Annotated in this window: 388 protein-coding genes, 14 tRNA genes, 1 other RNA gene and 5 pseudogenes (2 of these 408 cut by a window edge); 189 read left to right on the forward strand and 219 right to left on the reverse strand. The window is 69.7% G+C overall.

Annotation, left to right across the window (positions count from 1 at the left end):
• Together JYJ93_RS31995 and JYJ93_RS32000 are read left to right on the forward strand one after the other, a co-directional pair.
• A protein-coding gene (locus JYJ93_RS31995) for a LytTR family DNA-binding domain-containing protein (protein ID WP_206798341.1) crosses the window boundary here: on the forward strand, nt 1–24 show its end. The gene continues 780 nt to the left of window position 1, outside the view; 24 of the gene's 804 nt are visible here — the last part of the coding sequence; the start codon falls outside the window, past its left edge; it ends in the stop codon at nt 22–24.
• Between the two features lie 49 nt (nt 25–73).
• Nucleotides 74–997: a diiron oxygenase gene (locus tag JYJ93_RS32000; RefSeq protein WP_206798342.1), complete on the forward strand. Its 924-nt coding sequence runs from the start codon at nt 74–76 to the stop codon at nt 995–997.
• Between the two features lie 13 nt (nt 998–1,010).
• Here JYJ93_RS32000 and JYJ93_RS32005 read toward each other — a convergent pair whose 3' ends face one another.
• The gene (locus JYJ93_RS32005; protein ID WP_206798343.1) at nt 1,011–3,152 is read right to left on the reverse strand and encodes a BTAD domain-containing putative transcriptional regulator; all 2,142 of its coding nucleotides are present in this window, start codon (nt 3,150–3,152) and stop codon (nt 1,011–1,013) included.
• A 293-nt stretch (nt 3,153–3,445) separates the two neighbouring features.
• Between JYJ93_RS32005 and JYJ93_RS32010 the strand changes: the two genes are divergently transcribed.
• From JYJ93_RS32010 to JYJ93_RS32065, 12 genes are all read left to right on the forward strand, one after another.
• A complete protein-coding gene (locus JYJ93_RS32010) occupies nt 3,446–5,245 on the forward strand; it encodes a glycoside hydrolase domain-containing protein (protein WP_242544004.1) in 1,800 nt (599 codons plus the stop codon).
• 188 nt (nt 5,246–5,433) lie between these two features.
• Nucleotides 5,434–5,694, forward strand: coding sequence for a hypothetical protein (locus JYJ93_RS32015; protein ID WP_206798345.1), 261 nt, complete (start codon nt 5,434–5,436; stop codon nt 5,692–5,694).
• A 4-nt stretch (nt 5,695–5,698) separates the two neighbouring features.
• The gene (locus JYJ93_RS32020; protein WP_206798346.1) at nt 5,699–6,475 is read left to right on the forward strand and encodes a hypothetical protein; all 777 of its coding nucleotides are present in this window, start codon (nt 5,699–5,701) and stop codon (nt 6,473–6,475) included.
• Between the two features lie 110 nt (nt 6,476–6,585).
• Nucleotides 6,586–10,257, forward strand: coding sequence for a hypothetical protein (locus tag JYJ93_RS32025; RefSeq protein WP_206798347.1), 3,672 nt, complete (start codon nt 6,586–6,588; stop codon nt 10,255–10,257).
• Entirely contained in the window at nt 10,254–10,793 is a 540-nt protein-coding gene (locus JYJ93_RS32030) for a DUF1318 domain-containing protein (protein WP_206798348.1), read from the forward strand. Before JYJ93_RS32025 ends, JYJ93_RS32030 begins: the two co-directional genes overlap by 4 nt.
• The gene (locus JYJ93_RS32035; protein WP_206798349.1) at nt 10,748–14,245 is read left to right on the forward strand and encodes a PD40 domain-containing protein; all 3,498 of its coding nucleotides are present in this window, start codon (nt 10,748–10,750) and stop codon (nt 14,243–14,245) included. The genes JYJ93_RS32030 and JYJ93_RS32035 overlap by 46 nt, the downstream gene beginning before the upstream one ends.
• A 215-nt stretch (nt 14,246–14,460) precedes the next feature.
• Entirely contained in the window at nt 14,461–14,958 is a 498-nt protein-coding gene (locus JYJ93_RS32040; protein WP_206798350.1) for a Spy/CpxP family protein refolding chaperone, read from the forward strand.
• Between the two features lie 384 nt (nt 14,959–15,342).
• Nucleotides 15,343–15,414: transfer RNA gene (locus JYJ93_RS32045), tRNA-Val, on the forward strand.
• Between the two features lie 12 nt (nt 15,415–15,426).
• A tRNA-Asp gene (locus JYJ93_RS32050) sits at nt 15,427–15,503 on the forward strand.
• A 386-nt stretch (nt 15,504–15,889) separates the two neighbouring features.
• A complete protein-coding gene (locus JYJ93_RS32055; RefSeq protein WP_206798351.1) occupies nt 15,890–16,120 on the forward strand; it encodes a hypothetical protein in 231 nt (76 codons plus the stop codon).
• Entirely contained in the window at nt 16,121–16,324 is a 204-nt protein-coding gene (locus tag JYJ93_RS32060) for a hypothetical protein (protein ID WP_206798352.1), read from the forward strand.
• Between the two features lie 93 nt (nt 16,325–16,417).
• Nucleotides 16,418–16,705, forward strand: a complete 288-nt coding sequence (locus tag JYJ93_RS32065; RefSeq protein WP_206798353.1) for a hypothetical protein — start codon at nt 16,418–16,420, stop codon at nt 16,703–16,705.
• A gap of 3 nt (nt 16,706–16,708) precedes the next feature.
• Here the strand turns inward: JYJ93_RS32065 and JYJ93_RS32070 are convergent, their stop codons facing one another.
• The 4 genes from JYJ93_RS32070 to JYJ93_RS32085 form a co-directional block, all read right to left on the reverse strand.
• Nucleotides 16,709–17,047 (reverse strand): helix-turn-helix domain-containing protein, encoded by a 339-nt coding sequence (locus JYJ93_RS32070; RefSeq protein WP_206798354.1) that lies wholly within the window; start codon nt 17,045–17,047, stop codon nt 16,709–16,711.
• A gap of 683 nt (nt 17,048–17,730) precedes the next feature.
• The gene (locus tag JYJ93_RS32075; RefSeq protein ID WP_206798355.1) at nt 17,731–18,303 is read right to left on the reverse strand and encodes a sce7726 family protein; all 573 of its coding nucleotides are present in this window, start codon (nt 18,301–18,303) and stop codon (nt 17,731–17,733) included.
• 3 nt (nt 18,304–18,306) lie between these two features.
• A complete protein-coding gene (locus tag JYJ93_RS32080) occupies nt 18,307–18,477 on the reverse strand; it encodes a hypothetical protein (RefSeq protein WP_206798356.1) in 171 nt (56 codons plus the stop codon).
• Complete coding sequence (locus JYJ93_RS32085; protein ID WP_206798357.1) at nt 18,477–18,860, reverse strand: hypothetical protein; 384 nt, start codon at nt 18,858–18,860, stop codon at nt 18,477–18,479. Before JYJ93_RS32085 ends, JYJ93_RS32080 begins: the two co-directional genes overlap by 1 nt.
• A gap of 228 nt (nt 18,861–19,088) precedes the next feature.
• On the opposite strand from JYJ93_RS32085, the gene JYJ93_RS32090 reads away from it, so the two are divergent.
• The 13 genes and pseudogenes from JYJ93_RS32090 (at nt 19,089) to JYJ93_RS32150 (ending at nt 28,526) form a co-directional block, all read left to right on the forward strand.
• Nucleotides 19,089–19,304 (forward strand): hypothetical protein, encoded by a 216-nt coding sequence (locus tag JYJ93_RS32090; RefSeq protein ID WP_206798358.1) that lies wholly within the window; start codon nt 19,089–19,091, stop codon nt 19,302–19,304.
• Between the two features lie 48 nt (nt 19,305–19,352).
• Nucleotides 19,353–19,613, forward strand: coding sequence for a hypothetical protein (locus tag JYJ93_RS32095; protein ID WP_206798359.1), 261 nt, complete (start codon nt 19,353–19,355; stop codon nt 19,611–19,613).
• On the forward strand, nt 19,610–19,948 hold the full coding sequence (locus tag JYJ93_RS32100) for a hypothetical protein (RefSeq protein ID WP_206798360.1): 339 nt from the start codon (nt 19,610–19,612) through the stop codon (nt 19,946–19,948). The genes JYJ93_RS32095 and JYJ93_RS32100 overlap by 4 nt, the downstream gene beginning before the upstream one ends.
• Nucleotides 19,949–20,004: 56 nt before the next feature.
• Nucleotides 20,005–21,024: a hypothetical protein gene (locus JYJ93_RS32105; RefSeq protein ID WP_206798361.1), complete on the forward strand. Its 1,020-nt coding sequence runs from the start codon at nt 20,005–20,007 to the stop codon at nt 21,022–21,024.
• Nucleotide 21,025: 1 nt separating this feature from the next.
• Nucleotides 21,026–21,562, forward strand: a complete 537-nt coding sequence (locus JYJ93_RS32110; RefSeq protein WP_206798362.1) for a hypothetical protein — start codon at nt 21,026–21,028, stop codon at nt 21,560–21,562.
• 367 nt (nt 21,563–21,929) lie between these two features.
• A complete protein-coding gene (locus JYJ93_RS32115; RefSeq protein ID WP_206798363.1) occupies nt 21,930–23,696 on the forward strand; it encodes an amidohydrolase family protein in 1,767 nt (588 codons plus the stop codon).
• Between the two features lie 626 nt (nt 23,697–24,322).
• Nucleotides 24,323–24,763: pseudogene (locus JYJ93_RS40880) on the forward strand (hypothetical protein); the annotation flags it as partial.
• Between the two features lie 763 nt (nt 24,764–25,526).
• Complete coding sequence (locus JYJ93_RS32125; protein ID WP_206798365.1) at nt 25,527–26,162, forward strand: hypothetical protein; 636 nt, start codon at nt 25,527–25,529, stop codon at nt 26,160–26,162.
• A gap of 377 nt (nt 26,163–26,539) precedes the next feature.
• On the forward strand, nt 26,540–27,322 hold the full coding sequence (locus JYJ93_RS32130; RefSeq protein ID WP_206798366.1) for a BRO family protein: 783 nt from the start codon (nt 26,540–26,542) through the stop codon (nt 27,320–27,322).
• Nucleotides 27,323–27,423: 101 nt separating this feature from the next.
• A complete protein-coding gene (locus JYJ93_RS32135; RefSeq protein WP_206798367.1) occupies nt 27,424–27,687 on the forward strand; it encodes a hypothetical protein in 264 nt (87 codons plus the stop codon).
• A 64-nt stretch (nt 27,688–27,751) separates the two neighbouring features.
• Nucleotides 27,752–27,961 (forward strand): hypothetical protein, encoded by a 210-nt coding sequence (locus tag JYJ93_RS32140; RefSeq protein WP_206798368.1) that lies wholly within the window; start codon nt 27,752–27,754, stop codon nt 27,959–27,961.
• Between the two features lie 66 nt (nt 27,962–28,027).
• Nucleotides 28,028–28,300, forward strand: coding sequence for a hypothetical protein (locus JYJ93_RS32145; RefSeq protein ID WP_206798369.1), 273 nt, complete (start codon nt 28,028–28,030; stop codon nt 28,298–28,300).
• Nucleotides 28,301–28,331: 31 nt separating this feature from the next.
• Complete coding sequence (locus tag JYJ93_RS32150; protein ID WP_206798370.1) at nt 28,332–28,526, forward strand: hypothetical protein; 195 nt, start codon at nt 28,332–28,334, stop codon at nt 28,524–28,526.
• Nucleotides 28,527–28,587: 61 nt separating this feature from the next.
• On the opposite strand, the gene JYJ93_RS32155 is transcribed toward JYJ93_RS32150, so the two are convergent.
• Nucleotides 28,588–28,881, reverse strand: coding sequence for a hypothetical protein (locus tag JYJ93_RS32155; RefSeq protein ID WP_206798371.1), 294 nt, complete (start codon nt 28,879–28,881; stop codon nt 28,588–28,590).
• Nucleotides 28,882–29,109: 228 nt separating this feature from the next.
• On the opposite strand from JYJ93_RS32155, the gene JYJ93_RS32160 reads away from it, so the two are divergent.
• Nucleotides 29,110–29,364: a hypothetical protein gene (locus JYJ93_RS32160; RefSeq protein ID WP_206798372.1), complete on the forward strand. Its 255-nt coding sequence runs from the start codon at nt 29,110–29,112 to the stop codon at nt 29,362–29,364.
• Nucleotides 29,365–29,409: 45 nt separating this feature from the next.
• Here JYJ93_RS32160 and JYJ93_RS32165 read toward each other — a convergent pair whose 3' ends face one another.
• From JYJ93_RS32165 to JYJ93_RS32175, 3 genes are all read right to left on the reverse strand, one after another.
• Nucleotides 29,410–29,859, reverse strand: a complete 450-nt coding sequence (locus JYJ93_RS32165) for a hypothetical protein (RefSeq protein ID WP_206798373.1) — start codon at nt 29,857–29,859, stop codon at nt 29,410–29,412.
• A gap of 162 nt (nt 29,860–30,021) precedes the next feature.
• Nucleotides 30,022–30,876, reverse strand: a complete 855-nt coding sequence (locus JYJ93_RS32170) for a toll/interleukin-1 receptor domain-containing protein (protein ID WP_206798374.1) — start codon at nt 30,874–30,876, stop codon at nt 30,022–30,024.
• A 137-nt stretch (nt 30,877–31,013) separates the two neighbouring features.
• A complete protein-coding gene (locus JYJ93_RS32175) occupies nt 31,014–31,262 on the reverse strand; it encodes a hypothetical protein (protein WP_206798375.1) in 249 nt (82 codons plus the stop codon).
• A gap of 220 nt (nt 31,263–31,482) precedes the next feature.
• On the opposite strand from JYJ93_RS32175, the gene JYJ93_RS32180 reads away from it, so the two are divergent.
• Nucleotides 31,483–32,376 (forward strand): hypothetical protein, encoded by an 894-nt coding sequence (locus JYJ93_RS32180; protein WP_206798376.1) that lies wholly within the window; start codon nt 31,483–31,485, stop codon nt 32,374–32,376.
• An 86-nt stretch (nt 32,377–32,462) separates the two neighbouring features.
• Here JYJ93_RS32180 and JYJ93_RS32185 read toward each other — a convergent pair whose 3' ends face one another.
• Entirely contained in the window at nt 32,463–33,275 is an 813-nt protein-coding gene (locus tag JYJ93_RS32185; RefSeq protein WP_206798377.1) for a BRO family protein, read from the reverse strand.
• A 465-nt stretch (nt 33,276–33,740) separates the two neighbouring features.
• Between JYJ93_RS32185 and JYJ93_RS32190 the strand changes: the two genes are divergently transcribed.
• Entirely contained in the window at nt 33,741–34,757 is a 1,017-nt protein-coding gene (locus JYJ93_RS32190; RefSeq protein WP_206798378.1) for a hypothetical protein, read from the forward strand.
• Between the two features lie 744 nt (nt 34,758–35,501).
• On the opposite strand, the gene JYJ93_RS32195 is transcribed toward JYJ93_RS32190, so the two are convergent.
• The 16 genes from JYJ93_RS32195 to JYJ93_RS32270 form a co-directional block, all read right to left on the reverse strand.
• Entirely contained in the window at nt 35,502–37,913 is a 2,412-nt protein-coding gene (locus JYJ93_RS32195) for a fibronectin type III domain-containing protein (RefSeq protein ID WP_206798379.1), read from the reverse strand.
• A complete protein-coding gene (locus tag JYJ93_RS32200; RefSeq protein ID WP_206798380.1) occupies nt 37,913–38,764 on the reverse strand; it encodes a hypothetical protein in 852 nt (283 codons plus the stop codon). The genes JYJ93_RS32195 and JYJ93_RS32200 overlap by 1 nt, the downstream gene beginning before the upstream one ends.
• Nucleotides 38,765–38,791: 27 nt before the next feature.
• Entirely contained in the window at nt 38,792–41,491 is a 2,700-nt protein-coding gene (locus JYJ93_RS32205; protein ID WP_206798381.1) for a hypothetical protein, read from the reverse strand.
• A gap of 24 nt (nt 41,492–41,515) precedes the next feature.
• Nucleotides 41,516–41,743, reverse strand: coding sequence for a hypothetical protein (locus JYJ93_RS32210; protein ID WP_206798382.1), 228 nt, complete (start codon nt 41,741–41,743; stop codon nt 41,516–41,518).
• Complete coding sequence (locus tag JYJ93_RS32215; protein ID WP_206798383.1) at nt 41,743–42,135, reverse strand: phage tail protein; 393 nt, start codon at nt 42,133–42,135, stop codon at nt 41,743–41,745. Before JYJ93_RS32215 ends, JYJ93_RS32210 begins: the two co-directional genes overlap by 1 nt.
• Nucleotides 42,136–42,179: 44 nt before the next feature.
• Complete coding sequence (locus JYJ93_RS32220) at nt 42,180–42,608, reverse strand: hypothetical protein (RefSeq protein WP_206798384.1); 429 nt, start codon at nt 42,606–42,608, stop codon at nt 42,180–42,182.
• A gap of 13 nt (nt 42,609–42,621) precedes the next feature.
• Complete coding sequence (locus JYJ93_RS32225) at nt 42,622–43,062, reverse strand: hypothetical protein (protein WP_206798385.1); 441 nt, start codon at nt 43,060–43,062, stop codon at nt 42,622–42,624.
• A 29-nt stretch (nt 43,063–43,091) separates the two neighbouring features.
• Nucleotides 43,092–43,496 (reverse strand): minor capsid protein, encoded by a 405-nt coding sequence (locus tag JYJ93_RS32230; protein ID WP_206798386.1) that lies wholly within the window; start codon nt 43,494–43,496, stop codon nt 43,092–43,094.
• Nucleotides 43,496–43,816, reverse strand: a complete 321-nt coding sequence (locus tag JYJ93_RS32235) for a hypothetical protein (RefSeq protein ID WP_206798387.1) — start codon at nt 43,814–43,816, stop codon at nt 43,496–43,498. Before JYJ93_RS32235 ends, JYJ93_RS32230 begins: the two co-directional genes overlap by 1 nt.
• Complete coding sequence (locus JYJ93_RS32240; protein WP_206798388.1) at nt 43,816–44,472, reverse strand: hypothetical protein; 657 nt, start codon at nt 44,470–44,472, stop codon at nt 43,816–43,818. The genes JYJ93_RS32235 and JYJ93_RS32240 overlap by 1 nt, the downstream gene beginning before the upstream one ends.
• Nucleotides 44,473–44,558: 86 nt before the next feature.
• Nucleotides 44,559–44,993, reverse strand: coding sequence for a hypothetical protein (locus tag JYJ93_RS32245; protein WP_206798389.1), 435 nt, complete (start codon nt 44,991–44,993; stop codon nt 44,559–44,561).
• Nucleotides 44,994–45,030: 37 nt separating this feature from the next.
• A complete protein-coding gene (locus JYJ93_RS32250) occupies nt 45,031–46,296 on the reverse strand; it encodes a phage major capsid protein (RefSeq protein WP_206798390.1) in 1,266 nt (421 codons plus the stop codon).
• A gap of 47 nt (nt 46,297–46,343) precedes the next feature.
• Nucleotides 46,344–47,459 carry an HK97 family phage prohead protease gene (locus JYJ93_RS32255; protein WP_206798391.1) on the reverse strand — a complete coding sequence of 372 codons (1,116 nt, stop codon included), beginning with the start codon at nt 47,457–47,459 and terminating at the stop codon, nt 46,344–46,346.
• 29 nt (nt 47,460–47,488) lie between these two features.
• Nucleotides 47,489–48,778 carry a phage portal protein gene (locus JYJ93_RS32260; protein WP_269013105.1) on the reverse strand — a complete coding sequence of 430 codons (1,290 nt, stop codon included), beginning with the start codon at nt 48,776–48,778 and terminating at the stop codon, nt 47,489–47,491.
• 957 nt (nt 48,779–49,735) lie between these two features.
• Nucleotides 49,736–51,250 (reverse strand): terminase family protein, encoded by a 1,515-nt coding sequence (locus tag JYJ93_RS32265; RefSeq protein WP_206798393.1) that lies wholly within the window; start codon nt 51,248–51,250, stop codon nt 49,736–49,738.
• A gap of 19 nt (nt 51,251–51,269) precedes the next feature.
• The gene (locus tag JYJ93_RS32270; RefSeq protein ID WP_206798394.1) at nt 51,270–51,836 is read right to left on the reverse strand and encodes a hypothetical protein; all 567 of its coding nucleotides are present in this window, start codon (nt 51,834–51,836) and stop codon (nt 51,270–51,272) included.
• A gap of 289 nt (nt 51,837–52,125) precedes the next feature.
• Here JYJ93_RS32270 and JYJ93_RS32275 point away from each other — a divergent pair, with 289 nt between their 5' ends.
• From JYJ93_RS32275 to JYJ93_RS32290, 4 genes are all read left to right on the forward strand, one after another.
• Complete coding sequence (locus tag JYJ93_RS32275) at nt 52,126–52,344, forward strand: hypothetical protein (RefSeq protein WP_206798395.1); 219 nt, start codon at nt 52,126–52,128, stop codon at nt 52,342–52,344.
• Nucleotides 52,345–52,379: 35 nt separating this feature from the next.
• A complete protein-coding gene (locus JYJ93_RS32280; RefSeq protein ID WP_206798396.1) occupies nt 52,380–52,583 on the forward strand; it encodes a hypothetical protein in 204 nt (67 codons plus the stop codon).
• Nucleotides 52,580–52,849: a hypothetical protein gene (locus tag JYJ93_RS32285; protein ID WP_206798397.1), complete on the forward strand. Its 270-nt coding sequence runs from the start codon at nt 52,580–52,582 to the stop codon at nt 52,847–52,849. The genes JYJ93_RS32280 and JYJ93_RS32285 overlap by 4 nt, the downstream gene beginning before the upstream one ends.
• A 234-nt stretch (nt 52,850–53,083) precedes the next feature.
• The gene (locus JYJ93_RS32290; protein WP_206798398.1) at nt 53,084–53,473 is read left to right on the forward strand and encodes a hypothetical protein; all 390 of its coding nucleotides are present in this window, start codon (nt 53,084–53,086) and stop codon (nt 53,471–53,473) included.
• 11 nt (nt 53,474–53,484) lie between these two features.
• Here the strand turns inward: JYJ93_RS32290 and JYJ93_RS32295 are convergent, their stop codons facing one another.
• A complete protein-coding gene (locus tag JYJ93_RS32295; RefSeq protein WP_206798399.1) occupies nt 53,485–53,979 on the reverse strand; it encodes an MltR family transcriptional regulator in 495 nt (164 codons plus the stop codon).
• Nucleotides 53,980–54,179: 200 nt separating this feature from the next.
• Between JYJ93_RS32295 and JYJ93_RS32300 the strand changes: the two genes are divergently transcribed.
• From JYJ93_RS32300 to JYJ93_RS32315, 4 genes are all read left to right on the forward strand, one after another.
• Entirely contained in the window at nt 54,180–54,635 is a 456-nt protein-coding gene (locus JYJ93_RS32300) for an NlpC/P60 family protein (RefSeq protein ID WP_269013104.1), read from the forward strand.
• Nucleotides 54,636–54,695: 60 nt separating this feature from the next.
• Nucleotides 54,696–54,986, forward strand: coding sequence for a hypothetical protein (locus tag JYJ93_RS32305; RefSeq protein WP_206798400.1), 291 nt, complete (start codon nt 54,696–54,698; stop codon nt 54,984–54,986).
• 70 nt (nt 54,987–55,056) lie between these two features.
• Nucleotides 55,057–55,578: a hypothetical protein gene (locus JYJ93_RS32310; RefSeq protein ID WP_206798401.1), complete on the forward strand. Its 522-nt coding sequence runs from the start codon at nt 55,057–55,059 to the stop codon at nt 55,576–55,578.
• Nucleotides 55,579–55,595: 17 nt separating this feature from the next.
• Complete coding sequence (locus JYJ93_RS32315) at nt 55,596–55,790, forward strand: hypothetical protein (RefSeq protein ID WP_206798402.1); 195 nt, start codon at nt 55,596–55,598, stop codon at nt 55,788–55,790.
• Nucleotides 55,791–56,789: 999 nt separating this feature from the next.
• Here the strand turns inward: JYJ93_RS32315 and JYJ93_RS32320 are convergent.
• Complete coding sequence (locus tag JYJ93_RS32320) at nt 56,790–57,470, reverse strand: sigma factor (RefSeq protein ID WP_206798403.1); 681 nt, start codon at nt 57,468–57,470, stop codon at nt 56,790–56,792.
• Nucleotides 57,471–57,553: 83 nt separating this feature from the next.
• Here JYJ93_RS32320 and JYJ93_RS32325 point away from each other — a divergent pair, with 83 nt between their 5' ends.
• Complete coding sequence (locus JYJ93_RS32325) at nt 57,554–57,847, forward strand: hypothetical protein (protein ID WP_206798404.1); 294 nt, start codon at nt 57,554–57,556, stop codon at nt 57,845–57,847.
• Between the two features lie 22 nt (nt 57,848–57,869).
• Here the strand turns inward: JYJ93_RS32325 and JYJ93_RS32330 are convergent, their stop codons facing one another.
• The 18 genes from JYJ93_RS32330 to JYJ93_RS32415 form a co-directional block, all read right to left on the reverse strand.
• Entirely contained in the window at nt 57,870–58,424 is a 555-nt protein-coding gene (locus tag JYJ93_RS32330; RefSeq protein WP_206798405.1) for a hypothetical protein, read from the reverse strand.
• Nucleotides 58,421–59,107, reverse strand: a complete 687-nt coding sequence (locus JYJ93_RS32335; protein ID WP_206798406.1) for an HNH endonuclease signature motif containing protein — start codon at nt 59,105–59,107, stop codon at nt 58,421–58,423. Before JYJ93_RS32335 ends, JYJ93_RS32330 begins: the two co-directional genes overlap by 4 nt.
• Nucleotide 59,108: 1 nt before the next feature.
• Complete coding sequence (locus JYJ93_RS32340; RefSeq protein ID WP_206798407.1) at nt 59,109–59,477, reverse strand: hypothetical protein; 369 nt, start codon at nt 59,475–59,477, stop codon at nt 59,109–59,111.
• Nucleotides 59,477–59,944: a hypothetical protein gene (locus tag JYJ93_RS32345; RefSeq protein WP_206798408.1), complete on the reverse strand. Its 468-nt coding sequence runs from the start codon at nt 59,942–59,944 to the stop codon at nt 59,477–59,479. Before JYJ93_RS32345 ends, JYJ93_RS32340 begins: the two co-directional genes overlap by 1 nt.
• Nucleotides 59,941–60,297 (reverse strand): helix-turn-helix domain-containing protein, encoded by a 357-nt coding sequence (locus JYJ93_RS32350; RefSeq protein ID WP_206798409.1) that lies wholly within the window; start codon nt 60,295–60,297, stop codon nt 59,941–59,943. Before JYJ93_RS32350 ends, JYJ93_RS32345 begins: the two co-directional genes overlap by 4 nt.
• On the reverse strand, nt 60,294–61,097 hold the full coding sequence (locus tag JYJ93_RS32355) for a hypothetical protein (RefSeq protein WP_206798410.1): 804 nt from the start codon (nt 61,095–61,097) through the stop codon (nt 60,294–60,296). The genes JYJ93_RS32350 and JYJ93_RS32355 overlap by 4 nt, the downstream gene beginning before the upstream one ends.
• Nucleotides 61,094–61,984 carry a hypothetical protein gene (locus tag JYJ93_RS32360; RefSeq protein WP_206798411.1) on the reverse strand — a complete coding sequence of 297 codons (891 nt, stop codon included), beginning with the start codon at nt 61,982–61,984 and terminating at the stop codon, nt 61,094–61,096. The genes JYJ93_RS32355 and JYJ93_RS32360 overlap by 4 nt, the downstream gene beginning before the upstream one ends.
• Nucleotides 61,985–61,988: 4 nt before the next feature.
• Entirely contained in the window at nt 61,989–62,336 is a 348-nt protein-coding gene (locus JYJ93_RS32365; protein ID WP_206798412.1) for a hypothetical protein, read from the reverse strand.
• Complete coding sequence (locus JYJ93_RS32370; protein ID WP_206798413.1) at nt 62,333–63,148, reverse strand: site-specific DNA-methyltransferase; 816 nt, start codon at nt 63,146–63,148, stop codon at nt 62,333–62,335. The genes JYJ93_RS32365 and JYJ93_RS32370 overlap by 4 nt, the downstream gene beginning before the upstream one ends.
• Nucleotides 63,145–64,863, reverse strand: coding sequence for a DNA cytosine methyltransferase (locus JYJ93_RS32375; RefSeq protein WP_206798414.1), 1,719 nt, complete (start codon nt 64,861–64,863; stop codon nt 63,145–63,147). Before JYJ93_RS32375 ends, JYJ93_RS32370 begins: the two co-directional genes overlap by 4 nt.
• The gene (locus JYJ93_RS32380; RefSeq protein WP_206798415.1) at nt 64,860–65,084 is read right to left on the reverse strand and encodes a hypothetical protein; all 225 of its coding nucleotides are present in this window, start codon (nt 65,082–65,084) and stop codon (nt 64,860–64,862) included. The genes JYJ93_RS32375 and JYJ93_RS32380 overlap by 4 nt, the downstream gene beginning before the upstream one ends.
• On the reverse strand, nt 65,077–65,394 hold the full coding sequence (locus JYJ93_RS32385; protein ID WP_206798416.1) for a hypothetical protein: 318 nt from the start codon (nt 65,392–65,394) through the stop codon (nt 65,077–65,079). Before JYJ93_RS32385 ends, JYJ93_RS32380 begins: the two co-directional genes overlap by 8 nt.
• Nucleotides 65,391–66,332 carry a hypothetical protein gene (locus tag JYJ93_RS32390; protein WP_206798417.1) on the reverse strand — a complete coding sequence of 314 codons (942 nt, stop codon included), beginning with the start codon at nt 66,330–66,332 and terminating at the stop codon, nt 65,391–65,393. Before JYJ93_RS32390 ends, JYJ93_RS32385 begins: the two co-directional genes overlap by 4 nt.
• Entirely contained in the window at nt 66,329–66,700 is a 372-nt protein-coding gene (locus JYJ93_RS32395) for a hypothetical protein (protein ID WP_206798418.1), read from the reverse strand. Before JYJ93_RS32395 ends, JYJ93_RS32390 begins: the two co-directional genes overlap by 4 nt.
• A gap of 188 nt (nt 66,701–66,888) precedes the next feature.
• A complete protein-coding gene (locus JYJ93_RS32400; protein WP_206798419.1) occupies nt 66,889–67,206 on the reverse strand; it encodes a hypothetical protein in 318 nt (105 codons plus the stop codon).
• A gap of 34 nt (nt 67,207–67,240) precedes the next feature.
• A complete protein-coding gene (locus tag JYJ93_RS32405) occupies nt 67,241–67,711 on the reverse strand; it encodes a hypothetical protein (protein ID WP_206798420.1) in 471 nt (156 codons plus the stop codon).
• A complete protein-coding gene (locus tag JYJ93_RS32410; RefSeq protein WP_206798421.1) occupies nt 67,704–68,465 on the reverse strand; it encodes a hypothetical protein in 762 nt (253 codons plus the stop codon). Before JYJ93_RS32410 ends, JYJ93_RS32405 begins: the two co-directional genes overlap by 8 nt.
• Entirely contained in the window at nt 68,458–68,646 is a 189-nt protein-coding gene (locus JYJ93_RS32415; RefSeq protein ID WP_206798422.1) for a hypothetical protein, read from the reverse strand. Before JYJ93_RS32415 ends, JYJ93_RS32410 begins: the two co-directional genes overlap by 8 nt.
• A 271-nt stretch (nt 68,647–68,917) precedes the next feature.
• Here JYJ93_RS32415 and JYJ93_RS32420 point away from each other — a divergent pair, with 271 nt between their 5' ends.
• A complete protein-coding gene (locus tag JYJ93_RS32420) occupies nt 68,918–70,258 on the forward strand; it encodes an amidohydrolase family protein (RefSeq protein ID WP_206798423.1) in 1,341 nt (446 codons plus the stop codon).
• Nucleotides 70,259–70,522: 264 nt separating this feature from the next.
• Here JYJ93_RS32420 and JYJ93_RS32425 read toward each other — a convergent pair whose 3' ends face one another.
• The 3 genes from JYJ93_RS32425 to JYJ93_RS32435 form a co-directional block, all read right to left on the reverse strand.
• Nucleotides 70,523–72,760: a kelch repeat-containing protein gene (locus tag JYJ93_RS32425; RefSeq protein ID WP_330166775.1), complete on the reverse strand. Its 2,238-nt coding sequence runs from the start codon at nt 72,758–72,760 to the stop codon at nt 70,523–70,525.
• A 188-nt stretch (nt 72,761–72,948) separates the two neighbouring features.
• Entirely contained in the window at nt 72,949–74,397 is a 1,449-nt protein-coding gene (locus JYJ93_RS32430; protein ID WP_206798425.1) for a sigma-54 dependent transcriptional regulator, read from the reverse strand.
• Nucleotides 74,387–75,883, reverse strand: a complete 1,497-nt coding sequence (locus tag JYJ93_RS32435) for a HAMP domain-containing sensor histidine kinase (protein ID WP_206798426.1) — start codon at nt 75,881–75,883, stop codon at nt 74,387–74,389. Before JYJ93_RS32435 ends, JYJ93_RS32430 begins: the two co-directional genes overlap by 11 nt.
• A gap of 172 nt (nt 75,884–76,055) precedes the next feature.
• On the opposite strand from JYJ93_RS32435, the gene JYJ93_RS32440 reads away from it, so the two are divergent.
• On the forward strand, nt 76,056–77,816 hold the full coding sequence (locus JYJ93_RS32440) for a SulP family inorganic anion transporter (protein WP_206798427.1): 1,761 nt from the start codon (nt 76,056–76,058) through the stop codon (nt 77,814–77,816).
• Between the two features lie 145 nt (nt 77,817–77,961).
• Nucleotides 77,962–78,555: a hypothetical protein gene (locus JYJ93_RS32445; RefSeq protein WP_206798428.1), complete on the forward strand. Its 594-nt coding sequence runs from the start codon at nt 77,962–77,964 to the stop codon at nt 78,553–78,555.
• A gap of 408 nt (nt 78,556–78,963) precedes the next feature.
• Here the strand turns inward: JYJ93_RS32445 and JYJ93_RS32450 are convergent, their stop codons facing one another.
• From JYJ93_RS32450 to JYJ93_RS32465, 4 genes are all read right to left on the reverse strand, one after another.
• Nucleotides 78,964–79,611, reverse strand: coding sequence for a hypothetical protein (locus tag JYJ93_RS32450; protein ID WP_206798429.1), 648 nt, complete (start codon nt 79,609–79,611; stop codon nt 78,964–78,966).
• A complete protein-coding gene (locus JYJ93_RS32455) occupies nt 79,608–81,605 on the reverse strand; it encodes an AHH domain-containing protein (protein ID WP_206798430.1) in 1,998 nt (665 codons plus the stop codon). The genes JYJ93_RS32450 and JYJ93_RS32455 overlap by 4 nt, the downstream gene beginning before the upstream one ends.
• 219 nt (nt 81,606–81,824) lie before the next feature.
• A complete protein-coding gene (locus JYJ93_RS32460) occupies nt 81,825–82,721 on the reverse strand; it encodes a bile acid:sodium symporter family protein (protein ID WP_206798431.1) in 897 nt (298 codons plus the stop codon).
• 160 nt (nt 82,722–82,881) lie between these two features.
• Complete coding sequence (locus JYJ93_RS32465) at nt 82,882–85,503, reverse strand: hypothetical protein (protein ID WP_206798432.1); 2,622 nt, start codon at nt 85,501–85,503, stop codon at nt 82,882–82,884.
• A 484-nt stretch (nt 85,504–85,987) separates the two neighbouring features.
• Between JYJ93_RS32465 and JYJ93_RS32470 the strand changes: the two genes are divergently transcribed.
• Nucleotides 85,988–86,713 (forward strand): alpha/beta fold hydrolase, encoded by a 726-nt coding sequence (locus JYJ93_RS32470; RefSeq protein ID WP_206798433.1) that lies wholly within the window; start codon nt 85,988–85,990, stop codon nt 86,711–86,713.
• Here the strand turns inward: JYJ93_RS32470 and JYJ93_RS32475 are convergent.
• The gene (locus tag JYJ93_RS32475; protein WP_206798434.1) at nt 86,700–87,809 is read right to left on the reverse strand and encodes a hypothetical protein; all 1,110 of its coding nucleotides are present in this window, start codon (nt 87,807–87,809) and stop codon (nt 86,700–86,702) included. The genes JYJ93_RS32470 and JYJ93_RS32475 overlap by 14 nt on opposite strands.
• Nucleotides 87,810–88,036: 227 nt before the next feature.
• Here JYJ93_RS32475 and JYJ93_RS32480 point away from each other — a divergent pair, with 227 nt between their 5' ends.
• Entirely contained in the window at nt 88,037–88,789 is a 753-nt protein-coding gene (locus JYJ93_RS32480; RefSeq protein WP_206798435.1) for a hypothetical protein, read from the forward strand.
• A gap of 28 nt (nt 88,790–88,817) precedes the next feature.
• Here JYJ93_RS32480 and JYJ93_RS32485 read toward each other — a convergent pair whose 3' ends face one another.
• The gene (locus tag JYJ93_RS32485; protein ID WP_206798436.1) at nt 88,818–90,980 is read right to left on the reverse strand and encodes a DNRLRE domain-containing protein; all 2,163 of its coding nucleotides are present in this window, start codon (nt 90,978–90,980) and stop codon (nt 88,818–88,820) included.
• A 149-nt stretch (nt 90,981–91,129) separates the two neighbouring features.
• Between JYJ93_RS32485 and JYJ93_RS32490 the strand changes: the two genes are divergently transcribed.
• Complete coding sequence (locus JYJ93_RS32490; protein WP_206798437.1) at nt 91,130–91,375, forward strand: hypothetical protein; 246 nt, start codon at nt 91,130–91,132, stop codon at nt 91,373–91,375.
• A 350-nt stretch (nt 91,376–91,725) separates the two neighbouring features.
• Here JYJ93_RS32490 and JYJ93_RS32495 read toward each other — a convergent pair whose 3' ends face one another.
• A complete protein-coding gene (locus tag JYJ93_RS32495) occupies nt 91,726–92,724 on the reverse strand; it encodes a hypothetical protein (RefSeq protein WP_206798438.1) in 999 nt (332 codons plus the stop codon).
• 149 nt (nt 92,725–92,873) lie between these two features.
• Between JYJ93_RS32495 and JYJ93_RS32500 the strand changes: the two genes are divergently transcribed.
• From JYJ93_RS32500 to JYJ93_RS32545, 10 genes are all read left to right on the forward strand, one after another.
• Nucleotides 92,874–93,776 (forward strand): TIM barrel protein, encoded by a 903-nt coding sequence (locus JYJ93_RS32500; RefSeq protein ID WP_206798439.1) that lies wholly within the window; start codon nt 92,874–92,876, stop codon nt 93,774–93,776.
• A 72-nt stretch (nt 93,777–93,848) separates the two neighbouring features.
• Nucleotides 93,849–94,550: a hypothetical protein gene (locus JYJ93_RS32505; RefSeq protein WP_206798440.1), complete on the forward strand. Its 702-nt coding sequence runs from the start codon at nt 93,849–93,851 to the stop codon at nt 94,548–94,550.
• Nucleotides 94,551–94,580: 30 nt separating this feature from the next.
• A complete protein-coding gene (locus tag JYJ93_RS32510; RefSeq protein WP_206798441.1) occupies nt 94,581–95,336 on the forward strand; it encodes a cytochrome P450 in 756 nt (251 codons plus the stop codon).
• 145 nt (nt 95,337–95,481) lie between these two features.
• Nucleotides 95,482–97,044, forward strand: a complete 1,563-nt coding sequence (locus tag JYJ93_RS32515; protein ID WP_242544005.1) for a sensor histidine kinase — start codon at nt 95,482–95,484, stop codon at nt 97,042–97,044.
• Nucleotides 97,041–98,393 carry a sigma-54 dependent transcriptional regulator gene (locus JYJ93_RS32520; RefSeq protein ID WP_206798443.1) on the forward strand — a complete coding sequence of 451 codons (1,353 nt, stop codon included), beginning with the start codon at nt 97,041–97,043 and terminating at the stop codon, nt 98,391–98,393. Before JYJ93_RS32515 ends, JYJ93_RS32520 begins: the two co-directional genes overlap by 4 nt.
• Nucleotides 98,394–98,574: 181 nt before the next feature.
• A complete protein-coding gene (locus JYJ93_RS32525) occupies nt 98,575–100,146 on the forward strand; it encodes a SulP family inorganic anion transporter (RefSeq protein ID WP_206798444.1) in 1,572 nt (523 codons plus the stop codon).
• The gene (locus JYJ93_RS32530; RefSeq protein WP_206798445.1) at nt 100,143–100,841 is read left to right on the forward strand and encodes a carbonic anhydrase; all 699 of its coding nucleotides are present in this window, start codon (nt 100,143–100,145) and stop codon (nt 100,839–100,841) included. The genes JYJ93_RS32525 and JYJ93_RS32530 overlap by 4 nt, the downstream gene beginning before the upstream one ends.
• Before the next feature lie 209 nt (nt 100,842–101,050).
• A complete protein-coding gene (locus tag JYJ93_RS32535; RefSeq protein WP_206798446.1) occupies nt 101,051–101,716 on the forward strand; it encodes a DUF4476 domain-containing protein in 666 nt (221 codons plus the stop codon).
• A 90-nt stretch (nt 101,717–101,806) separates the two neighbouring features.
• Nucleotides 101,807–102,979, forward strand: a complete 1,173-nt coding sequence (locus JYJ93_RS32540) for a triacylglycerol lipase (RefSeq protein ID WP_206798447.1) — start codon at nt 101,807–101,809, stop codon at nt 102,977–102,979.
• Nucleotides 102,980–103,012: 33 nt separating this feature from the next.
• Nucleotides 103,013–104,326 carry a PQQ-dependent sugar dehydrogenase gene (locus JYJ93_RS32545; RefSeq protein ID WP_206798448.1) on the forward strand — a complete coding sequence of 438 codons (1,314 nt, stop codon included), beginning with the start codon at nt 103,013–103,015 and terminating at the stop codon, nt 104,324–104,326.
• 24 nt (nt 104,327–104,350) lie between these two features.
• Here JYJ93_RS32545 and JYJ93_RS32550 read toward each other — a convergent pair whose 3' ends face one another.
• Together JYJ93_RS32550 and JYJ93_RS32555 are read right to left on the reverse strand one after the other, a co-directional pair.
• A complete protein-coding gene (locus tag JYJ93_RS32550; RefSeq protein WP_206798449.1) occupies nt 104,351–104,584 on the reverse strand; it encodes a hypothetical protein in 234 nt (77 codons plus the stop codon).
• A 4-nt stretch (nt 104,585–104,588) separates the two neighbouring features.
• Entirely contained in the window at nt 104,589–106,532 is a 1,944-nt protein-coding gene (locus JYJ93_RS32555) for a hypothetical protein (protein ID WP_206798450.1), read from the reverse strand.
• Between the two features lie 187 nt (nt 106,533–106,719).
• Here JYJ93_RS32555 and JYJ93_RS32560 point away from each other — a divergent pair, with 187 nt between their 5' ends.
• From JYJ93_RS32560 to JYJ93_RS32575, 4 genes are all read left to right on the forward strand, one after another.
• Complete coding sequence (locus JYJ93_RS32560; RefSeq protein WP_014394946.1) at nt 106,720–106,929, forward strand: hypothetical protein; 210 nt, start codon at nt 106,720–106,722, stop codon at nt 106,927–106,929.
• Nucleotides 106,930–106,977: 48 nt separating this feature from the next.
• The gene (locus tag JYJ93_RS32565) at nt 106,978–108,510 is read left to right on the forward strand and encodes a pectate lyase (protein ID WP_206798451.1); all 1,533 of its coding nucleotides are present in this window, start codon (nt 106,978–106,980) and stop codon (nt 108,508–108,510) included.
• Between the two features lie 33 nt (nt 108,511–108,543).
• A complete protein-coding gene (locus JYJ93_RS32570; protein ID WP_206798452.1) occupies nt 108,544–109,032 on the forward strand; it encodes an 8-oxo-dGTP diphosphatase in 489 nt (162 codons plus the stop codon).
• A 103-nt stretch (nt 109,033–109,135) separates the two neighbouring features.
• Nucleotides 109,136–109,669 (forward strand): DUF2780 domain-containing protein, encoded by a 534-nt coding sequence (locus JYJ93_RS32575; protein WP_206798453.1) that lies wholly within the window; start codon nt 109,136–109,138, stop codon nt 109,667–109,669.
• A gap of 17 nt (nt 109,670–109,686) precedes the next feature.
• Here JYJ93_RS32575 and JYJ93_RS32580 read toward each other — a convergent pair whose 3' ends face one another.
• The 3 genes from JYJ93_RS32580 to JYJ93_RS32590 all read right to left on the reverse strand — a co-directional run bounded on the left by JYJ93_RS32580 (nt 109,687) and on the right by JYJ93_RS32590 (nt 114,671).
• Complete coding sequence (locus tag JYJ93_RS32580) at nt 109,687–110,832, reverse strand: acyl-CoA dehydrogenase family protein (protein WP_206798454.1); 1,146 nt, start codon at nt 110,830–110,832, stop codon at nt 109,687–109,689.
• Between the two features lie 49 nt (nt 110,833–110,881).
• The gene (locus tag JYJ93_RS32585; protein ID WP_206798455.1) at nt 110,882–113,728 is read right to left on the reverse strand and encodes a carboxypeptidase regulatory-like domain-containing protein; all 2,847 of its coding nucleotides are present in this window, start codon (nt 113,726–113,728) and stop codon (nt 110,882–110,884) included.
• Nucleotides 113,729–113,825: 97 nt separating this feature from the next.
• Nucleotides 113,826–114,671 carry a hypothetical protein gene (locus JYJ93_RS32590; RefSeq protein ID WP_206798456.1) on the reverse strand — a complete coding sequence of 282 codons (846 nt, stop codon included), beginning with the start codon at nt 114,669–114,671 and terminating at the stop codon, nt 113,826–113,828.
• Between the two features lie 328 nt (nt 114,672–114,999).
• Between JYJ93_RS32590 and JYJ93_RS32595 the strand changes: the two genes are divergently transcribed.
• Nucleotides 115,000–117,135 carry an ATP-binding domain-containing protein gene (locus JYJ93_RS32595; RefSeq protein WP_206798457.1) on the forward strand — a complete coding sequence of 712 codons (2,136 nt, stop codon included), beginning with the start codon at nt 115,000–115,002 and terminating at the stop codon, nt 117,133–117,135.
• Here JYJ93_RS32595 and JYJ93_RS32600 read toward each other — a convergent pair.
• Entirely contained in the window at nt 117,126–117,806 is a 681-nt protein-coding gene (locus tag JYJ93_RS32600) for a hypothetical protein (protein ID WP_206798458.1), read from the reverse strand. The two genes, JYJ93_RS32595 and JYJ93_RS32600, sit on opposite strands and share 10 nt — an antisense overlap.
• Nucleotides 117,807–118,090: 284 nt before the next feature.
• On the opposite strand from JYJ93_RS32600, the gene JYJ93_RS32605 reads away from it, so the two are divergent.
• Nucleotides 118,091–119,395: a pectin acetylesterase-family hydrolase gene (locus JYJ93_RS32605; RefSeq protein WP_206798459.1), complete on the forward strand. Its 1,305-nt coding sequence runs from the start codon at nt 118,091–118,093 to the stop codon at nt 119,393–119,395.
• Nucleotides 119,396–119,492: 97 nt separating this feature from the next.
• Here JYJ93_RS32605 and JYJ93_RS32610 read toward each other — a convergent pair whose 3' ends face one another.
• From JYJ93_RS32610 to JYJ93_RS32625, 4 genes are all read right to left on the reverse strand, one after another.
• Nucleotides 119,493–120,866 (reverse strand): DUF1552 domain-containing protein, encoded by a 1,374-nt coding sequence (locus JYJ93_RS32610; protein ID WP_206798460.1) that lies wholly within the window; start codon nt 120,864–120,866, stop codon nt 119,493–119,495.
• Nucleotides 120,867–120,878: 12 nt separating this feature from the next.
• Complete coding sequence (locus JYJ93_RS32615) at nt 120,879–122,501, reverse strand: DUF1592 domain-containing protein (protein WP_242544006.1); 1,623 nt, start codon at nt 122,499–122,501, stop codon at nt 120,879–120,881.
• Between the two features lie 196 nt (nt 122,502–122,697).
• Entirely contained in the window at nt 122,698–123,108 is a 411-nt protein-coding gene (locus JYJ93_RS32620; RefSeq protein WP_206798462.1) for an SET domain-containing protein-lysine N-methyltransferase, read from the reverse strand.
• A 116-nt stretch (nt 123,109–123,224) separates the two neighbouring features.
• Nucleotides 123,225–124,262 carry a lysylphosphatidylglycerol synthase transmembrane domain-containing protein gene (locus JYJ93_RS32625; RefSeq protein WP_206798463.1) on the reverse strand — a complete coding sequence of 346 codons (1,038 nt, stop codon included), beginning with the start codon at nt 124,260–124,262 and terminating at the stop codon, nt 123,225–123,227.
• A 146-nt stretch (nt 124,263–124,408) separates the two neighbouring features.
• Between JYJ93_RS32625 and JYJ93_RS32630 the strand changes: the two genes are divergently transcribed.
• Entirely contained in the window at nt 124,409–124,780 is a 372-nt protein-coding gene (locus tag JYJ93_RS32630; RefSeq protein ID WP_206798464.1) for a Spx/MgsR family RNA polymerase-binding regulatory protein, read from the forward strand.
• 70 nt (nt 124,781–124,850) lie between these two features.
• On the forward strand, nt 124,851–125,708 hold the full coding sequence (locus JYJ93_RS32635) for a general secretion pathway protein GspE (protein WP_206798465.1): 858 nt from the start codon (nt 124,851–124,853) through the stop codon (nt 125,706–125,708).
• Nucleotides 125,709–125,723: 15 nt separating this feature from the next.
• Here JYJ93_RS32635 and JYJ93_RS32640 read toward each other — a convergent pair whose 3' ends face one another.
• Complete coding sequence (locus tag JYJ93_RS32640; RefSeq protein WP_206798466.1) at nt 125,724–126,614, reverse strand: DUF459 domain-containing protein; 891 nt, start codon at nt 126,612–126,614, stop codon at nt 125,724–125,726.
• Nucleotides 126,615–126,699: 85 nt separating this feature from the next.
• Entirely contained in the window at nt 126,700–127,494 is a 795-nt protein-coding gene (locus JYJ93_RS32645; RefSeq protein ID WP_206798467.1) for an alpha/beta hydrolase, read from the reverse strand.
• Between the two features lie 251 nt (nt 127,495–127,745).
• Here JYJ93_RS32645 and JYJ93_RS32650 point away from each other — a divergent pair, with 251 nt between their 5' ends.
• Nucleotides 127,746–128,105 (forward strand): hypothetical protein, encoded by a 360-nt coding sequence (locus JYJ93_RS32650; RefSeq protein WP_206798468.1) that lies wholly within the window; start codon nt 127,746–127,748, stop codon nt 128,103–128,105.
• Nucleotides 128,106–128,123: 18 nt separating this feature from the next.
• On the opposite strand, the gene JYJ93_RS32655 is transcribed toward JYJ93_RS32650, so the two are convergent.
• Nucleotides 128,124–132,056: an AAA family ATPase gene (locus tag JYJ93_RS32655; RefSeq protein WP_206798469.1), complete on the reverse strand. Its 3,933-nt coding sequence runs from the start codon at nt 132,054–132,056 to the stop codon at nt 128,124–128,126.
• Nucleotides 132,057–132,273: 217 nt separating this feature from the next.
• Entirely contained in the window at nt 132,274–133,422 is a 1,149-nt protein-coding gene (locus tag JYJ93_RS32660) for a hypothetical protein (protein ID WP_206798470.1), read from the reverse strand.
• Nucleotides 133,423–133,771: 349 nt separating this feature from the next.
• On the opposite strand from JYJ93_RS32660, the gene JYJ93_RS32665 reads away from it, so the two are divergent.
• Entirely contained in the window at nt 133,772–135,799 is a 2,028-nt protein-coding gene (locus JYJ93_RS32665; protein ID WP_206798471.1) for a YgiQ family radical SAM protein, read from the forward strand.
• Nucleotides 135,800–135,888: 89 nt separating this feature from the next.
• Nucleotides 135,889–136,389: a hypothetical protein gene (locus JYJ93_RS32670; protein ID WP_206798472.1), complete on the forward strand. Its 501-nt coding sequence runs from the start codon at nt 135,889–135,891 to the stop codon at nt 136,387–136,389.
• Between the two features lie 25 nt (nt 136,390–136,414).
• Here the strand turns inward: JYJ93_RS32670 and JYJ93_RS40705 are convergent, their stop codons facing one another.
• Entirely contained in the window at nt 136,415–139,378 is a 2,964-nt protein-coding gene (locus JYJ93_RS40705) for an ATP-binding protein (RefSeq protein WP_269013102.1), read from the reverse strand.
• 380 nt (nt 139,379–139,758) lie between these two features.
• On the opposite strand from JYJ93_RS40705, the gene JYJ93_RS32680 reads away from it, so the two are divergent.
• From JYJ93_RS32680 to JYJ93_RS32705, 6 genes are all read left to right on the forward strand, one after another.
• On the forward strand, nt 139,759–140,994 hold the full coding sequence (locus JYJ93_RS32680) for a ChaN family lipoprotein (RefSeq protein WP_242544007.1): 1,236 nt from the start codon (nt 139,759–139,761) through the stop codon (nt 140,992–140,994).
• A complete protein-coding gene (locus JYJ93_RS32685) occupies nt 140,889–141,275 on the forward strand; it encodes a hypothetical protein (RefSeq protein WP_206798474.1) in 387 nt (128 codons plus the stop codon). Before JYJ93_RS32680 ends, JYJ93_RS32685 begins: the two co-directional genes overlap by 106 nt.
• Before the next feature lie 19 nt (nt 141,276–141,294).
• Nucleotides 141,295–141,831, forward strand: coding sequence for a hypothetical protein (locus tag JYJ93_RS32690; RefSeq protein ID WP_206798475.1), 537 nt, complete (start codon nt 141,295–141,297; stop codon nt 141,829–141,831).
• 166 nt (nt 141,832–141,997) lie between these two features.
• Nucleotides 141,998–143,185, forward strand: coding sequence for a hypothetical protein (locus JYJ93_RS32695; RefSeq protein ID WP_242544008.1), 1,188 nt, complete (start codon nt 141,998–142,000; stop codon nt 143,183–143,185).
• A gap of 186 nt (nt 143,186–143,371) precedes the next feature.
• Nucleotides 143,372–148,423: a hypothetical protein gene (locus JYJ93_RS32700; RefSeq protein WP_269013101.1), complete on the forward strand. Its 5,052-nt coding sequence runs from the start codon at nt 143,372–143,374 to the stop codon at nt 148,421–148,423.
• A gap of 66 nt (nt 148,424–148,489) precedes the next feature.
• Entirely contained in the window at nt 148,490–149,587 is a 1,098-nt protein-coding gene (locus tag JYJ93_RS32705; protein ID WP_206798478.1) for an ADYC domain-containing protein, read from the forward strand.
• A gap of 1 nt (nt 149,588) precedes the next feature.
• Here JYJ93_RS32705 and JYJ93_RS32710 read toward each other — a convergent pair whose 3' ends face one another.
• Nucleotides 149,589–150,521 (reverse strand): sigma-70 family RNA polymerase sigma factor, encoded by a 933-nt coding sequence (locus JYJ93_RS32710; protein ID WP_206798479.1) that lies wholly within the window; start codon nt 150,519–150,521, stop codon nt 149,589–149,591.
• Nucleotides 150,522–150,649: 128 nt separating this feature from the next.
• Here JYJ93_RS32710 and JYJ93_RS32715 point away from each other — a divergent pair, with 128 nt between their 5' ends.
• On the forward strand, nt 150,650–154,579 hold the full coding sequence (locus tag JYJ93_RS32715) for a bifunctional serine/threonine-protein kinase/formylglycine-generating enzyme family protein (protein WP_206798480.1): 3,930 nt from the start codon (nt 150,650–150,652) through the stop codon (nt 154,577–154,579).
• A gap of 8 nt (nt 154,580–154,587) precedes the next feature.
• Here the strand turns inward: JYJ93_RS32715 and JYJ93_RS32720 are convergent, their stop codons facing one another.
• The gene (locus tag JYJ93_RS32720) at nt 154,588–155,109 is read right to left on the reverse strand and encodes a GNAT family N-acetyltransferase (protein ID WP_206798481.1); all 522 of its coding nucleotides are present in this window, start codon (nt 155,107–155,109) and stop codon (nt 154,588–154,590) included.
• A gap of 10 nt (nt 155,110–155,119) precedes the next feature.
• The gene (locus tag JYJ93_RS32725; RefSeq protein ID WP_206798482.1) at nt 155,120–156,160 is read right to left on the reverse strand and encodes a hypothetical protein; all 1,041 of its coding nucleotides are present in this window, start codon (nt 156,158–156,160) and stop codon (nt 155,120–155,122) included.
• Nucleotides 156,161–156,309: 149 nt separating this feature from the next.
• On the opposite strand from JYJ93_RS32725, the gene JYJ93_RS32730 reads away from it, so the two are divergent.
• A complete protein-coding gene (locus JYJ93_RS32730) occupies nt 156,310–156,591 on the forward strand; it encodes a hypothetical protein (protein WP_206798483.1) in 282 nt (93 codons plus the stop codon).
• A gap of 28 nt (nt 156,592–156,619) precedes the next feature.
• On the opposite strand, the gene JYJ93_RS32735 is transcribed toward JYJ93_RS32730, so the two are convergent.
• The 4 genes from JYJ93_RS32735 to JYJ93_RS32750 form a co-directional block, all read right to left on the reverse strand.
• Nucleotides 156,620–158,095, reverse strand: coding sequence for a putative metal-binding motif-containing protein (locus JYJ93_RS32735; RefSeq protein WP_206798484.1), 1,476 nt, complete (start codon nt 158,093–158,095; stop codon nt 156,620–156,622).
• Nucleotides 158,096–158,121: 26 nt separating this feature from the next.
• Nucleotides 158,122–159,597, reverse strand: coding sequence for a putative metal-binding motif-containing protein (locus JYJ93_RS32740; RefSeq protein ID WP_206798485.1), 1,476 nt, complete (start codon nt 159,595–159,597; stop codon nt 158,122–158,124).
• Nucleotides 159,598–159,608: 11 nt separating this feature from the next.
• A complete protein-coding gene (locus tag JYJ93_RS32745; protein ID WP_206798486.1) occupies nt 159,609–161,102 on the reverse strand; it encodes a putative metal-binding motif-containing protein in 1,494 nt (497 codons plus the stop codon).
• Between the two features lie 91 nt (nt 161,103–161,193).
• Nucleotides 161,194–162,120, reverse strand: coding sequence for an RluA family pseudouridine synthase (locus JYJ93_RS32750; protein ID WP_206798487.1), 927 nt, complete (start codon nt 162,118–162,120; stop codon nt 161,194–161,196).
• A gap of 99 nt (nt 162,121–162,219) precedes the next feature.
• Between JYJ93_RS32750 and JYJ93_RS32755 the strand changes: the two genes are divergently transcribed.
• Nucleotides 162,220–163,455 (forward strand): MFS transporter, encoded by a 1,236-nt coding sequence (locus tag JYJ93_RS32755; RefSeq protein WP_206798488.1) that lies wholly within the window; start codon nt 162,220–162,222, stop codon nt 163,453–163,455.
• A gap of 5 nt (nt 163,456–163,460) precedes the next feature.
• Here the strand turns inward: JYJ93_RS32755 and JYJ93_RS32760 are convergent, their stop codons facing one another.
• From JYJ93_RS32760 to JYJ93_RS32805, 10 genes are all read right to left on the reverse strand, one after another.
• Nucleotides 163,461–164,537 carry a M20/M25/M40 family metallo-hydrolase gene (locus tag JYJ93_RS32760; protein ID WP_206798489.1) on the reverse strand — a complete coding sequence of 359 codons (1,077 nt, stop codon included), beginning with the start codon at nt 164,535–164,537 and terminating at the stop codon, nt 163,461–163,463.
• Nucleotides 164,524–165,393, reverse strand: coding sequence for a [LysW]-aminoadipate kinase (locus JYJ93_RS32765; RefSeq protein ID WP_206798490.1), 870 nt, complete (start codon nt 165,391–165,393; stop codon nt 164,524–164,526). Before JYJ93_RS32765 ends, JYJ93_RS32760 begins: the two co-directional genes overlap by 14 nt.
• Nucleotides 165,390–166,166, reverse strand: a complete 777-nt coding sequence (locus tag JYJ93_RS32770) for an SDR family oxidoreductase (protein ID WP_206798491.1) — start codon at nt 166,164–166,166, stop codon at nt 165,390–165,392. The genes JYJ93_RS32765 and JYJ93_RS32770 overlap by 4 nt, the downstream gene beginning before the upstream one ends.
• Before the next feature lie 1,188 nt (nt 166,167–167,354).
• Nucleotides 167,355–168,347: a sulfotransferase gene (locus JYJ93_RS32775; protein WP_206798492.1), complete on the reverse strand. Its 993-nt coding sequence runs from the start codon at nt 168,345–168,347 to the stop codon at nt 167,355–167,357.
• Nucleotides 168,347–169,192, reverse strand: coding sequence for a family 3 encapsulin nanocompartment shell protein (locus JYJ93_RS32780; protein WP_206798493.1), 846 nt, complete (start codon nt 169,190–169,192; stop codon nt 168,347–168,349). The genes JYJ93_RS32775 and JYJ93_RS32780 overlap by 1 nt, the downstream gene beginning before the upstream one ends.
• Before the next feature lie 30 nt (nt 169,193–169,222).
• On the reverse strand, nt 169,223–170,266 hold the full coding sequence (gene argC, locus JYJ93_RS32785; protein WP_206798494.1) for an N-acetyl-gamma-glutamyl-phosphate reductase: 1,044 nt from the start codon (nt 170,264–170,266) through the stop codon (nt 169,223–169,225).
• Complete coding sequence (locus tag JYJ93_RS32790; protein ID WP_206798495.1) at nt 170,263–171,117, reverse strand: RimK family alpha-L-glutamate ligase; 855 nt, start codon at nt 171,115–171,117, stop codon at nt 170,263–170,265. Before JYJ93_RS32790 ends, argC begins: the two co-directional genes overlap by 4 nt.
• 9 nt (nt 171,118–171,126) lie before the next feature.
• Entirely contained in the window at nt 171,127–171,330 is a 204-nt protein-coding gene (gene lysW, locus JYJ93_RS32795; protein WP_120551333.1) for a lysine biosynthesis protein LysW, read from the reverse strand.
• A gap of 1 nt (nt 171,331) precedes the next feature.
• Nucleotides 171,332–172,369 (reverse strand): transketolase C-terminal domain-containing protein, encoded by a 1,038-nt coding sequence (locus JYJ93_RS32800; protein WP_206798496.1) that lies wholly within the window; start codon nt 172,367–172,369, stop codon nt 171,332–171,334.
• Nucleotides 172,366–173,313 carry a thiamine pyrophosphate-dependent enzyme gene (locus tag JYJ93_RS32805; RefSeq protein ID WP_206798497.1) on the reverse strand — a complete coding sequence of 316 codons (948 nt, stop codon included), beginning with the start codon at nt 173,311–173,313 and terminating at the stop codon, nt 172,366–172,368. Before JYJ93_RS32805 ends, JYJ93_RS32800 begins: the two co-directional genes overlap by 4 nt.
• A 199-nt stretch (nt 173,314–173,512) precedes the next feature.
• Here JYJ93_RS32805 and JYJ93_RS32810 point away from each other — a divergent pair, with 199 nt between their 5' ends.
• The 4 genes from JYJ93_RS32810 to JYJ93_RS32825 all read left to right on the forward strand — a co-directional run bounded on the left by JYJ93_RS32810 (nt 173,513) and on the right by JYJ93_RS32825 (nt 189,965).
• Complete coding sequence (locus JYJ93_RS32810; RefSeq protein ID WP_206798498.1) at nt 173,513–175,180, forward strand: AMP-binding protein; 1,668 nt, start codon at nt 173,513–173,515, stop codon at nt 175,178–175,180.
• 20 nt (nt 175,181–175,200) lie between these two features.
• Nucleotides 175,201–175,464 (forward strand): phosphopantetheine-binding protein, encoded by a 264-nt coding sequence (locus JYJ93_RS32815; RefSeq protein WP_206798499.1) that lies wholly within the window; start codon nt 175,201–175,203, stop codon nt 175,462–175,464.
• A 55-nt stretch (nt 175,465–175,519) separates the two neighbouring features.
• Nucleotides 175,520–188,335, forward strand: coding sequence for a non-ribosomal peptide synthase/polyketide synthase (locus JYJ93_RS32820; RefSeq protein ID WP_206798500.1), 12,816 nt, complete (start codon nt 175,520–175,522; stop codon nt 188,333–188,335).
• A 406-nt stretch (nt 188,336–188,741) separates the two neighbouring features.
• On the forward strand, nt 188,742–189,965 hold the full coding sequence (locus tag JYJ93_RS32825; RefSeq protein WP_206788069.1) for an IS701 family transposase: 1,224 nt from the start codon (nt 188,742–188,744) through the stop codon (nt 189,963–189,965).
• On the opposite strand, the gene JYJ93_RS32830 is transcribed toward JYJ93_RS32825, so the two are convergent.
• Nucleotides 189,962–190,105: a hypothetical protein gene (locus JYJ93_RS32830; RefSeq protein WP_206788065.1), complete on the reverse strand. Its 144-nt coding sequence runs from the start codon at nt 190,103–190,105 to the stop codon at nt 189,962–189,964. The genes JYJ93_RS32825 and JYJ93_RS32830 overlap by 4 nt on opposite strands.
• A 137-nt stretch (nt 190,106–190,242) precedes the next feature.
• Here JYJ93_RS32830 and JYJ93_RS32835 point away from each other — a divergent pair, with 137 nt between their 5' ends.
• Nucleotides 190,243–191,187 carry an SIR2 family protein gene (locus tag JYJ93_RS32835; RefSeq protein ID WP_206798501.1) on the forward strand — a complete coding sequence of 315 codons (945 nt, stop codon included), beginning with the start codon at nt 190,243–190,245 and terminating at the stop codon, nt 191,185–191,187.
• Nucleotides 191,184–192,941: an ATP-binding protein gene (locus JYJ93_RS32840; RefSeq protein WP_206798502.1), complete on the forward strand. Its 1,758-nt coding sequence runs from the start codon at nt 191,184–191,186 to the stop codon at nt 192,939–192,941. Before JYJ93_RS32835 ends, JYJ93_RS32840 begins: the two co-directional genes overlap by 4 nt.
• A 44-nt stretch (nt 192,942–192,985) precedes the next feature.
• Here JYJ93_RS32840 and JYJ93_RS32845 read toward each other — a convergent pair whose 3' ends face one another.
• A complete protein-coding gene (locus tag JYJ93_RS32845) occupies nt 192,986–196,657 on the reverse strand; it encodes a type I polyketide synthase (RefSeq protein ID WP_206798503.1) in 3,672 nt (1,223 codons plus the stop codon).
• 136 nt (nt 196,658–196,793) lie between these two features.
• Here JYJ93_RS32845 and JYJ93_RS32850 point away from each other — a divergent pair, with 136 nt between their 5' ends.
• The 3 genes from JYJ93_RS32850 to JYJ93_RS32860 all read left to right on the forward strand — a co-directional run bounded on the left by JYJ93_RS32850 (nt 196,794) and on the right by JYJ93_RS32860 (nt 198,548).
• On the forward strand, nt 196,794–197,054 hold the full coding sequence (locus JYJ93_RS32850) for a phosphopantetheine-binding protein (RefSeq protein WP_014394890.1): 261 nt from the start codon (nt 196,794–196,796) through the stop codon (nt 197,052–197,054).
• Nucleotides 197,055–197,150: 96 nt separating this feature from the next.
• A complete protein-coding gene (locus JYJ93_RS32855) occupies nt 197,151–197,750 on the forward strand; it encodes a 2,3-bisphosphoglycerate-dependent phosphoglycerate mutase (RefSeq protein WP_206798504.1) in 600 nt (199 codons plus the stop codon).
• Nucleotides 197,751–197,861: 111 nt separating this feature from the next.
• Nucleotides 197,862–198,548, forward strand: a complete 687-nt coding sequence (locus JYJ93_RS32860) for a DUF4476 domain-containing protein (RefSeq protein ID WP_206798505.1) — start codon at nt 197,862–197,864, stop codon at nt 198,546–198,548.
• A gap of 10 nt (nt 198,549–198,558) precedes the next feature.
• On the opposite strand, the gene JYJ93_RS32865 is transcribed toward JYJ93_RS32860, so the two are convergent.
• Nucleotides 198,559–199,062 carry a hypothetical protein gene (locus JYJ93_RS32865; protein WP_206798506.1) on the reverse strand — a complete coding sequence of 168 codons (504 nt, stop codon included), beginning with the start codon at nt 199,060–199,062 and terminating at the stop codon, nt 198,559–198,561.
• A 165-nt stretch (nt 199,063–199,227) separates the two neighbouring features.
• Here JYJ93_RS32865 and JYJ93_RS32870 point away from each other — a divergent pair, with 165 nt between their 5' ends.
• The gene (locus JYJ93_RS32870; protein ID WP_206798507.1) at nt 199,228–200,679 is read left to right on the forward strand and encodes a chondroitinase-B domain-containing protein; all 1,452 of its coding nucleotides are present in this window, start codon (nt 199,228–199,230) and stop codon (nt 200,677–200,679) included.
• Nucleotides 200,680–200,737: 58 nt separating this feature from the next.
• On the opposite strand, the gene JYJ93_RS32875 is transcribed toward JYJ93_RS32870, so the two are convergent.
• From JYJ93_RS32875 to JYJ93_RS32885, 3 genes are all read right to left on the reverse strand, one after another.
• Nucleotides 200,738–201,175 carry a hypothetical protein gene (locus JYJ93_RS32875; RefSeq protein ID WP_206798508.1) on the reverse strand — a complete coding sequence of 146 codons (438 nt, stop codon included), beginning with the start codon at nt 201,173–201,175 and terminating at the stop codon, nt 200,738–200,740.
• A 50-nt stretch (nt 201,176–201,225) separates the two neighbouring features.
• Nucleotides 201,226–202,347, reverse strand: coding sequence for a cytochrome c peroxidase (locus JYJ93_RS32880; protein ID WP_206798509.1), 1,122 nt, complete (start codon nt 202,345–202,347; stop codon nt 201,226–201,228).
• Between the two features lie 180 nt (nt 202,348–202,527).
• Nucleotides 202,528–203,307 carry a hypothetical protein gene (locus JYJ93_RS32885; protein ID WP_206798510.1) on the reverse strand — a complete coding sequence of 260 codons (780 nt, stop codon included), beginning with the start codon at nt 203,305–203,307 and terminating at the stop codon, nt 202,528–202,530.
• Nucleotides 203,308–203,447: 140 nt separating this feature from the next.
• Here JYJ93_RS32885 and JYJ93_RS32890 point away from each other — a divergent pair, with 140 nt between their 5' ends.
• The gene (locus tag JYJ93_RS32890) at nt 203,448–204,539 is read left to right on the forward strand and encodes an acyltransferase family protein (RefSeq protein WP_242544009.1); all 1,092 of its coding nucleotides are present in this window, start codon (nt 203,448–203,450) and stop codon (nt 204,537–204,539) included.
• Between the two features lie 6 nt (nt 204,540–204,545).
• Here JYJ93_RS32890 and JYJ93_RS32895 read toward each other — a convergent pair whose 3' ends face one another.
• Nucleotides 204,546–205,730: a tRNA-uridine aminocarboxypropyltransferase gene (locus JYJ93_RS32895; protein WP_206798512.1), complete on the reverse strand. Its 1,185-nt coding sequence runs from the start codon at nt 205,728–205,730 to the stop codon at nt 204,546–204,548.
• Nucleotides 205,731–205,844: 114 nt separating this feature from the next.
• Here JYJ93_RS32895 and JYJ93_RS32900 point away from each other — a divergent pair, with 114 nt between their 5' ends.
• Entirely contained in the window at nt 205,845–206,585 is a 741-nt protein-coding gene (locus tag JYJ93_RS32900) for a 16S rRNA (uracil(1498)-N(3))-methyltransferase (protein ID WP_206800562.1), read from the forward strand.
• On the opposite strand, the gene JYJ93_RS32905 is transcribed toward JYJ93_RS32900, so the two are convergent.
• From JYJ93_RS32905 to JYJ93_RS32975, 15 genes are all read right to left on the reverse strand, one after another.
• Nucleotides 206,566–207,945 carry a DUF2914 domain-containing protein gene (locus tag JYJ93_RS32905; RefSeq protein ID WP_206798513.1) on the reverse strand — a complete coding sequence of 460 codons (1,380 nt, stop codon included), beginning with the start codon at nt 207,943–207,945 and terminating at the stop codon, nt 206,566–206,568. The genes JYJ93_RS32900 and JYJ93_RS32905 overlap by 20 nt on opposite strands.
• Before the next feature lie 93 nt (nt 207,946–208,038).
• Nucleotides 208,039–208,356: a Grx4 family monothiol glutaredoxin gene (gene grxD, locus JYJ93_RS32910; RefSeq protein ID WP_206798514.1), complete on the reverse strand. Its 318-nt coding sequence runs from the start codon at nt 208,354–208,356 to the stop codon at nt 208,039–208,041.
• A gap of 17 nt (nt 208,357–208,373) precedes the next feature.
• The gene (locus tag JYJ93_RS32915; RefSeq protein WP_206798515.1) at nt 208,374–208,631 is read right to left on the reverse strand and encodes a BolA/IbaG family iron-sulfur metabolism protein; all 258 of its coding nucleotides are present in this window, start codon (nt 208,629–208,631) and stop codon (nt 208,374–208,376) included.
• Complete coding sequence (locus tag JYJ93_RS32920) at nt 208,631–209,176, reverse strand: YqgE/AlgH family protein (protein WP_043322781.1); 546 nt, start codon at nt 209,174–209,176, stop codon at nt 208,631–208,633. The genes JYJ93_RS32915 and JYJ93_RS32920 overlap by 1 nt, the downstream gene beginning before the upstream one ends.
• Nucleotides 209,177–209,236: 60 nt before the next feature.
• A complete protein-coding gene (locus JYJ93_RS32925; protein ID WP_014394875.1) occupies nt 209,237–209,686 on the reverse strand; it encodes a response regulator in 450 nt (149 codons plus the stop codon).
• Nucleotides 209,687–209,751: 65 nt separating this feature from the next.
• Entirely contained in the window at nt 209,752–210,564 is an 813-nt protein-coding gene (locus JYJ93_RS32930; protein ID WP_206798516.1) for an ABC transporter permease subunit, read from the reverse strand.
• On the reverse strand, nt 210,561–211,445 hold the full coding sequence (locus tag JYJ93_RS32935) for an ABC transporter permease subunit (protein ID WP_206798517.1): 885 nt from the start codon (nt 211,443–211,445) through the stop codon (nt 210,561–210,563). Before JYJ93_RS32935 ends, JYJ93_RS32930 begins: the two co-directional genes overlap by 4 nt.
• 96 nt (nt 211,446–211,541) lie before the next feature.
• Entirely contained in the window at nt 211,542–213,203 is a 1,662-nt protein-coding gene (locus JYJ93_RS32940) for a peptide ABC transporter substrate-binding protein (protein ID WP_206800563.1), read from the reverse strand.
• Between the two features lie 169 nt (nt 213,204–213,372).
• Nucleotides 213,373–215,823, reverse strand: coding sequence for an endopeptidase La (lon, locus tag JYJ93_RS32945; protein ID WP_206798518.1), 2,451 nt, complete (start codon nt 215,821–215,823; stop codon nt 213,373–213,375).
• A 194-nt stretch (nt 215,824–216,017) separates the two neighbouring features.
• Complete coding sequence (locus JYJ93_RS32950) at nt 216,018–218,204, reverse strand: prolyl oligopeptidase family serine peptidase (protein ID WP_242544012.1); 2,187 nt, start codon at nt 218,202–218,204, stop codon at nt 216,018–216,020.
• Nucleotides 218,205–218,388: 184 nt separating this feature from the next.
• Entirely contained in the window at nt 218,389–219,672 is a 1,284-nt protein-coding gene (gene clpX, locus JYJ93_RS32955; protein WP_014394869.1) for an ATP-dependent Clp protease ATP-binding subunit ClpX, read from the reverse strand.
• A gap of 232 nt (nt 219,673–219,904) precedes the next feature.
• Nucleotides 219,905–220,525 (reverse strand): ATP-dependent Clp endopeptidase proteolytic subunit ClpP, encoded by a 621-nt coding sequence (gene clpP / locus JYJ93_RS32960; protein WP_014394868.1) that lies wholly within the window; start codon nt 220,523–220,525, stop codon nt 219,905–219,907.
• Between the two features lie 47 nt (nt 220,526–220,572).
• Nucleotides 220,573–221,850 carry a trigger factor gene (tig, locus tag JYJ93_RS32965; protein WP_206798519.1) on the reverse strand — a complete coding sequence of 426 codons (1,278 nt, stop codon included), beginning with the start codon at nt 221,848–221,850 and terminating at the stop codon, nt 220,573–220,575.
• Nucleotides 221,851–221,953: 103 nt separating this feature from the next.
• Nucleotides 221,954–222,035, reverse strand: a tRNA-Leu gene (locus tag JYJ93_RS32970).
• Nucleotides 222,036–222,164: 129 nt separating this feature from the next.
• A tRNA-Lys gene (locus JYJ93_RS32975) sits at nt 222,165–222,237 on the reverse strand.
• Nucleotides 222,238–222,570: 333 nt separating this feature from the next.
• Here JYJ93_RS32975 and bet point away from each other — a divergent pair.
• Nucleotides 222,571–223,653: a phage recombination protein Bet gene (bet, locus tag JYJ93_RS32980; RefSeq protein WP_206798520.1), complete on the forward strand. Its 1,083-nt coding sequence runs from the start codon at nt 222,571–222,573 to the stop codon at nt 223,651–223,653.
• A 95-nt stretch (nt 223,654–223,748) separates the two neighbouring features.
• Here the strand turns inward: bet and JYJ93_RS32985 are convergent.
• The 13 genes from JYJ93_RS32985 to JYJ93_RS33045 all read right to left on the reverse strand — a co-directional run bounded on the left by JYJ93_RS32985 (nt 223,749) and on the right by JYJ93_RS33045 (nt 231,290).
• Nucleotides 223,749–223,822: transfer RNA gene (locus tag JYJ93_RS32985), tRNA-Arg, on the reverse strand.
• Nucleotides 223,823–223,843: 21 nt separating this feature from the next.
• Nucleotides 223,844–223,917, reverse strand: a tRNA-His gene (locus JYJ93_RS32990).
• 94 nt (nt 223,918–224,011) lie between these two features.
• Nucleotides 224,012–224,085 (reverse strand) — tRNA-Arg (locus tag JYJ93_RS32995).
• A 39-nt stretch (nt 224,086–224,124) separates the two neighbouring features.
• Nucleotides 224,125–224,198: transfer RNA gene (locus JYJ93_RS33000), tRNA-Pro, on the reverse strand.
• A 71-nt stretch (nt 224,199–224,269) separates the two neighbouring features.
• On the reverse strand, nt 224,270–224,860 hold the full coding sequence (gene rdgB, locus JYJ93_RS33005) for an RdgB/HAM1 family non-canonical purine NTP pyrophosphatase (protein WP_206798521.1): 591 nt from the start codon (nt 224,858–224,860) through the stop codon (nt 224,270–224,272).
• Nucleotides 224,857–225,561 carry a ribonuclease PH gene (gene rph / locus JYJ93_RS33010; protein WP_014394861.1) on the reverse strand — a complete coding sequence of 235 codons (705 nt, stop codon included), beginning with the start codon at nt 225,559–225,561 and terminating at the stop codon, nt 224,857–224,859. The genes rdgB and rph overlap by 4 nt, the downstream gene beginning before the upstream one ends.
• 48 nt (nt 225,562–225,609) lie before the next feature.
• Nucleotides 225,610–226,416 (reverse strand): N-acetylmuramoyl-L-alanine amidase, encoded by an 807-nt coding sequence (locus JYJ93_RS33015; protein ID WP_206798522.1) that lies wholly within the window; start codon nt 226,414–226,416, stop codon nt 225,610–225,612.
• A 63-nt stretch (nt 226,417–226,479) separates the two neighbouring features.
• On the reverse strand, nt 226,480–227,544 hold the full coding sequence (gene selD, locus JYJ93_RS33020) for a selenide, water dikinase SelD (protein WP_206798523.1): 1,065 nt from the start codon (nt 227,542–227,544) through the stop codon (nt 226,480–226,482).
• Between the two features lie 13 nt (nt 227,545–227,557).
• Nucleotides 227,558–228,502 carry a DUF4388 domain-containing protein gene (locus JYJ93_RS33025; RefSeq protein WP_206798524.1) on the reverse strand — a complete coding sequence of 315 codons (945 nt, stop codon included), beginning with the start codon at nt 228,500–228,502 and terminating at the stop codon, nt 227,558–227,560.
• Nucleotides 228,503–228,539: 37 nt separating this feature from the next.
• A complete protein-coding gene (locus tag JYJ93_RS33030; RefSeq protein ID WP_120619113.1) occupies nt 228,540–229,262 on the reverse strand; it encodes a tetratricopeptide repeat protein in 723 nt (240 codons plus the stop codon).
• Nucleotides 229,263–229,299: 37 nt separating this feature from the next.
• A complete protein-coding gene (locus tag JYJ93_RS33035) occupies nt 229,300–230,004 on the reverse strand; it encodes a hypothetical protein (RefSeq protein WP_206798525.1) in 705 nt (234 codons plus the stop codon).
• Complete coding sequence (locus tag JYJ93_RS33040) at nt 230,001–230,771, reverse strand: outer membrane protein assembly factor BamD (protein ID WP_206798526.1); 771 nt, start codon at nt 230,769–230,771, stop codon at nt 230,001–230,003. The genes JYJ93_RS33035 and JYJ93_RS33040 overlap by 4 nt, the downstream gene beginning before the upstream one ends.
• A gap of 12 nt (nt 230,772–230,783) precedes the next feature.
• Entirely contained in the window at nt 230,784–231,290 is a 507-nt protein-coding gene (locus JYJ93_RS33045) for a regulatory protein RecX (protein WP_206798527.1), read from the reverse strand.
• Between the two features lie 36 nt (nt 231,291–231,326).
• Here JYJ93_RS33045 and JYJ93_RS33050 point away from each other — a divergent pair, with 36 nt between their 5' ends.
• On the forward strand, nt 231,327–232,064 hold the full coding sequence (locus tag JYJ93_RS33050; RefSeq protein WP_206798528.1) for a hypothetical protein: 738 nt from the start codon (nt 231,327–231,329) through the stop codon (nt 232,062–232,064).
• A 31-nt stretch (nt 232,065–232,095) separates the two neighbouring features.
• On the opposite strand, the gene JYJ93_RS33055 is transcribed toward JYJ93_RS33050, so the two are convergent.
• From JYJ93_RS33055 to JYJ93_RS33070, 4 genes are all read right to left on the reverse strand, one after another.
• The gene (locus tag JYJ93_RS33055; protein ID WP_206798529.1) at nt 232,096–233,511 is read right to left on the reverse strand and encodes a type IV pilus twitching motility protein PilT; all 1,416 of its coding nucleotides are present in this window, start codon (nt 233,509–233,511) and stop codon (nt 232,096–232,098) included.
• A gap of 143 nt (nt 233,512–233,654) precedes the next feature.
• Complete coding sequence (gene rpsI / locus JYJ93_RS33060; RefSeq protein WP_120526842.1) at nt 233,655–234,056, reverse strand: 30S ribosomal protein S9; 402 nt, start codon at nt 234,054–234,056, stop codon at nt 233,655–233,657.
• A gap of 8 nt (nt 234,057–234,064) precedes the next feature.
• Entirely contained in the window at nt 234,065–234,511 is a 447-nt protein-coding gene (rplM, locus tag JYJ93_RS33065) for a 50S ribosomal protein L13 (RefSeq protein WP_043321175.1), read from the reverse strand.
• A 167-nt stretch (nt 234,512–234,678) separates the two neighbouring features.
• A complete protein-coding gene (locus tag JYJ93_RS33070; RefSeq protein WP_206798530.1) occupies nt 234,679–236,745 on the reverse strand; it encodes a UvrD-helicase domain-containing protein in 2,067 nt (688 codons plus the stop codon).
• Nucleotides 236,746–236,779: 34 nt separating this feature from the next.
• Here JYJ93_RS33070 and JYJ93_RS33075 point away from each other — a divergent pair, with 34 nt between their 5' ends.
• Nucleotides 236,780–237,340, forward strand: coding sequence for a hypothetical protein (locus JYJ93_RS33075; protein ID WP_269013100.1), 561 nt, complete (start codon nt 236,780–236,782; stop codon nt 237,338–237,340).
• A gap of 28 nt (nt 237,341–237,368) precedes the next feature.
• Nucleotides 237,369–237,866 (forward strand): hypothetical protein, encoded by a 498-nt coding sequence (locus JYJ93_RS33080; protein ID WP_043322774.1) that lies wholly within the window; start codon nt 237,369–237,371, stop codon nt 237,864–237,866.
• Nucleotides 237,867–237,877: 11 nt separating this feature from the next.
• On the opposite strand, the gene JYJ93_RS33085 is transcribed toward JYJ93_RS33080, so the two are convergent.
• Together JYJ93_RS33085 and JYJ93_RS33090 are read right to left on the reverse strand one after the other, a co-directional pair.
• Nucleotides 237,878–239,056, reverse strand: a complete 1,179-nt coding sequence (locus tag JYJ93_RS33085; RefSeq protein WP_206798531.1) for a class I SAM-dependent rRNA methyltransferase — start codon at nt 239,054–239,056, stop codon at nt 237,878–237,880.
• An 8-nt stretch (nt 239,057–239,064) separates the two neighbouring features.
• Nucleotides 239,065–240,318 (reverse strand): metallopeptidase family protein, encoded by a 1,254-nt coding sequence (locus JYJ93_RS33090; RefSeq protein ID WP_206798532.1) that lies wholly within the window; start codon nt 240,316–240,318, stop codon nt 239,065–239,067.
• A gap of 105 nt (nt 240,319–240,423) precedes the next feature.
• Between JYJ93_RS33090 and JYJ93_RS33095 the strand changes: the two genes are divergently transcribed.
• Entirely contained in the window at nt 240,424–241,005 is a 582-nt protein-coding gene (locus JYJ93_RS33095) for a Maf family protein (RefSeq protein ID WP_206798533.1), read from the forward strand.
• 12 nt (nt 241,006–241,017) lie between these two features.
• Here JYJ93_RS33095 and JYJ93_RS33100 read toward each other — a convergent pair whose 3' ends face one another.
• Nucleotides 241,018–241,980, reverse strand: a complete 963-nt coding sequence (locus JYJ93_RS33100; RefSeq protein WP_206798534.1) for a DHH family phosphoesterase — start codon at nt 241,978–241,980, stop codon at nt 241,018–241,020.
• Between the two features lie 368 nt (nt 241,981–242,348).
• On the opposite strand from JYJ93_RS33100, the gene JYJ93_RS33105 reads away from it, so the two are divergent.
• On the forward strand, nt 242,349–242,597 hold the full coding sequence (locus tag JYJ93_RS33105) for a hypothetical protein (RefSeq protein ID WP_014394842.1): 249 nt from the start codon (nt 242,349–242,351) through the stop codon (nt 242,595–242,597).
• A 353-nt stretch (nt 242,598–242,950) separates the two neighbouring features.
• On the opposite strand, the gene JYJ93_RS33110 is transcribed toward JYJ93_RS33105, so the two are convergent.
• Complete coding sequence (locus tag JYJ93_RS33110; RefSeq protein ID WP_206798535.1) at nt 242,951–244,423, reverse strand: PD40 domain-containing protein; 1,473 nt, start codon at nt 244,421–244,423, stop codon at nt 242,951–242,953.
• Between the two features lie 139 nt (nt 244,424–244,562).
• Between JYJ93_RS33110 and JYJ93_RS33115 the strand changes: the two genes are divergently transcribed.
• Both JYJ93_RS33115 and JYJ93_RS33120 read left to right on the forward strand, forming a co-directional pair.
• On the forward strand, nt 244,563–245,360 hold the full coding sequence (locus tag JYJ93_RS33115) for a TatD family hydrolase (RefSeq protein WP_206798536.1): 798 nt from the start codon (nt 244,563–244,565) through the stop codon (nt 245,358–245,360).
• Nucleotides 245,361–245,389: 29 nt separating this feature from the next.
• Nucleotides 245,390–246,289 carry a tRNA threonylcarbamoyladenosine dehydratase gene (locus JYJ93_RS33120; RefSeq protein ID WP_206798537.1) on the forward strand — a complete coding sequence of 300 codons (900 nt, stop codon included), beginning with the start codon at nt 245,390–245,392 and terminating at the stop codon, nt 246,287–246,289.
• Nucleotides 246,290–246,307: 18 nt separating this feature from the next.
• Here the strand turns inward: JYJ93_RS33120 and JYJ93_RS33125 are convergent, their stop codons facing one another.
• A complete protein-coding gene (locus JYJ93_RS33125) occupies nt 246,308–247,273 on the reverse strand; it encodes a PD-(D/E)XK nuclease family protein (RefSeq protein ID WP_206798538.1) in 966 nt (321 codons plus the stop codon).
• Between the two features lie 143 nt (nt 247,274–247,416).
• Between JYJ93_RS33125 and mutY the strand changes: the two genes are divergently transcribed.
• Nucleotides 247,417–248,604: an A/G-specific adenine glycosylase gene (mutY, locus tag JYJ93_RS33130; protein ID WP_206798539.1), complete on the forward strand. Its 1,188-nt coding sequence runs from the start codon at nt 247,417–247,419 to the stop codon at nt 248,602–248,604.
• Between the two features lie 199 nt (nt 248,605–248,803).
• Nucleotides 248,804–249,046 carry a DUF2934 domain-containing protein gene (locus JYJ93_RS33135; protein WP_206798540.1) on the forward strand — a complete coding sequence of 81 codons (243 nt, stop codon included), beginning with the start codon at nt 248,804–248,806 and terminating at the stop codon, nt 249,044–249,046.
• Between the two features lie 26 nt (nt 249,047–249,072).
• On the opposite strand, the gene JYJ93_RS33140 is transcribed toward JYJ93_RS33135, so the two are convergent.
• Nucleotides 249,073–250,167, reverse strand: a complete 1,095-nt coding sequence (locus tag JYJ93_RS33140; RefSeq protein WP_206798541.1) for a hypothetical protein — start codon at nt 250,165–250,167, stop codon at nt 249,073–249,075.
• 91 nt (nt 250,168–250,258) lie between these two features.
• Between JYJ93_RS33140 and JYJ93_RS33145 the strand changes: the two genes are divergently transcribed.
• From JYJ93_RS33145 to JYJ93_RS33155, 3 genes are read left to right on the forward strand one after another with little or no spacing between them, the layout of a single operon-like run.
• Nucleotides 250,259–251,098 (forward strand): hypothetical protein, encoded by an 840-nt coding sequence (locus JYJ93_RS33145; RefSeq protein WP_206798542.1) that lies wholly within the window; start codon nt 250,259–250,261, stop codon nt 251,096–251,098.
• Nucleotides 251,095–252,048 (forward strand): hypothetical protein, encoded by a 954-nt coding sequence (locus tag JYJ93_RS33150; RefSeq protein ID WP_206798543.1) that lies wholly within the window; start codon nt 251,095–251,097, stop codon nt 252,046–252,048. Before JYJ93_RS33145 ends, JYJ93_RS33150 begins: the two co-directional genes overlap by 4 nt.
• A 53-nt stretch (nt 252,049–252,101) precedes the next feature.
• Nucleotides 252,102–252,509, forward strand: coding sequence for a hypothetical protein (locus JYJ93_RS33155; RefSeq protein WP_206798544.1), 408 nt, complete (start codon nt 252,102–252,104; stop codon nt 252,507–252,509).
• A 59-nt stretch (nt 252,510–252,568) separates the two neighbouring features.
• Here the strand turns inward: JYJ93_RS33155 and metH are convergent, their stop codons facing one another.
• A complete protein-coding gene (metH, locus tag JYJ93_RS33160; protein ID WP_206798545.1) occupies nt 252,569–256,084 on the reverse strand; it encodes a methionine synthase in 3,516 nt (1,171 codons plus the stop codon).
• Nucleotides 256,081–256,977 (reverse strand): metalloregulator ArsR/SmtB family transcription factor, encoded by an 897-nt coding sequence (locus JYJ93_RS33165; protein ID WP_206798546.1) that lies wholly within the window; start codon nt 256,975–256,977, stop codon nt 256,081–256,083. The genes metH and JYJ93_RS33165 overlap by 4 nt, the downstream gene beginning before the upstream one ends.
• 99 nt (nt 256,978–257,076) lie before the next feature.
• On the opposite strand from JYJ93_RS33165, the gene JYJ93_RS33170 reads away from it, so the two are divergent.
• Complete coding sequence (locus JYJ93_RS33170) at nt 257,077–257,955, forward strand: patatin-like phospholipase family protein (RefSeq protein ID WP_206798547.1); 879 nt, start codon at nt 257,077–257,079, stop codon at nt 257,953–257,955.
• 144 nt (nt 257,956–258,099) lie between these two features.
• Entirely contained in the window at nt 258,100–259,701 is a 1,602-nt protein-coding gene (locus tag JYJ93_RS33175) for a S8 family peptidase (RefSeq protein WP_206798548.1), read from the forward strand.
• Nucleotides 259,702–259,794: 93 nt separating this feature from the next.
• On the opposite strand, the gene JYJ93_RS33180 is transcribed toward JYJ93_RS33175, so the two are convergent.
• The 3 genes from JYJ93_RS33180 to JYJ93_RS33190 form a co-directional block, all read right to left on the reverse strand.
• Complete coding sequence (locus JYJ93_RS33180) at nt 259,795–260,238, reverse strand: CoA-binding protein (protein ID WP_206798549.1); 444 nt, start codon at nt 260,236–260,238, stop codon at nt 259,795–259,797.
• Complete coding sequence (locus JYJ93_RS33185; RefSeq protein WP_206798550.1) at nt 260,235–261,137, reverse strand: hypothetical protein; 903 nt, start codon at nt 261,135–261,137, stop codon at nt 260,235–260,237. Before JYJ93_RS33185 ends, JYJ93_RS33180 begins: the two co-directional genes overlap by 4 nt.
• Nucleotides 261,138–261,221: 84 nt before the next feature.
• Nucleotides 261,222–261,539 (reverse strand): DUF2795 domain-containing protein, encoded by a 318-nt coding sequence (locus tag JYJ93_RS33190; protein WP_206798551.1) that lies wholly within the window; start codon nt 261,537–261,539, stop codon nt 261,222–261,224.
• Nucleotides 261,540–261,743: 204 nt separating this feature from the next.
• Between JYJ93_RS33190 and JYJ93_RS33195 the strand changes: the two genes are divergently transcribed.
• The 4 genes from JYJ93_RS33195 to JYJ93_RS33210 all read left to right on the forward strand — a co-directional run bounded on the left by JYJ93_RS33195 (nt 261,744) and on the right by JYJ93_RS33210 (nt 265,144).
• A complete protein-coding gene (locus tag JYJ93_RS33195) occupies nt 261,744–263,339 on the forward strand; it encodes a YiiX/YebB-like N1pC/P60 family cysteine hydrolase (RefSeq protein ID WP_206798552.1) in 1,596 nt (531 codons plus the stop codon).
• Between the two features lie 19 nt (nt 263,340–263,358).
• Nucleotides 263,359–263,634, forward strand: coding sequence for a hypothetical protein (locus JYJ93_RS33200; protein WP_206798553.1), 276 nt, complete (start codon nt 263,359–263,361; stop codon nt 263,632–263,634).
• Nucleotides 263,635–263,719: 85 nt separating this feature from the next.
• Nucleotides 263,720–264,544: a transglutaminase-like domain-containing protein gene (locus JYJ93_RS33205; RefSeq protein WP_206800569.1), complete on the forward strand. Its 825-nt coding sequence runs from the start codon at nt 263,720–263,722 to the stop codon at nt 264,542–264,544.
• Nucleotides 264,545–264,565: 21 nt separating this feature from the next.
• Complete coding sequence (locus JYJ93_RS33210; protein WP_206798554.1) at nt 264,566–265,144, forward strand: NUDIX hydrolase; 579 nt, start codon at nt 264,566–264,568, stop codon at nt 265,142–265,144.
• Here the strand turns inward: JYJ93_RS33210 and moaC are convergent.
• Genes moaC through trxB form a run of 3 tightly spaced genes read right to left on the reverse strand, consistent with a single transcriptional unit; the run spans nt 265,141 to nt 267,770 of the window.
• Nucleotides 265,141–265,581, reverse strand: coding sequence for a cyclic pyranopterin monophosphate synthase MoaC (moaC, locus tag JYJ93_RS33215; protein ID WP_330166774.1), 441 nt, complete (start codon nt 265,579–265,581; stop codon nt 265,141–265,143). The genes JYJ93_RS33210 and moaC overlap by 4 nt on opposite strands.
• A complete protein-coding gene (locus JYJ93_RS33220; RefSeq protein ID WP_206798555.1) occupies nt 265,578–266,765 on the reverse strand; it encodes an aminotransferase class I/II-fold pyridoxal phosphate-dependent enzyme in 1,188 nt (395 codons plus the stop codon). The genes moaC and JYJ93_RS33220 overlap by 4 nt, the downstream gene beginning before the upstream one ends.
• Nucleotides 266,766–266,804: 39 nt before the next feature.
• Nucleotides 266,805–267,770, reverse strand: coding sequence for a thioredoxin-disulfide reductase (trxB, locus tag JYJ93_RS33225; protein WP_120577034.1), 966 nt, complete (start codon nt 267,768–267,770; stop codon nt 266,805–266,807).
• An 81-nt stretch (nt 267,771–267,851) separates the two neighbouring features.
• Between trxB and JYJ93_RS33230 the strand changes: the two genes are divergently transcribed.
• From JYJ93_RS33230 to JYJ93_RS33245, 4 genes are all read left to right on the forward strand, one after another.
• Entirely contained in the window at nt 267,852–268,073 is a 222-nt protein-coding gene (locus tag JYJ93_RS33230; RefSeq protein ID WP_206798556.1) for a hypothetical protein, read from the forward strand.
• Between the two features lie 178 nt (nt 268,074–268,251).
• Nucleotides 268,252–269,013, forward strand: coding sequence for a DNA repair protein RadC (radC, locus tag JYJ93_RS33235; protein WP_206798557.1), 762 nt, complete (start codon nt 268,252–268,254; stop codon nt 269,011–269,013).
• Nucleotides 269,013–269,273: a DUF3006 family protein gene (locus JYJ93_RS33240; protein WP_206798558.1), complete on the forward strand. Its 261-nt coding sequence runs from the start codon at nt 269,013–269,015 to the stop codon at nt 269,271–269,273. Before radC ends, JYJ93_RS33240 begins: the two co-directional genes overlap by 1 nt.
• Nucleotides 269,274–269,325: 52 nt before the next feature.
• Entirely contained in the window at nt 269,326–271,380 is a 2,055-nt protein-coding gene (locus JYJ93_RS33245) for an ATP-dependent DNA helicase RecQ (RefSeq protein ID WP_206798559.1), read from the forward strand.
• Here JYJ93_RS33245 and JYJ93_RS33250 read toward each other — a convergent pair.
• Together JYJ93_RS33250 and JYJ93_RS33255 are read right to left on the reverse strand one after the other, a co-directional pair.
• Nucleotides 271,377–271,724 carry a hypothetical protein gene (locus JYJ93_RS33250; protein WP_206800573.1) on the reverse strand — a complete coding sequence of 116 codons (348 nt, stop codon included), beginning with the start codon at nt 271,722–271,724 and terminating at the stop codon, nt 271,377–271,379. The genes JYJ93_RS33245 and JYJ93_RS33250 overlap by 4 nt on opposite strands.
• A 52-nt stretch (nt 271,725–271,776) precedes the next feature.
• Nucleotides 271,777–275,412: a tetratricopeptide repeat protein gene (locus JYJ93_RS33255; protein WP_206798560.1), complete on the reverse strand. Its 3,636-nt coding sequence runs from the start codon at nt 275,410–275,412 to the stop codon at nt 271,777–271,779.
• Nucleotides 275,413–275,504: 92 nt separating this feature from the next.
• Here JYJ93_RS33255 and JYJ93_RS33260 point away from each other — a divergent pair, with 92 nt between their 5' ends.
• Entirely contained in the window at nt 275,505–275,963 is a 459-nt protein-coding gene (locus JYJ93_RS33260) for a hypothetical protein (RefSeq protein WP_206798561.1), read from the forward strand.
• A 347-nt stretch (nt 275,964–276,310) separates the two neighbouring features.
• On the opposite strand, the gene JYJ93_RS33265 is transcribed toward JYJ93_RS33260, so the two are convergent.
• Together JYJ93_RS33265 and JYJ93_RS33270 are read right to left on the reverse strand one after the other, a co-directional pair.
• Nucleotides 276,311–277,273, reverse strand: a complete 963-nt coding sequence (locus JYJ93_RS33265) for an SDR family oxidoreductase (protein ID WP_206798562.1) — start codon at nt 277,271–277,273, stop codon at nt 276,311–276,313.
• Entirely contained in the window at nt 277,270–278,124 is an 855-nt protein-coding gene (locus JYJ93_RS33270) for a lysophospholipid acyltransferase family protein (RefSeq protein WP_206798563.1), read from the reverse strand. The genes JYJ93_RS33265 and JYJ93_RS33270 overlap by 4 nt, the downstream gene beginning before the upstream one ends.
• A gap of 91 nt (nt 278,125–278,215) precedes the next feature.
• Between JYJ93_RS33270 and JYJ93_RS33275 the strand changes: the two genes are divergently transcribed.
• Nucleotides 278,216–279,643 carry a DUF2252 family protein gene (locus JYJ93_RS33275; RefSeq protein ID WP_206798564.1) on the forward strand — a complete coding sequence of 476 codons (1,428 nt, stop codon included), beginning with the start codon at nt 278,216–278,218 and terminating at the stop codon, nt 279,641–279,643.
• A gap of 1 nt (nt 279,644) precedes the next feature.
• Here JYJ93_RS33275 and JYJ93_RS33280 read toward each other — a convergent pair whose 3' ends face one another.
• The 3 genes from JYJ93_RS33280 to JYJ93_RS33290 form a co-directional block, all read right to left on the reverse strand.
• Nucleotides 279,645–280,592, reverse strand: a complete 948-nt coding sequence (locus JYJ93_RS33280) for a polysaccharide deacetylase family protein (protein ID WP_206798565.1) — start codon at nt 280,590–280,592, stop codon at nt 279,645–279,647.
• An 18-nt stretch (nt 280,593–280,610) separates the two neighbouring features.
• A complete protein-coding gene (locus tag JYJ93_RS33285; protein ID WP_120622956.1) occupies nt 280,611–281,321 on the reverse strand; it encodes a glycosyltransferase family 2 protein in 711 nt (236 codons plus the stop codon).
• A 78-nt stretch (nt 281,322–281,399) separates the two neighbouring features.
• Complete coding sequence (locus tag JYJ93_RS33290) at nt 281,400–282,713, reverse strand: FAD-dependent oxidoreductase (protein ID WP_206798566.1); 1,314 nt, start codon at nt 282,711–282,713, stop codon at nt 281,400–281,402.
• Between the two features lie 230 nt (nt 282,714–282,943).
• On the opposite strand from JYJ93_RS33290, the gene JYJ93_RS33295 reads away from it, so the two are divergent.
• The 9 genes from JYJ93_RS33295 (at nt 282,944) to ffs (ending at nt 290,592) form a co-directional block, all read left to right on the forward strand.
• A complete protein-coding gene (locus JYJ93_RS33295) occupies nt 282,944–287,965 on the forward strand; it encodes a tetratricopeptide repeat protein (RefSeq protein ID WP_206798567.1) in 5,022 nt (1,673 codons plus the stop codon).
• An 88-nt stretch (nt 287,966–288,053) separates the two neighbouring features.
• Nucleotides 288,054–289,334, forward strand: coding sequence for a serine--tRNA ligase (gene serS / locus JYJ93_RS33300; protein WP_206798568.1), 1,281 nt, complete (start codon nt 288,054–288,056; stop codon nt 289,332–289,334).
• A 126-nt stretch (nt 289,335–289,460) separates the two neighbouring features.
• Nucleotides 289,461–289,547: transfer RNA gene (locus tag JYJ93_RS33305), tRNA-Ser, on the forward strand.
• A gap of 42 nt (nt 289,548–289,589) precedes the next feature.
• Nucleotides 289,590–289,679: transfer RNA gene (locus tag JYJ93_RS33310), tRNA-Ser, on the forward strand.
• 29 nt (nt 289,680–289,708) lie between these two features.
• A tRNA-Arg gene (locus tag JYJ93_RS33315) sits at nt 289,709–289,785 on the forward strand.
• A 24-nt stretch (nt 289,786–289,809) separates the two neighbouring features.
• Nucleotides 289,810–290,277: a tRNA adenosine(34) deaminase TadA gene (gene tadA / locus JYJ93_RS33320; protein ID WP_120552978.1), complete on the forward strand. Its 468-nt coding sequence runs from the start codon at nt 289,810–289,812 to the stop codon at nt 290,275–290,277.
• A 7-nt stretch (nt 290,278–290,284) separates the two neighbouring features.
• A tRNA-Ser gene (locus JYJ93_RS33325) sits at nt 290,285–290,371 on the forward strand.
• A gap of 13 nt (nt 290,372–290,384) precedes the next feature.
• Nucleotides 290,385–290,471 (forward strand) — tRNA-Ser (locus JYJ93_RS33330).
• Between the two features lie 28 nt (nt 290,472–290,499).
• Nucleotides 290,500–290,592: signal recognition particle sRNA small type (ffs, locus tag JYJ93_RS33335), an RNA gene on the forward strand.
• Nucleotides 290,593–290,678: 86 nt separating this feature from the next.
• Here the strand turns inward: ffs and JYJ93_RS33340 are convergent.
• Nucleotides 290,679–292,145 carry a glycosyltransferase family 39 protein gene (locus JYJ93_RS33340; RefSeq protein ID WP_206798569.1) on the reverse strand — a complete coding sequence of 489 codons (1,467 nt, stop codon included), beginning with the start codon at nt 292,143–292,145 and terminating at the stop codon, nt 290,679–290,681.
• 109 nt (nt 292,146–292,254) lie between these two features.
• On the opposite strand from JYJ93_RS33340, the gene JYJ93_RS33345 reads away from it, so the two are divergent.
• From JYJ93_RS33345 to recR, 5 genes are all read left to right on the forward strand, one after another.
• Nucleotides 292,255–293,793 (forward strand): NAD(P)/FAD-dependent oxidoreductase, encoded by a 1,539-nt coding sequence (locus tag JYJ93_RS33345; protein ID WP_206798570.1) that lies wholly within the window; start codon nt 292,255–292,257, stop codon nt 293,791–293,793.
• A gap of 77 nt (nt 293,794–293,870) precedes the next feature.
• Nucleotides 293,871–295,079 carry a DNA polymerase III subunit gamma/tau gene (dnaX, locus tag JYJ93_RS33350; protein ID WP_043321171.1) on the forward strand — a complete coding sequence of 403 codons (1,209 nt, stop codon included), beginning with the start codon at nt 293,871–293,873 and terminating at the stop codon, nt 295,077–295,079.
• Between the two features lie 613 nt (nt 295,080–295,692).
• Nucleotides 295,693–296,754, forward strand: a complete 1,062-nt coding sequence (locus tag JYJ93_RS33355) for a DNA polymerase III subunit gamma/tau (protein WP_269013099.1) — start codon at nt 295,693–295,695, stop codon at nt 296,752–296,754.
• A gap of 98 nt (nt 296,755–296,852) precedes the next feature.
• Nucleotides 296,853–297,170, forward strand: a complete 318-nt coding sequence (locus JYJ93_RS33360) for a YbaB/EbfC family nucleoid-associated protein (RefSeq protein WP_120551982.1) — start codon at nt 296,853–296,855, stop codon at nt 297,168–297,170.
• A gap of 6 nt (nt 297,171–297,176) precedes the next feature.
• Complete coding sequence (gene recR, locus JYJ93_RS33365) at nt 297,177–297,770, forward strand: recombination mediator RecR (protein ID WP_014394798.1); 594 nt, start codon at nt 297,177–297,179, stop codon at nt 297,768–297,770.
• A 9-nt stretch (nt 297,771–297,779) separates the two neighbouring features.
• Here the strand turns inward: recR and JYJ93_RS33370 are convergent, their stop codons facing one another.
• The 3 genes from JYJ93_RS33370 to JYJ93_RS33380 are packed head-to-tail and all read right to left on the reverse strand — an operon-like array spanning nt 297,780 to nt 303,228.
• Complete coding sequence (locus tag JYJ93_RS33370; protein WP_206798571.1) at nt 297,780–299,642, reverse strand: protein kinase; 1,863 nt, start codon at nt 299,640–299,642, stop codon at nt 297,780–297,782.
• A gap of 3 nt (nt 299,643–299,645) precedes the next feature.
• Nucleotides 299,646–301,613 (reverse strand): hypothetical protein, encoded by a 1,968-nt coding sequence (locus tag JYJ93_RS33375; RefSeq protein WP_206798572.1) that lies wholly within the window; start codon nt 301,611–301,613, stop codon nt 299,646–299,648.
• A 49-nt stretch (nt 301,614–301,662) separates the two neighbouring features.
• A complete protein-coding gene (locus JYJ93_RS33380; RefSeq protein ID WP_206798573.1) occupies nt 301,663–303,228 on the reverse strand; it encodes a carboxypeptidase regulatory-like domain-containing protein in 1,566 nt (521 codons plus the stop codon).
• 223 nt (nt 303,229–303,451) lie between these two features.
• On the opposite strand from JYJ93_RS33380, the gene mglB reads away from it, so the two are divergent.
• The 12 genes from mglB (at nt 303,452) to JYJ93_RS33440 (ending at nt 317,442) form a co-directional block, all read left to right on the forward strand.
• Entirely contained in the window at nt 303,452–303,931 is a 480-nt protein-coding gene (gene mglB / locus JYJ93_RS33385; protein ID WP_002637270.1) for a gliding-motility regulator GTPase-activating protein MglB, read from the forward strand.
• Between the two features lie 11 nt (nt 303,932–303,942).
• On the forward strand, nt 303,943–304,530 hold the full coding sequence (mglA, locus tag JYJ93_RS33390; protein ID WP_014394794.1) for a gliding-motility regulator Ras-like GTPase MglA: 588 nt from the start codon (nt 303,943–303,945) through the stop codon (nt 304,528–304,530).
• A gap of 108 nt (nt 304,531–304,638) precedes the next feature.
• The gene (locus JYJ93_RS33395) at nt 304,639–305,433 is read left to right on the forward strand and encodes a dihydrolipoamide acetyltransferase (RefSeq protein ID WP_206798574.1); all 795 of its coding nucleotides are present in this window, start codon (nt 304,639–304,641) and stop codon (nt 305,431–305,433) included.
• Nucleotides 305,434–305,445: 12 nt separating this feature from the next.
• Nucleotides 305,446–307,851, forward strand: coding sequence for a tetratricopeptide repeat protein (locus JYJ93_RS33400; RefSeq protein WP_206798575.1), 2,406 nt, complete (start codon nt 305,446–305,448; stop codon nt 307,849–307,851).
• Between the two features lie 2 nt (nt 307,852–307,853).
• Complete coding sequence (locus JYJ93_RS33405) at nt 307,854–311,270, forward strand: tetratricopeptide repeat protein (RefSeq protein ID WP_206798576.1); 3,417 nt, start codon at nt 307,854–307,856, stop codon at nt 311,268–311,270.
• Nucleotides 311,267–312,625 (forward strand): tetratricopeptide repeat protein, encoded by a 1,359-nt coding sequence (locus JYJ93_RS33410; RefSeq protein WP_206798577.1) that lies wholly within the window; start codon nt 311,267–311,269, stop codon nt 312,623–312,625. Before JYJ93_RS33405 ends, JYJ93_RS33410 begins: the two co-directional genes overlap by 4 nt.
• Nucleotides 312,626–312,641: 16 nt before the next feature.
• Nucleotides 312,642–312,914 (forward strand): hypothetical protein, encoded by a 273-nt coding sequence (locus JYJ93_RS33415; protein WP_206798578.1) that lies wholly within the window; start codon nt 312,642–312,644, stop codon nt 312,912–312,914.
• 4 nt (nt 312,915–312,918) lie between these two features.
• The gene (locus tag JYJ93_RS33420) at nt 312,919–314,268 is read left to right on the forward strand and encodes an AgmX/PglI C-terminal domain-containing protein (RefSeq protein ID WP_206798579.1); all 1,350 of its coding nucleotides are present in this window, start codon (nt 312,919–312,921) and stop codon (nt 314,266–314,268) included.
• A gap of 47 nt (nt 314,269–314,315) precedes the next feature.
• Complete coding sequence (locus JYJ93_RS33425) at nt 314,316–314,762, forward strand: cyclic nucleotide-binding domain-containing protein (protein ID WP_206798580.1); 447 nt, start codon at nt 314,316–314,318, stop codon at nt 314,760–314,762.
• A 118-nt stretch (nt 314,763–314,880) separates the two neighbouring features.
• Nucleotides 314,881–315,444, forward strand: coding sequence for a hypothetical protein (locus tag JYJ93_RS33430; protein WP_206798581.1), 564 nt, complete (start codon nt 314,881–314,883; stop codon nt 315,442–315,444).
• Between the two features lie 109 nt (nt 315,445–315,553).
• Nucleotides 315,554–316,813, forward strand: a complete 1,260-nt coding sequence (locus JYJ93_RS33435) for a hypothetical protein (RefSeq protein ID WP_206798582.1) — start codon at nt 315,554–315,556, stop codon at nt 316,811–316,813.
• A 14-nt stretch (nt 316,814–316,827) separates the two neighbouring features.
• Nucleotides 316,828–317,442: a polysaccharide biosynthesis/export family protein gene (locus JYJ93_RS33440; protein WP_206798583.1), complete on the forward strand. Its 615-nt coding sequence runs from the start codon at nt 316,828–316,830 to the stop codon at nt 317,440–317,442.
• On the opposite strand, the gene JYJ93_RS33445 is transcribed toward JYJ93_RS33440, so the two are convergent.
• The 6 genes from JYJ93_RS33445 to JYJ93_RS33470 all read right to left on the reverse strand — a co-directional run bounded on the left by JYJ93_RS33445 (nt 317,439) and on the right by JYJ93_RS33470 (nt 323,845).
• Nucleotides 317,439–318,263, reverse strand: coding sequence for an inositol monophosphatase family protein (locus tag JYJ93_RS33445; RefSeq protein WP_206798584.1), 825 nt, complete (start codon nt 318,261–318,263; stop codon nt 317,439–317,441). The two genes, JYJ93_RS33440 and JYJ93_RS33445, sit on opposite strands and share 4 nt — an antisense overlap.
• Nucleotides 318,264–318,288: 25 nt before the next feature.
• The gene (locus JYJ93_RS33450) at nt 318,289–318,873 is read right to left on the reverse strand and encodes a TlpA disulfide reductase family protein (RefSeq protein WP_206798585.1); all 585 of its coding nucleotides are present in this window, start codon (nt 318,871–318,873) and stop codon (nt 318,289–318,291) included.
• A 3-nt stretch (nt 318,874–318,876) separates the two neighbouring features.
• The gene (gene mpl, locus JYJ93_RS33455) at nt 318,877–320,346 is read right to left on the reverse strand and encodes a UDP-N-acetylmuramate:L-alanyl-gamma-D-glutamyl-meso-diaminopimelate ligase (protein WP_206798586.1); all 1,470 of its coding nucleotides are present in this window, start codon (nt 320,344–320,346) and stop codon (nt 318,877–318,879) included.
• A 12-nt stretch (nt 320,347–320,358) separates the two neighbouring features.
• A complete protein-coding gene (locus JYJ93_RS33460) occupies nt 320,359–321,522 on the reverse strand; it encodes a serine hydrolase domain-containing protein (protein WP_206798587.1) in 1,164 nt (387 codons plus the stop codon).
• Nucleotides 321,519–322,433 carry an LD-carboxypeptidase gene (locus tag JYJ93_RS33465; RefSeq protein ID WP_206798588.1) on the reverse strand — a complete coding sequence of 305 codons (915 nt, stop codon included), beginning with the start codon at nt 322,431–322,433 and terminating at the stop codon, nt 321,519–321,521. The genes JYJ93_RS33460 and JYJ93_RS33465 overlap by 4 nt, the downstream gene beginning before the upstream one ends.
• Before the next feature lie 218 nt (nt 322,434–322,651).
• Nucleotides 322,652–323,845 carry an RsmB/NOP family class I SAM-dependent RNA methyltransferase gene (locus tag JYJ93_RS33470; RefSeq protein WP_269013098.1) on the reverse strand — a complete coding sequence of 398 codons (1,194 nt, stop codon included), beginning with the start codon at nt 323,843–323,845 and terminating at the stop codon, nt 322,652–322,654.
• 141 nt (nt 323,846–323,986) lie between these two features.
• On the opposite strand from JYJ93_RS33470, the gene JYJ93_RS33475 reads away from it, so the two are divergent.
• From JYJ93_RS33475 to JYJ93_RS33485, 3 genes are all read left to right on the forward strand, one after another.
• Nucleotides 323,987–324,059, forward strand: a tRNA-Asn gene (locus tag JYJ93_RS33475).
• A 312-nt stretch (nt 324,060–324,371) separates the two neighbouring features.
• On the forward strand, nt 324,372–325,379 hold the full coding sequence (locus tag JYJ93_RS33480; protein ID WP_206798589.1) for a hypothetical protein: 1,008 nt from the start codon (nt 324,372–324,374) through the stop codon (nt 325,377–325,379).
• Between the two features lie 151 nt (nt 325,380–325,530).
• Nucleotides 325,531–325,890, forward strand: a complete 360-nt coding sequence (locus tag JYJ93_RS33485) for a hypothetical protein (protein WP_206798590.1) — start codon at nt 325,531–325,533, stop codon at nt 325,888–325,890.
• Between the two features lie 85 nt (nt 325,891–325,975).
• Here the strand turns inward: JYJ93_RS33485 and JYJ93_RS33490 are convergent, their stop codons facing one another.
• Nucleotides 325,976–328,891 carry a serine/threonine-protein kinase gene (locus JYJ93_RS33490; protein WP_206798591.1) on the reverse strand — a complete coding sequence of 972 codons (2,916 nt, stop codon included), beginning with the start codon at nt 328,889–328,891 and terminating at the stop codon, nt 325,976–325,978.
• 305 nt (nt 328,892–329,196) lie between these two features.
• Between JYJ93_RS33490 and JYJ93_RS33495 the strand changes: the two genes are divergently transcribed.
• Nucleotides 329,197–330,468: an ATP-binding protein gene (locus JYJ93_RS33495; protein ID WP_206798592.1), complete on the forward strand. Its 1,272-nt coding sequence runs from the start codon at nt 329,197–329,199 to the stop codon at nt 330,466–330,468.
• Between the two features lie 18 nt (nt 330,469–330,486).
• Here JYJ93_RS33495 and JYJ93_RS33500 read toward each other — a convergent pair whose 3' ends face one another.
• Together JYJ93_RS33500 and JYJ93_RS33505 are read right to left on the reverse strand one after the other, a co-directional pair.
• Nucleotides 330,487–331,077: a response regulator gene (locus tag JYJ93_RS33500; RefSeq protein ID WP_206798593.1), complete on the reverse strand. Its 591-nt coding sequence runs from the start codon at nt 331,075–331,077 to the stop codon at nt 330,487–330,489.
• Between the two features lie 286 nt (nt 331,078–331,363).
• Nucleotides 331,364–331,744, reverse strand: coding sequence for a hypothetical protein (locus JYJ93_RS33505; RefSeq protein ID WP_206798594.1), 381 nt, complete (start codon nt 331,742–331,744; stop codon nt 331,364–331,366).
• Nucleotides 331,745–332,266: 522 nt separating this feature from the next.
• Here JYJ93_RS33505 and JYJ93_RS33510 point away from each other — a divergent pair.
• From JYJ93_RS33510 to JYJ93_RS33520, 3 genes and pseudogenes are all read left to right on the forward strand, one after another.
• Nucleotides 332,267–332,581 carry an IS66 family insertion sequence element accessory protein TnpB gene (locus JYJ93_RS33510; RefSeq protein ID WP_206798595.1) on the forward strand — a complete coding sequence of 105 codons (315 nt, stop codon included), beginning with the start codon at nt 332,267–332,269 and terminating at the stop codon, nt 332,579–332,581.
• 7 nt (nt 332,582–332,588) lie between these two features.
• Complete coding sequence (tnpB, locus tag JYJ93_RS33515; protein WP_206798596.1) at nt 332,589–332,954, forward strand: IS66 family insertion sequence element accessory protein TnpB; 366 nt, start codon at nt 332,589–332,591, stop codon at nt 332,952–332,954.
• A gap of 112 nt (nt 332,955–333,066) precedes the next feature.
• A pseudogene (locus JYJ93_RS33520) lies at nt 333,067–334,505 on the forward strand (IS66 family transposase).
• A 485-nt stretch (nt 334,506–334,990) separates the two neighbouring features.
• Here the strand turns inward: JYJ93_RS33520 and JYJ93_RS33525 are convergent.
• The 3 genes from JYJ93_RS33525 to JYJ93_RS33535 are packed head-to-tail and all read right to left on the reverse strand — an operon-like array spanning nt 334,991 to nt 338,681.
• On the reverse strand, nt 334,991–336,946 hold the full coding sequence (locus JYJ93_RS33525; RefSeq protein WP_206798597.1) for a DUF3732 domain-containing protein: 1,956 nt from the start codon (nt 336,944–336,946) through the stop codon (nt 334,991–334,993).
• Complete coding sequence (locus tag JYJ93_RS33530; protein WP_206798598.1) at nt 336,943–337,440, reverse strand: three component ABC system middle component; 498 nt, start codon at nt 337,438–337,440, stop codon at nt 336,943–336,945. The genes JYJ93_RS33525 and JYJ93_RS33530 overlap by 4 nt, the downstream gene beginning before the upstream one ends.
• Nucleotides 337,437–338,681 carry an ABC-three component system protein gene (locus tag JYJ93_RS33535; RefSeq protein WP_206798599.1) on the reverse strand — a complete coding sequence of 415 codons (1,245 nt, stop codon included), beginning with the start codon at nt 338,679–338,681 and terminating at the stop codon, nt 337,437–337,439. Before JYJ93_RS33535 ends, JYJ93_RS33530 begins: the two co-directional genes overlap by 4 nt.
• A gap of 962 nt (nt 338,682–339,643) precedes the next feature.
• Between JYJ93_RS33535 and JYJ93_RS33540 the strand changes: the two genes are divergently transcribed.
• On the forward strand, nt 339,644–339,997 hold the full coding sequence (locus tag JYJ93_RS33540) for a hypothetical protein (RefSeq protein WP_206798600.1): 354 nt from the start codon (nt 339,644–339,646) through the stop codon (nt 339,995–339,997).
• A gap of 29 nt (nt 339,998–340,026) precedes the next feature.
• Here the strand turns inward: JYJ93_RS33540 and JYJ93_RS33545 are convergent, their stop codons facing one another.
• The 4 genes from JYJ93_RS33545 to JYJ93_RS33560 form a co-directional block, all read right to left on the reverse strand.
• Nucleotides 340,027–340,275 carry a hypothetical protein gene (locus tag JYJ93_RS33545; RefSeq protein WP_206798601.1) on the reverse strand — a complete coding sequence of 83 codons (249 nt, stop codon included), beginning with the start codon at nt 340,273–340,275 and terminating at the stop codon, nt 340,027–340,029.
• A 330-nt stretch (nt 340,276–340,605) separates the two neighbouring features.
• Nucleotides 340,606–341,940: a hypothetical protein gene (locus tag JYJ93_RS33550; RefSeq protein ID WP_206798602.1), complete on the reverse strand. Its 1,335-nt coding sequence runs from the start codon at nt 341,938–341,940 to the stop codon at nt 340,606–340,608.
• Nucleotides 341,937–344,132 (reverse strand): hypothetical protein, encoded by a 2,196-nt coding sequence (locus tag JYJ93_RS33555; RefSeq protein ID WP_206798603.1) that lies wholly within the window; start codon nt 344,130–344,132, stop codon nt 341,937–341,939. Before JYJ93_RS33555 ends, JYJ93_RS33550 begins: the two co-directional genes overlap by 4 nt.
• A complete protein-coding gene (locus JYJ93_RS33560) occupies nt 344,122–345,567 on the reverse strand; it encodes a hypothetical protein (RefSeq protein WP_206798604.1) in 1,446 nt (481 codons plus the stop codon). The genes JYJ93_RS33555 and JYJ93_RS33560 overlap by 11 nt, the downstream gene beginning before the upstream one ends.
• Nucleotides 345,568–346,188: 621 nt before the next feature.
• Between JYJ93_RS33560 and JYJ93_RS33565 the strand changes: the two genes are divergently transcribed.
• Nucleotides 346,189–349,104 (forward strand): cell wall anchor protein, encoded by a 2,916-nt coding sequence (locus tag JYJ93_RS33565; protein ID WP_206798605.1) that lies wholly within the window; start codon nt 346,189–346,191, stop codon nt 349,102–349,104.
• 309 nt (nt 349,105–349,413) lie between these two features.
• Here JYJ93_RS33565 and JYJ93_RS33570 read toward each other — a convergent pair whose 3' ends face one another.
• Nucleotides 349,414–349,788 carry a helix-turn-helix domain-containing protein gene (locus JYJ93_RS33570; RefSeq protein ID WP_206798606.1) on the reverse strand — a complete coding sequence of 125 codons (375 nt, stop codon included), beginning with the start codon at nt 349,786–349,788 and terminating at the stop codon, nt 349,414–349,416.
• A 118-nt stretch (nt 349,789–349,906) separates the two neighbouring features.
• Between JYJ93_RS33570 and JYJ93_RS40885 the strand changes: the two are divergent.
• Together JYJ93_RS40885 and JYJ93_RS40340 are read left to right on the forward strand one after the other, a co-directional pair.
• A pseudogene (locus JYJ93_RS40885) lies at nt 349,907–350,062 on the forward strand (nitroreductase family protein); the annotation flags it as partial.
• 19 nt (nt 350,063–350,081) lie between these two features.
• Nucleotides 350,082–350,465: a nitroreductase family protein gene (locus JYJ93_RS40340; protein ID WP_242544013.1), complete on the forward strand. Its 384-nt coding sequence runs from the start codon at nt 350,082–350,084 to the stop codon at nt 350,463–350,465.
• Nucleotides 350,466–351,055: 590 nt separating this feature from the next.
• On the opposite strand, the pseudogene JYJ93_RS33585 reads toward JYJ93_RS40340, so the two are convergent.
• The 6 genes and pseudogenes from JYJ93_RS33585 to JYJ93_RS33610 form a co-directional block, all read right to left on the reverse strand.
• Nucleotides 351,056–352,376, reverse strand: a pseudogene (locus JYJ93_RS33585) (IS3 family transposase); the annotation flags it as partial.
• 141 nt (nt 352,377–352,517) lie between these two features.
• On the reverse strand, nt 352,518–353,447 hold the full coding sequence (locus tag JYJ93_RS33590; protein ID WP_206798609.1) for an NADP-dependent oxidoreductase: 930 nt from the start codon (nt 353,445–353,447) through the stop codon (nt 352,518–352,520).
• Nucleotides 353,448–353,486: 39 nt separating this feature from the next.
• On the reverse strand, nt 353,487–354,107 hold the full coding sequence (locus tag JYJ93_RS33595; RefSeq protein WP_206798610.1) for a TetR/AcrR family transcriptional regulator: 621 nt from the start codon (nt 354,105–354,107) through the stop codon (nt 353,487–353,489).
• Between the two features lie 210 nt (nt 354,108–354,317).
• The gene (locus tag JYJ93_RS40345; protein ID WP_347402710.1) at nt 354,318–354,695 is read right to left on the reverse strand and encodes a dihydrofolate reductase family protein; all 378 of its coding nucleotides are present in this window, start codon (nt 354,693–354,695) and stop codon (nt 354,318–354,320) included.
• Between the two features lie 77 nt (nt 354,696–354,772).
• The gene (locus JYJ93_RS33605; RefSeq protein WP_206798611.1) at nt 354,773–356,677 is read right to left on the reverse strand and encodes a bifunctional metallophosphatase/5'-nucleotidase; all 1,905 of its coding nucleotides are present in this window, start codon (nt 356,675–356,677) and stop codon (nt 354,773–354,775) included.
• An 82-nt stretch (nt 356,678–356,759) separates the two neighbouring features.
• Entirely contained in the window at nt 356,760–357,896 is a 1,137-nt protein-coding gene (locus tag JYJ93_RS33610) for a serine hydrolase domain-containing protein (protein ID WP_206798612.1), read from the reverse strand.
• 334 nt (nt 357,897–358,230) lie between these two features.
• Between JYJ93_RS33610 and JYJ93_RS33615 the strand changes: the two genes are divergently transcribed.
• Complete coding sequence (locus JYJ93_RS33615) at nt 358,231–359,595, forward strand: IS701 family transposase (RefSeq protein WP_206788059.1); 1,365 nt, start codon at nt 358,231–358,233, stop codon at nt 359,593–359,595.
• A 12-nt stretch (nt 359,596–359,607) separates the two neighbouring features.
• On the opposite strand, the gene JYJ93_RS33620 is transcribed toward JYJ93_RS33615, so the two are convergent.
• The 3 genes from JYJ93_RS33620 to JYJ93_RS33630 all read right to left on the reverse strand — a co-directional run bounded on the left by JYJ93_RS33620 (nt 359,608) and on the right by JYJ93_RS33630 (nt 361,160).
• Nucleotides 359,608–360,261 (reverse strand): DsbA family oxidoreductase, encoded by a 654-nt coding sequence (locus tag JYJ93_RS33620; protein WP_206798613.1) that lies wholly within the window; start codon nt 360,259–360,261, stop codon nt 359,608–359,610.
• Nucleotides 360,258–360,410, reverse strand: a complete 153-nt coding sequence (locus tag JYJ93_RS33625; RefSeq protein WP_206798614.1) for a hypothetical protein — start codon at nt 360,408–360,410, stop codon at nt 360,258–360,260. The genes JYJ93_RS33620 and JYJ93_RS33625 overlap by 4 nt, the downstream gene beginning before the upstream one ends.
• Before the next feature lie 78 nt (nt 360,411–360,488).
• On the reverse strand, nt 360,489–361,160 hold the full coding sequence (locus JYJ93_RS33630; RefSeq protein WP_206798615.1) for an NAD(P)-binding oxidoreductase: 672 nt from the start codon (nt 361,158–361,160) through the stop codon (nt 360,489–360,491).
• A 125-nt stretch (nt 361,161–361,285) separates the two neighbouring features.
• Here JYJ93_RS33630 and JYJ93_RS33635 point away from each other — a divergent pair, with 125 nt between their 5' ends.
• The gene (locus JYJ93_RS33635; RefSeq protein WP_269013096.1) at nt 361,286–361,606 is read left to right on the forward strand and encodes a helix-turn-helix domain-containing protein; all 321 of its coding nucleotides are present in this window, start codon (nt 361,286–361,288) and stop codon (nt 361,604–361,606) included.
• A gap of 51 nt (nt 361,607–361,657) precedes the next feature.
• A pseudogene (locus JYJ93_RS40890) lies at nt 361,658–361,905 on the forward strand (IS5/IS1182 family transposase); the annotation flags it as partial.
• A gap of 91 nt (nt 361,906–361,996) precedes the next feature.
• Here JYJ93_RS40890 and JYJ93_RS33640 read toward each other — a convergent pair.
• Together JYJ93_RS33640 and JYJ93_RS33645 are read right to left on the reverse strand one after the other, a co-directional pair.
• A complete protein-coding gene (locus JYJ93_RS33640; RefSeq protein WP_206798617.1) occupies nt 361,997–362,743 on the reverse strand; it encodes an SDR family oxidoreductase in 747 nt (248 codons plus the stop codon).
• A 41-nt stretch (nt 362,744–362,784) separates the two neighbouring features.
• Nucleotides 362,785–363,096: a nuclear transport factor 2 family protein gene (locus JYJ93_RS33645; protein ID WP_206798618.1), complete on the reverse strand. Its 312-nt coding sequence runs from the start codon at nt 363,094–363,096 to the stop codon at nt 362,785–362,787.
• Between the two features lie 80 nt (nt 363,097–363,176).
• Between JYJ93_RS33645 and JYJ93_RS33650 the strand changes: the two genes are divergently transcribed.
• Complete coding sequence (locus JYJ93_RS33650) at nt 363,177–364,079, forward strand: LysR family transcriptional regulator (protein WP_206798619.1); 903 nt, start codon at nt 363,177–363,179, stop codon at nt 364,077–364,079.
• Between the two features lie 258 nt (nt 364,080–364,337).
• Nucleotides 364,338–364,475, forward strand: coding sequence for a LytTR family transcriptional regulator DNA-binding domain-containing protein (locus tag JYJ93_RS40350; RefSeq protein WP_269013094.1), 138 nt, complete (start codon nt 364,338–364,340; stop codon nt 364,473–364,475).
• A 152-nt stretch (nt 364,476–364,627) separates the two neighbouring features.
• Here JYJ93_RS40350 and JYJ93_RS33660 read toward each other — a convergent pair whose 3' ends face one another.
• Nucleotides 364,628–365,527 (reverse strand): LysR family transcriptional regulator, encoded by a 900-nt coding sequence (locus JYJ93_RS33660; protein ID WP_206798621.1) that lies wholly within the window; start codon nt 365,525–365,527, stop codon nt 364,628–364,630.
• A 33-nt stretch (nt 365,528–365,560) separates the two neighbouring features.
• Between JYJ93_RS33660 and JYJ93_RS33665 the strand changes: the two genes are divergently transcribed.
• Nucleotides 365,561–366,514 (forward strand): SDR family oxidoreductase, encoded by a 954-nt coding sequence (locus tag JYJ93_RS33665; protein ID WP_242544015.1) that lies wholly within the window; start codon nt 365,561–365,563, stop codon nt 366,512–366,514.
• A 92-nt stretch (nt 366,515–366,606) separates the two neighbouring features.
• On the opposite strand, the gene JYJ93_RS33670 is transcribed toward JYJ93_RS33665, so the two are convergent.
• Complete coding sequence (locus tag JYJ93_RS33670; RefSeq protein WP_206798622.1) at nt 366,607–367,392, reverse strand: hypothetical protein; 786 nt, start codon at nt 367,390–367,392, stop codon at nt 366,607–366,609.
• 340 nt (nt 367,393–367,732) lie between these two features.
• Between JYJ93_RS33670 and JYJ93_RS33675 the strand changes: the two genes are divergently transcribed.
• Both JYJ93_RS33675 and JYJ93_RS33680 read left to right on the forward strand, forming a co-directional pair.
• On the forward strand, nt 367,733–369,112 hold the full coding sequence (locus tag JYJ93_RS33675) for an FAD-binding protein (protein ID WP_242544016.1): 1,380 nt from the start codon (nt 367,733–367,735) through the stop codon (nt 369,110–369,112).
• Nucleotides 369,113–369,284: 172 nt separating this feature from the next.
• Complete coding sequence (locus JYJ93_RS33680) at nt 369,285–370,076, forward strand: penicillin-binding transpeptidase domain-containing protein (RefSeq protein WP_206798624.1); 792 nt, start codon at nt 369,285–369,287, stop codon at nt 370,074–370,076.
• A gap of 25 nt (nt 370,077–370,101) precedes the next feature.
• Here JYJ93_RS33680 and JYJ93_RS33685 read toward each other — a convergent pair whose 3' ends face one another.
• Genes JYJ93_RS33685 through JYJ93_RS33695 form a run of 3 tightly spaced genes read right to left on the reverse strand, consistent with a single transcriptional unit; the run spans nt 370,102 to nt 374,476 of the window.
• A complete protein-coding gene (locus JYJ93_RS33685) occupies nt 370,102–371,820 on the reverse strand; it encodes a sodium:solute symporter (RefSeq protein WP_206798625.1) in 1,719 nt (572 codons plus the stop codon).
• The gene (locus JYJ93_RS33690) at nt 371,817–371,996 is read right to left on the reverse strand and encodes a hypothetical protein (protein ID WP_206798626.1); all 180 of its coding nucleotides are present in this window, start codon (nt 371,994–371,996) and stop codon (nt 371,817–371,819) included. Before JYJ93_RS33690 ends, JYJ93_RS33685 begins: the two co-directional genes overlap by 4 nt.
• Nucleotides 371,993–374,476, reverse strand: a complete 2,484-nt coding sequence (locus JYJ93_RS33695) for a PIG-L family deacetylase (RefSeq protein WP_206798627.1) — start codon at nt 374,474–374,476, stop codon at nt 371,993–371,995. The genes JYJ93_RS33690 and JYJ93_RS33695 overlap by 4 nt, the downstream gene beginning before the upstream one ends.
• Before the next feature lie 84 nt (nt 374,477–374,560).
• Between JYJ93_RS33695 and bshC the strand changes: the two genes are divergently transcribed.
• Genes bshC through bshA form a run of 3 tightly spaced genes read left to right on the forward strand, consistent with a single transcriptional unit; the run spans nt 374,561 to nt 378,194 of the window.
• A complete protein-coding gene (gene bshC, locus JYJ93_RS33700) occupies nt 374,561–376,231 on the forward strand; it encodes a bacillithiol biosynthesis cysteine-adding enzyme BshC (RefSeq protein ID WP_206798628.1) in 1,671 nt (556 codons plus the stop codon).
• Nucleotides 376,228–377,034 (forward strand): bacillithiol biosynthesis deacetylase BshB1, encoded by an 807-nt coding sequence (gene bshB1 / locus JYJ93_RS33705; RefSeq protein WP_206798629.1) that lies wholly within the window; start codon nt 376,228–376,230, stop codon nt 377,032–377,034. Before bshC ends, bshB1 begins: the two co-directional genes overlap by 4 nt.
• Nucleotides 377,031–378,194 carry an N-acetyl-alpha-D-glucosaminyl L-malate synthase BshA gene (bshA, locus tag JYJ93_RS33710; protein ID WP_206798630.1) on the forward strand — a complete coding sequence of 388 codons (1,164 nt, stop codon included), beginning with the start codon at nt 377,031–377,033 and terminating at the stop codon, nt 378,192–378,194. Before bshB1 ends, bshA begins: the two co-directional genes overlap by 4 nt.
• Before the next feature lie 23 nt (nt 378,195–378,217).
• Here bshA and JYJ93_RS33715 read toward each other — a convergent pair whose 3' ends face one another.
• Both JYJ93_RS33715 and JYJ93_RS33720 read right to left on the reverse strand, forming a co-directional pair.
• Nucleotides 378,218–379,075, reverse strand: coding sequence for a DUF2911 domain-containing protein (locus JYJ93_RS33715; RefSeq protein WP_206798631.1), 858 nt, complete (start codon nt 379,073–379,075; stop codon nt 378,218–378,220).
• Nucleotides 379,076–379,173: 98 nt separating this feature from the next.
• Nucleotides 379,174–380,541, reverse strand: coding sequence for an Ig-like domain-containing protein (locus JYJ93_RS33720; protein WP_242544019.1), 1,368 nt, complete (start codon nt 380,539–380,541; stop codon nt 379,174–379,176).
• Between the two features lie 171 nt (nt 380,542–380,712).
• Between JYJ93_RS33720 and JYJ93_RS33725 the strand changes: the two genes are divergently transcribed.
• The 4 genes from JYJ93_RS33725 to JYJ93_RS33740 all read left to right on the forward strand — a co-directional run bounded on the left by JYJ93_RS33725 (nt 380,713) and on the right by JYJ93_RS33740 (nt 385,525).
• Nucleotides 380,713–382,026, forward strand: coding sequence for a PQQ-dependent sugar dehydrogenase (locus JYJ93_RS33725; protein WP_206798633.1), 1,314 nt, complete (start codon nt 380,713–380,715; stop codon nt 382,024–382,026).
• A 174-nt stretch (nt 382,027–382,200) separates the two neighbouring features.
• Nucleotides 382,201–382,347, forward strand: a complete 147-nt coding sequence (locus tag JYJ93_RS33730; protein ID WP_206800727.1) for a hypothetical protein — start codon at nt 382,201–382,203, stop codon at nt 382,345–382,347.
• 18 nt (nt 382,348–382,365) lie between these two features.
• The gene (locus tag JYJ93_RS33735) at nt 382,366–383,916 is read left to right on the forward strand and encodes an asparagine synthase (protein WP_206798634.1); all 1,551 of its coding nucleotides are present in this window, start codon (nt 382,366–382,368) and stop codon (nt 383,914–383,916) included.
• Nucleotides 383,917–384,046: 130 nt separating this feature from the next.
• Nucleotides 384,047–385,525 (forward strand): FAD-dependent monooxygenase, encoded by a 1,479-nt coding sequence (locus tag JYJ93_RS33740; protein WP_206798635.1) that lies wholly within the window; start codon nt 384,047–384,049, stop codon nt 385,523–385,525.
• Between the two features lie 21 nt (nt 385,526–385,546).
• Here the strand turns inward: JYJ93_RS33740 and JYJ93_RS33745 are convergent, their stop codons facing one another.
• Nucleotides 385,547–385,885 (reverse strand): hypothetical protein, encoded by a 339-nt coding sequence (locus JYJ93_RS33745; RefSeq protein ID WP_206798636.1) that lies wholly within the window; start codon nt 385,883–385,885, stop codon nt 385,547–385,549.
• 400 nt (nt 385,886–386,285) lie between these two features.
• Between JYJ93_RS33745 and JYJ93_RS33750 the strand changes: the two genes are divergently transcribed.
• Nucleotides 386,286–386,786 carry a kelch repeat-containing protein gene (locus JYJ93_RS33750; RefSeq protein WP_206798637.1) on the forward strand — a complete coding sequence of 167 codons (501 nt, stop codon included), beginning with the start codon at nt 386,286–386,288 and terminating at the stop codon, nt 386,784–386,786.
• Nucleotides 386,783–387,370 (forward strand): Ig-like domain-containing protein, encoded by a 588-nt coding sequence (locus JYJ93_RS33755; RefSeq protein ID WP_206798638.1) that lies wholly within the window; start codon nt 386,783–386,785, stop codon nt 387,368–387,370. The genes JYJ93_RS33750 and JYJ93_RS33755 overlap by 4 nt, the downstream gene beginning before the upstream one ends.
• Before the next feature lie 44 nt (nt 387,371–387,414).
• Here the strand turns inward: JYJ93_RS33755 and JYJ93_RS33760 are convergent, their stop codons facing one another.
• Entirely contained in the window at nt 387,415–387,882 is a 468-nt protein-coding gene (locus JYJ93_RS33760) for a nucleoside deaminase (RefSeq protein WP_206798639.1), read from the reverse strand.
• Nucleotides 387,882–388,784, reverse strand: a complete 903-nt coding sequence (locus JYJ93_RS33765) for a LysR family transcriptional regulator (protein WP_206798640.1) — start codon at nt 388,782–388,784, stop codon at nt 387,882–387,884. The genes JYJ93_RS33760 and JYJ93_RS33765 overlap by 1 nt, the downstream gene beginning before the upstream one ends.
• A 106-nt stretch (nt 388,785–388,890) precedes the next feature.
• Between JYJ93_RS33765 and JYJ93_RS33770 the strand changes: the two genes are divergently transcribed.
• Nucleotides 388,891–389,763 carry an aldo/keto reductase family oxidoreductase gene (locus tag JYJ93_RS33770; protein ID WP_206798641.1) on the forward strand — a complete coding sequence of 291 codons (873 nt, stop codon included), beginning with the start codon at nt 388,891–388,893 and terminating at the stop codon, nt 389,761–389,763.
• A 217-nt stretch (nt 389,764–389,980) separates the two neighbouring features.
• Nucleotides 389,981–393,094, forward strand: a complete 3,114-nt coding sequence (locus JYJ93_RS33775) for a hypothetical protein (protein ID WP_206798642.1) — start codon at nt 389,981–389,983, stop codon at nt 393,092–393,094.
• On the opposite strand, the gene JYJ93_RS33780 is transcribed toward JYJ93_RS33775, so the two are convergent.
• Both JYJ93_RS33780 and JYJ93_RS33785 read right to left on the reverse strand, forming a co-directional pair.
• The gene (locus JYJ93_RS33780; RefSeq protein ID WP_206798643.1) at nt 393,091–393,666 is read right to left on the reverse strand and encodes a class I SAM-dependent methyltransferase; all 576 of its coding nucleotides are present in this window, start codon (nt 393,664–393,666) and stop codon (nt 393,091–393,093) included. The two genes, JYJ93_RS33775 and JYJ93_RS33780, sit on opposite strands and share 4 nt — an antisense overlap.
• Nucleotides 393,667–393,669: 3 nt before the next feature.
• Nucleotides 393,670–394,605, reverse strand: a complete 936-nt coding sequence (locus tag JYJ93_RS33785) for a pyridoxal-phosphate dependent enzyme (RefSeq protein ID WP_206798644.1) — start codon at nt 394,603–394,605, stop codon at nt 393,670–393,672.
• 126 nt (nt 394,606–394,731) lie between these two features.
• Here JYJ93_RS33785 and JYJ93_RS33790 point away from each other — a divergent pair, with 126 nt between their 5' ends.
• Nucleotides 394,732–395,631, forward strand: coding sequence for a LysR family transcriptional regulator (locus JYJ93_RS33790; protein ID WP_206798645.1), 900 nt, complete (start codon nt 394,732–394,734; stop codon nt 395,629–395,631).
• A gap of 72 nt (nt 395,632–395,703) precedes the next feature.
• Here the strand turns inward: JYJ93_RS33790 and JYJ93_RS33795 are convergent, their stop codons facing one another.
• The gene (locus JYJ93_RS33795; protein ID WP_206798646.1) at nt 395,704–396,189 is read right to left on the reverse strand and encodes a hypothetical protein; all 486 of its coding nucleotides are present in this window, start codon (nt 396,187–396,189) and stop codon (nt 395,704–395,706) included.
• A gap of 236 nt (nt 396,190–396,425) precedes the next feature.
• Between JYJ93_RS33795 and JYJ93_RS33800 the strand changes: the two genes are divergently transcribed.
• The 3 genes from JYJ93_RS33800 (at nt 396,426) to JYJ93_RS33810 (ending at nt 398,440) form a co-directional block, all read left to right on the forward strand.
• Entirely contained in the window at nt 396,426–397,472 is a 1,047-nt protein-coding gene (locus JYJ93_RS33800; protein WP_242544020.1) for a helix-turn-helix transcriptional regulator, read from the forward strand.
• Nucleotides 397,473–397,591: 119 nt separating this feature from the next.
• Nucleotides 397,592–398,110 carry a putative immunity protein gene (locus JYJ93_RS33805; RefSeq protein ID WP_206798647.1) on the forward strand — a complete coding sequence of 173 codons (519 nt, stop codon included), beginning with the start codon at nt 397,592–397,594 and terminating at the stop codon, nt 398,108–398,110.
• A gap of 165 nt (nt 398,111–398,275) precedes the next feature.
• Complete coding sequence (locus JYJ93_RS33810) at nt 398,276–398,440, forward strand: hypothetical protein (protein WP_242544021.1); 165 nt, start codon at nt 398,276–398,278, stop codon at nt 398,438–398,440.
• A 14-nt stretch (nt 398,441–398,454) separates the two neighbouring features.
• Here the strand turns inward: JYJ93_RS33810 and JYJ93_RS33815 are convergent, their stop codons facing one another.
• Entirely contained in the window at nt 398,455–399,582 is a 1,128-nt protein-coding gene (locus JYJ93_RS33815) for an NAD(P)/FAD-dependent oxidoreductase (protein WP_206798648.1), read from the reverse strand.
• Nucleotides 399,583–399,664: 82 nt separating this feature from the next.
• On the opposite strand from JYJ93_RS33815, the gene JYJ93_RS33820 reads away from it, so the two are divergent.
• On the forward strand, nt 399,665–400,336 hold the full coding sequence (locus JYJ93_RS33820; protein ID WP_206798649.1) for a TetR/AcrR family transcriptional regulator: 672 nt from the start codon (nt 399,665–399,667) through the stop codon (nt 400,334–400,336).
• 71 nt (nt 400,337–400,407) lie between these two features.
• Here the strand turns inward: JYJ93_RS33820 and JYJ93_RS40355 are convergent, their stop codons facing one another.
• Entirely contained in the window at nt 400,408–400,668 is a 261-nt protein-coding gene (locus tag JYJ93_RS40355) for a hypothetical protein (protein ID WP_242544022.1), read from the reverse strand.
• A 25-nt stretch (nt 400,669–400,693) separates the two neighbouring features.
• Here JYJ93_RS40355 and JYJ93_RS33830 point away from each other — a divergent pair, with 25 nt between their 5' ends.
• Complete coding sequence (locus JYJ93_RS33830) at nt 400,694–401,611, forward strand: helix-turn-helix domain-containing protein (RefSeq protein ID WP_269013093.1); 918 nt, start codon at nt 400,694–400,696, stop codon at nt 401,609–401,611.
• 113 nt (nt 401,612–401,724) lie between these two features.
• Here the strand turns inward: JYJ93_RS33830 and JYJ93_RS40360 are convergent, their stop codons facing one another.
• Nucleotides 401,725–401,970, reverse strand: coding sequence for a hypothetical protein (locus tag JYJ93_RS40360; protein WP_242544023.1), 246 nt, complete (start codon nt 401,968–401,970; stop codon nt 401,725–401,727).
• Between the two features lie 36 nt (nt 401,971–402,006).
• Nucleotides 402,007–403,764 (reverse strand): hypothetical protein, encoded by a 1,758-nt coding sequence (locus JYJ93_RS40365; protein ID WP_242544024.1) that lies wholly within the window; start codon nt 403,762–403,764, stop codon nt 402,007–402,009.
• Between the two features lie 198 nt (nt 403,765–403,962).
• Between JYJ93_RS40365 and JYJ93_RS33840 the strand changes: the two genes are divergently transcribed.
• The 3 genes from JYJ93_RS33840 to JYJ93_RS33850 all read left to right on the forward strand — a co-directional run bounded on the left by JYJ93_RS33840 (nt 403,963) and on the right by JYJ93_RS33850 (nt 413,044).
• Entirely contained in the window at nt 403,963–406,914 is a 2,952-nt protein-coding gene (locus tag JYJ93_RS33840) for a PQQ-dependent sugar dehydrogenase (protein WP_206798652.1), read from the forward strand.
• Nucleotides 406,915–407,186: 272 nt separating this feature from the next.
• Nucleotides 407,187–411,569 carry an Ig-like domain-containing protein gene (locus JYJ93_RS33845; RefSeq protein ID WP_206798653.1) on the forward strand — a complete coding sequence of 1,461 codons (4,383 nt, stop codon included), beginning with the start codon at nt 407,187–407,189 and terminating at the stop codon, nt 411,567–411,569.
• A gap of 206 nt (nt 411,570–411,775) precedes the next feature.
• Nucleotides 411,776–413,044, forward strand: coding sequence for an SBBP repeat-containing protein (locus JYJ93_RS33850; RefSeq protein ID WP_242544026.1), 1,269 nt, complete (start codon nt 411,776–411,778; stop codon nt 413,042–413,044).
• Nucleotides 413,045–413,112: 68 nt separating this feature from the next.
• On the opposite strand, the gene JYJ93_RS33855 is transcribed toward JYJ93_RS33850, so the two are convergent.
• Together JYJ93_RS33855 and JYJ93_RS33860 are read right to left on the reverse strand one after the other, a co-directional pair.
• Nucleotides 413,113–414,135: a deoxyhypusine synthase family protein gene (locus JYJ93_RS33855; RefSeq protein WP_206798654.1), complete on the reverse strand. Its 1,023-nt coding sequence runs from the start codon at nt 414,133–414,135 to the stop codon at nt 413,113–413,115.
• Between the two features lie 150 nt (nt 414,136–414,285).
• On the reverse strand, nt 414,286–415,218 hold the full coding sequence (locus tag JYJ93_RS33860) for a helix-turn-helix transcriptional regulator (RefSeq protein WP_242544027.1): 933 nt from the start codon (nt 415,216–415,218) through the stop codon (nt 414,286–414,288).
• A 71-nt stretch (nt 415,219–415,289) separates the two neighbouring features.
• Between JYJ93_RS33860 and JYJ93_RS33865 the strand changes: the two genes are divergently transcribed.
• Nucleotides 415,290–416,036 carry a class I SAM-dependent methyltransferase gene (locus JYJ93_RS33865; protein WP_206798655.1) on the forward strand — a complete coding sequence of 249 codons (747 nt, stop codon included), beginning with the start codon at nt 415,290–415,292 and terminating at the stop codon, nt 416,034–416,036.
• Nucleotides 416,037–416,180: 144 nt separating this feature from the next.
• Nucleotides 416,181–416,393, forward strand: coding sequence for a hypothetical protein (locus JYJ93_RS33870; protein ID WP_206798656.1), 213 nt, complete (start codon nt 416,181–416,183; stop codon nt 416,391–416,393).
• A 95-nt stretch (nt 416,394–416,488) separates the two neighbouring features.
• Here the strand turns inward: JYJ93_RS33870 and JYJ93_RS33875 are convergent, their stop codons facing one another.
• Nucleotides 416,489–417,673: a hypothetical protein gene (locus tag JYJ93_RS33875; protein ID WP_206798657.1), complete on the reverse strand. Its 1,185-nt coding sequence runs from the start codon at nt 417,671–417,673 to the stop codon at nt 416,489–416,491.
• Between the two features lie 300 nt (nt 417,674–417,973).
• Between JYJ93_RS33875 and JYJ93_RS33880 the strand changes: the two genes are divergently transcribed.
• Nucleotides 417,974–418,879: an SMI1/KNR4 family protein gene (locus JYJ93_RS33880; RefSeq protein WP_206798658.1), complete on the forward strand. Its 906-nt coding sequence runs from the start codon at nt 417,974–417,976 to the stop codon at nt 418,877–418,879.
• A gap of 22 nt (nt 418,880–418,901) precedes the next feature.
• Here JYJ93_RS33880 and JYJ93_RS33885 read toward each other — a convergent pair whose 3' ends face one another.
• A complete protein-coding gene (locus JYJ93_RS33885; protein ID WP_206798659.1) occupies nt 418,902–420,749 on the reverse strand; it encodes a M48 family metallopeptidase in 1,848 nt (615 codons plus the stop codon).
• A gap of 137 nt (nt 420,750–420,886) precedes the next feature.
• Between JYJ93_RS33885 and JYJ93_RS33890 the strand changes: the two genes are divergently transcribed.
• Nucleotides 420,887–422,317, forward strand: a complete 1,431-nt coding sequence (locus JYJ93_RS33890) for an SH3 domain-containing protein (protein WP_242544028.1) — start codon at nt 420,887–420,889, stop codon at nt 422,315–422,317.
• A 9-nt stretch (nt 422,318–422,326) separates the two neighbouring features.
• On the opposite strand, the gene JYJ93_RS33895 is transcribed toward JYJ93_RS33890, so the two are convergent.
• Nucleotides 422,327–423,670 (reverse strand): hypothetical protein, encoded by a 1,344-nt coding sequence (locus JYJ93_RS33895; protein ID WP_206798660.1) that lies wholly within the window; start codon nt 423,668–423,670, stop codon nt 422,327–422,329.
• 204 nt (nt 423,671–423,874) lie between these two features.
• A complete protein-coding gene (locus JYJ93_RS33900) occupies nt 423,875–424,639 on the reverse strand; it encodes an AraC family transcriptional regulator (RefSeq protein WP_206798661.1) in 765 nt (254 codons plus the stop codon).
• Nucleotides 424,640–424,748: 109 nt separating this feature from the next.
• Between JYJ93_RS33900 and JYJ93_RS33905 the strand changes: the two genes are divergently transcribed.
• Complete coding sequence (locus tag JYJ93_RS33905) at nt 424,749–425,510, forward strand: SDR family oxidoreductase (protein ID WP_206798662.1); 762 nt, start codon at nt 424,749–424,751, stop codon at nt 425,508–425,510.
• A gap of 16 nt (nt 425,511–425,526) precedes the next feature.
• Here JYJ93_RS33905 and JYJ93_RS33910 read toward each other — a convergent pair whose 3' ends face one another.
• From JYJ93_RS33910 to JYJ93_RS33935, 6 genes are all read right to left on the reverse strand, one after another.
• Entirely contained in the window at nt 425,527–425,973 is a 447-nt protein-coding gene (locus JYJ93_RS33910) for a hypothetical protein (RefSeq protein ID WP_206798663.1), read from the reverse strand.
• 62 nt (nt 425,974–426,035) lie between these two features.
• Complete coding sequence (locus tag JYJ93_RS33915) at nt 426,036–426,470, reverse strand: DUF1801 domain-containing protein (protein WP_206798664.1); 435 nt, start codon at nt 426,468–426,470, stop codon at nt 426,036–426,038.
• Entirely contained in the window at nt 426,467–426,883 is a 417-nt protein-coding gene (locus JYJ93_RS33920; RefSeq protein ID WP_206798665.1) for a DoxX family protein, read from the reverse strand. The genes JYJ93_RS33915 and JYJ93_RS33920 overlap by 4 nt, the downstream gene beginning before the upstream one ends.
• Before the next feature lie 11 nt (nt 426,884–426,894).
• Nucleotides 426,895–427,461 carry an SRPBCC family protein gene (locus JYJ93_RS33925; protein ID WP_206798666.1) on the reverse strand — a complete coding sequence of 189 codons (567 nt, stop codon included), beginning with the start codon at nt 427,459–427,461 and terminating at the stop codon, nt 426,895–426,897.
• Nucleotides 427,458–427,796 (reverse strand): metalloregulator ArsR/SmtB family transcription factor, encoded by a 339-nt coding sequence (locus JYJ93_RS33930; protein ID WP_206798667.1) that lies wholly within the window; start codon nt 427,794–427,796, stop codon nt 427,458–427,460. The genes JYJ93_RS33925 and JYJ93_RS33930 overlap by 4 nt, the downstream gene beginning before the upstream one ends.
• Before the next feature lie 48 nt (nt 427,797–427,844).
• Entirely contained in the window at nt 427,845–428,450 is a 606-nt protein-coding gene (locus tag JYJ93_RS33935) for a glutathione S-transferase family protein (protein WP_206798668.1), read from the reverse strand.
• Nucleotides 428,451–428,553: 103 nt separating this feature from the next.
• Here JYJ93_RS33935 and JYJ93_RS33940 point away from each other — a divergent pair, with 103 nt between their 5' ends.
• The 3 genes from JYJ93_RS33940 (at nt 428,554) to JYJ93_RS33950 (ending at nt 431,398) form a co-directional block, all read left to right on the forward strand.
• Nucleotides 428,554–429,447 (forward strand): LysR family transcriptional regulator, encoded by an 894-nt coding sequence (locus tag JYJ93_RS33940; RefSeq protein ID WP_206798669.1) that lies wholly within the window; start codon nt 428,554–428,556, stop codon nt 429,445–429,447.
• A 305-nt stretch (nt 429,448–429,752) separates the two neighbouring features.
• Nucleotides 429,753–430,052 (forward strand): hypothetical protein, encoded by a 300-nt coding sequence (locus JYJ93_RS33945; protein WP_206798670.1) that lies wholly within the window; start codon nt 429,753–429,755, stop codon nt 430,050–430,052.
• Between the two features lie 101 nt (nt 430,053–430,153).
• Nucleotides 430,154–431,398 carry a hypothetical protein gene (locus tag JYJ93_RS33950; protein ID WP_206798671.1) on the forward strand — a complete coding sequence of 415 codons (1,245 nt, stop codon included), beginning with the start codon at nt 430,154–430,156 and terminating at the stop codon, nt 431,396–431,398.
• On the opposite strand, the gene JYJ93_RS33955 is transcribed toward JYJ93_RS33950, so the two are convergent.
• From JYJ93_RS33955 to JYJ93_RS33965, 3 genes are all read right to left on the reverse strand, one after another.
• The gene (locus tag JYJ93_RS33955) at nt 431,395–433,494 is read right to left on the reverse strand and encodes a hypothetical protein (RefSeq protein ID WP_269013091.1); all 2,100 of its coding nucleotides are present in this window, start codon (nt 433,492–433,494) and stop codon (nt 431,395–431,397) included. The two genes, JYJ93_RS33950 and JYJ93_RS33955, sit on opposite strands and share 4 nt — an antisense overlap.
• Nucleotides 433,495–433,564: 70 nt before the next feature.
• The gene (locus tag JYJ93_RS33960) at nt 433,565–435,592 is read right to left on the reverse strand and encodes a hypothetical protein (RefSeq protein WP_242544030.1); all 2,028 of its coding nucleotides are present in this window, start codon (nt 435,590–435,592) and stop codon (nt 433,565–433,567) included.
• Between the two features lie 33 nt (nt 435,593–435,625).
• Nucleotides 435,626–436,501 carry a type II CAAX endopeptidase family protein gene (locus JYJ93_RS33965; RefSeq protein WP_206798673.1) on the reverse strand — a complete coding sequence of 292 codons (876 nt, stop codon included), beginning with the start codon at nt 436,499–436,501 and terminating at the stop codon, nt 435,626–435,628.
• Between the two features lie 304 nt (nt 436,502–436,805).
• Between JYJ93_RS33965 and JYJ93_RS33970 the strand changes: the two genes are divergently transcribed.
• Entirely contained in the window at nt 436,806–437,993 is a 1,188-nt protein-coding gene (locus tag JYJ93_RS33970) for an SGNH/GDSL hydrolase family protein (protein ID WP_269013089.1), read from the forward strand.
• A 13-nt stretch (nt 437,994–438,006) separates the two neighbouring features.
• Here JYJ93_RS33970 and JYJ93_RS33975 read toward each other — a convergent pair whose 3' ends face one another.
• The 4 genes from JYJ93_RS33975 to JYJ93_RS33990 all read right to left on the reverse strand — a co-directional run bounded on the left by JYJ93_RS33975 (nt 438,007) and on the right by JYJ93_RS33990 (nt 441,564).
• The gene (locus JYJ93_RS33975; RefSeq protein WP_206798674.1) at nt 438,007–438,567 is read right to left on the reverse strand and encodes a hypothetical protein; all 561 of its coding nucleotides are present in this window, start codon (nt 438,565–438,567) and stop codon (nt 438,007–438,009) included.
• Nucleotides 438,568–438,752: 185 nt separating this feature from the next.
• Complete coding sequence (locus JYJ93_RS33980; RefSeq protein ID WP_242544031.1) at nt 438,753–440,612, reverse strand: 5'-nucleotidase C-terminal domain-containing protein; 1,860 nt, start codon at nt 440,610–440,612, stop codon at nt 438,753–438,755.
• 62 nt (nt 440,613–440,674) lie between these two features.
• Nucleotides 440,675–441,136 (reverse strand): MarR family transcriptional regulator, encoded by a 462-nt coding sequence (locus JYJ93_RS33985; RefSeq protein ID WP_206798675.1) that lies wholly within the window; start codon nt 441,134–441,136, stop codon nt 440,675–440,677.
• A complete protein-coding gene (locus JYJ93_RS33990; RefSeq protein ID WP_120616520.1) occupies nt 441,133–441,564 on the reverse strand; it encodes a hypothetical protein in 432 nt (143 codons plus the stop codon). The genes JYJ93_RS33985 and JYJ93_RS33990 overlap by 4 nt, the downstream gene beginning before the upstream one ends.
• 216 nt (nt 441,565–441,780) lie before the next feature.
• Here JYJ93_RS33990 and JYJ93_RS33995 point away from each other — a divergent pair, with 216 nt between their 5' ends.
• A complete protein-coding gene (locus JYJ93_RS33995) occupies nt 441,781–443,205 on the forward strand; it encodes an RtcB family protein (RefSeq protein WP_206798676.1) in 1,425 nt (474 codons plus the stop codon).
• Between the two features lie 9 nt (nt 443,206–443,214).
• Here JYJ93_RS33995 and JYJ93_RS34000 read toward each other — a convergent pair whose 3' ends face one another.
• Nucleotides 443,215–444,894, reverse strand: a complete 1,680-nt coding sequence (locus tag JYJ93_RS34000) for a serine hydrolase (protein ID WP_269013084.1) — start codon at nt 444,892–444,894, stop codon at nt 443,215–443,217.
• 215 nt (nt 444,895–445,109) lie between these two features.
• Between JYJ93_RS34000 and JYJ93_RS34005 the strand changes: the two genes are divergently transcribed.
• Together JYJ93_RS34005 and JYJ93_RS34010 are read left to right on the forward strand one after the other, a co-directional pair.
• Nucleotides 445,110–445,706 carry a hypothetical protein gene (locus JYJ93_RS34005; protein ID WP_206798678.1) on the forward strand — a complete coding sequence of 199 codons (597 nt, stop codon included), beginning with the start codon at nt 445,110–445,112 and terminating at the stop codon, nt 445,704–445,706.
• 105 nt (nt 445,707–445,811) lie between these two features.
• On the forward strand, nt 445,812–446,318 hold the full coding sequence (locus JYJ93_RS34010) for a DUF1993 domain-containing protein (protein ID WP_206798679.1): 507 nt from the start codon (nt 445,812–445,814) through the stop codon (nt 446,316–446,318).
• On the opposite strand, the gene JYJ93_RS34015 is transcribed toward JYJ93_RS34010, so the two are convergent.
• Together JYJ93_RS34015 and JYJ93_RS34020 are read right to left on the reverse strand one after the other, a co-directional pair.
• Entirely contained in the window at nt 446,266–448,227 is a 1,962-nt protein-coding gene (locus JYJ93_RS34015) for a 2,3-oxidosqualene cyclase (RefSeq protein ID WP_206798680.1), read from the reverse strand. The genes JYJ93_RS34010 and JYJ93_RS34015 overlap by 53 nt on opposite strands.
• Nucleotides 448,227–448,727, reverse strand: partial view of a phytoene/squalene synthase family protein gene (locus tag JYJ93_RS34020; RefSeq protein WP_206798681.1) — the 3' portion only. It continues 546 nt past the right edge of the window; the window shows 501 of its 1,047 coding nt (coding positions 547–1,047); its start codon lies beyond the right edge, outside the window; its stop codon occupies nt 448,227–448,229. The genes JYJ93_RS34015 and JYJ93_RS34020 overlap by 1 nt, the downstream gene beginning before the upstream one ends.

The following is a 448,727-nucleotide window of genomic DNA, read 5'->3' on the forward strand; positions in this document are numbered from 1 at the left end:
GGTCTGCTGTTGGCCCAGGGGTGAAGACTTCCACCCATTGACCCAAGGCAGGGAAAACCCGTTTGATTCATCAATGCTCAATCAAACCCATGAGTACCAGTCCTGTATCCAGAGTTCCGAACGGGTGTCCTGGCGTCTGGATGAGCTGTTGCCCAGGGACACCGTGCTCGACTTCAGCCACCGGTTCCTTTCGGACGCGCTGACCGGAACGGAAGCCATTTCCTTCCTGAGCGCGGAGGAGCGGCTGATGTTGAATCACATCCGCTCCAACAGCTACGCGCACCTGTTCCTGTTCCTGGAGGAGTACGCCGTCGCCCTGGCCGCCCAGCGCGCCAGCCTGGAGCTTCACGGGAACGGGACGCACATGCGGGCGCTGCTGCGCTTCACCGAGGAGGAGCTGAAGCACCAGCAGCTCTTCGCGCGCTTCACCGGCGCGTTCGCGAAGGGCTTCAAGGTCGCCCCCGCCCTGCTCGACAACCAGGTCGAGGTGGCCCGGGCCATCATGGCGAAGTCGAACCTGGGCGTGCTGATCTTCAACCTGCACATGGAGCTGATGACGCAGCAGCACTACCAGGAAACGGTTCGCGGAAACAAAGACGAGACGTTGGATCCGCTGTTCTGCAACCTGCTCAAGCACCACTGGCTGGAAGAGGCGCAGCACACCCGTCTGGACTTCCTGGAGGCCCAGAAGATCCTCGCGCAGGCGCCCGAAGCCCTGGACGCGGCCCTGACCGAGTACGCGGAGCTGCTCCAGGCGTTGCGCGGCACCCTGAACGCGCAGCTCGCGCTGGATCTCCAGACGCTGGAGAAGGCGGTGGGGCGCACGTTCACGCCCGCCGAACGCCAGCAATTGTCCGAGTCCCAGGAGCGTTCGTATGTCTGGGGTTTCATCGGGATGGGAATGAAGGCCCCCCTCTTCCTCTCCCGCCTGCGCGCGCTCTCACCCGTCGCGGAGCAGCGCGTGCTGGAGCTGGCCCCGACGTACTACTGCGCCTGAGCCGGTTTGAAGCTCAGCCGCGGCGGCCTCGAGCACCCGGGCCCGCCGCGGGCCCGGGGGTGAGGACGCCCGCCGGGGTGGCCTGGAGCCGGCAGCGCGCCTCGGCGGCCCGCGCCTGCACGGCGTCCTCGTGCTGTCCCAGCGACAGCATGAGGGACGCGGCCCGCGCGTAGTGCTCCGCCGCCAGTTCGGGCGGCAGGACCTGTTCGTCGGAGCGCGCGGACGCCAGCAGGTGGGGCAGTGCCCGCTCCGTCCGTCCGGCCCCGAGCCAGTGGTGCGCCAACAGGATGGAGGGCGCGCCGTCCTCCTCGAACACCGTGGCGAGCCGGGCGTGCAGCACGCGCTCCTCGCCGGGCCCCATACCGGCCAGGACCGCCTCCATCACCAGGTCGTGGCTGAAGCGCTCGCCCATCAGCACCTGGGCCGCCTCCAGCTCCGTGAGCGCCTCGTGCGCCTCTGCTGGCTTCACCTGGAGCCCCCCGGCCACGAGCGGGGTCCGGAAGAAGGCCCCCGCCAGCGCCGCGAGCCGCGCGCACTGGAGCGCCAGCGGGGACAGCCCCTCCAGACGCCGCTGGATGAGCGGCCCCACGCGCCCCGGAGGTGGCAGCCGCTGGGGCCACTCACGCTGGAGCGAGTCCGTCTCCAGCAGGTGCTTGAGCGTCTCCACCACGTACAGGGGATTGCCGCCCGTGTAGCGGGCCAGGGCCTCCACGTGCGCCTCCGCGCCCGGCAGCCCCATGCCCGCCACCATGCGCTTCACGTCCTCGTCCGTCAGGGCGTCCACCTCCACGATGCGCGCCAGGCCCGCTTCGACGAGCCCCGCCACGAGCGTCCGCGTCTCGGGGGACAGCTCCCCCCGTCGATAGCAGTCGATGAAGCGCAGGCTGCGTGCGCCCGGCGGGACGGTGTCGGCCAGCCGGGAGAGCGCGAAGATGAAGGCCCGGGCGCTGGCCGCGTCCCAGTACTGCACGTCGTCCGCGACGCTGATGTCCTCGTGCTCGTGGAGCAGTTGGAGCGCCGCCACGATGGCGTCATAGAAGCGCAGCGTGCCGGCCTCGGAGGCCAGCGGAGGCAACAGCCGGGCATCCCCCAATTCGGGGAGGATGCGAGACAGCTCGGTGCGCACCCAGTCCGGCAGCTTCACGTCCGGCCAGCGCCGCAGCTGCGTGCGGAAGGCGCGCGCCTGGGAGGCGAACGGCACGTCCCGGTCTCCCGCTCGGGCCTCGATACGCCCCCAGCGGCCCTGCGTGGCCGCGAACTCCTCCGCCAGCCGCGTCTTGCCGCTGCCGGGCTCCCCGGAGATGAACAGCATCTGGCCCGCCTCCCAGCCAGCCTCCAACTGCCGCCACGCCGCGTCCCGGCCCACCAGCACCGGAGGGCGCAGCACGGACAGGGGCAGCGAGGGCCGGGAACCGGGAGCGGCGCGCGAACGCGGCGGGGCCTGCTCCACCTCCCGCACCAGCGCGAACGTCTCCGGCATGGGGGTGACGCCCAGCTCCCGGTCCAGCACGTCGCGCAGGTGCTCGAAGGCCGCGAGCGCGGCGCCCCGGTCCCCCTGCAGGTAGTGCAGCCGGATGAGGTGGCGGCCGGCCTGCTCGGATTCGGGCTCCTGCCGCGCCCACGCCTGCGCGAGTCCCAGGGCGGCGGTCCAGTCCCCCGCGGCGGTGAGCTGGGCGATGTGGGCCTCGCGCGCCTCGCGCACCCATCCCTCGATGCCCGCGCGGGCGCCGTCCAGCCAGCGCGCGAGCTCCGGACAATCATCGAAGTCGAAGCCGGCCAGCAACGTGCCGCCTTCGGCGTCGACACACGCCAGGGCCTCCACGTGGGCACGGGCCTCCGCGGCGGCCTTGAGGCACGCGGCGTCCACGGATGACGGCGAGACCAAAGCCAACCGGTCGGTGTCGCCCTCCACCAGGGACGCCTCCCCCGTGGCGACCCGCAGGCGGCGCAGCAACTGCCGCAGGTTGCCGCGCACGGTCGTGGGCGGCGAGTCCGGCCACAGGAGGGACGCGAGCGCGAACTTGGGCGAGGGCCCCTGCAATGCCAGCCACGCCAGCAGCGCCGCGCTGCGCCGCTCCAGCCGCACCCGTTGACCATCGGGGCCGCACAGCTGCGCCAGCCCCAGGACCCGCACCCGCCATTCCCTGACATCCACCGGCAATCTCCCCAGGCTTCACGCCGTCAGTCGAAGCGCGCACCTTACCCGACCAGACGTGGAAGCAGGCCATCAGCGACCTGGCGTGTCTGCCCATGAGGCCGTCCGCCGGCATCCGGGCCAGGGAGCGCTGGCGGGCACGGATGACGGGACAGCCGGGAGGCTTGGAGCCACACACGGCCCGTGCGCATTCATTCCCCATGCTGGCACTTCGACACTGTGGACTCGGATGGCTGGCGTTATCCGCCGCCTGGCCGGTGTACGCGGCGGACCCAGTGGTGTGGGGCGAAGGGATGATGGTGAAGGTCCGTCCCGACGACACCGCCCCGGGGAGCAGCACCGAGGTACGATTCACCGCCGCGCGCAATGAGTTCGCCTCCTTCCAGGTGGCGTTGCACGGCGGTGACCTGGGCCTGCGGGGCGTGCGCGCCCGCCTGCCCTCATTGGAGGGGCCCACGACGCTGACGGGGCCGGACGTGACGCTTTACCGGCAGGCCTACCTCACCGTCTTGCAGCCTTCCGAACCCGGGCAGCCGGTGGGGCGGTGGCCGGACGGGCTGGTGCCGGACACGGATGAAATCGCCAGGGAGCAGCGCAACGCCTTCCCCTTCGACGTGCCCGCGCGCGAGGCGCGAGCCCTCTGGGTGGACGTGCACGTGCCCAAGGACGCGCCGCCGGGTGAATACACGGGCACGGTGACGGTGGAGGCGGAAGGCGGCTTCCAGCGGCAGGTGACCGCGAGGCTGACGGTGGTGGACGCGGTGATGCCGAGCACGTCCTCGCTGGCCTCATCGTTCTCCATGTTGCCGACGCAGGTGTGCCGCGCGCACCTGGGCCGGGATGACTGCTCGCCCGCCGAGCTGCAGCCGCTGCTCGCGCGCTACCAGCAGCTGTCGCTGGAGCACCGCATCACGCAGCCCCGGCTCTTCCTGAGCGGGGCCGGGCCCCAGGCATGGAGCGGGTTCGACGCGACGTGGGGACCGTACCTGGATGGCACCGCGCCGACGCGGCTGCCCGGCGCGCGGATGACGAGCGTGGAATACACGGGCCTGCTCACGGCCGGGGGCCTGGCGGACTTCGCGGGGCACATGAGCGAGCGCGGCTGGATGGACCGGGCCCACGCGAAGATTGGCGATGAGCCGTTCGACGTGGCCACCTTCCAGCAGACGCGAGCCGCCGGGACGCTGGTGCGGCAGGTAGCGCCCGGACTTCGCACCCTGCTGACGGTGAACTCCCTCCAGCTGAGGCTCAACGGCCTGGAGTCCCTGGTGGACATCGTGGTGCCCATCGTGAACCACCTGGAGGGCACGCAACCGGAGTTCGCGGGAGACCAGAGCCAGACGTACGCGGCCTTCCTCTCGCGTCCCGGAACGGAGTTGTGGATGTATCAGAGTTGCCTGAGCCACGGCTGCGGGGCGGATGTCCCCATGCCGGAGACCCGGCCGGGGGCAGGCTGGCCGTCATACATGGTGGACGCTCCCTCGACGAAGGCCCGCGCGATGGAGTGGTTGTCCTTCCTCCTCGGCTGCAAGGGCGAGCTGTACTACGAGACAGGGGCCATGCTCCCCACCGCGTGGACGAACCAGAACCACTACGGTGGCAACGGGGACGGGACGCTGTTCTACCCAGGCACGCCCGCGGCCATTGGCGGAAAGACAGACGTGCCGGTGGCGTCCCTGCGCCTGAAGCTCATCCGCCAGGGCATGCAGGACTATGAATGGCTCAAGGCGGTGAGTGACGCGGGAGACCCGGCTTTCGCGCGCCAGGTGGCAAGGGAGCTGCTTCCCACCGCGTCGCAGGTGCCGGATGACGGCGCCGCGTTCGATGCGGCGCGGCTGCGGCTCATCCAGCGCTACGGGGAACTGATCGGAGCCAACCCGTACGCCCCGCGCATGGGTGAGCAGCCGGCGACCAGGCCCCTGGAGCCGCAGGTCCCAGGCGGTCCGGGAGAGCCGGGCGGGCAGGGCAACGGAGGCTGCGGCGCGGCCCCAGGCGTCTCCATGACGGGAGCATTGCTCTCGGCGGCCTGGGCGCTGGGCCGGCTTCGCAGGGCGCGAAGGCGGCGGGCCGCGCAAGGCGTCTCGGACACCTGAAGCCCCGCCTTCCCCCACTCCGCGCGGATGGGCCAGGGCCTCCGGGCCTGGGCGGGCCCCCCTGCGCGCTACAGCCCTCCGTGGCCACCTCGAGGTCATCATCGTGGGGACTGCTCGGGGTATTCACCGCACCGGAAGGAGCGCCGCGAACAGCGATGGCGGGACGCGGCTCCGGCTAGACTCCAGGCATGAACCTCGTCCGTGGCATTCCCCTCTTCGCGGCCGCCCTGTCCCTGGTGTCCGGCTGCGCGACGCTCGACACGTCGAACATGTCGCCGGCCTGCCGCGACCAGTACGACGCCTGCCTCGACAGTTGTCAGCCACGTGGCCGGCCCGCATCGCGTCAGCCGCCGGACTCCGTGCAGGGCCACGCGGAGCGGCTCACCCCCGATACGCAGACGCCGGCCTGCACCGAGTCCTGCAAGCAGCAGGCGAAGACCTGCTCCTGAGCCTATGGCCCCTGAGCGCTACGAGACACTGGACGGCTCCACGCCGGACGTCACCCCGCTGGCGGCGGAGGTCGGGCTCAAGCAACCGTTGAGCGCCTTCACCCTGCTGGAGGGAGGCGACGTCTTCGAGTCACGCGGAGGCCGTCCCCCCGCCGAAGGCCCCGCGCGGGCCCGCGCCTACGTGAGCGCGAAGCTGGAGCTCAAGCCGTACGGCGCCCCGGCGGCGCAGGTGAAGCGGGTGCAGGACGAGATCGTCCGGCAGCTCGCCGGGAACCTCCAGCTCATCGCCCGCCTGGAGGCCGCACGGCCCCTGACGCTGGAGCTGATTCCTCCGGGCCATACGCTGGCGAAGTACGGCTACCCCCGGGCCGTGTCTCCCCAGGCCGCGGGCCTGTTCTGGGACCACCCGGACTGGCCCCGCGCACGGATCGCGCTGCGGCAGGACCGGATGGAGTCGGAGCAGTACCTGGTCTTCCACGAGATGGCGCACGCCATCCAGGGGCTCGCCTTCACCCAGAAGGAGAGCGAGCTCATCTACCGCACGATGCTCCGCACGTACCGCAGCCGCGCGGCGGTGGACGAGGTCTTCGCCATCTACAGCGAGCGCGAGTTCGTCACCGGCGTCTCCGCGCACGACCTGCGCGCCCCCGGCGTGTACGGCATGGCCCGCCAGCGGTGGAACGAGGAGCACCTGTTCACCCGCTTCGTGCGAAACCTCTATTTCCCCTACAAACCGCTCGCGGGCGGCACGGCGGGAATGACTCCGTCCAGCTTCGGTTGAAGCGTCTACCCGGGTGCACGACGCCGCCCGGCTCGCGAGACATGCGCGGATTGAAGCCCGATTCCGCCGCATGGTAGGAGGTGGCGGGCCGGTCGCCTCGACGGAACATCATGGACTCCCCCGGTGCTGAGCGGCCTCGTCGGCGGTTGACGCGAATCATCGCGGGCGCGTGCCTGATCCTCCTCGCGACGTTCGCCCTCCTGCTCATCGCGGTCGTGACCGCGCTCCACAACCTCGACCATCCCTGGCTGAAGCCGCGCGTCGTCTCGGAGGTGGAGGCGGCCTCGGGCGTGCGGCTGGACTACCAGACGGCGCGGATCGACGTGCTCTCCGGGCTGCGGCTGGAAGGCCTGGTGGTGCGAACCCCGCCGCCGTTCCAGGACATCGCGCCCGAGTTCCTGCGCGTCGGCACGCTGGAGGCGGCGTGGTCATTTGGCGCGCTGCTGAAGGGACCGGTCCGGGTGGAGCGGGTCGTGGTGCGCGACGCGGCCGTCGTCCTGGTCGCGGATGAAAAAGGGACCACGTCGCTCACGAACCTGACCGGGCCGCCGGAGCCGGAGCCGCTGGATGAAACATCCCCCGGAACCACCCGGCAGGTCGCGGACCTCTTCGCCTCCCCGTTCCCCGTCTCCAGCATCGAGCTGTCGAACGTGTCGCTGACATACGTCCGCGTCCAGAACGGCGCGGTGGTGGACCGCTGGTCGCTGCGCGGGCTCGAAGCCGGCATCGAAGCGAAGCCCCAGGACAGGAGCTGGAAGCTCCTCGTGGACCTGGGCAAGCCCGGCAAGCCGCTGGCCCTGACGCTGAACCGTGAAGCCCCCGCCGCAGAGGCCCTGCTGGAGCTGGCCCTGTCGGTGGACGCGAGCACGGACGCCGCGCACGTGAAGGTGGACCTGGACGTCGCGAAGCAGACCTTCGATCCGCGCATTACGCTCCGCGCGCTGCTGCACGGCGCGGTGACCGCGAAGTTCGACACGGAGAAGCAATACACCACCCTCGAGCTGGACCGCACGCGATTGACCGACAGCGCCGAGGTGCAGGCCCGACTGGTGCTTCCGGATGCGACGGAAGTTCCCCCCGTGCTGACGCAGGCCCTGGCGGACGTGGACCTGGGACGGCTGCTGAAGTGGATCCCCGAGGACCTGCGCCCGTTCGCCCTGGAGCGCGGCAAGGTGTACCTGGAGGCCCGGGAGGTCACGCTCAGCGACATGCCCCAACTGGGAGCCCAGGGCCGGCTCGGGCTGGACGTCGACGTGGCGAAGCTCCTCCTCGTGCAGGAGGCGCTCAAGGTGGAGCTTGGCGATGGACGCATCTCGCTGACGGCGACCCCGGATGCGCCCCAGGGACTGGCGGCCCGGCTCACGTTCGCGCTCCAGGGGCTCGACGTCGGGGGTGCCACGCCGGTCCGCGTTCCGAAGGCCTCCGGCGAGCTGACCGGACATCAGCTGCGGCCCGACCTCGCCTCGCCCTTCCGGGTCGCGGGGGACGCGGCCCTCTCCGCCAAGGTGGAGGCCTTGGACGTCCGCGCCTCCGGCTACCGGGCGCTGGCGGAGCGCCTGGGCGTCAACCTCCAGGTGCCCCTGACGGCGAAGCCCCCCTTCGCGCTGAAGGCGGACCTGCCCGTGGAGGCGCTGCGGATCACCGCCGAGGGCAAAGAGGTGCTGAAGGGTCCCGCGCGCGTGCAGCTCCACGTGACGGACGCCTTTCCCACGATGGAGGAGCCACGGCTGAGCAGGGCCCGCGCACGGCTGGAGCTGGACGTGGGCACGCTGCACGCGTCGCTGGACGCCACGAAGGGCACCGACGACGTGGCGTACACGCTGGACGCGCAGCTGCCGGACCTCGTCATGGCGCGGCCCTTCATCCCGGAGGACGTCGCCGCGCACTTCCCCTGGAAGCAGCTGGCCGTGACGCTGGCCTCCAAGGGCAGGCTGACGGCCCTCTTCGCTCCCTCGCCGCGCGTGGATCATCAGACGGAGCTGCGGCTGCAACGCGCGGGCTGGGACGACATCTCGGCGGCCAGCACCACCGTCGCGCTGCGCTCGCAGGGAGACGCGTGGATGCACAAGGGAGACCTGGCCCTGAAGGTCGAAGGGCTGCGCATCGGAGAGACCGACGCGGGCACCCAGCACCAGACGCTGACGTTCGACGTGGACCGGCGCAAGCTCTCCCTCAAGCTGGGGCTCACCGGCCATGAGGGCCTGAAGGTCGCCGCTGACGCGGCGCTGGCGTTCAACCCGAAGGCTCGCGCGCTCCGCATGGACGTGAAGGGTGACTTCCCGCCGCTGGGTCCCCTGTCGCCGCTCCTGGCGAAGGCGCGGGTGCCCCCGGAGGTGGATCCCTCCAGGCTCGCGATGACCGGCGAGCTGCACGGCACGCTGACGGGCCTCATCACGCACCTGGGCTCCGACGGAAGCTTCCGCCTGGCCCCCATGCCTCCGCGCGCCGCCAGCTTCGAGGGCAAGGCCCACATGGACCTGCGCGGCGTGCGCTGGAAGCAGGCGGACCAGACCATCAACGTCCCCACCCTGCGCTGGCAGGGCGAGTCACACGCCGAAGGCTCGCAGCGCACCGTCCGCACGACCCTGGCGGTGGAGAAGCTCACCGTCAGCATGAACGACCGCCGGTTCACCTTCGCGGACCTGTCCAGCGACAGCACCGCCACCTTCACCGACCAATGGGAGAAGGGGGACATCGAGCTGAAGCAGCTCGTGAAGCTCCGCTCGCTGGAGCAGAAGCCGGCGCTGCCCTACCCCGTCCAGGACGTGGAGGCGTCGTTCTCCGTGGTGCGCAAGCCCACCGGCGTCATCCGCATCCCGGACCTGAAGCTGTCCAATGGCGGCACCCAGACGCTGCTGAAGGTCCGAGGGCGGCTCGACCTGAGCAACGAGCAGCAGCGCATGGGGCTCCGGGGCTCGCTGGAGCAGGACCTGGCGCGCCTCGCGCGGCCCGGCCAGGTCGAAGGCAGCGGCAAGGTCACGGTGGACTTCCGCGTGGCGTCGCCGGACCTGGTGGTCTTCCGCACGTCCTCCAACCTCAAGCTCCAGGACGTGAACGTGCGGATGCCCGGGTCCGGCATCGTGGTGGAGGCGCTCAACGGCGACGTCCCGCTGACGGAGAACGTGGAGGTCTCCCAGGACGGCGTGCGGCTGTTGAACGACCTGAGCGTGAATCCCTACTCGATGCTGCGCTTCGCGGATCAGCACCCGCTGCTCACGCGCAGTGGCTTCATGTCCGCGGACCGCATCACCACGCCGTGGATGACCATCGCGCCGCTGGCGGGCAACCTGGCCATCAACCAGAACGTGTTCTCCATGAGCCAGCTGGAGATGGGCGTCCGCGGCGGGCGCATCACCGGCCAGTGCATGCTCGACTATCAGGGCAAGCACTCCACGCTGGAGGCCCACGTGCGCGCCACGGGCGTGAAGTCCTCCCGGGGAGAGCCCTTCGACGGCAACGCCGCCATGGTCATCTCCGCCAGGGACCGCAGCATCAACGGGCGCGCGGAGATTCTGCGCATCGGTAACCGGCACCTCTTGGACCTGCTGGACGTGGAGGACCCGCACCACACCGACCCCGCCACCAACCGCGTCCGCTACGCGCTGAGCCTGGGGTATCCGGAGCACGTGCGCGTGAGCTTCAAGCAGGGCTTCGGCAGCCTGCTCATCACCATGGGCGGACTGGCCCGGCTGGTCAGCATCGATGAAATCCGGGGCATCCCCCTGGGCCCCATCGTCGACCGCCTCATCACCTCCATGACCCCTCCAGAGGCCCTGCAATGAGACACCGTGGGTTGTTGCTCGTGGCCGCCCTCACCGCGTCCGGGTGCATCAGCGCCCCGGAGATCGTCATGGTGGACCGGGCGACGGCGCTCGAGGAGCAGGCCGCGGGTTCGTACAAGGACGTGGAGCAGCGGCTGGCGCGCGCGGGCATGAACCCCACGCCGGTGCCGCTGACACCGAACCAACTGGAGGACCTGGGCATCCAGCCGCCGCCGCTGGTGGAGAACCTGGGCAAGACGCAAGCGGACCGCGTGGACGACCTGGTGCGGCGCCACTGCGTGGGCGAGGGCAAGGACGGGCTGCTGGTGGTCACCCGGAAGCAGTGCACGGCCGGGCGCGTGTCCGCGGATGACAGCGCGCTGGTGGAGCGGGTGAACCGGGCCCGGCGCCAGCTGTGGCAGTGGATGAAGACCGTGCGCCCCGGCGTGCCGGAGACAACGCTGCGTCAGAACTGGCGACAGGCGCACGCGGAAGGCGTCGTCTGCGGCGGATGGGTGGAGGCCGAGGACGGCACCTGGGGAGAGAAGAAGTGCTGACGCGCCCAGGCCCCTGGGTCCTGGCCCTGGCCGTGCTCGTCGCGGGCGGCGCCTGGGCCCAGGACGACGAGAACGACGGAGGCATGGTCCTGCCCGAGCGGCTCACCGTGGGCATGGGCGACCAGTTCCTGGGGCAGCTGGGGCCCGACGAGAACTCGCTGCTGTTCGTGTCCAACCGGGACATCGCGACGGAGATCTTCGTCCAGGACCTGGAGAAGGGCCGCGAGCGCCGCCTCTTCGACGAAGGCGCGGACGTGACGTGGCCGCGCATCAGCCCCAATGGCAAGCAGCTGCTCTACATCTCCTTCCGCACCCAGGCCGGCGGCCAGCTCTGCGTGAGAGACCTGCCCGAGGCCAAAGAGCGCCGCTGTCTGGAGGAGGAGACCAGCGCGCTGCAGGCGGAGTGGATCGACGACACGCACATCGCGCTGGTGAGCCGCGCGACCATCCAGGGCGACCTGCGGCTGTCGAAGGTGGCGCTCGGGGCCGGGTGGCAGGTGACGCCGCTGCTTGACCGCAACCTGACCAGCCCGACCTTCTCCCCCGATGGGCGCTGGCTGGTGTACGTCCCGGTCCAGCGCTCCGTGCAACAGGTGGGACCGGGCTTCGCCGCGCGGGCCGCGCCGCACATGGAGGCCGTTCGGCTGGATGTCCCCGGCGCGCCCCCCCTCCCGCTGACGCTGGACATCCCGGGGCAGACGGGCCAGCCGGTGTTCGCGCGCGACGGGCGCTCGCTGTACGTGGTGCAGTTCTTCACCGACTCCAACGGGGACGGGGTGATTGACGCGAGCGACAGCGGGGTGCTGTTCCGCGTGCCCTTCCCTTCCGACCGCGACGACGCGCCCGCCCAGGCCTCCACCACCAGTCCGGACCAGCTCACCAGCGAGGCGTGGAGCTGCGAGTACCCGGCCCCCACCGCCGCGTCGCTCATCACCACGTGTTCCCGGGGCCAATCGCTGGACGTGTATCGACTGCCGCTGGATGGCCAGGTGCCCGGCGCATGGGACGTGAAGCGCCTCAACGAGGAGCTGGGCATGGTGGGCCGGCGCGCGGATCAGCTCCTCCTCTACCGCCAGCGCCTGCTGCTCGAGACCCGGCCCAAACTCCGCAGGCTGTTGATGATGCGCCTGAGCCAGCTGCACCTGGCCTACGGCGACTTCGACGCCGCGGACTTCTACGCGCGCCAGATGACGAAGGTGGACGACCCCGTCACCGCCGGGCTGTCGGAGCCGTTGCGCATCCTCATCGCCCACCGCAAGGCCCTGAAGGAGCGCGACCGGGGCCGCATGGTGGACGAGTTGCAGGAGGCCGAACGCCAACGCATGTCCGCCCTGGACCCCGCCACCGCGCCCAGCCCGCCCTCCGCCGTCTACCGGCACGTGGTGCGCAGCGAGCTGGCGCAGGCGTCCGGCGACTTCACGCTCGCCCGCCAGGAGTTGGAGGCCGCCGAGCTGACGGACACCACGCCACGCGCGGTGCTGGAGGGTTGGTACGAACAGGCGGACGCGCTCTACCGCGAGCTGGATGACCGGGACGCGCTGGTCGCCGCCGGCCGCGAGCTCTCCCAGAACAAGGTCTTCAAGCAGGACGACCAGCTCGACTTCGCGCGCGGCGCCGTCCGCGCCCTGTACCGGGGACGCCCCTACGCGGAAGCGGACGCGGCCATGGCCCAGGCGCTCGCGGCGGAGCCCCCCGGGACGCCGTATGCGTTCGCCCTGGAGCTGGGCCGCCACGTCAACGCGTTGAACGTGGAGCGCCCTCCCCGTCCCGTCCGGGACGCCCTGGTCGCGTTCTACAAACAGCAGACGGATCCGCTCCGCCGCCGGATGGTGGTGCAGGACGCCGCCGAGCGCGCGGCGAGCCTGGGCGCTGACGGCGTGATGGAGTCCCTGGCGACGCTCTACGTCGACGACGCCCCGGCCGGCACCGAGGAGCGGCGCCGGGCGGAGCGGCTGTTCCGCCGCGCGCTGATGGGCCGCGCCTACCGCCGCCTGGCCCGCGACCGGAAGGACGAGGCGCGCGCGGACTTCGACCTCGTGACGCGGCGGACGGGCTCGCTGGAGAGCGCGGTCGAGTCCATGAGCCTGCGCCTGCGCGCGGGCGTCGCCCCGGAGGTGATCATCCAGGAGGTCACCACGGAGGCGCCGGGCAAGGCCGTGTCGCTCTCGCACTTCGTGAAGGCCTACGTGACGACGCGCCGGCTGTCCAAGCTGGATGACGACGCCCACGCCCAGGCGGTGAAGACCGGCCTCGCGGAGCTGCGCGCGGCATGGCAGGAGCTCAAGAACCAGCGCGAGGTGCAGGCGCTGATGGGGGCCATCCACCACGAGGACTTCCTGCGCGGCAGAAACCCCGCCGCCGCCGAGCGCGCCAACCGTCACTACCTCGTGGCCCTGGACCTGGTGCGCAACAACGCGCGCTACAAGGCGATGATCCTCGGCGCGCTGGGGCTGCTGCACACGCAGGTGGGCAACTACCACATCGCCCTGGGCTACCTGGACGAGCGCGACAAGCTGCCCTACACGGACAACGGCGCGGGCTTGTCGGTCGCCCTGGCCAGGGCCCGGGCGCTGCTGCACGTCAACCGTGAAGCGGAGGCCGCGCAGGCGGCGGACAAGGCCCTGGCCACGGTGGAGACCACGCCGAAGATGGAGCGGTTCCTCCCGTTGGTGACGGACCGCGCGGCGCTCTACAACCTGGCCGCGGGCCGGTTCGAGCGGGCGCTCACGCTCTACGACCGCGCGCTGCCCGGCGTCGAAGCCGGCCCCCGCGACGACGAGGGCCTGCGCAACCGGCTGGTGCTGCGGCTGGCCCGCGGTGGCGCGGCGCTGGGCGCGGACCAGCCCCAGCGGGCGCTGGAGGACCTGGACCAGGTGGACCGGGACCTGGCGACGCCCGCCGTGAGGGCCACGCTGAAGCAGGCACACGCCACCCCGAAGTTCGTCCAGCGCGCGTACCGCATCATCGCCGCGGGGCTGCGCGCCAACGCGGAGACGCGGCTCGGGCGCATGGACGCCGCGGCCCGCGCGCTGGAGCAGCGGCGCGCGCTGTTCCTGGAGCAGTTCGACGAACTGGATCGCGACGAGGACATCCGCGCGGTGACGCTGGCGGAGCTGCGGCTGGCGGAGAACGCCGTGGACCGCCGCGCCCCCGCGCAGGCGGCGCAGTGGCTGGGCAAGGCGCTGGAGCACGCGGACTCGCTGATGGCGCGCACGCACGCGCCCATCGATGCGGGCCAGTTGGACGTGCTCTGGTTCGCGGCGCAGCTGCAATCCGAGGACAAGACGCGGATGCCTTTCGACGTGCCCCAGCGGATGGAGCAGGCGCGGCGGACGCTCATCGAGCAGCGCGACCCGGCGTGGCGCGCCTATCTGGCGTGGTTCAACATCTACCTGGCGCTCGATGGCACCGCCCCTGCCTCGGCGGGGGAAATCCAGACCGCGTCCGAATAGCGGCTGCGAACACATTCGGTAACGCGAGGGACATTTTCGCGGCACATGGCGGGAGCACCTTGCACCGTGTCAGCCCGGGAGCCCCGGGCCTGAACGGCACGGGACGCCATGGGGGACAAACCCCTCCCATGAGTCCCTCACGGTGTCCTCCGTGCCAGCAGGCCATGGGCTCTCCGGGTGCGGTCATCACGCGCCATCTGGAGGCACCCAACACCATGAAGCGCCATCTGTTCATGCTGGGCCTGCTGTTCGCCGCTCCCACCTTCGCCGGCTCCACCACCCACGACACGCAGGACGCGTCCCAGGGCGCGCGCCGGCCGCCGCCGTTCGAGCGCAAGTCGCCCGTGCAACTGCTCATCGACCACCGCCAGGACCTGGCCCTCACCGACGCCCAGGCCGCGAGCCTGACCCGGATTCAAACGGCGCTCGACGCGAAGAACGCGCCCGTGAAGCAGTCCCTGGAGGCCCTGCGTCCGTCCGCGCCGCCCGACCGGAACACCCAGGCCGCGCCGTCCGCCCAGGACCAGGCCCGCCACGAGCAGGCCCGCGGCCTCTTCGAGCAGCTCCGCGCCAACGGCCTGGCGGCGTACCAGGAGGCCGAGCAGGTGTTGACGGACGCGCAGAAGACCCAGGCCCGCACGCTCCTGGAGTCGGAGCGTCGCGCCCACGGCCCGGGCCATGGCGGCCGGGGCGGTCCTCCCCGAGGCGAATAGCCCCTCACCGCCAGTCCGGCCGCCTGCTCGCCAGGACGGCCGGAAACCCGGCGGCTTGAAATGTCGTTTCCTGAAAGTCACGAACTCCCCGTCAGGATGTCAGACGGCCTCCGTATGTTTCGGGGCATGGAGGCGATGATGCAGACGATGTTGGTGTTCGTGCCGGTGGCCCTGCTGGTGGGCGCCGTGGTGATGATTCCCCGCTCCCGCCGCCGCGTGCGGCGGTGGAAGGTGCGGGCCGGGTAGCAGGCGGATCCGCGCCCGCCGGATCCGCTCCCCACCGAGGGAGCGGAGCGTGATTCAGGGCCCCCGAAAACAGATGCTTGACGGGGGCGGATGAGGACGGTACAAGCCGCCTCACTGAGTCACGGCGGGGCCGCGCAGGGGCGGATAGCTCAGCGGTAGAGCGGCGCCCTTACAAGGCGATGGTCACAGGTTCAATCCCTGTTCCGCCCATGAGATTTTTGTGGGGAGTTAGTTCAGTTGGTTAGAACGCCGGCCTGTCACGCCGGAGGCCACGGGTTCAAGTCCCGTACTCCTCGCCACTATGTCCCCTGCAAGCCCTCGGGTTTGCAGGGGATTTTTTTTGCCCGTTCCCTCCGTAGCATCACCGTAGCAGCTCATCGTGTCCCCCAGCGGTTGGAGCTTCAGCTTCGCCACTTCGGCACAGAGGGCCGCCCACGGTGGCGTCGTGTACGCGGCCATGATTCCGGGCCTGCGGCCGTGCGTCACCCAGGCCAGCAAGTCCTCCCGGGCGCCGTCAGCGCGCGCCAGGGAGATGAAGGTGCGGCGGGCGTCATGCATCCGGCGGATGCGCAGCCCGAGCGTCACGCAGTCGCGGTGCAGCCGGCGGAGGGCGTGCTGCGGGCGCTGATGCATGCCGGTGGGCGACGGGACGATGAGGTCCTCGGCCCGCGGAGTCCGCGCGAACGTGCGCGCCCAGCCATTCGCCTTCCACTCCGCGAGGATGGCGCTCAACCAGGGGTGCACCGGCATCTGCCGAGCCACGTCCGTCTTCGTGGACTTCACCTGGTCCTCGCGGTGCTCGAAGCTCTTCGTCACCCAGAGCTTGCCCAGCGGGCCTGACGTCCCGTCCCAGTCCGCCCATGTGAGCGCGGCCGTCTCGCCGAAGCGCGTCGCCGCGATGAAGGCGAGCGCGTAGGTGACGCGCCGGATCAGCGGCAGCCGCTTGTCCGTGGTGAGCGCCACCACCTCGTCGCGTGAGAAGATGGCGGAGTCGCGCCACCGCGGGTCCGCGTCCTGGACGGCGGGCAGTTCGCCGCGGCGCTCGCGCAGCTTGCACGGCGACTCCGTCACCATGTCTTCCACCACCGCGTCCGCGAACATCGTCCGCAGCACCGCGTAGACATGGCGCACCGTGCGCGGCGCCAGCTCGCCACCGGCCATCACGCGGGACATGGCGTCCCGGACGTGGACGTGGCGCACCGTCGAGAGTTCCATGTCGCCCAGGTACGGCAGCACGTGGGCGAGGCGCCCCTTGTCGTCGATGACGCTGGCGACGCCGCGGGCCTCGCGTCCGGCGAGCCACTTCGCCGCGTACGCGGCCACCGTCACCGGACCGGAAGCGCCCAGGCCCTGCACCTTCTCCGCCGCCACCTTCTTCTCGACGGCAGCGAGCAGCTTCCGCGCCTCGACTTCGTCGGTCGTTTTGCTGGAGCGGAGCACGCGCGTGCCGGCGGCGTCTCGGAAGTCCAACCACCAGAAGGCAGAGTCTCCGCGGCGGTAGATGTTACCCACGGCGCCCTCCCTTCAGGATGGCCTCGGCCTTCGCGTCCAGCTCCGCCTTATCGCTCGCGCGGGCGGCCTGGGCCTTCGGCGCGAACAACTCGCTGCGCTTCACCAGCGACGCGCGGCCCTGGCCGTAGCGCTTCAGGATGCCCCGGCGCTGCCACTCGCGGATGGTGCTCACCGAGCACCGCGCGAGCGCGGCGGCTTCAGCTTGCGAGAGCAACTCGTCCTCGTCGGCGCTCGCCGGTGCCGCGGCGATGCCGAGCTCGCGCAGCGTGCTGAGCACCATCCGCCTCACCAGCGCCTCCAACTCCCCACCGTGCTCGCTGCTCGCGCTCACCGCTCCCTCCTGTCGGGCGTCTGAATGCATGTGCAGTATCGATGCCAAAAGGAAACACGACTCGCTGCGGACCGCAGATGACGTCGTTGGGGAGCACAGCCTCGGATACTCACCCCCGGAGGCTGCTTGAAACATCAGTATCTCACGACGATTTTGCTTGCAAGCGATTGCCCGCACTTTTCGCTTGCATCCTCGCTTCGCCACCGGGCGCACGTTGGATTCCGAGCAACCACGGCCGGAGTTGCTCGGCCTTCCGCGCTCGGACGTCAGCGGGAGCGCGCGACCATCGAACCTGTCTGGGATTGCGCGACACGCGACGCGGCGCGCGACCACACCGCGAGCGCTGGCGCGTACCACTCGGCGGCCGGTGCGAGGGATTGCTGAAACATCGGCGGCCCCATGCGCGCACGCGGTGCCTGCGTGGACTGCTTCGCGGCTCGTCATTGTGCGCTGCATGGGCCACCCCGAAAGACGGCACCCTCGCCCGACGAGGTAAGACGGCGGGCGCGGTGCCGGAGCCACCTCCCGGGCTGCACCCCGTCGCACGGGTATGCCTCGCGGGTTGTGGCTCTAATGGGTTCCGGTCGAACCGGAGGTGGTGGAGTCCCGCTGCTTACCTGGGCCGAAGCCCCAGCGAGTACGACGAACTTCGAAAAGCAAGGTGCGCCGGTTCTACGGAACTGTCAAGAGGCGCGCCAATCCTCGCGCTTCAGTAGCACCTGGCGCACGTGGGCCCGGAGCTGATCAACGGGCGCGACTTCGACGAGGCGCGCGTACAGCGCGTCGCGCGGCTTCCCGCGAACGCCCCGGGCCGCGCCCAACTCCTCGAGGAACGCGAGCGCTTCGTCGCGCCAGAGCAGTCGGCAGGTGGCCAGCGGATCCGGTGCCGGGTTCACCCTCGCCTCGCGCAGCTGCTCGAAGCGCAGGCCGAACAGGTCCACCTCGACGCGGAGGACACCCCACCAGGGCGGCACCACCTGCAGCGCCTCCTGGAGGTGGGCGCCGCCGGTGACGAGGGTGCATCGGTCCATCACCGCGCCGTAGTGCTCCGCCTGCGTCGGCAGCCGGGAGAGCGTGTCCCGGTCCGCCTTGAGCTCGTACCCGTGGAGGCAGTCCGCGGAGATGGACGCCACGTCCACGCGCACGTACCCGTGGCACAGGCCGAGTTCATCAACCACACGCCCGCCCGGGGCCGCCTCCGTCACCCGCTGACGCAGGGCGGGGCGGATGTCTCGGTCCCGGGCAGTGCAGGCCACGCGTCAGTCCTCGTGGTGCGGCGGGTGCGTCTCGCCGTGGTGCTCGCAGGCCCAGGCGTTGCGGCAGCTGCACACCACTTGCTCGGCGTGGACGCAGCACGGCGCGTCGCCGCGCACGAGGCTGCGCGGGCGGAGACGGTGCCGGGCCGCCTTCAGCGAGCGCGGCGCGCTCATCACCGGCCACCCTTCTTGGTGGGCTTCGCGGGCGGCGGAGCGATGGACGCGAGGCCGCGCCGCAGCACGTCGGTCAGCGCGGCGCGCGTGTCGGGCTCAGCGCTGCCGGCCGCCCGGGCCAGGTCGATGGCGTGCAGGTGGAGCTGCGCGAGCATGTCCTGCCCCAGGTCATGGCGAGCCCAGTAGATGTCGAGCCCCAGCGCGACGAGGAACTCCGTCGCCTTGCTCTGCGTCACCTCCTCGTCGCCGTCCTTCCGGCGGCGCTGCTCCTCGTCCACAACCTCTTGCACGCGCTTCAGTAGTTCCGGGTCGGCCTTGAACGCCGCCGTCACCCGGGGACCCTTCACCGGCATCTGCGCCATCGCCACCGCTCCCGCGCTCATCCGCACCTCACATGTAGGCGTCGCCGGTCCATCCGGTCAACGTTAACGAAAGGTAAACCAACTCTTGCATTTGCCGCAAGAAGTGGTTTACCTTTCGTAAATCAAAGGCGGACGGACGGGGCCCCTGGCGGGGAGAGGTCGTGGGCGGGCGCGAGCTGGGTGGCCAGCGAGGACGCCGGCAGGTGCAGCACCGCAGGACAGACACACGCAGCACAGGGGGTAATGACCATGCTGAATCTGACGTGCTTCATCGTGGAGGGCGCCGGGCCGTCGAAGGTGCAAGTGGTGCAGTTCGACGAGCGCAACGGCGTGTTCTTCCTCGGCAACGACCCGACCAATCCCTATCGCTTCCCGAGCGAGAAGCAGGCGAAGAGCGCGGCGGATGAGTTTGGTGGCAGCGTCCGGATGGAGTTCGTCTCCAGGCCGCGCCACTTCGACCACTAACCGAGACGAGGCGGGGTGCCAGGACGGGCCCCGCCTCCCGAGGCGACCATGCCTGCAATTGACCTGACGAAGCTCACTCCGGCGGAGTTGATGGCGCAGGCCCGCGCGGGCAACTGGGCGCGGGTGGACCGCGAGCTGCGTCGCCGCGGGCCCGACGCCACCCGGGAGGCGCTCGATGCCGTGCCGCTGGACCTGGCCGCGCTGAGCCCCGACGCGAAGTGCCGCTGTGGTCACCTGCTCAAGCAGCACGGAGAGAAGGGCGCCGGGCGTTGCTGGTGTGGCTGCCAGGGCTTCCGGAGGCCGACTTGAAGCCGCTGCGCGAGGTGCTCTTCGTGTTGGAGACCCTCCGCGGCGCGGGCTACTGCCGCCCGGAAGTGGACGTGCCTCACCTGCGTTTCGAACTGGAGCGCATCGAGCGCGCCCAGGCAGTCGAGGCGGAGGTGATGCGCGCGGCCGAGGACGCCATCGAGCAGCTGGCGCCCGACGGCACCCCCGCGATGGACCGGCGGTGGCGCGAGGAGCAGACGACGTACACGGCGGCGCGGACGCGGCTCGCGGCGCTGAACCTGGAAGAGCTGATGCTCCGCTCCGATGTCGAGTGCGAGCTGTGGTGGGCGCGGAAGCGCGCGCTGGTCGCGGCCTGACAGTCAGACCGGCCTGATACGTAGGACAGAAACTTCAAACCTTTGGAGTCGCACCCATGGAAGCCACTGCCATCGTCGTCCCTGACGCTCCGGCGCCGCGCGCCCTCATCACCCGCGACGTCCTCAAGTACGAGGCGGAGCAGCGGAAGCTTCTGGCTGAGTATGTGAAGGGACAGATGGTCGCGGGCACGGACTTCGGGGTCATCCCGGGCACGCCGAAGCCCACGCTACTCAAGCCCGGCGCGGAGAAGCTCGTCACCCTCTTCCGCTGTACGCCGAAGTTCACCCTCATGGAGAAGCAGTCCACGCAGGACTTCGAGCGCGGCTTCTTCAACTACGTGTTCCGCTGCCGCATCTTCTCCCGCGACGCGGACGCGGTGGTGGCGGAGGGCTTCGGCAGCGCCAACAGCTACGAGTCCCGATACCGGTGGCGCAACGCGGCGCGGAAGTGCCCGGGGTGCGGCAAGGAGGCCATCATCCAGGGCAAAGCCGAGTACGGCGGCGGCTGGCTGTGCTTCAAGAAGAAGGACGGGTGCGGCGCGAAGTTCAACGCCGACGACACGTCCATCACCGGGCAGCAGGTGGGGCGCGTCGAGAACCCGGACTTGCCGGACATGGCCAACACCGTCCTCAAGATGACGAAGAAGCGCGCCCTGGTGGACGCCTCCATCGCCCTCGCGCGGTGTTCGGACATGTTCACCCAGGACGTCGAGGACTTCGGGGGCGACGCGCCGCCGGAAGACCTTGAGCCACCGCCCGGGACGCAGAAGCAGGCGAAGGGCGAACGTCGTTCGTCGCCAGCCGAGACGTCGCGCACGGGGAAGCCGACGGCCGAAGCTCCCGCCGCGAAGCCCACGCCGGGCGGCCCGGAGGATGTGGCCGCCGCCATCGTCGCGGAGGCGGAGCAGGCGCGGACGGCGGACGAGGTGAAGGCCCTGAGCGCGCGCGCACGGAAGCTGCCGACGGAGCCGCTCAAGCGCGCGGCGGCGGACGCCCTGCAGGCGGCCGTGAAGCGCCTGGGCATCGAGCCGGCGAAGAAGGCTCAGCCGGCGCCCGAGCCGGGGGCGGGAGGCTGACGTGCCCTGTCCTCCTGCCACCATCACGCTGTGGGCGAGGTGTCGCCGCCGGTCGGCGAAGGCCGCGCTCTACGCGCTACCGGTGGAGGGGGACATGTGGCTGCCCACGGCCGTCGCCACGGAGTCGCGGGAGCCGGAGAAGTCGCCACACGGTGACGTCTATCCACTGCGGGTGGTGGTGCGGAGGAACTTCCTCGCGCGGGAATGGCCGAACCTTCTCGCGAAGCTGGAGGCGGGCGCGCCGGCCTGCGTGGTGGCAGAGAGGCCGCGCCTGGTGGTGTCGGAGTCGAGCATCGCGAAGCCGGTGATGGAGTTCCGCGCGGCGTTGGATGCCTCGCGGCTGGAGTTCGAAGGCGCGGCGACGGTGCTGGGGCTGAGCGTGAAACAGGTTCGTGCGCTCTACCGCGGCTACCTGCGCGTCGAGTCGGAGGCGGAGCTGGTGAAGGTCGAGGCGGCGCTCAAGGCGGAGCTGGAGCGGCAGTCGAAGGTGACGGGGCTGCCCGTCGACGAGGGCATCTACTGGAGGAAGTTGTGGTGACGCTGAGCCTGCGTGCCGGGACATCCCGGGCGTGCCGAACACGTCCACACCACGCAGGCGAAGCACCCCGGCGGCATCGTGCCGCCGGGCCTTTACGCAACACCGTGCGTTCCGGACTGCTGCATACGGGCCCGGGCCGATCTCTTAGCGCACGAGGTTGCAACCCGGTCCCATTGTGGGGCCGGGCCTTTCGAGGCGCGGATGTCGCGCGCCCGCTCGGGGCGGACGGGCACACCCCCACCTGTCCGCGCCGAGCCTTTCACGCAGCACCAGCAGGACCGCGGCGTGGGCGTGGGCCCGGCAGTGGCGACTCGAGGTCGCCCGCCAGCGCAGCAGCACGTAGCACCCTCACACCCATAGGAGCCGTATGTCTTTCCTTCAGCGTCTCGCCGCGCTGGCACTCGTGTGCCTCGCGGCCTGCAGCAGCGCCGAACCTCAGCCTGCCCCGCCGGTCCCCGCCAAGAGCGTCGTCCTCAACGCGCTGTACCGCGAGGACAAGGCCGCGCCAGGCGTCCTCACTGACTTCGCCTTCGGGGACTCCGGCGAGGTCCTCGCGATGGGCCCGCCGGGCAGCGTCGCCGACCGCATCAACCACGACACTGCCGTCATCGACGCCCAGGGCCGCCCCGCGGAGGACTGCGCGGTGAGCGGACACGAGCACGAGGACCTGCCCTTTCTGCCCCAGATGCTGGTGTCCCCGGTGCCGGGCCAGGTGGCGCCCTGGCAGGACTTCACCGAGCTGCTCGCGGCGGTGCGCACCCGCGCGGCGGAGGTGCTCGCAGCGGAGAAGGCCGCCCAGGACGCCGGGCAGCCGGTGCCCGCGCGCCTGCCCATCGTCGGCCTCACCCTCTTCACCATCCACCCGGGCATAAACGCTTCGGGCATCAACGTCGCGGACGCGCTGGAGGCGGCGGCACCGGGCTTCTTCGTCTACCTCTTCGACGTGGACGGGCATGGAGCCCTGCACAACTGGACGGCGGCGACGCTGGTGGGATTCAACCCGAACTCCCCCGACCCTGAAGGCGGGCGCTTCGGGCGCGACGCCGCCGGACGGCTGGATGGGCACGCTCACGAACAGGGCGCGCAGGTGCCTTTCTTCCGCTTCGTCGCCGCCTTCATTCCCTTCGAGGTGAAGGTCGGTCAGCTCAACGCCTTCACGTCCGCGGCCTTTGCCCAGGGCTACTGCCGCACGACGGACATCAACTTCGTGGACTCCGTCGTCGTCGCCGAGCAGGTGCGCGCGGCGACGGCCGAGCCCCAGGCCATCGTCAGCGCCTGCCTACCCACGGACCCGGGCGAGCTGGCCAACTGCAAGCCGAACGCGGACGGCATCACCATCCTCAAGCGCTTCATCGACGGCGCCTTCGCTGACGGCTTCGCCAACACCGACGAGCACGGCGACCGCGACCCGGCGCTCGCGTACCTCAATCCGGAGACGCTGCCCGTCCACACCCTGCCCTGGTGGGGCAACTACAACCTGACGGACGCGCAGCTGGACCGCGACCTCGCGTGGGTGCTCGCCGACAAGGCCCACCGGCGGTTGGTGCTGCACGCGGCGGGACGCGGCGCCATCGGCCAGGTGATGCGCCGCATGGTGGCGGTGGGTGGCTCGCTTGAGGCCTTCCGCGACGTCGTCACCTTCGAGCATGTGGACCTGATTTCACCGGAGCAGGTGGCCGCGCTCGGTGCCGCCGGCATGGCCGTGGTCCTCAACACGCCGCACTTCGACCTGTACCCCGTCATCCAGCTCCGCTACCCAGCGGCCATCGTCGCGCAGTCCCAGCCGCTGGCCTCGCTGTACCGGGCGGGACTCACCATCGGCTACGGCGGCGACCGCTTCCTCGCGCCCGAGTCGCCATTCGCACAGGCGGGCCGCGCGGCGACGCACCGCAACCCGGCCGAGCGCGTCGACTTCGCCACCTACTGGCGCTCGCAGACGAGGATGACGGCCGAGCTCCGCGCGATGAGGGGCGTGGGCGCGCTGAAGGTGGGTGCCAGGGCCAACCTGCTCATCCTCAACCAGGACCCCTACGCGGTGGCGCCGGAGCAGATTGCGGCCACGCGCCCCCTGGTGACTGTCTCCGACGGCAAGGTCGTGTACTCGGACGGCACGCTGGCCCCGGCCACGCCGTAGCCGCTCCCCTCCCCTGACTTCGAAGCGGGCGGCGCTGCGCGGGCCGCCCGCCCTCTTCCCGCGCGTCGTCACGACGGCGCGCTCCTCGACGGCAGAGGTGCCAGATGACGACGTGCACGGACACCACGAAGTACACGGAAGCGGATGTGGAGCGGTGGCAAAGCCTCATCGCCGCCACTTTCAAAGTAGAGCGTGGGAATTCTTCTCCATGGGATGCACTCACCCACCTTCGCGGGGCCGCGCTGGAGGGCGCGAAAGTGGCGGGGCTGGTGGCGCGCAATGTCGAGAAGGAACAGCGCATTGGCGAGTTGCAAGCCCAGGTGGCGGACCTGGAGAAGCAGCTGGGCCTGAAGGAGGCCCAGCGCGCGACGGCTTTCCGCATCGGAAACGCACGGGTCGCCGAGCGCGACGCCCACCGCGCGCAGGTGGAGGAGCTGCGCGCCATTCTCACCGAGTACATGGCGGTGGACGGCAGCCAGGGTCTGTTCTCCGCCATGCGCCTGGGTGCCGTGCAAGAGCGCGCTCGCGCTGCCCTCGCCGCCCGGCCCGCCACGAACTCTCCGGCCGTTCCGGATGGTTCGCCTCCTGAACCTGTAAGCGGGGCTTACACGTTGCCCGTGCACCGGATGCTCTCCGCCCTCGACGTGCGCCTGCCGGAGTCCGACCCCTACGTGGCCCGGGTGACGGGGTTCCACGAGGCGATGGACCTGCCGGTGCGCCACGTGCCTGACGTCGGCACCGTCGAGGAGCGCGTGCTCGCGGGGAAGCTCCTGCTGGAGGAGACGCTGGAATTCCTGCGCGCGATGGGGCTGCACGTGCGCGCCCGCCTGGATGTGGGCGACTACGTGGTGGAGGTGGACCCGGACAGCCCCGGGCCGGACCTGGTCCAGATGCTCCACGAACTCGGCGACGCCCAGTACGTGGTGAGCGGGCGCGCGGCGCAGTTCGGCCTGCCGCTGCTCGCCGCGGTGACCGAGGAAATCCACCCGGCCAACATGCGCAAGCTGGGGCCCGACGGGCGCCCGGTGCGGCGTGCCGACGGGAAAGTCATCAAGCCCGAGGGCTGGGTGCCGGCGGACGTGTCCCGGGTGCTCCGCCGCGCGCAGGAGGGCCGCCCCACCCTGCCCCAGCGCATCGACGCCAGCCTCGCGAAGCTGGGCCACGAGCTGACGCCCACGGGCCGCCTCGTGGCCTCCGAGGTGGACGCGATGCTGCACCCCTCCGGGCGGTGCACCTGCGCGGGCGAGGGCCAGTGCGAGTGGTGCCGCGCGCGGTGTGACGCCTGCGGCGTCCCGGAGTCCGTGCGCCGTGCGGTGGTGCGCGTCTGGAGCGCGCTCCGCGTCACCACCCCCGAGCAGGGCGCGGCCGTGGCCGTCCTCCGCGCCGTCTTCGAGGAGCTGCCCGTCCCCGATGGCGACGAGGGGAGCGAGGCCGTGAAGATCCTCACCGCCCGTCACGCCGCCCTCATCCAGGGCGCGCTGGGCATGCGCAAGCCGCCCGACGCCCTCAGCTACCAGGACGTCGTGCTGATGGCTCAGGCGTGCAAGGCGGCGCTGTCGGACGTGATGGACCGGCACGACCTGCCGGAGCCCGCCAAGGACCGCATCGCCCTCGTGCACAACAGCCTCGTCGACGTGTGGCAGGGCGTGACCTTCCTCCAGCACCTGGCCGGGAGCGCGATGGTGAAGGCCGTGCGCGACGCTGCGCGCCTCGGGGCGGAGGACATGCGCGAGCGGGCGGCTCAGGTGCCGCACCAGTACGGACTCCTGGACGCCCGCTTCGCGCACGAGCTGATTCGAGACCTCCCGCTGCCCGGGGAGGAGGCGCCCCGTGGCTGAGCTCGTGGCATGGGTGGTGGAACTGGACGACGAGCACCACGAGGTGGTGTTCGAGCGCTCCGAAGCGCGGGCCCGCGTGCGTGGCGCGCGGAAGGAAGGACTCGATGCTCGCGACGCGAAGGCGCGGCGCGAGCCCCGCCTCGACGCGCACGCCCCCGGCCCGGTGCCCGCCCAGGCTCTGCTCGACATCGGCTGGCGCTTCGAGTGCAGCTACTGCAACCACGAGGTGGACGGCGAGGGCTGCTGGCGCTGCGCCGAAGCTGCCGAGGAGGAGTCGGGACACGAGGAGGAGTGGGCACCGCCGGTGACGCACGGGCAGGACGTCTGGTGCTCGGAGGGGTGTCGCGCGGCGGCCGTCCGCGAGCGTGCCGAGCGGCACCTCACCAGGGAGGCGGCCCTCGCGGACATGCGTCAGGCGTTGCCGAGCGCCGAGGTGACGAGCACGGTCGTCACCACTGGCACGGCCACGGTGTGGATGCGTGTCCCGGGATGCAAGAGCACGGTCCGCTACGAGTGGCCCGCTGGTGACTATCTCGTGCAGGTGCGCGACCACGCCGCACTGCTTGCTGCGCTCCGGCGCCCGGCGCTTGAGACGTGGGAGTCCGAGGGAGGCGCTGTTCCTGGCTGACGACCCGTTGAAGCCCCAGCCCCCGAGGAAGGCGGCGGGCGAACCGGCTTCGAGCTCCAACCTCTGAGGTCGCCTGCCTGCCGCTGTGAATGTCCAAGCCCGTGCCGATTTTTTGGCGCTGCGACAGGGCTGGGCGAGGCTGATGCAGAGGCACAAGTCGTAGGCCCTGATTGGCGAGACCCCAAGATGTGGGGTCGGCTGAAAATTGGACGCGGTCCCCATCTGCCCCTAGGGATGCAGGTGTTCAGTGAAGCTGGGTAGGACATCCCACGCTTCACCAGGAGTGGTTCACCCCAGCGGCGCGGGTGGCGCCGTGCAGTCAGCAGTGCTTCGCGGAGGTACCCGTGTCGGCAACGTGCAAACCAAGCAGTGTCCAGGTGTTCGAGTTCGAGCCTCAACAGCAGGTCCGCACCGTGGTGGGCGAGGACGGAAGGCCCCTCTTCGTCGCCAAGGACGTGGCCGAGGCGCTCGGCTACGTGTGGAATGGCAGTGCGGCCATCGCCCACGTCCCGGAGAAGTGGAGGGTGGTCAGATCCGTTCTGACCACCTCGGGCACGAAGGAGATGCCCACGCTCACCGAGCAGGGCCTGTACTTCTTCCTCGGACGCAGCGACAAGCCGAAGGCGCTGCCCTTCCAGATGTGGGTGGCTGAGCAGGTGGTGCCCTCCATCATGGCGACGGGCTCCTACTCGCTGCCGAGCGCCCAGCCCGTGTCCGTAGCCCGGCCCGGGCTGTCGAGGCCCCAGGAGCAGGTGGTCGCCCATTTCGCCATCGCGGAGCACCTGGCGAAGCTCCCGGGCGTCAAGACGGGGCTCATCACGTCCGTGGCCCTCGCCGCCATCCATACGGACACCGGGTTGACCATGGAGCCCTACCGGCAACTGCTGCCGGCGGGTGAGATTGGGCCTGCGCTCATCAACCCGACGGAGTTGGGCGAGCCGCTGGGCATGTTGCCCCAGAAGGTGAACAAGCGCCTTGCCGAACTCGGCTTCCAGGTTCGCTCCGAGCACGGGGACCGCAAGGCGTGGGTCCTCACCGAGGCGGGCGCGAAGTGGGGCGAGATGGTGCCCTTTACCCGGCGCGGCCACTCCGGCCTTCAGCCGCTGTGGAAGCCTGCGGTGCGCGGCCTCTTGCGGCCTACTGACACCATCGCCGCCTGAATGGGAGCCCCTGGTGCCAGGAATTGGCGCCGTCGGGACCCTGGTAGTACGCCAGCGCGAGTGCAAGGCATTGAGCCGCGCACGTTCACAGGGGATTGCCAATGTCCGATGAAGCTGCTCCGACTGATTCTGCCGCCACGCCGCCCTCGCCTTCGCGGCCCGAAGGCATCACGCCGTTCGACCTCTTCGCTGCGCACGCGTTGCAGGGGCTCCTGGCGAGCAATGGCCAGATGGTGCGCCGCACTGGCAACGACCTCAATTCACAGCGCGGACCGCCTTCGCGGGCGGACTACGTCGCAACTGCTTTGGAGATCGCCGAGTACATGGCTTCCGAGGCTAAGAAGCACCGCCGTCGTGTCGGCTAGCATCACCTCTCTTGCCGTTGCGGCACCGCGTGCGCATGGTCACCTTCCGCCGAGGAGGGAGCCCATGCGCACCAGCCGGATGCCCGTCGTAAAGCTGCACCTCACCGCCGCCGCGGCGAGCCTGCACGCAGAGGCGCTGGAGGCTGGCGGCCAGCTTCCGGCCAACGTCGAGCGCGTGGCCCACCTGGTGGACGACGCGCTCCGGGAGGCGGACCGCGAGGCTCAGACGGACGTGCGCGGACTCCCGCCGGAGGACTGGGCGGCGCCGCTGTAGCCAGGCGCGACGCTCGCCACCTGGCGGACGTGGTCCGCTATGGTGCGCCAGGAGAGCGAGGACGGCATGGCACGCGTCGACATGTTCATCACCCCGTCCCTGGACGGGCAGCCTGGGTTTCACTCCTTTACCAACATCCGGGTGATGTCGCGCGTCCCAGTGGTTGGAGAGGTTGTCCACCTCGGACGGGACTCGGACGGCGCCAGCGCGGACTACGAGGTGGTGCTGATGCGGCACACCCCGGAGGGCATTACCGACGCTCAGCTCTACCTGCGCCGCGTGTCGTGGGACGTGTTGCTTGAGCTGGCGCTCCCCGGAGCCCGACAGCCACAGGGGTAGGTCGGCACGCCTCCTGCTCTCCGCGCCCGCCATGACGACGACGGAGCGGGTGGCGCTGGCGCAGCGCCTGGGTGAAGCGGAGCTGGAGCTGCAGGACGCGATGCGCGGGCTGGACGGGAGTCCGGAGGCCCGGACGCGGCTGGCGGCTGCCCGGGAGGAGCACCAGGCGGCGGAGGCTCAGGCCCTGCTGGTGCTCGCGGACCAGCAGGCTCGCGCGGCCGCGTGACGGGGAGCTTGCGCATATCCCGAGAATCCTGCGTGCCGTGGACAAAGTTCAGACGGGGGCGTCAGCGCTTAGACATGAGTTGCGAGATGTGCACCTGGGCGGCCGTCTCCCGTTCAATCTCCTTCACCCGCTCCTCCGCCGTGGGGAGTTCAATGCCGACGCTCCGGGCCGCCATCAGGTATTCCTGCACGCTCAGGCCCGCTACAACGCGAGCAACAGCGAGGGCGTCCGGCCCACCCGGAACCTTCGGGTCGCTCTCCAGGCGCCGGCAGAGCTCCAGGTCCGCGCGTAGCTCATCCCTGGCGCGACGGAGCCACTCTTGCCGGTTTTCCTTCATCTGCGACTCGTTCGACATGGCTGGGTGTCCTTTCATAGGTGGCATCGACCACCGCGCCCCGTTGTGCCGGGGTGCACCCGAGAGGCTACCAGCCAGGACTGACGTTCTCTGGACACGACCTCATTCCGACCGGTCAGCTCCGCCCGCGTCCATCCCCCGAACGGGGAGGCTGACAGGCCACCAGCAGCTGCCATACGGTGGTGCTCTGCCCACGGCGCCCACGACGTGCCGGGCATGGGGGACACCATGAATGATGACCATCTGTACGGCCTCTACTTGCAGTACTTCGCGCTGGTGCGGTCCGGCTACGTCCTCGACCCCAAGATGTTCGTGGAGAGGCGAGAAATCGGTGGGAGTTCGAGCATCCCCGGCTACACGCTGCATGAGACAGTCGCCATCACGATGGGCGCCGCAGATGCCAAAAGCGAAAGAATTTCGGCCGACTTGTGGGACAAGCCGTCTCTGAGCCGGCTCATCAAGAAGAAACTTGGCGAGGGCTGATGCCGGCGCCGCGACCCACCCCTGCGCCGGGCGGACCGCGCGCAGTTACTTCAGCTTCCACAGCGCCGCGATGATCTGCCAGAGCAGCGACGCGCACGCAATGATGAGGGCGGCCCGTGGCACCCACCGGCTGCTCCTCGTCTCCGCCAGCGATTCAGTGTGCCGGAGCAGCGCCGCGAGGTAGTCCTCGTGGCGCTCCAGGTTCTTGATCTCCGCCTCTACGCGCTGTCTCACGCTGGGCAGTACGTCGCCGGGCGCCGTTGCGAGCCTTGTCCGCGTCTCGGTCACCAGTTGCCTCGTGACCTCATGGCGCACTTCAATTTCCAGGATGGCAAGCTCGCCCCGTGTTCGCGCCTCACTCCGCAGATGGGGCGCGAGCTCCTTCATCATCTCGTCGACGATGGAGACCCATGACTTCTGGCCATTCCATGCGTCGGTGATGACCCTCTCCATCATCGCCGCAAGCTTCGCGGCGATCTCGGCCTCCTTGCTCATGTGACGTCCACCCCTCTCGGCCGCGTCCTACCGCTTCTTCTTCTCCCGGGCGTGCCACTACCCCACGTGCCTCCACGTGAGGCACTGGAAGATGCGGCGCCGAGCCACCGGCTGAAACCGTGGGCAGCGGCGTGGCGGCGCTGCCGCACAGTCCACAAGCCGTCAGGCCTTCAGGCGAACTTCTCCAACCTGAATTGGCAGGGCCACGAGTATTTCCCGCAGACCCTGGAGCTGAGTCGACGGCTCTTTCCAGACATAGGGTCTCAACAGTTGCGGAACGGTGCCCCGGCTCGTGCTGTCCTTGAAGACAAGGGTGATGATCGAGAAGGCGTCCCCCTTCGCCCGCTTCTGTTGGATTGCATAATCGACTTCTGTCGCAAGAAACTTCTCGTCGACAAAATTTGGCGTAACGAAAAACACTGCCGCGCACGAATCCTCGAACCCCTTCAGGATTCCTCGCTCGAGTGAAGTTCCAGCGGGCATCGCATCTTCGTCGAGCCAAGGCGAGAAACCTAAGAGCAATAACGTCGACTTGAAGTCCCGAACCATCTCTTTGTCGACGCCTTTGTGACTAAGGAATATTTTCATTGGCAGCAATCCAAGTATCTGTTCGTGGTAGCGAAGCGCTTGCTTGAGTTCATCGGCTACGGCCTGGGCATTGATTGTGAGTGGTTGACCTTTGATGTCGGCAGGCACCGGGCGTGGTGACTTAATCAAGAGGACAAGGTCGCTTGGATTCAGCAAAAGCGAGCGCCGGATGACCTGACGCATTGCTTCCTTATTCCCGTCCGTTATCGCTGTGTTCTGAGTTGCCTGCCTGACAAGCATTTCAGACATATTGTCGCTTGTTATTAGTGCGGTGTTGCCAGTGTGGCGGAAGACCACGATTAGAAATTGGCCGGCCCCACCTGCCATTCTGTTACAGCCAGACAAGACGGGCCATGTGTGGACGCGATGTTGGTGGTTTTTACTGACCAAGTCCGCGTATTGAGTCAACAAAGTGTCGTAGAGGTCCATGTCTGAAGTCCTGTAGGTGCAGCTAGGAGTCGGCGCGAGACGCCACTAGTAGCCGGATCCCGGTGTCATGTGAAGGTCGCCGCGGGCGACCCGATGGACACATCGGAGGTGGTACTGGCCTACGTGTAGGTGTTCGCCTACCGCTTCTTCTTCTCCCGGGCGGCGTCCTCTGGCGGCCCCTCGCGCTTCTCGTAGTCGTCGCACGCCAGTTCCAGGAAGCGCCCCACGAGGGCGTTCCTAGAGATGACGGCAGGCTTCTTTCCGGCCGCCTTCCGCTGCGCCGTCTCACGTTGGGCGATGGCGTCGATTCGCGCCCACAAGCTCACCGGCAGGCGGATGGAGATCGCGGACACCTGCTCGGCGGATTCGTCATCGAACAGCGGCATATGCACTCCAGGGTGGCATCACTGAGAGGTTACGCCCAGCATATCCGCGCTGCAACGCCACTTAATGTCGCCTTGACGTGTCGCTACTTTGTGGCTACAAGTTATGTCGAAGTGGAGTCGCGCCTGTTCGATGGCCTGTCCTCCTCCTTCAGGTAGCCGTCCGCTCTCTTGCCCGCTTGTCCGGGCGCGTGGTCTACGAAAGCCCCAAAGGGCAGGTGCCATGAATTCTCGCCGCGAGCAGCCGTTGATGGAGCAGCACCAGGGCGGTGTGGGGCCGTACCGCTTCGGGCGGCGGCTTCGCGTGGGCGAAGGGCTGGGGCGAGTCTACGAGGCGCGGAACGAGGAGACGGGCAACCCGGCCTACGTGGTGACGCCCACGGGCGCCAGGGTGGACCTGGCGCCGGACGTGGCGCTCCAGTACCTCGTGACGACGTCCGCGCAGCCGGCCTTCATCGCCTGCGAACTCGTCTCCGTCCCTCCTGGTGCCGACGCCTCCGCGGTGGAGGCGGAGTTGCTGGATGTGAGCGAGGACGTGATGGACACGCTGCGCGAAGCGAAGAGGTCGAAGCGGGGGCTGGTGCACCTGCTGATGGGGCGCGTGCCGGTGGACCCGCGCAAGCTTCCCGCCCCGCCTCCCCCGGCGCCCGTCCCGCTCCCGAGCCGCTCAGGTCGCGGGCTGCGCGTCCTGACCGCCCTCTCCGTCGCGGCGGCGGGTGTCCTGGTGGCCCTCCACGCGAGCACACCGCCGCCACCGCCCGCGCCCATCCCGGCGGCGGATCCGGTGGTGGAGTACGTGCCCGCCACGCTCGCGGACGGCGTCATGGCGAACACCCTCGCCGGGGGCTCCTCCTCGCAGCCGCTGCGGGTCGAGCGACGCATCGTCGTCCCGAATAGGCCGCTCGACGGGCAAAAGGTGCCTCCGTGCTCGAAGCCGGAGCGCGAGGTCAACGGCGGCTGCTGGCTGGAGCTGAGCGACACCGCGCCCTGCCCGCCGAAGACGGCGGAGCACAAAGGGCGGTGCTACGTCGCGGTGCCCGCGCCCCCGGGCCAGTCCCTCTGGGAGCTTCCTTCGCGCGGGATGGCGCCCGCTGGCCCCGCGCACCAGCAGCCCTGAGCGGCATCGTCCAGCGCCGCACCTGGAAGCGCGGCGCGTAGCGGCGAACCTCTTCGCCCTGAAAGGGCCCCGCCGCTAGACGCGGCTCACGCAGAGACGGCAGCAGTGGGCTGGAGCAGTTCGCGCACCTTCGCGCGCCACATCGGGCGGTAGTCGGCGTGCCCGTTCTTCCCGACGAAGGGCACCATCTCCCCGTACTCGGCACCGGCCTCGGTGAGGACCCAGCGGTCCTTTTCGCCCAGCCGCTGGAAGCCCAGCTCCAGCAAGCGCATGTTGATGCGCTTCGCGCTCATGCCCAGCGGCTTGCCCAAGGCGGTGGGTGTGAGGCGGCCCGGGTCCGTCGAGGCCGGGAGGAGCTGCGCGAAGGCGTCCGTCGGGATGCCCGTCTTCAGCGTCACCGTCTGAAGCGTCTTCGCCCAGCGCATGCCCTCCTGGAGGCCGGGGACGCCAGCCATCGCGTTGCCCAGGAGAACGATGCTGGCCACCGTGTCCTGGAGGCTTCCCGGGGCCGCGGGGAGCAGCGCGGGCATGGGCGCCGCAGGTGGAGCACTAGGCGCGGTGTAGGAGCCCGTCTTGCGGATGGCAGGCAGCACGTCGTGGGCGAGCCACCGTTTGAACGCCGTCGCCCGCTCGGAACGGCTCGTGAAGATGAGCCGGTAGACTCCTGACTCCGACACGATGGTGGTGGTCGGGTTGCCCGGAATACCGTCAGCAATGCTGACGGTACCCCGCTCGTCATCGTCGAGGCGACTCGTCGCCATCCGGCTGTTGGACAAACCGAGCGCGTCGCACACCTCCTTCGCGACAAACCACGGCTCGCCGTCCGGGCCAGTAACGGTGCGGACGTGGTGGGACTCGAACTCGAACGTCTGGATGCTGCTGGGCTTGCAGTTCGACATGGACTGCCTCCGGGAAAAACACGAGCCACCCGGTGCCGTGCAACACCGGGTGGCTCGCGGCGCGCACCGCCCGAAGCTGGCGTGTGGCGACTGATGGGGAACGGCCTGCACGGGGGCCAACGCCCCAGCCATACCGAAGGAATCTTCCTCGTGCCGCTATTTAGGCCCGCCATCCCCTGCGCTCGTCTCGCCGGGCTTTGACGTTCGACGCGATGGCTACCCAAGGCGTCTGCGAATGGCCGGCCCTTCTGTCCAATCATGGGCATACGCTGGACGACGCCCTGTGCGGATGCTGTTGATGTCGGGCCGGGCGGCGGGTGCAGGTGAGCAGAGCGGTAGGCAGAAAGACGACGGGCCCGACCGGGGAAGACGGTCGAGCCCGCACAGGCCAGGAGCGCCGGGAAAGCACCGCTGGGGACGCCAGTATAGCGCCCCTGCGCGCGTGCGCACGGGCAGGAGTCCCTGATGCCCGCCTGTTCCCGTCGTCCTCACGCCACGCCCTCCCCTGCTGCCCGGCCCGGCCCGGCCCCGTTGCCGCCCGCCCCCAGCCCGGATGACGAGATGGAGGCGCTGCTACACCTGCTGCGAGAGCTCCCCGACGGCTGCCCTGAACAGCGCCGCGCCGAAGGCCGCCTCGTGCAACTGGTCCGGCCGCACATCGTGCGTGCGGCTGGGAGCATCGCGCGCACCTGGAAGGTGAGCGCCGAGGACCTGGAGCAGGAAGGCCAGCTGGCGACGCACAATGCGTGGCGCCGGTTCACGCCTGGCCGCGCCCCGGGCCGCTGCCTCTACCCCGCCTACGTGCTTCGCTTGGCCCGGCAGGCAATGGAGCGTGCCGCCGCGGCGGAGCGCAGCGCCGTCCACGTGACGCGACATGCGCGCCGGAAGGTGGCGCGGGCGAAGCGCGCGGCGCGGTCCACGGGCGTGGCGGTATCCACCGCGCTCCGCGCCCAGGGCCTGGACGAGGCCTCCATCCTGTCGCTGGGCGAGGGCTCCATCTCCACCGTCTCGCTTGAGCAGCTGCTGGCCGGCGAGGACGGTCGGGACTCCACGGCGAACGCGGAGGCGCGCCTGGGGCTGGTGGACACGACAGTTGTGCAGCAGGCGCACGTAGCCGAGCGCGATGCCGCCCTCGCCGCGCTGCACCGACTGCCGCGTCTCCAGCGCCAGGTGGTGCAGGCCTTGGCCGGCTTCGGCCGTGCCAGTGGGCTGCCGGCCACGGAGCGGACGCTCGCGCAGGAGCTGCGCCTACCGGTGGCCCAGGTGCACAACCTACACGTCCGCGGACTGACGCGGCTCCGCAAGGAACTCGACGCCCTGGGGCACGGGCCTGCGCTGCCCGATGACATGGAGGGGAAGCTGCGGCGCTACCGCGACGCCGCTCCCCGCGACGTGCGTCGGCGCCCCGCGGGTCCGACGGCGCAGCTCGGCCTGGAACTCCTGCGAGTGGAGTCCCGGCGTCCGTCGCTCCTGGGAGCGTAGCCGTGCCCACCATCGTCGCGAAGAGGGCGGGCACGTGCACGGCCGCCGGCTGCGGTGGGCGCATCCTCAAGGGGGAGTACGTGGAGTACTCCGCCGCCACCGGCACACGGCACCTGGAGTGCGTGAGCGCCGAGCAGGGTCGGCGCCCCAACCTCAAGGCGGGGCGCTGCCGGTGCGGCGCCCATGTAGCCCCGCGCGAGGGCTCCGTCCGGCTGGAGGAAACGCGGCTAAACGGACGACACCGCAAGTTGTGGCGCGTGGACTGCGCCGGGTGCAGCCGGCCCCTCCCCCCTTTGGGGTAGTGGAAAGCTGAACGCCTGTCAGGTGCCGATGTACACGGCTCCATGCTACGGAGTTCCTGTCCGACACGGATGGGGGTGACATGCTTCGTGTGATGGCTGCTGCTCTGGTGCTGGCGGGTGCCGCTGGCTGCTCCTCTCCTCGTAAGCAGTATTTGAAGCGCGCTGACATTTCAGACGAGGAACGAGCCGCTGTCCGCCGGCGCAAGCTCGTTCTCGGGATGCCTGAGGAGGGAGTGCATGCCTCATGGGGCAAGCCTTGCACGAGGCGGACGGAAACCACGCAAGAAGGCCAGACAACCCTGTGGCTCTACTGCGCGGTGTGTCCGTCTACGTCAGCCGCGATCAGCATTGCGACTGGACGCTACGAGGACGCCAAGTGCGCTCGAGAAAAGTCGGTCACGTTCACGAACGGTCGCGTCATCAAGTTCGTTGAGTAGGCTGATCACCCTGCCGCGCGAAACCTCACGCCTTCGAGGCTGAACTCCGTCGTACTGCCGGCCATGGGGGTGACGTATCCGTCGGTCGTCACCTTCACCCAGCCGAACGCGCCGTTGCTCACGACGGGGAACCGAACCTCCGTGCCCGGCCGATAGCCTGAGTCCAGCTGGAAACAGGCCGAGCCGAGAGTGCCGTTCTTGATGCTGCCGCCCAAGACGGTCTCTCCCTCGTTGCGGTAGTACGACGGGCCGCCGCGCGGCGCTCCCGTCCACACCCAGCCCGACGCGGGAATGAGCGTCGCCGAGACGAGCCCCTCCAGTTTCGACTGCACCACGACGCGCGCCGAGTCGATAAAGAGCGTGTATGCCAGGGCGTTGCCTTTGCCGATGTAGAGCTGGCAGTAACGAGCGAGGGTCGGGGCGACGGCGTACTTCCCCCTGCCGAGGTCCTTCCAGAGCGACGAGGCGGCACCCACATCCACGGGCGAGATACCGCCGGACGTGAGCAAGTTCCCGTTGCCGTCGAGCCATGCAAGCCATAGGACGCAGGTGTAGTTGTTGTCGGTGCCCTCGGTGTTCCCGCGCATGAGGACGCTGGGGTACACGAGGTCATCGGGCCGGACGACGAAGGGGGTGCTACCCAGCTTCGTCGCCAGTAGCGTCGGCGCCAAACGCACGGCGCGCGCCCCGCTGAAGACACTGGCGGGCTCGTCAAAGGCATCCACGTTCCAGACGCCGGGCGAGACGCTCCAGCCGTCTGGCGGCAACGACGCGTTGCTGAGCGCTTCGAAGTCCGAGTTGAGGGGCAGCGCGGCATAGGTGACGGTTGGCAGGAGCATAGACGGAGCGACGTACCGGGGCGCCAGCGTCACCTCCGTGCTGGCGGGCCCGGCGTTGCCCTTCTCGTCGCGGGGGATGACGCGCGCGTAGTAGGCGCGGCCCGCCACCAGGTCAGCCACCTCGAAGCGCGTCGCGCGGCTGTTGGCTCGGAACGTCGCCTGCGAGGGCGTGAAGGCGGGTGAGCTGCTGATGTGGAGTTCGTAGGAGTCCCAGGCGGGCCCGGTGGCAGCGGGCGTCCACGCGAGGCTGAAGCCGTTGACGGTGTTCGTGACGCTCAACCCGGCCGGCGCCGAAGGGCCAGTGAATGGCACGCTCGGCGCGACACCGGGGCGAGACTCCTTCGAAGCCCAGACGGCGAGACTCGTGGACGGGCGCCCGCGCAGCTCGAGCTTCGTGCGCGCCTCGCCACTGGAGGCCGATTCGAACTCGACGGACTGGACGGCCAGCACCTGCGCGGAGTCGAACCGTACGCTGTCGGGCTGAACCTCGATGAGGTCCGACGCCTCCAGGTACCAGTGAATCCCGGGCAGCGTCAGCGACATGCTCACCGCCGACTCGGAGAGATCCGCGAGCGCGGCGTTCGCCAGGCGCAACGCCTCCGCCGCGGTGTCGATGAGCGAGGAGGCCGCCTCCGCCACCCGCATCCACCGGCGCCCGTAGAGGGCGATGCTGGCGGCATTGCTGACCTCCACCGTCTTGCGCTTGCGCGCACCGGTGGCGTCCAGGTCCGCCTTGTCGGAGTACACCACCTGCACGACATTCCGGACGTGCTCCAGGCTCTGCCGCACCGGAGACGCGTCCAGGTAGTAGTCCGGCCCGTAGCTGGCGACCGGCGTCAGCGTCGTGCGGTCCGGGCTCCAGAGCGTGAGCGCGAAGGCCCCCGCGTCCACGCGCCAGCGCATGCGGACGTCCCAGCCAATCTGCTCGGCGAGGAAGCGCACCGCATCCAGGATGGGCTCCTGCTTCTGGGCGTACGGCCCGCGCACACTGCTCGGGTTCACGGGCGTGTAGAGCCCGTAGCTGCCCATGCCGTTGTCGTTGAGGATGGACTGGATGACGGACTGCACGGCGACGCCGGCCGTGCTGCCGTAGTTCCTGTCCACCTCGATGTGCGTGTCCTGCAGGACGCCACCGAGGTCCCGGCCGCTGAAGGTCATCTCCTCTGGCCCGGGGTCCACCTCGTCGATGCGCCCGCGCCAGGCCTCGGTCCACGAGCTCGGCGGCACGTTCGAGCGCAGCGTTCCGAGCGGAGCCGCGGCGGTCTCGATGCGGAAGTACACGCCCGGGCGGATGAGGGGCGCGTACGCCCCGCCGCTCGTGTTGAAGAAGCTCGCCACCACTAGCGGCGCCAGGGACAGCCGGGTGCCGCCGGGGCCGTTCCGCACGACCGACACGCTGGCGGTCGAAACCGGCGCCTCGATGCTGTCCGACCAGGACGCGCCAAGCAGGTAGTCCCCACCCACCAACGTCGAGAGGTCCACCCACGTGGCGTCGCGCTGCACCAGCACGCGAACGTGCGACGCGAAACCCGCCCGGCACGAGGCCAACGCCGCGGAGCTGCTGGAGAGCGTGCGCATCAGGCGGCCTCCGGCTGCTGCCACAACTCGAAGTCCATGTACTGGCCCTGCACCCTCGCGCCGCCCTCGTCGTACTCCACGGCCTGCGCGTCGCCCGCCTGCCCCAGCACCTGGAAGGGGCCGGGGATGCCAGTACCGTCCGCGCGGTGGTAGGGCAGCGGGCCAAAGGGCGTCGCGGCGGCGGCCCACTGCGGCACCCACGACTCCGGCACGCCGTACGGCAGGAGGACCAGGTCATCGCAGTCCAGCGGACCTGATGCGCCGGGGTGGTTGGAGATGGTGAATGCGCCTGGGGCGCGGAGCCCCACGCCCAGGCCGATGAGCGTATCCGCCTCGAGGTCTCCGTACGCGAGCCACTCCTCCCCGTTGAGCCACGTCCTGTCGGCCCATGGGGCCACCACGACGTGCTGCCAGACGCCCGCGCTGAAGGCGCCCTTGAGCCAGGCGCCCGCGACGTAGTTGCCCGTGGTGGCCGTGGCCCAAGTGACGGAAGCGCCGGCCGCGAGCACCAGGCCACCGGTGCCGAAGTGGGGCGTGGAGCTGCCGGGCCCCACTCCGACGGTACCCACCACCGTCGCGGCGAGGCCCTTGCTGCTCACCAACCCGGTGTCGCCGTTGGCTTCGAAGGACCAGGAGTGCCCGTCACCGTCGATGAGTCGCCGCAGGGCCTGGGCATCCGCCATCGGCATCGGCGGCGTCCCGCCGGACCAGATGAAGTCGCGCGAGCGGGTGCCGCTCTGCGCCCATCCACTGAAGGTCCGCACGCGCGGGCCGCGCAACGTGGGCTTCTGGGTGAGCCCCTTCGACGCTGAACACCGCACCTCGATGCCGCTGAGGGTGAGATAGGCCATGCCCCTCCAGAAGGGGCGGGCCGGACGCTACGTGTAGCGTCCGGCGACGGCGGCGGTCGTGCCGTAGAGGCGGAGGCCCGCCTTCCGCTGCCGGTCCTCGTAGTCCTGCCGGGCTTGCGCCATCGCGTCGGAGAGGTCGAAGCCGGTGATGTTGTACTGGACGGGCGGCATCGCCGCGGCGTTGGCGGTCCCAGCCGCGTTGGCGCCGCCGAAGATGCGGTCGAGCACCTGCTGCATCGGACCGCCCACAACGAACGGAGCACCGCCGTCGCGGCTGACGGGCGGCAGCACCTCGGGGGGAGGCGTCGGAGGCGTGCTCGGCGAGGGCGAGGGCTGCGTGCCGGGGGCGGTGTTCGGTCCGTCCTGCTCGTCTTGCGAATCAAAGCGGCGGAGGGCCACCTTCCAGAGGTCAGGCACGTTGGAGAGCGCCTCGTTGACATCCTCCAGCGCGTCCCGGTTCTTCAACACCTCGGCCGTCTCCCGGGCCTTGGCCATGGCCGCGTCCCACGTCAGGCCCTCCAGTTCCTGGATGCTCCGGGCCAGCGACTCCGTGTCCACCTTCGCGCTCTCCATTGAGTTGGCCCAGCCCTTGAGGAAGCCGAGCGGGTGCGCGCCGAAGATGGAGATGTCGCCGAGCTTTTTGAACACCCATTGGATGGCGGAGACGATGCCGTTCCACGCGCTGCCCAGCCCCTTGATGACGTAGAGGATGGCGATGGCCACGTAGCGCAGCACCTGAAACAGGCCCTTGAGGACGTTGTCGAGCAGCCACGCCGTGGCCTTGCCGATGGCCTGGAACGCAGGTGCGAGCATTTTCAGCACCATGCCCACCAGGACGATGATGGGTGCGATGCCTTCCATGGCCTCACCCATCGCCTCCATCGTCGGCTGCACGACCTCAACGACCACGGACACGAGGTAGCCCACAGCCCCCATGACCGTGTCGAGTCCGGTGGCCGCGGCGCCGAACATGTCCTTCAACATCTTGATGATGCCGTTGAGGACGTCGATGGCCGCCGCCATCTCGTCGGACCCCATGACCAACTCGCCGATGGCAGCCAGAAGTGCGCCCCACCAACCGCCTGCCTCAAATCCCTTCTTCGCAGAATCAATGATGCCGCTGATCTCGCCCAGCCTTCCAAGGAAGCCGTAGAGGAGATCCGCCTTCGCAGCAGCAGCAGCAGCAGCAGCTTCCTCTGCGGCCTTGCGGATGGACTCAGCGAGGGCCTTGGCGTTGTCCTCCATCACCTTGGCGTAGGCCTCCATGGCCGGCGAAGCCAGTCCGCCGCGGAGCCGCTCCGCGAAACGCTCCATTCCTTTGTGGCCTGCCGCGGACACCTCGATGCCGTTCTCATCCCCGGCGCCGGTGCGCAAGGCCGCCTTCGCGTCACCACTGAAGAGGGAGTCGAGCAGGGCCTTCAGTTCCCCCATTTTCCCCTTCCACTCCTCCACCGTCTTCGAGTTGAGGACCGCCGCGACGATGTCCTGAATGCCGGAGAGGGAGTGCTCCAGGCCGAAGCCCACCGTGTCTTTCGCGGCGCTGGCTGCCGCCTTCGCGCCGTCAGCCGCCTTCGTGGCAATGAGCACCGCGCCCCTGTTCAGCTCTGCTGTCGCCTTGGCCGCCTTCTCGACGAACGCATTCCCCCCGGCCGCGAGCGCCTCCATAATCCCCTTCTTCAACCCCTTGCCGGTGAGGGTTTCCGCCGAGGCCAACGCCTTATCTGCGTTGCCCATGCCGACCGCTCGAGCGATAGGACGGAGAACGCTTGCGCTTTTGGCTACCAAGAACGCGACGAAGTCGAGGGAGCGGTCCACCATCGACTCGACGGTGGCGGAGAGAGCGCTGAAGGCGAGCCCGAAGATGTTGGCCAGCTTCATGGCGACGTCGGAGATTCCCGCCATCATCTCGGAGACCGACTGAGACATCGCTCCCCATGCGTCCTTGGCCAGGTACTTGATGTCCCCCCACGACTTGTAGACGCTGCCAACGAGCAGGGCGATACCCGCGAGCGCAGCGACGACGGCCAGGATGGGAATGGCGGCAGTCGCGAAACTGACGGCTATCCGCCCGACGCTCCCCAGCAGGGATGGGACTGACGTCGTGAAGTCCGCCACCGCGGAGCCCAGTCCGCCGACGCCGGACTTCATGCCGGCCAGCGCCTTGCCGATATCCACCTGGGCCAGCGTCTGGAGGGACTGAAGCGCCTTGCCCGCGCCCACGCCCAGGTGGGTGAAAACGGGCAGCACGGAGCGGCTCATCTCCAGGAAGATGCCGAACCCCTTGAAGAGGCCTTCCATGGTGCCCGCCAGCTTGCCCACGGCGCCGATGCCGAGGCCCAGCCCGGCCACCCACGCCGCCATGGAGGCCGCTGCGCGCTTCGATTCGGGCGACATGGACTGGAGCTTCGCCACCACCTGCTCGATGACGTGTGCGACCTTCTTCACCAGCGGTGCGAAGAGGTCGCCGAGTTCGGCTGCGAGGGTGACGAGCAGCGCCTTGATGCGCTCGGTCTGCTCCTTCATGGCCGCGTTGGACTCGGCAGAGGCAGCCACCGCGGCAGCGATACCAGCGGCGACGACGGCGCCGATTTTCCCGATGGGCTCGGTCGCCTCCTTCACGTTCTTGGCGACCTTCTCCGCGTGCTTCACGAGCTTGCCGAGGTTGGCCACGGCCTCGCCAATGGACGCAGTGACAGCGACGTAGAGGTCTCCGACTTTCAGGGCCACGGCGACTCCAAGAGGGACTGCGGCCTACCTCTTCGGCGCGACCGACGAGCCGAAGCGGTAGACGGTGGTGGTGGTGCTGGGGCCGTTCGTGGACGCGTGGTGGGACGCAGCGGGGTTCCGCTGGACGCGCCGGTCAAACTCCTCACGCGCCAGCGCGTTGTATGCCATCAGGCGCACGACGTCGGACCAGGGCCAAGAGCGCACCTCATCGGGCGAGCAGTGCATCATCGTCGCCACCCCGTAGATGGCCATCAACTCGGGGTGGCTTCGGAGTTTCCCTTCTCCTCCTCCACCGTCTTGCCACCGAAGCCGGAGGTGAAGTCCTTGGCGTGTTCCATCAACCAGGGCTCCAGCTTCACCGCTTCGAGGTCCTCCTGGTTGGCCAGGTCGAAGACACGGCGCCGGCCGCCCGGGTGGTACAGGCAGGCGATGGCGACGCGGGCCAGGAAGTAGATGCCGGCGTCCTCGTTGACGGGGTTGCGGCTCGCGTCAATCTCCCCAGCCTTCTCGCTCAACTTCAGCACGAGGGTCTTGTCGCCCGCCGACGGCTCGCAGAGGTCGTAGTCCGCGCCGTCAATGGCGATGCGCTTGATGAACTTCCGGGCGGTGCCGATGGGCTTGCGATACTGCGGGACGTCGCTCATGTCTGCCTTCTCCGGTGGAGATGTGTGGATGGAGGAAGGGGCGACTACACCGGGACGGGCGCGCCCTGGCCGGTGAGCGAGACGGTCAGCTTGTCCACGTCGGAGGACGGGCCGCCGGAGTCGAAGGACATGACGCGCACGGCGTAGCGCAGGCCCTGCTCACCCTCCTCCGCGGCGGCGTCCCGGATGATGGTCAGGTAGCCCACCACCCCCGTCGCGACGAGCGACTCCATCAGGTCCTGCGCGGCGTTGCCCCGGTGACGGTGGCCGCTGACGCTGATGGTGATTCCGCGGAGCGTGGTGAGGTTCTTCTTGTAGCCGTCGCTGCCGTAGTAGTTGGCGTCGACGCTGTCGATGGCCGTGGAGACGGAGCACTCGGAGACGCCGTCGAGCAGCGTCGTCGGGCCCAACACGGCGGCGGACGTCGAGGCGAAGTGGAGGTTCTGGGCGTAGAGGACCTGGGGTTCAGCCATGAGGCAATGCCTTTCACTTCGGAGGGAGGATCTTCTTGAGGTACGACTGCACGGCCTTCTTGATGTCGGCACGCCCGATGGAGCGCGTGACCTTGAAGGCCCGTTTGAGGAAAAGGGGCGGCGGACTGATGCGCTCCTCGCCCCAGTGAAACCCCTGGTGAATGGCGCCTGCCGCCGGGTGGTCGTACCCGGCCGTCCAGGTGGATGAGAGGCGCCGGTCGAGGTGGTGTTCCGGACCGTCGATAAAGGTCGTGTTCACCAAGGGCGTCCCGGTGCGCACCTCGTTGCCGCTCTCGTCGTACTCCACCTCGCTGCGCGACACGCCCAACTGCGAGATGCTCAGTGTCTGGCGGCAGAATTCGCGCATGGGCTTGTCCAGCGCGGCGAGCACGTCAGGCGCACGCTGGCGCAGCTTGAGCAGCGGCTGGAGTTCCACCTTCACCTTGACGGCCATGTCCGGTGAGAAGGGGCGCCCAGCTCGCGTCAGCCCGCGTACGCCAGGGTGACGGTGAAGCTGAAGCGGTGCCACTGCTTGTCGTCCGGCCCCATGTACGCGGGCGCGCCTTCGCATCGGCAGCTGACGTAGCCGGGCACGGCCGCCAGGTGCAGCACGCTCCAGCACCGGCGAGCCAGGGCCTGGGCGTCCGCGTACGTGAGGGCGCGCGCCAGCACCTGCACGTCCGGCTGGAGATAGCTGCGGCCGGTGCCCATGTAGTCCTCGGGGCCGTCGCCCGACACCTCGCGCACCGCCACCATCCGGGCCGGCGCGGAGCCGGGCCAGGGCCCCCGGTAGAGGGTGGGCGGGGACGACGTCCGTGAGATGCCCAGGCCGGCCGCGTCCAGCACCTCGGCCACGTGGAGTTCCACGTCGCGCAGCTCGGCACCCATCAGACGTACACCTCGTAGTGGTCCGTGTCCCCGCGGATGTCCGTGCAGGGGGTGATGCGCAGCGGCCGGCGCCGCGTGTTGAGGTCGCCTGGGGTATCGCCGGGCAGCCAGAGCGCGTCCCCGGGCTCCACCTTCACCGTCGTGAAGAGCATGGCCTCCGAGGTGGCGTCGGTGCCGTCGGAGGTGACGAGGCGCTTCGTGCTGCCCTCGTAGCGGCAGGCGTGCACGGTGGGCGCGGAGAAGTCTTCCTGCCCGCGGTCGTTGACACCCAGGAGGCGCGCGAGGCCGAAGCGCTGCTTGAGGCGGTGGCCCAGCAGCATTACGCCGCCCCCTGGCGCGGGCGCCGGTACCGGGCCACCAAGCGCCGTGCGCGGGCAGGCACCGCGGGCAGCTGCCCGTCCTCGTCCGTGGCGCGCGTCAGGGACGTGCCGCCGATGGACTCGGAGACGGCCTCCTCCGCGCCGTCCCCGTGCACCAGCGCGCCCACCACCATCTGCGCCGCCAGTTGGAGATCCGCCGGCAGGTCCACCTGCAGCGTGCCGTCCAGGGCCGCCTGGCCGGGCGTCACCCAGCCCGCGTCGTAGGTGACGACGAGGGCGCCCGTGTCCTCCACGTGCAGCGGCGTGGAGGACACGCCCGGGGACCAGGTGCCGGTGAAGGGCCACGCCTCGCCGCGCGCGACCACGCGGCCCATGAAGACGGACTCCAGCGCGTAGGCGGTGGCGGGCAGCTCCACGCCGCGCACCGCGACGCGCGTCACCTGGCGCACGCCGCCGGAGCGCAGCCAGAGGTAACGCCCGCCCGCGCTGGCGACAGACTCCTCCACACCCACTCGGCGGTGCAGCGGGTAGCCCACGTGCGCGGCCAGGGCCAGGGACGCGGCGGTGATGAGTACAGGCAGACGCTCGGGGTCGGCCGCGTCGCGCACGTTGGCGGGCAACTGGGCGGCGGTGAGCAGGTCCTCGACGGCGGGCATGGGGCACCTCGGGGCAGAAAGAAGGCCGGGGCGGCACGAGGCCACCCCGGCCCGGGCAGGCACGGAGGGGGAATGCGTGCCCGCCGCTACACGGGAAGCGTCTGGCCTCCGCCGAAGATGACGGTGGCGCCGCTCAGCAGCGTCGGCGTGGAGCCGCCGGTGAAGGCCACCGTCTCCACGAAGCGGATGCGGTCGTGTCCGTCCGGCACCACCTCCTGGAGGTCCACGTCCAGCTCCGCGGCGGTGCTCGCGGTGGTGGCGGCGAGGCTCACCGCATCGCCGTCCCGGTCCTTCGCGTCCGCCCAGGTGGTGCCGTCCGCGCTCGTCTGGAGCTTGTACGTGGCGGAGACCGCCGTGGGGGTACCGGTCGCCGCGCCGGTGGCGACACTGAGGACGAGGCTGCGGTAGGTGCCGAACGTGAGGGCGGCGCCGTTGCGCGTGCCCGCGGCGTTGGCCGCCGGAGCGTGCGAGAGGTTGGCGGCGTGAATGTAGGCGCCGATGTCGTTGCGCGTCGGGTGCATGGTGTCTCCAGGAGGAGGGTTGAAGGGGCGGCGCGGACTACGAGCCGTAGGTGGCGCCCGTGAGGAAGGCGAAGGACTGCCGGTGGCGCAGGGCCCAGTCACCCTCCCACACCATCCGCAGCGTCATCTGGTCCGACTCGAAGTCGCCCGATGCCTCACCCACCGTCGCCTCCAGCTCCGAGGCCTCGCCGTAGTAGAGCTGCGAAGCCAGCCCGAAGCCGATGTGGCCGAGGTCCGCAATCGACTCCGTCACCTTCACCGGGAAGCCGTTGAGACGCGGATTCTCGAAGTCCGACAGGCCCGGGAAGATGTAGCCGGCGGAGTCGCGCAACTCCGAGAGGTAGAGGTGATTGGACGAGTCCATGAAGTAGAAGGCCTGGTTGCCCGCCAGCTTCAGCTTCGACTTCGTGACGGGCTTGATGAGCTTCATCTTCAGGTCGTTGCGAATCTGCTCGATGGTCGTGCCGGTGATGGCCGCCTTGTTGCCGTTGGGCACCAATTCGAAGATGCCCGTGGGCTTCTTCGCGCCCTTGCCGTAGAGGCCCGCCAAGTCCACCTCCAGCGCCATGGCCTGGGACACCTCGCGGCCGACGTCGGCGGCGGCGGTGCTGTTGCCCAGACGCATCGTGTCGTTGGAGATGGGCACCAGGGCCATGGCCTTGTGCGCACCGAGCTCCACCGCGCCCGTCTTCATGTCGGACTTCGCCGGCGGCTGGCCCTCGCCGACCCAGAAGACGGTCGGCCCCTGGTTGATGCGGCCCACGGTGAACTTGCCGCCGTAGCCCGAAACGGTGCGCGCGCCGGCCGACAGGAGGATGGCGTCCGCACGCAGCAATTCGATGACTTCCTCGGAGCGCGTCTCGCGCGAGTAGAGCGCGCCACCCTGCTCGAAGATGCCCGCGAAGATGCCCACCGACTTGCAACGCTCGACGTAGGACTTGAGCTTCTCGATGCCCGGCCGGTGCGCGATGTTCAGCCGCTCCGCGCTCTGCACGTACAGCGCCTTGAGGCGCACCCCCATGCGCGCCTGGGCCTCGCAACCCGTCGGCGGGTCCATCTGAAGGTCCTTGGCCCCGGAGGTGACAGGGCCCTGGACAGGGGCGGGAGTGGGACGCGAGGCGAAGCCGGCTTCGACGGCCTTCACCGCGGCGGCATCCACCGCGCGCTGGAGTGCATCGGGCAGGGCGGCGGGCGTCGCCGGAGCCACGGCGGTACGCGCAGGCGGCGGCGCGGTACGCGTGCGGGCGGCAGGGGTGTTGGGCGCGGCGGGCTTCGGCGTGGGCTTCGTGGCGGGGTTCGGCATGACGGCTCCAGTTGCTGCAAGAGGTTGGAAAGGAAGAAGGGGCGGCCCTATGCGGTGAGCGCGGCGTACCGGCGGAGCTCGCCACCCGTGAGGGCAGCGACCGCTTCGACGGAGAAGCCGAGGTGTTTGCGGACGCGCAGGCGCAGGGCCTTCGCCTCTTCCTCGGTGGGCTCGTCTTCGGACACCTCGGAGGCGGCCTCCTCGTCGGGCAGGGCTTCGCCGTCCTCCGGTTCCTCGCTGTTTTCCAAGTCCTCCTCGGAGGCCTCGACGCCCTCGTCGTCAGAGGCGCTCGCCGCCTGCTCCTCACCGTCGGCGGGCAGTTCCGCCTCCTCGCCGGAGAGGTACGCTTCCAGGTCGCTGATGCTCTGGTCGAAGCTCGCCTTCGCGCCCTCCGCCACCCACACCAGCAAGTCGTGCTCGCCGCCGACGAGGCCATCCGCGTCCGCGAGGAAGTCCGCCACCATCTGCGCGCCGGCCTGGAGGTGGGCCAGCAGCCCTTCCGCAAAGCCCTGCGGCGTCAGCCTGCCCGGGGCTTCACTCTCGTCGCCGACGGCCTTGTCCTCACCTTCCGGAGGCGACTCCTCGTCGGGCTCATCCACGTCCTCTGGCGCGTCACCCTCGGCCTTCAGCACCGCGAGCACGGCGGCCTGGCTGGCCACGAGCGCCTTGAGGGCGGCGCCCAGGTTGGGCCGGCCCCGCCCCGTACCCGCCGAGCGCAGGCGCACCGCGTCCGCGTTGGCGGGCACGTTGACGATGGAGACTTCGAGCAATTCCACCATCGGATAGTCGAAGCCGCCCTCGGCGTTGGGCACCGGCTCCTCCACCGGGGAGAAGCCGATGGAGCACGTGAAGAGGGAGCCCGCCTTCACCTTGCCGGCCACCGTCTTGGACAGCTCGTCCACCTCGTCGAAGACGGGCGCCATCACCCACGCGTCGCCCTCGCGGTAGCAGCGCGCGAAGCCGATGGCGGGCGTCCAACTGTTGTGCTCCCAGAGAAGCGGAACGCGCACCTCCGCGCCCTCACCCTCGGACTTCACGGCGAGGACACGGTCCCGGTGCCTGTCGAGGTTGGGCGAGGTGATGCGGAAGATGGGGGCGCTGGCCGCGCCCTCGGCGGGCGTGGCGGCGCTGAGCAGCTTCTGATGGCGGGTGGGCTTGCGCATGCCCAAGAAGAAGGGGCGCCCCTCGCGAGTTACACCCGGCCCTCTTCGCCACTGCGGTCGCGCGGCGGGTTGGGCGTGGCGTTCGCCGCAGCGGACTCCACGCTATTGCCCCCACCCGCGCCGGGCATGGGCGAGGGGCGCTTGCCTTCCAACTCCGGCAGCGGCGGCAGGCCTGCGAAGCGGCGCCACTCGTTCCAGGTGACGCCCTCCGTGGGCGGCGTCGTCATCGCGCGGAAGGTGCGTTCCCACTCCTGCGGGCGCGGGTCTTCGTAGTCCAGGATGACGTCCCGGTCGAGCAGCGGCACGAGGCGCAACTGATACCAGGAGCGCCAGAACTCCAACCGGGGCGCCACCGCGTACTCCGCCAGGTGGTACTTCGCCGACTCCGACGCCGCGCGGTTGCTGGAGGTCAGGTCGCCCACCAGCTCCGGCGGGACGCTGAAGGCCTGGCGGACGTACGCGCGCAGGTTCGCCCCCAGCTCCTTCGCCTGCAACTCGCGGTAGTTCACCTGCACCTGGGCGAGCGTCACGTCCGAGGGGGCGAACCACACCTTTCCCGCGTTCTGCGGCCCGCGGAACTCCGCGTTGAACTTCTTCTGGATGTCCTCGGCGGCCTCGCCCGTGGTGCTGCCGTCGTCGTTGTTCTTGCTGCCCAGGCCGACGATGGCGGCGGGGATGCCGCCGCGTTCGAAGGTAGCCTTCGTCGCCTTGTCGATGGCCTCCACGGTGTCGAGCTTGTCCCCCAGCGCGATGCCGCGCCCGGCGCCCCGGCCCTCGGGGTCCGCCGGCGCGAGCGTCTTCACCCAGAGGACGTCGGACTCGGGCACCCAGCCCTGGTACTGCTGGTAGCCGATGTAGAAGCTGGGCCGCCCAGGGACGGGCGTCATCGTCACGCAGTGGGGCGGCACCACCTCCCAGCCCACAGGTCGGCCGTCCGCGCCGCGCACCAGCACCAGGAAGGCCTCGCCCACCAGGTCCACGTGGACCTGCGCGAGCTTCCGGTATTCTCGCCCGGGGAAGCGCGGGTGCGGCGCCTCCAGGAGGGTGAGCACCTCGTGCGCCTCCAGTTCCACGAGGTCGCCGCGCTTCGTGGAATCGGCCAGGGCCTTGCGACGCTCCGCTGCGTCCAGCGATTTCCAGCGCGGATCCATCCGCTTCTCGCCCGGGCGCACGCGCTTAAATGCGCGCCAGCGGGGCGTGGCCACCGCGTCGGCCACCGTGTCCACCACGGTGCGCAGCCAGTCGTCCTCCTCGTAGGCCAGCAGTACCGCGCGGCTGCCGCGGCGCGGGCTGAAGCTGATGAGCGGCAGTGCATGCACGAGTTGCTGTGTGCCGCCCTTTGGGCCCGGCGCGAGGCCGAGCGCTTTGGCAACGCGGTAGAGGAAAGAGGCCATGCCCTGGGAGAAGGGGCGCTAGAGGGACCTTCGGAAGAACGCCAGGGGTTGCGTGATAGAAGCGAGCGCGCAGCCCCCTTTTCCGGAAGGCCCAGCCGATGCGTCCCACAGCACTACTCGCAGTCCTCGCAGTCCTTGGCGTCTCTCGCAGTGCTCAGGCGGCATGCGAATGCTACCTAACCAACGGCACCGACAATCCCTTCGGTCAAGGATATTTTATCCTTCAACCCACAGCATGCACGTCGACGCCGCCAGGGTACGTGTGGATCAAGCCGCCAAGTTCAAGCTCCTCCGAGTATCCCAACCTCCACCTCGCCGTTCCCGCCTCATGGACGTGGACCGGATGCAATTACGTCTTCTTTACGGGTAGAGACTCCGCCGGCAAGGCTCGCATCCTCTCGCTTCACAACGGCATAGAGGGGTGCGAGACCATGCCTCCCAACTTCCGACCGGACCCACGTCCACCGGACTCGGACCGCACGGTCCCCTATTGCGAGGCGGCAAGACACGCTGCTCAGGCAGCAGGCATAGGGTTTACCGGGGCTCAAGCCCAAGAGAATGCCGCGCTGGAACTCCAAAAGATTTTCCAAGGCGTATGCACCGGAATGGTTCCAGCAGGCGAAACATGTAACAGCTCCTTCAGGGATGATTTCTATTTCTTCATTCCGGGATTCCCGATGAAGGTGGGCGTCGTCAAGTCTCTCGATTACAGCTGTATGTCGTCTTACACACAGAACCTCTGCCAGTAGCTACGTAGCCACGGCTGGGCGGCACTCAGTGAATGCGCCTGCCCACGCTATGCACGGAGTCCTTCGGATATTGAATGGCGTCCGGCAGACCACGCAAAACAAGGCCTGGGTTAGGTGCAGTGGTCAAGACTGCTCATTCAGTGATGTCGTCGGGCTGAGAGGATCCCGAGGCCGCACCGATGTTTCTCCGCATCTTCACGACGTGCTTGTAGATGGGCCACACCATGGCGTCCACGCGATCATCCCGCGCGTGGCCGCCGGGCGCCCCGGTGAACTTGCCGAGCTGCTCCTCGAGCTTCTCGTGCTTGCCCACCATGTGCACGAGTCCCGCCGCCGCGAGCATGGAGACGGGCGCGGCACGCTCCGCCTTCGAGTTGCGCGCGCGCTCGGTGAGCACCTTCACCTTCTCCAGCGTGTGGATGGTGGACGTCACCATGCTGCCGCCCGTGTTCGTCTCCGCGAATATCCACGCCCGCGGCCGGTCCGAGCTGTCCTTCTTCGCGTGAGGCGCCCACGCCTTGAGCGCAGCCACGGCTTTCTTCGCCCAGGCCGCAGGCTCCGGGCTCTTCAGCGAAAGGTCCGCGAGCACGTAGGCGTGGTCGCGCCCGTCCTCCTCACGGCGGACGCCAACCACGACGATGCCGTGCATGTCCGCGCCCTTCTTCTCGCCGGTGGCGGGGTCCAGGCCCACCACGATGAAGTCGAAGACGGATGGCGCGTCCTTCGGCTTCACGCGCGAGGCATTCCAGTCCACGCCTCGGAAGAGCGCCGGGTCCAGGTCGAACTCCAGCTCGCCGTAGAACTCACGGCGGCCGATGGCGCTCTTCTTCGCGTCCAGGGCCTGGAGCGCGTAGTCGTCGTCCAGGTGGGCGCTGTTGTCCAACGTGCTGGAGCGCGAGAGGACGAGGCCCCGGCGCTGCTTGAGAATCTCGCGGAAGAGCTCCGTGGGCGCGGGCGTGGTGGTGATGACCTTGCGACTGGAGAGGCCCAGCCGCCGCATCCGCGCGGACGTGCCGCGGCCGACGCGACCGCACTCAGTGAAGACGGCGACGGGGTCCTTCTTCCAGGCCACCACCTCGTCCAGCCACTCGAAGGTGTAGCCGTAGCCACGGAACTTGTCGGCGTCGGCTGCCGGCAGGTAGTCGGCCTTCACGCCGTTGGGGAAGACGAGCTGCTTCTTCGACTTCAGGTGCTCGGGGCGGAACCACGGGGGCGCCAGGGTGAGGATGCCGCTGGGGCCCTCCAGCTGGTTCTTCTGAATCTCCGTGTACGTCGGGCCGACGATGAGGATGCGCGCCTCGGGGTCTACCTTCGCCTCGCGGATGACGGAGGCCGCGCCCGCGTGTGTCTTGCCGGCGCCGCGCCCCCCCAGGAGGAACCAGGTGCGCCAGCGGGCGTACTCCGCGGACACCATATCCGGGGGCTGCTGGGCGGGGCGAAGGGAGTACTCAGGCTCGTAGTAGAGGACGAGCAGTTCCTGGGTGGAGAGGCCCAGCCTGTCCGCGAAGCCCTCGGTGGTGCCGAACTCCTTTCGGAGCTGGAACGCCATCCGATCCAGGACGGAGTGCCGGCCGTGCGTCTCCGGGCGGATGACGGGCAGGCCCTTGAGCAGGTCCTTCCCGGCGGTGACAGCGGCGGCCTTGGCCATGCCCTCCGAGAAGGGGCGGCTACTCCTCCGCCTCCGCCGGAGGCGGCATCGCCTTCTTGGCCTCGTTGTCGAGGAACCGCGCCAGCCGGTCGGCCAGCGTCTTCTGCGCCTCCTCCGGGGTGACGAGTTCGAAGGCGCCGCCGTCGCTGCTGCTGGGCCCGGCGGTGCGAGGGAGGGTGAAGTTCTTCGGGTCACTCGTCGCTAGGCGCCAGCGGACGAACTTGTCGTTGAAGGCGCGGTTGCCGATGTTCTCCATCGCGGAGGCCTGGAGGACGCGGCGGAAGTGCGCGGCGGCGGCCTCGTACTCCATGACGAACGCCGTGTAGACGTCCTCCGTCTCGCGCTCGATGGCCTCGGCGCCGCGCGTGCGCCAGCCCTGGACGACGGTGTCCGTGGTGCCGACGGCGGCAGCGGCGTCGCGCAGGGTGTCGCCTGCTGCGATGCGCCGGCACAGCTGCGCGCCGAGCTGGGGCGTCAGCGTCGTCACCGGCCCGGGCTTTCCCAGGGGCCGGTAGTTGAGGAGCGGGTCGAGACTCACGGCCTCGTCGGGCTCGCGCTCGGCCCCGGAGTCGCGGTGGCGGGCCATGCCTTCCAGAAGGGGCGCCAGCGCACGCGCGCGGAGGAGCGCCTACGTCCACGTGCGAGCGCAGAAGACGCGCCAGCGGCCCGCCAGGAACGCGTAGGGGCCAAAAAATCAGGGGGTCGTCTCAGAGTTCGCCGGGGATTTCCGGGAGATTTCCGCAGCGCAGGATTGCAGCGCGCCGAGCAATCCTAAATTTATCCTACATGTGTGGTTTCCCACCCCAGGGGGCTGTCTGTGGGCTGGGTGTCACGCTCCTTGTCGGGCCGCCCTCGACTGCGCCAGCGTCAGGGGCATGGCACCGCCGCCCGAGCAGCCGAAGGACTGGGATGCGCTGGAGCGCATGGTGGAGGCGCGCGCCCGTCTCCCCGAGCCTTTGCTCTGCCCGCAGTGCTCATCGCCGGTGGAGGTGCAGTACGCCCTCAACCGGTTGCGTCCTGCCGCCTCCGTCCACTGCCGGGGCTGCCGCATCAAGACCATCGTCTGCGTCCTGCCCCTCGCCCCGACTCGGTGAGGTGGCACGGATGGCCTCCGCCCCTTCTCCCGGGCATGACCAACCACCCAGGCCGCATGACGGTGACGGACTATGAGGGGCGCGAGGTGGGCGCCCTGGAACCCGTGGCTCCGTGGCTCGATGGGCTCCTGTACGACAGCGGCATCCCCCAGGAGCGCGTCCAGGAGGCCGTGGGCCGCCTGCACCTCGGCTGGTTCGGATGGGACTCCGACGGCCGGGACGCGGAGTCCGCGCGATGAACGAGCGCCGCTTCCCCCTCCTCGTGATTCAGAAGGACCTCGACAACGGGATACCCAGGACCATCCCGTGGGCCCTGGCTGAGCGCGCATACGCCGAGTACTCCAGGCGCTACCGCACCACCGACCAGTCCCTGGGGCGGCTCGCGGAGCGTGGTGGGTTCGCGCCCGGCGAACTGGACATGTTCGTGCCCGGCGAACTGGACATGTTCGTGCCCGGCGAACTGGACATGTTCGTGCCCGGCTGGCGTGCGGAGCTGGGGCTGTGACGCCCTGTTCCTGCCCCCGCAAGCGCAAGGACCTGCCGTGCCCGATGCCTGGGTGCTCCGCGGGCGTGGTGCTCCCTCGCGGCTTCCACCGAGGCCCGGGCGGCAGACGATGGCGCCGCGAGCTCGTGCCCGGCCCGGCCGGAGAGGTGTCTCGGTGGGCGTGGACGCGCTGGACGCCCGCTGGGCCTCGCAGCCCACGTGCCCCAGGGTGAGGCGCCGCCCCTTCTGTGGGGCATGCCCCCCGTCAGCACCGAGTCCGCCGTCCTCATCCTGGCAGTAAGCCAGCTCCTGGTTCCGCTCCTCAACGGCCTGCTGTCGCGCCGGCAGACGAAGCACGAGTCCGCCGTGGACCAGGTGCCCCTGCTGGTGCAGTCGCTGGGCGCGGTGGCTCAGGACGTGCGCGACATCAAGACGGAGCTGCGCGTGGTGAATGAGCACAGCGCCATGCTGAAGGTGTTCGAACTGCGCCTCCGGGCCCTGGAGGACTGGATGGGCGCCGCGCGGCCGCAGCTGCACCAGGTGGTGAACCACGTCACGCTGCTGATGGGGGAGCGCACCTCCTGTCAGCTCCAGCACGCCGCCAACGTGGTGAACCCAAAGGATGTTGGCTCCAGTCGCCCATAGGTCATGCCTGTCTAGTTTTCCCCTCTGAGTACTCGTTCTTTTCGTTGTGAGTCGAGAAGCAAAGATGTGTGAATATTGGCTGCGAGAGAAATCATGCAGCTTATAAACCTATCTCTAAGCGAGGCTTTGGCGGCTGCCTTGGCGTGCTCTGGGTCGAGGGGCAAGGGTAGTTCCTTGAGCCGCTCTCTCACGCTGGGGGAGTTAAATGATGCCTCCTCTTTGATGTGTGCGAATTCATTTCTTGTTTTCCTGACTAGCTCTATGGCTCTGAATGTTTTCCTGGATATGAGCCCTAGAGCGAGGCAGGCCTTGGTGCGAGCAGAGAAAGTCCCAAGCGGCTTCTCGGTTTCGAGCAGGGCGTCGGCCAGCTTCGGATCATCAATGAAAAAAGCTCGGAGGACTTTCCCCAGCTCCTCGTCAATGTAAGCGGCGAAAACCAAGACGCAGCCACGATCTGTCTCTGTTGCGACTGATTTTGCGATTACGTCAAGGTCCTTGTTGGCCATTTCCAATATTGCTTCTCTGCTGTCGATGCGCCGGGGCTTTGCTTCGTTCTTGCTGGCCTTGGCAGGTCTATTCTTTTTCGCTGAGGTCATTGGTGGGGTTGGGATAGGCGTTGTGAGGCTGGGTATTTTATGTGCCTTCGCCCGACCAAGCCAGCGACACCCCTTCTCCGGTGGACACCTCGCAATCCCCGGAGCCTTTCGTGCCCATCATCACCTCGCAGCGCGCCGCCTTCCTCGCCCTCGTCCTCGCGCAGATGCACGCGCCCTACCGCTGGGGCGCGAAGGGTCAACGCGTGTCGGCGGACGGCCCGCGCCTCTTCGACTGCTCCGGCCTCGTGACGTGGGCCTTCAGCCAGGTGGGCGGGAAGGACTGGCGGGCGACGCACAACACGGACCGGCTGTGGGCGGAGTGCGCGCCGGTGGCGAGCGTGGCGTACCTGCAGCCCGGCGACCTGGTGCTGTACGGCAAGGCCGGGGACCCGGACCACGTCATGGTGCACGTGGGCGCGGGCGTGGTGGTGGGCGCGTCCGGCGGCGGCAGCAAGACGCTCACGCTGGAGGACGCGGAACGCGCGGACGCGAAGGTGAAGGCCTTCACTCACGTGACGTACCGGCCCGACCTGCTGGGCTTCCGGCGCCTGCCCTTCGTCTCCTGACGCGGCGCGTGCGCCCTTTCCTTCTGGTGCAGTCCAACCCCGTTGTTCACGGAGCAGTCCATGACCACGCCGTCCGATGCCTCGACCTCCACTCCTGCCGCCCCTCCTAGCGATGACGCGCTCCAGTACTTCAGCTACGACCACCTGCCCAACACGCAGCTCCGCGCGGTGAGCAAGGCGTTCTCCGATCTGGCGCACGCGCTCTCCCTGGGCGACAACGCGCCGGAGGCGGGCAACGTCACGCTGGGCGGCCCGGTGCCGCGATGTCCGCAGCGCACCCTGGCCCTGAACCACCTGCTGTCGGCCAAGGACGCCGCCGTGCGCGCCTGCCTCCCCCCGAAGAGGAAGTAGGCCCGCGCCCCCGCGCGTCTAGGGCGCCCCTTCTTCGTGGTGCAGCTCAACCCCCAACGGGAGCAACACCATGAAGAAGCGTCTCACCCTGGCCGCGTGCCTCGCGGTCGTCCTCGCCGCGCCGTCCGCGCTCGCCGCGGAGACCACCACCTCCGTCGGCACCAGCATCCTCATCGGACTGCTGTCCAGCCCGGAGGTGCTCGGCCTGCTCGCGACCGGCATCGTCACCGGCATCGTCGCGCTGGTCCGCGCGTGGAAGAAGGACAAGGCCGAGGACTACCTGAAGACGTTCGCCCGTGCCGTCGAGCTGGCCTACTTCGCCGTGAACGACCTCAAGAGCCGCACGGCGACGACGCTGGATAACAAGGCTGCGGTGGCGCTGGAGTACTTCCGCGACGCGCTCGCGGCGAAGGGCTACACGAGCACCCTGGATGCGGAACGCGAGGCGGTGGCCCTGTGGAAGTCGATGCACGGGCAGGAGAAGACGGCCGAGAAGCTCGCGTCCCTGGGCGCGGGTTCTGTCGGCGCTAGCGCGGCCCTCGACGCTATCAGGACGGCGGCGGTCCCTTCGATGCCCCGCGGCGTGAAGTAGCCGCGGGGCTGTCGCGAGTGCTGAGCGATGTGCCGGTGCGGACCGGCTACCTGGAGGCCCAGGTCGGAATGTCGTCGCTCACGGGCGCGTACGCGCGGCTCGAAGGCGGTGCGAGGCTCCGGCAGAACCTGGGCATCTTCGCCTTCACCGAAACCAACCAGCGCGAGCGGATGGCCGGCGCGGGCATCCGGTACACGTTCGGCCTGAAGTAGAGCGGCCCGCCCGGGAATCATCCTGGGCGGGCCGACCTTTCGCCGCTTTCTCTCCGCGCTGGGGTCAGGCACATCATTCGCCCGCCCCAGGGTGGGCGCGGCAAACACACAATGCGCCCGTCAGCTCCAGGGCGCACCATGCACAACTGCCACCAGCACATGCCTCGCTCGCGGTCCTCGCGCTGAATGCGGACCAGCACTGCCATACCGGTCACGGCTCAGCCGGGCTCGACTACTTGTCCCAGTGGATCTTGAGGAGGCTGTAGACGAGGTGGAGCACCGCAGCGGTCGTACCGACCCCCTTGATGAGCCACATCTTCACCATTGGGTCGCCCATGGACGCACCCTTCCCTTTCTGCTGGGAGAGCGCTTCGACACGACGGGTGTGAGTCGTGGGGTGCCGAAGCGTCTCAGCCGGCAACGATGATTCGTTTTCCTGCGATCGCACTGCATTCCGTTCCTTGTTTTGCTCTCCCATTCGCTCCTTTTGCCGCACGTTCTGCCGCGCGCTTGATTTGCACCACTAGACGCGCGACTATTACTTCGTGAGTCGTGGGGTGCCGAAGCGCCTCCGCGGGATTAGGCGTCCACCCTGCCAGGTGGGCGCCTTTTCTTTTGGGCTTGCCTCGGCGTCCGCGACTGAAGCCACGCTACGAGTGGTCACCCTATGTGTCAACGACACCCCCGCCGTAAACCCTGTGCAGAGGCAGGATCGATCTTTGCAATCTATGATCACTCAGGGACAGTGTTTCTCGGCGCCTCTTTCGTGAATTTACAAGCCTCGTTAAGGGCCTTCAGCAACACCCTTTTCGTGGGGTCATCCAAGCCCTTGAATTCACGCGGGGATGCCCGGCGCGGGCGGGGAGCATCGGGTAGAGGGTGTTGGGGCGGATGCCCATATCCGCGTGCATGGAGTCGACCTCCTCCATCGGGCCGCGCTGCCGTGCCGCTGGCGCCGCCAGAGGAGCTCAAGCTGCTCCCGCGAACTGCGGGCCACGGCTACGACTCCCCGCGGACTTCGGCGGCCCAGGACTCGAAGGCGGCCCCGGCCTTCTTCAGCGCCACATCCATCGCCTGGCGCGACACCCCGTAGCGCTCCGCGAGCAGTGCTACAGGAGTGTTGTCCTGCTGCCGCTCCAGGAAGGCGCGCGCGGCGATGCGGGACGCCTCCTCGCGGCTGCCCTTGCGGCACATGCGTCTCACCACCTCGCGCCGGGCAGCGCGCATCAGCCACGCCCCGTGGAGCGCGGCATCGAGGCGCTCCTCCAGGGGGACGTCCGCCTCTGCGGCCGGGAACTGTTCCTGCCAGTCCACGGCATCCCCGTCCGGCCCGGTGACGACCGTGGTGTTGATGGAGGCGACGCGCAGGCGGTCGAAGCCGTCCGTCCCTGAGACCGGAACTGCGTAGACGCTCCGGGCGAAGTACCGCTGCAGCGCCGCGCGCACCCACCACGAGGCCACGGTGACGAACGGTGCGCGGGCGGGCTCCCACCGGCGGGCGGCCACCACGAGCCCGAGCCACGCCGCCGCCAGCAGATCCTCCCCATGGGCGGCGAGCCCGGCGTGCCGCCGCTGGTAGCGGGACGCGAGGCCCCGCGCGTACGGCATCCACTGGAGCACCAGCGCCTGGCGCTCCGCGGTGAGGGGCCCGTCGGGCCGCTGTTGAGCTGAGCAGGCCATGGCGTCACCAGGAAGGGAGGCCGGCAGGAAGGTGGCCTCCCTTGGCCGGGAGGCGCACCCCGTGAACGCGGCATACCTCCCCGATGGAAATGCCCGACTCGCTGAAGCGCTCCATCACCTCCGCCGTGGAATGGCCGGCGCGCAGCATGTCCGCGGCGATGCGGTACCTGCGCGCCCGTGCCTCCTCCTCGGTCATTCCCTCCGGCCGGCAGTACTCGCGCTCGGCCAGGGTGACGTCCGTCTGCCGTCCCTGGCCGTTCGGCACGCGCCGCGCCGAGAGGCCTCGCCTGGACGCAGCCGCCGCGCACCTACGGCTGCACCACTTCGGCGGCCCGCCGCGCTTCCCCCGGGTGTCCGGCACTGGGTTGCCGCAGTGACACACCCTGACCTCCCTGCACGTCATGGCTCCTCCTTCGCTGGGTAGCTGGCGGGCTTCGCCAGGGACTTCCAGTCCTTCTGGGTGGACTTCGGGGGCCGGGACACCCCTTCAGACTTCGCGCGTGGCGGCCGTGGCGGGCCCGCCATCGGTTCGGACGGGCCAGGGCCAGGGGTTGGGAGCCCCGGCGCGTCCTGCGTGGCGCCAGCGGCCTCGGGCAGGGCCTGCCACGTGGGCCCCGCCGCTGCCCTGGGAGCCTTGCCTGGGCGCCTCTCTGCGCGGACGTCGAGGGCCGTCCGCACCACCTCGCCGCGGGTCGCCGCCAGCGCTTCCTCGGGCGAGGTGACGATGGCGACGGCCAGTCCCGCCGCGCGGAGCCGGGCGTGGAGTTCCACCTGCGCGGGCATCATCCGGCCCCGCTTCGCTGCCTTCACCTCCAGCAGCAGCACCTGCCCGCGGCGGACACAGACGAGGTCGGGGAAGCCGGTGGCGTTGACGCGCTCCACGGTCCACCCGGCGAGGCGGAGCGCCTGGACGATGGGCTTCTCATTGGCGTCACGACGGCAGGCGTGTCTCACGAGGACACCGCCGTGGGCTTCCAGTTCTTCCGCGTCCAGGGCCCACCCTGGTTCCGTCCGCGCCCCTTCCGGTCCTTGTCGTCGACGTTGTCCTGCATCGTCCCCAGCGCCAGGTGGGCCGGGTTGCAGCAGGGCGGGTTGTCGCAGGCGAGGTGGCGAACGATGAGCCCCTCTGGCACCGGCCCGTGCGTGAGCTCCCAGGCCAGCCGTGACGCGCGAACCGTCTTGTCCCCGATGCGGAACGCCCCGTATCCCCCGCTCTTGAGCCGCGCGCCCTGCCACTCCCAGCAGCCGCTGGCGTTCGTCCTATCGACCTTCGCCCAGAACCGGTCCGCCATTGAGGGGCGCGGAGCCCGAGGCGTCGGCGCGGGCTTGGGCGCGCGTCTGGAAACCCGATAGTTGGCCGCGCAGGACCGCGAGCAGAACTCGGCGGCCGCGCTCCGCGGCCGGAAGGGCTCGCCGCACCGGCGGCACTCGGCCGACCGCGCCGGGTGAGCGCACCGGAAACAGCCGCGCGTGTCCGAGCGCCGCAGGTTCGACTCCAGCGAGACCCGCTCGGTCCCGCAGTCGCAGCGGACGCGGACAGCAGGCTTCTCGTCCACGTGCAGCGCCGTCTCCGTCACGGTCCACTTCGCGAAGCGCTCGCCCACCTTCGGCAGGGGATGTTTGCGATTACAGGACATGTCACGCCCCCAGCACCGGGATGCCCCCGGGGAGTCCAGTGTGGATGGTGAGCCCGCGGAGTTCGGCCACACGGCGGAGGACCTGCTCCGAGCAGTCGAAGCGCTCGCGCAGCGCCGCCAGAGGCACGCCCTCGGCGATGACGCGGGCGATGCGCTCCTCACGGCGCCGCTCGCTCGCCTCGACGTCGACCCCGTCCAGCGGCACGTTGTACCGCTCGCCCGGGTCCTCCGGGTCGTAGGACTTCGCTATCCCCTGCCGCTTCGCCTTCTGGGTGCAGGAGCGGCTGCACCACCGCGCGCGCGAGTGACGACTCCGAAACACCGTGCCGCAGTGGCACGTCAGCGTCTTCTCCATCTTGCACAGCGGCATCACCGCACCTCCTCAAGCAGCCGCCCGTCGGCGGCGAGAATCAGCACCCGGCCCGGCCACCCCTCAGCCCGGCAGAGTTCGACCATGTGCCGCGTGCCGCGCCCCATCTCCGGATCCGTGTGCGCGGCCACCCAGCCCACGCGGTGGCCCTGGGCGGCGAGCGCGCGCAGCGCGTCCCGCATCGCCTCGTTGCGCAGCGGGCCCGCTCGGTGTCCCTGGCACTTCCAGTCCGCGGGGTAGCGCGACACCGCCAGGACGTCGAACCAGGGCCACTCGACGGCGGCGGCCACTTCCCACAGCCGGTCCGCACCGAAGGCCTCGGGCTCGTCCACCTTGCGCGGGTCCCCGGCGCCGTGGATGAGTCCCATCCCCGGGTGTCCCGCGAAGCGCCGCATGTACGCGCGCAACACCGGGAGGTGGCCCAGGTGGAGGCCGCTGCTGCCGCAGGCCAGGAGGACGGAGTTCAAGACGCCCTCCCCTGTCCGGTGTCCCGGTACACGTAGACGCTCGCGTGCTTCTGGCAGTACCCGTGCTTGCTGGCGCACCGGCGCCCGCACCCGGGCTCCGCGCAGGGCCCGTGGAAGGCAAGGCGCTGCGACGGCACGTAGGGCCCGGGGCCGCGGCCCTTCCGCGCGCGGGACAGCCACTGGCTGATGGTGTCCTCGGACACGCTCATGTCCCGGGCAACCTCGCGGACGGACTCTCCGCGCGCCACCCGAGCCATCGCCCGCGTGCGCAGCTCGCGGAACTCCTCCGCGGTGGTGGCGCCACGCCGGGGGAAGCGCACGCGCTCTTCGGGCCGCTTCGGCTTGCAGCTCACGGCGCACCGTCCTTGCCAGTTCGCAGGTCCCGGGTGCCGCAGTCGCGCAGGGCGTACGTCCCCCGGCGGCACATGCGCGACACCACGCGCTCCCCCGCCCAGGCGCGGAAGGCGCTCGGCGCGCCGTCGACGGCGTGGATGGACAGGTTGGTGGTGTAGCCCGTCACAAGCCCGGGCCGGTCGCGGCGGTCGGCGAGTTCCTCCAGCAACTCCCGGTGGCGAGCGCCGAGCGTCTCCCCAGGCATGCCGCCCAGGTCGTCCAGCACGAGGACGCGCACCGTGCACGCGCGGTGGTACAGCGCCCGGTCCTCGGCGAGGTAGTCGCTGACGCGCTTGAGCTGCGTCCAGCGAAGGAAGAGGCCCGCGCTGTAGTCCCACTCCGTCAGGCGCTGGCCGGTGCGCGTCTCCACCCGCGTCGCCGCGCGGAAGAGTTCGCACGCGCCCACCGTCTTCCCGGCCCCAGTGAAGCCGGACAGCACGACGGTGCGCAGTTGCTCCTTCAGCGCCTGGCGGGCCGTCTCCAGCGCGGGCGTCGGCAGCGGTGGCTTCCCGGTGAGGGCCGCCACCGCCTCCACCGGGGCGCCGCACAGGCGGAGGTGCATGGGCCACGTCTGCGCCTGGGCGGACTCGTGGGCCTCGCGCTCCGCGGCTTCGCGCTCCTTCCACTCGCGCTCGAGCGCGGCCAACTCCTCAGGGGTGCGCTTCCGTGGGTTGGAGAGCGCGCCGCGCAGCAGTTCCGCCAGACGCGGGGCGCCCCAGCGCGAGGGCGCGGTCTCGATGATTTCTCCAGGCGTCTTCACAGGGTCTCCACGGGGCCTTCGCGGTAGTCGTCACGGTTGAGGGAGCGGGCGGGGGGCTTCCCGGGCGGGGACCCGGAGCGCTCAGGCGGCGCCGTCGCGTGGTCGTTCCAGAAGCGCACCAGGTCGCCCCACTTCGAGCAGCGTCCGTACCCGGTGACGGCGATGCCGATGCGCCACCGTCGGCGAATCTCCGCGGGGGCGCCCTTGGCGAGGAGCTCGCGCATTGCCGCCGGGTCCGCGCGGTCCCGCCGGTACTCGGCCCCGCGCAGCGCCTGGAAGTCGGCGTCGAGCAGGTCCCCCAGCGGCGGCTCCGTGCTGGGCGGGGGCTCGTGGGGCAGCAGTTCCTGTTGAGACTCTCCGCCTTCCTCCGGCTGGGCGGACGGTGGGGGCGTGTAGCCGTCCTCGCTGCGAACCGTCAGCGGGAGGCCTTCCGGCGGAGCCGGGAAACCATCTCCATTCCCACAACCATCTCCATCTCCATTCCCAACAACCACCGGTACTCGACGGGATGCATCCACACCCTGCCGTGGCCGTTCACGGCTTGCCGTGTTTGTTCCCGGCTCCGGCGGTGGGGGGAGGCCGAAGGACGTCTCCTTGGGGTGGGGGCGCTGGTGTTTCTTGAAGTTCCGGACGGCGATGCAGTGCTTCCCGTCTGCCTCGTACCGCTGGATGAAGTGCCCGCGCTCCAACTCGGTCAGCAGCCCTTGAACATCCGCCTCGTGGTAGGGGAAGACGCTGGCCTTGAGCCGCGCCGGCCGGTCCTCAAGGCGCCCGTCGCGGTCAGCCAGAGTCCAGAGCCCGATGAAGAGCAGGCGCGCCAGCGGGGAGAGCGCGGCCAGGTCCTCGTCCATGAAGAAGTCCGGCTTGATGCAGCGAATCCTGGCCATGGCGTCAATCCTTGCTGGCGTGCTGCTGCGGAAAACAGGCTCGCCCGACACCCGTCAGGTGACGCAGGTGAGCCATGAAGGGCTTGGGGATGAGGACGACGGTGACGAGAGTGAGGCGCGGCAGGGGCGCGAAGACGAACACCTGCCGCCCGCGCACGAGCGGCAGGCTCCCCGGGTGCAGCCGCGCCTCCTGCTCCAGCCAGGTGCGCAGCGGCCCGGGGCAGTCCTGCAGCGGCGTCCCGTGCCGGTAGACGTGGGCGGCCCGGGCGAGCAGTCGCTCCTGGTTGAGTTGGAGCCGCTCCGCGCCGCGACGGACGGCATGCGCCGTCAGGTGAAGGTACAGGCAGGTCATGGCACCGCTCCGGCGAAGAGCCCCATCTGCCCAGCGCGGGCTGCGCTCAGCGAGAGGCCCTGCGCCTCTGCCGCCAGCCAGCCCCGGGCCGCTTCGGCGTAGTGGGCCTGCATCTCGACGCCCAGGTAGCGGCGGCCCAGGCGGAGGCAGGCAACGCCCAGGCTGCCGCTGCCGGCGAAGGGGTCCAGGATGAGCTCGCCCGGCTCGGTGAACTGGGTCACCAGCTCCAGCCACAGGGACACGGGCGTCTGGGTGGTGTGGATCCGCTGCCCAGTCGCGATGGGATGCGTCCAGACGGCATGGAGCCCGCCACCATTCCAGCGCAGGCGCTCCCCGCGGACGTGCGCCACCTCGAAGGCTTCGTGACCGACGGCGGGCCGGTCCCCGGACAACTGGGGCTGGGCGCCCAGTTTGTGCCAGACGCCGACGCGGACGTGGCGGGCGCCCGCGCGCTCCAGTTCCGCCTGCCACGCGGCCTGGCCTTCGGCGTCGCACTTCACCAGCAGCCACCGCCGGGCCACCCGGGAGAGGTGCACGCCGCACAGGCGGCGCAGCTCCGGGGTGAGGGCGTCGAACCCCAGGGGCGCGAACGCGACGCGGTGGGTGCCCGTCGCGGAGTTCTTGCTGCCGGAGCCGAGCTTCATCCGCCGCTGCAGGCTGTGAACCGCAGGCGAGTACGGCGGATCCGTCAGGACGTGAGCCACCGCGCGCCGGGGCAGACGGGGGAGGACGTCCTCGGCGCGGCCATGGATGAGCGCCCAGTCCGCGCGCCCGGAGAGGACATCGTCGATGGCGGGGCGCGGGCAACTCATGCGGCCTCCAGTTCCTGGAAGCTGTCGCCCAGGTTCGCGCGCACCACAGCCTCGGCCGCCTCGGGGCAGACACTGTTCCCGATGAGGCGCACCTTCGCGGCCTTCGACGTCGCGGCGCTCAGGTCGTACGTCGCGGCGAAGCGGCCGAACTGCGCGCGGAGAAGTTCCTCCGGTTCGAGCATCCTCATGCCGATGTCCACAATCTGGTGCTCGACGCCCGCGACCGTGACGAGGCCCATCCGCGCCTTGGCGGTGATGGTGCGCAGGGGCCGGTCCACGCGCTGGCCCGAGGTGGCATCGTCGCCGTAGTAGCTGGTGAGGAACGCCCGGACCTCAGCCACGTGGATGCCCCCCGCCGTGATGGTGGGCAGCGACTCTGTGACCGACCGGGCCCCGGGCTGTCCCTCGCCCGTGCCACGGAAGTGAGCGAGCGTCACCGCCGCCAGAGCGTGATGGTCCTGGGCGGTGACGGTGTCGAGGGGACGCCCGTCGAAAGGGACGCCCACGACGCCCCCGTAGTGCTTCGACAGGAACGCGCTGACGAGGGCGTGCTTCTGGCCGTCGGCCACCACGGTGCCCAGCGGCTGATGCAGGTCCAGGTAGCGGGCGCGCTGGCCGGGGCGCTCGCCGTACCCCGTCTGCACCAGCGTCGGGGCCACGACGGCATGGCGGTTCTCTGTCGTCACGGTCGGCAGCGGCGCATCGGCGGACGTCATCCCCGCGCTGGACGTGCCGTGGTCGATGGTGACCATGGTCGGTACCACCAGGGCGTGTCCCCGGCGCTGCGCGGTAACCGTCGACAGCGGCGCGTCGATGGGCTCGCCGCGCGACGCCTCGCCCCCGTGGTTGACCTTGATGATGGAGGGCACCACCAGGGCGCGGTCATTCTTCGCGGTGATGGTCCCCACCGGAGCGCCGACGGGCGTCGGCGGCGTCTGGCCCGCGCGCCCACCGCACCCGACGATGAAGGGCTCCGGGTTCTCCAGCACGAAACGGCGCAGGCCCTCCGCGATGCGCCAGAGCGTCTTCTCCGCGAGCGGCTTCTTCCTCTCGAAGATGCTCGGGCACGGGAGGCTCCAGTCGATGCAGTCGGCGGCGGTGCGCAGCGGCAGCTTCCCCGGGCCGTGCGTCGGCTCCGGCCAGCGGACGGGCTGCCCGTCGCAGCGAGCCACCAGGAAGAGGCGGCGGCGCTTCGTGGGGGCGCCATAGAGCGACGCGTCCAGGACGCGGAAGTCCACCGTGTAGCCCATGAGCTCCAGGACGCCGCGCCACTGCTCGAACGTCTCGCCCATGCGCGCCTTGTCCGGGCGGCCGTCCTCTCCGAGCGGGCCCCACGTGCGGAACTCGGCCACGTTCTCGATGAAGATGCAGCGCGGGCGCACGTCGCGCGCCCAGTCGATGACCACCCACGCCAGGCTCCGGATGCCCTTCTCACGGGGCGTCCCGCCCTTCGCGACGCTGAAGTGTGTGCAGTCCGGGCTGGCCCAGAGAACGTCCACCGGACGCCCGCCGGTGGCCTCGCGCGGCGGCACGTCCCAGATGTCCGCGGTGAGGTGCTTCGTGCGCGGGTGGTTGGCGGCATGGACCGCGAGCGCGGTGGCGCTGTGGTTGATGGCCACGTCCACGTCGCGCCCGAGCGCCGCCTCGATGCCAGTGGAGGCCCCTCCCCCGCCAGCGAACAGGTCCACGACGAGGCCTCGGCAGTTGCGCTTCATGGACGGCTCCGGGTGCAGCGGGTGTTGTCGACGACGAGCCGCAGGCGCGGCGCGGAAAGGGTGGACTCGGGCTGGGGACGGCGACGCCAGACGCGCCGCCAGAAGGCGGAGACGCAGGCGGCGTAGGCGCCCGTGATGGGCCACCACCACACGGAGCCGCGCACCACGTACGCGGCGACGAAGAGCGCCACCGCGGCGATGACGAGGGCGGCGTCACGCATGGCTCGCCCCCGCCTGCTGCTGGGCCTGCCGACGCGCGACGGCGTCCTGGCCCGCTTCGGTGAGGCGCAGTGTGCGCGCGAGACCCGGCTCCCAGGTGAGGCAGTGCTTCCGGGCGAGGGCCTCCAGGTGGTCGGCGACGGTGTTGGAGGAACCCCAGCCGAAGTGCGCGCGGATGTCCTTGTTGCTGGGCGCGAAGCCCTTCGCCTTCGAGTAGCTCGCGATGAAGATGAGGACGTCCTCCTGGCGCTCGGTGAGGACGATGAGCGGGGCGCCGCCACGGGGCGCGCGCGGGGGCATGGGGCAGCTCATCGCGAGTCCTCCTTCGTGGTGGAGGGGGCCTCGGCGGTGCTCCACTCCGCGCGCTCGGAAGCGGGGGCGATGGTGGGGGCGGACCGGAAGGCGAGGCAGGCCCGCGCCGCGCGCGCCCACTTCCCCAGGTCCGACGCGATGGACGGCATGAGGTTGGCGAAGTCCCCGTGATAGGGGGCGCGCATGCCCGTCTTGGGCCCACGATGGTTGGCGACGGCAGCCTCGGCGGTGGTGGCGAAGTCCAACGCGAAGGCCCGAGCCGCGTCGCGCTCCAGGAGGTTGTCCCGGTGCCGTTCGCACTCGTCCTGAATCAGCCCCTCCAGGTGCGTCACCCGGGCCTGAAGGGTGGCCACCATGCCGAGCAGGTCCTTCACGTCCTGCCAGGAGGACTCCATGAAGACGGCATCCGGGGCGGAGATGCCGGCGACGTCGTCCCGGTAGTCCACCTCGTAGGTGACCAGCTTCGAGGCTTCGACCATCAGGCCGCCGGGCGGGGGCTGGAAGCGCGGCTGCGCGCTGCGCATCCCCATCCGCACGAAGTTCATGACGAAGCGCCGCCCTCGGTTGACGGTCGCGAGGTAGAGGCGGTTGAGGTTCGCGCTCCGGCCCGGCCGCGAGACGTAGCCGAACCACTTCCACGGCCCCTCCGTCGCAGCGGCGTGCCGAGCGCGGATGGCCTCCAGCTTCTCCGTGTCGGGCGTGTTGACGACGGACTCCAACTCCGCGATGCGCGCCTGGAGCGCGGGCACCGACTGGAGGACGGACTGGAGCGCCCGGGCGTCGTCCTCGCTCATTCCCTCCTTCGCGCGGAAGGTGACGAGCACCTCGCCGTGCGCCGTCGGCACGCCGAAGCCGTACTCGTGGGGGCCATGCTCGCTGAACCAGCGCAGCCCCGTGCGCCACGCCTGGGCCGCCGTCTTCGTGTTGGACGCGCTCACCGGGCACCGCCCTTCACGACGGCGTGAATCTGGATGTCGAGCCCCGCCAGCACCTGGCCCGTGGGCGTGCCGTCGAAGGCCTCGGCCGCGCCGCGCACCAGGGCCTGCACGGTGGAGAGCTGCTGCCGGAGGGACTCCAGCTTGCGCTCGTGATTGATGGCGTCCGTCGACAGCGCAGAGGCGCAGTCAATGGCGGTGACGAGCCGTGCGGCCACCTTCTGGTCGACGACCATCACGAGGTTCGTGCGGCTGGCGATGTGCTTCAGCTGCATCTTCAGGCCGACGTGGTCGAGCGAAAGCTCGTTGGGCACTGCCGTCCGTTCGCTGGTGCTGCGCGGCGCCGCGCGGGCGCCCCTCTTCGTCGACATGGCACGTCTCCCTCGCGCTTCCGCGCGGCCCTGTGACGGGCGGGTGTGGAGACCCGGCTGCGCTACTGCTGCGCTCGCGCGGGGGACTGCGTGCCGTGCTCCAGCTGCCGGAGCAGAGGGACCGCCCGGAGGCGGGTGCTGCCGTCAGGCCCTCAGCGGGCCGAGGCGCGTGCTGTTGGTGCTGCGTTCTACGGAATGCGCCAGGTGCGGTCGACCAACTCGCCAGCGCCGCCCATCGCCACGTTCTCCACGCGCTCCCAGTAGCCGTCGGCGTTGAGGACGGCGAGGTTCACGCTGCCCGTCTCGGCGTTGATGACCTTGGCGACCTTCGCGGCCAGAGGGGTCGCCAGGGCCTGCTCGGACGTGACGCTGCCCGTGCCGTCGGTGAGGTGGCGATAAACCTCGCTCGTGTGGAAGTAGACGTCCAGGCCGACGCGCAGGTCGGGGACGCGCAAGGGGTTGGGCGCCTGGGGCGCGGTGTCGGTGCTGCTGCTGCTGGTCGTCATGGCTCTCCCTTTCGTGGTTGGACTGCTGGTGCTGCTACTTCGCGGCCTTCTGGGCCTTGCGGCACTCCGGGGAGCAGTTCCGCCAGTCCTCGCCACCGTTCCCGCACGCCTGGATGTGACCGTCGTCCATGATGGCGGGCGTCGTCTCGGCGGGCGTGCCATTGGGCAGCCCGTACACGTTCGTCGGCTTGCCGGAACCGGAGCCGCTGCTCTTCCTGTGGAACTGCCGGACGACGATGGCGCCGCTGGCCTTGAGCCCGTTCGAGACCGCGCCGACGGACAGGCCGGTGGCCTCCTGGAGCTGCTCGTAGGTCATCGGGCCGCGCCCCTTCAGTGCGTCGCGAACCAGGGCGCCGACGCGCTGGTGGGGCGGAGGCTTCGGCGTCCAGCCGACCGCCTTCAGGACCACGGCGGCAGCCCGCTCGAACTCGGCGACGGTGATGCCTCCGGGGAACGCAGCCTGAAGCAACTCGGAGGCGCGGGTCGTGTCGCCGGTGCTATCCATGGCGCACCTCCACCCGGCGCATCTCGATTCGCCACACCCACGGGTTGGCGTCCCAGGACTCGGCCCCGTTGATGGAGCGCCAGAGCGTCTCGAAGGACTTGCGCGCGGACAGGACGCCAGCGCAGCCGCCTTCGCGCACGCACTTCGGCTCGTAGCACTGCCAGTACTCCGCATCCCCCTGGAACGGGTCGTCGACTGGCATCACGCCCTCCGCCTTCGCATCCTCCTCGGTGATGTCTTGCAGGCGCTCGGCGCGGACGGACACCACCTCCAGCGTCAGGCGCGAGGCCCAGCGCGGCATGTGGATGGAGGGGCGGTACCGGAAACCACGGTCCTCGACAGGCTCCGACTGCTCGCCGTACGTCGCAGCGTGGAGGACCTGCCAACCCGAGCCGGGGTCCTTCTTCGGAATCTTGCGCGTCCAGTCGGACCAGTCCTCCACGTAGCGGCCCGACTCGTCGGTGTGCGGGAAGGCCAGCGCCCACGTCTCGCGCACCCAGAGCCGGTCCCCGGGTTGGCCGAGGGGGCTTCGGCGGTTCAGTTCGCGGGCCCAGGGACGCCCATCGAGGCCCTGGCCAAAGCACGCACCCTTCCAGCAGAGGTTCCCCATCCGGTCGATGGTGGGCTGCGGCTTCATCAGGCGCCGGGTGATCGTCTTCCGGCCGTCGAGCAGCGCGCGGACCATCGGCCCGGAGAAGAGGATGGGGCGCTCGCGGACGGCGGGCGCGGAGGCGGCGCGGGCCGGGCTACCCATTGCGCACCCCCATGCTCTTGACGCCCATGAGGTCCAGGCAGTGGGAGCAGCGCGTCCACGGGAAGGGGCCGTGCCCAGCTTCGTCGTGGAGGGCCTCGACGAGCTTCTCCAGGTCGGCCGTCGCCTTGAAGGCGGCGAGCTTCGCCTCCTCCTTCCGCTGGCGGCCGGAGCCCGCCGCCATCACGCCCAGGGACTGCCGGATGACGACGCCCGGGAGGGGCTGGGTGGGCGTAACAGCGTCGCTACGCTCAGTCGGCGCGGGCTGGCGCGCGTCGGCGCGGACCAGCGCGAGGCGCTGAGATTCCGAGGGGTTATGCGCCAACTCGGTGCGGTCCGGCGCTTGACGTACGGGTTCAAGTCCCGTACTCCTCGCCACTAGAGAGGCCCGGAACCGAAAGGTTCCGGGCCTTTCGCTTTTCTGGCCGCCACGTCTGTCCCCCAGGAGCCATGCCTTGTCCTCCTGTTCTCGACGCCTGTTGGCGCCTGTCGTTGGCGCGCTCCTCCTGTGCTGCGTGTCCCTGCCGTCATGGGGCCAGCCGCCCTCCCCTGCGGCGCCCCCGCGCATCGCCCTCCGCGCCGCCAGGCTCTTCGACGGGAAGAGTGAGCGGCTCCTCCCGGATGCGGTCGTGCTCATCGAAGGCTCGCGCATCCAGGCCATGGGCACCGGCCTCGCCATCCCTGATGGGACGCGGATCATCGACCTCGGCGACGTCACCCTGCTGCCCGGGCTGATTGACGCGCACTCGCACCTGCTGCTGGACGTCGACCCGGAGAACGGAAGCGACAGTCTCATCACCCCCGTCGCCCAGAGCAGCACCGCCGAGCGCGCGCTCCTGGGCGCGAAGCTGGGCCGCGAGATGCTGGAGGCGGGTGTGACCACGGTGCGCGACGTCGGCAACTCGGGGGTCAACGGCGACGTGGCGCTGCGCAATGCCATCCAGCGGGGTTGGGTGCAGGGCCCGCGCATCTCCGCCTGCACCCGCGCGCTCGCGCCCCAGGGCGGTCAGTTCCCCACGCTCCAACCTCCGGCGCAGTCCCTCATCGAGCAGGAGTACGTCACCGTCTCCGGTGTGGAGGAGGCCCGGCGCGCAGTGCGGCAGGCGCTCATGGACGGCGCGGACTGCATCAAGGTCATCGTCGACAACGGGCACAACCTCCTCTCCCTGGAGGAGCTGCGGGTCATCGTCGAGGAGGCCCACCGCAAGAAGCGCCCGGTGGCAATGCACACCACCACCGAGGAAAGCATCCGCATCGCGGTCCAGGCGGGCGCCGACTCCATCGAGCATGGGTATTCCCTCCCTGACGACGTGCTGGCGCCCATGGTCCGCCATCGCATCTTCCTGGTGCCGACGGACGGCCCGATGGACACGTGTGACACCTTCGATACCTGGGCCGGGAACGTGGAGCGTCAGCGCCAGATGAAGGAGCGCTGCAGGAAGGCCATGACCAGGGCCCAGGAGCGTCTCCGCCGCGCGGTGGCCGCCGGTGTGCGGATCGCCGCCGGCTCGGACATGTACTTCGCGATGCCAGGGTTGACGCGCGGCCAGGCCAGCGTGAGGGTGTTCATCGCCTACGCCGAGGCGGGCCTCAAACCCGTGGACATCCTGCGTGCCGCGACCGTGAACGCGGCGGAGCTGCTGCGCATGCAGGACCAGGTGGGCTCGCTCGGGCCGAACAAGCTCGCGGACCTGCTCGCGGTGGAAGGGAATCCGCTCAAGGACATCCGGGCGCTGAGGCAGGTGCGGTTCGTGATGAAGGACGGACAGGTGGTCCTGGACGCCCGAGTTCGCTGACAAGGCCCTTGGAATGCATCACCTCCCCTTCGCGGGCTGTCAGGGTCCGCACCTGGAGGCAAGGGACAGGCAACCCGGCTGGGATTGCGATTCAGGTCCACCGCGGAGGGCAAGGGGGGACTGGCGGGCTGTTCTCCCACGCGCAGGCTGAGCGTCGTCGCAGCCATCCGGCGGCATGGCACCGGCTGTGATTGCCATCACGTGGCTTCGCTGCGTGCATATCCCCTGTGTGGCGAGGGTGCTGCATCCCGAAAGACAAGACGCTCAGGGGAGGTACAACTCCACCGTCGGGACCGAACCTCCCGTGACGAGGACCGTGCCGTTGGGCAGCAGCGTCGCCACGTGGCCATAGCGAGGTTGGGCCATGGAGCCGGTAGGGCTCCAGGTCCCCGACACCGGGTCGTATAGCCTCGCCGTCGCGAGTGAGAAGATCTCCAACTCGAAGATTTCGAGCGCTCCCCCAGCGACGAGCACCTTGCCGCTGGTCAGCAGCGTTGCCGTATAGAAGACGCGCCCTCCCATGGGGGCCGTCAGGGTCCAGGTGCCCGCGGCCGGGTCGTACAACTCCGCTGCCCCCACGACCAGATCGACCAGGGGATCATACCCCCCCGCGGCGAGCACCTTGCCGTTGGGCAGGAGCGTCAGCGGGGGACCGCCGGGGAAAACGGCGGGTGAGCCGGTGGTGCTCCAGGTATCCGAGACCGGATCGTACAATTGCGACCCGCCTCTCGGCGCGAAGAGGACCTTGCCATCAAGCAGCAGCGTCTCTGAATCACCCACGAATCCAAGCGGAGCGCTGGCGAGGCTCCAGGAGTCCGAGGCCGGGTCGTACAACTGTGCCGTTGTTCCTCCCGCGACGAGCACCTTGCCAGTGGGAAGCAGCGTCGCTGAACTGGGGCTTGATGCAAGCAGGGAGCTTGCGGGACTCCAGGTGCCAGCGGCCGGATCGTACAGCTCCGCTGTCGCGAGGAAGCCGTTGGCGTCACGTCCTCCCACGACGAGCACCTTGCCGTTGGGAAGCAGCGTCGCCAGGTGGCCCGAGCGAGGTTGCGACATGGAGCCGGTCGGGCTCCAGGAGCCCGAGTCCGGGTCATACACCTCCGCCGTCGCGAGGAATCCCCCACTGAAGCCCCCCGCGGCGAGGACCAGGCCATTGGGCAGCAGCGTCGCCGTATGACCGCTGCGGGGTTGGATCATGGAGCCGGTAGCAACCCAGACGCCCGAGGCGGTGCAGGTGGGCAGCCCCGTCACCTCGAAGCTCCGGACGTCCGTCAGGTTGAAGGCATTCGTGACGGTGACGGTGACGGTCGGGGGCGTTCCGGCACTGACACAGCCGGGGGCAGTCCACGTGATGCGGCTGCGGGAGTCATCGCTCGCAGGGGTCCCGAGCACGCCGGCAGTGGCCTGCCAGGAGAACGTGAGCGCGGAGCCCTCCGGGTCGCTGGCCACCACCTCGTACGTGATCACCTGCCCTGGAGTCGCCGTGTCTGACGAGCGATAGGAGCGGATGATGACAGGAGGAAAGTGATTGGCCGGGGGAGTGTCGCGGACGCACAGGGCGACGGTGCCCATGTTCACTCCACCGCGCCCATCCGAAACGGTGACCGTCAGGCGGCAGTTGTTACAGCCACCGGGGGGCAAGGACGACGGAGTGAACCGGGCTGAACTGGAGGAGGCATTGATCCAGGTCCCAGCACAGGATGCGCTCCAGGCATAGGAGAGGCTGTCGCCATCCGGGTCGGAAGCACAGACGGAGACAGCGGTCGGCTGTCCCACAACGAGCTGCGTGGGGGTGGCAATGACAGAATCAACCCGGGGTGAGCTGTTGAAGAAGAGAGACACCCGCGCCTCCCCTTCTTGCCCTTCCGGACTGACATTGACCTCCAGGACGATGATGGAGGACAGGCCACGCGAGTCCGTGACCGTGAACGTCAGGGTTTGAATGCCCGTGGACAGCGGCGCCGTCCACGAAGTGGAGGCGGCGGAGGGCGAGGAGAAGGTCCCTGCGGTGGCACTCCAGGCAAAGGAGAGCGTGTCGCCCGGATTGGGGTCATGCGCCGTGGCCACCAGGGAGAGGGAGCCGCCAGCGGGCACGGAGGTGGAAGAGGCCACCAGGGCGTCGATGAGCGGGGCCTCGTTGTCGAAGGGCGGTGGAGGGTTCGTCTCCTGGAGGGTGATGGCAACGAGGGTCGTCTGGTCCGCGGAGATGGTGATGCCGGAGGCCGAGCCCTCGAAGAGCACTGTGCCCGAGGCGTCGAAGGCCCGCGCCACGAAGGAGCGGTCGGGGCCCACGGGAATGTTGCCGATGACGCCGCCCCACACCCCGTCGGTGGGGGCAAGGTCCACGGTGACCGGGGGGATGTCCGGGCCGCTCGAGGTGACGGTGACGCGGGAGATGCCGGACGCGAGCGCCTGGCGGATGGAGACGGCGAACCGGGCCGAGCCCGTGTCGGAGGAAGAGTCAGCGCAGCCGGCGAGCAATGCCAGACTGAGCGCCAGCACAACGGACCTGGATATCTTTTTCATGAGGTGCCGGGGGTAGCGGCAAGCAGCTGGCACGACCCTGTGCAGCGTCACTCGCCCTGAAAAACCTGGCACGGAGAATCAAGGATGGCAGGCGGCGCTGACCATTGCACCAATAGGTGGGAGCAATGGCTCGCAGCGCACGCAGTCCAGCACCACGGCCCGGCTCAGCGCGTGGGCCCGCCCTCGGGGGTCCCCTTGAAGTCAGCGGCGGACAGTCCGTGCCGCTTGAGCAGGTCGTAGAAGTCGCTCCGGTTGCGCCCGGCCATGCGGGCCGCGGCACTGACACTGCCATTGCTGCGGCGCATGGCCTCCGCGAGGTAGGCGCGCTCGAAGGCATCGCGGGCTTCGCGCAGGGAGGGCAGGTCCGCGGTCCCGGCGGGAACGCCTGGCAGCTGCGCGCTCTCGGCGGCGGGGGGCCGCTCCAGCGCCTGACCCAGGCGAGGCACATGGCGCGGTTGAAGCTCGTCCGCGCCGGCCAGGAGCACCGCAGCCTCCATCTCGTGGATGAGCTCCCGGACGTTGCCAGGCCAGCCATAGCGCTGCATCAGCTCCACCGTCGCGGGCGCCAGACGCGGCGGACGCAGGCCGTAGCGGTTCGCCGTGCGCTCCAGGAAGAGCTGCGCCAGCAGGGGGATGTCCTCGAGCCGCTCGCGTAGGGGCGGCAGCTCGATGGGCACCACGTGCAGCCGGAAGTAGAGGTCCTGACGGAAGCGCTTCGCGGCCACCTCCTCCGCGAGGTCCCGGTTGGTGGCGGCGACCACCCGCACGTCCACGGGCTCCTCCACGTCCGCTCCCACGCGCGTGAGCCGCTGCTCCTGCAGCACGCGCAGGAGCTTCACCTGCACGGACGGAGACGCCTCGCCGATTTCATCCAGGAACAATGTGCCGCCATTGGCCGCGCCGAACAGGCCTTCGCGCTCGCGCACCGCCCCGGAGAACGCGCCCTTCACGTGGCCAAACAGCTCGCTCTCCAGCAGCTCGGGCGGAAGGGCGCCGCAGTTGACGGCGACGAAGCGCTCCTTGCCGCGCCGCGAGAGCACGTGGATCATCCGCGCCGCCAGCTCCTTGCCGGTGCCACTCTCGCCGGTGAGCAGGACGGTGGCGTCGGTGGGGGCGATGCGGGCAATCACCTCGCGCACGCGCGAAATGGCCTCGCTGATGCCCAGGAGCAGGGGCTCGCCCTCCTCCCCCATGCGGCGCCGCAGCTCGGCCACCTCCCGGCGCAGCAGCGAGCGCTCGAGCGCGTGCGTGAGCTTCTGCATCAGCTCATGGTCGTGGAACGGCTTGGTGAGAAAGCCGTAGGCCCCTTCCTGCATGGCCTGCACCGCGGTCTCGATGGAGCCGTGCGCGGTGAGCATGATAACGGACAGCTCGGGCGCACGCTGCCGCGCGGCCCGGAGCACGTCCATGCCATCCATGTCCTCCAGGCGCAGGTCGAGCACCATCGCGTCCACGCGCTCCTGCGACAGCCTGCGCAAGGCGCTCTTGCCCTCGCCCTCCACCGTCACGCGGTAGCCGCGGGAGGTCATCCGCATGGACATCAGCTCCGCGAGCTGGAGGTCATCGTCCACCAGGAGCACGTGGGGCTGCTGGATGGGGGGCTCAGGCGTCAAGACGGGCTCCAGGGGACGCGGGGTCTTCAAGGGGAATCCAGAAGGTGAAGGTGGCACCGGGCCCGGAGGTCTCCGCGAGCGACAGCTCACCTCCGTGCGCGGTGATCATCTCGCGCGCGATGGTCAGGCCCAGCCCCGTGCTGCGGCGCCCGCCGACCTCAAGGCTCGCGAAGGGCCGGAAGATCCACTCGCGCGCATGCGCGGGCACACCCGGCCCCTGGTCCGCGACGGACAGCTGGACCGCGGGCACGGAGCTGGCGGCGCCGGAGCGCTTGCGGCTCACCAGCTCACACGAGATGCGCACCGTCTTGCCCGCGCTGGAGACAGCGATGGCGTTGCTCACCAGGTTGGACAGGGCACGCTCGACCAACGGATCATCGATGGGCGCACGCACGGGCTTCGCGGCGGGTTCGTACACCAGCTGGACCTTGCGCTCGTCCGCTTCGAAGGCGAGGTCCCGAAGGACGTTCTCGACAATCTGGTCCACCGAGGCGCCGGCATTGCGCTGCAGCGGTTGGCCGGACTGCACGCGCGACAAATCCAACACGGAGGTCACCATGCGGATTTCGCGCTCGCACGCGGCCTGCGCGAGCTTCACCACGCGGGCCTGCTGCGGTGTCAGCGGGCCCGTGCTGCCATCGCCCAGGAGCGAGAGGGCCTCGCGCACCCGGGCCAGCGGCGTGCGCAGGTCATGGGACACCGAGGCCACGAACGCGCTCTTGAGCTGATCCAGCTCCGCCAGGCGCCCGCGCATGCGGTCCAGGTCCAGCGAGAGCGCCCGCAGCTCCTCGGGCCCTCGCAGCGGGGGCAGCGGGCTGAAGTCCCCCTGGCCGATGCGGCGCGCATGCGTGGAGAGCAGCGCCACCGAGTTCGACACCGCGCGCGCCTGCGACAAGGCGAGCGCGCCCGCGGCGAGGATGCCCAGCAGGCCGAAGAGCCCGCCCGAGCGCAGCGCCGCCGAGCCAATGGACCGCGCCTGGTCTTCCTTCGCCTGGATGGCCAGACGCATGTCCCGCGTGCGCTCGGACCACACCGTGGTGAGGACCTCATCCAGATGCAGCCGCCGCTCCCTCAGGGGAAACGACAGCATCGACTCACAGGTGCCGGCCTGCTCCAGTTGCAGGGCGTACTGCACATAGTCCTGGGCGCTCGCCCGGAAGCCCGCGTCGAGCTGCTCCGAGCCGGCGCCGAGCGCGGCCTGGAGGTCCTGTCGAGCATTCGCGACAGCGAGGTGCACGGCGGCCGCGCTGCTCTCGTGCTGCTCACAGGCCACCACGCCGCGCCGCACCGCCAGCTCGAGCGCCCAGGCCGCGACGTACACCCGCTGTTCCCGCTCGAAGGCCGCGAGCTCCTCCTGCCCCACGCTCGCCACCACCTCGTGGGTGTGCATGAGGCCCAGGGCCATCTGGGAGAACGCCGCCACCAGCAGCGCGGTGACCACCGCGTAGGACAACAGGAGCCGGGCACGCAGTCGGAGCACCAACATGGCGCGCAATCTAGCGCGCGTCCGTGCGCGCGGCCCGTCAGTTCGCACGCCGTCTGTCGGTCCCGACAGTGTCGGTCCGGACCGACAGGACGCTTGCTGGGAGGGACCGACAGCGGGGCCCGCCTCCCTCTGGGAAGGCGTCTGGCACGGCATCTGAAAGACGCCGTCCTCCATGTCTTCGACCGCTCTCTCCAAGCGACACTTCTCGACCCGGCGTACGGGCGAGCTTCTCCAAAGCTGGCGCGAGATGGTGCAGCCCAGCAGCCTGCCAGCCGATGCGGCCGCCGGCCTGAGCGTGGCGTGTGTGGCCCTCCCGCTCAATGTCGCGCTCGCGACCGCCGCGGGACTTCCCGCGAGCGTGGGCCTCGTCTCCGGCGTGGTGGCTGGCGTCGTGGGCGGGCTGCTCAGCGGCAGCCGCTACCAGGTCACGGGCCCCGAGGCGGCGCTGCTGCCCATGGCCGCGGCCATCGTGGCGATGCACGGGGCCGTGGGCCTCGCCATCGCCACGGTGCTCGCGGGCGCCATGCAGGTGGCGTTGGGGCTCGTGCGCGCCGGGCGGTTCGCGCGGCTCATCCCCCGGCCGGTGGTGATGGGCTTCACGGTGGGCATCGGGCTCCTGCTGCTCAACACGCAGCTGCCGCGGCTGTTCGCGGTGGAGGACACGCACGCGAACGCCGTGGCGCTCGTGATGCAGCGCACGTGGGGCGCGCACGTGGGCTGGCTCGGGGTCGCGGCCGGAGCGCTCACGGCGCTGGCCATGGTGACCCTGCCCAAGGTGCACAAGCGCATCCCCGCGGTCCTCGTCGGGCTGACGATTGGCACCGTGCTGATGGTCTCGCTCGGGGCGGGCTACGACGCGGTGGGCGCCCTGCCGCGCTCGCTGCCCATGCCGACGCTGCCGTCCTTCGAGGGCGTGAACTTCGCGGCGCTCCTGCCGGCGGCCATCGGCCTCGCGCTGCTGGCGTCGCTCGGCTCGCTGCTCGCGACGAGCTCGCTCGACACGCTCACCGGTGCGCGCACCCACAGTGACCTGGACCAGGACCTCATCGCGCAGGGCCTGTCCAACATGGCGGCCGGCGTGTTCGGCGGCTTCCCGGTGATGGGCGCCATCGTGCGCGCCAGCGCGTCCATTCAAGCGGGTGCGCGCACCCGCGCTGCTTCCGTTCTGCACGCCCTGTGGCTCTTCGTGGCCATGGCGCTGCTCGCGCCGCTGGTGGCGCGCATCCCCATTGCCGCACTCACCGCCATCCTGCTGGTCGTGGGGGTGCGCCTGCTCAATCTGGAGGGCCTTGTTGCCATGTGGAATCAGTCCAAGTCGACGTTGGGCGTGGTGCTCGTCACCGCGCTGGGGATCGCCATGTTCAACGTGTTTGTCGGCATCGGGGCCGGGCTCGCGCTGGCCAGCCTCCTCTACGTGCGGCGCCATGGCGCCCTGCGGCTGGAGGTGCAGCGGGTGGCGGATGCGTCGCAACTGCAGCGCGGTCTGCACATGCAGAGCCCTGAAGCGCCCACGCCCACGGAGGCGCTGGACCTCATGGTGGCGCGCGTGGACGGGCCCATCCTGTTCATCAACCACCTGAAGCTCTACGACCTCGTCGAAGGTCCGCCCTGGGCGAAGCTGGTGGTCGTCGACCTGTCGCGGGTGTCGCTCGTGGACGCCGCGGGTGTGGCGACGCTCCAGTACCTGGCGGAGTTCCTCGCCGTGCGCAGCTCGCACCTGGCCCTGGTGAAGGTGCCGCCCCATCTGGAGGCCGCGCTCGAGCCGCTCGCGCAGTTCCTGCTCGAGAAGCGGATGCACGGCTCGCTCGAGGGTGCGCTCCTGGGTGCGGGCCTCATGCAGCCCGCGCCCCTGGAGGAGCCTGTCGCCCACCCCGCGCACGTGTACAGCGCCGCGCAGGGCAGCGGGCTCGCGCTCGAGGGGCAGGCCCGCTAGTTCACCGCGGGGCCATGGCCTGTCGTCGAAGCCCGTGTCCCAGCCGCTGCGTTCACAGGGCCCATCGACGTTCGTCTCAAGGGAACACCGTCCACATTGAACCCGGGCGGTGTTTCCCGGCGCCTGGCGCCGATGGGAGACGACCGTGATTCTCATCAACAACGTGGCGCATGTGCCCTCCGAGCTTGTCGAAATCATCAAGAAGGACAACAACACCCCGTGGCGGGCGTCGTATGAGTACTACCTGATGCAGATCAACGCCTCGAACTCCACGTTCGCGGACTTCGGTGGCCTCATCCTGAAGTTGGGCGGTCTGGTGATGGGTGAACCCAAACAGGCGTCCTTCCCCAAGGCGGCGGACTACCAGCGCGCGCTGGCCAGGTATCGCGGCACGCCGCCTACCCCCAACTCCGCCATCGTCATGGCTCCGTTGACCCGGCTCACCGTGAACCGCGACGATCAGGCGGCCATCGCCTACCTGCTCGACACCGGGTACGCCTCAAGTCGCGCCACCGAAGCCTCGAACTACGGCATCACCAACCGGCAGCCACACCAATCCGACCCGGAGACCGGTGCGCCCAAGGCCCCGGGTGTGGATGTCATCGAGCTCTACATCAATGGCCCCGCAGGCCGCCGCGTCACCATCCGCACCGAGACCTTCAACAACAACCGGAAGGTGACCCTCTACTACTCGTCCCGGCACGTCGAGAACACCTACGACTATCAGCGGCTGTCCTGAGCGGATAGACGGGCCGAGACGCTTACGGAGCCCTGCGCGGATGGAGTTCCTCCGCCGTCGCGCCAGCAGCCTGCCTCCGGGCGACCAGGGCTCCGAAGACTCTGGTCTTCCGCCCGTTGATAGATGCCGAACTTCAGCGCCGAACCGCCGCGAACGCCGCCAAACAGTCGGGCCCGATAGTCATCCTCATCGCGAAACTCCAGCCAGTACGCCATGCAGTCACGGCTCTCTCGGCCATGAAGTTCCTCTAGCAACTCGGTGCCTCGAAGCGGCGGATCATCGCCTCCGCGTTCGCGTACTCCCGGGTATCCAGGCGGGGCAAGCTGCGTCGTAGGTCGTCGAAGCAGCCCCCCGTCAACGGCTCGGGGCAGCGGCGACGGCTGGCGGAGGTCGAGGGAACCAGGAGGCCTACCCCTGAGGCCGCCACCAGAGCCCCTTCAGTCCCGCCCGTTCACACGCCTGCCGGGCCTCCTCCGTGAAGCAGTAGAAGGAGAGTTCGGGCACGGAGAACACCGGAGGAAAACCTCCGGATGGAGGTCTGAGGACAAGGGGCCGCGCCTTCTCCCTGCCCAGCAATCCCACTCCGGACTGGTGGAAGGGCACCCCTTTCACCAGGGTGTGTTCGCGGTCGAGGCAGTCTGTCTCCTCCAGCAATTGGAGGATGACGAAGTCCTCGTTCTTCAACGAGGGGTCTTGCACCTCATGCCATGTCCGCCGCCCGGTGAAGCGGTCGCGAACCAGGTGCTTGATGCGTTCCGTGTAGATGACCGTCCGGATGAGCCGATGGCGGAACGGCCCCACGGATTCGAGCACCCCCACCATGCGCCGGGAAAGCAGCAGCAGCCCCCGGGGGGCGGTGAACAAGTGGTCCAGCCGGGCCGCGTTCAGCAGGTTGCCAGTGAACTCGATGACCTCGGGAGCGCCTCGTTCCCGTTGGTAGTCGATGCTGGGCTTGTGGAACGTGACGGACTCGAAGCCGTCGAACTCGATGAGGGTGGCGTCGAAGACACCTTCCTCCTCGATGTGCGAGATATCCGCCGTCAATGCGTACATCATGCCGTGAGCGACTCCTCGTGGGAGGGCAACTCCAGCAGCGCCAGCTTCTTGCCCACGACGATTCCATCCTCGCTCAACTCCTTGAGAACCTCCATGGGGAGCCCGCCGGACTCAATGGCCTCGCGAAGGTTCATCTCGACTTCGAGGAGAGCGTCCTGGATCTCCCTCGGCGTCAGGCTGGAGCCAGGCTTGCGCTTGCTCAAGGCGTCATCCAGTGATTCCAGGGCATCATCGAGCAGCGTGGTGACATAGCTGTTGTACTTGGGGTGGCTGCCCAGGTGCATGATCTTCCCCTTCGGGTTCTTGCAGGGCATGTCGAGGATGTTCGTGCCGCGGTCGATGGTGTAGCCCTCGATCCGCTCCAGGGCCTTGCGGATCAGTGGATGCTTCTGGGCAACCGCGTCCGGGATGAGATGGTGCATGGGGTTGCCACCGGCGATGCGAACCTCCGCCGCCTTTCGAGCTGCGCTGCCATGGGTCTTCTCCACCCAATCCAGGTAGTTCTTCCGGTAGCGACTGTAGATGCTGATGCGGGGTGTCCCCTTGCCGACCTTGAGCACGACCAGCCCGTCCTCGGTGACGGTGAGCGCTCCGAGCTCATCCCCCAGCGCTTTTCCGTCCAGGCGGCGAATCCGGTAGGGCTGGGAGCCCTTGCTCATCTTTTCCAGACGGTATCCTGCTGCCTCAAGCTCCTTCTTGAGGGCGTTGAACTCAGGCGTTCCGTCCTTCGGAATCTTGCGCCCGACAAGTTCCTTGAGCTTGTCCCAGTTGGGCAGGCGCTCCAGCAGCCTCTCCCATTCTGCGTCACTGAGCGTGCGCTCGGTCAGGGTGGGTTCGGCATCCGATTGGGTGCGGGAGCCCTCCTTGACGGTCTTTGACGTCATGGCCGAACCAGTCCCCCAGGAATTGAAGGGGAGGTAGGTGGACTGCACGGCGGTGATGGTCCCTGGCCGGAACACGGGGACGCCCGCGTAGATACCTCCGGGACCTTGCGCTGCCATCATGTAGTAGCGCGGCCGGGTGATCTTCACGGAGTTCGCCAGCTTGAAACCGCGTCCCATGTTGGCCTTCGCGCCCATGAGCGCAAGCGCGGCCATGGCGATGCTCATCAGCATCCGGAGAAAGGACTTGCTGGCTTCCTTGAGCAGTTCGGGAGAGCGGTCAGCCGCCCAGGCCTGGGTGAGCCACAGTTCGGCGTGCTTCAGGGCCTCGACTCCCGCATCGACGATCCCTTGAGCACCGAAGGCCGCCAGACCCAACTGGATGATCGCCGCAGCGAGTTGGCCAACGCCCGTGGGCGTTGCAGCCAGGAGGGTCGACAGGGCTTCCGCGGCGATGAAGCCCGCGACAATGGCGCTGATCTCCCTCCAGTTTTCCTTGATGGCTTGAGCGTACTGCCCGGTGACCTCATTGAAGTACAGCCCCGCGTTCTCAACGGAGGCAATGAGATGATTCAGGTGCCGGGCGGTCTCTTTCGCCCGTGCGAGCGCTCCACCGGTGATGGAGCCACTCGGTACTTCTTTCTGGAGCCGGTTGGCGTACGCGATGCTGACAAGCCAGATGCGTTTGCCGGCGACCAACTCCACGCCCTCCCGGCCACGCCGGACGCCAGTCCTACCGTGCTTCATGTTCACATGGTGGATGACGTTTTCGTAGAAGCGCAGGTCGCGTCCCGGAATGATGGCATCCCGGTAGATGCGTGCGGCGATAGGCTCCAGCCGATCTTCCGGCTGGACCTGGTAGAGGGTAGCGGCGGGCTCTGGCAGGTCGAGCGTGATGCGGAAGCCCTGCACGTGACCTCGCAGCAGGTATCCTCCCACCAGGGTCGATACGTAGGACCATCCCGGGGTCTGGCCGGTCCCTTGAATCAGCGTCACCCGCGTACCGGGAGGAAGTGGCTCAGGGGTCAAACAAGTCGATCCCTTCTCGCCAATCGGAAGCGTTCTGATGTTCGCGCCTTCGCTGTTGTCGATGAAGCCGAACCGGATCGTCATGGCCCCTCCCGGTGGACTGCCCGTGCGAGAAGGAACCATTCAATGAGACACACCTACAATGAAGAACCGGACGCGTGGGTATGACCTGTCGGCTCCCACGGTTCGGGCCGGGCATCGTTGACGCTCGACAACGTTCATCCAAGGCGCGGCACCAGAACCTCCTGGGACGGGTTCTTGGGCCTCGTCCAAGAAGACCTGTCGTGCAGTGACTGGAGGTAGCTATTGGGTGCGGAGGCCCTCCGCGGTCGCGCCAGCAGCCTGCCTCCGGGCGACCAGGGCTCCGAAGACTCCGGCGGTGAAGAACATGATGACGCTGTAGATGGCCGCGGGAATGGCCATCACGCCGTCATTGAGCAACCGGGGACTGGAGGCAATCGCGATGGCGAGCGTGCCGTTGTGGATGCCCACCTCCATCGCGATCGCCACCGCCTGCTTGCGCTCGACGCGCAGCAGGACGGGCACCACGAACCCCACCGCCATGCTGGCCAGGTTGAAGGCCAGCGCCGCGAGCCCCACGCTCTGGAAGTACGTGACCAACTGGTCCCGCTCCTTGAGCGTCGCCGCGAGCACCACCAGCACCAGGAACAGCGCCGAGATGATGCGCACGGGCCGGTCCAGGCCATCCGCGAGCGCCGGCCGCTTCGCGCGCACCCACATTCCCAGCGAGATGGGCACCAGGACGATGCCGAACACCTGGACGATCTTCGCGAACTGCAACGGAATGGCGCGCTCCTCCCCCATGAAGTGCGCCAGGGAGAAGTTCACGATGAGCGGCAACGTGAGCAGCGACAACACGCTGTTGACCGCCGTCAGGCTGACGTTCAGTGCGACATCCCCCTTGGCCAGGTGGCTGAAGAGGTTCGCGGTCGCGCCGCCCGGCGTGGCGGAGAGCAGCATCAACCCCACGGCCAACTGGGGCGGCAGCCCGAAGCCCGTCGCGATGGCGTAACACACCGCGGGCATGAGCAGCGTCTGACAGCCCAGGCCCACCAGCGCCGCGCGCGGATACACCGCCACGCGGCGGAAATCCGCGAGGGTGAGGCTCAACCCCAGGCCGAGCATGATTACGCCCAGGGCAATCGGCAGGAACACCTCGGTGATGACACTGCTCTGCATGGCGGGCCCCCAGCGAAAGCACACACTCTGCCAGGAAGCCTGTGATGACGGAATTCAGTGGCGTCCAATCCTGCCCGGTTGCCGCCCGGGTCCTCGGCGAGGAGCCCCCACGAACGCGCCATGGGGGCTCCAGGAAGCGGGACTCAGCGGGGTGCGCCGGTCACGGGGTGAAGACACCCGTGACGGTCATCGCCTTCGCCTCCGGGTAGCTGGACCGGAAGGGCTTGCCCTGGAAGTCGGCGTTACCAGAGGCGCGGGCCTCGATGATGGCGAAGTAGGACTTGCCCGACTGCAGCACGCCGGGGGGCAGCCGCAGTGACGTGCCCGCCGTGTACAGCTGTGCCACCGGCCCGCCCGCGACCTGCGACGTGCGACCCTGGGCGTTCACGAAGACCTCGTAGAGAGAGACCCCATAGGAGGTCGCGGTGCCCACGGAGGGCGCTCCCCAGGCGAGGTTTGGCATCAGCCCCACGCCCGTCAGGTTCCCGGACGCGGCCTGCCCCGCCAGCGTCGCCCCGCGCGGCGGGCTCAGCCGGGGCACGACCGCGGACGCCGCGAACGCGGGCATGACGTCGTTGTGTCCCACCGAGAGACGCAAGGTCAGCGGCAGGGCCGCGCCCGGCGCCATCAGCGCCACGTTGAACGCCGTGCTGACCATCCCCACCTGCGTGAACTGCGGATAGGGGTTGCCGTAGACGAACGAATAGACGCGAGAGGGGCTTCCCGCCGTCAGCGAGCAGGACAGCAGGTCCGGCGCCAGCGCATAGCCTGCCCGCGTGCCGTCGGGCACCGCGATGAAGTACAGGTCGTGACGGACCACGGTGGCGGTGGGGTGCACCTCGGTGCGCAGCGCCTCGAAGTCCGGGGAGCGCACGTCCAGCGTGAGCGACTGGTCCTGCAGCGCGGTCATCGTGCCCGTGAAGCTCGCCGTGCTCCCCTGCGTGAGCACCAGCGGCGCCGTGAAGGCACGGGTGGCCGCGTTGTAGGTGACGGGGGCGCCAGACGTCGAATCGGTCTTCGCGGAGAGCTGATGGAAGGTCACCTGGTCTCCCGCGCTGGCATCCACCAGGACCGCGTTCACCATGCCCGAATACTTCAGCGTCTGGGTCCACCGCTGAGACCCCGCGGTGAGCGGCGTGCCCGACTGCACGAGCGCGTTCGTGCCCGCGGCGTAGAGCGCCGTGCCCGGGGAGTAGATCTCCATGAAGTCATTCGTCTGCCACGAAGCCATGCCCTGGAGGTCCACGGAGAGGAACGTGCTCGTGTTCGCGGCCACCGGGTCCGGGCGCCCCTGGATGTCATTGCCCAGGTCCGGAGCGCGCGAGGACGTCACCACGTACGCGTTGCCCAGCCGCAGGGTGTAGTTCCCCTGGGGGACACCCGCGACCGTGAACGTGCCGTCCGCCGCTCCCGCGCCGGGGTAGACGAGGAACGTGCCGTTGCCTTGATCCACCATCGCTTCCACCTGCACGCCGGACAGGTTCTGGCCCCGCGTCACGGACGCGTTCCCGGTGGTGAAGTAGCGATGGTTCACCACGCCCTGCACCGCCGTGGCGCACGCGGGGCCCGTCCAGGCGAGGGAGAAGGTCCGCAGCGCCTCCAGGCCCTCCGCGTCCGTCACCCGGACGCGCACCACCGGCGTCGCCTGCCCGTCGATGCACGCGGGGGCCGTCCAGGTGACCTCGCTGCCATCGGCGGTGGAGACCGGCGCGCCCAGGGTGCCCACCGGCGCCTCCCAGGTGAAGCCCAGGGCGGTGCCTTCCGGGTCCATGGCGCGGACGGTGAAATGCACCGCGCCGCCCGAGCCCACGGTGGCGGTCGACTGGGACGCGTCGGTGATGCGCGGCAGCGCGTTGGGTGACACCGGCGCGCCCACACAGATGCCCAGGTGTCCCAGGCCCTCGCCGCCGCGGCCGTCCGTCACGCGCACGGTGAGCTGGCAGTTGGCACAGGTGCTCTGCGAGGGCAGCGCCGTGGGGGTGAAGCGCGCGTTCGCGGTGCCCTCGTCCGTCCAGGTGCCCGCGCAGCTCGCGCTCCAGGCGTAGTGGAGGCTCGCCGCGGGGTCGTCGCTGTCCACGCCCTGGGCGCTCACGCCAACGGACTGGTGGGGGACCACCTGCGTCGGGAAGCCGGACAGCGACACCACCTGCGGCCAGGAGTTGAACTGCCCGGACACCACGGCCCCGCCCGTCTCCTCACCCTCCACGACGATGGGGAAGCTCACCGCGGTGGACGCGCCCAGCGGATCCGCCACCGTCAGCGTCACCGTCTGCGAGCCCTCCGTCATGGGGGCCGTCCAACGCGAGGACAGCGCCGAGGGGGTGCTGAAGGTGCCCGCCGTCGCGGTCCACGCGTACGTGAGCACGTCCCCGGCGTTCGGGTCCTCGGCGGTGGCCCGCATGTCCACGAAGCCGCCCCGCTCCACGGACGAGCGCGACACCACCAGCGAGGTGATGACAGGGCCGGCGTTCTCGAAGTCGGGAGGCGGGTCCACCTGCTGCAACAGGATGTTCACCTGGACCGTCTGGTTGGCGGTGATGGTGACGTCCGCCGCCTCGCCCCGGTAGAGGAGCTTCGCGTTCGCGTCATATGCGAAGGCCCGGAAGCGGCGCCCGGTGCCGGCGGGAAGCTGGCTCATGAGGACCGTCCACACCGAACCGTCCTGCGCGAGCTGCACGGTGAGCTCCGGCTGCCCCGGGCCATCCACCGTGAGGTCCACCCGCTGCACGTCGGAGGTGCTCACCCCCTGGTGCACGGTGACGACGAGGCGCGCGGCGCCCATGTCCTCGGTATCGGGCTCGGAGGGTGCGGTCGCTTTCTGACAGCCCGCCAGCATGAGCACCGCGGACACGACGACCAGGAACCGCCCCCATGCGGGTGGCGAAGCAAGAAATGGCATTTGAGGTGACATGAATGAACAGGGGTGAAGAGGAAGTCCCGCGAAGTCTTCAATCCAGACAGGCGACATTTTCGTCAGTGAGACAAGGCCAACCCTTTGCATGGGTCGGACAGCAGGCTCACGCGGGTGCGGACCCTGTGTTTGCGTACAATGCCACGATGCATGGTTCCCCCTCTGGCGGAGGCGACGAGGACCCGGTGGCCCCGCGTTCGCCCCACACCCACGGCGCGTGTTCTAGCAAGCCATCTCAGACGGTCAATAGCACCCGCAATCACGGTCCGTCTGTCCTCACGGTGTCTCCAACGACTCAAGCCAGGGCTTCACACGTTGGAAGACATGAAGGTCCATGCGCTAGAAGCCCCGGGCCATGAGCCTCCACACATCGCGCTTCGTCCTGGCCCAAGCCCCCGTGCTGTGCGTCCACCAGGGGTCGAGGCAGGAAGCACTCCACCGGGGCGTGGTCCTCTTCTTCCACGGACTGGGCGGGGGCAAGGAGGTCCACGAGCGCGAGCTGCGGCTCTTCGCGGACCAGGGGCTCTTCGCGGTGGGCGTGGACGCCGTGGGGCACGGCGAGCGCCGCTTCCCGGACTTCGACGCGCGCTTCGCTGAAGGGAATCCCCGCGGGCTGGAGGAGCTCCTCGACGTGGTCGAGTCCACCGCGAGCGAGGTGCCCGCCCTGCTCGATGCGCTGGTGCGGGAGCACGGCGCCGACCCGGCTCGTGTGGGAATCGGCGGTGTCTCCCTGGGCGGTTACATCACCTACGCGGCGCTCGTGCGGGAGCAGAGGCTGCGCGCCGCCGTGCCGCTCCTCGGCTCACCGGAGTGGGGCCTGCCCAGGCCGGCCAGCCCGCACCGTCACATGGAGCGCTTCTTCCCCACGGCCCTCTTCAGCCAGACTGGAGGGCGGGACGACGTGGTGCCTCCAGGCCCCGCGAAGGCGCTCCACGCGCGGTTGGAGCCCCTCTACGCCCAGGCCCCGGAGCGGCTGCGGCACCGCGAGTTCCCGGAGTCCGGCCACATGATGCGAGAAGCGGACTGGCAGGAGGCGACGCGCGACGCGGCGGACTGGCTGTCACGCTTCATCGTGCGCTGACGCCACACGTGGCTTCGTACTCATGGAGCCTGCGCTTGAAGCGCTCGCGTTCAGGGGAGGGCCACTCGCCGGGCAGTTCGTCCACGGCCTGCCGTTGCGCGGCCAGCGCCTCGGGACACTGATGCAGCCCGAAGTGCGCGGCGGCGGCGGTCTCCAGCACGTAGGGATTGGGGTATTCCCGCTGCGCGGAGTCATGCAGCGCGGGGCGGATGGCCGTCAGGGCCGCCGCGTACTGCCCCGCCTGGACCTGCCGCCACGCGTGCTCCGTGGCGAACCACCGCGCCCGGGGTGCCAGCGCGTACGCCCGTTCAAAGACCGCCGGATACTCCGGAGCCTGGGGTTCGTGCAGGGCGAGCTGCTTGGCCAGGTTGGTCCAGGCCGACGAGCTCTCCGGGAACCGGGACACCCTCAGCCGGGCCCATCCCATCTTCTGATCCAGAGGCAGCTTGTATTTGTAATTCCCTCCCCTGCTGCACGTGACGGCGAACATGTACGTCGAGGCGAAGCGGTGCCCGGCGAGCGTCGCGGGCCGGAAGGGATGCGCACCCAGCTGCTCGATGAAGCTCCGTGAGAACTCGCGCGTCCCATCCTCGATGACATCACAGCCCTGCATCCGTCCATCCCCGGCGATATGGCATTGGAGGACGACCACCGCGAACTCGACGCCGCCCGGGAGCTTCTCGACCTTCGGGTACCGCAGTGGGTACTCGCCGCGCTGGGGCGCCTGGAACTCCTTCTCCAGGTACGTGCATGCCGGCTCATGACCCGCGTCACACGCGGCCCGCAGGTCCTCCAGGGCTCGGACGACCTCGCCTTCCGTGGGCTTGCCCTTCAAGGTCTGGACGACTTCGGAGTAGACGAGGGCTGCCTGTCCGGCATCCAGCTCCAGGGCCGGAGCAGCGCTCTGAGCCAGACGGGGAAAGGGCTCCCCGAAGTTCTCCACCTCGAGGAGATACGGATAGGAGCCCTTGTGCCGCAGGTAGGCCTCCATCGCCAGCGTCAGGTGGCCATGGCCCGCGGTGGGAGGAGGAAGACCGTAGTGGCTGCATCCGGACAGCAGCCCCAGCACTGCAAGAAGAACCAGGCACCCGCGCATGGGCGCGCAATCTAGACGCGCCCTTGTCCTGACGTGAATCGCCGCACGGTGCGGGGAGCCACACCGGGAGAATGAGCTGGGTCCGCGGGGATGACACGTCGCTGGGAATCCGTGGCGGCATGACTCGCCTGTCAGCACTTCGCTGACCGGGGTGGCCCCCGTGTCCTGCGCACAGCCACCCTGGCATGGTGGTTGCGTATGGGGTTCGCCACCTCGACGGGGACCCCATGATGCCACGATTCATCTGTCTGCTCATGTTGTCGTTTGCCATTCCAGTGGCCTCCGCCAGCGCCGGGGAGTCCTCCCAGGGCGCCGAGACCGCCGAAGGCTGGTTCGAGAACCCCACCCGCTCGCGCGGACTGCTGGGTTCAACGGCGCTGCCGCTGCATGCGGGTGAGGGCTACATCGGACAGAAGGCGTTCTTCGCCACCGTCGCGGAGGTGGGCCTGAGCGAGCGCGTGTCCGTCCACCTGGCCACGGCCTCCCTGTTCCAGTTGGTGTACACCGACACGGCCTTCAGCCTCATGGGGGGCATCAAGGTGAGTACGCAGCTCACCGAGAAGCTGCACCTGGCGTTCGGCGCGCAGGGCGGCTCCTATGACAGCGACCTCCCGGGCTCGTTGGGGCTCCACAACGCCGCTGCCCTCTACGGCACCCTCACCTATGGGACGGCCGACGCGAACCTCTCCCTCACGGTCCAGCCCATCTACGTCTGGGCCCGGGATGACAATGGAGGCTTGATGGTGATGCCCATGGTGGGAGGCTTCCTGCGCGTCAGCGCGCACTGGGGCTTCGCGGGTGAGATCGCCATCTCACCAGTGCCGGCCATGGCCGACGCGTTCGCCTTCGCCACGGCGGGCACGCGCTTCATGGGGCCGCGGTGGTCCGTGGACCTGGGGGTCCTCGCCGGAACACAACTGCAGGGCCAGGACACTCCCGCCTTCGTTCCCGGGGCTTCCTTCCTGTATCACTGGCCCTGAGACGCGCCGGTCCTTTCGCCCTTCCGCGTCACCGCAGCCGCAGGAAGAATGCGTCGCTCGTGACGAAGGTGTCGTGCCAGGCGAAGGGCAGGTAGTCCACACCGTCCACATGGGTCGTGTCCTGCAGGGTCGCGCCCACCAGGAGCTCCCCCGTCGTGAGCGCGGTGGGCTGCCCGGTGAGGAGCAGGTGGCGTGACCAGCGGTGGGTGCCGCCCGTCGAGTAGCCCGCGTAGACGGGGCCTCCACGCAACGTGCCGCCCCCGAAGCTCACCGGGCCGCTCGTCCGCGCCCACAGCACGACCGTGCCGGTGCGGGTGACCGCGAGCCCCTGGGCGCTCTCGCCATACGGCGAGCCCACGTGCTTCAACCACACGTCGGCGCCATCCCCCCTCAACCGCCCCAGGAACAGGTCGTCCGGCGTGCTGCTGTAATCGGTGGGCACGTGCGTGGACGTCGTGCCCGCGAAGGTGAAGGCGCCCGTGAAGGTGCCGCTGAAGAACACGTCACCGTTGTAGGGGACCACCGCCACGGTGGTGCCGTTGGCGCCGGTCCAGGCGCGCGTCCACACCCGCTCGCCCTCGGCGGTGAGCCGCGCCACGAAGGGCGTGGGCCCGCTGCCGCTCGGCGCCAGCTCCGTGCCGCCCGGCGCCGAACCGCTGAGGTAGAGATTGCCCGCGCTGTCCGCCGCCACCTCCAGTTGGGACGACGCATCGGAGGCCTCGAAGGTCCGCGACCACGCATGCGAGCCGTCCGCCGCGAACTTCACCAGGAAGAAGGCGATGGTCGCCTGCGACGCCGAATCGTCCGAGCGCAGAGGCCCGCCGCCGAAATCCACTTCACCGGAGAACCGGCCCGCGACGATGGGCGCGCCTCCCGGGTCCGAGGTGAAGCCGGAGGGATCGAGCACGCCCAACTGTCCGCTGCTGCTGTCCGTGGAGGCGAAGGTCCTCACCCACTCCGTCATCCCGTCCGCGGTCAGCCGCATCACGAAGAGGCGTGTCGCCATGGTTTGCGGCAACGGGCCCGTGCCCAGGTCCGGTGCGCCGTAATAGCGGCCCACCACGAGCACCTGACCCATCGGCGTCACCGCGAGTTTCGCCGGGAGGTACTGGCCGGCATGGCCCACGCTCCACACCACCGAGCCGTCCGCGCGGTAGCGCGTCACCGCGAGGCCCTGCGCGCCCGGCAACGGGCCCTCACCAAACGAAGGGGGGTACGCGCTGCCATTGGACACGTACGTGCCGAGCGCCACCCATCCCCCGTCGTCGGTCGCCGCCGTGGAGATCACCCGCTCGTCGCCCCCCGCGGAAATCTGCGTCACGCCCGACACGGTGCCCCCCACCCGGCTGAGCCCCCGGTACGCGCACGTCGAATCCGCGTACGAGAGGACGAGCTGCGGCCGTTGGTGCGACGGGCCCTCGTTGGAGGTGAAGGTCATCCCATCCGTGCTCTGGGGCCGCAGCGCGAAGCCGTAGCGGCCATCTCCGGTGATGGCCGCCTTCACGTCGTACTCCACCCAGGTGCCGCTGCTCACGCTGCCCTTGTCCGCCAGCGGCGTGGGGTCCACCACCGGGCGGCTCGTCCAGTCAAAGTCACCGCCGTTCCAGTTCGTCGTCGCGTGGACGGCCGGCGCGTTCCCCGTCCCTCCCGTCGAGAAGACGCGCAACCGCGCGCCCGTCACCGTGCGACTCCCCGTCAACACGTCGAAGGACAGGTACGCCTCGCTCTCCGGGGCGCCGTCCGAGGTGAGCGCCGTGCTGCTGGCGTTGCGCCGCGTGGGCTCCTCCTGGGACACCCAGGTGTCGAAGCCGGGCGGGAAGACGGACGTCCGCGGATCAGGGCCGTCCTTGCTGCCATCCACCACGTACACCCGCAGCTTCGCGGAGGTGATGACCCCTTCGATGCCCGACAGGACGAAGCGCAGGTACGGCTGACGCCGTGGCGAGGCGTCCGCGTAGAGCGTTTGCGCGGAGGCGAAGCCGGTATCCGGCTGGGTGGCGTCCGCCATCGTGTCCGCGTACGCCGTGAGGGTGCGCGTGGTGGTGGTCGCCGCGAGCTCGGCGTGGCCCAGGCCGGACGATTCGGCGGGCGCTGCCGGGTCCAGACTCTCTTCCCTCTCCATTGGCTCCATCGGCCCGCAGCCCGACACCAACGCCAGCAACGCTCCCAGCCACCCGCGTCTCGTCCCCATGGGTCCCTGCTCCCGTCGAGAAAGCTCCAACGGGCTCCGACTGCAGGGCCGGTGCCACCCCCGGGTTGCACGAAGGCAAACAGCAAGTCCGGGATACGGCCGCGATACATGGCAATGAATCGCCACGCCCGGGAGGTCCGCTTCCGTCCATGAGGAAGAAATCCCCGTACTCGTCGACGCTCCCCAGGGCGTCCGGAATGCCCAGCGGCTCCGCGCCGAAGTCGCGCGAGCTCGAGTGGTTCAGCGAAAGATTGTGGCCCGCCTCATGCGTCACCAGCTTCACGGCGGTGTCGTGGTCCGTCATCCAGTCCGCGACGAGCCAGGCCACAGAGGCCGTCACGGTGCCATCCGCCGTCGCGACCTGCCCGAATGACAAGGAGGCCTGCCCCGCGTAGGCGCAGCCCTGCGAGGGACTGGGGTGGACGATGAAGATGCGGTCGTACTGCCGGAAGTCCGCTGAAGGCCAGCGGCAGATGCTTGCCCCCGGCGACAAGGAAATGCTCCTCGCGTGACGCTTGGAGCGACGGCGCGTCCACGACCCGGACTTCGAGCTCGCCCTGGAGCACCTGTTCGCGGGCGGCGTCCCCTGGGATGGAAACCTGCGGGTTACAAGCCGCGAGCCACACGACCGCGGCGATGATGCACATGCGGGACATTTCCCCTCCGGCGAACGGTGGCCGGACGCGGGCGTGCGCCATCCGTCCTTCGCGGCTGTGACGTGGATGTTGAAGCGAAGTGCCCGGACTCACTTGAAACGATCGGGAAACATGTACTTCAGCCAATCCATCCACAGCTCTTCGTTGAAGCTGTTCGGCGTTGGCACCAGGGTGACCTCGATCGACTTGCCAATTTCGCCAATCAAGCTGGGGTTGAGCTTGATCTGCGTCGCCCCGGGGAATTTGTGGATGTCCGCCTTCAGGTAATCGTAGCTCTCGTTGTTGGTCTTGATCTGCTTGGACAGCTTGCCCACGTCCCGCTGCTCCTTCACCCACTGCGACTCGGGGACCTTTGTCGACGTGAGGCCGCTCCACCCACTGATATAGACACGGAGCATGACCACCTGGCCGCCCTTCTGCGTCACGCTTTCCTTGCCAAAAGTCTCCACCGCGTGAACGTTCTCATTGGAGAAGCCGTCCGAGATGTAGAAGCCAGACCCCAGCTGGTTGAAGTCAGAGACCTGTTCCTCCTTGTTCGGGACGCGGAGCCCCTTGAAGAGGGAGGCCATGTTGTTGGAGGAGGTGGAGTGCAGCCCCACCGAAGTACCGGACGACAGCTTCTGATGCACATCGCGGATGACGATTGCATTCTTGAGGCTGGAATCGTTGGAGAGCGGAAACTCCTTGTAGAGTTGCCAGGTCCACTTGTTCGTGGCCGCGAGCTTCGCCCCATCCGCCAGCGAGAGGAACTGGAGGATGTTGAAGAGGGTTTCATTCGACATCAAGACGCCTTGTAGCGCGACCTCGTAACGCTCTTGATCCTGGCGATCGCTCAACTCCTGCTCCAGTCGATTGAGCGTGAGGGCTATCACCCGCGCCGCATCGACGCGGACGAGGATCAGCGCTTTCTCGTCCACGAGCAGCTTGTTCGGGTCGACGAGGTCCTTCGTGGAGTTCTTCCATCCCTCCGTGCCCAAGCCTTCCTTGAGCTTCGTCATGAGGGGCCTGATGATGGTGTTGAAATACACTTTGAGGAGCTCGGCGGTGAACGCCCCTTCGGTCCGAGTCTCAAGCCACTCCATCGGCATGGTTATCATCCAATCAATCCTAGCAGCTCCCACGAGCGGACTGGAGAGGGATTGGGGATGAGGGAGCAGAAACGGCCGGACTTCCTTCCGAACGAAAACGGGGTTCGGGCCTGGATTGTCTCCTTGCTCCGAAGTTCAATCCCGGGACGATGCGGTCGAACACATGCGACTCCAAACGAGGCGGATGCCCGGGTTGGCTCACGCCCCTGCTGCTCCTGGCCTTCGTGGGCTGCGCCGGGTCACGACGCGAGGAGCCCGCCGAGGCTCCGCTCGGTGCGTTCAACTTCACGCTGGAGTCGCGGCCGGTCGCCGCGCAGGTGGAGCTGCTCGACTCGCTCGGCTACTCCGGGGTGACGCAGTTCTGGCCGGGCCGTGAGGCCTTTGACAGCTTTGCCCACCAGCCCGCGGTGGAGGCGGGGCGGGTGCGGCTTCCCGCCGTCCTCTTCGTCCTGCCCTTCAACACGGCCTGGGACCGCGAGGAGCTGAATCGAATCCTGGCGGCGCTTGCGCCCACGCGGACGGCGCTCTGGCTCATCCTGAGCGGGCCGCCGGACGCGAAGACCGCCATGGTCGCCTCGGTTCGTGACGTGGTGGACCTGGCCACCGCGCAGGGCGTGAACGTCGTGCTGTACCCGCACGACGGCGAGGCCATCGAAACCGTCGAGGAGTCACTCGCCCTGATGGCCGCGGTCGACCGTCCCCCATTGAAGACCTCGCTCCACCTCTGCCACGAGCTCCGGGCGGGAAACCGCGACCGGCTGGAGGAGGTCATCACCGCCGCCGCCCCACAGCTCGCGCTCGTGAGCATCCACGGCGCCGCGCGCGAGTTCGATCCGAACGCCTCCACCTGGTCCGAGGTCATCCAGCCGCTGGACCAGGGCGACTTCGACGTGGGGACCGACTATCTGCTCCCCTTGCGCCGGGCCGGCTACGCGGGCCCCGTGCTGCTCCACACCTTCGGCATCGAGGACGCGCCGGAGGAGCACTTCCGCCGCTCGATGCAAAAGTGGCGTGAGCTGTCTGACTTCGTGACGGACGCGCTCATGAATTGAGCCTGGGGCACGTGCTATCCCGGAGTCATGGCCTCGTCCCGGGGCCTGCCCACCGGAGAAACGTCCATGCGAATGTCATTGATTCGGGGTCTCGTCGTGGCGGTGATGTCCTGGGGCGCGTCCGCGTCCGCGCAGACGAGCTTCTCCCTCACCCCACCCTGCGCGCCGGGGCTCTGTGGCGCGTCGCAACTGGGTGGAGCGGCCTCGAAGCCAGCGGGCGCGGTGGGGGATTCGCAGTACATCGAAGTGGATGTGGCGGCGACGCAGTTGCTGCAATCCAGCAGCGAGCACATCGCCATCAGCGGCTTCGCGAACGGCCAACCGTTCATCTCCAGCGGCGCGTTCGGCACCAACGCACCGAACGGTGGCATCGGTATCGCGCTGGGGCGCATCGACACCGCGTCGCACCCGAGCTGCCCCGTGGACGCGTCTGACTCGAAGGTGGAGTTCGCCATCGAGCGGTTCGCCTGGAACGACATCTACGGGTCGGACATCCTGCACTGCGTGTCGTTCGACAAGGCGGCGCTGAACGGCGTGTGGAAGCTGCGCATTGGCCTCTACGTGTCGTGCGTGGGCACGACGTGCAGCGCGTCCGCGTCGCTCGAGGATCCCGTCACCTTCGTGCAGTTTGGCGCGGTGTCCAGCAGCGGCATCACGCTCGCGAACCCGAACGCGGCACGCCGGCCCTGGTACGCGGTCACCAACTTCGTGGCCGAGCCGTTCAACTACAGCGCCACCTTCTGGGTGCGCTCGGAGTCGTACAACTCCTATTAAAAGCGTAAGCCTTCAGGGCCTCTCGGGCGGATGCTCGTCCTGGAGCCGTCCACCTTCACTGAGTTCAAGCGCTGGTCGGTGAACATGGGCCTCGTCACCTCCGCCGTGCCGGCCCAGCATGCGGCCATCCACGACACCGTGAAGGAGATGGAGGACTACCTCGGGGGCGTCATCGCCGCGCGCCGCCGCCAGCCGGGGGAGGACATGGTGAGCGACCTGCTCCGCGCCGAAGAGGAGGGACAGCGGCTCACCGACGCGGAGGTCCTCGCCTTCCTCTTCCTGCTGCTGCCCGCGGGCATGGAGACGACCGCGCAGCTCATCGGCAACGCGGCCATCCTGCTCGCGCGCCTTCTAGAGCAGTTGGAGCAGGCCCGGGCGGACCGCGCGCACATCCCCCGCTTCCTGGAGGAAGTGCTCCGCTGCGAGCCGCCCGCGCAGTTCGCCTTCCGCGTCGCGACGTCGGACGTGGAGCTGTCCGGGACGCTCATCCCGGCGGGCAGCCTCGTCATGGGGCTGGTGGCCAGCGCCAACCGCGACAAGCGCGTCTTCGAGCAGCCGGACGCCTTCCTCCCCGGCCGGGAGAAGGCAGGCCAGTACCTGTCCTTCGGCCACGGCATCCACTTCTGCCTGGGCGCGCAGCTGGCGCGGATGGAGTCCCGGCTCGCGCTGGAGGCGCTCGTCCCGCGCATCCGCGCCCTGAGGCTCCGCTCCCCGGACATCGCGTGGCTCCCGGGGCTCACCATCCACGGGCCTCGGACGCTCCCGGTGGAGTTCCTCCCGGCCTGATGCCGGGCGCGCCGCGTCGAAATGTGTTGATGATGGGCGCATGTCGTCGCCGCCGGCCCATCCCTCCCTGACCTCTCTCGTGCCCCCGCCGGGAGAGCTGCTTCGCACGCAGAGAAAAGCGGGCCGGTCCGCCGTGGTCGGGCTGATGCTCCTCTGGTGCGCCGCCTTCGTCAGTCCCTTCGTGACGTACCAGGCGGACGTGAAGGCGGCGGAGGGCGAGCTCCTCGTCCACCTGTCGGACCGCGCGGGCCTCCAGGCCCAGGCGCTGGGCGCGCATCTGGGACTGCTGCGCTCGGAGCTGCAACGGCTCGCGGAGCACCCGTCGCTCAGACCCGAGGATGGCGCCACGGGCCCCGAGGTGGCGCTCCTCGAGAATGCCTTCGGCCACACGTCCCTCTTCTCCGCGGGCGTCGCGCTGGTGTCAGCCAACGGCCAGCGCATCTGGAGCGACCCGGCGACCATGCCGCTCGGGCGCGCACCGCTCGCCTCGCGCCCGTGGTTCCAGCGGATGGTGGAAAGGAAGGCCGCTTCGGTCGGACTGCTGGACGAGGAAGGCGGAGGGCTCATCGCGGTCGCGGTCCCCATCGTGCGCGATGAGCGTGTCGTGGGACTCCTCGTGGGCGAGCTCGCGACGGCGAGCGAGCTGCTGCCGGTCCACCGCGGGAAGAACGAGTCCATGGTCGCCCTGCTCGGCGAGCAAGGCCGGCTCCTCCTCCCGTCAAAGCCACCGCCCCTGCTGAACCAGGCGGAGCTCGCCGAGAGCCTTCGCCCGCTGGTGGACGCGCCCGGGGCCGTCACGATTGGAGGCACGCGGCTGCTCGGCGCGGCGGCGCTCGTCCCCGGAACCGACATGCTGCTCGCCGTGCTCGAGGACGAAGCGCGGGACCGCGAGTTGCTCAAGCGCCGCTACGTGGGCCAGTTCGGCGTTCACACCGCGCTGCTCGGCGGCGTGCTCCTGCTCTTCACGGTGCTCCTGCGCCGCTCCTACCGCTCGCTGATGACCGCCGAGGAGCAGCTGCGGCGCCAGGAGACGATGGCGGCGCTGGGCACGGCGTCCTCGCTCATCGCCCACGAGGTGAAGAACGCGCTCAACAGCATGCAGGCCGCGCTCAGCATGATTCGCGCGAAGGGAGGCGAGACGACCCTGCCCGTCCAGGCGCTGCGCTCCCAGGCGGACCGGCTCGGCCACCTCGCCCGCTCGTTGCTGAGCTTCGCCTCCCCCCAGTCCACGCAGCGGCGCAGCTGCGAGATGCACCTGCTGGTCCAGGACGCGCTCCAGGCCGTGAGGCTCCTGCCGGAAGCCGCGGATGTCACCATCGACACGACACTGCAGGAGGGGCTCTTCGTGAAGGGGGACCCGACGCTGCTGGTCTCCGCCGCCGACAACCTCATCCGCAACGCCGTCGAAGCCGGCGCCGTGGCCCATGATACAGGCCAGCAGCCCACGCCTCGCGTCGAGGTCCGGCTGCTGCGCGAAGGCGCGGAGGTGGTGCTCGTCGTGGAGGACAACGCGGGAGGCGTGCCCCTGGCCTTCGAGCCCAGGCTCTGGGAGCCCTTCGCGGTGGGCCGCTCGAGAGGCATCGGGCTGGGGCTTCCGATGGTGCGCACGGCCATCCGTGCGCATGATGGAGGAAGCGTTTCCTACACGCGCGTGCCCGGAGGCAGCCGCTTCACGGTCCGCCTTCCGCTTGAGAAGATGGCTTCATGAGCACCTCCCTGCTGCTCGTCGACGACGACAGGACCTTCTCCTCGCTCGCGGCCTCCATGCTGAGCCAGGAGGGTTTTCGCGTCCGGGTCGCGCGCTCGCTGCACGAGACCCGCGTCGCGCTCGCCGCGGAGGCGCCGGACCTTGTGGTGCTGGACCGGAGGCTGCCGGACGGAGATGGGCTCGTCTTCCTGCCCGAGCTGCGAGCCCAGCTTCCGACGACCGTCGTGTTGATGGTGACCGCGCACGGCGACATCGAGAGCGCCGTCGAGGCCATCCGCGCGGGGGCTCGCGACTACCTGAGCAAGCCGGTCGAGATCGACGACCTGGTGATGCGCGCGCGCCGCGCGGCGAGCGACCTGCAGCTTCAGGAGCGGCTGCGCCAGGCGGAGAGCGTCCTCGAAGGGCGTCACCGGCTGGCGGAGTCCCGCTCGCCGGCGATGCAGCGGACCCTCCAGATGCTGGAGCGGATCGCCACCACGCCGCGAAGCCCCGTCCTGCTGCTGGGAGAGACCGGAACGGGGAAGGCGGTGCTCGCCCGCCACCTCCACGCCTTGCGCCAGAAGCAGGGCGCCTTCGTGCAGATCAACTGCGCGGCGCTTCCGGACACGATGATGGAGAGCGAGCTCTTCGGCCACGAGCGCGGCGCCTTCACGGACGCGAAGACGGCGAGGCGCGGGCTCGTGGAGCTCGCGAGCGATGGGCTCCTGTTCCTCGACGAGGTGGGGGAGCTGCCGCTCGCGCTCCAGGCCAAGCTGCTCACGTTCCTCGACAAGGGGGCCTTCCGGCGGCTCGGTGGCATGACGGAGCTCACGAGCACCGCGCGCATCGTGGCCGCCACCAACAAGGACCTCGAAGCGGAGGTCTCCGCCGGGCGCTTTCGCGAGGACCTCCTCTTCCGGCTGAGCGTGTTCCGGGTGGACGTGCCCCCGTTGCGCGAGCGCCGCGAGGACGTGCTGCCGCTCGCGAGGACCCTCGTGCTGGAGCTCTGCTCGGAGCTCGGCCGGCGCCCGGTCCCCTTCTCCCCCGCCGCGGAGGAGCGCCTGGTGAGCTACCCCTTCCCCGGCAATGTCCGGGAGCTGCGCAACGTGCTCGAACGGGCGCTCGTGCTCGAAGGCGGGCCCACGCTCGAGCTGCAGTCGCTCGCCAGGGGAGGCGGCACGCCGGCCTCGGTCGACCCCAACGCCTTCTCCGTGTCGGGCCCACCCCGGCCGCTCGATGAGGTGGAGCGGCTCTACGTCCGGCACGTGCTCGAGCAGCTGGGAGGCAGGCGCATGGAGGCGGCCCGCGCACTGGGCCTGTCGTATCCGACCTTCCTCCGCCGCTTGGAGGAGAGCCCCTCCTCGGAGTGAACGACTTTAAAATTCGTTCATCGCCTGGGCCGGGGGCTTCAAGATTCTTTCATCGCCCGTTCTTGAAGCGCCCCGCTCTCGACGGGAGGCGCCCGGAACTGGCTGGCACACCGCTTGCGTAGGCCCCCCCTGTCACGTCGAGCACTGGTGTGGCTCGGCAGATGGCAGGGGAGCTCAAGCAATGACTTCGGATGTAAAGGCAGCAGAGGCGAGGCCTTCGTTGAAGGCGATTCTCGCTTCGGATTTGCCAGCTTCGCTGGTGGTGTTCCTGGTGGCCCTGCCCCTGTGTATGGGCATCGCGCTCGCCTCTGGAGCGCCCATCATGGCGGGCCTCATTGCCGGTGTCGTGGGAGGCCTGGTCGTGGGCCTCCTGGGCGGCGTGCCGCTTCTCGTGAGCGGTCCCGCGGCGGGCCTCGCGGTGATGGTCTTCGGCTTCATCCAGCAGTTGGGCTTCGCCGTGACGTGCGCGGCGGTGGCCGCGGCGGGGCTCGTGCAGGTAGCGCTCGGCGGTCTGAAGGTGGCGCGTTCGGCGCTGGCCATCTCTCCGGCGGTGATCCACGGCATGCTCGCGGGTATCGGCATCCTCATCGTGCTGGGGCAGGTCCACATCGTCCTGGGCGGCTCTCCGCAGAGCAACGCCTGGAACAACATCCGGGAGCTGCCCGGGCAGGTGCTCAACCTCCACGGGACGGCCACGCTGCTGGGCCTGCTGACGCTGGGCATCCTCATCGCGTGGGGGTTCCTGCCGAACGGCCGGCTGAAGAAGGTCCCGGGGCCGCTGGTGGCGGTCCTGGGCGGGACCGTGATCGCGGCGGTGTTGAACGCGGACGTGGCCCGGGTGCAGCTGGCGGCGAACGCGCTGTCGGCCATCCAGCTGCCGTCCCTCCCGGAAGGCTCCATGTGGGGCGCCTTCATCGTGGCCGTGCTGTCGCTCGCGCTCGTGGCGAGCGCCGAGTCGCTCCTGAGCGCGGTGGCCACCGACAAGCTGCACACGGGGCCTCGGGCGAACCTGGATCGCGAGCTGCTCGCGCAGGGCGTGGCGAACACCGTCTCCGGCCTGGTCGGCGGTCTGCCCATCACCGGCGTCATCGTGCGCAGCGCGGCGAACATCAACGCCGGCGCGAAGACGCGCTGGTCGGCGGTCATGCACGCGGTGTGGATGCTGGCCTTCGTGACCCTGCTGGGCGGGCTCGCGTCCTACGTGCCCCTGACGGTGCTCGCGGGCCTGCTCGTGCACGTGGGCCTGAAGCTCGTGAACCTCGCCCACATCCGGGAGCTGCGTCACCGCGGCGAGCTGCCCGTCTACCTCATCACCGTGGCCGGCGTGGTGGGCATCAACCTGCTCGCGGGCATCGGCCTGGGGCTCGGCGCGGCCATCCTCCGGCTCCTGTGGCAGCTGGGCCAGGTGCGCGTGGAGATCCACGCCGACAAGGGCGTGCACCAGGTCTGCATCAGCGGCGCGCTGACGTTCGTCGGGGTGCCGAAGCTTTCGACGGCGCTCGCGAAGATTCCGTCGGGCTCCCGAGTTGAGGTGGACGTCGCGGTGAACACGCTCGACCACTCCGGCTTCGAAGCGCTGGAGAGCTGGGCGGACACGTACCGCAAGACGGGTGGCTCCGTGAGGATGGAGCCGCTCGAGGACGTCTGGACCCGGCGCAGCGCGCGCGCGGGCCCCGCGCCGGGCTCCACCGATTCATCCCCTTCCTCCCCCGTTCATCACGTTTCGACTCTCTCTCCTGGAGGTGTGCAGTGAAGAAGCTCATCCGCGGTCTGCTCGATTTCCAGCGCCACACGCTCCCTTCGTACCGGGCGACCTTCGCGAGGCTCGCGAAGGGGCAATCCCCTGACTGCCTCTTCATCAGCTGCTCGGACAGCCGCGTGGTGCCGAACCTGCTGGTGTCCACGGACCCCGGCGATCTCTTCACCGTGCGCAACGTGGGCAACCTCGTTCCTCCGGCCAGGCCGGGCGGACAGCCCTCGGCGGACCGCGGCGAGGCGGCGGCCATCGAGTTCTCCCTGGGCTTCCTGCCCATCGAGGACGTCGTGGTCTGCGGTCACTCGAGCTGCGGCGCGATGAAGGCCATCCTGGCCGGCGGCAACGTGGACGGCGCGCCGAACCTCGAGCAGTGGCTCGCGCACGGCACGCCCTCGATGAAGAAGCTGCGTGAGAACAACTCCAAGGTGGGCGAGGGGCTGCCCGACGCGGACCGCCTCTCCCAGCTGAACGTGCTCGAGCAGTTGGAGCACCTGAAGACCTACCCCATCGTGCGCGACCGGCTCGCGGCGGGGACGCTGCGGCTGCACGGCTGGTGGTTCGACATCGGGGCGGCGCAGGTCCACGCCTATCGTGACGACCTCGGCCGCTTCGTCCCCATCGATGAGACCGAGGGCGACCGGCTCCTGACCTCGCTGACGGAAGCGCCGCCCGAGCTCCGCGCCGTCCAGTAAGGCCGCATCGAGCCAAGGCAGCACCGAGCCTCGGCGATCCCACGTGGGTCGCCGGGGCTTCTGCTTTCTCAAACAGTGAGTCCAGGTCCGTCCGGCCGAGCCGTGCGTTTCCTGTGAATAAATCCACGGTTGGTGCGTGGAGAGGGAACGGCGGCGAGAGCGCACAAGCGCTCCGGCCGCACCGACCCCGCTTCCCAGCAGGACTTCCCATGAATCGCATCGCCCGTGCCGTGCTCGTTTCGTCCCTGTTCGTTTCGTCCGCCAGCTTCGCGCAGGACGCGGAGTTCAACATGCAGGTGGACGTGGAGGATCAGGACATGCCCTCCGCGCGCATCAAGATGAAGACGACCACGAACGTGGATGGTGAGGAGACGACCACCGTGAAGGTGCGCGGCGGCGGCGCCCGGATGGACGTGCGCGTGACGGGCGGGATGACGGAGACGGAGAGCCACAGCGAGACCCGGACCACGGAGACGCGGCGGGAGCCCCGGATGGAGCCCCGGCATGAGATGCCGATGACCGCCGACCCCGCGTACCGCGACTGTGGCACGCGTTCGGACGAGGGCTGCATGATGCGCAGGGACGGGCAGTACCCGATGGACGCCTCCACCTGGCGCGGCTTCTACCAGTCGCTCAAGAGCGAGAACAACGAGATCGTCCGCCAGGAGAAGGCGGAGAAGATGCTCAAGCGCGTCTACCTGACCGCGGTGCAGTTCGGCATGGTGCTGGACCTGTTCAACAATGAGATCACCCGTCTGGAGGTGGCGAAGGAGGCCGCGCCGCACGTGGTGGATCCGCAGCACGCGCTGGGCTTCTCCTCCAAGTGGCGCAACTCCATCAGCGGCAGCGAGTACACGGACATCATCACCCAGTAATCCAGACAGACATTCCGGAGCAGGGGTTGGGGACTTCACACTGACCCCTCCCCGGCGTCTGGGGCGGTCCTCAAGTTAGACTTGGCCCCCATGACAAACCGGCACCGCGTCTATCTGGTCCCCGGCTTCTTTGGTTTCACGCAGATGGGGGACAAGGAAACGGAGCGCATCGCCTATTTCCAGAACGTCCCCCGTCTGCTCGAGCAGCGCTTCCAGGAGCGCGGCATCGATGCGCGGGTGCACGCCATCGCCTCCTCCCCCACCTCCGGGCTGGAGGCGCGGGCCCGCGACGTGTTCCGGGAGGTGGCCCGGACCGCGAACGAGGACGACGCGCAGCTCCACCTCGTCGGGCACTCCACGGGCGGGCTGGATGCACGCAGTGTCGTCTCACCGCGCATGGCGCATGAGGCGCCGGCCTTCGTGAAGCGCGTGCGCTCGGTGGTGACCATCGCCACGCCGCATTTCGGCACCCCGCTGGCCAGCTACTTCGACCAGGGCGGCGTGGGCAGGACGCTGCTGCGCTACCTGTGGCTCTTCACCTTCCTCACCCTGCACCGCAATGCCATGCCTCTGCGGACCGCCGCGCTCCAGGCGTGCTACTGGCTCGTCCTGCGGAGCGAGGAGGCGAAGCTCCCGCCCAACCTCTTCAATCAAGTCGTCCGGCTGACGGCGGACCTCTCCGAGCATGAGCGCGAGGACCTCATCCGGTTCTTCAGCCAGGTGGGCGAGAACCAGGCGCTCATCCAGGACCTCATGCCCATCCACATGCGGACCTTCAACGCGGACACGCCGGACCGGGAGGGCGTGCGCTACGGCTGCGTCGTCACGGGCGCGCCGCCGCCCAGGCTGTCACTCCACCTGCTGCTCACCTCCGACGCGCTCCTGAACGGCATCTTCGCCTTCCTGTATGGCAAGAGCGCGCCCCTGTCCCGGGAGCTCCAGATTCCCGAGCGCACGCAGGCCCAGACCCAGGCCCTCCAGGATGTCCTTGGCAGGAGGTTCGAGGCCAGGAGCGACGGCATCGTGCCGAGCCGCGCCCAGGTCTGGGGAGAGGTCCTCCACGTCGCGAAGGCGGACCACCTGGACGTCATGGGCCACTTCGACCAGCCCCCGGAACACATCAGCTGGCTGAAGTCGGGCTCCCACTTCCAGGAGCCGCAGTTCCAGGCCCTGTGGGACCGGGTGATTGATTTCACGGTGGGCGGCGCCGCGACTGTTCACCCGGGCAACGAAGAGGCGCGACGCGTGTCCCTCGAAGGGTGACGGCCCGCCCGTCCCGGCGGAGAGTCACACCCCATGCGCCATGGACTCGTGACCCCGCTCCTCGCCTCCCTCCTGCTGAGCGCCGCCCCCCAGGTGGAGGCCCAGACACCCCGTCCGTCCACGCGGCAGGAGGGCAACCTCGCCCCGGGCCGCGGGGGTGACAGCCAGCAGTCCGTGCCCCGGCAGGGTGACATCCCCGCGGGCGCGCCCGTGGAGACCGCGCCCCCCAACGTCCCGGAGTTCAAGCCCGCGTTCCCGCAGCAGACGCGTGCCCCGGCGGTGAAGACGCGCACGCCCATCGTGGTGACGGAGGTCGCCTCGGGCTTCAACAAGCCGTGGGCCATCGCGTTCCTGCCGGACGGCCGCTTCCTCGTCACGGAGAAGCCCACGGGTTCGCTCTACATCGTCACCGCCGCGGGCAAGAAGTCGCCCCCGGTGGCGGGCCTCCCCAAGGTCGACGGCCGGGGACAGGGCGGGCTGCTCGACGTGGAGGTGGGGCCCGACTACGCGAAGAGCGGGCTCATCTACTGGACCTATTACGAGCCGCGCGAGGGCGGCAACGGGCTCGCGGTGGCCAGAGCGAAGCTGGTGGACGGCCCGAAGCCGCGCATCGAGGGGCTCCAGGTCATCTTCCGCATGCAGCCCACGCTGGAGTCCACGCTGCACGCGGGCGGGCGGCTCGTGTTCACGCCGGACGGCAAGCTCTTCGTGACGCTCGGCGAGCGCTCCATCCTCCCGGGCCGCGTCCAGGCGCAGGACCTCAAGAGCGACTTCGGGAAGGTGGTCCGCATCAACCCGGATGGCTCCATCCCCCAGGACAACCCCTTCGTGGGCCGGAAGGACGCCCGGCCGGAGATCTGGTCCTCCGGACACCGCAACATCCTCTCCGCGGCCCTGGACGCCCAGCAGCGGCTCTGGACCGTGGAGATGGGGCCGCGCGGAGGCGATGAGCTCAACCGCCCGGAGGCGGGCAAGGACTACGGCTGGCCCACGATTGGCTATGGCGAGGAGTACTCGGGCGAGCCCATCCACAAGACGACGCAGGCCGCGGGCATGGAGCAGCCTGTCTATTATTGGGATCCGGTCATCTCGCCCTCGGGGCTCACCATCTACTCCGGGGCGCTCTTCCCGGAGTGGAAGGGGAACTTCTTCATCGGCGGCCTGTCCAGCCAGGCGCTGGTGCGGCTGGTGCTGAAGGACGACCGCGTGGTCGGCGAGGAGCGCCTGCTCACGGAGCGCCACGCGCGGATCCGCGAGGTGGTCCAGGGGCCCGACGGCGCGCTCTACCTGCTCACGGACGATTCGAACGGCCGCCTGTGGAAGCTCACGCCGGGCCGCGCACCCTGAAGACATCCGAGCGGCGGTGCGCCACTACTGGCGCACCTGCACCGTCGAGCGCAGCAACTCGTCCCCTGGGCCGTACTCCCGCAGGGTGCGCTGGTTGCCCTCCTCCAGCGCGACGACCTTCACCACGGGCACCCACCCCTTCGGGGTCTGCGCGTACTGGAGCGCCTCCGGCACCTGGGCGATTTCCATCCGGCGGACCTCCTGCTGGGTCTTGCCGTCGATGTATCGGATGAAGCCGGGATGTTTGGGTTTGTGCATGGGTTCAAACCCGGAAGGCGCCCATCATCAGCCGCGAAGCCGCCACGCTCGGGGGCGCCTGCGCCGCGGGAGGCGGACGGGAGAGCAGGTCATCGATGAGCCGGAACCGTCCTGGCATCAGGGCACGCACCTCGGCTTCCTGGGGTGTGCCACGGACCTTCTGGTAAAGCACCAACGTCTCCGCGAAGTCCTCGGAAGGAGAGCTGCGAGCATAGTCCGAAGGGACGAAGCCGTCGCTCGCCATGGCGGCCCGGTAGCCATCCCACCGCGGGTCTGCGTTGTCCGAGCCCCAGTGGACATGGGACAAGGTGTGGCCCGTCTCGTGGATCAGCGAGGAGTCCATGAACGCCTGTGTTTGCTTCTTCTCCGAGGGATAGATGGTGATGATCCCCTCCGCCCCGGCGGTCATGTAGGAACGGAACCCGGGCTGGTTGTAGACCTGCTCCCAGTAGGCATCTTGGGGATTGCTCTTGCCGTCCACGTCCACCTGCTTGACGAGCGCCCTGTTGGCGGGGGGCAGCGTGGCGAGGCCCTCCGCGACCTCTTCGATGGAGTGAAAGGCGCCCCGGCTGGCATCCGGGTTCTTCGCCACGAACACCGGGATGCGCTGTCCCTCGATTTCGACCTCGTAGCGCAAGGCATCCGCCGGGCCGGAGGGGAAGGAATGCCCCTGGACCTCCGTGGGTCCCGAGAGGGCGTAGGGACGGGCCGGGAAGGCACCCTCAAGCACCGAGGCCAGTTCAGGAACCCCCGGCTGCTCCCGCAGGAAGGTCCTGAGCTGCTCGGCCTGGCCCGCGGCATCCGCCTTCTGGAAGCTGTTGCCCAGGAGCGTGCTCCCCAGCTCCGTCTGGACGTGGCGAGAGAGCGGGTTCGTCCCGGAGACGTACTGGAAGAGCCGGTCCTGCTCCGGCGCCGACAGCGCGGCGAACCCCTTGCTGGAGCCCAGGTCCGCCAGGGTCTGCTCATGCTCGGGCTCGAGCCGCCCGGGCCGGAGGGCGTCGAGCATCCGTCCCTGCAGCTCCGGACGGAGCTTCGCGAACTCACCGCCGTCCACGAGCGTCGTCAGGCGGTCCAGGTGGTCGACCGCCGCCTCCTGGCCCGCATGGCGCGGGGGCAGGTGCTCCAGCACCTTGCGCTGGGTTTCGGCCGGCAGCTTCGCGAGGCCTGCATTCGACCCCAACTCCACGAGCGCCGACCGCGACGCCTGACTGGGGGGACGTCCGGGGGCAATGGCTTTCGCCAGCTGGCTTTGCACGTCCGGCGCCAGCTTGCGGAAGCTCGCGCTGTCCGCCAGCTCCAGGGCCGCCTTTCCGAAGCGGGCCTCGGACTTGCCGCTCCGGCGTCTCTCCATTTCGTCCACCAGCTGCTTGCGCATCTGGCCATTCAGCTGACCGAAGCCCTTCGACGTCCCCAGGTCGACCAGCGCATTCCTGGCGGAGCGGTCTCCACGCTGGGCGGCCACCGACTCCATGATGTTGCGCTGGTCCTTCCCACCCAGGCGGCGGAAGTCCTTGTCCGAGGCCAGCTCGGCCAGGTCCGCGCCCACACCCTTGTTCTTGATGCCCTCGCGCAGCGTCTTGATGGCTTCGCGCTGCTGCCGGGGCGCGAGCTTGTCCAGGTTCTTGTTCAGCGCGAGGTCCGCGATGTTGCGGCGCGCCTCGGGCGATTGCCCATGTTTCCGGGCGGTGGCGAGCAGCCGGGCCTGCGTCCCTCGCGGCAGCTGGCGGAACGTATCGCTGGAGCGAAGCCTGTCCTCCAGCGCGGCCTGCCTGGGCGAAGGCCGAGCGGACTCGAAGGAGTCCTTGCGCTCATGGCCGGTGGCGCGTGGTTGGGACGCGGGCTTCGCGGCCTGGGGGCGGACCTGGGGCGCGGCATCCCCTCGCGGAGGCGGCGAACGGACCGGCGTGGGAGCGGCATGAGCTCGGTGACCGGCGACGCGTGGACTCATTGGCATCCCCCTTAGGAACGTTGCTCCACTGGCTGGGTTTCAGCCCCTCCACCAGCTTCCGACAGCATGAAGCAAATCTCCATGGACTTCAAATATGTCCTGATTTTCACGGAGAGTCGGCCTGGAGTCGGGATGTCCCCCAGAAGAGGTAAGCTTCAAACCGAAACATCCTCACCGGGAGAGACACATGATGACGTCGTTGAAGAAGGCGGGCCGGGTGCTGTTCGCGATGGGCGCGGGTGCCTTCGTTTCCTTTGGCGCCACGCTGGCGCTGTCCACGCCCGCGACCGCGGAAGCGTCGCAGGTGGAGTGCTACGCGGAGGAGTGCAACGCCAGCTGTGTGGCGAAGGGCTTCCGCCTGGGCAAGTGTTACAAGGCCGCCTGCACCTGCTTCTAGGCGCGACCCCGCCAGGAGTGCGGGCCGGGTGTGCTACGAGTCACACCCATGAAAAAGCACCTCGTGCTCGCACTCCTCCCCATCGTCTCGGCGCTGGCTTGTGCTTCACCCGACTCCGAGCTCGGTGAGTCCGAACAGGCGGCCACGACGCCGCTCCGGCAGAAGGCATTGGGCCGCATGCGGAACGCGGCGAAGTACTTCCATGACAACGTCGCGCGCCACGGCGGCTATGCGTGGCATCACAACGCCACCAACCTGAATGAACGCTGGGGCGACATCCAGCTCGACGCGGATCAGATCATGATCCAGTCGCCCGGGACGTCGGACGTGACGATTGCCTTCGTCGAAGCGGCGCTCGCGGACCCGGCCACTCCGGCGCTGAAGACCTATGCGCTGGACGCGGCGATGGCGCTGCGCCACGGGCAGGTGAAGTCCGGTGGCTGGCGCCTCTACGCGGACTTCAAGCCCACACCGACCATCAAGGCCTGTTACCTCAACACCACCGCGAGCTGTGGCTGTGGCGGCTGCACGATGACGGCCTATGACGATCAGGTCACGCAGAACGCGCTCATCGCGATGATGCGCACCGACCAGCTCCTCGGGTTCGCGAACACGGACATCTCCGGCGCCTCCGCGTACGCCCGCGCGCGGGTGGAGACCTCGCAGTTCCCCACGAACGGCGGCTTCCCCCAGGGGTTCGCCGGCCCCGTCGCCGCCCGGCCCGCGCTCTTTGCGAGCTACCCGCCGTCGATTGGCACCTCGTGCGGCCTCGCGAATTGCTACGCCAATTCCTACACGACCGAGTACTGGGACGACCCGACGCTGAACGACAACCTGGCGACGTCCTTCGTGGAGATGCTGAACTGGGCGAAGGAGCTCTACCCCGCGCAGGCCACGACGTATCAGTCCATGCGCACCGCGTACGGTGACTTCCTCCGCCGCGCGCAGATGCCGCAGCCCCAGCCCGCCTGGGCGCAGCAGTACGACCTGCAGATGCAGCCGCGCTGGGCGCGCAGCTGGGAGGCGCCGGCCATCGCGGGCCAGGAGAGCCAGGACGTCATGTGGGCGCTCTTGCGCCTCTACCAGCTCGACCCGGGCGTCCCGGCGAACCGCGCCGCGGTCGGCACCGCGCTCACGTACCTGGAGAGCGTCGACTACGCCAATGACAGCCTCATCTCCCGCTACATCGAGCTGGATGACACCTCGCCGTCGAACATCGGCTTCTACACGGTGAAGGCGGGCGGCTACCCGGCCCAGTTCACCACCGCGCCGCCGACGTACCAGAACTACGGCTGGGAGGTCCCGTCGCAGCTCGCCGCCATCCGCGCGGAGTACAACCGGCTGGCGACCGACACGACCGTGATGAAGCGCTCGTGCCAGCAACTGCGCGCCGACACGGCGCAGGCGGTGGACACGGCCGTGAACAACGAGCGGTGGATCACCACGTACAGCCCGGCCGGCCCGCGCAGTGGCGCCACGCCGGGGGACTACCTGGACACGAGCACGTTCGCGCGGAACATGCGCACGCTGGCGGAGTTCGTCACGCGCACGACGACCGACTGCACCGCCTGGAACTATTGACGCCTTGCCCGAATCAGGCGACGAACCGGGGCCATGCCCTACACCCCCATCGTCGCCACCCTGGGCTACGTGATGTCGCCGGATGGCCAGCAGGTGCTGCTCATCCACCGGAACGCGCGCCCGGAGGATGCCCATTACGGCAAGTACAACGGCCTGGGCGGCAAGATGGACCGCGACGAGGACATCGCGGCGTGCATGCGCCGCGAGATTCGCGAGGAGGCCGGCATCGAGTGCACGCGCATGGCCCTGCGCGGCACCCTGTCCTGGCCGGGCTTCGGCAAGCACGGCGAGGACTGGCTGGGCTTCATCTTCCGCATCGACGCCTTCCAGGGCACGCCCCTGGAGAAGAACCCCGAGGGCTCCCTGTCCTGGGTCCCCGTGTCCTCCATCCTGTCGCTGAACCTGTGGGACGGGGACCGGCACTTCCTGCCGCTCGTGTTCGACGCGGACCCGCGCCCCTTCCACGGTGTCATGCCCTACGAGGGCGGCCGCGCGTTGAGCTGGTCCTTCACCCGACTGTAGGCGTCCTCCGACGAACGCTCGCGCCGGTTTTCCGGCCAGCGACCGGCCCGGCCCGCTACAACCGCCGCCTCACCCTTGGGACTCACGTGAAGGAGCAGGGCGCATGGACCTCATCGGACAGCTCTCGCAGCAGCTTGGAGTGGATGGCACGCAGGCACAGGGGCTCGCGGGTTCGCTCCTGAAGCTGGTGCAGGGCACGGTGCAGGAGAAGGTGGGCCCGGACGCGGCCCGGCAGATGGACCAGGCCATCCCGGAGATGCAGGGCTGGCAGCAGCAGTCGGCCCAGGCCCCGGCGGGCGACGGTGGCGGCCTGATGGGCGCGCTGGGCGGCATGCTCGGCGGCGCGGGCGGCGGTGGCGGGGGTGGAGGCCTCATGGGCGCCCTGGGCGGCGCGGCGGCCCACGCGGGAGAGATTGCCGGCGTGGTGGCCATCCTCCAGCGCTTCAACCTGGACGCGAGCAAGGCCACCCTGGTCGCGCCCCTGCTCCTCAACTTCCTCAAGTCCCGCCTGGACCCGGGCCTGGTGGGGAAGATCCTCGCCGTGGCGCCCATGCTCGCGGGCGGCTCCGGGGGCGGCAGCGGCCCCCAGGGCGGCGGCGGGCTGGGCGGAATGCTCGGCGGCATCCTGGGGAAATAGAACCACCAGGGCCGCGGCTAGAGCGCCATCGTCCCGGCGATGATCTCCTTCATCACCTCGGACGTGCCTCCGCCGATGGTGAGCATGCGCACGTCGCGCCAGGCCCGCGCGACGTGCGACTCCTCCACGTAGCCCATGCCTCCGTAGAACTGCTGGCAGTCGTAGGCCACGCGCTGGGCCAGCTCCGTGGTGAGGAGCTTGGCCATGGCGATCTCCTTCACCGGCTTCTGCTTGCGTTTGCGATTGAAGAGCTGCACCGCCTGATAGGTGAGCTGCCTCGCCGCCTCCACGCGGGTGGCGTGGTCCACGAAGGTGTGGCGCCACACCTGGAAGTCCAGCAGCCGCTTTCCAAATGCCTGACGCTCGCGGCCGTAGCGGATGGCTTCACGAATCAGGTCGTCCATCACCGCCACCGTGTAGAGCGCCGTCACCAGGCGCTCCGCGTGGAAGCTGTTCATGATGTGGAAGAAGCCGTCGTTCTCCCGGCCCAGCACGTAGCGGGCGGGGATGCGGCAGTCCTCGAAATAGAGGATGGCCATGTCCGACGAGCGGTGGCCCACCTTCTGGAGCTTCTTCGACACGGAGAAGCCCTTCACGTCCGTGGGCAGCGTCACCAGCGAGATGCCCGGCGCGCCCTCTCCTCCCGTGCGCACCGCCAGCACCAGGAAGTCCGCGCGGGCGCCGTTGGAGATCCACGTCTTCGCGCCCTGGATGACGTAGTCGTCGCCGTCCCTGCGCGCCGTGGTGCGCAGCCGCGCCAGGTCCGAGCCCGCGTCCGGTTCGCTCATCGCCAGCGCCGCGATGCGCTCGCCGGTGAGCGCGGGGGCCAGGAACTCGCGCTTCTGCTCCTCGGTGCCCAGCTCGTTGATGACCGGCGTGGCCATCTGCCCCTGCACCAGGAGCGACATGGCCACGCCCCCGTTGCGCGCCCGCGCCAGCTCCTCCGCGAAGGCGGCCACGTACCAGGCGTCCAGCCCGCTGCCGCCATACGCCGGGTCATGGCTGATGCCGAAGAAGCCCAGCTCGCCGCAGCGGCGGAACACGTCGCGAGGGAACTCGCCGGCCTGGTCCCACTCCAGCGCGTGCGGGGCCAGCTCCTTCTCGACGAACTGACGCACGGTGCGGCGGAACGCCTCGTGCTCCGGGGTGAAGCGCTCATCCATGCGCGGGATGCTGTCAGGGCCCGCCCCGCGCTTTCAAGCCGCACCTCCCTCAGCGTGCGCGGATGAACGTGAGGGACAGCGCCTGGCCCCCCCGCTGGAGCGCGAGCACCGCGGGGCTGCCCGGCGCGCCCAGCTCACGCCGCCGGGCCTCGCCCGTGTCCAGCACCACCGCCCCGTCGATGGAGCGCACCACGTCCCCCACCTGGAGGCCCGCCACGTCCGCGCCCGCCGCGATGGCGCTGATGACGACGTCCCGTCCCGTCATGCCGAAGCTCAGCCCCAGCCGCCCCGGCTCCACGCGCGGGTGCCCCAATCGCCAGTCCCCCAACGCCTGCGTCTTCCCGGCGGCGAGCGTCACCCTCCGGTCCACCAACTCCCGTCCCCGGCTCCACGCGGTGAGCCGGTGCGCGCCCGGGGCCAGGTCCTTCAACTCGAAGCGTCCGTCCGCGCCCGTGATGGGTGACGCGATGCCGTCCGCGTCCACGTACGCGCCCGCCAGCGGTTCGTTCGTGCGCGCATCCACCAGCCGCCCGGATATGCCGCCGCCCGCGTCCACCACCACCTCCACGGCGGCCTCCGCGCCGGACGCGAGCGTCACGTCCACCTTGCCCGCGCGCCCGTCCGGCAGCGTGGCCGTGACGGTGACGTCCGTGGGGAAGACGTCGTCCACCTGGAACGCATCCCCGGAGAACTGACGCTCCACGGAGGAGAGGAAGTCGTCCTCGCCGCGCGCCGCGGTCACGTTCAGCGTGAAGCCCCGCACGTCGCGGCCGCCGGCGGAGCGGACGGTGCCCCTCAGCCGGGCCGCGGGCTTCAACTGGAGCGTGAGCTCCTTCTGGGACGCGGACACGCTCGCGGCCTCGCCCTGCCGTCCGCCATTCGTGGACCAGACGCGCCAGGCGTCCGAGCCCAGCCCGTCCAGGGCCAGCACCGCCTGGCCGGCTGCATCCGTCAGCTCCTCCGCCTGGATGTCCACGTGGCCCGCCTCCGTGGCCATCACCGTCGCGTGGACGCTGGGCGCGCCGTTGGGCTCCAGCACCGTCACGCGGAGCGGCTTCCTGGGCTCGCCCACCACCAGGTCCACGTGGCGCCGGCCGCCCGCCTCCAGCTCCACCACCTGCAACTGGTCGCCGTTCTGGAAGCGCAGCGCGGTCAACCACGCGCTCAACTGATAGCGCCCCGCGCCCACGCGCATCGACCACGTTCCATCCAGCTTCGCGGGCACGTCGACGGACTCGGAGGCGGCATCCCCCACCCGGTGCGCGGTGATCGTCACCGCGCCTGACGGCCGCGCGCCGTCCTCCTTGCGCACGGTGCCCTCCAGCACGCCTTCACCCACGAGCGTCAGCCGCGCTGTCGCCGTCTTTCCGGCCTCCACGCGCACGGGCTGGCGCACCTCGTCCTCGCTGTCCGCGCGGCGCGCCGCGACGTAAACGGTGCCCTCCGGAACGTCCTCCAACGTGAAGCGCCCCTGCGCGTCCGTCACCGAGGGCAGCGCGTCCGGCAGCGGCCGCCACCGGAGCTGGGCCACCACCGACACGCCGGGGAGCGGCGCCTCCGAGCCATCCACCACCGTGCCCTCGATGCGTCCCGGAGCCGCGAACTCCAGCACCAGCTCGAAGCGCTGCCCCGCGAGCACGCCCAGCCCCGTGCGCGTGAGCGGCTGGAAGCCCGGAGCGCGCACCTGCACGTCGTAGGCGCCCGGCGCGAGTCCGCCCACCTCGAAGCGTCCATCCGCCTCCGAGCGCGCCTGGAGCAGGTCCGCGCGGTCGCCATGCACGCGCACGCCCACCGTGGCCCCCGCGATGGCCTCGCCCGAGTCCTTGCGCCGCACCACGCCCGCAAGCGACGCCCCGCCGCCCAGACGGATCCGCACGTCCTTCACCGTCATGCCCGGCCCCACGACGTTCGGGCCCTCGGCCGCGCCGGTCTCCACCCCAAGACGGGCCGTCACCTGGAACGACCCAGGCGGCACGTCCAGCGAGAAACTCCCCGTGTCTCCGGCCTCCACCTCCACGGCGCCATCCGCTCCCCAGGCGCTCACGCGCGCTCCCGGCGCGGGTGTTCCATCCGCGCGGGTGACGAAGCCCTCGATGAACGCGGATCCCTCCAGTTCCACGCGCACGTCCGTCCCCGGCACGTGCACGCGCGTGATGCGGCGGGGCGCGTGGCCCGGGGCTCGCGCCTCCAGTTGATATTCACCGGGCGCCAGCCCGTGGAATCCGAACAGGCCCCGTGCGTCGCTGAGCGACTCGTGCCGCGCCTCGTCCGGTACCGACGCGCCGGTCTGGAGGAAGAGGGGGAGCGCGTCCTCGAAGCCGGAGTGCGGCGTCAGCGTCAGCTCCGCCATCGGCACGGGTGCGCCGCCCGCGCGCTCCACCGTCAGGCCCGTCAGCGACACCCCGGGTTCCAGCAGGAGGCGCACCGGGGTCACCGCTTCGCCGTGGGGACGCGTCACCTCCGCGCGCCCCAGCGCCAGCCCCCGCGCACGCGCGGTGACGAGATAGGCCCCGGGACGCGCGGGCAGCACCAGCGCTCCCGCCGCATCCGTCCGGCCCTGCCCCGCCACGCGCCACGACGGCAGCCGTGAGCCTGGGGACGCGGGCCCTCGCAGGTACAGCGTCACCTCGGCGCCCGCGAACGGCCCCGAGGCCGTGACGGTCTTTACGCGCAACGCGCCGTCCGCGTCCCGCATGGGCTCTTCCACCGGCGCGGTCGCCCCGCCCCCATCGAGCACCGGGGCCCGCGCCGGGCCGGACGCGGGCCGCTCGGGGAACGCCACCGCTTCCTCGCGCACCGCCACGGCCGCGGGCGCGGAGGCGCGCATCCAGACGAAGCCGGCGGCCAGCAGGAGCGCCAGCCCGGCCACCACGACGAACACCTTGCGAGACGACATACACCCTCCGGGGGAGGTGGGGAGCCGCGCCCCAAGACACCTCACCCGGCCCCCAGGTTCCAAGGGGGCGTCCCGCGTCCTCCACCGCGACGCGGTGCTACAGGGGCAGGAACGCGATGCGGAGGCCCACGGTGAACAGCGCGTGGAAGCCGTCATCCACGGGCGTGAGTCCCTGGTCGCGGGTGCCCACGCCGGTGATGTCCAGCGTCTGCGTGCCGGTGCGCACCGTGTACTGGCCCACGGACGCGGTGATGATGGGCCCCATCGCCAGGGACCGCGTCAGCCGCACGTCGCCGCCCAGCGTGAGGCGCGCGATGGTGGGCCCCCGGTCCGTCACGTGCGTGTCCACGTGCGTGGGCAGGAACACCCCCGGCGCGACCTGCACCTGCGTGTCACCCTCCACGTGGCTCTTGAGGATCTCCAGGCCCAGGCCCAGGCCAACCCAGGGGTCGAAGCTCGCGCCCGGCCGGATGTGGTAGCGGACCTCCGGCCCCACGCGCCACTGGTAGGTGCTGCAGTCGAAGCCCTCCGGGCACGACAGCTCGTTCGTCTTCGTCAGCACCGGCTCCCAGCTGCCCCACACGCCCAGGTAGAACCGCGGCGACACGCGGAAGCCCAGCTCCGCGATGATGGGGAAGGAGACCTTCGCGGAGTCGGTGATCTTCAGGTCCTCCAGGCCGCCGGAGGGAGCCTGGCCGTTCGTGTAGACGTAGCCCAGGCCGAAGCCCACGTTGCCGCTCACCGCGAACTGCGGCCCGACGCGCCCCTCATGGTGGCCCCCCGACTTCGGCATCTCCTCCGAGCTCATCGTCGTGGTCGTGGTCGTCGTGGACGACTCCGTCTCCGTCTGGGGCTCCGGCTCCTGCGCCCCCGCCGACGTGACGATTCCCAGCGCGGCTGCGAGTGACAGCGTCCAGCGGAACGGCGCATTCATCGAGGTCATCCGGTACATCCTCCGTGTTCGGGATGGATGCGGACGGAAGCAAGCCGCGCGTGCCGTTAGAAGCCACCCGCCTCCAGCGCGCGCCGCCATTCGACAGACACCCCCCTTCAGCGATCAGTCGCGGACAACCACCCCACCCCCTGGGGAGGCAACCTGGCGGGGTGGATGGGGAGCGCGCGTGCGGGAGGACCCGGAAGAAGGGATGGGCGCCGTCACCGCGATCCTCAATCTAGCAAGTCGGCCCGGAAATCCAACGGGTTGACCCGGAAGGTGCCAGCGTTCACCTTGCCCGCTCCACGAACGCCCACGGGCGGAAAGGAAAGACATCATGGCCGGCCAGGAGCAGGAGCTGTCGCCCGAGGCGCTCGCGCTCATCGCCGAGGAAGAGGCCCTGCTGTCACGCGTGCAGCAGGCGCTGGCGGAGGCCCGCCGTCAGGCCGCGGAGCGCACGCTGGACACCCAGGGGCTGCTGGCCCAGTTGGCGGTGCTGCGCGACGACGCCACCACGGCGCACGCCGCGGACCTGCCGCACGTCTTCACCCAGATGAACGAGGTGCGCTCCATGCTGGAGCGGCAGGAGGCCGTCCCGCTGCCGGACGCGAACGCCCCCTACTTCGCGCACCTGCGCCTGTCCGGGCCCACGGGCGCGCGCGACTACCTGCTCGGCCGCACCAGCTTCGCCAACCTCTCCGCCGGCGTGCGCGTCATCGACTGGAGGTTCGCCCCCGTCGCCCGCGTCTTCTACAACTACGAGGAGGGCGACGCGTTCGAGGAGTCCTTCGGAGACCGGCTCTCCGAGGGCGAGGTGGAGGCGCGCCGGCTGGTCATCATCGAGAAGGGCGTCCTCACCCGCATCAGCACCGGCCCGCACCTGCTCCAGCGCGACTCGAAGGGCCGCTGGCACGCGCGAGGCCGTGGCGCGGCCTCCGTGCTCGCGGGCGGCAGCGGCACCGCCGCGCGTCCGGGCTTCCTGGGCGTGGGCAAAGGCGCCACGCACGTGGAGGACGCCTTCGGCGTGACGGCGCTGCTGGACGCGGAGCAGTACGCCGCCGTCAGCACCGGCCCGGAGCAGCCGCTCCTGGTGCTGGGCAGCGCGGGCAGCGGCAAGACGACGGTGGCGCTGCACCGGCTGGCCAAGGTCATCTTCGACGACGCGAAGACGTACCCGCAGGCGCGCACCAAGGTCGTCGTCCCGGAGGAGGGCCTGGCCCGGCTCACGCGCCGGCTCCTGGCGCCGCTGGGCCTGGGCAAGGTGTCCGTGGAGACGCTGGAGGCCTGGTCGCTGGCCACCGCCCGCTCCGCCTTCAGCCTGCCGGGCATCAAGCTGTCCCCGGAGACGCCCGCGCTCGTCTCGCGCTTCAAGCGCCACCCCGCCCTGCGCCGCGCGCTGGCGGACCGGGTGCCCGTGTTCAAGGGCAAGGCCCTGCCCCCCACGCTGGACCGGCTGCGCATCAAGCTGGCGGACGCGTACATGGACCGCGCCTTCCTGGAGGCCGTGGTGGCGGACGCGAAGGGAGAGCTGCCGCGCACCGTGGTGGCGGAGGTGCTGGAGCACACGAAGCAGCAGACCGCCACGCCGCTGTCGCGCCAGTACAAGGGCTTCGACGAGGACCGCCTCGTCACCGTGGACGGGCGCGCCATTGAAGCGGACACGCCGGACGCGCTCGCGGGCACCGTGGACGCGGACGACCTGCCCGTCCTCATGTTCCTCAAGGCGCAGCGGGGCGCGCTGGGCGCGGAGCGGCTGGCGCACGTGGTGCTGGACGAGGCGGAGGACTTCTCCCTCTTCGAGCTCTTCGTCGTCAGCCAGCTGCTCGGAGACAGCCGCAGCTGCACGCTCGCCGGGGACGACGTGCAGCAGACCACGACGGGCTTCGCCGGCTGGGACGCCGCGCTGGAGGAGCTGGGCATCCGCGACGCCGCCACCTGCCGGCTCCAGGTGTCCTACCGCTGCCCCCGCCCGGTGGTGGAATTGGCGCAGCACGTGCTGGGCACCCAGTCCCCCGCCACCGCCGCGAAGGCCGGCCGCGAGGGCTCGCCCGTGGGCTTCCACCACTTCCCGGACGAGGCCCAGGCGTGGCTCTTCCTGGGAGACGCCCTGCGAGACCTGGTGCTGCGCGAGCCGCACGCGTCGGTGGGCGTCATCGCCAGCAGCCGCGAGGCCGCCCAGTCCTTCCACCGCGTCATCCGGGAGATGCCCTGGGCGCGGCTGGTGCTGGAGGGCGACTTCTCCTTCGAGCCCGGCGTGGACGTGACGGACGTGGACAACGTGAAGGGCCTGGAGTTCGACTACGTCGTCCTGCCGGACGTCACCGCGCGAGCCTACCCCGCGGACGACGAGGCCCGCCGCAGGCTGCACGTGGCCGTCACCCGCTCCTCGCACCAGCTGTGGGTGGCCTCCTCCGCCGTGCGCTCCCCGCTCATCCGCACCTTCCCCGGCGCGGACGAATCCGCTCAGGGCTGACGGCCGCCGCCCGCGCGCCACTCCTTCTGCCGCTGGGCGTGGGCCTCGCGGCGCGACAGCGCCTCCGACTCCTGGCGGGGGAGCTCCGCCAGGCGCGTGCGGTGCATGTTCACGCTCAGCTCCAAGAGGCCCCGGTGCTCCGAGGGCAGCTTGTCGCCGTAGTCCTGCAGCATCGTGGTGGCGAAGGCGATGGCGTCCTCGGACACCTGGCGGCGGTGCTCGTAGTACTGGTGCACCTCCTCCTCCGAGGCCTCGTTGGACAGCACCTTGCCGTAGAGGGCGTTCCACTTCGCCTTCACGCCCTCGCGGCGGCTCAGCTCCGCCGGGTCCTTCGTGGGCGCGTCCATCTCAAAGTACAGGTTGCCCGGCAGCTTCGCGCGCAGCGCCTCCAGGTCCACCGGATAGGGGGCGGGCTCCGGGTCCGGCGACGCCTGCACCTGGGCCGCCGCCGCGCCCACCAGGTCCAGCCCGCCGTCCTTCGCGCGGGGGACCGCCGGCGTGGACGCGAACACGGGCGGGGGCGGCGCGGGGGCCTGCGTCACGGGCGCGGGCGCCACCCCCGGCCCGGCGTCCTCCGGAGCCTGCCCGCCAAAGACAAGCCACGCCCCCACCGCCAGGACCAGGACTCCCGCGGTGCCCAGGGGCAGCCTCCAACGCGCATGCGTGCTCATGCTCAAGGCCATACCCCGCGCCCCGCACCCGCCGCAACCCGTGGCAGGGACCGCGGGCAACGCACCGCGCAATTGATACATTTAAAACATGCCGTGGCGCGTCAATTCCCAACTCCTGGCTGACGCAGGACGGCAATCCCAATCGTTTCGGATGGAATGCTGCACCCGACATGGAATTCACTATTTTCACCGCAAGCGAAGTTTCCCCGCTTCCGGCTGATAAACAAAAACGTATCATCCCGGGCCGCAACCCCACTCCCTACTCCCCCTTTGGAGGAAGCCGCATGAGAAGTTTTCTCTGGATGAGCCTTCTGGCCCTCTCCGCCCCCGTGGGCGCCGCGCATGCCGAAGTGCTGGTGGAAGGCATCGTCGACGTGCTGGTGGACGGCGGCAACACCTACCCCTGGCAGAAGGTGACGCTGCCCGGCCTGAAGTGTGGCAACGGCTCGCAGTACAAGTTCTTCGTGCACAAGACGGGCTCGCCCAACCTGCTGTTCATGATGGAGGGCGGTGGCGCGTGCTGGGACTACGATTCCTGTAGCGGCCGCCTGGGCATCCTGGGCGCGGCGAACCCCAACGGCATCTCCGACGACTACATGACGCAGTTCACGGCCAAGTACGTGTCCCCCATCGTCAACGGGGCGGACCCGGGCCTGCCCTTCCGCGACCGCAAGGACATCGTCACCAAGGGCTGGAACATCGTCTACCTGCCGTACTGCACGGGCGACGTGCACATTGGCAACAACGCCAAGGTCTACACGGATACCACCGGCGGCCAGGCGCCGCTGACCTGGTACCACAACGGCTACAACAACACGCTGGCCGCGGCGAACTACGCCAAGCAGCAGTTCCCCAGCGTGCAGAAGCTGCTGGTGACGGGCTACAGCGCGGGCGGCACGTCCACCTCCGCCGGGTACTACTTCATCCGCAAGGCCATCAACCCGGCCAAGGGGTACATGATCAACGACTCCGGCCCCATCTTCATGGCGCCGAACGCGAACTCCCTGTCGCGCCCGCTGCACAACCAGATCCGCTCTTCGTGGAACCTGGACTCCGTGTTCAGCACCCTGCCGGCCAGCTTCAACATCAACGACATGGGCTCCATCAACAAGATGGTGGCCACGGAGTTCCCGAACGATCAGCTCGCGTACACGGGCTACACGATGGACTACAACTACTCGCGCTATTCGTATGAGCGCTTCAAGACGCCCAACGACGAGGCGTCCGTCCACGCGTACTGGAAGCAGGACCAGGATGCGTTCGTGACCGAGCTGAACAAGTACAACAACTTCAGCTATTTCATCCCGCACCACCGCGCCATCAACGCCAGCCACTGCAGCACCATCATCACCTTCGTGGGCGCGCACGCCTGCCAGCGGATGGAGAAGAAGTACTGGTACGAGTACATCGACAGCCCGTGGCAGTCCTGGGCCTGCCACAGCGAGTTCGTCCCCATGGACGTCTTCCTGTCGCGCTTCATCAACAACAACCAGCGCATCCGCATCTACGAGCCGGCCAACAACTACAACAACGAGGACGCGGGCATGAGCATCCTCGCGCCCCTCATCAACGGCGCGCTCGGCGGGTAGTCCCCACCACCGCTTCGCTGAAATGAAAACGGGAGCGGGCCCCAGGGGTCCGCTCCCGTTGTCTTTTCCAGGGGCCGCTCCAGGCCGCCAGGCGGCGCTAGGTGAGGTTGAGCGTGCCCACGTAGTCCTCGTGGCCGAAGCGGTCCACGTTGACGCCGAAGGCCTGGGCAAGGGTGGTGAGCAGCTTGTTGTGCTCCACCGCGCCCAGCAGCGGCTTGCCCGGGCCCTCCCACGAGCCCAGCGGGTCCTTGCCGGGGCGCAGGGACAGCATGCGGCCCATGCGGAACTTCCCGCCCGCGCCGCCCGCCAGCACCGTGGGGATGGACACGTTCATGTGACCGGCGGCGTCCCCCAGCTCGTTCCCCCACAGGATGACGGTGTTGTCGAGCACCGTACCGCTGCCCTCCGGGATGGACTTGAGCGTGTCCATCAGCCGCGCCACCTGTTCGGAGTACCACCGCTGCACCGCCACCATGCGCAGGCGGATTTCGGTGCGCGCCGGCTCCGACTGGGTGTCCGTGCGGTGGGCGATGTCGTTGTGGATGTCCTCGTCGATGCCAATCCACGGCATGGACGGCCCGGGGATGGTCATGGTCACCACGCGCGTCAAATCACACGCGAACGCACGGGCGATGAGGTCCATGTGCAATTCGGTGAGGGCGGGCATGTTGTTGATGTCGCCCAGGTCGGTGTTGGCGGGCTTCTCCGGCGCGGAGCAGTTGAGCGCGCCCGAGTTGGTGAGCCGCCGCTCGATGTCGCGCAGCGCCGCCAGGTGCGTGTCCAGCTTGGTGCCCTCCGCGGCCGCCAGCCGCGACTTCAGCCGGGTGGCGTCCTTGATGAGGTAGTCCAAGAGGCTCTTGCGCTTGGACAGGATGGCCTGCGCCTCCGCCGCGGAGCCGCCCATGCTGCCGAAGAGGCGCTTGTAGACGTTGGCGGGGTTCAGCTCGAACGGCACGCGCGAGCCGTTCTCCGTGAAGGAGATGCTGTTGTAGACGTGCTGGGCGCCGAACTGCTCGAAGGCGTGCAGCTGCAGCGAGCGGAACTGGGTGGCGCCGCCCACCGCGTTGCCAATCACCTGGTCCAGGGACGGGCCGGAGGGCAGCTCGTCGCCGCTGGACACCTCCACCTGGCTGCCGGTGAGGAAGGTGACGGGGCCGCCCTCGTGGCCGGTGCGGCCGTGCTCATAGAGGACGCGGTAGTCCAGGCCATCCAGCACCAGGAGCTTGTCCCGGTGGCGCTGGAGCGGCTGGAGGACGGAGTTCTCGAAGTCGATGTTGAAGCTGGTGTCATTGCCCTTGGGCACCCAGTACTCCGGCAGCAGGCCGTGAGGGGTGAACAGGGCGATGAAGCGCAGGGGCGCGGCGTCCGCCGCTTCGGCCACGGAGCTGGTGAGCAGGTGCGCGAAGGGCGCCGCCATGGCCGTGCCGGACAGGAGCTTCAGGATGCTGCGTCGGGAGAAGTCGCGGGGCATGGAGGTCAAAGCTCAACGGGTGGGCAGACGCCGCTGGGTGAAGGAAGACGAACGCACCAGGCTGATCATCGCTTCGGAGATCTTCAGGCGGTCCGTGCGGTAGGGGCCCGTGCGCATGGCGGCGAGCAGCTCCGCGTCCGAGGCGTGCTCGTCACGCCCCATGGCGTAGCGCATGAACTGCAAGGGCACGCAGTTGGCCAGCTCCTCGCTCGTCGTCAGGTAGCGCGCCAACTGCGCGCCGCCGGTGAAGCTGCCCAGGTTGGTGGTGCCGTCCCTGGCAATCACCGCGCCGCTGGCGTCCACCCTCTTGTCGTTCTCCTCCGTGCGGTGCTGGCCCAGGCCATCGAAGTCCTCCATGCCGAAGCCCATGGGGTCGATGGTCTTGTGGCAGCTGGCGCACGCGGGGTTGTTGGTGTGCGCCGCGAAGCGCTCGCGGGTGGTGGCGTTCTCCGACAGGGCCGGGGGAATGGTGGACACGTTGGCCGGCGGCGCGGGCACCGTGCGGCACAAGAGGCGCGTGAGCACGAACTTGCCGCGCTTGATGGGCGAGGACGAGTCGAAGTGGGCGTACGTGGACATCACGCCCGCCTGCGTGAGGATGCCCAGGCGCTCCGGCGGCAGCGTCACCCGGCCCAGGCCCGTGTCGTCATCCACGTTGGTGCGCTCCAGCTCGCCGTAGAAGTTCGCCAGCGTCTCGTCCACGAACGAGTAGTTGGCGCTCAAGAGCTCCTGCACGGAGCCCGAGTGCTCCTTCACGATGAAGTCGACGAAGGCGTCGCGCTCGCGGACCATGGAGTCGCGGAAGTCCACGCTGAAGTCCGGGTACACCAGGTTGTTCTTGTTGACCTTGGCCAGGCCGCCCAGCCCCAGCCACTCCACGAAGAACTGGCGCAGCTTCTTCTGCGCGGCCTCCGTCTTGAGCAGGCGGCGCGCCTGGGCCTCGCGCTCGTCGGGCGAGGACAGCGTGCCGGCCTTGGCGGACGCGAGCAGCGTGGCGTCCGGAGGTCCACCGGTCACCATGAAGGACAGCTCGGAGGCGAGCTCGTAGGCGGTCAGCTCCACCACCTGGCCCTTGCGGCCGCCCTCCGGCCCCAGCTCCGTGCGGTACAGGAAGGACGACGAGGAGAAGAGCGCCTGGAGCACCAGCTCCGCGCCCGTCCCCATGGTGCCGCCCTTCATGCCTTCATTGAAGAGGGCCAGCAGGTCCGCCTCCTCCTCCGCCGTCACCGGCCGGCGGAAGGCGCGCTCACCCACGCGCTGGATGAAGGCGCGCGCGCACTCGTCCTGCGTCTTGCCCTTGGGGCACGCGTAGAGGTCACTCAGCTGTGACCTGCCCTGCTCCGCCAGCGTCACCGCGGCGGTGTCGAGTTGGTCCGCCAGGAGCGACGTCACCTGGAGCCGCTCGTGAGTGGAGAAGCCGAGGATGGTGTCCTCGGCGGCGAAGCCCTGGGCGATGTCGACCTCGGTGCCCAGCACCGCGGAGGCGGACTTGTTGTACTCGTCGCGCGTCAGCCGGCGCACCCGCGCGGGTGCCGCCGCGCTTTCAGGCTCCGCGTCCTGCCCACCGATGTTGCCGGTGCAGGCGGAGGCGGACAGCACGAGAGCGGAGGATAGGTAGAAACGACGCAATGGCATGATGTCTGGCATTCCTCGCATCCGCGCGGCCCGAAGCACCGGCGCACAGGCGGTCCGCATTGTACTGGTTGCTCCCCACGCGGACACGGTTGAATTCATTTCAGGACGTTTCCGGGCTTCCCCGAGGAAGAAGCCGCACTCACGGAGCATGAAGTGCGAACGCACCGGTCAGGTGCGCACACGGTGCGCGCGCGACTCAGGGAGGAACTTCCTCACCCCGCGCCTTCCACCAGTGCGCTCCGTAGCTGATGAAGATCTGCTCACCAGGGTGGATGTCCCGCAGTGCGTGATAACGGAACACATCGCGATCCTCCGCTCGACTGTAGGACGCGTTGGGGTCGCTGGCGTGATTGTAGATCATGCCGTAGCCCATCACGAGCGCGACCCAGTCCCCCTCGCGGGGCGCCTCGTGGCGGTGCCAGCGGATCTCGAAAACATAGTCGTCGAGTGGTTCGCCCCGGCACTGGCGCTGCGGGACCTTGAGGTAGTGGCACTCCTCGATGACATCGCCCGCGGCGATGAAGGCGTCGGTGAAGACGCCCATGCCCCACTCACACGGCCGGACCTTCACGCCGGGGTGGAGGAACAGCGCCGGGCCCAGGTTCATGCGTGCTTCGCTCTCGCTTCCTGTGTCTGCCACGCTCCAGGCGAACCATCGCGCAAGACGGGCGGCCACGGGAAGTGGTGGCGGGGGCGTGGGACCTTCCTCGACTTCCGGCGAAGTCAGCCTGCCTGCCCACCGGGCGCGGGGCGGCGGCGGAAGGTGTGGCGCAAGAGGTACAGGCCGGGGAGCAGTGGCAGCCAGAGCGTGAAGCCGCGCAGGAGCAGCGTGCCCGCGAGCGCCGCCTCCACCGGGACGCCGAAGAGGTTGAGCATGCCCACGGACGCGGCCTCGTAGGTGCCCACGCCGCCGGGGATGATGGACACCGTCTCCGCCATGGAGGCCACCATGAAGCTGACGAACACGGTGCTCAGGGGGACCTGCTGTCCCAGGGCCTGGAGCATGGCGCCCAGCGTGGCCGCGTCCAGCACGTAGACGCCCAGTTGCAGCAGGACGCCGCGCGCGAGCAGGCCGGGGTTGAGCAGCATGCCGGGCGGCACCTCCGCGATGGCCTTGAGCAGGGTGCCCAGGGACGGGATGCGCCGGGCGAAGCGGCCCGGCTTCCACTCGCGGTGCCGCGTGGCCCAGAGGATGCCCAGCGGGATGATCAACGCCACCACGCCGAAGCCGGTGACGAGCCATTGGATCCAATCGCTCAGCTCTGACCTGCGCCAGAGGAAGTAGAGGCTCACGCCCACGCCCAGCGCCTGCGCGACGTAGAAGCACAGCACCGTGAGCAGCACCGCCCCCGCGGCGGTGCCGGGGCTCGCGCCCTCGCGGCGAAGGCCGCGTCCCACGAGCAGCGACCCGCCCACGCCGCCGGTGGGAATCACCTGGTCGAACGCGAGCTTCATCAAGGACAGCCGCGCCAGCGACCAGAGCGGCGTCTTGATGCGCGAGCGGTGCAGGACCATCCACCAGATGCCCGCCACGCACAGGTAGGTGCCCACCTGGCACGCGGCGGCCACCAGCAGCCACGCGGGCCGGGCCTGCCGCAGGAGCTCCAGGAACTGCCGCTCCTCGTTGTGCCGCGAGAAGATGAACGCCAGGAGCGCCACGAGCACCAGCACCCCGGGAATCCACCAGCCCCGACGGCGCTTCGCTGGTACGTCCAGCGGCTCATCCAGGGTGGGGATGGGTTCGGCGCGAGTGCCCTCCATGCGTCTCCTTCCTGGGAATGGGATGCCTTTGGAAAAGGATGCGCTTCGCGGCCCCGTGGGGCAGGTCCTGAAGCACGGCGGCCCGCCTGCCCTCCGTGCGGGGAGACATGCGCCGTGATGCCTGGCGGTCTGTTAGAAGCCCGCGCATGTCCGACGACATCCTCGTGCTGGCGTACGCCGGCTGTGACACCTGTAGAAAGGCGCTGAAGTGGCTGGAGGCGCGGGGCGTGGCCCACCGCGTGCGCCCCATCGTGGACGAGCCGCCCACCGTGGCGGAGCTGCGCCAGTGGATTTCGAAGAGCGGCGTGTCCGTGCGCAAGTGGCTCAACACCAGCGGCCAGAGCTACCGCGCGCTGGGCAAGGCGAAGGTGGACGCGGCCTCGGACGCGGAGCTGGTGGAGTGGCTGGCGAAGGACGGGAAGCTGGTGAAGCGGCCCGTGCTCGTCACGAAGGACGCCGTCGCGGTGGGCTTCAAGCCGGAGACCTACGAGGCGCTCTTTCCTCTTCACGCGTCTTGAGGGCGGCCGGCCGGCCGGGCCCCCGTCCGACCGTCGTCGCGTGCGGGGCCGGTTGCCACGTTGAGTGGGCATGGAAATCGGAACCAGACGCCCGTTGGGGGAGATCCTCCTGGAGCTGGGAGTGGTCGACAAAGGCCAGCTCCGCTTGGGGCTGGTGCACCACCACGAGGTCCATGTCCCCCTGGGCCGCGCCCTGGTGAGCGAGGGAGTGTGCACGGAGGCGGACGTCCTGCGCGGGCTCGCCATCCAGTTCGACGTGGAAGCCGTGGACCTGGACCGGCATCCGCTCGACCGCGCGCTGACGACCCTGGTGCCCGCGCGCATCGCCCGGCAGTACGGCGTGGTGCCGCTGCGGCTGGAGACGCGCGAGGACAAGGAGGTCCTGCACCTGGCCGTGCCGGCGCCGCTGTCCCTGGACGCGGTGGATGACGTGCGGGCCGTGTCCGGCAAGGCGCGCGTGGAGCCGCACCTGGCCTCCGACAGCGCCCTGTCCCGCGCGCTCAGCGCCCTCTATGGCATCCGGGAGACGGCCGGGGCCGCGCAGGAGTCGCGCCGTCCCACCGTGCCCAGCCCGCCGCTGATGCTCTACGGCTGGCCACCCGTCACCGCGGTGCTCATCTCCCGCACGCTGGCGCGCAGCGGCATCCCGTCGCGCGTGGCCACGCCGCTGGAGGTGCTGCACACGCGGGACACCGACGTGGTGCTCGCCCCCCTCCAGGCCATGGAGGGGCTGCTCGCGGGAGAGGTCCACATCGAGGGCGCGCTCATCGTCCACGGGACGTCGGACGACGAGGGCTTCGAGCGGGCGCGCAAGCTGGAGGCGCGCGGCTTCCTGGCCAACCCGCGCGACGAGGAGCTGCTCCTGCGCGCCGTGCGCAGGCTGCGTCCCGACGCGAGCGGCGAGAGTTCCTGGCCGCGACACTCCTGACGCGGGGAGGCCGCGCTACGGCTTCATGGGGGCTTCCGGGGCCACCGGGGCCAGGGCCTGCATCGCCGGCTTCACCGGCGCGGCGGCGGGGCGCGAGGTGTGCTGCTCCTCGGGCGCCGCGTGCTCCAGGCCCAGTACGCCCAGCACCTCCGGGTACACCTTGTTCGCGAAGTAGCGTCCGCCGGCCACGGTGAAGTGCACGCCGTCCGTCATGCGCAGGCGCATGGGCTTGCGGAAGCCCTCCACGCGGGCCTGCTTCAGCGCCTTGCCGCGCGCGTCGGTGAAGTAGGGCCGCGTGTCCAGGTGCACCGCGTCCCCGCGCCCGGCGATGACCTCCCGCTGCAGGTCGCGGATGACCGTGAGCTTCTGCTCGAAGCGCTGGCGGCCCGTGGCGGGCAGCTCCAGCCACACAATCTTGCGGCCCGGCGCGGAGATGGCCGTGACGAAGTCCGTCAGCCGCTGGCGGTATTCACCCTGCCAGTCCGGCTTGCCCCAGGCGACGGTGGCGCGCCCCTGCCGCGTGTGCAGGGCCTGCCCGTCGTTGCCGCCCAGGATGACCACCACCACGTCCGGCTGGTGCTGCTGGACCTCCTGCTGGCCCACCTCCAGCCAGTCGAAGAAGTCCGGGCGCGCGAGGCCCGTGGACGACTTCGCGCGGCGCTCGCAGCGGATGCGGGGGTGCGCGGCGAGCTGGTTCTGGAGGTACTCCCCGAAGCCCGTGGCGATGAGGCTGTCCCCCAACAACAGGACGGTGCGTCGCGGCGCGGGCGCCGGGGCGGCGGCCTGGGCCGGTGCGGTGGGCAGCACGGGCGAGGCGGTCAGCCCGGGAGCGGATTCCGGAGCGGCCTGTGCGGCCGTGGACAGGAAGGACAGGAAGAGGAGCGCGCGAACGGGACGGGTCGACATCGGCGGAGGCGAAACTACTTCCCGCGCCCGCATCCGTACACCCCCCCGCCAGGCGGGTGGATCCGTTGCCCGCGCGCGCCCCCTGTCAAGCCACGGAGCCCAGGTCCGGCGTCAGTCCCCGGGCCGACAGCGCCGCGAGTCCCGCGGGCGCGAGCGCCTGGAGCCACGGCGTGAGCAGCCGCGCGCACGCTTCCGGGTGCGAGAAATAGGGCACGTGTCCCGCGCCGCGCAGCAGGTGCCGGGGCGTGCCCTCCGGCAGCGACGCGGCCAGCCGCTCCAGCGAGGACGGCGGCACCAGCACGTCGCGGTCCCCCTGGATGCACAGACACGACACGTTCAGCGGGCGCAGGTCCGGCGGAGGCGGCTCCGCGTGGATGGAGAACGCGCGCCGCAGCGCCGTCAGCCGCTCCAGCGCCGTGGTGGGCACCACGTCCGCAACCTGATGCGAGGCCACCGGCCGCCACGCCGCCAGCGACGCCGCGACGCGTCCGGGGCGCCCCAGCACCGCGATGGGTCCCATCATCGCGATGAGCCTTCCGCGAGGCCCCACGTGCTCGGTTCGGGTGAAGGCCCCCAGGAATGCGACGCCGCGCGTCGCGCCGCCCGCGGCCAGGTGCGCCGCCACCATGCCGCCAAAGGAGCTGGCCACCACCGCGTCCACGGTCCCCGTGACGCGCAGCACCTGCTCCGCCAGCGCCCTCGCGCCGCACGCGGCGTGCTCGCCTTCCGGGTACTCGACCATGACGGGGCGCGCCACGTCCGTCAGCCGCAGGGCGAGCTCACGAAAGCCTGATCCACGCGCGCCCAGCCCGGGCAACAAGAGGACACGAGGCCCCTCGTCATTCCCTGCCATGTCCGTCAGCTCCACCGTGCGCCGCATGTCTCTCGCTTTCCTTGAAACGCGCCGGAGAACAACGCGGCCCCCCTGGGTCTGCCCACTCCCACCGGGTGGCCCGCCCGACCCACGGCCTGGAGGAACTGCTCCCGGTCCCTCGCCTGCCAGGACGGAGAGTGATACATGATTCATCCCACCATCCTTTTCCACCGACACGATTTGCGGTGTCCGGCAGCCAAGGATTTTCGCGTCCGGCGTTCTGACATCGAGGGGGCGAAGGGTTAAGAATGGTCACCGTGAATCTGCATGCCTTCGGGGAGTTTGTTCGCAAGCATCGTCCGGCCCTGGAGGTTCGGGCCGCGAAGCTTTGCGCTGGGAGTGCGGTCGACTCCACGGAGCTGGTCGGCGAGACGCTGGAGCGCGCCCTGTCCGTGTTCGAGCGGCTTCAGGACCAGGACACCGCGGCCGTGACGCAGTGGCTGGATGGCGCCATGAACCGCTGCTTCGCGCGGATGGGCGGACAGCTGCCGGACACGCGCGCCGCGGCGCCGGACCTCCAGCAGACGTTCGATTTGCTGCGTGCGCGCTTCCGCGAGGTGTACGCGCAGCCGGCGTTCGGCAAGAGCGCGGGCGTGCCTGGCGGCTGGCGGATGTAACAAGTCCCGCGCCCTGTCTCAGGGCGCCGGGCGGTGGCCGGACAGCGTCTCCACGTAGGACGCGGCCACCCGGAGGAAGCGGCCCCCCCGCACGCCGGTGAGGTACTGGCGCTTCATCGCGCGGGTGGCCCCCACGTAGAACATCGCGCGGCGGATGCGTTCGTTCTCGCGCTCGTTGCGCTGGCGGGCGCCCGCCATCCACGCCTCGATGGAGTCCAGGGCCTCCAGTCCCGCGAAGAAGACGACGGGGCACTCGTGGCCCTTGCAGGAGAACACCGTGGTGGCGCGCACGTGGTCCACGCCGCTCACCCGGAAGTCCGTCACGTCCCGTCCGCCCTTGCCGCCGTAGGCCTCCGCGGGCACGCCCGCCTTGCGCAGCGCGTCCGTGAACGACGCGGGCATCACCGGCGCCACCACCAGGATGTCGCCCGGGTGGACGCCCTCCTCGCGCACCAGCCGGGCAATCTCCTTGGCCACCCAGCGCGCCTCGCTGGTGCTGGAGGCGAAGTCCTTCACCTGGGGCAGCACGCCGCCGCGCTCGGTGGACTGCACGCGGTAGAGCCCCTCCAGCGTCTCCTCCGGCAACCACAGGAGCCGCTCGCGGGCCAGCTCTCCGGCCTTCATGTACTCGCGCATGCCGGGGTCGGTGACGCGGTGCTGGCGCAGCGGGTCCAGCACGACGTTGAAGGCCACGTCGAGGATGTCGCGCGTGGCGCGGAAGGTCTCCTTGAGCACGCGGGTGCGGCCCCGGAAGGAGAGCCCTTCGGGGAGCTGCTCCTTCAGGCTGTCGATGGGCACCTGGCCGTAGACGTTCTGCGAGTCGTCCATGAACAACTGGAAGCAGCGGGACTCGCGGCCGTCCTCGCCCACGCGGGGGCGCACCAGCGCGTGCAGGGCGGCCAGGCCCTGGGCGTCCATGTCCTGCGCCTCGTCCACGAAGACGGCGTCGAAGGTGTGCGGCTCCAGGCGCCGCAGCGCGCCCACGTGCTTCACCGTCACCTGGGCCCTGAGCGCGCGCACCTGCTCCGGGGCGCGCACGGTGAGCGCCTCCATGAGCAGCTTGTCCACGAGCGGCGCGAGCGAGCGGTTGTAGAAGGACACCAGCACCCGGGCGCGCGGGTTCTCCAGCAGGTAGCGCGCGGCCCAGTGCGCCAGCACGTACGTCTTGCCGCTGCCGGCCACGCCGCGCACCAGGTGGTGGCCGTCGTCGAAGCGGCGCTCGAAGAGGGACACCTGCTCCTGGGTGAAGAGCGGCCCCGTGTCCCTGCCGCCCGCGATCTCGCCGCCCAGGCCCATGGGCACCAGCGGCGGCGGGGGCGGAGGCGGGGGACGCGGCTGGGTGGCGAGCAGCTCCAGCTTCGGCGGCGTGCCGGCGTGGACGCGCACGCGGGGGAGCAGCGACAGGAAGCGCGCGGGCACGGGCGAGGCGCGGGCCTCCGCGCGCGAGGCGAGCACCAGCAGGTATTCCTTCGCGCGGCTGGCGGCGACGTTGAGGATGGGCACCAGCGTGTGCGGCGGGAAGGGCCGGCCTCCGGCCACGGTGTCCACCATCACCACGTCGTACTGGGTGCCCTGCTGGCGGTGGATGGTGGAGGCGCTGAACATGTCGTGGCGCAGGCCCGCCGCGTTGCCCAGCTTGCGCAACAGCGCCGCCTGCGCGCGGTAGGGCGTCACGCACAGCACCGTGAGGCCCAGGCGCACGGCCTGGCGGGCCAGCGTCACGGCGAGCTCGGCGGACAGCTCGCGCTGGTAGCCGGAGCCCGTCTCGCCCCGGCCGTGCGTGAGGCGGCGGGTGTCGCGGCTCAGGCCATCCAGCACCAGCCACATCGCGCGGGACGGGAAGGCGGGCACGGGCGGGGGCTTCTGGGCCCGGTCCTTCACGAGGTCGCCGTCCTCCAGCGCGCCGCCGTAGCAGAAGTGGCTCACCACCTTCGCGATGTCCGGGTGCATGCGGTGCTGGGTGCGCAGCAGCAGCACGTCCGGGCGCTCCGCGTCCTTCACCGCGTCCTCCAGGTGGGACAGGGCGCTGGCGCGCAGCCACGTCTGGGTGCCCTTCCCCGCCCCTTCCGCCGCGCGGCTCACCGGGCCGATCTGCTTGGGGTCTCCCGCGAGCGTCACCTGCCGGGCCAGCGGGGCCAGCAGCGCCGTCGCCGCGCGCGTCACCATGCCGGCCTCGTCCACCACGAGCCGCTGGAAGGTCTCCTCGCCTTCCAGCTCCGACACCAGCCGCAGGGCGCGGTGCACGGTGAGGACCATGAGGGGGCTGTCGCCCTTCTCCGCTTCCTTCAGCGTGGGGTCCTTCACGCGGCCGCGCAGGCCGCGCAGCTCCGCCTGCATGCGGGCGAGCTCCGGCGCGGCGCCGCCCCGGGCCCGCTCCAGGGCGAGCTCGCGTTCGCGCTCCTGGATGGTGTTGAGCAGCTTGCTCGTCTTGTTCTCCTCCAGCGCCACGGTGGGCAGCTTGTGGAGGGCCTCGCTGGCGCCGGTGCCGCCTCGGAAGATGCTGCGGGCCAGGGGGCGCAGGGGGATGGGGTCGCGCTCCAGCAGGGCGCTGACGCGCATCACCAGCTCGTCCGCGGCGCGGTTGGTGGGGGCCACCGCGAGGATGCGCTCATGCGGGTAGGCGCGCAGGGCGCGGGCGATGAGGTCCGCGACGGCGGTGGTCTTGCCGGTGCCGGGAGGGCCCCAGATGCTGCCCCACGGCTGGCGCCACAGCCGGTCCACGGGGATGAGCTCCGCGTCGCGGGGGGACGGGGAGGACGGGAGGAGCTCGCCCTTCGCTCGCGCCAGGGCGTTGGAGAGGTCGGTGACGCGGTCCTCGTAGGCGGCCGCGGCGGCGCACAGGGCCTCCGCGAAGTCGTAGGGCCGGTAGCACCAGCGCTCGCAGGAGAGGACGCGCCGGTCCAGGTCTTCTCCGGAGTCGGAGGAGGCGAAGACGCGGCCGGACTCGAAGTCCAGGTGGACGATGTTCCCGGCGAAGACCAGCTCCTCGCCCAGGAAGCCGAGCAGCGAGCCGCCGGACCAGTCCGGATCCGCGGCGGGAACGGGCACCAGGCCCAGCACGCCGGGCCCGGCCATGCCCACCTCGCGTGCATCCTGGAGCCGCTGCGCGCGGTACTGGCTGCGCTCGGCCACCAGCGCGTCGCGCAGGTCCTCCGGAAGGTACGTGGGGGCCACCCACTGTTCCCGGCGGCGCCCGGAGGACACGACGGCCTGCATGGCCTCGCGCTCCGCGGGGGTGACGTCGCCGGAGGCGGACACGTCGCGGGCCGGTGCTTCCTCCGGGGGACGCGCGTCCGCCACGTCGTCCACGCGGACGAGGTCCGGCGCGGGCGGAGCAACGTGCGCGCCGAAGGGCCCTACTCCAGGCGTTACCAGCGCCTCGTTGTTCGGCGCGCGGGCTGGGCCAGCGTCGGCAGGGCGCGGAGCACCCTCCCCGATGGAAGCTCGCCCCAACGCGGCAGTCGCCTCGGCGATGCCAGCCCCAGGCAGAGCCTCCCCTCCGATGGGGGCTCTCGTCGATGCGCCCGTGGCGACGGCGTTCGCCTCGGCGGTGTCAGCTCCAGCCGGTCGCGACGACTCGCGGTCCCGCGAAGGCGCGGAGTCCTCCGCCACGCCAGGCTCCCCCTGGGCGGCGGGACGCGGGGGAAGCGCGCGGTTCACGCGGTGGGAGGGGGGCGTGGACTTCAGCGCCGCGGAGTCCAGCTCCCTGAATGTCAGCGTCCTCGGCTTCGCGGACGCCCTGCCCTTCACTTCCGTCACCTTCGGCGCGGGCGCGGCGTCCTCCCACTCCCGCGGCGGCCATGACGAGCGGACCCGGAGCACGGGCGCGGTCTGGCCTTCCTGGACGTCGGTGTCGTACTCCACGCGGAGCACGGGCATGAGGTCATCCGGAGCACGCTCGTCCCGCGGCGCCTCCCCCTGACCCGACTCCTCGTCCGTCCTGCGCATCATACGGGGTGCTCGCGGCGCGGCCCTTCCTCACCTCGGAAAGGAGCGGTGCCGGGAGCCGGCCAAGCTAGGGGAGGCAGCGATCTGCGTCAACGCACGCGGGGCCCCCTCGCATGCCTGCACCACCGGTGAAGCCCGAGCCCCCTTCACGCACGACAGCCCGGGCCGCGCACACTCGCGGACCCGGGCCGTCATCCACCGCCTTGGAGCTCCGTGGCGACTACAGCAGCGGGCAGAGCAGCCCACCGCCCGTGCCCGCCGGGCAACCGTCGCCCTGGCAGTACACGGGCCCCACGCCCACGGAGAGGATTCCCTGGAGGCTGGGCACCTTCACCTTGCAGGTGCCGAGGGTCGCGTTCCCGGACGCGTCCGCCACCGAGTACACCATCGTGTAGACGCGGCCGTTGCCCAGCAGGCTGGACTCCGCGCGCAGCTGCGCGGACTTGCGGTCCGCGCTCAGCTTGATGTCCTGGCACTTGAAGAGCGCCAGGCTGAACAGCGCGTCCTCGGACTCGTCCGACTCCACGCGGATGATGGACGCCGACTGCTGCAGGTCCAGCGTCCCGCCGCAGGTGTCCACCGCCGGCTGCGCGCAGTCCGCCAGGGTCACCGTCTTGTAGTCCGCGCCCAGCGTGCGGGCCAGGACCAGGTTCTTGCTCGCCCCGGCCACCGGCGCGGCATCGTCCACCACCGTCACCGTGGCCGAGCACGTGGCCGAGTCCATCCCGTCCGACACCGTGAGCGTCACCGGCGTCGTGCCCACCGGGTACTGGCCCGCCGGGCTCGCCGTGATGCTCAGGGGCTGCGGGAAGCCATCCGGATCATACGAGCCATTGTCGATGGACGCGGACGCCCCACACGACGCGTTCGCGGACACCGTCACGTTCTTGCACAGCGCCACCGGCGCCTGGTTCACCAGACAGCCGCCGCCCGCCGCCAGCGTCAGCGTCGCCGTGTTGTTCTCCTCGCTGTCCTCCGGGAAGAAGTTCGTGTGGTCCGCGACCACGAACAGCTTCTGCACGCCCTCCGGCAACTGCACCGCCGCCTCGAAGGCATAGCGCTCCTTACCCACCAGCCACGGCACATTCACCGTCGCCAGCAGCGTGCCGCCCTCCGCCGGGTCCCCGGCGTAGATGCCCGCCACCGAGGGGTCGATGCCCGTCGGCGCCTCGTTGACGATGAAGCCCGTCACCGTCGCCACCTGGCCGTCATCACACGTCACGCCCAACCCGGTCGCCGCCAGGTCGATGCCCGTGTGCAACGCGGCCTTGGACTGACGCGGCCCCGCGCCCTCCTCCAGGGTTTCCACACCACAGCCGCCCAGCATCAGCAGGGAGGCAAAGAACGACAGAGGACGGCGCAAGGACATGACTCTCTCCAATGAGAAGGCGGTGCGGGGGATGAGGGGAGCAGCCCTGACGCCAGACAATGACAGCCGGGCCCGTGGACAATTCTCTGCCACAACCGGATTTTTCTAGCAATACGGGCAAGCCTGTACCCAGGTCCAGGTATACACAGACACCCTGTTGGATCCCCAATGACCCTGCTGTCTGTCTTTGCGAGGAGTCGAGAAACGGTGCACTCCGCGTCTGGATTTGGACGACCTGACGGGTTGCCGGTCTCTCGGGGAACAGGGGGGCAGGCGGCCGTCGCAGTGGACAGCGCCCGCCCTGATGGGGTTGGTTGGGCCTTCCCCCGCTGTTGAGGGGACCCAAGCCATGGCCTCCATCGCCCCGCGTCACGCCCACCCGTTCCTTCCCGTCACCCGTGCCGACATGCAGGCCCGGGGGTGGGAGCAGTGCGACATCATCATCGTGAGCGGCGACGCCTACGTGGACCACCCGGCCTTCGGCCCGGTGCTCATCGCGCGCTTCCTGGAGGGGCGGGGCTTCAAGGTGGGGCTCATCCCCCAGCCGGACTGGCACTCGGCGGAGCCCTTCAAGGCCCTGGGGGCGCCCCGGCTGTTCTTCGGGGTGGCGGCGGGCAACCTGGATTCGATGCTCAACCGGCTGACGGCCCAGAAGAAGAACCGCTCGGAGGACCAGTACAGCCCGGGCGGGCGCACCAACTGCCGGCCGGACCGGGCCTCCATCGTCTACGCGCAGCGCTGCCGGGAGGCCTTCCCGGACGTGCCCATCGTGCTGGGCGGCATCGAGGCCAGCCTGCGGCGCATCGCGCACTTCGACTACTGGAGCGAGAAGGTGCGCCGCTCCATCCTCTTCGACGCCAAGGCGGACCTGCTGGTGTTCGGCATGGGCGAGCGGCCCATCTGGGAGATCGCCGACCGGCTCCACCGGGGCGAGCGCATCGAGGACCTGAAGGACATCCGGGGCACCGCGCACCTCATCAACGACGCGGCGATGAAGGTCCTGGAGGCGGACCCGGCGAAGCGCGCGGCGGACAAGGACAAGGTGGTGGTGCTGCCCTCCTACGAGGACGTGGTGGCGGACACGCGCGCCTTCGCGGTGATGAGCCGGGACTTCCAACTGGAGACCAACCCCGGCAACGCGCGCGCCATCGCGCAGCGCCACGGCAACCGCGCCATCTATATGAACCCGCCCGCCCGGCCGCTGGAGGACGGCGCCGGACAGAAGCCCGGGGACACGGCCACGGTGGCCATGGATGAGCTGTACGACTTGAAGTTCAACCGCGTGCCGCACCCCATGTACCAGGAGCCCATCCCCGCCTACGAGACGGTGAAGCACTCGGTGGTGCTGATGCGCGGGTGCTTTGGCGGCTGCACCTTCTGCTCCATCACGGAGCACGAGGGGCGCGTCATCCAGAGCCGCTCCGCCGCGAGCGTGCTGCGCGAGGTGCGCGAGCTGCGGCGCATGGGGGACTTCCGGGGGACCATCACGGACCTGGGGGGGCCCACGGCGAACATGTACAAGCTCAAGTGCAAGAGCGAGGACATCGAGAGCCGCTGCCGCAAGCTGTCCTGCGTGCACCCGGGCGTGTGCGAGAACCTCCAGACGGACCACGGCCCGCTCATCTCGCTGATGAAGCAGGTGCGCGAGGAGCCGGGCGTGAAGCACGTCTTCATCGCGAGCGGCGTGCGGTACGACCTGGCGGAGCGCTCGCCGGAGTACGTGAAGGAGCTGGCGGCGCACCACGTGGGCGGCCAGCTGTCCGTGGCGCCGGAGCACGTGTCGCCGCGCGTGCTGGAGAAGATGAAGAAGCCCGGCATCGAGAGCTTCGAGCGCTTCCAGCACATGTTCGCGTGCGCCAGCGAGGACGCGGGCAAGGAGCAGTACGACATCGCCTACTTCATCAGCGGCCACCCCGGCTCCACGCTGGAGGACATGGTGATGCTGGCGCAGTGGCTGAAGGAGAAGGGCAAGCGGCCCCGCCAGGTGCAGGACTTCATCCCCACGCCCATGTCGGTGGCCACGGCCATGTATTACACGGGGCTTGATCCGCTGAAGATGGAGCCCGTGTACACGGCGAAGGGCCTGCGCGAGAAGCGGCTGCAGAAGGCGCTCCTGCTCTACTGGAACCCGGAGCACTGGCCGCTGGCGCGCGAGGCGCTGAAGCTGGCCGGGCGCGAGGACCTCATTGGCCGGGGGCCCAAGGCGCTGGTGCCGCCGGAGTCCGCCGCGGAGGCCGCGCGCCTGCGCCGCTCCTCCGAAGGCTCGAACGCGGAGGAGGGCCTGGCGACGAACGCGTGGCCGCGGCCCGCGCAGCCGCGTCCGTCCGGGCCTCGGGGTGGAGGCCGCACGCCGCGTCCGGGCCCTCGCGGGCGGTAGCGGGTCCCCGGCTTTCGTTCCGGGGGGAGGCTCGGGTATAGGGTGCGCCGCCTTTCTTCAAGCGGCCACACCGCCGGAGCCACACCACCATGCCCAGGACTTCCCAGGAGCAGTCGCAGGAGCGTCACGCGTTCCTGCTCGACCTCTTCCGCAACCAGCCTGACCTGAGCCGCCAGGACGCCCTGGAGAGCTTCAAGGACCGCTTCGGCGCCACCATCAACCTGCGCACGTTCAACGAGCTGCGCGAACAGGCGAAGAAGGAGCTGGCCTCGCAGCCCGCCGCTCCGGCCGCCGCCCCCAAGGAGGAGCAGGACGTGGACGTGCAGGACGAGCGGTCCGAGGTGACGGCGGAGGACGCGGGGACGCTGCTGAAGGCCGCGGCGGCTCCGGAGCTGCACGCGGGTGCGGCGCCGGCGAAGAAGCCGAAGGCGAAGGGCCCCGGTTCGCGCAACGTGTTCGTGGACGCGACCGCGGAGCAGCTCCAGTTCCTGGAGCGCGTGGTGCTGCAGCTCCAGGAGGCCGGCGCCGCCAACGTGCGCATCGACCACGCCACCGACCGGTGGATGGTGCTGGTGGTGGATTCCAAGTAGCCGTCCGGGCAGCCAATGCCTGTCATCAGGGCCGCGGGCCGTCCAGGGGCAGTGACACCGTGAAGGTGGCGCCGCCCCCTGGCGTCTCGGACACGCCGACGCTGCCGCCGTGGGCCTCCACCACCTGGCGGGCGATCCACAGCCCCAGGCCCAGGCCTCCGAAGTTGCGCACGGACACGGCTCGCTCGAAGCGCTGCCAGATGCGCTCGCGGTCCTCGGGGCGCACGCCCATGCCGTGGTCCACCACCGTCAGGCGCGCGGACGGGCCCACCTGCTCCAGGTGCACCTCCACCGGCTTGCCCACGCCGTACTTCAACGCGTTGGACAGCAACCCCTGCACCACCTGCTCCAGGCGCGCCTTGTCGAACCGGCCTCGCACCGGGCCCGCGACGCGGGCGGTCACCTCGCAGCCCTCGCGGCACAATTCCTCGCGTGCCTGGGCCACCTCCTCCGTCACCAGCGCGGAGAGGTCCACGTCCTCCACGTCCAGGTGCACCGGCCCCGAGGACAGCTGGGACATGTCGAGCAGCGTCTCCACCACCGTGGCCAGCCGGTGCACCTGCCGCCGCGTGAACAGGAGCCGCTCGCCCAGCCGGGCGCGCACGTCCGGCCCCAGCCCCCGCTCGATGAGATCCAACTGGAGGCGGAAGCCCGCCAGCGGCGTCTTCAATTCGTGGCTCACCACCGACAGGAACTCGTCCCGCGCGCGGACCGCGTCCTGCAATACCGCCTCGCGCGCCGACAGCTCCGCCACCTCCCGGCGCACCCGCGCCATCTCCAGTTGGGTGCGCACCCGCGCCGCCAGCTCGCGCGCGGAGAAGGGCTTCACCAGGTAGTCATCCGCGCCCGCCTCCAGCCCCTCCACCGAGGCCTCCTCGCCCGCGCGCGCCGACAGGAGGACGAACGGGATGGCCCGCAGCCGGGGATCCGCGCGCAGCTCGCGCAGCAGGCCGAAGCCGCCCAGGCGCGGCATCATCACGTCGCTCAACACCAGGTCGGGCGGATGCGCACGGATGGCCTGGAGCGCGGCGTAGCCGTCCTCCGCCGTCTCCACCGTCACCGACGCGTCCAGCAGCCCCGTGATGTACGTGCGCAGGTCCGCGTTGTCGTCCACCACCAGCACCCTGGCGGACATGGGGGGCAGCAGCGGGGTGGCCCGCACACTTTCCGGAACTGGCGGCCCCTCCTCCTGGCCCGCCGCCGTGCCCAGCCATCCGCGGATCTCCTCGACGTAGGCGGACGCGCTCCGCGCCACGGAGTGCTCGAGCCCCTTGCCCTCGGGGACGAGCTGCTCGCGCGGCAGGTGGCCCGTGCCCAGGGGCACCGCGACCCGGAAGGTCGTGCCCTGCCCCAGCGTGCTCGTCACGTCCACGGTGCCGCCGTGCAGCTTCGTCAGCTCCTGCACCAGGCTCAGGCCAATGCCGCTGCCCTCGTGGCTGCGCGAGCGGGCGTTCTCCACGCGGTGGAAGCGCTCGAAGATGTGCGGCAGCTCCGCCTCCGGGATGCCGCTGCCGGTGTCCCGGACCGCAAGCCGCGCCTGGCCGTCCTCGCCGCGCAGCTGGACGTGGACGCCGCCCTCGAAGGTGAACTTCATCGCGTTGGAGAGCAGGTTGAAGACAACCTTCTCCCACATCTCGCGGTCCACCCAGACGGGCTCCGCCAGGGGCGGCAGGTCGAGCGTGAGGGTGAGCTGGGCCCGCTTCGCGATGGACTCGAACTGGCTCACCAGCTCCGCGGTGAAGGCGGACAGGTCCGTGGGCTGGAAGGCCGCGCGCACGCGTCCTGCCTCCGCCCGGGTGAAGTCGAGCAGCGTGTTGACCAGCTTGAGCAGCCGGGTGGCGTTGCGCTGGACCAGGGACAGCCGCTCCGCCTGGCGCGGCGGCAGCGGCTCCGCCGTGTCAGACAGCGCGTCCTCCACGGGCCCGAGCATCAGCGTCAGGGGCGTGCGGAACTCGTGGCTCACATTGCTGAAGAAGGCCGTCTTGGCCCGGTCCAGCGCCGCGAGCCGCTCCATCCGCTCCACGGCCTCCTGCCGCGCGCGAGCGCTGGAGGCGGCCGTGGCCAGGGCCCCCGCCACCAGCTCCAGGAAGCCCCGGTACTCGCCGTCGGGGTTCAGGAACGGGCTCAGGCCCACGACCAGGAAGCCCAGGTCGCGGTCCCCTTCCGCGTGCGGCAGCGGCAGCACCAGGGCGGGCCGGGGCGGCTCCGCGGCCTCCGGCGGAAGCGGCGCGTCCAGCCACCCGTTCACGTCCTCCACCCGCGCGGCCTGGCGGGTGGCGGCCACCGGAGCCAGGAGCCCTCCCGCGGGCCCTCCGTCCCCCTGCGCGCGCAGGTCGAGGTGCGCGGGCACCGCAGCGCTCCGGGCCCCCATGCCGGTGGAGCCCACGAGCGAGGCCCGCGCGCCGTCCGCGTCCGTGACGTAGAGCCACGTGAAGGGCAGGTCGGCGGGGTTCTCCGCCAGGGCGTCCAGGCCGGCGCGGCACGCCTCCTCCACGGAGCCCGTGCCGCCCGCGCGCTGGGTGAGGAGGTGCAGCGTGCGCAGACGCCGCTGCCCCAGGACCTGCCCCGTCGTCTCCATGGCTGGCGTGTAGAAGCCCACCACCGCGCCGTCGTCATCCAGCACCGGGGTGTAGGACCAGGTGAAGTAGGCCTCCTCGGCGAAGCCACCCCGCTGGATGGGCAGCGACTGGCTCTCCGCCCAGTTCGCCTGCTTCGTGCGCTCCAGCGCGTCGAACATGGGCCTCAGGTGGGGCCACAGCTCCGGGAAGACGTCGCGCAGCGGCCCCAGGGCATGGTCCGGGTGCTTGGCGCCCATGATGGGGATGCCCGCGTCGTTGTAGAGCTGCACGCGCTCCGGCCCCCAGTAGATGAACATGGGGAAGCGCGTCGTCAGACACATGCTGACCAGGGTGCGCAGGGTCGGCGGCCACGAGGAAATGGGCCCCAGCGGCGTCCCGGACCAGTCGCGCTCCAGGATGAGCCGCCCCATCACGCTGCCGCCGCGCAATGTCGCCAGCCATCCCTCGGGACGAGGCGCGGCCGACGCGTCTTCCGCTGACCGGGGCGCGTTCTGTTCGTTCGTCGGACGGCTCAGGGGAGACTCAAGGAGTGCGGGTCGCGTGGACGAGGTAACCTGATGTGGACGTAGCCAGCCGTGCCCCCCGCTTCAACGCTGGATTCCACCTGGACGGCCCCTTCCGTCGCCTACCGAGCAGGGCTCCTCGACGCAGGGGCCTCGAACCCGCTCACTCATTCCCCATGGAGGCAGGCGGGCCTCCGCCGGTCGCCCCCCCGGGCGCAATGTCCGGGAGCGGGGGCCTCGCCGTTTTCAGGCGGGCATTCCACGCGGGGGCTGGGTGAGATGACGGGATGACGCGAACCCCGACCGCCCTCGTCCTCGCGCTGTCCCTCGGCTGCGCCAGCAGGCAGCAGCCCTCCCCTCCTCCCGCGCGGGAGTGGGCCACGACGCTGCACCAGGACCACCCGCTGGTGGGGCGCATCTGGGACGTGGCGGGGGGCCGCTTCGTGGACGAGAGCGCCCTGCGCGCGGCCGTGGTGCCCGCGCGCTTCGTGCTCCTGGGCGAGCGGCACGACCACCCGGATCACCACCGGCTCCAGGCGGAGCTGGTGCGCGCGAGGACGGCCTCCGGTCAGCGCCCCGCGCTCGCCTTCGAGATGCTGGACGTCACGCAGCAGCCCGCCGTGGACGCGGCGCTGAAGGCCCACCCGGAGGACGTGGAGGGACTGGCGAAGGCGGTGGACTGGGCGAACAGCGGCTGGCCCGGCTTCAACCTCTACGCGCCCGTGTTCGCCGCGGGCCTCCAGGCACACCTGCCCATCGTCGCCGCCAACCTGCCCCGCGCGCAGGTGCGGGCGCTGGTGATGAAGGGACCGGAGGCAATCCCTTCCGACCTGCGCTCGCGCCTGGGATTGGAGGCGCCCGTGCCGGAGGCGGAGGCGAAGGCGGTCCGGGAGGAGCTGGACCGTTCGCACTGCGGACAGCTTCCACAGGAGATGCTGGAGCCCATGGCGCTGGCGCAGCGGGCGCGCGACGCGATGATGGCGGACCGGCTGCTGGAGACCGTGCCCGCGGACGGCGCGATCCTCATCACCGGCAACGGCCACGTCCGCGAGGACCGGGGCGTCCCCGCGCACCTGGAGCGCCGCGTGAAGGACGTCACCGTGCTGAGCGTGGCATTGCTGGAGGTGTCACCGGAGGCGCTGAACCCCCAGGACTACGCGGCTGTCGTTGGCGCCGCCACCCTGCCCTACGACTACGTCTGGTTCACGCCGGCCATGCCGGAGGACGACCCGTGCCGGGCGCTGCGGGAGCGGAACCAGAAGCAACAAGTCGCACGCGCCTCAAGTTCTCATGTTCCGGGATTGCCACACGGGATGCGTAGCAATGTCAGACCCCCTTGCTACGGAAATGTGCAGCACCGGCCGGTGCGCGGCGTCGCCGCGCTTCATGGCCTGTCACAACATCCTGGAGACACATCATGCACAAGAAGAAAGCTGCCATTGCACTGGGTCTGGCCATGCTCGCGGGTAGCGGCAGCGCCTGGGCCGGGGATAAAGGCACCAACCCCGTCGTCATCAACATGACGAACAAGACCCTCGCGGGGAGCCTCGGGAGCGCCCGCAACAGCTCGGACTTCAGGCAAGCGATCGACATCGGCTTCTATGTCGGCAGCAACTACTACTACGGCTTCATCTTTGCTTTTGACGCCAATGGGACGATGGCGACCTGCACGACCTTCGACCGGAACATGATCGAGATCCTCAAGGCCGCTTCGCCGGACTCCTACATCAAGGCGTACTACGACAGCACGGGCACCTGTACCGACATCGAAATGCGGAACGCCTCCTACCTGGAACCCAAGTAGGCCCCAGGGAGAATGGACCATGACGATGACATCCAGGGGTTTGTTCCTGGCGGCGCTCGTGGCGTCCGCGGGCGCCGGCTTCGGCATGGCCCGTTGGACCGCCTCCACGGCGGTCCCCCCGGACGCGGAGCGCTCGCAACGGTGTGAAGGCGTGGAGCGGGAGCTGCGCGCATTGAAGCTGGGTCTGGAGGGCCCTTCCCGCCCGGCGCCGGTGGCCGTGGCGGGGCTGGACACAAGGGCACTCCAGGAGGAATTGCGCCGGGTGGTGCGGGAGGAGTTCCAGACCGCGACGGCCGAGGCCCGGGCACAACCCCCGCCAGACAGCCCGGAGCCCGCGCCTCCCATCCCTTCCGGAAACGTGGAGGCCTATGCGAAGGCCCGCCGCGTCCTGGAGGACGGCCTCGCCTCCAGGAGTTGGGGCGACCAGGAGCGCGATGAATTCAGGGCCCTGCGCGAGCAGCTGACCCAGCCGCAGCTGCGTGAGCTGCTCACGAAGCTGTCGGTGGCCATCAACCATCAGCAACTGCGCGTCACCACCCGCGGCGCTCCGTTCTGAATCCATCCCGAACGCAATGGATGCGACGGCAATAACAGTCCCGCCGCAATGTCGAATTGAATTGTCAATTCAAGACATCTTCACGTAATCCTTGACGCATCCGGGCTCCCCGGATCGGCTGTCTTTCCCCCTGACAGCCTGAAAACCACCATCCAAGAGAATGACAATGACGACTCGAAGCCTCGGGTTTCGTGCGTGGCGTTGGAGTGCCGTGCTTTCCGTGCTGGCGCTGACGGGCTGTGCCGTGGAGCCCCAGCCGCAGGAGCCAGCGCCCGACCAGGAAGAGCAGGCGAAGGTCCTGGAGCAGCAGGCGCATGAGCTCACCCCACCCGCGGGGTGTACCGAAATCACCATGAACGCGCTGTCGAACGGCGTCCAGCTGACGCCGGTGATGTACGGCGCGCAGCCGACGTATCAGGGCACGTTCAACGGCCTGGGAGACCCGGCGCTGAAGGACACGGCGTTCATCCGGCTGGACGTGAACACGGCGACGGGCGTGCATGACCTGGCGGCCGGAGGCGCCAACACCTTCACCTGCGAGCAGTGCGTCTACGGCTACCAGGACGCGGGCACGGCGGGCCAGAAGCTGTTCGTGGCGGACTCGGGCGCCCTGCTGCTGGCGCTCAAGGTGTCGCCGCAGCAGTCGGTGGGCGTGCTCTTCAACGTGACGCTGCGCGAGTCGGTGAACGCGGCGCCGCTCAGCGCGCCCTACAAGGGCAGCGCGGTGGTCCCGGGTGGCGAGTGCAAGTGGATCCGCTACGCGACCTGGAACACCGTGCGCCCCATGGGCTGCGATCCGCGCGAGGGCTCGTGGACGGCGAACGTGCCGGGTCACACCTGCGTGGCGGACAACTACTTCGCGGATGATGGCACGCTGGAGAAGTCGCAGGGCACGGGCACACAGGGCGCGGCCTGCACCCGTACGCCCGCGGCGGACGCCAACCACCCGGCGACGACGGACTGCGCGCCGGGCTTCGCGTGCTCGGACCTGTTCACGGAGGACCGGCAGTGCCTGAAGACGTGCGACCCGATGGCGGCGGTTCCGGGCTGCCCCACGGGGACCATCTGCGGCGTCTACGGCACGTGCATCGAGCAGTCGGTCCTGGAGCCCATTGGCTTCGACTTCGACCCTGCCCTGATTGGTGAGACGTGCACCAAGAGCTACGCCGAGTTCTGCGGCACGGAAGGGGCGCGCGGCGCGTGCGTCAGCCTGAACGGGACGACGAAGTGCCAGCCCTACACCCGCGCCCGGTCGGAGTGCGGTCCGGGCGAGGAGCTGGGCTTCATCAACTACCCGCTGTCCGGTGGCGGCTACGACCGCACCACCGGCTGGTGCTACCACGACGGTCTGTAGTCCCGGCGTGACAGGGAGCCCGGCCGTGGAGGTCCATGGCCGGGCTCCCCGAAGTGACAGTGTCTCCAGGGACGGCACGCAGTGTGTGGGCCACCCGGTATGCTGACGCACATGCTCTGTCCTGCCTGTACGGAACCGCGTGTGCCGGACTCCGGGCCCCTGTGCCCGGAGTGCGGTGCCGCCCTCGTGCCCGCCGCCGGGCGGCACCTGGATGACTTCGTGCTGGCGCGGATGCGACGGCGCATCGAGCACTGGCGCTTCGATGGGTTGGTGGACGCGGAAACGGCGGACCGGCTGGAGGCTTCGCTCTCGGCGTCAGTTGAAGCGGTCCCGAGCGTTCCGGAGGTGCCCGAAGCCGTGGTCGTTGCGGTTCCGGTGGAGTCGGCGCTCGACTCCGCGGCGCGCGTGGAGGCCTGGGCGGATGGCGTAGCCGGTTCGCTGCGTCGCGCGGGCGGGTGGCGTCCGGGGTGGTTGGCCTCGCTCGCGAACTCGCTGGACGAGACGGCGCGGGCGGAGAGGGAACAGGCGGCACGGCGGCGGGCGTCGTCGTTGGCCGTCGGAGCTTCCACCCGCGTGGATGACCTGGGCGACGATGCAGCGCGGGCCGAGCGTGCACGGGCGGCTCGGCAGGTGGTGGCGCAGGATGATGGGGAGTCCTCCAGTGAGGAGTACCTGGGTTCGGCGCTGGGGTCTGGACAGGCGTTGTTCGGCCGGGGGCACCTGGACTCACTGGGTGGCAGTGGGCTGGAGGCGGTCATCGCGCTGGACGAGGGCGACAACCCTCCCCGCCTCAACGAGTACATCTGGTGGTTCCTCGGCGCGGTGCTCGTGCTGGGCGGCTCGCTCATGGGCGTGCGCGAGGCGTGGCGGGCGCTGGGTGGAGTGCCCCGGCAGCTCATCGTCACGGGCGCGCTCCTGGGCTACCACGCGGCGTTCATCGGGCTGGGCACGTTCCTGGCGCGGCGCTCGCGGTCGGCGGGGCGCGTGCTCGCGAGCATCGGACTCGCCCTGCTGCCGGTGGTGTTCATCGCGCTGTCGGCCCTGGTGGCGTTGGCGCCCACGGTCGGCGTTCCCGCCGCGATTGGCGTCGCCGCCGTTGCCCTTCTGCCGCTGCGGGCCGCGGGACGGCTGTGGCCCGGGGCTTCCGCCACGTCCTTCGCGGTGGCGCTGTTCCCGTCGCTTTTGGCGGGGCTGCCGCTGATGGGGTGGGACGACGCGCCCTGGCTGCGTGCGCTGTGCGCGTTCGCGGGCGTGGTGGCGCTCGGCGCTTCGTTGTGGCGGGCGCGAGCGGGCGCGGCTTCGTTCGCCGGGGTGGGTGCCGCGCTCTACGGCGCGCTCTGGCTGGTGGTCTTCTGCGTGGCGAGCGCGCCCTCCGGGTTCGATGCGCTGGAGCCCGGGGCGCCCCTGTTCGCGGGGCTCGTGCTGTGGGCGGTGGCGCTGGGCGCGGTGGTGGCGGCGGGCGCGTCCTCGGAGAACGTCCGGGCACGCCATCCCCGCGCGGCCCCGGTGTTCGAGACGCTGGCGCACGCGGTGGTCGCCAGCGGCGCGCTCGCGGGTGCGCTCGGCGCGTTCTCGGTGTTCCCGGGTGAGGACACCTGGGTGGACACGGCATCGGCCTGCGCGCCCGTGCTGGCCGCGCTCGTCTTCTTCCTGTTGGAGTTCCGCCGCCGGGCCCTGGTGCATCCGGCCGTCATGGCCTCACTGCTCGCGGGGGCGCTCATTGCGCGCGTGCAGGCGCCCGACGTTCCTGAGTGGTGGTGCTTCGGCGTAGCGGCGGTGGCTTCCGGGCTGATGCTCCTGGCGCGCGTGACGTCCTCCGCCGTCCTGCGCAACCGGATGCTCGCGTGGAGTGTCGTCGTCTCGCTGGCGACGATGCCCGCGTTCTCCGTGCTGGCGTGGACGCAGGGGACGAACGCGCCCTGGCCGCAGGCGTACACGGGTGCCGTCATCGCTTTCGCGGCCCACTTCGCGGGGCGGTGGAGGTGGCGGGGCCTCCACTATCTGGGCGGCGTCGCGTTGCTCTTCGGGGCGCTCTCGGCCGTGGACGGGACTCCGTGGCTCGCGTCCAGTGCGGCGGGCCTGGGCGTCTTCGCGCTCGCGGCGGTGCTCTATGGCCTGGGCGGGCTCGCGCAGTCCGCGTGGCTGGCGCGCCAGGGGTTGCGGGACGCGCTCCTGCCCCTGGAGGACCTGTCGCTGGTCATCGCCTCGCTCGGGGTGGCTCGGGCGCTGGGGGTCGCGCCTGTGTTGCCGGACGTGCTCGCGGGGGTCGCGGAGCCCTTCTCGCCGGTGCTCGCCTGCGTGCCCACGGCGCTGGCCTCGGCGGTGCTGCTGCTGCGCGTCCGGCGCGATGGCAGCCGGCTTGTCTCCTTCGTGGCGGCCATGGGGCTCGCGCTCACGGTGTCGCAGGGGCTGGGCACGGTCGCTGACTTCACTTCGGCACGGGCCGCGCTCGTGGCGTCGGGCCTGGCCTTCGGCTTCGCGCTCTTCTCGATGCTTCGCGGCCAGGGCGTCGACACGGTGAAGGGACGGCGGCTGCTGGACGTCTTCCCCCTGCCCTTCGGCGTCCGGGGACGGCCGCTGTTCACGGATGGGTTCGCGGGCGCCGCGCTCGTGCAGGCCGTACTCGCGGTCATCACGCTCGTGAACTGGGTCGCCCTGCCTGACAGCGCGGAGCGTCCGGTGGCCCTGCTCGCGGGCGTGCTGCTCTCGGCGGGTGCGTTGATGGCGTTCGTGTCGCGTGGCTTCGTGGCGTTCCAATTGCGCGGCTCGGTGGTGACGCTCGCACTGAGCGGCGGGTTCATCGCGCTCACCGGGGCCGTCAATCGCGCGGGCCGGCCGCTTCCTCCCGACGTGTCCGCCTGGCGCGTGCCCCTCATCGGCATCGCGCTGTGGTTCCTGGCGCTGGGCTTGCGGCGCTTGGGCCCGTGGGTGGCCCAGCGCATGGAGAGGCCCAAGCACGGGCCGCTGTATCACCTGGTGCCGCACCTGGGCGTGGCGGTGCTGGCCGTGCTGCTCCTGAAGTCCGCACTCGTCGTGGGCCTGCCGGATCCATCGCGCGCGCTGGGCCTGGTGCCGCCGCTCCTGGTGCTGGGACCCGCGCTGCTGACGGTCCTGCTCGCGGCGTCGTTCCGCTCGCGGCTCCTGGCGCACTGGGGGCTCCTGCTGGGGCTTCCCGGCGCCGCGCTCTGGGCCGCTCAGCAGTCGCTGCTTGGAAGTCCGCTGGTGGCCCTGATGCCTCCCGATGGGCAATGGATCCGCGCCACGGCGGCGCACCTCATCAGCCCTTCGCTGGGATGGTCGCACCCGGCGGCGTGGATGCCTTCGGGCAGCAGCGAGTTCCTCCTGTGGCAGCAGGCGTTCGCGGGCATCGCCGCGGCCGGGCTCGTCTACGCGGTGTTCTCGGTCGCGGTGGCCCGGGTGGACGCGGGACGTGCGTTCTTCCGGCGGCTGCTCTCCCTGGGCACCGATGACCGTCCGGGGCCCTTCCTCGCTGCCCTGCCCAGGGAGACGCTCACCGCCGTGGGGCTCGTGGTGGCGGCGGCCTTCTTCCAGCCCGGCCTGCTCTCCGCGCAACTCATCCTCGCCACGGGCGCGGTGCTGTTCATCGGCGGGGCGCGCGTACAAGGACGCGGTGTCCTGGGTGTGGGCCTGCTGCTGCTCGTGCATGCCCGGGCCCACCTGGCCCCGAGCATCGAAGCGTGGCCGGGGCCGACGCTCGCGCTGCTGGGGTTCGCGGTGGTGCTCGTGGCTCCGTGGCTCGCGAAGCGGCGGGGGCATGACGTTGGCCGCGCGCGGCTGCGCGCCCACCTGGCCGTGATCCCCACCTTCACGGCGGCGATGCTGTACGCGCTGGCCGTGACGGGAGACACGTCCCCGACGCTGGCGGTCCCCGTCCTCGTGTGGCGGATGCTCGGAGGACTGGGCGGGACGTGGATGGTCTCCGCCGCGCTCCCCCTGACGCTGGGACTCCTCTCGGCGGCGCTGCTCGTGGCGGCCTTCCAGTGGCGCGGGGCGCTCGCCGGGTTCGTCGCGGGGCTCGGGACGATGGTCGCCGGAAGCGCGGTCGTGGCCACGGGGATGGTGCTCCTCGCGCAAGCCACGGCTCCCTGGCGCCCGGCGTATGGAGCCCTCTTCACCCGTTCCGGCGCCACGCTGGCGCTGGCCGCCGCGGGGAGCGCGCTGGCCCTCCACGTCGCCCGCCGCGTGACGTCCCGCCGCCGGAGCGACGTCGCGGGAGGCATGGGCTGGGGCCGCGACCTGTGGCTGGTGGCGAGCGCGGCGCTGCTCGCGGCCGTCGCACTGGGAGGCCAGGCCTCCGAGGACGTGCTGCCCATGGCGCTGGCAGCCATCGCGCTGGCCGTGGGCGTGTCCCTGCACGCCGCGTGGCGCGAGCACACCGGCCGCCATGTCTACTTCGTGCAGATGGCCGTCGTGGGCGTCTACGCATTGGTGCGCGGGCTGTACGCGCAGGGCCTCCGCCCCGAACACGACGCCCTCTTCGCGCTGTCGCTGGGCTTCGTCCTCGTGGGCGTGACGGTGCTGGCGCGCAGGGCGGGCGTGCGTCCCGTGGAGCAGGCGACGCGGCGGTTCGCGGCGCTCCTGCCCATCGCGGTGGCGCTCATCCTCCCCGGCGACGCGACGGGCGACGCCGCCCTGCTCGCGGGAGGCTCCGGCCTGCTGTACGCGGCGCTGGGCGCGGTGGAGCGCAGCCGGATGTTCGGCGCGTTCGCGGCGGCGGCCTGCAACCTGGCGCTGCTCATCGCCGCGCTCGCGTTCGGCCTGGAGGGGCTGGAGGTGTACCTGGCGCCGCTCGGGCTCCTGCTCCTGATGATGGGACAGCTCTTCACGTCCAGCCTCCCGCACGTGGCGCGCAACGCGGTGCGCATCCTGGGCGGACTGCTGCTGTACGTCCCTGCGGCGGCGAAGCTGGCGGCCCGCATGGGCGAGTCCGAGGATGGCACGTATGCGATTGTCTTCGGCGCGGTCTGCCTTCTGGGCGTGGCGGTGGGCATGGCCCTGCGCATCCGCGCCTACCTGGCGCTGGGGACGCTGTTCCTGCTCCTGGACGTGGTGGCCAACCTGCTCGACGCGGGCCTGCGGGACCACCGCATCGGCTTCCTGGTGATGACCCTCACCGGCCTCAGCATCGTCACCGGACGCGTCATGGCGACCCTGAAGCGCCAGGAGTGGGACCTGCTGCTGCGGCGCGTCCGGGTCCAGCTGCGGGGCTGGGACTGATGGGCCCGTGCGGGGGGCGGACGGATTCCGTGCATCGATTTCGGGCACGGGGTCTCATCGGAAGCGATGAACGCGTCCTTCCGAACCCTGCCGGTATGCCTGTTCCTGCTCCTGTCGTCACAAGGACAGGCCGCGCCGCCCGCCGCCGTGCCGAAGCCCGCCCCGACCCGGTCGGTGAGCGGCCCGACCGACGCCGAGCGCTACGCGCGCCGGTGCCAGTCCCAGTCGGCCCAGCGCATCGCCCGGCCCCAGGGCACGATGCTGTGGGGCACCAAGCGCGGCTGGGATGAGAAGCCGACGGACGAGCGCACCAGTGTGCTCGTCTCCGTGGCGCTGGACGCGCCCCGGCAGGCGGAGGACGGGGTGAAGGCGCTGCGCTTCGACCATGGCCGGCTGTGGCCAGTCCCCGCGCCGGAGACCGGGGCGACGGCCAGCGACGTGGTGGGCACCGTGCTCCAGGGCACCGCCAGCGACGGCAAGCCCGTGGAGGTGGCCATCTGCGGCGCGGAGCCCGCGGCGGACGACCCCAGCCGCGTCTTCTACCGCATCGAGGCCTGGAACCCCGTGGCGCGCGAGTGGGAGAACCCCTGCGTCGCGCTGGAGCGCTCTCCCGCGCCCCGGGCCCTGGCGGTGGGCGGCGTGTGGGACGCGAGCGGCGCCCACGCCGACACGGCGGACCGGGTCACCTTCGCGTGTGAGAACGGCGCCATCTCCAAGTGCATCCTCTGGGGCTACGCGCCCTGGGCCACCCGCGACGGGAAGTCGCTGGCCGGCCTCCACCAGTCGTGCACCCGCCTGGCCCGCGCGGACTATTGCGGCAATGGCCGCAGCCACACCCGCCAGGACACCACCATCGACATCTACGACCGGCTGGGCGTGCTGGAGCGAGCGACGGAAGTGACGCGGGAGTGGGACCCGGCGAAGGGGTCCTTCGAGGCGGCCTGGGCACCCGACGGCGCCACCTGCCTGTCCCGCACCCGCGACGGCCGCGCGCTGGACGTCATCCTCCAGGAGTGCCCCGGCCGCTTCCAGGCGGACACGGGTGACGCAGGTGACAACGGGGAGGTGTGCACGGTGAGCCGCGGCGACGTGAAGCCCGGGGCCGCGCTCTTGCGCAACCTGTCCTATGGCCCCCCGAAGGCGGAGCCCGCGCGCGTCCAGTAGCTCAGCCTTCCGGCGGGGGCTCGCGCTTCTCGTCGAGCAGCTGGCTCAGGGTCAGGTCCAGTTGGCTGTCCACGAAGGCGATGAAGCTCTGGAAGTCCTCCGTGGAGAGGCCCAGCTGTTCCTGCAGGCGGCGGCGGGTCTCCGCGTAGACCTGCTGCTGCACCCGCTTCAACCAGCGGGAGATGGTGGACTGGTTGACGCGGAAGAGCGGCGCCATCTCATACGTGGAGAGCCGGTCGGCGAAGTGGAGGCGGAGCAGATGGCGGTCCTCGGCCGACAACGTGGCGGCGGCTTCGCGCACGGCCTGACGGAAGGCCGCGTGGTGGCGGCGCTTCATCACGTCCAGCTCCGGGTCCAGGCCCTGCGCGGGCAGCGCCTTGAACAGCTCCTCCGCGTCGTCCTCCGTGGAGGGCTTCTCCTGTCCGCGCAACTTGTGGGTGATGCGGCTGGCGATGACGACCACCCAGCTCAACAGGCCCCCACGCCCCGTGTAGTCCGCGATGGCGGGCGCGTGGCCCGCGCTGGCCACCAGGAGCTTCACGCCCACGCGCTGGCGGACCTCGTCGATCATCGCGTCGGGTTGGCGCAGGCTCCGAAGCCGCTCCGGCAGCCGGGCCAGGTACTGGCGTTCGAAGGCCTCCAGCGCGACGGAGTTTCCCAGGAGGCACGCGCACGCCAGGTACAGCTCCGGCAGGGACAGGGCGGAGACGAGCGGCGCGATGGGCGCGGTGGGGCTCGCCGGGGGGAGCCGCTCCGCGACATGGGTGACGAAGCGCTCGGCGGGCAGCGAAATGCCCGGCCAGCGGGCCTGCGCGTCCTCCCAGGCGCGCGACAGCACGGCGTCGAGCTCCGCGAGCGCTTCCGGCGAGGGGGCCACGAAGCGCGTCTTCGTGTGCAAGAGGAAGGTCTCGGCCAGTGCGGACACCTGGGACATGGCAACGCCATACCATGCCGGGCCCCGGCCCGCCCCCCACGCGCGTCGCGCGCACGGTGCGAGGTCGCGTGTCCGCGTGTGTCATTGAACGCCGCGCGCCGCGTGGCTAGCGTGAAGGCTCCCACTCCGTGAGCGCGCCCCCTTCCAGCTGCCTGACCGACGACGTCCTGGTCCAGCTCCTCGAGGACCAGCTGACGGATGAAGCGCTGGCGCAGGTGCACCGCCACGCCGCGGGATGCAACGAATGCCGGAGCCTGCTGGCCACGCTCACGCCCGGCATCCAGCGCTCGTCCGTGGAGGACCCGGAGCCCTCCGGCGAAAGGGAGACGGACCGGCTGCCGCCACCGGAGCAGGAGCCCTGGACGCCGCCGCCGTCGTTCGATGCGTTCCGTCTGGAGCGCCCGCTGGGCCGGGGCGGGATGGGCGTCGTCTACCTGGCGCACGACACGTCGCTGGACCGGCGCGTGGCGGTGAAGTTCATGGCGGCGGCTCGGCCGGATGAGCGCTTCCGCGACCTGTTCACCACGGAGGCCCGGGCGCTCGCGCGGTTGCAGCACGCGAACATCGTCAGCGTGTTCAGCGTGGGCGCGGTGGACGGACACCCGTACATCGTCTCCGAGTACGTCGTCGGTGAGACGCTCGCGGAACTGCCCCTGCCGGTGCCGTGGCGCCGGGTGCTGTCGCTGGGCGTGGGCCTGGCGCGGGGGCTCGCGGCGGCGCACCGCCAGGGCGTCCTGCACCGCGACCTGAAGCCCTCCAACGCGCTCGTCACGCGCGAGGGCGAGGTGAAGCTGCTCGACTTCGGCCTCGCCGAGCGCTTCGAGGTCGGCGCGGAGCTGGCGTCCGGCTCGCCGCTGCTCGTGGGCACCCTGCCCTACCTGGCGCCGGAGGTGCTCACCGGAGGCCCGGCCTCCGCGCGCAGCGACCTGTACGCGCTGGGCCTCATCCTCCATGAGCTGTGCACGGGCCAGGTGCCCCGCCGCACGTCGCGCAAGCCCGAGGACACGGCGCCCCGCGCCGCGCTGGGCCCGGAGGTGGACCCCGACTTCGCCGCGCTCATCCAGCGCTGTCTCGCGGTGGATCCGCTGGAGCGCATCAACTCCGCGGAGGCGCTGAGCGAGTCCCTGGAGAAGCTGGAGCGCTCCATCGCGCCCGCGCCGCTGGCGGCCGGCAATCCCTACCGGGGGCTCGCGCCGTTCGCGGCCGAGCACCGGGCGCTCTTCTTCGGGCGCGAAGGCGACATCCGCGCCGTGCTGGAGCGCCTGCGCACGCGGCCGCTGGTGCTCGTCGCTGGCGACTCCGGGACGGGCAAGTCCTCGCTGTGCCGCGCGGGCGTGCTGCCCCGCGTGGCGGCCGGAGACCTGGGCGACGGACGCGAGCCGCACGTCGTCACGCTGTGGCCCGGCCATCGCCCGCTCGAAGCGCTGGCCGCCGCGCTCGCGCCGGTGCTGGGGCGCAGGGAGGCGGAGCTCGTCACCGCCCTCTCGGACACGCCGGCCTGGCTGGGACAGGCGCTGCGCGAGACGCATGGGCGCGGGCGGGGGCTGCTGCTCTTCGTCGACCAGTTGGAGGAGCTGCTCACCCTCTCCGACCCCGGCCAGGCCGCGCACTTCGCCCGCCTGCTGGGAGAGCTGGCCCTGCCGTCACCGGGCGTGCACGTGCTGCTGGCGGTGCGGGGCGACTTCCTCACGCGCCTGTGCGCGCTCCCGGGCCTGGGGGAAGAGGCGGAGCGGGCGCTCTACATCCTCCGGCCGCTGTCGCCCGAGGGCGTGCGCGAGGCCATCATCGGCCCGGCCCGTGCGCGGGGCGTGGCCTTCGAGTCGCCGGAGCTGGTCCAGACGCTCGTCGACTCCACGGCGCATGGCGTGGGCAGCCTCCCGCTGCTCCAGTTCGCGCTCGCGGAGCTGTGGGAGCGCCGCGACGCTGGCCGGGGCCGCATCACGCGCTCGGCGCTGGAGGCGATGGGCGGCGTGGCCGGAGCGCTGTCCCGGCACGCGGACGGCGTGCTCGCGCGCATGAGCCCCGCGGAGCACGCGGCGGCGCGGCGGCTGCTGCTCCAGTTGGTGACGGCGGAGGGCACGCGCATCGAGCGTGGGGCGGAGGACCTCGCGGACGCCTCGGATGACGTCTCCCGGACAGCGCTGCGGGTGCTCGTGGAAGGCCGGCTGCTGCACACGCGCACGGTGAACGGTCAGCCGCGCTGGGAGATCGCCCACGAGTCGCTCATCGCGAGCTGGGGCACGCTGCGCGACTGGCTGGACGACGACATCGGGCACCGCGTGCTGCGCAAGCGCGTGGAGGCGGCCAGCGCGGAGTGGGACCGGCTGCGCCGCGCCAGCGAGGCCCTCTGGGGTCAGCGCCAGCTGGATGAGGTGCGGGTGCTGGAGCCCGCCACGCTGGGCACCCGGGAGCAGGCCTTCCTCCGGGCGTCCCACCGGGCCGTGCGCCGGGCGCGCTGGGGACGGGGCCTCACCGCGCTCGTGCTCGCGCTCGCGGTCCTCGCGTCGTATGGCGGCCTCCGGCTCCAGGCGTACCTGGAGGACTCGCGCTTCATCGCCGCGGAGCTGGGCACGGCGAAGGAGGCGCTGGCCTCGGGCCGCACCCTCGCCGCGAGGGCGCTCGCGAGCCGGGAGGAGTCGCTGGCGATGTTCGATGGCCGGACGCCCTCCTCGCTGGGCCCGGAGACCGCGACGGATGCCACGGGCCTGCGCAGCGCCGCGGAGAAGCGATGGACGGAGACGCTCGCCCTGCGCGACCAGGCGGAGGCGGCCTTCACCCGCGCCAGCCGGAGCCTGGAGCGCGGCCTGGACCGCGACCGCCACCATCCGGACACACGCCGGCTCATCGCACAGGTCCTGGCCGAGCGCGTCCTCCTGGCGGAAGCGTTCCACCAGCGCCACGAGCGCGACGCGTGGCTCCAGCGCCTGGAGCAGGAGGTGGACTCCGCCAGGGAGGGCGAGGCCTCCCTGCGGCGCTTCCACGAGCCCGCGGAGCTGGTGCTCGAGAGCACGCCGCCGGGGGCCCGCGTGTCCATCACGCGCGTGGTGCGCGGCGACGGGCCGTTCCGCCGCGAAGCCGTGCAGGCCACCGGAGGCTCGCGCGCCGTCCTCCCGGAAGGCTCCTACCTGCTCCACGTCACGCAGCCGGGACGGGTGTCCCTGGACGTCCCGGTGTTCCTCACGCACGGCGCGCGTGAAGCGCTGCGCCTCACGCTCCCCACGCAGGTCCCCGAAGGCTACGTCTACATCCCGCCGGGCTGCTTCCTGCTGGGCAGCGCCGAGCCGGAGGTGGTGCGCCGCTTCACCTTCAGCCCGCCCATGCACCGCTACTGCCTCAGCGGTGGCTATCTGGTGGGCCGCGACGAGGTGACGTTCGGCGACTGGCTGACCTACCTGGAAGACCTGCCACCGGACGCGCCCGCGAGGAGAATCCTCGAACAGCCGCACTTCGGCGACGGAGGCACCATCACGCTGCGGTGGCGGCAGGGCACGGGCTGGGTCTTCACCTTCCACCGCACCCGCGAGGAGCTCCGCGCCGCGAAGGAAGGCGAGCCGCTCGTCTACGCGGAGCGCACGCGGCACGCGAGCGTCGACTGGAAGCGGCTGCCCTTGTCCGGCGTCTCCGCGCAGGATCTGGAGGGCTACTTCTACTGGCTCCACCGGACGAAGCGGCTGCCGGGAGCGCGCCTGTGCGGCCAGCACGAATGGGAGTACGCGGCCCGGGGCGCGGACGGCCGCCGCTATCCGCACGGCGACCAGCTCCAGCCCGACGACGCCAACATCGACGCGACGTATGACCGGCGGCCGTTGGCCTTTGGCCCGGACGCGGTGGGGACGCACCCCGCTTCGGTGAGCCCGTTCGGCCTGCGGGACATGGCGGGCAACGCCTACGAGCTCACGCGCTCCGTGACGCCGGAGTTCGGCAGCGTCGTGCTCCGGGGAGGCTCCTGGTATTACGACTCGTTCGTCGCGGCGAGCGCCGACCTGTCGCCCGGTGACGCGACCGCGCGGGACGTCCGCATCGGCGTGCGCGTCTGCGCCTCATTCGACCCGCGCTGACGCGGGCTTCAGCCAATCCCATACACGCGGTTCTGGATGCCGTCCTCGGTGATGTGCCGGTCCAGGCGCATCCCCAGCCGCTCCGCGACACGGAGGGACGCGGCGTTCTCCGGGTGGATGATGGCCACCAGGGGCACGTGCGGCAGGTGCCGGGCCGCCAGCGCCAGCGCGACGCGGGACACCTCCGTGGCGTAGCCGGAGCCCCAGGTCTCGGGCGTGAAGCGGTAGGCCAGGTTGAGCACGCGCTGGCCCTCCAATTCCTTGTGGCGCAGGCCGCCCAGGCCCACGACGACGCCGGGCTTCTCCAGCCGTTCCACCAGCCAGTACCCCACGCCCTCGCGCGCCCAGTCCTCCAGCCAGAGGCCCATGACTCTTCGCGCGTCGTCCAGCGTCTGCATGTAGCCCCGGCGGCTGAACCAGTTCGTGGTGGGATCCGAGTGGAGGGCGAAGACCGCGTCCAGGTCGTCTTCGCGGACGGCGCGGAGCAACAGCCGGCCGGTGGTCTGGCGTTCGAAGTGCTGACGAAGCATGCCGCGCAGTCTACGTGAGCCAGTCCAGGGCGTTGTCCTCCAGGGGCGGGAGCCAGCCCCTGCGACGCCGGGTGATGATCTCCTCACGCCAGGTCTCGCGTCCCCCCGGGATGGGCCAGGCGCGCGAGACGGTCCCCCGGGGGGCGGGGGTGAAGTTGAGCACCAGCATGCGGTTGACGCGGTCGACGGTCTCCGGCGTCGCGCCCGCGCGCAGCTGGAACTCCGCGCTGAACAGGGCGCCCTCCTCGCGGACGGTGCTCGCGGGCCGCGGCGGGGTGATGAAGGGCCACAACCCCAAAAGCGGAGGCTCCACGCCTTCGAGCAGCGCCGCGTGCAGGCGGTCATGGCCATCCAGCACCAGCCACCTCGCCAGGATGTCCACGTAGAGCAGCAGCGCGGGCGGCAGCGTCCCGTCCCGTGCGCGCTTGCGCCAGCTCTTCACGCGTCCATCCTCGGGCGAAGAAGGCACGCGCAGTCCCAGCACCACCCCCGGCGCATGTTCGGCCCGTGCCTCCCACCAGTCCTCCTTCCAGGCAGTGAGGAACCGCGTCACCGCGGACAGCGAGTGCGGCGGCATGAGCGGCTGACCGAAGCCCCACTCCATGGGGGAGACCGGATGCCGCTCCGCCTTCTCCCCGGAGATGGCGCGCACGGGGCGCAGACACCAGGACCCGGCATGGAGCACCGGCAACGGGGCCTCCACGAGCGCGCGCGCCACCCGCCAGTTCCAGGCCTCCCACCAGGCCTCGGTGCCGGAGGCGGCCTCCACGGCCCGGACCTCAGGCGCGGACAGGAGCGGCAGGACCTGGGGAAACAGGGCCGTTCCCCGGAGGAAGACGGCGCGGTCCCAGTAGGAGTCGATGCGGGCCCAGAGCAGCGTCTGCCGCATGCCGCGCAACCGGATGCGGTAGCCGGGCGCCGCATCCAGGTGCATGGCGGGCCTTTGCGTCCAGCGGCCCGCGGCGGGGACCTGCAGCAGCAGGCCGGGGCCAGGGGTCTCCAGTCCCCAGCTCCGCGTGTCATCGGCGACGATGGAGACTCCCGGGTTCATGCGCCGTGCTCCTGGTGGTGCCCGGACCCCACACGGGCCGCGGGAGCGTAACCGACCGCACGGCAGGCATGCGGCCGTGCACGAACGCCCGCCTCCCCCTGCCGTCCCGCGTGGGCGCACCCCACCTTGGGGGCAGGAGGTGATGCGACATGGCGGACAGGATTCTTGAGCAGCAGCATGAGCACGAGCGGGAGCAGGAGCGCGAGCGGCTGCGTGAGCAGGAGCAGAAGGACCTGGAGGTGGAGTCGCGTCGCGGCGCTCGCCCCCTGGAGGGCTTCGCGGGAGGCCATACGACGTGGACCGGCGACCAGGACGACGACGCCGCCGCCCGTGTGCACGCCGGTGACGCCGAGGCCTCCTGGGAGGCCAGTGAGCGGCAGGCCCGGCTGGAACCGCCCGAGCCCGACGACGAGGACGACACCGGCCGGTAGCCGTCCTCGGTGATGAGGCCCCTCGGGGTCAGGGCGCGCAGTAGCGCACGGACTGGAGGGTATGGGCTTCCGTCGGCGTGTTGGTGGAGGTCATCACGAGCGCCCCCATCCAGTGGCCCGGGAGCTCATGCATCAGCACCCATTGCGCAAAGCGGTGCAGGGGCATGGGCCCGGGTCCCGGGCTCCGGTCCGTCGCGATGCCATTCAGCCCGAGGGTCCAGAACCGGCCTTCCCAGTTGAAGAGGTCGTCGCCCGACGTCCCGGGCGATACGGCGCGTACGCCGAGCCAGGCCATCTGGAGCCCGCGTGACGTCAGGGTGGCGCCGAACCACGGCGTCTCTCCCTCTGCCGCGGTGGCGAGCGTCGCCGGAGCGCCGCCGGTGAAGAGGGACCGGACCTGCTTGAGCTGATGGGGACGGACCGACGTCTCGCGGTACAGCAGCAGGGGATCACCGGGTGTGCCGCCTGCCCCCGGAGCCGAGCTCAGCAATTGGGCGATGGGCGAATTTCCCACGTCCAGCATCCGCTGCTCGCTGATGCTCGTCAGGTCCGAGTTGTTCCGCCAGAGCTGGATGCGTGACGGGGATTCCGGACCGTGGTCCTCCACCACCATCGCCAGGAACCCTCCATCCTCGAGCGCCAGCACGGTCGGCTTGGAGAGGACGACCTGTTCCTGCGTCCTGAACAGGATCCAGGGTCCGCTCAACCGCTTTCCGTCCGCATCCACGACCAGCCCCTGGGTCTCCCTGTAATCCTCCGTCACCACGTTCCACATCACCGCGAGCCGCTGTCCGTCCAGGGAGGTGGCCACCCCCGCGGAGACCGGGACCTGGGGATATTCGAAAACGACGACGCCCCCCGGAGTGCCGACGGGGTTGCCCTGCTCGTCGAGCTGAACGAGGCGTCCTTGCGACACGGAGGACGGGCTCGTGTACCGGCCCACATAGACGAGCGCCGGTCCGTGCGAGGTCCGAACCAGGCGGGCCATGGTGACCGGCTCCGCGCCGGGCGCCACGGGCACCTGCGTCGTGGCCTGCAGCGCCAGGGATTCATCAAGGCGACGAATCTGGACGGTGTCCTGCCCCGCCACGGACACCACGAGGAAGCCCCCCGCCACGGGCAGGCTGTCCACGATGCCTCCGTGCGGAGGCGTCCCCAGCGGAGCGACGTCCGCCCAGGTGGCCGGATCCGTCACGCCGTCACAGTCGTTGTCCAGACCGTCGCAGCGCGTCTCCGTCGCCTCATAGTTTTCGCCGTAGGAGCGCGCGGTGCACACGGGCTCATAGGCGCCGTCCACCATGGCCCGCTTCGCCCCGGCGCACACGCCCTGGGTCTTTTCGCAGGGCAGGGCCTCCGCTACGCCACTGTCCGGTGTGCCCGCGTCGTCCGTGACGCCGGCATCCACCTGGGTGCCGGCGTCCGGCACGGGCTCCGGCGGCTTCGTGGAGGAATCACAGCCCGCGAGCAGCAGGGCCATCACCAACGACACAGGTCCCAACGACATCTTTCGCGAATGCATGGTCTCTTGGCTCAAGGGGCGCAGTAACGAAGCGAGTGGAGGGTGTAGGACTCGGGGCTGACGGTGGCGGTCATCATGAGCGCGCCCATCCAGCGGTCCGGGAGCTCATGCAGCAGCACCCATTCCCCGTTCCGGTGAAGAGGCATGGGCGCGGGTCCGGGCGTCCAATCCGTCACGACGCCCGAAGGGCTCATGCCCCAGAGCCGCCCGTCGTAGATGAAGCCCGACTCCTGGCCGGGAACGGGCACATGGCCCATGGAGGTCCAGGCCAACTGAAGCCCCCGTGACGTCATCGTGGCGCCAAGCACGCTGGACTCGCTCCACGCCGCGGACGTCAGCGTCACGGGCATGCCCCCCGCGAAGAGGTGCCGCACCTCATGGAGCCTGGGAGTGTGCCCATCCGGTTCGCGGTAGAGCATCACCGGCTCTTCCCCACCCTCCTTCGCGGGCATCATCAGCAGCTTGGGAACCGCCCTATACGCCACGGCGAGGCGACGCTCGTCTCCCACGAGTCCCAATTCGCGGTCATGACGCCGCAACCGGATGTGGTTGTCATCGAACGTGCCCACGCCCTCGGACGCCGTCACCAGGAAGTTCCCATCCCCCATGGCCAGCACCCTCGGCGAATAGAGTTCGGGCGAGTCCGACTGGAAGATCACCCGGGGCGGGACCAGGACCTGTCCGGCGGGATCCACGAGCATGCCCTGCACCTGTCGGACACCGGTGATCCCCGGGGCCCAGACTACGGAGATCCGCTGGCCGTCCACGGACGCGGCCACGCGCGCGAACAGAAAGGCCGTGGGCTGCTCGAAGAGCACCACGCCTCCGGGAGAGCCAATGGGTGCGCCCTGTTCATCCAGTTGCACGAGGCGTCCTTCGGCGGGGGTCCCCGTCTTGACATGCAGCGCGGTGAAGTAGAGGGCAGGGCCGCGAACGGTCCGCACCAGTTGTGCGTCCGTCACGTGAGAGAAGTCTGGACCCTGAGGGATCCTCGACGTGCCCTGGAGGTTCAGGGATTCGTCGAACCGGAGCACCTCGATCCACTCCGGGCTGTCGACGTAGACCATCAGGAAGCCCCCTGCCACGGGCAGGCTGTCCACCGACCTCTCGTAGGGCGCCCATTTCAGGGGAGCGACGTCCGTCCAGGTGGCCGGATCCGTCACGCCGTCACAGTCGTTGTCCAGACCGTCGCAGCGCGTCTCCGTCGCCTCGTAGTTTTCGCCGTAGGAGCGCGCGGTGCACACGGGCTCATAGGCGCCGTCCACCATGGCCCGCTTCGCCCCGGCGCACACGCCCTGGGTCTTTTCACAGGGCAGGGCCTCCGCCACACCGCTGTCCGGTGTGCCCGCGTCGTCCGTGACGCCGGCATCCACCTGGGTGCCGGCGTCCGGCACGGGCTCCGGCGGCTTCGTGGACGAATCACAGCCCGCGAGCAGCAGGGCCATCACCAACGACACAGGTCCCAACGACATCATCCGCGAATGCATGGTCCCTCCAATCAAGGCGCGCAGTAGCGCAGCGACCGCAAGGTGTACGTCCTGGGCTGATCCGTGGCGGTCATCGTGAGCGCCCCCAGCTGATGCCCCGCCAGCTCATGCAGCCTCACCCAGGACGAGGCGACGTGCATGGGAATGGACGGGGTGCCAGGCGTCCAATCCGTCACGATGCCGCTCGCGCTCCGCCCCCAGAGCCGCCCTTCGACGCTGAAGGAGGCATCCCCGGAGGGATTGGACACGAAGAGCATGGAGACCCACGCCAGCTGGAGTCCCCGGGAGGTCATCGTCGCGCCGAACTCGGCGGTCTGGCTCTGCTTCGTGGCGGTCAGGCTCTCCGCCATGCCCTGGTCGAAGAGCGACCGCACCTGCAGGAACTGGGGCGTGAATCCATGCGGATCCCGGTAGAGCAACGTCGGCTCGCCCGCGCCGCCCTCTTCCAAGGGAGCCGTCAGCATCAGCCTGGGAGCGGCCGCGTACTTCACGGTGAGGATGCGCTCATCCCCCACGGGCAGGAGCTCACGGTCGTAACGCTGCAGCCAGACACGCGTGTCATCGAACGTGCCCGCCTTGTTCTCGTTCGCCTTCACCAGGAACCCGCCATCCCCCAGGCCCAGCACCTCCGCCGCGGAGAGATCAAGCGAGTCCGACCGGTACAGCACGCGAGGAGCCGCCAGGACCTGGCCGGTGGGGTCCACCGTCATGCCCTGCACCTCGCGGGCACCGGCGAGCTCCCACGTCCAGGTCACCGCGAGCCGCTCTCCATCCAGGGAGGGGGCCACGTGTCCATTCGCCCAGGTGTAGGGCCCTTCGAAGAGGACGGCACTCTCGCCCATGGGAGTGCCCCGCTCATCGAGCTGCAAGAGGCTGCCCCGGACGAAGTAGCTCGGCTCGGAGTACACGACGATGGAGAAGAGCGCCGGCCCGCGAGCGGTCCGCAGCAGCTGCGCCCTCGACACCCGGATGGGCGCGGGCGACATCGGCAGCGCGGCCCTGCCCTGCAACGCCAGGGCTGCATCCAGCCGGAGCAGCTCGATGGCCGCCAGACCGTCGGAGGAGACGAACAGGAAGCCCCCCGCCACGGGCAGGCTGTCCGCCCATTTCTCGTCCGGAGCCCACTGCATCGGCGCGGCATCCGCCCACGTCGTCGGATCCGTCACCCCGTCGCAGTCGTTGTCCAGGCCGTCGCAGCGCGTCTCCGTCGCCTCGTAGTCCGCGCCATAGGAGCGAGCGGTGCACACGGGCTCGAAGGCGCCATCCACCCACGCGTGCTTCGCTCCCGCGCAGACGCCGAGGGTCTTCTCGCAGGGCGGCCCTTCCGGCACCACGCCGCTGTCCGGCGTGCCCGCATCATCCGTGACGCCCGCGTCCGCCCCCGCATCCACCGTCGTGCCGGCGTCCCCCCCGGGAGCCGACGGACTCGTGGAGGAGCCACATCCCACGAGCCACAACGCCGCCACCAGCGACACACTGCCCCAACCCTTCATCAGCGATTGCATGTTCCCCTCTAGGCGCCCGGCACCGCTCACGGAGCAGTGACCGGACGCGGAACCTGACGTCCCGTCAGGCCCACCGGTTCCCAAAAAACTATCATGCGCCCCCGCGCAGCACCGCGAGCCCCCGCTGGAAGTCCTCCGGCGGCGGCGACTCCACCTGGACCACCTGGCCTGTCGCGGAGGACGGCACCTCCAGCCTCCACGCATGCAGGGCCTGACGCCCCACCGCGAGCGCCGCAGGGTGCCTGCGCGCCTCCTCCGTGCCGTAGAGCGAATCCCCCAGCACCGGGAATCCGGCCTCCGACAGCTGCACGCGGATCTGATGCGTGCGCCCCGTGTCCAGGTCGATGTCCAGGAGCGCCCCCTCCCGGAACCGCTCGCGCACCGTGAACGTCAGCGCCGCCCGGCGCGCGGAGGGCACGCGGGTCGTGAAGCGGCGCGGATCCTTCGGGTCCCTCGCGTACGGTCCCTCCAGGTGCCCCGTGTCCGGCGGACGGCCCAGCACCAGCGTCTGGTAGCGCTTGTCCACGCGCTTCTCCTGGAACGCCTTCAGGAGCGCCGCCACCGCGTCATCCGTCCGGGCCAATGCCAGACATCCGCTCGTCTCCCGGTCCAACCGGTGCACCACGCCCGGCTGGGCCACGCCCTCCACGTCGAACGGGGGGCAGCGCGCCGCGAGCAGCCCCACCACGGACGCCGCCCGCCCCTCCGGCTCCACCACCAGCCCCGGCGGCTTCGCCACGATGACCAGCGCCGCGTCGTCGTACAGCACCGGCAGCGCCGGGCCCTCCTCGGAGGCACGCGGCGAGGGCCGCGGCTCCGGCACCTCCAGGGTGAGTTCCTCGCCGCCCCACAGCTTGCGCGTGGCCTGCGCCTTCTTGCCCCGGATGCGCACGCGCCCCGCGTCCAGCATCGCCCGGGCCCGCTCCGGCGTGAGGCCGGGGACGTGCTTCGTCAGGAACCGGTCGAGCCGATCACCAGCAATCTCCCGGGGAACCACGAGAACCTTGTGCCGCGTCATGGGTTTCCCCGTCTCCCAAGGCAGGCAGGGAGTCAACCACCGTGTAGGCGTGCGCCCACCGAGCATGCGTCAGGGACGCGCTGTAGAAAGAGTACCGCCGTGGCCACCTCCTTGTTCTCACGTTCGGGCTCCGCCCGGGCCCTGTCTCATCGCGACTTCACCCTTCTCTGGCTGGGCACGCTCGTGTCGAACATCGGCACGTGGATGGAGTCCGTGGCCCTGGGGGTCTACGTCACGCAGGTGACGGGCCAGGCCGCGTGGACGGGCGGGGTCGCCGCGCTGACGCACCTGCCTTCGTTGGTGCTCGCGCCCCTGGGTGGAGCGCTCGCGGACCGCTTCGACCGGCGCACCTTCATGGCCGTGTGCATCTGCGTGCAGGCGCTGCTGGCCGCGCTGCTCACGGTGCTGGCCGGGACGAACAACCTGTCGGTGCCGTGGGTGGCGGTCCTCTCGCTGCTCAACGGCGCGTTCAGCACGCTGGTCATCCCCTGCGCCACGGCGCTCACCGTGGCCGTGGTGCCCCCGGAGGACCTGCACAACGCGCTCAGCCTGGACTCGGCGCAGTTCAACCTGGGGCGCATCATCGGGCCCGTGCTGGCCGCGCTCGTGCTGACGAAGGTGGGCATCGCCGGGGCGCTGTTCGTCAACACGCTGTCCTTCCTCGCCGTGCTGCTGGCGCTCGCGGGGATGCGCGGCGCGGCGAGCACCCTGCCCCCCAAGGTGGATTCGCTGTGGGCCGGCATCATGCGGGGCGTGCGCCTGGCGTGGACGGATCCGGGCATCGCGCTCGCGCTGGGCTCCGGGGCGCTGGTGGGCCTGCTCATCTCCCCCTTCGTGGGCCTGGTGCCGGTGTTCGCGCTGAAGGTGCTGGGTGGGGACGCGACCACCACGTCCATGCTGCTCACGGCGCAGGGGACGGGCGCGGTCATCGCGGCGTTCGGCTCCGGCGCCCTCGCCGCGAGGATGGGGCGGCGCGCCTTCCTGGAGTCGGCGCTGCTGCTCGTGGGGCTGTGCTCCGCCGCGTACTGGCTGTCCCCCACGCTGCCGGTGGCCCTGGTGACGCTGTTCATCCTGGGCGCCGTGTACCTGGTCGCATTCACGGGCCTGAAGACGGTGTGCCAGGCGCGCACGCCGCCGGAGTTGCAGGCGCGCGTGAGCAGCCTGTTCCTGCTGCTGGTGAACGCGGGCTACATCCTGGGCGTCTGGGGCCAGGGCGCGCTGTCGGACCGCGTGGGTGTGCGGCCCATCACCGCGGGCTGTGCCCTGCTCTTCTTCGGCATCGTGGTGGGGATGCGGACCCTGCGCGCGAGGGGCCTGGCCGCGCTGGGCACCTGAGCGTTTCAGCCTCCCGCGGTCCCCTTCACCGGCAGGAGCGCCAGCACGCGCGCGAGCACCGCGACGCCCTCCTCGTACTCCGGCAGGTCGATGTGCTCGTTCGGCGTGTGGTCCAGCGCGGCGTCGCCGGGGCCGTACGCCACGGTGGGCACGGCCCACGCGGAGGCCACGGTGTTCCAGTCGGACGTGCCGGTCTTCAGGCGCAGCGTGGGCTTCACGCCGCGCTCGCGGATGGCCTGCTTGAAGACGCGGGAGAGCGCGTCGTTGCCATTCGTGGACACGGCGTTCTTCCGGGCCACGGTGCGCACCGTCACGGAGGGCACGGTGGCCAGCGCCGCGAGCAGGGCATCGGTGTCCGTGGACGGGCCGGTGCGGATGCTCACGGCGGCCGTGGCCCACTCCTCCGTCTCCGTGGCGCCGGTGTGGAAGGCGTTGAGGGAGGGCAGGTTCTGCTCGAAGAGGGACGGGCGCTCGCGGTTCCAGTCGTCACACAGGCGCTTGAGCGCGTTCCACGCGTCGATGACGTGCTCGGCGGCGGCGCGGTAGTCGCGGCTCGCGGTATGGCGGCGGCTGGCGCGGTGCTCCAGGTCCAGGCGCAAGAGGCCCTTGTAGCCGATGGTCACCGCGTGCGCGCCGCTGGGCTCGCCGTTGATGACGAAGTCCGGGGCGTACTGGTCGCGCACGTGCAGGGCGCCGCGGGTGATGGCGACCTCCTCCTCCACGCAGCCCAGGAGCAGGAACTGCTTGCCGGCGCGCTCCGCGTCGTCCAGCAGCTCCACGGCTTCGATGAACGCGCACAGCGGTCCCTTGGCGTCCACCGCGCCCCGGCCGTAGAGCTTCTGGCCCTCCAGCCGCACGGGCACCTCTCCGGGCACGGTGTCGATGTGGCCCAGGAACGCGATGACGGTGTCTCCGTCCCCGTAGCGGGCGACGGCGTTGCCCACGGGGTCGGTGTGGGCCCGCCAGCCGCGAGCGCCCAGCCGCTCCACCAGCGCTCCGGCGAAGGAGGCCTCCTGGTGGCTGGGGCTGTACTGCTCCACCATCCACCGCAACAAGTCGACGCCTGGCTCACGCGCCCGCATCCGCCGTGCCTCCCTCGCGAAGGGTGAACTTCGTACCGCCCGTCTCCTCCAGCGCGGAGAACACCGGCCGGGCCACGCGCGACGCGCTCACGTAAGCGGTCGGAACTCCGCCGTGCAGCGCGCGGCGCACGGCCTCCAGCTTGTAGCGCATGCGTCCACCGGCCAGCGGCATGCAGCCCTCCACGTCGTCGCTGGAGCGCACCAGCGAGCCCGGGTCCTTCGGATCCGCGAGCAGCCCCGGCACGTTGGAGAGGATGACCAGGGCCTTCGCGCCCAGCGCCGCCGAGATGGACGACGCCACGTGGTCCGCGTCCACGTTCACGAGCACGCCGTCCTCCGTCACCGCGGGAGGACACACGACGGGCACGTAGCCGCCCTCCAGCAGCGTCCCCAGGAGCGCCGAGTTCACCGAGGAGACCTCGCCCGCCAGGTGCTCGCGGTCGATGCGCATGCGCCCATCGGAGTCCTGCAACTTGAGGGGAGGCCGGCGGCGCGCGGTGAGCACGCGGCCGTCCGCGCCGCACAGGCCCAGGGCGGTGACGCCCTTCGCGAGCAGCGCCAGCACCACGGCCTTGTTGACCTCGCCCACCCACGCCATGGTGAGCGCGCGCAGCGTGGGCGCGTAGGTGAGGCGCACGACGTTGCCGTTCGCGGTGGTGGCCTCCGGGCGCTCCAGGCCCAGCGAGCCCAGGAGCCGCTCACCGGCCTCCGAACCGCCGTTGACGACGACGACGCGCTCGCCCTGGCGGACGAGCTCCACGACGTCCGAGCAGACGTTCTCCAGGTCCACGCCCGCCGCGCCGCCAATCTTCACGACGACGGGACGGCGGGAGGAAGAGGCAGGCGTCGCGCTCATCCGATGACGCTCGCGCCACCGTCCACGAGTTGCACGGTGCCGGTGATGAAGGAAGCGCGCTCGCTGGCGAGGAACACCGCCGCGGCGGCGAACTCCTCCGGGAGCCCCACGCGCTTGAGCGGGATGTGTGCCCCCATGGCGCGAAGGCCCGCCTCCACGTCACCCGCGTTGCCGGCGGTGCGCTCCACCGGAGGCGTGCGCATGTAGCCCGGAGCCAGCACATTGACGGTGATACCGGCATCGCCCAGTTCCTGCACCAGCGCGGCGGAGAAGCCGAGGATTCCCATGCGAGCAAAGCCGGACAGCGCGAAGCGGGCCACCGGCCGGTGCACGGTCTCCGAGGTGATGAACAGCAAGCGTCCCCATCCGGCCTTCTTCAGGTGCGGGAGCGCCGCGAGCGCCAGGGAGATGGGAGGCAGCAGCACCGCGTCCGCCGCGCTCCGGTACGCATCCACGCCGAAGGTGGAGGCCGGGCCCGGAGGAGGGCCGCCGCTGTTGGTGACGACGACGTGCAGCGTGCCCAGTGTGGCGACCACCTCCTCCACCCAGCGGCGCACGTCCGCGTCATCCTTCACGTCCACGCGAGACGCCAGCACCCTGCCGCTCCGGGCCACGGACTTGAGCCGAGCCTCCGCCTGAGCCAGCCGGTCGGTATCCCGAGCACCGATGGCGACATGCGCGCCCTCCTTCGCCAGTTCCTCCGCGACAGCGAGCCCCAGCCCGCTGGAGCCACCAGCGACGAGCGCGACCTTGTTGGCGAGTCCCAGTTCCATCCGCGTCCCTCCAGAAGTTGGCGCAAGGCCGCCGCCGAACGACCACACCCGACATCACTGAACCGCACCCACGAGGGTCGAGGCATGCCAGCCCGTCCCCGCCCTCGTCGAAACCCGCCCGGCGCACGTCACTGAAGACCAGGCCCAGCGAGCGCCGCCGTTCGCCCTATCGAAACAAGCCCCAGACGCGCCACCTCGCCCCGCCTTCACGCCGGACGAAGCCGCGTTGACGGAGCCCTATCCCCAACCCTGCCCGACCGCACCGGGGCACAGCCCACAAGCCCCGGATTCCCCCGAGCGCATTCCGCCCGGCACGCCCAAACCGGTCCGACTGACAGGATTCCCCCGCCCGACCGCAGCGGACAGCCCCTCCAGCGACGACGTTCCCAAACGGGTCCGACTGTCGAACAGGTTTCCGTGCTCCAGATGGAGCGACGATCCCCGGCCACGACTCGCCCAAATCGGTCCGACTGTCCGACAGGGTTCCAGTCGCCCGATTGGAACGACGGTCCCCAACCACGACTTTCCAAAACCTGTCCGACGGTCCGACAGGTTTCTGCGGCCTGGATGGACCGGCAGCCCCTGGCACCGGTGCGCCCAAACCGGTCCGACTGTCCGACAGGTTCCGTGCCCAGATGGAACAACGGCCTCACCGCTGCGGTGCGCGTAAAACCTGTCCGACCGTCCGACAAGTTTCCGCAGCCCGGCAGGACCGATGGTTCCCGACCCCGGTGCCCCAAAACCTGTCCGACCGTCCGACAGGCTTCCGCGGCTCGGGCAGGACGAGGTCCCGGACCTCGGTTCTTCAAAACCTGTCCGACTGTCCGACCGGTTTCCTCAACCTGGTCGGGACGAGGTCCCGGGCCCCGGTTCTCCAGAACTTGTCCGACTGTCCGACAGGTTTCCTCGGCTCGGGCGGGACGAGGTCCCGGGCCCCGGTTCTCCAGAACTTGTCCGACTGTCCGACAGGTTTCCGCAGCTTGGTCGGGACGAGGTCCCGGGCTTCGGACCTCCAGAACCTGTCCGGCTGTCCGACAGGTTTCCGGTGCATGGCTGGACCGGAGCGCGCCTGCCGTGGTCCTCAAAACCTGTCCGACTGTCGGACAGGTTTTTTCGGTGCGCCTCCGGCGGGGGCCCAGAAGGTTTCCTGGCTTCTCATCCGTGAGGACCGAGCTCATGGCCGGAGACTCAGGGGCGACGCTCCGCGCCCGCGTCCGGTGCGGCCCCTCCGATGGGTGCTCGCCGTGCTCCGCTGAAGTAGCCGTACTTCGCCATCAGCGGCCAGGCGAGCGCCACGGTGAGCGCCTTCGCTCCGGAGGCCAGCTCCCCCTTCCATGCGTCGTCCTCGCCGCGCAGGAGCGTGGGTCCGCTGCGGAAGCGGTCCGGGTTGCCGGTGACGGTGTGGTTCTTCCCCAGCACCACCGTGCGCCCCTTCACCGGGTTCTGTGCTCGCGGCACGCCCACCAGGTCCAGCACCGTGTCCACGGTGCGGTCCGGCGCGGCGATGAAGTCCTCGTAGCGCAGGAAGAGCGACTGGTCGGGGAACCTCCGCGTCACCTCCTCCGACGCGGCGTTGAAGCCCAGCCAGTACGCCGTGCTGCGCGCGGCGGACATGGGGACGACGTACTGCTTCGTCTTCGTCCACGAGTGCGTCACCGCGCGCGGGTCGCGCACCAGGTGCAGGTACAGCGGCCGGATGCCGTCCACGCGCGGCAGCAGCGCCGCCTCGGACGGGAACTTCCCGCTGTCCACCAACACCGTGCTCCCCGTCGCTCGCGCGATGGTCCGGTACGTGCGCGCCAGGAAGTCCGCGTGCGACTGGAGCGCCTGCGAATCCCCTGCCTCGTCCAGCACCCGCAGCGTGTGCCGCGTGCGCACGGCGGCCTGCTGCCTGCGCACCACCTCCGCCGCATGCGCGCGCGGCGTCAGGCCCGCCGACACGTCGGAGCTCAGCACCGTGTTCCAGATGCCGCACTCCAACAGTTGCTGGCCGCAGCCGCACAACGTGTTGGACCCGTTCCCGTACGCGTTCTTCCAGAGGAAGCTCAGCTCCCCCACGTGGAAGAAGCCCGGGACCTCGTTGAGGACGTTGCCCAGGATGGTGCTGCCGCTGCGGCACCAGCCGGTGATGTAGAGGACCGTGAGCTGCGCGCCCTCACCCTTCGCGCTCGCGGTGGCCATCAGGTCAGCGACGCCACGAAGAAGTGGGTGGGCAGGTGCACCGCGAGCGTCGTGAAGACCTCGCCGTAGGCGGCCAGTCCCTCGCGCGGGAAGATGCCCGGCGGCGGCTCCGCGAACCGGATGACCGAGCGCTGGCTGTCATACAGCGTCGCCGCGGCCGTGAAGTCCCCCACGATGATGGTGCCCGGGTTCACCATGCGCGTGCGGCACAGGCGGATGCCCATGGCCGCCAGGTCCGACAGGAGCGACTGCTGGCCCACCAGGTGCTCGTAGAAGTCCAACGAGTTGATGACGATGCCGTCCGCGGATCCGCCCATCTGCTCCACCTGCGCGCAGGCGTTGAGCAGCGAGGCCACCGCGTTCTTCTTCGCCGGCAGCCGCACGATGCCCGGCGTGTGCATCAGGCCCCGAACGCCCTCCCCACCCTTGCCGATGCACAGCGCCTGGTTCTCCGCCGTGTTCAAACGCACCAGCAACCGGAAGTCGATGAACTGCGCCAGGGACTGCGAATCCTCCAGCAGGTTGCGCGGCACCTGGATCCACGCGCGCGTGGGCTTGAGCGCCTGCGTGTCCTGATGGAACTCGAAGCCCGCTTCCGGGCGCAGCTCCACGTCCTGCACCGGCCCGGCGGGCTTCGTCTGGGGGTGCGTCTCGTACCAGAAGGGGACCGGGTCGCGCTCCGCCTTGGCCGTCTTGAACATGCCGCGCACCGCGATGCGCGGACGGCGCTTGAAGCCGGGGAACGCGTCCACGATGGACGTGTCGTAGTCCACGTGCGCCTTCGTGCCCTGCTTCTGGACCGCGGCCGCGAACACCTCGCCAGGGGATTTCGTGCTCAAGCTCATGGGTGCGGCTCCTCGAAAATGAAAAGCGGTCTAGAGCGGATGCAGGCCCCGGAAGCCCAACCCTTCCGTCTCCGGACGGCCCAGCATCAGGTTCAACGCATGCACCGCCGTGCCGGCGGCGCCCTTCACCAGGTTGTCGATGGCCGCGTTCACCACGATGCGGCCCCGCTCCGCGTCCACGTCCACCGACAAATCACAGTGGTTCGTGCCCAGGAGCGGCCCGGGCTCCGGGAACGGAGAGAGCGACGCGCTGGGGCGCAGGAGCCGCACGAAGGGCTTCTCGCGGTAGCGCGTGGCGATGGCGCGCACCACCTCCGCCTCCTCCACCGGCCGCGCCGCGAAGGCGTGCACCGTGGCCAGGATACCGCGCACGCCCGGCACCGCCGTGGCGCTGAAGTGGATGGTGGGCTGCTGTCCGGTGACGCGCGCCACCACGCCCTCCAGCTCGCCCGTGTGTCGGTGGCCCACCGGCTTGTAGCAGCGCAGCGCGTTCGCGCGCTCCGGGTGGTGCGAGGAGCGGTCCGGCGTGGATCCGCCCCCGGACGAGCCCGTCTTCGCGTCCACCACCAGCACGTCCGGACGCGCGAGCCCCGCGTGCAGGAGCGGCAGGAGCGCCAGCAATCCCGCGTGCGCCATGCAGCCGGGCACCGCGACGTGGCGCGCGTTCGTCAGCGCCTCGCCCATCCACTCCGGCAGGCCGTAGACGAACGCGGGCACGTCGTCCGGGCGCGGGTGCTTGCCGTACCAGCGCGCGTGCCTCGCGGCGTCCAGGCGGAAGTCCGCGCTCAGGTCCACCACCCGCTCCGCCAGCCGGGACACCTTCTGCCAGCGCTGGAGCAGCTCCCCTTGAGGCATGCAGCTCACCAGCACGTCGCAGGGCTCCAGCGCGTCGTGCGGCGTGTAGCGAAGCGTACCCACCCCGCGCAGGTGCGGGTGCGGGAAGTCCAGGCGCTTGCCGGCGAACTGGCCGGAGGTGGCCTGCACCACCTCCACGGCCGGGTGCGCGAGCAACAGGCGCAGCACCTCGCCGCCGGTGTAGCCCGCGGCTCCCAGCACCGCCACGCGCACGCTCATCGCCGGGCTCCCCCGGCTCCGGACGCGACGTACTCCGCGATGAGGTCCGGCAGCGGGACACCCGTCTCGTCGATGCTGCGCGCGAACTCCACGCAGTGGTTGATCTCGTTGACGTAGATGTCGCCGCCGCGCGTCTCCAGCAGGTCCACCGCCACCATGTCCCCACCCACCGCCTCCGCGGCGGCCTCCGCCAGCTTCGCGTGCACCACCGGCACCTCGTAGCGCTCCGGCACGGCGCCGCGCGCGGTGTTGGTGATCCAATGCTCGGAGCGCCGCCGCAAGCCACCCACCGCGCGGCCGATGACGTAGACGCGCAGGTCGTAGCCCGGCTTGTCCACGTACTCCTGCACCAGGGCCACGTGGTCCTGCGCCCCGCCGGTGCCGAAGCGCGTGGACAGCACGCCCTCCGCGGCGGAGCGCGAGTCCAGCCGGGCCACCATCCGGCCCCAGCTCCCCAGCACGGGCTTGGTCACCACCGGGTAGCCCTTCTGCTCGATTGCCTCCAGGCACGCGTCCTCGTCGAAGGCCACGAACGACCACGGCGTGGGCACGCCCTTCGCGGCCAGCGCGGCGCTGGTGAGCGCCTTGTCCCCGCACAGGGAGATGGTCCGCGCGCTGTTGAGCACGCGCAGCCCCTTCATCTCCAGGAACGTGGCCAGGTAGCGCGCACGCGTGAAGGACATGCTGCGCATCAACACGGTGTCGGCCTCGGTGACGCGCTGTCGATCCATCGACAGCACCATCCCGGAGTCCTGCACCAGGTTGACGGCGCAGTCGCGCCTGCGCAGCGCCTCGAGGAGGAGCTTCTCCTCGGTGCGCACGCGCGTATAGACGAGGTCGACCTTGCGCATGGCGCGGGGCTACTCCCCCCAGTCTTCCTCGACCTCGGGTGCTTCCTCGAGCCGCAGCGGGTTGACGCCCACCACCTCCAGTTCGGCGGAGCAGCCGTCACAGGAGAGCACCTCGCCCACGATGCGGTTGCCGCCCGGCACCGGCTGCGCACACAGCGGACACTGCTCGGGGGGCACGGACTGCGTCATCGGATTCGGATTCTGGACCTGCATGTCAGTCCCTCCTCGTTGCGGGTTCCACGGCAAACACCGGGGTTCTTGGGAGCACTCCCAGGATGCGCTCGGCCACCTGCCCGCCCTCCAGGCCATGGCCCTTGAGCAACGCCTCGTGCGAACCCGCGCGCGAGTCGTAGCGGTCCTGCAGGCCCACGCGCAGCACGCGCCGCCCCAGGTCCAGCGAGCAAACCGTCTCGCACACCGCGCTGCCCAGACCGCCCAGCACGTTGTGCTCCTCCACCGTCACCAGGAGCCGCGTGCGCGCCGCCGTCTCGCGCACCGCCTCCTCGTCCAGCGGCTTCAACGTATGCACGTTGAGCACGCGCGCGGAGACGCCCTGCGCCTCCAGCAGCTTCGCGGCGTCCAGCGCCACGGACACGCCCACCTCGCCGTGCGCGAGCAGCCCCACGTCGTCGCCCTCGCGCAGGAGCGCGGCGCGGCCCAGCTCGAACGGCGGGCGCGGGATGTCCAGCCGGGTGACGCGGTTGCGGCCCAGCCGCAGGTACACCGGCCCTTCGTGCTGGAGCATCGCGCGCGTGGCCTGCACCGTCTCCAGGCCGTCCGCGGGTGACACCACGGTGAGGTTGGGCATCGCGCGCAGCACGGCCAGGTCTTCAATCGCGTGGTGCGTGGGGCCGAAGAAGGCACCCGCCACGCCGCCGTAGTCGCACACCAGCTTCACGTTGGCGCGCGCATAGGCCAGGTTCAGCCGCACCTGCTCGCACGCGCGCATCACGCCGAACGCCGCGAAGCTGTGCGCGATGACGGTGTGCCCGCCGTGCGCCAGGCCACACGCCATGTCCAGCATGGTGGCCTCGCAGATGCCCAGGTTGAAGTAGCGCTGGGGGTGGCGCTTCTCGAACGGATCGCCTCCGCCGCCCAGGTCCGCCTCCAGGAAGACGACGCGCGCGTCATCTTGCGCGAAGCGCGCCGCCGCGTGCCGGAACACCAGCCGGCTGGACAGCTCCGGGTGCGCGGCGAGCCACGCCTCCGGCGCCTGGGCCAGGTCCACCGTCGACTCGAGCGACGCGCTCACTGGCCGTCCTCCCCCAGCGACGCGAGCGCCCGCCGCAGGTGCTCCGGCGAGAACACCGCGTAGTGCGGCCCCTTGCCCTTGAGCATGGGCACGCCCGCGCCCTTCTGCGTCCGGGCGACGATGGCGCGCGGACGGCAGCCCACGACGGGCGCCTCCAGCGCGGCCACCAGCGCGGGCAGGTCGTGCCCGTCCACCTCCAGCGACTGGAAGCCGAACGCGTCCAGCCTCTGGACCAGCGCCTCCTGCGACAGGATGGACTCGGTGGGGCCATCGTTCTGTCCGCCGTTGCGGTCGATGATCAGCGTGAGGCCGGTGAGCTTGCGGTGCGACGCCACCTGGAGCGCTTCCCAGTTGGAGCCCTCGCCCATCTCTCCGTCTCCGCAGACGACGAAGGTGCGGTTGGGTTCCCCGCGCAGCACGTGCGCGAGCGTCAGGCCCACGCCCAGCCCCAGGCCGTGGCCCAGGCTGCCGGTGGCGAACTCCACGCCCGGCACCGCCGCGTTCACGTGGCCGGTGAAGATGCTGCCGTCCGCGTTGTACTCGCGCACCAGCGTCTCCACGTCCACGAAGCCGAACTCCGCCAGCGCCGCGTAGAGCCCCGCCGCCGCGTGCCCCTTGGACAGGATGAGGTGGTCACGCTCCGGTGCCTTCGGCGCGCGCGGATCCACGCGCATCACCCGGCCCAGCAGCGCCACCAGGATCTCCACCATCGACAGCGAGCCGCCCAGGTGACAGCCCGACGGCGTCGCCGCCAGCCGCACGATGGTCCGGCGGATGCGCTTCGCCCGTCCGGGCAGCAGCGCCAGACCCGCATCCGACGCGGCGCCCGCAGCCCCGTCCCCAGGGCGGGCAGGCGCCACCGGGCCGCCGGAGGCCGTGGGTTCTTCTGGCGTCCGCGCGTCGCGCGACAGCCCGGGGGTCGTTGGATTCGCCGAGAAGGTCATGCCCGTAGCGTCGCTGACACAGCCCAGGAATCCGGCTGTTGTGAGACACCCTAGGAAAACGCATCATGCGCCGTCAACGCGGATTTTCTCAGGATGTAGATGTACGAGAAAAAACCGTCTTGCCCGGTAATATCGCGGTGTTACACACGCGGAAGGCTCGACATTCCCCGGTTTCACGTCACTCGGAGGAGACCTTCAGATGGGGCAGCGTTTCCATAACGCAGCGGCATTGGAGAAGGGTGCGGAGTACCGCCGAAAGGGTTGGTGGCGTGACATCACGGTCGTTGACGATCTGCGTCGCTGCGTCCAGGCGCACCCGGACAAGACCGCGATCATCGCCGCACGGTACTTTTCCAAGGACATCACGCGGCTGACGTACGCGGAGCTGGCGCGATACATGGACCGGTTCGCGCTGGGCCTGCGCGAGCTGGGCGTGGGGCGCGAGGACATCGTCGCGGTGCAGCTGCCCAACGGGTGGCACTTCACGGCGCTGGCGCTGGCGTGCGCGCGGTTGGGGGCGGTCATCGCGCCCATTCCGCCGGACTACCGGCGCCGCGAGGTGGAGTTCATCCTGGGGCGCACGGAGGCCTCCGTGTACGTGGGGCCCACGTCATGGACGGGGCACTCCCACCGGGACATGGCGCGCGACATCGCGGCGGTGCTGCCGTCCCTGCGCCACCGGGTGCTGCTGGGCAGCAACACCGACCTCCAGGCCGGCGAGCAGGACTTCGAGCGCCACTTCATCGAGCGCGAGTGGGAGAAGGAGGCGTCGCTGGAGGGCATCGCGCCCGCGGCCTCGGACGACGTGTGCAACATCCTCTATACGTCCGGCACCACGGGCGAGCCGAAGGGCGTGGTGCACTCGCACAACACGAACTACGGCATCACGCGCGCGCTCTGCGACACGTTGGGCATCGACGCGACGGACGTGGTGGCGCTGCCGTCGCTGCTGACGGCGTCCACGGGGTTCACGTACTCGTACCTGATGCCCATCCTGCTGGGGGCCACGGCCATCTACATGGACGTGGGCGACCCGGAGCTGACGCTCAAGCTCTTCGAGGAGCACGGCGTCACGTTCACGTACGGCATTCCCACGTACCTGATGAACCTCATCGCGTTGCAGCGAAAGCGCCAGCGCAACACCTCCTCGCTGCGGCAGTTGGCCACGGGCTCCATCCCGGTGCCGCCGCACCTCATCGCGGCGGTGCGAGAGGTGTTCGGCGTGCGGCTGCACACGCTGTGGGGCATGACGGAGAACGGCGCGGTCACCATCACCCGGCACGAGGACCCGCCGGACTGGCCCAGCCAGAGTGATGGACGGGCGGTGGCGTGGATGGAGACGCGAATCGTCCCGGCGCTCGCGGAGGACGGCACGCCGTACCCGGATGGGACGGGAAGGCTCATGGTGCGCGGCGCCAGCCAGTGCCTCACCTACTTCATGCGTGACGACGTGTACGCCGCGGCGGTGGACGCGGAGGGCTGGTTCGACACGGGCGACCTGGCGCGCGACGACGGGCGCGGCGGCATCCGCATCGTGGGGCGGCTGAAGGACGTCATCTTCCGGTACGGGTACAAGATCCCCGTGGTGGAGGTGGAGTCCGCGCTGTACTCGCACCCGAAGGTGAAGGAGGTCGCGGTCGTCGCACACTCGGACGACAGGATTGGCGGCGAGCGGGTATGCGCCGTCGTCGTGGTGCGCGAGGGAGAGGCCCCGCCCACGCTCAACGAACTGCGCGACCACCTCAAGCAGCAGGGCATGTCCAACCAGTACTGGCCGGACCGCCTGGACCTCATCGACGAGATGCCCAAGACGGCCACCGGCAAGGTGCGCAAGTACCTGCTGCGCGAGCGGCTCAAGCCCGCGTGAGCGGGCGAAAAGGAACGGCCTTGAACCCGAGCCCCGAAGAAGCCTCCAGCCTGACGGACACGGAAGCGAAGCTGGCGGCGTGGTGGAAGGAGTTGCTGGGCGTGGAGGTCGTGCGCCCGGAGGACCACTTCCTGGAGATTGGCGGCAACTCCCTGATGGCCACGGTCCTGTCCAATCGCATCGAGAGCGAGCTGGGCGTGGAGGTGCCCATGGTGGAGCTGTTCAACACGCTCCGGGCCGTGGCCACGCTGTGCGACGAGCTGCGCCAGGAGCAGACCGCTTGAGCCAGGCCGCCCCTCCGGGGGCGGTCCCCCTCCCCCGCCTTCCCCCGAGCGAGACATGACGACCGAGCACCCCGGCTCCCCTTCCGCCTCCGCGCCGAAGTCCCCGGCGAGGCCCCGTCGTCGAGCGCCGCCCGTGGTGCCCGTCCCCCGCGACGCCTTGCTGCCGCTCTCCTTCGGGCAGCAGCGGATGTGGTTCATCGAGCAGCTCACGCCCGGGGGCATCTCCTACAACGTCCCGTACTTCGCGCGGCTCACCGGCGCGCTGGACGTCCCCGCGCTGGAGCGGGCGCTGGCCGTGCTGGTGGAGCGGCACGAAGCGCTGCGCACCACCTTCGCCGTGGTGGACGGCCAGCCGGTGCAGAGCATCGCGCCGTCGCTGCGCCTGCCGCTGTCCGTGGAGACGCTGGAGCAGGTGCCCGCGCCCGAGCGGGAGCAGACCTTGCGACAGGTCGCGGAGGCGGAGGCGAGAACCCCCTTCGACCTGCGCCGGGGGCCGCTGGTGCGCGCGCGGCTCCTGCGGCTGGGGGAAGCGGAGCACGTGCTGCTCCTGATGCTGCACCACATCTGCTGCGACGGCTGGTCGCTCACGGTGATGGAGCGGGAGCTGCGAACGCTCTACGCGGCCTCTCGCGTCGGCACGACGCCCGCGCTCCCCGCGCTGCCGGTGCAGTACGCGGACCATGCGGTGTGGCAGCGGCAGTGGCTCCAGGGCGAGCACCTGCGGCAGCAAGTCGAGTGGTGGCGGGGAGAACTCTCTGGAGCCCCCGCCGCGCTGGAGCTGCCCACGGACCGTCCCCGTCCCGCCGCGCAGTCCACGCGGGGCGCGGTGTACCGCCACGCGCTGCCTCCAGGGTTGGGAAAGGCGCTGGACGCGCTGTGCCGCAAGCAGGGTGTGACGTTGTTCATGGCGCTCCTGGGCGGCATGCACCTGCTGCTCTCGCGGCTCAGCGGCCAGGACGACATCGTCATCGGCTCCCCCATCTCCGGCCGCACCCGCCAGGAGGTGGAGCCGCTCATCGGCTTCTTCATCAACACGTTGCCCCTGCGCGTGCGGGGTGAAGGCGCGCACGGCTTCGGAGAGTTGCTGCGCCGCGTGCGCAAGACGTGCCTGGACGCGTACGCGCACCAGGAGGTGCCCTTCGAACAGCTGGTGGACGCGCTCCAGCCCGAGCGCGACCTGAGCCGTCCGCCGCTGTTCCAGGTGTTCTTCACGCTCCAGCACTCGGCCGTGCCCGCGCTGGAGCTGGAGGGGCTGCGCACGTCCGAGCTGGACTTCGAGCCGGGCGTGTCGCGCATGGACCTCACCGTCTTCCTGCGCGAGACGCCGGAAGGGCTCGTGGGGCTCTGGGAGTACAGCACCGACCTCTTCGACGCCGCGACGGTGGCGCGCTTCGCGGAGCACTACGCGCGCCTGCTGGAGGCCGCGGTCGCGGAGCCGGAGCGCCCCGTGGCCACGCTTCCGCTGCTCACCGCACAGGAGCGCGGGCAGTTGCTCGGCCAGGGGACGGGAGAGGCCGTCCCCTACCCTCGGGATGCATCCCTGGCCGCGCTCTTCGGGGAGCAGGCCGCGCGCACGCCCGGCGCCGTGGCCGTGGAGGCGGGAGGCCAGCGGCTCACGTACGCGGAGCTGGAGACCCGGGCGAACCAGCTCGCGCACCACCTGCGTGCGCTGGGCGTGCGGCTGGGGACGCCGGCGGGCCTGTGCGCAGGCCGGTCGCTGGAGATGGTCGTGGCGACGCTCGCCATCCTCAAGGCGGGGGGCGCGTACGTGCCGTTGGATCCGGGCTATCCCGCCGAGCGCCTGGAGCTCATGGCGCGCGACGCCCGCATCACCGTGCTGCTGCTGGAGCAGGGGCGTGAGTCCTCGCTGAAGGGGTGGGCCTCACGGGTCGTGAGGCTCGACCCGTCCTGGCGGGACTTCGAGGCCCGGCCGAAGACCGCGCCCGACGTGCAGGTCCCCGCCGAAGCGCTCGCCTACGTCATGTACACGTCCGGGAGCACCGGGCGGCCCAAGGGCGTGGGCGTTCCCCACCGGGCCGTGACGCGGCTGGTGAAGGGCGTGACCTACGTCCGGTTCGATGCCGAAGATGTCGTCCTCCAGTTGGCCACCACGTCGTTCGACGCCGCGACGCTGGAGCTGTGGGGCGCGCTGCTCAGCGGCGCGAAGCTGTTCCTCTATCCGCCGGTGACACCGTCGCTGGAGGAGCTGGAGGCCACGCTGGAGCGCGAGCGCATCAGCGTGATGTTCCTCACCACGGCGTTCTTCGAGCAGATGGCGCTGAACCGCCCCGCGGCGCTCGCCCGCGTGGGGCAGGTCCTCACGGGCGGCGACGTGCTGTCCCCGCTGGCCGCGCGCAAGCTTCTGGACGCGGGGCGCGCGGTCATCAACGGCTACGGCCCCACGGAGAACACCACGTTCTCCGCCACGTATCAGGTGAAGCGGGACCTGGATGCGCGGATGCCCGTGCCCATTGGCCGTCCGCTGGAGAACTCCCAGGCGCTGGTGCTGGACGCGCGCCTGGAGCCGGTGCCGCCCGGCGTCGTGGGCGACCTGTACGTGGGAGGCGATGGCCTCGCGTGGGGCTACCTGGACCGGCCCGACCTCACCGCGGACCGCTTCGTGCCCCATCCGTTCAGCGACGTCCCCGGCGCGCGGCTGTACCGCACGGGTGACCGTGCCCGGTGGCTGCCCTCCGGCGAGCTGGCGTTCATGGGGCGCGCGGACACGCAGGTGAAGCTGCGCGGCTTCCGCATCGAACTGGGGGAGATCGAGACCGCCCTGCGCCACCTGCCCGGCGTGGAGGACGCCGTGGCGGAGGTGCGCGAGTACGCGCCCGGCGACAAGCGGTTGGTGGCCTACCTCACTGGCGCGAACCTGGACGTGAGCGTGCTGCGTTCGCGCCTGTCCGACCAACTGCCGGCGCCGCTGGTCCCGGCCGCCTTCGTGAAGCTGGACCGGCTGCCGCTGACGCCCGTGGGCAAGGTGGACCGGAGGGCGCTCGCCACGCCCGTGGGTGACGCGCTCACGGAGGACGCCTATGTGGCGCCGGTCACCCCGACGGAGACGGCGGTGGCCGAGGTCTGGGCCGCGCTCCTGGGCCGCACGCGCGTGGGCACGCAGGACTCGTTCTTCGAGCTGGGTGGGCACTCGCTGCTCGCGACCCAGGTCACCTCCCGATTGAGGGAGACCTTCCAGGTGGACCTGTCCGTGCGAGCGCTGTTCGAAGCGCCCACCGTCACCAGCCTCGCCGCGCGCATCGATGCCCTGCGGAGGGAGAGCAGCCGGATCCAGGCTCTGCCACTGGTTCCCGGTCCCCGGGACGGCTGGCTGCCGCAGTCGTTCGCGCAGCAGCGGCTGTGGTTCATCTCGCAGCTCGACACGCTGGGGTACTCGTACAACGTGCCCATGGTCACGCGGCTGCGGGGCGCGCTGGACGCGGACGCGCTGGAGCGGAGCCTCGCGGAGATCATCCAGCGGCACGCGGTCCTGCGCACCACGTTCGACGAGGTGAATGGACAGCCGGTGCAGCGCATCGGGCCGGCCTGGGCCTTCACGCTGTCCAGGACGGACGTGGAGGCCGCGAAGCTCCCGGAGCAACTGGCCACGGAGGCCCGGCGCCCGTTCGACCTGCGGCGAGGCCCGCTGATGCGGGGGCTGCTCCTGCGCGTCGCGGCCGACGACCATGTGTTGATGCTCGTCATCCACCACATCGTCTTCGACGGGTGGTCCGTCGACGTGCTCCAGCGCGAGTTGAACGCGCTCTATCGCGCGCACGGACAGAGCCCCCTGCCGCCCCTGTCCCTCCAGTACGTGGACTACGCGCGGTGGCAGCGTGAGTCGTTCCAGGGGGAGGAGCTGGAGGACCAGCTCGCATGGTGGCGGGAGGCACTGGCGGGAGCACCGCCCGTGCTGGACCTGCCCACCGACAAGCCACGCCCGCCCGTGCAGACCTTCCAGGGCGCGAACTTCGAGGTGCTGTTGCCCCAGCCCCTCCATGGCTCACTCCAACTGCTGGGACAGCGTGAAGGCGCCACGCTGTTCATGACGCTGCTGGCGGGGTTCCAGGCCCTGCTCGCGCGCTACAGCGGCCAGGAGGACGTCGTCGTCGGCTCGCCCATCTCCGGCCGCAATCGCCGCGAGGTGGAGGGGCTCATCGGCTTCTTCGTCAATACGCTCGCCCTGCGCGCGGAGGTCCCTGGGGCGCGTTCCTTCCGGCAGTTGCTGCGCGGCGTGCGCGAGAGCTGCCTGGGTGCGTTCGCGCATCAGGACCTGCCGTTCGAACAACTGGTGGACGCGCTCAAGCCGCCGCGTGACCTGAGCCGGACACCCCTGGTGCAGTCGATGTTCGTCCTGCAGCGGGCCGCGACGCCGCTGTCCCTGCCCGGCCTCGCGGTGGAGGACTTCCCATTCCAGTCGGGCGTCTCCCGCTTCGACCTCATGCTGTTCATGCGGCAGACGCCGCACGGGCTCGTCGCCTACTGGGAATACAACACCGCCCTCTTCGAGGAGGCGACCGTCGCCCGGATGGCCGGGCACTATGTGCGGCTGCTCGAAGGCGTCACCGAGAACCCCGAGTTGCCCCTGGCGGCCCTGTCGCTCCTGTCGCGGGAGGAACGCGAGCAACTCCTGGTCGCATGGAACAACCGCGAGGAACGGCTTGCCACGCCGGGGCTGATCCACGCCTGGGTGGAGGCGCAGGTCGCGCGGACACCGGAAGCGGTCGCGGTGACGAACGGCGCGGAGTCGCTGACGTATGCGCAACTGGATGCACGCGCCAACCAACTCGCGCATCACCTCATCGCCCTGGGCGTCACGCCGGGCAGCTCCGTCGGGCTGTGCCTGGAGCGCTCCAGCCTGGACATGCCTCTCGCCGTCCTCGCCACCCTCAAGGCCGGCGCCGCCTACGTCCCGCTGGATCCGAACTACCCGGCCGAGCGTCTGGCCCTGATGGTGGAGGACACGCGCGCTCCGGTCGTCCTCGCGCATGAGGGCTTCGTGCGGGCGCTGCCGCCAGACACCTCCGCGCGCATCGTGACGATGGAGACCGTCTCACTGGCTTCGCGCCCCACCACGTCGCCGAACGTGAGGCTGTCGCCCGAGGCCGTCTGCTACGTCGTCTTCACCTCGGGCAGCACTGGACGGCCCAAGGGCATCGCCATGTCCCACCGGGGCATCGGCAACATGCTCGCGTGGCAGACCCGCCGGGCAGTGCGCGCGGAAGCCACGACGCTCCAGTTCGCTTCGCTCAACTTCGACGTCTCCTTCCAGGAGATATTCGGCACCTGGTGCATCGGTGGCCGGCTGCTGCTCAGCTCCGCGGAGTTGCGCCGCGACCCACCGGCGCTGCTGCGCTACCTCACCCAGCACCGCGTGGAGCGGCTCTTCCTCCCCTTCGTCGCGCTCCAGTCCCTGAGTGAAGCCGCGCGCACCGCGACGGAGTTGCCTCCGCTCAACGAGGTCATCACCGCGGGCGAGCAACTCCAGGTGACGCCCTCCGTCGTCGCCCTCTTCGAGCGGCTGCCCGGGTGCGTCCTCGAAAACCAGTACGGCCCTTCGGAGACCCATGCGGTCTCCGCGTGGCGTGCGTCAGGGCCTCCGAGCACGTGGCCCGCCCTGCCTCCGGTAGGCACGCCGCTGCCCGCGGTCCAGGCCTATGTGTTGGATCCGCGCCGAGAGCCCTGCCCTGTCGGCGTCCCAGGCGAGCTGTACGTGGGCGGTGAAGGACTCGCGCACGGCTACCACGGCCGGCCGGACCTCACCGCGGAGCGCTTCGTTCCTTCCCCCTTCAGCACCACGCCGGGCGCCCGCCTCTACCGTACGGGCGACAAGGCTCGCTGGCTCGCGGATGGACAACTGGAGTTCCTGGGCCGCCTGGACGGTCAGGTGAAGCTGCGCGGCTTCCGCGTCGAACTGGGCGAAGTGGAGTCCGCCCTGCGCGCCCTGCCCGACGTGCGGGACGTGGTCGTCGTGGTGCGTGAGGACACGCCGGGCCACAAGCAACTGGTGGCCTACGTGGTCCAACCGGAAGCGTCCTTCTCACCGGAGGCGCTGAGGCAGGCGCTGGCGCGGCGGCTGCCGGAGCACATGGTGCCCTCCGCGCTGGTGCGCATGGACGCGCTCCCCCTGGGCCCGAGCGGCAAGGTGAACCGCAACGGCCTGCCCGCCCCCAAGGAGGAAGCCGAGGACGACACCGGGTTCCTGGCCCCCATGACGGCGGTGGAGAAGGTGATCGCCGACATCTGGGCATCCCTGCTCGTGGTGCCGCGCGTGGGCTTGCAGGACCACTTCTTCGAATTGGGCGGGCACTCGCTGCTCGCCACGCAGGTGGTCTCCCGGCTGCGGGAGGCCTTCCAGGTGGACCTGTCCCTGCGCGTCCTCTTCGAGGCGCCCACCGTCGCGCAGCTCGCCGCGCGGTTGGAGGAACAGCTGCACGGCGCGAACCGTAAGGCCGTCCCGCCGCTGGTCCCCCATCTTCGCGGCGCGCTCGTTCCCCAGTCGTTCTCCCAGCAGCGGCTGTGGTTCGTCTCTCAGTTGGACACCAGCGAGCACGCCTACAACCTGCCCCTGGTCACCCGGCTGCGGGGGCGGCTGGATACGCAGGCACTGGAGGACGCGCTCAACGCCCTCATCCGGCGTCACGAGGTCCTGCGCACCACGTTCGACGAAGTGGACGGCCAGCCGGTGCAGCGCATCGGCCCCGCGTGGAGGCTCACCCTGAAGCAGGTGGACGTGGATCCGCGCATTCCGCTCCAGCGTCAGGTGGAGACCGAAGCGCACGTGCCCTTCGACCTGCGCCGGGGCCCCCTGCTCCGGGCCACGCTGCTCCGGATCGCGGACGAGGATCAGTTCCTCATCCTCAACTTCCATCACAGCGTCTTCGACGGCTGGTCCATTGCCTTGCTCCAGCGGGAGCTGGATGCGCTCTACCTCGCCCGGCGCCAGGGCACGGAGGCCGCGCTCCCGCCCATCTCCGTCCAGTACTCGGATTATGCGCTGTGGCAGCGCGCCTGGTTGCAGGGCGACGTGCTGGAAGAACAGGTGGCGTGGTGGCGCGAGCAGATGGCGGGGGCACCGCCCGTGCTCGACCTGCCCACCGACAAGCCACGTCCGCCCGTGCAGACCTTCCGGGGCGCGTACATCGAAGTCCCCTTGCCACCCGCGCTGACCAGCGCCCTCGTCTCCATGGGGCAGCGCGAGGGCACCACGCTGTTCATGACGCTGCTGGCGGGGTTCCAGGCCCTGCTCGCGCGCTACAGCGGCCAGGACGACGTGGTGGTCGGCTCGCCCATCTCCGGCCGCAACCGCCGTGAGGTGGAGGGCCTGCTGGGCCTCTTCGTCAACACGCTCGCCCTGCGCGCGGATGTCTCTGGGGCGCGTTCCTTCCGCCACCTGTTGCGCGGCGTGCGCGAGAGCAGTCTGGGCGCCTTCGCGCATCAGGACCTGCCGTTCGAGCAGCTCGTGGAGGCGCTCAAGCCGCCACGCGACCTGAGCCGCGCGCCGCTGGTCCAGTCCCTCTTCGTCCTGCAACAGGCGGCCGTCCCCTTCTCGTTGCCCGGCCTCCAGGCGGAGGACGTCCCGTTCCAGACGGGCGTCTCCCGCTTCGACCTCATGCTCTTCGTGCGTGAGTCGCAGCAGGGGCTGACAGCCTTCTGGGAGTACAACACCGCCCTCTTCGAGGAAGCGACCCTCACCCGGATGGCCGGGCACTACGTGCGGCTGCTCCAGGGAGCGGTCCGCCAACCCGACCAGCCCCTGTCGGCCCTGCCGCTCCTCTCCGAGGAGGAACGACGCCAGGTCGTCGTGACGTGGAACGCCGCGAAGGACACGTCTTTCGACCCCGGGCTCATGCACCAATGGGTGGAAGCGCAGGTCGCGCGGACACCGGAAGCCATGGCCGTGACGAACGGCGCGGAGTCACTGACGTACGCGCAACTGGATGCACGCGCCAACCAACTCGCGCATCACCTCATCGCCCTGGGCGTCACGCCGGGCAGCTCCGTCGGGCTGTGCCTGGAGCGCTCCAGCCTGGACATGCCCGTCGCAGTCCTCGCCACCCTCAAGGCCGGTGCCGCCTACGTCCCGCTGGACCCGAACTACCCGGCCGAGCGCCTGGCCCTGATGGTGGAGGACACGCGCGCGCCGGTCGTCCTCGCGCATGAGGGCTTCGTGCGGGCGCTGCTCCCGGGCACCTCCGCGCGCATCGTGACGATGGAGACCGTCTCACTGGCTTCGCGCCCCATCACGTCGCCGAACGTGAGGCTGTCACCCGAAGCCGTCTGCTACGTCGTCTTCACCTCGGGCAGCACTGGACGGCCCAAGGGCATCGCCATGTCCCACCGGGGCATCGGCAACATGCTCGCGTGGCAGACCCGCCGGGCAGTGCGCGCGGAAGCCACGACGCTCCAGTTCGCTTCGCTCAACTTCGACGTCTCCTTCCAGGAGATATTCGGCACCTGGTGCATCGGTGGCCGGCTGCTGCTCAGCTCCGCGGAGTTGCGCCGCGACCCACCGGCGCTGCTGCGCTACCTCACCCAGCACCGCGTGGAGCGGCTCTTCCTCCCCTTCGTCGCGCTCCAGTCCCTGAGTGAAGCCGCGCGCACCGCGACGGAGTTGCCTCCGCTCAACGAGGTCATCACCGCGGGCGAGCAACTCCAGGTGACGCCCTCCGTCGTCGCCCTCTTCGAGCGGCTGCCCGGGTGCGTCCTCGAAAACCAGTACGGTCCTTCGGAGACGCACGCCGCCAGCGCATGGCGGGCTTCGGGGCCTCCGAGCACCTGGCCCGCCCTGCCTCCGGTGGGAACGCCGCTGACCAACGTCCAGACCTACGTCCTGGATGCACGCGGGAATCCGAGCCCCGTCGGCGTCCCGGGAGAGGTCTTCATCGGGGGTGAAGGGCTCGCGCACGGCTACCACAACCGGCCGGACCTCACCGCGGAGCGCTTCGTGCCCTCCCCCTTCAGCGCCACGCCGGGAGCCCGCCTCTACCGCACGGGCGACAAGGCCCGCTGGCTCGCGGATGGACAACTGGAGTTCCTCGGCCGCCTGGACGGTCAGGTGAAGCTGCGCGGCTTCCGCGTCGAACTGGGCGAAGTGGAGTCCGCCCTGCGCGCCCTGCCCGACGTGCAGGACGTGGTCGTCGTGCTGCGCGAGGACACGCCGGGCTTCAAGCGGCTGGTGGCCTACGTGGTGCAACCGGAGACGGCCTTCTCCGCGGAGGCGCTGAGGCAGGCACTGTCGCGACGGCTTCCGGAGTACATGGTGCCCTCCGCGCTGGTGCGCATGGACGCGCTCCCCCTGGGCCCGAGCGGCAAGGTGAACCGCAACGGCCTGCACGTTCCGACGGAGGAGGCCCTCCCCGGGACCGTCTACGTGGCCCCGGTCTCCGCGGTGGAGAAGCTCATCGCGGACATCTGGGCACCGCTGCTGGGCGTGCCGCGCGTGGGCACGCAGGACCACTTCTTCGAGCTGGGCGGCCACTCGCTGCTCGCGACCCAGGTGGCCTCCCGTCTGCGTGAGTCGCTTCAGATGGAGCTGCCCGTGCGCATGCTCTTCGAGGCCCCGACGCTCGCGGAGCTGGCCGCTCGAATCGAAGCCCTGCGCCAGGAAGCCCATCCCCTCCAGACACAGCCCCTGGTGCGCACGGAGGCGGGAGACTCCGCGCCCCAGTCCTTCCCGCAGCAGCGGCTTTGGTTCATCGACGCGCTCGCACCGGGCGGGTTCGCCTTCAACGTCCCGTTGTTCATCCGGTGCAAGGGACCGCTCGACGTGGCCGCGCTGGAGCGGTCGCTCGCGGCGCTCATCGACCGCCACGAGTCCCTGCGCACGGTGTTCGCGGAGGAGAACGGCCAGCCCGTTCAGCGCGTCCTGCCCTCGGTGCCCTTCGCGCTCGCCTTCGAGCGGCTGGAGGACGTGCCGCCCCCGCAGCGCGACACCGTCCTGCGCCAGCGGGCCGAGGAGCGGATGCGCCACGTCTTCGACCTGCGCACGGATCCGCTGCTGACGGCGACGCTGCTGCGGCTGGACGCGGAGGACCACGCGCTCTTCCTGCTCATGCATCACATCATCACGGACGGCTGGTCCACGGAGGTGATGGGGCGCGAGCTGGGCATCCTCTACGACGCCTTCACCCGGGACCAGACGCCGCGTCTGCCGCCGCTGCCCATCCGATACACGGACTACGCCCGCTGGCAGCGCGCGACGTTGCAGGGCGAAGGGCTCGACGCGCAGCTCGCGTGGTGGAAGCGGCAACTCAACGGTGCGCCCCACGCGCTGGAGCTGCCCACCGACCGGCCTCGTCCGCCCGTGCAGGCCCAGGCGGGCGCGGCCCACCTGGTGCGGATCCCCGCCGCGGTGGACGCCGCCGTGCGCGAGCTGTGTCACCAGCAGGGCGTCACGTCCTTCATGGCGCTGCTCGCGGGCTTCCACGCCCTGCTCGCGCGCTACAGCGGCCAGGACGACGTGGTGGTCGGCTCGCCCATCTCCGGCCGCAACCACCGCGAGGTGGAGGGGCTCATCGGCTTCTTCGTCAACGCCCTGCCCCTGCGCGTGAAGGTCTCCGGCGCCGAGTCCTTCCAGGTCCTGCTCGCCCGGGTGCGCGAGACGTGCCTGGGCGCGTACGCGCACCAGGAGGTGCCCTTCGAGCAACTGGTGGACGCACTCCAGACTCCGCGAGACCTGAGCCGCACGCCCGTCTTCCAGGCCGTGTTCGCGCTCTTCAAGGACTTCCCCGGCTTCCCCCTGCGAGGGCTGGAGACAGCGCCGGTGCCCTTCGACCCAGGGCTCGCGAAGCACGACCTCACGCTGTTCATGCGCGAATCCGTAACCGGGTTGCTGACGCACTGGGAATACAACACCGCGCTCTTCGACGCGGCGACGGTGGAGCGCATGGCCGGGCACTACCTGCGCCTGCTGGAGCAGGTGACGCGAAATCCAGAGCGTCCGCTCGCGTCGCTGTCGCTGCTGACGGAGGCGGAGCGCCAGCAGGTCCTCGTGGAGTGGAACGACACCGCGCTCGAGGTCCCCGTGGACCTTCGCGTGCCCACGCGCATCGCGGATCAGGCACGGCTGAGACCGGAGGCGCTCGCGCTGGCGGGCGACGGGCAGCAACTGACGTTCGGGGAGCTGGAGGCCCGGTCGAACCAGCTCGCGAACCTGCTACGCGCGCAGGACGTGAAGCCGGAGACCGTGGTCGCCCTGTGCGTGGACCGCACGCCCGGCTACGTGTGGGGCGCGCTGGGCATCCTGAAGTCGGGCGGGGCCTATCTGCCCATGGACCTGACGTGGCCGGAGGCCTGGTGGCGGCACGTGCTCACGGACAGTGGCGCGCGCATCGTCGTCACCCGGCAGTCCTTCGCCTCCCGCTTCGAGGGATGTGGCGTGCGCGTGCTCTGCCTGGACGCGGAGCCCGCGCTGGAGACCCAGCCCGTCACCGCGCCCGGCGTGCCACTGCACGCGGAGGCTATGGCCTACGTCATCTACACGTCGGGCAGCACCGGCAAACCCAAGGGCGTCGCGGTGACGCATGGGACGTTGGCGAACCTCGTCGCGGGGCTCGGCACGGCGGCGGAGATGGGACCGGCGGACCGGGCCACGCTGCTGACGGGGCTCGCGTTCGACGCGACCGTCTTCGAGACCTGGCCGGCCCTCTCGCATGGCGCCAGCATCCATCTGCCCACGGACGAGGTGCGCGCGGAGCCCGCGAGACTGGTGCGCTGGCTCGCGGCGGAGGGCATCACGCTCAGCACGCTGCCCACGCCCATGGCGGAGGCCGCGCTGGAGCAGCCCTGGCCGCCCGGCATGCCGCTGCGCCGGGTGCACGTGGCCGGTGACGTGCTGCACCGCCGTCCGGGGCCCTCCGTTCCGGGGCAGTGGCTCAACTGCTACGGCCCCACGGAGAACACCGTCATCGCGACCTCCGGCGTCGTGAAGCGCGACGCGCCCGAAGGCCTGCTGCCTCCCATCGGGAGCCCGGAGCCCAACGTGCGCGTGTACGTGCTGGATGCCACGGGACAGCCCGTGCCGGTGGGCCTTTGGGGTGAACTGTTCCTCGGAGGCGCCCAGGTGGCGCGCGGCTACCTGGGCCAGCCCGCGCTCACGGCGGAGCGCTTCGGACCGGATCCGTTCTCCCAGGAACCCGGCGCGCGGCTGTACCGCACGGGCGACGTGGTGCGGTGGCTCGCGGATGGCACGTTGGAGTTCCGGGGCCGCGCGGACTCGCAGGTGAAGCTGCGAGGCTTCCGCATCGAACTGGGCGAGGTGGAGGCCGCGCTGCTCTCACAGCCTTCGGTGAAGGAGGCGGTGGCGCAGGTGCGCGAGGACGTGCCGGGACAACGCCGGTTGGTCGCGTACCTGGTGCTCCGCGATGGGTCCACGTTCGCGGTGGACGCGCTGCGGGCCTCGCTGCGGCGGTCGCTCGCGGAGCACGCGGTGCCGTCCGCGTTCGTGGTGCTGGAGCGGCTGCCCCTCACCGCGAACGGCAAGCTGGACCGCAAGGCCCTGCCCGCGCCGGACGTGCACCGGCCCGAATTGAGCGAAGACTACCGCGTCCCCGAGGCAGGCCTGGAACAGACGCTGGCCGCGCTCTGGGCCGAAGTGCTGGGGCTGGAGCGCGTGGGCGCGAGCGACAACTTCTTCGACCTGGGCGGCAACTCGCTGCTGCTCCAGTCCGTGCACGCGAAGCTGGAAGCACTGGTGGGCCGCAAGGTCCCGCTGGTCACGCTCTTCCAGTACCCCACGGTGCGCGCGCTCGCCGGCCACCTATCACCGCCGAAGGACACGCCACCGGCGGCGGCTCCCGCACCCGCGCAGGACCCGGGTGCACAACGGCGGGACAACCTGCGGCGCATGGCCCAGCGGCGCGGCAAGCATTAGCAACAAGTTTAGAAGGCTTTGATCGTCAGAAGTGGAGAGGGTCACGACAAAGGACCGCCCTACTCTTCGGCCCTTGAGAGTTGGCCTCGCCCCTGACGCCGAAGCACCATACCCCACACAGACGCACCCCAACCAACCAGCTTCTACAAAGGCGAAATCTGGAAAACGCGCCGCCCCCCCCAGGAGGTCTCGTTTTTCAGCAATCGCAGTACAACTCCTCAACCGCTTCACTCAACTTGACGAAATCTCATTTCTATCCCACGTTATATCCACCTGGAATATCCAGAAAAACTAGCGGCATCGTTTCGGGCATACGCGCTTGGACCTACTCCTACAGCTGTAGTTCGGAAGACTCCGCAGGCTTCCTCCTGTTGAAGAAACAGGAGGGGGAGGAACGAGACCTCCCATGCAGCAGCCATCAGCCACAGAAGCGCAGGCACCGGAAGTCCGGCTGGTTGGCCGTCTCGTGACGGAGCTGGAGGAGATAGGCGCCTGGCTGCAGCCGCACTTCCGCAGGCGCGAGGCGCACGCCACTGCGGTCGAGTACGTGAAGGCCCTCCTGGGACGGGCACAGCGCAAGAATGTGTGGGGCCTTTCGGAGGATGCGGGGCATCAAGCGCCCTATGCCTTCCAGCACCTGCTGCTGCGAGCGAAGTGGGACGCGGATGCAGTACGCGACGACGTGCTGGAGTACGCGCGCAGGGCGTTGGGCGAAGGCGGCATCCTGGCGATGGACGAGACGGGCTTCCTGAAGAAAGGAGAGAAGTCCGTGGGCGTGGCGCGCCAGTACACGGGCACCGCGGGCAAGGTGGAGAACGCGCAAGTGGGCGTCTTCCTCTCGTACGTGACGCCTCGCGGGCATGCGCTGGTGGACCGGGAACTGTACCTGCCGGAGCCCTGGACGGAGGATGCGGCCCGCCGCAAAGCGGGAGGGATTCCGGACGAAGTGGGCTTCGAATCCAAACCGGCCCTCGCGCAAGGCATGCTGCAGCGGGCGCTGGGCGCGGGACTGAAGCCGGCGTGGGTGGTGGGGGACGAAGTCTATGGACGCGACAGCACCCTGCGCCGCTTCCTCGAAGACTTGCACCAGCCCTACGTGCTGGCGGTGGCCTCCAATACGCACGTCTGGCGCGGCTTCTACCAGGTGAAGCCTGGAGACATGGTGGAGGAGGTCCCTCCGGAGGACTGGACACGTCTGTCCGCAGGCGCGGGCACCAAGGGCCCTCGCCTCTATGATTGGGCGCGCATGCGGCTCAACCGGCACCTGGGCCTGTCGCGGTGGCTGCTCTTTCGCAGAGGCCTCGCGGACGGCAAGGTGGCCTTCTACGTCGCCCATGCCCGGCGCAATGCCTCACTGGAGTCGATGGTGCGCGCCGCGGGCAGCCGGTGGGCCGTGGAGGAGGACTTCGAATCCGCCAAGAACGAGGTGGGCCTCGCCGACTATGAGGTGCGCACCTGGACGGCCTGGCACCGGCATATGACGCTGTGCCTGGTGGCCCACGTCTTTCTCGCCGCCGCGCGTGCCGTGGCCAATCAGCAACTCCAGGAGGGCCTGCCCCCAAAAGCACTCGGCCTGCCGAGGCGCAGAAACCCCATGCGCGCGTTTCTCGCCCGGCGCGGCCTTCACTAACGGCCTTCGTCCGCTACTCCGTCCAGGAAGTGCGAGTGCTTCTGGTAGCGCTTCTGCGGCGTGTGGCGGCTCCGCTTGCGCATGTCCTCGCGTGGAGTCGCTGGCGACGCCACCACCAAGCCGTGGCCATGCAGTGCCACTATCGGGCCCGAAGGGCTCGGTTCAAACTGCAGCTGTAGGACTACACGATCTAAAAATAGCCCTTCAACGTCACTTTAGCGATGGTTTGGTAACCATCGTCGGCTCAGGCCTTTCATGCGCAGAGGGACTACCTGGCATGTGGGCGTTACTGACCCACCTTGAAAAAACCATCGGCCCTGGTCTTTCCGCAGACGACTCAACGACCTGGAACGACATCAAGAAGCTGTTCCCAAGCAAAGGCCTTGAAGGCGCTCTTCTTGAGAGACCACCCTCCCCCTCTCTTGAAAGCAAAATCGTCGCAGAAACAAGCCAGCTAGTCCTAACTCACGAACGAGAAACAATAGCAAAAGTTTTTACAGGAGAGAAAACCCTTAGACTGACCGAACTTTTCAAGAGAATACTCAAGCCGCCAGACGGCATTCCTTTAATCACCACAAACTACGATCGCCTCGTAGAAATAGCTGCCGAGGAAGCAGGCCTCGGAGCCGACACAATGTTCATCGGCCAATTCGCAGGCGCCCTCAACGAATCAGAGAGCCGCCTTAGCTTTTGCCGAGAGGTTAAGCTCGCAAACCAAAATAGAATCCAAACAAAATTCCGAGACCGCGTAAACATCTACAAACCCCACGGAAGCCTCGACTGGTACCATCGAGCAGGCCGTCCAGTCAGATATTCGGGCGATTTGGATGCCCCTCGACTCATCATCACGCCAGGCCTAAACAAGTTCAGAAACGGATACGAAAGCCCATTCGATCGACATCGCGAAAAGGCGAATGTCGCCATCGACAAAGCCAGCCGCTTTCTCATTATCGGATACGGATTCAACGACGAACACCTAGAAACCCACCTTACACATAAAATCCGCAATGGCTGCCCAACACTCCTACTCACGCACAGCCTCACGCCCAACGCAGCAAAGCTCGCACAGAATTTTCCCAATGTAATCTCGCTTGAGCACTCCACGCCTGATCCAGGATCCACAGTCGCCACCCGAGTGACAGTCAACAAAAAGACCACTACAATAAACGGCATTGAGATTTGGGATTTAGGTAAATTCGTCACTGAGGTTCTTGGGCCATGACAACAAAAGCGGCTTTGCAGTTCACAGAAGACGACAAAATTGGAGTGGTATCAGGCGTCGACACAAGCCGTGTCGCAATCGACGTTACAAACTCCAAGCTCTTAACACGCATTGGAATCGGCAATCTTGTCGCAATCCGAGGAACAACCGAGCAAGAATACCTAATAGCCATCAATGAGCGCGTAACCAGAAGCACGCGCGCCGACCTCCCCTCCGACCTGGATGGCTCAGAGGAGGGATTAATGCTTACGACAGCACCAACAGATCTCCTTCAAGCAGTACTTATCGGCACGTTCCGCACGATCGAGGGGAACAGGCTGAACACGTTCAAGCGAGGTGCCGACAGTTTTCCTCAGATCGACAGAGACTGCTATGTCATCGAAGGCGGCAACCTGCAACGCTTCATGAGCATTCTGGGGTCTGGCTTATCGGCTGACGAGCAACTCAAACTCGGTGTTTTCGTCGCCGACAGGACTGCAGAAGCGATTGCCAGTGGAGACAAGTTCTTCCAGCGGCATGCCGCCATTCTTGGCAGCACTGGAGCAGGCAAAAGCTGGGCAGTCGCCCTAATACTTGAACGAGCATCAAAGCTAAAGCACCCAAACATCATTGTTTTCGACATGCATGGCGAGTATGCGCCGCTCGCCGATTCCACCAAAGGTGGTTTTGGGACTCGACTGAGAATTGCCGGTCCTGGAGACCTGGAAACCCCTGGAACTGACGCTCTATTTCTTCCCTACTGGCTGCTCAATCGAGACGAAATGCTCTCGATGATTCTTGACCGCAGTGACCAGAATGCCCCTAACCAAGCTTCTAGGTTCACCCTACACGCTCGTGAACTCAAAGGAAGAACCCTCGAAACCAAGAGCAAGCTCGACGTCAAGAAGACATTCACAGTCGACTCTCCAATTCCCTACGACATCAAAGACCTCTTGGCACTGCTGGACACCGACAATAAAACCAAAGGCACTGGAAAAACAGGCCCCGTCAAAGGCGAATGGGAAGACCGACTCACTCGCTTCATTTCGAGACTTGAAGCAAAACTTGACGACCGTCGCTATGGATTCATGTTTTCGCCGCCCAAAGAGACTCTCGAATACGACTGGCTTTCCATTCAGATTCGGCGCCTGCTTGGATCGCCTACTGGGCAGGGAATCAAAATTATTGACTTCTCCGAGGTGCCGGCAGATGTATTGCCAGTTGTAACCGGCACACTTGCTCGACTCCTCTACGACGTTCAGTTCTGGCTTTCTCCAAGCAAGCGTACTCCAGTTACACTACTCTGTGATGAAGCCCATCTTTACCTTCCGACGAAAGATGATGCTGACGCAGTACAGCGACAGGCCCTTGGCTCATTTGAAAGAATCGCCAAAGAGGGCAGAAAATACGGATTTTCTCTATTGGTCGTGAGTCAGCGTCCATCAGACGTCAGCAAGACCATCCTCAGCCAGTGCAACAACTTCCTGGCAATGCGCCTCACGAACGAATCAGACCAAGGCGTAATCCGAAGATTAATGCCCGACTCTCTCGCAGGGCTTACTAGCGCCCTGCCTCTACTTGACACAGGGGAGGCATTGCTTCTTGGTGACGCCATCCTTCTGCCCTCTAGAGTCAAACTCGACGCACCCAAAATCGCTCCCGACAGCGCAACACGAGATTTCTGGAAAGAATGGGGCGCAAAGCCTTCAGACACCAATGCAATCTCATCCGCTGTAGAGAGACTGAGAAGCCAAACGCGAGGCAGCACACCTTAACAAGCATTCTCCGCCCCCATTATTTTCCGACACTCACACTCCGGTCACGGAAGGAAGGCCGCGAGCTTCGCGCCCAGCCCTTCGGCGTTCCCTCCCGTGAGCATCGACTGGTGGTCGCCGGGCACGGTCTCCACCCGGAGCACCGCGCCCGAGTCCAGCCATTCGAGCTCCACGTGCTTCGGCATGTGCTCGATGACCGTCGCCGCGCGGAAGAACTGGAGGGAGCCACCCTCGAAGCGAGGCATGGCGTAATCGCGCAGGGCCGTCATGTTCGCCTCCCAGACGCGCACGTAGCGCCGCTGCTGCTCCGGATCCGCGAGGACCTGCTCCTGCGCGAAGCCCACCCCGCCCGCCCGGGCCCGGGCGATGTCCCCGGGGCCCGGCGTGTCGAGCATCGCGCACAGCGGCACCGCGTGGCCTTCCGCCGTCAGCCGGCGGGCCATCTCGTAGACCACCGCGCCGCCGAACGACGCGCCCACCAGCAGATAAGGCCCCACGGGCTGCAACGCGCGCAGGCCCTCCAGGTAGGCCGTCGCCATCTCGTCGACGGACGTGTGCAGCGGCCCGTCCGGCTCCAGGCCTCGGGACTCGAAGGCGTAGGCGGTCCGGCCCGCGTCGATGGCGCGCGCCAGGTCCCGGTAGAACACGGCCTGGCCTCCGGCAGCGTGCACGAAGAAGAGCGGCGGACCGCGAGTGCCCTGCTGGAGCAGCGCGACCCCGGGCGGCAGGGACCGGGTTTCGTCCCGTCCGCCCAGCTTCCGCGCCAGCAACTCCACCGTGGGCGCGGTCAGCATCTCCCTCAGCGCGAGCCGCTTCCCGAAGCGCTCGGAGATCATCGCGAGCAGCCGGAGCGCGACCAGCGAGTCGCCGCCCAACGCGAAGAAGTCGTCGTGGATGCCCACGTCGTCCAGGCGGAACAGCGTCTGGAAGCACTCGGCCAGGGACTGCTCCGTGGCATCACGGGGTGCCACGCGCTCACCGCGACGGGGAGCACCTCCCTTCGGCTTCGAAGGCCCGGTCGCCTTCGCCCGGGCCGCCATGGCATCGCGTGGGACGGGGCTCGGCGCGGCGTCATCCAGGCTGTAGTGCTCACGGTCGAAGCTGTAGGTCGGCAGGTCCACGCGACGGCGCCGCTCGCCGTCCCGGAGGTGTTCCCAGTCCACGTCCACGCCCGCGGCCCACGCTTCGCCCAGGGCGGACAAGGCGCTCCCGGGCGCGTCGCCCTTCGTCGGCAGGGTGGCCAGCACGGGCTGCTTCTTGCGCGCCGGGTGCTGCCGCGCGAGCGCGGTGAGCGTCGTTCCCGGGCCCACTTCAATCAGGGCACGGTCGCCGGACTCCAGCAGGCAGCCCAGCGCGTCGGAGAAGCGCACCGTGTGCCGCAGGTGCCGGACCCAGTAGTCCGGCGACGTCGCCTCGCGCTCCTGGAGCCACCGGCCGGTGAGGCTGGACACGACGGGCAGCGACGGCGCGCGGAGCTTCACTCGAGCCACCTCCCGAGCGAAGCCCTCCAGGGACGGCTCCATCATGGAGGAGTGCGCCGCGCGCGCGTAGCGCACCCGCTTGTGCTCGATGCCCCGCGACGTCAGCGCCTGCTCAGCGGCCTCCAGCTCCGGCAACGGGCCAGAGAGGACACAGGTCTCCGGGCCATTGATTGCCGCCACCGACACGGCCGGCCCCACGACTTCCGAGACCTGCGCCACGGGCGCGAGCACGGACACCATCCCGCCCGGAGGCATCGCCTCCATCAAGCGCCCGCGAGCGACGACGAGGCCCAGCGCCTCCTCCAGCGTGAACACCCCCGCGAGGCACGCGGCCACGTATTCGCCGAGCGAGTGCCCCAGCAGCGCCTCCGGCTTCACGCCCCACGACAGCCACAGCTGCGCGAGCGCCCAGTCGCAGACGAACAGCGCGGGCTGGGACCACAGCGGCCGGTCCAACTCACGGGCCGCCGCGTCGAAGCGCTCGGGGCCCGCGAAGAGGATGTCGCGGAGGTCCGCGCCCATGGGACCGCGAAGCAACTCCGCGCACCTATCAATGGCCGCGCGGAACGCGGGCTCGCGAAGGAAGGCCTCGCCCATGTTCACCCGCTGCGCGCCACCGCCCGGGAACAGGAAGGCCACGCCGCGAGACTCTCCCTCGTCGAACACAGTACGGATCCGAGGAGGCGCATCCGCACCAGCGGAAGGCCGCCCCTCCATCAACGCCGCCGCGTCCTCACCCTGGCGGACCACGACGAAGCGGCGCCACGGGAAGCGAGCACGCCCCACCTGCAACGTATGCGCGACGTCCGCGAGCCATGCGCCCGAAGCCCCCTGCACACGCTCCGCGAGCGCAGCGGTCATCCGCTCCAGCGCCCCCTCCGTCTTCGCGGACAGGAGCAGCACCTCTTCCCCACGCCGGGGCGCATCCGTCTCCGGAAGAGCCGGCGCCTCCTGCAAGACCACATGCGCGTTCGTGCCCCCAATCCCCAGCGCCGTCACCCCCGCGCGCAGCGGCAGCGGGCCGTCCCACGCACGCGTGCTCCCCACCACCTGGAAGGGACTCCCCTCCAGCTCCAGCATCGGATGCGGCTTCGTGAAGTTCAGCGTCGGAGGCAGCGTGCGGTGCTCCATCGACAGCACCGTCTTGATGACCCCCGCCACGCCCGCCGCCGCGTCCAGGTGCCCGAAGTTGCTCTTCACCCCGCCCAGCCCACACGCGCCCGGCGACACGCCTTGGAACACCTGCTTGAGCGCCGCGACCTCGATCGGATCCCCCAACGCCGTCCCCGTCCCGTGCGCCTCCACATAGGACACGTCCGACGGAGCCACCCCCGCCACCGACAGCGCCTCGCGGATGACGGCTGCCTGTCCCTGCACCGAAGGCGCCGCGAACCCCGTCTTCGCGCCCCCGTCGTTGTTCAGCGCCGTGCCCAGCACGACGGCACGGATGGTGTCCCGGTCCGCCACCGCGTCCGCCAGCCGCTTGAGCACCAGCATCCCCACGCCATTGCCCACCGCCGTGCCCGCCGCGTTCACGTCGAACGGCCGGCATCTCCCATCCGGCGCCAGGATGCCGCCCTCCTGGTTGCGGTGCGCCCCCAGTTGCGGCGTACGGATGGACACGCCCCCCGCGAGCGCCAGGTCGCACTCCCCCGCGAGCAGCGACTGACAGGCCAGGTGCAACGCCACCAACGACGTGGAGCACGCCGACTGCACCGTCATCGCCGGCCCCGTCAGGTCCAGCTCGTACGACACCCGCGTGGCGAGGAAGTCCCCGGACAGCCCCAGCGCCCCCGCCAGGCCCGCGGCCACGTCCCGCCCCCCGTACGTCGTGAAGCCCGCCCCCGCGTACACCGCCGCGCGCATCGGCTGACCCCGGGGCGCGTACCCCGCGGACTCCATCGCCGCCCACGCGCACTCCAGGAGCGCCCGGTGCTGCGGATCCATCTGCTCCGCCTCGCGCGCCGAGTACCCGAAGAACGCCGCGTCGAAGGACTCCGCCTCCTCCAGCACCCCCGCCGCGGTGATCCACTCGTCGCCCTGGGGCAGCCCCAGCCGCTCCCGGCCCGCCGCGTCCAGCCGCGTGATGGAGTCCACCCCGCCCACCAGGTTGCGCCAGTACTGGCGGGCGTCCTCCGCCCCCGGAAAGCGCAGCGCCAACCCCACCACCGCCACCGCCATGGGCACGTCCTCGTCCCCGGCGGCCGTCCCGGCCTCGCTCGCGTCGTGGTCCATGGCTCCCGAGCCTGCCAGGGAAGTCCGGACCCAGGGGAAACACGAAGCCCGCCTGCCTGCCCTGGCGCGCCCAGCCTTGACGCGGTAGTTCTATTTTCCTCAATTTACGGCGAATCCAACCCAGGGAGCCCACACCATGAGCACACAGAGCGCGGTCCCCTCGCCCATGGAGGCGCGGCTTGCGGGGTACTGGCAGGAGCTCTTGGGAGTGGACGCCGTGCGCCCGGAGGACCACTTCCTGGAGGTGGGGGGCAACTCGCTGCTGGCCACGATGCTGGCCAACCGCATCGAGGACGACCTGGGCCTCCAGGTGGGCATGGTGGACCTGTTCAACACGCTGAGCGCCGTGGCGGCCGTCTGCGAGCGGCTCCAGCAGGAGACCCAGGCCGCCGGCTGAACGCGCCCCACCGCGTGGCCGCAAGACGACGGGCCGGGCGGGTGGACGGGGCTTGCCTCTTTTCCCCCCGCCCCCGGTTGGGCTAGCAGGGGGGCCATGCCCATCCTCGCCCTCGTCCGTCATGGTCAGTCGCTCTGGAACCTGGAGAACCGCTTCACCGGCTTCGTGGACGTGCCCCTCACCGAGCAGGGCCGCGCCGAGGCCCGCAAGGCCGCCGAAGCCCTCCAGGGCGTGAAGTTCGACGTCGCCTACACCTCCGCCCTCAGCCGCGCGCAACAGACGCTGGCCATCCTGCTGGAGACGCTGGGGCAGACCCCGCCCGTCATCCGCGACGCGGCCCTCAACGAGCGCCACTACGGCGACCTGCAGGGCCTCAACAAGGCGGACGCCGCCAAGGAGTTCGGCGAGAAGCAGGTCCACATCTGGCGCCGCTCCTATGACGTGCCGCCCCCCAACGGCGAGTCCCTGGAGATGACCGCGAAGCGCGTGCTGCCCTTCTTCGACCGGGCCATCTCGGGCGACCTGCGCCAGGGCAAGAACGTGCTCGTCGTGGCGCACGGCAACTCCAACCGCTCCCTGGTGATGCGCCTGGACAAGCTGTCCGGCGAGACGGTGGTGGGCCTGGAGCTCGCCACCGGCGTGCCGCTCGTCTACGAACTCGGCGCGGACGGACAGGTCCTCTCCAAGCGCGGCTGAAGGACGCCCTGACGGCGGGGCCTTCCTGGGGAAGATGGGATGGGGCTTGAATGAGCAGGCCTCTGTCCCGTCATATGGGACGAAGCACGAACACCCCCAAGGATGCACACCATGAAGGCCCTGACCCTCGCCGTCGTCCTGCTGTCCTCCGCCGCTGCCCTGGCCCAGACGGCGCCCACCAAAGCGGCGGACTCAGTCAACATCGCTGGCGGCGCCGAGTTCCGCCGCCCCCCGCCCCCGGGCCACTCCACGCCCCAGCCGATGCCGCAGCCGGTGCCCCAGCGCAACCAGGCCGTGGTCGACCGTGAGCAGATGGCGCGCCGCATCGACCGGATGGAGAAGGCGCTGCGCGACGCGATGTCCCGCACGCGGGACGCCAAGGGCCGCGACAGCATCCGCAACGCCATGGAGGAGCTGGACAAGCTGAGCGAGTACGTGGACGACGCGCCCCCGGTGGTCGTCAGTCAGCCGGCGCCGATGCCGCCCCCGCCGCCGGTGGTGCGGCCCATCTCGGACGTGCAGTTCCGCAACATCACCGCGGCGATGGTGCGCGAGTCCTTCCCGCGCGAGAAGCTGCGCATCCTGTCGCAGGTGGCCCCGAACGAGAACTTCCTCGTGACGCACATCCTGTCGGTGCTGGGGCAGTTCTCCTTCTCCAATGACAAGCTGGAGGTGGTGCGCCTGATGCGGCCCACGCTGCTGGATCCGCAGAACGGCTACCAGCTGTACCAGGCGTTCCCCTTCTCCAACGACAAGCAGCAGCTGCAGGCCATCCTCGACAGCGGCGGGCGCTACTAGCCTTCCGGTGTCACCGTCGGAGCGCGGACCAGATGGCCCGCGCCTCCGGCGAGTCCACGGTGGCGTGGACGCTGGCCACCACCCGTCCTTGCGCGTCCAGCGCCAGGACATAGGGGGTGTCGCTGGGGGAGAGGCCCAGCGCCTTGGCCATGCCGCCGTTCTTGTCCATCCAGGTGTCCTTCCAGAACGCCTGGGGCACCTGGTTCTTCGCCTTCCCCCGCGCGGCGCCCTCGCTGACGAAGAACGGCAGCTTGAGGGTGATGAGCGACTGGCGATGCACCGAATCCGCCACGTGCGCGTCCGCGGCATCGAACCACCCGCGCATCCGGTCTCCCGCGTCCTTGTCGGTGATGACGACCAGCAGGGTGGGACGCCCGTTCAGCTCATCACTCGCGTGCTGGCCGGACGTCAGGTCGCGCGCGGAGAACTCCGGCAGCGGCTGTCCCCGTGAAGGCAGCGCGAACGCGCCCGGGGCCATGAGCAGCACTCCAGCGAGCGCGGACACCGTGAGCATGGACCGTCCCCGTCGCGAGCCTCTGGATTGGCGAGCCATGAGGGGACAGGTGTTCACGCGAAGGCGGAGTTCATAGCGCCCGGAATGCCTGCGCACGCCCGGCTGCCTGCTCCGCCTGGGGATCCGCTAACGTCAGCGCCCCCCTTTCGTACCGGGAGTCCCCCCTTGAGAACCCTTTCCCTCGCCCTGTTCCTGCTGCCCCTGACGGGCGGCGCGGCCGTGAAGAGCGTCTCCACCGTGGCCGAGTTCCAGACCGCACTCTCGTCCGCGAAGGCCGGAGACGAACTCGTGCTGGAGGACGGCACGTACACCGTCAACGCGAACCTCACCTGCGCGGCGGAGGGCACCCAGGCCGCGCCCATCATCGTGCGCGCGAAGAACCGCCACGCGGCCGTCGTGCGCTTCAACGCGCAGGAGGGCTTCAAGGTGTCCGGCCGCTACTGGACCTTCGACGGGCTCACGGTGGAGGGCATCTGCTCCAACGACCAGACCTGTGAGCACGCCTTCCACGTCACCGGCCACGCGGAGAACTTCGTCCTGCGCAACAGCCGCGTGCGCGACTTCAACTCGCAGCTCAAGGCGAACGCGACGCAGAACGGCAGCGGCGTGTGGGAGATGCCGCACCGGGGTCTCATCGAGAACAACGAAATCTACGACACGCGCGCGCGCGTGACGTCCACGCCGGTCAACAAGCTGAACATCGACACCGGCGATGACTGGGTGGTCCGCGACAACGAGCTGCACGACTTCTCCAAGCAGGGCGGCATCTCCTACGGCGCCTTCATGAAGAGCGGCGGCAAGCGCGGCCTCTTCGAGCGCAACCGCGTCCTGTGCGTGAAGGACTTCCCCGCGGGGGACACGCGCATCGGCCTGTCCTTCGGCGGTGGCGGCACCGGCAATCAGTACTGCGCGCCGGCCTTCGACCCGAACGTGCCGTGCTCGCCGGAGCACACGGACGGCATCATCCGCAACAACATCGTGGCCAACTGCTCGGACGTCGCGGTGTACCTGAACAAGGCCGCGAACACGCGCGTGCTGTTCAACACGTTCATTGGCACGACGGGCGTGGACTACCGCTACGCCGCGTCCACCGGTGAGGCCGTGGGCAACGTCCTGACGGGCGTCATCCGCAACCGAGACAGCGCCACCGGCACGCAGAGCAACAACCGCTCGAGTGTGACGACCACCACCTTCGCCTCCTGGTACGTGGCGCCGCTCAAGGGCGACCTGACGCTCAAGGGCGACGTGTCGTCGCTCATCGGCGCGGCCCCGCGCAACACGCTGGCGCCGGAGGACTTCTGCGCTCGTGCGCGGCCCGCCTCGGCCACGCTGGGAGCGCTGGAGCACTCGCTGGGTGACTGCCCCGCGAACACGGGCGGTGGCACCGACGCGGGCACCGGCGGAACGACGGACGCGGGCACCGGCACCGGCATGGACGCGGGCACCGGCACCACGGACGCGGGCGTCGTTCCGGACGCGGGCCCGGAGCAGGACCCGTCCGGGGACGAGGACAAGGACGAGGACAAGGACGGCGGCTGCAACGCGAGCCCCGGCCTGCTGCCCGCGCTCCTGGGGCTGCTCGTGCCCCTGGCCCTGCGCCGGCGCGCTCGCCGCTAACGAAAGGCCTCACACGAGGCGGCTGGAGCCCCCAGCCGCTTCGCTGTCCTCACGCGCTTCAGAACGCGGTGGAGACGAACAGGCCCGGGCGGATGGCCAGGATGCCCCCCACCACGAGCAGCAGAGACACCAGCGTGCCCACCAGCACGGGCACGAAGTTGGGCGCCGCGCGCGGCGGCTCACCCGCGGCGGGGGCCTCCGCGGACCGCAGGCGCCGCCGGGTGGCGCCCAGGGGGCCCTGGATGGCGCCCACCGCGAGGATCATCATCACAATGTGCCCGATGAGCGCCGGGTAGTACCCGCGCGTCACCAGCACGCCGACGCCCACGAGCACCTGCAGTTGCAGCAGGCCGGAGTAGGACGCGCCGATGATGCGCCCCACCTTGTCGAACGGGCGCTTCGTGGCGACCGCGAACGCGAAGAACGCGAGCGCGATGACACCGGACAACAGCACCAGGTAGCGAAGACCCGAGTGGAGATGGAAGAAGAAGGTCATGGGCGCGAGGGTTTAGCACCCGCCGGGCGGGGCGCGACGTTTCCTGCGAGCTATGACGGGTCCGGCTTGGGCGTGCGCTTCGTGCTGGGAGGCAGGGGCGGCGCGGAGATGCGCTCGGCGGGGGGTAGCTCACCGGTGAGGCTCTTGAGGAAGGCCACCAGGTCGTCCACCTCGCCGTCCTTCAGCGTGCGGCCCAGTTGGTAGCGGCCCATCAAGCGCACCATGGTGGGCAGGTCCTTCACGCTGCCGTCGTGCAGGTAGGGCCCGGTCATCTCCACGTTGCGCAGGGTGGGCACGCGGAAGTAGCCCCGGTCGTCCTCGTTCTTCGTCGCGTCGAAGCGGCCCGCGTCGGTGAGGGCCGGGTACGCCTCCACCAGCCCCAGCTTCTGGAACGACGCGCCGCCCACCGCCGGGCCGTTGTGGCACGTGGTGCAGCCGGTGGTGACGAAGGCCTCCAGGCCGCGCTGCTCCTGCGCGCTCAGGGCCGCGTGCTCCCCCGCGAGGAAGCGGTCGAAGCGCGACGGCGTGGTGAGCGTGCGCTCGAAGGCGGCCAGCGCCCGGGCGGCGTGGGTCAGCGTGACGGGCTTGCCCGTCTTGGGGAAGGCGGCGCGAAAGCGCGTGGTGTACTCGGGGATGGAGGACAGCGTGGCCTCGACGCGCTTCGCGTCCGGCATGGCCATCTCCACCGGGTTCATCATCGGCCCTTCCGCCTGGGCCTCCAGCGTGGCGGCGCGGCCGTCCCAGAACTGCGCGATGTGGTGGGCCGCGTTGTAGACGGTGGGCGAGTTGCGGCTGCCCTTCTGCTTCTTGTGCCCTTCCGACAGCGCCTTGTTGTCCACGCCGAAGGTGTCCAGGCCGTGGCAGCTGTTGCAGGACACGTCGTGGTTCTTCGACAGGCGGGGCTCGTGGAAGAGCATGCGCCCCAGGGCCACCTGCTCCGCGGTGTCCTCGGGCAGCGGCGCCTGGTTGCGAGGCGCCTGGAAGAAGTGCGACGCCAGCTTCGCCACCGCCGCGGCATCCGGCGCCGCCGGCTTCGGGGCCTGCTCCGCCACGGGGGCGGGCACGGGCGGCTTCGCCTCCGGAGCCTGGTCCGGGGAGCGCTCACAACCCGCGAGCGCGCCCAGGCCCAGCGCGGACAGCGTGAACCCGAGCAGCAGTCGATTTCGCGTCATGTGAAGAGCCTCCCGGATGCGTCGCGGAGCGCACCGTAGCAGTGCCCCGGGCGGCTGGCTTCGCGACAGAACGTCGCACCCACGGGGCGGGCTTTCCCATTCCATCAGTCCGTCAGCGCCCGCCTGGACGCCGGCCCGGCGGACGCGGCCCGGGACTCCTGCGGAACAATCCCCGCGCCGCTACCTCTTCTTGAAGGTCTCGGCGACACGCAGCGGCGCATCCGCCTGGAAGCGGGGCGCCACGGAGGACAGCGGATGCAGGACGGTGATTCGGGCGGCAAGGGGCGGGAGGTGGACGTGCTCGTCTGCCGCAAGTGCCTGGGGAAGAGCGCCCGGACCGGAGGGCAGGACCTGCCGCGCTGGCTCCAGGGGGAGCTGGCCGAGCGGGGCCTCGCCGGACAGGTGCGCGTCACGCTCACCGGCTGCATGAACCAGTGCCCGCGCCGGCAGGTCACCGTGCTCGTCTCCGACTCCGATGATCCCGAAGGCCGCCTGCTGCTGGTGGAGCCCCGGCTGCAGCGCGACCTGCTCTTGAAGTTCGTGGAGCGCCGCGCGCGCCCGGACGCTCCTGCCGCCACGACGGGCGACGGCGAGGCTGCGGGACGGGGGCAGGAGCACCTCGGTGATGAACCGGTCCACGAGGAACGAGGCCAATAGCCCCGTCGCGGTGCCGGCGGTGTCCCACGCCAGGTCCTTCACGGAGAAGACCTTGCCGCGGGCCCGGTCGAAGACCTCCTTGCCCAGCCCCACGCCCAATCCCAGTCCCACGCCGGTGAGCGCTCGCGCGCCCGGCGAATCGAAGAGGACGGCGCCCGCGCCGTAGCCCACGCCCGTGGCCGCCGCGCACGCCATGAAGTGTTTGGGCTTGTCGCGGCCAAACCAGTCATCGCCGGACTCGGCCCGGCCCGAGGCTGGAATGGCGAGGAGCACGAGGGCGGCGAGCGCGGAGCGGGCGGACATGCATCCATCCTGTAGCATCCCGCGCGCGGGACGCGACCTATGCGGAGAGTGAAAATCCCGGCCGTTTCCACGCTTGCCGACCCCCACGGTGGGTGCGTTTTGGAGACGAGGCCCGGGGGTGGGCTTATGCTCGGCCCGCTTTGAAAGGATTCGGTCCCTCGCTCAGCTTCCGGCAGACCCGGCACCCCGCGTTGGATGGCGCGCGCGGGCTGGCCGTGCTCGCCATGGTGATGGGTCACACGCTGGACGCGCTGCTGGCGCCCGCATTCCGGGACCACCCGTGGGTCCAGGAGTATTGGAAGCTGCGGGGCATCACCGCGCCGCTGTTCCTGCTGGTGAGCGGCTGGGCGGTGGTGATGGCGCTGGGCACGAAACCGGGCGCCGCGAAGGACTCCTTCGGCCGCCGGTTCCGCCGCGCGCTGCTGCTGCTCTTCCTGGGCTACCTGTTGCACTGGCCAGGCTGGGGCGCGGTGCGCGAGCTGGGCTTCTCCGACGCCATGTTGCGCAAGGTGTTCCAGTTCGACGCGCTCCAGTGCATTGGCGCGGCGCTGCTGCTGGGCGCGATGGCGCTGGTGGTGACGCCGCACCGGGGCGCCCGGGCGCTGCTGCTGGGCGGGCTGGCAGTGGGCATCCCCCTGGCGAGCGCCGGGATGTGGCTCGCGGGCGCGCACCTGCCGGTGCCGCTGCAGCAGTTCATTGGCAATGGGGAGGGCAGCCGCTTCCCGTTCTTCCCCTGGGCGGGCTTCTTCTTCGCGGGCGCGTTCGCCGCGCACCTGCTGCACCTGCTCAAGCCGGGCCTGGCGCAGGGCTTCGCGCTGCTGGCGCTGGGAGGAGCGCTGCTGGCGCTCACCCGCTGGGTGCCCGTGGAGTGGACGCCCACCAGTCCCACGATGGTGATGTACCGCGTGGCGCAGGGCCTGCTGGTGCTGGGCGTCGTGAACCTGCTGCCGCGGAGGGTGAGCGGCCTGCTGGCGCCGCTGGGACGGCTGTCGCTGTGGATCTACGTGCTGCACCTGCCGGTGGTGTACGGCTGGGCGGACATCGCGGGCCTCGCGCAGCGCATCGGTCCCCGGCTGGGCATCGCGGCGGCGCTGGGGACCTCCGTGGCGCTGCTGGTCGGCTGCTACCTCGTCGCCCGGGCGGGCCGCTGGGTCCGCGAGCAGGCCCGTCCCTGGCGCACGGGCTCCACCACGCTGGAAGCCAGCGTCGGCACCGCCCGTCTGGGCCAGTAGCCGGCGTCAGCCCTCGGAGCCGGTGCGAGGCAGCTTCGCGGGAGGCTCGGTCGCGTTGCCGCGCGCCACCAGCTCGCGCGTCACGGACTCCAGCGCGCTGATGCGGCGGCCCGCGCGGCCCCGGCCCCACGGGGCCACCTCCGGCGCATTGAGCAGCCCCACCGCCTGTTCCACGCCTCCCGCCTTGCCCTTGAGCGCCCGCGCCGTGGCCAGCCGCACGTTGCGCGCGGCCCTGCGCGCAAGGCCGCTGCTCCACAGCAGGTCCAGCGCGAACGTGGTCCACACCGTCAGCTCGTCGTCCGGACGCAGGAACGCCTCGAAGCGGGCCAGCGCCTGGGCGCGCGGCTCACCGGCGCGCAGCTCCTCCTCCGGCAGCTCCACGTGCAGCGACGTGCTGTGCGCGAGCGGCTGCTCCGGCGCGATGACCGCCTCGAAGCGCTCGCCCGTCGCGTAGCGGACCGCCACCAGGTGCACCAGCTCCGGCGGGATGCCTGACTCCAACGGGTGCGCGTTCGCCTCCGCGTAGAAGAGGACCAGCTTCTCGGAGGCCTCCGCCAGCGAGCGCAGCTCCAGCGGCGGGCGCCACTCGCTCTTGTAGATGCGGCGGCGGTTGGGCCCCGTGCGCGTCTCCTGCCGCTCCAGCTGCGTGTCCACCATGAACTCGAACGCGCCCAGCATGCGGTCGAAGTAGTCCGGCTTGCCCTCCAGCTGGCCCAGGATCTCCGCCACCGCCTCGATGGTGGAGACGCAGTGGTCCGCCGGCTCCGCGCGGATGCGGTAGTTGCTGGGGCGGCGCGGCACGAACCCGATGCGCGGCAGCGCCGCGAGCACCGGGTTGCGCATCACCACCTTCTTCGCCTGCGGCCAGGTGCCGTCCACGACGATGAGCGTCTCCGGCGGGTTCGCCTGGGCGTCCTCCACGGAGATGGCCTCCTCGCCCGGGAAGAGCACCGCGACGCGCTCGGGGTTCTTCGCCAGCTCCTCCAGCCGTGCATGGCCGGTGAAGTCCACGCCCCGGTGCAGCTCCGAGTTGGGCAACGACAGGTGCGCCATGCGCGCCGTGCCAATGGCCACGCGCCGCTCCCTCGGATGCTGGAGGAACACCACGCGCGTGCGCGTCTGGAGCTGGGGGACATGCGCGCAGTAGCACGCGCTTTCAGGACGCAGACATTTGATGCAGAAGGTACGCACGCTGGGCCCTTTATCACGGCCCCGCCCCGCCCTGCCCCGGTCGACCGGGCGCGGCCCCTCGCGGAAGCTCGCCCCCTCCCCTGCCCGCCCGGGAACGGCTACATGGAGGAGACCGTGAACCTGCTCCTGCTCTTGGACGAGGACTTCCAGCCGGACGGCACCGCCCGGCTCACCGGCCGCCGCGCCCAGCACGCCCGCGACGTGCTCAAGGCCGAACCCGGCGAATCCCTGCGGGTGGGCCGCTTGAACGGCCTCACCGGCACGGGTGAGGTGCTGGAGAACGCCCCCGGCCTGCTCCACCTGCGCGTCGAGCTGACGGAAGCGCCCCCGCCCAGGGCCGGCGTGGACCTGCTGTTGGCCATCCCCCGCCCCAAGGCGCTCAAAAAGGTCCTGCCCGCCGTGGCATCCCTGGGCGTGGACCGCATCGTCCTGGTGAACGCGGCCCGCGTGGAGAAGAGCTACTTCGACTCCAAGGTGCTCAACGAGGCCTTCGTCCGCGAGCTGCTCCTCCAGGGCCTGGAGCAGGCCCGCGACACGCGCATGCCGGAGGTGCTGATCCGCGAGCGCTTCCGCCCCTTCGTCGAGGACGAGTTGGACGCTGTCTTCGGCCCGGAGCCGCTGCGCCTGCTCCCCCACCCGCCCGCCAGCCTCTCCCTCCAGGCCCGGGACATCACGCACGCTACGCGGGTGGTGCTCGCCATTGGTCCGGATGGAGGCTGGGTGCCCTTCGAGGCGGAGCTGCTGGAAGCCCACGGCTTCCTGCCCTTCTCGCTGGGCCCCCGCATCCTGCGCGTGGAGACGGCGGTGCCGGTGCTGCTGGGTCAGGTGACGCTGCTCAAGGCGCCGGCGCCGTAGCCGCGGGGGCCGTGGCCTTCGGGGGATGGTCCTTCTCCCAGACCTCCAGCGGCAGCGGCTTGGTGGTCTTGAGCACGGACACGTCCACCTTCGCCTCGGGCTTCTCGGTGCCCGTGCCGTCGATGACGGTGAAGTTCAGGCGGTTGATTTCGTGCCCGGCCTCCGTCTCCACCACGACGCGCCAGTCGCCCGGCTTGAGCGGGATGCCCGGCCGCGCGTAGTAGCGGAAGCCGCCCTCCGAGCCATTGCTGCTCACCGAGGCACGATAGCCCTTGCCCAGCGCCGTCCAGCCCTTCTCCGGGTGGTCTTGGAACCAGCGCACGACCACGTGGTAGCTCTCGAAGCCCTTGGGCGCGAAGATGCGGAAGAAGTACACGGGCTGCTCGCCGTTGCGCACCGTGAACTCCTGGTCACCGCGGTGGAACGCCGTCCAGACCTTCCACCAGGGCTGCGCGTCCGACGTCAGGCGATACACGCCCGTGGTGCCATAGACGCTCTGGGGGACCTTCTCCACCGCGTGGTAGATGCCGCTGTACTGCACCGCCAGGGGCACCGGCGGAATCACGCCCAGGAAGTAGCACCCCAGCAGCACCGCCTGCGCGCCGAAGCCGGGAATCGCCACCGTGCGCAGCAGCGCCTTCTCATCCGGGCGCCACCGCTTGAGCACGCGCAAGAGCCCATAGACGCTCCCGCACCCCAGCACGACGGACAGCGTGAAGATCCACCACCCCACCCGGCCAAAGAGCACCGGCAGCAGCGACGCGAAGTACAGCGTCACGCACAGGCTGAAGACGGCCACGCGGATGACGGGGCCCAGTTGCCGGAAGCGCGGCAGCTCGTTGGCCACCAGCAGCCCGAACATGCCCGCCATGAACAAGAGCGGCGTGAAGCCCGACGAGCTCTTGAAGAGGAACAGCGTGAACGCGCTGAGCAGGCTGCCCATGAAGAAGTGCAGCGCGTCCTCGCGGAAGCGCCACACCTTCGCCAGCAGCTTCGGCGGCTCCACGCCTTCCGGATAGCGCTGCTCCAGCACGAGCAGGCCCGCGAGGATGGCCAGGTAGACGAAGTTCTGCACCTCCGTGAGCGCGTCGTCGACGGGGCTCAACGTGAGGACGTCGTAGAGAAAGCCCGCGAAGAAGAAGAGGGCCATCTCCTGCTTCTCGTACTTCGCGCGGAAGGCCTGCACGCGGTCCACCAGCGTGGGCAGCTTCTCCGTGCTGACGAGGTCGTCCGGATCCGCGACCGCGGCGCCGGGCGTGGCGACCGCGACGTTCGCGCCGGGAGGAAGGGGGCCCCCCTCGACCGGCACTTCGGTGGACGCGTCCTGCGGCTTCGACTCAGGCGGTGTGACGGTGAGCACGGCGGCTTTCAACCCCTCTTGGCGACCGCCGCCCAGTCTACGCGGGGGACGGGGCCCGGGTCTTCCCCCCGGCCCCGCTCCCTCTGGAAGCGCCTACTTGCCGCCGGCGGCGACCAGGTCCTGCAGCTCGCCGCGCTCGGCCAGCTCCATCAGGATGTCCGACCCACCCACGAACTTCCCGTGGATGTAGACCTGCGGAATGGTGGGCCAGTTGGAGTAGTCCTTGATGCCCTGGCGCACGACCGGGTCCGCCAGCACGTCCACCGTGTGCACGGGGCCCAGCGGCTGGAGCAGCTGGAGCGCGCGCGCGGAGAAGCCGCACTGGGGGAACAGGGCGTTGCCCTTCATGAAGAGGACGATGGGGTGCGACTTCACCGTCTCGTCGAACTGGGCCTTGAGGTTTGCGTCCATGAATCGTTGCTCCTTCTTCAGCGGGGCCCGAGCTTCTTCCACTGCTCGGGCGAATAGGTCTTGAGCGCCAGCGCGTGCAGCTCGCCGGACTTCAGCCACTGCTGCAGCGGCGCGTACACCAGCTGGTGCTGCTCCACCATCGTCTTGCCGGTGAAGGCGGGGGAGATGACGCGCGCCTCGAAGTGGTCTCCCGTCCCCGTGGTGTCGTTGAACTCCACCTCCGAGCCCGGCAGGGCGTCCAGGAGGTAACGGCGAAGCGTTTCGGCGTCGAGCATCAGTTCATCCCCTTTCCCATCACCAGCATGGCCGGGTCCACGCCCAGGCCGCGCAGGGTGGCATCCCACAACTTCGCCGGGTCCTGTCCCAGCACCGCGTCCGCGGTGGCGTCGGCGTACAGCCACGAGCCCGCGGCGATTTCATTCTCCAACTGCTTGGGGCCCCAGCCCGCGTACCCCAGGCAGAAGCGCACGCGCGGACTCGTCCGCTGCAGGAGGGGGCCCAGCGCGTCCAGGGTGACGCTCAGGTAGAGGCCCGGGAGGACGGAGTGCTTCTCCGCGACGGATTCATCGTCGTGCAGGACGAAGCCGCGTTGGGGCTCCACCGGGCCGCCCACGAACACCGGCTGCGACACGCGGTCCGTCGAGATGTCCATCGACTGACCGCGCGCCAGCTCACCGAGCGTCAGGGGCGCTCCCCGGTTCACGACGAGCCCCATGGAGCCCGTCTCCCCGTGTTCGATCATCAGGATGACCGAGCGGTAGAAGTTCGGGTCTCCAAGCTGGGGCATGGCCAGCAGGAAGCCGGAGGCGAGGTTCTTCACGCCAGGGAGCATCGGGTGTCCGGCGGAGGCGCGCAACCGGAACCCGCTCCCCTGCTGACTTCAGTGCCAGCTCTGGTGCTTGGACTTCAGCGCCTTGGCCAGCTTCTCAGGATCCAACGGCTTGCCGATGAAGAGGTCCGCGCCCAGGCCCTTGCACTTGCGAGCGGTGGCCGCGTCGCTCATGGCGCTCACGCCGATGAGCACGGCCTGCGGGAACTTCTCGCGCAGCTTGGACATGAGCGTGGTGCCGCTGCGGCCGGGCAGGAACACGTCCACGATGGCGGCGTCCATGCGCTTGTTGCGCACGGCGAACTCGGCTTCCTCGGCGCTGCCCACGGGCATGGCGTCGTAGCCCCAGGTGCTCACCAGCTCCACCAGGAGCTCGCGGTGCGCGGCGTCGTCCTCGACCACCAGCACCGAGCCCCGGACGGTCTCCTTGCGCAGACCGTCGTCACGCGGACGCTCATCACGGGCAGGCGAGAGGGGGATTTCTTCCGTCGGAAGGGACATGATGTTCACCTGAGGGCAAAGGGTTTCCGTCCATGTGAAACCTTTGCCTCAATGTGCGGCATTCCTCACACTTCGCGACGCGTACCTCCCCCCAATGCCTGGGAAGCGAGCGAGGCGCCAAGCACCAGCAGCACGAGCAGTCCCCAGGCGGGAATCACCACGCGCCCGCCGCCCTCGTAGATGAGCGCGGCGTAGGACGTGCCCAGGTAGCGGCCCAGGGACATGGGCTCCATGCGGGCGATGCCGAAGAAGCTCACCGTGGACTCGGTGAGGATGGCGCTCGGCAGGCGGCTCAGGAACACGGCCAGCACGAAGGGGCGCAACAGCGGCCACAGGTGCACGCGGAGGATGTGCGCGCCACCGCCGCCCAGGGCCCGAGCGGCGGCCACGTACTCCTGGCCCTCCAGCGTGGCCAGGCGGTCGCGGAACATGCGCGCGGGGCCGGCCCAGCCCACCAGGGCCAGGGACGTCACCATCAAGCCAAAGGGCCCCAGACCCCCGCCCATGCCCGCGTCCATGAGGGACTGGCCCGCGAGCTGGAGCACCATCACCACGAGGACATCCGGAAGGGCGAACACGGCATCCACCGCGCGCAGGAGCACCTGCTCGGTGCCGCCACCGGACAGCCGCGCGAGCGCCGCGACGGTCAGCCCCAGCACGGTGGACAGCGCGCCGGCCGCGAGCCCGATGGCCAGCGACACCCACAGGCCACCGAAGGCCAGCTCGCACACGCTGCGGTCCGGGCGGTTCAGGTCCCAGCCGAGCGGACAGGTGTTCGTGAGGGCTTCGGGGAACAGGCGGCCGGCCACGAGGCTCAAAACGCCCAGGCCCACGAGGAGGACGAGCCCCACCCAGGCGCGCACGGGGATGCGGTTCAAGCGCGGGCCTCCCGGGCACGTGGATCCACGAGCATGCGCAGGAGCTCCACGGTGAGGCTCACGACGACGAGCACGGTGGCGAAGGTGGTGGTGGACACGACGACGACGGCGACCTGCTTGTTGAGGACGGCGAGCACGTAGAGCTGGCCGAAGTACGGCAGGCCGAAGACGCGCTCCGCGGCGAACGAGCCCGCGAGCAGCGCGGTGGCGACGGGAGTCACGGCGTCCAGGAGCGCGGGCCACACGTTGGGGAGGACATGGCGGCGCAGCACGGTGCCGGGGTCCAGCCCCTTGCTGAGCGCGGTGCGCACGTAGTCACGGGACAGCTCGGTCTCCAGCGCGTCGCCGACGAGCGTGCCCAGGAAGGTCCCGGGCCAGATGGCGATGACCACGGCCGCGCACAGCTCCGGCAGCAGGTGTCCGCGCTCCACCACGGCGGGGGCCAGCAGCAGCGCGGGGATGAACACGGGCGTCCCGAACGCGATGGCGGGGAGCACGTCGCCCATCACGGCGAAGCGTCCCCGCCGCCAACGGGTGCGAAGGAGCGCGAAGCCCACCGCCCAGCCGAGCGCGAGGGGAAGCGCGACGAGGCCCACGCCCACGCTGCCGGAGAGTTTCTGGAGCAGCTCATCGCCGGTGATGCCCTGGGCGCTGGTGCCCAGGCGTTCGCCCGCGAAGAGCTTCTCCCACGGCCGCAGGAACCCGAGCGGTTCACCGATGCCCAAATCGCGCTGATACGAAGCCGCCAGCTCCGGAGACACCTGCCGCTTGTTGTCGCTCTCCGTGGTGAGCGGAAGCGCGGCCATGAGGAAGTACGAGGCCACCGCCACCACCGGAACGAGCACGAGCTGGCGCACGAGGCGCGTCGCGATGAGGCGCATGCGCTAGGGCCCCTGCCTTGCGGAAGCGCGCGGGCTCATGCCTCGTGACAGCCACTCACGCGGAGGCGCCACACCTCGCATCACGGGGTCCATGTTCTAGGGCCCCTGCCCTTCCGCGCGGGCCGAGGGCGTTTCATCCGGTCCCAGCCGCAATGCGCGCAGTGCGAGGAAGTTGAACGGATCCACGTCCAGGCCGTGCAGCCGCGCTCGCGCCCGGAAGTAGCGGTCCGGGTGGTACAGCGGCGCGATGACGGCCTCCTCTCCCACCAGCACCTCCTGGGCCTTCGCGTACAGCTCGCGCGCATGCGCCGGATCCGGGTCGGCGTCCGCCTCCTCCAGCAGTTGCTCGAAGCGGCGCATCGGCTCGCCGCCGGCCTGCGTCTCCCATCCCGTCTGGTGGTTGCCTTGCCGTTCGAACAGCGTGAAGAACGTGTTCGGGTGCGCGTAGTCCGCGCCCAGCCGCCGGAGGTACAGGTCATACGCACGCGGTCCCTGCGGCGTCCTGCGCGCCACCTCCGCGGAGAAGTCCGACCGCGAATCCACCACCACCCGCACGCCCACCTTCGCGAGCTGCGCCGCGATGCGCTCCGCCAGCGCCTCCTCCGGCACGAAGGAATCCCCCGCCTTCACCACCAGCCGCAGCGGCCGGTCCAACCCCTTCGCCCCCGCCAGCTCCGCCTTCGCCCGCTCCGGCTCGTAGCGAGGCAACAACGCCGCCTGCTCCGGCGTCGCCGCGTCCGGCAGCTCCGGCGGCAGCAACACGTTCGTCGCGCGCGCGGCCGGCAGCAGTCCCGCGAGCAGCGCCTCCCGGTCCAACGCCCGCGCCAGCGCCCGGCGCACCTCCGGCCGGTCCAACGGCGGACGCTCCGTGTTGAAGCCCAGGAAGTACGTGGACAGCAGCGGCTCCCGCTTCAGGTCCGCCGCCTTCATCCCGCGCAACGCCGCCGCGCTGTCCACGAAGACGAAGTCCACCCGCCCCCGCTCATACAGCGCCGGGCCGATCTCCGACTTCATCAGCGTCAGCACCGGCGCCGGCGTCTCCCCGGGCCCCATCGGCGGGAGGAATGCACTGCGCGGGTTGAAGACCAGCCGCACGCGCTCCCCCGCGCGGTCCCACCGCTCGACGCGATACGGCCCCACCGCCAGCGGACGCCCATCGCGAGGCCGGTCGAAGTAGTCGCGCACCGCCTCGTCCGACTTGCCCTCCAGGTCCGCCGAAGGCGCGGGAAAGAACAGGTACACGTTCGCGAGCCGCGCCAGGAAGTAGCTCCGTGGCCGCGCCAGCGTCACCCGCAGCGTCCGGGCATCCAGCGCCTCCACCCCCACGCGAGCCAGCGCGGCCTTCACCTCCGCCTCCGGAGCCCCGCGCTCCTGCAGCGCGAGCACCTCCTCCGCGCCCTCCAGGTCCGCCATCTCGCCGCGCTCGCGGCCCAGGAGCGCCCGGTGCCACCCAACGACGAAGTCGCGCGCCGTGACGGGAGAGCCGTCCGACCACGTCACGTCCTCGCGCAGGTGGAACGTGTAGACCTCATGCCCGGCCGCGTCCGCTTCACGCTCCCACCGCTCCGCCAGGCCCGGCTGGACCAAGTGGTCCGCCCCCAACGTGGTGAGCCCCTTCTGCGTGGCCAGCATCACCGGGTAGTTCACCCAGCTCTGCGGATCCGAATGGCTCCAGTCGAGCGTGGTGGGCATCGCCGGCACCACCACCTTCACGCCCGGCTCGGGCTGGAAGCCGCACGGCCCGCAGGCCGCGGCCATCACCAGCACCAGGGAGTAGGACAGGATTCGCGCGCGGGGAGCCACTCCCCGCGTTGTACCCCGACCGGCCCGTAAAAAAGAGAGAAGCCAGGAGACCGGCGACTCCTGGTCGGCCGGCATCCTGGCTTCGTCACTGCCCGGCCCCTTCAAGGGGGCCGGAAGCCCAACCTCAGGCCTGCGAAGGCGTGGACACCGCCTCCACCGTCAGCCCCGTCTTCAGGTTGTCCCCCGCCCCCTTGCGGCCGAACTCCTCCGGCTTCTCCAGGAGCAGCGCCTCACGCAGCACGTCGTCCACGAACTCCACCGGGACGATGCGCAGCGCCTTGCGGATCTTCAGCGGGATGTCCTTCAGGTCCTTCTTGTTCGCCTTCGGAATCAGGACCGTCTTGATGCCCGCGCGGTGCGCCGCCAGCGTCTTCTCCTTCAGACCGCCGATGGGCAGCACGCGGCCACGCAGCGTGATTTCACCCGTCATCGCCACGTCCCTGCGGACCGGCACGCGCGTCAGCGCGCTCACCAGCGCCGTGGCCATGGTGACGCCCGCGGACGGACCGTCCTTGGGAATCGCGCCCTCCGGCAGGTGGACGTGGATGTCGTAGTTCTCGAACACCTTGCGGTCGATGCCGAAGCGCTCCGCGCGGCTGCGCACGTAGGACATGGCCGCCTGGGCGGACTCCTGCATCACCTCACCCAGCTTGCCGGTGATGATGAGCTTGCCCTTGCCCGGCATGGACGTGGCTTCCGTGGTCAGGATTTCACCGCCCAGCTCCGTCCACGCGAGCCCCGTGACGATGCCCACCTGGTCCTCGCGCTCCGCCACGCCGTAGCGGAAGCGGGGCGTGCCCAGGAACTTCATCGCCTGCTTGCGGTCCACCTCGATGAGGTCCCGCTTGCCGTTCTTCAGCACGTCGCGGGCAATCTTCCGGAACACGCCGCCAATCTCACGCTCCAGCGAGCGCACGCCCGACTCGCGCGTGTACCGGTGCACGATGGTCTTCAGCGCGTCGTTGGTGATGTCGATCTTCAGGTCCGCGAGGCCGTTGGCCTCCTGCTCCTTCGGAATCAGGTAGCGCCGCGCGATGGAGAGCTTCTCCGGCTCGGTGTACCCCGCGATGCGAATCACTTCCATGCGGTCCTGCAGCGGACCGGGGATGTTGTGCATCGTGTTCGCGGTGCAGATGAACATCACCTTGGACAGGTCGTAGTCGAGGTCCAGGTAGTGGTCGTTGAAGTTGTGGTTCTGCTCCGGGTCCAGCACCTCCAGCAGCGCCGCGCTCGGGTCTCCACGGAAGTCCGTGGACATCTTGTCGATCTCGTCCAGGAGGAACACGGGGTTGTTGCTGCCCGCCTTCTTCAGGGACTGGATGAGCTTGCCCGGCATCGCGCCGATGTACGTGCGGCGGTGGCCGCGGATTTCGGCCTCGTCACGCACGCCGCCCAAGCTGAGGCGCACGAACTTGCGGCCCGTGGCCCGCGCGATGCTGCGCGCGAGCGACGTCTTGCCCACGCCCGGAGGCCCCACGAAGCACAGCACGGGGCCCTTCAACTTCTTCACCAACTGCTGCACGGCCAGGTACTCGAGGATGCGCTCCTTCGGCTTCTTCAGGCCGTAGTGGTCCTCGTTGAGCACCCGCTCCGCTTCGGTGACGTCCAGCCGGTCCTGGGTCTCGTCGTACCAGGGCAGGCTGATGATCCAGTCGATGTAGTTGCGGACGACCGTGGCCTCGGCGCTCATCGGGCTCATCATCCGGAGCTTCTTCAGCTCCTTCTTGACCTTGAGCGTGGCCTCCTTGCTCATCCGCTTGTTCTTCAGCTTCTCTTCAATCTCCTGGATCTCGTTCTTGAACTCGTCGCGCTCACCCAGCTCCTTCTGAATGGCCTGCATCTGCTCATTCAGGTAGTACTCCTTCTGGGTCTTCTCCATCTGCTTCTTGACGCGCGTGCGGATCTTCTTCTCCACCTGGAGAATCTCGATCTCACCCTGCATCAGCTCGTAGAGCTTCTCCAGGCGCTTGGCCGGGGACTCCGTCTCGAGCAGCGCCTGCTTGTCGTTCAGCTTCAGCGACAGGTGCGCGACGATGGTGTCCGCCAGGCGCGCCGGGTCGTCGATGCTGGCGACCTGCATCAGCATCTCCGGCGGGATGCGCTTGTTGAGCTTCACGAAGGCTTCGAAGACGGAGTGGACGGAGCGCACCAGCGCCTCCAGCTCCACGCTCTTCTCCAGCTGCTCTTCGACCTCGTCCACCTCGACCATGAAGAAGGCGTCGTTCGGGTGGAACTTCTTCACCTTGGCGCGGCGCACGCCCTCCACCAGGACCTTCATCGTGCCGTCGGGCAGCGGGAGGAGCTGGATGAGGTGGCCGATGGTGCCGAAGTGGAAGATGTCGTCGGGCGAGGGGTCGTTCGTCTTGGCCTTCTTCTGGGCGGCCAGCAGGATGACTGCCTTGTCATCCGGACCCTTGTGGGCCATCGCGTCCTTCAACGCCGCGATGGACTTCTCCCGGCCGACGAACAGCGGAACCACCATGTGCGGGAACACGATGATGTCCCGAAGGGGCAAGAGCGGGATGGTGAGGCCCCGCTTCTGGGCTTCCTTCTTGTCGTCACGTCCGAAGAACATGTATCCGCCACCCGCTGGCCCACCGTACGGGCAGGCCCTTCAAGAGTTGCCCACATGCCGCCCAAGCGCGCATGCAGGGTGAAACGCTGCTCTATAACACGCCGGTCGCAGGACCCGTTCCCCGCTCAAGATTGGGGGTCCGCCCCCTGCCATCAAGGGAACACCGGGAGGCAGGAGTGTGTCCTGCCCCGATTCTAGCGGCTCTCGGCCGCTACCCCGGCATCCGGCCATGCGACGCCCAGGGCCTGGAAGAGGAAGGCATACATGTCCACGCTGGACTCGATGGCCTTGGCCACCTGGTCCGCCCCGCCATGGCCCGCGTTGGCCTCGATGCGTAGCAGGGTGGGCGCCGGATTGCCCTTCGCGTTCTGCACCGCCGCCACGAACTTGCGCGCGTGCATGGGGTCCACCCGGTCATCGTGGTCCGAGCTCATCATCAAGAGGGGCGGGTAGGCCACGTCCTGACGCACGTGGTGGTAGGGCGAATAGGCGTACAGGGTCTTGAACTGCCCGGCGTCGTCCGCCGACCCGTACTCCGGCACCCAGGTCCGCCCGCTGCCGAACAGGTGGAAGCGCACCATGTCCAAGAGCGGCACGCCGCACACCACCGCGCCGTACAGCTCCGGGCGCTGCGTCATGGCCGCGCCCACCAGCAGGCCGCCGTTGCTGCCGCCGTAGATGGCCAGCTTCTTCGCCTGGGTGTACTTCTCCTTCGCCAGGTACTCGGCCGCGCCCGCGAAGTCGTCGAACACGTTCTGCTTGTTCGCGCCCTTGCCCGCCTCGTGCCACGCGGTGCCGTACTCACCGCCGCCGCGCAGGTTGGCCACCGCGTAGATGCCGCCCGCGTCCAGCCACGGCAGGATGCTCGCGCGGAAGCCCGGCTGCATGCTCACCAGGAAGCCGCCGTAGCCGTACAGCAGCGTGGGCGCGGTGCCGTCCTTCTTCAGGCCCTTCTTGTAGACGAGGAACATGGGCACCTTCGTGCCGTCCTTCGACGTGTAGAAGACCTGCTCCGTTGTGTACGCGTCCGGGTCCATGGGCACCTCCACCTTCGCCCACAGGTCCACCTTCCCGCTCTTCACGGACGTCCGGTAGACCTGCCGGGGCGTGGTGAAGGAGCTGTAGGAGAAGTAGGCGTCGTCCTGGTCCTCCAGGCCCGACAGGTTGCTGGCGGCGCCCACGCCCGGCAGTTGCACGGTGCGCACCGGCTTGCCCTCCAGCGTGGTGATGCGCAGCTCCGTGGCCACGTCCTTGAGGTACTCCAGCGCCAGGTGGCCGCCCACCAGCGACACGCTCTCCAGCGTGGCCTTGGGGTCCTCCGGCACCACTTCCTTCCAGTTCGCGCGGTCGGTCTTCTTGGGGTCCACAGCGAAGACGCGCTGGCGCGGGGCGCCCTCGTCGGTGACGACGTAGAAGCGGTCCTTCCAGGCCAGCACGCTGTACTTGGCGCCCTTGCCCTTCACGAGCAGCCGCCAGTCCTTCTCCGCCGGGTGCTTCCAGTAGACGTCGTTCTCGCTCCAGCCGCGCAGGATGGACGCGAAGAGGTACTTGCCGTCTCGCGACAGGTCGCCCTGGAGGAACGTCGTCGGGTCGCCGGTGCGCTCGTGCACCACGACGTCCTTCTTCGGATCCTCGCCCAGCTTGTGGAACTTGAGCGTGGTGTAGCCCGGGCGCGCGTCCACCGGGATGGAGGGGTCCGTGGGCAGCCACTCGTAGTAGAAGCCCTTGCCGTCCGGCGTCCAGTTGGTGTTGGCGTACTTGGCGCCCTCAATCACGTCCACCTTGGACCACTCGCCGGTGTCCACGTCGATGACGTGCAGGGTGGCCTCGTCCGCGGCGTTGGGGCGCACCGGGAAGGCCACGCGCTTGCCGTCCCACGACGGCACCCAGCGGCCCAGGGACACCGGGGCGTCCTTGCTCATGGCGTTCGGGTCCAGCAGCACCTTCTCCTGTCCGGACTCGCCGTCCTTCCAGTAGACGATGGCCTTCTCCTTGTCCTTGTGGGTCCGCATGTAGAAGAAGCGGTTGCCCCGGCGGAACGGCGCCGTCACCGAGTCCACGTAGAAGAGCTCCGTGAAGCGCTTCGCCAGCGCGTCGCGGCCCGGCATCTTCGCCAGCGCGTCGCGGGTGAAGCCGTCCTGCGCCTTCATCCAGGCCTGGACCTCCGGGGCCTTCTCGTCCTCCAGCCAGCGGTAGGGATCCGCCACCTGCTGTCCGTGCAGCGTGTCCACCACCGCGTCGGAACGGGTCGCCGGGTAGGCCATGCGGGAGGGGCCCTCCTGGGCCGGAGCGCTCTGCGTCGCGGTGGACGCGGCGGGGGCTTCGTCACGCGTGGCTTCCTTCGCGGAGGTGCAGGCCACGAGCGACAACAGGGCAGGCATGAGGAGCTTTCTCATGGGGGATAGCAGATACAAGAAGCCCCCCGCCCCGGCCCGCAAAAAGTGGGGCCCGCCCCCACGGCCGCCGGGCCCCCTGAAAAGACGAAGGGCGCGCCCCGGCCCAATGACCGTGACGCGCCCCGTCATCCCCGTCAGGCCCTTGCGAGCCCCTAGAGGATGATTCGCACTAGGCCGATTCCTTCTTCGGCTCCGGAGTCTCCTTGTTGTCCTGCGAGTGCAGGACGACGGGCTCGCTCTTCTTGAGGATGACCTCCTCGGAGATGAGCACCTCGCGGGCCGTCTTGCGGGACGGGATTTCGTACATCACGTCCAGCATGGCCGTCTCCAGGATGGAGCGCAGGCCGCGGGCGCCCGCCTTGCGGCGGATGGCCTCCGACGCGATGGCCTTCAGGGCCCCGTCGGTGAACTTCAGCGACACGCCGTCCAGCTCGAAGAGCTTGCGGTACTGCTTGGTGAGCGCGTTCTTGGGCTCGCCCAGGATGTTCACGAGCGCGCCTTCGTCCAGCTCCTCCAGCGCGGTGATGATGGGCAGACGGCCGATGAACTCCGGAATCATGCCGAACTTGAGCAGGTCCTCCGGCTCCACGTGCTTGAGCAGCTCACTGAGGTTGCGCTGCTTGCGCGACTGGATCTCCGCGCCGAAGCCCAGGCTGCGCCCGCCCAGGCGCCGTTCAATCACCTGCTCCAGGCCGCCGAACGCGCCGCCGCAGATGAAGAGGATGTTGGTGGTGTCCACCTGCAGGAACTCCTGCTGCGGGTGCTTGCGGCCACCCTTGGGCGGGACGTTGGCCACCGTGCCTTCGATGATCTTCAGGAGCGCCTGCTGCACGCCCTCGCCGCTCACGTCGCGGGTGATGGAGGGGTTCTCCGACTTGCGGGCGATCTTGTCGATTTCGTCGATGTAGACGATGCCCCGCTGCGCGCGCTCGATGTCGTGGTCCGCGGCCTGGAGCAGGTTGACGATGATGTTCTCCACGTCCTCGCCGACGTAGCCGGCCTCCGTGAGGCACGTGGCGTCCGCGATGGTGAAGGGGACGTTGAGGATGCGCGCCAGCGTCTGCGCGAGCAGCGTCTTGCCGGAGCCCGTGGGGCCGAGCAGCAGGATGTTGCTCTTCTGCAGCTCCACATCGTCCATGGCGACCTTGGACTCGATGCGCTTGTAGTGGTTGTGCACCGCCACGGAGAGCGTCTTCTTCGCGCGCTCCTGGCCCACCACGTACTCATCCAGCACGGCCTTGATTTCAGAGGGCCGGGGGATGCGCAGCTTGGTGTCCTTGGTCTCCTCGCGGTCGATCTCCTCCGCGATGATGTCGTTGCACAGCCCGATGCACTCGTCGCAGATGTAGACCGTCGGGCCCGCGATGAGCTTCTTCACCTCCTTCTGCGATTTGCCGCAGAAGGAGCAGCAGAGGGTCTGGTTGTCTCGCTTCTCCACGTTCTTACCCGCCATGAAATCCCTCGCTGCGCCTGAAAGGCCCCAACCCGCTTCGCACCGGTCCCCTGCCCCTGCCCAATCTAGTCAGCCCCCATCCGGAACGTCCACGCACCTTCCGGGTACTTAACAAGGGGAAAATGCCGGTGACGGGAGAAACGAGAAGGCCGGAGGCGCGGGAGAAGATTCCCAGCACCCCCGGCCGCCAGCCGGGTGATTGGCACCCCGGCCCGTTCGGATGTCGGTGTGTCTACTTCTTCTCTTCCGGCTTCACGCCCACGACCTTCCGGGGGTCTTGGATGGAGTCGATGATGCCGTACGCCTTCGCCTCCGCGGCGCCCATGAAGTAGTCGCGGTCCGTGTCCTTCTCCACGCGCTCGATCGTCTGGCCGGTGTGCTTGACGATGAGCTCGTTGAGCTTGGCCTTCATGCGAAGGATTTCACGGGCCTGGATTTCGATGTCCGTCGCCTGGCCGCGCGCGCCACCCAGCGGCTGGTGGATCATGATGCGGCTGGAGGGCAGCGAGTAGCGCTTGCCCTTCGCGCCGGCGAGCAGCAGCACCGCGCCCATGGAGGCCGCCTGCCCCACGCAGATGGTGGAGACGGGCGCCTTGACGTACTGCATCGTGTCGTAGATGGCCAGACCGGCCGTCACGGACCCGCCGGGCGAGTTGATGTAGAGGTTGATGTCCTTGTCCGGGTCTTCCGACTCCAGGAACAGGAGCTGGGCGACGATGGCGTTGGCCACGTCATCGTCGATCTCCGTTCCCAGCATGACGATGCGGTCCTTCAGGAGCCGGCTGTAGATGTCGTACGAGCGCTCACCCCGGTGGGTCTGCTCGATGACGTAGGGGACGGGCATGAAGGGCATGTCGGATGGACCTCTAGAAGGAACTCAGGAGTCTTGAAGGAAAAGCCTCAAGAATACTTCGCCCGGCCCTTGAGGAATTCAATCGTCTTTTCCTCGCGGAGTCGCAGAGACAACCCAAGGCGCTCGTCCGGGCCCTTGAAGTACTTCTTCACCTGGGCGACCGGCTGGTTGGCCTCGATGGCCAGGTCCTCGATGCGCTTCTCCACGTCCTCGTCGGACGCCTGGATGTTCTGCTGCTGGGCAATGGCCTCGAAGAGCAGCGTGCCCTTCACCTCCAGGGTGGCCTTCTCCCGCATCTCGTCGCGCAGGCGGTTGAAGTCCAGGCCCAGCTGGCGCGGGTCGATGCCCTGGCGCTGCATCTGGCGGAAGGCGCCCTCCATCATGGAGTCGATGGCGCGCTCCACCATGGCGCGGGGCACGTCGAACGGGTTCTTCTCCAAGAGCGCCTTGATGAGGCCGTCGCGCTCGTCCACGGTGGCCTGGTTCTTCTTGGCCTTCTCCAGGTCGGAGCGCACCTTGGCGCGCAGCTCGTCCACCGTCTGCGCGACGCCGGTCTGCTTGGCGAAGTCGTCGTTGAGCTCCGGCACCACCGGCTTCTTCAGCTCCTTGACGGTGATGTGGAAGACGGCCGTCTTCCCGCGGACCTCTTCGGCCTGGTAGTCCTGGGCGAAGGTGTATTCCACGTCCTTGGACTCGCCGACCTTCACGCCCGCCAGCTGCGGGATGTTGCCCTGGATGAGGTCGCCGTCCTGCACGCGCACGCCAATGCCGTCCGCCTTGCTGCCGGGGAACGCATTGCCGTCCACCTTCGCCTCGAAGTCGATGGTGACCTGGTCGCCCTGGGCCGCGGTGTCGCGGTCGGTGACGGGCTCGATGCGGCCCAGGTTCTGGCGCATGTTCTCGATCTGCTGGTTCACCGCGTCGTCCGCGACGGCGGTGTCCACCTTCGTGAGCGACAGGCCCTCGAAGTCCTTGGCCTCCACCTTCGGCTTCACCTCCACGCGCGCCTCGAAGCTGAAGGGGGCGCCGGGCTTGAGGCCGGAGTTGGTGACCTGGGGCGAGGCGACGGCCTCCACCTTGTGCTCGCGCACGGCGTCCAGGTAGGCCTTCTGCACGACGCGCTGGATGACGTCGTCCTCCACCTGCTCGCGGTACTTCTGCTCGAGGATGCGGCGGGGGACCTTGCCCTGACGGAAGCCGGGCAGGCGCACCTGGCCGCTGAGCGCGGTGTACGCGCGGTTGAGCTCCTCAGAAACGCGGGCGGAGTCGACCTCGATGGAGAGCTTCTTCTCGATGGGAGAGAGCTCTTCGACCTGGACCTTCATGCGGGCCTCGCTCGCCGCCTCCACGGGCAGTACGTCCCGGGGCGGCAACCGGAAAGTGGGACGTGCGGCTTTAGGGGATAGGCACGAACGGGTCAACGCGAAATGGGCGAGGAGGGACTCGAACCCTCACACCTTGCGGTACCAGATCCTAAGTCTGGCGCGTCTACCAGTTTCGCCACCCGCCCGACGCGTCGTGCGACCGTCCTACCGCGAAACGTCCGTGGGGGACAGGGCCTTTGCGGCGCGCGCTTCCCGGTGAGGGAGTGCCGGAAAAGACACAGGGCCCCTTCCGTTTCCAGAAGGGGCCCTGCGAGTGAGAGCGGAGGGAATCGAACCCACAACCTATGGATTAAGAGTCCATTGCTCTGCCAATTGAGCTACGCTCCCGGCTTTGCGTTCGGCCGCGTTGGCTGCGCGACGTCCGAGGTGGCGCGGTGAATACCGGGCGCCGCCCGCCCTGTCAAAACGTTTTTGCACACCCCTTCCATTCTCCGCGTTGGAACCGGATGCCCGGCGTGCGGCCGGCCGTCCCCGCGACCGGGAAGCGATGCGAAGGGTCGGCCGGGCTCGCATGTTGATCCACGCCGCGATTCGCGCTGCAGGCCTGTAGCAGGGCTCCTTCCGGGCCCCTGCTCCACGGGGCGTGCGCCGTGTTCCCGCGGCGACCATGTGGGCGGGCGAGGGTCGTCCGCCTTTTCGAGCGGTGCTGGAGACACAGTGATGGATGCGAATGTGAAGGCGGATGGAACGACGTCGCCGCAGGGCGCGGCCTGGAACCGGGAGCGGGTGGAGCTGGTGAAGCGGACCATCTGCCCCCGGGGAATCAGCGAGGACGAGTTCGCCCTCTTCATCGAGCAGTGCAAGCGCAGCGGGTTGGATCCGCTGCTCAAGGAAGCGTTCTGCGTGGCGCGCCGGCAGAACGTGGGCAACCGCGAGCGGCCCAACTGGGTGACGAAGTACGAGTTCCAGCCCTCCGAGGCGGGCATGCTCGCCCGGGCGGAGCGCTTCCCGGACTTCAAGGGCATCCAGGCGAGCGCGGTGTTCGCCGAGGACGAAATCGTCGTGGACCAGGGCAAGGGCGAGGTGGTGCACCGCTTCAACCCGGCCAAGCGCAAGGGCGCCCTGGTGGGAGCCTGGTCGCGCGTGGTGCGCGAGGGGAAGCTGCCGGTCGTCGTGTGGCTGGACTTCTCCGGCTACGTCCAGCAGACGCCACTGTGGGCCAAGATTCCCACGACGATGATTGAAAAGTGCGCGCGCGTGGCGGCCCTGCGCAAGGCGTACCCGGAGGCCTTCGGCGGACTGTACGTGCGCGAGGAGATGCCGGCCGAGGAGTACGACGCGCACGACGAACCCGCGCCCGCCTCCGGTTCCTACGAGGTGCTGGGCTCGAAGCCCGGCCCGGTGAAGGCGTCCTTCCCCACCCTGGCTCCGGCGCCCACGGAGGCGCCCAAGGCGGTGGAGACGGCGCGGGCCGCGGAGAAGGAGGAGGCGCGGCTGGACGTGGACGTGCCGCTGGCGCCGGCCAAGACGGTGGCGGCGGTGCCCGTGGCCCAGACGCCCGAGCGTCCGAAGGCGAGCGCGGTGGTGGTGGCGTTCGGCCCGCACAAGGGCAAGACGACGTCCGAGCTGTCCGACGACGAGCTGAGCGAGACCATCGACCTGGCGCACGAGAAGCTGATGGAGCAGCCCCGGGCCAAATGGGCGAAGGCCATGCGCGAGAACCTCACCGCGCTGGAGGCGGAGACGGAACTGCGCTGCCAGGTGCCCACGGCGAAGAACGGCGCCGCGAACCCGGACGCCTGAAGTCCCGCGTGAGCGCGAAATGAACAACGCCCGCGTCCCGGAGTGAGGGGCGCGGGCGTTTCGCTTTCAGACCAGGAAGGGGCTGGGAAAGGGTGTGCGCCCAGAGGGACTTGAACCCCCAACCCTCGGCTTCGAAGGCCGATGCTCTATCCAGTTGAGCTATAGGCGCGACAGGAAGCGAGAGAAGAAGGGCGAATGACCGGGATCGAACCGGCAACCTCCGGAGTCACAGTCCGGCGCTCTAACCAGTTGAGCTACATTCGCCGTCACTTCACACGTCACGGCTTTGGAAAGCGGCGGTCTCCTACCGTGGAAACCGGAGCCGTTCAAGGCCCAAAACCAACTGCCAGCAGATTTGCGCCCCAGGCAGGACTCGAACCTGCGACCCCCGACTTAGAAGGTCGGTGCTCTATCCAGCTGAGCTACTGGAGCTGGCCCGTCCTGACTGCTGAACCCTCACAGCACTTCAAATCGGGGCGAGAGGATTCGAACCTCCGACCCCCTGCGCCCAAGGCAGGTGCGCTACCAGGCTGCGCTACGCCCCGAGAAGTGCCGCATTCTTCGCCTAACGCGGACGGACGCGCAAGCTTGCTGTTCCTGACGCCCGCCCGCCCGGTCAAAGCGCCAACAGATGGCGCCGCATCAGCTGGAAGGCCCGGGCCCGGTGCGACACCCGCGACTTCTCCTCCGGTGCCAGCTCCGCCATGGAGCGCCCGCCCTCCCCCTCCACCTGGAACACCGGGTCGTAGCCGAAGCCGTTCGTCCCCTTCGGAGCCCGGAGGATGACGCCCTCGCAGCGGCCCACCTCCACCCGGGCCTCGTCGCCCTTGCCCGTCACCAGCGCCAGGGCGCAGCGGAAGGAGGCGGTGCGCTTCTCCTCGGGCACGTCCGCCAGCTCAGCGAGGAGCTTCTCGTACCGGGCCTTGTCGTCCCCCGGCGCGTAGCGGGCGGAGTGCACGCCGGGCCGCCCGTCCAGCGCGTCCACGCACAGCCCGGAGTCGTCCGCCAGCGCGGGCAGCCCGGTGGCCTCCGAGTACTCGCGGGCCTTCTTCACCGCGTTCTCCTCGAAGGTGGCGGCGTCCTCCACGGGCTCGGGGATGGGGGGCAGGTCCTTGAGGGACACCACCTCCACCGCGTCGCCCACGAGCAGGCGCAGCTCACGCACCTTGCCGGCGTTGCCAGTGGCGAAGAGCAGCTTCGGCTTCATCCCAGCACCTTCGCCTGCGCGGCGGCGAGCTGCTGGATGGCCGCGAGGCCCCCGTCCAGCATCGCGTCCATCGACTTGCGGTCGAAGAGCTTGTGCTCGGCGGTGCCCTGCACCTCCACGATGCGTCCGTCGCCCGTGGCCACGAGGTTCAGGTCCACCTCCGCGGTGGAGTCCTCGTCGTAGTCCAGGTCCACGCGCACCTCGCCGTTCACCACGCCCACGGACACCGCGGCCAGCGGGGTGAGGCCCTTCAGGATGCCCGGCTTGTTGAGCGAGCGCATGGCCAGCACCAGCGCCACGTACGCGCCGGTGATGGACGCGGTGCGCGTGCCGCCGTCCGCCTGGATGACGTCACAGTCCAGCGTGAAGGTGCGCACGCCCAGGGCCTGCAGGTCCACCGACGCGCGCAGGGCGCGGCCGATGAGCCGCTGGATCTCCATGGTGCGGCCGGACTGCTTGCCCTTGGCGGCCTCACGGGAGCCGCGGGTGTGCGTGGCGCGCGGGAGCATGCCGTACTCGGCCGTCACCCAGCCGCTGCCCTTGCCCATCAGGTGCGGCGGGACGCGGTCCTCCACCGAGCAGGTGACGAGCACCTTGGTGTGGCCGAACTCCACCTGGACGGAGCCCTCCGCGTAGCGGTTGACGTTGGGCGTGAGGGTGACGGGCCGGAGGTCCAGCGCACCACGGTTGAAGGAACGCACGAGGGAAGGCTCCTGACAGGGAGGGACAGGCGAAGCCCCCACGCTTTATCAGGGCCCCGTGGATCCAGCCACCGGTTGCGGGGGCGACGAGTCCCGCTTCCGCGTCTCCCGCAGGAAGGCCAACACCCCGTCCGCGATGGCCTCCGCCAGCGTCTCCTGGTACGCGGCCTTCCCCAGCCGCGCGCCCTCCTGCGGGTGGGAGATGAAGCCCACTTCAATCAGCACCGCCGGCGCCTCCACGCCCGTGAGGACGAAGAAGGGCGCCTGCTGCACGCCCCGGTCCGCCGCGCCGCTCCTGGACACGAGGCGCGGGTGGATGGCGTAGGCCAGCCGGGACGCGTCCGAGTGCGCCTCCGTGCGCGCCAGGTCATCCAGGATGAAGGCCAGCGTGGAGTGGCCCCGTGCCGCGCGGGCCGTGGGGGCCTCCGCGTTCTCGCGGTCCGCCACCGCGCGCGCCGCCTCACCGGAGGCGTTGGCGGAGAGGAAGTACGTCTCGATGCCCTCGGTGCGCTCGCGCAGCCGCTTCGTGGGCATGGAGTTGGCGTGGATGGAGAGGAAGAGGTCCGGCCGCTGGATGTTGGAGAACTCCACCCGCTCCGACAGCGCCATCAGCGTGTCGCGCTCGCGCGTGAGGAACACCTCGCTGCCCGCGGCCTCCAGCTTCTCGCGCAGGCGCTGGGCAATCTGGAGCGCGACCTCCTTCTCCCAGAGCTCGCCGGGCCCCTTCGCGCCCTCCTTCGCCCCGCCATGTCCCGGGTCGATGACGATGCGAGCGCCGCGCTCCCCCGCCCCGGCGAGGGCCGGCAGGAGACACGCGAGCACGGGGAGGCAGAGGAGGAAACGGCGCGGCGACATTCGCGCCGGGATGTTAGCGGAGGCCCGGCCCGGAGGCGAAATCCGCTCCCGGGCGCGCGTGCCTCAGCCGATGACGTCGATGCCGGGGCGGCCCGCCCGCACTTCGCCGATGAGGGCCGTGTCCACGCCCGCCTTCTCCAGCGCCTGGATGGCCTTGAGCGCGTGACGCGCGGGCACGCTGGCCAGGAGACCGCCGTTGGTCTGCGCGTCCGCGAGCAGCCACTGGATGTGCTCCGGCAGCCCCTCCGGGAACGTGACCTGCTTCTTCACGTGGGCGAGGTTCGTCTTCGTGCCGCCCGGAATCACGCCGGCCTCCGCCAGCGCGGGCACCTCCGCGATGAGCGGGATGCGCTCCAGGTCCAGCGCCGCACGCGTCTTCGCGCCGTTCATCATCTCCAGGAGGTGGCCCAGGAGGCCGAAGCCCGTCACGTCCGTGAGCGCGTTGACCTTGAACGCACCCGACGCGAAGACCTCTCCCGCCGCCTTGTTGAGCGTGGCCATCTGCGCCGTCACGCGCTTCGTGAGCTGCTTGGACGCAAGGCCCCGCTTGATGGCGGTGGTGGCGATGCCCGTGCCCACGGGCTTGGTGAGCAGGAGCACGTCCCCCGGCTTCGCGCCCGCGTTGGTGAGCACCTTCTTCGGGTGCACCACGCCGGTGACGGCCATGCCGAACTTGGGCTCCGGGTCGCGGATGCTGTGGCCGCCCAGGATGGGGATGCCCGCCTCGTCCGCCTTGGACTGGCCGCCCGCGAGAATCTTCTGCAGCGTCTTGAGCGGCAGCTCGTCCGGGAAGCACACCAGGTTGAGCGCGAACAGCGGCTTCGCGCCCATGGCCCAGATGTCCGACAGCGCGTTGGCCGCGGCGATGGCGCCGAACTGGAACGGGTCGTCCACGAGCGGTGGGAAGAAGTCCACCGTCTCCACCACGGCCATGCCCGGCGCCACTTGGTACACGGCGGCGTCGTCATTCGTGTGGAAGCCCACCAGGGCCCGGGGGTGGGACGCCGCCCCCTTCAGCCCGCCCAGGACCGTGGCCAGGTCCCCCGCCTTGAGCTTCGCCGCGCAGCCCGCGCAGTGGCTCATCTCCGTGAGGCGCTTCTTCGGCGCCACCGGTTTCGCACCCGCCATGATGTTCCCCGCCCTACTCCGCGCGCACGTAGTCGCGCTTCATGAGCTGCACCACCGTCTCGGCGGTGAGCACGTCGTCGCCGTCCGAGTGGTCCAGCACGCCGCCCAGCGAGCCGTGGTTGTGCACCAGCTGCAGCACGTCCAGGTGCTCCGGCGTCAGTTCCTTCAAGGGCGCCGTCATGGGCTGCGCGAGGCGCAGCGCCGTGGCCATGGGCGGCAGGTTCGGCTGCAGGCGCTTGAACTCGTCCAGCTGCCGCAGGGCGTCCATCAGGAGCGCTTCGGTGGAGGAGTCCAGCTCCACCATGAACTCCTGCGTGTCCGCGGGGCGCAGCTCGAAGTCACCCTCTTCCCAGGTGACGATGCGGTTGAAGCTCTTCTGCGGGCCCAGGTTGTGGTTGTCGTCGATGACCGCGTAGTACACGCGGCCCTGGCGCAGGTAGATCTTCCCCTCGTGGGCGTTGTTGACCACGAGCACGCCGTTCTTCTTGGACGTGTGGAAGAGCTGGAGCAGATCCGGGAGGGGAATCTCTTCAATCTTCCCCGTCATGGAGCTGGCCTTGGTGGTCCGCGCGGCCTGGGCGGCGGCGGCCTCCTCCAGCTTCTGCTTCACGACGCTCTCGTCCACCGGGGCGCTCTCCGCGCCCTGGTGCACCAGCTTGAGGATGGAGGTCCCGATGAGGATGCGGTCTCCCTCCTTCAGCTTGGCCTGCTTGACCTTCTCGCCGTTGACGAAGGTGCCGTTGGTGGACCCCAGGTCCTCGATGGTGATGGCTCCGTCGGAGAACAAAATCTTCGCGTGCTTGCGCGAGACCATGTCCTCCACCAGCACCATGTCCAACTCGCTCGACCGTCCGACGACGATCTGCTTGTTGGCCTTCAGCGGGAACTCACCGCCCTGGTACTTCCCGGAGATGAACTTGAGGGCAAAGGACTTCGCCGTACCGCCAGGAGTGCTCACGGTGCCGCGACCTCGATGATGGAAGTTGCCATGGTGCTCAACCCGTCACTTCCGCCTTCCCCGGGTCCTTCACCAGGTTGAGGTACATCTGCGCGCTCTTGTTGCCGGGGCTGCGCACGAGCACGTCTTCCCAGACCTTCACCGCCTCGTCACGGCGTCCCGCCGAGTACAGGGCGATTCCATAGTTGATCCGTCCAGGAATGTACGACGGATTCTGCGCGATGACCTGTTCGTACTCCGCCAGGGCCGCCGCGTTGTCGCCCGCGTCCCGGAGGGCGTTGCCCAGCTTCAGGCGGATGTCCACGAACTCCGGGAAGTGGGCCAGCGCGCGGCGGTACTCTTCAATGGCCTTCTGCCACACGCCGCTGGAGGCGAACACGTCGCCGATGTCGGCGTACATGTTGGCCACCTTCTTCATGACGTAGGGGTCCAGCTCGCCGGGGGCGCCCTTCTGGCGGGACAAGGCGGCCTGGTAGACCTCCTTCGCCTCCGCGTACTTCCCCATGTCGTTGTAGATGACCGCCAGGTTGAGCGCGGCCTCGGTGTACGCGGGGTTGAGCCGCAGCGCGGACTCGAAGGCCCGCTGCGCCCGGGCGAACTGGCCCTGGTCGTGGTAGATGATGCCGAGCATGTTGTAGACGTCGGCGAAGGTCGGATTCTGCTCGACCACCTTCGTCAAGAACTGCTCGGCCTGGGCGTACTGCTTCTTCTCGAAGGAGCCGCGCCCGAGGGTCAGTAGTTGCTTGAGGGCTTCGTCCATGACTCGGCCCGCGCGGGCCCCTGCCTCCTCGGGAAGCCTACATCAGCCCGGGCGAAAACAAGAATTGATCGCCCTCGCGCACGAGCAAAAGCGGCCGCTCGCCCCGCGTGTCCACCGGCCGGGCCGGAAGGTCTCCCTCCACCCGGTAGTGCTCCGTCACCGTCACCTCGTCCCGCTCCAGCCGGGCGTACCAGGCCTGGACCGCCAGCCGCCGCCGGCTCAGGGGGGCCATCTCCGCCCACGTCCGCCCCGCCCCGCCGTCTCCGCCCGGGCCCGCCAGCCGTGACAGCGCCTCCGGCCGCCCCTGCGCCAGGGCCTGCCGCCGCGCCTCCAGCGCCGCCACCATGGCCACCAGCCGGGGCGCCACCGAGGACTCGGGCCTCCAGCGGCCGGACGCGCGGGTGAAGGCGACCACCTCCACGCCCGCGGTGCTGACCGTGGTGGGGCCCAGCGCGCCCTCGAAGTCCAGCGTCGCGAAGGCCTCCGCGCGCTGGCCGTCCGGCGCCACGGAGACGGAGATGCGGGCGTACTGGAGCTTGCGCGAGACGAGCGGGGCCGGGGCACCGGGCACGGGCAGGGACACGCCGTCGTGCTCGGCCTGCTTCAGGGTGGTGATGATTTCCGCTTCCGGCCCGGCTGCGGCGCCCAGCAGGCGCGAGCCCAGGAACAGGAGGACGATGGCGGCGGCGAGCACGGCGATGCCGATGCCCCCCAGCCGGCCCCAGTCCTCCGAGCGCCTCACGAGCCCAGCATCTTCTGGGCACGCTGTGCGGCGGGCGTGCCCGGCAGGCGCTTGAGGACTTCCTTCAGCGTGTTCTGCGCGCGCTCCGTGTCGTTGAGCTTCACGTACGCGTTGTGGAGATCGAAGAGGGCCTCCTCCTCCTGCGGCGTGCCCGGGTAGTTCTTGAGCAGCCCCTCCAGACGCTGGGCCACGGCCTTCCAGCGCTCGCGCTTCGCGTAGAAGGACGCGACGTACAGCTCATGGCGCGCCAGGCGCTGCTTGGCGTCATCCCGGTGCGCCGTGGCGTCCTTCACGTACCGCGACTCCGGGTACTCGCGCAGGAAGACGTTCATGGCCCGCAGCGCGTCGTACATGGGCTTCTGCTCCTTCTCGTAGGAAGGCGGCAGGGCGAAGAACTCCGAGGGGAACTCCTCCACGTAGGAGAGGGCCGCGCGGTAGGCGGCGTAGTCCACCTTCGGGTGCGTGGGGTGCAGCCGCATGAAGGAGTCGAACTTCTCGCGCGCCTCCGGGTACATCTCCCGGGCCATGTCCAGGTCCCCCAGCTTCAGCTCCGCCTCGCGGGCGGCCTCCAGGTAGGGGAACTTGGTGCGGACGTGGTCGAAGTACTTCTCCGCCTTGAAGTAGTCCTTGTCCTCCAGCGCGGCCTCGCCCAGCGCCAGGTTCTCAGCGGCCATGGTGGCGTAGTCGGGCTCGCCCGCGGGCCCCGCGGAGAGGGCGGCACAGGCGGACAACATCAGGGCGGACAGGACGAGGACGACGGAGCGCATCACGCCCCCAAACTATTCGTCCTGCCCGGAGGGGTCCAGCGAAGGTTCTCCCACCAGCCGGGTCACGATGTCCGGCGCGAAACCCCGGCTGAGCAACAGCCGCCCCGCGCGGGCCTGCTCCTTCGCGTCCAGCGGGCGGCCGGCCAGGCGCCGGCGCTCCAGCACCTGCCGGGCGGCCTCCAGCGCGTCGAAGCCCACCGCGTCCTTCGCCTCGGACAGCGCCCGCCGCGCCTGCGTGCCCTCCAGCCCGTGGGCCTGCAGCCGCTGGAGCACGGCCCTGGGGCCCAGTTTTCCCCTGCCCAAGAGGGCCTGGGCGCGTTCACGCGCGAACTTCGCGTCGTCCAGGTAGCCCCACTCCGAAAGGCGGGCGAGCACCGCGTCGCGCACGGATTCGGGGTAGCCCTTGCGCTCCAGGGCGAGCGTCAATTCATGCCGGCTTCGGCCGCGCGCCTTGAGCAGGCGCAGGCAGGCGTCGGTGGCGCGCTGGACAGCCTCGGGGCCTTCGGGCTCGTCAACCATCGCGGAGTCCCTACCATGTGGTAACAGGCCGAAGCCATGCACCCCATCCTCGCCCGCTTCCTCACCGCAGACGCCGCCAGGGAGACGCTCCGCAAGGAGAAGGCCGGTGAAGCGCTGACTCCCGAGGAGCAGCACTTCGTGGCCGCCGCGGACGCCAACCCCAAGCAGAAGGCCATGCTGCTGGGCGTGAGCGGACGCGCGCTGTCCTCCGACGCCCAGGCCGCGCTGGTGCTCCTGGCCGCGCACGCCGCCGCCCGCGCGCTCACCCAGGACGAGTCCCTGTCCGCCGCGACGCAGAAGGCGCGCGAGGCGCTGAAGGAGGAAGGCGCGAGCGACGAGGAGTCGGACGCCTTCCTCGCGTCCATCCTGCTGGAGGAGGCCTTCGGCTACGAGCAGGAGGTGGACAACTTCGACGCGGACTACGTGAAGGAGTCCCTGGGCGAGGTGCCCTCCCTGGCCGCGCTGTCCAAGGAGTCCGTGGACGCGCTCTTCGTCGCGTTCGCCAAGGCCGCGCCCAACGACGCGGACCGCAAGGCGCGCGAGCACATGGCGCGGGCGCTGTTCGACATCGCGTGGTCGGAAGGCCCCACGTCCATCAACCCGGAGCACCTGGAGACGCTGCTCGACAACGAGGTCGTCCAGGAGTCCGACGAGGTGCAGGACGCGCGCGTGCGCGCCACCGTGTCGCTGCTCCAGACGCTGGCGCACCAGGGGCTCATCGGGCCCATGCGCCTCACCCGGCTGCGCGCGCAGTTGGGGGATGACGACGCCTGAAGCGGCGCCCTCCCCCTTCGCGCTGGGAGGCCTAGAAGCGTTCGATCTGGAAGTCGTCGTCGCCGCCGGCCGCCGGAGCGGGCGCGGCCACCGGGGCGGGCGTGGGCGGACGGGCCGCCACCTGCGGCGGCAGCGGCCGGCCCTGGACGACGCCGGGCGGCGGGGTGGCGGGACGCGGCGCCGCGACGCCGGGCGGAGGCGTCATGGGCCGGGCGGCCATGGGCGCTCCGGGACGCGGGGCCTGGGGCACCGGCGCGGGCGTGGCCGCCACCGGCGCCGGGGTGGGCGCGCCCTTCTGCGCGAAGGACGCCGAGCCCGGGATGGGACGCTCCTCGCCGGCCTTGGCGTCGAAGTTGTCCCACTTGGAGTCGGACGTGCCGCTGATCCCGGAGAAGCGCAGCGCGAAGTCGTCCGGGTTGCTGGCCTGGCGGTGGGCCTCGTCGTAGGTGACCAGGCCGTTGCGCACCAGGCTCATCAGCGACTGGTCGAACGTCTGCATCCCGTAGGAGTCCGTGCCCTGCGAGATGGCGTCGTGGATCTCCTTCGTGCGGTCCTTGTCCTCAATCAGCTCGCGCACGCGCGCGGTGACGCGAAGCACCTCCACCGCCGCCACGCGGCCCTTGCCGTCCGCGCGCGGAACCAGACGCTGGCTCACGACGCCGCGGAGCACGCTGGAGAGCTGCAGGCGCACCTGCTTCTGCTGGTGCGGGGGGAACGCGGACACGATGCGGTTGATGGTCTCCGTGGCGTCCAGCGTGTGCAGCGTGGACATCACCAGGTGGCCCGTCTCCGCGGCGTGGAGCGCCGTTTCGATGGTCTCGTGGTCGCGCATTTCGCCCACCAGGATGACGTCCGGGTCCTGGCGCAGCGCGGACTTCAGGGCCTGCGAGAAGCTCATCGTGTCCACACCCACTTCGCGCTGGTTCACGATAGAGCGCTTGTCGCGGATGAGGAACTCGATGGGGTCCTCGATGGTCATGATGTGGTTGGTTTCGTTGGAGTTGATGTAGTCGATCATCGCCGCCAACGTGGTGGACTTGCCGGAGCCCGTGGTGCCCGTCACCAGCACCAGGCCGCGCTCCTCGCCACACACCTTCTCCAGCACCGTGGGCAACAGCAGGTCCTTCATCGTCATCACCTTGAAGGGGATGACGCGGAGCACGGCGCCCACCGTACCGCGCTGCTGGAAGACGTTCACGCGGAAGCGGCCCAGGCCCGGCACGCCGTAGGCCAGGTCCACCTCGTTGCTGACCTTGAACTTCTCCTTCTGGAACTCGTTCATGATGCCGAACGCCATGCGCGCCACCTCTTCCGGCGGCAGGCGGCGGCCGTCCTTGAGCGGCACCAGCGAACCATCCACGCGGAACATGGGCGGCAGGCCCGCCTTCAGGTGGATGTCGGAGGCTCCGCCGCGCAGGGCGATCTGCAGGATTTCGTTGAGTTCCATGAGGGTGTCCGGATGGTAGCAGAACGCCCGCGCGCGTCGCGACGGGGCGACGCCCACCCGCTTGCCCGCAAAGCACGACGGCGGAGGCTTCCCGAAGGAAACCCCCGCCGAAGAGCGGCCGGACAGCTGGCCGGCAAGCGTGATTAGCGCTTGGAGAACTGGAACCGACGACGGGCGCCGGGCTGGCCGTACTTCTTGCGCTCGACCGCGCGGGCGTCGCGGGTGAGGAAGCCGGCCTTCTTCAGCGCCGGACGGAACTCCGGGTTGAAGGCGCACAGCGCGCGCGCGATGCCGTGACGGATGGCACCGGCCTGGCCGGAGAGGCCGCCGCCGCGCACGTTGACCGTGACGTCGAGCTTGCCCTTCTGCTCCAGGATCTCCAGCGGCTGGTTGAGTACCATCTTCGACGTCTCACGGCCGAAGTACTCGTTGATGTCGCGGCCGTTGATGACGACAGCGCCGTTGCCAGGACGCACCCAGACGCGAGCGGTGGCCTCCTTGCGGCGGCCCGTGGCGTAGAAACCGAGTTCAGGATTGATCGCCATGGTTGTTCTTACGCCTCGACCTTGAACGCCACCGGCTTCTGCGCGGTGTGCGGATGGGTGTCACCAGCATACACCTTGAGCTTCGTCATCATCTGACGGCCCAGGGCGTTGCGGGGCAGCATGCGGCGCACGGCGTTGAGGATGATGTCCTCGGGGTGACGCTGGCGCAGCTTCTGGAGGTTGGTGATCTTCAGGGCACCCGGGAAACCGGCGTACGGGTGACGGTAGTACTGCTTGTCCGTCTCCTTCGTACCCGTCACCTTCACCTTCTCGGCGTTGATGACGATGACGTGGTCACCCGTGTCGATGGACGGGGTGTACGTCGGCTTGTGCTTGCCCTTCAGGAGGGTGGCGATCTGACTGGCGGCGCGACCAAGCACCTTGTCGGACACGTCGATGACGTGCCACTGGCGCTTGATGTCCCCAGCCTTGGCGCTGTAGGTCTTCTGCGACATTTCGTGCACTCCAGACTTCGGCGCGGCGCCCAGGTGCATGCCAGGGGCCGCGTGCTCGTGCGAACCAACCGCGGGTCCTCCGCCTCAACTCCGACAGAAGCCCGGAAAGGCTGACCCTCCTAGTAGGACGGCGGGATCAAGTCAAGGTTGGGCGTACGTAAGACCCCTCAGGGCGCCCGGCCAGGGGTGCCCGGGCCTGGTCCCCCGGCGGTGGGCTTCTTGAACCGCTCCTTCAGGTTCGCGAAGAAGTTCTTCTCCTTCTCATCCGGCGGGCCCTGACGCGGTGCGTCCACATCCACGGTCTCGAAGGCGTCCGGGGGCAGGTCCTCCAGGAAGCGGGAGGGCGTGCGGGGCACTTCCTTCCCGCGCTTCACGCGCACGGTGGAGCGGGTGAGGTAGAGCAGCTCCTTGGCGCGGGTGATGCCCACGTAGCAGAGGCGGCGCTCCTCCTCGAGGTTCTGCGCCTCGCCCTGCATGCCGCCGTGGGGCATCAGGTCCTCCTCCATGCCGATGAAGAAGACGAGCCGGTACTCCAGGCCCTTGGAGGCGTGCAGGGACATCAGCGTGACGCGCTTGTTCTGCCCCGGGATCTCATCCTCCTCCTGGCGCGTGTCCAGGCTGAGGCGGTTCAGGTACGTGAGGAGGCTGGCCTTGGGGCCCTCGCGCTTCTCGAACTTCTCCAGCGACGCGAGCACCCCATCCACACCCTTGAGCTTCTTGTCCGCGGCGGTGCCGGAGGCCGCCTTGGCGCGGGTGGCCTCGCGGAAGCCGATCTCCTCCAGGAGCTTGTGCGTGGCCTCCGACAGGCGGGGCGTCTGGGCGAAGGCGTCGCGGTAGCGCTCCACCATCTCCACGAACTCCAGCACCTTGCCGCCCGCGCCCGCGGGCAGGTCGTCATAGGTGTCCGCGCGGCGCATCACCGTCCAGAGCGTCACGCCCTCCGCGCGCGAGTGCGCGTGCAGCCGCTCCATGGTGACGTCGCCAATGCCGCGCGAAGGCACGTTGACGATGCGCATGAGGGAGATTTCGTCCAGCTTGTTCGCCAGGACCTTGAAGTACGCGATGACGTCCTTCACCTCGCTGCGGTCGAAGAACTCGCTGCCGCCCACCACTTCGTAGGCGATGTTCTTCTCACGCAGCATCTCCTCCACCGGGTGGGCCTGGCCGTTGGTGCGGTAGAGCACCGCGATGTCGTCCGCGGGGACGCCCAGCGAGATGTGCTTCTGGATTTCGTGCGCGACGAAGCGGGCCTCCTCTTCGTCATTGGGGCACGCCACCACCTTCACCAGCGGACCGCCCTTGCGGTCGGTCCACATGCGCTTGTCCTTGCGCTCCGGGTTCTTGGCGATGACGGCGTTGGCCGCGTCCAGCACGCGCTGGGAGGAGCGGTAGTTCTGCTCCAGCCGCACCTCCTTGCCGCCCGGGAAGTGCCGGTCGAAGTCCAGGATGTTGCGCACCTCCGCGCCGCGCCAGGAGTAGATGCACTGGTCGTCATCCCCCACCGCGCACACGTTCTTCGCCTCGCCCGCGAGCAGCTTGAGCAGATCCAACTGGGCGTGGTTGGTGTCCTGGAACTCGTCCACCAGGAGGTACTGGAAGCGGGCCGTGTACTTGCGGTGCAGGTCCGCGTGCTCGCGCAGCAGGCGCGCGGGCAGCACCAGCAGGTCGTCGAAGTCCACCGAGCCCTGCGCCTTCAGCGCGAGCTGGTAGTCCGCGAAGATCATCGACGTGATGAGGTCGTAGTCGTCGCCCATGCCCTCGGGTTTGGGCTGGGGCGCCTCGCCGGAGTTCTTCGCCTTGGAGATGAGGGTGAGGACCTTGCGCGCGTCGAAGGCGCGGTCGTCGATGCGCTTGTCGCGCATGGCGCGGCGGATGATGGAGAGCTGGTCGCCCATGTCCGCGATGGCGAACTTCTTCGGCCAGCCCAGCCGGTGGATGTCCTCGCGCAGCACCTCCGCGCCGAACGCGTGGAAGGTGCACACCAGCACGCCCTGGGCGCGCGGCCCGGCCATGTGGATGAGGCGTTCCTTCATCTCCGTGGCGGCCTTGTTGGTGAAGGTCACCGCGAGGATGTTGCGGGCCATGATGTGGTTGGGCCGCTCGTTGAGCAGGTGGACGATGCGGTGGGTGATGACCCGCGTCTTTCCACTGCCAGCGCCTGCCAGCACGAGCAGGGGGCCCTGGAGCGTCACCACGGCCTCGCGCTGAGGAGGATTGAGCTTCGAAAGGTCCATTGCGCGCGGGCCAGGGATACCCTTTGATTCGTCCGTGCGCGACTATTTCCTCCGGCTGGCCATCGCATCGTTCGCGCTCGGCGTGGGCGGCGGATGCCTTGACGACGAACGCACGACATCTCCCACCCCGCGCGACGTGGTGACGACCGCCGCACCGTGCGTGTACTTCAAGGACTTGGCGCCGTTCCTGCCGGAGTCGCTGGAGGGCTTCACGGTGGGTGCCACCGCGGGCTCCACGGGGAAGTACGGCGAGGTGTCCGTGTCGGAGGCGGAGCGCACCTACACCCGGGGCGAGGGCCGCGAGGTGAAGGTGCGCATCGTGGACACCACCATGGGGTTGAAGCTGGGGCAGGCCATCCGCGAGGCGGCGCAGAAGGCGAAGGGCCGCGCGGCAAGCGACCCGACGGCGCCCATCCAGTGGAAGGAGGCCGTGGGCTTCGTGCGCTATGACGCGGACGAGTCCGTCGCGGAGGCGAACCTCCTGGTGGGCGAGCGGTTCGTGGTGGCCGTCACCAGCCGCGGCTTCCCCAGCACCGTGGAGGTGCGGCGGGTGGCGCGAGGCATCGACCTGGCCGGGCTCGCCCGGCTGCAGTGATTCAAGAGTCCAAGGAGCGTTTGTGGCGGTGAAGGAGAAGGGGTCGCGGCCCCAGACGACCCAGGAATTGATGGAGCAGGAGAAGGCGGCGCGCCTGGGCGTGTCGTCCCTGGGCAAGCGCGAGTTCATGGATCAGTTCCAGAAGCTGTCCAAGAGCTACGCGGTGGACCCGGGCAACCCCGGCTCCTATGCGTGCGAGGGCTGTCAGCGCTGCGCCAACTGCATGTTCTGCAAGGACTGCGACAGCTGCCACCAGTGCACGCACTGCACGCGGTGCGAGCTGTGCACCAACTGCTCGCACTGCGTGGAGTGCAAGAACTGCCACGCGTGCGCCTACTGCGTGCAGAGCGAGAACTGCTCCAGCAGCGCGTACGTGGTGATGAGCAAGAACCTGCAGGACTGCAACTACTGCTTCGGCTGCGTGGGGCTGTCCAAGAAGGACTTCCACATCCTCAACGTGGGCTTTTCCCGTACCGAGTACTTCAAGGTCGTGGGCCGGCTGCGCAAGGAGCTGGGCATCCCGTAGCGCGCCCGGGCCTACAGGGCGCGCACGTAGAGGGCCTTGAGGTACTCCGTCTCCGCGAGGCCCGCGAGCACCGGGTGGTCCAGGCCGGCGCCCCGCCGCTCCAGAATCTGCACCGGGCGCTTCGCGTCCGCGGCGGCGTCCAGGACCATGGACTCGAAGCCCTGCCGGTCCAGCTTCCCGGAGCACGAGCACGTGACGAGCAGGCCGTCCGGCTTGAGGCAGCGCAGGGCGCGCAGGTTGAGCTCGTGGTAGGCGCGCAGCGCGGTGGCCAGGCCCTCGCGGCGCTTGGCCAGGCCGGGCGGGTCCAGGACGATGGTGTCGAAGCGGCGGCCCTCCTGGTCGAAGCGGCGCAGCACGTCGAACGCGTTGGCGTTCTCCACCTTCACGTGGGCGCGGCTGTTGGCCTCCGCGTTGGTCTGGATGCGGGCCGCGGCCTTCGCGTCCTGCTCCACCGCGAGCACCGACGTGCAGTGCTTCGCGAGCGCGAGCGCGAAGCCGCCGTGGTAGCTGAAGCAGTCCAGCGCTTCGCCCCGGCCCAGCTCGCCCGCGCGCAGGTGGTTGTCCACCTGGTCCAGGAACGCGCCCGTCTTCATGTCGCCCAGGAGGTCCACGTCGAAGCGGTTGTCGCCCTCGTGGTAGGTGAAGCGCGCGGCGCCCTCGCCGTGCAGCAGGCGCACCTCGCGGGGCAGGCTCTCGAAGTCGCGGCCGGAGGCGTCGTCGCGGCAGACGACGTGGCTCGCGCCCGTCCTCTCCACCAGCGCCTTCGCGAGCATCTCCTTGCGCGCGTCCATGCCCTCCGACAGCGTCTGCACGGTGAGGCCCTGGCCGTAGCGGTCCACGAAGAAGCCGGGGAGCAGGTCCGCCTCGCCGTGCACCAGGCGCAGGCCGTCCCGCCCCGGCAGCACGGCGCGGCGGGCGAGCGCGGCCTCCAGGCGGCGGATGAAGAAGGCGTCGTCCACCTTCTCCTCGTTCGGGCCCTTGCGCGTGAGCAGCCGCAGGGCGAGCGGGGAGCGGCGGGCGTAGAGCGCCTGGCCGATGGGGTTGCCCTGCGGATCCACCACGGCCACCACCGCGCCCGGCGTGTCGGTGGCGGGGGCGTCGGTGAGCTCCGTGCGGTACACCCAGGGGGTGCCGCGACGCAGCGTCTTGGCGCCCTTGAGGCTGACCCGGGCAGTGGGAAGGGAAGGCATGTGGGGGCTCACTCCAGGCCGCGCGCGGCCAGTTCCTCGTCGTCTTCCCCGCGCAGATGCCCGATTTCATGCAGCAGTGTCACGCGAATCTGTTCGCGCAGCTCTTCGGGCGTGCGGACCGCGCGGGCCAGGTTGCGCCGGTAGAGGGCCACCGAGCGGCAGGGCGTCTCCGAGCCGTCACACGGCTCCTGGAGGGAGGGCCCCCGGAACAGGCCCAGGATGGTGGGCGACAGGGGCGGCTGGTTGGCGAGCAGGTCGTCCTCGGAGGGAATCTCCTCCGTGGCCACCGGCACGCCCTCCAGGTCGCGGCGCATGTCCTCGGGCAGGTCCGCCAGCGCGCGCGTCACCTGGGCCTTGAACTCGTCCGCGGACGGCAGGGGCGGCGGGGGGAAGTCCTCGGGCTCCAGCGCGCGGGCCTTCTGGAAGTGGTCCTCCGCCTTCGCCCACTGGCCCTCGCGCTCCAGCAGCAAGCCCAGGTGCTGGTGCGCGTGCGCCGCGCGATCCTTGTCCTTCAGGAGCGAGGCGAAGGCCGCCTTCGCCTCGCGGAAGCGGCACAGCTCGAAGAGGGCCAGGGCCTTCTCGTACTTCGCCTCGGCGTTGCCCGGCTCGCGGGCGAGCACGATGGCGGCGCGGTCCAACGCCTGGTCCGCCTGCCCCAGGTCGTTGAAGGCCATGGCGGCCACCAGCGCCAGCGGCGGCACGAGCTCCGGGGGCGTGGAGGGCTGGGACAGGCCACGCTCGGCGTAGAGGGCGCCCAGTTCGTCCCGCTCGCGCGTGGAGGGCAGCTGCACCGCGTACAGGTGCGCGGCGCCCAGGAGCGCGTCCGCGTCCCCCGGGTCGATGGCCAGCGCGCGGGCGTAGGCGAGCTGTGCCTCCGGCTCGCGGTTGAGCGCGGCCAGCGCGGCCCCCCGCTCCGCATGGGCGGCGGCGAGGTCCGGCTCCAGCGCGGCGGCCTGCGCGGCGCAGGAGAGCGCCTCCTCATAGTGGCCGGCGTCGTAGGAGTCGCGGGCCGCGTCCAGGGGCGCTCGGCCCTTCGCGTCGCACACCGCCAGCGGGTGCACCTCCGCCACCGCGTCGTCCGGGCGCTTCACGGCGCCGTGGGGCTCCGCGTCCACGGGGCCTTCCGCGAGCGCGCCCGCGTCGGCCGCCACGGCGGTGGTGGCCGTGCCCGCATCCGTGCCCGCGTCGGCGTTCGCCGGAGAGGGCCGTTTGCAGGAGGCGAACAGGAGGAGACAGACAGCGAGCAGACCGCGCCGCGACATGGGCGGGGAGGCTATGGCATCCGGCCCATGCACAGGAAGCGGGGACGTGCCTGCCCGCCTGTGGGGTCCCATCCCCTCCCCGGCTGCATTACCCTCCGGCCTCCCATGAGAGAACTCATCCTGGCCTCCACCTCCAGCGCGCGCCGGGTCCTGATGGACGGGCTGGGCGTGCCCTACCGCGCCGAAGCCCCCAACGTGGACGAGCAAGTCCCCGCCGACCTGCCCGCGGACGAAGCCGTGCGGATGCTCGCCGTGCGCAAGGCCCGCGCGGTGCAGGAGCGCCACCCGGAGGCCTGGGTGCTGGGCGCGGATCAGCTGGTGGAGGTGGGCAACAGCGTGCTGGGCAAGCCCCAGGACCGGGACGCGGCGCGCGCGCAGTTGACGCGCCTCTTGGGGAACACCCACGTCATCCACACCGCCGTGTGCCTGCTGGGGCCCGGCGGCCACCACTCCGAGACGGTGGAGGACACGCGCCTCACGTTCTTCCCCGTCCCAGCGGAGGAGCTGGAGCGCTACCTGGACACCGGCGAGTGGGAGGGCTGCGCGGGCAGCTACCGCGTGGAGGGCCGCGGGCAGGCGCTGCTCCAGAAGCTGGAGGGCGACCGCACCAACGTGCAGGGACTGCCCATGCTGTCGGTGGTGCGGCTCCTGCGGCAGGCGGGCTTCGACCTCTTCGCCCGCCGCTGAGGCTCCAGCGCTTCAGCGCGCGCTGGACAGCTCCGCCAGGATCTCCTGGTACGCGGCCCGGGCCTTGTCGGCCTGGTCCGCCTTGAAGCTCGCCGCGGCCACCACCGGGTGGCCGCCCCCGCCGTAGCGGCCGGCGATGGCGGACAGGTCGTGCTTGCGCGTCTCCGGCCGCCACGGGTTGGAGCCCAGCGAGACCTTGGCGCGCGACGCGCCCTTGCCCACCCACAGCGTGTAGCGCGCGTCCGGATAGAGCGCGTACGCGATGAACTTGTTGAGGCTGTCCACGCCCTCGTCCACCAGGTCGAAGTAGACGACGCCGTTCTCGTACCGGGCCTTCTCGCGCACGAGGTCGATGTTGCGCTGGTGCTTGAAGAGCAGCGGCGACAGCGGGGCGGAGATGAGCGGCGACGCGGCGATGTCCGCCAGGCTCTCCGTCTGCATGCGCCGGATGACCTCCGGGATGAGCAGGTCGTCCTTGGTCGCCTCCAGCACCGTCATGATGCGCAGCGCGGGCTCCTCCAGCGCCACCGCCATCTGGGGGCTGGGGAACTGCGCGCCGTCGATGATCTCCGCCCAGTGCAGCAGGTCCTTCAGCGGGGACGCGTCCCAGCCGAAGCGCTCGCGCGCCACGTCCGCCAGGTACAGCGTGCAACTCTTGCGCTGCGGGTCGTGGAATTTGCGTCCGCTGGTGTCGCGCTGGAAGTGGGGCTCGTCGCCGGGCTGCTGGAAGGCGGAGGCGTGGTGGTCGAACCACCAGGTGAGCCGCGCGTCCTGGCTGTAGCGGAAGTCGACGATGACGTTCTCGTCGCCGGTGAAGACGGCCGGGTCGATGCCCTCCGCCCCCGGCTTGTGGGCCAACCCCCGGTAGCTGAACGTCGCGTCCGCGCGCACGCGCTCCCGGTAGAAGCGGGTGAAGACCGCGGCGCTGGCCGCGCCGTCGAAACAGTTGTCGTGGAAGAGGACCTGGACTCGCATGGGCGCCCGCCCTCTACCCCAAAGCCCGCCCCCGTCCCACCCGCACCGTGGTTGCCTGCCCGCAGGGGGTGTGGCCAGGGGGTGACACCTGACCCAGCCCTGTCGTCGCACGACCTCAGGGCAGGTTGGGCGCCATTGAACGATGCGTGGAAATCACCGCTTTGGATGAACGAAAAACTCGACAGAACGAGGAACGACCCTGAAGGGCTGAAAAAAGGAAGGCCTGCCCGCCCCTCGGAAACCCGCTACCGGCAAGGAAAACCCCTGGATTCAGGGACCTGACAGGGAGGCTGAGCCCTGGCACCCCGCCTGCATGGTGTCAGACCGACGAGGTACTCACCCGCGAGTCGGCAGTAGCGGGAGGAACCATGGCGAAGCGGACCGCAGGCAAGACGAAGGGTGGCACGGTGCGGCGGCAGGGTCGGCGGGTGATGCCCGCGCTGCGTCGCACGGCGAAGCGCGCGCGGGTGGCGGCCCAGAAGGCCCAGCTGACCGTGGGCGAGGTCATCGCGGCGGCGTTCGACACGGCGGGCGGAGAGATGAGCGGCGTGCTGGAACTCGTCACCTCCCCGCAGATGACCCGCGCGCTGGGCCGCCGCATCGTCGTCGTGGGCTGAAAGAACCGCGTCCCGGCGCGCTCGGGCCCAGGCCGTGCTCCGCTGTAACGGAGCGCGCGGGCACGCCCGCCGCCGCGACACGGCTGTCAGTCCTCCTCCACCAGGTGCCGCGTTTCGCGTGAGCGCGGGTGGAGCCCTCCTCCCCTCCCCTTTTCGTCCTGGAACCTGGATCCGCTGGACCGGGAAGTGGATCCGCGCGCGGGTTCATCAAGACCCGGCACTGCCCGCGTTCGTCACTTCGCGCGGGGTGGGTGGCGCGCTTTGCACCTGAAACACGACGACCCGTGCTCCCTTGAGAAACGGGGAACACGGGCCGGGAAGCCCCGGAGTCCGGGGCTTGGGATGGCTTGCGACTAGCGGGGCTGCCAGCGCGGGCGGTGGTCGTCACCCTCGCTCGTCAGCACCGTGTACGTGTCCTTGGGGTGCGTGATGAGCGTGCCGGCCGCGGCGCCGGTGGCCGGGTCGATGGGCTGCACGTTGAGCTGGCCGCCCAGGATGTAGGCCACGAAGCGGCCATCCGGGGAGAACGACGGCAGCGTGGCGTTGTCCGCGAGCTTCACCGGGGCGCCCTCCACCGCGCCCGTGGTGGTGTTCACGCGCTGCAGGAAGATGACGTTGCCCGGCGTGGTCCCGCACAGCGTCGCGGCGGCGTTGCCGCACAGCGTGGCCGCGCCAGCGACGTTCTGGTAGTAGGCGCGCACGTACGCCACCCAGCTGCCGTCCGGCGACCAGTTGGGGTTCGCGATGTACGAGTCCACGGTGCCGCCCGTGACGGTGTCGGAGGTCGCGTCCGCGATCGTCGTGGGCGAGCCGCCGCCGGTCACCGGCAGCGAGTACAGCTTGAGCACCGGGGTGACGTCCGTGCCGAAGGTCACGGTCTCATTCTCCGGGTTGGCCAGGAAGAGCAGCTGCGAGGTGGCGCGGCTGTAGTGCGGCTGCTCACCCGTGGTGGGCGAGCCCGCCAGCGGGGCCGGCGCGCCGCCGCCCGTGGAGACGTAGATGCCGTTGCCCGCGGCGCTGTACGCGTAGTCCGTCCCGTTGGGCGCCCAGTCCGGGAACGTGCCGTTGACGGTGGCCTGCGTGGGCGTGCCGCCCGTCGCCGGGATGGTGGAGATGCCCGTGCTGCCGCGCACCCAGGCGATGACGGAGCCCGGCTCCCACTCCATGTAGCGGATGCGCGCGTTGCCGGCGGCCGTGCCCGTGGTCAGCACCGTGGGCGCGGCGGCCGTGAGCGGCAGCGGGCGCACCGCGAGCTCACCCGCGGCGGCGGTGACGTCGCCCTGCACGAAGGCCACCTGGGTGCCGTCCGGGCCGAAGCGCGGGTAGGCGCTGGCGACGCCGTCGGCGCTGAGCGACGTCATGCCCGGCACGTCGTATTCCGTCACCAGCGCGCGCGTGCCGCCGTCGTTGCCCGTCACGGCGATGTGGAGCGACTGGCAGGTGGCGGCCTCGCAGCGCAGGCCCGCCATGCAGTCCGTGGACGCGGTGCACGCGCCGCCCTTGGCCACGTTCATGCCCGCGTCGGTGCCGGCGTCCATCTCCGTCCCGGCGTCCATCTCCGTGCCCGCGTCCTCGGTGCCTGCGTCCATCTCCGTGCCGGCGTCCATCTCCGTGCCCGCGTCCTCCTCCGTGCCCGCGTCCTCTTCCGGCCGGGGCGTGAGGTTCTGCAGCTCGCACTTGTTGTCCGCGTTGCAGGTCCACTCCTGTCCCGCCGGAGGGGCGCCCTTGTCACGGCAGTCGAACTGGTCGACGCACTCGTCGCCACAGCCCGTGCCCAACACCGTCAGCGCCCCGAACAACGCCCCCAACACCACTCGCTTGGTCATTTCCACGCCTCCACAATCGCGATGGCTTCAAAGTCAGGCGGCGCGTCATAGCTTCACGTTCACCGGGTACGGGCTGCCTTGAAGGGCCTCGCATCCGGGGCTGTCAGTGATTGAACGGGTCTGGGAAGAAGGGTGCTCAATGATCGACACGCACTGCCATCTGGACGCCTCGCGCTTCGACCCGGACCGCGACAGCGTTGTCGCGCGCGCCTGGGCCGCGGGCCTGCACGGCATCCTCATCCCCGCGGTGGGCCCGGACACGTGGGGGCCCCTGCTCACGCTGCCGCGAAGGGAGCCCCGCATCCAGGTGGGGCTGGGCATCCATCCCCAGTTCCTGCCGGACCTGCCGCCGGAGGAAGACGGCGCGCACCTGGAGCGGCTGGACGCGCTCTTGTCCCAGGGCGGCGCGGTGGCGGTGGGCGAGTGCGGCCTGGACGGCCCGTCCCTCCCCGGCGCCCCGCTGGAGCGGCAGCTGGCGGTGCTGCGCGGGCACCTGGCCCTGGCGCGCAAGCACGGGCTGCCGGTGCTGATGCACTGCCACCGGCTGCACCCGGCGCTGATGGAGTTCCTGAAGGCGGAGGCGTGGCCGGAGGCCGGCATCCTGATGCACAGCTACAGCGGCGGCGCGGAGCTGGCGCGCTTCTACATCCAGAAGGGCTGCCACTTCTCCTTCGCGGGCCCGGTGACGTGGGCGGAGGCGCGCAAGCCGCTGGACGCCCTGCGCGTGATTCCGGCGGACCGGCTGGTGGCGGAGACGGACTCGCCGGACCAGGCGCCCACTCCCTTCCGGGGGCAGCGCTCCGAACCCGGCTACCTGCCCCACATCCTCGATGGCATGGCGCAGGTGCTGGGGGAGCCGGTGGAGGCGCTCGCCCAGCGGACGACCGAGAACGCCCGGCGCCTGTTCCGGGAAGCTTTCCCCTCCCCTTCGCGGTAGGCGAGCGTCGCGTGATAGAGGAGCCCCTCATGAACCCGCAGCCCACCCCCACCCCCACCGCCGAGCCCGAGGCGCCCACCGCCTCCCCCGCCGCTTCGAACACCGTCGCGCCGGAAGCGTCGCTGGCGAAGCCCTTCAAGCTGTCGCGCCGCTTCGACCGCACGGCACGCCTGCTGGGCGACAACGCCATGGAGCGGCTGGCCAACGCGCACGTGGTGGTGTTCGGCCTGGGCGGCGTGGGCAGCTTCACCGCGGAGGGCCTGGTGCGCAGCGGCGTGGGCCGCCTCACGCTGGTGGACCACGACGATGTCTGCGTCACCAACACCAACCGGCAGCTGCACGCGACGGTGAAGTCGGTGGGCAAGTCGAAGGCGGAGCTGATGGCCCAGCGCTGCCAGGAGATCAACCCGCAGGCGAAGGTGGAGGCCCTGCGCGAGTTCTACCGCGAGGAGCTGGCGGAGACGCTGCTGCCCGCGGGCAGGTACGACTTCGTGGTGGACGCTATCGACAACGTGAAGGCGAAGCTGCACCTGTTGCACCGGTGCGTGAGCCTGGGCCTGCCGGTGGTCAGCTCCATGGGCGCGGCGGGACGCCTGGACCCCACGGCCATCCGCGTGGAGGACCTGAGCGAGACGCACATGGACCCGTTCGCCAAGGACATCCGCAAGCTGCTCAAGCGCAAGTACGGCGTGGAGACGGAGCGCCACACGGGCATCACCGCCGTGTACTCCATCGAGACGCGCCGCCAGCCGGTGCCGCTCAACTACGACGACGCGACCGACGGCTTCCTGTGCGTCTGCCCGCAGGACAACGAGTTCCACACCTGCGACCACCGCACGCAGATTGACGGCAGCGTGGCGTTCGTCACCTCCGCCTTCGGCATGAACGCGGCGGGCGTGGTGGTGCGCCGGCTCGCCTCCGCGCGGTAGCGCGCGTCAGGCGGCGTTTCAAGCCACCCGGGGCCGGGCCTGCGCCACCGCGGGCTCCCGGCCGCACGGACGGCGGAAGACGCAGCGGGCGCAGACGTCCAGGTTCCCCGTCTGCGGGAAGGCCTCTGAGTCCTTCGGCGTGTTGGTGGCCACGTCCTTGAGCAGCGCGCGCATCCCCTCCACGCTCCGGGCGAAGTGCTGGCGGAAGGAGTCCATGGCGGACGGATCCACCGTCACGTCATGCTCCAGCCCCTCGTTGAGGTACACGAGCGACGCGCGCACCTTCTCCAGCGGGTAGCGGTAGCGCTGCGCGATGTAGAGCGCGTAGCCCAGCACCTGCTCGTCGTAGCCCTCGCGCGAGCGGCCCGTCTTCCAGTCCACCACCACGACGGAGCCTTCCGCGTCCACGTAGGCGAAGTCCGGGATGGCGAAGGTCTTCACCCCGTCCATGACGAAGTGGGCGAAGTCGAAGCCCGCGTCCACCTCCAGCCACTGCGCGGGCTTGAGCCCCTTGGCCACGGTGGGCCAGCGCGACTGGAAGAACCACGCGAGCGCGGAGCGCACCGTTTCGAAGTTCTGCTTCCAGGACTCGTTGGGGATTTCTTCCGCGTACTCGTGCTCCGCGAGGCCGGTGAAGGGCTTGCGGTACTTCGTGGTCCAGTAGGCCTTGGAGCGCGAGTGCCGGAAGTCGTCCTGCATCAGCTTGTGCGTGCGCGCTTCCACCTTCGCGGGGTCCACGTCACGGCCGGCGCGCCAGTCCAGCAGCACGTCCTTGAGGGCCTCGTGCACGATGCTGCCCGCCCAGGTGTAGCGGTTGTGCAGCTTCTTGAGGACGTAGAGTTCGCGCACGTCCCGGGCCGCCTCCGCCTCCCAGCCGCCCCAGGAGCGGTAGTAGTAGAGGTAGTAGGCCCGGAGGCACTCGGAGAACTTCTCGTGGCGGCTCTTGGACCAGGAGAAGTCGTTGGTGATGGGAGGGCGGGCCATGGACGCGGGGCATCCTATAGACGATCGCCCGCCCCGCCAGAAGAGGGACGGACGGCCGGACAACCGCCCCCCGCCGTCGGTAAAAACGCCGGGCGCGCCCGACCGTACAGGTATGGTGCCGCGCCACCCCCGCGAAGAATCACATGAGCCCACGCAAGCGCACCGACAGCGCGGCACTCCCCGCCCCCGTCTCCCCTGAACGCCACGCCGCCATCCATGGTCCGCTGCTCTCCTGGTACGACCGGAACAAGCGCGACCTGCCCTGGCGCCGCACGCGCGACCCGTACGCCATCTGGCTCAGCGAGGTCATGCTCCAGCAGACGCAGGTGTCCACGGTCATCCCGTACTGGGAGCGTTTCCTCGCGCGCTTTCCCACGGTGAAGGCCCTGGCCTCCGCGCCCCTGGACGACGTGCTCTCCGGGTGGAAGGGGCTGGGCTACTACTCGCGCGCGCGCAACCTGCACCGGGCCGCGCAAGAGGTGGTGGAGCGCTTTGGCGGAAAGCTCCCGTCCACGGCGGAGGAGCTGCTCACCCTGCCCGGCTTCGGGCGCTACACCGCCGGGGCCGTGGCCTCCATCGCCTTCGGTGAAGAGGCGCCCATCGTGGACGGCAACGTGGCGCGCGTGCTGTCGCGCCTCTTCGAGGTGGAGGGCCTGCCCGGAGACCGCGACCGCGAGGCCACGCTCTGGGCGCTGGCCTCCGCGCTGGTGAAGGGCCCGCGGCCTGGAGACTTCAACCAGGCGCTGATGGAGCACGGCGCCACGGTGTGCCGGCCGGAGTCCCCGCTGTGTCTCTTGTGCCCCGTGCGCGACGCGTGCATCGCGTTCAAGAAGGGCCGCGTGGACGAGCTGCCTCCAGCCAAGGTGCGCGCCGCGCCCCGCAAGCTGTTCCTGGCGCTGGCCGTGTGGCCGCACGCGGGCACGCTCCTCTTCGCGCGTCGCGCGGACAAGGGCCTCTTCGGCGGCCTGTGGGAGCTGCCCGCCGTGGAGGTGGAGGAGGACACGTCCGAGGCGGAGGCGACGGAGCGGCTGGCCACGACGCTGGGCGCGCCGCTCACGCTGGAGGGCACGCTGGACAGCGTGCGCCGGCAGCTCACCCACCGCGATCTCACGCTGCGGCTGTTGCGCGTGACGGGCGGCAAGCGCCCCACGCAGTCCGCCGCGTTCCAGGAGCTGCGCTGGTGCACGCCGCAGGAGGCGGAGGCGCTGGGCATGAGCACCGCGATGCAGCGCGCGCTCGACGCGGCGCTGGGGCACGGCGTGCTGGGTGCCGACTCCGCGCCCGTGAAGAAGACAGCGGCCCGCGTCTCCCGGAAGGCAACCGGCCGCTGAAGCGCCTGGCGGCTTTCAACTCCCGGACCGCACGTCCGGGCGTATTCCGCTGGTGGATTTTCCGAGCGGAATGGCCCGTTGGTCCCTCAACACTTCGCGACCTGGGATGTCGCTCCGGCAACCCCGTACGCCTTGGGTCTCTTCCGCGAGAGAGGGGCGCGGCCGAAGCTTCAGGTCGCCTTTTCCAGGAGGAAGCCCCATGGCCCGTCAGAACGCGCAGAAGTCGCAACCGAACCCGGCCCTCAAGGCCGCGCCGGAGCGGACCGAGGACAAGAAGCCGGTGGCCACGGCGAGCGCGTCCACGAACAGGACCGCCGCGCCCACGCAGGAGCAGATCGCCCGCCGCGCCTACGAAATCTTCCAGGCCCGGGGCGGCACGCACGGCAACCCCGAGCAGGACTGGCACCAGGCGGAGCGCGAGCTGCGGCTCGGCCGTCAGTAGTCCGCCGTGACAGCCGCCCGCGCTCTTCAGTGCGCGGGCGGAAGTCCCTGGAGGGCCGGGCGCTCGGACTCCAGCGCCCGCTTCAGCCGGCGCTGGGCCTGCTTCAGCTCCTCCAGGATGCGCTCGGCGTCCATCACCGAGCGCATCGCCAGCCCGCACGCGGGCGTCAGCAGCACCGTGGACAGCGCGCGTGAGAAGCCGATGTCGTTGGGCAGCGCGGCCTTCAACGACGCCTCCACCGAGTCCGACAACTCCTCCACCGAATACGTGGACGCCAGATCCGTGGGGATGACGCCCAGGCTCAGCGTGGCGCCGGAGTCCAGGAAGCGCTTGAGCGCGTCCGTCTCCTCCAGCATCGCGTCCAGCGACAGCCGCACGTCCAGCGACACCAGGTCCGCCTGCGCGTCCAGCAGCACGCCCCAGTCCGTGTTGCCGCAGCAGTGGATGCCCACGAGCGCGCCCTCGCGCTGCAACGCCACCACCAGCAGCCGCAGCTCCTGCTGCGCCAACAGGTGCTGCGGGTTCATCCGCACGTAGGCGTAGAGGCCCGGCTCATCCAGGTAGAACAGGGGCGTGGTGCCCGTGCGCTTGAGGGCCCGCACCATGGCCAGCGCGCGCACCATCACCAGCCGGTACAGCGCCGCGTCCAGGCCCGGCACCGCGAGCACCGGCTCGCCCGTGGCGGTGCGCACCACGGAGCGCACCGTGAAGGGGCCGGACAGCTGCGCCTTCGCGAAGGCCAGCTTGCGGTGCTCCACCTCCCAGAGGAACGGCTTCCACGCGCGGCACGCGTCCGCGGTGGGCTCGAAGGCCTCCAGGTCCCCGGAGGCGAGCGCCGCCTCCAGCCGCTTCTCGAAGGCCTCGCGCCCCGCGCTCCACACGTCCACGTCCACCGTGCAGACGCCGTCCTCGTCGAAGCGCAGGCCCGGCAGTCCCTCCAGCGCGGCGGGGATCATCAGCTCGGAGGGATGACCCACCGGCAGCTGCGGCAGGAACGGGATGTCCATGGCGAGCGCGGCCTGCAGACCCAGTTCCACCTGGGTGTGCGGCAGGCTGCCAATGCCCGTCGTGGCACACGCGGGCAGGAGCTGGACGGCGCGACGGATGGTGGGCGAAGGCATGCGGGGCAATCTATCCCTTCCGGGAAAACGCGGCCGGACTTGCATGGGGGGATTGTTCCTCGGACGGCTCTCCTGAGAGGCTTTCGGGCTCATGCCCAAGCTCGTCCTCGTCGGCGCGGAGCTGTTTCCCCACCTGCGCGACCTCCTGCGCACCGAGGCCCGGCGCGCGGGGCTCCGCACCATGGAGGTGTCCGTGAGCGCCTGGGGCGCCACCACGACGCCCTGGGTGGAGGTGAAGGGCGGCCGGTTCCGCGCGGGGCTGCTCGGTCCCGAGGGCCCCGAGGAACTGGAGCGCGAGGACGTGTTCTGGTGTCTCTCCGAAGGGCCGCTGCCCCCGGAGGAGGACTACCTGCGCGCGGAACGCGAAGCCCTGCGCGAGGGCTTCCACACCACCTGCCCCGCGCGCACCCTCAACCGCAGGGGCCTGCTCTCCCTCCCCTGGACGGTGCCCTCCTGGCGGCTGCTCGCCCAACAGCTGCCAGCACGAGAGGGGGCCTGCGTCCTCTCGCCGCCCCACTTCCATGTCGGGACGCCCCCCGAGGACGGCCGCCGGTGGAAACCCTGGCCCCAGGAGGCGGGGGCCACCGATGCGCGGGTCTGGTGGACGGTGCCAGCGCCGGGGGAACTGCACATGGCGTGGGTGATGGGCCAGCAGGTCAGCCTGTGGAGCGTCGAAGACGGAGGCGGGACCCGGGTGGCGCCGCCGCCCGACCTCGCCGCGGACCTCGCGCGGCTCGCGGCCGGCTGTGGCGCGGAGTTCCTGGAGGTCCTGCTGGTGCCCTCCGCGTCCCCCACGGCCTGGTCGGCGCTCCAACTGTCGTTCGTTCCGGAGGGCCTGGAGTCGCTGCTCTCCGGTGAGCACCCCGGGCTCGTGGAGCAGGTGGAACACTTCGTCCGCGCGCAGTTCGCGGGCCAGGAGGTCGGGCCGTGATCTTGTTGATGGGTCCCGTCGATGAGCTGGTGACGTCCTTCTTCCTCGCGCACCTCACCGACACGCAGCGCGAGTACCTCTTCGTGGACCAGCGGCACCTGGGCTCGCAGGTGCGACTGGATCTGGATCTGGACCAGGCGCCGGGGTCTCGCGCCGCGAGGAGGCTGCGCGGAGCGGTGTGCTTCCCCACCTGGCGCGTCGACCTGGAGGACATCTCCGGCATCTTTTCGCGCCTGGGCACGGGGGGCGTCCGCGAACACGTGACGCCGGAGGTCCGCGCCGAGCGGGCCCATGCGAACGCCCTCATGGACCTCTTCCACGGCCCGGTGGCCAACCGCCCCACGGCGATGGTGTCCAACAACAGCAAGCCCTGTCAGTACGCCGCCATCCTCGCCGCGGGCCTGAGCGTGCCCGACACCCTGGCGGGCGGTGACTGGCGGCTGTGGGAGCCCTTCGCCCGCGGCCTGACGGGGGACCCCGTCATCAAGTCCGTCAGCGACGAGCGCTCCCTCGTGAAACAGGTCACCTGGGATGACACCCGGGCCGCGTTCCTGCCGGGACGGCCTCCGCCGCCCCACCAGTTCCAGCAGCGCATCAGCGGCACCAACGTGCGCGTCCACGTCGTGGGAGGGCGTGAAGTCTTCGCCTGCCGCGCGGAGTCGCAGGCCCTGGACTACCGGCACCCGGACATGACCGGCCACCCGGTGCACCTGCGCGCCACCCTCCTGCCGGAGCCCGTGGCCGACGCGTGCCGGCGCCTGTCCTCCGCGCTCGGCCTCCACCTCTCGGGCATCGACCTCATCGAGCCCCCCGGCGGCTCCGCCGACCCGCGCGATTGGGTATGCCTGGAGGTCAATACCTGCCCCGGTTTCATGTGGTTCGAGCAGCACACGGGCCTTCCCATCGCCCAGGCCCTTGCGCGCTCGCTGGAAGCCCCGCTAGCATCATGAAGCTGTAAAATTCTGGCCTTACGGGAATGCCGGAATCACCAGGGGGATACACCATGTCTAAGCACAACACCGAAGCGGGGCTCATCACGTCGCGGGACCTGCCGCAGCTGGCGGAGGCGGGCCAGGTGGCGGCGCCAGAAGTGGGCCACAGCGCGCAGGAGCTGCGTCAGGCGGTGCAGGCGGCGCTGGCGGAGCAGTGGTCGCTGATGGGCATCATCGACACGGGCAAGAAGGCGGCCGACCTCGGCAAGAAGGCCGCGGATGCCCTCACCGACAAGGGCAAGAAGGACGAGGACAAGGCGATCCACGACGAGGGCAAGGCCCGCGACGAGGCGCACAAGAAGATGAACGACGACAAGGCCAAGAACACCGAGGACCGGAAGAAGCACGGCAAGGAGGCCGCCGGCCTGGGCGTCGCCGCCGGGGCCTTCTCCCACGCCCTCCGCGACCTGCGCGCCTGACGTTCACGCATCCCCCGGGAAGAGTCGCCTTACCGGCCCTCTTCCCGGTGTTCCTCCGGTCACGTCACGGAGAAGTACGTGGCACCCGGGTGGTGGAAGACGATGGCGGACACGCTCGCCTCGGGCTCCATCATGCAGCCGTCGGTGAGCTGCACGCCGATCTCCTCCGGCTTGAGCGCGGCGAACAGCTTCGTCTGGTCTTCCAGGCGCGGACACGCCGGGTATCCGAACGAGTAGCGCTTGCCAGTGTACTCCGCGCGGAAGCGCTCCAGCATCGTCATGTCCGCGCGGTCCGGGAAGCCCCACATGCTGCGCAGCTGCGTGTGCAGGAGCTCCGCGTAGCCCTCCGCGGTCTCCAGCGCCAGCGCCTGCACCGCGTGCATCTTGAGGAACTCGCCCTTCGCCTTGAACCCTTCCGACAGCTCGCGGATGCCCGCGCCCGCGGTGGTGACGAACAGCGAGAGCGCGTCCACCGGCTTGCCGTTCTCCAGCGGCCTCACGTAGTCCGCCAGGCACAGGCCGTTGTCCTTGTCCTGCCGGGGGAAGTCGAAGGACGTCACCGGCTCTCCCGTCGTGCCGTCGAAGAGCAGCACGCGGTCGCCGTCGCTGGCCGCCTTGAAGAACTGGAACACCGAGCGCGCATGCATCACGCCGCCACGGAGCAGCGTCTTCAGCTCCTCCACCGCCTCCTTCAGCGCCAGCGCCTTGCGGCCCTCCTCCGTCTTCGCCAGCTCCGCTTCCGCCGGAGTGCCCAGCGCGCGCGACGACGTGCGCAGGCCCAGGTGGCGGCCGTAGAGCATCACCGGGTTGATGAACTTCCAGATGTGATCCAGCGGCGTGTTGGTGAGCACGTGCCGCGCGAAGTCCGGCGCGGGCGGCACCACGTCCAGCACCGGCACCTCCGTGCTGCGCGAGCGGCGCACCGGGGCCGCGGGCGCGGGCCGGTCCTTCGCCTCCTGCGCCAGCTTCAGCCGCCGCGCGGCCAGGTCGTCCCGCAGCTTCGCGTGCGAGCCCGGTTCCACAATCTGCTTCGCCAGCTCCAGGCCGTTCATCGCGTCCTGCGCGTAGGCCACCGTGCCGCCGCCGTAGGCCGGGGCGATGTTGCGGTCCACGAAGTTGCGGCTGAGCGCGGCGCCGCCCACCAGGATGGGCGTCTCCACGCCCGCGCGCTTCAGGTCCTCCGCGGTGGCCACCATCTGGTGCGCGCTCTTCACCAGCAGGCCCGACAGGCCCAGGATGTCCGGCCGGTGCTCCTTCACCGCGAGCACCAGTTGCTCGGGCGGGACCTTGATGCCCAGGTTCACCACCTGGAAGCCATTGTTGGCGAGGATGATCTCCACCAGGTTCTTGCCGATGTCGTGCACGTCCCCCTTCACCGTCGCGAGCACGATCTTCCCGCGCGACGCCGCCTGGGTCTGGCTCATGTGCGGCTCCAGGTGGCTCACCGCCGCCTTCATGGACTCCGCGCTCTGGAGCACCTCCGCGACGATGAGCTCGTTGGCGCCGAAGAGCCGGCCCACCTCGTCCATGCCCTTCATCAGCGGCCCGTTGATGATGTCCAGCGGCGCCATCTCGTTCATCGCCAGGTCCAGGTCCGCGGTGAGGCCGTCGCGCGTGCCCTCGATGATGTAGCGCTGGAGCCGCTCGTTCAGCGGCAGGCTGCTCACCTGCGCTCTCGCGGGCTTGCGCTCGCGGAAGTGCGCCGCGAAGGGCGTCACGGGGTCCGTGCCCCGGTTGTAGATGAGGTCCTCGGAGAGCTTGCGCTCCTCTTCCGGCAGCGACGGGTAGCGCTCCAGCTTCTCCGAGTTGACGAGCGCCATGTCCAGGCCCGCCTGCACGCAGTGGTACAGGAACACGGAGTTGAGCACCTCGCGGCCCGCGGTGGGCAGGCCGAAGGACACGTTGCTGATGCCCAGCACCGTGCGGCACTGGGGGAAGCGCTGTTTGATCAGCCGCACGCCTTCAATCGTCTCCACGCCGCTGCCGGTGTACTGCGCGTCACCGGAGGCGCAGGGGAACACGAGCGGGTCGAAGTAGAGGTCCTCCGGGCGCATGCCGTACTTCTGGGTGAGCAGTTCGTAGCTGCGCTCGGCCACGGCGAGCTTGCGGTCGCGCGTGACGGCCATGCCGACCTCGTCGATGCAGCCCACCACCAGCGCCGCGCCGAACGCCTTCGCCAGCGGGACGACCTTCTCGAAGCGCTCCTCGCCGTCCTCCAGGTTGACGGAGTTGATGATGGCCTTGCCCTGGCAGTACGTGAGCGCCATGGCGATGACCTTCTCGTCCGTCGAGTCGATCATCAGCGGCACGCGCACCTTCTTGACCACGACCTCCAGGAAGTGGCGCATGTCCTCCAGCTCATCCCGGTCCGGGTTCGCCAGGCAGATGTCGATGACCTGCGCCGCGCGCCGCACCTGGGCGCGGGCAATCTCCGACGCGTCGTCGAACGCGCCCGCGACGATGAGCTCCTTGAACTTCTTGCTGCCGATGACGTTGGTGCGCTCGCCCACGATGATGGGGCGCTGCTCGTCCGTCACCTCCAGGTAGTCCACGCCGGACAGCGACGAGCGCGGCTTGGGCACCTCCGTGCGCGGCTTGAGCCCCTTCACCGCGGCGGCGAGCGCCTCGATGTGGCCCGCGTGCGTGCCGCAACAGCCGCCCACCACGTTGATCCAACCGCTGTCACAGAAGCGCCGCAGCGACCGGGCAATCATCTCCGGCGACTCCAGGTACTGGCCGTTCTCGTCCGGCAGGCCCGCGTTGGGCACGCACGACACCGGGAACGGGCTCATGGAGGACAGCGAGCGGATGTGGTCCGTCATGAAGTCCGGACCCGTGGCGCAGTTGAGCCCCAGGTACAGCAGGTCCGTGTGCTCCAGCGACGTGGCCAGGCTCTCCACGGACTGGCCCGCGAGCATCGTGCCCATGGGCTCGATGGTGCCGGACACCGCCACCGGCAACTTCCAGCCCAGCTTCCTGAAGGCCCGGTCGATGCCCAGGAGCGCCGCCTTCACGTTGCGCGTGTCCTGCGCCGTCTCCACCAGCAGGTAGTCGGAGCCGCCCACCGCGAGCCCTTCGGCCTGCACGGCGAAGTTGTCCACCAGCTCCTCGAAGGTGATGCCGCCCGTGACGCTGATGGCCTTGGTGGTGGGGCCAATGGAGCCCGCCACCCAGCGCATCCGGCCGTCCCTCGCCTCCGCGGCCTTGGCGGCGTTGAGCGCCAGGCGGGACGCGGCGATGTTGATCTCCATCGCCTTGTGGCCCAGCTCGAACTCCGCCAGCACCACCGGCGTGCCGCCGAAGCTGTCCGTCTCCGTCACGTCCGCGCCCGCGGCGAAGTACTTCGCGTGGATGCCCTCGATGACGTCCGGGCGGGTGAGGACCAGGTGCTCGTTGCAGCCCTCGTACTCCGCGCCGCCGAAGTCCGCCGCCACCAGGTGGTGCCCCTGCAGGAGCGTGCCCATGGCGCCATCCAGCACCAGGATGCGCTCGCGCATCGCGGCCTGGAGCGCCTCCACGCGCTGGCCGTGCTCCCCGGGAGGAAGCGGCAGGGGTTGGGCGATGTGGCTCGTCATGACGGTTTGACTCCGGTCAGCAGGAAGACGCGGAAGGGACTGGCCCCGTCGCGCGCGTGCGTCTCGCGGGTGAACGACGTGAAACCGGCCTCGCGAAGGGCCGCTTCCAGGACTTCGGGCGAAAAGCCCATGTGACGGTGCCCCAGCCGCTCCAGCACCCACTTCTCTTCGTGCGGCATCAGCTCCAGCACCACCAGCCGTCCGCCGGGCTTGAGCAGGCGTGCGGCTTCCGACACCACCGCGGCGGGCGCCTCCACGTGGTGCAGGCTCTGCGAAATCACCACCAGGTCCATGCACGCGCCCTTGAGCGACAGCCGGTGCAGGTCCTCGCGCAGGAACGTGATGTTGGTGAGCGCGTCACGCTGGGCCAGGGTGCGCGCCTGGGACAGCGCGTCCTCGCTCTGGTCAATGGCCCACACGTGCCGAGCCCACCGCGCCATGGCCCGGCTGAACACGCCCGTGCCGCAGCCAAAGTCCGCCACGTCCAGCGGCGGCAACAGCGACGCCAGCGCCCCCGCCCAGAGGAACCACGACTGGCCGGGCTCCAGCAGCCGCTCGTTGAGCGCCTGCCGGTCCTCCCGCGCGCGCAGCAAATCGTTGAGCCGCGCGGAGTCCCCCGCCGCGTCCTCCGCCTCGCGCGCCAGCCGGACGAGCGGCCAGCGCGAGTCATCCGACTCCAGCGCCAGCGAGTAGTAGGTGAAGCCCGCCTGCCGCTCCTCGCGGATGAGCCCCAGCCCCTTCAGCTTCGACAGGTGATGCGACACCGACGACTGGGCCACCCCCACCAGCGACACGAGCTCCGTCACGTTCAGCGGCGCCTGGGCCACCAACCGCAGGATGCGCAGCCGGGTCGTGTCCCCCAGGACACGGAAGGATTGGGAGAGGACGTCCATATCGAGCCATCAACATATATCGATGCTCTGACACGGGCACAATGGCCCCGCCAACGCATTGCGTTGCCTTGAGGCACACCCATCCCGTAAAAATCCGAAATGGCTCCCTCCTCCACGCTCCACTCCCTGCTCGAAGGCAAGCGGTTCGGACTGGTCCTCTCCGCGGGCTACTTCGGGTTCTACGGCCATGCGGGTTTCCTGAAGGGGCTGCACGCCTCCGGCCTGAAGCCCCACGCCTACGCGGGCACGTCCGCGGGCGGGATGGTGGCGGCGTACGCGGCGGCGGGCATGCCCATGCCGCAGTTGGAGGAGCTGGTGCTGCGCCAGACGCGGGCCAACTTCTGGGACCCGGACCCCATTGGCGCGGTGCTGAACGTGGCGTCCCAGGGGCACGGCTTCACGGGCCTGCTCAAGGGCGAGCGCTTCCGGCGCCTCTTGGAGGACACGCTGCCGGTGTCCACCTTCGAGGACCTGCCGCACCCGCTGCTGCTCACCGTGGCCAACCTCACCCACGGCACGCACCAGGCGTTCACCACCGGGGAGCTGGCCCCGCGCGTCCACGCCACCTGCGCGTACCCCGGCCTCTTCCGCGCGGTGCCGCTGGACGGCCAGCTGTTCTGGGACGGCGGCCTGGTGGACAAGGCGCCCGCGCTGTCGCTCCAGGAGAGCGCCATTGGCAAGGACCTGGACGCCATCCTCGTGCACTACCTGCCCAGCCGGACGCGCAAGGTGGTGGGCGGCCCCATGGCCTATCCGCAGGGGCTGGCCGCCGGGTCCGCCGCCCTGAGGCGCGACCACTTCCGCCTCCAGCTCACCGTGCTCCAGACGCGCAACGTGCCCGTCTACGTCGTCGTCTCCAACCTGCCGCCGGTGACGCCGGCCACGCTGGAGCGCGGCTTCGATGCGTTGGATCAGGCCCGGCTGTCCGCCGAGCGCGCCCTGGCCCGGCCCCCGGTGCCGTTCGAGCAGAGCACCTGACCAGAGCCTCCTGGGCCCGCTTGCACGCCCGCCTGTTTCAACGAGGGCCGAATAAACCAACAGGATAGAAATAACAGAATAGCCTGATTTGAATGACAGACCGGCGTGGCATGGTGGGGATGTTGTCCATCCCGGAGGAAGTCCATGCTGAAGTCGACGCTGTCCCCGCTCCGCCTGCGTGGCGCGGTCATGGCTGTGTCCCTGCTGGCGTTGGCCCCCGCTGCTGGCGCCGCCCCCTCGCTGGCGCCGCGCGCGCTCCTCGCGAAGCCCACGGGGCGTGAGCTGCCCGCGGGGACGTTCGTGGAGCGGCTGGTGGTGAAGTTCCACGAGGGCAGCCACGTGCGCCTGCGCGACAACGCGCTGCGCGCCCTGTCCTCGGAGCGCAGCGCGGACGAGCGAGCGCTGCTGTCCGGCCTGCGCCTGGACGCCGCGCGCGTGGAGGCGGACCTGGCGGAGGTGGTGGCGCTGTTGGATCGCGCGCCGCGCATCGGGGCGCTGGACCGGGTGTTCCAGGCGGAGGAGGCCACGCTGGACGCGAGCAAGGCGTCCGGTGAGCGCGCGAGCGGCGAGCAACTGGCGGACCTGAACCTGTACTTCGAAGTTCCGCTGCTGCCCGGCACCACCGCGGACACCGTGGCGGACCTGGTGGCGGCGCTCAACCGCGTGGGCAGCGTGGAGACGGCCTATGCGGCGCCGCCCCCGGAGCCGGCGATGGTGAACTTCGCCATGGAGGCGGGGCTGCGCGCGCTCTTGTCCGCGGCGGACCTGCCGCCCACCACGCCCGCGTACCAGTCCGCCCAGGGCTACCTGGGCGCGGCGCCCTCCGGCATCAACGCGACCTACGCGTGGACGCAGACGGGCGGCCGGGGCACCAACGTGAAGATCGTGGACATCGAGGGTGGCTGGCGCACGTCCCACGAGGACTTCCCCACGTTCTTCCGCATTGGCGGCACGCAGTACAACGACCTGGGCTGGCGCAATCACGGCACCGCGGTGCTGGGTGAAATCGTGGGCGCGAACAACAGCTACGGCGTGACGGGCATCGCCAGCGCGGCGTCGCCGGGCGTGGAGGCCATTGGCGCGCAGAGCGCCGCGAGCGCCATCACCAACGCGGCGGCGGCGGCGGGCGCGGGCGGCGTCATCCTCATCGAGCTGCACGCGGGCGGGCCCTCGGACGGCACGGCCTGCACGTGCAACACGTCCCAGTGCAACTACATCGCGATGGAGTACTGGCAGGACAACTACGACGCCATCCGCAACGCCACCGCCAACGGCGTCGTCGTGGTGGAGGCGGCGGGCAACGGCAGCGCGAACCTGGACGCGGCGGCCTACGGCGGGCGGTTCAACCCGGCCACGCGCGACTCGGGCGCCATCCTGGTGGGCGCCAGCACCTCCACCACGCGCGTGCCCATGTGCTGGACCAACTATGGCCAGCGCGTGAACGTGCACGCCTGGGGTGAGAAGGTCGTCACCACCGGCTACGGCGACCGCTTCGGCAGCGGCTACGGCGAGGACCAGTACTACACGTCCACCTTCAGCGGCACCTCCAGCGCGTCCCCCATCGTCGTGGGCGCCGCGGTCAGCGCGCAGGGCGTGGCGAAGGCCAACGGCCGGCTGCTGACGTCCGTGCAGATGCGCGGCCTCTTGCGCAACAACGGCACGGCGCAGGCCTCCGACAGCCGGCAGATTGGCCCGCTGCCGGACCTGGCGAAGGCCCTGCCCAAGGTCATCTCCGGCAACTACTGAAAGCCTGACAACGGCCGCCGCGACCTCCACGCGCGGCCACGCGGCCCTCCGTGCCTTCGGGCGCGGGGGGCCGTTGTCTTTTCCTGGCCCGGGTCAGCGCCCGCTGTAGCGGCGGTGGTCCACCATCAGGCAGCGGTCCTGCACCACGCGGATGCCGGCGGCGGCCAGCTTCTTCGCCGCGGCGTCGTTGCGGATGCCGGACTGGAACCACACCGCCTTGGGCTTCTTCGCGATGATGTCGTCCACGTGCTGGTCGATGTCACCGGGCCTGCGGAACACGTCCACCAGGTCGATGTCGCCCGGGATGTCCACCAGCTTGCGGTACACCGGCTTGCCAAGAATCACCTTCGCGTCCGGGTAGTAGACGGGCACCGGCACCACGTCCACGCCCGCCTTCGCCAGGTACTCCGGCACGTAGTACGCGGGCTGGGCGGAGTGGTCCTCCGTCTTGATGCCCAGCACGGCCACCCGCCGGGCTTCCTGCACCACGTGCTTCACACCCGCTTCGGTCTCGATGAGGTACTCGTCGTGGCTCATGGCCCTTCCTCCTGGAGCGCTTCCGCCTGGGACTCGGTGGTGAGCGTCAGCGTGCCGCCCGCCCCCACCGCCTTCACCTTCAGCACGCGGCGCACCGGGATGAACCGGGCCCACGCCACCACCTGCTCGCCTTCACACGTCACGCCCTTCAACAGCTCGGGCGAGCCGGCCTCCGCCCACGCGGCCTTGAGCTCCGCCGGGGCGTGTACGGGCAGCGCGTCCAGGCACCTCAGCGTCAGCACCACCGCGTCGCCGAACGTCGTGACCCGCGTGCCCTGCACCGTGCGCTCCAGCAGGAAGACGCGCTCCTCGCCGTTCACGTCCACGGAGTCCACCGCCCAGGTGCGCTGCCCCTCCACCAGGTTGCGCTGGAGCAGCCCCGCGTACTTCGCCTCCCACTCGCGGCGCGTGCGGATCTCCAGCGCCTCCGGGCTGAAGAAGCGCTCCAGCTCCGGCACGCCGGTGCCCTCGGGCGCCACCTGCCGCAGCGCCTCCTGCGCGGCCTCCGGCCCCACCAGCTTCACGAAGGTGCCGTCCGCCGCCAGCTGCATGCGCAGCGTGAAGCGCTCCAGCACGGCGCCGGACAGGGACGGCACGTCGTGCCCGTCATGCACCTGGCGCGGCGTGCGCACGACTTGCGCCACGCGCCAGCCGCCGTCGGACGGGGTGAAGCGCGTCTCGGTGGTGAAGGCCGCCTCGTCGCGCACTTCCGGCTGGCCCTCGCGCTGGAGGGCGCGGGTGGCGCGCACGGATTCGGTGAGGAGACGATCCACGGGGGGCTTGAAGTCCAGACGCACCGGCGGCGGCAGCCCCGGCGCGGGGTTGAGCGGCGGATACCGGGACGTGCACCCGGCGGCCAGCGACAGCAGCAAACAGCTCCACGAGAGGCCCTTACGCATGCGCTCGCGAACGCTGGCAGAAAGCCAGGGCGCCCGCGAGCGTCTTGCAGCGTCGTTGCGTGAAGTGTCAGCGCCCGGGCGACACTAGGGGTGGCGCGTCTCGCCCTCGGAGGCACCCTCGATGCGGTCGCGTCCGATGTTGCGCCGGTCGCGGTCCACGCCATCGTCGTCCTTCAGGCCGTTCATCCCGAAGCGGCGCTCAGCCTCCGCCAGGTCGCGCAGCACGTGCTCACGCAGCATGTACTCCGTCTGTGGCAGGGACTTGAGGATGTTGATGATGTCGACCGGGGCCTCGTTGTCCGCGGCGGCCTCGACGAGTTCCTCGCGCGTCGCCGGGTACTCCACCCCATCCAGGTGCGGGGTGATGGAGCGCGAGGGATCCTCCGCCTTTCCGTAAGCCATCGTGTCTTCCACCTTTCTTGCGCCCGGAGCGTCCAGTGCCCGGACGGCCATCCACGCCTCAACGTGGGGATGACGCCCGCCCCGGGCCACCCTGCCGCGCGCCACCTCCCAAGACGCCGGGCAAGCAGGGGACCGGCCGACTTCCCTGCGTCCGCTTCGGGGTAGAGTCCCTGCGCGCCAACGCCCGCCGGAGTGTCCTCCCTGATGTCCGCAGCCTCCCTGCTCGCCGCCTGGCTCACGTTCGCCAGCCCCCCCGCCGCCCCGCCGTCCCCCGCTCCCGCCGCCGAGCAGGCGCCACGCGACGTCTACGCGCTGGACGACGCCGCCTTCGCCGCCCAGGCCCGCCGCGACCTGGAGACGCTGCGCCAGGGGACCGAGGGGCTGCGCCGGCTGCGCGAGCAGGCCTTCCGCTCCAAGGCGCTGTACCAGCGCGGCAAGGACGTGCCGTACACCCCGGACGAGAAGCAGCTCCTGGTGTCCACCTGGGCCGCCTTCTTCGACTGCTTCGTCTCCACGGAGGTGGTGCGCCAGCGCTACTGGGACTTCCTCAAGGTGCCCGCCCTCACCCAGCCGAAGAAGCACGCCTGGGGCTTCCTGCTCACCCACGCCGCGCTCGCGTCGGAGCTGGCGCAGGGCATGGCCTTCGCGGACCTCACCGGGGGACAGGACCAGCTGAAGGTTCTGCTGGATGAGCCCGGCCCCGAGTACGGCCTGCCCTCGCGCGCCTTCAGCCGCTTCAAGGAGAAGGTCGTCCACGTGGGCACCAGCACGCAGCTCTTCACGGGCGACGGCTACCGCGCCACGCTGCACCCGGTGCTGGCGAAGTCCGGCGTGCTCGACGAGCCGGGCGTCCCCGCGCTCTTCCAGACCATGCGGCAGGACAGCAAGGCGGCCCGCTCGCGCCTCCTGAAGCGCGGCCCGGTGCTCTTCGCCAAGGCCGCCGCGGACCTCACCCAGGACACCACCGCCCGCGCGGTGTTCCCGGTGCAGAAGACGGTGGCGGAGTGGATGGGCGACACGCGCGTGCACCGCTCCGGCAGGCCACTCATCTCCCGGGAGCAGGTGCTGGCGCTCCTGCCGCGCATGGCCCCGGGCGACGTGATGGTCGCGCGGCAGAACTGGTTTCTGTCCAACATCGGGCTGCCAGGCTTCTGGCCGCACGCGGAGCTCTACGTGGGCACCGCGCGGGAGCTGTCCCAGACGTTCGACGCGGACCCGGAGGTGAAGGCCTGGGTGGCCACCCTGCCCGGCCACCCGGAGACGTTCACCGCCCACCTGGCGAAGGCCTTCCCCGCCAAGTGGGCCGAGTACACCGGCAAGGACGCGCACGGGGACCCGCTGCGCATCATCGAGTCCATCAGCGAGGGCGTGAGCTTCACCGGCGTGGAGCACGGCATGCACGTGGACTACCTGGGCGTGCTGCGGCCCCGGCTGTCCCAGCTGGACAAGGCCCGCGCCATCCTGCGCGCCTTCACCTTCCAGGGCCGGCCGTACGACTTCAACTTCGACTTCTTCTCCGACCAGTCGCTGGTGTGCACGGAGCTGGTGTGGAAGTCCTACGCCCCGTCGAAGGACATGAAGGGCCTGGACATCCCCCTGGTGAGCGTGGCGGGGCGCAGGACGCTGCCGGCGAATGAAATCGTGCGCGTGTTCGACGCCGAGTACGGCCAGCCCGGCCGCCAGTTCGACTTCGTCGCCTTCCTGGACGGGCGGGAGGGCCCCGGGGACGCCGTCGAAGCGAACGCCGAGTCCTTCCGTTACACCTACCGGCGGATGAAGTGGGACATCGCCCAAGAGTGAGGCTAGAGGCACACACACCATGACGGAAGAGACGGCGAACGAGTTCCTGGCCCTGGCCTCCCCCCTCTACGAGCGGATGATTGCCCAGCAGCAGGCGAAGGTGCTCAAGCTGGCGCGCGAGGCGGTGCCCAACATCGGGCCGGAGGAGCTGCGCAACCCGCATGACTTCCCGGAGCTGAAGGAGCACCCGACCTTCGAGTTCGAGGACGGCATCCTCGCGGGACTGATTTCAGCCCAGATGGCCCTGCGTGCGGAAATCAAGGGCCGGCTGCCCGCGGCACCGCCGGGCGCATGACGCTCGCCTGCCTGCTTTTGCCGTGAGGAGCATCCGTGGGTTACTGGTGCGCACCGTGAGCTTTCCCTCTGGTTTCGGCCCTCCGCTGGCGCGCGAGCGGCTGGTGTCTTCCCTGGCCGCGGATCCACCGCGGCTGGACCTGGCGGCACTCGCCATCGCGACGTTGGGCCGTGAGGACCTGGATGCTCCGGCGTGTCTCCAGACGCTGGACGCGCTCGCCGCGCGGGTGCAGGTGGAGGCGGAGCGCCTGCGCGAGAAGGGCGAGGCCCTGGCCTCCCTGCGCGCCCTGCGTCACGTGCTCGCGGACATCGAGGGCTTCCGAGGCAACGAGGACGACTACCACTCGCCGGACAACAGCTTCCTGGACCGCGTGCTGGAGCGGAAGGTGGGGCTGCCCATCACGCTGTCGGTGCTCTACCTGGAGGTGGCGCGCCGCGCGGGCATCCCGCTGTACGGCGTCCCCTTCCCCGGCCACTTCCTGGTGGCGTGCGACGCGGGCGACCACAAGCTGGTGATGGACCCCTTCCACCACGGCGACATCCTCACGGAGCACGGCTGCGAGGAGCTGCTCAAGCGCGTGGCGCCGCAGCTCAAGTTCGACCGCGCCATGCTCGCGCCCGCGCCGGTGGAGCTCATCGCGTACCGCATGCTGTCCAACCTGCGCCGCGTGTACCTGGGGCGCGACGACAGCCAGCAGGGACTGGCGGTGGTGGACCTGCTGCTGCTCCTGGCCCCGGACCACCCGGGCGAGCTGCGCACGCGCGCGTCGCTGCTCACCACGCTGGGCGCCTTCCGCGCGGCGCTCAAGGACGTGGAGCGCTGCCTGGAGCTGTCCCCGGACGCGCCGGACCGCGATCGCCTGGAGCTGTCCGCCCGGGAGCTGCGCGAGCGCGCCGAGCTGCTCAACTGAAAGAGAAAGGAACCCCGCCGCATGTCGTCCGCGCCCGAGTCGCCCAAGTCCCCCATCCAGCCCTGGCGGCGTCTGCGCCGGGGGCTCGTGCACGACTTCACGGTGGTGAAGGTGCGCGAGGACGTGGTGGCGGATCCGCGCACGAACCGGGAGCACCCCCGCGTGCACATGGAGTGCGCGGACTGGGTGACCGTCGTCGCGGTGACGAAGCAGGACGAGCTGGTGATGGTGCGCCAGTTCCGCTGCGGCATCGAGGCGGCGACGCTGGAGGCGCCCGGCGGCGTCATCGACCCGGGCGAGGACCCGGCCACGGCCGCCGCGCGCGAATTGGAAGAGGAGACGGGCTACCGCGCCGGGAGGCTGGAGCCGCTGGGCGTCGTGCACCCCAACCCGGCCTTCCAGACCAACCGCTGCCACTCGTACCTGGCGCTGGACTGCGAGCGCGTGAGCGACGGCGACCTGGATGAGGGCGAGGACATCGCCGTGGAGCTGTACCCGCGAGCGGACCTGCCCCGGCTCATCTTGGAAGGCCACATCACGCACTCGCTGGCGGTGGTGGCCTTCCTGATGGAGCGGCTGCGCGCGGAAGCGAAGCGTTAGGCGGGCTCGCGCTCCCAGGTGCCGGAGCGCCCGCCGGACTTGTGGTCCAGCTGCACCGCTTCGATGACCATGCCGCGGTCCACGCTCTTGCACATGTCATAGACGGTGAGCGCCGCCGCGCACGCGGCCGTGAGCGCCTCCATCTCCACGCCCGTGCGGTCCACCGTCTTCACCCGCACGCGGACCTCCAGACCTTCGTCCACGGGCGTGAGCGTCACGTCCACGCCCGCGAGCGCGATGGGGTGGCACAGGGGCACGAAGTCCGGGGTGCGCTTGGCGGCCATGATGCCGGCGAGCCGCGCCGCCGCGAGCACATCCCCCTTCTCAATCCGACCCGCGAGGATGCGCTCGCGCGTCGCGGGCAGCATGCGCAGCCGCGCGGTGGCCACCGCCACGCGGTCCGTCTTCGGCTTGTCGCCGACGTCCACCATCTTCACCGGCCCGCCCCCTTCGCCACCGCGGCGAGCAGGTCGTCCGCCACGTCGTCCGGGTCTTCCAGCCCCACGGACACGCGGATGAGGCTGTCGCGGATGCCCGCCTGGGCGCGCTCCTCGGGCGTCATCCGGCGCGCGCTGGCACTGGCCGCGTGCATCACCAGCGTGCCCACGTCTCCCAGGGACGGGCCGGGCTTCGCCACGCGAAGCGCCTCCAGGAACCGGTCCCCCTCCTTCTGCCCCGCGCCCTTGATTTCGAACGCCACCATGGGGCCGAAGCCGCCCTCCAGCACCCGCGCCGCCACCGCGTGGTCCGGGTGGGAAGACAGGCCCGGGTAGATGACCCGCTCCAGGAGCGGCGAGTCCGAGAGCCGCTTCGCCACGTGGGCGGCGTGCTCGTTGTGGGCCTTCATGCGGACGGGCAGCGTGCGCAGGCCGCGCAGCGTGAGCCACGCCTCGAAGGGGCCCAGCACGTCACCGGACAGGATGCGCGCCGAGCGCAGCGGGTCGATGCGCGCCCTGGAGCCGCTCACCGTGCCGCCCAGCGCGTCGCTGTGGCCGTTGAGCCACTTGCTGGTGGACTGCACCGCGTAGTCCGCGCCCAGTTCCAGCGCGCGCTGGCCGAAGGGCGACGGGAACGTCGCGTCCACCGCGAACACCGCGCCCGCGTCCTTGCAGGCCTGCGCGAGCGCGCGGATGTCGGGCACGCGCAACAGCGGGTTGGAGATGCTCTCCGCCAGCACCAGGCGCGGGCGCCACTCGCGGATGCGCGCGGGCGCGTCCGGGGACGTCACGTCCAGGGGCTTGAGCTCCACGCCCCAGCGGGCGCACAGGTTCTTGTAGAGCGCCCGCGTGACGCCGTAGCCGTCCGTGGGCATCACCAGCACGTCCCCGGCCTTCCACGGCTGCGCGTCGAACAGCGAGCGCAGCGCGGCCATGCCGCTGGCGTAGGCGACGCAGGCCTCCGCGCCCTCCAGCGCCGCCACCGCCTCCTCCAGCAGCGCCGCGTTGGGCGCGCTGATGCGGGCGTAGGCGTAGTCCTTTCCGTCCAGCGCGTCGGACAAATCGTCGCTGCTGTCGAACCAGTTCACCGCCGCCGGGAAGATGGGCGGCATGACGGGCACGGCCTTGCTCCCGGTGAGCCGGGAGCCCGCGTGCACCGCCACCGTCTTCTGCTTCGTCTTCATGCGCGTGTCGTCTCGCTCGGGACGGAAGGGAGGAAGTGACTACTCGCCGTGCTCGATGAGCCAGCGCTCCGCGTCGATGGCGGCCATGCAGCCCGTACCCGCCGCGGTGATGGCCTGGCGGTAGTAGCTGTCCTGCACGTCGCCGCAGGCGAAGACGCCCTCGATGTTGGTGCGCGTGCTGCCCGGAATCGTCTTCAGGTAGCCGCCCTGGTGCGTCTCCAGGATGCCCTGGAACAGCTCCGTGTTCGGCGTGTGGCCAATGGCCACGAACAGGCCGTGCGCGTTGACGAGCTTGCTGTCGCCCGTCTTGAGGTTGCGCACGACGGCGCCCGTCATCCCCTTGCCGTCGCCCACCACCTCCTCCACCGCGGAGTCCCACATGAAGGAGATCTTCGGGTTGTTGAGCGCGCGCTCCTGCATCACCTTGGACGCGCGCAGCGAGTCGCGGCGGTGGATGAGCGTGACGTGGTTGACGATCTTCGCCAGGTACGTGGCCTCTTCCATGGCCGTGTCGCCGCCGCCCACCACCAGCACGTCCTGCTTCTTGAAGAAGGCGCCGTCACAGGTGGCGCACGCGGACACGCCGCGGTTCTTGTAGGTGTCCTCGCCCTTGACGTTCAGCCACTTGGCCGTGGCGCCCGTGGAGATGATGACCGTCTCCGAGCGCACCTGGATGCCGCTCTCGCTCTCCAGGAGGAAGGGCCGCTTGGAGAAGTCCACCTTGGTGACGTTCTCCATGTGGATGACGGTGCCAAAGCGCTCCGCCTGCTTCTGGAAGCGCTCCATCAGCTCCGGGCCGGTGATGGCCTCCGGGAAGCCGGGGTAGTTCTCCACGTCGGTGGTGACCATGAGCTGGCCGCCCGGGACGCGCTGCGGGTGCTCCAGGGTGGGGCCGCCGGCGAACACCACGGGCTCCAGGTTGGCGCGCGCCGCGTAGATGGCGGCGGTGTAGCCCGCCGGTCCCGAGCCGATGATGGTGACCTTCTGGATCTTGTCCTGCGACACGGCGCCTCCTGCGCTCATACGTTGACGGGCCCGGACGGTAACAGACGCCGCCTTCCTGGCCATGATACGAACCTGGACCCCATGGATGCCGCTGTCCTCAAGAAGGTTGCGCTCTTCGAGGGATTGACCCAGGGCCAGCTCGCCAAGGTCGCTCGGACCGCCCAAGCCCGGACCTACACGGCCGGGGACTTCCTGTTCCGCGGCCCGGACATGCCTCCAGGGACGTTCGTCCGCACGCTGAGCGAGCGGCTCCGCGAGACGAACGACAAGATCAAGGCCTTCTTCGCCATCTCCCGCTTCTAGCCGCCAGCCGCGCGCTTCTTGGCTCCTCGCACGCCGGGAGTGCGAGTGGAGCATCGCTGTCCGTCCCGCCGCCGGGCCTCTTCACGCGCCGCTGGACGGGCCCTGCCCTGGCGTCCCGGAGTGGGCCCTGAAGGGCACATGCCTTGCTCAAGCCCGCCGTCGCGTGGACGGAGGCGGGATGGAACAAGGTGGAGAGGCGTGGGTGGAGCCGGGCGAAGGGGAAGCCACGGGTGGCAGGTCGGTGAGGGCGCGCGGCGCGGGACTGGGGGATGCGCGCGAGCGCCTCTTCCGGCTGGGCGCGGAGGCCCTCACCGACCTGGAGCTGTTGGGGCTCCTGTGGACGGAGGGGCTGGGGGACGCGGCGGACGGCGTGGCGAAAGGCGGGCTCAAGGCGCTGGTGCAGGAGGATCCGCGCGTCCTGTGCGCGCGGCGGGGCGTGGGGCCGGCCCGCACGTCCCGGCTGCTGGCGGCGCTGGAATTGGGACGGCGCGCGCAGCGCTCCGCGGAGAAGCGGCCCCGGCTGCGAAATCCGAAGGAGGTGCACGCGTACCTGGCGCCCACGCTGGGCGCGCTGAGGCGCGAGGTGTTCCACGTGCTGTGCTTCAACCCGCGCAACGTGCTGGTGCACGACGCGCGGGTGGCGGAGGGGACGCTGAGCGCGTGCCCGGTGGATCCGCGGGAGGTGTTCGCCGCGGTGCTCGCCTCGCGGGCCACGGCCATCGTGTTCGCGCACAACCACCCGTCCGGAGACCCGGAGCCCAGCGTCCAGGACGTGGGGCTCACGGAGCACCTGGCGCGGGGCGCGGGCATCCTGGGCGTGAAGGTGTTGGACCACGTCGTCGTGGGGGACGGCGCGTTCGTGTCCATGCTGGAGCGGGGCATCCTGCCGGACAGTGAGCGGGAGGGGCGGCGCAAGTGCGTCTCGGGAGGGGACTGGTGATGGCGGCGTGCGTGCTGCTGGGGCTGGGGACGAGCCCCGTGCGGGTGGAGGTGCTGGAGGAGACGCGGGCCCAGGTGGTGCGGACCGACGGCGGGCAGGCGTGCACGGTGGAGCGCTGGCGGCTGCCACCGGGCGCGCGCGAGGGGGACGTGCTCGTGGACGGCCGCCTGGACCCGGAGCGGACGCAGGCGCTGCGGCGCGAGGTGGCGTTGAAACGGGCCGCGTTGGCGGTTCCCCTTCCTCCGGGGCTCGAGCTGTGAGGAGGAGGCGCCGGTGCACACGGAGGGGATTGGCGTTGACGGCCCATCCAGGATGATGAACATGCGCGCGATGACGGAGTCCCTGCCCTTCCTCGAAGATGCCCAGCAGGGACTGGTGCGGCACTTCGGCCTGTCGGAGTTCCGCCCTGGCCAGGCGCCCGTCATCAGCTCCGTCCTCAGCGGCCGCAACACCGTGGTGGTGATGCCCACGGGCGCGGGCAAGAGCCTGTGCTACCAGCTCCCGGCGCTGCTGTTGCCGGGCATCACGCTGGTGGTGTCACCGCTCATCGCGCTGATGAAGGACCAGGTGGAGCAGCTCGCCGCGAAGGGCATCGCGGCCACGTACATCAACTCGTCCCTGTCGGACGTGGAGCGGGCGGAGCGCCTGCGCAAGCTGCGCGCCCGCGAATACAAGCTGCTCTACGTGGCGCCGGAGCGCTTCCGCAGCACGAGCTTCCTGGAGCTGGTGGCCAATCTGGGCGTGGAGCTGCTCGCCGTGGACGAGGCGCACTGCATCTCCCAGTGGGGCCACGACTTCCGGCCGGACTACGCGCTGCTGGGACAGGTGCGCAAGCGGCTGCGGCCCCCGCGCACGGTGGCGCTCACCGCCACGGCGACGCCGGAGGTGCGCGAGGACATCGTCCGGGTGCTCCTGATGAAGGACCCGGCGGTGTTCGCCCAGGGGTTCGACCGGCCCAACCTCTTCCTGGACGTGGTGAACGTCAGCGGGGACGAGGAGCGCCGGGACGCGTGCGCGGGCCTGGCGGCGAAGGGCGGCAGCGGCATCATCTACTGCTCCACGCGCAAGGCGGCGGAAGGGATGCACTCCGCGCTCGTTACGCGCAAGGTGAACGCGGTGCTGTACCACGCGGGCATGGAGGACGACGCCCGCCGCCGAGCGCAGGACGACTTCATGTCCGCGAAGGAGGCGGTGGCGGTGGCCACCAACGCCTTCGGCATGGGCATCGACAAGCCGGACATCCGCTTCGTCGCGCACGCCAACATCCCCCGGGCGGTGGAGGCGTACTACCAGGAGATTGGCCGCGCGGGCCGCGACGGCAACCCCGCCACGGCGGTGCTCCTGTTCAACCACGCGGACGTGTACACGCAGGAGCGCCTCATCGAAGGCAGCCACCCGTCCGAGTCCGTGCTGTCGGACATCTGGGCGCAGCTGCAGGCCGTGGAGGAGTTCGACCGGGGCGTGCACGCGCTCGCGGGCATGGTGGGCGCCAGTGAGTTCGAGGTCTCCGCCGCCCTCAAGATTTTCGAGCGCGAGGGCAAGCTGGAGCGCGGCGGCCGGGGTGAGGGCGAGTACGGAATCACGCTGACGGACAAGGCCGCCAGCGCGCAGCCGCACGCGGCGGAGTCCCAGCGGCTCCTGCGGTCACTGCTGGAGACCTTCCCCGTAGGGCGGCAGGCCACCACGGAGTTGCCCATCCTCGCGCGGCGCACGGGGCTGACGGAGGACGACGTCCGGCACGCGCTGGGCCTCCTGGAGAAGTCGGGCGCGGTGCGGGTGCGCCGGCCGTTCGCGGGGCGCTCCATCCGCGCGCTGGAGCGCGTCCCGTTCCGCGAGCTCTCGGTGGACCTGTCCCGGGTGCGCGAGCAGGAGCGGCTCAACCGGCTGATGCTCAAGCGGATGGCGGACTACGCGTACACGCCGAAGTGCCGGCGCGCGTTCATCCTGCGCTACTTCGGGCAGGCGGACGCGGCGGCGGTGTGCGGCAAGTGCGACCGGTGCGCGGGCAGCATGATGCCCAAGCCGTCCGGTTCGGCTTCGCGCTCCGCGCCGGCCGCGTCCGGGGCGCCGGTGATGGAGTACAGCGAGCTGGCCTCCATGGAGCTGCGCCGCTGGCGCAAGGACCTGGCGAAGGACCTGGGCGTCGCGCCCTTCATCATCTTCAACGACGCGACGCTGCTGGGGCTGTCCGCCGCGCTGCCGGTGGACCGGGAGTCCTTCCTCGCGGTGAAGGGCACCGGGGAGAGCCGCTGGGAGCGCTTCGGCCCCAAGGTGGTGGAGATCTGCCTCATGGCGCGCGCGGCGGGCCATGAGCCGCAGGCCGCGCCCGTGGCCCCGCGCATCCGCAAGGCGAAGTCGCGCCGCTAGCCGTTGCCGGGCGGGGGGCCTTCACCGCCGCCGCGCGTGGCGCGCAGCAGCGCCCAGCGCACCACGGCCATGAGGGCGCCCACCACCAGGGCGAGCAGGAAGATGACGGCCACGGTGACGAGGCCGAAGACGACGCGCACGCCCAGGTCGCTGATGCGGCCGGTGAAGTACGCCTCGCGCAGCGGCTCCATGGCGCGCACCAGCTCCAGCGCCCGCGCCGGCAGCGAGTCGAGCGCCATGGAGAGGCGCTCGAAGAAGGGGGCGTGGTAGCGCCGCCGGATGGACTCCACGACGATGCCCGTCAGCAGGTAGAGCACCGACAGCAGGAAGGCGTTGCCCCACATGACCTTCAGCAGGGGGGAGGACGGGGGCCGCGGGTCGCTCACGTCGACCACGCTAGCGCGACGCCCGGCGCTTGAGGAGCGGAAGGGCCTTCTTCACCCGGTTCGCCTCCGGCGCGCCCCCGGCGAGCTTCAGGAAGGCCTCGTAGGCCTCCACCGCCCGGGGCAGCTCCGCCGACTCGCGCACCAGCACGTCCGCCAGCGCCAGGTGCGCCAGGCCGTCCGTGGGCTCCAGCTCCACGGCCTTGGCCAGCGCCTCGCGCGCGGGGGCCTCCTGGCGCTGCTTGAAGGCCACCAGGCCCAGGGCCAGGTACGCACGCCCGTTGTACGGGGCAAGCCGCACGGCCTCGTCCGCCGCCGCGCGGGCCTCCTTCACGGCCCCGGCGCCCAGCAGCACGCGCGCCAGCGTCACCTGGGCGAAGGCCTTGTCCCAGACGGTGGGCGCCTTGTCGGCCAGGTCCTGCAGCGTGCGCGCCGCGCCACGGCCACCGCCCGGCAGCTGCGTGTACAGCTCGCCCACGCGGCCGCACGTGGCGTCCGGTCCTTCCCGCCGCGCCGCCGCGAAGGCCGCGTCCGCGCTCTCCACCTGCCCCTGGCGCAGGAACGCCTGGGCGATTTCGCAGAAGGTGTCCGGGTCCTTGGAGTCCAGCTTGTTGGCGCGCTCCAGCGCGGAGAAGCCGCCCTTCGCGTCGCCGTTGGCGAACAGGAGCGCCGCGCGCAGCCGCTGCCCCTCCGCGTCGTCCGGCGCCAGCTTCACCGCGCGGCCAGACGCCCCTTCCGCCTCCTTGCGGCGGCCGGACTGGTACAGCGCCAGCGCGAAGCCCTTCTGCGCGGCCGCGCTGCCCGGGTTGTCCAGCTGCCACGCCTCGAACTGCTTCAGCGCCTCCGGGGTGCGGCCCAGCGCCAGGAGCGTGCGGCCCAGGGCGTCGCGGGCCTCGCCGTGCGCGCCGTTGCGCTCCACCGCCTGCGTCAGCGGCTTGAGCGCCATGTCCGGCAGGCCGCGCGACAGGAGCAGCCGCCCCAGCGAGCACGCGCCCTCGTAGTCGCGCGGGTCCTTCATCGCCTCGTCGAACTGGTTCTGCGCCTTGTCGAGCGCGCGCTCGCGCCAGTACACCTGTCCCAGCGCCACGCGCAGGTCCGCGCGGGGCTTCTTGGCCAGCGCCTTCTCCAGCACCTCGCGCGCCTGGGCGCCGTTGCCCTCGTGCGCGTCCGCCAGCGCGAGCCACACGACGGCCTCCGGCGGATAGCGGTCGTTCACGCGCGTCTTGCCCAGCTCCGCGCGCGCGCGCTTCCAGTCCCCGAGCCGCGCGTACGCCGCGCCCCGCACCAGCGACACCTTGCGGCCTCCGTCGGCCTCCAGCCGCTGCAGGGCCTCCTTTTCGCGGTCGCGGTCCAGCAGCGTGCGCCCCAGGCCCTCCTTCGCGGTCTCGCTCTTGGGCTGCAGCTTCAGCGCGGCCTCATAGGCCTGCTGCGCGGCCTCCAGCTTGCCCGCCGCGCGGCCCGCGGCCCCGAGCGCCAGCTGGAAGTCCATGGCCAGCGGCCCCTGCGTGCCCTTGGAGAGCAGGGTGCGCGCCTCGTCGTACTTGCCCAGCGCGGACAGGATTTCGCCGTGCACCAGCTGCTGACGGGGCTGGAGCGCGGGGGGCACCTTCGCGTCCTGCGCGAGCGGCGCCACGTCCGCCAGCGCCGCGTCCAGGTCCTGCTCCAGCGCGAGCCGGCTCTCCGCCATCCCGATGCGGGCGGCGGCGTGCTCCTTGGAGACGTCTCGCGCGCGCTTGAACATCTCCAGCGCCTGCGCGAAGTCCTCGGAGGCGAGGTAGTAGTTGCCCAGCGCCACCAGCGCGCGGACGTTGCCCGGCGACGCCTTGAGCGCGCGGTCGAAGCGGTCCAGGGCCTTCTTCTCGTCCTTGGCGGCGATGAGCAGGCTGCCCGCGAGCGCGTGCACCTCCGTCACGTCGTCCTGCGAGGCGAGCAGCGCGCGGTGCGCGGACTCGCGGGCCCGGTCGTCGGCGACGAGCGCGTTGGTGGCCAGCACCAGGCCGTTGAAGCCGTCCTTCACGCCCGGCTTCTCCAGCGCCTCCAGCGCGAGCCGGCGGTCCTCCGCGTTGGCGCCGTGGTCCAGGTAGCGCAGCGCGTGCGCGTAGCCCGTGAGCGCCCACGCGGCGGGGCTCGCCTCGTCCATGTCTCGCGCGCGTTCGAGCTGGCGGAGCGCTTCATCCAGCGACGCGCCGGTGTCCTGCGCCACGGCGCGCTTCGCGAGCTCCAGCGTCTCCGACAGCGTCTGGCCGCCCTGACGGGAGCGGTAGAGGATGAAGAAGCCCGCGCTCGCGCCCAGGAAGATGAGGGCCACGAAGAGCGCCACGGTCTTCGCGCCATAGCGCTCCAGGAGGGACTGCTTCGCCCGCTCCTTGGCGATCTTCTCGTGCATCTCGCGCTCGTACTTCGCCGCGAGTGCCTCCGTGTCCTTCGCGTTCGCCGCCGCCTTGTTGCGCGCCGCGGCCGCCGCGAGCTCCGTCGCGTCCGGGATGTCGTCCAGCAGCGAGCGCTTGCCACCCGAAGCCGAAGCGACGGGAGCCGGCGTCACCGGCGCGGCCGGGCGAGCCCGCACCGCCTCCGGAGGAGGAAGGTCTCCGAGCAATCCGCCGCCCTGCGACGCGGAGGGTTCATCCGCCGGAGGAGCGTCCGGGAGATCCGCCAGCATCCCGGACTTGCGCCCACGGCCGGTGGCCCCCGGATCCGCCGCCTGCGCGGGAGCGGGAGGAACCTCTAAACCCTGCTCCGGATCCGACGGCGCGGCGGCCACCGGATCCGCGGGGGCGTCCGTACCGGGCTCCTGGCCCGAGGCCAAAGCCCCTTCGCTCGCCGGATCCGCTCCCTCGCCCGACGCCGCACGTCCCCGGCCCGAACCCGGCTCCTGCCCCGGATCCGACGGGCTACCGGACGCAGCCTCCATCGGATTCGCGCCATCCCGTGGCGCACCGAGATCCTGATCACCCGCATCCACGGGGCCCCGCGCGTCCTCCGGCACCGGCGTTCCGGTGGGGGCCGTGGGCCCACCGTGCGCCTCGACGGAGGCGACCCTGGAGGCCGCCTGCGCATCCGTCCCGCCCGCCGGCGTCTCCGTCCGGGCAGCGCGGCGCGGCTCCAGTCCCGCCGCCGCGGCGGCACGCGCCTCGAACGCGGACGGGGCCGCTTCCGGAGCCGGCGGTTCCGGCGCGTCCTCTTCCGGCGCGGCCGAGGGGGTCGCCAGGACGCCCAGGTCCTCGAAGATGGGCGCCGGTCCACCGGACAGCGCCTGCTGGGCCTGGTCCAACCACTGCTTCACGCGCCCGTTGTTGGGCTGCAGCGCCACGGCCTTGCGCAAGATCGGCAGCGCGGAGCGGTACAGCCCGCGCTGCAACAGCACGTCGCCAATGAGGTTGTAGGCGTACGGGTTGTCCCGCTCGATGGCGATGGCCTGGTCGAACTGCTCCATCGCCTCCGCGGGCCGCCCCAGCTGGATGAGCGCCTTGCCCCACAGCACCCGTCCCACGACGGAGGTGGGGTGGTGGGAGATGCCCTGCGTGCACACCTCGATGGTGCGCTGCGCGTCTCCCTTCTCCAGCAGCGCCTTCGCCAGCTCCACGAAGACGGAAGAGGTCGGGTCCTGCCGGAGGAGCTGCTCGTAACGCTCCACCATCGACTTGGCCATGTTGAGTCGCGACTCCGGTGCGCTAAGCGGGGGAGCGCGGACCATACCACTGCCCTCGTCCGTTCCGCCCAGCAGCTGGTAGCGTCTCGCGCATGAACCGCCTGCCTGCCCTGATGGTCGCCCTGGTCCTCGGTGGGGCCTGTGCCCACACCCCGCCCAAGTCGGACCTGGAAGCGCTCCAACCCGTCGTCGAGGGCTTCCACAAGAACCTGCGCTGGAGGAACTATCGCGTCCTGTCCAACTTCATCGTCCCCGAGGAGCGCAAGGACTTCGAACGCAAGCGCCGCGAGCTCCACGACGACCGCGACCTCACCGTCACCGACTATGAAATCGAGGGCGTGAAGCTCGCCGACGATGGCCGCCACGCCACCGTCCAGAGCCGCATCCAGTGGATGCGCCTGCCCTCCGCCACCGAGCAGAACGACAGCGTCACCTCGGAGTTCGTCTTCCGCGACGGCGTCTGGCTGCTGGAGAAGCAGCTGTCGGGTCCCTTCGCGGGCGAGCTGGAGCCACGGGAGACACCGCCCAAAGAGGCGCTGCCGTCACCGTAGCCCGCAAAAAAGTCGCCCACCGTCTCGGGGCCGGCCGAGACGATGGGCGTCGAGGGTTCCCCCATGGAACCCCCTACCAGGGTGACGATGTCGCGCGGTACTTCCGGCCCGCTGCGACCCCGCCGTGTTGCCTGGTCTCTAGAGCAATGCGAGTGCCAACCGCCGCGCCCCCCTGCCCCACCCCTGCTTCCCATGTAAAATCAGGCACTTGGCAACACTCACTCCCCGTCGCCACCGTCCCATGCCTGACAGTGATGTCAGGCCCTCCCTGCCATCCCGCCATGTTCCCCCTGACATGACTGTCAGGGAACTGTCGCGGGGGCCCACGGAAAGCCGCCGCGCCCCCGCTACTCCCCGATGACGGAGCGGATGGTGTCGCGCATGGAGTGCCGGGCCTTCCAGCCCACGTCCTGGACCCAGCGGTTGCCGTCCACGGCGCAGAGGAACTGGATGTGGTCCAGCTCCGGCGGCGGGAAGTTGGCCAGCCGGTAGCGGAACATCAGGCCCAACAGGGGCCGGGCCACGGGGTGCGGCACGGGGATCGCGGTGTGGCCCAGCTCGCGCAGCACGGCGGACAGGGGCACCTGGCCGGGGCCCACGACGTTGTAGACGCCCTTGGGCTCCGGGCGCAGGGCCTCCACCATGGCGCGGGCGACGTCCTCCACGTGGATGAGCTGCACCATGGGGTCGAAGCCCGCCATGGTCCACGGGTGGCGCAGCCGCAGGTAGTTGGACGGCGCGTTCTTGATGGTGGGCCCGACGATGTGGACGGGCCGCAGGATGACCGTCTCGATGTCGGGGTGCTTCCAGAAGAAGCTGTGCGCCAGCATGTCCACTTCGATGAGGTCGCGCACGCCGGAGAAGCGGCTCGCGGCCATCAGCGGCGCGTCCTCCGTGAGGAAGTTGGAGTTGTCCGGGCTGGGGCCGTAGACGTTCGCCGAGGACAGCACCACCACCTTCTTCACGCCGTACTTCGCGCAGTACTCCAACAGGCGCGTGGTCCCCACGACGTTGAACGAGTGGTGCTCCTCCTCGCTCATCCGCGGGTCATGCATGATGCCCATGTGGATGACAGCGCGGACCTCGTTCTTGCGGAAGACGTCCTCCGCCTTCTTCTTGCGCAGGTCCAACTGGTGCATCTCGACGTCCTTCGGCTTCCCGATGAAGGGACGCCGGTCGATGCCGATGATGCGCTCGCGCTTGTGCAGCATCTTCGCCAGCGTGCGGCCCAGGTTGCCGCTGATGCCGGTGACGACGACGGCCGGGCGCTTGTCCGTGACGGCGTCCTTCTCTTCCGTGGAAGCGCTCACCAGAACACCCCCCGGCGTTCCTTGAGGCCCTGATGAAGCATGGCCTGGATGGAGGCCTTCACGGTGCGCACCTTCTTGTCCAGCTCGCTGTCCTCGTCGTCCGCGCGGCCGGTGAAGTGGAGCGCGTCGCCGAAGTAGATGCGGTACTTCGTGGGCAGCGGGAAGGGCGTGCCCGTGGGGGTGATGGGGAAGGACGGGAAGCCCAACAGCTTCGCCACCGGCTTCAGGTTCATCAGCGCGGGGGCCTGCTCCTCCGCGCCCACCACGGCGATGGGCACGATGGGCGTGTTCGTCTCCAGCGCCAGGCGCATGAAGCCCAGGCCAAACTCCTGGAGCTGGTAGCGCTGGGGCCACAGCTTGTTGAGCCCGCGCGTGCCCTCCGGGAACACGAGGATGGCCTCCTCCGCCTCCAGCAGCCGCCGGCAGTTCTCCGGCGTGCCGACAATCTGGCCCACGCGCGCCATGAACGTGGAGACGTACGGCAGGGACGGCACCCACTTCTCCACCATGCTGCGGATGGCGCGCGGCGGGTTGCCCTCCACCATCAGGGCGATGCCAATCATCGCGCCGTCCAGCGGCAGCTGGCCGGAGTGGTTGGACACCAGCAGCACCCGCCCCTGGGGGATGCGGTCCGCGCCGTAGGCCTCCACCCGGAAGTAGTGGCGGTAGAGCCACATGAACGGGGCGATGGCGGCCAGGCTGTAGTCCAGGTTGAACCCGAACGGATCCACCCCGTACTCGTTCTCCGTCCGGGCCAGGGCCTGGAGTTGGTCGGACTGCTGCTCGCCGGCCATGCGCTCGGTCCACTCGCGCAGGCCCTTCTTCACCTTGTCGCTGAAACGCTCCAGCATGGGCCCGCTCCTTAGCACCCCCGCTCGCACGCCGGGAGTGGGCCCACAACCCGCGATGACCTTCTGACGATAATCCGCCGGAAGGTCCCCCATGCACATCCCGTCCAAACGCTCCCTCCCCTCCCGGACGTCTGGCTCCACTGTCGCCGCCACGGTGCTGACGCTCGCCTCCTCCGGGGCCGGAGCGGGACGGCTGGCCCCTGACATCAGCGACTTCCAGCCCCAGGCCACCCCGTCACGGACGGGCGACACCGTGGCGGGGAACACCCTGGCGCCCCGGCAGGCCCGGGCGTCCGGACTGGAGCGGCCGCCGTCACAGGCCGTGTCCTTCGTGCGCGACTTCAACGCGCGGCTGGACCTGCCGCCCGCGCGCCTGAAGGAGAAGCTGGCGCAGATGCGTGAGAGCCCCTCCGCCATGTTCCGCGCCATGCCCGCCCTGTTCCACGCGGACCTGCGGGGCCCGTACGCGCGGGAGGCCCGGCTGACGGACCGGCCCGCGCCGGACATCCGGGTGGTGGGCGACGCGCACGTGGGCAACCTGGGCACGTTCCGGGGTCCCGAGGGCAAGCCGGTGTGGGGGCTCAACGACTTCGACCAGACGGGCACCGCGTCGCCGGAAGCGGACCTCACGCGCCTGGCCACCAGCGCGGTCCTCACCGCGCGCGAGGCGGGCCTGTCCACCAGCGAGCAGGGCAAGGCGGTGGAGGCGCTCGCGAAGAACTACTTCGAGACGCTGGAGCTGCTGGCGGACGGCGACGCGAACCCGGGGGCCTTCCTGGACAAGAAGGAGTCCTCCGGCCCGGTGAAGGACCTCATCGGGAAGGCGCGCGACACGTCCGCGAAGGACCTGCTGTCCAAGTACGTGAAGCTCGACGGCTCGAAGGGGCCGCGCTTCCTCACGTCGGACACGCTCAAGCCGCTGGACGCGGAGAAGAAGGCGGCGGTGCGGACCACGCTGGCGTCCTACGAGAAGACCCTGGATGGCACGGAGGGCGTGGCCGTCCCCCTGAGGGTGCTGGACCTGGCGGAGCGGCTGGACGCGGGGGGCAGCAGCTATGGCCTGGAGCGCGACTACGTGCTCGTGGGCGCGGCGGATCCGAAGGCGCCGCCCGTGCTGCTGGAGTTGAAGGAGCTGCTCGCGTCTGGAGTGGCGTCGCCCCCGGTGCCCGCGAACGGCGCGGACGTGGTGAAGGCGCAGGAGGAGCTGGGCGGCGCGGTGAACCCGCTCACCGGCGCGGTGAACATGGGCGGCCGGGCGTTCCTCGTGCGCGAGGTGGAGCCGGAGAAGAACAAGCTGGACGACGCCGTGCTCGGGAAGAAGAAGGCCCTGCGCTCCACCTTCGAACAGGCGGGCGTCGTGCTGGCCCGCGCCCACGGCCACACGCAGGCCCAGGCGATGTGCCTGGAGGACTGGGTGGGCGGAGACACGAAGGGGGCCACGAAGCGGCTGGTCGCCTTCGCGCAGGCCTACGCGGATCAGACCGAGGCCGACTGGAAGGCCCTGAAGGCCGCGCGCTGAGTCAGAGCGTCGCGGACAGCTGCCCCGCCGCGTCGCGAAGGGTGACGACGTCGAAGTCGTCCTTGAGCCATTGGAAGATGCCGCGCAGCCGCTCCATCTTCTTCGAGGCGCTCACGCGCAGGTCGCGCTGCTGCCGCGCGAGCTCCGGGGGAATCCCGTCCGTGGCGTCCAGCACGTCGACGCCGTGCAGCTCGAAGTTGAAGAACGCATCCGTCCGGCACGTGCGGTACGCGGCGCGCATCGTTCCGAGCGGCAGCGTCGTCGCGAACGTGCCGATGAACGGGAAGCGCACCACTGGCGTCACCGTCATGGGCAGCTCCAGCACGGCCCCCGAACCACGACGGTAGGGCTGCGCGGGGTCCGGCCGGTACGGCACGCGCGGCGCCAGCAGCACGCGAGGCGTATCCAGCACGGAGCGCGACGGCCGCCCCAGCGCCGCGAGCGCCCCCATCATCGCCGCCTTCGCCGCGTAGTACGGCGCCGCCGGGAACGCGGACGAACCGTACCGGTAGCCCTGCGCCACCGTGGCCGCGTACAGGTCCGCGTTCAGCGTGTAGCCCGGGGCGCGAAAGCCCGAAGGACGCACGCCCACGGCCTTCAGGATGGCCTCGTCCGCGCGCGACAGGTCCTCCGCGATGGCGTCCGGCCCGCGCCGGGTGAGCGCGTAGTCATGGGCATGGCTGTGACTGGCAATCTCCACCCCTGCCGCGTGGGAGCGCCGCATGCCGTCCACCGCGCCGGGGTCCGCTTCCAGGTCCTCGCCGATGACGAAGAACGTCCCGGGCACGCCCACTGCCGCGAACAGCTCCAGGAAGCGCGGCACCGCCACGCGGTGGATCAGCGTCCGCGCGCACTCATCGAGCAGCGACTCGGGCAGCCCGTGGATCCGGCAGTAGTGCGGCAGCGAATCCAGGTCGACGGAGATGGACGCCAGGCGCGCTGCCGTCATGGGGCAACTCTCCTCCGCTCAGGTCCCGCGGACGCGGATGACGTAGAACAGCTTTCCCACGTTCTTGAGCACGTTGGGCACGCGCTTGAACAGGTGGATGGACGGCTGGCGCTTCTCATGGAGCTGGATGGGGATCTCCATGACGTTCAGCCCCTCGCGCCACGCGCGGATGACGAACTCGCTGGCGAACACGTCCATGTCCACCACGCACTTCTGGATGACGGGCAGCAGCGCTTCGCGGCGGAACGCCTTCAGGCCGTGCGTGTCCGTGCCCTGGAAGCCCAGCGCCACGCGCAACAGCTTGTTGTGCACCCGCGTGGCCGCGCGGCGGATGAGTGGGCGCTGGTCGCTCGCGCCCTTGGCCGCCTTGGACCCCACGACCATGTCCGCCTCGCCGCGCTCCAGCCGGGGCAGCGCCGCGTCGTAGAAGGTCAGGTCGCAGAGGTCGATTTCATCGCAGACCACGTAGGTGCCCCGGGCCTTCAGGATACCGGCCTTCAGCGCCACGCCGTAGTTGGGCGTCTCCGAGTGGAACCAGCGCAGACGCGGGTTCTTCGCGCAGAGCTCCTCCAGGAGCCGGGGCGTCGCGTCGCGCGAGCCGTTCTCCGCGAAGATGATTTCGTAGTCGAGCCCGCGAGCATCCAGCCCCTGGCGCAGCTCTTCGGCTGCCTGGGCGATGATGGACTCCTCGTTGTAGACGGGGATGACGACGGAGAGGTGCAGGGCCATGGGTCCGGAAATGCGAAGGGAAGGCTTTGGGGCGTAGCACGCCCCCGGACCACCGTCGACAGGAGACGACTCCTTGCGTCAGCCGTTCAGCGTCCGGGCGCAAGCCCGCCCGTCCAGGATGGCGTCCTCCATGGAGGCGTACTCCCACTTTCCGTAGCGCCCCGCCATGAGGATGCCGGCGTGCTCCAGGAAGCGCTTCACCTCCGCCATCGCGGGGCCGTAGGCGTCGTCGTAGAGGACGTACGCGTTGGGAATCTCCCGCCCCTTCGCGAAGAGGATGTCGTCCGCCGAGTGGATCATCCGCGAGCGCACCAGGTCCTCCACCGCGAACCGCTCCGCGTCCGCGACGGACAGCTCGCCGTGGTGGCTGAACTCCACGGAGAAGCTGGCCGTGTCCGGAGGGGCCAGGGGCGCGTACACCGCCGACGGCGCCCCGATGCGGTACGAGTGGAACTCCGGCTCCGGCAGGTAGATCCAATGCCACGGCTGGCGGTTCGCGCCCCGGGCGCCCACGCACACGTACGTGACGATGAAGGCGCGCAGGCGCTTCGCCGCGGCCCGCACCTCGTCCGGCACGCCGGAGGCGCCCTTCCCGAGCAGGTCCACCAGCGCCGGCAGCGCGATGGAGGACACCAGCCCCGAATACGGCAGGGTGCGTCCGTCCGACAGCGTGACCTGCTTCGCCTTCCAGTCAATGGAGACGGGCTCCGTGCGCACGCTCAGCTCGCCGCCCGTCAGGTGCTGCTTCATGGCGCGCGCCAGGCTCTCGATGCCGCCCTCGCGCGGGTAGAGGAACGACGCGTTGTAGCCCAGCTGATCACTGCCCGCGCCGAGCGCCCCGTCCACGACCTCCTTGAGGGTGGGGCGCGGCACGAACCGGCCGACCCACGCGGCGGACATCTCTCGCGGGTGCACGGTCCAGAGCTTCTGGTTGTAGGGCAGCATGAAGTTCTTCGCGAAGCCTTCACCCATGTAGCGGAGGATGAACTCCTCGAAGTTCACGGGGTCGCGCTCGCGCAGGGCGCGGCCCTTCTCCCCGTAGATGGCCTCCACGTAGCCGACCAGGTTCTCCGCCACGACCTCCGGCGGCAGCCCGTGGGTGTTCACCTGGTAGGGGAAGCGGGTGAAGGTGTCGCGCGAGAAGATGGCGGCGCGGCGCTGGATGCGCACCAGTTGGTCCGGGAGCCAGAGCGTGTTGACCAGCTGCTGGATCTCCGGGTCGCGCAGGTGGAGCCAGTGGCCGGTGGGGTCGAAGTAACACCCGTCGATGACCTCGGTCTTGATGAGGCCGCCGACCCGGTCGGACTTCTCGATGAGGCGCCAGGGGCGCTTGAGGAAGTGCGCGGTGGACAGGCCCGCCAGGCCCGCCCCGAGGATGACGATGGGATCCATGCGCCGCCGGGTCTACCACCCCGGGAGGGGCCCTGGAAAAGGGATGCACACTGTTGGTGTTGGCGGGCGCCCGCCCTCCTGCCCGGCCGGGTGACAACGGTGCGCACCTGGGGCGCGTTCTTTCCGGGCTTGAAACGGCTCTGCTAGCCTGCACGCGCCGCGCGGACCATCGCACGCCCCCGTCATTAGCTGCGCGTGCGCGCGCCAGCCGGTCTCGTCGAAGGAAAACAATGAAAGTCTCCTGCCCGTCGTGCCAGACGAATTACAACATCGATGACAGGCGGATCCCGCCCGGCGGCGCCAAGCTGAAGTGCGCCCGGTGCCAGACCACGTTCCCCATCAAGGCCGATGGCGCGAGCTCCGAAGCTCCCGAGGCCGCGGCGCCGCAGGCTGCCGCCATCCCCCTGCCGGGCCAGGCCGCCGCCATTCCGCTCCCGGGCAATGCCGCGCCCCAGTCCGCCGCGATTCCCCTGCCCGGCACCGCCGCGCCCCGCCCAGCGGCGCCCCAGTCCGCCGCCATCCCACTGCCGGGTGCCGCCGCGCCGCAGCCCGCCGCCATCCCGCTTCCGGGCCAGGCCGCCGCGATTCCCCTGCCCGGCACCGCCGCGCCGCAGTCCGCCGCGATTCCCCTGCCGGGCAATGCCGCCGCCATCCCGCTCCCGGGTAGCGCCGCGCCCCAGTCCGCCGCCATCCCCCTGCCGGGTGCCGCCGCGCCGCAGTCCGCCGCCATTCCGCTCCCGGGCCAGGCCGCCCCGCGCGCCGCCGCTCCGGCGCCGCAGTCCGCCGCCATTCCGCTGCCCGGCAGCGCCGCGCCCCAGTCCGCCGCCATCCCGCTGCCGGGCAGTGCCGCCCCGCAGTCCGCCGCCATTCCCATGGGTACGGGCCCGGCCATCCCGCTGCCGGGTACCGCCGCTCCGCGCGCCGCCGCCCCGGCGCCGCAGTCCGCCGCCATCCCCCTGCCCGGCACCGCCGCGCCGCAGCCCGCCGCCATCCCCATGGGTACGGGCCAGGCCATCCCGCTGCCCGGAAGCGCCGCGCCCCGTTCGGCCGCCATCCCGCTGCCGGGCAGTGCCGCGCCCCAGTCCGCCGCCATCCCCATGGGCGCGGGTCCGGCCATCCCGCTCCCCGGCGCTGCCGCCCCGCGCGCCGCCGCCATCCCGCTGCCGGGCAACGCCGCTCCGCCCGTCCCCGAGGATCCGTTCTCCTTCGACGACGAGGTCCCGCCCGCGGCCTATGCCTCGCCGGGCGTGGCCGCGCCCCGGGCCCTCTCGCTCGACGCGGGACCTGGCGCGCCGGTGGCCCTGCCGGACGACTCGTTCAACTTCGACATGGACGCCGCGCCGCCGGCCCCCTCGCCCGCGGAGGACGACTTCGCGGAGGTGAGCAGCGGCGAGTTCTCCTCGGTCGACACCAGCGACTTCTCCGAGCCGCGCGAGGACGTGACCCGCGTCGTCGCCATCCCCGTCCCCAACGCCGCCTTCCGCGAGCCCGCCGCCTACGGCACGGACGAGCCCGCCGGCACCGCGCGCGACTTCGACTTCTCCGAAGAGCCCGTCGCCGCCGCCCCGCCCGCCGAGGCCGACTTCGGCACGCCCGACTTCGACTTCGCGGACGACGGCACCCTGCCCGTCCCCGCGCAGCCGGCGCCGGAGGACGCGTTCACCTTCGACATCAACGACCCGAACAACGCCCACGGCCCCGCCGCGGCGTCGCGTCCCCACCCGCAAACCTACGGCTACGGCGAGCCGGAGCCCCAGGCGGATCCGTTCGCCCTGGCCCCGCCCCCCGCGGAGCCGGAAGCGGATCCGTTCGGCCTCCCGCCGCCCTCCGACTACGCGGCCGCGCCCCCCGACGCGGACCCGTTCGCCCTGCCCCCGCCGCCCGCCGCCGGCGCGCCGTCCTATGACCTGGGCGGGCTGCCCTCCGCGAGCGAGGACCCCTTCGCCCTGCCGCCCTCGCCCGGCATGGACTTCTCGGACCTGCCCTCGCCCGCCGCGCCCCAGGCGATGGACTTCTCCGACCTGCCCTCGCCCGCCGCGCCCCAGGCCGTGTCCTTCGACTTCGCGGAGCCGCCGCCCCCCGCGTACGGTCAGGCCCCCGCGTACGGTCAGGCCCCCGCGTATGGCCAGGCTCCCGTGCCCACGGATGATCCGTTCGCCGTGGACTTCTCGTCGCCGCCCCCGGCCGCGCCGCCGTCACCGGACTTCAGCCTGGACTTCGGCGACCCCGCCCCGGCCGCGCCGCCGGCGCCCGCGCGCATCAACCCCGCCGTGGACTTCGGCGACGTGGACTTCGGCGACCCCTCGCCCGTCCCGTCCTCCTCGGCCACGGGCCTGCCGGACGCGCTGGAGTTCGACCCCACCGCCGCGCCCGTGGATGACCTGGAAGCGGACCTCTCCGCGCCGCTGCCGCCCCCGCCCGCCGCGGGCCCCGCGGACGGCCTGGAGATGCTCAGCTTCATCGACGACAGCGCCGGCAAGGACGCCGGTGGCCGCGTGCAGGTGAAGCGCTTCCACGTGCGCCGCCGCTCCGGGAAGATGTTCGGCCCGTTCGAAGAGGGCGTCATCGTCAAGATGCTCGAGGACGGCCAGCTCCTGGGCAACGAGGACGTGTCGCCGGACTCGGAGGCGTGGTCCGCCATCGGCACCGTGCCCGTGTTCGCCGCCGCCATCCAGCGGCTGATGGAGGGTCCGGCCAAGGCCGTGCCGCTGGCGGCCACCCCGGGCGCGCCGGCCCCGGAGGCAGCGGGCACCACGGATCCCGCCAACCCGCAGGCCAGCATGGAGCGGCTGCGCCAGCTCTACGAAGGCCGCATGGCCGCGGTGTCCGTCGTGGACCGCAGCGCCGCCGACGCCAAGTGGAAGAAGCGCATGCCCGCCCTCATCGCCGCGGGCGTGGCGGTGCTCGTGCTGGGCACCGGCGCCAGCTTCGAGGCCAGCCGCTACGGCGCCTTCGGCCGCAACAAGTTCTTCCCCTCCCGAGTGTCCTCCGGCTCCGCCGAAGCGAAGCTCGTCGAGGAGGCGCGCAAGGGGCTGCTGGCGGACACCTACGCCAGCTACAAGGAAGCGCGCACGAAGAGCGCCCAGGTGCTGGCGAAGAACGAGTACCCGGAGGTCCGCGCCCTCTGGTGCCAGTCCGTCGCCTACCTGCAGCGCCGCTACGCGGACGGCGAGCGCTCCGACCTCGCCGCGTGCGGCAAGCACATGGAGACCATCGAGCTGCTGGGTGAGAAGAACGTGGAGGTCATCAAGACCACCGCCGGCATCGCCCTCACCCAGCGCAAGGGGGCGGAGGTGCAGGCCCGCCTGCGGGACGCCGCCGTGCGCGAGGACAACCAGGGCGACCTGGAGCTCTCCTTCCTCCTGGCGGAGTCCTACGCGCAGCAGAAGGACATCGGCAACGCCGTCGCCACCCTGACCAAGGTGCTGGAGAAGGACGCGAAGTCCGCCAAGGCCCACCACGCGCTGGGCAACCTGTACCAGGCGCAGGGCAAGGCCGACGAGGCCGCCAAGGCCTACGCGGAAGCGCTCGCCGCGGATCCGCAGCACGCCGCCTCCGCGGTGGAGCTGGCCGCGGTGGAGCTCCTGGTGCGCAAGTCGAACATCGAGCAGGGCGCCCAGGCCGTGGAGAGCGCCCTGAAGCTCCAGGACGCGCTGGGGCCCGCCGAGCGCGCCCGCGCCCGCGGCCTCAAGGGCGTGGCCCTCTTCCAGCAGTTCAAGCCCAAGGAAGCGGAAGCGGAGCTGAGGACGGCCCTCAAGGACAACCCGGACTCCGACTTCATCAAGGCCCAGCTGGCCCAGGTGCTGCGCTCGCAGCGCGACTACGACGGCGCGTTGCCGCTCTACGCCTCGCTCGCGAAGGAGGACAGCGACAACCTGGGGTACGTGGACGGCCACATCACCGCGCTGGTGATGACGGGCAAGATGCAGGACGCGCTCACCGCCGTGGAGGCCGCCAGCAAGAGCTTCCCCAACGAGGCGCGCATCGCGTACCTCTACGGCCGCATCGAGGACGCGCTCGACAAGCCCACGGAGGCGGAGGGCCACTTCAAGCGCGCCAACGCCGCCGACGCGAAGCTGGTGGACGCGGGCCTGTACCTGGGCCGCCTGTACCTGCGGCAGCACCGCAACGCGGACGCGCGCGCCCTGCTGGAGGCCGCCGCGCAGCAGGCGCCGGAGCACGCGGGCGTGCACGCGGGCCTGGGTGAGCTGGCGCTCGCGGAGAACAACAGCCTGCTCGCGCAGCAGGAGTTCGACCGCGCCGTGCAGCTGGACCCCAACCTGGCGGACGCCCACCTGGGCCTGTCGCGCGTGGCCCTGCTCAACGGCGACACCACCCTCGCGGAGACGGAGGCCAACCGCGCCCTGGAGCTGGATCCGCACCTCTTGAAGGACGGCCGGCTGCAGCGCGGCCTGGTCCTCTGGCGGCTGCACCGGCTGGACGAGGCCGCCGCGGAGCTGGAGAAGGCCAAGGGGGAGGACCCCCGCTCCATCACCACGCCCATCACCCTGGGCGCGGTGCTCCTGGAGAAGGGCGACCTGGCCGGCGCGGAGAGCAACCTGGGCCTCGCGCTGCGCAACGAGCCGTCCAACCACGAGGCGCTCTACTACCTGGGCCTCGTGCGCGCGAAGCGCTCCGAGTACACCCAGGCGCTCGACAGCATGAAGACCGCCGTGGACCGCGCGCCCAAGCGCCCGGACTACAAGTACGCGTACGGCGTCATCCTGCGCGACGCGAAGCGGCTGCCGGACGCCGTCGAGCAGTGGAAGGCCGCCGTGGAGCTGGAGCCCAACTACGCGGACGCGCACGAGGCCCTGGGCCACGCCTACCTGGAGCGCGGCGAGTTCGACGCGGCCATCGCCTCCTTCGAGGCGGCGCTCAAGGCGGATCCGCAGCGCACGCGGGTGATGGGCGCCATGGGCGACGTGCTCTTCAACGCCGCCCGCTGGGACGACGCCGTCCGCCGCTACCAGGCGGCGCTCAAGGCGGATCCGAAGCTCACGTACGTCTACTACAAGGTCGCGCGCGCCTTCACCGAGCAGGCCCAGTACGCCAAGGCCATCGACTGGTACAAGAAGGCCACCACCGCCGAGCCGGACAACGCGCAGTCCTTCTACTACCTGGGCTTCGCCTACAAGGAGCGCAACAAGCGCAAGGACGCCATCACGGCCTTCAAGGAGTACCTGGTGAAGAAGCCGGACGCGGCGGACAAGAAAGACATCGAGGACGAAATCTACGACCTCGAACACTGACCCCACCCCTCCGGGCGTCCGGCCTTGAGCACCCGGCGCGTGGTGAGCCTTGCCGGCCCACGCCCGGGATGACTACAAGGCGTGCCCCATGCTGGACCTCCGGAACGTTGCGCAGAACTTCGATGCGGTCGTCGCCCGACTGAAGACGCGGGGCGGCAGCCTGGACCTCGGCCCCTTCCAGACGCTCTTCACCGAGCGTCGCGACCTCTATGTCTCCATGGAGGCGCTGGCCGCGCGCCGCAACGCCGCCAACGAGGAGATGAAGCGCAAGGCCAAGGAGGACCCGGCCGCGCTGGAGAAGCTGCGCGGCGACCTGCGCGGCGTCTCCCAGGAGATCAAGGAGAAGGAGGCCCGCCTCAAGGAAGTGGAGGAGGAGCTCAACCGCATCCTCCTGGTCATCCCCAACGTGCCCCACGAGTCCGTCCCGGTGGGAACCAGCGCGGACGAGAACGTCCAGGTGAAGAGCTGGGGTGAGAAGCCGAACCTCCTCTTCACGCCCAAGCAGCACTTCGAGCTGGGCGAGTCGCTGGGCATGCTCGACTTCGAGCGCGCCGCGAAGGTGTCCGGCAGCCGCTTCACCTTCTACAAGGGCGCCCTGGCCCGGCTGGAGCGCGCGCTCGTCACGTTCATGATCGACGTGCACACGTCCAAGGGCTACACGGAGCTGCTCCCGCCCTACCTCGTGCTGCGCGAGACGATGATGGGCACCGGCCAGCTGCCCAAGTTCGAGGACGACGCCTTCAAGACGTCCGGCGACCCCGAGCGCTTCCTCATCCCCACCGCGGAAGTCCCCGTGACGAACTACCACGCGGACGAAATCCTGGAGGGCGAGCAGCTCCCGCTCCGCTACTGCGCCTTCAGCCCGTGCTTCCGCGCGGAGGCCGGCGCCGCGGGGCGCGACACGCGCGGCCTCATCCGCCAGCACCAGTTCCACAAAGTAGAGCTCGTGAAGTTCTCCCAGCCGGACAGGAGCCTGGACGAGCTGGAGGCCATGACGGACGACGCGTGCGACATCCTCCGCCGCCTGGGGCTGCACCACCGCGTGATGCTCCTGTGCACCGGGGACATGGGCTTCGGCGCGCGAAAGACGTACGACATCGAGGTCTGGCTGCCGGGCCAGGGCGCGTACCGCGAGATTTCGTCCTGCTCGGACTGCGGCGACTTCCAGGCCCGCCGCGCGAAGATCCGCTTCCGCCCCCAGAAGGGGGACAAGCCCCAGATGGTGCACACCCTCAACGGCAGCGGGCTGGCCGTGGGGCGCACGAGCATCGCCATCCTGGAGAACTACCAGCGGGAGGACGGAAGCGTCGCCATCCCGGAGGCGTTGGTGCCGTACATGGGCGGGCTGAAGGAACTGCGCCCCCTCTAGTCAGGCCGATGGGGCCCCGGTCGTAAAAAAGGGGCCAACATCTCGCTTGCCACGCGGAAGAAATGATGTAGAAGGGCGGCCCCACGGGCGCGGTTGGCCCGCCGGGAACCGAGCGGCACCTGCTGTGGAGGCGTGGCCGAGCGGTTGAAGGCAGCGGTCTTGAAAACCGCAGAAGGTGAAAGCCTTCCGTAGGTTCGAATCCTACCGCCTCCGATTTTGAGCTTGAGTTTCGTGGTTCTTTGACAGAGAAGAGTTGGAGAGATGGCCGAGAGGCTGAAGGCACAGGTTTGCTAAACCTGCATACTCGAAAGGGTATCGAGGGTTCGAATCCCTCTCTCTCCGCCACTTGATGTAAAGCAGCAGCCGGAAGAAATGCTCCCTTAGCTCAGCTGGATAGAGCGTCGGACTACGAATCCGAAGGCCGGAGGTTCGAATCCTCCAGGGAGCGCCACTTCTTCTTTGGCGCGCACGTCTCATGAGTGACGACATCGCTTTCATGCAGCAGGCTTTAGAGCTCGCGCGGGAAGCGGCTTCACTCGGTGAAGTTCCGGTGGGTGCGGTAGCGGTGCTGGACGGAAACGTCGTGGGCACGGGCTACAACCGCCGTGAATGCGACCGAAACCCCTTTGCTCATGCTGAGATGCTCGCGCTGGCAGCCGCAGCGAAAGCTCGCGATGCGTGGCGACTCTCCGGGGTGACCCTCTACGTGACGCTGGAACCGTGTGCCATGTGCGCCGGTGCGCTGGTTCAGTCTCGTGTCACCCGACTCGTCTTTGGTACAATGGACCCGAAAGCGGGTGCGGTCGGCTCGCTGTACAACCTGGTGGAAGAGCCCCGGCACAACCACCGGCTCCAAGTAACAAGTGGCATCCTGGCGGACGACAGTCGCCAGCTTCTCAAGACGTTCTTCGAGCGCTTGCGCGCGAAGCGACGCGAAAACTGAATATTCTGGAGAGCTGGCCGAGTGGTCGAAGGCACCTGACTCGAAATCAGGCGTACCGGCAACGGTACCGTAGGTTCGAATCCTACGCTCTCCGCTCCAAAGTCTCTGGAGAGGTGGCCGAGCGGTTGAAGGCGCACGCCTGGAACGCGTGTATATCTGAAAGGGTATCGTGGGTTCGAATCCCACCCTCTCCGTTGTTATTTTCGAAGTCGCAGCACGGATTTTGTGGTCGGGACAACGTGGGGGCGCGAACCCCGCCAGGTCCGGAAGGAAGCAACGGTAGCGTACTTCCGCGTGTGTCCCGGCCGTTCTGTCTCACCTGAAGCGCCGACATCCCTCCGGGGATGCCGGCGCTTCGGCTTTGCGGGCCTGCCCTCCCCTGCCCGGCCGCCGCCTTCGCTTCAGTCGCGGACGAGCACGGTTTCGCGCCCCACTTCGCGGACGACGCGGAAGCCGGCGGCCTGGAGCTCCGGCAGGGCCCGGCCCTCGAAGGTGACGGCGCGGTTGAAGGCGCGGTCGCGGATGGAGGCCTGGAAGGCCGCGTCCCGGGGCCAGTCGCAGGTGCGCCAGGGGATGTTCTTGCCGATGTAGAAGAAGCCCCCGGAGCCCCACAGCCCCTCATTGACGATGAGCAGCCCCGTCGCGTCCCCCCGCGTGGCCCGGACGATGGCGCGGAACTGGTCCGCGCGCAGGTCGCTGGAGGGAAAGCCCCGGCCATGCACGAAGCCCAGGGCCAGCGCGAGCACCGCCGCCCCGTTCCTCGGCCCCTGCCGGGAGAGCGTGGCGAAGGACGCGGCCAGCTGGGAAGCCGCCGCGAGCAGCGCCACCACCAGCCCCGGGTAGAGGAAGCGCTCCTCCTTGTGGGGCGTGGCCAGTAGGACGGCGGTGTAGACGGCCGCGCAGGTGAGGGGCAGGGACAGCGCGCGAAAGCGCACCAGGGGGGCCAGCGACAAGGGCACGGCGGCCCAGGCCCAGAGGGGCACGGCCTGGAGCAGCGGCTCCCAGTAGAAATCCGGCGGTGAGGCGCCGAACGCGGCGGCGGCCTTCCCGGACAGGAGGTTGTAGTCCACGTAGGCCCGGAACGAGTGGAAGGGCGTGCCCCAGGTGGACTGGTCGAGCAGCCCCAGCCCCACCGCCACCGCGGCGCCCCCCACGCAGGTGAAGCCGAGCAGGCGCCACCTCCGGGCGGCGGCCAGCCACAGGAGCGCGGCCAGCACGAACAGGGCGGACGGGTAGCGCGTCACCACGGCGAGCCCCAGGGCCATGCCTCCCACGAGCCCCGCCCGGCGCACGCGCGCGTCCGCGCCGGTGTCCGGCCGGTCCAGGGCCTCCATGGCCACCAGGAGGAAGGACGCGGAGAAGGACTCCGACAGCGTGCGTCCGGCGAAGAGGAGCACCGGCGAACTCAGCCCCACGAGCAGCACCGCGAGCGCCCCACCCCACGGGCCCGCCCGGCGCTCCGCGAAGCGGTACACGGCCCACAGGCTCCAGGCGTGCAGGGCGAACTGGGGCAGCGCCACCACGCCCCGGTAGACGCGCGGGTCGGTGACGCCGAACCCGTTCGCCACCTTGAGGAAGGCGGCCAACACGCCGGGGACGGCCCAGTTGCGCAGGCCCTCGCGCCACTCCCAGGCCAGGATGCCGTAGCCGTGCACGCGCCAGTACGCGGGCTCCAGCGCCTGGAACACCTCGTCCGGGTGGATGCGCCCCAGTTCGCTCACCGCGAGGGCGCAGGGCACCAGCGCCACCGCGAGCAGCCCCAGCACGCGCAAGGCTCCGGGCAGCCCCGTCCGGACGGGGCCCGGGACTTCCAACGGAGCCTGGGGAGGGACGGGGGCCGGGGGCGCGTCGGAGTGAGGGGCGTTCACGGGGCGGGCGCGACTCTTTCCGGCCCTGACGTCCAGCGCAAGACGCACGGTGTTTGTCGGGGAAGCCAGGGCTCGGCTAGGAACGGCCTTTTCCCCAAGGAGGAAGACCATGCCAGACGTCATCGTGGTGGGCGCGGGCCACAACGGACTTGTCGCGGCGGCGATGCTCGCGCGCCGGGGCCTGTCGGTCACCGTGCTGGAGGAGAAGGACCAGGTGGGCGGCGCGTGCAAGACGGAGTACCCGTTCCGCACCGCCCCGAAGCTGGGCGTCTCCACGGGCGCGTACCTCCTGGGACTGATGCCGCCGGAGCTGCTCCAGGAACTCCAGTTGGAGCTGCCCCTCAAGCGCCGCGACCCGCACTACTTCCTGCCCACCCTGGACAAGCGCTACCTGCTCTTCGGCTCGGATGAGCGGGAGCTGGAGCGGCAGTTCCGCGAGTTCTTCTCCGAGGCGGACTGGAACGCCCACGTCGCCATGAACACGGAGCTGGCGGCGCTGCGCGAGGACCTGGCGCCCGCGTGGCTCCTGCCGCCGCTGTCGCTGGAGGAGACGGCGGAGCGCTACGTGCGCCCGGCCCTGCGCCAGCACTTCATCCGTCTGTGTCGCGGCACGGCGCGCGAGTACCTGGAGCGCTTCGGCTACAAGTCCGACTTCGTGAAGGCGATGTACGCCGTCACCGACGCGTTCTCCGGACTGGACGGCGGCTACGACACGCCGGGCACGGGCATGAACCTGCTGGTGCACAACCTCTGCCGGCTGCCGGGCAGCGGCGGCACGTGGATGATCGTCGAAGGCGGCATGGGCACCGTCACCCAGCGCATCGCGGCGCTCGCGCGCAAGCACGGCGCCCAGCTGCGCACGAACGCGAAGGTGGCGTCGGTGCGCGTGGACGGCGGCGTGGTGAAGGGCGTGGTGCTGGAGAATGGCGAGGAGCTGTCCGCGAAGGTCGTGGTCTCCAACGCGGACCCCTTCCGCACGCTGAAGCTGGTGGACACGAAGGCGCTGCCGGAGGACTACCGCCGCAAGGTGGACGGGCTGTCCGCGCCGGGCACCACGCTGAAGGTGAACCTGTGCCTCAAGTCCCTGCCCACCTTCACCTGCCTGCCGGAGGACCGGGGCCAGTTCGGGCCCACCATCCACCTGCTGCCCCAGGAGGACGACGTGCTCGGGGCGCTCGCGCACGGCTACAAGGAGGCGCAGGCGGGACGGCTGGCGGAGTTCCCCTCCATCGAGTGGTACGTGCACACCACGGTGGACCCGTCGCTGAAGGACGCGGAGGGCCACCACAACTCCGCCCTCTTCGTGGAATGGGTGCCGGAGAAGCTGGAGGGCACCACCTGGGAGAAGGAGGAGGCGCGCTACGTGAAGCACCTCTTGTCCATCTGCGACCGCTTCGCGCCCGGCACCAGCGACCTGGTGCAGGAGTACTTCGCGCTCACGCCGCCGAAGATTGAATCCCACTTCGGCATCACCCGCGGCCACATCCATCATGTGGACAACAAGCGCGGGTTCACCGACCGGCTGCCCTATGAAACGCCGGTGCAGGGGCTCTACTTCTGCAGCGCGGGCTGCCACCCGGCGGGAAGTGTCATCGGCGCGGCGGGGCACAACGCGGCCAACGTGGTGCTACAGGCGCTCGGACGCTGACACGGAGTGCGTCTCACGGCGGGCGGAATGGACGTTCCATGGATCCTTTTGCCCGCCGTGTTTAGATGGTTGTCCCCATGAGCTACCTCGTCCTCGCCCGCAAATGGCGCCCGCAGAAGTTCGATGACATGACCGGCCAGGAGCACGTGGTCCGGACCATCGGGAACGCCATCAAGATGGACCGGGTCGCGCACGCGTACCTGTTCTGCGGTCCTCGAGGGGTGGGCAAGACGACGGCCGCCCGCCTGCTCGCCAAGGCGCTCAACTGTGAGCAGGGCCCCACGGCGACCCCGTGCGGCACCTGCCGGGCCTGCACCGAAATCACCGCCGGCACCAGCGTGGACGTCGCGGAGATCGACGGTGCGTCCAACAACGGCGTCGAGAACGTGCGCGAGATTCGCGAGAACGCGAAGTACCTGCCGCAGCGCGACCGCCACAAGATCTACATCATCGACGAAGTCCACATGCTCTCCGGGGCGGCGTTCAACGCGCTCCTGAAGACGCTGGAGGAGCCGCCCGGTCATGTGAAGTTCATCTTCGCGACGACGGAGGCGCACAAGCTCCCGGACACCATCCTGTCGCGCTGCCAGCGCCACAACTTCCGGCGCATCTCCGCGGCGCGGATGCTCCAGCGCCTGAAGGAGATCTGCCAGGCGGAAGGCGCGGGCATCTCCGAGCAGTCGCTGTCGCTGGTGGTGCGCCAGTCCGAAGGCGGCATGCGCGACGCGCTGAGCCTGTTGGACCAGATTCTCGCGTCGTGCGGTCCCAACCCCACGGACGAGGCCGTCGCGGAGGCGATGGGCGCCATCGACCGCACGGTGGTGCAGGACTTCGCGGAGGCGCTGGTCCGCAAGGACGCGAAGCGCGTGCTGGGCCGCGTGGATGAGGTGTTCAACCGGGGCCTGGACCTGAAGCGTCTGGCGGAGGAGCTGGCGCTGCAGCTGCGGCACCTCTTCGTGACGAAGTCGCTGGGTGAGGCACCCGCGGAGTTGGCGGAGTCCGAGCAGAAGGCGCTGGTGGCGCTGGCGAAGGAAGCGGACACGGCGCAGCTGTCGCGGCTGTTCGACATCGTGCACGGCTGCATCTGGGACGTGTCGCGAGCGGCGCAGCCCCGGCTGGCGCTGGAGATGGCGCTGCTCAAGGCCATCCAGCTGTCCCCCGCGGGTTCGATTCCCGACCTGCTGGCCCGCGTGGAGCGGCTGTCGGCGGGCCTTGGCGCGGAAGGCGCGAAGAACACGACCGGAGCGCCAGGAGGTCGCTCCGGTCCCGCGAACTTTCGCGTCTGAAGTCCAGACCGAAGTCCGCGCGCCCTCGCCCGTAGCAGCAGCGCGTCCTGTCGAAGGTCCGGGGACTCCCGCGCAGACGGGCGCCACGCCGCGTCCGTTCGAAGCGCAGGGGCCGTCCGCGCACGCGGAGGCACCGTCACGTCCAGTGCCTCCGCCCGCATCCGCATCGACGGTGGCTCCGCCCCGCATGGCGGACACGCAAGGCCCGTCCGCGTACGCGGGAGCAACACCGCGTCCGTTCGATGCGCAGGCTTCGTCCGCGCACGCGGGAACACCCCAGCGTCCATTCGAAGCTCAGGCTTCGTCCGCGCACGCGGGGGCACCCCAGCGTCCGTTCGATGCGCAGGGGCCGTCCGTGCACGCGGGTGCGACGGTCCGGCCGCTCGACGCAGCTGGCGCGTCGGCACACCCCGCGCCCAACGGGCACTCACGTGAGGCTCAGGGCCCCGCGGCCTACGCAGGCGCGAGCCCCCGTCCCTTCGGGGCGCAGGACGCGTCCACGCCCCCAGGCCCGACGCCGCAGCCTTTCGAAGCTCGCGGAGCATCTCCGCAAGTGGGGGCCACCGCCTCACACGAAGCTCCTTCTCGCGGTGAGCCGGCCGGTGCGTCCGCCGTGGCCACCCGGACGCCTCCTGCCGCGCTGATGGAGGGCCTGTCCCCCGCGGCGGCCCGTCCCCTCTCCTTCCTTCGCAATGGCGGCGCGGCCGGGCCCGTTCCCACTCCCGCCGCCTTGCCTCCCGCGCCGGTGGTGATGGACGACCTGTCTCCGTCCGCTGCGCGCCCGCTGTCCTTCCTGCGCAATGGCGGCGGCGCGGCCCCCGCGATGGAGCCCCCTCCGGCCCCGGGCGTCGTCATGGACGACCTGCCCCCATCCGCGGCCCGTCCCCTCTCCTTCCTCCGCAACGGCGGCGCCCAGCCTCCGGCTCCAGTCCCCACGCCCGCAGCTCGCGCGCCCGAACCGGCCGCGCCCACCGTGCGCATCACCAACATGCGCAAGCCGGAGCCCGTGGCTCCTCCCGAACCTCCGCCCCTCGGCGATGAGGACGCGGACGAGCGGATGTTCCCGGAAGAGGGCTCCGCCGAAGGCTGTGCCTCGGGCGAGTGCATCCCCGTCGCGGAGCCCGCCGCTCCCGAACCGGAGCCGCCGGAGCCCGAACCGCCGCCCGCGATGGCGCCCGTCGCCACCAGCCGCGACAACCCCAACCGCTCCCTGCCCGAGCGCTGGCGCGCCGCCGTGGAGACCGTGAAGTCCACGTCCGTGCGCCACGGCACGGCGCTCGCCAACGGCCGCCTCCAGTCCATGAAGGCGGGCGAAATCGTCCTGGGCTTCCCGCCCTCCGCCGCGTTCCACAAGGCCGCCGTGGTGTCGGCTGGGGGCAAGGCCACCGTGGACGCGGCGCTCGCGTCACACTTCGGCCGGGCCGTGAAGCTCACCATCGTGGACGTGCCCCAGACCCAGGACGTCCTCCCGGGCGGCATGGGCTTGAGCCTCTCCGAGGTGGACACCCAGACCCGCAACACCCACGAGAAGTCCACCGAGGGCAAGGTGCGCTCCCACGCGTCCGTGCGGGCCATCCTCAAGATGCTGGGCGGCGAAATCGAGCACATCCAGGTCTACGAGCCCGAGCGGCCACCGGCCAACCTCCCGGACATCCCCGCTGCTCCTGAGGACTGACAACGCCGCCGCACCCCGCTAGGGTGCGCGGCAACGTCCCTGCTCCGAGCGGCGCCATGGCGGCCCCGCGCTCCCACGACCGGGGACCGAGGAAGCACATGCCCGGCATCGACCTGAACTACTTCATCCGGCAGGCGAACAAGCTCACCGAGAAGATCGAGGAGCGGAAGAAGCAGCTGGCGGAAGAGACCGTCGAGGCGAAGTCCGGCGAGGGCCGCGTGACGGTCGTCGCCAACTGCGTGCAGGAGATCCGCAGCATCAAGATCGACAAGAGCGCCATCGACCCCAACGACCCGGGGATGCTCGAGGACCTCATCACCGCCGCCGTGAACGCTGCCCTGGCGAACAGCCGTCAGCACATGAACGCCGAGCTGGCGAAGATCTCCGGCGGCGTGAAGATCCCCGGCATTAATTAAAGACGGATGACCCCCGATCCGCTGAATCGCCTGGTCGCCCAGCTCGCGAAGCTGCCGGGCATTGGTGAGAAGACCGCCCAGCGCCTCGCGTTCCACATCCTCCGGGCGCCGGGCGAGTTCGCCGTCGACCTCTCGCAGGCCATCCGCGAGGTGAAGGAGAAGGTGCACCTGTGCGTGCGCTGTTTCTCCCTCACCGACTCGGAGCTGTGCGGCTTCTGTCGCGACAACCGCCGCGACGAGCGCGCCCTGTGCGTGGTGGAGACGTACTCAGACCTGATGGCGCTGGAGCGCACCCGCGAGTTCAAGGGCCGCTACCACGTGCTGCACGGCGTGCTGTCCCCGCTGGAAGGCGTGGGCCCGGAGCAGTTGCGCATCAAGGAACTGCTGCACCGCCTCAACGACAGCCGGGTGGAGGAGATCATCCTCGCCACCAACCCGGACATCGAGGGCGAGGCCACCGCGCTCTACCTCACGCGGCTGCTCAAGCCGATGGGCCTGCGGGTGACGCGCATCGCCCAGGGCCTGCCCATGGGCGGAGACCTGGAGTTCGCGGACCAGGCCACGCTCGCCAAGGCGCTGTCCGCCCGCCGCGACCTGTGACGGCGCGGGCTACTGCGTCACCTTCCACGAGAACGGCATCAACACCGTGACCTCCTGGTCGCGGTGCACCGGGAAGCGCAGGCTCTGGGCCTGCGCCTCCAGGCAGCGGCCCACCGGCGTGGACGCCAGCGGCCCGCGCGTGCCCGCGCGCACCTTGCCCGACGACACGATGGTGAGCTCCACCTGCACCTCGCCCGAGGCCGCCGGCAGGTCGGACTTGTAGCGCTCGAAGCAGCCCGTGATTTTCGAGCGGCCACCGGACACCACGCGCTGGATGTCATCGATGCCCAGCGTCACGGGCTCCTTCGCCGCCGGCCTCTTCGTCACCTTGCGGTGGGGTGTGTCCTCCGCCCCGTCGTCCACGGGGGGCGAATCCGTCACGGACGTCGCCACCGCGTCACCGCCCGGCGTGTCGTCCCGCACGGTGCCCTGAACGTCTCCGGGTGAGGTCCCTTCAGGCCCCTGGGCCGGAGTCCCCTGCGTGCCCTGAGCCGCGACCGCGGGAGCCTGCGTGCCCGCCGGAGTCGCGGGCGCGATGGCCTGCTGTACCGGAGGCGGAGGCGTGACGTTCGCCGCGCCGCCACCGGGCCGCGCGACGACGAAGGCCACGCCCGCGGCCACCAGCCCCAGGCCGCCCACCACGCCCAGGAGCCAGCGGCGGGACGCGGGCTTCACCGGAGGCGCGCTCGGCACGACCTCCGGCGCGGGAGCCTGCGCCTGCACGGGGGCCGCCTTGTTCTGCGAGGTCAGCGTCCTCACGCCCGTGCTGCTCGGGCGGGCCACCTGCTGCCCGTACGTGTTCGTCCCACTATTGGCGATGGCCGCGAACTCGGGGTCCGTCGGACGTGCCGCGGTGAGCGTGGCCATCGTGGGGATGCGCGTCTTCTCCGTGACGCGCTCCTCGCCGAAGTGGTTGCGCAGGAACGTGCCCAGCGCCGGGGCGCTCGCAGCCCCGCCCTGGAAGTCCGAGGCGAAGGCCTCCAGCGCGACCGCGAAGTCCTCCGCCGTCGCGTACCGGTCCTCCGGCTTGAAGGCCATGGCCTTGAGGATGATGTCCTCCAGGCCCTGCGGCAGGTCCGCTCTCAGCGCGCGCGGCTTCTCGAACTCGCACTGGAGCAGCGCGTTGAGCACCGCCAGGTCGTTCTCGCGGGAGAAGGGCCGCACGTGCGTGACGGCCTCGTAGAGGCTGACGCCCAGGGAGAAGACGTCCGCGCGCGGGTCGACCTCCTTCCCCTGCGCCTGCTCCGGCGCCATGTAGATGTACTTGCCCTTCACCACGCCTGTGCGCGTCTGGACCAGCCGCGACTCGGCCTTGGCGATGCCGAAGTCCAGCACCTTCACCTGGCCCTGGTACGTCACGTACAGGTTGGACGGCGACACGTCCCGGTGCACCACGTTCAGCGGCTGGCCCTGCTCATTCGTGAAGGCATGCGCGAAGTGCAGACCCCGCGCCGCGTCGATGAGCACCCGCAGCACCATCGGCAGCGGCACGTACTGCCGGCGCCGGCCCGCGAGCCGCAGCGTCGTGGAGAAGTCCTCGCCCGCGAGGTACTCCATGCAGATGTAGTAGCAGCCGTCCGTGAAGCCCAGCTCGTGGATCTGCACGATGTGCGGATGCGACAGCTTCGCCGCGAGCCGCGCCTCGTCGCGGAACATCTCCACGAAGTCCGGGATGGCCGACAGCGTCGGCAGCATCCGCTTGAGCACCACGTTGCGCTCGAAGCCGTCCGCGCCCAGCAGCTTGGCGAGGAAGATCTCCGCCATGCCGCCCTCGGCCAGCTTGCGCACGAGCACGTACTGCCCATAGGGCTGGAGGAGCGTGGCGGTGGATGCGCCGGCGGGATCCGGAATGGGAACGTTGGGCTGTGCCATCCCTCAAGGTCCTCGCGCTTTCAGGGTGCGCACCGTGAGTACGTCCGGGGCACCGGGGCGCGTCATCTTAAACACCAGGAGGGGGGGCATTCCCATGGGGGCCACCCATGTATCGAAGCGGTGCTTGGCGTCCAGGGGCACGGCCCGTCCGTTGATGGACAGGCGAGCGTCCACGGGCGCCACACCCGAAGCCCGCACCTTCTCCGCCGCCGCCCCACCCTGGCGCGGGCTGTCCACCACCAGCCCCACCACCGAGTTGTCATAGACGAGCTCCAGCTTGTTCATCCGCCCGCCCTTGAGCGCCGCGCCCGCCTGCGACAGCGGCGTGACGGACCACAGGTAGCTGCCCTCGCCCAATTGTCCCGCCTCCAGCGCCGCACGCGTCTCCGACACCGTGCGCTGCACCACCGGCGTCGCCAGCGAGCCCGCCTTGTACACCGCCACGCGATAGGTGCGGGCCTGCGGTTCCTCGCCGTAGGTGAAGGTCACCGCCGGGGGCTTGTCCTGGTAGAAGATGGTCGTCTTCTCCGGCCCCTCCGGCACCACGTTGCGCGCGCGCGCCAGCGAACTGGTGGGCGACTCCGGAGCGAAGTGGACGCTGCCCGCCGCCACCTGCGTGCCGTCCTCCTTGCGCGCCCGCCAGTACAGCGTGCCCTTCGCCAGCGCGGTGACGTTGACGGAAGCGCGGTGCACGCGGCCCCAGAGCACCGGGCGCTTGAAGGCCGCGTCCTGCGCCGCCTCCACCACCGCGTCGCCCTCGCCCTCCCAGGTGAGCGCCACCTCCGAAAGTCCCCGGTGGAAGACCTCCGTGCCGTCGCCCGGGCCCACCGCGACCACCGCCTCCTCCAGCGGCTCCACCTTCGCGTTGCCGTCCGTGCCCACGGTGGCGCGCTCACCCGCGCGCAGCGCCTGCCGCGCCTCGCCCCGCCGCAGCGTCACGTCGCCCGTGTGCGCCGCCACCTGCATGCCGGCGTTGGTGCGGCGGATCTCCAGCCTCGCGCCTCCACCGGACTCCACCGTCATCTCCGGCAGCACCACGCGGCTCTCACGACCCATGGCGAGCTGCACGGCCAACAGCCCCTGGAGCAGGTGGACGCGCGCCTCGTCGATGGTGCCCTGCTGTCCCGCGCTCTCCAGCACCGCCTCCGCGCCCGGCGCGAGCGTCAGCACCGTGCCGCTGTCCTTGAGGGACAGTACGGCCTCGCCGCCCTTCGTCCGCACGCCGTCGCCGAAAGCCAGCACCTCGCCCTCGCGGCGCACCTTGCGCCAGCGGCCCGTGTCCTTCGACTTCACCTCCGCAACGCCAGACGACGCGCGCACCGTCACCGGGATGGGCGCCAGCTCCACGACACGCGGGGCTTGCGTCACCTGCGCGCGCTCGCGGGTCAGGTCCACCGCGTCGCCCTGCGCGGCGCGCAGCGTCTTGCCGTCCTTGGAGACCAGCTCGATGGCGCCCAGCTTCACCTCCACCCGCGCCGAGTCCGCCGCCACCGCGACCTTCACCTCCGACTGCTCCGGCCCCACGCGCGTGAGGCCGAAGGGGGTGAGGATGTTCAACGTCACCTTGGAGCCCGCGCTGTCGGCCGTCTTCGCGCCCGCGGGCACGCGCGACAGCACGATGCCGCGCTCCACCTTCATCACGATGCCCGTCGCGTCCGAGCCCACCGCGAACCGGCCCTCGCTGCCCACCTCCACCGTCCGGTCGCCCGGGAAGCGCACCGTCGCGGATCCGCTCTCGCCGGTCTCCACCGCGTCGCCCGCGAGCAGGGGGCCTTCCACGGCGGGGCCCACCTTGCCGCCGCGCTCCAGGCGCACGTCGCCGGACAGCCCTTCCAGGCGGCCAATGGAGACGACGGTGCCCGCGTCCACCTCCACCACTGGCGGAGGTTTCGGCGCCTCCTCGCGTTCACACCCCGAGCAGCCGGAGAGGAGGACGAGCAGCGACAGCGCCAGGATGCGGACAGGACTCACTGAAACCTCGACGACGACGGACGGGCGCGTCGCGGCACTGCCGCGCGACTCACCGGCCCCTCGGGAACAAATCAACGTTGAGAATGGCCTGCTCGCCTTCGCGCACGGTGACCATCTTCGTCTGGGTCCGGTGCCCGGGCGCGGACAGGGTGATGCGGTACGTGCCGCCGCGGACGCGCGCGGTGAAGGTGCCGCTCTTGTCCGTGCGCGTGCGCACCTTCGCCTGGGGAATGGACACCGTCGCCACCAGCGGCTGGCCACTGCGAGCGCTGCGCACCTGGCCCACCAGCGTGGCCAGCTCACCCTTGCGGTCCTGCGACAGCACCACCACCAGCTCCGACGTCTGCCCCGCCACCACCACCGCGGCCTCTTCCGTGGGGCGGAAGCCCGGCGCGGACATCGCGATGGCCACGGGCCCCGGCTCCAGCCCCTCCAGCAGCACCTCGCCGGCCTTGTCCGTGCGCAGCCGCGCGGTGCCCGAAACCACCTGCACGTCCGGAACCGGCGCGCTGTTCTTGCCCTGCACCACCTTCAGCTTGAGCGAGCCCGTCTTCGGCGCCTTCTTGTGCAGCCGCAGCTGGACCGGCGCGCTCTCCGGGGCATCGCCGTTGACGGTGGCGACCGCCGTCGCGTCCTCATAGCCATCCACGCTCGCCTGCGTGGACTGCGCGCCCTCGGGGAGCAGCACCCGCAGCTGCCCCTGCGCGTCCGCGACCTGCTCCTCCTCCGTGCCCGGCGTCTTCAAGGAGGGCACGCGCACGCGAGCGCCCGGAAGCGGCGCGCCCGTCTCCGCGTCCACCACGCTCATCGAGACGAAGGCCTGGCGCGGGCCCACGGGTCGCGACGCCCGGCCCACGCCATCCAGCGCCACCTCGAAGCCCAGGCCGATGCGGCGCATCCGCTGCTCGGAGCGCAGGCCGCTGTCCTCCAGCTCCATCGTGTCGTGCGCCTGCTGCACGTCCAGCAGCAGCCGCCCCGTCCAGCCGTCCCGGCGCACCACCGGATACGACAGCGCCGCGCCCACCACGTAGCCGGACGACGACGCCTTCAGCCCGTCCGCCGCGTGCGCGGAGAGCGTCAGCGGCACCTCGCCGCGCGCCTCCAACTGAAGCCGCGCCGGCAGCGCCACCAGCACCCGGCCTGAAATCAACGCCGCGTGCCGCACGCCCCGCTGCAGCACCGGCGCGTAGGTGAACCCGCCGAACAGCGGCAGCTGCGCGAAGCCGTAGCCCGCGCCCAGCTCCAGCCGCACCGGCCCCAGCGACAGGCGCCCGCGCGGCCCCACCGAGCCGCGCACCAGGCTGCCCCCCGTCACGCGCGACGAGGCATCCCTCAGCTCGAACGCCTCGCGCTGGAGATCCACCTGGCCGCCCAGGTGCTCCCCCGCCCAGCCCATCAACGTCAGCGCCACGTCGTTCGGCGTCAGCCCGCTGTAGGTGAGCCCCGGCCCTACATCCACCTGCTCACCCTGGCGCGAGGACAGCCCGTAGCGAAGGCGCAGCGAGGCGCGCTCGGACTCGGGGGCCTGCGCATGAGCGGCCCCGGTACAGGCGAGCGCCAGGACGAGGACGACGAGGCGCGGGAGGATGTCGGTGAGGGGGCTCGGGCGGCGCAAGGCCCGGGAGAGTATAGAGAAGGTGGGCAGGTGTCCCAACCCGCGAAGCCGTCATTCCTTCAAGAAGCGGCGCGGATCACGGCTGGCTTCTTGCTGGAGTGGAACTGCTTTGCTAAGCATGACGGCGGTCGGTAGCGCCTCGTCTAACCTCCGGGATTCACTCCAGAAACATCGGAGCGCCGCCGTGCGCGGGGCGAGCGAACGCTGAGGAGCGCATACGCCCATGGGCACGCAACTGGTGATGTACGAAGAGGAGTTCACCAAGATCAACGCCGTTTGCGACCGGCTCACCAAGGACGCGAACGCGAAGGTGGTCTTCCTCGTCGACAAGAACGGCCAGCTCATCTCCTCGGCGGGCCAGACGCAGAACATCGACACCACGTCGCTCGCGTCGCTGACGGCCGGCAACGTGGCCGCCATGGGCGGACTCGCGAAGCTCATCGGGGAGAACGAGTTCCCCAATCAGTTCCATGAAGGGGCGAAGGACAGCCTCTACATGACCATCGTCGGCAGCCGGGTGGTGCTGGTCGTCATCTTCGACAACCGCACGAGCCTGGGTCTGGTGCGCCTGCGCATCAAGAAGGCCAGCGACGAGCTGACGAAGATCTTCGAAAGCCTCGTGAAGAAGACCGACAGCCCCGGAGCCGGTTCGCCGTTCGCCGAGATCTCCGACGACGATATCGACAACCTCTTCAGCGAGTAACCCGGGAAGCCATGTCCTTCATCAATTACTCATCCCGCGAAATCAACTGCAAGATTGTCTATTACGGGCCGGGACTCTGCGGGAAGACGACCAACCTTCAGTACATCTACAACAAGACCGCGGCGGACACGAAGGGCAAGCTCATCTCCCTCTCCACGGAGACGGACCGCACGCTCTTCTTCGACTTCCTCCCGCTGTCGCTCGGTGAGATCCGCGGCTTCAAGACGCGCTTCCACCTCTACACGGTGCCCGGCCAGGTGTTCTACGACGCCAGCCGCAAGCTCATCCTCAAGGGCGTGGACGGCGTGGTGTTCGTCGCCGACAGCCAGATTGAGCGCATGGAAGCCAACATGGAGTCGTTGGAGAACCTGCGCATCAACCTGGCGGAGCAGGGCTACGACCTGAACAAGATTCCGTACGTCGTGCAGTACAACAAGCGCGACCTGCCCAACGCGGTGACCGTGGAGGAGATGCGCAAGGCGCTCAACCCGCGGAACATCCCGGAGTACCAGGCCGTGGCGCCCACGGGCGTGGGCGTGTTCGACACGCTCAAGGCCGTGGCCAAGCTGGTCCTCACCGAGCTGCGCAAGGGCGGTTGACAGTCCGCCTGCTTCCCCGCCCGGCGGGCTGGCCCCCACCGGGCAGCCCCCGGCAAAGGATGGTATGACCTCGTGCCGTCGGGCAGAGCCGCCTTCCGAGGTCGTACCGTGCGCGTCACAACCGCCACCTTTCGTCTCCTCGCGCTCCTGAGCGCTGGCCTGTCCGGGCCGGTGCTCGCGCAAGGTGCGTCTCCCTCCCCTGCTTCCCCGCCTCCAGCCGCCGCCGCGTCACCGGCCGCGAGCACGCCCCAGGCCCCCGCCGCGCAAGCACCCGCGGGTGACCAGACGGCGGACGAGGCCTTCACGTCGCGCGTGAAGACGCTGGAGGAGCAGGTCGTCGACCTGAAGGAGAAGATCTACCGCTCCAAGGCGCGCCTCTTGCTGCTCCAGGAGTCGGTGATGGGCGGCGAGCTGTCCACCGGCGCGCGCGCGGTGCTGGTGCACAAGAACGAGATGGGCAACGCGTTCCAGCTGGAGTCGGTGGTGTACGCGCTGGACGGCGCGCCCATCTTCACCCAGGTGGACACGCAGGGAGACCTGAACCGGCACCAGGCGCTGGAGGTCTTCAACGGCCGCATCGTGCCGGGCCAGCACCAGCTCGCGGTGCGCCTCGTGTACCGGGGCAGCGGCTACGGCGTGTTCAGCTACCTGGAAGGCTACAAGTTCAAGGTGCAATCCAGTTACACCTTCAACGCGGAGTCCGGAAAGGTCACCACGGTGAACGTGGTGGGCGTGGAGAAGGGCGGCCTCACCACGGACCTGAAGGACCGGCCCGCGGTGCGCTACGACATCGAGGTGGCCAAGGACGCGCGCGCGAACCGGCCCGCCGGCCCCAGCGTGGGGACGGAAGGCGCACCGGGGACGCCCGCCGCGCCGGCCACCACCTCCAGCGAGCCGAAGTAGGAGCGGACGGCCGTGACCGCGACGCTGCACGCCCTGGCCCTCGCGCTGTCCCTCGGGGCCGCGCCCGCTCCGGCGCCCCAGGCCCCAAAACCGGGGGCCCCGCTGCCGCCCATGCCCGCGTCGTTGAGTTCGCGCGCGGCCTCGGTGGAGGCGGTGGAGGCGCAGCTGCGCACCGCGGAGCAGTCACTGCGCTTCGTGGAGACGCAGTTCACGGAGCGCCCGGAGCCCAGCAGCACCGACTCGCAGCTCAAGCGCTTCTCCGAGGGCGAGGTGTACTCGCTCTTGGGGGACTGGGCCGCCGCGTCCGTCCTCTTCTACGACCTGGTGAGCGACCCGGCGTTCAAGGCGAACCCGCGCTACCCGGAGGCGGTCTTCTACCTGGCGGACGCGCTCTACCAGCAGAAGAACGACATCGGCGCGCGGGTGTACCTGCGCGACGTGCTGGACCTGCCCCTGACGCCGCAGCGCTACAAGGAGGCCGTGAGCCGCTACCTCGCGGTGGCGGGCCGGCTCCAGCAGTTCGACGGCATCGACACCTACGTGGAGAAGGCGCGGCAGCTGTCGGGCGGCGTGCTGGCGCCGGACATCGCCTACGTGCACGCGCGCGGCACCTTCAAGCGCATGGACTTGACGCCGGAGGAGCACCAGCAGCGCTCGCGCGCGCTGTTCGCCCCGCTGGCGCAGGGCCCCGGCGCCTTCCGCGTGCAGGCCGTCTACCACCTGGGCGTCCTGAGCGTGCAGAGCGGGGACTACCCGGCCGCCATCGCCGAGTTCCAGCGCATCGTGGGCACCGGGCCGGAGGCCGTGGTGTCCACCGGCCTTCCAGAGGCGGAGGCGCAGCGCTTCCGCGAGCTCGCGTTCCTGTCGTTGGGCCGGCTGATGTACGAGACGGGCCGCTACGACGAGGCGCTGGACCACTACGGCCAGATTCCGCGTGAGAGCGAGCGCTTCCCGGAGTCGCTGCTGGAGGTCGCGTGGACGTACGTGCGCAAGCAGGACTTCACGCAGGCGAAGAACGCCACGGACATCCTGCTGCTCGTCGCGCCGGACTCGCAGCTCGCCCCCGAGGCGCGCATCCTCCAGGGGCACCTGCTCCAGAAGCTGCGCCAGTACGACGAGGCGCTGGAGACGTATGACGGCGTGGCGAACACGTTCCGCCCCGCGCGCGACAAGGTGGACGCGCTCCTGCGCGTGAACCAGGACCCGGTCGCGTACTTCGACAACCTGCTCGCGCGCAACGAGCGCTCGCTGGACGTGAGCACGCTCCTGCCCCCGCTGGCGCTGAAGTACGCGTCCACGCAGAAGGAGGTCGCGGACGCGGTGCGCATGGTGGGCGACCTGGACAGCGGCCGTCAGGGCGCGGGCGAGGCGAAGGCCATCGCGGAGCGCATCCTGGAGGCGCTGGACGCGCGCGGGCTGGAGGCCTTCCCGGAGCTGCAGGAGGGCTACGTCCGCACAGAGGCCGTGGACACCGCGCTCACCGCCGTGGAGCAGTCCCTGGTGCAGGCGGAGGCGGAGCTGGTGGAGGAGAAGCTGACGCCCGCCGAGCGCGAGAAGCTGCTCGTGGCCCAGGGCGCTCGCGAGGCCCAGCGGCTGCGCTTCGCGGCGCTGCCCACCACCAACAAGGAGCTGGAGGAGCGCCGCCACCGCATGCAGGCCAAGGTGGACGCGGTGGACCGCGAGGCCTTCCGCGTGGGCTACGAGCTCCAGAGCCTGCACGCCAACGCCGCCGCCATCCGCAAGTGGGTGGAGGACACGCGCGACGAGCGGCAGGCGGACCCCGCCGAGGAGCGCGAGTTCCTGGTGCAGCTCCAGGCGGAGATCGCCGCGCTGAAGGACCTGCAGGCGGAGCTGGACCGCACGCGCGCCCGGCTCGCCAGCGAGCGCCAGTCCACGGACACGTCGCTGGAGGGCGAGGCCGCCATCCGCGCCCGCTACTCCGCCGCGCTCCAGCAGGAGCACGGCGTCCTGCGCGCCGGTGAAGGCCGGCTGTCCGGCGAGGACACCCGCGTGCTGTTGCGCATGCACGCGGTGCGCTCGCGCATCGACTCGCTGCGGGGCCGGGTCGCCATCGCGCGGGTGGCGCTGCGCTCGCGGCTGGAGAACCGCGTGAAGTCCATCCGCGACAAGGTGCGCGTGGAGCAGGCGCTGCTCCAGGGCTACGAGCAGGAGGTGGCCGCCGCCTCCGGTGACGCGCGCAACCTGGTGGGCCGCATCGCCTACGAGAGCTTCCGCCGCGTGCGGCAGCAGTTCTACGACCTGGTGCTCAAGGCCGACACCGGCACGGTGGACGTGGCCTTCAGCCGCACGCAGGACAACGCCGCGAACATCCAGAAGGTCGCCAAGGAGAAGTCGGACGCGCTGCGTGCGCTCGACCTGGAGTTCAAGGACGTCCTGTCGTCGGAAGGGGGGGACTGAAGATGCGCCGCCCTGCCCTCGCCCTCCTCATCGCCCTGGCGCCGCTGGCCGCTCACGCCGCGAAGCCCAGGGCCTCGAAGAAGCCCCCCACGACCTCCGCGCCCGCGGCCCCCGCGAAGGCCCAGCCCGCGCCCGCCGCCGCGCCCGCGCCCAACACCTCGCGCTACCTGGACGGCCTGGGCCACACGCCCGAACAGGAAAAGCTGCTGCGCGACGTGAGCCGCGCGCTGGAGGCGTACGAGGCGGAGTCGCGCGACTTCCACCGCGAGGTGAAGCAGCTCATCGAGCGGCGCTACCAGCAGAAGCGCTCAGCGCTCAACAACGCCTACGAGAAGACACTCACCGCGCTGGAGTCCCAGGAGCGCACGCAGCGGCTGGACGCCATCGCCCGGGCCGAGGACTTCCTGCGCCGCTACCCGGACGAGCCTCGCGCCACGCCGGACGTCATGTTCCGCCTGGCGGAGCTGTACTACGAGCGCTCCGCGGACGAGCACCAGCTGGCGCGCAAGGACTACGCGGAGCGCGTGCGCACGCTGTCCGACGAGGCGATGGCGGACCTGCCGCCGGAGCCGGACGTGGACTTCTCGCCGTCCATCGGCGTGTACCGCACGCTCCTCGCGCGCTTCCCGGACTACAAGCTCAACGACGGCTCCCTGTACCTGCTGGCGTACTGCCTCAACGAGCAGCACAAGGACGAGGAGAGCCTCGCCACCTACCAGCAGCTCACCACGCGCTACCCGAAGAGCCGCTTCGCCACCGACGCGTGGACGCGCATCGGCGAGTACTGGTTCGAGGACGAGTCCGACCCGGAGGCGCTGCGCAAGGCCGCGGAGGCGTACACCGCCGCCACGCGCGACACGGAGCACCGGTTCTACGACAAGGCCCGCTACAAGCTGGCCTGGACGTACTACCGCATGGACTGGTTCGAGGAGTCCGTGGACAGCTTCCTGCTGCTCCTGGACCACTACCAGTCCCACCAGCAGTCCGGCAGCAAGGCGGATGAAGGCGACCTGCGCTCGGAGGCGCTCCAGTACATCGCGCTGTCACTCGCGGATGAGAGCTGGGGCGGCGTCGCGAAGGCCCGCGACCTCTTCGCGAAGCGCGGCGGCCGGCCCTACGAGGCCGAGGTGTACCGCCGGCTGGGCAACGTCTACTTCGACCAGCTCCGCAACCCGGAGGCCATCGCTGCGTATCAGCAGGTGCTGGCCACCGACCCGCTCACCACGGACGCGCCCCGCCTTCAGCAGCGCATCGTCCAGGCCTATGAGCGCGACCGGCGCATGGACCTGTACGCGCTCGAGTCGGAGAAGCTGGCCAACGACTACCTGCCCGGTGGCGCCTGGTACGAGAAGAACAAGGACGACCCGAACGCGCTGTCCCACGCGCAGACGCTCGCCGAGCAGAGCCTCTACTCCGCCGCCGCGTACCAGCACCAGCAGGCGCAAGCCTTCCAGAAGGAGGGCAAGGACGCGGAGGCGAAGAGCACCTACGCCTCCGCCGCGCGCGCCTACGGCACCTACCTGGAGCGCTTCCCGCGCAGCAAGACCGCGTACGCGATGCGCTTCTTCCACGCCGAGTCCCTCTTCAACTCGGACGCGTACGGCCCGGCGGCGAAGGAATACGAAGCCGTCCGCGACTCCAACCAGGACAACACCTACCGAGAGGTGTCCGCGCACAACGCGGTGCTCGCCTGGAAGGCGCAGCTGGACGAGGACGTGAAGGCGGGCCGCGTGCCGGAGCGCAAGCCGCTGCGCGCCAGCGAGCGCCCCAAGGACAGCGCGCACGCGCCCGTGGCCCTGGCGCAAACAGAGGCCGCGCTCGTGAAGGCGTCCGACGCGTACGTGGCGCTGCTGCCGAAGGAAGAGGCCGCGCCGGGCATCGCGTATCAGGCCGCGGAGCTGTTCTACACGCACGACGACTTCGCCCATGCCCGCCCCCGCTTCGAGCGCGTGGTGCAGGCCTACCCGCGCAACCCGGTGGCCGGCTACGCCACCAACCTCATCATCGAGTCCTTCCTCATCGACCAGGACTGGAAGAGCGTGGAGGAGGTCAGCGCGCGGCTCGCCAGCAACGCGCAGGTGGTGGACCCGTCCAGTGAGCAGTACCGCGAGCTGATGAAGTTCAAGCTCGCCGGCCGCTTCAACCTGGCGGACCAGTTGGCCGCGCAGAAGCGCTACGACGAGGCGGCGAAGAAGTACCTCCAGCTGGTGGAGGAGGCCCCCCGCCACGAGTTCGCGGACAAGGCGCTCAACAACGCGGCGGTGGCGTACGAGGAACTGCGCCGCTTCGACTCCGCGATGAAGCTCTACGAGCGCATCTACCGCGACTACCCGAAGTCGCCGTGGGCGCACACCGCGCTGTTCCGCGTGGCCCTCAACGCCCAGAAGTCCTACGACTTCGACAAGGCCGTCACCAGCTACCAGAAGCTGGTGAAGGACTACCCGAAGGCCGAGGAGCGCGAGGCCGCGCTCTTCAACGCGGCGTCGCTGCTCGAAGGACAGCAGCGCTACGCGGAGGCCGCGGCGGCCTTCCAGCGCTCCGTGGAGCTGTACCCCCACGGCAAGAGCGCGCCGGAGAACCAGTACCGCGCGGCCCGCATCCTGGAGAAGTCAGGCGACACGAAGGGCGAAATCCAGGCGCTGGAGGCCTTCGTCCGCAAGTTCGCCAGCAAGCCGGACCAGGTGGAGCTGGTGGTGGACGCGAAGCGCCGCCTGGGCGACGCGTGGAAGAAGCGCGGCAACACGAAGGAGGCCCAGCGCGCGTACACCGCCGCCGCGGACGAGTTCGACCGCCGCAAGCTGAAGCACGACACGCAGCCGCGCGCCGCGGAGGCCGCCGCCTACAGCCGCTTCCAGCTGGCCGAACTGGAGATCCAGCGATTCGACGCGCTGAAGCTCAGCGGCTCTGGCAAGGCGCTGGAGAAGAGCCTCACCCGGAAGACCGAAGCGTTGAAGGCCGTGGACGCCGCGTACGTGAAGGTCATCCCGTACAAGCAGCTGGAGTGGACGCTCGCGTCGTTCTATCGGCTCGGCTACATCCGGGAGCGCTTCGCGGCCACGCTGCTGGACGCGCCGGTGCCTCCCGAAGTGAAGCGCATGGGCGACGAGGCGGTGCTGACGTACCAGGACATCCTCACGCAGCGCACCGTGGCCCTGGAAGACGCCGCGGTGGAGAAGTACGCCGCCACGCTCAAGGAGGCGCGCAACTACCGCATCTCCAGCGAGTGGACGCGCCGCACGCTGGAGTCCCTCAACCGCTTCCGCCCCAAGGAGTACCCCGTCCTCAAGGAGGCCCGGGGCGCGCTCGCGTCGGAGACCGTGTATCCGGACGGCCTGCTGGGCACCCTCGCCGCGCCGCCCGCGCCCGCGCGCGCCGACCCGGACAAGGCGACCCGTCTCACCGAAGGGGGCACGCCATGAACGCGGGCCGCAAGTTCGCGCTCACCGGGCTCGTGCTCTGGCTGTCCGCCTGCGCCTCCGGGCCACAGACGCGCAAGGACTCGAAGCTCACCGGGCCGGAAGCCGGCCCCGCCACCGCCGTGAGCACGTCTCCGAAACCGGGCGAAGCGAAGTCTGGCGACGCGAAGCCCCAGGCGAAGGAACCGGCACCGGTCGCGAAGTCGCTCGCGGGACCGGAGAAGGACTTCACCCGCGCGGTGGAGATTGCCCGGCGCGGCGAGCTGACCATCGCGGAGACCGCGCTCAAGGCCCTGCTGGAGAAGTCCCCGAAGCTGGGCCCGGCGTGGACGAACCTGGGCATCGTGCAGGAGCGGCAGGGCCGCTTCCCGGACGCGGAGCGCTCCTACCGTCAGGCCCTGGCGTTGGAGCCAGACCAGGAGGCCGCGTGGGACTGCCTAGTGCGGTTGTCCGCGCGCACGGGCCGCGCGGCGTCGCTGGAGGCGGAGCTGCGCGAGGCGCTGACGAAGCAGGACTCGGTGGCCCGGCGCACGGCGCTGGCGCTGAACCTCCTCTTGCAGAAGAAGCACCCCGCCGCCGTCGCGGAGGCCCGCCGCGCGCTCCAGGTCAGCGAGCAGCACGTGCCCGCCATGCAGGTGCTCGCGCAGGTGTACGCCCGCGAGGGCAAGTACGAGCTGGCGTCCATGGTGCTGGGCAACGCGCTCGCCATCGACGCACAGGACGCGGCCACCCTCAACGCCCTGGGCCTGGTGCACCTGGGCCTCAAGGAGCGCCCCCAGGCGCTGGAGCGCTTCCGCCAGGCCATCGCGCTCCGGCCGGACTTCGCCGAGGCGCGCAACAACCTGGGCACCCTGCTCAACGAGGGCGAGGACTACGCCCGCGCCCGCGTGGAGCTGGAGGCCGCCGTGAAGGCCGCGCCGGACTTCGCCGCCGCCCACCTCAACCTGGGCAACGCCTGGCGCGGCGAAGGGGACTTCCCCCGCGCGCTGGCCGAGTACGAGCGCGTGCTCCAGCTCCAGCCCGACGCGAAGGACGTGTACTTCAACCTGGGCCTGCTGCACCTGGACCTGGAACCCGCCGGCATGGACGCCCTGGAGCGCCTCCAGAAGGCCGCGTCCTTCCTGGAGCAGTACAAGTCCAGGGGCGGCACCGACGAGCGCACCGCGCAGTACCTCAAGGACGCACAGAAGGGCATCGACCGGGAGACCCGCCGCCGTGAACGCGAGCGCAAGGAGGGCCTCAAGAAGGCCGCCGAAGCCGCCAAGGCCCCCGAGGCAAACCCGACCCCCGCCTCGCCCCCCGGGCCCCCTGCCGCGCGGCCGGGCGCCTCGGGTAAGGTGTCCAAAGACGTCCGGTAGTCACGACTTTCTGCCCATGCGCCCCGCCCTCTTCCTGCTGCTGCTCGCCGTCGCCCGTCCGTCCTGGGCGGAGGACTCCGCGTCCACGAAGAAGGCGGCGGCCAGCGCGACGCCCGCGAAGAAGCCGGCCAAGGCCATCCGCCTGGAGGCCATCAAGGTCGAGGGGCGCATCCAGAAGCCGGAAGCCTTCTATTTCCTCGACCGCTCCAAGCCGAGCTTCGACGACCTGAACCGCACGGAGAGCTTCGTGCCCAAGGTGGTCCAGAGCGTGCAGCAGGACCCGTTCTAGTCACATGGCCCTTCAAACCCGCCCCAAGTTGCTGCGCGTCGGCGTCATCCAGGACGGGCGCATCGTCGAAGAGCACCACCTGCTCCACGACTCCGTCACCATTGGCGAGGACGCCCGCAACACCATCGTCATGCCTCCGTCCGAGGCGCGCCCGCCGCGCTTCAAGGTGCTGGAGAACCGCGGCCAGCAGTTCCACCTCATCATCGACGAGCACATGCAGGGCCGCGTCAACCTGGGCTCGTCGGACGTGGACTTCGACGCGCTGCGCTCCCAGGGGCTCGCCACGCGCCGCGCGGACGACACCTTCGACCTGCCCCTGCAGGAGAGCGCCCGCGGCAAGGTGGACCTGCCGGACGCCACGCTCTTCTTCCACTTCATCCCCGCGCCCGCGGAGGGCTCCAAGCCCACCCTGCCCCCGGAGCTGAAGGCCAGCCCGTGGCGCACGGTGGACCGCGTCTTCTTCGGCATCCTCCTGTCGATGCTGGTGCTCTACGTGCTGAGCGTCGCGCTCATCGTCGCCCAGCCCGCGCCGGTGGAGGCGGAGGTGGAGCTGGACCAGTTGGAAGACCGCTTCGTGCGCGCCATCATCCCGCCCCAGCCCGCGAAGGTGGAGGAGCCCAAGGACCCGGGCAACACGCCGGAGAAGAAGGCGGACGAGCCGAAGCCCGACCCGAAGAAGACCAACGCCAAGGACCCGGCGCCCGCCCCCGCCAACAGCGCGGAGCGCCGGCAGCAGGTCGAAGCGAAGGTCTCGGGCACCGGCCTCCTCAAGCTGTTGGGCGGCAAGGGCCCCGGCGGTGGGGATGCCATCGCGGACGTGCTCGGGAGCTCCGGCAGCGGCGCCAACGTGGCGGATGCGCTCGCGGGCGCGACGTCGGGCGGCGCGCTCACGGCGGGCTCCGGAGGCGGCAACGGCATCGCCAACCCGCAGGGGGACACCGGCGGCAAGATGGCGGGCATCGGCGCCACGCAGACCTCCGGCGCGGGCACCGTGGACACGGGCCGCAAGCAGGTCGTCAAGGTGCCCCAGGTCGCGGACTCGGTGCCGGAAGTGGACAGCGCGGAGGTCAAGCCCAAGGACCTGGCCCGCTACATCCAGAGCCGGAAGGCCTCCATCCAGCGCTGCTACGAGAACGGCCTCAAGCGCGACCCCTCCCTCAAGGGCAGGGTCATGGTCCGCTTCAACCTCACCCCGCAGGGCCGCGCCAGCGACGTGGAGGTGGAGGAGTCCACCCTGCGCTCGGACGAGGTCATCAACTGCATCAAGACGACCATGCGCGCCTGGACGTTCCCTTTCAAACCGAGTGACGACGTCCCCGTCAGCTACCCGTTCATCTTCTCGCCAGGGGAATAGGCTCGACCGTCCGGACCTTCCGGAGGCACCGGACCCGCGGGGAGCACATGGAGAAGCTGGCTGTCATCGCCACATCCCCCCTCTTCGAAATGCTGGCCCCCGCCGAGCTCGCACGCCTGGCGGAGCTGGCACGGCTGTACCGCTACGCCAATGGCGAGGTGGTGTTCGAGGAGGGCGACCTGGGTGACAGCCTCTTCGTCATCGTGCGCGGCCAGGTGGAGGTGGTGCGCCGGGGTGCGGGCAACGGGGTGACGCCCCTCACCGTCCTGGGCCCGCCGGAGTTCTTCGGGGAGATGGGCCTCATCGACAAGGACCACCGCTCCGCCACCGTGCGCGCCCTGGGCGAGGTGGAGCTGCTCCAGCTCACCGCGCAGGATTTGCGGACCTTCCGGCTGGCGCACGCGGACGGCTTCACCTTCATCGTCGTGAACATCGCGCGCAGCCTGTCCGCCCGCCTGCGCGAGGCCAACGCCCGCCTGGCCCCCCAGGACTGACGTCCGGCGCCCAAAAGCCGGACTCCGGGGCGATGGGGCATTGCGTTGACACCCCTCCCCCTCACTCCTAGGCTCGACTCTCGAAGCTTGGGAAGGGCCGGAAGGACTCGTGAGGCGCATGCGCACCCTGGGAATGCTCGCCATCGTGGGAGGACTCGTCACCTCCGGGATGGCGCTCGCGCAGTCACCCGCGTCGCCCCCGCGCCCCGCTCCGCCCGCGCTGGACAAGGCCGGTGACGTGCCGGACAGCCAGAAGCTGGAGCGCAGCACGCAGGCGCTGGGCGGCATGCGCGAATCGCTCCGCCAGGTGTTCGAGAAGGTGGAGGAGGCGCGGCGCACCAAGGACGTGGTGAAGCTCAACTGCGCCAACGAGAAGCTGACGCAGATCAAGGGCCTCCTGCGCATCTCCGAGCAGGCCGACGTGGCCCTCCAGGAGGCCGTCAGCAAGAGCGAGGCGGCGCCCGGCGAGCACGAGTTCACCAAGGTGATGATCGCCCAGCAGAAGGTGGGCCAGCTGCGCTCGGAGGCCGAGGAGTGCATCGGCCAGCTCGCCTTCCGCACCGACGAGAACCTCTTCGTGGAGGTGGAGGAGCCCGACAACCTGCCCGGGGGTGATCCCACGCGTCCCCCGCCGCCGCCGGACCTGGTGGTCCGGCCTCCTCCCGCGAGCCCCGTGGACTGAGTGGCTGCGTCCTTCCACCTCGCGCGGTCCCGGCCCCGGACCGTTTGTTCCGGTGCGGGAACCCGCGTGCTATGCCCGCCGTCTCACCGCGTGGAGCGCCTCTGACCCCATGAAGCAGCCTGGGACATTCCGTCTGGCCCTCGGGGCCCTGGCGCTCGCGGCGCTCCTGCCGCTGACGGCGTCGGCGCAGGCGTTCACGGGCGGCCGGCCTCCGGGCGGCAACGGCCTCAAGGTGGGCAACGGGCGGCTGCACCCGACGCTGGAGCTGGAGACGCGGCTGGACAGCGGCGTGGGCTACTTCCGCGAAGCGGGCACCGGCCCCCTGTCCCCGGACCTGTCCGGGGAACTGGCGCTGCACGTGCGCCCCGGCCTGATGCTGGACGTGCCGTCCCCCAAGCTGGCCATCGCGCTGCGCGGCAACCTGGACTACGTGGCCTACACGGGCCTGATTACCTCGGGTTCGGGCGCGGCGTCGCACCTGGAGGGCGCGGCGGACCTGGCGCTGCGCTTCAACCAGGAGAGCGAGCTGTCCATCGAGGTGGGCGACGAGCTGATGCGCTCGGACCGCACCCGCACGGCGGCGCTGGGAGCGGGCATCCTCAGCCTCTTCAACGAGGCGCGCGTGAAGGCGCAGTGGAAGCCCGGCGGCGGCGCGCTGGAAGTGACGCCGGTGCTGGCGTACGCGATGGAGTTCTTCGAGCCCCTGGGCGGCATGACGCCCATCGGCTGCACCGACGCCGCGTGTGATCCGCTCGCCGCCAGCCAGTTCAACTACGGCAACCTGCGCCTGGGCGCCGAGGGCCGCTGGCGCTTCCTGCCCAAGACGGCGGTGGTGGTGGACACGGGCCTGCAGTACCGGGGCTACTTCAACGACACCACCACGCCTGGCGCGGCCATCCTGCATGGCATGGCGGGCGTCTCCGGCCTGGTGTCCCCGCGCATCACCCTGACGGCGAAGGCCGGCTGGAGCCAGAACCTGGGCTCGAGCGGCGGCGGCACCGTGGTGGGCCAACTTGAGGGCACGTACCTGCTGGGCCCGTCGCTCACGGTGAAAGGCGGCTACCTGCGCGCCTTCCAGCCGGTGGCCGCCTACGGCACCTTCCGCGACGACCGCGTCTACGCGGAAGGGCGCTCCGTCATGGGCAGCCGGCTCGCGCTGCACGCTGCGGGCGCGCTGGACTTCCTCTCCTTCGCGGGCGGCCGCAGCGACACGCTGGTGACGCTGGACCTGGGGCCCGAGTATCAGATCCGCCCGTGGCTGGTGGGCGCGGTGGGATACATGCTGGGCACCCGCTCGTCGTCGCTCGGCGCCGCCGGCCTCAACTACACCCGCCACGAAGGCTACGCGCGGGTGTCCGTCTCCTACTGAGGCCCTCCGCGCCCATGCGTCCCTCGCGGCTCCGCTTCGTCCTGCCGGTCCTCCTCGCGGTGTTGGCGGCGTGTCACGCGGACACGCGCCCGCCGCCGCCTCCGCCCACGCCCGCCGCGTCGATGCAGACCGCCGCGAAGTCCGGGGACAGCCTGGGCGCCGGGGACGTGGTGGAGGTGCGCGTCTTCCAGGAGCCCGAGCACTCCGGCACCTGGCGCGTGTCGCCGGAAGGCACCATCGACTATCCGCTGTGCGGCAAGGTGGCGCTGTCCGGCCTCACCGCCAGCGCCGCGGCGGACGCGCTGCGCGACTGTCTGGCGCGCTACCTGCGCCGCCCGCAGGTGTCCGTGCTGGTGCGGGAGTACAACTCGCAGAAGATCTTCGTCTTCGGTGAAGTGCAGAAGCCCGGCACCTTCCCCGTCACCGGCGAGGTCTCCATCATCCAGGCCATTACGCTGGCCGGTGGCTTCACCAAGCTGGCGGCGAAGAACAACACGCTCGTCACGCGCGTGGTGGACGGGCAGGAGCGCAAGATTCGCGTGCCCGTGGAGGACATTGGCGTGGGCCGCGAGCGCAACTTCCTGCTCCAGGCCGGCGACATCGTCTTCGTGCCGGAGAGCTTCTTCTAGTCGCGCGACGTCCAGCCGATTTCATCCAGGAATCGCTTCGCCTGGGTCATGAGCTGGGGCGCCAGGTTCGCGCCGCTCGCCAGCACGTCGCCCTTGAGCACGTCGAAGGGCCGCCCGTCGATGTGCACGATGACGCCGCCGGCCTCCGCCACCAGCAGGCCGCCCGCGGCGATGTCCCAGGGCTTGAGGCCGAACTCGAAGTAGCCGTCGAAGCGGCCGGCCGCGACGTACGCCAGGTCCAGCGCGGCGCTGCCGGTGCGGCGCATGCCCTGCGCCAGGAGGATGAGCTGGGAGAAGAGGCCCACGGGCAGGTCCGGGCGCTCGCGCACGTCGTAGGGGAAGCCCGTGCACAGCAGCGCCCGCTCCAGCGTGGCCGTGTGGCTGGCCTTCAGGGGCACGTCGTTGAGCGTGGCGCCCTCACCCTTCGCGGAGGAGAAGAGCTCGTCGCGCATGGGGTCGTAGACGGCGCCCGCGACAGTGCCCTCCGGGCCCTCCACCGCCACGCTGACGCAGAAGTGCGGCACCTGGTGCGAATAGTTGGTCGTGCCGTCCAGCGGATCCACGATCCACCGGAACGTGTCCGTGCCCTGCGTGGCACCGCTCTCCTCCGCGAGGATGGCGTGGTGCGGGTGGCGCTGGCGCAGGAAGTCCAGCAGCGCATCCTCGGAGGCGCGGTCCGCGTCCGTGACCAGGTCGATGCCGCCCTTGAACTCGATGGTGCGGTGCTGGGGGAAGCGCTCCCGGAGGATGCGGCCGGCCATGCGGGCGCCCTCCTCCGCGGTGCGGCGCAGCGCGGCGGGCGTTTCCGTTTCGTGGGCCATGGATGCGTTGTCCCTCGGGTGCGCGCTAGGAGGCGGGCTCGGCGAGCAGCTGCTCGATTTCCGTCTGGAATTGCTGGAGGAACTCCTCGGCGAAGCCCTCGTGCACGTGCCGGATGACGCCCTTGCGATCAATGAGGAAGGTGGTGGGCATCAGCCGCACCTTCAGCAGGCGCTCGGACACCAGCGCGTTGGCGTCCAGGAGGATGGGCACCTCCACCTTCGCCTCCTCAAGGAAGGGAGGAATGGCGCGCACGTCCTCGTCCACGTTGAGGGCGTAGGCCTTGAAGCCGCGCGAGCCGTACTCCTTCTGCAGCTGCGCGTACATGGGCAGCGCGTCCTTGCAGGGCTCGCACCACGTGGCCCACACGTCCAGCAGGACGACCTGCCCGCGGTCGCTCTTCAAGTCGTACGGGCTGTTGTCCGGGTAGCGCTTCACCTGGAACACGAGCGGCTGGCCCGGGCCCTTGTTCGACGACTCCAGTGCGGAGCTGCTGGAGCGCGCCCCGTCACCGGTGCGGTCCGTGAGCGGCGGCAGTGACGAGGCCGACGACGAGGCACAGCCCATGGCGAACGCCAGGGCTCCCAGCGAGAGGAGGAATGGACGGCGCATGGCTCAGGTCCCCTTCCCCGCCCGGGCCTTCAGGGCGGTGAGCAGCTTCTCGATGAAGCCCCCGAAGGCGCCGTTGCTCATGACGAGCAGCACGTCACCGGACTTCGCCTCGGCAGCGACGCGGTCCACCAGCGTCTGCACGTCGGTGGCGCCGTCCGCGGCGATGCCCTGGCCCTTCAGCGCTTCGATGAGCTTGGGGACGTTGAGCTCTTCGCCCTCGGGCACCTTGTCGTGGCGCTCGGGCACCTTGAGGCTGGCGCGCGAGGCGCCGGGGAAGGCGTGCGCGTAGTCCTCCTGGTGGATGTTGCGGCGGCTGGTGTTGGAGCGCGGCTCGAAGATGGCCCACAGGCGCCGGTCCGGGTAGCGGTGGCGGATGGCGGCGATGGTCTCGCGCACGGCGGTGGGGTGGTGCGCGAAGTCGTCCACCACGAGCACGCCCTCAATCTCCGCGCGCACCTCCTGGCGGCGCTTCACGCCCTGGAAGGTGGACAGGCCCTGCTGGATTTCAGCGAACGTGAGCCCCAGGCCGCGCGCGGCGGCGATGACCGCGAGCGCGTTCTCCACGTTGTGCGCGCCGGACAGGGGCAGCGTCACGGTGCCCAGGTCCTGGCCCTTCTCCACGACGTTGAAGCGGGCGCCCTCGGGACCGAAGGAGAGGTTCTTGGGCGTGTAGTCCGCGTCCGCGTCCTCCTTGGCCACGTAGGTGCTGACGGGCGCGGTGCCTCCGCGCGCGATGCGCACGGCGTTCGGGTACGCGGCGCAGACGACCAACTGACCGTCCTTGGGCACCAGGCGCACGAACTTCTCGAACGTGGCCTCGTAGTGGGGCAGGTCGCGGAAGATGTCCGCGTGGTCGAACTCCACGCTGGTGACGATGGCGGTGCGCGGGCGGTAGTGGAGGAACTTGGAGCCCTTGTCCCAGTAGGCGGTGTCGTACTCGTCACCTTCCACGACGAAGTGCGGGCCCTTCCCCACGCGGTAGTTGCCCGCGTAGTTCTGGGTGACGCCGCCCACGAGGAAGCTCGGGTCCTTGCCCGCGGCCACCAGCACGTGGGCCATGAGCGAGGACGTCGTCGTCTTGCCGTGCGTGCCGGCCACGACGACGGAGTGCGAGCGGTCCAGGAAGAGCGTGCCCAGCGCTGCGGGGAAGCTCATCTGCTTGAGGCCCCGTTCGCGCACGGCGGTGGCCTCCGGGTTCACGCGGCGGATGACGTTGCCGATGATGACCAGGTCCGGCCTGGCCGAGTCCAGGTTGGCGGGCGCGTACGGCGTGCTGACGGGGATGCCCCACGTGCGGAGCATGTCGCTCATGGGCGGGTAGACGTTCTCGTCGCTGCCGGTGACGTCGTAGCCGGCGGCCTTGAGCATGCCGGCGAAGGAGCCCATGCCGGTGCCGGCCACGCCCACCAGGTGGATGCGGCGCACGGACTTCGGGTCGAGTGAGTCGAGGACGTTGCCGTTGTCGTCAGCCATGCTGCGGTTTCCTCAGGGGAGGACGTGGAGGTCGAGCGCCTCCACGACGAGCTCGTGGAAGGCGGGGCGGAAGTCGCGGATGCGCAGGTCCTGACGGCCCTGGGCCACGCGGTTGGTGATGAGCGCGACGACGAGCGACCGCCTCAGGTCCACCCAGAGGCTGGTGCCGGTGAAGCCCAGGTGGCCCACCGCGCCCGGAGGCGTGTCGCCAATGAAGCGGCCCGCGCTGGAGTGGCCCTTCGAAGGAGAGTCGAAGCCCATGGAGCGGGTGCTGCCCGCGACGAGCGGATCCGTGGCGAGCGCGCGGTGCCACAAAGGCCCCGGAGCAATCGCGGCATGCGTGCCCGCGGCGCCCTCCAGCACGGCCTGGCCAAAGCGGGCCACGTCCACGGCGGTGCCGAAGAGGCCCGCGTGTCCCGCGACGCCGTCCAGCACCCAGGCGTTGTCGTCATCCACCTCCGCGGGGCGGGACGGATGGGAAGGCACGTCCTTCCACAGCGACTCCTGGCCAGGAGCGGGCTCGCGCGGACGCATGGCGCCGGTGGGCGCGGTGGCGCCGTCTGCGGGGAAGTCGGTGAGGCGGTGGAAGCGGGCCTTCAGGTCCAGCGGCTCCGCGACGTGGCGGTGGAAGAGCACGTCCAGCGGTGCGCCACCGGCGCGGGCGAGGATGTCCCCCAGGAGGATGAAGCCCACGTCGCTGTACACGGACTTCGTCCGCACGGGGGCATCGAGCGGCGTGGCCGCGGCGGCATGCAGGACGTCCGCGTGGACCTGCGCGCGGACGGAGGCAGGGCAGCCGGCGTCGAGCAGCTCCGGATGGGCCTTGAGCGCGTCCGCGAAGAACGGGACGAAGGCCGGCAGACCGGAGCGGTGGTAGAGCAGGTCCGCGACGGTGACGCCCGCGTCGCCCGCGGGCGAGCCGGGGAAGTAGCGGGACACGAGCGTGTCCGGGCCCACCTTGCCCTCGGTCCACAGGCGCAGGAAGAGCGCCGTGGTGGACATGGCCTTGGTGAGGGACGCGAGGTCGAAGCGCGTGTCGCCCGTCACCTTGCCGGCGACGCCGCCGAAGACCTGCATGCCCTTGTGGAGCACCACGGCCTGGGCGGAGGGGAAGATGCCCAGCTCCACGCCGTCATCGAGCACGGCCTGGAGGTTGGCGATGGGGTGCTGGCTCATCCCGGGCTCACCGCGCCTTCGAGGAACGTGAGGCGCGCGGCGTCCGCGTCCAGGCGCACGTGGGTGCCCAAGGCCACGGGGTAGTTGATGGCGCCATGGCCGATGGGGAAGCCCGCGGCGCAGGGCACCTTCGCGTCGCGCGCCAGCTCCCGGAGCACGTCCGCGCTGGAGTAGTTCGCGTCCTTCTCCTCACAGGCGGTGAAGTCACCCAGGACGATGCCACGCACGCGGGAGAAGACCCCGGCGAGCCGCAGATGGGTCCACATGCGATCGATGCGGTAGGGGCGCTCGGTGACGTCCTCCAGGAGGAGCACGGCGCCATCGAGCGGCGGCATGTACGGCGTGCCCAGGAGCCGGGAGAACACGGACAGGTTGCCGCCCACGAGGACGCCCTCGGCGGTGCCGGGGACATAGGTGGCGTTGCCGGTGAGGGGCGGCGGGGCCTCCGAGGATTCGAGGAGGCGGAAGAGATAGTCGTGGACCTGGGTCGACTGGCGGCCCAGCTGCGTGAGCACGGGCGCGTGGATGGAGACGCGGTGCAGGGCCTGGAGCGCGCAGTGGATGGACGTCAGGTCGGAGAAGCCGGTGAAGGCGACCGGGCCGGCCTTGTCGATGGGCAGCTCCGGCAACAGGCGGGAGCTGCCATAGCCACCGCGGGCGCAGAAGATGGCGCGGGAGGCGCGGTCGAGGAACGCGTGAGACAGCTCCTCCTGTCGGCGGGAGTCATCCCCGGCGAGGTAGCGGTGAGAGGCGCCGATATCGGGCCGGACCACCGGGGAGTAGCGCTCGGAGAGGATGCGCAGGCCTGCCTCGAAGGGGGCCTGTTCGAAGGGACCCGCGGGGGCGACGACCTGCACCGTGTCGCGGGGACGGAGCGGAAGGGGCTTGAGCCAACGCACGCAGCGCTTCATAGCACCCGGTGCCGGGGCGCCACGGTGTTTCAGGGAGGCTGGGGCCCGAAGCGTTGAGTACCGCAGGACGGAGGAACGAGGCTCCATGGAGCGCTCGTCCGCCCGGCCGGCATCAGGAAACCTGTCCGACTGTCGGACCGGCTTTGAGCCGGCCCGCCCTCCCCCGTCGAGCTGCGGAAACCTGTCCGACTGTCGGACAGCTTTGGCGCCGACGCGCCCTACCCCGCCGTGCCGCGTTCGAGCACCGCCGCGAAGAACCCGTCCGTCCCGTGACGGTGCGGGGTGACGAGGAGGAACCCGTCCTGGACGCAAGCGTCTGGAAGCCACCCGGCGCCAGGGGTAACGGCCCGGAAGTCAGGACGGGAGCGGAGGAAGTCCGCGACCACGTCCTGGTTCTCCGCGCGGTTGACGGTGCAGGTCGCGTAGACGACCCGGCCACCAGGGCGCACGACGTCACCAGCGCGGGCCAGGATGTCGCGCTGGACGGCGGTGTACCGGGAGAGCGAGTCCGGGGTGAGCCGAAAGCGGAGATCCGGCCCCCGGCGGAGCGAGCCCAGCTCGGAACAAGGAGCATCCGCGAGGACACGGTCGGCGTTGAGCCCCGGTGACGGAGGCGTCCGTAGCACCTGGACGCGGGTGAGCCCGGCCCGGGAGGCGCGTTGCTGGAGCCGGTCCAGCCGCTCCGCATCCGGGTCATAGGCAAGCAGCCGGCCGGAGTCCTTCATGGCCGCGCCCAGTTGGAGCGTCTTGCCCCCTGCCCCGGCGCACAGGTCCAGCACGGTCTCCCCGGGCCTAGCCTCCACGAGCAGCCCCAGGAGTTGGCTGCCTTCGTCCTGAATCTCGAACAGACCCTCACGAAGGGAAGGCAGGGCGTAGAGGTTCGGTCGGGGCCCGTCGACCTGAAGGGCCAGCGGGCTCCAGGAGCCAGGGCGGGTCGAGACGCCCTCGGAGGCCAAGCGCGAGGCCAGGGCTTCACGGGAGATGCGGGCCGGATTCACCCGCAGCGTGATGGGGCCCGGGACGTTGAGGTGGGCGCAGAAGTCCTCCGCCTCCGCCCCCAGCTCACGGGCGAAGTGGTCCGCGAGCCAGTCCGGCAACGAGGCCCGGAGCGCCAGCGACGGGGGCGTCCCGGTCCGCAAGGGCACCGGAGCTTCCAGCCCCGCCCAAGACGCGGCCTCCGAGGCGGGAACGCCTACGAGCCCATGCAGCAGCGCGAAGAGGAGCTGGGAGGGCGACAGATCCGGCGAGTCCAGGAGGAACGCCAGGTGGCGGCGCCAGAGGCCCACGTTGAAGACGGCCTCCTTCAGCGCCTGGCGTCCCTCGCGGGACAGGTCACGGTGAGAGCGCAGGGTCCTGTCGAGGACGCGCTCGGCGGGGTCGCCCGAGAGGACGCGGGCAAGCGCCTCGGACACGACAGGGCTCAGTCCCTCCAGTGCGGACCAGGGCTGCGAAGTAAGCCGGGAGATCGGATCGAACAGGACAGTTGACAGGGCAGGCTCGGTTCTCTAGAAGTCGCATCCGTCACGGCAACGCACCGCCGCGACGGGACATATTCCCCGATAGCTCAGCTGGTAGAGCGGGTGACTGTTAATCACCATGTCCGTGGTTCGAGTCCACGTCGGGGAGCAAAAAAGAAGGCCCTGCCCTAACCCGGCAGGGCCTTTTTGCTTTCCAGGGACGTCGCAGAGCCTTCGTGCCGGCACCTGCGTTGCCCATCCCACGCCCCCATCGGGGGCGCTGTCATCCGACAGCACTCCAAACCACCGTGGCCTCCGCCCTCTGCCAGAGGCCTTGGAGAACGACCTTTGGAAGCACAGACAGGCTCCTTATCCTGTCAAGCCTTTAAATCGCTGATTCACCCCGCGATGAGCGCCACGCTATTTCCATGGGCACACGCACCTCGGACGAGGCGTGGACGATTCAATCGGGGAAACACACATGGATTCATCGCTGAAGCAGTGGGTGCTGTTCTTGATGGCACTGTGCGTGCTGGTGCCGGGAACGAACGAGGCGTCACCGCTGAAGATCTCGCTGCAATCTGACCAGGGGACCTACTTCTCGCGGTGCAATAACTGTCAGAAAGACGCGAACGGCGCGCTCCCTGACACCGTCACCACCCATGTCACGACGGCGGCTGAGCCCTACAGCCAGTTCCAGCTGGTGCTCGTCGGCAACGGCAAGGTCGCGCTCAAGGCCGACAATGGCAAGTTCGTGGGCCGCTGTAACAACTGCATCGAAGGGGGCAGTACACCTGATTCCGTGACGGTGCACGTCACCGACGCCACCCCGCCGGCCTACGCCCAGTTCTCGATTGAGACGTTGTCCAACGGTAAGTACGCGCTCAAGGCCGACAACGGGAAGTACGTTGCGCGTTGCAACAACTGCTCGCCGGGCGCCGCCACGGCCAACACTGTCACTGCGCACGCCACGAATCCCAACAGCGAGCCTTTTGCCCAGTGGACCATCAAGCCGATCTTCCCGCCGGGCACCAAGCTCTCCTTCAAGTCCAGTGGCGGCAAATACATCTCGCGCTGCGGCGGATGCCAGAACATGACGAACAGCAGCATCTACAGCACCGTCACAGCCCACAATGGAGCCCTTGCCAGCCCATTCACCGATTTCGAAGTGGTGGACACGGGCAACGGGAAGTATGCCTTCAAGGCGGACAACGGAAGCTTCGTAGCTCGATGCGGGGGCGGGTGTGTCGTGGGGTCCCCCAGGGACATGCTGGCAGTACATGTCCCCAATGCGAGCGGGGCGTACTCCCAGTTCAAATTCCTGCTATTGAACAATGGCATGTGGGGCATCCAAGCCGACAGCGGCAAGTACGCGGACAGTTGCACGAACTGCTCTCCGAATGCATCCGTGAACATCACCGTCACGGTGACGGCCACGACTCCGAACACCCAGGCCAACGCCCAGTGGGATGTCGCTTACGTGCCCTGATGGCATAGGAGCCGCCGCACGCAGGGGAGCATGGGAGCGCGACCTGCGGCACGCGCCTATGGAAACCAGAGAAGTCGCGCTGCTGGACTGCTCTTTCTCTGGGACCCGCTTCCCCTCATTCATTCTCGAACAACCCGTTCAGGAAAACCAAATGGCCAACAGCAAGACTCAGCAATTCTTTGATGTGAAACTCCCCGCTGCCTTCGCGACCAAGCGAGAAGAAGTCGCGAGCATTGGCGTGAGCATGCAGTTCAACGTCTCCGGCGCCGGGGGCGGTGCGTGGCTCGTCAATGCATCGCGCAACTTCGATGGCCCCGTCGTCAAGCCTGGCAACCTCGGCATGGAGTCCGTTACGTTCAACATGGACTCAGGAACCTTTGAGAGGTTCCTGGCGGAGCCGACTTCGGCCAAATGGATGGAGTTCTTCTTCAGCGGGAACATTGCCGCACTGGGCAACGAAACGCAGAAGATAGCTGCCGGTCAGTACGTCCCCAGGCTGTTCGCGCTCTGATTCTGAGTTCGACACCAAGCTCGGGAGTCACGCACATGCTGGAGCCGGCGGGGGAAGGGAGCGCGAGTTCGTAGCGTTCTCTTCGTCAACGCCGTGCATCCAGCCACTGTGACACTTCAGTTACATGGGGAGTGTGGCCCTGGAGGCGCCATCTCTCACGAGCGTGGGTGGCCAGTTCCAGGGCACGGGGGCGGTCCTGCTTCGAGTCCCAGAGCGCCCGGGCCAGCGCGAACCGAATCTCCGGGTCCGCTTGAGCGGTCGGGCCCCCCAGGGCCTGTTCGAGGACCGGCACGGCGTCAGCCGGCCTGCCGCGCGCCAGGTGGAGCAATCCCAGTCCCGTCAGCGGTTCCGCCCGCCCGATTTGTGTCTGAGACTCTTCTTGCAGCACCAGGGCGTGCTCCAGCTGGCGCTGTGCCTCTTCATACCTTCCGAGCTTCGTGAGGGTCCGGCCCAGCAGGCTCACCGCGTTGAAAGCGATGGGATGTGTGGGCCCCAGTGCCTTCTTGAGCGCCGCCACGGCGCGCTCCTGGAGAGCCCTGGCCGCTTCATCCCTGCCCAGGTCCGCGAGGACCTTCCCCAGGTTGGCGAACAGCATCGCTGTATACGGGTGCTCGGGACCGAAGCCCTTCTCCTGGCGCGTCAGCGCGCGCTCCAAGATGACCCTCGCTTCTTCATTCCGACCCAGGCCCGCCAACGCGAGGCCCAGGCTGGCAAGAGACATGGAGACGTAGGGGTGCTCGGGGCCCAGCGCCTTCTTCAGGAGCGTCAGGCTGCGCTCATGCCGGCGCCGGGCCTCTGCGTACTCTCCCAGGTCGAGGAGGACATTGCCCAGGTACTGAAGCAGGATTCCCGTCTGGAGATGCTCGGGGCCCAGGATCTGTTCCATCATGCCCAGGGCTTGTTCGTCCCGGCGTTGGGCTTCCTGATACTCGCCCATCTCCTGGTAGACGTTGCCCAGGAGGGCCAATGCGCGGGCAACGTTCAGGTGCGTGGGACCGACGACCTCCTGCTGGATGGTCAGGGCGCGCTCGATCCGCGCCTTCGCCTCCGTATACCGGCCCATGTGCCTGAGCACATTGCCTACCTCCGTGAGGGTATCGGCCACCTTGAGGTGATTTGCTCCAAAGAGCTTTTCCTGGACGGCCAGGGCGCGGTCATAGTTCTCCTTCGCCTCCGCGTACTTGCCTGCGGTGTCCAGGAGCATGCCCCGTGTCTTGAGGAATTCGGCGCGGGTGTCGTCGTCGTGGGACAGCTCCACGACCGTCTCCACCAGGGGCTCCAGCAGCACCGCGTCCTGGAGACGCGCTTCCCGAGGTCCCACGAGCAGCAGCACCAGGCTCCAGGCCTGGGCGGCCAGCACGGCATCCGCGCCACGGGCGGCCACGGAGATGGCCTGCCGCGCCGTGGCCTCGCTGGCCTTGTAGTCACCGGCGCCCTCCTGCAAGCGGGCCCGGAGCAGCAGGGTGCGCGCCTGGAGCGGCGCGTAGCCCAGGGGTTCCACCTGGGGAAGCAACTGCTCGCTCAGCGCCAACCCTTCCTGGTACTTGCCCGCCGAGTGCAGCACCGCCAGCGGGTCCACTCGCGCCTGCAAGGCCTCCACCCGCGCTCGTGTCTGGGGATCCTCGGGGGGAGGCACCGCCGCCAGCAGCGCCTGGGCATCCGCGCAGTACTCCAGCGGAGGCAGCGCCTGCGCCACCTGCACCGCCTGGGCCCCCAGTTCCGGATCCGGCCCGCGCCCCAGCAGCTGGGTCAACGCGTGCAACTGATTGCGGCGCCGGTCCAGGCAGGCCTCCCGCAGCAGCGCCAGGCTCCGAGGCTGCCGCAGCGCCGCCTCGGGCCCGCCCGCGGCCTCGCACACCTCGACTCGCTGCTTCACCCAGGCCTGGGCGTATCCATCCAGCAGCCGCTCCACGCGTTTCGCGGTGTCCTCCGCGTACGTCAGGCCCGTGCCCTGGAGCGCCTGGGTGACGCGGCCCCTCACCTGCGCGTCCCACACTCCATCCAGGCGATGCGCCAGGTTGTCACAGCCGGGGCCCTGGAAGCGCGCCCACAACGCGACCGCGCCCCCCGCGAGCAGCGCCACCGTCGCCGCCAGTGCGCCCATGCGCAGCCCCGCCCGGCGCCACGCCTGGGGGTCCTCCTCCAGCCGCCGCAGCACCTGTTCCAGGGAATCGGGCCGCTGCGACGGCTCGGGATGCAGGCCCTGAACCAGCGCACGAAAGACCCAGGTGGGGACCTGCGAATCCGGAGGGGGAGACGGGCGCTTGCGCTCTTGCGCCGGGTCGAGGAGCGAGCTCAATGAGTCGAGGGCGAAGGGGACCCGTCCATAGAGCGCCTCGTGGAGCGAAGCGCAAAAGGCATACACGTCACTGCGCAGGTTCGCGGGCTGGCCCTGGAGCAGCTCCGGAGCCATGTACGCGGGCGTCCCCAGGACAGAGCCCGGCAGGGTGAGCGAGGTGGCCAGCGCCGACAAGGGGATGGCGGTGACGGGAGGAGCCTCGGGACCCGGAGCGGCCCCGGCCCGTGCCAGGCCAAAATCCGTGACGCGCACCCGGCCGTCCTCGCCCACCAGGACATTGTCGGGTTTGAAGTCGCGGTGGACGAGTCCCGCCGCGTGCGCCGCGGCCAGCCCACGCCCCGCGGCCAGATAGGCCTGGACCACCGCGCGCCAGGGCCGGGACGGCGTGTGCTGGCACCACTGCCGCAACGTCTGTCCCTGGATGTACTCCATGGCGATGAAGACCGAGCCATCCTCGAGGGTCCCCGCGTCATAGACCGCGACCACGTGGGGGTGATTGAGGCGCGCCATGCTCTGCGCCTCACGCACCATGCGGACCCCCGCCAACCCATCGCGGCCAGGGTGGACCTCGCGCGAATGCACCAGCTTGAGGGCCACACGCCGATCCAACCGCGCGTCATAAGCGGAGTACACCCGCCCCATGCCGCCCTCGCCCAGGAGGTCCAACACCGTGTAGCGGTTCACCAGGCCGCGTCCGGGCACGACCGGAGCACCGCCAGCCGGGGTCTGGCCTGTCGCAGGTTCCGGGCCCGGCCGCGGGCTCATGACCGTGCGGGATTCCTCGAGGGCAGCCGTAGGCTCGTGCTGCTTGGACTCACTCATCTGCGCGGTTCCTCACTCGGTCGCGAATGTAGCGCGGTCCTGCCAACCCCGGCTTGCCTGCCCAATCAGCAAGCCGGGCTTGCCCCGGCACAGAGGGACAGGCCCGGACGAGCCCGCTACAGTGGACGATGGAGCAGTGGCAGGAGGCGCAGGAGGCGTGCGTACGGCCTGCCCTGAGAATCGGGATGCACGCCCAAGGCGTCATGATGCTGTGGCTGATGGCCGCCCCGCTCGCGGCCTCCGAGCTGGGGGAGACGCTCCTGCCCCGCTGGGGAGTGAGCGTGGTGGTGCTGGCAAGCCTGTTCCAGGCGGCGCTCATCGTCGTGCTGTTGCTGGAGAGGCGACGACGCATGCGAGCCCAGCGGCTGAACCGGGCCGTGCTCGACTCGCTCCCGGGGGCGGTGGCCATCCTTGACAGGAGGGGCGCCGTGCTGCGAGCCAGTCCGCCCTCGGCCCAGCGCGCGGGGCTGGGCGCGCTGTCCACCCAGCGGCTCCTGGTCACGGGCAGCTCCTACCTGCAGGGACTGCAACGACTGGCGAACGCGGGGGAACTGGACGCGGCGGGAGTGGCCACGCTGCTCCAGGACGTGCTCACGGCCCGTGTGGAAGAGGGAATGGTGGAGTTCCGCGGCCCCTCAGCGGACACCTGGTTCGAGCTGCGCGCCCGGCGGCTGGAGCTGCCGGGCGGCGGCGCCGTGGTCACCCTGGTGGATGCGACTCCTCGCAGGCGCGCCGAGTTGGAGGCCCGCCGGGCCCGGGACGAGCGAGCCCACATGGAGCGGGTGGCGGCGGTGGGCGAGTTGGGGGCCTCGATTGCCCATGAGCTGAACCAGCCTCTCTCGGCCATTCTCACCAACGCCGAAATGGCGCAGCGGCTGCTCCAGCGCACGCCAGCGGATGTCATCCTGGCGCGAGAGCTGCTCCAGGACATCATCGCCGACGACCTGCGCGCCGGAGAAATCATCCGCCATACGCGGACGCTGCTGAAGAAGGACGAGGCGCCCTTCGCATTGCAGGACTTCAACGAGCTGGTGCGACAGGTGACCCATCTGGTGGGCAACGACGCGCAGCTTCGCGGCGCCACCCTCACGCTGCAACTCGCCAGTGACCCGCTGCCCGTGAGGGGAGATGGCGTTCAGCTCCAGCAGGTGGTGCTCAATCTGCTCATGAATGCCCTGGATGCGGTGAGCCTGTGCCCGCCCGAGGAGCGGCAGGTGTGGGTCCGCACCCAGCGGGGGGAAGGACGTGTGGAGCTGGTGGTGGAGGACACGGGTGTAGGCCTGGGCCCCGAGGCGCAAAAGCGCCTCTTCGAGCCTTTCTTCACCACCAAGCCCGCGGGACTGGGCATGGGCCTGTCCATCAGCCGCTCCATCCTCGAGGTGCACAAGGGCCGGCTCCAGGCGGAACCTCGGCTGGGGCGCGGCACGCTTTTCCGGTGTTCACTTCCACCCGCATGAGCGGGCCGGGTTCCTGCATTACGAGCCAAGCTGCTCCAGCAGGCGAACCAGCTCTGGCACGGAGTCCACTTTCAGCTTCTCCATGACCCGGCTGCGCTGCTGCCGAACGGTCTGCTCGGCGGTGCCCAGTTCGGCGGCGATCTGCTTGTTGATCAATCCTTGCGCCACCTTTCGGCAGACCTCCCACTCACGGGGCGACAATGCGGAGAAGCGAGCCTTGAGCGCCTGATGCTCCTGCTCGGAGGAGAGCGCCGCCCGGTCCTTCGCCAGTGCCCGCTCCACTGCGTCCAGCAGCGCCGCCGTGCTGAGAGGTTTGGGCAGGAAGTCCACCGCGCCGGCCTTCATCGCCGTCACCGCGGCGGGTACATCTCCGTGCCCACTGATGAAAACGATGGGGTGCATCCACCCTGCGCGCCGCAGTTCCTCCTGAAGCTCCAGGCCGTTGAGGTCCGGCATGCGCAGGTCCATCACCGCACACCCTGGACGCGGTCCCGGCCCACGCTCCAACAACCGCCGCGGGTGGTTGAAACTCTCCACCGCGTACCCCTCCAACTGGAACATGCGCGCCAGGCTACGCAGCACCGAGGCATCGTCATCCACGACGAACACCGTGGCGCGCCCCTGGCTCGATGAACTCTGCAACGGACGCCCCTGTCTCCAAGCCGACAGCCAGGTTATCACGGCGTCATCAGGGAGGCGGCCAGGAGCAGCGAGTGAAGAGCATCCTTGAACGCCTTGAGCGCTTCCATGCCGAGCGCTCAGCCTGGTCGAACCGCTGTGCCTACCCAAAATTCGGCCGCCGCGTCATGAGTGCGTCAAGAGCGCGTTATGACGGTGAGTGATGCGCATGACGAGCCGGCGGGTCCTCTCTCCCGCTTGAGTGAAGGAGCGCGAGTCAGCGCCGGGCGGGAGGGATGCTCACCTCTGTCACGCCCCGGGCGTCGAACTGGAGGACGGTCGGCGCGCGCTCGCACTCCCACGTGGTGACGTTGGCGAAGCACGTGTCCCCTTCGCGCCACAGCCCGCCATCGTCGTGGATGTGGCCGAACAGGTGTAGCCGAGGGCGCACAGTGAGCACGCGCTCGCGCAGGTCCGCGCAGCCGCCGCGCCCCTCCACGGAGGAGCGGTCCCCGAAGCCCGCCGGAGGCCCGTGGGTGATGAGCACATCGAGGCCCTCGGGGATAGCCGCCCACTTACTGGCGAGGGCGGTGCCCCGAGGCAGGTTGAAGGCCCAGTCGTTGTATGCCGGCTGCCAGGGGCTTCCCCAGAAGCGCATCGAAGACGACTGCGTGCCCCGGCGACCAGGGCCGCGGTACTCTCGGCTAGCGCTTCGCCCCTCGCGCTGTGCGCGCGCCCCGAGACAATGCGACCCTCACCCACCTCCACGCCTGTAAGGGGGAAGCTGCCAGCGGCCCTCTGTCATGATATCCGGGCACACGAGAAGTGAAGTTCGCGGAGATTCAATCGGTCCCCGATTGAAGAGTGCCAGCAGCCCCTTCCTTGAAACCGCTGGATATCACTCGGTTTTCGGCCCTCAGAGAGTTTGAGTCCTCTCAGAGAAAAGCCGAGAACGAGTTCGCGCAGGGCTTCGTTCGGGGAGCTGAACGAAGGGCCCTACCAACAGGTAGGGCCCTATTGTTTTACATGGGCCTCGCGATGAATATCGCAGGGTCTTTGTGCTTAAGCCCCTGAATCCCAAGGGATTCTGGCTCGCGGTGCTGAAGAGAGGTAACCGTCCGGCCAACGACGTGCCGTAAGGGATTGCCGGCGTAGCGGCGCGCGGCGGACGCTTCCGGGCATGGCGAAGCAGGTGGAGAAGCCGGAGTGGGCACGCGTCGCGGAAGCGTTCGAGGCCAGCGGGCAGACGCAGCGGGAGTTCGCGTTGGCGTGGGGCGTGAAACTGAGCACGTTGCAGTCGTGGGTGTACCGGTTGCGGCGGACCGCGCCGTCGCGAGCGGAAGCCGTGAGACTCTTGCCGGTGCAGGTGACGACGGCCCCCGGGGCGTCCGAGGCCGTGCTGGAGGTGAGGGTGGCCAGCGGAGCGCGGGTGCGCTTCGCCGCGGGCACCGACGTGGCGTACGTGGCCCGGCTCGTCGCCGCGCTGGGGCGGTGAGGCGGCGATGTTTACCCTGCCTGCGTCGGTGCGCGTGGTGCTGGCGACGGAGCCGGTGGACATGCGCAAGTCGATTGATGGCCTCATGGCCCTGGTGCGCACGGCGTGGGGCGAGGACGTCTACTCGGGCCACCTCTTCGCCTTCGTCTCCAGGCGGGGCGACCGCATCAAGGTGCTGTCGTGGAGCCGGGGCGGCTTCGTGCTCCTCTACAAGCGACTGGAGACGGGCCGCTTCCGGCTGCCGCGCGTGGACGCCGACGCCCAGTCGGTGCAGTTGGATGCCACGCAGATGGCGATGCTCCTGGACGGCATCGACGTGGCGGACGTGCGACGCCCGCCGGCCTGGTCGCCTCCCGAGCGCGCAGCCTCGTGAGCGCCTGACGCGGGCACGGTCTGCTGGCGTGGTGTTGCCCCAAGTGCCCCGCGAGCTGCCCCAGGACCATTTCTGCCCCTGGCGCGAGGAAGCCGAGGAGCTGCGCGAGCGGATGACGTCGTTGGAGTCGAAGATGGCCGCGCTGGAGCGGCGTGTCTTCGGCAAGAAGACGGAGAAACTGCCTCCTGTCGCCGCGCAGCTCAGGGGCGAGGCCCCCAGCCTCGAGGCCGAAGCGGCGCGGGCGGCGGATGCCCTGGCCAGGCGCCAGGCGCGCGCGGCCCGGAAGGCCGAGGAGGCGCCCACGCGAGAGGTGCGGCACGCGGTGCCCCCTGAGGCACGCCACTGCCCGGCGTGCGGCGGCGAGGACTTGAAGCCGCTGGGCGAGGGGCGCCGCACGGTGCTGTACGAGTACGTGCCGGCCTGCTTCGAGCGTCAGGTGCACGTGCAGGAAGTCCTCGCGTGCGCGTGCGGCCAGGGCGAGGTGACGGCGCCGCCTCCGCGCGGGTGGTGGATAGGGGCGAGTACGGCCCGGGCTTCCTGGCGCACGTGGTGGTTTCCAAGTGCGCGGACGCCATGCCCCTGCACCGGCTCGCTCAGCGAGTGGAAGGGGGCGGCGTGCCCATGAGCCGCAGCACGCTGACGGACCTCTTCCACTAGGCCGCCTCGGTGCTGCTGCCGCTCTCCACCCACCTCTTGCAAGTCATTGCCGCCGCCGAGGTGGTGTGGGCTGACGAGACGCCGCTTCGCGTGCTGGACGTGAAGAAGACGCGCCAGGGCTACCTCTGGACCTTCCTCACCCAGACGCCCGAAGGGCAGTGGCTCCTCGGCTACCGCTTCAGCCTGGGCCGCTCCAGCACGACGCCCAATCAAGTCCTGGGCGGCACCCGGGGCGCCCTCGTGGTGGATGCCTATACCGGCTACAACGCGGTGACGCTGCCCGAGGGGCGAATCCGTGTCGGCTGTTGGGCCCACGTGCGTCGCCGCTTCTTCGAGGCGCTGCCCACCGCGCCCGAGGCTCGCGAGGCCCTGGACTTCATCCTCGCCCTCTACCGGGTGGAGGCGCTGGCCGGCGACGCGGGCATCGTCCGCACCGACGCCCACCACGAGCTGCGTCAGCAGCAGAGTCTTCCCGTCCTCACTGCGCTGCGGGCGTGGATGGAATCCCAGGCCCCGCGCCATCTGCCCAAGGGCCCCATGGGCCAGGCCCTCTCCTACGCCCTGAAGCAGTGGGATGCGCTCTCCCGCTTCGTCTCAGACGCACGTCTGCCCTTGGACAACAACCGCTCCGAGGCCGCGCTGCGCAAGGCCGCCCTGGGCCGGAAGAATTTCCTCTTCGTCGGCCACGAGGCTGCGGGGGCCAACCTCGCCGGCCTCTACGCCCTTGTCGCCACCTGCGAGGCCAACGGCGTCAATCCCGAGGCCTACCTCGCCGACGTGCTGCTGCGCGTCCAGACGCATCCCCACTCACGCATCAGTGAGCTGCTACCTCACGAGTGGATGCGGCGACACGCTGCGGACCCGCCCGAGGCACCTCTCCAGCTCAGCCCCTGAGCAACTCGCTCCTTGCGGCGCCCACCGAGCACGGCCGAGGCCCGTCTTCAAGCGTCCCGACACGTCATTGGCCGGACGGTTACGAAGAGAGCGATCTCGGCTCCCTACCCCGCAGAGCGAAATGCCCCCTCTCCTCCGCCGCTGATTGGGCTCTCTGGACCGCGGTTTCACCCGTTCTGGGGAGAGAGAGGCCAAGAGCGGTTAACAAGTGCTGTTAACTTTTGGGGCAGTGGTTAACAACACTCCCCTGGAGACCCGCTCTTTCTGCTCTTGGGTTTCTGGGAAGACATCTCTATCCCTCCTTTCTGGTTTCGTCTTTTACCTGCTTTGCTGGTCCCAGAGAGGCCGATGCAAGGCCGGCATGGGACGCCTCAGCCCATACTCTTGGTGAGACCGGTCGCTGCGGGCCGTTGATCCGCGCAGCGCCTTTCCTCTTCATCGATGCTCACACGCCCTGCGAAGCGGTCGTCCATCAGGCCGTCAATCTAATCAGCGCCCCCCTCGGCCGCGCGCGTCCAGTCTTCGGGCACAAGCTTCTTCCCGCCGCGCCACCGCTCCACGATGGAGTCGCGGTACCAGTCCTCGTTCAGGTCAGCGTGCTCAATGAGAATCACTTGCAGGCCCGGCGCAACGGCTTCGACCGCGTCGAAGATCAGTCGGAACATCTGCAGCACGCGGTGCCGATCGTCGTCGGGCACGAGGCCCATCGAACCGTCGACGTCCTTGTCGGCCGGGAAGTAAACCTGCGATGGCTGGTCGAAGAAGATGAAGTTAGGAACCGGACGCGACCGCTGTACGAACCACTGATGCAGGGCCAAGTGCGCGATGAGGTGAAAGCCGACGCCGTTCTCGGCGCTGCCGATGTGGCTCATCGGTACCGCACCGTCGAGCGTGTCGGCGACCAGCGTAAGCTTCTTCAGGTCAAGGCGCATCGGTGATGCCGAGTGCTCCAAGCCAAGAGTCCGCGCCCACTCCGTCAGTTTCTCCGAAAGCCGTGACGTAATCGAAACAAGCTGCTCCTGAACACGCTCGTCGCTCAACTCCTCCTCCAGCCGCTTGTATTGGGCGCGGAGCGATTCGGCCTGCCCTTCGAGGTCCTTCGTATCGGGCACATCGGGCATGCTCTCAAGATACAGACTGATCCTCCCAAGGACGTGAGCTTTCCGGGCCGAGTCCGCATGCGCTTCGGACAGAGCGGCGTTGGCCGTGCGGACCGCCTCCATTTGCGTGCGGTTCCTCGTGAGGGACTGCTGCACTTGCTGAAGGCGCCCTTCAAGCTCGCTTATGGCATTCTCGATGTGAGGCTCGATGCGCGCGACCGACTCCGTCCGTCTCGCCACGTCGGTCAGTGCCCCCCGCAACGCAGCTATCTGCGGAGGGGCGCGTTCCTTCGGAAGATCCTGCGCGCAGAGCGGGCACGTTTGCCCCGGCTCGATGCCCTCGAAAATGCCAATGGTTGCGAGTCGCGCCTTCTGCTCCTCCGCTTCGTGGGAAAATCCCTTTTCGTCCTTGGAGAAGGCGCGTGCGGCATCAATGTCAGAGCGGATGTGACGCTGGGTCTGCAGCAGTTCCGCGCGCTCGGTCGAGAGCCGCGAGAACTCCGAACCATCGGCAAGCTTGACGTCGACACTCGCGAGCGGCGTCTTGAGCACGGCGCGCAGCGCGTTCACCGCGGCCTCCCTCGTCGATGTCACCTCCTGGGAGAGTCCAGCGTCGCGAGCTTGTGCGAGCAGCGCGTCTGCCTTCGTCGCGCCATCACCTCGCAAGGACGCAATCTCCGCGAGCCGCCGCTCGACTGCACGAAGCTGTTCACGAAGCCGGCGAAGTTCGCCTTGCCTCCGTACGTGGTCGTCATCGACCGCACCGAGGAAGTACGGGAGCGAGTCCTTCAACGCCTGCGCGACCCAGTGGTCGTTCGCCCCGTGGAAGAGATACTTCTTGCTCGTGATCTCGTCCTGCTGCTGGAGACACAGCGCCAACGCGTGCCGAACGGTCGCCGATAGAGCCGAGCGCTTCTGCCCCGGAGGCGGCTCGTGGGCGTTGTCGCGGATACCAACCCACGAGGTCAGGGTTGTCGTAGCGCCTTTCAGGTTGGTCGTCTGCCGTAGGTCATTGGCGTCCGGCAGTTCTACGGTGCGGCCCGTCGCGATGAAGAACTCATCGCTGGTTTGGGCTCTTAGTGGAGGGCAGCGACGTGCGACGAAGGCCTGCCCAGACGCAAGCTGGAGTCGGAGCCCGTACCATGCCACGCACAGACGTAAGGGGCCGTGCGCTACATGGCAATCGCCGCTACCAAAGCAGTAGTCGATAATGTCGCTGAGCGCGGACTTTCCTGTCTGCGACGCCCCAGTGATGATGTTGACCTTTCCGACCTTCAAGGGGAGTACGCGGCGCTTGCCGTCGTGGCTGTAGAGGACAATGTCGAGGATCTGCACGCTCATGGACGAACCCCCAGTAGCACCAGCACTGTTTCGGTGCCGCCAGCCTTCTCAAGCCATCTCCCAAGGAACTCAGCGCGATTGGCGCATTCGCGAACTTCATCGCTAGTCGACTTGAGCGCAGCGGTCACGCGCCTCTTCATTTCCACGTTCGCGCGAACACCGTTCTGCGCCAGTGAAAGTAGGCCGTGCGAGCCGCCGAAAACCAGCGCCTCCTTCGTGAAGGAGCGCAGCGTCGCGGCCCTTTCTCCCAGGCGCGTTCGGATGATCGGATGCTCCGAAAGCCAGATTGGAAGCGACGTCCTGATGTTGGCGGGCAGGCTTTCTCGTGTCTCACGATGAAGCACGAACGGCAGCACGAGGAACGACAACTCAATCGCCATCGGCATGCTCCGGTCCGATGCATACCCCCTTGCGGCGTGCCACAGCAACGTGGCGCAAAACCCGGGATTGAGCAGGTTCCGTTCCTCAATCGAGCGTTCGCGCCAGGAGATCATTCAGTGCCGCCTCCGGTCACGCCCTTCGAGAGGACACTGCTGGCCGGGTTCAGGAGTTCGGCGAGCCGATCATGGAAGTCGGGATGCCACCCGACACGTGGCGGATTCTCGTCCGCAAGCATGTGGAACGACCCTCGGACCACGAATGGCTCTGTGACTCCCGGGCGAATTGGGATTGTAGCCTGCTCGGCCCACTTGAGGACAGACTTCGCCGCCTTGCACTTCGCTGCCTCGGCTGCGGTCGCTTCGGTTTCGTCCTTGGCCGCTTCGAATGCGAGTTCCCACTCCTCGACAAGCTTTCGCTCATACCGGGACAGATCGCCAACGAGCAGCAGTTCCTCACGAAGCCAACGAGAGCGCTGTCTGTACGCTCGGTAGAAATCACGGATGGCGGCTCCGACACGATTCTTGCTGACAGTGATGAGTTTGAGCTGATGGACGAACTGATAGTCGGCGTGTGCGTCGTACGTCGCGTCGTCGAGGGCAAACTCAAGAAGATCATCATCGATTGGGAGATTGTCTTGCTTGAATTGCTCGCGGAGTTCCGACATCTCCGCTTCGATTTCCGCACTAAGGATTCCGGCAGGCTGTGGACTTGCGGAGAGCTGCTTGATGACACGGCGAAGCCACCACCCTTCTAGGCGCTGCAAGAACGCGTCGTGGTGCTTTGGCTCAGTCGTCCAGAAGACCTCGGCTTTGAGGTCGTCGTCGATTGTGAGGACGCTTGGCGCTCGGTCGAGCACAACAACCCTCTCAAGGATCGCGCGGCGCGAAGCGGACGACACGGCAAGGAATGCCGAGTACGCAGGTGCGTTTGCCTGGCTGACCGAGCTAGAAGGCACAGATTCGAGGAGACCTTGTGCCCGCACAACATCACGGCCTTCGCGGCGAAGGAACGAGGCTGCGCTGCCTGATGGAGCGCTAGCGGTCGTGAGCAGATAGAGGCTGGTTCCCGTCGGGATCTGCCCCTTCGCATGTCCCTCAAACCAGACGCGAAGCGACTTCCACAAGTCGCCGCTCATGTCCGAGAGCGACGCCTCGCGAGTGCGGTGATGCTTCGTCTGCAGAAGCTCCTCGGGACGGCCTCCCTTCGAGTCGAAGGTGACGTCGTCGAGCGTCTCGAGCGACACAACGAATTCGACATCTTTCTTGATCCGTGACAACGACCAGAGGAGCGCGACACGAACTTGGTAGAGATACCCGAGCGCTGAATCGGCAGCAGAGAACGTGTTGCTCGCCATGTCAGCTCCTCCTGATCAACCGACTCATCGCAATCGAGTTCAATCGATGCAGTGCCGTGAACTCATCATCAAGTGCGCCAGCCGCGCACTTCCAAGCGCCAGCGTAAGAAACCTTGAACTTCCAGTGGAGTCTCGCGCGACTCCAAGGTGAGGGACCAAATCTTCGACCGGGCCCCAAGATTTGGAAGTCACCATCAGACAGTCCCCCTGCGAACTCCGATTCTGCACATACGAGCAGATTGGGGCAAGCGGATGGAGCAGACCAGCGATGGAACGAGTCTTAGAGCAGCGGGCGAATCACCAAACGAGGTCGGAGTCGTCCGCCGAGCAGCACACTGCGTCACCGGCTTCACCCACGCCGCCCGCGCTCAAACCACGTGCCGGCGAGGGCCACCCCAGAGAGTGCGCTTGGCCATCGCTCGAAGTCGTCGGCGACTTCAAACGCCAAGACCGCGTTCTGAAGATCCATCGCTCGTATGGTGGTGATAGCGGACGCACAAGGATGCTCGCAAAGACCCGCCGGGTAAGAAATCACCCCTGCTAGCGGGGCGCCTTTCTTCCTGCCCCTCCCTGGGCGACCGGAATTCCGCCCCTTCAGCCTCGGTCGAGATCCGCTTGACCAACCCCGCTACGCTTCTCGCTGCGGTCCACTGCGCCTCTCCATGACTCTCCAGGGACGGCCCTCGAAGCAGCCGTGGCACAACGCGGCCAAGGCCGCTCCTGGCATTAACTGGCGCCCGCTATGGACCTGGGCGCTTGGGCGGTGATGTCACTGACGCCGCCTTCCTCGCGGGCCTAATACGACTCGGTCGCCTTGTTTGCTCTCCGCGGGAAACTCCCCTCGGAGAATGGCTGGGCGCCGAGAGAAGCAACCGAGTAGTCTTTGCAGCATGTTCCTCGCGTGAGGAACCACCAGCACTCTTTGCCAGCACCAGCTCTTGGGAGGTTATGTGGCGATAATCTTGGCCAACGTACAGCAAGCCGTGGGGAAAGTGGTCTTGTTTCGCCGTGTCGATGGCACTACCGAGATTGGCGAGTTGACCGGGGTTATCCCCAACGGAGGCGTATTGCTGTTCAAGCAGGGGGACCCCGTCTTGATGAACAACATCGAAACGCTCAAGCCCATCGGTCCAGATGAGGCTGGACAGATTTTTGTGGACCGAAATGCGACCGCTGGAGGGGAGCACTCGCGAGCCGCCCTCTATCCCTCTGCTGGCTGGTTGGCGGGAATGTTTCCGAACAGATTTGCGGATGAGCATGAGGCCGTAAGCTTCATGCTCGAGCTACAGCCCAGCTCGGAACTGCCCGAGCCCTAAGCTCTAGCTTAGATCCGAAGGCGCGTGCGTCATGACGCTGCCTTCAATTCCTCAAAGAGCCTGCTCAAATCGCTTTGGATGTCCAGGGCCACGGCTCGGATGTTCAGCCCCTCGGCGCTACACAAGAGCGCGGCATCAAGGTAGTCAATTACTTGCGAGCGCTTCTCTGGCGGAATGTCTTTCAGTTCCGCCTTGGAGAGTTCCTTGTTTAGCGCTTCAACCTCGTCGACAGAGAGAGAGTGCAGGTCCGGCAATGCAAGATAATCGCTCAACGTCATTGCGCACCCCATCGCAGGTCCCGAACGCTCCGGGCCTGCGCAGTGAAAAAGCGACCAGTTCCCAACCAGCCCCACAGCCCAGCAAACGCCAACGTTGCATCATAGCAGCTCGGGCTACCTGGAGGCGACTTCCTCTCTGACACAAGGGGACGCGGTTGCCCAGATTGAGTGCTGACCGCAGTAACTCCATTGCACTGCGACAGGCGGTGGACGCCATCGTCAACGATGTCGCTGCCTGCGAAAGTGGAACATGCCGCTGGGAGCGAGCCCTACCGAATCGGGCTCCTCCTGCGGCGCTCACAACTTCTGGACCTCCGTGCCGGAGTCGGTTCAGGGCCGGTACCGCTCAGCCTCCTTGAAGAACTGCGTGAGCGAGTAGTCCAGCAGCGACTCGCGCGACTGCATGTACCGACGCGCGCGGAGGAAGGGCAGCCAGACGCGCTTCCCAACGCGCACCTGGGACTCCTCCATTTTCGCCCGCAGCACCCACGTTCCGCCCAACCGCCGCACCAGCACGTCCCCCAGGTAGGCCCCCAGCGCTGGAGATGTGTGGCTGTCGATGAGTTCGCGCGTGTACCGCTCCGGGAAGTTCTCCCTCCAGAAGAAGAAGTCGAGGTCCGTGAGAGACTCGGCCGTCTCGTCCATGATGGAGGGCACCTTGGTATGCAGTGCCGCCACGAGTCCTTCAGACAAGTCGCCGTAGGACTCGAGGACGCGCTCCGGATTCGTCACGTCCGATGGAAGGGCGACCGGCAGCCACTCTTCAGGCGCAGGAGGCCGGAAGGCGTTGAGCTCGGCAATCTTCCGTTGCCGCTCGCTGATTGCGAACTCGTCCGGCAACCGCGAGAGGAAGGGCGCCACGTCAGGGTGGAAGCGCGGCTCGACGGGCAAGAGCGCGGCGCGGCGCTCCCGCAGCTTGCGCAGCACCGTGTCGAAGTCGAGGTCCGGCCGCAGGTGGACGTGCGCGCGGGCCTGGGCCACACGCGCCTCGTCGCTCGCGAAGTCCGCAGCAGTCGGACTTAGCACCAGGAGGACGGAGCCGTTGGAGAGTTCCTCCACGAAGTACGCAGGAGTCGAGAGCATCCGCTCGCGACCTACCGTCTTCACCAGCTTCGGGCCGAAAACGTTCAGCCAACACACCTCGTAGACCTTGTCGAATCCATCCCTCCGAGAAACCTCAGCTTCGCGGCCGAAATGGGGGAAGCCCGCCAGCTCACGGTCAGCCATGCTGTGGGCCGAAGCATACGGCGTCGGGTAGCGGATAGCCCATGCCCGGACCATTTCGATGAACCGCCTGCACTCCTCTGCCTCAGAAAAGAGCGAGAGAGGCTTCACATCGATCCAAATTCGTAGCTTCGGATCGAGCGGCGGAAACCGAAGACTGAGCGACATATCCAACTCAGGCGAGCGCGCACGAAAGAGCCCAATGGACGTGCTGTTCTCGTCGCGGCGCTCCTTCAGAGATTCCCAAACATTTTCTCGGGAGAATTTGCGCCTGCGCTTTCCTCGAACAGCGTCCGGCATCCACTTGCCAGCGAAGGCAACGAGAGCCTGAAGAAAGGGAGCAACCTCACGCTCGACCTCCGCCATCTGGTCGAAGGCGCCTTCGAACGAAAACAGGAAGTTGTCGTCGACACTTGGGTCGTGAGCATCCAGCACTTTCATTGGACCACCACCTCCACCCCGCTGACCCTGTCCTGTGCTTCGCCCATAGCTGCCTCCAACGTCTCTGCCTTCTTAGGCTTGAGTCCTCCGCCCTCATATACGAGCCGGACCCTTTGGACCTGGGCGCTCTGTCGTATCCCTTTCCGCAGCACCTCCAGCTTCCCCCCGTAATACCTCAGCGCATTCCTCGCATCCGTAGTCATTTGTGCAACGAGCGCATCGTTATCCAGCAGCTTGAGATCCCGGCTCTTGAAGCTGAACGTCTCCACACGAGGCGTCGAGCCAGCCGCTCGCCCCTCTTCGATGACGAGCACATCCGCGAAGCGGAGGTCCGCCTTCGCCACCCCCACGTGCGTCTCGATGCGCGGCTGGTCGAAGTCCTTGAGCCACCGCCGCTGCGCCCGGGGCAGGACCGCGTCCGCCTCCAGGAGAGCGACCATCATCCTCTCGAAGGCCAGGCCCCGGGCGTACCTGTCGCGTACGAGCCGGTAGCCCGCCCACTTCAGGGGGCCCTTCTCCGCAATCCCCTGCTTGATTTCCGCGGCCCTCGTCTCCAGGTACGCCACGTAGTCGTCCCATAGTGGCTCCACCTTGACCTCGGCGGGAGCCGCCTTCTGCAGGTCCTGGCGGTGCCTCGTCAGCTCCACCGCGTTCATCGACAGACGCTCCCCGGGAAACTCCGCCTCCAACTGCTTGAACTTCGCCTCCGCCACTTCCGCAGGAAGCCCGGCCGCCTCGGGAGGCACGGAGGGCAGAGTACCGCCCCTTCTCCCGGAGCCCCCGCCGGCGGACACAGCACTCGGGGACTCTCGGTACCGTACGGCCAATGTGGCCTGTGCCTGCGCGACGTTGCCTCGCGCCTCGTACAACGCCAGCGCGCCCGCCTCGCCCCACTCCGCCACCAGAATGGCTGCATCCCGGTCCTGCTGGAGATAGCGCGCCAACTCCCCCACGACGCTCTCCCCGACTCGCGCCTCCAACCTCTCCAGCACCGCCTTCAGCGACTCCACGCGGGACACCACCGCTTGGAGGCGAGCGCGCTCCAGGCGGGAGACGCCAGCTTCACGAAGCGCGCGCGCTCCCTCCCCTCCCGCATACAGCCCCACCATGAGGGCCGCGGGCGCCAACTGCCGCGTGGCCTCCTCGAACTCCCCCTTGGCGAGGGAGGCCCCACCCTGCGCCGTCCCCGCCGCCAGGTGGTAGAAGCCCAGCGGCACACCGAAGGTGAGGTGGTCGAAGGACGCCAGGGCCACGTTGCCCGGCGAGAAGGCCCCCAGGAATTGGGCGTTCTCCACCTCCTCGTACGCAGCCTGGTAGGGTGGTGGGAGCTGCAGGGGCAGCGCGGACGCATCCACGCTCCGGCTTCCGCCGACGAGGGGAATGGAGGCCGCGACGTCGTCTGCGGCCCGCCCCAGCCCGCGCGCGATGTCGCCGCCCCGGAAGCTCCGCTCCGGGAAGTCAGTGAGGGCCATGCTTCGCTGCTTCAGCTCCTCGCGCACCACCTCCATGGCCCCCAAGGCGCGCTTCAGCAGCTTGTCCTCGGCCAGCAGGCGCAAGAGCTGCCGCACCTCGTCGTCGTGCGAGGTGTGCAGGACGAAGAGGGCGAGGACTTCCGCCTTGGCCAGGCCGTGCTTCTCGACGGCGGTAGCGAGGAAGGTCGCGCGTTTCTTGAGGAGGACGCGGGCAGCCTCGGCCTCCAGGGGGCCCAAGGCGCCCAGCCGGACGGCGTTCCAGTCCGAGAGGGCCTCCACCAGCCGGGGCATGTCCACCTGGCGCTGCAAGGCCAGGAAGGCCGCGGGCGTGGTGCACGCCAGGAAGGGCGCCAGCACCTCGTCCTCCGAGTCCAGGTGCGGCCAGCCCGCGGGGACGTCCCCGCACACACCTGCCAGGGCCCCCACCACACGCAGGGGCGCCGTTTCTCCTCGACCGGGATTCGGTGGAGACGGCGTGGCCCGGCGGCGGTGCAGAAGCGGTCCGTCCGCGGACTCCGCGTCGAAGTCTTCGAGCGCCTCGTCCTCGGGGAGACTCGCGACAGCACCGCGCCCCAAGGCCGCCAGGGGTGTCGCGCCCGAGACGGCAGCCAGGGTGCCTCCAGGGCCCGCCCGTGAGGGCAGCGAGGCACACCCCGACGTCAGGAGGGCCAGGGCCAGCACCAGGCCCACCACGCCGCACGGCAGTCGCTCAGCGCGCATTGTCCACCCCCAGCCCCACGGCCGCGAAGGCTCCCGGCCGCAGCGTCCCCTCCGGCGTGGGAAACAGCAGCGTGCCGCCCTGCCCCAGTGCGTAGAGGTTGCCTCCCAGGAAGCGCCACCGAGCCTCCCCCGAGACGAGGTAGCGCGCTCCCGGCTGTCCCATGGCCGTCGCCAGTCCGCCGACGCCTACCGTGAGGTTGCGGTGGAAGAGCTGCGCCTCCACCCGCCCGTCCACGTCCACCCGGCCCCAAGAAAAGGCCTCTACTCCCAGGGAGAGGAAGAGGTGTCGCTGGCGCATGCCACTCAGCCGCACCGCGTCCCAACTGAGAATCACTTCCCCGTAGGCGGAAGCCCCTTCCGGGAAGGACGACTCCGCCAGCGGTACCGAGGCCGGGCCTGCCACCTGGAAGCGCGCCAGCTCGTGGTCCGGGCCGAAGGCGCCCTGCCGGAAGCCTCCTCGCTGCAGGCGCCCCTCCAGGCGGGCCCGCATGTCCACCGTCGGCGTCAGCGCATCTACGCCCACGCCTGCCACCGCGCCCCAGGCCCCGCCCTCGCCCGGGCGTCCACCCCACCCGCCTAGCAGGTGCGCCTCCACCCTCTGGCCCTTGCGCCCGCGCCGCAGCACCACGGCGGTGGCGTCCAGGTGCGCCAGCGTCATGGGCCTCGCGGTGCCGCCCCCCCGCCCCCAATCATGCACCGCCGACAGCGCCAGCGTGTACCGCCCCGGGACAGGAGGCCGGCCGAAGAGAACGTGCTGCACGTCCAGGGCAACCTCCGCCCCCGCCAGGCGAGCGCTCAACACGTCCGAAGCGAAGGCCTCCGCGTACACCGGCCCCAGCGTCCCCGTCGCGATGACGCCGGCCGGGTGGTAGTCGGGGTTGACGCGGTTGCCGTAGCGCCGCACCAGGTGCCCGGACAGGAGAGAGTAGCCCTCCATCATCCCCAACCAAACCGAGTTGGGCGTGTCCCCTCCCACCATGAAGAGGCGCACCACCTGCCCCCAGTCGGACAGCGTGTCCCAGTCCTCCTTCCTCACGAGGCCCGCGCCCTCTCCTCCGCCCCGCAGCCGCAGCCGCACCGGCGCACCAAGAATGAGGCGCACCGACTCCCCCTTCCCCAAAGCCACCATGGGCTCCACCTGTACGAAGCCTTCCGCGGTGCCCTCGCCCCTCCGAGGCAGCAACGTCAAAGTTGACGCGTCCATGCGCAGCAGGTTTGTCCACGGCGGTGTTGAGTCGGCCGTCGCGGACGCAGAGGCCTCCTGCTCGGGCTGAGCCTCTCCCTCTTCCTCCTCGCCGGGAGACTTGTCGGAGATGGCCTCCTCCAGCCTTCGCACGGTGGCGTCGAAGTCTTCTGGAGTGATGGCCTCCTGCGCCCCTCCGGCCCCGGGCAACAGCAGCAGCACGACGACGGCCCAACTCCAACGCATGCCCATCGACGCCTCCGCGGCAGGCCCCAGCAGGGGCGCTCAGCACAGAGGTTCCCTGTTCAGTCCGACAAGGCGGAGACCGGGTGGGGCATTGTGAGAGTCCCCCGCTTTCGTGGGCACCCACGATGTGATGGAAGGGTGTTCGATGTCGGAGAGCGAGAAGCAGAAGCAGCAGCGGCCACGAACACAGCACACCCCAATCGACTCCCCCTGGGTCGGACGCCCGAAGAGCAGGGCCTCCAAAGGGCCTCGTGCCCCACGAGTTCGACGAAGCCCACAGTTCCAGGCACGCTCCAGATCACAGGATGTCAGCACCGTTCCGCTGACGTCACGAGCCGGTCACAGCCACGGTCACAAGGCTTGCCTGGAGACCCACCCCTCGGGGTGCCGACCGCCCTTCGGCCCTTGCACCGTGCGCGAACATCTTTGGGCTTCGCGTTCTCCAAGGACTCCGCGTGACCGCATGGACAGGGCTGCCACCTTCTTTCGATGACACCCGACGTTCCCAACCATTTCACGGCAGCTTTCCCGTGTCATGACAGTCGATTGCGCTTCGCACTTCGGGGTCCTTCACATGGCCGATTCCCGGACCTCCAGTCCGGTGAGTCGACACCCGATCGAAACCCCATGACCCCATTCCGAAGTCTGTGGCTCGCGGCCGCCCTACTGATGGCCGCCTGTGGAACGACTGAATTCGCGCAACCCGACGACGTACAGGATGCGACGACGGCCCAGGGCCTCTCCACGCTCTCCGTGCGAGGAACCACCAGCGCGAGCGGCCTGGCCACCACCACCCTCTCCATCCCCACCCCCGTCGGTACGGCCGCCGGAGATGTGCTGGTGATGCAGCTGAGCAATCGCGAGGCCGTCACCGCCATCGCCACCCCACCCGCTGGCTGGACGCTACTGCGCTCCGAGCAGAGCGCCTCGGCCATCAAGTCCTGGCTCTTCCTCCGCGTGGCCAGCGCGGCCGAGCCGAGCAGTCACACCTTCACCCTCGACCTCGCCAGCTCCATGGCGGCCACCCTGGTCGCGGTGTCTGGCGCGGATCCGCTCCAGCCAATCGACGTGCACGTGGGCCAGAAGAATGGCAACAGCGCGAGCCTCGCGCTGCCCGTCGCCACCACGTCGTCCGCGAACGGCCTCGCAGTGTGGTTCTCGGCCCAGGTCTGGGGAGGCGCCGCGTGCCCCGCGGCCCACACCCCTCCGACGGGCTTCACCGAGCAGCTCGACACCTGCCTCGTCTCGTCGTCGCTCGGCGTGCTGCACAGCGCCGCCACCTCGGAGCTCGGGGCCGCGGGTGCCCAGCCCGCCTTCACCGGCAGCTCCACGCTCCCCAACACCAACATCACGCACGCGGTGGTGCTGCGTCCCCTCCAGCCGCCGGCCACCGGGGAGATCACCCTCGTCGGCACCACGCACGCGAGCGGCAAGACGGTCACCAGCCTGACCCTCTCGACCCCTACGGGCGTCGCCGCCGGTAACGTGCTGCTGGCGCACCTTGCGAACCGGAACCAGATCGGCGCCGAGCTCACCCCTCCCGCGGGTTGGACGCTGGTGCGCACCGACATGAGCACCTGGAGCATCCGCGGCTGGGTCTTCGTCCGCGTCGCCACCGCCAGCGAGCCCGCGAGCCACACGTTCCAGAGTTCCATCGCGAGCTACCTCGTCGGCAACCTCGTGGCGTATGCCGGCGTCAATCCGTCCAACCCGATCGACACGCACGCTGGCAAGAGCAACAGCGGCTCGACGGCCTTCACGACGCCACAGCTGAGCACCTCGACCGCGGGCGGGGCTGCCGTCTGGTTCGGCGCGCAGGCGTGGACCGGCGCCGCGTGTCCGACCCCGGCGATCGAGCCCCCCGTGGGCTTCGCCGAGACCTACGACACCTGCCTGGTGTCCTCGTCCCAGGGCCTCGTCTTCAACGCCGCCTTCATGCCCCTCTCCGGTGCCGGCCTCCAGGGACCGTTCAACGGGAGCTCGACGTTCGCCGAGACCAACGTCGCGCAGGTCGTCGCCCTTCGCCGCGCCGAGGTCGCACCGTCCTCGGGGGTCGCGTTGCGTGGGAGCTCGCGCCACAGCGGCCTGTCGATCGCTTCGCTGTCGATCCCCAAGCCGTCGGGGACCGCGGCCAACGACGCGCTCATCGCGCGGGTGACCGTGCGCAACAACATCTCCGCGACCGTCACGCCGCCCGCCGGCTGGACGTTCCTGCGCTCGGAGCAGAGCGCCTGGGCCATCCGCACCTGGATCTTCTACCGCGTCGCGGGCGCCTCCGAGCCCGCGAGCTACGCGTTCGGACTGGACGCGACCACCCACATGGCGGGGAGCGTGGAGGCCTTCAGCGGCGTCGATCCGATCCAGCCAATCGACGTGCACGCAGGCCAGAAGAACGGCGACTCCGCGTCGTTCACCGTGCCCGACGTAGTGACTGGCAGCGCGGGTGGCCTCGCCGTCTGGTACGGCTCACAGGTCTGGCCGGACGCCACCTGCCCTGCCACTGGCATCGAGCCGCCGCTCGGCTTCACCGAGGCCTTCGACGCGTGCCTGGGTCACACCAATGGACTGCTCTTCAATGCGGCCTACCGGTCGCTCACCGCGCCGGGCCTCCAGACGGGCCTCTCCGGCAGCTCCGCGTTCGTGCAGACCAACACCGCGCACGTGATCGTCCTGCGCGCCGCCAACGCCCCCAGTTGCATGGTCGGAAACACGTACGCGAGCACCTTCACGCTCCAGGGCACCGTGACCGCGCCGGAAATCGTGGAGCCCTCGGGCCTGGCCGCGAGCCGCGTGGTCGGCAACGCGCTCTACGTGCACAACGAGGACACCACCGCGATCGTCGCGATCAACACCCTCAACGCGAGCACGATCGGCACGTTCAACGTCACCAACGTGACGCCGGCCGACTGGGAGGACCTCGCAACCGGGCCCTGCCCGAGCGGCTCGTGCATCTTCATCGGTGACATCGGGAAGTCGAGCGCCAACTTCCCTCCGGGTGGCAGCCCCACGTCGTTCACGATCTACCGCGTGCCCGAGCCGGATCTCGCCAACGGCCAGACCTCGGGGGGGCTCGTCGCCGAGGCCTTGCCGTTCGTCTATCCGGACGGCGCGAAGGACGCGGAGTCGCTGATGGTGCACCCCACCACCGGGGACATCTACGTCGTCACCAAGAACGGGGGCACGGGGCAGAGCGGCGTGTACAAGTTCCCCCAGCCGCTGACGCCGGGCGCGCAGGCCACGCTGATCCACGTCCACACGATCCAACTGCCGCTGAACGGAGACGCCAACTTCTCGGCCGCGACCGCGGCGGCGATCCACCCATGCGCGGATCGCTTCCTCCTTCGCACCTACCGCACTGTCTACGAGTTCCGTGCGACGCCGGGGCTTGGCTTCGAGTCGGCCGTCTTCGCGACGCCCGTCGCGCTGACTGACACCTCCGAGGGCCAGGGGGAGGCGATCGAGTACGAGGCCAACGGCGCGAGCTACTTCACGATGAGCGAGAGCCCCTCGCCCTTCAGGCTCAAGCGCGTGCCCCTGCGGTAGGACCGCGTCGACACGCCGAGGAGCAAGGCCGGTCGTGGGGCACGTCCCCATGGCCGGTGTGCTACCCAAAAACCGGTCGCTGCCTCATGCCCCCTGTGTCAGGGAAGTTGTCGCCTCGGCTGAATCCTCTCACGCGACAACTATCTTGACGCTCACCGGTAGGCCTCGCACGAACGGGAACGTACGGAGGACACGTCTTCGGACGGCTCACGCTGCGGTTGCGGGCGTATGCGTCTTTTTGAAGGTCACCTGCGGGTCTGGAGCAAACGGACGACCGCGAAGTTTACGCCATCCTTCGGCGAATGCCGTTCAGCCGCGTTCGACCGACTGGCTCATCATCTTGCATTTCAGCATCGTCCAGTCGACCAGTGCTTCAATGGCAGGCCCCAGCGCGCGCCCGACCTCGCTCAGGCTATACTCAACCTTCGGCGGCACCTGCGGGTAGACGGTTCGAACGACGATCCCGTCTTTCTCGAGTTCCTTGAGCTGTTGAACCAGCATCTTCTGATTGACGCCCTCCACCCGCCGCTCAAGCTCGGAAAAGCGCAACGGCGTCCTCGCGGCGAATAGCTGGACGATGATGACGATCTTCCTTTTTCCCTCCAGCACACGCAACGCCTCGCACGCGCTAGCCGCCCGCAACTGATGCTCTCGATCCCCGACGCCCGCAGCCTGCTGTCCCATGCTTACCTTTTGTGCGTTACACACTTTTTGGTGTGTACTTGTAATATTGGAAGGGTATCCCATAATGCCGGACTCGCAAACAGACGCGATCACGCTGTCGCCATCGATGGAACATGAGATGCCCGAACCAAACCTGTTCACCGACGTTGTCCGCGATCGCCACGCCGTTCGCAGCTTTCGCCCCGAACCGGTAGACACCGCTGTCCTGCGATCCGTGCTCGAGGAAGCGCAACGATCGCCGTCGAACTGCAATACGCAACCTTGGCTGGTCCACATCGTCTCCGGCGCGAAGCGTGACGAATTATCAGGCGCTCGGCATTGCGCGGGAGGATCGCGACCAGCGCCGGATCGCCACCTTGCGCAACCTCGATTTCTTCGGCGCGCCTCATGCGGCCTTGCTTTTCATGCCAGAAGTCGGCGACTGCGTGCGTACGGCGGCAGACGTTGGAATGTGGGCGCAAACCTTCCTGCTCTCGCTGACCGCCCATGGCCTTGGCAGCATTCCCCAGACGATGCTCGGCTTTTACGCCGATACGGCGCGTGAGGCGCTAAAGATTGATGCCTCACACAAAATGCTGTTCGGCGTATCGTTCGGCTACGTGGACAAAACGGCCGTCGGCAGCGATTACCGGATCGAGAAAGTCCCCATCGACGAGAGCGTCACCCTTCACGTCTAATGAGCTGTTTGGGCCAATCTAAATAGCAAAGGACCTTTACAATGTACGCACAGATCACGCAATTCACCAAAATGCTCCACACCCTTTCCAGACTTTTGGATAAAGCGCAAAAGCATGCTGAGGCGAATGGATTTGAGCCAGAAGTTCTTCTGAACGCCCGCCTTTCACCAGATATGTTGCCACTAACGAGCCAGGTTCAGATGGCGTGTGATACGGCGAAGCTCGCCACCTCAGTCTTGACCGGCAAACAGGCCCCGGTCTTTGCAAATACTGAGGAAACGATCCCGGAACTCAAAGTTCTCATCGAAAAGACAATCGAATACGTCACATCGATGAAAGAAAGCGATTTCTCCGGCTGGGAAGACAGAATAGTCGCTCCCTCGGGGTGGGCTGGAGCTTTTCTCGGAAAAGATTATTTCTACCAGCACGGGGTCCCGAATTTTTACTTTCATATGGTAACGGCATACGCGATCCTTCGCCACAAAGGTGTTCGGATCGGGAAGATGGACTACATCGGACAATTGCCTTTCCTGAGATAGTGGCCGAACACCGGAACCTGTCAAAGTGAGTGAGACAGCGAGTTCGCGAGATTGCCGCGCAGCCTCCTGTGAGCTGGCCAACCGGGCGGGTTCGTTGATCCAGACGGCGTTCGGAAGCGTCTGCGGCTTGGGTGGGCCGCGAGGGAAGCGCTCGGGGTGAGCGGCGGAGAGCACGGCGGCTCGAGCCGCGATGCGCCTGGCGGCCAGGCCGTGGTGCACGGCGTGGGGCGTGAGCAGGCCGAGTCCCGCGTGGTGGTGCTCCTGGTTGTACCAGCCGAAGAAGTCGCCGCAGAAGCCGCGGGCGTCCTCACGACAGCCGAAACGCGGAGGGAAGTCCGGCCGGTACTTCAGCGTCTTGAAGTGGGCCTCGCTGAAGGAGTTGTCGTTGGAGACCTGGGGCCTGGAGTGCGTCTTCGTCACGCCCAGGTCCGCCATCAGCAGGGCCACCGGCTTGGACGTCATCGAGGAGCCTCGGTCGGCGTGAATCGTCAACTGGCCGCGCGCCACGCCCTGGCGCTCGCAGGTGGTCGCCAGCAGCTTCTGGGCCAGGGCGGCCGACTCACGATGCGCCACCATCCAGCCGACGACGTAGCGGCTGAAGACGTCCAGCACTGCGTAGAGGTAGAAGTACGTCCACTTCGCCGGGCCGTGCAGCTTCGTGATGTCCCAACTCCAGAGTTCATTGGGTCGGGTTGCGTGCAGTTGGGGCACCGGGTGGTTGGGGTGGCGCAGCTGGTTGTGGCGCTCGCGAACCTCGTGGTTCTCGGCGAGCACCCGGTACAGGGTGCGCTCGGAGCAGTGGTAGCGCCCCTCGTCGAGTAGCTGCGCGTAGACTTCAGCGGGCGCCGCATCCTGGAACCTCGGCGCATGCAGCAGCGCGAGGACCTCGGCCCGCTGCTCGGGCGGGAGGGCTCGCGGTGGGCGGGGCTTGAGCACCGGCCCATGCCTCGGCCGAGCCTGCCGGTAGAAGGTGGCGCGCGATAGGCCCAGGGCCTGGCACACCGCGGAAACGCCCAATGCATCGACGGCCTGCAGGGCCTCGGCGCGCTTGAGGCGCACCTGGGTCTGGGCCAATTGCTTCTCCAACTCGGCGACGCGCCGGGAGCTCGCGTCGGGCACCTTCGCCGGCGGGCCGCGCTTCTTCGGGCTGCCAGCCGACAGCTCCCCCTGCATCGCGCTGGCGCCGCCACGCGCTCAACAGCGAGGAGTACAGCCCTTCGCGGCGCAAGAGCGCCCCGACTTCGCCGGGCTCCGTGCAGCGCTCTGCCTCCGCCACCACCCGCAGCTTGTACTCCGACGTGAAGCCTCGTCGCCTGGCCTTCTTCACCACCTCGGTCTCCCGGACCCGAGCTTCTTCCGCCACCGGATTCATCGTCCCTGCCTGGGGCGCCCTGCACACTAAACTGATGGGTACGGACTGTCTCGCTCACGTTGGCAGAGAGGGCAGTTGCTGTTGGTCTCCAGCAGTGTTCGCGAGTCTTCACGGCGCTGACGCAACGCCTCCGTGGCAGACTCAGAACACGATGACAGGTCGGCCTCGTAGGCCGCCGGCCATCAGGGCGCGCTGGGCCTCGGCGACTTCTTCGGGCGCGTATTCCCGCGTGACGCGCAACTTGATCTTGCCGCTCTCGACGAGACCGCGCAGGACCCTCAGCATGTCCGTTCGCTCGATCGCCTGGCCGACAATCACCGGAAGGATGCGGATCCCTCGCTCCGTCGGCGTGTCGTCCCAGCCTCGGACCGGAATGTAGACGCCCCCGTCGCGGATGGCCGGAAAGGATGCCCTGAGGAGCAGGGCCGTGTCGAAGAGGCCGTCGACACCGGACGGGAATTGCTTACGGATGGCCGCGCAGAAGCCGGGGCCGCGCTCGACCACGAAATCGGCGCCGTAGCTGCGCACGAGATCGAACTCCGACGGCTTCGCGTCTGCGATGACCTTGAGGCCCAGGTGTTTGGCGACGGCAATTGTGTAGTGCGCGAGCAGCCCCGCGCCTCCGCTGACGGCGAGGGTCTGTCCCTTCGTGAGTCCCGAGATTTCGAGACCCAGCGTCGCGGTGAGGCCGTTCATCGGCAGCGTTGACGCTTCCGCGACCGACACGCCCTCGGGAATGGCCAGGACGGACGCCTCCGGGACGACGATTTGCGCCGACTGCGCGCCTCCGTCGGGGCGACCCGGCATGACAACCGCCATGACCTGGTCGCCGACACGCACGCGCGTGACGCCGGCGCCTACAGACTCGACAACCCCTGCGGCGTCCATGCCGGGGATCCACGGCAGTGGAAGCGTGTTGTAGGCGCGCTCGCGCATCAGGATGTCGGTTGGATTGACGGCGGCGGCCTTGACCGTAATACGGACTTCTCCGGGGCCGGGCGCGCGCACCTCACGGTCGGCGATCTCGATGACCTCGTAGCCACCGAGGCTCCTGTACTGGACGGTCTTCATCGTTGTCATCTCGCGTTCTTGGTTTGCCAAACAGTCGTATCAGCGTGTTCTGGAGCTGGCCCCGCGACCGCGCGCAATCCTCGGGACGGCAGGCGCGTAGCGCTCGAGGAGTGCGTCCACGCCGTCGTGCACCATCTGGGACGCGCGGCCCCGGTCCACCACGCATGCGATGGTGCTCGCGCCGTCAAACAGCATCAGCAGCGCAAGCGCTAGATCTTCAGGCGCGCGCGCTTGCGCCCTCGTCGCCAAGGCCTCGAGCTGCGCGAGGAAGCGGCCTTTGTGCCGCCGCACGGCGACGTTAATCGGGTGATCCGTGCCCCGGAACTCGATCGCCGCGTTGACGAGCGGGCAACCCTGGTAGTCCGGCAAGCCGATTAGCCTCGCCACCGCGTTCGCCACGAACCGGAGCTGCGCACGAGGATCGTCAGGCGCGGCCGCCGCGGCGGCGTCGAACAAGGCGCGCTCTCCGTCCGCGTGGGCTCGGAGGTAGGCGAGGACGAGCCCATCCTTGGACTGGAAGTTGCGGTAGATGTTCGGCTTGGCGACGCCCGAGCGCTCGGCGATCTCGGCCACGCCGACCGAGCGGATGCCTTGTTGGGAGAAGAGATCGCGTGCGGCGTTCCAGACGCGGTCGCCTGCGGGGCTCAGGTTGCGCTTCACGGGCGTCCTTCGTACGCCGACGCGGTTACGGTCAGTCACACGCGTTCTGGCGCTTCGAATGAGTTCAGGGCAATGGGGAGCTGCGTACCGTTCAGTACGCGTGGAATGTACCCATCGGTACGGCCGTGTCAATCGCGCCGAGCGCGGAGGCGCTCCGTCCCTGGTTTTCACGCCGCCGCGCGGGAATGAAGCGCTCGGGTCCTCCCATGCTCATCCCGCTTTGCGACGGAAGTGGAGCGCCTGCACGCCGGACTTGAACCGCTGCGTCGCTAGGAACTCGAGATGCCGCACACTCGACAGACCCTGAAACAACGTCGGTCCACAGCCACTGATGATGGGATGAATGACGATGCGGTACTCTTTGATGAGCCCCCACTCCTCGAGCGCAACCGCGAGTGAGCGTTCCGCGCTTCCGTGGACACCCACGATGTGATGGAAGGGTGTTCGATGTCGGAGAGCGAGAAGAAGTAGAGGCAGCAGCGGCGTAGTTTCCGCCCGGAGTTCAAGGCCGGAGCTGTGAAGCGGTACAGGGCCCCGATGGCTGGTACAAGCCGCTGCGGCGACGCTCCGCACTCGACTACGAGTCACCCGCCGGTTACGACAAGAAGCACCGCGCTGCCGCTTGAGGGCGAAAGCGCGGAACGCTCTGCTGAACCGGGGCAACTTCAGGGCAGTCGGGTGATGCGATTGAGCGCGGGGGCGGGCAAGGGGCTCGCCTGGCTGCTGTGTGCCTTCAGGTATGCCTCCAGCGCGTCGTTGTCCACGGCGCCACCCAGCCGGTTCGTCCCCTCGGCGAACACCTGGAAGCCATCACTCCCACTCGCGAGGTAGTTGTTCGCGGTGACGCGGTAGTTCGCCGCCGGGTCCACCGTCACGCCGTTGATCCGGATGGACGCCGGGTCGACGCGGCTTCCGACGGGCGCCGACGCGCTGAACGCATAGGTGAAGCCCGCCGACGGAAGCAGCATGAGGGTGGCTCCCGACGGCCGCCACTGCCACTCCAGCAGTTGCTCGATTTGCGCGCCCGTCAGCGTCAGGGTGACCAGGCTGTTGCCGAACGGCTGCGTGGTGAAGGCCTCGCCGTAGGTGACCTCGCCCTGGGAGATGTCCGCGCGCATGCCGCCCGGGTTCATGAAGGCCACCTGCGCCCCACCCAGGTTCGCGGGCTTCGTCGCCTCCAGATGCGAGTCCGCGATGACGAAGCCCAGGGTGGACTGGCCCACGGAGTCCGACTGTGTCCTGAGCGTCTGCGACACCCAGCCGATGACCCGGTTGGCCCTCGGCGTGACGAGCTCCTGATACTTCGTCACCAACTCCTTCACCGCGCCGACCTCCTGCACGTCGCGAGTGACGATGACGTTGTTCGCTCGCGCCTCCACGACGTCGCCCGTCGCCTTGCTCAACGTCAGGTCGATGTCCGTGACGAGCTGCCCCATCGACGAGGCGCTCGTGACGATCTTGCCATCGATGACGCAGTTGTAGGCCTGATGCGTGTGGCCGCTGACGATGACATCCACCGCGTCGTTGAGGCCCTTGGCCACGCCCACGATGGCACCTGAGATGAGGCCGTCCGCACCCGCGCCCTTGCAGTCGTTCACCAGCGAGCCCGAGGCCGGAATTCCGCCCTGGTGCACCACCACGATGATGGCTTCGATGCCCTGCCGCCGCAGCTCCGGCACCAGCGCGTTCACCGTCTGCACTTCGTCCTTGAAGGTGAGCCCCGCCACGCCCGTGGGGATGACGCTTTCCGGCGTGTTCTCCAACGTCATGCCGATGAAGGCCACCTTCACGCCCTCGAACTCGCGCACGTCGTAGCGGGGGAACAGCGTGCGGTCCACGCCCGTGGCCACGTTGGCCGCCAGGAACTTGAACTTCGCGCCCGGGAAGCCATCCCCGTCCAGGCAGCCATCCACCGGGTGGCAGCCGCCCCACTGCATGCGCAACAGCTCCGTGCTGCCCTCGTCGAACTCGTGGTTGCCCACCGCGACCAGGTCCAGGCCAATCAGGTTCATCGCCTCGATGGTGGGCTCGTCGTGGAACAGCCCCGACAGCAGCGGGGAGGCGCCAATGAGGTCTCCCGCCGCGACCACCACCGTGTTCGGATTGGCGGCCCGCAGGGCCGCGATGTGCCGGGCGAAGTACGTCACGCCGCCCGCCTTCACCCGCACCGCTCCACCGTCGGGGGCCACGCCCGTCAGGATCTGGCCCGCGGGCTCCTCGAGCTGCCCGTGGAAGTCATTGAACGCGAGCACCTGCACGCTCACCGTGGTGGGACCCGAGTCGGGAGTCCCCGCGTCGGGTCTCCCCGCGTCGGGCGTCCCCGCGTCCGTGCCAGAATCCGGGGGCGGCACCTGGACGGAATGCGGCTCACAGCGCTTGTCCTCGCAGACCCACTCCGTATTCGACGCCGGCGGTCCCTTGTATTCACGGCAGTCGGTGGCGTCCTGGCACTCGTCACGCCCGCAGCCGCCCTGGACAAAGAGGAACATGCCGGTGACGAACGCTCCGGCGAGCAGGAAGACGCTGGGACGCACGTCCAGAAGTGACGAGCGCGGTGTGGCTTGGGGCATCGACGGAACTCCAACGAACAGGGAGGCGGAACCTACTCTGGTTCGTGGACGATGGCGCGACTTCATCCTGTTGTTCGCCGTGCTAGCGACCCTGCATCGATTCGACCCTGTCGAAGAGGGGCGCCAGCGCGCGTTCCATGGCGTCGGCGGTCGCATCGCCGCTCTGGTTGGTGATGATGAACACCCCCAACTGATACTTCGGCACGAGGTAGAGATAGCATTGCGCGCGAGGCACGCCGCCGTGATGCACGTAGTGGGTGCCCAACTGGCTGCTCTGGCCGATGTTCCAGAAATAGCCAATGCGGAAGTCCTCCGCGAAGCGCACCAGCGGCTTGTGTGACTCTGTCACCGCGGGATGGTTGCTCAACTGCAAGCGCAAGTACTTCACCATCTCCGGCATCGTCGCCTTCAAGGCTCCCGCCGCGCCCCAGGGCAGGAGTGGCATCGGCGTGGTGCCGACCGGGTTGTCGCTGTGGTAGCCAGGAGCCAGGCGGTGGGCGTCCTGGGCACGCAGGCGCAGCCACGTGTCGTGCATACCGGCTTCCCGCGCCAGGAACTCCGCGAGCAACGACTCGTAGGGAGCCCCGTGGATCTTCTCGAGGGTGTGCGCGACCAACTCGGTGCCGGCGCTCGAGTAAGCATAGTCCTTGCCGAGCGGGCCCTTGATGCTGACGGTGTGCAGGTCCTGCCAGAACCTCGGCTGCCCGTAGTCCGCATAGGCGGCATTGAGCTTTGCCGGGGTGGCATGCGCAGTGAAGTCGCTCAACACCTCATTCACTTGCAGTGGCAACATCCCCGGCATGCCGCTGGTGTGTGTGATCAGATGGCGCAGACGGATCGGCTCGCCGCCTGACTGAAGGTTCGGATACGCGGACGGCAGATACTTTTGTATCGGGTCGTCCAGGGTCGCCTTGCCTTCGAGGACAGCGTTTGCCAACAGCAGGCCGACGAAGGTCTTGCTGACCGACCCTATCTCATAGAGGGTCGAATCATCGGGCGGATTGGACTTGCCGGTCTCCAGCTCACCCCGATGCAGGATGAACTCCTCGCCCCGATAGACCACTGCGATCGACGTTGCGTGCAGCAGTCGTGACTGCAGCAGGGTCGTCGCGGCCTGGTTCATTGCCGTGGGGATATCGCGGGCGGGTGCAGGACTCGTCGTCTTGCAAGCGGCCAGCACCAGCATCGTTCCAGCAATGGCTACGGAGAGTTTGTTCATCAGGCCCATCGTCCAAAGAGGATGGGCACTGTCGCACGCCCCCCAGGTCGGAGCCAGACACGCGAGCCTCCATGCCCGACAGCAGGGCCACTTCGAGCGCCCCGTCCCCATTCGGTGCAACCGCACCAACGCTCTCACCCTGTCCGTGCCGACTCTCCGGCAGGTCATCTTGTGAAGCGGGCGTCGCGATGAATGTCGCGGGCCTTCGTGCGCAAGAACCCACTTCGGTAGGAGCGATTGGAACCGGTTGACGTCGTCCTTCTCCCCTACCGAAACAGGTTCTAATACTACCCGGTCACTTGAATCCAGGGGGCCCGTGTGATCTACGGCCGGGATGACACCCGCGCAGCTCAAGAAGTTGGATGAGTCGCTGAGCGCCTATCTCGAAGAGATGGTCGCCGGCATGGGGCGACTGGAGAGGCGGCGCGCCATGGAGGCCTATGTCACGGGCCTACTGCTGGATGGGGAGCGCAAGAGCATCGAGCCGATGGCGGCCCGGCTGGTAGAGGACGCCAGGGATGTCGAGGCAATGCGCCAGCGACTGCAGCAGTGCGTCTCGCAAGGGACGTGGAGCGACGAGGCGCTGAGGGAGCGACTGGCGCGGAAGCTGGAAGAGCGGCTGCCGGAGGTGGAAGCCCTTGTGGTGGACGACACGGGCTTCCCGAAGAAGGGGAAGCACTCGGTGGGAGTCGCCCGTCAGTACTCGGGGACGCTGGGGCGCACGGACAACTGCCAGGTGGCCGTCAGCCTGCATTTGGCTGGGGCTCGTGGCAGCGGGTGTATCGGCATGCAGCTGTACCTGCCCGAGGAGTGGGTGACGGAGAAGGACCGACGCAAGGCGGCCGGAGTCCCCGAGGCGGTAGGCGCCTCGCGCAAATGGGAATTGGCGCTGTCGCAGTTGGATGACGCGTTGGAGTGGGGCGTGCGCAAGCACGTCGTCCTGGCGGATGCGGGGTATGGCAATTGCCGGGAGTTTCGCGAAGGACTCACGGCACGCGGGCTGCCCTACCTCGTCGCCGTGCCGGGGCAGCACAAGGTGTGGCCTCCGGGGGCGACGCCGCACCTGCCCGTGAAGAAGGCTGGCGCGTACGGACGCCCCCGGACTCGCTTCGTCGACGACAGCGGCGTGCAGCCCTGGACGATTGAAGAGTTGGCGCGCCAGTTACCCGAGGAGGAGTACCGCCGCATCAGCTGGCGCGAGGGCAGCCGCGGCACGCAGTCCTCCACTTTCGCCGCAGTGCGAATCCAGGTCGCTGAAGGCCATGTCGTGCGCAAGGCGCCCGGCGCTCCCGAGTGGCTCCTGTGTGAGTGGCCGCCGGGCGAGGCCGCGCCAACGAAGTACTACCTCTCGTCTCTGCCGGAAGACACGCCCCTCAAACGCCTCGTCACCCTGGCGAAGCTGCGCTGGCGCGTCGAGCGCGACTACCAGGAGATGAAGGGCGAAGTCGGCCTGGACCATTTCGAGGGCCGCACCTGGAGAGGCTTTCACCACCACGCCACCCTCTGCATGGTGGCCCATGGCTTCCTCGCGCTCCGTCGAGCGCTTTTTCCCCCGGAGGAGGATTCCCTGGACCCTTCCCCAGGTGCGTCGGCGGCTTCAGCATCTGCTGCTGCGCCGCCTCGGCCATTGTCCGCTGTGCCTCCGCAGACTCGGCGCTCGCGCTCCTCCTCGAGGACCGTCACGCATCTGATCAAGTAGTACTAAGAGCGGCTATCCGCGGTCCGCGCCCCACGCCGTGTCGAGCGCCTTGCGGAACGCCTCGACGGGCTGCGCGCCAGCGACCGCGTACTTCCCGTCGAGGACGAAGAACGGGACGCCCTGGATGCCGATCGCGTTCGCCTGGCTCTGGTCGGCGGCGACCTCGGAGTCGAAGCCGCCGCTCTCCAACACTTCGAGCGCGCGCATCCTGTCGAGTCCGACCTCGGCGGCGAGGTCGGCGAGCACGTCGTACTTGCCGACGTTCTTGCCCTCCGTGAAGTAGGCGCGGAAGAGCCGCTGCATGAAGGCGTGCTGCTTGCCCTCGGCCAGCGCGAACTGCGAGAGCCGCTGCGCCGAGCGCGTGTTCACGACGAGCGCCTGGTCGAGGTGGTACTCGAGCCCCACCTCGGCGGCGCGCGCCTCGACCTGCTTGTTCATCGCGATGGCCTGCGCGCGCGGGATGCCCTTCGCCCTCACGAGGATCTCGGTCGCGTTCATATCGCTGTCCGTCGGCAGTCCCGGCATGAGTTGGTAGCTGCGGTAGCGGACCTCGACCTGCTCCTTGTGCGGGAACGTGTCCAGCGCCTTCGCGAGGAGTGCGTCGCCCATGTAGCAGAACGGGCACATCACATCGCTCCACACGTCGATGGTGAGCGGCCTGGTCATGAGCATTCTCCGTCGAGGTTGCAGACGCCCACGGCGGCGTCGTCGGTGGTGAGTACGACGAACCGCGGCCTGGCCACGGGCCCGACGGGCTTCAGCTCGGAGGACGCCTCCGGCTTCGGGGCTTCCTGGGTCTCGGTCTCAGCTTCCATCGCGGTCTCCTTCACGCTGCGCGCGCTCATGGCCCACGAGCAGCACGGCGAACAGCCGGCCATGGACGAACGCCGCGCTCACTTCTTGCCGTTCCAGATGATGGGCGCGCGGTGGACCCACTCGTTCTTGTCGACGCAGTCGAGGCAGAAGGTCGCCACTTCCGCGCGCGTCACGTTCAGCGTTCCGGGCTTCGAACCCCCGACCTCGGTGGTGTGCAGCGGGCCGAGCGCGCCTGCGGGTTTGTCGTTCAGGCCGACGGCGCGCACCAGCGTCCAGTCGGTGTCGCTCTTGCGCACGAGCGCGTCGACGCCATCGTGGTCGGCATAGCCGATCTTGATGTTGCTCAGCTTGATGAACGCCCGGAACAACCACGAGACGGTCGGCCACGAGTCACCGACGCCGATCGCAGAGAGGAAGACGACGCGCTTCACGTGCTGCTCGTCCATCACGGCGAGGATGTTTCGCGCCGTGTCCGTCATGAAACTCGGCGAGTTGATCTGCTTCGCCCAGGGGTTGTCGGACGCGCGCGAGTTGTTGTGGGCGACGATGACCGCCTCGGTCCCCTTCATCGCTTCGCGCAGGTCCTCGAGCTTCTCCGGCGTGCCCTTCACCATCTCGACGCCGGGTGGGGCCTTCACGGCGTCGGGCTTGCGCACGAGCGCACGGACCGTGTGTCCGCGCTGCGCGGCCTGTTCGAGGAGGTGCAGGCCCGTCCGACCGCTGCCACCGATGATGAGGAGCTTCGCCATGCCCGACCCGTAACACCGCGCACTCTCTTTTTGGAAGTACGCACATCTATGTTAGTGCCTCAGGGATGGCGAAGCTCGGCGATCTTCTCAGAGAGTCCTACGCGCCCGACTGCCCCGGGCGGGACGTGCTCGACCATGTCGTGTCCAAGTGGGGCATGCTCATCATGCTCGCGCTCGCCGAGCGCACCTACCGCTACGCCGAGCTGCGGCGCCGCGTGGGCGGCGTCAGCGAGCGCATGCTCGCCCTGACGCTCCGCACACTGGAGGAGGACGGCTTCGTCGCGCGGCGTGACTACGGGGAGGTGCCTCCGCGCGTGGATTACTCACTGACGCCATTGGGCAGCGGGCTCGCGGAGCACCTCGACGCGCTCGGCCGGTGGATCGCGACGAACACGCCCAAGGTGCTCGCGGCGCGCGAGAAGCATCGTCAGCGTGCCGCGAAGTAGGTTCTGTCAAACGCCCTGCATCACCAGCTTCCCAAGGACGACGGCTGGCGGGTGCCGGAAGAGTTGTGGCGACGCATCGAACCGCTGCTGCCGGCCCGGCCGGAGCACCCGCTGGGATCCTCCGGGTGCTGCGCACGGGGATGCAGCGGGGCGCGTTGACGGCGACGGGCCTGTGCCATTGGGCCTCCGCCTGCCAACGCTTCCGGCAGGGGTGGGCCGCGGGCGCCTTCCGCGAGTTCTGGCGCCAGGGGCTGATGGCCTACGACGGCCTGGCGAAGCGTGATTGGCGATGGCTCGCTCGACCTGGGGTATGAGAAACAGGCTCGAAGCCCCGGTGCAGGTGGCGCTTGTCTTCTCCTACCTCCGCCACCTGCATCCATCAGAGAGGGCCTAGCTGACGGGCACCGTCCCGCCGTCGATCACGTACTCCGCCCCGGTGATCGCGCTCGCGCGGTCCGAGACGAGAAACCCGATCAGCTCGGCGACCTCGGCCGGACGCGCGGGGCGCCCGAGCGGAATCCCGCCGAGCGAGCGCATCACGATCTCCTTCGCGCCCGCCTCGTCGGTGCCGTTCTTCGCCGCGATCTCGCTCATGAACCCGACGGAAGCCTCGGTCTCGACCCAACCCGGCGACACGCGATTCACGCGGACGCCATGCGGCGCGACCTCCTTCGAGAGGGCCTTGCTGTAGTTCGAGAGTGCGGCTTTGGCCGAGGCGTACGCGGTCGTCGCCTCGTGCAGCGGGAGCTGTCGCTGGATCGACGTCACGTGCACGACCGCGCCGGTCCGGCGCTCGCGCATTCCGGGGACCAGTGCCCGGTCGAGCCGCACCGCCGCCAGCAGGTTCAGGTCGAGCGTCTTCTGCCACGCGTCGTCGTCGAGGACGGAGAAGCCCCCCGCCGGCGCCGACGTTCCGCCCACGACGTGGACCAGGATGTCCACTGCGCCAGCGGCCTTCGCGACGCGCGCGCAGCCCTCGGCCGTGGCGACATCGGCGGCGATGAAGCCCTCGCCCGTTCCCTCCCGCGCGGTCGTCAGCACCGTCGCGCCGGCCGCGCGCAGCCATGCGACCACCGCCTTGCCGATGCCCTTCGTTCCGCCCGTCACGAGCGCGCGTCTACCCTCTAGCTCTCTCATTACGTCATCTCCTTCCACAGGTTTGAAATGGGCATCACGGCTCACGCGCCGATGCTCAACGCCGCGATCCGCTCGTCCTTCATCCGGAACGCAAAGGTGAGCGTGATGGGACTGCCGGGAAACGAGCCGCTCACTTTCGCGCGAACCGCGCAGGCCCCGTCCTTCACAGTCACCTCGAGTGGCTGCGCGACGGCCTGATACTTCGCCTGGGAATCACGCCACCATTCGTCGATGGCCGCGTGCCCGACATGCCGATGTCCCTCATCCTCGACAATGGCATCGGGCGCGAAGGCGTCGAGCGGCGTGACGCTGTCCGCGTTGAAATAGGCTTGAATCGATGGGTGCAGTTTCATGGGTCAAGATGTAAGCCCGCACGATTGCCCGCTCAACAGGGACAAAGTAGGATGCGACATCCCGATTCTCAGGACTATCGATGTATCGACCCGGACTGAATGATCTCGATGCCGTCCTCGCCGTCGCGCGCAGGAGCTCGTTTCGCGGCGCAGCCCTTGAGCTCGGGATGTCGACGACGGCGCTGAGCAGCGCGATCGCGAAGCTTGAAGCACATCTTGGCGTCCGCCTCTTCAACCGCACGACGCGCAGCGTCTCGCTGACCGACGCCGGCAGAGCGTTCGTTGAACAGGTCGCTCCGGGACTCGAGGACATCCGCAACGCGATGGACGCTGCTCGCTCCCAGCAGGCAAAGCCGTCCGGCATGCTGCGCATCAACACCTTCGCGACGGCGGCGCGCGAGTTCCTCGCGCCACTGGTGCTGGAGTACCTCCGCCGCTATCCGGACGTGCATGTCGACGTCGTGACCGAAGGCCGGCTGGTCGACGTCGTCGCCGAGGGGTTCGACTTTGGCGTGCGGATGGCGAACCTCGTGCCCACCGACATGATCGCCATTCCGCTTGGAGAGCCCCAACGCCATGCCATCGTCGCTTCGCCGGCGTACCTGAAGAAGCACGGTCGGCCGCGCGTCCCGCCGGACCTTTTCCGTCATCGGTGTGTTCGGGTCCGCTTGCCGAACGGCAGCATCTTCCGGTGGGAGCTCCGGAAGCGGGGGCAGACGGCCCTGATCGATGTGACGGGTCCCATCACGCTGGACGAGGCCAGCCTCTCGCGGATGGCCGTCCTGGAGGGCATCGGACTCGGCTTCTTCATGGAGCCGGACGTGCGAGATGACATCGAAGCGGGACGCCTCGTTCGCGTGCTCGAGGACTGGACACCGGAGCTCGCTCGGCTCTGCCTCTACTACCCAGGCCGGCGCAACGCCTCGGCCGCTCACACTGCGTTCGTCGCACTCGCCCGCGAAGTCGCGACAGCTCGCCAATAAGGCGAGCCATCAGGTTTGGAGGGTGTTGTCGAACCCTCATGCGGGAGGCGGCGCCGCGCCACCGCTCACCGAGCCTCGCCGCCACTCGCTGAAGAGTACGCCAAGCACGCCGATGGAGGACGAGAGTGGCGCGAACCACCGCTCGCAGGCCACCCCCAACGACGACGTGGCGGCCATCCGCGCGGTCGTCGCTGATTACACGGAGGGGGTGAAGTCGGGCGACGAAGCACGCCTCCACCGCGCGTTCCATCCCGGCGAGTGCACCGCTCCACCGTCGTCGACTTCGAGCACGTGGAGCGCCTGGCGAGAGAGGCGAACGACACCTGGCGTCTCCACGTGCGGGGCCTCACCCTGAGCCGCCGCTACGCCGTGAAGGTGAGGGAGTTGCTGGCGTGAGCCCTCTCGGGTCTGGCACACGCTGTCGCGTGCGCGGGTCATCTCCCGTTGAGCGCGGCCACCCAGGAGATGGCAAGGCAAACACGGGTTCGACGCATTGAAGGCCGAACCTGGGATGAGGGTTCGGCCGCCGTGCACGTCCGGACCTTCGTTCACCGCGGCACGAGCTCACCGCTGATGGGGGCGAGCACGCCCATCAGCCAGTTCATCACCACCCGCACGCGGCGCGGCACCGAGCGTCCGTGCGTGTGCAGGAGCGCGATGGGGACGGACCGCGCGACGAGCTCCGGAAGAATCTCGACGAGCTTGCCGTCATGTCGCTCCAGGCCATGACGGGGAAGCTGCGCGAGGCCGAGCCCCGCGACGCAGGCCGCCTCATACGCTTCGAAGTTGTCGACCGTGATCACGCTCCGCATCGGCAGCTGCCGATACGTCTCGCCATCGCGGTATTCGAAGTTGGGGACGGGATCCGCCGCGTAATGGACCACCAGGTGGGAGCGCAGCTCCTCCAGAGCGCGCGGCGTTCCGTACTGGCGCAGGTACGAAGGGCTCGCGCAGTTCATCATCGTGGATTCACCGATGCGCCGGCCCACCAGGCCCGGTTCGGCGACAGCGCCGATGCGCAGCACGAGGTCGAAGCCTTCACGCAGCGCCGCGGCGATCCGGTCGCTCGCGCAGATCTCCACCTGGAGCTGCGGGTGCCTGGCCAGGAGCTCCGGAAGCCGGGGGATGACGAACTTGAGCGCGACGACGACCGGCAGTTCCATGCGCACCCGCCCGCGCAGCACGCGACCGGCTTGAAAGAGCGACCCGATTTCGTCTGCCTCCGCGAGAAACGCAGGGACGCGCTTGAGCAGCAGCTCGCCCTCGGGCGTGAGCCGAACGACACGGGTCGAGCGATGGAGGAGCTGCGTTCCCAATTCGGCCTCCAGGCCCAAGACCCTCGCCGACGCACGCGCCTTGGGAATGCCCAGCTGACGCGCGGCCTCGGTGAAGCTCCGCAGCTCCGCGACACGGGTGAAGATCTTCAGTGAGTCCAGGTCGATGCCCATTGTCACAATCTTCCAGACAGTGTGTCTGGATGCATGCCCGTTTTTCGCCCACGGGATGGCCGCTACCTTCCAGCCATGAACTGGAAGACAACCGACATTCCTTCGCAGCACGGCCGTCTCGCCGTCATCACCGGCACCGGAGGACTCGGGCTCGAAGACGCGCTCGCGCTGGCGCGAGCAGGGGGCGAGGTCATCATCGCCGGACGAAACCCGCGCAAAGGCGCCGACGCCGTCACGAAGGTGCTCACCGAGGTACCGACCGCGAGCGTGAGGTTCGAGCAGGTCGATCTCGCGAGCCTTGCTTCGGTGGCGGACTTCGCCGCGCGGCTGCGGAGCCAGACGGACAAGCTCGACCTGCTCATCAACAATGCCGCGGTGATGACGCCGCCAGGGCGCGAACAGACGGCCGATGGCTTCGAGCTGCAGCTCGGCACCAACTACCTCGGCCACTTCGCGCTGACGGCACACCTGCTGCCGCTGCTGCGCAAGGGGGTGGATGCGCGCGTCGTCACCTTGTCGAGCGTCGCCGCGAGAGCCGCGACAATGGACTTCGACGACCTGCAGTCGCAGCGCGGCTACGCTCCGATGAAGGCCTATGGACAATCGAAGCTTGCGTGCCTGCTGTTCGCCTTCGAGCTGCAGCGCCGGGCCGAAGCGAATCAGTGGGGAATCACCAGCGTCGCCGCCCATCCGGGCATTTCGCGCACCGACCTCCTGCACAATGCCCCGGGCCGCTGGAGTGCCGTGGGCATCGCCCGCTCGCTCTTATGGTTTGTGTTCCAGCCCGCTTCTCAGGGCGCACTGCCGACGCTCTATGCCGCGACTTCTCCCGACGCGAAGGGGGGCGGCTACTATGGGCCAGACAAGCTGAGCGAGATGCGTGGCTCCCCGGCGCCCTCGAAGGTGCCGCCGCGCGCCCAAGACGAGGCGACTGCCCAGCGCCTGTGGCGCGAGTCGGAACAGCTCACGCGCGTCTCTTTCGGGTGAGACGAGTGAAATCGGGAGGCGTGCGGCGCCGACACCCGCTCGGGCCGCATCGCGGACCATGTCGTGCATGTCGCCGCCTGCGAATCCTGGACTCAGGGCGCTTCGGTGTCCGGCGGCACCTGGAGCGCCAGTTCCTGGCAGCTCGCGGGCATCAGGCCCTTCGCCATCGCACTCTGGCGATACTGCCTGCGGAGCTTCAAGGCCCGACTCTCCGAATCCCCACCCTCATTGGATTGATCGAGCGAGCACCCGTACACCTCACCTTCGACCCGGTGTGGCATTGAAGGCGACTCACCCGTCCGTGGCGACTGGGGCGCGCACGTAGGCGGCGTCTCCTTCAGGTTCCACCGGGTGGAATACCGCGACACCCATTCCAGGCGTGGCGGGATGAACTCGCTGCGGAACTGATACTCAAAGCGCGTCACGGTGCGCGTCATGGGCACGTGACTGCATTTCTGACGGTGCTCGAAGCGCGTCACCATTCGCGTGCGCGGCACGGAGCGGGTCGTCTTCGAGGACGCGTCATAGTGACTCTCGTAGTAGGTCTCCGAGACAGTGCGCGGCTCCGAGACGGACCGGCATTGATACTGGCTCTCAAAGACAGTCTTTGTGACCGGAACCATGTGATGCCGCATCTCGGTACGCCCCGGCGTACTTTGAAGCGTTCGGCCCGTCTCCACTGAAGACTCCGGCACGATCTCTGTCCGGCACTCCACCGGCTCCCCATCCTGGTCACTCGCCAGCACGATGTGCACGTCGCTGACGTAACGCCCGCCTGCGGCTTCCGCGCGCTTCATGAAGTCGAGCAGCAACTGGGTACCATCCTGCTTGTCACCGAAGGCCACCGACAGCTTCCACGGCTTGAAGCCGGAAGCCACGGCCTCCTCCCTCGTTGTCAGGGTCACTCCGTTCGCCTGGTACCCCGGAGGCGTATGCATGCACCCAGCTGCAACGAAAAACACCCACACATAGCTCGCAACCCGTCTCAAGAATCCAACCCCCTCCAATCGACTGCTCGGACTTCATAGCAGAACACCGTGCCGCCACGGAGTGGATGGCAGCCCCATCCGCGGAGAACCCAGGAGCCGAGGGCAATTGTTGGAGCAGGCGACCTCGGGATAGAAATCTCCGACATAACAGGAGGAGTGAATGTCGAGTCGAACCGTCTCCCGGAGGGCGTTGCTCCAAGGTGCGTTGGTCGCAGTGGCATTCAATCCCATGAACCGGAGCTGGGCCTCCACGCTGGAGGCTGGCGCGGTCCCCCTGCCGCCACTCGATGGCGAGTTGCTGATGGACTCAGCGTCGCGGACCGCGGCCACGGAGGACTTCGGTCACATCGTCCACCGCACGCCGTGGGCGGTGCTCGTTCCCGGCTCGGTGCAGGACATCGTGGCCATGGTCCGCTTCGCGCGACGCCAGGACCTGAAGATCGCCGCCGCTCGGGGCCTCGGGGAGAGCCACAGCACCTTCGGCCAGTCCCAGGTGGCGGCGGGCATCGTCATCGACATGTCCACGCTGTCGACCGTCCACGAGCTTGGCGAGGACAGCGCCTGGGTGGATGCGGGCGTCCGGTGGCACGAGCTGCTCCAGGCCGCGCTCCCCCACGGCAAGAGCCCTCCGGTGCTGACCGACTACATCGAGTTGAGCGTCGGTGGGACGCTGTCCGCGGGGGGTATCGGCGGGCAGGCGTTCCGCTGGGGCCTCCAGGTGGACAATGTCCTGGAGATGGATGTCGTCACGGGCCGGGGCGAGCTCGTACGGTGCTCGCGCTGGCGTGAGCGGCCTCTGTTCGACGCGGTGCGCTCGGGCCTGGGCCAGTTCGGCATCATCGTGCGAGCGAGGGTGCGGCTCGTCGAAGTGCCGCCTCGCGCTCGGACATACCTCGCGCTGTACAACGACCTCCACCGCTTCATGGAGGACCAGCGGCGGCTCATCGAGGACGGTCGCTTCGACTACGTCGAGGGCTCCGTCGTCGCCTCCAACGGGGGCCGGGCGTATCAGCTCGAGGTGGTGAAGTACTTCACGCCAGGCTCGGAGCCGAACGATGCACGACTGCTCGCGGGCCTGGGCTTCCAGCCGGGAACGCTCCAGGTGAGCGACGGCAGCTACTTCGACTTCGTCAACCGGCTCGCGCCGCTGGTCGAACTGCTCAAGCAGCTCGGCGTCTGGGGCTTCCCCCATCCGTGGCTGGACATGTTCGTCCCCGCCCGGTCCGCCGAATCCTTCGTCCAGGAGGTCCTCTCACAGACCACCGAGGCCGACATGGGGCAGGGGCCCATCCTCCTCTACCCCTTCCGCGCCTCGGAGCTGACCACGCCCTTCCTGCGCACGCCCAACGACAGACACGTCTTCCTCTTCTCGCTGCTGCGCACCGCCATTCCACCGACGCCGGAGAACGTCGCATCCCTCCTGCGGAAGAACCGCGCCATCTTCGACCGGCTCACGGCCATCGGAGGGAAGATCTATCCCGTGGATGCCGTGCCCCTGAGCCCCGCAGACTGGCGCCGCCACTTCCACCCCGCCTGGGAGCGGTTCGAGCACGCGAAGCGGCGCTACGACCCGGACCGCGTCCTCACACCGGGACAAGGCATCTTCTGAGAGTCCTCGAAGGCATGGGCCCGGAGCCGAGCCCTTCGAACCGTGTCTCTCCGAGCACACCTGCGGCCCTACGACCGCGATCCTGAAGCGATGGATGCTGGCGCGAGGTTTGCTGTCCCCCGCGCCCATGTCCCGACTCCCCTCTCCCAGGTTCCGCCTCGCCGGATGGCTCGTGCTGCTCACGTCCGTCGCGTGCGTGGGTCATCGCCCTGTCCCGCTCCGCGTCGTCTCCCAGCATCCCGGCTGCTTCGGCCTGATGAACCTGGAAACGGGCCAGGTGACCTTCAACGGCAGCAGCCTCTGCCAAGAGCGCCTGGCACCTGCCTCCACCTTCAAGATTCCGCATGCGCTCATCGCGCTGGAGGAAGGCGTCTTGAAGCCAGACGAGGTGTTCCGCTGGGACGGCCCCCACCGCTCCATCGAGGCCTGGAACCAGGACCAGACGCTGGACACGGCCATGCGCCGCTCGGCCTTGTGGGTCTTCCAGGAGCTCGCGACCCGGCTCGGCCGTGAGCGCGAGGAAGCCTGGATGAGGCGCCTCCAGTATGGAAACGCGGACGCTTCGGGAGACATCACCCTGTTCTGGCTGGGCGGGCCGCTTCGCATCTCTCCCGAGGAGCAGCTCCAATTCCTGGCACGGCTCTACCGGGGACAGCTCCCCGTGAGCGCGGCCACCCAGGAGACCGTGAAGCGCACCCTGGTGCAGGGCCCCCAGACCGTGGCGCACGTCCGGGACGGCATCGACATGGGTGGCCCCTGGAAGGAGGGCGCGGTGCTCAGCGCGAAGACCGGCGCGCTCACGCTCCCAGCGGAGAACCTGACCTGGCTCGTGGGGCATGTAGCCACGAAGGAGGGCGCGTATGTCTTTGTCAGCACGGTGCGCTCCTCCCCGGGTCCGTTGCCGTCACCCCACCCCGCGTTGGCCGCCGCCATCGACGCCTTGAAGGCCCAGGGGCTGCTCTGACCGTGAGCGCGAGCGGCCCGAGCCCTCAGACCCCCGTCACCGGGGCCGGGGCCGGCGTCTCCCCGCGCGGCAGGACGCCCTGCATCACCAGGCTCAGCGCCACCACCAGCGCACAGCCGATGACGTTGAACCAGAGGTAGCCCACGTCGGAGAGGAAGAAGAGGGCAATCACCGTCGCCTGGGAGATGACCGCCGCCCCGAACACGGCATGGCCGCGCACGCGCTTCACGAAGAAGGCCACCAGGAAGATGCCCAGCACCGTGCCGTAGAAGATGGAGCCCAGGATGTTGATGGCCTGGATGAGGTTGTCCAGCAGCGAAGCGAAGGTCGCGAAGGCCACCGCGACCAGCCCCCAGAACACGGTGAACAGCTTGGACGCCACCAGCACCTGCCGGTCCGAGGCGTCGGGCCGGAACACCCGCCGGTAGAAGTCCACCGTCGTGGTGGTCCCCAGCGCCGCCAGCTCGCTGGAGATGGAGCTCATGGCCGCGGACAGGATGACGGCGATGAGCAAACCGAACAGCCCGCTGGGCAACCAGCGCTTCACGAAGGCGATGAAGATGTAGTCCGAGTCCTTCGTCTCCGCGCCCGGGAGCGCGCGCGCGACCATGGCCTTGGCCTCCTTGCGCACCTCGCCCGCCTGCCGCTGCGCGCCCTGGAGCAGCGCCCGTGACGCCTCGCCGGCCGCCACGTCGCCCGACTCGACGGCCGACAGGTAGCGCTCCACCTCCGCGCGCTTGCTGGACTGGACCTGCTCCCACTTCGCTTCCAGCTCGGCGTACTCGGCCGACTGCTCCGTGCCCTGCACGCGGGTGCGCAGCGCATCGTTGAAGAGCAGCGGCGGCGTGCTGAACTGGTAGAAGACGAAGACGAGGATCCCGACGAAGAGGATGAAGAACTGCATCGGGATCTTCAGCACGCCGTTGAAGAGCAGCCCCAGCCGGCTCTCCGAGATGGAGCGGCCCGTCAGGTAGCGGCCCACCTGGGACTGGTCCGTGCCGAAGTACGACAGCGACAGGAACAGCCCTCCCGTAATGCCGGACCAGAAGTTGTAGCGGTCCTGCATGTCGAAGTCGAAGCTCACCACGTTCATCCGGCCGAACGCGCCAGCGACGTCCACCGCCTTGCCGAACGACACGTGCTCCGGCAGGCGCCAGAGGATGACCGCGGCGGCCACCACCATGCCGCCCATCATCACCACCATCTGCTGCTTCTGCGTCTGGCTCACCGCCTTGGAGCCTCCCGTCACCGTGTAGAGGATGACGAGCGCGCCCATGACGATGACCGTGGGCTCCAGCGGCCAGCCGAGGATGGTGGAGAGGATGATGGCCGGCGCGTAGATGGTGATGCCCGCGGCCAGCCCACGCTGGATGAGGAAGAGGAAGGCGCCCAAAAGCCGCGTCTTCAGGTCGAAGCGCGACTCCAGGTATTCGTACGCGGTGATGACGTTGAGCCGGTAGTAGATGGGCACGAAGACCGCGCTGATGATGACCATCGCGATCGGCAGGCCGAAGTAGAACTGCACGAAGCGCATCCCGTCCTCGTAGGCCTGCCCGGGGACGGAGAGGAAGGTGACGGCGCTCGCCTGCGTGGCCATGACGCCCAGGCCGATGGTGGGCCACTTCAGCTCACGGCCTCCACGCAGGTACTCGTCGCTGGTGGCCGTCCCCCGGGACTTCCAGAGGCCCCACACCACGATGAACGCAATCGTCCCGCCCAGGACCAGCCAGTCGAGCCCCGTCACGCGTACGCCTCGGTGAGGCCCCAGAACACGACGACGAACAGCACGAAGGTGCCCAGCACCAGGAGGTAGATGTTGCGCCAGGAGCCCAAGAGCGGCGGCGCGTCATCGAGCTCGGGCCGGTGCGCGGGGGCGGCTTCGGCGGGCTCGGGAGGGGTCAGGTTGGGAGCGGTGCTCATGGCGAAAGGATGTTGGCCAACAGGCGGTAGGCGCCGGGAACCCCGGCGGGGAGCTGACGGAAGAAGGCGAGGCCCGTGTAGATGAAGGTGCCCTTGCCATGACGGGCGACCAGCAGCGCGCCCTGGAGCGGCGCCTCGCCGGCGTCGTGCATGGCGAACACGGGCTGATAGTGGGCGTCCCACGACGACGCGAAGTAGAGGCCACGCTCCTGCACCCAGCCCTCGAAGTCCGCGGCCGTCAGCGCGTTGGGCGCGCGCAGCAGCGGTTCATTGGCGCGCACGGGCGTCATCTCCGCCGTCTCGTCCGTCACCCGGTCGCGGCCAATCTCCAGCGGATAGGGCCCGACGAAGGACGTGAGCGGCCCCACGCGGCTGTTGGTGTTGTACTGCACCACCAGCCGCCCGCCGCCCTCCACGTACTGGAGCAGTCGCTCCCGGTGCACGGCCAGGTGCGCGTTGGCGTTGAAGGCGCGCACGCCCACGAGGATGGCGTCGAAGCGCTCCAGCGGCTCGCGGGCCAGCCGCTCCTCGGGGAGCAGCGTCACCTCGTAGCCCACCGCGGCCAGGCTCTCCGCGACGCGGTCGCCCGGACCGGGGATGTAGCCGATGCGCTTGCCCTTGATGGCCAGGGAGAACGGCACCCCCATGGCCGTGGAAGGCTGGCGCACCGTCAACGGCGGGATGTGGGGATGGGAGATGGACCCGGCACTCCACGACCAGGCGCGGCCCCCCACGTCGACCTCCACGGAGAGGGCGCCCTGCTGCGTCGAGCCCGGGGGCGGCGTGACCTGGAAGGTGACGGTGCGCTCGTCTCCGCGGGCCGCGAGCTTGAATTCGATCGACGCGGGCGCCACGCGCCAGCCGGCCGGCGCCCGCATCCGCACCGTGCCCGGCACCTGGTCCATCCCCGCGGCCAGCACCACCGGCACGGCACGGGACTCGCCGTTGGGGAACATGAGCACGTCCTGCGCCAGCGTGGCGGTGACGGGCGGGACGACCTCGAAGTCGCGGTAGAGCTCGCCGCGCACCGGATCCGTCCAGGCATGGACCACCGGACGCACCGCGCGGAAGCGCCGGCCCGCGACCTGGTACTCGAACGTCACCGACAGCGCGGGATGGCCCTCCGGCTGGCCGGTGAGCGCGCGGTCCTCGTCCTTGAGCGTGTAGAGCCCTCCGGTGACAGGCTCCCGGAGCCAGTAGGGCGTGGAGATGGTCGCCGTCGTGGGCAGCGTCACCGTGCGCGACAGCTTCAGGGGCACGTTCGCCTGCAGCGCCTTGCCCACGGCCTCGGGCTTCTCGCCGGGCAGTGACAGCCCCACCCACTCGACGGCGGCGGGCGAGCGGTTCAGCGCCACCACCTCCAACGGCACGGGCAGACCCGGGATGCCCGTGGGCGCGGCGGCACGCACCTCCAGGAACAGCCCCGCGCAGTGGGCGATGAGCGCCTCCACCTCGCGCAGCTTGGGCGCCTTCCACGGGTGGGTGTCCGGCAGCGCGCTCAGCGCCTCATGGACGCGGACGAGCGCGGGCAGGGAGCGGTGGGGGGCGCGAGCGTCGAAAGACTTCGTCGCGGCGGCCACCGCGCGGGACACCGCCTCCGAGCCCGGCCAACGCTTCCAGGTGAAGTCGAGCCCCTCGAACACGTCGCGCTTCGGGAGCGTCCCCGCCAGCGGCGTGAAGTACTCGGCGGCGGGGCCCCGGTCCGCGGCCTGGCCGAAGCCCTGGCTCTTGTGCTGGCTGCGGCTCTCCGCGGCCACCTCGCCCCACGAACGCCCGAGCAGCGCGTCGTAGCCGCCCACCTCCAGCTTCACGTAGCGGGACAGGTCCTCATCGGGCTTGAACGACCACGAGGAGGCGTTCTGCAGCAGGCGGTCCGCCTTCCACGGCTTCACCTCGGACAACTGCTCGGGGAAGCGCTTCGGGTCGGCGGCGGCGACGAAGGCCTCCGCCGCCAAGAGCGCGGAGGCCGTGTGGTGGCCGTGGTTGGGCGGCTGCGTGGTGAAGCGGGTGATGATGACGTCCGGCTGGAAGCGCCGGATGGCGAGCACCACGTCCGCCAGCACCGCGTCATGTCCCCAGATGCGCAGCGCCTCTTCCGCGCTCTTCGAATAGCCGAAGTCCCGCGCCCGCGTGAAGAACTGCTCCGCGCCGTCCACGCTCCGCGCGGCGAGCAGCTCATGCGTGCGGATGAGCCCGAGCAGCGGCCCCTGCTCGGTGCCGATGAGGTTCTGCCCCCCATCCCCGCGCGTCACGGACAGGTACCCCGTGCGCAGGCCGCGCTCTCCCACCAGCCACGCGAGCAGGCGCGTGTTCTCGTCGTCCGGGTGGGCCGCGACATAGAGCACACTGCCCGTCACCCCGAGCCGCTCCAGGCCCGCCGCGATTTCACCCGCGTGCAACTGCCGTGCGGGCCTCGCCACCGCCGTCGACCCGAATCCAACGCTCATGGCCAGCGTCATTCCAAGGAACAGGTTCCGCATTCGCACGGACCCTATACCAACCGGCGCGGTCCGCATTCATTCCGGAATGACGCCCGACGCCACGAACGGACACGACGTGCGCGCATGCACTTCCGGTGGCGTGCCCGCCGCGACCTGTTATCACCGCAGGCCGTGACGTCCTCCTTCTCGACCGCGTGGCTTCGCGGAGATGCGTCCGCGCTCTCCTTCCTTTCGGATGACTACCGGCACCGTGAAGCGCGCGCCCGGGCCGTGGCCGCCGCGTCGCGCACGGTGTCGCCCGCGCTGCTGGACGTCCTCGCCGCGCAGAACGCGCGCCTCGCGCCGAGTCCCGCCCGGGAGCGGAACCTCGCGCTGCTCGCGAAGCCCGGCACCGTGGCGGTGGTCACGGGACAGCAGATGGGCCTCTTCCTGGGCCCGCTGTACACGCTCTACAAGGCCGCGTCCGCCATCGTCACGGCGCGCGCGCTCCAGGAAGAGACCGGCCAGCCCTGTGTTCCCGTCTTCTGGCTCCAGACGGAGGACCACGACCTTCCGGAGATCGACCACTGTGTCATCCCCCGTCCGGCAGGCGGCCCCTGTCGCGTGGCGCTCGAGCTTCCGGATGCGCGGACGTCCCGGGCGCCCATCGCCCACCAGCGCCTGGGCCCGAGCGTCCTCCCCGCCCTGGCCACCCTCCGCGCCGAGCTGGGAGCGGAACCCCACGCGGAAGCGTTCCTGTCCCTGCTGGAGCAGGCCTACCGTCCCGAGGCCACGCTCGCGAATGCCTTCACCGACGTGCTGTCGTCCCTCTTCGCCGACGAGGGCCTGATCTTCCTCGACCCGAGGGACGCACGGCTGGCGCCACTGGCCGCGCCCGTGCATCGCTTCGCCCTCCAGGAAGCGGGAGCGCTCTCCGAGGTGCTCGCGGCCCGCGCGGAGGCGCTCACCCGCGCGGGCTACGCGGTGCAGGTCCATGTCCGCCCGGGCTCGCCGCTCAGCTTCTTCTCACCGGATGCGCTAGAGGGCCCGCGCTACCGGATGGATCCGGTGCAAGCCGGCGCCTTTCGTCTGGTGGGCCACCCGGAAGACAGCGTCCTCTCCCAGGACGCGCTGCACGCAGCGTTGGAGCGTGAGCCCCTGCGCTTCACCACGTCCGCGCTGCTGCGCCCCCTCCTCCAGGACACCTGGCTGCCCACGGCGGCGTATGTCGGCGGCCCGGGGGAGCTGGCCTACTTCGCGCAACTGGCGCCGCTCTACGCCCACGCGGGCCAGCCGATGCCGCTCGCCATTCCCCGGGCGCGCTTCCGCGTGCTCGATGACCGCGCGCGCCGGTGGCTGGGCAAGGTGGGGCTCCAGCCGGATGAGGTGAACGTGCCGCGCGACACGCTGCTCATGCGGCTGGCCACGCGCGATGCCCCGGAGCCGCTGGAGACGCCCGAGGCCCTGGAGGCCCGCCTCTTCGGCGCCTTCTCCTCCGAGCTGGAGCGCGTCGCCGGACAGGTGTCGGCGGTGGACCCGGGCCTCCAGGACGCGCTGCGCCGCACCCGGGGCACGGTGCGGGTCGCGGTCTCCCGCCTGACGGGCCGCTACCGCCGCGCGCTCGCCCGGCGCGATGCCACGGTGGCCGCACAGGTGGACCGCCTGCGCACGTTCCTCTTCCCGGAGGACGCGCCCCAGGAGCGTGTCCTGGGGCTGCCCTACTTCGCCTGCCGCATCGGAGCGCGTGCCTTCACGAAGCAGGTGCTGGACGCGTGTGTCCCCTTCTCCGGTGACTCCAAGGACCTGACGCCATGAGCGCGACCGGCACCCCGTACGACATCGACGTCCTCGCCTTTGGCCCCCACCCGGATGACGTGGAGCTGTTCTGCGGCGGGTTGATGGCGAGCATGGCCGCCCGCGGCTACCGCACCGGCATCGTCGACCTGACGCGCGGCGAGAAGAGCTCGCGCGGCACGCCGCAGTCCCGCGCGGAGGAGACAGAGGCCGCCACCCGCGCGCTGGGGCTGGTCCACCGGGAGAACCTGGAGCTGCCAGACGGCTGGCTCAATCCGTGGGCGGGCTTCGACACGCCCGAGCCCGAGCGCACCGGCACCGCCGCCGTGGCCCGCGTGGTGGATGCGCTGCGCCGCCTGCGTCCGGAGCTGGTCGTCGTGCCCTGGGAGCAGGAGCGGCACCCGGACCACGAGGCGGCCAGCGCGCTGGTGACGCGCGCCCTCTTCTTCGCGGGCGTGCGCAAGTTCGACACGCAGCCCGCCGCGGAGCCCTTCACGCCGCGGCAGGTCCTCTACTACCCGCTGCGGCACCTGGCCGGGCCCAGCGTCATCATCGACGTCTCCGCCGTCTACGAGCGCAAGCTCGCGGCGGTGCACTGCTACGCCAGCCAGGTGATGCCCCGCCCGGACGCCCCGCCCACGCTGGTGGGCTCACCGCTGTCGCTGTCCTCGCTGGAGGCCCGGGACCGCTTCCATGGCGCGCAGATTGGCGTCACCCACGGCGAGCCCTACATCCTGCGCGAGGCGCTGGGACTGGCCGACCCGCTCGACCACTTCCGCAGGAATAGCTTCGCCCGACCCCTGTTCTTTCCGCCACGCCCATGAACGCCCCGCTCAACGTGGCCATCACCTGCTTTCCGACCTTCGGTGGCAGCGGCATGGTCGCCACGGAGATTGGCCTCGCGATGGCGGACCGGGGACACCGCGTCCACTTCATCGCCCGGGACCTGCCGGTCCGGCTCCATGGCACCAACCGGAAGGTCGTCTTCCACGAGGTGACGGAGAGCGACTACCCGGCGCTCCAGCAGTCCAGCACCTATCCCATCGCGCTGGCCTCCAAGATGATTGAAGTCGCCAGCTACGAGCGCCTGGACATCCTGCACGTCCACTACGCGGTGCCGCATGCCACCGCCGCGTGGATGGCGCGCGAGGTGCTGGGCCCCCGGGCGCCGCGCATCGTCACCACGCTGCACGGGACGGACACCACGCTGGTGGGAATCGACCCCAGCTACCTGCCGATTACCCGCTTCTCCATCCTGCGCAGCGACGCGGTGACGGTGCCGTCGGCCTACCTGCGCCGCGCGACGTGGCAGGGCTTCGACATCCCGGAGAGCGTCCCCATCGACGTCATCGCCAACTTCGCGGACACCGCGCGCTACGCCCCGGTGCGCGACCGCGCCTGCCTGCGCGCGCTCTTCCCGGACCTGCGTGAAGACGAGCCGGTGCTCATCCACGTCTCCAACTTCCGGCCGGTGAAGCGCATCACCGACGTGGTCGCCATCTTCACCGAGGTCCACCGCCGCCGTCCCTGCCGGCTGGTGATGGTGGGAGACGGTCCGGAGCGCTCGCCCGCGGAGCGGATGCTGCGGGAGATGGGCCTGGAGGGCCGCGTCGCTTTCCTCGGCAAGCAGGATCGCTTCGAGGAGCTGGTCGCCGCCTCCGACGTCTTCCTGCTCCCCAGCGAACAGGAGAGCTTCGGGCTCGCCGCGCTGGAGGCGCTGAGCTGCGGCATTCCGGTGGTGGCCAGCGACCTGGGCGGCATCCCGGAGCTCGTCACGCACGGAGAGACGGGCTTCCTGGCGCCGCTGGGGGATGTCCCCGCCATGGTCCGGCACGTGCTCACGCTGGTCGAGGACCGGGAGCGCTGGCGGGGCTTCTCACAGCGCGCGCGGGCGCGGGTCCTGGAGCACTTCCAGATGGAGCCCGCCATCGACCGCTACGAGGCGCTCTACCGCCGGCTCCTGGCGGAGCCCCTCCGTCGCTGAGGGGCTCCGGGAGCGCAACCGGACTACTTCTTGTTCTTCCACTCCGCCAGCGCCTGGGTGACCTGATCCCGGGCGTAGAAGTTCTTGTCCTTCTGCCCCAGGTCCCACGCGGCCTGCGCGGCCTTGCGGGCCTCGGCGTACTTGCCCATCTGCGACAGGACGTTCGCGCGGGTCCAGTGGGCGTACCACGTGGGGTTGGCGGCCACGGCCGCGTCCGCGTGCTTCAGCGCGGCGGCAGGGTCCTTGGCGGTGCCCGTCAGGTAGGAGGCCGCGCTCGCGTGCATGCTGGCCGCGTCCTTCTCCGCCTGCGCGATGTTGGCCTTCGCGAAGGCGGCGGTGTCCACGGTGATGGGCACGGAGACGCGCAGCTTCTCCCACTCCAGGTCCAGCCGCGTGCCGGTGTCCGTGGTGTCGGTGAAGAGGTACGTCAGCCGCTCGCGCGACGGAATCGCGGCGGTGGTGGCGCTCACCGAGGCCACGTCCTTGGAGGCGTCATAGGACGTGCCGCCCCGCCACAGGCCCAGGTCCGTGTTCAGCATCACCTTCCAGCCCTTCTGCGAGGGCATGCTGACGATGGCGTAGGAGCCGGCCGGGACGGCCTTGTCGCCGAAGGTGACCGGGTGGCTGAAGGTGATCTTCGTCGCCGCGTTGGCGCCGCTGCGCCACACCTTGTCATTGGGGACCAGCTCGCCCCAGACCTTCCGGCCCTTCACTCCGGGGCTGGAATATTCGACGGAGATTTCGGAGACACCCACCGCCTGAGACACCTTCGCCGCGGGGCTGGGGGCCGGCAGTTGGAGCTGGGCCAGCGCGGGCGTCGCCGTCAGGGTCATGAGCGCGGAGGCCGTCCAGCCGAAAAGCGCGTTCCTCATCGTCTTCACTTCATCCTTTCCGACCCGCGAAGGGCCGCAGAGCCAGCGGAGTGTATAGGCGAGGTTTCGCCGCCGTACCTTTTTCGAGCCCCGTAAGGGCCCGATGTTCACGGCGCGGGCATCCAGGCCAGACCCAGGTTGCGGGCGCTGCCCGCGTTCACGGTCTGGATGTCTCCGCCGTCGGCCAGATTGGCGCCGCGGACCGCGGTCCCCAGCCAATCCGCCCAGTACAGCCGCCCGGCCGTGGCATCGATGGCAATCCCATGCACCGTGGTCTGGTTGGTCACCAGCGCGGTGGGGCTGGAGCCATCCAGGCTGGCGGAATAGAGACTGTTGCTTCGGGTCGAGTAGTACAGCTTCCCGCGGTTCGAATCGATCGCCAGCCCCACGCCCAGTCCGCCCAGGTTCGAAGCGACGGTCTCCACGCCGGTGCCATCCAGGTTGAATCGGACGAGCCGGGTGTTGTTGTAGGTAATGACATACGCCTTGCCATTCGGGGCATCGAAGGCGAGAGCAGACGGACTATCGATGCTGCCCACGACCTGCGTGGGATTGCCGCCGTCCAGGTCGGCGCGCATGACCCGCTTCCCGTTGAAGTCGGACCAGTACAGCTTGCGGTTCGTCGAATCGACCGCCAGCCCGCTGGGAAAGCCTCCGTTCGCCACGACATCGACCGGGTTCGCTCCATCACGGTCCACTCGAACGATGGCGCTGTCGCGATTGTAGAAGAGGGTCCGGGTGACCGGGTCGGCCGCGACGGAAGACGCCCCGCTGATGCCGGTCTTGAGCTCGATGGCATTCGTGCCGTTCACGTCCACCCGCCACAGCGAACCGGCGGCGGTCATCCAGTAGAGGCTCGCGAGACCGGCGACGTCGACCGTGAAGGAGGTGGAGGTGGTGACGGCTCCGTCATCCACCGCGAGGGTGATGGTGGTGGAACCGCTGGCCCTGGTGGAAACCACCTTGAGGGTGCGGCTGGAGCCGGAGCCCCCGAGGACGAGGTGGCTGGAGTCGTTGGGCACCAGGTCGGTGTTGGAGGACGTGACGGTGACCGTGAGGTCGTCGGCGGCGGTCTCCACGTCGCCCACGGTGAAGGCCAGGTCGCCGGTCGAGCCGCCCGCGGTGATGCTCTGGTGGGCCACCGCTGAGAGCGTGGGCGCGTCGTTCACCGGGGTGATGGTGAGCTTCACCGTGCCCTGGGCGCTCTGGCCCTCGCTGTCGGTGGCACGAAAGACGAGCGCATCTTCGCCATGGTAGTCGGCGCCAGGGGTGTAGGTGACGGCGCCATCGGCGCCAATCTCACTCAACGTGCCGTGGTCCGGCGCATCGACGATGGTGAAGGTGAGGGCTCCGCTGCCACTGGCCGGCAGGTTCACCTCGAGTGGCGTGTCTTCCACTGCCTCGAAGGTGACGTCGCGGGCGACCGGTGGGGCGTTGTCGCCACAAGCGCCGAGGGTGCAGGCGACCAGCCCCATCACCCATCCAGCGCGCAATGCGGCGGCCCATCTCGAAGACAAAAATGACATGACGTTCCTCATGGGAGCCCGACGTGGACGCTGCCAACCCTCCGCTGTCACGCGCGCTTCCCGGCTGACTCGAAAAACTTGATATTCGCACATCCCCCTTCCCCCCCTGGAGTGAGTCGTATGCGCCTGCTTACAATGCCCCTCATCGTCGCCACCCTCCTGGTCGGCTGCCGAGAGGATCCAGAACCCACGTCACCGGACTCGGGGGTCTCGCAGCAGCAGGACTCGGGCGTCCCTGAAAGTGACGCGGGCACCCCGGACGACGACGCGGGCGTGCCGGAAGAGCCGCTCCCCAGCGGGCCACCGGTTCCGCAGGGCCCGCCCAACGTGCCCGAGTTCCAGCCGGCCTTCCCCGGGCAGACGCGCGTCCCCGCCATCCAGACGAAGACGCCCCTCCAGGTCACGGAGATTGCCTCGGGCTTCAGGAACCCCTGGGCCATCGCCTTCCTGCCGGATCAGCGCATGCTGGTGACGGAGAAGGCCACCGGCTCGCTCTACATCGTCACGCAAGCGGGCGCGAAGTCCGCCGCCGTCAGCGGCCTGCCCGCCGTGGACGCGCGCGGCCAGGGCGGACTGCTCGACGTGGAGGTGGGCCCGGACTACGCCACGAGCCAGCTCATCTACTGGACCTATTCCGAGCCCCGCACGGGCGGCAACGGGCTGGCGGTGGCGCGCGCGCGGCTCGTGGACGGGGCGCAGCCTCGCGTGGAGAACGTCCAGATCATCTTCCGCATGATGCCCACGCTCGAGTCGACGCTGCACTCCGGGGGACGGATGGTGTTCACCCCGGACGGCAAGCTGTTCGTCACGCTCGGAGAGCGCTCCATCCCCGAGGGCCGTGCCCAGGCCCAGGACGTGAAGAGCCACTTCGGCAAGGTGGTCCGCATCAACCCGGACGGCTCCGTGCCCCAGGACAACCCCTTCCTGGGCAACCCGGCGGCCAGGCCGGAGATCTGGTCCATCGGTCACCGCAACGTCCTGTCCGCGGCGCTCGACAGCCAGAACCGGCTGTGGACGGTGGAGATGGGGCCGCAGGGCGGTGACGAGGTGAACCGCCCCGAGGCAGGCAAGGACTACGGCTGGCCCACCATCGGGTATGGCGAGGACTACTCCGGCCTGCCCATGCACCAGAGCACCCAGGCTCCCGGCATGGAGCAGCCCGTGTACTACTGGGACCCGGTCATCGCCCCCTCGGGGATGACCTTCTACTCCGGGACCCTCATCCCCGAGTGGCGCGGCGACATGTTCATCGGCGGCCTGGCCTCCCAGGCGCTGGTGCGGCTCATGGTGCGCGATGACCGCGTGGTGGGCGAGGAGCACCTCCTCAAGAACCTGAACGCGCGCATCCGCGAGGTGGTGCAGGGCCCCGAGGGCGCCCTCTACCTGCTCACCGACGCCACCAACGGCAAGGTGCTCAAGGTCACGCCGAAGTGATGCGCCGCGAATCCCATCCCAAGAATTGCATGCAGGCGGTTTATTCCCATCCACCTTGAACAGCCGCGTTTTCGGCATGTTGTGCCTGCTTGTCATTGATGACAGGATCGTCAGTCTGGCGGCTTTCCAAGGCGCCCGGTGTGGGCGCGTTCCGTCAGGCAGGAGGAGATGGTGATGACCCAATCGTCCAAGTCGAAGCGGCTCCAGGCGCAGCTCCAGGCACTCGACAACGTACTGCCGGCCTCCGAAGTGACCGAACCCGGAGCGCCCATGCCTCCGAAGATCAACGAGGGCGACGACCGGTTCGGCGGCTATCCCTGATCCCATCAGTCGATAGCGATGTTGCACGCCGACCTTGCATTCGATGACCTCGCAGCCCCCCTTGGCCTCATCGAGGGGGGCTTTTCCATCGGCCGCTCGCGGGTTTCGTTCGTGCAGCATCGGATGTTGCGGACCGTGCTCCTGGAGGGCGCGGATCGGATCGTCGCCATTGTTCTCGAGCGCTTCGCCGATGATCCGGAAGGAACCGAACATGTCGCCGGTGCCACGGAGGGCCTGATCCAGGAACACCTCGACGGGCTTCAGGACCATCCGCTGGATTTCGCCGTGTTGAGCATCGACCGCCGGCGGCGCGCAATCCGCTACACGGCGTCGCCGACGATATCGATTCCGGTCTACTGCTTCTTGACCGGGGGCCACGCGCGCTTCGATTGGGACTATGCCCGCCTGCTTGGCACCGGCCCCCACGAGATTGTGTGGGATTGCGCGCTCGCCCAGATTGCCGGAATCTCCACCTATGGCCCTACGACGATGGTGTCAGGGCTCCATCGCGCCACGGCAGGGGCCACGCTGGTGGTGACCCCGGCGGGGGTGGATGCCGTTCTGCCGGAGCCGGTGCATCACGACGGTCCTCGTGAGATGCCGCCCGGGGTCGACGTCGAGGCATTGTTCCGCGAAACGGTGATCTCGATCCTCGACGCGCGTCCCCTCGACCCACGGCGGACCGCGGTGGAGCTGAGCGGCGGGATGGACTCGGCGCTGACCGCTCTCGCCACCGCCCACGTGACCGGCGACGGTGCGATGAGCATGGGCGCGCAATTCGACGGCGCGATGGGAGAAGCGCAACGCGCACGCCGCCTGCTGCTGTGCCGCGCTGGCGGCTTCGCCGACCTGTCTCTACCAGCAGGGCGCTATGCCCCTTTCGCGCCCCAGAGCCTGCGGCGACGCCGCTATCAGGTGTCGCCCGAGGATGAGAACTACCCGGAGATCTTCGAAGCCGCCTTTCACCTGCTGCGCGCCGCGGGGATCGACACGCTCGTCTCGGGCTTCGGTGGGGACGAGCTCTATTTCGCCTATCGAGGCGAGGCCGAGGCGGATGGGAACGCGGCCCCGCCGCCGTCGTGCCCCTTCCTGACGGCCCGCGGCATGGCGACCGCGATCGGCGCGCGCAGCACCTATCCATCGGCCTGGCTTCAGCAGACGTGTTGGCAGAGTGCCGCGAGCCAATCCCAGCGCGTGCTGCGGTACGGTTTGTGGCCGGTCTATCCCTATCTGAACGTCGCCCTGGCGCGATTCGTCTCACGCCTTCCCGCAGCATTCCGGCGCGACCGCCGCATCCTGCGCCGGACGCTGACGAAGTGGTTGGGCGATCCGGTGTTCGAGACGGCGTACGTCAAGGAGAGCTTCGACCCGGTGGCACGGCGCGGCATCGCCGAGAACCGCGTCTACCTGCGACAGCTCGTCGAACACTCTCCGCTATCGCGCCATGGAGAGATCGACACCGCTGCCATCCTCGCGGCGCTGGCCGGCGACATCGACCGGTTGGACCGGGCCAGCTACAACGCGCTGTTCCGGTTCCTGAAAGTCGCCTGTTTCTTCCAGCCCGACTGAGCATTCTGGAGAAAGGGCAACCCTCTTCGCTCTTTCCACTGCCAGCAAATGCCAGAACCCGGGTGTTGCCGCAAGCCCCCCCGGCCGTGCTCCACCCTCGCCCGTTTCGATCCAGAACCGGGAGGCGGAGATGCACACGGACGTGATGACTCAGCACGCGGTGGTGATTGCTGGCGGGGGCCCGACCGGGCTGATGCTGGCGGCGGAGCTGGCGTTGGCGCGGGTGGACGTGGCCATCATCGAGCGGCGCGCCAGTCAGGAGGTCGCCGGCTCGCGCTCGCGCGGCCTGCACGCGCGCAGCCTGGAGGTGCTCGACCAGCGCGGGGTCGCCGAGCGCTTCACCTCGCAGGGGAAAGCAGTCCAGAACGTCGCGTTTGGACAGACGCTCCTGGACCTCAGCGACTTCCCGACGCGGCACAACCACGGGCTCGCGCTCCTCCAGGAGCGCTTCGAGCGAATCCTGGCGGAGTGGGTGGGTGAGCTCGCGGTGCCCATCTACCGCGCATGTGAGGTGACGGGCTTCACGCAGGACGACACCGGCGTCGACGTCGCGCTGTCGGACGGCCGTGCGCTGAGGGCGCTGTACCTCGTCGGGTGCGATGGGGGGCGCAGCCTCGTCCGCAAGATGGCGGGCATCGGGTTCCCGGGGTGGGACGCGTCCATCAGCTACCTCATCGCCGAGGTGGAGATGACTGGAGCGCCAGCGTTCGGCATCCGCCGGGATGAGAAGGGCACCTACGCCATGGGCCCGATGGAGGACGGCCGCGTGGGTGTCGTGCTGCGAGAGGAGCAGGTCAATACGGGCGACGCGCCGACCCTGGAGACCCTGCGCGAAGGACTGGTCGCGCTCTACGGGACGGACTACGGCCTGCGGAGCGCCACGTACCTCTCCAGGTTCACCGACATGGCGCGGCAGGCGGCGTCCTACCGGGACCGGCGGGTGCTCCTGGCCGGGGACGCGGCCCACATCCACTCGCCCATGGGCGGACAGGGGCTCAACCTGGGCGTGCAGGATGCCGTGAACCTGGGGTGGAAGCTGGCCCAGGTCGTGCGCGGCGTCTCGCCGGAGAGCCTGCTCGACACGTACCAGGCCGAGCGGCACCCCATCGCGGCCCGTGCGCTGCAAAAGACCCTGGCGCAGACCGCGCTGAGCCGCGGTGACGCGCGGATGGACGCCGTGCGCGAGACGCTGGCGGAGCTGCTGCGGATGGACGGGCCCCGCAAGCAGTACGCGGCGATGATGTCGGGGCTGGACGTCCACTACGACCTGGGAAGCGGACACCCGCTGCTCGGGCGCCGCATGCCGGACCTCGACCTGCTCACCGCAGACGGCCCCCGGCGCGTGTTCCACCTGTTGCACGACGCGAGGCCCGTGCTGCTCGACCTGGGCGAGCCAGGCACGCTCGACATCACGCCCTGGGCGGACCGGGTCCGGAGCGTGACGGCTCGCTACACGGGAGAGTGGGAGCTCCCGGTGCTCGGCGCGGTCACGGCGCCCTTCGCGGTGCTGATCCGGCCGGACGGGCACGTCGCGTGGGTCGGACAGGGCACGGACCCGGGCCTGCGTGAGGCCCTGACCCGTTGGTTCGGTCCGCCGCGCGCGCAGTGACGCGCTTCGCGTCCTTGGGCGTCAGAAGTGGCAGGTCCAGTCCGAGCCGCAGTAGCCCGGGATGCCGTTGCAGTTGCACTCCCAGTGCTCGGTGCAGATCTGCTCCAAGCAGAGCGGACCGCCACCCCCTCCACCTCCGCCTGTGTAGGTGAACTCGCAGGTGTTCTGGACGCAGGTCGCGGTGCGAGCACTGGAGCAGGCGTTCCAGCAGTCCTGGTCCGTCTCGCAAATGCTCTCATGACAGAGGGGGCCAGGCATGGCCTGGCTGGAGGACGCCTCGTAGCTCGCGTTCGGGGCTTCAGCGGAGGCCACGGAGGCGGCGAGGAGGGTCGCGGCGAACAACTGACGGAAGAGGGACATGGGCACCTTCATGGGAAGGCTCGATATTCTTGGATACCGAGCCTTGAGAAGCATACAGCGCGTGGGAAGTCACTGGGCCTCATTAGCAATACATCCCAGACGGAATGGACGTTTCGCTCTTCCCGGCGCTCAAGCCCAAGCATTTTGCCGTTCATCGTTCACAATCGCGAACATCCGCCTTCGCCCCGCCCCTCCTGGAGCATTCAACATGTCGCGCGACAGTGGCTTTCGCTTGTCTCACTTTGTTGGAATCAGGTCCTGGCCGCTGTTGCTGGCCGCCCTGTGGATCCGCTGCAGTCCCGCTGCCCCTCGCTCCGAGCCGGTGTCGAAAGAACGCCCCCCGGCGCGGTCGGTCGCGACCGCACAACGCCTGACGGGAAACTCCAGGTCCACCCGCGCCATGGCGGTGGCCCGCGCCCAGCACACGGCGACCCTGCTCCCCACGGGCAAGGTGCTGGTCACGGGTGGGGCTGACGTCAATGGCAACGCGCTTGGCAGCCTGGAGGTGTTTGACGCCGCGACGGGCGTGTGGGGGCCACTGCTCACCCTGAACAAGGCGCGCTCCCATCACACGGTGACCCTGCTTCCCTCCGGCAAGCTGATCATCGTCGGAGGCCGCGGCACCTCCGGCCGCGTCGTCAGCGCGGTGGAGCACCACGACTCCGCGACGGGTGACAGGCCCTACGTCAGCGGCAACCTGAACCAGGCCCGGTCCAATCACACGGCGACCCTGCTGCCTTCGGGCAAGGTGCTCGTCGTGGGCGGAGGGGACGGCCAGGGCGCCACGACCAGCGTGGAGGTCCATGACCCGCGGGCGAACACCTGGACACTGAGCCTGGCCAGGCCCAGAGGACCCCGACGCCCACTGTTTCCGGCAACGCCGAGTCCGGCAGCACGGTGACCCTCTTCGTGGATGGAGTGCTGGTGGGGACCACGCCGACCGACAACGGCGGTCGCTGGGACTTCCCCCTGGAAACCCCGTTGGCCCAGGGGCTCCACTCCGTCACGGCCTACGCGACGGATGCGGCCGGCAATCGCAGCCCGGAGTACCCGACCCACACCTTCTCCGTGGACTCGATAGCGCCTGACGCCCCCGTGGTGGGGACCCCGGCCCCGGGCGCCGTGGTGAAGACCCAGACGCCCGTCATCTCCGGCGCGGCCGAGCCCTTCAGCACGGTGCACGTGTCCATTGATGGGGCCGTCGTTGGAAGCACCCAGGCGGACGGCAGCGGCAACTGGAGCTTCGAGCTCACGGCGCCCCTCGCGCCGGGACGTCACACGGTGGTCGTCACCGCGGTGGGCGCCTCGGGCAACACCAGCGCGGCCTCCGCCCCGGCATCCTTCACGGTCAGCCTCCCCTCCACCGAGCTGCCCCCCGAAAGCGAAGGGTGCACGGCGGCGCCCGGCTCCGCCACGGGCTGGATGGTCATCGCCCTCGGCCTGGGCCTCCTGCGCCGCCGCAAGCAGCAGGGAGCCTTGCAGTAGCGCGGGCGCGCCGTGGGGCCCACCCGGCCCCACGGTGCACCTGCTTACCGGTCAGGCTGCTGGCGTTTCCACGCGTCGTACAGGCCCTGCTCGCCCGCCGGGCGCAGTGGCCTCAATGGCAGGGATTGGCCTTGGGGCCCGCGCGCCAACTGAGCGTAGATGGGCGCCGTGGAGAGCCCAAAGGCTTCGCCCTCCTCGTTGGAGTAGGCGAAGAAGGCGCCCTGGATACCGCACAGGTGCATGGCGGCCAGACACATCGGACAGGGATGACCGCTGGCGTAGATGACGCAGCCTTTCAGGCTGGCGCTCCCCAGGCCCTGGCTCGCCTGGCGAATGGCCAGAAGCTCGGCGTGGGCGGTGGGGTCGTTCGTCTGGATGACTTCGTTGACCGCGCGCGCGAGCACCTGGCCGTCGCGCACGAGCACGGCCCCGAACGGACGGCCACCCGACTGGACGTTGGCGCGGGCCAGGGCGATGGCCTCACGCATGAACTCTTCAGGGGACGGCTCCATCACTGACCTCCTATCGACTTGATGTAGTCGATGAACGTGCGCAGCGGCACCGGCAGGTGCTTCCGGCCCGAATAGTAGAGGAAGGGCCCCGAGAAGCTCGGCCACCACCGCTCGAGCACGGGCTCCAGTTCTCCCCTGTCGAGGTAGGGGCGCAGCCAGTCCTCCAGCAGGTAGACGATTCCACCGCCCGCGACCGCGGCCTCCACGGCGAGGTCGGTGCACGTGTTGAGGCTGAAGAGCAGCGGCCCCTTGGGCTCGACGTGGAGCGTCTCTCCACGACGTTCAAACTCCCACGCATGCACCGGTCCGCTCAGCAAGCGCCCGCGCAGGCAGTCGTGTTCGAGCAAGTCGCGCGGATGCTTCGGCCGGCCCCGCCGCTCCAGGTATGCGGGCGACGCGGCCGCCGCGAAACGCTGCGTGCGGGGCCCGATGGGCACCGCCACCATGTCCTGCTCGAGGCGCTCCTCGTAACGGATTCCGGCGTCATAGCCTTCCGCGACCACGTCGATGAGGCGCTCTTCGGCGGTCACCTCCAGGGAGATGTCGGGGTACTTCGCGAGGAACGGCTGCACGATGCGAGGCAGGATGAGGCGCGCGGCGGCGATCGGCACGTTGAGCCTCAAGCGCCCCGCGGGCCGGTCACGGAACGTGTTCACCACGTCCAGCGCGGACCGCACCTCCCCCAAGGCCGGTGTGAGTCTTTCCAGCAGGCGCGCCCCCGCGTCCGTCGGCGTCACGCTGCGCGTGTTCCGGTGAAGCAGGCGGACGCCCAGGCGGGCCTCGAGGCGGCGGATCGCATCCCCCAACCGGGAGGCGCTCGTGCCCGACGCGCGAGCAGCGCTGCGGAATCCGCCCTCGCGAGCGACCGTCAAGAACGCGGTGAGATCAGAGAGGTCATCCATCACTGCGCGGATTTTCGCACGACCTGTGCGGATTGCCACCGGTAGTCGCGCAGTGATTCCTTCCATAAAGAGAGGGAGCAATCTCAATCAACGCAGGAGCGTCACCGTGGCCCACCATGGCAGCCCAGACAGCTATCGCATTGGCACGCACACCGTCCGCCGCGTGGGTTACGGCGCGATGCAGCTCGCCGGCCCCGGCGTCTTCGGCCCGCCCAGGGACCGCGAGGCGGCGATCGCGGTGCTGAAGGAGGCCATCGCCCGGGGCGTGGACCATCTCGACACCAGTGACATCTATGGCCCCCACGTGACCAACCAGCTCATCCGTGAGGCGCTGCACCCGTATCGCGACGGTCTGGTCATCGCCACCAAGGTCGGCGCGGTGCGCGGCCCCAACGGCTCGTGGGAGCCTGCGTCCTCCCCCACGGACCTCGAGCGCTCGGTCCACGACAACCTGCGCAACCTCGGGCTCGACGTGCTCGACGTCGTGAACTTCCGCGCGATGTTCAGCGCCGCAGGCCCGGTGGAGGGCTCCATCGAGGCGCCGCTCACCGCGCTCGCGGAGCTCCAGCGGCGCGGGCTCATCCGCCACCTCGGCTTGAGCAACGTCACACCGGCCCAGGTCGCCGAGGGCCGCAAGATCGCTGAAATCGTCTGCGTGCAGAACCACTACAACCTGACGCATCGGAGTGATGACGCCCTCATCGAGCAGCTCGCCGCCTGGGGCACGGCCTACGTGCCGTTCTACCCGCTGGGTGGGTTCACGCCGCTGCAGTCGAGCGCGCTGAACGACGTGGCCACGCGGCTGGGGGCGACCCCGATGCAGGTCGCGCTCGCCTGGCTCCTGCACCGGTCCCCCAACGTGCTCCCCATCCCGGGCACGTCGTCGCTCACCCACCTCCAGGAGAACCTCGCCAGTGCCTCGCTCTCCTTGAGCGAGGAGGACCTGGACACCTTGAACCGCCTCGCCGGGCGGAATTAAAGACATACCCGGCGGTATGTTTCATGTCTCGCCACGTGAAACATCTCGCACCGGGAGGAACGCATTCGCGTCCACGCTGGACGCGGATGCAGCGACTCCGAGCAGGAAGGCTCCGGCTGTTCCCTGGGATGGCGACGCCGCCATCAACGGCCCCGCGATTGCTAGTGCATCCGTGGAGTCCCCCTCCACGCTGCTCTCGCGCCAGAACGGAACCTCCGTGCCCAGCTCGACCCCTCCCCCGACTCCGCCCCCCACCACTGAAGTCATCAGCATCCCCGTCGCCGAGCCACTCGACGTCAATGGTGACACGGGAGAGTTCCGCCTCATCCAGACCGGCTCCTCGCTGGTCATGGTCGGCGTCGATGATGACCAGAAGCTCCAGGGCTACGTCAGCGCCTCCACCGTCGCCTACCTGAGCCGTCCCCAGGGGAACCCGAAGCGGCTGGATCCCTGGACCCAGTTCACCATCGAGCCGGACTCCACGCAGTCCTCCCTCACCTTCCTGACGCAGAAGCGCATCGGCGTGGTCTCGCTCCGCGGCTTCATCTACGTCTTCTGGATCGACAACACGAACAACCTCCTGTGCGCGGTCCGGGTCGCCCCCGGCTCCACGCGCTCCACGACGGACTGGTGCCAGGTCTCACTGCCGCCGGCGGCGACGGGGGGCAGCAGGTCCCCCGTGAAGATCCTCTCCCACGGCGTGTCGGCCTGCACCGGCAAGGGCGAGACAGAGATCCTCCTCAACTACCTCGCCTGGGATTCCTCGCACAACGCGCTGCAGGTCTGCCACATCATCCTGGACACGGATGATTACAACCCCCTCACCAATGAATGGGGCTCCCAGATTCCGTCCTGGACCGTGGCGGCCCCCGCGACCAGTCCCACGCAGTCGTCCTCGACCGTCTCGCAGCTCGACGTCCGCACCATCCTCGTCACCCAGCCGGGCGCCACCCCCACCAGCACTCCCGTCAACTGCGTCATCGCAGCGCTGTGGGATGAAGCCCATGGCACCACGACCACCTTCTCCTGGACGTTGGACTCCGCCTGCCACGCCAGGCCCAGCTCCGCGCCGGCGCCCATGCTCCTCTCCTGGGCCAACTCGACCCGGAGCCGCAAGGCCCGGGGCACGGGGCTGGCGCTGGATCCCGCCGGACGGCTCGTTGCCCTGTTCGCGGACAGCAACACCACCAACAGCAGCAACTCCAACGCGATCTCCCTCGCCGTGATTCAAGACATCCGGCCGCTGCGCCAGATTGATACGTCGGCCGCGCCCATCTGGAAGGAGTACGGCAAGGTCTTCACGCAGGTGACCGAGGACACCGAAGGCCCCCTGTCGATGTGCTTCTCGGTCGGCTCCGTCCCTGAATCGACGGGCCAGGACACCTCCACCCTCCCCATCATCCTGGGGATGGCCTGGGTCCGCAGCGAGTACTCGGTGGGCTCGCCCATCCAGATGTCCTCCTTGAAGTATGGCGACTTCAAGCTGCAGAGCGCCCTCCACCCGCCGAAGCAGGAGAACAGCGGCAAGCGCCTGATCACCACCATCTGCGACCCCTTCCCCATGCCCATCCCGGCGCCGGAGGTCTGGGGCAACGCCAGCCCCGACGGCATGGCGGACTGGAACATGTTCGATTACGAGATGAACACGACCCAGGAGGACGTGATCCTGAATGACATCAACGTCTCCGCGAGCCTGGGCATCCAGTACTCCTCGAAGGAGACGGTCGCCGCGGGCGCCTTCGAGGGCTACAAGGCGGGCGTGAGCTGGGGCATCACCGCCAAGGCGGGCGGCTCGGGGCACCTCGCGTGGCAGGACGGGAAGTTCACGGCCCAGAGCATCAAGGTGCAGACGAAGGCCTACCGGCACCCGTACTACCCGCTCGACGACGCGTCCGCGTACCTCGTGCGTCCCTACGGGTGCTATTTCGGGCGCTCGCTGTTCTGGCTGCGCTCGCAGTACGGCACGGCGACGAACCTCGCCTTCAACCAGGACACCGCGTTCAGCCCGGCGCCGCTGGTCGTGGCCCACTGGCCCGTCGCCTCGGAGGACGCGGACGAGACCGCGGCGGGCGACTTCTTCAGCTACGCGTGCACGCCCGGCGTGGTCGACTCGTACACCGAGGCAGCCATCAACGCCCGGATGTTCAGCCTGTATACGGAGTGCGTGAACCGGCTGGCGGCCTCCGGCAAGACGCCGGCGCAGATCCAGCAGATCTTCACGGCGCCGGACGGGACCGACCTCAGCACCTTCTACACGGGCAACAACTACGTCGCCGCGGTCGTGGAGAAGTACGGCACCGAGACCAACATCAACGGCCAGAAGTACCTCAAGTTCGCCATGAGCGGCGGCTCGGTGTGCGACGGGCAGTACCGGGTGTCGAGCGGGCAGACCACCGGCTTCGGCGTCCACCTGGACGTCAACATCTACGCGGGCTTCGTCCAGACGTCGGAGATCGGCAACGCGGACCAGATGGGCATCGCCGCCAGCGGAGAGACCTACCTGGGCGGGACGTTCGACTTCTCGTTTTCGTACAAGCGCGACACCACGAGCAACAGCTCGAGCGGCGTCGGCGTCTACACCTACCTGAACACGCTGGCGCCCACGCAATCGCTGTCCGCCCGGCTGTACATCCTCAAGGAGGCGTACCTCTGGGCGCTCGAGCTACAGTACTTCCCGGCCATCGCGCGTGACTGGTACCTCCAGGCGCTCAGCAACGCCAAGGCCCAGGGGGAGTTCACCTCTCCGACGGAGCAGCCGAACCTGGACATGCTCGCCGGCACCACGTCGGCGGACAACCTGCTGCTCTACGAGCAGTCGCTGCCCACGCGCTTCATGTTCGTCGTCACGGGCTGGGACCAGGGGCCGCTCCAGTTGACGCCCAAGAACGTGCCCAAGGACCTGCCCGGTGGCTACGACATCACCACCTTCAACACCGGCGTCCCGGATGGCGCCACCTTCAACCTGCCGGGGCCCTGCGACGTGGCCTACGGGGCGAACGGCCACTTCCGCTTCATCCCGGGGGTGACGGGCGCCATCACATTCAACACCGCGACCTTCGGCGATCCTCAATCCGGTGGGGCGAACCTGGGCTACTACCGGCAGGTCGGCTACCCCAACCGCAAGGCGTACAACGTGCCGCAGTCCTTCACCCGGGTCTGCGGCGAGGGATCGACGACGAACCTGGGGACCGAGCCGGTGACGGTGGCGTTCGGCATCGGCACGAGCTGGAACGTGGTCGGAGGCTTGACGGGGACCGTCACCGCCTCGGACGCCACGTTCGGAGATCCGGCGCGCGGGAGCGGCAAGGAGCTCCGGGTCCTCCAGGATTAGCCGGGCGTGCGCGACAGGTAATAGACGTTCCCGCCCGGGTCCGTATGGGTCTCTTCCAACGACAGCCCGTGCGCGCGCAGCAGGTCGCGATACCCGTCGACGCTGTATGAGTGATAACGGAACGGCACGCCGTCCATCGGCGTGCCGTCCATGGAGCCGTGGGCGTCGCCCGAGGTGAACAGGAACGCGGCGCCAGGCTTCAGGGCCCTCGCGATGTTTGCGATGGCGTGTGCCTGCGCTTCGTGGCGCAGGTGGAACAGGACGCCCCAAGCGATCGCGGCGTCGAACGCCCGCTCCGGCAGCTCGCAGGACTCGATGGGCGCACAGCGCACCGGCACGTGGGGGAAGTTCACCTGGAAGCGCGCCAGCAACTCCCGGGAGCTGTCCACGGCCATCACCTGACAGCCGTGCTCCACCAGCACCCGCGTCAGCGGCAGCCCCGTGCCACAGCCAACGTCCAGCACCGAGGCGCCTGCGGGCAGTGAAGCCGCGAGCGCCGTCACTTCCGGGACGCCCATGGGGCCCGCGCGGTGGGCGGCATACCAGTCCGCGATCAAATCGTACTCGTGCACGCGTCAGGCTCCTCCAGGCCCCCGGTCCCTGCGGCTCAATGCCTGCAGAGACTCTACCGTGGCCGTGACGCCACCACAGACAATCACCGCGATGCTTGACGCGGCGGCAAGCGCCGGGGACTCCGCGTCGAGCGCCGCCAGCGCGGCCCCGCACGCGGGCTCCACCAGGATCCGGTGCTCATCGAGGAACCGCAGGGAGGCCGCCACCGCCGCCGCATCGGACACGACGAGGTTCTCGATCTCATGGCGTGGCACCCACGCCATCGCCGCGTCGCAAGGCCGCTTCGCGCCGAGCGACGTGGCGATGCTCGAGATCGCTGGCAGCTCATGGGGCCGCCCCTGCGCGACCGAGCGCGCATAGCAGTCAGCACCCTGGGTCTCGACCGCGACGACCGGCACATCGCCCCAGCCATTGCGCGCCATCCCTTCCAGCACGCCACACAGCAGCCCGCCGCCGCCCACCGCCAGCACGACCGCGCCGGGCTTGGGCCCGGCCGCCGCCATCTCGTCGACCATCGTTGAGTGGCCCCGCCACAGCAGGGGTTCGTCGAAGGGGTGCACGAACGCGTCGTCCGAGCCGAGCACGGATTGGGCCAACGTGTTCGCCTCCGCCCATGACGCACCGTGGACGATCAACTCCGCGCCTTCGAGGCGGATCAGGTCGCGGGCGCGCGCGGACGTGCTCTCCGGGACCACGACAAGCACGGGCACGCCGAGCTCGCGCCCCGCATAGGCGACCGCGATGCCCGCGTTGCCGCCCGATGACGACACGAAGCGGCGGGCGCCTGCCGCGAGCCGCGCCTCGCACACCGCACCGACGCCGCGCAGCTTGAACGAGCCGGACGGCTGCAGCGCATCGAGCTTGAGCAGGACATGCTTGCTCAGCCGGCGGGACGCCGCGGGTGAACGGACATAGGGAGTCTGGAGATGGAGGGGCATGGGGCGAGGTGTGACCAGACGTCCGCGGCGCGCGGACTGGGGTCACGACGCTGGCCAACCTACGGCGTTCCACCCATACTTCCCAATACCCTTCGAGGCATCAGGCCATGCCTTCCAGGTATACCCATGAGACAGGTCGAACTGCGCCATCTGCGCTACTTCGTGGCGGTCGCCCAGGCCGGCAGCATGGTGGCCGGCGCCCGCGCGGTCGGGATCGTGCAGCCCGCGCTTTCCCGGCAGATCCGCGAGCTGGAGGAGGCGATCGGCACTCCGCTGTTGCTCCGCCGCTCGACGGGCGTCGCGCTCACCGCGGCCGGCGCGAGCTTCCTGCGGGACGCCACCCGCATGCTCTCCGAGCTGCAAGGCAGCCGCGACCGTGCGCTGCGCAGCGCGGCCGGCCAGCTTGGCGAGCTGCGCCTGGGTGTGCTGCCGAACTACTTCCCGTTGCCCCTGGTGTCGGACGTGCTCAAGGCCTTCCGGCACACCTGCCCGGACGTCATGCTGTCGATCTCTCCCATGCTGTCGTCCGAACAGGGGGCCGCGCTCGCGCGGGGCGAGCTCGATGGCGGCATCATGGCGTGGCGGCAGGAGGTGGCGCCGCGGCTGTCAGGGATGCGGTTGCTGCGCGACCGGTTCGTCCTCGCGATGCGGTCCACGCCGGGCCAGCGCGTCCGCGCGCCCCGTCAACTGGCCGAGCTCGCGGACGCGCCGTTCATCTGGTTCGACCCACTGCGGTCCGCCGCTCAGCACCGGTTCCTGCTGGAGCAGTGCCGGCAGGCCGGCTTCACGCCGCGCATCGCGCAGGTGGGCAGTGACATCCCGACGCTCATCGGGCTCGTCGCGGCCGGGATGGGTTACGCCTTCGTGCCGGAGAGCACCGCACCGATGTGCCCGCGCACGGTGCGGCTGGTCGCGCTCGACGAGCTCGCCAGCCGCTTCGACGTCGAGTTCGTCTACGACGGCCAGGCGGACTCGCCGGTCGTGCGGCAATTCCTCGCGGCGTTGCGCACGACCGTCAACGCGTGAGCGGGACCGCGCAGCGGGCGGAGTCAACGGCCCGGCCCGGGGCAGGAGCCTGTGCGGTGGGGCTCCGCGTGTTCAGCGGCTGATCCAGGAGGACTTGCCGGTGCAGATGCCCATCCGTTTGAAGAACGCCAGGTCGAGCGTCGCCCCCTTGTCGTCGACCGTGGCCACCAACTGCACGGTGTCGCCGAGCTTGTTCGCGGGAATCTTGACGGTCGCCCCAGCCTCCAGATGGCCACGCAGCTCGAAGACGACGTCCTGCGTCGACGCGTTGATGACGACGATCCCCGCCACCGGCTTCGCGATCTCCACCAGGACGGAATCCGCCGTGGTCTTGATGCCGCCCATCGTTTCGCCCTGGTCGCCCGAGCCGCTGCCCTTGGGCGAGTAGGTCGTCTCGTGCCAGTTGCCCTCCGCGTCGAAGTAGCCAGCCCAGACAGCCTCGTGGGCCTGGTCGTAGAGGACGACCTTGTCGCCCGTCTCTTTCGTGTACCAGCCTGCAGGAAGGGCTTCCGCCGTTCCGGCCAGGAACACACCCACCGCCAGAACACATACAAACATTTGATTCCGCATTGTCTCTCTCCTTGGCATACAGCGAGGCCGTCGCCGTGAGCACCGGCTTGAGAAACGTACGGGAGCCTGTCTGGGGCGGGCATCACCCATAGGGGTGACACCGCCGCGCGTGATAAAGTCATCCCGGGGTTCGTGCCCACGACCAGGTCCAGACGTGGAGAAAGGCCATACGCGTGAAAGGCCCTTTGGATTCCATTCAGCGTGAGCGGGTGCTCCTGGAGGTCATGACCGCGCTGACCAGCTCGCTCGACCTGCGGGAGGTCTTCTCGGAGGCCCACGGGATCCTGTCGCGCGTGCTGGCCGCGGACTTTGGTGCGCTTTGCGTGTCCAGGCCCGGTGAGCCCGGCCAATACGACTGGCCCATGATCCAGGACATGCCCCAGGTCTTCTTTGACCGCTACCCGGAGATTTCAGACGAGTGTTTCGTGAGCGCCTCGGTCATCCAGCAGCCCAACACCGTCCTGCGGGACTCCGAGATGCTGTCTCGCCAGGAGATGCACAACAGCGCCATGTATTCGATCTGCCTGGAGATGAACATGCGGGTGGAGCGCGTCATGTCCGTGGCGCTGGACATGGGCCTTGGCTGGCACAGTGGCTTCACCCTGTACCGGGACAACCGGAAGGCCTTCTCCGAGCAGCAGCGGGCCTTCCTCCAGCGCCTGACGCCCAGCCTGGCCCGGACGGTTCGCAACTGTCTCCTGCTGGGAGACCTGAACCAGCAGGGAGACCTCCTGGACCAGCTGTTCCGGCACACAGGCTTTGAGAGCGTCGTGCTGAGTCCTCCCAACGCTGAACTGATGCGCACGCCTCGCGCCACGGCGCTGCTCCATCGCTGGTTCTCCGAGGCGCCGTGTGGCCGTTTCGGTCTGCCAGACGTCCTGCTGGCGGCGCTGGAGCGGATGAGCCGCTCCAGCCAGCGGATGATCTCCGGACAGGACATCCTGACGTTCCGGCGGCCGGGGCGGAGCCTGAAGGTGACCTTCCTTCCGTTGCCGGCCCATTCCGGGAGGACGTCCTGGGCGCTGTTGTTCCAGGAGGTATCCCACTCCGTCCAGGTTCCCACCGAGTGGCGCACGCGGCTCACCCGGCGCGAGCTGGACGTGGTGGAGCGCGTCTTGAATGGCTGGGACAACCAGACCATCGCCGAGGACATGGGGAGTTCGCTGAACACGTTGAAGACGCATTTGAAGCGGGTCTTCGTCAAGCTGGCCGTGCCCAGCCGGGCCAAGCTGATCCTCCTCGCGCAGGAGCAGAGCGCCGACTGGATGTAGGCGGAGATGGGGTCCCTCTCGAAGACGTACCGGGCTGTCAGCAGCGCGTCCGCGGGATGTCGTCCCTTCCATCAGCAATCCCCTCGTGCCGACGATGGAGGCCGGGCGAGAATCGCGCCATGCCGATCCTGCCCAAGGAGCGAGATCCCCGGTTGATCACCCTTCGTCGTGGCGGGAGCCTGACGGACGAGGACCACCACCTGCTCGCGGAGTGGGCCGCGCTCTGCGCGGAGCACGTCCTACCCCTCTTCGAGAAGGCGTGCCCTGGGGACACGCGCCCCCGTGACGCCATCGCCGTGGGACGGGCGTGGATCCGGGGCGAGGTGCCAATGCGTGACGCCCACAAGACCGCGTTCGTGGCCAACGCCGCGGCGCGTGGGGCGCCGGACCCGGCGAAGTTCGCGGCGCTCGCGGCAGGCCAGGCGGTGGCCGTCGCCCACGTCGCCGCGCACTACCTGGGCGCGGCGGCATACGCCCTCCGTGCCGCCGCCGCGTCGGTCTCCGGGGATGACGCGGAAGGGGCTCGCCTGAAGGAGCTCGGGTGGCAGCGCAAGCGCATCCCCACCCACCTCCGCGAGTTCGTCCTCGAAGACCAGCGTGCGCGGAACGACATCTGCTGGGGCGTCTTCACCGGGTGACGCAGGCCCAGGGAACCGCCGCGCGGGTCCAGGCGTCCACAGGCGCATGGTTCCCCTCCTGCTGCTCGTCGCCCTTGCCCCTCTCGACACGGAGCCCGGGGCCTCACGTCCAGCGCGGGGCTCTACGTCGTCGGGTTCCTCTGGAACGACAGCGCGAAGGTTTGGATGTGTCACGCGTCCTACCTGGGCGACGCCAGGGTCGTCTGCGAGGACGCGCTCACCTCCCCCGCGATGGTGTCGCGCCACCACGTCGTCGGGAAGCTGCTCGATGACGGGATGATGGACGCCTGGCTGAAGGGGCAGGAGCTCCCCACCTTCATCCCGGAGTAGCGTCACGCTTCCGGTCAGGCCGACGCGCCGGTCAGCAGGCGGATCAGCCCCTGCGGTGCGTTGGCGTCGTTGAAGCAGAGGTCGTGGATTTTCGCGGCCTCGGCGGAGGCATCCACGCTCCGGAGGAACAGCGCCGCCTCGTATCCGGCGAGCGCGGCTTCAAGGTCGTCCCGGTGCGCGGCAATGGCCTTGCCCAGCTCGGCGCCGTCGTACATCGCCAGGTTGGCGCCCTCACCGTCGGGCGGATTCAGGTGCGCGGCGTCTCCGAGCAGCGTCACCCCGGGCACGCGCTTCCACCGGTGTCCGGGCGGGAGCGCATGGATCTTCCGGAGGACGGGGGCTGTCTCACCGTCGGTGATCAGCGCGGTGAGCCCTGGCGCCCAGCCGTCGAACTCCGCCGCGACCCGGGCCTTCACCGCCTTCGGGTCGGCGAAGTCGATGCCCGCGAACCACTCCTGCGGCCGGGTGAGCGCGACGTAGGTGTGCAGGGTCCCGTGGGGCTCGCGGTGGGCGAGGATGGCCTTGCCGGTCGCGAGCGCGTAGAGGGCTCCGCCTCCGACCATCTTCGCGCTGGCCGGGTGGCGTACGTCGGCGTCGAGCAGGTAGGTCTCGATGAACGAGGTGCCGACGTACTCGGGCTTCGCGTCGGACAGCAGCGGCCTGACCTTCGACCAGGCACCGTCCGCACCGACCACGAGGCTCGCCGTCGCGCTGAATCCGTCCGCGAACGTCAGCGCGTGCTGCCCGTCGCCGAGCGGGCGGATGGACGAGAGCTTGCGTCCCCACTGCACGGTGCCTTCGGGCAGTGAATCGAGGAGGATGCGCCGCAGCTCACCGCGAGGCACCTCGGGGCGGATACCGCCGCCGTCGTCGGGCTGGTCGAGCAGGACCACGCCGCGCGGGTCGAGGATCCGCGACGCCTCGCCGCCTTCATGGATGATCCGGCGGAACGCGTCGAACAGCCCGGCCTCCTTCAACGCGAGCTGCCCGTTGTAGTCATGGATGTCGAGCATGCCGCCCTGCGTGCGCGCATCGGCTGATGCATCGGCCTCGTAGACGGTGGCGGCGATGCCGTGGACGTGCAGGACGCGAGCGAGCGTCAGCCCGCCCAGGCCCGCGCCAACGATGGCAATGGAGGTCATCTGGAACCTTTCAAGACAGCCAATGGAACGACGTTCCATTTACCACAGTGGAACGCCGTTCCAATCCTGTCAAGATGGGGCCATGGCCAAGGCACGACGCGGAGCGGAACGGCGTGAGGACGCGCTCTCACGCGAGCGGATCGTCGACGCGGCGATCACGCTGCTCGACGAGCAGGGAGAGGACGGGTTGACCTTCCGGGCGCTGGCCACGCGGCTGGCCACGGGGGCTGGCGCCATCTACTGGCACATCGCGAACAAGGACGAGCTGCTCGTCGCCGCCACCGACGCAGTCATCGCCCGCGCGATGGCCACTGTCCCCGCCTCCGCTACGCCGCGGGAGTCGATTCGCGGGCTCGCCGTCGGCCTGTTCGAGACCATCGACGCGCATCCGTGGGTGGGGACGCAGCTCTCCCACGCTTCGTGGGAGGCCCCGATGCTGCGCATCTTCGAACGCATCGGACGACAGCTCCAGGCGATGAAGGTTCCGGACAGCGCCTGGTTCACGGCGGGGTCGGCACTGATGAGCTACATCGTTGGCGTGAGCATCCAGAACGCCGCGAACGGCCGCCTGTTCGACCCGTCCGTGAACCGCGTGGATTTCCTCAACACGGTGTCTGCCCGGTGGAAGGAGCTCGACGCGAACGAGTATCCGTTCACCCGCAGAATCGCGGCCCAACTGCCCGGGCACGACGACCTCGCCGAGTTCCTCGCCGGCATCGATCTCATCCTGAAGGGGATCGAGGCCTCCCGCTGAAGAGGGGTCCCATGGCGTCCACGGGTGCGACTGAAAACCAGGTGAAGTTCTGGACGGAGCCCGCCCTGGAGTCAGTCGAGTATCTGCACGCGGAGTACCGGGACTTCGCCTTCCCGGCTCACTTCCATGAGGCCCATGCCATCGGAATCATCGAGCGAGGCGCCCAGCGCTTCCGCCCGGGCCGGTCCTCTCCTCTGTTGATGCCTGAAGGCTCCCTGTGCGTCATCCATCCCGGGATGGTCCACGAAGGACATGGCGGCGTCGAAGGCGGCTGGCGCTATCGGATGTTCTACCCGTCCGCGGCGCTCGTCCTTCGCGCGCTTGAAAGCCACCAGAGCCCCCTCCTTCGATGGCCACGTGTTGCTGGACCGCTCGCTGTACCGGCGATTCGAAGCCCCCCACCGAGCCTCGCAAGGCGCCGAGGACCTGCTGGAGCGGGAGAGCCGCACACTCCTGTTCCTGCGCGAGCTGTTCACGCGCCATACCGCTGCCCCCGCGGGCTCCAGGCGCTTGCATGACCCACGAACCGTCTCGCGGGTCAGACAATCCCTTCACGACAGGTTCTCGGAGAACATCCGCATCTCGGAGCTGGCTGCCGAATCGGGAGTCTCCGAGACCCAGGTGATCCGTTCATTCAGCGCCGCCACCGGGCTTGCTCCGCACGCGTATCTCATCGCGCCGCGGGTGGAGCGGGCCAAACACTTCATCCGCCTCGGGATGCCGCTGGTGGAGGTCACGGCGCTCGCCGGGTTCCCGGACCAGAGTCATCTGACGCGACACTTCAAGCGCATCACCAGCATCACGCCTGGCGCCTTCGCCAGGATGGCGGGCCGCAGGCAAGGAACGTTCAAGACACCCCTCGCCAAGGGGAGGCAGAGAGAACACATGAACCTGCCCCTCCCTTCGCGCCTCATCCCGCTGTCCAGTGATACGGAGAGCAAGCCGACTCCGGCCATGCGCCAGGCCGTCGCGAGCGCCGAGGTCGGCGACGAGCAGCATGGCGAAGATCCCACGGTGAACCTGCTGCAAGAGCGCGTCGCGGCGCTCCTGGGCAAGGAGGCTGCGCTCTGGTTCCCGGGGGGACGATGCGCAACTTCGTCGCCATCAAGGTCCACACCCGGCCAGCGGACGCGGTCATCGCGGACGGGATGGCCCACATCATCCGGGCGGAATCGGGAGGCGTTGCCTTCAGCTCTGACGTGCTGGTGGAAAGGATTCCGACGGAGCGAGGCATCCTCACCGCGGACGAACTGCGGCAGGCCCTGGCGCGCGTGAAGACCGTGCCCTCGCCTTACGGGCCTATCGCCAGGCGGGTGTGCGTCGAACAAGGGCTCGCGGTCCACATGGATGGAGCACGCCTGTTCAATGCATGCGTCGCCAGCGGCGTTTCAGCCGCCCGGTTCGCGGCCCAGGTCGACACCCTCTGGGTCGACTTCACCAAGGGCCTGGGCGCTCCCATCGTGGCGATACTCGCTGGCAGCAAGGACTTCATTGCCCAGGCACGGCGCTACAAGCACGTCTTCGGCGGGGCGATGCGCCAGGCCGAGGACCACGCGAACGCCCAGAAACTGGCCGGCGGCCTCGCGCGAATTCCAGGCATCCTGGCTGAGGACGCCCCACCTCGAAACCAACATGGTGTTCTTCGATGCCAGCGGCCCGGGCCTGTCGAATCAACCTCCGCGAACGTCCTCCGGCCACTTGCGCTCCACGCCGGTGGGGTTCTGACTGTACAGCTCCGCGAGCCGGGCCTTCACCTCTTCCACGGTGCCGACGATGACGTAGCTCCGCGTCTTGATGTCCTCCGGCACGCCGCCCGTCATGCCGAAGGTGACGCCGAGCTTGGTGCAGTCGTCCGTGGGGTCGTCGAGGTCGAACTGGTGCAGGCGGTACTGGAGGTCCGGCCGTTCCTCGTCCGGCGACCAGATGGCCATGGCGCGATCGCCCTCGTTCGTGGCGACGATGAGCGGCACGTTGCCCCCCTCGTCCGGGAAGCCCTTCCTCTCCTCCGGGGGCTTCGGGGGCTCCGAGTGGATCCGGTCGTACTCGCGCGTCTCACCCGTCGCGGGGTCGAAGCGGTAGTGCTTCTCGAACTCGCCGTTGAGGTAGGCGGTGGGGGCCTCGACGTAGGCCTTGTCGTGAGGGGCGGCGAGGTGGATGTGGCTGTCGTACTGGATGACGTTGTCGTGACCGCCCACGCCGACGGTGATGTCCTTGGTGAGGGTGTCCGCTGAAACCAGGGTCTCGTTCACGGCGTGGGTGACGCTGTTGTACGGGCCCGCCTCCTCTCCCGGCTCCAGCCAGTAGGCGGGATGCACGGTGCTGCTCATGCGGCCGGGCTCCGCGCCGTAGCCAATCACCTGCGTCGTGGAGATGGGCTTCGAGCCGTTCCGGTTGCTCCCCGCCTCGGTGGGCATCAGGGCCTCGTCGTAGCCGTCCAGGGAGTAGGCCACCTGCATCTGCCGGCCGTGGTCCTTGTTGTTGATGTACTCCTTGCCTCCGTAGAAGAGGCTGGTGACAGCGCCGCCGTGACTCGCGGAGGTGCCCATCCGCACCGTCGCGTTGCCGAAGGAGGTGTCTCCGTTCAGCGGGCCCGTGGTGCCGTAGGGGCCCGTGGGCTGCTGGACGCCCCCCGGGTCCTGCGTCGGGCGCGCGGTCATGTCCCCGCCGGGCCACGCGGTGCCCAGGCGCTGTCCGTCCTTGGAGAAGGCCTGCACCTTGCCACCGAGGTCCGCGAGGTAGCCGTTCTGGAACTCCTGGAAGGGCACCCGGTCGGGCTTGCCGGCGGCGACCCGGTCGTCGCGGAACGCCTTCACCATCGGATCATCGAGGAAGGGCGGGCGGGTGCGCACCGCGTCCTCGAGGCCGGAGTTGGGGTAGCCCAGGAGGGAGTTGGTGCCCTGGCGGCCGTTCGTGAAGGTGTCGTCCGAGTAGGCCTTGCAGATGTCGCCATGCACCTCGAAGGACACCCACTGGTTACGGTCCGAAGGGTTCAAGGTCTGGCCCGGAGGCGGACGGCAGAAGGCGTAGAGCTGCATCTGCCGCTCGCCGGTGGCGGGGAAGTCCTGGAAGAAGGCGGGGACGTTCTCGTTGCCGGGCACCGTGGAGCGGCCCGCGGGATACACGGGCGAGCGGGAGCCATGCATGACCTGGTCGGCGGCGATGTCCGGCAGGGTGGTGCCACGCTTGCGGGTGAGCTCGGCGTCGGCGTTGCCCCTGAACTGCTCGCACCAGGCCTGCCAATCCTCGACGGATGCATTGGAGACGTCCGGAGGAGGCGTGGGCTCGGGCAGGGCCCTGGAGGTCGTGGACGCCGAGGGGCGGGACTGCGGCTCGAAGCTGCTGCGGGAGAACAGCTCCCGGAGCATGCGCTCGGCGGTGGAGTCCTGCGACGTCGCTGGCTGCGCAGCGGTGTCCGGGCCCGAAGACACCCGGACACCATTCAGAGCCGATTGGAAACGAGAGATTCCATCCATGTGAGCCTCCCCCCGAGGCATGCCGCGAGATGCGATGCACTCATGACGATGGGAGGGAGAATCCATTGCCGAATTGCTGAATCGGCCCCAGTCGAACAGGCCTTCAGTGTAAACCTGGAAAAACCAACCTACGTTCGACCGGGAGCAGCAGCGATGCCAGGAATGAGTGTCCGAGCGGAGTCCCCCCTACCGCTCTTCGTCATGTGCGCGGTCTTTGGCCTCCTCGTGGGCTGCTCGACGGAGTCGCCGCCGGAGCTGGCGGTCGCGCGAGCGGGCGCGGTCATTCAAGAGCCCAACTTCGCCGACTCGGTCTTCGTCAGTGGCCTCCAGGGCCCCACGACCATGACCTTCGCGCCCGACGGGCGGCTGTTCATCTCGGAGAAGAATGGCTCGCTGCGGGTCGTCGTGAACGGCCAGCTGCTGGCGACTCCGTTCATGACGCTCGCCGTGGATACCGACAACGAGCGTGGGCTGATGGGCGTGGCGTTCGACCCCAACTTCGACAGCAACCACTACCTGTATGTCTATTACACGTCGGTCGCGGGCAGCATCCACAACCGGGTCAGCCGCTTCACCGCGAACGGCAATGTCGTGGTTCCCGGAAGCGAGCTCGTGCTGGCCGACTTTCCGACGCTGGACGCCGCCAACCACAACGGCGGCGCGGTTCGCTTCGGACTCGACGGCAAGCTCTATGTCTCCGTCGGAGAGAACGCGGTCTCGTCCAACTCGCAGAGCCTGAACACGCCGCTCGGCAAGCTCTTGCGCTTCAACCCGGACGGCAGCATCCCCACGGACAATCCCTTCTATGCGGCCGCCACCGGGCTCGCCAAGGCGACCTGGGCGATGGGGCTGCGCAACCCCTTCACCTTCGACGTACAACCCGGCACGGGAATCCTGTTCATCAACGACGTGGGCGAAGGCGGCTGGGAGGAGATCAACCGCGGCCAGGCCGGCGCCAACTACGGCTGGCCGATGACGGAGGGCTATTTCACCAACCGCCCGGAGCTCACGCAGCCGTTCTTCGCGTACCCGCATGGCTCCGGCACGGCCGCCGGCAACTGCATCGCGGGCGGTGCCTTCTACAATCCCCCCGTCACGGCGTTTCCCAGCGCGTACGTCGGCCAGTACTTCTTCGCGGACTACACCAACAACTGGATTTCACGCATCGACCCGAACACCGGTGCGCATTCACTGTTCGCGACGGCCACCCCGGGGCCCGTGGACCTGGATGTCGGGCCGGATGGCGCGCTCTATTACCTGGCGCGCGGCTCGGGCCAGGTGGGCCGCATCGCCTACACGGCCTCGTTGCCGCCGAGCATCGCGCAGCAGCCGGCGAGCACGTTGGTCTCCGTTGGCGACCCGGCGGCCTTCACGGTGTCCGCGAGCGGCGAGCCTCCCCTCGCCTACCGGTGGCAGCGCAACGGCGTGGACATCCCCGGCGCGACCTCGCCGGCCTATGAGCTGACCGCCACGCAGCTCTCCGACAGCGGCGCGCGCTTCCGCGTGGTCGTGACCAACGGGCTGGGCTCGGCCACCAGCGCCGAGGCCGTGCTGACGGTGACGTCCAACAAGCCGCCGGTGGCCACCATCGTCACGCCGGCCACGGGCGCGACGTACACCGCGGCCACGAACCTGACGTTCTCCGGCTCGGCCAGCGACCTGGAGGATGGCGCGCTGCCGCCGAGCGCGATGACCTGGAACATCACCTTCCACCACGACACCCACACGCACCCGGCCATGGCTGATACCGTCGGCGTCGCGAGCGGGAGCTGGCCCATCCCGAACATCGGCGAGAGCTCCGCCAACGTCTGGTATCGCGTGCGGCTCACGGTGCGCGACTCGATTGGCCTCACCCACACGACATATCGCGACGTCCACCCCGTCACGGTCCCGCTCACGGTGACCAGCGTGCCGAGCGGGCTTCAGGTGTTGATGGACGGGCGGCCGTTCCCGGCGCCGCACGAGACGACGGGCGTGGTCGGGGTCATCCGCTCCGTGGGCGTGGAGTCGCCGCAGTATGCGAACGGGAAGTTCTGGGCGTTCTCGTCATGGTCCGACGGCGGCGCGCAATCCCATACCTTCACCACGCCTGGCAGCGCGGCCACCTACACCGCCCTGTTCGCCGAGACCTCGGGCGGGAGCTGCTATCAGATCCAGAGCGAGCGCTCCGACAAGTGGCTCACCGTCGACACCGCGGGCAAGGTCGTCGCCAGCAGCACGACGCAGGCGGGCGGGCAGATCTTCCAGCTCGTTCCGAACGGAACCCAATACAAGCTCAAGGGCTCCGGCGACGCGTTCATGACAGTGGTGGCGAACCAGCTCACGATGGGAGCCAACTTCACCAGCGGGGAGTCGTTCACCCGGATTGCCTGCGGCTACGGCGGGCGCACGCGCGTCGGCTTCCAGGCCTCCGTGGGGAGCGCGCCCCATTGGAAGGAGACCACGACGGGCGGCCCCATCCAGAGCGGTGACGGCGGCAATGGCGGCGCCTGCAATGCGGCGGATGGCGGAGCCTGGGAGGGCTTCTACCTTGAACCGGTGGCCTGCCCGGGCAGCGGCACCGGCCCCGTGTGCGGCAATGGCACGGTCGAGAGCGGCGAGCAGTGCGACGATGGCAACACCCAGCCGGGCGATGGCTGCGATGCGACCTGCCACACCGAGGCCAGCGGCAGCGCGGGCTGCTTCCGCATCCAGAGCGAGCGCACCGACAAGTGGCTCACCGTCGATGGCGCGGGCAAGGTGGCCGCCCTGGGCACGACGCAGACCAGCGGCGAAGTCTTCGAGCTCGTCACCAGCGGCGCGAAATACAAGCTCAAGGGGACGAGCGGCGCGTACCTGGCGGTGGTCGCGGATCAGCTCACCGTGAACGCCTCGCTCGGCACGGCGGAGGCGTTCACCCGCCACGCATGCGGCGTCTTCGGCGGCCGCGATCGCTATGGCTTCGAATCAACGACTGGCACCGCGCGCAACTGGAAGGAGAACACCCCCGGCGCCCCCATCCAGAGCGGCAACGGCGGCAACGTGGGCATCTGCAATCCCACGGACACGGGTGCGTGGGAGGCCTTCTACCTCGAGCCCGCGACCTGCCTCTCATCCGGTCAGTAGCGGCCTCCTACCCGGAGGTCTGCCATTAGCGTAGGCTGCGGCCGACGGCTGGGGATGGGCCAAGGCGTCCCCCCGCCGGTTTCAGGAGCCTCCTACACATGTTTCGCGACAGCCGTTTCCCGTCCCCGCCCTCTTTCCGGGCCAGGCTCTGGCCCCTGTTGTTGGGCCTGCTGTGGCTTCACTGCAGTCCCGCGGCGCCTTCCACCGAGGAATCCCTGGCGCGGCCCTCCCAGCAAGGACAGGCCCTGGAGCGGGTGGGAGGGAATGGCGGGGTGAAGGCGGTGAGCCTGAGGGCCCTGCGCACCATGGCGGCGCTGCGCTCCAGGCACACAGCGACGCTGCTCCCTTCGGGCAAGCTGCTCGTCGCGGGAGGCGGGGACATCCTCGGCAACGGGACCGCCAGCACGGAGGTCTTCGACCCCGCGACGGGCACCTGGGCTTCCACTGGCGCGATGGCCGGGGTCCGGCAGGCCCACACAGCGACCCTGCTGCCCAATGGCAAGGTGCTCGTCGCGGGAGGCGCCAGCACCTCCATCAGCAGCGGCATCGCCAGCGCGGAGCTCTATGACCCCGCGACGGGCACCTGGACGAACGCGGGCTCCATGCTCAGCGCCCGCCGGGATCACACCGCGACGCTGCTGCCCTCGGGCAAGGTGCTCATCGCCGGTGGCCAGCAAGGCAGCAACCGCCTGACCCAGGCGGAGCTGTACGACCCCGCGACGGGCACCTGGTCCGCCACTGGCGCGCTGCCCGCGGCCCGGGGCGCCCACACGGCGACCCTGCTGCCCAATGGCAAGGTGCTCGTGGCCGGCGGCTATAACGGCGATGCCATCCTGGCCAGCGCGAGCGTGTATGACCCCGCGACGGGCACCTGGTCCGCCACTGGCGCGATGGCCTCCGCCCGGAGCGGCCACACGGCGACGCTGCTGCCCGACGGCAAGGTGCTCCTCGCTGGCAGCGGTGGGGGCAGCGCCGAGCTGTATGACCCCGCGACGGGCACCTGGGCCTCGACCGGCTCCCTCGCCACCACGCACGACAGCCCTACGGCGACCCTGCTGCCTTCAGGCAGGGTGCTGATCACGGGCGGCTACGGTAGCGCCGTCATGGAGGAGTACGACCCCGCGACGGGCACCTGGACGACCACCGGCGCCCTGAGCACGGCGCGCTACCAGGCCACGGCGACCCTGCTGCCCTCGGGCAACGTGCTCATCGCGGGCGGAGAGAACGGGGGCCGTCAATCCCAGCGCAGCGTGGACCTGTACGCCCCCGGGACGGGGACCTGGGCTTCCACGGTCGCGGCCACGGCCCGCTCCGGCCACACGGCGACGATGCTGCCCAATGGCAAGGTGCTCGTCAGCGGTGGCGCCAACGCCGACGGCATGCTCGCCACCTCCGAGGTGTTTGCCCCCGCGACGTCCGCCTGGACGCCCACGGGCTCGCTGGCCACGGCTCGCACCCGGCACACGGCGACGCTGCTGCCCCATGGCAAGGTGCTCGTCAGCGGCGGCGCCAACGCCGACGGCACGCTGGCCAGCGCCGAAGTGTATGACCCGGCGACGGGTGCCTGGGCTTCGACGGGCGCCCTGTTTTCGCCTCGGGAAGGGCACACGGCGACGCTGCTGCGGGATGGACGGGTGCTCGTGGCCGGCGGCTCCAACAGCAGCGGCCTTCTGCCCCGTGGTGAGGTGTATGACCCGGCGACGGGCACGTGGACCTCCACGGGCCCCATGGCGTACAGCCGGGATCGTCACACCGCGACGCTGCTGCCCAACGGCAAGGTGCTCGTGGCTGGCGGCAACCAGTCCGGTGCCTCCTTGTACTCCGCGGAGCTGTATGACCCCGCGACGGGCACCTGGACCGCGACAGGCGGCCTGAACATCTATCGCCACGGCCACACGGCGGCGCTGCTGCCCAGTGGCAAGGTGCTCGTCATCGGGGGAGCCGGCGACGGCGACTACGTGCTGCGCGCGGAGGAGTACGATCCCGCCCGGGGCACCTGGGCCTTGACCGGCTCCATGTCCACGGGGCGCACCGCCGCCACGGCGACCCTGCTGCCCTCGGGCAACGTGGTGGTCACGGGCGGCGTGAACGACAGCGGTCCTGTCGCCGCCACGGAGGTGTATGCGACCGAGCTCTCCGGCTGGATTTCCAGCGGCCCGTCCATGAGCATGCCCCGGAGTGGCCATGCGGCGGCGCTGCTGCCGGATGGCCAGGTGCTCGTCACCGGAGGCGCGAATGCAGACGGTTCGCTCGCCACCGCGGAGGTGTATGACGACACGGGCGCCCCCTATGCGTGGCGGCCCGCGTTCCAGGCTCCGGACTCGAGGCCGGGCTCCAGCATCCAGCTGACGGGCACGGGCTTCCGTGGCGTTTCGGAGGCCAGCGGCGGGAACACGCAGAGTTCCGCCACCAACGTCCCGCTGCTCGGCCTGATGGCCGTGGAGGGCGGGGCCCTGACGAGGATGTCCCGTGGGAACTACTCGGACACCTCGGTGACGGCCACCGTGCCCGCGGTTCCGGCGGGCTACTACTTCCTCACGGTCATCACGAACGGCAGTCCCGGTGGGCGCGTGGTCCACGTGCAGGGGGCGCTGCTGCTGGCCCCGGTGGTGGTGACGCCCGCCGATGGCGCCCTGCTCACCACCGTGACCCCCGCCATCTCCGGCACGGCCGAGGCCCACACCACGGTGACCGTCCTCCTGGATGGAGTGGCGGTGGGGACCACCGAGACCAACGCCCAGGGAAACTGGACCTTCACGCCGAGCGCCGCGCTGGCCCAGGGGACGCACACCCTCTCGGCCCGCACGACGGATGCGGAGGGCAATACCAGCCCTGACGCCCCTTCCCGATCCTTCCGCGTGGACTCCGTGGCGCCTGACGCACCGGTGGTGGTGACGCCGGCCAGTGGCGCCGTGGTGACCACCGCGACGCCGGTCCTCTCCGGCACGGCCGAGGCCAACAGCGCGGTGTCCCTCCTCCTGGATGGGGTAACGCCTTTCAACACCACGGCCAATGGCGCGGGGAGCTGGAGCGTCAGGCCGAGCACCGCGCTGGCCCAGGGAGCCCACTCCTTCACGGCTCAGGCGAGGGATGCGGCCGGCAATACCAGTCAGGTCTCCGCCGCCCGCGCCTTCAGCGTGGACTCGGTGGCGCCGAACGCACCGGTGGTGGCGACGCCCGCCCAGGGTGCCTTGGTGAACACCGCTACCCCCTTCATCTCCGGCACGACCGAGCCCGGCAGCACGGTCACCCTCTCCATCGATGGCCAGTCATCCGCGGCGGTGGTCGATGGGACGGGGAACTGGAGCTTCACGCCGGGCACCGCGCTGGCCCAGGGAGCGCACTCCATGACGGCCCGGGCGACGGATGCGGCCGGCAATGCCAGTCAGACCTCCGCCACCCGCTCCTTCAGCGTGGACTCCGTGGCGCCCGCCACACCGGTGGTGGTGACGCCGGCCAGTGGTGCCGTGGTGACCACCGCGACGCCCGTCTTCTCCGGCACGGCCGAGGCCAGCAGCAGGGTCACCCTCTCCATTGATGGGACGTCATTCGAGGTCACGGCCAATGGGTCGGGGAACTGGAGCTTCACGCCGGGCACCGCGCTCACCCAGGGAGCCCACTCCTTCACGGCTCAGGCGAGGGACGCGGCCGGCAATACCAGTCAGACCTCCGCTACCCGCGCCTTCAGCGTGGACTCCGTGGCGCCGGATGCACCGGTGGTGGTGACGCCTGCCAATGGCGCCCTGCTGAATACCGCGACGCCGGTCATCTCCGGCACGGCCGAGGCCGGCAGCACGGTCATCCTCTCCGTCGATGGGACGGCCGTGGAAGTCGTGGCCGATGGGTCGGGGAACTGGAGCTTCACGCCGGGCACCGCGCTGGCCCAGGGAGCGCATTCCGTCACGGCCCAGGCGAAGGACACGGCTGGCAATACCAGTCAGGCCTCCGCCCCCCGCGCCTTCAGCGTGGACTCCTTGGCGCCGGCTGCACCGGTGGTGGCGACGCCGGCCGAGGGTGCCTTGGTGAATACCGCCACCCCTGTCATCTCCGGCACGGCCGAGGCCGGCAGCACGGTCATCCTCTCCATCGACGGGACGTCCTTCGAGGTCACGGCCGATGCGTCGGGGAACTGGAGCTTCACGCCGAGCACCGCGCTGGTCCAGGGGACGCACTCCGTCACGGCCCAGGCGAAGGACACGGCTGGCAATACCAGCCAGACCTCCGCCGCTCACACCTTCAGCGTGGTCTTCGCGGCACCGGCTGCTCCGGTGGTGCTGACGCCCGCCAATGGTGCCGTGCTGAATAGCGCCCCCTCCGTCATCTCCGGCACGGCCGATCCTGGCAGCACGGTCACCGCCTCCATCGATGGCAACGTCATCGGGAGCACGCCTGTGAACAGCGACGGCACCTGGCGCTTCGCGCTCACCCTGGCGCTCTCTTCGGGAAGCCACACGTTGGTCGTCAGCGCGGTGGATGCCATGGGCACCCCGAGCCCCTCTGTGTCGACGTCCTTCACGATCTCCCGCCCCGCGCCCCAGGTGCCGCAGGAGGAGGGGGGATGCTCCGCGGCCCCCGCCTCCAGCGCGAGCTGGCTGGCGATCGCCTTCGGCATCAGCTTCCTGCGCCGTCGCAGGAAGTCGGGCGCCGCGAAGTAACGCAGGACGCGACCTGAGCCCGTGCCGCCGGAGCAACCCGGCGGCACCCTTCGCCAGGCGTGAGTCAGACACGGCCACATGCGTGTCTTTCAGTACCCATCTTCCCGCGCACCCGTTTCTCGTGGTCTTGCAAGAGTGCCGTGACGTCAGACTTCCCTTCCTGACGCCACGGCGCTGTTCCCCCCACTGAGAAATTGGAGCTCGTGATGAAACACCTTCTCTTGAGCATGTTTGGGTTCGCGGGCGTCGTCGGCGCCGCGGGTCTCCCCTCCGTCGCCGCGGCCCAGGTTCCGTCCCCCTCCTGGGTGGCCCAGCTCGGCGCCAACCTGGATGAGCAGGCCAACGCCGTGGCCGTGTCGGGCGCGAGCGTCTACGTGGTGGGTCAGACGACCAGCCAGCTCGGTGCCGACCCGAAGGCCGGGGGGCAGGATGCGTTCATTGCCCGGTACGACACCGCCGGCAACCTCCAGTGGGTCCACCAGTTGGGCACCCCCGGGGCGGACCGCGCCACCGCCGTGGCCACCGACGCGGACGGCAACGCCTACGTCGCCGGCATCACCTTCGGCGGCTTCGACTTCTATTCCAATGCGGGCGGCTTCGACTTCTTCATCGCCAAGTACGACGCCGCCGGCAACCGGCTGTGGTTGCGTCAGAACGGCACGCAGATGGATGACTTCGCCACCGGCATCGCCGTGGGCGCGGACGACACGCTCTACTTCACCGGTTACACCGGCGGCAGCTTCGCCAACGGCGGCAATCCCAACAACTATGACATCATCGCCGGGCTCTATGACACGGCGGGCAATCCGTACTGGCTCCAGCAGTACGGCACCTCCGCGAGCGACGTGGCGCGAAGCATCGCCGTCACGCCGACCCACGAGGTCTACATCGTCGGGAACACCTCCGGCAGCCTCGACGGCACCACCCCGGCGGTGAACAGCGACATCTTCCTGCTCAAGCTCAACATCCTCGGCGTCCAGCAGTGGGTCCGGCAGATTGACGCGGGCGAGCTGGATGACGCCAAGGGCGTCGCCGTGGGCCCTGACGGCGGCGTCTACGTCGCTGGCGAGACGTTCGGCAGCCTGGACGGCAACACCAACAACGGCACCATCGACGTGCTGCTCGCCCGCTACGACAGCGCCGGCAACCGCGACTGGAGCCGCATGCTCGGAGGCGGGCAGCCCGACTACGCGTTCGGCGTCGCCGTCAGCCCGGACAACGTCGTGCAGGTGGTCGGCTACACCTCCGGGCTCGACGGCATCCCGTCCGCGGGCCTCTCCGATGCCTTCCTCACCCGCTACGACGCGCTCGGCACGAAGCTGGGCTCCCGGCTCCTGGGCACCTCGCGCCAGGACATCGCCCGCGGCGTGGCCGTGGACGCCGCCGGCAACGCCTACGTCGCCGGGCAGACCGGCGGAAGCCTCGGCGGCAATCCCAGCGCTGGCGTCACCGACGCCTTCCTCGCCCGCTTCTGAGCAAGGCGCCGGATGAAACCCTGGCAGGGCCCCATGCGTTTGGGGGCCCTGCCTCCGGCCGCGCGTGACTAGCGCCGGTGGCGGGCGATGAGCGCGTTCGCCGCCTCCGGCCTGGCCTGGCACTCGAGCAGCGCGCGGAGCATGAGCGGGGCGACGATGGTGGCGTCCGACTCGATGACGAACATCGGCGTCGTCTCCGTCAGCTTGTCCCAGGTGATCTTTTCGTTGGGCGTGGCGCCCGAGTACGAGCCGTAGGACGTCGTCGAGTCGCTGATCTGGCAGAAGTAGGCCCACGGCTTCACGGGCTTCTGCAGGTCGTACTTCGTGGACGGCACGACACAGATGGGGAAGTCACCGGCGATGCCGCCGCCAATCTGGAAGAAGCCCACGCCCTGGCCCGCGGACAGCTCCTCGTAGCGGTCGTAGAAGTCGGCCATGTACTCGATGCCGGACTTGACGATGCTCGCGTTGCAGTCGCCCGTCTTCACGTAGGACGCGAAGATGTTGCCGAACGTCGAGTCCTCGTAGCCCGGGACGACGATGGGCAGCTTGCGCCGCGCCGCCTCCATCAGCCAGCAGGCCTCCGGGTCTCCTTCGTACGCCGAGGGCTCCAGCACCTGGATGAGCTCGTAGAAGTACTCGTGCCAGAAGCGGCGCTCGCCCTTCGCGGAGGCGTTCTTCCACATGGGGACGACGATCTTCTCCACCGCGCGGAACGCCTCGTCCTCGGGGATGCTCGTGTCGGTGACCCGGCGCATCCGCTGGTCCAGGATGCGCGTGTCATCCTGCTTGGTCATGTAGCGGTACTCGGGGAAGTCCTTGTACGCCGTGTGCGCGACGAGCCGGAAGAGCGACTCCTCCAGGTTGGCGCCCGTCACCGACAGGCCGTGAATCAATCCCGCGCGGATGGCGGGCGCGAGCGTGATACCGAGCTGCGCGGACGACATCGCGCCCGCGACGCTCCAGAACATCCGGCCGCCGCCCGACACATGCTCCCAGTAGGACAGGAGCGCGTCGCGCGTCGCGCGGGCGTTGAAGTTCTTGTAGTTCGTGAGGATGAACTCGAGGACGGGCAGTTCGGACGGGGACATGGGGAGCCTCCAGGAACAACGGGGTCATGACCCGGGAGGCGCCAGCCGGCGAATGCCACCCGAGGACACCCTACGGTCGCGACGAAACGTCGCACCGCCATCGGAGCGTCAAGTGGCTGCGGCCGGGTTACCACGGCGGGGGGCGCGCGGCTACGGCTTCGGCACGGGCGTGGCCAGGCGGCTCGCCATGTACCGCGCGGGTGACGTTCCGAGCGCCTTGCGGAACATGGTCACGAAGCTGCTCGCGCTCTCGTAGCCCAGGTCCAGCGCCACGCTCTGCACGGCGGCGCCCCGGGAGAGCTTCTGGATGGCCAGGATGATGTGGAGCTGCTGGCGCCAGCGGCCGAAGCTCAAGCCCGTCTCCTCGACGAGCACGCGGTTCAACGTGCGCTCGCTGACGCCGATCCGCTTCGCCCACGTCTTCGTCGTCACGCCAATCGCCGGCTCGGCGGCCATCGCGTCCACCAGACGCCGCAGCCGGGGATCGTCCGGCATCGGCAGGCGGTGCTTCTCGATGGAGACCGTCGCGAGCTCGTCGAGGAGCACCGTCACCAGACGCGCGTCCGGCCCCTTGAGGTCGTAGAGCGTGGGACGCGTCGCCAGGCGCAGCAGGAGCTCGCGGAAGAGCGGCGTCACCGACACCGCGCAGCAATCCTTCGGGAGGTTCGGCGCCGCGCGCGGCTTGAGGAAGACGCTGTAGCCTTCGAGCGGCGCGCGAGCCCGGATCCGATGCGTCACGGAGCCGGGGATCCACAGCGCGGACTGAGGCGGGACGATCCAGAGCGCGTTCGACGCTTCGCAAAGCATCTCTCCGCGCACCAGGTACATGAGCTGTGATTCGCGGTGCGCGTGGGGTTGGCTCTCGGCCTCACCGCGCGCCATGCGGACCCCGATCGCGTTCACGGGCCGCTCGACCGTGGTCTTCAGGCGCCCACGCGAGTCCAGCACGAACCGGCCTCCGAGCGACTCGTGCGGCGACACCGCGCCAGGAGGCCCGTTCGCCACCTGGACGTCTCCGCCAAACGTCCAGCTCGCCGGATCCACGGGCCTTGCCGCCTTCGAGTTCCGCCGCTTCGCCGCCATGGCCGTTTTGATAAACAAGTTGTCCAGGCTGCGCAATGCGGCCAGGGGCGCGGCTCCCTATGGTCTCGCGCATGCCATCGCCTTCCACCGCGCCTTCAGGCGCCGCCGAGTCCGTCTTCCATGCCTGGGATCCCCTGACCATCCTGCCCGACGAACGGGTGCGCGCCGTGCTGCGCCGCCTCCACGGCGAGGCGGACCGCCAGGTCCCAGGCGTCCTCCTCCACCTCCTGCCACAGCTGCCGCGGATGCTCCTCGGCCGCCCCATCGACAAGCCGGGCACGGAGCACGCCTTCGCTGACAAGTACCTCTCGATTGATCGCGCCCAGGGCGCCTTCTGCTACCTGACGGCGCGAGCGCTCCGGGCCACGACCGTCGTCGAGTTCGGCACGTCCTTTGGCGTCTCGACGCTGTGGCTGGCGGCGGCGGTGCGCGACAACGGCGGTGGCCGCGTCATTGGCACCGAGCTCTTGCCGGAGAAGGCGCGGCGCGCGCAGGCGCACCTGGAAGAGGCAGGGCTCGCATCCTTCGTGGAGATTCGCGTGGGGGACGCGACCCAGACGCTGCGGGAGGGCCTCGGGGATGTGGACTTCATGCTCAACGACGGGTTCCCCCTGCGGGCGCTCGACGTGCTCCAGCTCGTCGCCCCAGCCATGCGTCCGGGCGCCGTGGTGGTGACCGACAACGTCGGTGTCTTCAAGGCGGACTACCGCGACTACGTCCGCTGGGTGCGCGACCCGCGCAACGGCTTCGCGTCGATGACGGTCCCGTTCCGCTCGGGCACCGAGTACTCGGTCCGGCAGGCGGCGCGCCCGGACTGACAATCCCTCACAGACCACCGAAGCGCGTCTTGGATTGCGGGACGCACTGGGAGTACCATCCCCAACGCCTCTCAACCCAAGGAGCATCGGATGCTGCGGACGCTTGTCTCCGGAGTTGCCCTGAGTTTTGCCTTCGTGGTGGGAATGGCTGTTTCCTCTCGGCTCGCCCCGAGCGAGGTCGTGACGAACGAGGAGGCCGTGCTCGTCTCGACCGGCCCCAGCAGCGCGGTTCCGGACGAGACCCCGGACGAGCCCTCGCGCCTGCTCGGGTGCTGCACGGGGGATGGCCTGTTCTGCATCAACACCGCGGCATGTCAGGCGCGCGGGGCGGGCACCTGCGGCGCGCCCTGTAACTAGCGTTTGTCGGAGGACCGGACCTGAAGCAGGCGCTGGACGCGCGAGACGTCCAGCGCCTGAAGCGGTTCACGAGGCGCAACCCGACGGCCGGCAGGTCACTCCCTGCCGAAGGCCTTGGAGAAGAGCTTCTCGATGCCCGACTTCTCGGGCTCGATGGCGATGGCCGGCGCCGGCACGGCCATGGCGCTGCCGAGGGCCGGGCGCAGGCCCGAGGCGATGCCCGGCTTGATGTGGTGACGCAGGTCGACCGCCACGTCCGACTTCACGTGGGTGCCCACGCCCATGGCCGTGTTCACGTCCGCCGAGTGCTTGAGGAAGCCGTTCTCGATGCCGAATTTGCCGCCCGCCTGGGCCGACGCGCCCGCCACCGCGCCGGCGGTGACCGAGCCGTGCACCCGGCCCACGTGCCCGCCCGCCGTGCCGTACACGCCCGCCGTGGCGCCAGCGCCCACCTGACCGGAGACCATCGCCGTGGCCGCCCTCGGGTCGAGCGTGGCCACGCCCTCGGCGTAGGCGGAGGCGCCGGCCTTCGCCTCACCCTTCACGTAGCCGCCCACGTGCTGGTTGAAGTCGTGGTTCGCGCTCGCCGTGACGCCCACACCCGTCTCCGCCTTGGCCGTCAGCGCGGCGGTGTAGGCGTGGGAGTTCGTGTCGGCCGACACGCCAGCCTGGGCCTGCGCCTTGAAGCTGTTGGCCTCGCCGGTGACCTGCGCGCTCGACACGCCCATCCGGCCCGCGTGCGACTTCTGCCAGCCGTAGGAGGCGTTGGGGCCCTGCACTTCGGCCTGGGCCGAGTAGTGGTGCACGCCACCGCCGCTGTGGCTGGTGGTGGAGGCCTGCATGGAGCCCACGTTGCCGCTCAGCCGGCCACCGCCGAAGGTGTCCTTCTCGAAGGGCCGGCCCGGCTTGTCGAGCAGCATGTTCTGCTTCGCGCCCGCGGGCGCCGTGAGCTTGTTGTCACCGCCGCTCACCGACATGTCCGAGGTGCCCGAGGTCAGCTCCCAGGGGCTGTAGGAGGGCTGGCCCTCGGGAGCCGCCGCGTGCTTCGGCGGCGTCGCCGTGTTCGCGGAGGGCGTCGTCGCCGTGGGCTTCGTGGCCGCCGCCGTGTTCGCGGGCGTCGTCACCGCGGGCGTCGTCGCCGTGGGCTTCGTCGCCGTGGGCTTCGTGGCCGTCGTCGAGGCGGGGAGCGTCGACGCGCGCGGCGGCGGCTTGGGCTGGGACACCGTGGAGGTCGGGAGGCTGGAGGTGCGGGGCAGGGACGAACCGATGCGACGGGCCATGGCGGGAACCTCGGAAGTGCTTCGAAGGGGGAGCAGTACAGCGACGCTTCCCCCTACTGCACCCGGCATGCCGGGCCCTGGCCGGACGGTGTGACCCGTGATTCCAAGGGCTTGGCGAACACGACGCCCCAGCAGGTGCCGCGGAACTGGTGACCGCCATCACCAGGGCCCGAACAGCGGTCATCACCCGCGCTTCGCGCCGTGGCGCCTCCACGGAAGCGTTGCCCCGTCCCGGCCCTGCATGGGCCCCGGGCCGGGGCGCTTGCCGCGCGGCGCGATGGAGGCGGAAGCTGCCTGGCCATGATCGACCCACGCTTTCCCGCCAGGCTCCTGGAAGACCTGGCCCAGGGGCGCAGCACCGAGGGTCCGCGCACGCGCCTCAACATCGACAGGTATGGAGATGAGAGCGAAGAGCTGCCCGCCGCGCTCGTCCCCTTCGCCAGGGATGGGGGCGGCGGCGCCTGGTACCTCGACGTCGAGGACGCGCTGAAGAAGGGCGTGGGCGCCATCTTCTACCTCCACATGAGCGAGACGTACGGCGATACCCGCTACGTCGCGGCCTCCTACGACGAGCTCCTGCAACGCGTCGCGGAGGGCCTGCGTCCGAGTGACCTGCCCACCTTCGATGAGCTCGCGTCGCGGCAGGCGCCGAAGAACGTGCGCGTGCCGGGCATCGAAGGCCTGGTGGACGTCAAGCAGGTCTACGCGAGCACCGGCACCCCTGGCGTCGTGACCGTGCATGACGACGCGCGCTGCGAGGGAGGCTTCGTGGCGCGGGCGGGCACGTCCGTCTACATCTCCGGCGAGGGCCGCATCCAGTACGTCACCCTGGCCGAACGCGCGATCGTGGATGGCATCGCGTGCGCCGGGGGCACGGACCTCGCCCTCAATCCCCGGACCGGACGCCCGCTGAGATTCACACCGGCGGAGCCCCTGGTCGTCGACGGCATCCCGCTGGCTCCCTTCCACGAGGTCACGGTCGAGGATCCCATCTCCTCCCCCGGAGTGAGCGGCATGCTGGCCCGCGACCACGACGTGGACGGGTTCCCCCTGGCGGGCGGCACACGGGTGGTCCTGCTCGGGGACAAGCTCAGCAGCGGCACGCTGCGCGCGGATGCGGACGTCGCGGGGACGCGGCTTCCCGCCGGCACCTGGTTCGAGCTGGTGGCCGGGCTTCTCTTCCGCACCCGCCCGCCCGCGGCGTGATGGCCGCGGGCGGCAGGCCCACTCAAGCGGCCTGCGAGCTCGAGCGGTGCTCCGTCATGAGCCGGTGCCGGCCCAGGTAGCGCTGGAAGGCCCCCAGCAGCGCGTCCTGCTCCCGCAGCTTGCTCAGGCAGATGGAGTGCCGGCCCAGGAAGCGCCCCTCCCCGGTGACCTCCAGGTCCAGGTACTTCTTGAACAGGCGCTCGGAGGTGGTGGCGTTGGCGATCCGCTCGAACTCGATGGGCTGTTCCCATTCCGAGCAGCGCACCCGCGCGTAGTCCATCTGGACTTCGTAGCCGGCCTCCTTGCCCTCGAAGACGAGCGCCGGGAAGAACCTCTCCACGTGCTGCCGCTCCTCGTCCGTGGACGGCTCGTAGCGGCACGCGAGCGCCAGGTCATGGGCCTGGGAGAAGCGCGCCTCGTAGGCGCCCCACAGCCGCGCCTCGATGGCCTCCGCGTCCTCGAAGGCCTCCACCCACGAGGACTGCACGGGCTCCAGCAGCACCTGCGCCATGTCCGCGGGCTTCAACTGGACGCCCACGTTCTCCATGCGCGCGCCCAGCGGCGGGTGCGAGTCGAACGGATGGGGCGTCACGGCGCCCTGCAGGTCGTCGTGCACCACCTCGGACTGGGCGTACTCGGAGAAGCCGTGCGCGACCCGCTGGGAGATGGCCACCGTCTGGTGCTGCTGGTCCTGGGCGAAGAGCTTCGCCTCCACGCGGTCCCGGAAGCTCGAGTACGCGCCCACCTTCACCAGCGAGCGGGCGATGTCCTGCCCCGACGTGACACCCGCCGCCAGCCGGTCCGCCGCGAGCTCACTGGCGCGGCGGCTGCGGCCCAGCGACAGCTCGAACAGGGCGCGGTAGGCCGCCATGAAATAGAAGATGGGGCGCGTGACGCCGCCCTCGTACAGCGTCTCCAGGTAGTGGCCGAAGTGCGAGAGCATGGGCGACAGCCGCTTGCCGTGCCCCGTGTCGCCGCCCAGCAGGTGCCCCATCTCGTGCGCCAGGACGGCCTCCGCCTCGGAGCGCTCCAGCAGGCGCAGCAGGGACAGGCTCACGAAGAGCGTGCGGCCGGAGAGGACCTTCCCGTCCACGCGCACGTCGTTCTCGGTGACGAAGAAGTTGGTGTCGATGCCCGCGAGGATGTGGTCGGGCGGCGGGGTCTGGAGCCGCTCGCACAGCCGGCGCACGCAGGCCCACAGCTCCGGGGCGCGCGCTTCGGGCACCTCCTCCGCCTCCACGTCGAAGTCCATGGGCGGGCGGCTGAAGATGGCCACCACCACCAGGAAGATGGCCGCCGCCGCCAGCAGGCCCATGATGCCGATGAGCTTCGGGTAGTAGCGATTGGCCCAGAGGGCGGTCACCCAGTAGGAGAGCCACACGAGCAGCACGCCCTGCCCCACCACCTGGAGCGCGCTGGTGATGCGCAGCACGTGCCAGCCCACCACGAAGCTGCCGTACTGGAAGGGACGCGAGATGAACGCGGCCAGGCCACACAGGAGCGCGACCCCCGCGGAGCCCAGCCCGAGCGCCAGCAGGGCCCAGGAGACCCGGTACGCCCATCCGAACTGCTTCGCGTCCGAGCACGCCTCGCCCAGCCCGTCGCGGTAGCTCGCCAGCTCCTCGCCGTCGCTCCGACAGGCCGCCGACGCGGGGACCTCGCGATAGAACGCGAGCGACTCCTGACGGTCGGCCTCGCTCAGCGTCGTGTCCCGTCCCATCTGCTTCTCGATGACTTCGAGCACCTGCGCATCGAAGCGGTCGGAGGCATGACCGGCGAACCAGAGCCCGAACAGCGGCAGGGGGAAGAGCAGCAGCGCGGGCAACACGAGGCCGCGGACGAAACCAGGGGATTTCCGGGAAGAGGCCATGGGATGGGTGAGACAGCATAGCGTGCCGCGCGCGCCGCCCCAGAGCACCGGCGACGCGGGCTCGTGCGAAATAGCCCCCACCGGGAGTTCGTTCTTCCGGAAGCAGAGCAACCGACCTTCAAGCGGGAGCAGCCCCCATGAGCCGCCTGTCCTTCCCTTCTCTTCATCCGTGGCGGATGCGGGCCCTCTCGCTCGCGGTGATGGGGGCCGCGGCCAGCCTCACCGCCTGCGCCACGCCGTCCGCGCTCGCGGTGTCTCCGTCCGGGGTGCCCGCGTTCAGCGAAGACATGCTGACGCCCGGGTTCTGGATCCGCCGCGCGCCGTCTCCCGATGCCGTGCTGCTCGATGCCGGGCAGGTGGCGGCGAAGCGCCTGCGCGCGTTCGGTCCGGAGGGCGGCCTGATCGACCTGAAGGGCATCCCGGCCACGCTGACGCGGGCACAGGTCTCCGACTGGGTCAGGGCCGCGCAGCGGACGCCCATCGAGGCGGCCATCGACGAACAGGGCCAGCCGGTGACGGAGGCGGTGCTCGACGGGCTCCGCCAGAACGCGGCGGCCGAGCACATTCCTGAAAGCGCCACCGCGCGCTACGGGCTCAGCGTGCGGCGCACGCACCTGCGGGCGCTGCCGTCCGACCGGCGGTTCTTCGCTTCGGAGGACTCCCGCGACTACGAAAGCCTCCAGGCCGGCATCCTGTTCCCGGGTGAGCCGGTCGTCATCGCGCACCAGAGCGCGGACCAGCAGTGGCTGTTCGTCCAGACGACGCAGGGCCCCGCGTGGGTGAAGCGCGGCGACATCGCGGAGGGCACGGCGGACGCGGTGTTCTCCTACGTGGCGAAAGCGCCCGGGCGCGTCGTCACGGGGGACCAGGTGCGCACGGTCTTCACGCCGGAGGCGCCGGGGGTGTCCGAGCTCGATCTCGACATGGGGGTCGCGCTGCCACATGCCGACGTGGCGCCCGGCGAGCCCGTCAACGGCGCCAGCAGCTATGCCTCCTGGCCGGTGCGACTGCCGGTGCGCGAAGAGGACGGCTCCCTGGCCTTCAAGAGCGCCCTGCTCCGCCGGACCGCCGACACCGCGCCGGGCTATCTGCCGCTGACGCGCGCCAACATCCTCCGCCAGTCCTTCAAGTTCCTCGGCGAGCGCTACGGCTGGGGGCACCAGTTCAATGCGCGCGATTGCAGCGGCCTGACCAGCGAGGTGTACCGAAGCATGGGGCTCCTCCTGCCGCCCAACTCCGGGATGCAGGGCAGGAGCGCGGCGCTGAATCACCGCCTCTTCACGGCGAAGGACTCACACGCCGACCGGATGCGCGCGCTGGAGCAGGCGGAGGTGGGCGACCTCGTCGTCGTCCCCGGCCATGTCCTGATGATCATCGGCCACGTGAACGGCGAGCCCTACGTCATCCAGGATGTCCCCTACGCCGTGTTCAAGGACCCGGCCACGCAGCAGGTCCGCAGGACGAAGCTCAATCAGGTGTCGGTCACCCCGCTGCTGCCCCTGTACGCCGACGACACGACCCTCTACGTGGACGCGATGACGAGCCTCGTGCACGTCACGCGCCCCTAGGTCCGGTCTTCAGTCCCGCAGGACCAGGTCGATGCCAACGAATGCCCTGGCGAGCCGCCCCTCCAGTGGCACCGAGACGTACACCCCTGGCTGCAGCGCGGTGAAGCCGTAGCGCGACATGGCGTATCGGAACGAGCCCCCAACGGAGTGATGGAAGGCGCTCTCCGAGCCGCGCTGCGCGTACCGGGCCCCCGCGACCTCCAACGTCGCGGCGAAAGAGGAGAGGCGGTAGGCGAGCCCCGCCCCCCATCGAGGGGAGAGCTGGAATCCCCTCTGGAAGGGAAGATACCCATCCACCCCCACGTCCAACCGGACGTCGCACGCGCAGACGTAGAGCGTGTGCAGGAAGGATGGGCCCACCCTTCCCCCCAGGGCCCCGGGCTGGAACAGCACGGCCTGCGTCGGACGCTGCGCCGCCACGCTCGCATTGAGGCCCGCCCCCAACGCGTCCTCGTCTCCGGTGGGGAGGAGCAGCGCGCTCTTGAGCACGAGCCAGTCGTCATAGCGCGCGAAGGAGGGGCTCCAGGCCCACGCCAATCCCACGTCGAGGTTGCTCAGGGCCGAGGCCGCCCTGGCTGCGCCCGTGAGCTTCGTCACGGAGCCGTCCGCGTACCACCCCAGGCGGTGTTTCCCCTCGAAGATGAACTGGCCGAAGAAATGGCTCACGGAGAGATCGAGCCGCACGGGGACACCATCCCCCCTGCCATCGAACAGCAAACCCGAAGCGATGGCCACGTTCCCGCGGCCATCGGCCTGCTCCAGCATGGCGAAGAACGGTCCGTAATCTCCTTCACGCGTGTCGTTATAGGAGGGCTGGATGAGCTCCAGCTCCTCCCGCGTCAGCCCCGTGGTGGCCGCCCACCGCTTCAGCAGCGGTGAGTCGATCTCCCGGATGAAGGCGTATTTGTACCCGGCGGCGATGGCCTCCGCGGCGGACCGGCCAAGGTCCTGCTCGAGCAGGAAGCCCACCGCGCAGATGCGTCCCGCCGAGTCGATGAAGGTGGGGCGCCGTGCATCCGGATGGCCGTCGTTCCGGGGGAACTCGCCCCGGCGGATGTAGGCCTCGAGCCGCTCGAGCTGGTGGGTCCTGGCGGCGAGCGCAGTGGCGGAGAGTCCCTCCGGGCGCCGCTGCCGCAGCAATCCCAGCACGTGCTCCAGATGGACGCGGATGCGCAGGTCCTCGTCATCCTCCTCCGTCGGAAGCCGACCGAAGCGCGCCTGGAAGCTCGCATCGCCGAGGATGAGGTTGACGGCGTCCGTGTGAACCGGCTCCGGCGCGGAGGGAGCTCCGCAAGCGAGGAAGCCAGCCATCAGCAGGACAGCGGACACAGCCCAGCGCGGCGACATCGGCATGGAGCAATTCCCTCAGGCTGAGATTGGAACGCTACACAGTCGAGCGACGCTCCGAACAGGCACCGCCTGATAAACAGGGAGGGGTTCAGCGCGGAAACATGGATTCGCCACCGGGGCGCGACAAGAGCGGCGCCATGCCCGCGGCGGTGCGGTGTCCGTCCCCGGTGAGCCAGAGGATGTCCGGCAGCGGCCCGGCCGCCAGGGTCACCCGCGCGTGTTGCCGAACCGTGCCGGCGTCGTTCCCACGATGCGCCGGAAGTGGCGGTTGAGCTGGCTCTGGTCGTAGAAGCCGACGCGCGTCGCGACCTCGGACGCGCGGAGGCCGCTTTCGAGCAACTCCTTCGCCCGCGCGATGCGCAGGTGCGTGAGGTACGCGTGCGGCGGCATCCCAATCTGTGCGCGGAACGCGCGGCACAGATGGAACTTGTCGTAGCCGGCGTGGGTGGAGAGGTCATCCAGCGTGATGACCTCCCCCAGGCGCTCGCGAAGGTACGCCATCGCCCGCCGCACCGGCCGGGTGTGGTCCGGCGTGGCGCCCCTCAAGACCGTGAACGCCTCCACGGCCTCCGCCACCGCGACCTCCAGCGTGAAGCGATCCGCGCCCGCGGCGACCGCATCATGGAGACGCTGGAAGAGAAGGCCCCGCTCGTCGCCGGGCTTGAAGTGGGGATGCGCGACGACCTTCCCTTCGTCACGGATGCGCTGGAGGTCGCTCTCCGGCAGCGCGACGGCCTGGTAGGTCACCGGCCCATCGTGCGCGACGTCGCGATACACGTCGCCGGGCTGCTTCAGGTGAATCGTGCCGGGCCCGCCCGTCCATACCCTGCCCCGCACCCACCACTCGCTGCGCCCACGCTCGATGCGCACGACCGCGTGGAACTCCTTCATGCCGACGCGGAGCTCGTCGGTCGTCAAGCGCGCGGCCCGGAGGCCAGGGACCGAAGCCGGGATCGCGTCGATGGAGAGCATCTCCTCAGTGTAGGGAGCTTCGGCGGCCCTCGCTTGGACATTCTTGGCGCGAAGTTTCCGCCAAGAACCGCCAAGCGCACGGGCCCCCGGGCTCCGTATTTCCCCGGGCATGAACGACAAACAAGTCGCCCTCGTCACCGGGGCCAACAAGGGTATCGGACTGCAGATCGCCAGGGACCTCGCCGCGCACGGCTTCACGGTGCTCGTCGGGTCACGTGACCTCGCCCGTGGCGAGGCGGCGGCGAAGACCATCGACGGTGACGCCCGGGCGCTCGCGCTGGACGTCACGGACGCGAAGTCGATCTCCGCCGCCGCGGAGCGCATCCGCCAGGAGCTGGGTCGCCTGGATGTGCTCGTGAACAACGCGGGCATCGCCCGTTCGGGCAGGGAGCCGGTCAAGCCAGGTCAGCCGCTGGCGGAGCGCGCGAAGGCGGGCCGTGCCACCGTCGCGCCGCTGGACGAGTTCCGCGCGGTGTTCGAGACGAACGTGTTCGGGGTCATCGCCGTCACGCAAGCGATGCTCCCGCTCCTGCGCGAATCCCCGGCGGGGCGCATCGTCAATGTCTCGAGCGGCGTCGGCTCGCTCACGAACAACTCGAACCCGGCGAACCCGTACCGCGCGATGTACGGGGTCTATTCGTCATCGAAGACGGCGCTCAACGCCATCACGCTCGCCTTCGCGGTGGACCTGGAATCCACCCGCATCAAGGTGAACGCCGTATGCCCCGGCTACACCGCCACGGACCTCAACAACTTCGAGGGCACCCGCACCGTCGAGCAGGCAGCGCGCGCCCCCGTGCGGCTCGCGCTGCTCGGTCCGGACGGGCCCACGGGCACGTACTCGGACGACCAGGGCGTCATCCCCTGGTGACGCGGGCGCCCCGCCCCTACAGGGGACGCAGGGAGGCCCGGTCGATCTCGACGGAGTCTTCCTCGTCCTCGTCATGGCCGGGCGAGGCTTCGTTGGCGCGGAAGCGCTTCCCGTCGGGCGTGACGAGGAACCAGGAGGTGGCGACCGCCGGGTCGTCCGCAGGAGGCGAGACGAGGACCTCCTCGCCCAGCAGCGCCGCGACCCGGGTGGCAACCTCCAGCGAGGTGAGCCCGGAGGCTCCACCCGTGCGCGAGGCATCCACGTAGAGGGTCACATCCGTGCGGAACCCCTTGGACCGCAGCGCGGTCTCGACGAGCACCGCCGCATCCGAGGGGCCATCCACGTCGAAGCGCGCCACACCGCCGGGAGGGAGCCCGAGCGCGCGGCCGACGCCGTCGAAGAGGCGCTCTTCCCCCACGGCACCCCGGACGATGAATCCGAAGACCTGTCTTTCGGGCTGCATGTCTCTCCCGCTCAACCCGCTTTGTGTGCCTTGAGCGCGGCCGTCCGCGAAGCCTCTCACAGTTACTTCGGAGCGGGCTTGCGCTTCGCCCGCGAGGCATTGGGCTTGTTGGCCTTGCTCTCCAGGTTGAGCACCACCGCGGCGCGGATGAGCGCCTTGAAGGCCGTCTCGTTGAGCTTCTCGCCTTCGTGGATGTCGATGGCGCGCCGCGCGTTCCCTTCCAGGCTGGAGTTGAAGAGCCCGGCGGGGTCCGCCAACGCGGCGCCCTTCAGGAACGTCAGCTTCACGGCGGCCTTGTAGGACTCCCCCGTGCAGATGATGCCGTCATGGGACCAGACGGGGGTGCCCATCCACTTCCACTCCTCGATGACCTCGGGGTCCGCCGCGTGGATGAGCGCACGCACCTTCGCGAGCGTCTTCCCACGCCAGTCCCCCAGGTCCTGGATCCGCTGGTCGATCAACGCGGACGCGGACTCCGTCGCGACGGTCTTCTTCATGCCCGCACCGCCTGCAGCCTGCGCCAGGAGACATACGAGAGCCCCCAGAGCACGCTGGTGAATGCCGCGAAGCCCCACGCCTCCGGGCCGTCCCCCACCACGAAGTGGGCGATGAGCGCCGACACGAGGTTGATGGCGAAGCCGGCGTAGGCCCACTCCTTGAGCCGCCACGGCACCGGCGCGACCAGCACCAGCAACCCGAGGACCTTGGCCCACGCCAGCTCCACGCGGAAGTAGCCGGGGAAGCCCAGGCGGGTGAACCCGTCCGCCGCGTCCTTCAGGTTCAACTGTGCGTAGGCGGTGAAGCCCATCTCCAGACAGAAGAGCGCGGTGGCGATCCAGAAGGTGAGGGTCACGGCTTTGGGGGACGTCCTGGCGGCGACGAGCGCCGACGGAGGCAGGGTCGATTCCATGGTGTGCTCCTTCACTGCTGGGGTTTGCTCGCCTTCCAGGCGGGGTTCTGGACTCCGAACTGCTCGGCGTACTCGGAGCTCAAGCGCTGCCAGTCGTACTGCATCGCATCCGGCCCCACGATGCGGCCCAGCGGGTCGCCCGCGAGGAGCTGGTCGAGCACGTCGAAGCAGATGTGCCAGCCCGCGGCGCCCCACGAGATGAAGCCCCGGTCGATGTTGTGCCAGAGCGTGAGCCGGGTGCCGCCCGCGCCCGTCGCCTCCAGCTCCCAGCGCAGGTCCTGCGGCCCCCAGCTGTACTCGAGCAGCTTCGGCGCTTCGGCCCGCTTCACGGTCGTCTCCGCGACCATCGGCGTCGGCGCCTTGGCAGTGGAGAGCTTCACCGGCCCCACGCTGGCCATGTTCCGGTCCGCGTCGAACGGCGCCCATTGGGCCAGGTGCGCGGGGTCGGTCAATGCCTGCCACACCTTCGCCGGGGGATGACGCAGGTCCCGGACGAGGACGAGCGTCCACTTCTCGCCTTCCTTCTGGACCCGCGCTCCGGCCGCGGGGCCGGGCGTGTACTTCGCACGGTGGCTCATCGCTTCTTTCCCTTCTTGGGTTCGGGTTCGGAGTCCATCCGGTCGAGATGGCGTTCGAGCGCGTCCAGGTGCACCGTCCAGAAGCGCCGGAATGGCGCGAGCCATTCATCGACCTCCATGAGCGGCTCCGGCCGGATGCGGTAGACGCGCCGCTGCGCATCGATGCGCGACTCCACGAAGCCGGCGTCGCGCAGCACGCGCAGGTGCTTGGACACCGACGTCTGGGGCATCCGTAGCTGGTGCTCGATTTCGCCGACGGAGTGCTCCGACGCCGCCAGCAGGCTCAGGATGGCCCGGCGGTTCGGCTCCGCGATGATCGCGAACGTTGAATCCATGGGGCGTATATACCCATCGGGTCATATGCCCGTCAAGACATATACGACCTACCCGGCAACGGCCCTGCGCACCGCGGGGCGTTGCGAGTGGCGCCTGACGTACGCCACCAGTCCCGGATGCCCGCCGAGCAGCATCAGCGTGTTCGCGAGGTGGAGGATGGAAGCCATCACCACATCGGCGGCGGTGAAGGCCTCCCCCACGAGGAACTCACGGCCGCCGAGTCCCCGCTGGATGAGGTCGAGCGCCGCCGTGAGCCGGGCCCGGAGCTTCGCGGCCTCTCCTTCCGGGACTTCGCGCGTCCCCGGCGACTGCGCGTCCCGGTAGAACTCCATCACCACGGGGTCGAGGCTCAACTCGGCGAAGGCCATCCAGCCGTAATAGGGCCCCCGCTCCGCGCTCCCCACCGGCGGCGCCAGGTGCTTCTCCGGGAACCGGTCGGCCAGGTGCAGACAGATGGACAGGGAGTCCAGCAACGTCACGTCCCCGTCCACCAGGGCGGGGAGGTCTCCCAGCGGATGCACCGCCAGGTACTCGGGGGTGGTGTTCTCCTGCCGGGCGAGGTCGAGCCGGGCCAGCTCGTAGGGCACGCCAAGCTCTTCCAGGAGCCAGCGGGGACGGACCGCTCGGGTCCTGGGAGCGAAGTAGAGCTTCATGGGTGGCACTCCTGGGGTTGCGTGAGGCCTCACCATGCGGCCGCCGGAGTGCCCGGACAATGCGGCCCCGGACGAACTCATTGTCAGGCTAGGCTTGACGCCCATGATTCCACCGGCCGACATGGTCCTCTTCGCGACGGTCGTCCGCGAGGAGAGCTTCACCCGCGCGGCGCTCAAGCTCGGCATCACCAAGCAGACCGTCAGCGAGCGCATCCGCCATCTGGAGGAGCGGCTGGGCGTGCGGCTCCTCGAGCGGACCACGCGGCGGCTGCGCGTGACGGGAGCCGGCGTGACGTACTCCGAGCGCTGCGCCGCCATCGCCGCGCTCATCGAGGAGGCGAACAGCGAGGTGCAGCAGGGCAAGGCGGATCCCTCCGGGCTGATACGGGTCTCCTCGCCGGTGCTCTACGGGCGGCGCTACCTCACCCCGGTCATCTCGAGGTTCCTCGGCCGCTATCCCCAGGCGCGGGTGGAGCTGGTGCTGGCGGACCGCCGGGTCCACCTCATCGAAGAGGGATTCGACGTCGCCATCCACATCGGCCCGCTCACGGATTCATCGCTCGTGGCGCGAAAGCTGGGAGAGGGCGCGGTCCGCTTCGTGGCGAGCCCCCGCTTCCTGTCGAAGCACGGCACCCCGACCGCCCGGGAGCTTGGCTCCGCGCGCTGCATTGGCTTCAGCGCCTTCGAGACGTGGGAGGCCGAGGGCGTGAAGTCCCGCATCGATCCGGTCCTGATGGTGAATGACAGCGAGCTCGCGTGCGAGGCCGCCATCGCGGGGGTCGGCATCGCGCGGGTGCCCGAGATTCTCTGCCAGGAGGCCCTCCGGGACGGCCGGCTGAAGTCCCTCTTCGGCCCCCGGCCCGCGGCGATGCGGCCCATCCATGTCGTCTATCCCAGCCGGTTGAACCTTCCGAACAAGGTCCGGCTCTTCGTGGATGCCCTGGCCACGCTGGCCGAGCCGGCTCCGTCGAAGTCCCGTGGACGGAAGCGGAAGTGAGGCTCACTTTGGGCGCGGTCATGAAGATCTCCCCCAGCCGACCATAAACGCAACACAGTTGCATTTAAATCCATGGCGCAGTACCTGGAGTCCCTCATTCGCCTTGGAGCACGCCCATGTCTGAATCGGCCCCCAGCGCAGTCACGACGGAGGCGTGTCTCCCCGATGCGTCCTGTGACTGCATCCACCATCGTGTCGCCCCTGTCTCTGGAGGGGCCAGTGGCCGCTGGGTTTCATGGATCCCGCTCCTGGCCTGTGCCGTGTGCCCGGGGCACCTTTCGGCCTATGCGCAGGTGCTGTCCTTCGTGGGGATCGGCGTCTCGCTGTCCGAGTCTTCCCATCTGCTCCTCCTGGGAGTGGCCGTCTCACTGTCGCTCGCGGTGAATGCGTGGAGGGCGTGGCGCCTCCGCCGCCTGGCGCCGCTTGCCCTTTCAGGAGCCGGTGGCGGGCTGCTCGTCCTCAGTCATGTGCTGGATGAGAATGTGCTGCTGCTCTGGAGCGGCGTCGCGGTGCTGCTGGGAGGGGTTCTCTGGGAGCGCCAGCCATGGCGGCGATTCCCGGTGCGCCGCGCGTCCCCGGCCCTGGCCTCGGCGAAGGCTTCGTGACTTTCAGCGCAGGTGCGAATTAGAACGTCTCGCGGGCGACGCGCAGCTCCGCGCCAGACCCTGGCAGCGGCCATGTATCCTCGCGGGACCTCGCTTCCGTCATGGCCCCTGCCCGTCCCTCCTCGCTCGCCCGGCTCGCGGCCCTGGCCGTCATGCTCTCCAGCGGGGTGGCGCTCGCGGACAACCCGCCGCTCACCAGCTCGAACTACGCCATCGACGTGTATCAGGGGCCGGTGCTGGCGCCGGTGCGGGTGTCGGGCCTGGCTGGCGCGTACGCGCCCATCGCGGAGGGCGTCGAGGGCATCAGCGTCAACACGGCCGCTCCGGCGGTGCGCTCGCTCTATTCGTCCAAGCACGTCGACTACGACCTGTCGCTGGCCTTCACGTTTCCCAGCTCGCTGCGCGACACCGACTTCGACAACAACGGCGCGGTGGGCTTCGCCAACGACGACTTCATCTTCACCCAGCTTGGCGGGCTGATTCAGTGGGGCCCCTGGGGACTGGGCGGCGCCGCGTCGATGCAGACCTACGCCCTGGGCGAGGACGCGAATGGACAGCTCCTCAACCTGGGCATGACCCGCTTCCAGTTCCAGCTCGCTCGCGGCTTTCTGGACGGCGAGCTGACGGTGGGCGTGGGGCTGCGCGCGGTCGTCCTGGAGATCAACACCGCCGAGGACGCGAACAACAAGTTCGCCAGCATGTTCGGCGGCAACCTGGAGGCCGGTGCCCTCTGGACGCCCATGGGGCTGCCGCTGCGCGCCGCGCTCACCCTCCGCGCGCCCGTCCAGGGAGGCCTCACTCCAGGCGGCCCGACCACCGCGGACGAGGCGGGCAACGTGAAGGTCGCCGGCCTCTACCTGCCCTCTTCCGTCCGGCTCCCCTGGGAGATTGAAGCGGGCGTCGCCTGGCAGTTCGGAGACCGGCCGCTCCAGCTGCCGTGGGGCCCGGACCGCGCGGAACGCTACAGGGCCCTGCCGCGCTCGAAGCTGCTGCTGACCGGCTCCGTGCTCATCAGCGGCGCCGTGCCGAATGCCATCGGCTTCGACTCCTTCCTGTCGCAGCAGTTGGAGCGCTCCGGGCAGCGCCTTTCCATTTCACCCCGCCTCGGCGCGGAGTGGGAGCCGCTCGAGAACCGGCTCCAGCTGCGCGCGGGCAGCTACCTGGAGCCCAGCCGCTTCGACACCGCCGGGGCGCGCCTGCATGGCACCGCCAGCGCGGAGCTGCGGCTGTTCCAATGGTCCGTCTTCGGTCTGTTCTCGCCCGACACCTCGTGGCGCGTCAGCGGCTTCGCCGACGTGTCCCGCCTCTACTTCGGCTGGGGCTTCGGCGTGGGCACCTGGCATTAGCCCTCGGGCGTTTCGAGCGGCACCGCCGGTCCAATCCAGAGGATGTCCCGGAAGGACAGCAGCCGCTCGCGGTACGAGCCGATGGGGGCGCGTGGGTGGAGGAGGATTCCCTCGTCGGAGACCTCCAGCAGGGCCCCGAGCGCGTACCACGTCCCGGACTGCGTCTGGCGCAGCATCACCCCCTTGCCGAGATACGGCGTGAGGTTGGCGCGGTTGATGGCGGGGCCGTGCGTGAACACGGGGTCGGCCCGGTAATGATCCAGGGGCCGCGTGGGGGCCTGGTATTGCCTCAGGAATCCCCACTTCCCGTGCCGGGCGTCTCTGGCCGCCAGCGTCTCGTTTTCGGGCACGGGGACGTGCCGCTCCTCGAACGCGGCCTCCGCCTGGGGCTCGACGAGCGAAAGTGCCCCGGACTCCCAGGACGCATGCCGGGTCCCCTCGGCCCAGCGCCAGGGCCAGGCATGGCGTCCTCCTACCGAGAACATCAGCCGGGGCTCCAGCTTCTCCCGCGAGCCCGGGGGACACTCCACGGTGCCGTCCGACTGCGCTCGCGTGAAGTCCCAGCCGCGCTCGGTCGGGATGAACCGCGCGACTTCGTCCGGCCAGGGATTCCAGTCGCTCGGGGGCGGCACGCGGCCCGGCTCCAGCTCCAACGAGGAGCGGAAGCGCTGCTCGCCGGTGTTCACGTCCCAGAAGGCGATGGCATGGGGTCCCGTCCCCACGAGCGTGCCGTCCGCGCCCCAGGCAAGTCCGTCGATGCCGTTGGCGCCCTCGAGCCGCCGGAGCATCTTGGGCGAGGCCCCCACCTTCCACAGCTCGACCTTGAGTCCCTCCCGCTTCCACGGCTCGGCCATGCCGCCCTCACGCAGCAGGCATGCGCCCATGGAGCCATCCGGCGACCAGGCCCACCGGCCCAGATCGCCGCTCTTGATGGACAATCCGAACGAACGGCGCTTCAGGTCCATCTGGCACAGGAACTTGCCGTTCTCGAAGATGAGGACCTGCGGGAACTCGTAGCCGTTGAGGAGCACGGCCAGGCGCCGGCCATCGCTGGACCAGACGTATTCCTCGACCGAGAGAATGCGCGCTCCGAAGTCCTTGCTCAGCTCGGACACCGTGCGGCCGGTGTGTCCGTTGGCGAGCCGGGACGGCTCCGCGCCGTAGGCCAGTCGGGCACCGTCCGGCGAAAACGCCACCGGCAGCTTCAGGTCATCGAAGCGGTACTGGAGGTCGCCGCTTTGCACGTCGATGACGAAGGCGGACGGATGGGCGTCCTGGCCCGAGTCGTCGTGTTTGCAATAGCCATGGATGCGGGAGCCATCCGGGCTCCACCGCACCCAGGCATGCGGCTGCGACTTCGAAGGCCTTCCGTCCAGCCGGGCCGGGCACCAGCGAAGGCCTTCACTGTCCTCGTTGACCCTGGCGCCCTCCCGGAACGGGACGATGCAGCCCAGCGCGCCGTCCGGCCCGGGGGTGGAGATGAACAGCTGGGTTTCATCCGGAGACCAGCACCAGGCGGGCAGGTGCCCCGTGTTCGCCACGTGGGCGGGATTGCTCACGGACCCGCCGGGGGGCGAGCCCCAGCGCCGGGTGACGTCCGCGGTGAAGGAAGGCAGCGTCCCGGCGAAGGCCCGCAGCACGCCGATGACGACGTTGTCCAGGATGACGCCCAGCCACGCTCCCGACGGCGACCACTGGAGGCAGGAGGGCTCCCGCGCCGAGCCGACCAGCGTCGTCTCGAACCCGACGGCGTCGACCACGCGCCCCGTCGCCAGCTCCCAGATGCGCACGTCGCCCCCGTGCGATTCGTCGAGGCGGTTGCTCGCGATGGCCAGATGGCGTCCATCCGGGCTGAGCGCGAAGCAGCGCTGCATGCCGATGTAGCGCGGGGTCTCCACGAGCCGCGCCCCGGCGGCCAGGACCTTCTCCGAGAAGCGCCGGTGGACGTCCGTGAGTCCGCGCTCGCGCTCCAGCCGGAGGAGCCGTTCGCGCAGCGCCGCAAGGTCCCGGCCGGGCTCGAAGTTTCCGAAGTCGGCCTGCTCCAGCAGCGCTTCGAGCTCCGCGTCGGAGCATTGGGCCAGCGAGGTGAGGGTCACGAAGGGTCCTGGCATTGGACCGACGATACCGCCGCCACCCTGCCCGCGGCAGCCCCTCCGAGTGCATGCGTCACGGCCCGGTCGCCGGGCCCTCGAGCGCCACCGCCGGCCCCACCCACGCAATCTCGTCGTAGGGCAGCACCGGATCGCGGTTTGACCTGGGCGAAGGGCAAGGAGGGTCGAGCAGGAGTCCCTTCTCCGTGGCCTCACGCAGGACCCCGATGGCATTGCTCGACCCGAGCAGGCGCAGCAGCAGTGTCTGGCCCACATACGGCGCGAGGTTGTCGCGGCGGATGGCGGAGAGAAACATGAAGGCTGGCTCGGCCCGGTAGAGGCCTGGCTGCTTGTCGGGGACCTGGGGCGCGACGGGAGCGGGGGCGTTGTCCTCCCACCGCGCATGCCGGGTCCCGACGGCCCAGCGCCAGGGCCAGGCATGGCGCCCCTCCACGGAGAACATCAGCCGCGTCGCGAGCTCCGCCCGCGAGCCCGGGGGACACACCACGGTGCCGTCCGGCTCCACCCGCGTGAAGTCCCAGCCGCGCTCGGTCGGGATGAACCGCGCGGTTGCGTCCGGCCAGGGGTTCCAGGCGTCCGGGGGCGGCACGCGTCCCGGCTCCAGTTCGGACGAAGCCCGGAAGCGAGGCTGTCCGGTCGTCACGTCCCAGAAGGCGAGGTCATCCTGGCCCGTCGCCACGAGCGTGTCGTCCGCGCCCCAGGCCAGTCCGTTGATGTGGCCGGCGTACTCGAGCCTCCGGAGGAACCCGGGCGCGGGCCCCACCGTCCACACTTCGATCCCCCCTTGGGTCTCTTCCCTGTACGGGTTGTTCTCCCTCGTCAGGCATGCGCCCATGGAACCATCCGGAGACCAGGCCCAGCGGAGCAGGTCATGGCTCCAGGAGGACCGCCCGAGATAACGGCCCTTCAGGTCCACCACGCACAGAAGCTGGCCCTCCTCGAAGATGAAGGCCTTGGGGTGGTCGTACTCGTTGACGAGGACGGCCAGTCGCCGGCCATCACGGGACCAGACGCATTCAGCGACCGAGTGGATGTGCACACGGGCGCGCCTGGCCAGGTTGGCCATCGTCTGGCCCGTGTAGCCGTTGGCGAGCCGGGGCGGGTCCTCTCCGTAGGCCAGGCGGGCACCGTCCGGCGAAAACGCCACCGGCAGCTTCAGTTCATCGAAACGGTACTGGAGGTCGCCGCTTTGCACGTCGATGACGGAGGCGGACGGATGGGCGTCCTGGCCCGAGTCGGGGTGCCGCTCGAGCACGTACTCGTGTTTGCAATAGCCATGGATGCGGGAGCCATCCGGGCTCCACCGCACCCAGGTATGCGGCTGCGATCTCGAAGGCCGTCCGTCCAACCGGGCCGCACACCAGCGAAGGCCTTCACTGTCCTCGTTGATCCGGGCCCCTTCCTGGAACGGGACGATGCAGCCCAGCGCGCCGTCCGGCCCGGGGGTGGAGATGAACAGCCGGGTTTCATCCGGAGACCAGCACCACGCGGGCAGGTGCCCCTGGTCCTTCGAGTGTTCGGGATTGATGACAGCCCACGCGGGCGGCGAGCCCCAGCGCCGGGTGACGTCGGCGGTGAAGCAAGGCGGGGCTCCGGCGAAGGCTCGCAGCACGCCGACGATGACGCCGTCCAGGATGACGCCGAGCCACTGCCCCGACGGCGACCATTGGAGACAGGAAGGATCCCCTCCCGACCCGACCCTCGTCGATTCGAACCCGACGGCGTCAACCATGCGCCCTGTCGCCAGCTCCCAGATGCGCACGTCTCCACCGTGCGATCCGTCGAACCGGTTGCTCGCGATGGCCAGATGGCGTCCATCCGGGCTGAGCGCGAAGGCGCTCTGCGTGCCGATGTAGCGCGGGGTCTCCACGAGCCGTGCTCCCGCGGCCAGCACCTTGTCGGAGAGGCGCCGGTGGACCTCCGTGATGCCGTGCTCGCGTTCCAGGCGGAGGAGCCGTTCGCGCAGCGGCGCGAGGTCCCGGCCGGGCACGAAGCCGCTGAAGTCGGCCTGTTCCGCCAGCGCTTCGAGCTCCGCGTCGGAGCAGTCCGTCCACTGCGAGGGATTGTCGAAGGGTCCTGGCATTGGACCGACGATACCGCCGGAAGCCCGGGACCTTCAGAGTCTCTCCATGGGCGGCGGCCGTGGGCATGCGCCGCCTTCCGGGTCCGGACCGGGGGCCACCGGTGCGCGCCGGCGCACCAGTGCCCACGCGACCGTGATGACGCAGGCCATGGCGGCGAAGCTGAGCGCCAGCACGACGTCCGGGCGGAGCGCGTCGCGGAGCTCCGCCCGGGCCAGGAAAGCGCCCAGCACGCCCGAGGACGCGTTGAACATCGCGTGCAGCACCATGGCCACGAGCACGCTGCCACCGGCGAGCTCGAAGCCCAGGCTCATGATGAAGGCCAGACCGGTGACGAGCAGCGTGTAGACCCAGAGGGGACTGCCGCCCCAGCGGGGCACGAGGAACAGGGGCAGGTGCCACAGCGCCCATGACAGCCCCAGCAGCAGCGTGGCGCGGAAGGGCCCATACCGCGCCTGGAGCCGGGGCAGCGCGAAGCCCCGCCAGCCGGGCTCCTCCCCCACGGGCCCCGCCATCCACAGCGCGCGCAGGGTGCCCTGGGGATAGAGCCCCAGCGCGGACCACTCGAGCAGCGACACGCCGCCCCGGTTCAGCCACAGCCCCGGAAGCACCACGAAGGCCAGCGCCACCGTCAGCGCGCCCGCGCCAAGCCCCACCGCCAGGCCCTTCCAGGACGGCACCCACCGGACGACGCGGACGTTTCCCCAGCCGAGCCACTGCACGCACAGCGCCGCCAGTAGGGGCGCGTAGCTGCCGGGCAGCGTGAGCCACAGGCCCACTTCGAATGGCAGCAAGCCGACCCCGGAGCGGGAGAGGACCAGGGGCGCCCACAGAGCCCACGCGATGCCGTAGGCGAGCAGGAAGAAGCAGGCCAGCGGCCTGCTTCGCGCAAGTGAGGACAGGCGGTGCATGGCTCGGCTCCCGCGTTTGGAGGCGGGAGGAGCATAGCGCCGCTCACGGGCGCATCAGGACTCCTGGAGGAAGCCCCGGATGCGCGCTGCCCGCGGAGACGGAGACCCTGTCCGTCCGCTTGGGCACCCCGGCCGGGAGGAGGCGGCCAGCATCCACGCCGTTCTGGCCCTTGCCCAGCTGAAGCCGGCGCCCCGAAGCGCCAGCACCGCCGGCAATGCCAGCTGGAGGCGAAGCCCCATCCATCGATTCATGAGCCCCCCCCGTTGAGATGACAGGAAAGGCCCATCATCTAACATGGGCTGCGTGCTCGACCGCCCCCGCATCGCTGGCGTCTGCCTGGGCCTGGGCCTGTCGCTGGCCGCGTGCAAGGCGCCCTCCCCCACACCGGAAGGCCCTTCCATGACCTGGGTGAGCATTCCCGCCACCGACGCGCGCGTGCGGTACGTGGGCCGGACGTACCGCTCCGGCACGGGGGTCGTCTTCTCCCATCCGGGCGTGACGGTGCGCGCGCGCTTCCGGGGGGACGCCCTGCGGATCCGGCTCGATGACGCGGGCGCGGGCGGCGACGTGGGGACCAACCACTTCGACGTCGCGGTGGACGGGGCACCTCCCAGGCTGCTCGCGGTGCAGCCCGGGCAAGGCAGCTACCTGCTCGCCAGCGGCCTCCCCGTGGGCCTGCACACGGTGGAGCTCTTCAAGCGCACCGAGTCCCTGGTGGGCGCCAGCACACTCCTGTCTCTTGAAGTGCACGGCGAGCTCCGGGAGCCTCCCCCGCGGCACACGGGGCTCAAGCTGGAGTTCGTCGGGGACTCCATCACCTGCGGCTACGGCACCGACGCCACCTTCATGCCGGAGACGGCCTCCTCCAAGGTGCCCTCCTTCACGTCGAGGCATCAGAATCCCAGACGCGCCTTTGGCTGGCTCACGGCCCAGCGCCTGGGCGCGGAGGCCGTGTTCGTCTGCTATTCGGGCCACGGCGTGTACCGCAACCTGGACCTGTCCACGTCCGGGCTCATCCCCGCCCTCTACGAGCGCGCCGTCCCGGACCACCCCGCGGCCTGGGACTTCTCCAATGATTCGCCGGATGTGATTGTCCTCAACGCCGGCACCAATGACACGTTCGCGGGCTCGGGCACCGCCGCGTTCCTTCCAGACGAAGCGGCCTTCAAGGCCGCCTACCGGACCTTCCTGGAGCGGCTCCGCGCGCTGCATCCCCGCGCGCACATCGTCTGCACGCTGGGCAGCATGACGGATGGATTCAAGCGGCAGGAACAGCAGGGCGTGGTGACGTCCGTGCACGTCGGTGATTGGGTTTCCCAGCTCGTGGCGGAGCGCCAGCGTCAAGGCGACTCGCGGGTCCACCGCCACGTGATGGCCGTGCAGAACCCCTTCGCGGACGGCGTGGGCGAGGACTGGCACCCCTCCGCCGCCACGCACCAGAAGATGGCGGAGTCGCTGAGCCGGTTCATCCAGGACGTCGTGCGCCCCTGAGCCGGGGCCCTCCTCAGCGCCGCGCGTCGCGCCGGGTCTGGGTCCGGCGGCCCCGGGCCGAGGCGTGGGACTGACGCTTGAGGGCGGGGAAGCGCTCCTGCTTCAGGGCTCCGCCCCCCTTCTTGCGGGACGCCTGCTTCGAGGCGGGGGCCTTCGCGGTGCGGCCGGCGGCGCGCGTCCGGCGCGCGGGCTTGCGTCCTCCCGAGGCCACGCGCTTCGCCCGCCGGGTGACCGGGCGGCTCGCGGCGCGGGTGCGGACCTGCCCCTTGCGCTCCAGCAGGGCGAGCCGCTTCTCGAAGCGCTCCAGGGTGAGCGCGAAGTACTCCGCCTTGCGCAGGGTGTTGCGGTTTCCCTCGGCGCGGCGGGAGCGGGCGGGAACCTCCTTGCGCAGGGCCTCCCTGCGCTGCCGCTGCGCTTCGTCCTGGTACTTCTCCATCAGGCGGCGCGCTCTCAAGATGCGGCCTCGCAGTTCCCGTGGCGAGAGTTCGGCCAGGTTGCGTGGGGCGCTGGACAGGACGAGCTGGGCTTCGCGCTCGGTGAGCAGTGACATCCGCTTCGACGGCAGTGTGCGCATGGCTTCCCCCTCATGGGATGGAGTGCGTGTCGGAACATCCACACCATCCATCCGCCGGCAAACCGCTCCCGGAGGCAGGCGCGAGTGGACTTCTGGATGCCGTGCCCCCAGCAGCGCGGGAGGCCCGGTGGGACGTGCCCTCGAGGGAAGAGGGCTGTCCACCGGGCGTCCCTGACACGCTTACGTCACGGCACGGCGGGCGCGCACTTCGCCGGGCCGAGCGTGGCCTGGAAGTAGTGCGCGTAGAGGTCCGGCGTGAGCGTGAAGTTGCAGGTGTTCACCACGTCCGGAGACAGGTTCTGGTGCGCCTGCATGTAGCTCGCGACGTAGTCCCGCACCCCGTCCGCGGAGGACCACAGCAGGGTGCCCTCCTTGAACATGCTGTACCCGCCGCCGCCACCGCCGCGGTAGTTGTTCACGGCGATGCGGAAGAGCTGGTCGTCCTTCACGTCCTCGCCCTTGAAGCGCAGGTGCGTGAGCCGCGAGCCCGCGGGCTTCGTCAGGTCGTAGCCGTATTCGATGTGCGAGTAGAGGTCCCAGTTGTAGTCCGCGACCACGGGCGTGGTGGCCTTCGCGTCCGCGGGCTTCTCGGGGAGGTTCGCCGCGTCCAGCTGCTTGAAGTACAGCGTGTTCATCTCCAGCGCGCGCCGCAGGATGGAGCCGTTGATCTCCATCACGTACAGCGTGTTGTCGTAGATGTAGACGCTGTAGGCGTCCCGCAGGGTGACGTCCCCCGCCGGCAGCGCGACGTCATTGGAGAACAGGGCGGTCGCGGACAGGTCCACGGGGAAGCCGGCCTCCTTCGCGGCCTCCTCCTGCACGATGTTGAGCAGGTCCGCCAGGGCGCTGTCCACGTAGCGGCCGGGGAAGCCGCCGGTGAAGGCCCCGGTGGTGCTGCCAATCTTCTGGTTCACGTAGGCCACCGTGGTGTCGTGGGCGGCCTGGGTGAGCTGCTTGACGTTGGCGTCCTCCGCCACCGTCTCGTCCACCGCGTGGAGCTTCGAGTCGTGCGCGTCCACGCCCCAGCGCTCGCCGTTCCAGGTGACGTTGAGCTGCACGTCGGCCAGGTGGCTGCCCCAGCGGTTGGGCTGGGTGAGGAGGACCTCGCGGCCATCCTGCTGCTTCAGCAGCATCTTCGGGATGGGCTGGTGGGTGTGGCCGGTGAGGAGCACGTCCACGTCCGCCACCTGCTGGGCGATCTGCACGGCCTGGTTTTCAGCGGTGAGGTTGCCTCGGTCGGTCCACTTCGCCGGGTCCGCATAGTCCGCGAGCCACGACTCGGGGCTGGACGCGCTGCCCGTCGGCTGCTTGTCCGGGCCGCCGTGGATGGCCACCACCACCACGTCCGCGCCGGCCTGCTTCATCTTCGGCACGTACGCCTTCGCGACCTCCAGCGGCTCATCGAAGCGCAGCCCGGTGATGTTGTCCTTGCGCTCCCACGTGGCCACGCCCGGCGTCACCAGGCCGAGGATGCCGACCTTCACGTCGCACACCGTGGTGATGATGTACGGGGTGAAGGCCTCGGAGCCGTCCGAGCTCTTGCGCACGTTGGCGCCGAGGAGGGGGAAGTTCGCCTCGCCCTTGAACTTGTTGAGGACGTCCTGGCCGTAGTTGAACTCGTGGTTGCCCATGGCCATGGCGGCGTAGCCCAGCTCGTTCATGGCGGCGGCCATGGGGTGCTTGGACGCGTTGTCCACCTGGGCGTAGTAGGTGCCCAGCGGCGAGCCCTGGATGGTGTCGCCCGTGTCGACGAGCAGCGTGCAGTCCGGGTTCTTCGCGCGCTCCTGCTTGATGAGCGTGGCCACCTTGGAGAGGCCGCGCTTCGCGTCCGGCTTCCCGGTGAAGTAGTCCCACGGGAAGATGTTGGTGTGCAGGTCGCTGGTCTGCAGCAGCGTCAGCGTGCGCGGCGACCGGTCCACCGGGGTCGGGTTCGGGTCGACGGGGGGATCATCGTTGGAATCACAGGCCGTCATCAGCGAGCTGGCGCCCACGAGACAGAGCGTGCCGGTGCGCAGCGCGCGCATCAGGAAGGAGGAGCGGTTCAAGAGGCCTCGACCTTGTGCCTTGCCGGAAGGGAATCTTCCGGAGGGGCGCGCACCCTACAGGTTCAATCTGACATCGTCTCGGGCTCCAGGTTGGCCACCACCCGGCGCAGGAGCGACATGAACGTGGCGCGCTCTTTTTCGCTGAGGCCCGCAGTCGCGTGCTCCGCGACCTCCCCCAACTGCTCCTTCGCCAGGGGCAGGCGCTCCCGGGCCTTGGCCGAGAGGGAGATCCGGGTCGCGCGCTTGTCGTCCGGGTGCGGCTGACGCTGGATGAGGCCGTCGCGCTCCATGCGCGTGAGGAGCGCGGCCATGGTGGGCTGCTCGACGTGGGCGTACTCCGCCAGCTGCTTCTGCAGGAGGGGCCCGTGCTCCTCCAGCGCGATGACCACCGGCAGGTAGGCCATCCCGAAGTCGAGCGGCCGCAATCGCTGCTCGAAGTGGCGCATCAGCAGCCGGGACGCATGGTTGATCCAGAAGGTCGGGACGGCTTCGGGGTCCCAGCGGGGGGCGGACTTCGCGCTCATTGGAGGTTGCCCGAGGAGTCCTCCGACTCCTCCTCGGCCGTCGGGTAGGCGGAGACGGCCACGGCGATTCCCTGGTCCGCGAACCACCGGACGTCGTCCGGCGGGAAGTGGATGGAGCTGGTGAAGTGCCGCGCGGTGCCGACGAACAGCCCGAAGTCCACGACACAGGGGACGGCCTGCTGGCGCAGCTCCGCGAGCAGGGGGGCCAGCACCTCCAGTTGCCGGCGGGCGGCGGCGACGGGGCCGTGCAGCGTGCCCTCGCCGTCCTCCACCAGGGTGAGGTTGAAGCCAGAGGTCGAGTGCCTCCCCTGCCGCTGGTGCTGCTCTCCCTGGAGCCAGACGGCATCCGGGTGGCACTCCGGGAAGCGGTCCAGGACGGACGCCACATCGAACTCCGGGGCCTGGGCCCGTAGGACCGCCACCGTCATGACACCGCTCCATTCCCCTGCTTCGACACGTCCATGGGCCCATCCTCGACTGGAGCGGGCATTTTCGCGAGCCCGTCAGGTGAGGTGTGTGTTGGATCGTCCAGGGGGGCGCGGACGCTCCGTGCGTCCCGACCGCGGCTGCTGACCCGAGGTCTCGAACCCATCGCTCACGTCCCCCGGGCTGAACTTCCGCCCGGGTCAGATTCCGAGAAGGTCATGCAGCCGAAACTGAACCGGCTCCTGCGGGCACTTGCCCGCGAGGGGCTCGACGTTGCCTACGACGGTCGTGTCTACACGGTCTGCCTCCTGGCGGATCCCCATGCTCCCCCCGCCGAGGTCCTCCTTCCGCCGGACCTGCCGGTGGAGGGCAAGGCGCTCCAGCAGCTCGCGGCGCTCGCCGCGCTCCATCACCCTGACGGCGGCCGCGTGAAGCAGGTGCGCGCGACGCCGGACTTCCATCCGGGCGACTCCGGGGTGGCCATCGGGTCGGTGGTCCACACGGAGGGGCTGGTGGTCCCCGGCGCCGTGGGCACGGACATCAACTGCGGCATGCGCCTGCACGTCGCGGACCTCCCCGTGGACGCCTTCCTCGCCCGCCGCGACGCCTTCGTCGAGCGGATGAAGGGGCACTACTTCTTCGGCACGCGGGACGTGGCCCAGGGCTCGCGCGCTCTGGAGGCGCTGCTGCGGGACGGCCTGCCCGGCTGGCTCCTGGAGACGGAAGGCCAGCCCCTGGGCATGGCGGCCCGGATGGACCTGGGCCAGCTTCACCGCGAGTCCGGCCGCGTCCACCTGGGCGGTGCGTTGGAGGGCGACCCGGCGTGGGCGCCCACCGGGCTCAGGCGGGAGGGCGTGGTGCGCGACCCGGGGCTCGCCACCATTGGCGGAGGCAACCACTTCGTGGAGGTGCAGCGGGTGGAGGCGGTGGTGGACCGCGCGCGGGCGTGGGCCTGGGGCGTGCGGGAGGGGCAGCTCGCGTTCATGGTGCACTCCGGTTCGCGGGACATGGGCAAGCACGTGGGGCGCGCCTGGCAGGAGCGCGCGCGCGCCGCGTGGCCCACGGGGGCCCCGCACCCGGCGAGCGGCATCTTCCCGCTCGCGGATGAAGCGAAGGTGCGCGAGTACCTGAAGGCGGAGGCCACGGCGGCCAACTACGCCTTCCTCAACCGGCTGCTGCTCGCGGAGCTGGTGCGGCAGACGCTGCGGGAGCTGTTCGGGGACGTGGAGGCGCCGCTCGTCTACGACGTGCCCCACAACATCACCCTGCCCTGGGAGGGCGGCTGGCTGGCGCGCAAGGGGGCCTGCCCCGCGGAAGAGGACCAGCCCGTCATCATCCCCGGCTCCATGGGCGCCACGTCGTACCTGATGCGGGGCCTGGGCAACGCGAAGGCCCTGGCGTCGGCCTCGCATGGCGCGGGGCGGGCGCACTCGCGCTTCTCCATGTCACGGGGCGGCGCGAAGCACCGGGAGGAGGACCTGGGGCTGACGGGGGTGGACTGCATCGCGATGCGCGCCGAGCGGCGCATCGAGGAGGCCCCCGCCGCCTACAAGCCCATTGGCCCGGTGGTGGCCTCCCAGGTGGACGCCGACATCGTCCGCGAGGTGGCCCGGCTGCGGCCCTTGATGACCTTCAAGGCCTGACGGCGTCCTTCAACGGCTCCGCGCCTTCCCAGGCGCGGGCAGACGCTCCGCGCGCAGGCGGCGGGCGCGGAGCGTGCCGAAGGTCAGCCCATCCACCTGGCCTGACTTCGCGCGCGTGAAGGTGACCGTCCCCAGCGCGTCGCTGACGAAGCGGTCTCCACCGACGGCTTCGAGCACGGTGCGCTTCTGGCGCTGCCAGCGCACCCGCGGCTTGCCGTCCTCCACGCGCACCGTGAAGGTCATGTCCACCTCATCGCTGTGGTACTGGCCCGCGAGCGCCTCCAGCGCGGACGGCGGCTTCGCGTCCACGCGCGTGTAGACGCGTGCGGGCAGCGCGCTCGCCGTGTCCCGGACGTGGACCTCTCGCGGCGCCCTGGCGGCCTGCGCCGGGAAGCGCCACTCCTCCGTGGATTCCCCCACGAGGAACAGGCCGGGCTCGACCGGCACCAGCGGTGTCATGGCGCCGACGCTCCGCAGCGCTCCGTCCTTCAGCTCCAGCCGCACGACCTGATCCGTCACCGCGCTCCAGTAGACGCCCGCCAGATCCTTCAGCGCCGCCTCCGGCACGCTCAGCGGGGACGCCTTCACGGGCTCGGGGCGCGTGCCCAGGTACACGTCCGCCACCTTCCGCACGAACTCCGCCGGCACGGCCGTGGAGGCGTTGCAGAACACGGCGACGGCCAGGCGCGAGTCCGGATAGACGGCGACGCTCGAGCGGTAACCCGCGTCCGCGCCGTTGTGGCCGAACGTCCGCTGGCCTTGATAGGTGCCCAGCGTCAGCCCCGCGCCGTAGCCGGTCGCCTCACCGCTCTTCAACGTGGCGGAGGTCCGCAGCCAGTCCACCAGCGCCTGTCCGCCCACGCGCGGCTGGAGGAGGTTCGCCTCCCACTTCAAGAGGTCCCCCACCGTGGTGAACAGGCTGGTGGAGCCGTAGTAGTCGAACACCGGGACGCTGATGCTCCAGCCGCCGCCGTCACGCGGTGAATAGGCGGACGCGCGCCGGGGGACGACCTCCGAGTGGTCGTCGTGGAAGTGCGTGTCGCGCATCCCCAGCGGCCGGAAGATGCGCTCCTCCGCGAACGCCCGCAGCGACTTCCCCGCCACGCGCTGGATGATGACCGACAGCAGCGTGTAGCCGGTGTTGTTGTAGCTCCACTCGGTGCCCGGTTCGAAGTTCAGCCCGCGCTGCCGGGCCATGACCCACAGCACGTCGTCCACGGTCATCAGGTCATCGCCCCGCCAGCCGGCCATGTTCAGCAGGTGGAACTGCTCCCGCAGGCCGCTGGTGTGGTGCACCAGGTCCGCGAGGGTGATCTTCTTTCCGTGGTCCGGCAGCTCCGGCAGGTACTTCCGGATGTCGTCGTCCCGCGACAGCTTGCCCTCCTGCTCCAGCAGCCCCATCGCGAAGGCGGTGAACTGCTTGGAGATGGAGGCCACGTGGAAGATGGACTCCGGCGTGATGGGGACGCCGTACTCCAGGCTCGCCATGCCGTAGCCACGCGCGTAGTCCACGGCGCCGTCGCGGGAGACCGCCACCGCGCAGCCGGGCGTCGCGTTCCCGGTCCACGGGGCGAACAGCGCATCCACCCGGGCGTGGCGCGCCACCGGCGGCTCCTGGGCGAAGGAAGGCCGCGCCGCGCAGAGGACCAGCGCGGCGAGCAGACAGGCGAGAGAAGAAATGGACCGCACGGCAACCCCTTCGTGTTCGTGACGCCACCGGGCCTGGCGTCGCGACGCCTTCATGCCCCGAGCGCTCGGTCCACGCCAGTCGCGGGCCCGGCCGTTCACCCCGCCCGGAAGCCACTTCGTCCCATGCACGGAGCGGCTGGCGTCAGGGGCATGTCTCCCATCCAAGGACCTCGCTACTCCTGCCGGCGTCGTCCCACCACGAACAGGAGTCAGCCATGATGCGCCGTTTCGCCTTCTTCACCCTGCCGGTGGCCGCGCTGTTGTTGGGGGCCTGCGGCGGCCCGGAGACCCTCGATGCGCCGGAGGTCTCACCCGAGCCGGCCGTGGCCACCACGGAGCAGGGCCTGTCCAGCATCACCATCAACGACTTCCCGCTGGCCTTCTACAAGCCGCCCAAGACGCCGGGGGGTGACGCGGACTTCGGCGGAAACGGCCCGCGGATGACCCTCAACTTCGAGTACGAGGTGCGCAACTCGAACGAGCTGTGGATCGGCATGTTCATCTGGGGCGACGAGGTGGGCGGAGACACCCATGTCGCGGGGCACCAGTGGTACCACATCGCCACCACCGCGACGCCCATCCAGAGCATCACGCCGTCTCCGTGGCCCGTCGCGGATTTCTGGCAGGGCGCCGAGTACACCTTCTCGTACAGGGACTATGGGCACTCGCAGGACGCGTTCTACATCCCGCAGCTGACCTCGAACACGCGCATCGTGCAGAACATCACCTGCGTGGGCGACACGGCTGGCGACGAGGCCGGGACGAAGACGGGCTGCTCCGCCGTCCTGCATGACCTGACCATCACCTTCTGACACCTCGCCTGACCCGTACATGACGCGGGGCGTCCGGCTTGAGGGGGCCGGACGCCTCGCGGATTGGCTCGCGCGCCAATGCCTGCCCCGTTAGCTTGCGCGCCCATGTACTTCGAACTCTTTTCGCAGATGAAGAAGCAGCTGGGGCAGTTGGGCAAGTGGTTGGAGACGGCCGCGGCCCATGCCAAGGCGAAGTCCTTCGACCCGAACCTCTACCTGAACTTCCGGCTGGCGCCGGACCAGCTCCCGTTCGTGCGGCAGGTGCAGATCGGCTGTGACGCCGTGAAGCTGGCGGCCTCGCGTCTGTCAGGCAAGGCCGCGCCGTCGCACCCGGACACGGAGCAGACGCTGGAGGAGCTCAGCGCCCGCGTCCGGTCCACCATCGCGTACCTGGACACGTTCACCGCGAAGGACTTCGAGGGCGCCGCCGGACGCGTCATCACCCACCCCCGCTGGGAGGGTCAGGTGATGAGCGGCGCGGACTACTTCCTGGAGAACGCGGTCCCCAACTTCTTCTTCCACGTCACCCACGCGTACGCGCTCCTGCGTCACAACGGCGTCAACCTGGGCAAGGCGGACTACCTGGGTTCGCTGAGCCTTCGCGCGCCTTGAAGTCCAAGGCCTGTCGCTCCGCGAGCGACAGCGCCCACAGCGGGAAGATGCGCAAGTAGGCGTCGTAGTGGATGGCGCAGGTGCGGCTGAACACGCCGGCCAGCGGCTCTCGTGGCCACTGGCCGTCCGCGTCCTGCCTCTCGCGCAGCCACACCGCGCCCCGGCGCGTGGCCTCCGCGTTCGCTTCGCCCGCGGCCACCAGTGACAGCACGGCCCAGGACGTCGTCACCGCGTGGCCCGTGCGCCCCTCCACCCAGCGGCGCTCGCGGCAGGACGGGAGGGTCTCGCTCCAGGAGCCATCCTCGCGCTGGTGGGCCTTCAGGAACGTGACGGCCTTGCGCAGGGCAGGGTCTCCGGTCCCCGCGCCCGAGGCCACCAGGCCGGTGACGCCGAACCACGTGCCGTAGCTGAAGCAGACGCCCCAGGAGCCCTCCCAGCCGCCGTCCGGCCGCTGCTGCCGGCGCAGGAAGTCCGCGCCCCGCGCGATGGACGGGCCCACCGGAGCGTCCGGGCACGCCTCGCGCCACGCCGCCAGCGCCTGCATGCAGGCCGACGTGCACTCCACGTAGCTGGGGTCCACCATGATGCCAGCGAAGACGTCCGAGGGGTTGAACCGCTCCAGCCAGCGCGGCCCCCGCTGCCGCTCGTAGGTGGCCCAGCCGCCGTCCCGGTTCTGCAACGACAGGATGAACGCCACGGCGTGTCCCAGGCGTTGGCGTGACACGCGATTGAGCCCGAGCGGCTCCAACAACAGACACGCCTTCAGCGCCTCCGCCGTGCAATCGCTGATGGGCCAGCCGTGCGCGCGGGTGCTGAAGGGCCACCCTCCCCGGCTGGGATGCCGGTGGTGGCGCGCGGCGTCTGGCGAATCCTCCAGCACCTGCTGCGCCTCCAGGAAGCGGCCCGCGCGCTCCAGCGTGTCGCGCGCCCAGGCGGACTCGCCGGAGGCCACCAGCGCCTGCACCGCGAAGGCGGTGTCCCAGAGCTGGGAGGAGTTGTAGCCGTTGACCGTGATGCCTTCAGGCGTCCGCTGGAGATAGTCCGGCAGGCGCTCCAGGTGGGCTCGCACCTCCGGGCCTTCCGGCCGCGCCACGTGCCACACCACCATGTCGAGCACCTTGTTGATGGGCCCGATGCAGATGAAGTGCGTCGCTTCGTCCTCGCCGCGGATCAACGCCAGGGACTCCTCCAGCGCGCGTCTCCGCAGCCGCTTCGAGTGGAAGCGCTCATACAGGCCCAGCACGCGGTGCACGGCGCGCAGTCCCAGGCCGTGGGGGCTGTAGGCGTCCGTGCCCGCCACGCGGCCTCGCGCCGCCTTCCAGTCCACGTCCTCGTAGGGCTGGGGGTACAGCTCGCGCCGCAGCTCGGCCAAGAGCGGGGCTTCCGTGGCGCGGACCCGGCGGCCATAAAGCCAGCCCATGGGCAGGTACACCATGCGGCAGTGGCACCAGAGCCGCGAGGGATGGAACGGCAGCGCTCGCGGCAACAGCCAGAGCTCGGGAGGCACGGGCGCCAGGCCCGCGTATTCGTAGAGCCCCAGCAGGGCGAGGACGAACTTCCCCCAGGACGCGCTGCCCAGCGGGCCGCCCCGGGGGAGGAACCACGCCCGCGCCCGGACGAGCTCCGGGTCGTCCGCGCCAACGCCCAGCAGCCGCTGCGCGACGTAGTTGAGCACCGAGGTGAAGACGAGGCTGGGCGACTCCACATCCAGCCCCCATCCTCCATCCGGGTTCTGGTGCGCGCGCATGTGGGCGACCATGCCGTCGCGGACGGGCGCCTCTGGAAGGCGCCCCATCACATACAGCCCGGCCACGTACACCGGCCCCAGGAACAGCGGACCGCTGTAGTCCCCCTTCCAGGAGCCGTCCGCCGCCTGCGTCCCGGCCAGCATGTCCCGGGCCCGCCGCATCAGGGCCAGGCCTCCGCATGACCTTGAGACGTCCGCGAGCCGCTGGCGTAGAGCGCCCGCAGCGCTTCATCCGAGCCCACCCGCTCCTGCGTGAGCCGCATCAGCGCCGCCACCGTCTCCCGGGGAATCTTCACGGGCTCGGGCTCGAACACCGCGGGGTTGCCCTCCACCGCGTCGAGCGTCCCGGCCGCGAAGAAGAGCGGGTAGAGGCAGAACAGCCGCAGGCCGGGCTCCTCCACGGGCAGCGCCAGCGAGTATTCGAGCGCGACGTCCAGCTCGCGGCGCGCCACCGCCACCAACTCCTCCATCAGCGCCACGGCGTTCGCGCGGAGCGAAGGCAGGACCAGCGTGGCGGGCGTGAGGCCATGCGCGGCCATGCGGTCCCTGGGCAGCCAGCAGCTCCCCCGGTCCAGGTCCTCGCGCACGTCCTTCAGGATGTTGGTGAGCTGCAGGGCCCGCCCAAAGGCAGGCGCCCGCGATAGCAGCCGCTCCTCGCGCCG

The organism is Corallococcus sp. NCSPR001, assembly GCF_017309135.1.
Classification (GTDB): Bacteria; Myxococcota; Myxococcia; order Myxococcales; family Myxococcaceae; genus Corallococcus.

What these genes read in the sequence shown, in the direction of transcription:
- JYJ93_RS32000 (WP_206798342.1), top strand. Translation starts at nt 74, where the DNA reads ATGCTCAATCAAACCCATGAGTACCAGTCCTGTATCCAGAGTTCCGAA.
- JYJ93_RS32010 (WP_242544004.1), top strand. Translation starts at nt 3,446, where the DNA reads ATGATGGTGAAGGTCCGTCCCGACGACACCGCCCCGGGGAGCAGCACC.
- JYJ93_RS32015 (WP_206798345.1), top strand. Translation starts at nt 5,434, where the DNA reads ATGAACCTCGTCCGTGGCATTCCCCTCTTCGCGGCCGCCCTGTCCCTG.
- JYJ93_RS32020 (WP_206798346.1), top strand. Translation starts at nt 5,699, where the DNA reads ATGGCCCCTGAGCGCTACGAGACACTGGACGGCTCCACGCCGGACGTC.
- JYJ93_RS32025 (WP_206798347.1), top strand. Translation starts at nt 6,586, where the DNA reads ATGGACTCCCCCGGTGCTGAGCGGCCTCGTCGGCGGTTGACGCGAATC.
- JYJ93_RS32030 (WP_206798348.1), top strand. Translation starts at nt 10,254, where the DNA reads ATGAGACACCGTGGGTTGTTGCTCGTGGCCGCCCTCACCGCGTCCGGG.
- JYJ93_RS32035 (WP_206798349.1), top strand. Translation starts at nt 10,748, where the DNA reads ATGGGTGGAGGCCGAGGACGGCACCTGGGGAGAGAAGAAGTGCTGACG.
- JYJ93_RS32040 (WP_206798350.1), top strand. Translation starts at nt 14,461, where the DNA reads ATGAAGCGCCATCTGTTCATGCTGGGCCTGCTGTTCGCCGCTCCCACC.
- JYJ93_RS32065 (WP_206798353.1), top strand. Translation starts at nt 16,418, where the DNA reads ATGTCGCCCAGGTACGGCAGCACGTGGGCGAGGCGCCCCTTGTCGTCG.
- JYJ93_RS32080 (WP_206798356.1), bottom strand. Translation starts at nt 18,477, where the DNA reads ATGAGCGCGCCGCGCTCGCTGAAGGCGGCCCGGCACCGTCTCCGCCCG.
- JYJ93_RS32085 (WP_206798357.1), bottom strand. Translation starts at nt 18,860, where the DNA reads ATGAGCGCGGGAGCGGTGGCGATGGCGCAGATGCCGGTGAAGGGTCCC.
- JYJ93_RS32090 (WP_206798358.1), top strand. Translation starts at nt 19,089, where the DNA reads ATGCTGAATCTGACGTGCTTCATCGTGGAGGGCGCCGGGCCGTCGAAG.
- JYJ93_RS32095 (WP_206798359.1), top strand. Translation starts at nt 19,353, where the DNA reads ATGCCTGCAATTGACCTGACGAAGCTCACTCCGGCGGAGTTGATGGCG.
- JYJ93_RS32105 (WP_206798361.1), top strand. Translation starts at nt 20,005, where the DNA reads ATGGAAGCCACTGCCATCGTCGTCCCTGACGCTCCGGCGCCGCGCGCC.
- JYJ93_RS32115 (WP_206798363.1), top strand. Translation starts at nt 21,930, where the DNA reads ATGTCTTTCCTTCAGCGTCTCGCCGCGCTGGCACTCGTGTGCCTCGCG.
- JYJ93_RS32135 (WP_206798367.1), top strand. Translation starts at nt 27,424, where the DNA reads ATGTCCGATGAAGCTGCTCCGACTGATTCTGCCGCCACGCCGCCCTCG.
- JYJ93_RS32140 (WP_206798368.1), top strand. Translation starts at nt 27,752, where the DNA reads ATGCGCACCAGCCGGATGCCCGTCGTAAAGCTGCACCTCACCGCCGCC.
- JYJ93_RS32145 (WP_206798369.1), top strand. Translation starts at nt 28,028, where the DNA reads ATGGCACGCGTCGACATGTTCATCACCCCGTCCCTGGACGGGCAGCCT.
- JYJ93_RS32150 (WP_206798370.1), top strand. Translation starts at nt 28,332, where the DNA reads ATGACGACGACGGAGCGGGTGGCGCTGGCGCAGCGCCTGGGTGAAGCG.
- JYJ93_RS32155 (WP_206798371.1), bottom strand. Translation starts at nt 28,881, where the DNA reads ATGTCGAACGAGTCGCAGATGAAGGAAAACCGGCAAGAGTGGCTCCGT.
- JYJ93_RS32160 (WP_206798372.1), top strand. Translation starts at nt 29,110, where the DNA reads ATGAATGATGACCATCTGTACGGCCTCTACTTGCAGTACTTCGCGCTG.
- JYJ93_RS32165 (WP_206798373.1), bottom strand. Translation starts at nt 29,859, where the DNA reads ATGAGCAAGGAGGCCGAGATCGCCGCGAAGCTTGCGGCGATGATGGAG.
- JYJ93_RS32170 (WP_206798374.1), bottom strand. Translation starts at nt 30,876, where the DNA reads ATGGACCTCTACGACACTTTGTTGACTCAATACGCGGACTTGGTCAGT.
- JYJ93_RS32175 (WP_206798375.1), bottom strand. Translation starts at nt 31,262, where the DNA reads ATGCCGCTGTTCGATGACGAATCCGCCGAGCAGGTGTCCGCGATCTCC.
- JYJ93_RS32180 (WP_206798376.1), top strand. Translation starts at nt 31,483, where the DNA reads ATGAATTCTCGCCGCGAGCAGCCGTTGATGGAGCAGCACCAGGGCGGT.
- JYJ93_RS32185 (WP_206798377.1), bottom strand. Translation starts at nt 33,275, where the DNA reads ATGTCGAACTGCAAGCCCAGCAGCATCCAGACGTTCGAGTTCGAGTCC.
- JYJ93_RS32190 (WP_206798378.1), top strand. Translation starts at nt 33,741, where the DNA reads ATGCCCGCCTGTTCCCGTCGTCCTCACGCCACGCCCTCCCCTGCTGCC.
- JYJ93_RS32195 (WP_206798379.1), bottom strand. Translation starts at nt 37,913, where the DNA reads ATGCGCACGCTCTCCAGCAGCTCCGCGGCGTTGGCCTCGTGCCGGGCG.
- JYJ93_RS32200 (WP_206798380.1), bottom strand. Translation starts at nt 38,764, where the DNA reads ATGGCCTATCTCACCCTCAGCGGCATCGAGGTGCGGTGTTCAGCGTCG.
- JYJ93_RS32210 (WP_206798382.1), bottom strand. Translation starts at nt 41,743, where the DNA reads ATGGCCATCTACGGGGTGGCGACGATGATGCACTGCTCGCCCGATGAG.
- JYJ93_RS32215 (WP_206798383.1), bottom strand. Translation starts at nt 42,135, where the DNA reads ATGAGCGACGTCCCGCAGTATCGCAAGCCCATCGGCACCGCCCGGAAG.
- JYJ93_RS32220 (WP_206798384.1), bottom strand. Translation starts at nt 42,608, where the DNA reads ATGGCTGAACCCCAGGTCCTCTACGCCCAGAACCTCCACTTCGCCTCG.
- JYJ93_RS32225 (WP_206798385.1), bottom strand. Translation starts at nt 43,062, where the DNA reads ATGGCCGTCAAGGTGAAGGTGGAACTCCAGCCGCTGCTCAAGCTGCGC.
- JYJ93_RS32230 (WP_206798386.1), bottom strand. Translation starts at nt 43,496, where the DNA reads ATGGGTGCCGAGCTGCGCGACGTGGAACTCCACGTGGCCGAGGTGCTG.
- JYJ93_RS32235 (WP_206798387.1), bottom strand. Translation starts at nt 43,816, where the DNA reads ATGCTGCTGGGCCACCGCCTCAAGCAGCGCTTCGGCCTCGCGCGCCTC.
- JYJ93_RS32240 (WP_206798388.1), bottom strand. Translation starts at nt 44,472, where the DNA reads ATGCCCGCCGTCGAGGACCTGCTCACCGCCGCCCAGTTGCCCGCCAAC.
- JYJ93_RS32245 (WP_206798389.1), bottom strand. Translation starts at nt 44,993, where the DNA reads ATGCACCCGACGCGCAACGACATCGGCGCCTACATTCACGCCGCCAAC.
- JYJ93_RS32250 (WP_206798390.1), bottom strand. Translation starts at nt 46,296, where the DNA reads ATGCCGAACCCCGCCACGAAGCCCACGCCGAAGCCCGCCGCGCCCAAC.
- JYJ93_RS32255 (WP_206798391.1), bottom strand. Translation starts at nt 47,459, where the DNA reads ATGCGCAAGCCCACCCGCCATCAGAAGCTGCTCAGCGCCGCCACGCCC.
- JYJ93_RS32265 (WP_206798393.1), bottom strand. Translation starts at nt 51,250, where the DNA reads ATGGCCAAGGCCGCCGCTGTCACCGCCGGGAAGGACCTGCTCAAGGGC.
- JYJ93_RS32270 (WP_206798394.1), bottom strand. Translation starts at nt 51,836, where the DNA reads ATGGCCCGCCACCGCGACTCCGGGGCCGAGCGCGAGCCCGACGAGGCC.
- JYJ93_RS32275 (WP_206798395.1), top strand. Translation starts at nt 52,126, where the DNA reads ATGGCACCGCCGCCCGAGCAGCCGAAGGACTGGGATGCGCTGGAGCGC.
- JYJ93_RS32280 (WP_206798396.1), top strand. Translation starts at nt 52,380, where the DNA reads ATGACCAACCACCCAGGCCGCATGACGGTGACGGACTATGAGGGGCGC.
- JYJ93_RS32285 (WP_206798397.1), top strand. Translation starts at nt 52,580, where the DNA reads ATGAACGAGCGCCGCTTCCCCCTCCTCGTGATTCAGAAGGACCTCGAC.
- JYJ93_RS32290 (WP_206798398.1), top strand. Translation starts at nt 53,084, where the DNA reads ATGCCCCCCGTCAGCACCGAGTCCGCCGTCCTCATCCTGGCAGTAAGC.
- JYJ93_RS32295 (WP_206798399.1), bottom strand. Translation starts at nt 53,979, where the DNA reads ATGGCCAACAAGGACCTTGACGTAATCGCAAAATCAGTCGCAACAGAG.
- JYJ93_RS32305 (WP_206798400.1), top strand. Translation starts at nt 54,696, where the DNA reads ATGACCACGCCGTCCGATGCCTCGACCTCCACTCCTGCCGCCCCTCCT.
- JYJ93_RS32310 (WP_206798401.1), top strand. Translation starts at nt 55,057, where the DNA reads ATGAAGAAGCGTCTCACCCTGGCCGCGTGCCTCGCGGTCGTCCTCGCC.
- JYJ93_RS32320 (WP_206798403.1), bottom strand. Translation starts at nt 57,470, where the DNA reads ATGGCCTGCTCAGCTCAACAGCGGCCCGACGGGCCCCTCACCGCGGAG.
- JYJ93_RS32325 (WP_206798404.1), top strand. Translation starts at nt 57,554, where the DNA reads ATGGAAATGCCCGACTCGCTGAAGCGCTCCATCACCTCCGCCGTGGAA.
- JYJ93_RS32335 (WP_206798406.1), bottom strand. Translation starts at nt 59,107, where the DNA reads ATGTCCTGTAATCGCAAACATCCCCTGCCGAAGGTGGGCGAGCGCTTC.
- JYJ93_RS32340 (WP_206798407.1), bottom strand. Translation starts at nt 59,477, where the DNA reads ATGCCGCTGTGCAAGATGGAGAAGACGCTGACGTGCCACTGCGGCACG.
- JYJ93_RS32360 (WP_206798411.1), bottom strand. Translation starts at nt 61,984, where the DNA reads ATGGCCAGGATTCGCTGCATCAAGCCGGACTTCTTCATGGACGAGGAC.
- JYJ93_RS32365 (WP_206798412.1), bottom strand. Translation starts at nt 62,336, where the DNA reads ATGACCTGCCTGTACCTTCACCTGACGGCGCATGCCGTCCGTCGCGGC.
- JYJ93_RS32370 (WP_206798413.1), bottom strand. Translation starts at nt 63,148, where the DNA reads ATGAGTTGCCCGCGCCCCGCCATCGACGATGTCCTCTCCGGGCGCGCG.
- JYJ93_RS32375 (WP_206798414.1), bottom strand. Translation starts at nt 64,863, where the DNA reads ATGAAGCGCAACTGCCGAGGCCTCGTCGTGGACCTGTTCGCTGGCGGG.
- JYJ93_RS32380 (WP_206798415.1), bottom strand. Translation starts at nt 65,084, where the DNA reads ATGCGTGACGCCGCCCTCGTCATCGCCGCGGTGGCGCTCTTCGTCGCC.
- JYJ93_RS32385 (WP_206798416.1), bottom strand. Translation starts at nt 65,394, where the DNA reads ATGAGCTGCCCCATGCCCCCGCGCGCGCCCCGTGGCGGCGCCCCGCTC.
- JYJ93_RS32395 (WP_206798418.1), bottom strand. Translation starts at nt 66,700, where the DNA reads ATGTCGACGAAGAGGGGCGCCCGCGCGGCGCCGCGCAGCACCAGCGAA.
- JYJ93_RS32400 (WP_206798419.1), bottom strand. Translation starts at nt 67,206, where the DNA reads ATGACGACCAGCAGCAGCAGCACCGACACCGCGCCCCAGGCGCCCAAC.
- JYJ93_RS32405 (WP_206798420.1), bottom strand. Translation starts at nt 67,711, where the DNA reads ATGGATAGCACCGGCGACACGACCCGCGCCTCCGAGTTGCTTCAGGCT.
- JYJ93_RS32410 (WP_206798421.1), bottom strand. Translation starts at nt 68,465, where the DNA reads ATGGGTAGCCCGGCCCGCGCCGCCTCCGCGCCCGCCGTCCGCGAGCGC.
- JYJ93_RS32415 (WP_206798422.1), bottom strand. Translation starts at nt 68,646, where the DNA reads ATGGCGGCGGGCTCCGGCCGCCAGCGGAAGGAGGAGGCGAAGCTCGCC.
- JYJ93_RS32435 (WP_206798426.1), bottom strand. Translation starts at nt 75,883, where the DNA reads ATGTTGGTGCTCCGACTGCGTGCCCGGCTCCTGTTGTCCTACGCGGTG.
- JYJ93_RS32440 (WP_206798427.1), top strand. Translation starts at nt 76,056, where the DNA reads ATGTCTTCGACCGCTCTCTCCAAGCGACACTTCTCGACCCGGCGTACG.
- JYJ93_RS32450 (WP_206798429.1), bottom strand. Translation starts at nt 79,611, where the DNA reads ATGATGTACGCATTGACGGCGGATATCTCGCACATCGAGGAGGAAGGT.
- JYJ93_RS32455 (WP_206798430.1), bottom strand. Translation starts at nt 81,605, where the DNA reads ATGACGATCCGGTTCGGCTTCATCGACAACAGCGAAGGCGCGAACATC.
- JYJ93_RS32460 (WP_206798431.1), bottom strand. Translation starts at nt 82,721, where the DNA reads ATGCAGAGCAGTGTCATCACCGAGGTGTTCCTGCCGATTGCCCTGGGC.
- JYJ93_RS32465 (WP_206798432.1), bottom strand. Translation starts at nt 85,503, where the DNA reads ATGGGCGCCGCGCGCCTCGTCGTCACCGTGCACCAGGGGGTGAGCACC.
- JYJ93_RS32470 (WP_206798433.1), top strand. Translation starts at nt 85,988, where the DNA reads ATGAGCCTCCACACATCGCGCTTCGTCCTGGCCCAAGCCCCCGTGCTG.
- JYJ93_RS32475 (WP_206798434.1), bottom strand. Translation starts at nt 87,809, where the DNA reads ATGCGCGGGTGCCTGGTTCTTCTTGCAGTGCTGGGGCTGCTGTCCGGA.
- JYJ93_RS32480 (WP_206798435.1), top strand. Translation starts at nt 88,037, where the DNA reads ATGATGCCACGATTCATCTGTCTGCTCATGTTGTCGTTTGCCATTCCA.
- JYJ93_RS32485 (WP_206798436.1), bottom strand. Translation starts at nt 90,980, where the DNA reads ATGGGGACGAGACGCGGGTGGCTGGGAGCGTTGCTGGCGTTGGTGTCG.
- JYJ93_RS32490 (WP_206798437.1), top strand. Translation starts at nt 91,130, where the DNA reads ATGAGGAAGAAATCCCCGTACTCGTCGACGCTCCCCAGGGCGTCCGGA.
- JYJ93_RS32495 (WP_206798438.1), bottom strand. Translation starts at nt 92,724, where the DNA reads ATGCCGATGGAGTGGCTTGAGACTCGGACCGAAGGGGCGTTCACCGCC.
- JYJ93_RS32500 (WP_206798439.1), top strand. Translation starts at nt 92,874, where the DNA reads ATGCGGTCGAACACATGCGACTCCAAACGAGGCGGATGCCCGGGTTGG.
- JYJ93_RS32505 (WP_206798440.1), top strand. Translation starts at nt 93,849, where the DNA reads ATGTCATTGATTCGGGGTCTCGTCGTGGCGGTGATGTCCTGGGGCGCG.
- JYJ93_RS32510 (WP_206798441.1), top strand. Translation starts at nt 94,581, where the DNA reads ATGCTCGTCCTGGAGCCGTCCACCTTCACTGAGTTCAAGCGCTGGTCG.
- JYJ93_RS32515 (WP_242544005.1), top strand. Translation starts at nt 95,482, where the DNA reads ATGCTCCTCTGGTGCGCCGCCTTCGTCAGTCCCTTCGTGACGTACCAG.
- JYJ93_RS32520 (WP_206798443.1), top strand. Translation starts at nt 97,041, where the DNA reads ATGAGCACCTCCCTGCTGCTCGTCGACGACGACAGGACCTTCTCCTCG.
- JYJ93_RS32525 (WP_206798444.1), top strand. Translation starts at nt 98,575, where the DNA reads ATGACTTCGGATGTAAAGGCAGCAGAGGCGAGGCCTTCGTTGAAGGCG.
- JYJ93_RS32535 (WP_206798446.1), top strand. Translation starts at nt 101,051, where the DNA reads ATGAATCGCATCGCCCGTGCCGTGCTCGTTTCGTCCCTGTTCGTTTCG.
- JYJ93_RS32540 (WP_206798447.1), top strand. Translation starts at nt 101,807, where the DNA reads ATGACAAACCGGCACCGCGTCTATCTGGTCCCCGGCTTCTTTGGTTTC.
- JYJ93_RS32545 (WP_206798448.1), top strand. Translation starts at nt 103,013, where the DNA reads ATGCGCCATGGACTCGTGACCCCGCTCCTCGCCTCCCTCCTGCTGAGC.
- JYJ93_RS32550 (WP_206798449.1), bottom strand. Translation starts at nt 104,584, where the DNA reads ATGCACAAACCCAAACATCCCGGCTTCATCCGATACATCGACGGCAAG.
- JYJ93_RS32555 (WP_206798450.1), bottom strand. Translation starts at nt 106,532, where the DNA reads ATGAGTCCACGCGTCGCCGGTCACCGAGCTCATGCCGCTCCCACGCCG.
- JYJ93_RS32560 (WP_014394946.1), top strand. Translation starts at nt 106,720, where the DNA reads ATGATGACGTCGTTGAAGAAGGCGGGCCGGGTGCTGTTCGCGATGGGC.
- JYJ93_RS32565 (WP_206798451.1), top strand. Translation starts at nt 106,978, where the DNA reads ATGAAAAAGCACCTCGTGCTCGCACTCCTCCCCATCGTCTCGGCGCTG.
- JYJ93_RS32570 (WP_206798452.1), top strand. Translation starts at nt 108,544, where the DNA reads ATGCCCTACACCCCCATCGTCGCCACCCTGGGCTACGTGATGTCGCCG.
- JYJ93_RS32575 (WP_206798453.1), top strand. Translation starts at nt 109,136, where the DNA reads ATGGACCTCATCGGACAGCTCTCGCAGCAGCTTGGAGTGGATGGCACG.
- JYJ93_RS32580 (WP_206798454.1), bottom strand. Translation starts at nt 110,832, where the DNA reads ATGGATGAGCGCTTCACCCCGGAGCACGAGGCGTTCCGCCGCACCGTG.
- JYJ93_RS32585 (WP_206798455.1), bottom strand. Translation starts at nt 113,728, where the DNA reads ATGTCGTCTCGCAAGGTGTTCGTCGTGGTGGCCGGGCTGGCGCTCCTG.
- JYJ93_RS32590 (WP_206798456.1), bottom strand. Translation starts at nt 114,671, where the DNA reads ATGACCTCGATGAATGCGCCGTTCCGCTGGACGCTGTCACTCGCAGCC.
- JYJ93_RS32595 (WP_206798457.1), top strand. Translation starts at nt 115,000, where the DNA reads ATGGCCGGCCAGGAGCAGGAGCTGTCGCCCGAGGCGCTCGCGCTCATC.
- JYJ93_RS32600 (WP_206798458.1), bottom strand. Translation starts at nt 117,806, where the DNA reads ATGAGCACGCATGCGCGTTGGAGGCTGCCCCTGGGCACCGCGGGAGTC.
- JYJ93_RS32605 (WP_206798459.1), top strand. Translation starts at nt 118,091, where the DNA reads ATGAGAAGTTTTCTCTGGATGAGCCTTCTGGCCCTCTCCGCCCCCGTG.
- JYJ93_RS32610 (WP_206798460.1), bottom strand. Translation starts at nt 120,866, where the DNA reads ATGCCCCGCGACTTCTCCCGACGCAGCATCCTGAAGCTCCTGTCCGGC.
- JYJ93_RS32615 (WP_242544006.1), bottom strand. Translation starts at nt 122,501, where the DNA reads ATGCCATTGCGTCGTTTCTACCTATCCTCCGCTCTCGTGCTGTCCGCC.
- JYJ93_RS32620 (WP_206798462.1), bottom strand. Translation starts at nt 123,108, where the DNA reads ATGAACCTGGGCCCGGCGCTGTTCCTCCACCCCGGCGTGAAGGTCCGG.
- JYJ93_RS32625 (WP_206798463.1), bottom strand. Translation starts at nt 124,262, where the DNA reads ATGGAGGGCACTCGCGCCGAACCCATCCCCACCCTGGATGAGCCGCTG.
- JYJ93_RS32630 (WP_206798464.1), top strand. Translation starts at nt 124,409, where the DNA reads ATGTCCGACGACATCCTCGTGCTGGCGTACGCCGGCTGTGACACCTGT.
- JYJ93_RS32635 (WP_206798465.1), top strand. Translation starts at nt 124,851, where the DNA reads ATGGAAATCGGAACCAGACGCCCGTTGGGGGAGATCCTCCTGGAGCTG.
- JYJ93_RS32640 (WP_206798466.1), bottom strand. Translation starts at nt 126,614, where the DNA reads ATGTCGACCCGTCCCGTTCGCGCGCTCCTCTTCCTGTCCTTCCTGTCC.
- JYJ93_RS32645 (WP_206798467.1), bottom strand. Translation starts at nt 127,494, where the DNA reads ATGCGGCGCACGGTGGAGCTGACGGACATGGCAGGGAATGACGAGGGG.
- JYJ93_RS32655 (WP_206798469.1), bottom strand. Translation starts at nt 132,056, where the DNA reads ATGATGCGCAGGACGGACGAGGAGTCGGGTCAGGGGGAGGCGCCGCGG.
- JYJ93_RS32660 (WP_206798470.1), bottom strand. Translation starts at nt 133,422, where the DNA reads ATGTCCTTGCGCCGTCCTCTGTCGTTCTTTGCCTCCCTGCTGATGCTG.
- JYJ93_RS32665 (WP_206798471.1), top strand. Translation starts at nt 133,772, where the DNA reads ATGGCCTCCATCGCCCCGCGTCACGCCCACCCGTTCCTTCCCGTCACC.
- JYJ93_RS32670 (WP_206798472.1), top strand. Translation starts at nt 135,889, where the DNA reads ATGCCCAGGACTTCCCAGGAGCAGTCGCAGGAGCGTCACGCGTTCCTG.
- JYJ93_RS40705 (WP_269013102.1), bottom strand. Translation starts at nt 139,378, where the DNA reads ATGGGGCGGCTCATCCTGGAGCGCGACTGGTCCGGGACGCCGCTGGGG.
- JYJ93_RS32680 (WP_242544007.1), top strand. Translation starts at nt 139,759, where the DNA reads ATGACGCGAACCCCGACCGCCCTCGTCCTCGCGCTGTCCCTCGGCTGC.
- JYJ93_RS32685 (WP_206798474.1), top strand. Translation starts at nt 140,889, where the DNA reads ATGCACAAGAAGAAAGCTGCCATTGCACTGGGTCTGGCCATGCTCGCG.
- JYJ93_RS32690 (WP_206798475.1), top strand. Translation starts at nt 141,295, where the DNA reads ATGACGATGACATCCAGGGGTTTGTTCCTGGCGGCGCTCGTGGCGTCC.
- JYJ93_RS32695 (WP_242544008.1), top strand. Translation starts at nt 141,998, where the DNA reads ATGACGACTCGAAGCCTCGGGTTTCGTGCGTGGCGTTGGAGTGCCGTG.
- JYJ93_RS32705 (WP_206798478.1), top strand. Translation starts at nt 148,490, where the DNA reads ATGAACGCGTCCTTCCGAACCCTGCCGGTATGCCTGTTCCTGCTCCTG.
- JYJ93_RS32710 (WP_206798479.1), bottom strand. Translation starts at nt 150,521, where the DNA reads ATGTCCCAGGTGTCCGCACTGGCCGAGACCTTCCTCTTGCACACGAAG.
- JYJ93_RS32720 (WP_206798481.1), bottom strand. Translation starts at nt 155,109, where the DNA reads ATGCTTCGTCAGCACTTCGAACGCCAGACCACCGGCCGGCTGTTGCTC.
- JYJ93_RS32725 (WP_206798482.1), bottom strand. Translation starts at nt 156,160, where the DNA reads ATGAACCCGGGAGTCTCCATCGTCGCCGATGACACGCGGAGCTGGGGA.
- JYJ93_RS32730 (WP_206798483.1), top strand. Translation starts at nt 156,310, where the DNA reads ATGGCGGACAGGATTCTTGAGCAGCAGCATGAGCACGAGCGGGAGCAG.
- JYJ93_RS32735 (WP_206798484.1), bottom strand. Translation starts at nt 158,095, where the DNA reads ATGTCGTTGGGACCTGTGTCGTTGGTGATGGCCCTGCTGCTCGCGGGC.
- JYJ93_RS32740 (WP_206798485.1), bottom strand. Translation starts at nt 159,597, where the DNA reads ATGCATTCGCGGATGATGTCGTTGGGACCTGTGTCGTTGGTGATGGCC.
- JYJ93_RS32745 (WP_206798486.1), bottom strand. Translation starts at nt 161,102, where the DNA reads ATGCAATCGCTGATGAAGGGTTGGGGCAGTGTGTCGCTGGTGGCGGCG.
- JYJ93_RS32750 (WP_206798487.1), bottom strand. Translation starts at nt 162,120, where the DNA reads ATGACGCGGCACAAGGTTCTCGTGGTTCCCCGGGAGATTGCTGGTGAT.
- JYJ93_RS32760 (WP_206798489.1), bottom strand. Translation starts at nt 164,537, where the DNA reads ATGCGGGCGCGTGAGCCAGGCGTCGACTTGTTGCGGTGGATGGTGGAG.
- JYJ93_RS32765 (WP_206798490.1), bottom strand. Translation starts at nt 165,393, where the DNA reads ATGAGCGCGACGCCTGCCTCTTCCTCCCGCCGTCCCGTCGTCGTGAAG.
- JYJ93_RS32770 (WP_206798491.1), bottom strand. Translation starts at nt 166,166, where the DNA reads ATGGAACTGGGACTCGCCAACAAGGTCGCGCTCGTCGCTGGTGGCTCC.
- JYJ93_RS32775 (WP_206798492.1), bottom strand. Translation starts at nt 168,347, where the DNA reads ATGGCCACCGCGAGCGCGAAGGGTGAGGGCGCGCAGCTCACGGTCCTC.
- JYJ93_RS32780 (WP_206798493.1), bottom strand. Translation starts at nt 169,192, where the DNA reads ATGAGCTTGAGCACGAAATCCCCTGGCGAGGTGTTCGCGGCCGCGGTC.
- argC (WP_206798494.1), bottom strand. Translation starts at nt 170,266, where the DNA reads ATGAGCGTGCGCGTGGCGGTGCTGGGAGCCGCGGGCTACACCGGCGGC.
- JYJ93_RS32790 (WP_206798495.1), bottom strand. Translation starts at nt 171,117, where the DNA reads ATGCGCAAGGTCGACCTCGTCTATACGCGCGTGCGCACCGAGGAGAAG.
- lysW (WP_120551333.1), bottom strand. Translation starts at nt 171,330, where the DNA reads ATGCAGGTCCAGAATCCGAATCCGATGACGCAGTCCGTGCCCCCCGAG.
- JYJ93_RS32805 (WP_206798497.1), bottom strand. Translation starts at nt 173,313, where the DNA reads ATGACCTTCTCGGCGAATCCAACGACCCCCGGGCTGTCGCGCGACGCG.
- JYJ93_RS32810 (WP_206798498.1), top strand. Translation starts at nt 173,513, where the DNA reads ATGGGGCAGCGTTTCCATAACGCAGCGGCATTGGAGAAGGGTGCGGAG.
- JYJ93_RS32820 (WP_206798500.1), top strand. Translation starts at nt 175,520, where the DNA reads ATGACGACCGAGCACCCCGGCTCCCCTTCCGCCTCCGCGCCGAAGTCC.
- JYJ93_RS32825 (WP_206788069.1), top strand. Translation starts at nt 188,742, where the DNA reads ATGCAGCAGCCATCAGCCACAGAAGCGCAGGCACCGGAAGTCCGGCTG.
- JYJ93_RS32835 (WP_206798501.1), top strand. Translation starts at nt 190,243, where the DNA reads ATGTGGGCGTTACTGACCCACCTTGAAAAAACCATCGGCCCTGGTCTT.
- JYJ93_RS32840 (WP_206798502.1), top strand. Translation starts at nt 191,184, where the DNA reads ATGACAACAAAAGCGGCTTTGCAGTTCACAGAAGACGACAAAATTGGA.
- JYJ93_RS32845 (WP_206798503.1), bottom strand. Translation starts at nt 196,657, where the DNA reads ATGGACCACGACGCGAGCGAGGCCGGGACGGCCGCCGGGGACGAGGAC.
- JYJ93_RS32850 (WP_014394890.1), top strand. Translation starts at nt 196,794, where the DNA reads ATGAGCACACAGAGCGCGGTCCCCTCGCCCATGGAGGCGCGGCTTGCG.
- JYJ93_RS32855 (WP_206798504.1), top strand. Translation starts at nt 197,151, where the DNA reads ATGCCCATCCTCGCCCTCGTCCGTCATGGTCAGTCGCTCTGGAACCTG.
- JYJ93_RS32860 (WP_206798505.1), top strand. Translation starts at nt 197,862, where the DNA reads ATGAAGGCCCTGACCCTCGCCGTCGTCCTGCTGTCCTCCGCCGCTGCC.
- JYJ93_RS32865 (WP_206798506.1), bottom strand. Translation starts at nt 199,062, where the DNA reads ATGCTCACGGTGTCCGCGCTCGCTGGAGTGCTGCTCATGGCCCCGGGC.
- JYJ93_RS32875 (WP_206798508.1), bottom strand. Translation starts at nt 201,175, where the DNA reads ATGACCTTCTTCTTCCATCTCCACTCGGGTCTTCGCTACCTGGTGCTG.
- JYJ93_RS32880 (WP_206798509.1), bottom strand. Translation starts at nt 202,347, where the DNA reads ATGACGCGAAATCGACTGCTGCTCGGGTTCACGCTGTCCGCGCTGGGC.
- JYJ93_RS32885 (WP_206798510.1), bottom strand. Translation starts at nt 203,307, where the DNA reads ATGTCCGCCCGCTCCGCGCTCGCCGCCCTCGTGCTCCTCGCCATTCCA.
- grxD (WP_206798514.1), bottom strand. Translation starts at nt 208,356, where the DNA reads ATGGACGCAAACCTCAAGGCCCAGTTCGACGAGACGGTGAAGTCGCAC.
- JYJ93_RS32915 (WP_206798515.1), bottom strand. Translation starts at nt 208,631, where the DNA reads ATGCTCGACGCCGAAACGCTTCGCCGTTACCTCCTGGACGCCCTGCCG.
- JYJ93_RS32925 (WP_014394875.1), bottom strand. Translation starts at nt 209,686, where the DNA reads ATGTCCCTTCCGACGGAAGAAATCCCCCTCTCGCCTGCCCGTGATGAG.
- JYJ93_RS32935 (WP_206798517.1), bottom strand. Translation starts at nt 211,445, where the DNA reads ATGCGCCTCATCGCGACGCGCCTCGTGCGCCAGCTCGTGCTCGTTCCG.
- JYJ93_RS32940 (WP_206800563.1), bottom strand. Translation starts at nt 213,203, where the DNA reads ATGGCCGCGGCCTGCGGGCCGTGCGGCTTCCAGCCCGAGCCGGGCGTG.
- lon (WP_206798518.1), bottom strand. Translation starts at nt 215,823, where the DNA reads ATGTTCTTCGGACGTGACGACAAGAAGGAAGCCCAGAAGCGGGGCCTC.
- JYJ93_RS32950 (WP_242544012.1), bottom strand. Translation starts at nt 218,204, where the DNA reads ATGCCTGCCCTGTTGTCGCTCGTGGCCTGCACCTCCGCGAAGGAAGCC.
- clpX (WP_014394869.1), bottom strand. Translation starts at nt 219,672, where the DNA reads ATGGCGGGTAAGAACGTGGAGAAGCGAGACAACCAGACCCTCTGCTGC.
- clpP (WP_014394868.1), bottom strand. Translation starts at nt 220,525, where the DNA reads ATGCCCTTCATGCCCGTCCCCTACGTCATCGAGCAGACCCACCGGGGT.
- tig (WP_206798519.1), bottom strand. Translation starts at nt 221,850, where the DNA reads ATGAAGGTCCAGGTCGAAGAGCTCTCTCCCATCGAGAAGAAGCTCTCC.
- bet (WP_206798520.1), top strand. Translation starts at nt 222,571, where the DNA reads ATGGATGCGAATGTGAAGGCGGATGGAACGACGTCGCCGCAGGGCGCG.
- rdgB (WP_206798521.1), bottom strand. Translation starts at nt 224,860, where the DNA reads ATGAAGCCGAAGCTGCTCTTCGCCACTGGCAACGCCGGCAAGGTGCGT.
- JYJ93_RS33015 (WP_206798522.1), bottom strand. Translation starts at nt 226,416, where the DNA reads ATGTCGCCGCGCCGTTTCCTCCTCTGCCTCCCCGTGCTCGCGTGTCTC.
- selD (WP_206798523.1), bottom strand. Translation starts at nt 227,544, where the DNA reads ATGGCGGGTGCGAAACCGGTGGCGCCGAAGAAGCGCCTCACGGAGATG.
- JYJ93_RS33030 (WP_120619113.1), bottom strand. Translation starts at nt 229,262, where the DNA reads ATGGACGAAGCCCTCAAGCAACTACTGACCCTCGGGCGCGGCTCCTTC.
- JYJ93_RS33040 (WP_206798526.1), bottom strand. Translation starts at nt 230,771, where the DNA reads ATGCGCTCCGTCGTCCTCGTCCTGTCCGCCCTGATGTTGTCCGCCTGT.
- JYJ93_RS33045 (WP_206798527.1), bottom strand. Translation starts at nt 231,290, where the DNA reads ATGGTTGACGAGCCCGAAGGCCCCGAGGCTGTCCAGCGCGCCACCGAC.
- JYJ93_RS33050 (WP_206798528.1), top strand. Translation starts at nt 231,327, where the DNA reads ATGCACCCCATCCTCGCCCGCTTCCTCACCGCAGACGCCGCCAGGGAG.
- JYJ93_RS33055 (WP_206798529.1), bottom strand. Translation starts at nt 233,511, where the DNA reads ATGGAACTCAACGAAATCCTGCAGATCGCCCTGCGCGGCGGAGCCTCC.
- rpsI (WP_120526842.1), bottom strand. Translation starts at nt 234,056, where the DNA reads ATGGCGATCAATCCTGAACTCGGTTTCTACGCCACGGGCCGCCGCAAG.
- rplM (WP_043321175.1), bottom strand. Translation starts at nt 234,511, where the DNA reads ATGTCGCAGAAGACCTACAGCGCCAAGGCTGGGGACATCAAGCGCCAG.
- JYJ93_RS33070 (WP_206798530.1), bottom strand. Translation starts at nt 236,745, where the DNA reads ATGGACCTTTCGAAGCTCAATCCTCCTCAGCGCGAGGCCGTGGTGACG.
- JYJ93_RS33085 (WP_206798531.1), bottom strand. Translation starts at nt 239,056, where the DNA reads ATGCCTTCCCTTCCCACTGCCCGGGTCAGCCTCAAGGGCGCCAAGACG.
- JYJ93_RS33090 (WP_206798532.1), bottom strand. Translation starts at nt 240,318, where the DNA reads ATGTCGCGGCGCGGTCTGCTCGCTGTCTGTCTCCTCCTGTTCGCCTCC.
- JYJ93_RS33095 (WP_206798533.1), top strand. Translation starts at nt 240,424, where the DNA reads ATGAGAGAACTCATCCTGGCCTCCACCTCCAGCGCGCGCCGGGTCCTG.
- JYJ93_RS33100 (WP_206798534.1), bottom strand. Translation starts at nt 241,980, where the DNA reads ATGCGAGTCCAGGTCCTCTTCCACGACAACTGTTTCGACGGCGCGGCC.
- JYJ93_RS33105 (WP_014394842.1), top strand. Translation starts at nt 242,349, where the DNA reads ATGGCGAAGCGGACCGCAGGCAAGACGAAGGGTGGCACGGTGCGGCGG.
- JYJ93_RS33110 (WP_206798535.1), bottom strand. Translation starts at nt 244,423, where the DNA reads ATGACCAAGCGAGTGGTGTTGGGGGCGTTGTTCGGGGCGCTGACGGTG.
- JYJ93_RS33115 (WP_206798536.1), top strand. Translation starts at nt 244,563, where the DNA reads ATGATCGACACGCACTGCCATCTGGACGCCTCGCGCTTCGACCCGGAC.
- JYJ93_RS33120 (WP_206798537.1), top strand. Translation starts at nt 245,390, where the DNA reads ATGAACCCGCAGCCCACCCCCACCCCCACCGCCGAGCCCGAGGCGCCC.
- JYJ93_RS33125 (WP_206798538.1), bottom strand. Translation starts at nt 247,273, where the DNA reads ATGGCCCGCCCTCCCATCACCAACGACTTCTCCTGGTCCAAGAGCCGC.
- mutY (WP_206798539.1), top strand. Translation starts at nt 247,417, where the DNA reads ATGAGCCCACGCAAGCGCACCGACAGCGCGGCACTCCCCGCCCCCGTC.
- JYJ93_RS33135 (WP_206798540.1), top strand. Translation starts at nt 248,804, where the DNA reads ATGGCCCGTCAGAACGCGCAGAAGTCGCAACCGAACCCGGCCCTCAAG.
- JYJ93_RS33140 (WP_206798541.1), bottom strand. Translation starts at nt 250,167, where the DNA reads ATGCCTTCGCCCACCATCCGTCGCGCCGTCCAGCTCCTGCCCGCGTGT.
- JYJ93_RS33145 (WP_206798542.1), top strand. Translation starts at nt 250,259, where the DNA reads ATGCCCAAGCTCGTCCTCGTCGGCGCGGAGCTGTTTCCCCACCTGCGC.
- JYJ93_RS33155 (WP_206798544.1), top strand. Translation starts at nt 252,102, where the DNA reads ATGTCTAAGCACAACACCGAAGCGGGGCTCATCACGTCGCGGGACCTG.
- metH (WP_206798545.1), bottom strand. Translation starts at nt 256,084, where the DNA reads ATGACGAGCCACATCGCCCAACCCCTGCCGCTTCCTCCCGGGGAGCAC.
- JYJ93_RS33165 (WP_206798546.1), bottom strand. Translation starts at nt 256,977, where the DNA reads ATGGACGTCCTCTCCCAATCCTTCCGTGTCCTGGGGGACACGACCCGG.
- JYJ93_RS33170 (WP_206798547.1), top strand. Translation starts at nt 257,077, where the DNA reads ATGGCTCCCTCCTCCACGCTCCACTCCCTGCTCGAAGGCAAGCGGTTC.
- JYJ93_RS33175 (WP_206798548.1), top strand. Translation starts at nt 258,100, where the DNA reads ATGCTGAAGTCGACGCTGTCCCCGCTCCGCCTGCGTGGCGCGGTCATG.
- JYJ93_RS33180 (WP_206798549.1), bottom strand. Translation starts at nt 260,238, where the DNA reads ATGAGCCACGACGAGTACCTCATCGAGACCGAAGCGGGTGTGAAGCAC.
- JYJ93_RS33185 (WP_206798550.1), bottom strand. Translation starts at nt 261,137, where the DNA reads ATGCGTAAGGGCCTCTCGTGGAGCTGTTTGCTGCTGTCGCTGGCCGCC.
- JYJ93_RS33190 (WP_206798551.1), bottom strand. Translation starts at nt 261,539, where the DNA reads ATGGCTTACGGAAAGGCGGAGGATCCCTCGCGCTCCATCACCCCGCAC.
- JYJ93_RS33195 (WP_206798552.1), top strand. Translation starts at nt 261,744, where the DNA reads ATGTCCGCAGCCTCCCTGCTCGCCGCCTGGCTCACGTTCGCCAGCCCC.
- JYJ93_RS33200 (WP_206798553.1), top strand. Translation starts at nt 263,359, where the DNA reads ATGACGGAAGAGACGGCGAACGAGTTCCTGGCCCTGGCCTCCCCCCTC.
- JYJ93_RS33210 (WP_206798554.1), top strand. Translation starts at nt 264,566, where the DNA reads ATGTCGTCCGCGCCCGAGTCGCCCAAGTCCCCCATCCAGCCCTGGCGG.
- JYJ93_RS33220 (WP_206798555.1), bottom strand. Translation starts at nt 266,765, where the DNA reads ATGAAGACGAAGCAGAAGACGGTGGCGGTGCACGCGGGCTCCCGGCTC.
- JYJ93_RS33230 (WP_206798556.1), top strand. Translation starts at nt 267,852, where the DNA reads ATGGATGCCGCTGTCCTCAAGAAGGTTGCGCTCTTCGAGGGATTGACC.
- radC (WP_206798557.1), top strand. Translation starts at nt 268,252, where the DNA reads ATGGAACAAGGTGGAGAGGCGTGGGTGGAGCCGGGCGAAGGGGAAGCC.
- JYJ93_RS33240 (WP_206798558.1), top strand. Translation starts at nt 269,013, where the DNA reads ATGGCGGCGTGCGTGCTGCTGGGGCTGGGGACGAGCCCCGTGCGGGTG.
- JYJ93_RS33245 (WP_206798559.1), top strand. Translation starts at nt 269,326, where the DNA reads ATGATGAACATGCGCGCGATGACGGAGTCCCTGCCCTTCCTCGAAGAT.
- JYJ93_RS33250 (WP_206800573.1), bottom strand. Translation starts at nt 271,724, where the DNA reads ATGTGGGGCAACGCCTTCCTGCTGTCGGTGCTCTACCTGCTGACGGGC.
- JYJ93_RS33255 (WP_206798560.1), bottom strand. Translation starts at nt 275,412, where the DNA reads ATGGCCAAGTCGATGGTGGAGCGTTACGAGCAGCTCCTCCGGCAGGAC.
- JYJ93_RS33260 (WP_206798561.1), top strand. Translation starts at nt 275,505, where the DNA reads ATGAACCGCCTGCCTGCCCTGATGGTCGCCCTGGTCCTCGGTGGGGCC.
- JYJ93_RS33270 (WP_206798563.1), bottom strand. Translation starts at nt 278,124, where the DNA reads ATGCTGGAGCGTTTCAGCGACAAGGTGAAGAAGGGCCTGCGCGAGTGG.
- JYJ93_RS33275 (WP_206798564.1), top strand. Translation starts at nt 278,216, where the DNA reads ATGCACATCCCGTCCAAACGCTCCCTCCCCTCCCGGACGTCTGGCTCC.
- JYJ93_RS33280 (WP_206798565.1), bottom strand. Translation starts at nt 280,592, where the DNA reads ATGACGGCAGCGCGCCTGGCGTCCATCTCCGTCGACCTGGATTCGCTG.
- JYJ93_RS33285 (WP_120622956.1), bottom strand. Translation starts at nt 281,321, where the DNA reads ATGGCCCTGCACCTCTCCGTCGTCATCCCCGTCTACAACGAGGAGTCC.
- JYJ93_RS33290 (WP_206798566.1), bottom strand. Translation starts at nt 282,713, where the DNA reads ATGGATCCCATCGTCATCCTCGGGGCGGGCCTGGCGGGCCTGTCCACC.
- JYJ93_RS33295 (WP_206798567.1), top strand. Translation starts at nt 282,944, where the DNA reads ATGAAAGTCTCCTGCCCGTCGTGCCAGACGAATTACAACATCGATGAC.
- serS (WP_206798568.1), top strand. Translation starts at nt 288,054, where the DNA reads ATGCTGGACCTCCGGAACGTTGCGCAGAACTTCGATGCGGTCGTCGCC.
- tadA (WP_120552978.1), top strand. Translation starts at nt 289,810, where the DNA reads ATGAGTGACGACATCGCTTTCATGCAGCAGGCTTTAGAGCTCGCGCGG.
- JYJ93_RS33345 (WP_206798570.1), top strand. Translation starts at nt 292,255, where the DNA reads ATGCCAGACGTCATCGTGGTGGGCGCGGGCCACAACGGACTTGTCGCG.
- dnaX (WP_043321171.1), top strand. Translation starts at nt 293,871, where the DNA reads ATGAGCTACCTCGTCCTCGCCCGCAAATGGCGCCCGCAGAAGTTCGAT.
- JYJ93_RS33360 (WP_120551982.1), top strand. Translation starts at nt 296,853, where the DNA reads ATGCCCGGCATCGACCTGAACTACTTCATCCGGCAGGCGAACAAGCTC.
- recR (WP_014394798.1), top strand. Translation starts at nt 297,177, where the DNA reads ATGACCCCCGATCCGCTGAATCGCCTGGTCGCCCAGCTCGCGAAGCTG.
- JYJ93_RS33370 (WP_206798571.1), bottom strand. Translation starts at nt 299,642, where the DNA reads ATGGCACAGCCCAACGTTCCCATTCCGGATCCCGCCGGCGCATCCACC.
- mglB (WP_002637270.1), top strand. Translation starts at nt 303,452, where the DNA reads ATGGGCACGCAACTGGTGATGTACGAAGAGGAGTTCACCAAGATCAAC.
- mglA (WP_014394794.1), top strand. Translation starts at nt 303,943, where the DNA reads ATGTCCTTCATCAATTACTCATCCCGCGAAATCAACTGCAAGATTGTC.
- JYJ93_RS33405 (WP_206798576.1), top strand. Translation starts at nt 307,854, where the DNA reads ATGCGCCGCCCTGCCCTCGCCCTCCTCATCGCCCTGGCGCCGCTGGCC.
- JYJ93_RS33410 (WP_206798577.1), top strand. Translation starts at nt 311,267, where the DNA reads ATGAACGCGGGCCGCAAGTTCGCGCTCACCGGGCTCGTGCTCTGGCTG.
- JYJ93_RS33415 (WP_206798578.1), top strand. Translation starts at nt 312,642, where the DNA reads ATGCGCCCCGCCCTCTTCCTGCTGCTGCTCGCCGTCGCCCGTCCGTCC.
- JYJ93_RS33420 (WP_206798579.1), top strand. Translation starts at nt 312,919, where the DNA reads ATGGCCCTTCAAACCCGCCCCAAGTTGCTGCGCGTCGGCGTCATCCAG.
- JYJ93_RS33425 (WP_206798580.1), top strand. Translation starts at nt 314,316, where the DNA reads ATGGAGAAGCTGGCTGTCATCGCCACATCCCCCCTCTTCGAAATGCTG.
- JYJ93_RS33430 (WP_206798581.1), top strand. Translation starts at nt 314,881, where the DNA reads ATGCGCACCCTGGGAATGCTCGCCATCGTGGGAGGACTCGTCACCTCC.
- JYJ93_RS33435 (WP_206798582.1), top strand. Translation starts at nt 315,554, where the DNA reads ATGAAGCAGCCTGGGACATTCCGTCTGGCCCTCGGGGCCCTGGCGCTC.
- JYJ93_RS33440 (WP_206798583.1), top strand. Translation starts at nt 316,828, where the DNA reads ATGCGTCCCTCGCGGCTCCGCTTCGTCCTGCCGGTCCTCCTCGCGGTG.
- JYJ93_RS33445 (WP_206798584.1), bottom strand. Translation starts at nt 318,263, where the DNA reads ATGGCCCACGAAACGGAAACGCCCGCCGCGCTGCGCCGCACCGCGGAG.
- JYJ93_RS33450 (WP_206798585.1), bottom strand. Translation starts at nt 318,873, where the DNA reads ATGCGCCGTCCATTCCTCCTCTCGCTGGGAGCCCTGGCGTTCGCCATG.
- mpl (WP_206798586.1), bottom strand. Translation starts at nt 320,346, where the DNA reads ATGGCTGACGACAACGGCAACGTCCTCGACTCACTCGACCCGAAGTCC.
- JYJ93_RS33460 (WP_206798587.1), bottom strand. Translation starts at nt 321,522, where the DNA reads ATGAGCCAGCACCCCATCGCCAACCTCCAGGCCGTGCTCGATGACGGC.
- JYJ93_RS33465 (WP_206798588.1), bottom strand. Translation starts at nt 322,433, where the DNA reads ATGAAGCGCTGCGTGCGTTGGCTCAAGCCCCTTCCGCTCCGTCCCCGC.
- JYJ93_RS33480 (WP_206798589.1), top strand. Translation starts at nt 324,372, where the DNA reads ATGGATTCATCGCTGAAGCAGTGGGTGCTGTTCTTGATGGCACTGTGC.
- JYJ93_RS33485 (WP_206798590.1), top strand. Translation starts at nt 325,531, where the DNA reads ATGGCCAACAGCAAGACTCAGCAATTCTTTGATGTGAAACTCCCCGCT.
- JYJ93_RS33495 (WP_206798592.1), top strand. Translation starts at nt 329,197, where the DNA reads ATGCACGCCCAAGGCGTCATGATGCTGTGGCTGATGGCCGCCCCGCTC.
- JYJ93_RS33505 (WP_206798594.1), bottom strand. Translation starts at nt 331,744, where the DNA reads ATGCGCTTCTGGGGAAGCCCCTGGCAGCCGGCATACAACGACTGGGCC.
- JYJ93_RS33510 (WP_206798595.1), top strand. Translation starts at nt 332,267, where the DNA reads ATGGCGAAGCAGGTGGAGAAGCCGGAGTGGGCACGCGTCGCGGAAGCG.
- tnpB (WP_206798596.1), top strand. Translation starts at nt 332,589, where the DNA reads ATGTTTACCCTGCCTGCGTCGGTGCGCGTGGTGCTGGCGACGGAGCCG.
- JYJ93_RS33525 (WP_206798597.1), bottom strand. Translation starts at nt 336,946, where the DNA reads ATGAGCGTGCAGATCCTCGACATTGTCCTCTACAGCCACGACGGCAAG.
- JYJ93_RS33530 (WP_206798598.1), bottom strand. Translation starts at nt 337,440, where the DNA reads ATGATCTCCTGGCGCGAACGCTCGATTGAGGAACGGAACCTGCTCAAT.
- JYJ93_RS33535 (WP_206798599.1), bottom strand. Translation starts at nt 338,681, where the DNA reads ATGGCGAGCAACACGTTCTCTGCTGCCGATTCAGCGCTCGGGTATCTC.
- JYJ93_RS33545 (WP_206798601.1), bottom strand. Translation starts at nt 340,275, where the DNA reads ATGACGTTGAGCGATTATCTTGCATTGCCGGACCTGCACTCTCTCTCT.
- JYJ93_RS33550 (WP_206798602.1), bottom strand. Translation starts at nt 341,940, where the DNA reads ATGAAAGTGCTGGATGCTCACGACCCAAGTGTCGACGACAACTTCCTG.
- JYJ93_RS33555 (WP_206798603.1), bottom strand. Translation starts at nt 344,132, where the DNA reads ATGCGCGCTGAGCGACTGCCGTGCGGCGTGGTGGGCCTGGTGCTGGCC.
- JYJ93_RS33560 (WP_206798604.1), bottom strand. Translation starts at nt 345,567, where the DNA reads ATGGGCATGCGTTGGAGTTGGGCCGTCGTCGTGCTGCTGCTGTTGCCC.
- JYJ93_RS33565 (WP_206798605.1), top strand. Translation starts at nt 346,189, where the DNA reads ATGACCCCATTCCGAAGTCTGTGGCTCGCGGCCGCCCTACTGATGGCC.
- JYJ93_RS33570 (WP_206798606.1), bottom strand. Translation starts at nt 349,788, where the DNA reads ATGGGACAGCAGGCTGCGGGCGTCGGGGATCGAGAGCATCAGTTGCGG.
- JYJ93_RS33590 (WP_206798609.1), bottom strand. Translation starts at nt 353,447, where the DNA reads ATGAAGACCGTCCAGTACAGGAGCCTCGGTGGCTACGAGGTCATCGAG.
- JYJ93_RS33605 (WP_206798611.1), bottom strand. Translation starts at nt 356,677, where the DNA reads ATGCCCCAAGCCACACCGCGCTCGTCACTTCTGGACGTGCGTCCCAGC.
- JYJ93_RS33610 (WP_206798612.1), bottom strand. Translation starts at nt 357,896, where the DNA reads ATGAACAAACTCTCCGTAGCCATTGCTGGAACGATGCTGGTGCTGGCC.
- JYJ93_RS33615 (WP_206788059.1), top strand. Translation starts at nt 358,231, where the DNA reads ATGACACCCGCGCAGCTCAAGAAGTTGGATGAGTCGCTGAGCGCCTAT.
- JYJ93_RS33620 (WP_206798613.1), bottom strand. Translation starts at nt 360,261, where the DNA reads ATGACCAGGCCGCTCACCATCGACGTGTGGAGCGATGTGATGTGCCCG.
- JYJ93_RS33625 (WP_206798614.1), bottom strand. Translation starts at nt 360,410, where the DNA reads ATGGAAGCTGAGACCGAGACCCAGGAAGCCCCGAAGCCGGAGGCGTCC.
- JYJ93_RS33630 (WP_206798615.1), bottom strand. Translation starts at nt 361,160, where the DNA reads ATGGCGAAGCTCCTCATCATCGGTGGCAGCGGTCGGACGGGCCTGCAC.
- JYJ93_RS33640 (WP_206798617.1), bottom strand. Translation starts at nt 362,743, where the DNA reads ATGAGAGAGCTAGAGGGTAGACGCGCGCTCGTGACGGGCGGAACGAAG.
- JYJ93_RS33645 (WP_206798618.1), bottom strand. Translation starts at nt 363,096, where the DNA reads ATGAAACTGCACCCATCGATTCAAGCCTATTTCAACGCGGACAGCGTC.
- JYJ93_RS33650 (WP_206798619.1), top strand. Translation starts at nt 363,177, where the DNA reads ATGTATCGACCCGGACTGAATGATCTCGATGCCGTCCTCGCCGTCGCG.
- JYJ93_RS33660 (WP_206798621.1), bottom strand. Translation starts at nt 365,527, where the DNA reads ATGGGCATCGACCTGGACTCACTGAAGATCTTCACCCGTGTCGCGGAG.
- JYJ93_RS33665 (WP_242544015.1), top strand. Translation starts at nt 365,561, where the DNA reads ATGCCCGTTTTTCGCCCACGGGATGGCCGCTACCTTCCAGCCATGAAC.
- JYJ93_RS33675 (WP_242544016.1), top strand. Translation starts at nt 367,733, where the DNA reads ATGAACCGGAGCTGGGCCTCCACGCTGGAGGCTGGCGCGGTCCCCCTG.
- JYJ93_RS33690 (WP_206798626.1), bottom strand. Translation starts at nt 371,996, where the DNA reads ATGAGCACCGCTCCCAACCTGACCCCTCCCGAGCCCGCCGAAGCCGCC.
- JYJ93_RS33695 (WP_206798627.1), bottom strand. Translation starts at nt 374,476, where the DNA reads ATGCGGAACCTGTTCCTTGGAATGACGCTGGCCATGAGCGTTGGATTC.
- bshC (WP_206798628.1), top strand. Translation starts at nt 374,561, where the DNA reads ATGCACTTCCGGTGGCGTGCCCGCCGCGACCTGTTATCACCGCAGGCC.
- bshB1 (WP_206798629.1), top strand. Translation starts at nt 376,228, where the DNA reads ATGAGCGCGACCGGCACCCCGTACGACATCGACGTCCTCGCCTTTGGC.
- bshA (WP_206798630.1), top strand. Translation starts at nt 377,031, where the DNA reads ATGAACGCCCCGCTCAACGTGGCCATCACCTGCTTTCCGACCTTCGGT.
- JYJ93_RS33720 (WP_242544019.1), bottom strand. Translation starts at nt 380,541, where the DNA reads ATGGGGCTGGTCGCCTGCACCCTCGGCGCTTGTGGCGACAACGCCCCA.
- JYJ93_RS33725 (WP_206798633.1), top strand. Translation starts at nt 380,713, where the DNA reads ATGCGCCTGCTTACAATGCCCCTCATCGTCGCCACCCTCCTGGTCGGC.
- JYJ93_RS33730 (WP_206800727.1), top strand. Translation starts at nt 382,201, where the DNA reads ATGACCCAATCGTCCAAGTCGAAGCGGCTCCAGGCGCAGCTCCAGGCA.
- JYJ93_RS33735 (WP_206798634.1), top strand. Translation starts at nt 382,366, where the DNA reads ATGTTGCACGCCGACCTTGCATTCGATGACCTCGCAGCCCCCCTTGGC.
- JYJ93_RS33740 (WP_206798635.1), top strand. Translation starts at nt 384,047, where the DNA reads ATGCACACGGACGTGATGACTCAGCACGCGGTGGTGATTGCTGGCGGG.
- JYJ93_RS33745 (WP_206798636.1), bottom strand. Translation starts at nt 385,885, where the DNA reads ATGTCCCTCTTCCGTCAGTTGTTCGCCGCGACCCTCCTCGCCGCCTCC.
- JYJ93_RS33750 (WP_206798637.1), top strand. Translation starts at nt 386,286, where the DNA reads ATGGCGGTGGCCCGCGCCCAGCACACGGCGACCCTGCTCCCCACGGGC.
- JYJ93_RS33760 (WP_206798639.1), bottom strand. Translation starts at nt 387,882, where the DNA reads ATGGAGCCGTCCCCTGAAGAGTTCATGCGTGAGGCCATCGCCCTGGCC.
- JYJ93_RS33765 (WP_206798640.1), bottom strand. Translation starts at nt 388,784, where the DNA reads ATGGATGACCTCTCTGATCTCACCGCGTTCTTGACGGTCGCTCGCGAG.
- JYJ93_RS33785 (WP_206798644.1), bottom strand. Translation starts at nt 394,605, where the DNA reads ATGCCCCTCCATCTCCAGACTCCCTATGTCCGTTCACCCGCGGCGTCC.
- JYJ93_RS33790 (WP_206798645.1), top strand. Translation starts at nt 394,732, where the DNA reads ATGAGACAGGTCGAACTGCGCCATCTGCGCTACTTCGTGGCGGTCGCC.
- JYJ93_RS33795 (WP_206798646.1), bottom strand. Translation starts at nt 396,189, where the DNA reads ATGTTTGTATGTGTTCTGGCGGTGGGTGTGTTCCTGGCCGGAACGGCG.
- JYJ93_RS33800 (WP_242544020.1), top strand. Translation starts at nt 396,426, where the DNA reads ATGACCGCGCTGACCAGCTCGCTCGACCTGCGGGAGGTCTTCTCGGAG.
- JYJ93_RS33805 (WP_206798647.1), top strand. Translation starts at nt 397,592, where the DNA reads ATGCCGATCCTGCCCAAGGAGCGAGATCCCCGGTTGATCACCCTTCGT.
- JYJ93_RS33810 (WP_242544021.1), top strand. Translation starts at nt 398,276, where the DNA reads ATGTGTCACGCGTCCTACCTGGGCGACGCCAGGGTCGTCTGCGAGGAC.
- JYJ93_RS33815 (WP_206798648.1), bottom strand. Translation starts at nt 399,582, where the DNA reads ATGACCTCCATTGCCATCGTTGGCGCGGGCCTGGGCGGGCTGACGCTC.
- JYJ93_RS33820 (WP_206798649.1), top strand. Translation starts at nt 399,665, where the DNA reads ATGGCCAAGGCACGACGCGGAGCGGAACGGCGTGAGGACGCGCTCTCA.
- JYJ93_RS40360 (WP_242544023.1), bottom strand. Translation starts at nt 401,970, where the DNA reads ATGTTGGTTTCGAGGTGGGGCGTCCTCAGCCAGGATGCCTGGAATTCG.
- JYJ93_RS33840 (WP_206798652.1), top strand. Translation starts at nt 403,963, where the DNA reads ATGCCAGGAATGAGTGTCCGAGCGGAGTCCCCCCTACCGCTCTTCGTC.
- JYJ93_RS33850 (WP_242544026.1), top strand. Translation starts at nt 411,776, where the DNA reads ATGAAACACCTTCTCTTGAGCATGTTTGGGTTCGCGGGCGTCGTCGGC.
- JYJ93_RS33855 (WP_206798654.1), bottom strand. Translation starts at nt 414,135, where the DNA reads ATGTCCCCGTCCGAACTGCCCGTCCTCGAGTTCATCCTCACGAACTAC.
- JYJ93_RS33860 (WP_242544027.1), bottom strand. Translation starts at nt 415,218, where the DNA reads ATGGCGGCGAAGCGGCGGAACTCGAAGGCGGCAAGGCCCGTGGATCCG.
- JYJ93_RS33865 (WP_206798655.1), top strand. Translation starts at nt 415,290, where the DNA reads ATGCCATCGCCTTCCACCGCGCCTTCAGGCGCCGCCGAGTCCGTCTTC.
- JYJ93_RS33870 (WP_206798656.1), top strand. Translation starts at nt 416,181, where the DNA reads ATGGCTGTTTCCTCTCGGCTCGCCCCGAGCGAGGTCGTGACGAACGAG.
- JYJ93_RS33875 (WP_206798657.1), bottom strand. Translation starts at nt 417,673, where the DNA reads ATGGCCCGTCGCATCGGTTCGTCCCTGCCCCGCACCTCCAGCCTCCCG.
- JYJ93_RS33880 (WP_206798658.1), top strand. Translation starts at nt 417,974, where the DNA reads ATGATCGACCCACGCTTTCCCGCCAGGCTCCTGGAAGACCTGGCCCAG.
- JYJ93_RS33885 (WP_206798659.1), bottom strand. Translation starts at nt 420,749, where the DNA reads ATGGCCTCTTCCCGGAAATCCCCTGGTTTCGTCCGCGGCCTCGTGTTG.
- JYJ93_RS33890 (WP_242544028.1), top strand. Translation starts at nt 420,887, where the DNA reads ATGAGCCGCCTGTCCTTCCCTTCTCTTCATCCGTGGCGGATGCGGGCC.
- JYJ93_RS33895 (WP_206798660.1), bottom strand. Translation starts at nt 423,670, where the DNA reads ATGCCGATGTCGCCGCGCTGGGCTGTGTCCGCTGTCCTGCTGATGGCT.
- JYJ93_RS33900 (WP_206798661.1), bottom strand. Translation starts at nt 424,639, where the DNA reads ATGCTCTCCATCGACGCGATCCCGGCTTCGGTCCCTGGCCTCCGGGCC.
- JYJ93_RS33905 (WP_206798662.1), top strand. Translation starts at nt 424,749, where the DNA reads ATGAACGACAAACAAGTCGCCCTCGTCACCGGGGCCAACAAGGGTATC.
- JYJ93_RS33910 (WP_206798663.1), bottom strand. Translation starts at nt 425,973, where the DNA reads ATGCAGCCCGAAAGACAGGTCTTCGGATTCATCGTCCGGGGTGCCGTG.
- JYJ93_RS33915 (WP_206798664.1), bottom strand. Translation starts at nt 426,470, where the DNA reads ATGAAGAAGACCGTCGCGACGGAGTCCGCGTCCGCGTTGATCGACCAG.
- JYJ93_RS33920 (WP_206798665.1), bottom strand. Translation starts at nt 426,883, where the DNA reads ATGGAATCGACCCTGCCTCCGTCGGCGCTCGTCGCCGCCAGGACGTCC.
- JYJ93_RS33925 (WP_206798666.1), bottom strand. Translation starts at nt 427,461, where the DNA reads ATGAGCCACCGTGCGAAGTACACGCCCGGCCCCGCGGCCGGAGCGCGG.
- JYJ93_RS33930 (WP_206798667.1), bottom strand. Translation starts at nt 427,796, where the DNA reads ATGGATTCAACGTTCGCGATCATCGCGGAGCCGAACCGCCGGGCCATC.
- JYJ93_RS33935 (WP_206798668.1), bottom strand. Translation starts at nt 428,450, where the DNA reads ATGAAGCTCTACTTCGCTCCCAGGACCCGAGCGGTCCGTCCCCGCTGG.
- JYJ93_RS33940 (WP_206798669.1), top strand. Translation starts at nt 428,554, where the DNA reads ATGATTCCACCGGCCGACATGGTCCTCTTCGCGACGGTCGTCCGCGAG.
- JYJ93_RS33950 (WP_206798671.1), top strand. Translation starts at nt 430,154, where the DNA reads ATGGCCCCTGCCCGTCCCTCCTCGCTCGCCCGGCTCGCGGCCCTGGCC.
- JYJ93_RS33960 (WP_242544030.1), bottom strand. Translation starts at nt 435,592, where the DNA reads ATGCCAGGACCCTTCGACAATCCCTCGCAGTGGACGGACTGCTCCGAC.
- JYJ93_RS33965 (WP_206798673.1), bottom strand. Translation starts at nt 436,501, where the DNA reads ATGCACCGCCTGTCCTCACTTGCGCGAAGCAGGCCGCTGGCCTGCTTC.
- JYJ93_RS33975 (WP_206798674.1), bottom strand. Translation starts at nt 438,567, where the DNA reads ATGCGCACACTGCCGTCGAAGCGGATGTCACTGCTCACCGAGCGCGAA.
- JYJ93_RS33985 (WP_206798675.1), bottom strand. Translation starts at nt 441,136, where the DNA reads ATGAGCGCGAAGTCCGCCCCCCGCTGGGACCCCGAAGCCGTCCCGACC.
- JYJ93_RS33990 (WP_120616520.1), bottom strand. Translation starts at nt 441,564, where the DNA reads ATGACGGTGGCGGTCCTACGGGCCCAGGCCCCGGAGTTCGATGTGGCG.
- JYJ93_RS33995 (WP_206798676.1), top strand. Translation starts at nt 441,781, where the DNA reads ATGCAGCCGAAACTGAACCGGCTCCTGCGGGCACTTGCCCGCGAGGGG.
- JYJ93_RS34005 (WP_206798678.1), top strand. Translation starts at nt 445,110, where the DNA reads ATGATGCGCCGTTTCGCCTTCTTCACCCTGCCGGTGGCCGCGCTGTTG.
- JYJ93_RS34010 (WP_206798679.1), top strand. Translation starts at nt 445,812, where the DNA reads ATGTACTTCGAACTCTTTTCGCAGATGAAGAAGCAGCTGGGGCAGTTG.
- JYJ93_RS34015 (WP_206798680.1), bottom strand. Translation starts at nt 448,227, where the DNA reads ATGCGGCGGGCCCGGGACATGCTGGCCGGGACGCAGGCGGCGGACGGC.